399 protein-coding genes, 13 tRNA genes, 1 other RNA gene, 2 pseudogenes and 1 riboswitch (2 of these 416 only partly in view) are annotated in these 447852 nt (G+C 63.8%); of the genes and pseudogenes, 250 read left to right on the top strand and 165 right to left on the bottom strand.

What is annotated here, in order from left to right; translation table 11 throughout:
- The 7 genes from ccoN to ACSQ3Q_RS09015 all read left to right on the top strand — a co-directional run.
- Positions 1-233, top strand: partial view of a cytochrome-c oxidase, cbb3-type subunit I gene (gene ccoN, locus ACSQ3Q_RS08985; protein WP_436134049.1) — the final stretch only. Its footprint begins 1207 nt before the window's first position; 233 of the gene's 1440 nt are visible here — the last part of the coding sequence; its start codon lies beyond the left edge, outside the window; the stop codon is at positions 231-233.
- A 16-nt stretch (positions 234-249) separates the two neighbouring features.
- Complete coding sequence (ccoO, locus tag ACSQ3Q_RS08990) at positions 250-882, top strand: cytochrome-c oxidase, cbb3-type subunit II (protein ID WP_436134050.1); 633 nt, start codon at positions 250-252, stop codon at positions 880-882.
- 26 nt (positions 883-908) lie between these two features.
- The gene (locus tag ACSQ3Q_RS08995; protein WP_436134051.1) at positions 909-1046 is read left to right on the top strand and encodes a cbb3-type cytochrome oxidase subunit 3; all 138 of its coding nucleotides are present in this window, start codon (positions 909-911) and stop codon (positions 1044-1046) included.
- Between the two features lie 24 nt (positions 1047-1070).
- Positions 1071-1985: a cytochrome-c oxidase, cbb3-type subunit III gene (ccoP, locus tag ACSQ3Q_RS09000; RefSeq protein ID WP_436134052.1), complete on the top strand. Its 915-nt coding sequence runs from the start codon at positions 1071-1073 to the stop codon at positions 1983-1985.
- Positions 1986-2102: 117 nt separating this feature from the next.
- Complete coding sequence (gene ccoG / locus ACSQ3Q_RS09005) at positions 2103-3548, top strand: cytochrome c oxidase accessory protein CcoG (RefSeq protein ID WP_436134053.1); 1446 nt, start codon at positions 2103-2105, stop codon at positions 3546-3548.
- A 73-nt stretch (positions 3549-3621) separates the two neighbouring features.
- Positions 3622-3924, top strand: a complete 303-nt coding sequence (locus ACSQ3Q_RS09010; protein WP_436134054.1) for a FixH family protein — start codon at positions 3622-3624, stop codon at positions 3922-3924.
- Positions 3925-3998: 74 nt separating this feature from the next.
- Positions 3999-4289 (top strand): hypothetical protein, encoded by a 291-nt coding sequence (locus ACSQ3Q_RS09015; protein WP_436134055.1) that lies wholly within the window; start codon positions 3999-4001, stop codon positions 4287-4289.
- A gap of 21 nt (positions 4290-4310) precedes the next feature.
- Here the strand turns inward: ACSQ3Q_RS09015 and fnr are convergent, their stop codons facing one another.
- A complete protein-coding gene (gene fnr, locus ACSQ3Q_RS09020) occupies positions 4311-5033 on the bottom strand; it encodes a fumarate/nitrate reduction transcriptional regulator Fnr (RefSeq protein ID WP_436134056.1) in 723 nt (240 codons plus the stop codon).
- Positions 5034-5220: 187 nt separating this feature from the next.
- On the opposite strand from fnr, the gene hemN reads away from it, so the two are divergent.
- From hemN to ACSQ3Q_RS09040, 4 genes are all read left to right on the top strand, one after another.
- On the top strand, positions 5221-6603 hold the full coding sequence (hemN, locus tag ACSQ3Q_RS09025) for an oxygen-independent coproporphyrinogen III oxidase (RefSeq protein ID WP_436134057.1): 1383 nt from the start codon (positions 5221-5223) through the stop codon (positions 6601-6603).
- Positions 6604-6651: 48 nt separating this feature from the next.
- The gene (locus ACSQ3Q_RS09030) at positions 6652-7398 is read left to right on the top strand and encodes a sulfite exporter TauE/SafE family protein (protein WP_436134058.1); all 747 of its coding nucleotides are present in this window, start codon (positions 6652-6654) and stop codon (positions 7396-7398) included.
- A 172-nt stretch (positions 7399-7570) separates the two neighbouring features.
- A complete protein-coding gene (locus ACSQ3Q_RS09035) occupies positions 7571-8890 on the top strand; it encodes an HD-GYP domain-containing protein (protein WP_436134059.1) in 1320 nt (439 codons plus the stop codon).
- Entirely contained in the window at positions 8887-11331 is a 2445-nt protein-coding gene (locus tag ACSQ3Q_RS09040; protein WP_436134060.1) for an EAL domain-containing protein, read from the top strand. The genes ACSQ3Q_RS09035 and ACSQ3Q_RS09040 overlap by 4 nt, the downstream gene beginning before the upstream one ends.
- Positions 11332-11398: 67 nt before the next feature.
- Here ACSQ3Q_RS09040 and ACSQ3Q_RS09045 read toward each other — a convergent pair whose 3' ends face one another.
- The 3 genes from ACSQ3Q_RS09045 to ACSQ3Q_RS09055 all read right to left on the bottom strand — a co-directional run bounded on the left by ACSQ3Q_RS09045 (position 11399) and on the right by ACSQ3Q_RS09055 (position 13263).
- Positions 11399-12214, bottom strand: a complete 816-nt coding sequence (locus tag ACSQ3Q_RS09045; RefSeq protein WP_436136971.1) for a sulfite exporter TauE/SafE family protein — start codon at positions 12212-12214, stop codon at positions 11399-11401.
- A 450-nt stretch (positions 12215-12664) separates the two neighbouring features.
- Positions 12665-13033 carry a cell division protein ZapA gene (locus tag ACSQ3Q_RS09050; protein ID WP_436134061.1) on the bottom strand — a complete coding sequence of 123 codons (369 nt, stop codon included), beginning with the start codon at positions 13031-13033 and terminating at the stop codon, positions 12665-12667.
- Positions 13030-13263, bottom strand: a complete 234-nt coding sequence (locus tag ACSQ3Q_RS09055) for a DUF904 domain-containing protein (RefSeq protein WP_436134062.1) — start codon at positions 13261-13263, stop codon at positions 13030-13032. Before ACSQ3Q_RS09055 ends, ACSQ3Q_RS09050 begins: the two co-directional genes overlap by 4 nt.
- A 35-nt stretch (positions 13264-13298) precedes the next feature.
- Positions 13299-13538: riboswitch (cobalamin riboswitch) on the top strand.
- 91 nt (positions 13539-13629) lie between these two features.
- Here ACSQ3Q_RS09055 and ACSQ3Q_RS09060 point away from each other — a divergent pair.
- The 18 genes from ACSQ3Q_RS09060 to cobT all read left to right on the top strand — a co-directional run bounded on the left by ACSQ3Q_RS09060 (position 13630) and on the right by cobT (position 35906).
- A complete protein-coding gene (locus tag ACSQ3Q_RS09060; protein ID WP_436134063.1) occupies positions 13630-15516 on the top strand; it encodes a TonB-dependent receptor domain-containing protein in 1887 nt (628 codons plus the stop codon).
- Between the two features lie 142 nt (positions 15517-15658).
- Entirely contained in the window at positions 15659-17017 is a 1359-nt protein-coding gene (locus ACSQ3Q_RS09065; RefSeq protein WP_436134064.1) for a cobyrinate a,c-diamide synthase, read from the top strand.
- Entirely contained in the window at positions 17014-17607 is a 594-nt protein-coding gene (locus tag ACSQ3Q_RS09070; RefSeq protein WP_436134065.1) for a bifunctional adenosylcobinamide kinase/adenosylcobinamide-phosphate guanylyltransferase, read from the top strand. Before ACSQ3Q_RS09065 ends, ACSQ3Q_RS09070 begins: the two co-directional genes overlap by 4 nt.
- A gap of 4 nt (positions 17608-17611) precedes the next feature.
- The gene (locus ACSQ3Q_RS09075) at positions 17612-18514 is read left to right on the top strand and encodes an ABC transporter substrate-binding protein (protein WP_436134066.1); all 903 of its coding nucleotides are present in this window, start codon (positions 17612-17614) and stop codon (positions 18512-18514) included.
- Positions 18511-19545 (top strand): FecCD family ABC transporter permease, encoded by a 1035-nt coding sequence (locus ACSQ3Q_RS09080; RefSeq protein WP_436134067.1) that lies wholly within the window; start codon positions 18511-18513, stop codon positions 19543-19545. The genes ACSQ3Q_RS09075 and ACSQ3Q_RS09080 overlap by 4 nt, the downstream gene beginning before the upstream one ends.
- Positions 19542-20360, top strand: a complete 819-nt coding sequence (locus tag ACSQ3Q_RS09085) for an ABC transporter ATP-binding protein (protein ID WP_436134068.1) — start codon at positions 19542-19544, stop codon at positions 20358-20360. Before ACSQ3Q_RS09080 ends, ACSQ3Q_RS09085 begins: the two co-directional genes overlap by 4 nt.
- Entirely contained in the window at positions 20357-20824 is a 468-nt protein-coding gene (locus ACSQ3Q_RS09090) for a hypothetical protein (RefSeq protein ID WP_436134069.1), read from the top strand. Before ACSQ3Q_RS09085 ends, ACSQ3Q_RS09090 begins: the two co-directional genes overlap by 4 nt.
- A 130-nt stretch (positions 20825-20954) precedes the next feature.
- Positions 20955-21341 carry a DUF2149 domain-containing protein gene (locus tag ACSQ3Q_RS09095; RefSeq protein ID WP_436134070.1) on the top strand — a complete coding sequence of 129 codons (387 nt, stop codon included), beginning with the start codon at positions 20955-20957 and terminating at the stop codon, positions 21339-21341.
- Positions 21338-25561: a cobaltochelatase subunit CobN gene (gene cobN / locus ACSQ3Q_RS09100; protein WP_436134071.1), complete on the top strand. Its 4224-nt coding sequence runs from the start codon at positions 21338-21340 to the stop codon at positions 25559-25561. The genes ACSQ3Q_RS09095 and cobN overlap by 4 nt, the downstream gene beginning before the upstream one ends.
- A 28-nt stretch (positions 25562-25589) precedes the next feature.
- A complete protein-coding gene (gene cobO / locus ACSQ3Q_RS09105; RefSeq protein ID WP_057223360.1) occupies positions 25590-26159 on the top strand; it encodes a cob(I)yrinic acid a,c-diamide adenosyltransferase in 570 nt (189 codons plus the stop codon).
- A 68-nt stretch (positions 26160-26227) separates the two neighbouring features.
- Entirely contained in the window at positions 26228-28345 is a 2118-nt protein-coding gene (locus ACSQ3Q_RS09110; RefSeq protein WP_436134072.1) for a TonB-dependent receptor, read from the top strand.
- Between the two features lie 28 nt (positions 28346-28373).
- Positions 28374-29921 carry a PepSY domain-containing protein gene (locus ACSQ3Q_RS09115; protein ID WP_436134073.1) on the top strand — a complete coding sequence of 516 codons (1548 nt, stop codon included), beginning with the start codon at positions 28374-28376 and terminating at the stop codon, positions 29919-29921.
- Positions 29909-30904 (top strand): adenosylcobinamide-phosphate synthase CbiB, encoded by a 996-nt coding sequence (gene cbiB / locus ACSQ3Q_RS09120; protein WP_436134074.1) that lies wholly within the window; start codon positions 29909-29911, stop codon positions 30902-30904. The genes ACSQ3Q_RS09115 and cbiB overlap by 13 nt, the downstream gene beginning before the upstream one ends.
- 3 nt (positions 30905-30907) lie before the next feature.
- Positions 30908-31996 carry an aminotransferase class I/II-fold pyridoxal phosphate-dependent enzyme gene (locus ACSQ3Q_RS09125; protein ID WP_436134075.1) on the top strand — a complete coding sequence of 363 codons (1089 nt, stop codon included), beginning with the start codon at positions 30908-30910 and terminating at the stop codon, positions 31994-31996.
- 14 nt (positions 31997-32010) lie between these two features.
- A complete protein-coding gene (locus ACSQ3Q_RS09130; RefSeq protein WP_436134076.1) occupies positions 32011-32805 on the top strand; it encodes a HipA family kinase in 795 nt (264 codons plus the stop codon).
- Positions 32792-33184, top strand: coding sequence for a DUF3037 domain-containing protein (locus tag ACSQ3Q_RS09135; protein ID WP_436134077.1), 393 nt, complete (start codon positions 32792-32794; stop codon positions 33182-33184). Before ACSQ3Q_RS09130 ends, ACSQ3Q_RS09135 begins: the two co-directional genes overlap by 14 nt.
- A gap of 35 nt (positions 33185-33219) precedes the next feature.
- A complete protein-coding gene (locus ACSQ3Q_RS09140; protein ID WP_436136972.1) occupies positions 33220-34791 on the top strand; it encodes a cobyric acid synthase in 1572 nt (523 codons plus the stop codon).
- Between the two features lie 44 nt (positions 34792-34835).
- The gene (gene cobT / locus ACSQ3Q_RS09145) at positions 34836-35906 is read left to right on the top strand and encodes a nicotinate-nucleotide--dimethylbenzimidazole phosphoribosyltransferase (RefSeq protein ID WP_436134078.1); all 1071 of its coding nucleotides are present in this window, start codon (positions 34836-34838) and stop codon (positions 35904-35906) included.
- 25 nt (positions 35907-35931) lie between these two features.
- Here cobT and ACSQ3Q_RS09150 read toward each other — a convergent pair whose 3' ends face one another.
- On the bottom strand, positions 35932-36945 hold the full coding sequence (locus tag ACSQ3Q_RS09150; protein ID WP_436134079.1) for a GGDEF domain-containing protein: 1014 nt from the start codon (positions 36943-36945) through the stop codon (positions 35932-35934).
- 384 nt (positions 36946-37329) lie between these two features.
- Between ACSQ3Q_RS09150 and ACSQ3Q_RS09155 the strand changes: the two genes are divergently transcribed.
- From ACSQ3Q_RS09155 to ACSQ3Q_RS09180, 6 genes are all read left to right on the top strand, one after another.
- Complete coding sequence (locus ACSQ3Q_RS09155; RefSeq protein ID WP_436134080.1) at positions 37330-38439, top strand: ABC transporter ATP-binding protein; 1110 nt, start codon at positions 37330-37332, stop codon at positions 38437-38439.
- A gap of 78 nt (positions 38440-38517) precedes the next feature.
- Positions 38518-39810: an ABC transporter substrate-binding protein gene (locus ACSQ3Q_RS09160; protein ID WP_436134081.1), complete on the top strand. Its 1293-nt coding sequence runs from the start codon at positions 38518-38520 to the stop codon at positions 39808-39810.
- A 176-nt stretch (positions 39811-39986) separates the two neighbouring features.
- The gene (locus ACSQ3Q_RS09165) at positions 39987-40901 is read left to right on the top strand and encodes an ABC transporter permease (RefSeq protein ID WP_436134082.1); all 915 of its coding nucleotides are present in this window, start codon (positions 39987-39989) and stop codon (positions 40899-40901) included.
- Positions 40901-41794 (top strand): ABC transporter permease, encoded by an 894-nt coding sequence (locus ACSQ3Q_RS09170; RefSeq protein WP_436134083.1) that lies wholly within the window; start codon positions 40901-40903, stop codon positions 41792-41794. Before ACSQ3Q_RS09165 ends, ACSQ3Q_RS09170 begins: the two co-directional genes overlap by 1 nt.
- Positions 41795-41805: 11 nt before the next feature.
- Positions 41806-42579 (top strand): GntR family transcriptional regulator, encoded by a 774-nt coding sequence (locus tag ACSQ3Q_RS09175; protein ID WP_436134084.1) that lies wholly within the window; start codon positions 41806-41808, stop codon positions 42577-42579.
- A gap of 14 nt (positions 42580-42593) precedes the next feature.
- Positions 42594-43340 (top strand): aspartate/glutamate racemase family protein, encoded by a 747-nt coding sequence (locus ACSQ3Q_RS09180; RefSeq protein WP_436134085.1) that lies wholly within the window; start codon positions 42594-42596, stop codon positions 43338-43340.
- A 404-nt stretch (positions 43341-43744) separates the two neighbouring features.
- Here the strand turns inward: ACSQ3Q_RS09180 and nth are convergent, their stop codons facing one another.
- Both nth and ACSQ3Q_RS09190 read right to left on the bottom strand, forming a co-directional pair.
- The gene (gene nth, locus ACSQ3Q_RS09185; protein WP_436134086.1) at positions 43745-44383 is read right to left on the bottom strand and encodes an endonuclease III; all 639 of its coding nucleotides are present in this window, start codon (positions 44381-44383) and stop codon (positions 43745-43747) included.
- 96 nt (positions 44384-44479) lie between these two features.
- Positions 44480-44956: an AraC family transcriptional regulator gene (locus ACSQ3Q_RS09190; protein WP_436134087.1), complete on the bottom strand. Its 477-nt coding sequence runs from the start codon at positions 44954-44956 to the stop codon at positions 44480-44482.
- 122 nt (positions 44957-45078) lie between these two features.
- Here ACSQ3Q_RS09190 and ACSQ3Q_RS09195 point away from each other — a divergent pair, with 122 nt between their 5' ends.
- Both ACSQ3Q_RS09195 and ACSQ3Q_RS09200 read left to right on the top strand, forming a co-directional pair.
- On the top strand, positions 45079-46269 hold the full coding sequence (locus ACSQ3Q_RS09195; protein WP_436134088.1) for a PLP-dependent aminotransferase family protein: 1191 nt from the start codon (positions 45079-45081) through the stop codon (positions 46267-46269).
- A 5-nt stretch (positions 46270-46274) separates the two neighbouring features.
- Complete coding sequence (locus ACSQ3Q_RS09200) at positions 46275-46502, top strand: SlyX family protein (protein WP_436134089.1); 228 nt, start codon at positions 46275-46277, stop codon at positions 46500-46502.
- Positions 46503-46630: 128 nt separating this feature from the next.
- Here ACSQ3Q_RS09200 and ACSQ3Q_RS09205 read toward each other — a convergent pair whose 3' ends face one another.
- On the bottom strand, positions 46631-47278 hold the full coding sequence (locus ACSQ3Q_RS09205; RefSeq protein WP_436134090.1) for a TetR/AcrR family transcriptional regulator: 648 nt from the start codon (positions 47276-47278) through the stop codon (positions 46631-46633).
- Between the two features lie 105 nt (positions 47279-47383).
- On the opposite strand from ACSQ3Q_RS09205, the gene ACSQ3Q_RS09210 reads away from it, so the two are divergent.
- A complete protein-coding gene (locus ACSQ3Q_RS09210) occupies positions 47384-49471 on the top strand; it encodes an FAD-dependent oxidoreductase (RefSeq protein WP_436134091.1) in 2088 nt (695 codons plus the stop codon).
- Positions 49472-49555: 84 nt separating this feature from the next.
- Here ACSQ3Q_RS09210 and ACSQ3Q_RS09215 read toward each other — a convergent pair whose 3' ends face one another.
- From ACSQ3Q_RS09215 to pstS, 3 genes and pseudogenes are all read right to left on the bottom strand, one after another.
- Positions 49556-50308, bottom strand: coding sequence for a 3'-5' exonuclease (locus ACSQ3Q_RS09215; RefSeq protein ID WP_436134092.1), 753 nt, complete (start codon positions 50306-50308; stop codon positions 49556-49558).
- Positions 50309-50354: 46 nt separating this feature from the next.
- A pseudogene (locus tag ACSQ3Q_RS09220) lies at positions 50355-51953 on the bottom strand (CYTH and CHAD domain-containing protein).
- A gap of 136 nt (positions 51954-52089) precedes the next feature.
- Positions 52090-53157, bottom strand: a complete 1068-nt coding sequence (gene pstS, locus ACSQ3Q_RS09225) for a phosphate ABC transporter substrate-binding protein PstS (protein ID WP_436134093.1) — start codon at positions 53155-53157, stop codon at positions 52090-52092.
- Positions 53158-53441: 284 nt separating this feature from the next.
- Between pstS and ACSQ3Q_RS09230 the strand changes: the two genes are divergently transcribed.
- Both ACSQ3Q_RS09230 and ACSQ3Q_RS09235 read left to right on the top strand, forming a co-directional pair.
- Complete coding sequence (locus ACSQ3Q_RS09230; RefSeq protein WP_436134094.1) at positions 53442-55058, top strand: methyl-accepting chemotaxis protein; 1617 nt, start codon at positions 53442-53444, stop codon at positions 55056-55058.
- Positions 55059-55078: 20 nt separating this feature from the next.
- Positions 55079-55282, top strand: coding sequence for a hypothetical protein (locus tag ACSQ3Q_RS09235; RefSeq protein WP_436134095.1), 204 nt, complete (start codon positions 55079-55081; stop codon positions 55280-55282).
- A 116-nt stretch (positions 55283-55398) separates the two neighbouring features.
- On the opposite strand, the gene ACSQ3Q_RS09240 is transcribed toward ACSQ3Q_RS09235, so the two are convergent.
- Positions 55399-56676: a sensor domain-containing diguanylate cyclase gene (locus ACSQ3Q_RS09240; protein ID WP_436134096.1), complete on the bottom strand. Its 1278-nt coding sequence runs from the start codon at positions 56674-56676 to the stop codon at positions 55399-55401.
- A 92-nt stretch (positions 56677-56768) separates the two neighbouring features.
- On the opposite strand from ACSQ3Q_RS09240, the gene ACSQ3Q_RS09245 reads away from it, so the two are divergent.
- Positions 56769-57113: a DUF6172 family protein gene (locus ACSQ3Q_RS09245; protein ID WP_436134097.1), complete on the top strand. Its 345-nt coding sequence runs from the start codon at positions 56769-56771 to the stop codon at positions 57111-57113.
- Positions 57114-57151: 38 nt separating this feature from the next.
- Here the strand turns inward: ACSQ3Q_RS09245 and ACSQ3Q_RS09250 are convergent, their stop codons facing one another.
- On the bottom strand, positions 57152-58435 hold the full coding sequence (locus ACSQ3Q_RS09250; RefSeq protein ID WP_436134098.1) for a DEAD/DEAH box helicase: 1284 nt from the start codon (positions 58433-58435) through the stop codon (positions 57152-57154).
- Positions 58436-58684: 249 nt separating this feature from the next.
- Here ACSQ3Q_RS09250 and ACSQ3Q_RS09255 point away from each other — a divergent pair, with 249 nt between their 5' ends.
- The 4 genes from ACSQ3Q_RS09255 to ACSQ3Q_RS09270 all read left to right on the top strand — a co-directional run bounded on the left by ACSQ3Q_RS09255 (position 58685) and on the right by ACSQ3Q_RS09270 (position 59999).
- Positions 58685-59152, top strand: a complete 468-nt coding sequence (locus tag ACSQ3Q_RS09255; RefSeq protein ID WP_436134099.1) for a DUF2721 domain-containing protein — start codon at positions 58685-58687, stop codon at positions 59150-59152.
- Positions 59149-59511 carry a translation initiation factor Sui1 gene (locus ACSQ3Q_RS09260; protein ID WP_436134100.1) on the top strand — a complete coding sequence of 121 codons (363 nt, stop codon included), beginning with the start codon at positions 59149-59151 and terminating at the stop codon, positions 59509-59511. The genes ACSQ3Q_RS09255 and ACSQ3Q_RS09260 overlap by 4 nt, the downstream gene beginning before the upstream one ends.
- Positions 59511-59756, top strand: coding sequence for a DUF3820 family protein (locus tag ACSQ3Q_RS09265; RefSeq protein WP_436134101.1), 246 nt, complete (start codon positions 59511-59513; stop codon positions 59754-59756). Before ACSQ3Q_RS09260 ends, ACSQ3Q_RS09265 begins: the two co-directional genes overlap by 1 nt.
- Before the next feature lie 69 nt (positions 59757-59825).
- A complete protein-coding gene (locus ACSQ3Q_RS09270; RefSeq protein WP_436134102.1) occupies positions 59826-59999 on the top strand; it encodes a LiaI-LiaF-like domain-containing protein in 174 nt (57 codons plus the stop codon).
- A gap of 243 nt (positions 60000-60242) precedes the next feature.
- Here the strand turns inward: ACSQ3Q_RS09270 and ACSQ3Q_RS09275 are convergent, their stop codons facing one another.
- The 6 genes from ACSQ3Q_RS09275 to phnD all read right to left on the bottom strand — a co-directional run bounded on the left by ACSQ3Q_RS09275 (position 60243) and on the right by phnD (position 66655).
- Positions 60243-61271 (bottom strand): helix-turn-helix transcriptional regulator, encoded by a 1029-nt coding sequence (locus ACSQ3Q_RS09275; protein ID WP_436134103.1) that lies wholly within the window; start codon positions 61269-61271, stop codon positions 60243-60245.
- Between the two features lie 179 nt (positions 61272-61450).
- Positions 61451-63541 carry a molybdopterin cofactor-binding domain-containing protein gene (locus ACSQ3Q_RS09280; protein ID WP_436134104.1) on the bottom strand — a complete coding sequence of 697 codons (2091 nt, stop codon included), beginning with the start codon at positions 63539-63541 and terminating at the stop codon, positions 61451-61453.
- Entirely contained in the window at positions 63538-64002 is a 465-nt protein-coding gene (locus ACSQ3Q_RS09285; RefSeq protein WP_436134105.1) for a (2Fe-2S)-binding protein, read from the bottom strand. The genes ACSQ3Q_RS09280 and ACSQ3Q_RS09285 overlap by 4 nt, the downstream gene beginning before the upstream one ends.
- A 158-nt stretch (positions 64003-64160) precedes the next feature.
- Entirely contained in the window at positions 64161-64748 is a 588-nt protein-coding gene (locus ACSQ3Q_RS09290) for a redoxin domain-containing protein (protein ID WP_436134106.1), read from the bottom strand.
- 22 nt (positions 64749-64770) lie between these two features.
- Positions 64771-65484 carry a phosphoserine phosphatase SerB gene (gene serB / locus ACSQ3Q_RS09295; RefSeq protein WP_436134107.1) on the bottom strand — a complete coding sequence of 238 codons (714 nt, stop codon included), beginning with the start codon at positions 65482-65484 and terminating at the stop codon, positions 64771-64773.
- A gap of 127 nt (positions 65485-65611) precedes the next feature.
- Positions 65612-66655: a phosphate/phosphite/phosphonate ABC transporter substrate-binding protein gene (gene phnD, locus ACSQ3Q_RS09300; RefSeq protein ID WP_436134108.1), complete on the bottom strand. Its 1044-nt coding sequence runs from the start codon at positions 66653-66655 to the stop codon at positions 65612-65614.
- A gap of 1 nt (position 66656) precedes the next feature.
- On the opposite strand from phnD, the gene ACSQ3Q_RS09305 reads away from it, so the two are divergent.
- Positions 66657-66962, top strand: coding sequence for a hypothetical protein (locus ACSQ3Q_RS09305; protein ID WP_436134109.1), 306 nt, complete (start codon positions 66657-66659; stop codon positions 66960-66962).
- Positions 66963-67051: 89 nt separating this feature from the next.
- Here the strand turns inward: ACSQ3Q_RS09305 and ACSQ3Q_RS09310 are convergent, their stop codons facing one another.
- Positions 67052-67237 carry a hypothetical protein gene (locus tag ACSQ3Q_RS09310; protein ID WP_436134110.1) on the bottom strand — a complete coding sequence of 62 codons (186 nt, stop codon included), beginning with the start codon at positions 67235-67237 and terminating at the stop codon, positions 67052-67054.
- Between the two features lie 32 nt (positions 67238-67269).
- Between ACSQ3Q_RS09310 and ACSQ3Q_RS09315 the strand changes: the two genes are divergently transcribed.
- The gene (locus ACSQ3Q_RS09315) at positions 67270-68313 is read left to right on the top strand and encodes an ABC transporter substrate-binding protein (protein WP_436134111.1); all 1044 of its coding nucleotides are present in this window, start codon (positions 67270-67272) and stop codon (positions 68311-68313) included.
- Between the two features lie 159 nt (positions 68314-68472).
- The gene (locus ACSQ3Q_RS09320) at positions 68473-70041 is read left to right on the top strand and encodes a methyl-accepting chemotaxis protein (protein ID WP_436134112.1); all 1569 of its coding nucleotides are present in this window, start codon (positions 68473-68475) and stop codon (positions 70039-70041) included.
- Positions 70042-70110: 69 nt separating this feature from the next.
- On the opposite strand, the gene mfd is transcribed toward ACSQ3Q_RS09320, so the two are convergent.
- A complete protein-coding gene (mfd, locus tag ACSQ3Q_RS09325) occupies positions 70111-73584 on the bottom strand; it encodes a transcription-repair coupling factor (protein WP_436134113.1) in 3474 nt (1157 codons plus the stop codon).
- 179 nt (positions 73585-73763) lie between these two features.
- On the opposite strand from mfd, the gene ACSQ3Q_RS09330 reads away from it, so the two are divergent.
- A complete protein-coding gene (locus ACSQ3Q_RS09330; protein ID WP_436134114.1) occupies positions 73764-74672 on the top strand; it encodes an IspD/TarI family cytidylyltransferase in 909 nt (302 codons plus the stop codon).
- A 180-nt stretch (positions 74673-74852) separates the two neighbouring features.
- Positions 74853-75332, top strand: a complete 480-nt coding sequence (gene ispF, locus ACSQ3Q_RS09335) for a 2-C-methyl-D-erythritol 2,4-cyclodiphosphate synthase (protein ID WP_436134115.1) — start codon at positions 74853-74855, stop codon at positions 75330-75332.
- 63 nt (positions 75333-75395) lie between these two features.
- Here ispF and ACSQ3Q_RS09340 read toward each other — a convergent pair whose 3' ends face one another.
- On the bottom strand, positions 75396-76433 hold the full coding sequence (locus tag ACSQ3Q_RS09340; protein WP_436134116.1) for a LacI family DNA-binding transcriptional regulator: 1038 nt from the start codon (positions 76431-76433) through the stop codon (positions 75396-75398).
- 393 nt (positions 76434-76826) lie between these two features.
- On the opposite strand from ACSQ3Q_RS09340, the gene ACSQ3Q_RS09345 reads away from it, so the two are divergent.
- Both ACSQ3Q_RS09345 and gudD read left to right on the top strand, forming a co-directional pair.
- Positions 76827-77807, top strand: coding sequence for a Bug family tripartite tricarboxylate transporter substrate binding protein (locus ACSQ3Q_RS09345; RefSeq protein ID WP_436134117.1), 981 nt, complete (start codon positions 76827-76829; stop codon positions 77805-77807).
- A gap of 158 nt (positions 77808-77965) precedes the next feature.
- Complete coding sequence (gudD, locus tag ACSQ3Q_RS09350; protein ID WP_436134118.1) at positions 77966-79318, top strand: glucarate dehydratase; 1353 nt, start codon at positions 77966-77968, stop codon at positions 79316-79318.
- Positions 79319-79427: 109 nt separating this feature from the next.
- Here the strand turns inward: gudD and ACSQ3Q_RS09355 are convergent, their stop codons facing one another.
- Together ACSQ3Q_RS09355 and ompR are read right to left on the bottom strand one after the other, a co-directional pair.
- Entirely contained in the window at positions 79428-80966 is a 1539-nt protein-coding gene (locus ACSQ3Q_RS09355; RefSeq protein ID WP_436134119.1) for an ATP-binding protein, read from the bottom strand.
- A 14-nt stretch (positions 80967-80980) separates the two neighbouring features.
- Complete coding sequence (ompR, locus tag ACSQ3Q_RS09360; protein WP_436134120.1) at positions 80981-81712, bottom strand: osmolarity response regulator transcription factor OmpR; 732 nt, start codon at positions 81710-81712, stop codon at positions 80981-80983.
- Between the two features lie 216 nt (positions 81713-81928).
- On the opposite strand from ompR, the gene ACSQ3Q_RS09365 reads away from it, so the two are divergent.
- Positions 81929-82648 (top strand): SIMPL domain-containing protein, encoded by a 720-nt coding sequence (locus tag ACSQ3Q_RS09365; RefSeq protein WP_436134121.1) that lies wholly within the window; start codon positions 81929-81931, stop codon positions 82646-82648.
- A 285-nt stretch (positions 82649-82933) separates the two neighbouring features.
- On the opposite strand, the gene ACSQ3Q_RS09370 is transcribed toward ACSQ3Q_RS09365, so the two are convergent.
- Positions 82934-83716, bottom strand: a complete 783-nt coding sequence (locus tag ACSQ3Q_RS09370; RefSeq protein ID WP_436134122.1) for a 3-hydroxybutyrate dehydrogenase — start codon at positions 83714-83716, stop codon at positions 82934-82936.
- 228 nt (positions 83717-83944) lie between these two features.
- Here ACSQ3Q_RS09370 and ACSQ3Q_RS09375 point away from each other — a divergent pair, with 228 nt between their 5' ends.
- From ACSQ3Q_RS09375 to rimO, 6 genes are all read left to right on the top strand, one after another.
- A complete protein-coding gene (locus ACSQ3Q_RS09375) occupies positions 83945-84919 on the top strand; it encodes an alpha/beta fold hydrolase (RefSeq protein WP_436134123.1) in 975 nt (324 codons plus the stop codon).
- Positions 84916-87132 (top strand): RelA/SpoT family protein, encoded by a 2217-nt coding sequence (locus ACSQ3Q_RS09380; protein ID WP_436134124.1) that lies wholly within the window; start codon positions 84916-84918, stop codon positions 87130-87132. Before ACSQ3Q_RS09375 ends, ACSQ3Q_RS09380 begins: the two co-directional genes overlap by 4 nt.
- Positions 87133-87247: 115 nt before the next feature.
- Positions 87248-87324: transfer RNA gene (locus ACSQ3Q_RS09385), tRNA-Val, on the top strand.
- A 480-nt stretch (positions 87325-87804) separates the two neighbouring features.
- Positions 87805-87960: a hypothetical protein gene (locus ACSQ3Q_RS09390; RefSeq protein ID WP_436134125.1), complete on the top strand. Its 156-nt coding sequence runs from the start codon at positions 87805-87807 to the stop codon at positions 87958-87960.
- A gap of 552 nt (positions 87961-88512) precedes the next feature.
- Complete coding sequence (gene phaR, locus ACSQ3Q_RS09395; protein ID WP_436134126.1) at positions 88513-89046, top strand: polyhydroxyalkanoate synthesis repressor PhaR; 534 nt, start codon at positions 88513-88515, stop codon at positions 89044-89046.
- A gap of 105 nt (positions 89047-89151) precedes the next feature.
- On the top strand, positions 89152-90543 hold the full coding sequence (rimO, locus tag ACSQ3Q_RS09400) for a 30S ribosomal protein S12 methylthiotransferase RimO (protein WP_436134127.1): 1392 nt from the start codon (positions 89152-89154) through the stop codon (positions 90541-90543).
- 232 nt (positions 90544-90775) lie between these two features.
- On the opposite strand, the gene efp is transcribed toward rimO, so the two are convergent.
- The 3 genes from efp to ACSQ3Q_RS09415 form a co-directional block, all read right to left on the bottom strand.
- Positions 90776-91330 carry an elongation factor P gene (gene efp, locus ACSQ3Q_RS09405; protein ID WP_087746252.1) on the bottom strand — a complete coding sequence of 185 codons (555 nt, stop codon included), beginning with the start codon at positions 91328-91330 and terminating at the stop codon, positions 90776-90778.
- Between the two features lie 150 nt (positions 91331-91480).
- The gene (gene earP, locus ACSQ3Q_RS09410) at positions 91481-92662 is read right to left on the bottom strand and encodes an elongation factor P maturation arginine rhamnosyltransferase EarP (protein ID WP_436134128.1); all 1182 of its coding nucleotides are present in this window, start codon (positions 92660-92662) and stop codon (positions 91481-91483) included.
- A gap of 10 nt (positions 92663-92672) precedes the next feature.
- Positions 92673-93557: a LysR family transcriptional regulator gene (locus tag ACSQ3Q_RS09415; protein WP_436134129.1), complete on the bottom strand. Its 885-nt coding sequence runs from the start codon at positions 93555-93557 to the stop codon at positions 92673-92675.
- Between the two features lie 289 nt (positions 93558-93846).
- Between ACSQ3Q_RS09415 and ACSQ3Q_RS09420 the strand changes: the two genes are divergently transcribed.
- From ACSQ3Q_RS09420 to ACSQ3Q_RS09470, 11 genes are all read left to right on the top strand, one after another.
- Positions 93847-95076, top strand: coding sequence for a CaiB/BaiF CoA transferase family protein (locus ACSQ3Q_RS09420; RefSeq protein ID WP_436134130.1), 1230 nt, complete (start codon positions 93847-93849; stop codon positions 95074-95076).
- A 124-nt stretch (positions 95077-95200) separates the two neighbouring features.
- Positions 95201-96211, top strand: coding sequence for a hydroxymethylglutaryl-CoA lyase (locus ACSQ3Q_RS09425; protein ID WP_436134131.1), 1011 nt, complete (start codon positions 95201-95203; stop codon positions 96209-96211).
- A 53-nt stretch (positions 96212-96264) separates the two neighbouring features.
- The gene (locus ACSQ3Q_RS09430; RefSeq protein WP_436134132.1) at positions 96265-97266 is read left to right on the top strand and encodes a Bug family tripartite tricarboxylate transporter substrate binding protein; all 1002 of its coding nucleotides are present in this window, start codon (positions 96265-96267) and stop codon (positions 97264-97266) included.
- Between the two features lie 208 nt (positions 97267-97474).
- The gene (locus ACSQ3Q_RS09435; protein ID WP_436134133.1) at positions 97475-98476 is read left to right on the top strand and encodes a Bug family tripartite tricarboxylate transporter substrate binding protein; all 1002 of its coding nucleotides are present in this window, start codon (positions 97475-97477) and stop codon (positions 98474-98476) included.
- Positions 98477-98643: 167 nt separating this feature from the next.
- Positions 98644-100647, top strand: a complete 2004-nt coding sequence (gene uvrC, locus ACSQ3Q_RS09440; RefSeq protein WP_436134134.1) for an excinuclease ABC subunit UvrC — start codon at positions 98644-98646, stop codon at positions 100645-100647.
- A gap of 110 nt (positions 100648-100757) precedes the next feature.
- Positions 100758-101324, top strand: a complete 567-nt coding sequence (gene pgsA / locus ACSQ3Q_RS09445; protein ID WP_010460895.1) for a CDP-diacylglycerol--glycerol-3-phosphate 3-phosphatidyltransferase — start codon at positions 100758-100760, stop codon at positions 101322-101324.
- A gap of 460 nt (positions 101325-101784) precedes the next feature.
- Positions 101785-102057 (top strand): HU family DNA-binding protein, encoded by a 273-nt coding sequence (locus ACSQ3Q_RS09450; RefSeq protein WP_056164954.1) that lies wholly within the window; start codon positions 101785-101787, stop codon positions 102055-102057.
- Positions 102058-102073: 16 nt separating this feature from the next.
- Positions 102074-102149, top strand: a tRNA-Val gene (locus tag ACSQ3Q_RS09455).
- 59 nt (positions 102150-102208) lie between these two features.
- Positions 102209-104137: a SurA N-terminal domain-containing protein gene (locus ACSQ3Q_RS09460; protein WP_436134135.1), complete on the top strand. Its 1929-nt coding sequence runs from the start codon at positions 102209-102211 to the stop codon at positions 104135-104137.
- 48 nt (positions 104138-104185) lie between these two features.
- A tRNA-His gene (locus ACSQ3Q_RS09465) sits at positions 104186-104261 on the top strand.
- A gap of 180 nt (positions 104262-104441) precedes the next feature.
- Complete coding sequence (locus tag ACSQ3Q_RS09470) at positions 104442-104645, top strand: hypothetical protein (RefSeq protein ID WP_436134136.1); 204 nt, start codon at positions 104442-104444, stop codon at positions 104643-104645.
- Positions 104646-104781: 136 nt separating this feature from the next.
- Here the strand turns inward: ACSQ3Q_RS09470 and ACSQ3Q_RS09475 are convergent.
- A tRNA-Arg gene (locus ACSQ3Q_RS09475) sits at positions 104782-104858 on the bottom strand.
- 210 nt (positions 104859-105068) lie between these two features.
- Between ACSQ3Q_RS09475 and ACSQ3Q_RS09480 the strand changes: the two genes are divergently transcribed.
- Positions 105069-106817 (top strand): cation:proton antiporter, encoded by a 1749-nt coding sequence (locus ACSQ3Q_RS09480; protein ID WP_436134137.1) that lies wholly within the window; start codon positions 105069-105071, stop codon positions 106815-106817.
- 374 nt (positions 106818-107191) lie between these two features.
- Here ACSQ3Q_RS09480 and ACSQ3Q_RS09485 read toward each other — a convergent pair whose 3' ends face one another.
- The 4 genes from ACSQ3Q_RS09485 to ACSQ3Q_RS09500 form a co-directional block, all read right to left on the bottom strand.
- Positions 107192-109069 carry a M14 family zinc carboxypeptidase gene (locus tag ACSQ3Q_RS09485; RefSeq protein WP_436134138.1) on the bottom strand — a complete coding sequence of 626 codons (1878 nt, stop codon included), beginning with the start codon at positions 109067-109069 and terminating at the stop codon, positions 107192-107194.
- Between the two features lie 163 nt (positions 109070-109232).
- A complete protein-coding gene (locus ACSQ3Q_RS09490; RefSeq protein WP_436134139.1) occupies positions 109233-110342 on the bottom strand; it encodes an endonuclease/exonuclease/phosphatase family protein in 1110 nt (369 codons plus the stop codon).
- Between the two features lie 54 nt (positions 110343-110396).
- On the bottom strand, positions 110397-111011 hold the full coding sequence (locus ACSQ3Q_RS09495; protein ID WP_436134140.1) for a nucleoside-diphosphate sugar epimerase: 615 nt from the start codon (positions 111009-111011) through the stop codon (positions 110397-110399).
- Positions 111012-111018: 7 nt separating this feature from the next.
- Positions 111019-112857 (bottom strand): DEAD/DEAH box helicase, encoded by a 1839-nt coding sequence (locus ACSQ3Q_RS09500; protein WP_436134141.1) that lies wholly within the window; start codon positions 112855-112857, stop codon positions 111019-111021.
- Between the two features lie 243 nt (positions 112858-113100).
- On the opposite strand from ACSQ3Q_RS09500, the gene ettA reads away from it, so the two are divergent.
- Both ettA and ACSQ3Q_RS09510 read left to right on the top strand, forming a co-directional pair.
- Positions 113101-114762 (top strand): energy-dependent translational throttle protein EttA, encoded by a 1662-nt coding sequence (gene ettA / locus ACSQ3Q_RS09505; RefSeq protein WP_436134142.1) that lies wholly within the window; start codon positions 113101-113103, stop codon positions 114760-114762.
- Between the two features lie 88 nt (positions 114763-114850).
- Positions 114851-117310 (top strand): DUF1631 family protein, encoded by a 2460-nt coding sequence (locus ACSQ3Q_RS09510; RefSeq protein ID WP_436134143.1) that lies wholly within the window; start codon positions 114851-114853, stop codon positions 117308-117310.
- A gap of 128 nt (positions 117311-117438) precedes the next feature.
- Here the strand turns inward: ACSQ3Q_RS09510 and ACSQ3Q_RS09515 are convergent, their stop codons facing one another.
- Complete coding sequence (locus ACSQ3Q_RS09515) at positions 117439-118761, bottom strand: TAXI family TRAP transporter solute-binding subunit (protein ID WP_436134144.1); 1323 nt, start codon at positions 118759-118761, stop codon at positions 117439-117441.
- Between the two features lie 371 nt (positions 118762-119132).
- Here ACSQ3Q_RS09515 and ACSQ3Q_RS09520 point away from each other — a divergent pair, with 371 nt between their 5' ends.
- Positions 119133-119492, top strand: a complete 360-nt coding sequence (locus tag ACSQ3Q_RS09520; RefSeq protein WP_436134145.1) for a DUF1801 domain-containing protein — start codon at positions 119133-119135, stop codon at positions 119490-119492.
- Between the two features lie 72 nt (positions 119493-119564).
- On the opposite strand, the gene ACSQ3Q_RS09525 is transcribed toward ACSQ3Q_RS09520, so the two are convergent.
- From ACSQ3Q_RS09525 to ACSQ3Q_RS09545, 5 genes are all read right to left on the bottom strand, one after another.
- Complete coding sequence (locus tag ACSQ3Q_RS09525) at positions 119565-120575, bottom strand: P1 family peptidase (RefSeq protein WP_436134146.1); 1011 nt, start codon at positions 120573-120575, stop codon at positions 119565-119567.
- Between the two features lie 42 nt (positions 120576-120617).
- Positions 120618-121034 carry a copper-binding protein gene (locus tag ACSQ3Q_RS09530; protein ID WP_436134147.1) on the bottom strand — a complete coding sequence of 139 codons (417 nt, stop codon included), beginning with the start codon at positions 121032-121034 and terminating at the stop codon, positions 120618-120620.
- Positions 121031-121555: a DUF411 domain-containing protein gene (locus ACSQ3Q_RS09535; RefSeq protein ID WP_436134148.1), complete on the bottom strand. Its 525-nt coding sequence runs from the start codon at positions 121553-121555 to the stop codon at positions 121031-121033. Before ACSQ3Q_RS09535 ends, ACSQ3Q_RS09530 begins: the two co-directional genes overlap by 4 nt.
- 156 nt (positions 121556-121711) lie before the next feature.
- Positions 121712-122203 (bottom strand): cupredoxin domain-containing protein, encoded by a 492-nt coding sequence (locus ACSQ3Q_RS09540; protein WP_436134149.1) that lies wholly within the window; start codon positions 122201-122203, stop codon positions 121712-121714.
- 234 nt (positions 122204-122437) lie between these two features.
- The gene (locus ACSQ3Q_RS09545) at positions 122438-122935 is read right to left on the bottom strand and encodes a hypothetical protein (RefSeq protein ID WP_436134150.1); all 498 of its coding nucleotides are present in this window, start codon (positions 122933-122935) and stop codon (positions 122438-122440) included.
- A gap of 197 nt (positions 122936-123132) precedes the next feature.
- Here ACSQ3Q_RS09545 and ACSQ3Q_RS09550 point away from each other — a divergent pair, with 197 nt between their 5' ends.
- On the top strand, positions 123133-126681 hold the full coding sequence (locus ACSQ3Q_RS09550; RefSeq protein ID WP_436134151.1) for an EAL domain-containing protein: 3549 nt from the start codon (positions 123133-123135) through the stop codon (positions 126679-126681).
- A gap of 55 nt (positions 126682-126736) precedes the next feature.
- Here ACSQ3Q_RS09550 and ACSQ3Q_RS09555 read toward each other — a convergent pair whose 3' ends face one another.
- Positions 126737-127393 (bottom strand): YitT family protein, encoded by a 657-nt coding sequence (locus ACSQ3Q_RS09555; protein ID WP_436134152.1) that lies wholly within the window; start codon positions 127391-127393, stop codon positions 126737-126739.
- 311 nt (positions 127394-127704) lie between these two features.
- Between ACSQ3Q_RS09555 and ACSQ3Q_RS09560 the strand changes: the two genes are divergently transcribed.
- From ACSQ3Q_RS09560 to ACSQ3Q_RS09575, 4 genes are read left to right on the top strand one after another with little or no spacing between them, the layout of a single operon-like run.
- Positions 127705-128490, top strand: coding sequence for a DUF3348 family protein (locus tag ACSQ3Q_RS09560; protein WP_436134153.1), 786 nt, complete (start codon positions 127705-127707; stop codon positions 128488-128490).
- Positions 128491-128501: 11 nt separating this feature from the next.
- Positions 128502-130907 (top strand): DUF802 domain-containing protein, encoded by a 2406-nt coding sequence (locus ACSQ3Q_RS09565; protein ID WP_436134154.1) that lies wholly within the window; start codon positions 128502-128504, stop codon positions 130905-130907.
- 5 nt (positions 130908-130912) lie between these two features.
- Positions 130913-131575: an OmpA family protein gene (locus ACSQ3Q_RS09570; RefSeq protein ID WP_436134155.1), complete on the top strand. Its 663-nt coding sequence runs from the start codon at positions 130913-130915 to the stop codon at positions 131573-131575.
- Positions 131568-132161: a DUF2894 domain-containing protein gene (locus ACSQ3Q_RS09575; RefSeq protein WP_436134156.1), complete on the top strand. Its 594-nt coding sequence runs from the start codon at positions 131568-131570 to the stop codon at positions 132159-132161. The genes ACSQ3Q_RS09570 and ACSQ3Q_RS09575 overlap by 8 nt, the downstream gene beginning before the upstream one ends.
- 82 nt (positions 132162-132243) lie before the next feature.
- Here ACSQ3Q_RS09575 and ACSQ3Q_RS09580 read toward each other — a convergent pair whose 3' ends face one another.
- Positions 132244-132525, bottom strand: a complete 282-nt coding sequence (locus tag ACSQ3Q_RS09580; protein ID WP_436134157.1) for a hypothetical protein — start codon at positions 132523-132525, stop codon at positions 132244-132246.
- Between the two features lie 132 nt (positions 132526-132657).
- Between ACSQ3Q_RS09580 and ACSQ3Q_RS09585 the strand changes: the two genes are divergently transcribed.
- Positions 132658-133104: a response regulator gene (locus ACSQ3Q_RS09585; protein ID WP_436134158.1), complete on the top strand. Its 447-nt coding sequence runs from the start codon at positions 132658-132660 to the stop codon at positions 133102-133104.
- A gap of 36 nt (positions 133105-133140) precedes the next feature.
- Here the strand turns inward: ACSQ3Q_RS09585 and ACSQ3Q_RS09590 are convergent, their stop codons facing one another.
- On the bottom strand, positions 133141-134019 hold the full coding sequence (locus ACSQ3Q_RS09590; RefSeq protein WP_436134159.1) for a DUF3703 domain-containing protein: 879 nt from the start codon (positions 134017-134019) through the stop codon (positions 133141-133143).
- Between the two features lies 1 nt (position 134020).
- Positions 134021-134689 carry a cation transporter gene (locus ACSQ3Q_RS09595; RefSeq protein WP_436134160.1) on the bottom strand — a complete coding sequence of 223 codons (669 nt, stop codon included), beginning with the start codon at positions 134687-134689 and terminating at the stop codon, positions 134021-134023.
- 76 nt (positions 134690-134765) lie between these two features.
- Here ACSQ3Q_RS09595 and ACSQ3Q_RS09600 point away from each other — a divergent pair, with 76 nt between their 5' ends.
- The 4 genes from ACSQ3Q_RS09600 to ACSQ3Q_RS09615 all read left to right on the top strand — a co-directional run bounded on the left by ACSQ3Q_RS09600 (position 134766) and on the right by ACSQ3Q_RS09615 (position 138035).
- The gene (locus ACSQ3Q_RS09600; RefSeq protein WP_436134161.1) at positions 134766-135239 is read left to right on the top strand and encodes a Cd(II)/Pb(II)-responsive transcriptional regulator; all 474 of its coding nucleotides are present in this window, start codon (positions 134766-134768) and stop codon (positions 135237-135239) included.
- Positions 135240-135433: 194 nt separating this feature from the next.
- Positions 135434-136234 (top strand): MlaE family ABC transporter permease, encoded by an 801-nt coding sequence (locus ACSQ3Q_RS09605; protein WP_436134162.1) that lies wholly within the window; start codon positions 135434-135436, stop codon positions 136232-136234.
- 47 nt (positions 136235-136281) lie between these two features.
- Positions 136282-137322, top strand: coding sequence for an MlaD family protein (locus ACSQ3Q_RS09610; protein ID WP_436134163.1), 1041 nt, complete (start codon positions 136282-136284; stop codon positions 137320-137322).
- A 131-nt stretch (positions 137323-137453) separates the two neighbouring features.
- On the top strand, positions 137454-138035 hold the full coding sequence (locus tag ACSQ3Q_RS09615) for a hypothetical protein (protein WP_436134164.1): 582 nt from the start codon (positions 137454-137456) through the stop codon (positions 138033-138035).
- Positions 138036-138101: 66 nt separating this feature from the next.
- On the opposite strand, the gene ACSQ3Q_RS09620 is transcribed toward ACSQ3Q_RS09615, so the two are convergent.
- Together ACSQ3Q_RS09620 and ACSQ3Q_RS09625 are read right to left on the bottom strand one after the other, a co-directional pair.
- Positions 138102-138359, bottom strand: a complete 258-nt coding sequence (locus ACSQ3Q_RS09620) for a hypothetical protein (protein WP_436134165.1) — start codon at positions 138357-138359, stop codon at positions 138102-138104.
- Between the two features lie 274 nt (positions 138360-138633).
- Positions 138634-138816: a hypothetical protein gene (locus ACSQ3Q_RS09625; RefSeq protein ID WP_436134166.1), complete on the bottom strand. Its 183-nt coding sequence runs from the start codon at positions 138814-138816 to the stop codon at positions 138634-138636.
- 656 nt (positions 138817-139472) lie between these two features.
- On the opposite strand from ACSQ3Q_RS09625, the gene ACSQ3Q_RS09630 reads away from it, so the two are divergent.
- Positions 139473-139841, top strand: a complete 369-nt coding sequence (locus ACSQ3Q_RS09630; RefSeq protein WP_436134167.1) for a hypothetical protein — start codon at positions 139473-139475, stop codon at positions 139839-139841.
- A 549-nt stretch (positions 139842-140390) separates the two neighbouring features.
- Here ACSQ3Q_RS09630 and ACSQ3Q_RS09635 read toward each other — a convergent pair.
- The 3 genes from ACSQ3Q_RS09635 to ACSQ3Q_RS09645 form a co-directional block, all read right to left on the bottom strand.
- Positions 140391-140480: transfer RNA gene (locus ACSQ3Q_RS09635), tRNA-Ser, on the bottom strand.
- A gap of 81 nt (positions 140481-140561) precedes the next feature.
- Positions 140562-141488, bottom strand: coding sequence for an SPFH domain-containing protein (locus tag ACSQ3Q_RS09640; RefSeq protein ID WP_436134168.1), 927 nt, complete (start codon positions 141486-141488; stop codon positions 140562-140564).
- Between the two features lie 66 nt (positions 141489-141554).
- Positions 141555-141980, bottom strand: a complete 426-nt coding sequence (locus ACSQ3Q_RS09645) for an NfeD family protein (protein WP_436134169.1) — start codon at positions 141978-141980, stop codon at positions 141555-141557.
- A gap of 151 nt (positions 141981-142131) precedes the next feature.
- On the opposite strand from ACSQ3Q_RS09645, the gene ACSQ3Q_RS09650 reads away from it, so the two are divergent.
- The gene (locus tag ACSQ3Q_RS09650) at positions 142132-144510 is read left to right on the top strand and encodes an Orn/Lys/Arg decarboxylase N-terminal domain-containing protein (RefSeq protein ID WP_436134170.1); all 2379 of its coding nucleotides are present in this window, start codon (positions 142132-142134) and stop codon (positions 144508-144510) included.
- A gap of 361 nt (positions 144511-144871) precedes the next feature.
- Entirely contained in the window at positions 144872-145435 is a 564-nt protein-coding gene (locus ACSQ3Q_RS09655; RefSeq protein WP_436134171.1) for a fasciclin domain-containing protein, read from the top strand.
- Between the two features lie 117 nt (positions 145436-145552).
- Here ACSQ3Q_RS09655 and ACSQ3Q_RS09660 read toward each other — a convergent pair whose 3' ends face one another.
- The gene (locus ACSQ3Q_RS09660; RefSeq protein ID WP_436134172.1) at positions 145553-146401 is read right to left on the bottom strand and encodes a DNA ligase; all 849 of its coding nucleotides are present in this window, start codon (positions 146399-146401) and stop codon (positions 145553-145555) included.
- Positions 146402-146478: 77 nt separating this feature from the next.
- Positions 146479-147279, bottom strand: a complete 801-nt coding sequence (gene fabI, locus ACSQ3Q_RS09665; RefSeq protein WP_436134173.1) for an enoyl-ACP reductase FabI — start codon at positions 147277-147279, stop codon at positions 146479-146481.
- Positions 147280-147394: 115 nt separating this feature from the next.
- Here fabI and ACSQ3Q_RS09670 point away from each other — a divergent pair, with 115 nt between their 5' ends.
- The 4 genes from ACSQ3Q_RS09670 to ACSQ3Q_RS09685 all read left to right on the top strand — a co-directional run bounded on the left by ACSQ3Q_RS09670 (position 147395) and on the right by ACSQ3Q_RS09685 (position 153106).
- A complete protein-coding gene (locus tag ACSQ3Q_RS09670) occupies positions 147395-149197 on the top strand; it encodes an extracellular solute-binding protein (RefSeq protein ID WP_436134174.1) in 1803 nt (600 codons plus the stop codon).
- A 138-nt stretch (positions 149198-149335) separates the two neighbouring features.
- Positions 149336-150367: a microcin C ABC transporter permease YejB gene (locus ACSQ3Q_RS09675; RefSeq protein ID WP_436134175.1), complete on the top strand. Its 1032-nt coding sequence runs from the start codon at positions 149336-149338 to the stop codon at positions 150365-150367.
- A gap of 13 nt (positions 150368-150380) precedes the next feature.
- Entirely contained in the window at positions 150381-151433 is a 1053-nt protein-coding gene (locus tag ACSQ3Q_RS09680) for an ABC transporter permease (protein ID WP_436134176.1), read from the top strand.
- Complete coding sequence (locus tag ACSQ3Q_RS09685; RefSeq protein WP_436134177.1) at positions 151430-153106, top strand: ABC transporter ATP-binding protein; 1677 nt, start codon at positions 151430-151432, stop codon at positions 153104-153106. The genes ACSQ3Q_RS09680 and ACSQ3Q_RS09685 overlap by 4 nt, the downstream gene beginning before the upstream one ends.
- Before the next feature lie 191 nt (positions 153107-153297).
- Here ACSQ3Q_RS09685 and ACSQ3Q_RS09690 read toward each other — a convergent pair whose 3' ends face one another.
- The 3 genes from ACSQ3Q_RS09690 to ACSQ3Q_RS09700 all read right to left on the bottom strand — a co-directional run bounded on the left by ACSQ3Q_RS09690 (position 153298) and on the right by ACSQ3Q_RS09700 (position 157126).
- Positions 153298-153900 carry a lipocalin family protein gene (locus ACSQ3Q_RS09690; protein ID WP_436134178.1) on the bottom strand — a complete coding sequence of 201 codons (603 nt, stop codon included), beginning with the start codon at positions 153898-153900 and terminating at the stop codon, positions 153298-153300.
- Between the two features lie 651 nt (positions 153901-154551).
- The gene (locus ACSQ3Q_RS09695) at positions 154552-155568 is read right to left on the bottom strand and encodes a PhnD/SsuA/transferrin family substrate-binding protein (protein WP_436134179.1); all 1017 of its coding nucleotides are present in this window, start codon (positions 155566-155568) and stop codon (positions 154552-154554) included.
- Between the two features lie 664 nt (positions 155569-156232).
- Entirely contained in the window at positions 156233-157126 is an 894-nt protein-coding gene (locus ACSQ3Q_RS09700) for a LysR family transcriptional regulator (protein ID WP_436134180.1), read from the bottom strand.
- Between the two features lie 128 nt (positions 157127-157254).
- Here ACSQ3Q_RS09700 and ACSQ3Q_RS09705 point away from each other — a divergent pair, with 128 nt between their 5' ends.
- From ACSQ3Q_RS09705 to ACSQ3Q_RS09720, 4 genes are all read left to right on the top strand, one after another.
- Positions 157255-158625 carry an acyclic terpene utilization AtuA family protein gene (locus ACSQ3Q_RS09705; protein WP_436134181.1) on the top strand — a complete coding sequence of 457 codons (1371 nt, stop codon included), beginning with the start codon at positions 157255-157257 and terminating at the stop codon, positions 158623-158625.
- Between the two features lie 21 nt (positions 158626-158646).
- A complete protein-coding gene (locus ACSQ3Q_RS09710; RefSeq protein ID WP_436134182.1) occupies positions 158647-159045 on the top strand; it encodes an AtuA-related protein in 399 nt (132 codons plus the stop codon).
- Between the two features lie 65 nt (positions 159046-159110).
- The gene (locus ACSQ3Q_RS09715) at positions 159111-160106 is read left to right on the top strand and encodes a Bug family tripartite tricarboxylate transporter substrate binding protein (protein ID WP_436134183.1); all 996 of its coding nucleotides are present in this window, start codon (positions 159111-159113) and stop codon (positions 160104-160106) included.
- Positions 160107-160311: 205 nt separating this feature from the next.
- Positions 160312-162438 (top strand): alpha/beta hydrolase domain-containing protein, encoded by a 2127-nt coding sequence (locus ACSQ3Q_RS09720; RefSeq protein WP_436134184.1) that lies wholly within the window; start codon positions 160312-160314, stop codon positions 162436-162438.
- 191 nt (positions 162439-162629) lie between these two features.
- On the opposite strand, the gene ACSQ3Q_RS09725 is transcribed toward ACSQ3Q_RS09720, so the two are convergent.
- Complete coding sequence (locus ACSQ3Q_RS09725; RefSeq protein WP_436134185.1) at positions 162630-163523, bottom strand: LysR family transcriptional regulator; 894 nt, start codon at positions 163521-163523, stop codon at positions 162630-162632.
- Between the two features lie 116 nt (positions 163524-163639).
- On the opposite strand from ACSQ3Q_RS09725, the gene ACSQ3Q_RS09730 reads away from it, so the two are divergent.
- Genes ACSQ3Q_RS09730 through ACSQ3Q_RS09745 form a run of 4 tightly spaced genes read left to right on the top strand, consistent with a single transcriptional unit; the run spans position 163640 to position 165935 of the window.
- Positions 163640-164506, top strand: coding sequence for an MBL fold metallo-hydrolase (locus ACSQ3Q_RS09730; protein WP_436134186.1), 867 nt, complete (start codon positions 163640-163642; stop codon positions 164504-164506).
- Positions 164507-164562: 56 nt separating this feature from the next.
- Entirely contained in the window at positions 164563-165006 is a 444-nt protein-coding gene (locus ACSQ3Q_RS09735) for a nuclear transport factor 2 family protein (protein ID WP_436134187.1), read from the top strand.
- A gap of 14 nt (positions 165007-165020) precedes the next feature.
- The gene (locus tag ACSQ3Q_RS09740) at positions 165021-165290 is read left to right on the top strand and encodes a hypothetical protein (protein WP_436134188.1); all 270 of its coding nucleotides are present in this window, start codon (positions 165021-165023) and stop codon (positions 165288-165290) included.
- 3 nt (positions 165291-165293) lie between these two features.
- Positions 165294-165935: a DsbA family protein gene (locus ACSQ3Q_RS09745; protein WP_436134189.1), complete on the top strand. Its 642-nt coding sequence runs from the start codon at positions 165294-165296 to the stop codon at positions 165933-165935.
- Positions 165936-166053: 118 nt separating this feature from the next.
- Here the strand turns inward: ACSQ3Q_RS09745 and ACSQ3Q_RS09750 are convergent, their stop codons facing one another.
- Positions 166054-166920, bottom strand: a complete 867-nt coding sequence (locus ACSQ3Q_RS09750) for a LysR family transcriptional regulator (RefSeq protein ID WP_436134190.1) — start codon at positions 166918-166920, stop codon at positions 166054-166056.
- A gap of 118 nt (positions 166921-167038) precedes the next feature.
- On the opposite strand from ACSQ3Q_RS09750, the gene ACSQ3Q_RS09755 reads away from it, so the two are divergent.
- Entirely contained in the window at positions 167039-168010 is a 972-nt protein-coding gene (locus tag ACSQ3Q_RS09755) for a DMT family transporter (protein ID WP_436134191.1), read from the top strand.
- A 20-nt stretch (positions 168011-168030) separates the two neighbouring features.
- On the opposite strand, the gene ACSQ3Q_RS09760 is transcribed toward ACSQ3Q_RS09755, so the two are convergent.
- The 6 genes from ACSQ3Q_RS09760 to ACSQ3Q_RS09785 all read right to left on the bottom strand — a co-directional run bounded on the left by ACSQ3Q_RS09760 (position 168031) and on the right by ACSQ3Q_RS09785 (position 172986).
- Complete coding sequence (locus ACSQ3Q_RS09760; RefSeq protein WP_436134192.1) at positions 168031-168474, bottom strand: YybH family protein; 444 nt, start codon at positions 168472-168474, stop codon at positions 168031-168033.
- Between the two features lie 269 nt (positions 168475-168743).
- On the bottom strand, positions 168744-169295 hold the full coding sequence (locus tag ACSQ3Q_RS09765; RefSeq protein WP_436134193.1) for an AAA family ATPase: 552 nt from the start codon (positions 169293-169295) through the stop codon (positions 168744-168746).
- Positions 169296-169503: 208 nt separating this feature from the next.
- The gene (locus ACSQ3Q_RS09770; protein WP_436134194.1) at positions 169504-170490 is read right to left on the bottom strand and encodes an alpha/beta hydrolase family protein; all 987 of its coding nucleotides are present in this window, start codon (positions 170488-170490) and stop codon (positions 169504-169506) included.
- Complete coding sequence (locus ACSQ3Q_RS09775; RefSeq protein ID WP_436134195.1) at positions 170487-171362, bottom strand: AraC family transcriptional regulator; 876 nt, start codon at positions 171360-171362, stop codon at positions 170487-170489. The genes ACSQ3Q_RS09770 and ACSQ3Q_RS09775 overlap by 4 nt, the downstream gene beginning before the upstream one ends.
- 201 nt (positions 171363-171563) lie before the next feature.
- Positions 171564-172535 carry an NAD(P)/FAD-dependent oxidoreductase gene (locus ACSQ3Q_RS09780; protein ID WP_436134196.1) on the bottom strand — a complete coding sequence of 324 codons (972 nt, stop codon included), beginning with the start codon at positions 172533-172535 and terminating at the stop codon, positions 171564-171566.
- Positions 172522-172986 (bottom strand): Rrf2 family transcriptional regulator, encoded by a 465-nt coding sequence (locus ACSQ3Q_RS09785; protein WP_436134197.1) that lies wholly within the window; start codon positions 172984-172986, stop codon positions 172522-172524. The genes ACSQ3Q_RS09780 and ACSQ3Q_RS09785 overlap by 14 nt, the downstream gene beginning before the upstream one ends.
- 255 nt (positions 172987-173241) lie before the next feature.
- Between ACSQ3Q_RS09785 and ACSQ3Q_RS09790 the strand changes: the two genes are divergently transcribed.
- The gene (locus ACSQ3Q_RS09790; protein ID WP_436134198.1) at positions 173242-173958 is read left to right on the top strand and encodes a class I SAM-dependent methyltransferase; all 717 of its coding nucleotides are present in this window, start codon (positions 173242-173244) and stop codon (positions 173956-173958) included.
- Between the two features lie 113 nt (positions 173959-174071).
- Here ACSQ3Q_RS09790 and ACSQ3Q_RS09795 read toward each other — a convergent pair whose 3' ends face one another.
- Positions 174072-176663 carry an HD domain-containing protein gene (locus ACSQ3Q_RS09795; protein ID WP_436134199.1) on the bottom strand — a complete coding sequence of 864 codons (2592 nt, stop codon included), beginning with the start codon at positions 176661-176663 and terminating at the stop codon, positions 174072-174074.
- 211 nt (positions 176664-176874) lie between these two features.
- Here ACSQ3Q_RS09795 and ACSQ3Q_RS09800 point away from each other — a divergent pair, with 211 nt between their 5' ends.
- The 7 genes from ACSQ3Q_RS09800 (at position 176875) to ACSQ3Q_RS09830 (ending at position 185074) form a co-directional block, all read left to right on the top strand.
- Positions 176875-178152 carry an ROK family transcriptional regulator gene (locus ACSQ3Q_RS09800; RefSeq protein ID WP_436134200.1) on the top strand — a complete coding sequence of 426 codons (1278 nt, stop codon included), beginning with the start codon at positions 176875-176877 and terminating at the stop codon, positions 178150-178152.
- Positions 178149-179639, top strand: coding sequence for a sugar ABC transporter ATP-binding protein (locus tag ACSQ3Q_RS09805; protein ID WP_436134201.1), 1491 nt, complete (start codon positions 178149-178151; stop codon positions 179637-179639). The genes ACSQ3Q_RS09800 and ACSQ3Q_RS09805 overlap by 4 nt, the downstream gene beginning before the upstream one ends.
- Positions 179620-180675, top strand: coding sequence for an ABC transporter permease (locus ACSQ3Q_RS09810; RefSeq protein ID WP_436134202.1), 1056 nt, complete (start codon positions 179620-179622; stop codon positions 180673-180675). Before ACSQ3Q_RS09805 ends, ACSQ3Q_RS09810 begins: the two co-directional genes overlap by 20 nt.
- 129 nt (positions 180676-180804) lie before the next feature.
- Positions 180805-181788, top strand: coding sequence for a substrate-binding domain-containing protein (locus tag ACSQ3Q_RS09815; protein ID WP_436134203.1), 984 nt, complete (start codon positions 180805-180807; stop codon positions 181786-181788).
- 260 nt (positions 181789-182048) lie between these two features.
- Positions 182049-183062, top strand: a complete 1014-nt coding sequence (locus tag ACSQ3Q_RS09820) for a sugar phosphate isomerase/epimerase family protein (RefSeq protein ID WP_436134204.1) — start codon at positions 182049-182051, stop codon at positions 183060-183062.
- Positions 183063-183231: 169 nt separating this feature from the next.
- Positions 183232-184392: a Gfo/Idh/MocA family protein gene (locus ACSQ3Q_RS09825; RefSeq protein ID WP_436134205.1), complete on the top strand. Its 1161-nt coding sequence runs from the start codon at positions 183232-183234 to the stop codon at positions 184390-184392.
- A gap of 112 nt (positions 184393-184504) precedes the next feature.
- Positions 184505-185074 carry a sugar O-acetyltransferase gene (locus tag ACSQ3Q_RS09830; protein ID WP_436134206.1) on the top strand — a complete coding sequence of 190 codons (570 nt, stop codon included), beginning with the start codon at positions 184505-184507 and terminating at the stop codon, positions 185072-185074.
- A 218-nt stretch (positions 185075-185292) separates the two neighbouring features.
- On the opposite strand, the gene ACSQ3Q_RS09835 is transcribed toward ACSQ3Q_RS09830, so the two are convergent.
- Positions 185293-185646 (bottom strand): hypothetical protein, encoded by a 354-nt coding sequence (locus ACSQ3Q_RS09835; RefSeq protein ID WP_436134207.1) that lies wholly within the window; start codon positions 185644-185646, stop codon positions 185293-185295.
- 292 nt (positions 185647-185938) lie between these two features.
- The gene (locus tag ACSQ3Q_RS09840) at positions 185939-187390 is read right to left on the bottom strand and encodes a PLP-dependent aminotransferase family protein (protein ID WP_436134208.1); all 1452 of its coding nucleotides are present in this window, start codon (positions 187388-187390) and stop codon (positions 185939-185941) included.
- 206 nt (positions 187391-187596) lie between these two features.
- Between ACSQ3Q_RS09840 and ACSQ3Q_RS09845 the strand changes: the two genes are divergently transcribed.
- From ACSQ3Q_RS09845 to ACSQ3Q_RS09895, 11 genes are all read left to right on the top strand, one after another.
- Positions 187597-188490: a c-type cytochrome gene (locus ACSQ3Q_RS09845; RefSeq protein ID WP_436134209.1), complete on the top strand. Its 894-nt coding sequence runs from the start codon at positions 187597-187599 to the stop codon at positions 188488-188490.
- A gap of 14 nt (positions 188491-188504) precedes the next feature.
- Entirely contained in the window at positions 188505-189800 is a 1296-nt protein-coding gene (locus ACSQ3Q_RS09850) for a c-type cytochrome (protein WP_436134210.1), read from the top strand.
- A 58-nt stretch (positions 189801-189858) separates the two neighbouring features.
- Positions 189859-190287, top strand: a complete 429-nt coding sequence (locus ACSQ3Q_RS09855; protein ID WP_436134211.1) for a thioredoxin family protein — start codon at positions 189859-189861, stop codon at positions 190285-190287.
- 540 nt (positions 190288-190827) lie between these two features.
- Positions 190828-191433 (top strand): ribosome maturation factor RimP, encoded by a 606-nt coding sequence (gene rimP / locus ACSQ3Q_RS09860; RefSeq protein ID WP_436134212.1) that lies wholly within the window; start codon positions 190828-190830, stop codon positions 191431-191433.
- A gap of 62 nt (positions 191434-191495) precedes the next feature.
- Positions 191496-192983 carry a transcription termination factor NusA gene (gene nusA / locus ACSQ3Q_RS09865; protein WP_436134213.1) on the top strand — a complete coding sequence of 496 codons (1488 nt, stop codon included), beginning with the start codon at positions 191496-191498 and terminating at the stop codon, positions 192981-192983.
- Positions 192984-193007: 24 nt separating this feature from the next.
- A complete protein-coding gene (gene infB, locus ACSQ3Q_RS09870) occupies positions 193008-195872 on the top strand; it encodes a translation initiation factor IF-2 (RefSeq protein WP_436134214.1) in 2865 nt (954 codons plus the stop codon).
- A 26-nt stretch (positions 195873-195898) separates the two neighbouring features.
- Complete coding sequence (gene rbfA, locus ACSQ3Q_RS09875; RefSeq protein WP_056645684.1) at positions 195899-196270, top strand: 30S ribosome-binding factor RbfA; 372 nt, start codon at positions 195899-195901, stop codon at positions 196268-196270.
- 4 nt (positions 196271-196274) lie between these two features.
- On the top strand, positions 196275-197267 hold the full coding sequence (gene truB, locus ACSQ3Q_RS09880) for a tRNA pseudouridine(55) synthase TruB (RefSeq protein ID WP_436134215.1): 993 nt from the start codon (positions 196275-196277) through the stop codon (positions 197265-197267).
- On the top strand, positions 197264-199087 hold the full coding sequence (gene typA, locus ACSQ3Q_RS09885) for a translational GTPase TypA (protein WP_436134216.1): 1824 nt from the start codon (positions 197264-197266) through the stop codon (positions 199085-199087). The genes truB and typA overlap by 4 nt, the downstream gene beginning before the upstream one ends.
- A 116-nt stretch (positions 199088-199203) precedes the next feature.
- Positions 199204-200085: a DMT family transporter gene (locus ACSQ3Q_RS09890; protein ID WP_436134217.1), complete on the top strand. Its 882-nt coding sequence runs from the start codon at positions 199204-199206 to the stop codon at positions 200083-200085.
- Complete coding sequence (locus tag ACSQ3Q_RS09895; protein WP_436134218.1) at positions 200082-201176, top strand: enoyl-CoA hydratase/isomerase family protein; 1095 nt, start codon at positions 200082-200084, stop codon at positions 201174-201176. The genes ACSQ3Q_RS09890 and ACSQ3Q_RS09895 overlap by 4 nt, the downstream gene beginning before the upstream one ends.
- A 188-nt stretch (positions 201177-201364) precedes the next feature.
- On the opposite strand, the gene smpB is transcribed toward ACSQ3Q_RS09895, so the two are convergent.
- Positions 201365-201838, bottom strand: a complete 474-nt coding sequence (smpB, locus tag ACSQ3Q_RS09900) for an SsrA-binding protein SmpB (RefSeq protein ID WP_436134219.1) — start codon at positions 201836-201838, stop codon at positions 201365-201367.
- A gap of 367 nt (positions 201839-202205) precedes the next feature.
- Between smpB and ACSQ3Q_RS09905 the strand changes: the two genes are divergently transcribed.
- Positions 202206-202646, top strand: coding sequence for a type II toxin-antitoxin system RatA family toxin (locus tag ACSQ3Q_RS09905; protein ID WP_436134220.1), 441 nt, complete (start codon positions 202206-202208; stop codon positions 202644-202646).
- Positions 202639-203031, top strand: coding sequence for an RnfH family protein (locus ACSQ3Q_RS09910; RefSeq protein ID WP_436134221.1), 393 nt, complete (start codon positions 202639-202641; stop codon positions 203029-203031). The genes ACSQ3Q_RS09905 and ACSQ3Q_RS09910 overlap by 8 nt, the downstream gene beginning before the upstream one ends.
- A 50-nt stretch (positions 203032-203081) precedes the next feature.
- On the opposite strand, the gene ACSQ3Q_RS09915 is transcribed toward ACSQ3Q_RS09910, so the two are convergent.
- Entirely contained in the window at positions 203082-203618 is a 537-nt protein-coding gene (locus ACSQ3Q_RS09915; protein ID WP_436134222.1) for a DUF4124 domain-containing protein, read from the bottom strand.
- A gap of 188 nt (positions 203619-203806) precedes the next feature.
- Between ACSQ3Q_RS09915 and guaB the strand changes: the two genes are divergently transcribed.
- From guaB to ACSQ3Q_RS09945, 6 genes are all read left to right on the top strand, one after another.
- Complete coding sequence (guaB, locus tag ACSQ3Q_RS09920; protein WP_436134223.1) at positions 203807-205282, top strand: IMP dehydrogenase; 1476 nt, start codon at positions 203807-203809, stop codon at positions 205280-205282.
- Positions 205283-205392: 110 nt separating this feature from the next.
- A complete protein-coding gene (locus tag ACSQ3Q_RS09925; protein ID WP_436134224.1) occupies positions 205393-205662 on the top strand; it encodes a type II toxin-antitoxin system Phd/YefM family antitoxin in 270 nt (89 codons plus the stop codon).
- The gene (locus ACSQ3Q_RS09930) at positions 205659-206093 is read left to right on the top strand and encodes a type II toxin-antitoxin system VapC family toxin (protein WP_057268806.1); all 435 of its coding nucleotides are present in this window, start codon (positions 205659-205661) and stop codon (positions 206091-206093) included. The genes ACSQ3Q_RS09925 and ACSQ3Q_RS09930 overlap by 4 nt, the downstream gene beginning before the upstream one ends.
- 57 nt (positions 206094-206150) lie before the next feature.
- The gene (gene guaA, locus ACSQ3Q_RS09935) at positions 206151-207770 is read left to right on the top strand and encodes a glutamine-hydrolyzing GMP synthase (RefSeq protein WP_436134225.1); all 1620 of its coding nucleotides are present in this window, start codon (positions 206151-206153) and stop codon (positions 207768-207770) included.
- A gap of 111 nt (positions 207771-207881) precedes the next feature.
- On the top strand, positions 207882-208463 hold the full coding sequence (locus ACSQ3Q_RS09940) for a 2'-5' RNA ligase family protein (protein WP_436134226.1): 582 nt from the start codon (positions 207882-207884) through the stop codon (positions 208461-208463).
- A gap of 153 nt (positions 208464-208616) precedes the next feature.
- The gene (locus ACSQ3Q_RS09945) at positions 208617-209687 is read left to right on the top strand and encodes a DUF6352 family protein (RefSeq protein ID WP_436134227.1); all 1071 of its coding nucleotides are present in this window, start codon (positions 208617-208619) and stop codon (positions 209685-209687) included.
- A gap of 100 nt (positions 209688-209787) precedes the next feature.
- Here ACSQ3Q_RS09945 and putA read toward each other — a convergent pair whose 3' ends face one another.
- Positions 209788-213546 (bottom strand): trifunctional transcriptional regulator/proline dehydrogenase/L-glutamate gamma-semialdehyde dehydrogenase, encoded by a 3759-nt coding sequence (gene putA, locus ACSQ3Q_RS09950; RefSeq protein ID WP_436134228.1) that lies wholly within the window; start codon positions 213544-213546, stop codon positions 209788-209790.
- Positions 213547-213668: 122 nt separating this feature from the next.
- On the opposite strand from putA, the gene ACSQ3Q_RS09955 reads away from it, so the two are divergent.
- The 3 genes from ACSQ3Q_RS09955 (at position 213669) to rlmD (ending at position 216094) form a co-directional block, all read left to right on the top strand.
- Positions 213669-214142, top strand: coding sequence for an Lrp/AsnC ligand binding domain-containing protein (locus tag ACSQ3Q_RS09955; RefSeq protein ID WP_436134229.1), 474 nt, complete (start codon positions 213669-213671; stop codon positions 214140-214142).
- 128 nt (positions 214143-214270) lie between these two features.
- Positions 214271-214570 (top strand): hypothetical protein, encoded by a 300-nt coding sequence (locus ACSQ3Q_RS09960; protein WP_436134230.1) that lies wholly within the window; start codon positions 214271-214273, stop codon positions 214568-214570.
- A gap of 63 nt (positions 214571-214633) precedes the next feature.
- Positions 214634-216094 (top strand): 23S rRNA (uracil(1939)-C(5))-methyltransferase RlmD, encoded by a 1461-nt coding sequence (gene rlmD / locus ACSQ3Q_RS09965; RefSeq protein ID WP_436134231.1) that lies wholly within the window; start codon positions 214634-214636, stop codon positions 216092-216094.
- 149 nt (positions 216095-216243) lie between these two features.
- Here the strand turns inward: rlmD and ACSQ3Q_RS09970 are convergent, their stop codons facing one another.
- Together ACSQ3Q_RS09970 and ACSQ3Q_RS09975 are read right to left on the bottom strand one after the other, a co-directional pair.
- Positions 216244-216621: a hypothetical protein gene (locus ACSQ3Q_RS09970; RefSeq protein ID WP_436134232.1), complete on the bottom strand. Its 378-nt coding sequence runs from the start codon at positions 216619-216621 to the stop codon at positions 216244-216246.
- A 112-nt stretch (positions 216622-216733) separates the two neighbouring features.
- Positions 216734-217429: a Bax inhibitor-1/YccA family protein gene (locus tag ACSQ3Q_RS09975; protein ID WP_436134233.1), complete on the bottom strand. Its 696-nt coding sequence runs from the start codon at positions 217427-217429 to the stop codon at positions 216734-216736.
- 238 nt (positions 217430-217667) lie between these two features.
- On the opposite strand from ACSQ3Q_RS09975, the gene ACSQ3Q_RS09980 reads away from it, so the two are divergent.
- Entirely contained in the window at positions 217668-218075 is a 408-nt protein-coding gene (locus ACSQ3Q_RS09980) for a GlcG/HbpS family heme-binding protein (protein WP_436134234.1), read from the top strand.
- Positions 218076-218422: 347 nt separating this feature from the next.
- Here the strand turns inward: ACSQ3Q_RS09980 and hemP are convergent, their stop codons facing one another.
- The 9 genes from hemP to ACSQ3Q_RS10025 form a co-directional block, all read right to left on the bottom strand.
- The gene (gene hemP / locus ACSQ3Q_RS09985) at positions 218423-218644 is read right to left on the bottom strand and encodes a hemin uptake protein HemP (protein WP_436134235.1); all 222 of its coding nucleotides are present in this window, start codon (positions 218642-218644) and stop codon (positions 218423-218425) included.
- Between the two features lie 342 nt (positions 218645-218986).
- Positions 218987-219397, bottom strand: a complete 411-nt coding sequence (locus ACSQ3Q_RS09990; protein ID WP_436134236.1) for an ExbD/TolR family protein — start codon at positions 219395-219397, stop codon at positions 218987-218989.
- Between the two features lie 3 nt (positions 219398-219400).
- On the bottom strand, positions 219401-220120 hold the full coding sequence (locus ACSQ3Q_RS09995; RefSeq protein WP_436134237.1) for a MotA/TolQ/ExbB proton channel family protein: 720 nt from the start codon (positions 220118-220120) through the stop codon (positions 219401-219403).
- A gap of 58 nt (positions 220121-220178) precedes the next feature.
- Positions 220179-220865: an energy transducer TonB gene (locus tag ACSQ3Q_RS10000; protein WP_436134238.1), complete on the bottom strand. Its 687-nt coding sequence runs from the start codon at positions 220863-220865 to the stop codon at positions 220179-220181.
- A gap of 97 nt (positions 220866-220962) precedes the next feature.
- On the bottom strand, positions 220963-221235 hold the full coding sequence (locus ACSQ3Q_RS10005; protein ID WP_436134239.1) for a (2Fe-2S)-binding protein: 273 nt from the start codon (positions 221233-221235) through the stop codon (positions 220963-220965).
- 189 nt (positions 221236-221424) lie between these two features.
- Positions 221425-222579 carry an alpha-hydroxy acid oxidase gene (locus tag ACSQ3Q_RS10010; protein WP_436134240.1) on the bottom strand — a complete coding sequence of 385 codons (1155 nt, stop codon included), beginning with the start codon at positions 222577-222579 and terminating at the stop codon, positions 221425-221427.
- Positions 222576-223259: a Fe2+-dependent dioxygenase gene (locus ACSQ3Q_RS10015; RefSeq protein WP_436134241.1), complete on the bottom strand. Its 684-nt coding sequence runs from the start codon at positions 223257-223259 to the stop codon at positions 222576-222578. Before ACSQ3Q_RS10015 ends, ACSQ3Q_RS10010 begins: the two co-directional genes overlap by 4 nt.
- Before the next feature lie 195 nt (positions 223260-223454).
- Positions 223455-225629 carry a TonB-dependent receptor gene (locus tag ACSQ3Q_RS10020; RefSeq protein ID WP_436136973.1) on the bottom strand — a complete coding sequence of 725 codons (2175 nt, stop codon included), beginning with the start codon at positions 225627-225629 and terminating at the stop codon, positions 223455-223457.
- 352 nt (positions 225630-225981) lie between these two features.
- Positions 225982-226317 carry an SWIB/MDM2 domain-containing protein gene (locus ACSQ3Q_RS10025; RefSeq protein WP_436134242.1) on the bottom strand — a complete coding sequence of 112 codons (336 nt, stop codon included), beginning with the start codon at positions 226315-226317 and terminating at the stop codon, positions 225982-225984.
- Positions 226318-226671: 354 nt separating this feature from the next.
- On the opposite strand from ACSQ3Q_RS10025, the gene rraA reads away from it, so the two are divergent.
- Positions 226672-227190, top strand: a complete 519-nt coding sequence (gene rraA, locus ACSQ3Q_RS10030; RefSeq protein WP_436134243.1) for a ribonuclease E activity regulator RraA — start codon at positions 226672-226674, stop codon at positions 227188-227190.
- Positions 227191-227227: 37 nt separating this feature from the next.
- On the opposite strand, the gene ACSQ3Q_RS10035 is transcribed toward rraA, so the two are convergent.
- Complete coding sequence (locus tag ACSQ3Q_RS10035) at positions 227228-228187, bottom strand: DMT family transporter (RefSeq protein WP_436134244.1); 960 nt, start codon at positions 228185-228187, stop codon at positions 227228-227230.
- Positions 228188-228224: 37 nt separating this feature from the next.
- Here ACSQ3Q_RS10035 and ACSQ3Q_RS10040 point away from each other — a divergent pair, with 37 nt between their 5' ends.
- The 17 genes from ACSQ3Q_RS10040 to ACSQ3Q_RS10120 all read left to right on the top strand — a co-directional run bounded on the left by ACSQ3Q_RS10040 (position 228225) and on the right by ACSQ3Q_RS10120 (position 247295).
- On the top strand, positions 228225-228629 hold the full coding sequence (locus ACSQ3Q_RS10040) for a gamma-glutamylcyclotransferase family protein (protein WP_436134245.1): 405 nt from the start codon (positions 228225-228227) through the stop codon (positions 228627-228629).
- A gap of 291 nt (positions 228630-228920) precedes the next feature.
- The gene (aceA, locus tag ACSQ3Q_RS10045) at positions 228921-230252 is read left to right on the top strand and encodes an isocitrate lyase (RefSeq protein ID WP_436134246.1); all 1332 of its coding nucleotides are present in this window, start codon (positions 228921-228923) and stop codon (positions 230250-230252) included.
- A 351-nt stretch (positions 230253-230603) separates the two neighbouring features.
- Entirely contained in the window at positions 230604-232523 is a 1920-nt protein-coding gene (gene thrS / locus ACSQ3Q_RS10050) for a threonine--tRNA ligase (protein WP_436134247.1), read from the top strand.
- 80 nt (positions 232524-232603) lie between these two features.
- Positions 232604-233212: a translation initiation factor IF-3 gene (gene infC, locus ACSQ3Q_RS10055; RefSeq protein ID WP_436136974.1), complete on the top strand. Its 609-nt coding sequence runs from the start codon at positions 232604-232606 to the stop codon at positions 233210-233212.
- 170 nt (positions 233213-233382) lie between these two features.
- Positions 233383-233586, top strand: coding sequence for a 50S ribosomal protein L35 (gene rpmI / locus ACSQ3Q_RS10060; protein WP_409884250.1), 204 nt, complete (start codon positions 233383-233385; stop codon positions 233584-233586).
- Between the two features lie 24 nt (positions 233587-233610).
- Positions 233611-233970, top strand: a complete 360-nt coding sequence (rplT, locus tag ACSQ3Q_RS10065; RefSeq protein WP_187736815.1) for a 50S ribosomal protein L20 — start codon at positions 233611-233613, stop codon at positions 233968-233970.
- 101 nt (positions 233971-234071) lie between these two features.
- Positions 234072-235124 carry a phenylalanine--tRNA ligase subunit alpha gene (gene pheS / locus ACSQ3Q_RS10070; protein WP_436134248.1) on the top strand — a complete coding sequence of 351 codons (1053 nt, stop codon included), beginning with the start codon at positions 234072-234074 and terminating at the stop codon, positions 235122-235124.
- A gap of 70 nt (positions 235125-235194) precedes the next feature.
- The gene (pheT, locus tag ACSQ3Q_RS10075) at positions 235195-237642 is read left to right on the top strand and encodes a phenylalanine--tRNA ligase subunit beta (RefSeq protein ID WP_436134249.1); all 2448 of its coding nucleotides are present in this window, start codon (positions 235195-235197) and stop codon (positions 237640-237642) included.
- 34 nt (positions 237643-237676) lie between these two features.
- Positions 237677-238006: an integration host factor subunit alpha gene (locus ACSQ3Q_RS10080; protein ID WP_436134250.1), complete on the top strand. Its 330-nt coding sequence runs from the start codon at positions 237677-237679 to the stop codon at positions 238004-238006.
- Between the two features lie 103 nt (positions 238007-238109).
- Positions 238110-238544 carry a MerR family transcriptional regulator gene (locus ACSQ3Q_RS10085; protein ID WP_436134251.1) on the top strand — a complete coding sequence of 145 codons (435 nt, stop codon included), beginning with the start codon at positions 238110-238112 and terminating at the stop codon, positions 238542-238544.
- 29 nt (positions 238545-238573) lie between these two features.
- Positions 238574-238650: transfer RNA gene (locus ACSQ3Q_RS10090), tRNA-Pro, on the top strand.
- A gap of 138 nt (positions 238651-238788) precedes the next feature.
- Complete coding sequence (locus ACSQ3Q_RS10095) at positions 238789-239094, top strand: single-stranded DNA-binding protein (RefSeq protein ID WP_436134252.1); 306 nt, start codon at positions 238789-238791, stop codon at positions 239092-239094.
- Positions 239095-239938: 844 nt separating this feature from the next.
- Positions 239939-242482, top strand: coding sequence for a nitrite reductase large subunit NirB (gene nirB / locus ACSQ3Q_RS10100; RefSeq protein WP_436134253.1), 2544 nt, complete (start codon positions 239939-239941; stop codon positions 242480-242482).
- A gap of 116 nt (positions 242483-242598) precedes the next feature.
- Positions 242599-242955 (top strand): nitrite reductase small subunit NirD, encoded by a 357-nt coding sequence (gene nirD, locus ACSQ3Q_RS10105; protein ID WP_436134254.1) that lies wholly within the window; start codon positions 242599-242601, stop codon positions 242953-242955.
- A 51-nt stretch (positions 242956-243006) separates the two neighbouring features.
- Positions 243007-244323 (top strand): nitrate- and nitrite sensing domain-containing protein, encoded by a 1317-nt coding sequence (locus ACSQ3Q_RS10110; RefSeq protein WP_436134255.1) that lies wholly within the window; start codon positions 243007-243009, stop codon positions 244321-244323.
- A gap of 331 nt (positions 244324-244654) precedes the next feature.
- A complete protein-coding gene (locus ACSQ3Q_RS10115; protein WP_436134256.1) occupies positions 244655-245467 on the top strand; it encodes a formate/nitrite transporter family protein in 813 nt (270 codons plus the stop codon).
- An 88-nt stretch (positions 245468-245555) separates the two neighbouring features.
- A complete protein-coding gene (locus ACSQ3Q_RS10120; RefSeq protein WP_436134257.1) occupies positions 245556-247295 on the top strand; it encodes a protein kinase domain-containing protein in 1740 nt (579 codons plus the stop codon).
- A gap of 115 nt (positions 247296-247410) precedes the next feature.
- On the opposite strand, the gene ACSQ3Q_RS10125 is transcribed toward ACSQ3Q_RS10120, so the two are convergent.
- From ACSQ3Q_RS10125 to ACSQ3Q_RS10170, 10 genes are all read right to left on the bottom strand, one after another.
- Positions 247411-247486: transfer RNA gene (locus ACSQ3Q_RS10125), tRNA-Thr, on the bottom strand.
- 12 nt (positions 247487-247498) lie between these two features.
- Positions 247499-248506, bottom strand: a complete 1008-nt coding sequence (locus tag ACSQ3Q_RS10130; protein ID WP_436134258.1) for a class 1 fructose-bisphosphatase — start codon at positions 248504-248506, stop codon at positions 247499-247501.
- A 40-nt stretch (positions 248507-248546) separates the two neighbouring features.
- Positions 248547-249395 (bottom strand): tetratricopeptide repeat protein, encoded by an 849-nt coding sequence (locus ACSQ3Q_RS10135; RefSeq protein ID WP_436134259.1) that lies wholly within the window; start codon positions 249393-249395, stop codon positions 248547-248549.
- 15 nt (positions 249396-249410) lie between these two features.
- A complete protein-coding gene (pepN, locus tag ACSQ3Q_RS10140) occupies positions 249411-252182 on the bottom strand; it encodes an aminopeptidase N (protein ID WP_436134260.1) in 2772 nt (923 codons plus the stop codon).
- Positions 252166-252840 (bottom strand): HAD family hydrolase, encoded by a 675-nt coding sequence (locus tag ACSQ3Q_RS10145; RefSeq protein ID WP_436134261.1) that lies wholly within the window; start codon positions 252838-252840, stop codon positions 252166-252168. The genes pepN and ACSQ3Q_RS10145 overlap by 17 nt, the downstream gene beginning before the upstream one ends.
- Before the next feature lie 163 nt (positions 252841-253003).
- Complete coding sequence (locus ACSQ3Q_RS10150; RefSeq protein WP_436134262.1) at positions 253004-253417, bottom strand: WapI family immunity protein; 414 nt, start codon at positions 253415-253417, stop codon at positions 253004-253006.
- Between the two features lie 77 nt (positions 253418-253494).
- Positions 253495-254115: a hypothetical protein gene (locus ACSQ3Q_RS10155; protein WP_436134263.1), complete on the bottom strand. Its 621-nt coding sequence runs from the start codon at positions 254113-254115 to the stop codon at positions 253495-253497.
- A 24-nt stretch (positions 254116-254139) separates the two neighbouring features.
- Positions 254140-255244 (bottom strand): peptide chain release factor 2 gene (gene prfB / locus ACSQ3Q_RS10160; protein ID WP_436134264.1). Its coding sequence is split into 2 segments (ribosomal slippage): positions 254140-255162 and positions 255164-255244, totalling 1104 coding nucleotides; the frame shifts between segments, so codons are not numbered across the junction.
- Between the two features lie 202 nt (positions 255245-255446).
- Positions 255447-256355: an alpha/beta fold hydrolase gene (locus ACSQ3Q_RS10165; protein WP_436134265.1), complete on the bottom strand. Its 909-nt coding sequence runs from the start codon at positions 256353-256355 to the stop codon at positions 255447-255449.
- Positions 256356-256475: 120 nt separating this feature from the next.
- Complete coding sequence (locus ACSQ3Q_RS10170) at positions 256476-257378, bottom strand: DNA-formamidopyrimidine glycosylase family protein (protein ID WP_436134266.1); 903 nt, start codon at positions 257376-257378, stop codon at positions 256476-256478.
- Positions 257379-257454: 76 nt separating this feature from the next.
- Between ACSQ3Q_RS10170 and ACSQ3Q_RS10175 the strand changes: the two genes are divergently transcribed.
- Positions 257455-258516 carry an aldo/keto reductase gene (locus ACSQ3Q_RS10175; RefSeq protein WP_436134267.1) on the top strand — a complete coding sequence of 354 codons (1062 nt, stop codon included), beginning with the start codon at positions 257455-257457 and terminating at the stop codon, positions 258514-258516.
- 142 nt (positions 258517-258658) lie between these two features.
- Here the strand turns inward: ACSQ3Q_RS10175 and ACSQ3Q_RS10180 are convergent, their stop codons facing one another.
- Complete coding sequence (locus ACSQ3Q_RS10180) at positions 258659-260080, bottom strand: M20 family metallopeptidase (RefSeq protein ID WP_436134268.1); 1422 nt, start codon at positions 260078-260080, stop codon at positions 258659-258661.
- Between the two features lie 38 nt (positions 260081-260118).
- Positions 260119-261120: a Bug family tripartite tricarboxylate transporter substrate binding protein gene (locus ACSQ3Q_RS10185; protein ID WP_436134269.1), complete on the bottom strand. Its 1002-nt coding sequence runs from the start codon at positions 261118-261120 to the stop codon at positions 260119-260121.
- 177 nt (positions 261121-261297) lie between these two features.
- Here ACSQ3Q_RS10185 and ACSQ3Q_RS10190 point away from each other — a divergent pair, with 177 nt between their 5' ends.
- The 3 genes from ACSQ3Q_RS10190 (at position 261298) to plsY (ending at position 263677) form a co-directional block, all read left to right on the top strand.
- Complete coding sequence (locus ACSQ3Q_RS10190; protein ID WP_436134270.1) at positions 261298-262257, top strand: LysR family transcriptional regulator; 960 nt, start codon at positions 261298-261300, stop codon at positions 262255-262257.
- Between the two features lie 90 nt (positions 262258-262347).
- Entirely contained in the window at positions 262348-262839 is a 492-nt protein-coding gene (locus ACSQ3Q_RS10195) for an aminoacyl-tRNA deacylase (RefSeq protein ID WP_436134271.1), read from the top strand.
- A 172-nt stretch (positions 262840-263011) separates the two neighbouring features.
- Positions 263012-263677 carry a glycerol-3-phosphate 1-O-acyltransferase PlsY gene (gene plsY / locus ACSQ3Q_RS10200; protein ID WP_436134272.1) on the top strand — a complete coding sequence of 222 codons (666 nt, stop codon included), beginning with the start codon at positions 263012-263014 and terminating at the stop codon, positions 263675-263677.
- A 54-nt stretch (positions 263678-263731) separates the two neighbouring features.
- Here plsY and ACSQ3Q_RS10205 read toward each other — a convergent pair whose 3' ends face one another.
- The 3 genes from ACSQ3Q_RS10205 to ACSQ3Q_RS10215 all read right to left on the bottom strand — a co-directional run bounded on the left by ACSQ3Q_RS10205 (position 263732) and on the right by ACSQ3Q_RS10215 (position 266104).
- Positions 263732-264751, bottom strand: coding sequence for an HD-GYP domain-containing protein (locus ACSQ3Q_RS10205; protein ID WP_436134273.1), 1020 nt, complete (start codon positions 264749-264751; stop codon positions 263732-263734).
- Between the two features lie 41 nt (positions 264752-264792).
- A complete protein-coding gene (locus ACSQ3Q_RS10210) occupies positions 264793-265446 on the bottom strand; it encodes a retropepsin-like aspartic protease family protein (protein WP_436134274.1) in 654 nt (217 codons plus the stop codon).
- Between the two features lie 172 nt (positions 265447-265618).
- Positions 265619-266104, bottom strand: coding sequence for a YajQ family cyclic di-GMP-binding protein (locus tag ACSQ3Q_RS10215; RefSeq protein WP_348714683.1), 486 nt, complete (start codon positions 266102-266104; stop codon positions 265619-265621).
- A 74-nt stretch (positions 266105-266178) separates the two neighbouring features.
- Between ACSQ3Q_RS10215 and murB the strand changes: the two genes are divergently transcribed.
- Complete coding sequence (murB, locus tag ACSQ3Q_RS10220; protein WP_436134275.1) at positions 266179-267252, top strand: UDP-N-acetylmuramate dehydrogenase; 1074 nt, start codon at positions 266179-266181, stop codon at positions 267250-267252.
- Positions 267253-267444: 192 nt separating this feature from the next.
- On the opposite strand, the gene argG is transcribed toward murB, so the two are convergent.
- The 4 genes from argG to ACSQ3Q_RS10240 form a co-directional block, all read right to left on the bottom strand.
- Complete coding sequence (gene argG, locus ACSQ3Q_RS10225) at positions 267445-268782, bottom strand: argininosuccinate synthase (RefSeq protein WP_436134276.1); 1338 nt, start codon at positions 268780-268782, stop codon at positions 267445-267447.
- A 69-nt stretch (positions 268783-268851) separates the two neighbouring features.
- Positions 268852-269169, bottom strand: a complete 318-nt coding sequence (locus tag ACSQ3Q_RS10230; protein ID WP_436134277.1) for a pyrimidine/purine nucleoside phosphorylase — start codon at positions 269167-269169, stop codon at positions 268852-268854.
- A gap of 181 nt (positions 269170-269350) precedes the next feature.
- Entirely contained in the window at positions 269351-270010 is a 660-nt protein-coding gene (locus tag ACSQ3Q_RS10235) for a glycine zipper 2TM domain-containing protein (RefSeq protein ID WP_436134278.1), read from the bottom strand.
- Positions 270011-270155: 145 nt separating this feature from the next.
- Positions 270156-270530, bottom strand: a complete 375-nt coding sequence (locus tag ACSQ3Q_RS10240; RefSeq protein ID WP_436134279.1) for an arsenate reductase — start codon at positions 270528-270530, stop codon at positions 270156-270158.
- Between the two features lie 47 nt (positions 270531-270577).
- On the opposite strand from ACSQ3Q_RS10240, the gene folC reads away from it, so the two are divergent.
- The 11 genes from folC (at position 270578) to ACSQ3Q_RS10295 (ending at position 277155) form a co-directional block, all read left to right on the top strand.
- Positions 270578-271903, top strand: a complete 1326-nt coding sequence (folC, locus tag ACSQ3Q_RS10245) for a bifunctional tetrahydrofolate synthase/dihydrofolate synthase (RefSeq protein ID WP_436134280.1) — start codon at positions 270578-270580, stop codon at positions 271901-271903.
- A gap of 30 nt (positions 271904-271933) precedes the next feature.
- Positions 271934-272761: an SPOR domain-containing protein gene (locus tag ACSQ3Q_RS10250; protein ID WP_436134281.1), complete on the top strand. Its 828-nt coding sequence runs from the start codon at positions 271934-271936 to the stop codon at positions 272759-272761.
- Positions 272762-272789: 28 nt separating this feature from the next.
- On the top strand, positions 272790-273278 hold the full coding sequence (locus tag ACSQ3Q_RS10255; protein WP_436136975.1) for a CvpA family protein: 489 nt from the start codon (positions 272790-272792) through the stop codon (positions 273276-273278).
- Between the two features lie 85 nt (positions 273279-273363).
- Complete coding sequence (gene purF, locus ACSQ3Q_RS10260) at positions 273364-274869, top strand: amidophosphoribosyltransferase (RefSeq protein WP_436134282.1); 1506 nt, start codon at positions 273364-273366, stop codon at positions 274867-274869.
- A gap of 113 nt (positions 274870-274982) precedes the next feature.
- Positions 274983-276404 (top strand): glutamate--tRNA ligase, encoded by a 1422-nt coding sequence (gene gltX / locus ACSQ3Q_RS10265; RefSeq protein WP_436134283.1) that lies wholly within the window; start codon positions 274983-274985, stop codon positions 276402-276404.
- Positions 276405-276469: 65 nt separating this feature from the next.
- Positions 276470-276545: transfer RNA gene (locus ACSQ3Q_RS10270), tRNA-Ala, on the top strand.
- Positions 276546-276575: 30 nt separating this feature from the next.
- Positions 276576-276651: transfer RNA gene (locus tag ACSQ3Q_RS10275), tRNA-Glu, on the top strand.
- Between the two features lie 52 nt (positions 276652-276703).
- Positions 276704-276780: transfer RNA gene (locus ACSQ3Q_RS10280), tRNA-Asp, on the top strand.
- 64 nt (positions 276781-276844) lie between these two features.
- Positions 276845-276920, top strand: a tRNA-Ala gene (locus ACSQ3Q_RS10285).
- 30 nt (positions 276921-276950) lie between these two features.
- Positions 276951-277026 (top strand) — tRNA-Glu (locus ACSQ3Q_RS10290).
- A gap of 52 nt (positions 277027-277078) precedes the next feature.
- A tRNA-Asp gene (locus tag ACSQ3Q_RS10295) sits at positions 277079-277155 on the top strand.
- Between the two features lie 670 nt (positions 277156-277825).
- Here ACSQ3Q_RS10295 and ACSQ3Q_RS10300 read toward each other — a convergent pair.
- The 3 genes from ACSQ3Q_RS10300 to ACSQ3Q_RS10310 form a co-directional block, all read right to left on the bottom strand.
- Positions 277826-278584 carry a 3-hydroxyacyl-CoA dehydrogenase gene (locus ACSQ3Q_RS10300; protein ID WP_436134284.1) on the bottom strand — a complete coding sequence of 253 codons (759 nt, stop codon included), beginning with the start codon at positions 278582-278584 and terminating at the stop codon, positions 277826-277828.
- A gap of 135 nt (positions 278585-278719) precedes the next feature.
- Positions 278720-279772 (bottom strand): extracellular solute-binding protein, encoded by a 1053-nt coding sequence (locus ACSQ3Q_RS10305; protein ID WP_436134285.1) that lies wholly within the window; start codon positions 279770-279772, stop codon positions 278720-278722.
- A gap of 362 nt (positions 279773-280134) precedes the next feature.
- Positions 280135-280683: a phasin family protein gene (locus ACSQ3Q_RS10310; RefSeq protein WP_436134286.1), complete on the bottom strand. Its 549-nt coding sequence runs from the start codon at positions 280681-280683 to the stop codon at positions 280135-280137.
- A 203-nt stretch (positions 280684-280886) separates the two neighbouring features.
- On the opposite strand from ACSQ3Q_RS10310, the gene ACSQ3Q_RS10315 reads away from it, so the two are divergent.
- The 9 genes from ACSQ3Q_RS10315 (at position 280887) to ACSQ3Q_RS10355 (ending at position 291719) form a co-directional block, all read left to right on the top strand.
- A complete protein-coding gene (locus tag ACSQ3Q_RS10315; RefSeq protein WP_436134287.1) occupies positions 280887-281825 on the top strand; it encodes a histone deacetylase family protein in 939 nt (312 codons plus the stop codon).
- Positions 281822-282322 (top strand): acyl-CoA thioesterase, encoded by a 501-nt coding sequence (locus ACSQ3Q_RS10320; RefSeq protein WP_436134288.1) that lies wholly within the window; start codon positions 281822-281824, stop codon positions 282320-282322. The genes ACSQ3Q_RS10315 and ACSQ3Q_RS10320 overlap by 4 nt, the downstream gene beginning before the upstream one ends.
- Before the next feature lie 201 nt (positions 282323-282523).
- Positions 282524-283744, top strand: a complete 1221-nt coding sequence (pncB, locus tag ACSQ3Q_RS10325) for a nicotinate phosphoribosyltransferase (RefSeq protein WP_436134289.1) — start codon at positions 282524-282526, stop codon at positions 283742-283744.
- A gap of 94 nt (positions 283745-283838) precedes the next feature.
- On the top strand, positions 283839-285251 hold the full coding sequence (locus tag ACSQ3Q_RS10330; RefSeq protein ID WP_436134290.1) for a sodium:proton antiporter: 1413 nt from the start codon (positions 283839-283841) through the stop codon (positions 285249-285251).
- A gap of 17 nt (positions 285252-285268) precedes the next feature.
- On the top strand, positions 285269-286252 hold the full coding sequence (locus tag ACSQ3Q_RS10335) for a 2-hydroxyacid dehydrogenase (RefSeq protein WP_436134291.1): 984 nt from the start codon (positions 285269-285271) through the stop codon (positions 286250-286252).
- 100 nt (positions 286253-286352) lie between these two features.
- Complete coding sequence (gene rmuC, locus ACSQ3Q_RS10340; protein ID WP_436134292.1) at positions 286353-288074, top strand: DNA recombination protein RmuC; 1722 nt, start codon at positions 286353-286355, stop codon at positions 288072-288074.
- Positions 288071-289261 (top strand): MFS transporter, encoded by a 1191-nt coding sequence (locus tag ACSQ3Q_RS10345; RefSeq protein ID WP_436134293.1) that lies wholly within the window; start codon positions 288071-288073, stop codon positions 289259-289261. The genes rmuC and ACSQ3Q_RS10345 overlap by 4 nt, the downstream gene beginning before the upstream one ends.
- A 125-nt stretch (positions 289262-289386) precedes the next feature.
- Positions 289387-290724 (top strand): surface lipoprotein assembly modifier, encoded by a 1338-nt coding sequence (locus ACSQ3Q_RS10350; protein WP_436134294.1) that lies wholly within the window; start codon positions 289387-289389, stop codon positions 290722-290724.
- Positions 290725-290744: 20 nt separating this feature from the next.
- Positions 290745-291719, top strand: a complete 975-nt coding sequence (locus ACSQ3Q_RS10355) for a FecR family protein (RefSeq protein WP_436134295.1) — start codon at positions 290745-290747, stop codon at positions 291717-291719.
- Positions 291720-291791: 72 nt separating this feature from the next.
- On the opposite strand, the gene ACSQ3Q_RS10360 is transcribed toward ACSQ3Q_RS10355, so the two are convergent.
- The 5 genes from ACSQ3Q_RS10360 to ACSQ3Q_RS10380 form a co-directional block, all read right to left on the bottom strand.
- Positions 291792-292655 carry a TIGR00730 family Rossman fold protein gene (locus tag ACSQ3Q_RS10360; protein WP_436134296.1) on the bottom strand — a complete coding sequence of 288 codons (864 nt, stop codon included), beginning with the start codon at positions 292653-292655 and terminating at the stop codon, positions 291792-291794.
- 100 nt (positions 292656-292755) lie between these two features.
- A complete protein-coding gene (gene crcB, locus ACSQ3Q_RS10365; RefSeq protein WP_436134297.1) occupies positions 292756-293142 on the bottom strand; it encodes a fluoride efflux transporter CrcB in 387 nt (128 codons plus the stop codon).
- A 306-nt stretch (positions 293143-293448) separates the two neighbouring features.
- A complete protein-coding gene (locus ACSQ3Q_RS10370) occupies positions 293449-294759 on the bottom strand; it encodes a TRAP transporter large permease (RefSeq protein WP_436134298.1) in 1311 nt (436 codons plus the stop codon).
- Between the two features lie 306 nt (positions 294760-295065).
- Positions 295066-295602 carry a TRAP transporter small permease gene (locus tag ACSQ3Q_RS10375; RefSeq protein ID WP_436134299.1) on the bottom strand — a complete coding sequence of 179 codons (537 nt, stop codon included), beginning with the start codon at positions 295600-295602 and terminating at the stop codon, positions 295066-295068.
- A gap of 8 nt (positions 295603-295610) precedes the next feature.
- On the bottom strand, positions 295611-296627 hold the full coding sequence (locus ACSQ3Q_RS10380; RefSeq protein WP_436134300.1) for a TRAP transporter substrate-binding protein: 1017 nt from the start codon (positions 296625-296627) through the stop codon (positions 295611-295613).
- Between the two features lie 186 nt (positions 296628-296813).
- Between ACSQ3Q_RS10380 and ACSQ3Q_RS10385 the strand changes: the two genes are divergently transcribed.
- Both ACSQ3Q_RS10385 and ACSQ3Q_RS10390 read left to right on the top strand, forming a co-directional pair.
- The gene (locus tag ACSQ3Q_RS10385; RefSeq protein ID WP_056165302.1) at positions 296814-297344 is read left to right on the top strand and encodes a winged helix DNA-binding protein; all 531 of its coding nucleotides are present in this window, start codon (positions 296814-296816) and stop codon (positions 297342-297344) included.
- Between the two features lie 79 nt (positions 297345-297423).
- Positions 297424-301086 carry a hydantoinase B/oxoprolinase family protein gene (locus ACSQ3Q_RS10390; RefSeq protein WP_436134301.1) on the top strand — a complete coding sequence of 1221 codons (3663 nt, stop codon included), beginning with the start codon at positions 297424-297426 and terminating at the stop codon, positions 301084-301086.
- 58 nt (positions 301087-301144) lie between these two features.
- Here ACSQ3Q_RS10390 and ACSQ3Q_RS10395 read toward each other — a convergent pair whose 3' ends face one another.
- The 16 genes from ACSQ3Q_RS10395 to gyrA form a co-directional block, all read right to left on the bottom strand.
- On the bottom strand, positions 301145-301564 hold the full coding sequence (locus ACSQ3Q_RS10395; RefSeq protein ID WP_436134302.1) for a monovalent cation/H(+) antiporter subunit G: 420 nt from the start codon (positions 301562-301564) through the stop codon (positions 301145-301147).
- Entirely contained in the window at positions 301561-301839 is a 279-nt protein-coding gene (locus tag ACSQ3Q_RS10400; RefSeq protein WP_436134303.1) for a K+/H+ antiporter subunit F, read from the bottom strand. Before ACSQ3Q_RS10400 ends, ACSQ3Q_RS10395 begins: the two co-directional genes overlap by 4 nt.
- Complete coding sequence (locus ACSQ3Q_RS10405; protein ID WP_436134304.1) at positions 301836-302354, bottom strand: Na+/H+ antiporter subunit E; 519 nt, start codon at positions 302352-302354, stop codon at positions 301836-301838. Before ACSQ3Q_RS10405 ends, ACSQ3Q_RS10400 begins: the two co-directional genes overlap by 4 nt.
- Entirely contained in the window at positions 302351-304066 is a 1716-nt protein-coding gene (locus ACSQ3Q_RS10410) for a monovalent cation/H+ antiporter subunit D (RefSeq protein WP_436134305.1), read from the bottom strand. The genes ACSQ3Q_RS10405 and ACSQ3Q_RS10410 overlap by 4 nt, the downstream gene beginning before the upstream one ends.
- Before the next feature lie 163 nt (positions 304067-304229).
- Complete coding sequence (locus ACSQ3Q_RS10415) at positions 304230-304595, bottom strand: Na+/H+ antiporter subunit C (protein WP_436134306.1); 366 nt, start codon at positions 304593-304595, stop codon at positions 304230-304232.
- On the bottom strand, positions 304586-307546 hold the full coding sequence (locus ACSQ3Q_RS10420) for a monovalent cation/H+ antiporter subunit A (protein ID WP_436134307.1): 2961 nt from the start codon (positions 307544-307546) through the stop codon (positions 304586-304588). Before ACSQ3Q_RS10420 ends, ACSQ3Q_RS10415 begins: the two co-directional genes overlap by 10 nt.
- Before the next feature lie 115 nt (positions 307547-307661).
- On the bottom strand, positions 307662-308114 hold the full coding sequence (locus tag ACSQ3Q_RS10425; RefSeq protein WP_436134308.1) for a ComEA family DNA-binding protein: 453 nt from the start codon (positions 308112-308114) through the stop codon (positions 307662-307664).
- A gap of 79 nt (positions 308115-308193) precedes the next feature.
- Positions 308194-309351, bottom strand: coding sequence for a lipopolysaccharide assembly protein LapB (gene lapB / locus ACSQ3Q_RS10430; RefSeq protein ID WP_436134309.1), 1158 nt, complete (start codon positions 309349-309351; stop codon positions 308194-308196).
- Positions 309341-309679: a LapA family protein gene (locus tag ACSQ3Q_RS10435; RefSeq protein ID WP_436134310.1), complete on the bottom strand. Its 339-nt coding sequence runs from the start codon at positions 309677-309679 to the stop codon at positions 309341-309343. The genes lapB and ACSQ3Q_RS10435 overlap by 11 nt, the downstream gene beginning before the upstream one ends.
- A 235-nt stretch (positions 309680-309914) precedes the next feature.
- A complete protein-coding gene (locus ACSQ3Q_RS10440; RefSeq protein ID WP_436134311.1) occupies positions 309915-310259 on the bottom strand; it encodes an integration host factor subunit beta in 345 nt (114 codons plus the stop codon).
- 155 nt (positions 310260-310414) lie between these two features.
- A complete protein-coding gene (rpsA, locus tag ACSQ3Q_RS10445; RefSeq protein WP_436134312.1) occupies positions 310415-312115 on the bottom strand; it encodes a 30S ribosomal protein S1 in 1701 nt (566 codons plus the stop codon).
- Between the two features lie 179 nt (positions 312116-312294).
- Entirely contained in the window at positions 312295-314337 is a 2043-nt protein-coding gene (locus tag ACSQ3Q_RS10450) for a bifunctional 3-phosphoshikimate 1-carboxyvinyltransferase/cytidylate kinase (RefSeq protein WP_436134313.1), read from the bottom strand.
- 213 nt (positions 314338-314550) lie between these two features.
- A complete protein-coding gene (locus ACSQ3Q_RS10455; RefSeq protein ID WP_436134314.1) occupies positions 314551-315423 on the bottom strand; it encodes a prephenate dehydrogenase in 873 nt (290 codons plus the stop codon).
- Positions 315424-315522: 99 nt separating this feature from the next.
- Positions 315523-316620 (bottom strand): prephenate dehydratase, encoded by a 1098-nt coding sequence (gene pheA / locus ACSQ3Q_RS10460; protein WP_436134315.1) that lies wholly within the window; start codon positions 316618-316620, stop codon positions 315523-315525.
- Between the two features lie 49 nt (positions 316621-316669).
- The gene (gene serC, locus ACSQ3Q_RS10465) at positions 316670-317779 is read right to left on the bottom strand and encodes a 3-phosphoserine/phosphohydroxythreonine transaminase (protein ID WP_436134316.1); all 1110 of its coding nucleotides are present in this window, start codon (positions 317777-317779) and stop codon (positions 316670-316672) included.
- A gap of 127 nt (positions 317780-317906) precedes the next feature.
- Positions 317907-320588 (bottom strand): DNA gyrase subunit A, encoded by a 2682-nt coding sequence (gene gyrA, locus ACSQ3Q_RS10470; RefSeq protein WP_436134317.1) that lies wholly within the window; start codon positions 320586-320588, stop codon positions 317907-317909.
- A 224-nt stretch (positions 320589-320812) separates the two neighbouring features.
- On the opposite strand from gyrA, the gene ompA reads away from it, so the two are divergent.
- The 7 genes from ompA (at position 320813) to ACSQ3Q_RS10505 (ending at position 326606) form a co-directional block, all read left to right on the top strand.
- Positions 320813-321457: an outer membrane protein OmpA gene (ompA, locus tag ACSQ3Q_RS10475; protein ID WP_436134318.1), complete on the top strand. Its 645-nt coding sequence runs from the start codon at positions 320813-320815 to the stop codon at positions 321455-321457.
- A 98-nt stretch (positions 321458-321555) separates the two neighbouring features.
- Positions 321556-322266: a bifunctional 2-polyprenyl-6-hydroxyphenol methylase/3-demethylubiquinol 3-O-methyltransferase UbiG gene (gene ubiG, locus ACSQ3Q_RS10480; protein ID WP_436134319.1), complete on the top strand. Its 711-nt coding sequence runs from the start codon at positions 321556-321558 to the stop codon at positions 322264-322266.
- A gap of 12 nt (positions 322267-322278) precedes the next feature.
- On the top strand, positions 322279-322944 hold the full coding sequence (locus ACSQ3Q_RS10485; protein ID WP_436134320.1) for an HAD family hydrolase: 666 nt from the start codon (positions 322279-322281) through the stop codon (positions 322942-322944).
- 12 nt (positions 322945-322956) lie between these two features.
- Positions 322957-323343, top strand: a transfer-messenger RNA (tmRNA) gene (gene ssrA, locus ACSQ3Q_RS10490).
- Between the two features lie 218 nt (positions 323344-323561).
- Positions 323562-324791, top strand: coding sequence for a tyrosine-type recombinase/integrase (locus tag ACSQ3Q_RS10495; protein ID WP_436134321.1), 1230 nt, complete (start codon positions 323562-323564; stop codon positions 324789-324791).
- Positions 324792-325343: 552 nt separating this feature from the next.
- Positions 325344-325934 (top strand): hypothetical protein, encoded by a 591-nt coding sequence (locus ACSQ3Q_RS10500; RefSeq protein WP_436134322.1) that lies wholly within the window; start codon positions 325344-325346, stop codon positions 325932-325934.
- 309 nt (positions 325935-326243) lie between these two features.
- Positions 326244-326606, top strand: a complete 363-nt coding sequence (locus ACSQ3Q_RS10505; protein WP_436134323.1) for a hypothetical protein — start codon at positions 326244-326246, stop codon at positions 326604-326606.
- Between the two features lie 56 nt (positions 326607-326662).
- On the opposite strand, the gene ACSQ3Q_RS10510 is transcribed toward ACSQ3Q_RS10505, so the two are convergent.
- The 5 genes from ACSQ3Q_RS10510 to ACSQ3Q_RS10530 all read right to left on the bottom strand — a co-directional run bounded on the left by ACSQ3Q_RS10510 (position 326663) and on the right by ACSQ3Q_RS10530 (position 331664).
- Positions 326663-327985 (bottom strand): hypothetical protein, encoded by a 1323-nt coding sequence (locus tag ACSQ3Q_RS10510; RefSeq protein WP_436134324.1) that lies wholly within the window; start codon positions 327983-327985, stop codon positions 326663-326665.
- Between the two features lie 348 nt (positions 327986-328333).
- Positions 328334-328699 (bottom strand): hypothetical protein, encoded by a 366-nt coding sequence (locus ACSQ3Q_RS10515; RefSeq protein ID WP_436134325.1) that lies wholly within the window; start codon positions 328697-328699, stop codon positions 328334-328336.
- 357 nt (positions 328700-329056) lie between these two features.
- Positions 329057-329479: a hypothetical protein gene (locus ACSQ3Q_RS10520; RefSeq protein ID WP_436134326.1), complete on the bottom strand. Its 423-nt coding sequence runs from the start codon at positions 329477-329479 to the stop codon at positions 329057-329059.
- A 120-nt stretch (positions 329480-329599) separates the two neighbouring features.
- Positions 329600-330298 (bottom strand): hypothetical protein, encoded by a 699-nt coding sequence (locus tag ACSQ3Q_RS10525; protein WP_436134327.1) that lies wholly within the window; start codon positions 330296-330298, stop codon positions 329600-329602.
- Positions 330299-330899: 601 nt separating this feature from the next.
- Positions 330900-331664 (bottom strand): SDR family oxidoreductase, encoded by a 765-nt coding sequence (locus ACSQ3Q_RS10530; protein WP_436134328.1) that lies wholly within the window; start codon positions 331662-331664, stop codon positions 330900-330902.
- A gap of 1107 nt (positions 331665-332771) precedes the next feature.
- On the opposite strand from ACSQ3Q_RS10530, the gene fusA reads away from it, so the two are divergent.
- Complete coding sequence (gene fusA, locus ACSQ3Q_RS10535; protein ID WP_436134329.1) at positions 332772-334805, top strand: elongation factor G; 2034 nt, start codon at positions 332772-332774, stop codon at positions 334803-334805.
- Positions 334806-335006: 201 nt separating this feature from the next.
- On the top strand, positions 335007-335207 hold the full coding sequence (locus ACSQ3Q_RS10540; RefSeq protein WP_436134330.1) for a hypothetical protein: 201 nt from the start codon (positions 335007-335009) through the stop codon (positions 335205-335207).
- 290 nt (positions 335208-335497) lie between these two features.
- On the opposite strand, the gene ACSQ3Q_RS10545 is transcribed toward ACSQ3Q_RS10540, so the two are convergent.
- On the bottom strand, positions 335498-335698 hold the full coding sequence (locus tag ACSQ3Q_RS10545) for a hypothetical protein (RefSeq protein ID WP_436134331.1): 201 nt from the start codon (positions 335696-335698) through the stop codon (positions 335498-335500).
- Between the two features lie 103 nt (positions 335699-335801).
- On the opposite strand from ACSQ3Q_RS10545, the gene ACSQ3Q_RS10550 reads away from it, so the two are divergent.
- Positions 335802-336077, top strand: a complete 276-nt coding sequence (locus tag ACSQ3Q_RS10550) for a hypothetical protein (protein WP_436134332.1) — start codon at positions 335802-335804, stop codon at positions 336075-336077.
- Between the two features lie 1096 nt (positions 336078-337173).
- Here ACSQ3Q_RS10550 and ACSQ3Q_RS10555 read toward each other — a convergent pair.
- Positions 337174-339216: an ankyrin repeat domain-containing protein gene (locus tag ACSQ3Q_RS10555; RefSeq protein WP_436134333.1), complete on the bottom strand. Its 2043-nt coding sequence runs from the start codon at positions 339214-339216 to the stop codon at positions 337174-337176.
- A gap of 157 nt (positions 339217-339373) precedes the next feature.
- Between ACSQ3Q_RS10555 and ACSQ3Q_RS10560 the strand changes: the two genes are divergently transcribed.
- Positions 339374-340021 (top strand): SDR family NAD(P)-dependent oxidoreductase, encoded by a 648-nt coding sequence (locus ACSQ3Q_RS10560; RefSeq protein WP_436134334.1) that lies wholly within the window; start codon positions 339374-339376, stop codon positions 340019-340021.
- Entirely contained in the window at positions 339918-340637 is a 720-nt protein-coding gene (locus ACSQ3Q_RS10565) for a hypothetical protein (RefSeq protein ID WP_436134335.1), read from the top strand. The genes ACSQ3Q_RS10560 and ACSQ3Q_RS10565 overlap by 104 nt, the downstream gene beginning before the upstream one ends.
- Positions 340638-340731: 94 nt before the next feature.
- Here ACSQ3Q_RS10565 and ACSQ3Q_RS10570 read toward each other — a convergent pair whose 3' ends face one another.
- On the bottom strand, positions 340732-340983 hold the full coding sequence (locus ACSQ3Q_RS10570; protein WP_436134336.1) for a hypothetical protein: 252 nt from the start codon (positions 340981-340983) through the stop codon (positions 340732-340734).
- Between the two features lie 236 nt (positions 340984-341219).
- On the opposite strand from ACSQ3Q_RS10570, the gene ACSQ3Q_RS10575 reads away from it, so the two are divergent.
- On the top strand, positions 341220-341450 hold the full coding sequence (locus ACSQ3Q_RS10575; protein WP_436134337.1) for a hypothetical protein: 231 nt from the start codon (positions 341220-341222) through the stop codon (positions 341448-341450).
- Positions 341451-341759: 309 nt separating this feature from the next.
- Here the strand turns inward: ACSQ3Q_RS10575 and ACSQ3Q_RS10580 are convergent, their stop codons facing one another.
- Together ACSQ3Q_RS10580 and ACSQ3Q_RS10585 are read right to left on the bottom strand one after the other, a co-directional pair.
- Complete coding sequence (locus ACSQ3Q_RS10580; RefSeq protein WP_436134338.1) at positions 341760-342206, bottom strand: GNAT family N-acetyltransferase; 447 nt, start codon at positions 342204-342206, stop codon at positions 341760-341762.
- Positions 342207-342303: 97 nt separating this feature from the next.
- The gene (locus ACSQ3Q_RS10585) at positions 342304-342927 is read right to left on the bottom strand and encodes a LysE/ArgO family amino acid transporter (RefSeq protein WP_436134339.1); all 624 of its coding nucleotides are present in this window, start codon (positions 342925-342927) and stop codon (positions 342304-342306) included.
- A gap of 521 nt (positions 342928-343448) precedes the next feature.
- On the opposite strand from ACSQ3Q_RS10585, the gene ACSQ3Q_RS10590 reads away from it, so the two are divergent.
- Positions 343449-345845: a DNA polymerase II gene (locus ACSQ3Q_RS10590; protein ID WP_436134340.1), complete on the top strand. Its 2397-nt coding sequence runs from the start codon at positions 343449-343451 to the stop codon at positions 345843-345845.
- Positions 345846-346131: 286 nt separating this feature from the next.
- Here the strand turns inward: ACSQ3Q_RS10590 and ACSQ3Q_RS10595 are convergent, their stop codons facing one another.
- Positions 346132-346584 carry a helix-turn-helix domain-containing protein gene (locus tag ACSQ3Q_RS10595; RefSeq protein WP_436134341.1) on the bottom strand — a complete coding sequence of 151 codons (453 nt, stop codon included), beginning with the start codon at positions 346582-346584 and terminating at the stop codon, positions 346132-346134.
- Here ACSQ3Q_RS10595 and ACSQ3Q_RS10600 point away from each other — a divergent pair.
- Positions 346583-346831 (top strand): hypothetical protein, encoded by a 249-nt coding sequence (locus ACSQ3Q_RS10600; protein WP_436134342.1) that lies wholly within the window; start codon positions 346583-346585, stop codon positions 346829-346831. The two genes, ACSQ3Q_RS10595 and ACSQ3Q_RS10600, sit on opposite strands and share 2 nt — an antisense overlap.
- Before the next feature lie 219 nt (positions 346832-347050).
- Here the strand turns inward: ACSQ3Q_RS10600 and ACSQ3Q_RS10605 are convergent, their stop codons facing one another.
- On the bottom strand, positions 347051-347362 hold the full coding sequence (locus tag ACSQ3Q_RS10605; protein WP_436134343.1) for an HU family DNA-binding protein: 312 nt from the start codon (positions 347360-347362) through the stop codon (positions 347051-347053).
- 71 nt (positions 347363-347433) lie between these two features.
- Positions 347434-348237 carry a DNA/RNA non-specific endonuclease gene (locus ACSQ3Q_RS10610; protein WP_436134344.1) on the bottom strand — a complete coding sequence of 268 codons (804 nt, stop codon included), beginning with the start codon at positions 348235-348237 and terminating at the stop codon, positions 347434-347436.
- Positions 348238-348740: 503 nt separating this feature from the next.
- On the opposite strand from ACSQ3Q_RS10610, the gene ACSQ3Q_RS10615 reads away from it, so the two are divergent.
- The 3 genes from ACSQ3Q_RS10615 (at position 348741) to ACSQ3Q_RS10625 (ending at position 350709) form a co-directional block, all read left to right on the top strand.
- On the top strand, positions 348741-349544 hold the full coding sequence (locus ACSQ3Q_RS10615) for an SDR family NAD(P)-dependent oxidoreductase (protein WP_436134345.1): 804 nt from the start codon (positions 348741-348743) through the stop codon (positions 349542-349544).
- A gap of 141 nt (positions 349545-349685) precedes the next feature.
- On the top strand, positions 349686-350156 hold the full coding sequence (locus ACSQ3Q_RS10620) for a DUF2231 domain-containing protein (RefSeq protein ID WP_436134346.1): 471 nt from the start codon (positions 349686-349688) through the stop codon (positions 350154-350156).
- Positions 350157-350172: 16 nt separating this feature from the next.
- Complete coding sequence (locus ACSQ3Q_RS10625) at positions 350173-350709, top strand: diguanylate cyclase (protein ID WP_436134347.1); 537 nt, start codon at positions 350173-350175, stop codon at positions 350707-350709.
- A 77-nt stretch (positions 350710-350786) separates the two neighbouring features.
- Here the strand turns inward: ACSQ3Q_RS10625 and ACSQ3Q_RS10630 are convergent, their stop codons facing one another.
- Positions 350787-352022: an MFS transporter gene (locus ACSQ3Q_RS10630; protein ID WP_436134348.1), complete on the bottom strand. Its 1236-nt coding sequence runs from the start codon at positions 352020-352022 to the stop codon at positions 350787-350789.
- A 95-nt stretch (positions 352023-352117) separates the two neighbouring features.
- Here ACSQ3Q_RS10630 and ACSQ3Q_RS10635 point away from each other — a divergent pair, with 95 nt between their 5' ends.
- On the top strand, positions 352118-352561 hold the full coding sequence (locus tag ACSQ3Q_RS10635; protein ID WP_436134349.1) for a winged helix-turn-helix transcriptional regulator: 444 nt from the start codon (positions 352118-352120) through the stop codon (positions 352559-352561).
- 345 nt (positions 352562-352906) lie between these two features.
- Here the strand turns inward: ACSQ3Q_RS10635 and xseB are convergent, their stop codons facing one another.
- Positions 352907-353188 carry an exodeoxyribonuclease VII small subunit gene (gene xseB / locus ACSQ3Q_RS10640; RefSeq protein WP_436134350.1) on the bottom strand — a complete coding sequence of 94 codons (282 nt, stop codon included), beginning with the start codon at positions 353186-353188 and terminating at the stop codon, positions 352907-352909.
- A complete protein-coding gene (xseA, locus tag ACSQ3Q_RS10645) occupies positions 353185-354912 on the bottom strand; it encodes an exodeoxyribonuclease VII large subunit (RefSeq protein WP_436134351.1) in 1728 nt (575 codons plus the stop codon). Before xseA ends, xseB begins: the two co-directional genes overlap by 4 nt.
- A gap of 478 nt (positions 354913-355390) precedes the next feature.
- Here xseA and imuA point away from each other — a divergent pair, with 478 nt between their 5' ends.
- Genes imuA through ACSQ3Q_RS10660 form a run of 3 tightly spaced genes read left to right on the top strand, consistent with a single transcriptional unit; the run spans position 355391 to position 360576 of the window.
- Positions 355391-356185: a translesion DNA synthesis-associated protein ImuA gene (gene imuA, locus ACSQ3Q_RS10650; protein ID WP_436134352.1), complete on the top strand. Its 795-nt coding sequence runs from the start codon at positions 355391-355393 to the stop codon at positions 356183-356185.
- A complete protein-coding gene (locus tag ACSQ3Q_RS10655; RefSeq protein WP_436134353.1) occupies positions 356124-357443 on the top strand; it encodes a Y-family DNA polymerase in 1320 nt (439 codons plus the stop codon). Before imuA ends, ACSQ3Q_RS10655 begins: the two co-directional genes overlap by 62 nt.
- Before the next feature lie 7 nt (positions 357444-357450).
- Positions 357451-360576 (top strand): error-prone DNA polymerase, encoded by a 3126-nt coding sequence (locus ACSQ3Q_RS10660; protein WP_436134354.1) that lies wholly within the window; start codon positions 357451-357453, stop codon positions 360574-360576.
- A gap of 97 nt (positions 360577-360673) precedes the next feature.
- Here ACSQ3Q_RS10660 and ACSQ3Q_RS10665 read toward each other — a convergent pair whose 3' ends face one another.
- The 3 genes from ACSQ3Q_RS10665 to ACSQ3Q_RS10675 all read right to left on the bottom strand — a co-directional run bounded on the left by ACSQ3Q_RS10665 (position 360674) and on the right by ACSQ3Q_RS10675 (position 362620).
- Complete coding sequence (locus ACSQ3Q_RS10665) at positions 360674-361198, bottom strand: DUF1003 domain-containing protein (protein ID WP_436134355.1); 525 nt, start codon at positions 361196-361198, stop codon at positions 360674-360676.
- 145 nt (positions 361199-361343) lie between these two features.
- Entirely contained in the window at positions 361344-361538 is a 195-nt protein-coding gene (locus ACSQ3Q_RS10670) for a hypothetical protein (RefSeq protein WP_436134356.1), read from the bottom strand.
- A 527-nt stretch (positions 361539-362065) separates the two neighbouring features.
- Entirely contained in the window at positions 362066-362620 is a 555-nt protein-coding gene (locus ACSQ3Q_RS10675; RefSeq protein ID WP_436134357.1) for an ATP-dependent Clp protease proteolytic subunit, read from the bottom strand.
- Between the two features lie 233 nt (positions 362621-362853).
- On the opposite strand from ACSQ3Q_RS10675, the gene ACSQ3Q_RS10680 reads away from it, so the two are divergent.
- On the top strand, positions 362854-363390 hold the full coding sequence (locus ACSQ3Q_RS10680; protein ID WP_436134358.1) for a pyridoxamine 5'-phosphate oxidase family protein: 537 nt from the start codon (positions 362854-362856) through the stop codon (positions 363388-363390).
- Positions 363387-364280 carry a YihY/virulence factor BrkB family protein gene (locus tag ACSQ3Q_RS10685; protein WP_436134359.1) on the top strand — a complete coding sequence of 298 codons (894 nt, stop codon included), beginning with the start codon at positions 363387-363389 and terminating at the stop codon, positions 364278-364280. The genes ACSQ3Q_RS10680 and ACSQ3Q_RS10685 overlap by 4 nt, the downstream gene beginning before the upstream one ends.
- Here the strand turns inward: ACSQ3Q_RS10685 and ACSQ3Q_RS10690 are convergent.
- Together ACSQ3Q_RS10690 and ACSQ3Q_RS10695 are read right to left on the bottom strand one after the other, a co-directional pair.
- Complete coding sequence (locus ACSQ3Q_RS10690; RefSeq protein ID WP_436134360.1) at positions 364250-364495, bottom strand: hypothetical protein; 246 nt, start codon at positions 364493-364495, stop codon at positions 364250-364252. The two genes, ACSQ3Q_RS10685 and ACSQ3Q_RS10690, sit on opposite strands and share 31 nt — an antisense overlap.
- A 116-nt stretch (positions 364496-364611) precedes the next feature.
- Entirely contained in the window at positions 364612-364857 is a 246-nt protein-coding gene (locus ACSQ3Q_RS10695) for a hypothetical protein (RefSeq protein ID WP_436134361.1), read from the bottom strand.
- Between the two features lie 160 nt (positions 364858-365017).
- On the opposite strand from ACSQ3Q_RS10695, the gene ACSQ3Q_RS10700 reads away from it, so the two are divergent.
- The gene (locus ACSQ3Q_RS10700; RefSeq protein ID WP_436134362.1) at positions 365018-365497 is read left to right on the top strand and encodes a GAF domain-containing protein; all 480 of its coding nucleotides are present in this window, start codon (positions 365018-365020) and stop codon (positions 365495-365497) included.
- A 266-nt stretch (positions 365498-365763) separates the two neighbouring features.
- Here the strand turns inward: ACSQ3Q_RS10700 and ACSQ3Q_RS10705 are convergent, their stop codons facing one another.
- The 4 genes from ACSQ3Q_RS10705 to ACSQ3Q_RS10720 form a co-directional block, all read right to left on the bottom strand.
- On the bottom strand, positions 365764-367380 hold the full coding sequence (locus ACSQ3Q_RS10705; protein WP_436134363.1) for a methyl-accepting chemotaxis protein: 1617 nt from the start codon (positions 367378-367380) through the stop codon (positions 365764-365766).
- A 419-nt stretch (positions 367381-367799) separates the two neighbouring features.
- Positions 367800-368954 (bottom strand): ATP-binding protein, encoded by a 1155-nt coding sequence (locus ACSQ3Q_RS10710; protein WP_436134364.1) that lies wholly within the window; start codon positions 368952-368954, stop codon positions 367800-367802.
- Between the two features lie 550 nt (positions 368955-369504).
- Positions 369505-372132 carry a putative bifunctional diguanylate cyclase/phosphodiesterase gene (locus tag ACSQ3Q_RS10715; protein ID WP_436134365.1) on the bottom strand — a complete coding sequence of 876 codons (2628 nt, stop codon included), beginning with the start codon at positions 372130-372132 and terminating at the stop codon, positions 369505-369507.
- A complete protein-coding gene (locus ACSQ3Q_RS10720; RefSeq protein WP_436134366.1) occupies positions 372133-372603 on the bottom strand; it encodes a prepilin-type N-terminal cleavage/methylation domain-containing protein in 471 nt (156 codons plus the stop codon).
- Between the two features lie 440 nt (positions 372604-373043).
- Here ACSQ3Q_RS10720 and ACSQ3Q_RS10725 point away from each other — a divergent pair, with 440 nt between their 5' ends.
- Both ACSQ3Q_RS10725 and ACSQ3Q_RS10730 read left to right on the top strand, forming a co-directional pair.
- Positions 373044-376352 (top strand): kelch repeat-containing protein, encoded by a 3309-nt coding sequence (locus ACSQ3Q_RS10725; protein ID WP_436134367.1) that lies wholly within the window; start codon positions 373044-373046, stop codon positions 376350-376352.
- 1955 nt (positions 376353-378307) lie between these two features.
- Positions 378308-380122, top strand: coding sequence for a lipase family protein (locus ACSQ3Q_RS10730; protein ID WP_436134368.1), 1815 nt, complete (start codon positions 378308-378310; stop codon positions 380120-380122).
- Between the two features lie 418 nt (positions 380123-380540).
- Here ACSQ3Q_RS10730 and ACSQ3Q_RS10735 read toward each other — a convergent pair whose 3' ends face one another.
- Genes ACSQ3Q_RS10735 through ACSQ3Q_RS10750 form a run of 4 tightly spaced genes read right to left on the bottom strand, consistent with a single transcriptional unit; the run spans position 380541 to position 382425 of the window.
- Complete coding sequence (locus tag ACSQ3Q_RS10735; protein WP_436134369.1) at positions 380541-381182, bottom strand: DUF599 domain-containing protein; 642 nt, start codon at positions 381180-381182, stop codon at positions 380541-380543.
- Positions 381183-381197: 15 nt separating this feature from the next.
- Positions 381198-381644: a DUF6691 family protein gene (locus ACSQ3Q_RS10740; protein WP_436134370.1), complete on the bottom strand. Its 447-nt coding sequence runs from the start codon at positions 381642-381644 to the stop codon at positions 381198-381200.
- Positions 381645-381662: 18 nt separating this feature from the next.
- On the bottom strand, positions 381663-382094 hold the full coding sequence (locus ACSQ3Q_RS10745; RefSeq protein ID WP_436134371.1) for a YeeE/YedE family protein: 432 nt from the start codon (positions 382092-382094) through the stop codon (positions 381663-381665).
- The gene (locus ACSQ3Q_RS10750; RefSeq protein WP_436134372.1) at positions 382084-382425 is read right to left on the bottom strand and encodes an ArsR/SmtB family transcription factor; all 342 of its coding nucleotides are present in this window, start codon (positions 382423-382425) and stop codon (positions 382084-382086) included. Before ACSQ3Q_RS10750 ends, ACSQ3Q_RS10745 begins: the two co-directional genes overlap by 11 nt.
- 116 nt (positions 382426-382541) lie before the next feature.
- On the opposite strand from ACSQ3Q_RS10750, the gene ACSQ3Q_RS10755 reads away from it, so the two are divergent.
- Positions 382542-383420, top strand: a complete 879-nt coding sequence (locus ACSQ3Q_RS10755; RefSeq protein WP_436134373.1) for an MBL fold metallo-hydrolase — start codon at positions 382542-382544, stop codon at positions 383418-383420.
- Positions 383421-383474: 54 nt separating this feature from the next.
- Positions 383475-383840: a rhodanese-like domain-containing protein gene (locus tag ACSQ3Q_RS10760; RefSeq protein ID WP_436134374.1), complete on the top strand. Its 366-nt coding sequence runs from the start codon at positions 383475-383477 to the stop codon at positions 383838-383840.
- 119 nt (positions 383841-383959) lie between these two features.
- Here ACSQ3Q_RS10760 and ACSQ3Q_RS10765 read toward each other — a convergent pair whose 3' ends face one another.
- Positions 383960-384889: a class I SAM-dependent methyltransferase gene (locus tag ACSQ3Q_RS10765; RefSeq protein ID WP_436134375.1), complete on the bottom strand. Its 930-nt coding sequence runs from the start codon at positions 384887-384889 to the stop codon at positions 383960-383962.
- Between the two features lie 309 nt (positions 384890-385198).
- Here ACSQ3Q_RS10765 and ACSQ3Q_RS10770 point away from each other — a divergent pair, with 309 nt between their 5' ends.
- The 3 genes and pseudogenes from ACSQ3Q_RS10770 to ACSQ3Q_RS10780 all read left to right on the top strand — a co-directional run bounded on the left by ACSQ3Q_RS10770 (position 385199) and on the right by ACSQ3Q_RS10780 (position 388433).
- On the top strand, positions 385199-386140 hold the full coding sequence (locus ACSQ3Q_RS10770; protein ID WP_436134376.1) for a LysR family transcriptional regulator: 942 nt from the start codon (positions 385199-385201) through the stop codon (positions 386138-386140).
- Between the two features lie 183 nt (positions 386141-386323).
- Positions 386324-387217: pseudogene (locus tag ACSQ3Q_RS10775) on the top strand (NYN domain-containing protein).
- Positions 387195-388433, top strand: coding sequence for a hypothetical protein (locus ACSQ3Q_RS10780; protein WP_436134377.1), 1239 nt, complete (start codon positions 387195-387197; stop codon positions 388431-388433). Before ACSQ3Q_RS10775 ends, ACSQ3Q_RS10780 begins: the two are co-directional and overlap by 23 nt.
- A gap of 143 nt (positions 388434-388576) precedes the next feature.
- On the opposite strand, the gene ACSQ3Q_RS10785 is transcribed toward ACSQ3Q_RS10780, so the two are convergent.
- Positions 388577-389530: an MBOAT family O-acyltransferase gene (locus ACSQ3Q_RS10785; RefSeq protein WP_436134378.1), complete on the bottom strand. Its 954-nt coding sequence runs from the start codon at positions 389528-389530 to the stop codon at positions 388577-388579.
- An 805-nt stretch (positions 389531-390335) separates the two neighbouring features.
- Here ACSQ3Q_RS10785 and radC point away from each other — a divergent pair.
- The 3 genes from radC to ACSQ3Q_RS10800 all read left to right on the top strand — a co-directional run bounded on the left by radC (position 390336) and on the right by ACSQ3Q_RS10800 (position 392540).
- The gene (gene radC / locus ACSQ3Q_RS10790) at positions 390336-390845 is read left to right on the top strand and encodes a RadC family protein (RefSeq protein ID WP_436136976.1); all 510 of its coding nucleotides are present in this window, start codon (positions 390336-390338) and stop codon (positions 390843-390845) included.
- Between the two features lie 627 nt (positions 390846-391472).
- Positions 391473-391646 (top strand): hypothetical protein, encoded by a 174-nt coding sequence (locus ACSQ3Q_RS10795; protein WP_436136977.1) that lies wholly within the window; start codon positions 391473-391475, stop codon positions 391644-391646.
- Positions 391647-392234: 588 nt separating this feature from the next.
- The gene (locus tag ACSQ3Q_RS10800; RefSeq protein WP_436134379.1) at positions 392235-392540 is read left to right on the top strand and encodes a DUF736 domain-containing protein; all 306 of its coding nucleotides are present in this window, start codon (positions 392235-392237) and stop codon (positions 392538-392540) included.
- 51 nt (positions 392541-392591) lie between these two features.
- Here the strand turns inward: ACSQ3Q_RS10800 and ACSQ3Q_RS10805 are convergent, their stop codons facing one another.
- On the bottom strand, positions 392592-393260 hold the full coding sequence (locus ACSQ3Q_RS10805) for a DUF6988 family protein (protein WP_436134380.1): 669 nt from the start codon (positions 393258-393260) through the stop codon (positions 392592-392594).
- Positions 393261-393840: 580 nt separating this feature from the next.
- Between ACSQ3Q_RS10805 and ACSQ3Q_RS10810 the strand changes: the two genes are divergently transcribed.
- Positions 393841-394188 (top strand): DUF2958 domain-containing protein, encoded by a 348-nt coding sequence (locus tag ACSQ3Q_RS10810; protein ID WP_436134381.1) that lies wholly within the window; start codon positions 393841-393843, stop codon positions 394186-394188.
- A 45-nt stretch (positions 394189-394233) separates the two neighbouring features.
- On the opposite strand, the gene ACSQ3Q_RS10815 is transcribed toward ACSQ3Q_RS10810, so the two are convergent.
- Positions 394234-394524, bottom strand: coding sequence for a helix-turn-helix domain-containing protein (locus tag ACSQ3Q_RS10815; RefSeq protein WP_436134382.1), 291 nt, complete (start codon positions 394522-394524; stop codon positions 394234-394236).
- A gap of 152 nt (positions 394525-394676) precedes the next feature.
- On the opposite strand from ACSQ3Q_RS10815, the gene ACSQ3Q_RS10820 reads away from it, so the two are divergent.
- The 13 genes from ACSQ3Q_RS10820 to ACSQ3Q_RS10880 all read left to right on the top strand — a co-directional run bounded on the left by ACSQ3Q_RS10820 (position 394677) and on the right by ACSQ3Q_RS10880 (position 405236).
- Complete coding sequence (locus tag ACSQ3Q_RS10820; protein WP_436134383.1) at positions 394677-395018, top strand: DUF2958 domain-containing protein; 342 nt, start codon at positions 394677-394679, stop codon at positions 395016-395018.
- A 152-nt stretch (positions 395019-395170) separates the two neighbouring features.
- The gene (locus ACSQ3Q_RS10825; RefSeq protein ID WP_436136978.1) at positions 395171-395371 is read left to right on the top strand and encodes a transcriptional regulator domain-containing protein; all 201 of its coding nucleotides are present in this window, start codon (positions 395171-395173) and stop codon (positions 395369-395371) included.
- The gene (locus ACSQ3Q_RS10830) at positions 395352-395924 is read left to right on the top strand and encodes a DUF2285 domain-containing protein (protein ID WP_436134384.1); all 573 of its coding nucleotides are present in this window, start codon (positions 395352-395354) and stop codon (positions 395922-395924) included. Before ACSQ3Q_RS10825 ends, ACSQ3Q_RS10830 begins: the two co-directional genes overlap by 20 nt.
- A gap of 92 nt (positions 395925-396016) precedes the next feature.
- A complete protein-coding gene (locus ACSQ3Q_RS10835) occupies positions 396017-396319 on the top strand; it encodes a helix-turn-helix transcriptional regulator (protein ID WP_436134385.1) in 303 nt (100 codons plus the stop codon).
- A 26-nt stretch (positions 396320-396345) separates the two neighbouring features.
- On the top strand, positions 396346-397212 hold the full coding sequence (locus ACSQ3Q_RS10840; RefSeq protein WP_436134386.1) for a replication initiator protein A: 867 nt from the start codon (positions 396346-396348) through the stop codon (positions 397210-397212).
- Between the two features lie 159 nt (positions 397213-397371).
- A complete protein-coding gene (parA, locus tag ACSQ3Q_RS10845) occupies positions 397372-398133 on the top strand; it encodes a ParA family partition ATPase (RefSeq protein ID WP_436134387.1) in 762 nt (253 codons plus the stop codon).
- Entirely contained in the window at positions 398130-398393 is a 264-nt protein-coding gene (locus ACSQ3Q_RS10850; RefSeq protein WP_436134388.1) for a chromosome partitioning protein ParB, read from the top strand. Before parA ends, ACSQ3Q_RS10850 begins: the two co-directional genes overlap by 4 nt.
- A 53-nt stretch (positions 398394-398446) precedes the next feature.
- Complete coding sequence (locus tag ACSQ3Q_RS10855) at positions 398447-398920, top strand: DUF2840 domain-containing protein (protein ID WP_436136979.1); 474 nt, start codon at positions 398447-398449, stop codon at positions 398918-398920.
- On the top strand, positions 398917-399429 hold the full coding sequence (locus tag ACSQ3Q_RS10860) for a S26 family signal peptidase (protein WP_436134389.1): 513 nt from the start codon (positions 398917-398919) through the stop codon (positions 399427-399429). Before ACSQ3Q_RS10855 ends, ACSQ3Q_RS10860 begins: the two co-directional genes overlap by 4 nt.
- Before the next feature lie 450 nt (positions 399430-399879).
- A complete protein-coding gene (locus ACSQ3Q_RS10865; RefSeq protein ID WP_436134390.1) occupies positions 399880-401823 on the top strand; it encodes a DUF3363 domain-containing protein in 1944 nt (647 codons plus the stop codon).
- A gap of 193 nt (positions 401824-402016) precedes the next feature.
- On the top strand, positions 402017-403021 hold the full coding sequence (locus tag ACSQ3Q_RS10870) for a Bug family tripartite tricarboxylate transporter substrate binding protein (RefSeq protein WP_436134391.1): 1005 nt from the start codon (positions 402017-402019) through the stop codon (positions 403019-403021).
- Positions 403022-403029: 8 nt separating this feature from the next.
- Positions 403030-404505: an N-acyl-D-amino-acid deacylase family protein gene (locus ACSQ3Q_RS10875; RefSeq protein WP_436134392.1), complete on the top strand. Its 1476-nt coding sequence runs from the start codon at positions 403030-403032 to the stop codon at positions 404503-404505.
- Positions 404502-405236, top strand: a complete 735-nt coding sequence (locus ACSQ3Q_RS10880; RefSeq protein ID WP_436134393.1) for an aspartate/glutamate racemase family protein — start codon at positions 404502-404504, stop codon at positions 405234-405236. Before ACSQ3Q_RS10875 ends, ACSQ3Q_RS10880 begins: the two co-directional genes overlap by 4 nt.
- A gap of 453 nt (positions 405237-405689) precedes the next feature.
- On the opposite strand, the gene ACSQ3Q_RS10885 is transcribed toward ACSQ3Q_RS10880, so the two are convergent.
- A complete protein-coding gene (locus ACSQ3Q_RS10885) occupies positions 405690-406583 on the bottom strand; it encodes a LysR substrate-binding domain-containing protein (protein ID WP_436134394.1) in 894 nt (297 codons plus the stop codon).
- Between the two features lie 165 nt (positions 406584-406748).
- Positions 406749-407735, bottom strand: a complete 987-nt coding sequence (locus ACSQ3Q_RS10890; protein ID WP_436134395.1) for a Bug family tripartite tricarboxylate transporter substrate binding protein — start codon at positions 407733-407735, stop codon at positions 406749-406751.
- Positions 407736-408290: 555 nt separating this feature from the next.
- Between ACSQ3Q_RS10890 and ACSQ3Q_RS10895 the strand changes: the two genes are divergently transcribed.
- From ACSQ3Q_RS10895 to ACSQ3Q_RS10955, 13 genes are all read left to right on the top strand, one after another.
- Positions 408291-409178, top strand: a complete 888-nt coding sequence (locus tag ACSQ3Q_RS10895) for a LysR family transcriptional regulator (protein WP_436134396.1) — start codon at positions 408291-408293, stop codon at positions 409176-409178.
- A gap of 230 nt (positions 409179-409408) precedes the next feature.
- A complete protein-coding gene (locus ACSQ3Q_RS10900; protein ID WP_436134397.1) occupies positions 409409-411409 on the top strand; it encodes a conjugal transfer protein TraG in 2001 nt (666 codons plus the stop codon).
- Positions 411406-411915, top strand: coding sequence for a CopG family transcriptional regulator (locus tag ACSQ3Q_RS10905; RefSeq protein WP_436134398.1), 510 nt, complete (start codon positions 411406-411408; stop codon positions 411913-411915). Before ACSQ3Q_RS10900 ends, ACSQ3Q_RS10905 begins: the two co-directional genes overlap by 4 nt.
- A gap of 40 nt (positions 411916-411955) precedes the next feature.
- Positions 411956-412936 carry a P-type conjugative transfer ATPase TrbB gene (gene trbB / locus ACSQ3Q_RS10910; protein ID WP_436136980.1) on the top strand — a complete coding sequence of 327 codons (981 nt, stop codon included), beginning with the start codon at positions 411956-411958 and terminating at the stop codon, positions 412934-412936.
- The gene (locus ACSQ3Q_RS10915) at positions 412933-413265 is read left to right on the top strand and encodes a TrbC/VirB2 family protein (RefSeq protein WP_436134399.1); all 333 of its coding nucleotides are present in this window, start codon (positions 412933-412935) and stop codon (positions 413263-413265) included. Before trbB ends, ACSQ3Q_RS10915 begins: the two co-directional genes overlap by 4 nt.
- A 2-nt stretch (positions 413266-413267) precedes the next feature.
- A complete protein-coding gene (locus tag ACSQ3Q_RS10920) occupies positions 413268-413537 on the top strand; it encodes a VirB3 family type IV secretion system protein (RefSeq protein ID WP_436136981.1) in 270 nt (89 codons plus the stop codon).
- A gap of 10 nt (positions 413538-413547) precedes the next feature.
- The gene (trbE, locus tag ACSQ3Q_RS10925) at positions 413548-415980 is read left to right on the top strand and encodes a conjugal transfer protein TrbE (RefSeq protein ID WP_436134400.1); all 2433 of its coding nucleotides are present in this window, start codon (positions 413548-413550) and stop codon (positions 415978-415980) included.
- Between the two features lie 10 nt (positions 415981-415990).
- On the top strand, positions 415991-416722 hold the full coding sequence (gene trbJ / locus ACSQ3Q_RS10930) for a P-type conjugative transfer protein TrbJ (protein WP_436134401.1): 732 nt from the start codon (positions 415991-415993) through the stop codon (positions 416720-416722).
- 322 nt (positions 416723-417044) lie between these two features.
- Complete coding sequence (trbL, locus tag ACSQ3Q_RS10935; RefSeq protein WP_436134402.1) at positions 417045-418412, top strand: P-type conjugative transfer protein TrbL; 1368 nt, start codon at positions 417045-417047, stop codon at positions 418410-418412.
- 13 nt (positions 418413-418425) lie between these two features.
- Positions 418426-419133, top strand: a complete 708-nt coding sequence (gene trbF / locus ACSQ3Q_RS10940) for a conjugal transfer protein TrbF (RefSeq protein ID WP_436134403.1) — start codon at positions 418426-418428, stop codon at positions 419131-419133.
- The gene (gene trbG, locus ACSQ3Q_RS10945) at positions 419130-420164 is read left to right on the top strand and encodes a P-type conjugative transfer protein TrbG (RefSeq protein WP_436134404.1); all 1035 of its coding nucleotides are present in this window, start codon (positions 419130-419132) and stop codon (positions 420162-420164) included. Before trbF ends, trbG begins: the two co-directional genes overlap by 4 nt.
- Positions 420161-421414 (top strand): TrbI/VirB10 family protein, encoded by a 1254-nt coding sequence (locus ACSQ3Q_RS10950; protein ID WP_436134405.1) that lies wholly within the window; start codon positions 420161-420163, stop codon positions 421412-421414. The genes trbG and ACSQ3Q_RS10950 overlap by 4 nt, the downstream gene beginning before the upstream one ends.
- Complete coding sequence (locus tag ACSQ3Q_RS10955; protein ID WP_436134406.1) at positions 421411-421647, top strand: DUF2274 domain-containing protein; 237 nt, start codon at positions 421411-421413, stop codon at positions 421645-421647. Before ACSQ3Q_RS10950 ends, ACSQ3Q_RS10955 begins: the two co-directional genes overlap by 4 nt.
- Positions 421648-421936: 289 nt before the next feature.
- Here ACSQ3Q_RS10955 and ACSQ3Q_RS10960 read toward each other — a convergent pair whose 3' ends face one another.
- On the bottom strand, positions 421937-422836 hold the full coding sequence (locus tag ACSQ3Q_RS10960) for a LysR family transcriptional regulator (protein WP_436134407.1): 900 nt from the start codon (positions 422834-422836) through the stop codon (positions 421937-421939).
- A gap of 97 nt (positions 422837-422933) precedes the next feature.
- Between ACSQ3Q_RS10960 and ACSQ3Q_RS10965 the strand changes: the two genes are divergently transcribed.
- The 5 genes from ACSQ3Q_RS10965 to ACSQ3Q_RS10985 all read left to right on the top strand — a co-directional run bounded on the left by ACSQ3Q_RS10965 (position 422934) and on the right by ACSQ3Q_RS10985 (position 427575).
- Positions 422934-424190, top strand: a complete 1257-nt coding sequence (locus ACSQ3Q_RS10965; protein ID WP_436134408.1) for an alpha-hydroxy acid oxidase — start codon at positions 422934-422936, stop codon at positions 424188-424190.
- A gap of 16 nt (positions 424191-424206) precedes the next feature.
- Positions 424207-425175, top strand: a complete 969-nt coding sequence (locus ACSQ3Q_RS10970) for a tripartite tricarboxylate transporter substrate binding protein BugE (protein WP_436134409.1) — start codon at positions 424207-424209, stop codon at positions 425173-425175.
- Positions 425176-425214: 39 nt separating this feature from the next.
- On the top strand, positions 425215-425922 hold the full coding sequence (locus ACSQ3Q_RS10975; protein WP_436134410.1) for a hypothetical protein: 708 nt from the start codon (positions 425215-425217) through the stop codon (positions 425920-425922).
- Between the two features lie 192 nt (positions 425923-426114).
- Positions 426115-426492: a TipAS antibiotic-recognition domain-containing protein gene (locus tag ACSQ3Q_RS10980; protein WP_436134411.1), complete on the top strand. Its 378-nt coding sequence runs from the start codon at positions 426115-426117 to the stop codon at positions 426490-426492.
- A gap of 492 nt (positions 426493-426984) precedes the next feature.
- Positions 426985-427575 carry a DUF6622 family protein gene (locus ACSQ3Q_RS10985; RefSeq protein WP_436134412.1) on the top strand — a complete coding sequence of 197 codons (591 nt, stop codon included), beginning with the start codon at positions 426985-426987 and terminating at the stop codon, positions 427573-427575.
- Between the two features lie 498 nt (positions 427576-428073).
- On the opposite strand, the gene ACSQ3Q_RS10990 is transcribed toward ACSQ3Q_RS10985, so the two are convergent.
- The 3 genes from ACSQ3Q_RS10990 to ACSQ3Q_RS11000 all read right to left on the bottom strand — a co-directional run bounded on the left by ACSQ3Q_RS10990 (position 428074) and on the right by ACSQ3Q_RS11000 (position 430601).
- Positions 428074-428739, bottom strand: a complete 666-nt coding sequence (locus ACSQ3Q_RS10990) for a hypothetical protein (RefSeq protein WP_436134413.1) — start codon at positions 428737-428739, stop codon at positions 428074-428076.
- 262 nt (positions 428740-429001) lie between these two features.
- Positions 429002-430012, bottom strand: coding sequence for a nucleotidyl transferase AbiEii/AbiGii toxin family protein (locus tag ACSQ3Q_RS10995; protein ID WP_436134414.1), 1011 nt, complete (start codon positions 430010-430012; stop codon positions 429002-429004).
- Positions 430005-430601, bottom strand: a complete 597-nt coding sequence (locus tag ACSQ3Q_RS11000; RefSeq protein WP_436134415.1) for a DUF6088 family protein — start codon at positions 430599-430601, stop codon at positions 430005-430007. Before ACSQ3Q_RS11000 ends, ACSQ3Q_RS10995 begins: the two co-directional genes overlap by 8 nt.
- Positions 430602-431602: 1001 nt before the next feature.
- On the opposite strand from ACSQ3Q_RS11000, the gene avs3a reads away from it, so the two are divergent.
- The gene (gene avs3a, locus ACSQ3Q_RS11005; RefSeq protein WP_436134416.1) at positions 431603-437962 is read left to right on the top strand and encodes an AVAST type 3 anti-phage nuclease/ATPase Avs3a; all 6360 of its coding nucleotides are present in this window, start codon (positions 431603-431605) and stop codon (positions 437960-437962) included.
- A complete protein-coding gene (avs3b, locus tag ACSQ3Q_RS11010; protein WP_436134417.1) occupies positions 437928-438623 on the top strand; it encodes an AVAST type 3 anti-phage proein Avs3b in 696 nt (231 codons plus the stop codon). The genes avs3a and avs3b overlap by 35 nt, the downstream gene beginning before the upstream one ends.
- Before the next feature lie 166 nt (positions 438624-438789).
- Here the strand turns inward: avs3b and ACSQ3Q_RS11015 are convergent, their stop codons facing one another.
- Positions 438790-439782: a Bug family tripartite tricarboxylate transporter substrate binding protein gene (locus ACSQ3Q_RS11015; RefSeq protein WP_436134418.1), complete on the bottom strand. Its 993-nt coding sequence runs from the start codon at positions 439780-439782 to the stop codon at positions 438790-438792.
- A 92-nt stretch (positions 439783-439874) separates the two neighbouring features.
- Complete coding sequence (locus tag ACSQ3Q_RS11020; protein ID WP_436134419.1) at positions 439875-441158, bottom strand: hydroxymethylglutaryl-CoA reductase, degradative; 1284 nt, start codon at positions 441156-441158, stop codon at positions 439875-439877.
- Between the two features lie 125 nt (positions 441159-441283).
- On the opposite strand from ACSQ3Q_RS11020, the gene ACSQ3Q_RS11025 reads away from it, so the two are divergent.
- Positions 441284-442711 carry a PLP-dependent aminotransferase family protein gene (locus tag ACSQ3Q_RS11025; protein ID WP_436134420.1) on the top strand — a complete coding sequence of 476 codons (1428 nt, stop codon included), beginning with the start codon at positions 441284-441286 and terminating at the stop codon, positions 442709-442711.
- Between the two features lie 268 nt (positions 442712-442979).
- Complete coding sequence (locus tag ACSQ3Q_RS11030; protein ID WP_436134421.1) at positions 442980-443447, top strand: DUF3592 domain-containing protein; 468 nt, start codon at positions 442980-442982, stop codon at positions 443445-443447.
- Between the two features lie 408 nt (positions 443448-443855).
- On the opposite strand, the gene ACSQ3Q_RS11035 is transcribed toward ACSQ3Q_RS11030, so the two are convergent.
- Both ACSQ3Q_RS11035 and ACSQ3Q_RS11040 read right to left on the bottom strand, forming a co-directional pair.
- On the bottom strand, positions 443856-445022 hold the full coding sequence (locus ACSQ3Q_RS11035) for a tyrosine-type recombinase/integrase (protein ID WP_436134422.1): 1167 nt from the start codon (positions 445020-445022) through the stop codon (positions 443856-443858).
- 259 nt (positions 445023-445281) lie between these two features.
- A complete protein-coding gene (locus tag ACSQ3Q_RS11040; RefSeq protein ID WP_436134423.1) occupies positions 445282-445656 on the bottom strand; it encodes a PilZ domain-containing protein in 375 nt (124 codons plus the stop codon).
- 348 nt (positions 445657-446004) lie between these two features.
- Between ACSQ3Q_RS11040 and ACSQ3Q_RS11045 the strand changes: the two genes are divergently transcribed.
- From ACSQ3Q_RS11045 to ACSQ3Q_RS11055, 3 genes are all read left to right on the top strand, one after another.
- Complete coding sequence (locus ACSQ3Q_RS11045; protein ID WP_436134424.1) at positions 446005-446535, top strand: hypothetical protein; 531 nt, start codon at positions 446005-446007, stop codon at positions 446533-446535.
- Between the two features lie 171 nt (positions 446536-446706).
- Positions 446707-447489, top strand: coding sequence for a 2OG-Fe dioxygenase family protein (locus tag ACSQ3Q_RS11050; protein WP_436134425.1), 783 nt, complete (start codon positions 446707-446709; stop codon positions 447487-447489).
- Positions 447490-447625: 136 nt separating this feature from the next.
- Positions 447626-447852: the 5' portion of a universal stress protein gene (locus ACSQ3Q_RS11055; protein ID WP_436134426.1), read on the top strand. It continues 211 nt past the right edge of the window; 227 of the gene's 438 nt are visible here — the first part of the coding sequence; it begins with the start codon at positions 447626-447628; its stop codon lies off the right edge, out of view.

The raw sequence follows: 447852 nt of genomic DNA on the forward strand, positions 1-447852 counted from the left end.
TCGCCGGTGTGATGCAGGGCCTGATGTGGCGCGCCATCAACCCCGATGGCACGCTCACCTACACCTTTGTCGAGAGCGTGAAGGCGACCTATCCCTTCTACGTGGTCCGCGCCGCTGGGGGGCTGCTGTACCTGGCCGGCATGCTGATCATGGCCTGGAACGTGTGGGTCACCGCCATCTCGGGCCGCTCGGTCAAGGTCGCCATTCCGGCCGTGAACGTTGCCCACGCCTGAGCCGAAGGATTCCATCATGTCCAACAACAACACGCCTTCGTCCACTGGCTTCTCCCACGAGAAGATCGAGACCAACAACTTTTTGATGATCGTGCTGATCCTGCTGGTGATCGCCATTGGCGGCCTGGTGGAGATCGTGCCCTTGTTCTTTCAGAAGTCCACCACCGAGGCCGTCAAGGGTGTGGAGCCCTACACCGCCACGCAACTGGTCGGGCGCGACATCTACCTGCGGGAGGGTTGCTACAACTGCCACTCGCAGATGATCCGCCCGTTTCGCGCCGAGACGCTGCGCTACGGCCACTACTCGGTGGCAGGCGAGTTCGTGTACGACCACCCATTCCAGTGGGGCAGCAAGCGCACCGGCCCCGACCTGCACCGCGTGGGCGGCAAGTACAGCGACGAGTGGCACCGCATCCACCTGAACAACCCGCGCGACGTGGTGCCCGAGTCGAACATGCCTGCCTACCCCTGGCTTGAAAAGACCGTGGTCGAGCCGGCCAGCGTGGCGCCGCGCATGAAGGCCCTGCGCACGATGGGCGTGCCCTATACCGACGAGCAGATCCAGGCCGCGGCTGAAGAGGTCAAGGGAAAAACCGAGATGGACGCCCTGGTGGCCTATCTGCAGGTCATGGGCCGCGCGCTCAAGTAAGCAACACAAACCCGAGGAGATCCGCAATGGACATCACCACCATGCGCATCGTCGCCACGCTGGCCTCGATGGCCTGCTTCATCGGCATCTGGGTCTGGGCCTATCGCGGCCGCAACCAGGCCCGGTTTGAAGAGGCAGCGCAGCTGCCCTTTGAACAAGACTGACCTTCACCAGAACGAGAACACCCCATGAGCGACTTCACCAGCAATTTCTGGTCGGTCTTTGTGACCACGCTGACTTTGGTCGGCATCATCGCCTGCGGCATCTTGCTGTGGATGGCCGGCCGCAAGAAGGTGGCGGCCACCGCCGACAACACCACCGGCCACGTCTGGGACGAAGACCTGGTGGAGATGAACAACCCCCTCCCGCGCTGGTGGGTGTGGCTGTTTGTCATCACCATCGTGTTCGGCCTGGCGTACCTGGCAGCCTACCCGGGCCTGGGCAGCTTCAACGGCCAGCTGAACTGGACACAAAAGGGCGAGTACGAGGCCGAGATGGCCAAGGCCAAGGCTGAGCTGGAACCCCTGTACGCGCGTTTTGCCTCGATGAAGCCCGAGGACGTGGCCAAGGACCCGCAAGCGCAGGCCATCGGCGAGCGCCTGTTCATGAACAACTGCGCGCAGTGCCACGGCTCGGACGCGCGCGGCAGCAAGGGCTTTCCGAACCTTGCAGACGCCGACTGGCTGCACGGTGGTACGCCCGACAAGATCCGCGAAACCATCGAGAAGGGCCGCGTGGGCAACATGCCCCCCATGGCTGCAGCTGTGGGCACGCCGGATGATGTGCGCAATGTGTCGCACTACGTGCTGAGTCTGTCGGGCAGCCCGCACGACTCGCTGCGCGCTTCGCTGGGCAAGTCCAAGTTCGGCGCGTGTGCGGCCTGCCATGGTGTGGACGGCAAGGGCAACCAGGCGCTGGGCGCCCCCAATCTCACAGACGACATCTGGCTGCACGGCTGGGGCGAAGCGGCCATCGCCACCATGATCAACCAGGGCAAGGTCAACCAGATGCCGGCGCAGGCAGACAAGCTGACGGAAGCGCAGGTTGGTGTGCTGTCGGCCTACGTTTGGGGCCTGTCTGGCAAGCAGGTGGCTGCACGCTAGCGCAAGGACTGCGCTCTTTCGGACGGTGCGAAGGCCTGCCCCAAGAGCTCCGTCATCCGCTTCGTCTCCTGACTTCCCACCATCCCGCGTTTAGCAGCCTGTAGGCACAACAACACCATGACGTCCCCCAGCGAGTCCACTCGCAAGGTCATCCCCATCACAGCGGTGGCAGCCGACGTGTCTTCACAGGGCGAAATGGTGTCCCTGTACGAGGCGCAGAAGAAGATCTACCCGCGCTCGATCAGCGGCGTGTTTGCGCGCTGGCGCTGGGCCATGGTGTTTCTCACGCAACTCGTCTTTTATGGCTTGCCCTGGCTGCAATGGGGGCAGCGCCAGATGGTGCTCTTTGACCTGGGCGCGCGGCGCTTCTACATCTTTGGCCTGGTGCTGTACCCGCAGGACTTCATTTACCTCACGGGCCTGCTCATCATCTCGGCGCTGTCGCTCTTTTTGTTCACCGCGGTGGCGGGGCGGCTGTGGTGCGGTTTTGCATGCCCGCAGACGGTCTACACCGAAATGTTCATGTGGATCGAGCACAAGATCGAAGGCGACCGGAGTGCCCGCCTGCGGCTGGACCACGGTGGCTGGACCTTTGAAAAAGTACGCAAGAAGTTTTTCAAGCAGGTGGTGTGGATTGCGGTCGCGGTGTGGACCGGGTTCACCTTCGTGGGCTATTTCGTGCCCATCCGCGAGCTGGGCAGCGAGCTGCTGGCGTTGCAGAGCGGCTGGGCGCTCTTCTGGGTGTTGTTCTACGGGTTCGCCACCTATGGCAACGCCGGCTACATGCGCGAGCAGGTCTGCAAGTACATGTGTCCTTATGCGCGTTTTCAAAGCGCGATGTTCGACAAGGACACGCTGGTGGTGAGCTACGACGTGGCGCGCGGCGAGCCGCGGGGACCGCGCAGCAAAACAGTGGATCACAAGGCCAAGGGACTGGGCGACTGCATCGACTGCACCCTGTGTGTCCAGGTGTGCCCGGTAGGCATCGACATCCGCGAGGGGCTGCAGTACGAGTGCATTGGCTGCGGGTTGTGCGTGGACGCGTGCAACACCGTGATGGACAAGATGCATTACCCGCGGGGGCTCATCCGCTTCTCCACCCAGAACGGGGTAGAGAAGCGCTGGAGCCCTTCGCAGATGCTGAGACGCGTGCTGCGGCCGCGGGTGCTGATCTATGCGGCGGTGCTGGTCGCCCTGTGCGTTGCGATGCTGGCCAGCCTGGTCACGCGCACGCCACTAAAGGTGGATGTGGTGCGCGACCGTGCTGCGCTCTCGCGCATCGTGGCTGGCGGAAAGCTGGAGAACATCTACCGCCTGCAGATCATGAACGCCACCGAAGGGCCGCAGCGTTATCGCATCGCCGCGCGCGGGCTGCAGGGGATTGAGGTGGCTTCGGAAGCCGAGGTGGAGATCGGCGCCGCGGAGTCCCGTTGGGTGGCAGTGCGGCTGCAGATACCGTACGGCTCGGCCGCTTCGGGCTCGCATCCTGTGCAGTTTGACGTGCAGGCTGTGGGCGCGGCAGCCCAAGTCACGGAGAAGTCGGTTTTTCTGGTGCCGCGCTAGCGCGCACCGCAGGCGCACCCGGCTCAAGCATCACCTGGTGCCTACGAGTGAACAGATATTGAGGAGTGTTGATATGCCATCCAATCCCGCCATCGGGCCCGCAAGCGCCACAAGTCCTGCCACAGGTAGGGCTCCCGCCCCGTGGTGGAAGTTCGGCCATGTCTGGCTCGTCATTGCCGGCCCCGCCATCGTGATCGTCGCTGGCTTTGTAACGCTGTGGCTGGCCGTCTCCCGGCCGGACCCCGTGGTGGCCGAGGACTATTACCGCCAGGGCATCGAGATCAACAAGACGCTGGCCAACCCCGAAAAAAGCCTGGCACCAGCGATCAAGGGCCGCAACCATGCAGCCACCCCGGTGCAGGACCAGCCACGATAAAAACCGGTGGAGAGCAGGCTGAACGCTGGGTGCAGCCAGCTTGCTACACCGCCGATGACAAGGAGATAAGACCGATGTGGACGCAACGCTTGATGTGGATTGCCTGGCCCGCTTTTTTGACGGCGGGGGTCCTTGAGATGCTGGTGTTTGCCATGGTGGATCCGCAGGATCTGCACTGGTTTGGGCAACCACTGGCTTTGTCGCGGCAGGGTGTCTATACCCTGGCGTTTTTCGCTTTCTGGGCCATCACTATGGCTTCGAGCGCCCTCACCACGCTGCTGGCAATGTCACCGTTCGAGCTCAACCGCTGCCCGGTTTCGCCGGATGCGCGGCCGCAGGACTGCCGCAAGAATTCCTGCTCTTGAAGCCCTGGCCCGCAACGCTGCTCAGTGGCAGGCCGGCTGGCTGTTGACGATGCGCTTGAGTGCCTCGGTTTCCAGGATGCGCACATGGCGCTGCTTGACTTCTACGATGCCGTCTTCGGCAAACTTGGAAAACGCCCGGCTCACCGTTTCAAGCTTGAGGCCCAGGTAGCTGCCGATCTCTTCGCGTGTCATGCGCAGCACGAGCTCCGACTGGGAAAAACCGCGGGCGTGGAGGCGCTGCACCAGGTTCAACAGGAACGCTGCGAGGCGCTCCTCGGCCCGCATGCTGCCCAGCAGCAGCATCACGCCGTGCTCCCGCACGATCTCGCGGCTCATGATCTTGTGCACATGGTGCTGCAGGGCCGTGACCTCGCGCGACAGCTCTTCGATGCGGTCAAAGGGCATGACACAGACTTCAGCGTCTTCGAGTGCGATGGCATCGCAGGTGTGCACGTCATTCACGATGCCGTCAAGGCCGATGATCTCGCCGGCCATCTGAAAGCCGGTGACCTGGTCACGCCCGTCTTCGGTCGCCACGCTGGTCTTGAAAAAGCCGGTGCGGATAGCGTAGAGCGAGGTGAATGTCTCGCCACTGCGGAACAGCGTGCCGCCGCGTTTGACCTTGCGGCGCACGGCCACGATATCGTCGATGCGCTGAAGCTGGTCGTCGCTCAGCCCCACCGGCATGCACAGTTCTCGAAGGTTGCAATTGGAGCAGGCGACTTTGATGGTGAGGGGAGTCATGGGGCGTGAGCTGGTAGGTTTTCGAGCATTCGCGCCCGACAGTCGGAGCGAAAGGGCTCCGCATTGCGGAGTGGCGAATGATGTGAATCAAATTGTCGCCCTTCGGTCCGCGCCATCGCTTGATGTAGATCAAGGACGGTAGGGGTAGCCTACGGCACAGTGAGCATGCCCGCAAGGATATTCGCCCATGACCGCTGCTTCCCCTGAACTCCTGAGCCGTTTCGACGTGCCGGGGCCCCGTTACACCTCCTACCCGACAGCTGACCGATTCGTCGAGGCTTTTGGCGACGAGGACTATGCCCTCGCGCTGCAACACCGCCAGATGGGTTCTCCTGCCAAGGCGTTGCCGCTGTCGCTGTACGTCCATATCCCGTTTTGCGAGTCGCTGTGCTACTACTGCGCCTGCAACAAAATCATCACCAAACACCACGAGCGCGCAGAGGTCTATCTGCGCTACCTCCAGCGTGAGGTCGACCTGCACACCGCGCATTGCGGAAAGGGGCAGGTCGTCAGTCAGCTTCACCTTGGCGGGGGCACGCCCACCTTCCTGTCGGATGAGGGCCTGCGCGAGCTGATGGCCATGCTCAAGCGCAGTTTCACGCTCGCCCCGGGGGGCGAGTATTCCATCGAGGTGGACCCCCGCACCGTGGATGCCGATCGCCTGGCCGTACTGGCCGAGCTGGGCTTCAACCGCTTGAGTTTTGGTGTGCAGGACTTCGACCCGGAAGTGCAAAAGGCCGTGCACCGCGTCCAGCCCGCCGAGCAGGTGTTCGCGCTGGTGGCGTCTGCGCGCGCGCTCGGGTTTGAGTCGATCAATGTCGATCTCATCTATGGACTGCCGCGCCAGACCCCTGAGTCGTTCGACCGCACCTTGGCCCAGGTGACACAGTTACGGCCCGACCGCATTGCGCTGTATGCGTACGCCCATCTGCCCGAGAGATTCAAACCACAGCGCCGCATTGTCCCGGCCGAGCTGCCCACGGGCGCGGGCAAGGTGTCGATGCTGTCGCGCTCGCTGGAGGCCTTCATGGCAGCAGGCTATGTGTACGTGGGGATGGACCACTTTGCCTTGCCCGATGACGCGCTGGCGGTGGCCAAGCGCCAGGGCCGGCTGCACCGCAACTTTCAGGGCTACAGCACCCAGCCAGACTGCGACCTGATCGGCCTGGGGGTCTCCGCGATTGGAAGGGTAGGGGCCACGTACAGCCAGAACGCGAAGACACTGGATGAATACTATGACCTCCTGAATCAAGGGCGCCTGCCCGTGGTGCGGGGACTTGCGCTGACGCGCGACGACCTGGTGCGGCGCGCCGTCATCATGGCGCTGATGTGCCAGGGCGAGCTGATCTTCGAATCACTGGAACAAGCGTGGCTGATCGACTTCAAGCGCTATTTCGCAGCGGAAATCGAGCAACTGGCCGACTTGGCGGAGGAAGGTTTGGTAGAGATCCGCCCGGACGGCATCTCGGTCAGTGCCATGGGGTGGTTCTTTGTGCGCGGGATCGCCATGGTGTTTGATCGCTACCTGCAAGCCGATCGCAACCGCGCGCGGTTCTCCCGGATCATTTGACACGCTATTGGCGTTGTCCCCTGAGACCCGCGTAACGATCCGGATTCCATGCTGCTCGCTGTTGCTTCTACCGCATTGCTGATGGGACTCGCAGGAGGGGCCCACTGCCTCGTCATGTGCTCGGCGCCCTGCGGAGCATTGACTGGGCAGGGGGCCAAGCCTGCCAACGCTGACAGCAACAACGTAGCTGTTGAGTCCGGCATCCAGCCGGTGTCATGGAGACCCCGTGGGCGGGTTGTGCAGCGCACGGCCGCGTTGCACCTGGGGCGCCTGGCAGGTTATGCCACCGCGGGCGCCCTGGCCGCGCTGGCGATGGACAGCCTGGCATGGCTGACGCAGCAGACCCTGGCACTGCGCCCCGCGTGGACCCTGGCGCATGTCGCCGTGATGGCCTGGGGGCTGATGCTGCTGCTGCAGGCGCGCCAGCCACTGTGGGTCGAGCAGGCAGGGCGGGCGGTTTGGGGGCGGGCCAGGCCGTTGGTCCATGCGCCGGGCGGTGTGCTCCTGGCCGGCTTCTTATGGGCCCTGATGCCCTGCGGCCTGCTGTATTCGGCCCTGTTGGTGGCGGCGCTCAGTGGCGGGCCCGTGCAAGGGGCTTTGTCGATGGCGCTGTTCGGCCTTGGCACCAGCGTCTGGCTGGTTGCAGGGCCTTGGGCCTGGGGCACGATCCGGGCACAGCTGAACACGGTGCGCACCGATTGGGGCACCCGGATTGCCGGGGGATTGCTGTGTGCCGTCGCAGGCTGGGCATTGTGGATGGACCTCGTTTACAAGCCCTCGCTGTGGTGTCGATGACTACCTGAGGCCCTTGGTGCGGTTGTCCTCCGGGTTGAGGTCACCGCACGGGAGTAGCGTGGGTGCGGAATGGGCGAAGTGTTGCCGTGCCGCCGCGTTGCACGCGGCCCCTACCCCGGCGCGATCGGAAGGTCGATAATCTGTGTAACCATTGGTGGCATTCCAAGTCTCCATGTTTCACGCGACCAAAGTGAACTCCTCCATCCTCATCGACATCAGCCAACTGCGGGTCGGCATGTACATCCAGCTCGACGTGGGCTGGATGCACCATCCGTTTCCGGTCAGCAGTTTTCGCGTGGCGTCGGCGGAACAGATTGCTACGCTGCGCGAGCTCGGGTTGACCGAGGTGCGCTATGTTCCCAAAAAGAGTGATCCCGACCAGCGCGAGCTGGTCCCGGCCGCCTGGAGCGTGCCGGCCATGGATGCGCCCTCCGTGAGCGGATTGGAAGCAGCCACCAGTGCCGCGGGCGCCGACGCAGAGGCACAACGCCGGCGCGAGTTGCTGGAGGCGCAAAACCGGGCGCTGGCCCTGTGCGACCAGCGGTTTGGCGAGGCGACCCGGGCGTATCAGGCGCTTGAGCGTGTCGCCACCGAGCATCCCGACCAGGCCCGCGCCAAGGGCGACGCCCTGGTGTCCGGTTGCGTGGCCGAGTTTCTCGAAAACGGTGACTCGGTCATCCGTTTGCTGTCGGAAGGGGTGGGTGAGCGCAACGCTTTGCACCCCATCAACGTGATGGTGATTTCGCTGCTGCTGGGCCGCGCGCTGGGCGTGAAGGGTGCCGAGCTGCACGGTCTGGGCGTGGCAGCGCTCATTCATGACCTGGGCAAGCTCAAGCTCCCGCCCAATCTGCGGCAACCCACGCCCTCCATGATTCCGATCGAGCGCACGCGCTACGAAACCCACGTGGGCGAATCGGTGGCGTTTGCCATGCGCATGGGTTTGCCTGACGCAGTGATCACGGCCATTGCACGCCACCACGAGATGGTGGACGGCAGCGGCTTCCCGCTGCGCCTGTCGGGGCCAGACCTGGGCCGGTGTGGCCAGGTCTTGGCGCTGGTCAACCGCTATGACAGGATGTGCAACCCGGCCCAGGGCGTGGATGCGCTCACGCCGCACGAGGCACTGTCGGTGATCTTCGCCCAGCTCAAGGCGAAGTTTGATTCGGTGGTGCTGGGAGCCTTCATCCGCATGATGGGGGTGTATCCACCCGGATCGATCGTGCAGCTGGTCAACGACCGCTATGCCATCGTGGCCTCGGTCAATTCGTCCCGTCCGCTCCGGCCCAAGGTCATCGTGCACGACTCGCGCATCCCCAAGGAAGAAGCGCCGATCCTGGACCTGGAAACGGTGCCTGAACTGGGCATCCGCCGCAGCCTCAAGCCCGCGCAGCTGCCGCGCGATGCCTTGGATTACCTTTCGCCCCGTCAGCGAATCTGCTATTTCTTTGAACGAGCGGTCAGCGCAAGCCCTGCTGAAGAGGCCAGCGCGTGACCACTGCGCCATCCTACGGCTGGCTTGATGGGCTTCAGGAAGCCGTCTGGCTTGTCGATGAAGGCAGCCTGTTGATCCTGCACGCCAACGCGGTGGCAGAGCGGCTGACCGGATCTTCGGTACAGGCGATGGTCGGAGCCTCGGTGCTCAGCCTCGCCTGCACTCCGCAGGATCTTGCCTTCTGGGGCGAACCTGCGCTGGTGGTGGCAGGCGGTATTCACTCCCACACGTGTTTGTTGCGCGCGGACGGCGCCTTGGTCTCCGTGAACCGCCAGGTCACGCGCGTACCCTGGGGGGCTGAAGGCGCTACGGTATTCATGGTCACGATGCTGGACCACAGCGCCCAGGAGGCCACGGAGCGCGAGCTGGAAACGCTGCTGTCGGAGCTTCGCGCAACGCTGGATTCCGCGGCCGACGGCATGCTGGTGTGCGACCTGGATGGGCGGGTGCGGGCCTTCAACCAGCGCCTGGCGCAGTTGTGGAGCATTCCGCGCGAACTGCTGCTCGCGCGCGACGACGCCGCGGTGTACGCCCACATGGCCTCCCAAGCGCAGGATGGAGCCGCCTACACGAATCGCCTGGCCGCCATCGCCCGCGAGCCCATGCAGGAGAGCACGGACATCCTCGCGCTGCGCAACGCCACCGTGCTGGAGCTGCGCACCGTGCCGCAGTTCAGCCAGGGCCGACCGGTCGGCCGGGTGTATTCGTACCGCGACATCACCCGCCAGACCGAAATACAGGCCAGCTTGCGCCTGGCTGCGCGGGTGTTCGAGTCCAGCCTGGATGCGATCTTCATTGCCGACAGCCAGTACCGCATCCTGCGCATGAATCCGGGCTGCGAGCGGCTTGTGGGGCCGTCGGCCAAGACGTTCGAGGGCTGTGCCGCTGCGTCGCTGTTCGGCGGCGGGAGCGATGCTGCGTTCATGGAGCAGGTGTTGGAGGGCTGGGCGCGTGAAGGCTTCTGGGAGGGTGAGCTGTGGCTCCCGCGGGACAACGGCGCTTACTGCGCCGTGCAGCTTTCGTGGGTCGCGCTGCGGGACGACGAAGGCCGGCTGGTGCAAAGCATCGGCTTCATGCGCGACCTGACACTGCAGCACGCGGCGCAAAAGCGCATCGAAGAATTGGCCTACAGCGACGTGCTTACGGGCCTGCCCAATCGCCTGCTGCTGTCACAGCGCGTGGACACCGCCATCCAGGGCGCGCGGCAGAGCGACACGGGTTTTGCGATCCTGTTTCTTGACCTCGACCGCTTCAAGATCATCAACGACTCGCTGGGCCATCCGTTTGGTGACCGGGTTTTGCAACTCGTGGCCGAGCGGCTTCAGGCCTGCCTGCGCCAGACAGACATGCTGTGCCGCCTTGGGGGAGATGAGTTCGTCATCTACCTGCACGGCGGCGACGCCGTGGTGGCCGAGAGCGTGGCGCGCCGGATCCTGGACGACATGCTCAAGCCCTTCATGCTGGACGGCATGGGGTTCTCCATCCAGTGCAGCATCGGCATGGCGCTGTATCCGCAGGACGGCACCTCGCTCGACGAACTCATCAAGCAGGCGGATACCGCCATGTACCGCGTGAAGGAACGGGGGCGGGGCAGCTTCGGCTTTTACCAGCCGCAGATGAATGCCAACCTGCTTTCGCGCATGCAGATGGAGCACGCGATGCGCCAGGCCCTGGGCCTCTCGCGCATGGCGGTGCACTACCAGCCCCAGGTCAACATGGCCACGGGCCGCATCTCCGGGGCCGAAGCGCTGATCCGCTGGACTGACCCCGAGTTCGGTGCCGTGTCGCCTGCGCAGTTCATCCCCTTGGCCGAGGAGTCCGGGTACATCGTCACCCTGGGCGCCTGGGTCATGGAGCAGGCCGTGCGCGAAGCGGCGGTGTGGATGCACAGCGGCATGCCCATCATGATCTCGGTGAATGTCTCGGCGCTGGAGTTTCGCCAGCCCGATTTCGTGGACCGCATCACGCGCCTGCTGGCCGTGCACCAGCTGCCGCCGACGCTGCTCGAGCTGGAGCTGACTGAAACCATCCTGCTGCAGGACGCGCAGGAAATGGAGCAACGCCTGCGTGTGCTGGCGGGCCTGGGCATTGGCTTGGCCATCGATGATTTCGGGACGGGATATTCGAGCCTGGCCTACCTCAAGAAGCTGCCTATCCACAAGCTCAAGATCGACCAGTCTTTCGTGCGAGGCCTGCCCGACGACGATGGCGACCGGGCCATCGTGAGCGCCATCATCAGCATGGGCCGCGCCATGCACATCGAGGTGGTGGCCGAAGGGGTTGAGACCGAGACCCAGCAGGCCGTGCTGCTGCAGATGCAGTGCGACCACTACCAGGGGTTTCTGTGTGCCCCGGGGTTGCCCGCGCAGGAGTTTCGGGCCCTGCTGGGCAAGCCGCTGTCCGACAAGGCCCAGGGCAAGCGCAACGGGATTCAGATCTGAATTTGCTGGCGCGCGGCGCGAACTGCGAGCACGTTGAGCTACCCCCGCCGCAGACAGCTGTCACCCATTACGACGCTGCGATGCCCTTCCAGAGCATGTAGGCTGCCAGACCAAACAACAACGTGGCAAAGACGCGCTTGAGCTGTTTGACCGGCAGGCTGTGCGCGGCCTTGGCGCCCAGCGGCGCGGTCAGGACGCTGCAGGTCGCAATCACCGCCAGCGCAGGCAGCCAGATGTAGCCCAGCGATGCAGCTGGCAAGCCTGGAATGTTTTGTCCCCCAATGACGTATCCCACCACGTTGGCCAAGGCAATCGGAAAGCCCAGCGCTGCGCTGGTGGCCACCGCGTTGTGGATGGGCACGTTGCACCAGGTCATGAAAGGCACGCTCACAAAACCGCCCCCCGCACCCACCAGTCCCGACAGAAAACCGATCACGCCGCCGGCGGCCACCTGGCCTGCGCCGCCGGGCATCTGGCGTGTGGGCGCGGGTTTTTTGTCAAGAAACATCTGCGTGGCCGAGAAGCTCACGAACAGCGCGAAGAAGATGGCGAGGAAAGAGCCCTTGAGCAAGGAAAACACGCCCAGGCTGGCGATGAAACCACCCAGCACGATGCCGGGCGCCAGCCGTTTGACGATGTCCCAGCGCACGGCGCCGCGCTTGTGGTGCGCGCGCACGCTGGAGATCGAGGTGAACATGATGGTGGCCATCGACGTGGCGATGGCCATCTTGACCGCGAGGTCCGGTGCGACGTCGCGTGCGCCCATGATGTAGGTCAGAAACGGCACCAGCAGCATGCCGCCGCCAATGCCCAGAAGCCCCGCGAGAAAGCCGGTGGCCAGACCGAGGACACCAAGTTCAATGATCAGGAGAGGATCCAGCATGGCGACAAGTGGGGTGGTAGCAAAACCGGGGAACAACCTGCGCCCTGGTGGCTGCGCTACGGCGCCTTCAACGGCATCGTCGCGCAGCAGCAGGGGCATCCAGAAGAAGGTGTCTGCGAGTGCCACCGGACCCTCATCCTGAACCGGGGGTTCAGGTGGGCGAGGGCAGCCCAGCGTTGGGTTCATCTGACGCGAGATGATCACGCTCACCGGGCAATGTACCAAGCCCGAGCTCGTGGAGCATTGGTTCAAGGAAATATAAAGCCCGGCGGCATCGCAGACGCCTCGATTGTAGGCGCTGGCCACAAGCCGTGTTGAAGCGGGGGCATGTAAAGACCGTAAGGCAATGCGCGATGGTCGGCGGAGTGGCGCAGTCGTTGGATGCCGCGCAAATGGGTGGGTGACCCAGAGTGGGCCCGGACGTTGCGCCGAGGCCTGGGACCCGTGCGGTCAGAGCAACCGGCCGTCTTCGCCCAGCACATGGTCTAGGCGCTGGACCAGTCCCTGCAGGCGCTGGTTGTCGTCTTCAAAAAGCGGGGCAGAGGATGCGGGAGCCGCCGATGACGATGACGGCGTTGGGTCTGCCGCTGGGCGCGCCGCCGCTGCCAGGTCGGCCGCCTCGCGGTCTGCAATCTCAAACGCCAGGTTCAGCGCCGCCAATACGGCGATGCGTTCGCGGGCCCGCACCTTGCCCGCATCACGGATGCGCGTCATGGCCGTGTCCACCCGCTCCACGGCATCCAGCAAACGGCTCTCGTGGCCTTCGGGGCAGGTCAGCAGGTAGCTTTGCTGCAGGATCTGCACCTCGATTTGCTTCATTCGGATTCTTTCGTGGTGGGGGCTGCGGCGGCCGCCGCGGGGAGGCGCTCGAGCAGGGCGTCGACCCGGGACCGCGCCGCGCTCAGGCGCGACTTGAGCGAATCCCGCTCCTGCGTGAGGGCGGCCACCTGGTCGGCGAGCAAGGCGTTGGTGCGCTGCAATTCAGCGTGGCGCATGAGCAGGCGCTCAACACGCTCGGCGATCTGATCGGTGGTGGATGGTGTTGCCATACAGCCTCGCATTGTAGGGCGCGCGTTGTAAACGGTCGTAAAATCCGGCGGTTGGTGCTCGCGGTGTGGTTCACATGCCGCAGTTCAACGGGAAGCAGGGAGGTGACGTACTACCGGTACACACCCAGCCTGCGCTGCCCCCGCAACGGTCAGCGGACGAATCGACTCCGATTCCCTCTTCAAAACATGCCACTGGGTGCCTTGAACAAGCGCCTGGGAAGGCTTTGAAGGGCGTTCCGCCAGCCCGGATACCGGCCAACACGGTGGTTGCGCGCGTCCTTTTCTGATGAATGGGGCACGTGTGGCCGTATCACCCATTTGCTGGCGGGGAGGCCGGCTCGGGTTTGTTTGTTGACGATGATTCCCATGAAAATCCGTACCCTTCGTGCGCGCCCCACGGCGTCGCTGCGCGTGCCTGTTCAATTGGCCTTGCTGGCTGCGGCCGCCCTGCATGCCAGCGGCGCCCATGCCCAGGCGGCGCCTGAAGCTGGCGAGGCGCAGCTGCTGGCCCAGAACCTGCGCGCCCCGACGCTGTCCGAAACCGTGGTCGCTGCCACACGCACGCCGCAGCCCCTGGCCGACCTCGTGGCCGACATCTCCATCGTGGACCGCGAAACCATTGAAAACAGCGGCGCCACGGGCCTGGCCGACGTGCTTGCCCGTTTGCCGGGTGTGGAAATCTCGCGCAACGGCGGACCGGGCACCACCACCGGCGTCTTCCTGCGCGGCGCTGAATCGCGTTTCACCGCGGTGTACATCGACGGCGTGCGCATCGACTCGCAGTCCACCGGCGGCGCGCCGTGGGAGAGCATTCCGCTGGGCCTCATCGACCGCATCGAAGTGCTGCGTGGTCCGGCGGGCGCGGTGTACGGCTCCGACGCCCTCGGTGGCGTGGTGCAGATCTTTACCAAACGCGGCGAAAACGGTGTGGCGCCCTATGTGAGTGTGGGCGTGGGCAACCACCACACCACCAAGGCCGAGGCCGGCGTGAGCGGCGCGAGCGGCACCATCGACTACGCCCTGGGTTTTGCACGCGATGACAGCAAGGGCTTCAATGCCCGCACCGTGGCCACGCAAAACCCTGACCGCGACGGCTACCGCACCACATCGGGCCACGCCCGCGTGGGCCTGCAGGTCAACGCCGCGCACCGCCTGGAAGGCACGCTGATGGCCAACGACACCAACAGCGGTTACGACAGCGGCCTGGGCAAAAACGACCGCAATTTGCACACGATGCACGCGCTGGGCCTGAACTGGCTGGCGCAGTGGAGCACGGCTTATAAAACACGCCTGTCCATCACCGATTCGCGCGACCAGTATGAGACGCGTCCCTCGCCGTACCTGAGCGACACGCGCCTGCGCGGCTACCTCTTTCAAAACGAATGGCGCCTGGGCGCGCACCTGCTGACTGCAGCCCTCGAGCGCCGAGAGGACCGCCTAGAGAACGCGCCCATCGATGCCAAGCGTTCGCAGGATGGCCTGGCGCTGGGTTACGGCTACAACGCCGCTGGCCACACGGTGCAGGTCAACCTGCGCCACGATTCCGACAGCGAATTCGGCGGCAAGAGCACGGGCAGCGTGGCCTACGGCTACGCCATCACGCCACAGTGGCGCGCCACGGCATCGGTGGGCACGGCGTTTCGTGCCCCCACGCTGTACCAGCGCTTCAGCGAATACGGCGTGGCCACGCTGCGGCCTGAAAGCAGCCGCAACGTCGAGGCCGGGCTGCGTTATGCCCAAGGCAACAGCACGTTCTCGGCCACCGTGTTTCGCAACCGCGTGACCAATCTGATCTCGTTTTCCGGCCCCGGTACCTGCCCGTCGGACTTTGGCTGCTACGCCAACACCGCGCGCGCCGAATACAAGGGCGTGACCTTTGCGGGCACCTACCGGCTGGGCGATGTGCAGCTGCACGGCTCTGTCGACCTGCAACGCCCACGGGATCTGGATACCGGCAAACAGTTGGCCCGCCGCGCCAAGCAACACGCGACGCTGGGCGCCGACACGCGCCTGGCAGGTTGGACGCTGGGCGCCGAGATGCAGGCGTCGGGCCGACGCTTTGACACCGTGGCCAACACCAATGTGCTGGGCGGCTACACGCTGTTCAACCTGTACGCCAGCACCCGCATTGCGCGTGACACCACGCTGCTGGCGCGCATCGACAACCTGGCCGACAAGGACTACCAGCTGGCCCGCACCTACGCCACCGCAGGCCGTACGGTGTACGTCGGTGTGAAGTGGGCACCGCAGTGAAGCCCCCCCTGAGGCGCTGCGCGCCTTCCCCCCACGGGGAGACGCCACCCGTGGCCTGGCGGAGCCAGTTCCACGGTGGCACTGGCTTCGTGCGTGCCAGTTTCATAGGCATGCTGGGCATGTGTCCCGCAGGGTTGCTGAAATGACCATGTGCCCCGCGCTGCTGATTGCAGCCCCGGCTTCCGGGCAGGGCAAGACCACCGTCACCGCCGCCCTGGCGCGCCTGCATGCGCGCCAGGGGCGGCGGGTGCGGGTGTTCAAGTGCGGGCCGGATTTTCTGGACCCGCACTGGCACCAACTGGCCAGCGGGGCGCCGGTGCACCAGCTCGACCTGTGGATGAATGGCGAGGCGGACTGTGCGCAGCGCCTGCATGACGCGGCGCGCGAGTCGGACCTGGTCCTGGTCGAAGGGGTGATGGGGCTGTTTGACGGCACCCCCAGCGCGGCCGACTTGGCCCGGCACTTTGGTGTGCCCGTGCTGGCGGTGGTCGATGCCTCGGCCATGGCAGGCACGTTTGGCGCGCTGGCGTTTGGCCTGCGGCACTATCGCCCGGGCCTGCCCTGGGCCGGTGTGCTGGCCAACCGCGTGGGCAGTGGGCGCCATGCCGACATGCTGCAGGGGGGCTTGCACGACGCGGACGACTGGATGGGCGCGCTGATGCGGGTGCAGTCCGGCACCGCGCCCGCTGCGGGCAAGGCCGGTGCGGCGCTGCTGCCCGAGCGCCACCTGGGTCTGGTCGCGGCGCATGAGCTGCCCGACAGCCTAGAGCGGCTGGACGCCGCCGCCGATGCCCTGGCGGCCACGCCCCTGGGCCAGATGACGCTGGACGACCTGCAACGCTGGGCTGTGGACTTTCCGGCTCCCGCCGTGGCGACCGCCGTGCCGCCCCTGCTGGCGGGCCGCACGGTGGCCGTGGGGCGCGACGCCGCGTTCTGTTTCATCTACGCCGCCAATGTGCAATGCCTTGAACAGATGGGCGCGCGCGTGGTGTTCTTCTCGCCGCTGCACGATGCCGCGCTGCCCGACTGCGATGCCGTGTGGCTGCCCGGCGGCTACCCCGAGCTGCACACCGCGCAGATCGCAGCCAACACCGGCATGCAAGCCAGCCTGCGCGCCCATGGGGCCGCAGGCAAACCCCTGTGGGCCGAGTGCGGCGGCATGATGGCGCTGTTTGAATCCATCACGCTGGCCGACGGCAGTACGGCTCCGCTGTGGGGCCTGCTACCCGGCCGCGTGACCATGCAAAAACGCCTGGCTGCGCTCGGGCCGCAGCAACTGGCGGTGGGGGAGAACACCCTGCGCGGCCACACCTTCCATTACTCCACCAGCGACAGCAGCGCCCCCGTGGTGGCCCGCACGGCCCGCCCGAACGAGGCGGTTGCGCCGGATGCGGGCGAGGCGCTGTACCAGCAAGGCAGCCTCCACGCCAGCTATTTCCATGCGTGGTTCCCGTCCAGCCCCGAGGCGGTGGCGCGTCTGTTGGGAGGCGTCTCGGCATGACTCTCGCCCCGCACCCCATCATCACCGAGCTCATCCTCGGCGGACAGAAAAGCGGCAAGTCGCGCCGTGCCGAACTGCTGGCGCGCGACTGGCTGGCGCAATCCAGCGACCACCGCGCCGTGCTGATAGCCACGGGGCAAGCCTGGGATGACGAGATGCGCGAGCGCATCGCCCGCCACCAGCGTGACCGCGCTGAACGGGTGCCGGGTCTGCAGACGGTGGAAGAACCGCGTGACGTGGCCGCGGCCGTGGCGTTGCACAGTACACCGCAGACCCTGCTCGTGGTGGACTGCCTCACGCTGTGGCTCACCCACTGGACCATGCCCATGGGCGTGGAAACCATGAATTTTGAACAAAAACAGGCTCTAGCGCTTGATTGGCAAGCGCAAGCAGCTATGTTTTTGATAGCGGTTCGGAAAGCCCCCGGCCCCGTTGTTCTGGTGGGCAACGAAATTGGCCTGGGGGTCATCCCGATGGGGCGTGAGGTGCGCGCCTTTGTGGATGCGCTGGGCACGCTGAACCAGCAGGTGGCCCAGGTGTGCCCGCGCGTGACGCTGATGGCCGCCGGGCTGCCATTGACCTTGAAATGAAACTATGAAACCAACCCCCGTGCGCCGCATCCTGTGGGTCATCGCCATCCTGTTGCTGTTGGGCCTGCTCATGGCGGGCCTCGCGCGTGCGCAGCCGGTGCATATCAAGGACGACCGGGGCCGCGAGGTCTCGCTGCCCCGCCCGCCGCAGCGCATCGTGAGCCTGCTGCCCTCGTTGACCGAAAGCGTGTGCGAGCTGGAGCAATGCCACCGGCTGGTGGGGGTGGACCGCTATTCCAACTGGCCCGAGGCCGTGATCGGCAAACTGCCCAAGGTGGGTGGCGGGATCGACCCGAGCATCGAGGCCATCGTCGCGCTCAAGCCGGACCTTGTGCTCATGTCCGTCAGCTCGCGCGCCAGCGACCGGCTGGAGGCGCTGGGCCTCACCGTGGTGCAGCTCGAGCCCAAGACCCATGCCGATGTGCGCCGCGTGCTGGGCACCGTGAGCGACCTGCTGGGCGTGCCCCGCGCGCAAGGCTCTGACCGCCTCTGGCGCGTGATCGACGCGGGCGTGCTGGCGGCGGCACAGTCCCTGCCGCCCAAGGCCAAGAACGCGCGCGTGTACTTCGAGGTGAGCCGTGGGCCTTACGCGGCGGGCGAGGCGTCGTTCATCGGCGAATCGCTCACCCGGCTGGGCGTGCGCAACGTGGTGCCGGCGTCGCTGGGCCCGTTCCCGCGCCTGAACCCCGAGTTTGTGGTGCGCGCCAACCCCGACATCATCATGATCGGCAACCGCAGCATGCAGGCCATGGTGCCGTACCCCGGCTGGGCCAGCATGCGTGCCATTCGCGACAACCGGCTGTGCGTGTTCGGCCCCGGCGATTCCGACGTGGTGGTGCGCCCCGGGCCCCGCATGGCTGAAGCGGCGCGGATCATGGCGAAATGCCTGGTAGACAAGGCGCCATGATCCACAACGCCACGGATTTGCCTACCGGCTCCGCCAGCCGCCGCGCAGCCTGGTGCGCCGCGTGGCTGCTGCTCGCCAGCGCCGTGCTGGCCGTGTGTGGCGCCAGTGTGGGCAGCACGGGTTTTGACAGTGTGCTGCGCATGCACGGCGACCCGGTGGCCTGGCAGATCGTGTGGGACATCCGTTTGCCGCGCACGCTGGGTGCGTGGCTGGCGGGCGCGCTGCTGGGCCTGTCGGGCGCGGTGGCGCAGGGGCTGTTTCGCAACCCGCTGGCCGACCCGTACCTGCTGGGCAGCGCCTCGGGCGCAGCGTTGGGCGGGGCGGTGGCGATGGCGCTGTTTGGGGTGTCGCCGGTGGCGGCGCAGTGGCTGGCGCGCATTGGCATCACGGGCATGGCTTTCTTGGGCGCGGCGGGGGCGGTGGTGCTCACGCTGCTGTTGGCCAAAGGCGTGCAGCACACGCTGCGCCTGCTGCTGGCGGGCGTGATTGTGGGCGTGGTGCTGGGCGCGCTGCGCGACCTGGTGGAGCTGGCATCGCCCGACATCCTGCAGGCCATGCAGGCGTTCACGCTAGGCAGCACGGCCTTTGTGGGCTGGATGGCTTGTGTGCTCATGGCCGTGGCCTGGGGGCTGTGCTCGGTGGTCGCCTGGATGCTGGCACGCGCGCTGGACGGCCTCACGCTGGGCGAGGCCACGGCCGCCAGCCTGGGCCTGCCGCTCATGCCCATGCGCGTCGGTCTGGTGGCCGCCATGGCGCTGGCCACGGGCACGGCCGTGGCGCAAACGGGGCTCATCGCGTTTGTGGGGCTTGCCGCGCCGCACCTGGTGCGCTCCATCGTGCGCGTGACGCACGAGCGGCACATCGTGCTCGCAAGCCTGATGGGCGCGGTGCTGCTGCTGGCGGCCGACATCCTGGCGCGCTGGCTGCTGGCGCCGCAGGAGCTGCCCGTGGGCGTGCTCACGGCGGCGTTGGGCGGAACCTACCTGCTGTGGCTCATGCACCGGCGTACGTCGCAAGGTGGTGCGCTATGAATTCAGTAGCTATCAACGCTTGCCAGATAAGCGCCAGCATCGGAAATCACTTGATATTGCAGGGCATTGACCTGCAACTGCCCGCCGGGCGTTGGACCAGCATCGTCGGCCCCAACGGCGCGGGTAAGTCGACCTTGCTCAAGGTGTTGGCCGGCCTGCTGCCGCGCGCTGCGGTGCAGGGCGATGTGTTGCTGCTGGGCCGCCCGCTGGCGCAGATCCCGGCGCGCGAACGGGCCCGGCAACTCGCCTGGCTGGGCCAGAACGAAGGCTCGGCCGACGATCTCACAAGCTACGACGTGGCCATGCTGGGCCGCCTGCCGCACCAGGCCTGGCTGGCGCCGCCGGGCGCGGCCGACCACGCGGCGGTCGAGCAGGCGCTGCGCACCACGCAGGCCTGGGACTGGCGCCACCGCCCGCTGTCGCAGCTGTCGGGTGGCGAGCGCCAGCGCGTGCTGCTGGCCCGGGCCCTGGCCGTGCAGGCGCAGGTGCTGCTGATGGATGAACCCCTGGCCAACCTCGACCCGCCCCACCAGACCGACTGGCTGCACACCATGCGCGCGCTGGTGGACGCGGGCGGCACGGTGGTCAGCGTGCTGCACGAGGTGTCGCTGGCGCTGCAGGCCGACGACATGGTGGTGATGGCACAGGGCCGCGTGCTGCACCAGGGCGCTTGTGATGCGCCCGATACCCACGCCGCGCTGGAAAGCGTGTTTGACCACCGCATCCATGTGCGGCATCTGGACGGCATGTGGATGGCGCTGCCGTCGCTGCAACGCAAGAACAACAACCAAGGAATGAAGGAAGTGCAAACATGAGCATCGAATCGGGTTTTTCGCAGGTTGCGCAGTCGTTGCTGTGGCCGGTACTGGTGCTGGTGGGGCTGGCGTTTGTCTACGCGCTGTGGTCGGGCGGTGCCACGCTCATGGAGGCCTGGCAGCGCTGGCGCCAGCCGCAGTACCGCTCGCTGCGTGTGGCCCCTGGCTTGTCGATGGAAGAACTGGAGCTGCAACTGGTGCGCCAAGTGGAGCCCGTGCGCCTGCTCAGCCGCCTGTCGCCCATGCTGGGGCTGATCGCCACGATGATCCCCCTCGGTCCCGCGCTGCAAAGCGTGGCGGCGGGCAACGGCCAGCAGGCGCTGGCGGTGTTCAGCGGTGCCTTTGCCGGTGTGGTGCTGGCGCTGGCCGCCGCATCGGTGGGCCTGGTGGTGTACTCGGTGCGCCGCCGCTGGCTGCTGGCCGAGCTGCTGGTGGTGCGCAAGGAGCGTGGGGTGGCGCAATGAGCGCCGCGCCGGGCCGCCCCAAGCAAGCGGTACACCGCAGCGCGCAGCGCGGAGGTGTTTCATGTGCAGGCGCCGCGCCGGGCCGCCCCAAGCAAGCGGTACAACGCAGCGCGCAGCGCGGAGGTGTCTTATGAGCCTTCGCCACCTGAACGTGCTGGCCGAGGACGACGACGATCCGATGCTGTCGGCCGTGAACCTGGTGGACGTGTTCCTGGTGCTCGTGGTGGCGCTGCTCACGGCCGTGGCCGTGCAGACCCAGACCAGCGCCAACGAGAGCGTCACCATCATTCGCAACCCCGGCCAGCCCGACATGGAAGTGGTGGTGCGCGAGCAGGGCAAGGAAGTGCGCTTCAAAGGCGCTGGCAGCGCAGCGCAAGGGCAGGGCGTGCGTGCGGGCGTGGCCTACAAGCTCGAAGACGGCAACATCGTCTACATCCCTGAAACGGGCGCTGCTCCAGCTGGCGCTTCGGCCGGTGGCGCGGGTGGCGCAGCCACACCGGTACCTGCCAAGCCATGAAGGCGCTGATCCTGCGTGCGGCACTGTGGTGCCTGCTGCTGGCTGCGCCGCTGGTGCATGCCGTCCAGGCTGAGAAGACCCAGGCAGCGGGCGGCGCCGATAAAACAGCGCCCGTGCTGCTGTGGCTCACCTCCGATATCACCACGGCCACACGCACGGCCATGGTGCAGCGCCTGGCCATCGAGGCGGGCCTGGGCTTTGCGCACATCGACTATCCGCTCGCGGGGCCGGCGGTGCTCGATTCAGCACAGGCCCAGAAGCTGGAGCGCGCGCTGGCGGGCGCTGCGCTGGTGTGGGTGGATGCGCCGCATGCCAGCGTGGAGGCTCGCCTGCGCCGCATGGCCGGGCCGCAGCTCGATGCGCGTGCGGTGCGCACCCCCGGCCGCGTGGTCTGGGTGCCTGCGGGCTCCCCCGCCGCTGACCTGACCGCGCTCGATGCGCCCGCCCGCATGGTGGCCTACCTGCAGGCGGGTGGCCCGCGCAACCTGAAGAGCGCCATCGCCCTGGCGCGTGCCACCGTGGCGGGTGCTGCCATGCCCGCCTTGCCCGCGCCCGACATCCTGCCCACCCGGGGTATCTACCACCCCGACGCGCCCCGCCTGCTGCCCAACGCCGTGGCGCTGGAGGCATGGCGCCAGGGCCAGCCCGCGCTGCGGGGCCTGCCCGCAGTGGCCGTGCTGGTGCACCGCCACCATTTTGTCGATGGCAGCACCGAGTGGCTCGATGCCTGGCTGCGCACCTTCCGCCAGCAGGGCTTGTTCGCCTATGCGGCCTTTGGCCAGCAGGTCACAGCGCAGACCCTGTCCGAGGTGCTGGAGCTGCCCCCCGAAAGCGGCACCGGCCCGGGCCGCCTGCACGCCTCGGCCCTGGTGCTGCACCAGCTCGTGCCCCAGGCCGCCGCGCTGCAGCCGCTGCTGGCCCGCTGGGGCGTGCCCCTGCTGGGCACGCAGCCTTACCGTGCAGGCGATGCCGCCGCGTGGGAGGCCAGCGACACGGGCCTGTCGTTGTCCGATGTGCCGTTTTACCTGGCGCAGCCCGAGGCGGCGGGTGCCATCGATCCCATCCTGGTCGCCGCCCACGGAGCCGAAGGCCGCGACTTCCGCCTCATCGAACGCCAGGCCCAGGCCGTGGCCGCCAAGGCGCGGCGCCTGATTGCGCTGCAGACCAAACCGGCAGCAGACAAGCGCCTGGTGGCCATGGTCTACAACTACCCGCCGGGCGGCACCAACTTCGGCGCATCGTTCCTCAACGTGCCGCGCAGCCTGGAACAGGTCTCTGGCGGCCTGGCCCAAGCGGGCTACCGCACGCAGCAGGTGCCCGAGCAGGGCTGGATCGATGGGCTCAAACCGCTGCTGGCCGCCTACTACCCCGGCGCCGATGTGCGCGCGCTGCTGCAAAACGGCCAGGCCGCCGCGCTGCCGCTGGCGCGCTACGAGCAGCACCTGGCCACCTTGCCCAAGGCCGTGCGCGAGCGCATGAACGCGCACTGGGGCGCGCCCGAAAAGAGCCGCTACGTGGTCGAGTGGCAGGGCGAAAAAGTGTTCGCCATCCCGCGCCTGCAGGTGGGAAAGCTCTCCGTATTGCCCCAGCCCCCGCGCGAAGAAACGCTGCGCCTGGGCCAGAACCCGTTCATGCACAAGTCCAAGGCGCCGTTGTCGCACCACTACCTGGCCGTGTACCTGTGGGCGCAGTTGGAGGCCGACGCGCTCATCCACTTCGGCACCCACGGCACGCAGGAATGGGCGGGCGGCAAGGCGCGCGCGCTGGATGTGCACGACGACGCGCTGCTGCCGCTCGGTGATCTGCCCGTGGTCTATCCCTACATCGTGGACAACCTGGGCGAGGCCCTCACGGCCAAGCGCCGCGGCCGTGCCGTGCTGGTAAGCCACCGCACGCCCGTGTTCGCCCCGGCAGGCTTCGAGGCGCGCATGGCCCACATGCACGAGGTGATGCACGAATGGGAAACCGTGGACGAAGGCCCCACGCGCCGCGCGCTCGAAAAGCAGCTGGTGGCGCAGTTTGTGGAGCACCAGCTGCACCGCGACCTGGGCTGGAGCGCCGAGCGCATCGCGGCCGATTTCAGCGGCTTTCTTGAAATCCTGCACCCCTACCTGGACCAGCTCGCGCAAAGCTCGCAGCCCAAGGGCCTGGCCGTGTTCGGCCGCGTGCCCGCGCCCGAGCAGCGGCGCGAGACCATCCTGCAGGCGCTGCGCAAGCCGCTGATCGAGGCATTGGGTGAAGACATCGATGAAGCCTTCCTCATCAAACACGATGCGGTGCTGGCTGCACGCCCCGCGCGCTGGCTGGAAGTGGCGCTGACCGACGCGCAGGCTGCCAGCGTGTTGGACCTGCGCCCCGTGCTGCCAGCGCAGGCTGCAACGCCGGGCGCAGCGGGTGACTCCGACGTGGTGCGCGCCGAAGACCATGTGCCCAACCGCGCCGCGCGCAAACCCATCGACACGCCCGCGCTGCTGCAACTGGCCCAGCGCGCGCAGGAGCTGGAGCGCCTCTTGGCCACCGAAGGCGAAATGCCCGGCCTGCTTGCGGGGCTGGAGGGCCGGTTCCTCACTGCGGCGTATGGCGGCGACCCCATCCGCAACCCCGAGAGCCTGCCCACAGGCCGCAACCTCACGGGGCTGGACCCGAGCCGCCTGCCCACGCGCCAGGCCTATGCCGTGGCGCAGACGCTGTTCAACGACTGGTTCAAGGACTACCTGGCGCGCCATGGCGGCCAGGCGCCGCAGCGCATGGCGCTGTCGCTCTGGGCGGGCGAAACATTGCGCCACCAGGGCATCATGGAAGCGCAGGCGCTCGTGGCGCTGGGCATGCGCCCGGTGTGGGACGACTCGGGCCGCCCGGTGCGCGTGGAGACCATTGCCGCCGACGAACTCAAGCGCCCGCGCGTCGATGTGCTCATGAGCATCACCGGCTCGTACCGCGACCAGTTTCCTGCACTCATGGCGCTGCTCGACCGCGCGGTGGCCCAGGCCGCCACGGCCGAGCCCGGCAACGTGATTGCGCGCAACACCGAGCAGATCGGCCAGGACCTGCGCAAGCAAGGCGTGCCCCGCGCGCAGGCTGAGCAACTGGCGCGTGTGCGCTCGTTCGGCAATGCGGTGGGCGACTACGGCACCGGCCTGTCCGACGCGGTGCAAAGCGACGGGCTGCAAACCAACGATGCGCGCCTGGGCCAGATGTTTCTCGAGCGGATGAGCCAGCCCTATCTGGAGGGCGAACCGGTGACGGGGGTTGCGGGCGGCACGGCGGCGAAGGCGCTGGGCGCGCACCTGCGCCGCACCGACGCGGCCATCCTGTCGCGCAGCTCGAACCTGTACGCCATGGTCAGCTCGGACGACCCGTTCCAGTACCTGGGTGGCCTGTCGGCCGCAGCCCGTGTGGCCGGCCGGCCGCAGGGGCTGGAGCTGCATGTGGCCCAGCTGCAGGATGTGAGCGAGCCCACCACCGAAACCGCGCAGCGCGCCATTGCGCTGGAGATGCAGTCGCGCTACCTGCACCCGGGCTGGCTCAAGGCGCAGAAGGCCGAGGGCTATTCGGGCACGCTGCAGGTGCTCAAGGCCGTGCAGTTCGCCTGGGGCTGGCAGGCCGTGGCGCCCGACACGGTGCGCAGCGACCATTGGCAGAGCTTCTACGACGTGCTGGTGCGTGACAAGCACCAGCTGGGCTTGCCCGAGTGGCTCAAAGAGCATCCGCAGGCCTATGCCCAGTCGCTGGAGCGCCTGGTGCAGGCGCAGCGCCAGGGCTATTGGCAGGCCGATGCCGAGACGCAGAAACAGCTCGCGCAGATGTACCAGGAGCTCACGCGCGCCGCGCCGCTGGCGGCCGAGCTGCCCAGCGTGCGCCGCTGGGTGGAGCAGGCCGCGCAAGGCACCGCCCCTGCGCCGACCGGCATGGCCGTGGCCACGCCACAGTTGACAGCGGCCCCGGCGCCGCAGCCCGCACCGCCTGCTGCCGACCTGCCTGCACCGCCCCCCCAGGCCGAGGCACCGCCCGCCGCACCCACTGTGCCCGCCATGGGCGTGCTGCTGGAGCGCCAGCCCGAGCGCGAAGCCCCCGACACCGCCCAAGAGCCCAACCCCGTGGAGCGCATGGCCGGCATCGTGGCCCTGCTGGTGATGGCCCTGGTGGTGCTGGCGGGTGCTGCGTGGCAGGCGCGCCGTCCGTTCTCAATCTCCGCTGCGCCCGGCCTGGCCCGCGCTTGAATCGACCCTTCTTGAAAGCACCCACACCATGCAGATCGAAACCCCACCCACCGAGAAGCGCTACGAAAAGCCCGAGGGCGAGCGCCGCGGCATCGTCATCGTCAACACCGGCGACGGCAAGGGCAAGAGCACGGCGGCCTTTGGGCTGGCGCTGCGTGCGCATGGCCGGGGCAAGGCCGTCAAGATTTACCAGTTCATGAAGGTGCCCACCGCGCGTTTTGGCGAGCACCGCATGTTCGAGCAACTCGGCCTGCCCATCGAGGGCCTGGGCGATGGCTTCAGCTGGAAGAGCAAGGACCTGGAGCACTCGGCCCAGCTGGCGCGCGACGGCTGGGAGAAGGCGCGCGCCGCCATCCTGTCGGGCGAACATTTTCTGGTGGTGCTCGACGAGATCACCTATCCGCTGATCTACGGCTGGCTGCCGCTGGAGGGCGTGCTGCAGACGCTGCGCGACCGGCCCAAAGAAGTGCATGTGTGCCTCACCGGCCGCCGCTGCCCGCCAGAAATCATCGAGCTGGCCGACACGGTGACCGAGATGCAGATGGTCAAGCACGCGTTCAAGGCGGGCATTCCCGCGCAGCGCGGTATCGAGGACTGAGGTCCCCGCCACCCTCGGCAGCCCTGGTGGGCCGCCGTTTCGTTTTCGGTTTTTTGTTCGTCCTTTTCATGCGCAAACACCTCACCCCCCTGTCGCTGGCCGTGCTCGCCTGCACCACGCAGACCGCCATGGCCCAGGCCACCGCCGAGTTGCCGGCCGTCCAGGTCACGGACACGTTGTCCGCGCCCGGCAGCACGCTCTCGCTTGATGCGCCCAGCGCCACGGGCTCGCGCCTGGGCCTCACTGCGCGGGAGACACCGGCCAGCGTCAGCAGCCTGGGTGCGGGCGACATCGCAGAGCGCAGCCTGACCCGCGCGCAGGACGTGGCCGTGCGCATGCCTGGCGTCACCGAGGCGCCGGCCCCCGGCAACGGTGGCACCAGCCTGGTGGCACGCGGCTTTGCGGGCCACAACTCGGTGGCGCAGATGGTCGATGGCACGCGCCTCATCGTCGCTTCGGGCACCATCACCTACCCGTTCTCGACCTGGCCCATGGAGTCGGTCGAGGTGCTGCGCGGCCCGGCCTCGGTGCTCTATGGTGACGGCGCCATCGGCGCGGCCGTGAACTACGTGACCAAACGCCCGATCTTCGGTGCCCCGCAGCGCGAAGCGTTCTTGAGCGTGGGCTCCTTCGGCACGGTGCAGGGCGGCGTGGGCCTGCGCGGCCCCATCAATGACGTGCTGGCCTACTCGGTCTATCTCGATGCGGAAAAAAGCGACGGCTACCGCGCGCTGATGGACACGCAGCGCCACAACTACGCCCTGGCCCTGGCCGTGCGCGCCAGCCGCGACCTGAACATCACCCTGTCGCTCGACGGTGGCGTGAATGACGACGCGCGCTACTTCGGCACGCCGTTGCGCAATGGGGTGCTGGACGACCGCCTGCGCCGCACCAATTTCAACGTGGCCGACTCGGTGGTCAAGTACGACGATCGCATCCTGCGCGCCAAGGTCGACTGGCAGGCCGCCGCGGGCGTGCACCTGCGCAACGAGACCTACCACCTGACCACCGACCGCCACTGGCGCAACGCCGAAGCCTACAGCTTCAACGCCGCCGGCACGGCCGTGAACCGCAGCGACTACCTGGAGATCCTGCACGACCAGGAGCAGACTGGCAACCGCTTCGACGCCACGTTCGACGGCCACCTGGGTGGCATGAAGAACCGCTTCATCGTGGGCCTGGACTGGTACCGCACAGAGCTGGTGCACACCAACAACTCGCCCTATGGCGGCGCGAGCACGGTGGACCCGTTCAACTTCACGTCCGGGGGCTTTGTCAGCCCGGTGCCCACCATCCCCGGCCGGCGCTCCAAGCTGCAGGCCACGGCCCTGTTCGCGGAAAACGCCCTCGACCTCACGCCGGAGTGGAAGCTGGTGGCGGGCCTGCGCAGTGACCGCATGGAGCTGGACAACACCGACCTGCGCATCGGCGTGAACCTGGTCAAGAAGTATTCACCCGTCACAGGCCGCCTGGGCGCCGTGTGGTCGCCCAGCGATGCGCTGTCGCTCTATGGCCAGTTCGGCACTGGCACCGATCCGCTCAGCGGCGCACTGTCTCTGCCCGGCGGCGGCAACACCCTGGACTTGACCAAAGGCCGCCAGGTGGAAATCGGCGCCAAGGGTGCCATGCCGGCCGTGCGCGGCGAGTGGACGGTGGCGCTCTACCAGATCGAAAAGCGCAACCTGCTCTCGCGCGATGCCAGCAACCCCACCATCACGCAGCAGATCGGCCAGCAATCGTCTACCGGCATCGAGTTGGCCTTTGCGGCCGAGCCCGTGCGCGGCTGGACCATCGACGCCAACGTTGCCTTCCTGCGGGCGCGCTACGACGATTTCAAGGAACTGGTCTCGGGCAGCGTGGTCTCGCGCGACGGCAACACGCCCACGGGCGTGCCGCAGCGCGCGGCCAGTGTCTGGACGGCCTACCGTTTCCTGCCCCAATGGCAGGCTGGTTTTGGCGCGCGCTATGTGGATGAGCGCCAGGGCAACACCGCCAACACCGCTCAGCTGCCGTCGTATGTGGTGCTGGATGCTTCGCTGGCCTACGACTATTCGCGCAACCTCAAGCTCGGCCTGGCCGTGAAGAACCTGGCCGACCGGGACTACGCACTGGCCGGCACGGCCAACGCGCGCTGGCTGCTGGGCGCGCCGCGCACCGTGCAGCTGACCGCGCGCGCCACGTTCTGATCTTGGTGAATCGAGCGAGGAACGGCGCATGGTGAAGAAGCTCGTCATCTTTGTGCACAAGTGGCTGGGTGTTGTGCTGGCGCTGTTCTTCCTCATGTGGTTTGTGAGCGGGGTGGTGCTGTACTTCGTGCCGTTCCCCAGCCTGACGCAGGCCGAGCGGCTGGCGGCCTTGCCGCCGCTGCAGCTGCCTGCCGATTGCTGTCTGGCCGCGCCCGATGCCGCTCAGCGCGCGGGCTTGCGCCCGACTGGTGGCGGCGAGGCGCGGCTGGGCATGCTGGCCGATGCGCCTGTGTGGCGCATGCTGGCGGCGTCAGAGGCGGGCGCGGCCCCGCGCTGGCACACGGTGGATGCCCGCACCGGGGCCGTGGTGCCACCACTCAGCGATGCGCAGGCCGCCACCGTGGCCGAGGCCTTCAGCGGGCGCCGTGCCATGGGCTCCGAATGGGTGGAGCGGGATCAGTGGACGGTGCCCCAGGGCCTGGATGTGCACCGTCCCTTGGTCAAGGTGTTGCTCGACGGCGACGACGGGTTGGAGCTGTACGTGTCGCCCGGTGCCACTGAAGTGGTGCGCGACACGCGACGTGCCGAACGCTTCTGGAACTGGCTGGGCGCCGTGCCGCACTGGATCTACCCGACGGTGCTGCGGCAGTTCCCCAAGGCCTGGCACCACGTGGTGGTGTGGCTCTCGATCCCCGGTGTGCTGTTGGCCGCCACGGGCATTGCGCTGGGTATCTGGCAACTGTTCCTGAACCGGCGGCGCTGGATTCCCTATCAGAAGTTCTGGATGCGCTGGCACCACATCCTGGGCCTGGTGGCGGCGGTGTTCACGCTCACCTGGATGTTCTCGGGGCTGATGTCGATGAACCCCTTTGGCGTGTTCACCGGCCGCGCGGTCGACCCCCAGGCGCGCACGCAATGGGCGGGGGAAGCTCCGCGCATGGTGCGCGGCCCGGCTGAGGCCGTGGCGCTGGCGGCGGCCGATGGCATCGTGCCGCTGGAGGTGGACACCTTGCGCGTGGCCGGCCAGGCCTGGTACCGGGTGCGTGGGCAGGGGGAGGGCGTGGTGCAACGCTTGGTGCGTGCCGACGGACCTGAGGCCACCGTGGCGCAGGCCGTGCCCGATGCGAAGGTGCTGGCTGCGCTGCAGGGCCTGCGCCCGGGCGCGATGCCGCCGGCCATCGAACGGCTCACCCAGTACGACGGCCTGTACTATGCGCGCCACCATGACGCATCCACTTCCTTCCACCGGCCGCTGCCCGTCTGGCGCGCCCACTGGGCCGAGGACGAAGTGACGGTGTACGCCGACGCTGCTTCCGCCCGCATGGTGATGCGTGCCGACGCCACCACGCCCTGGCAGCGGCTGCTCTACAACGGACTGCACAGCCTGGACTTCGCGCCGCTGCTGGCCCGCCCGGCATTGCGTACCGCGCTGATCGTGGGACTCTCGCTGCTGGGGGTGGCGCTGTGCATTACTTCCTGTGTGGTGGCCTGGCGTGTGCTGGTGCTGCGTCGGCGGCGGGCTGCACGGTCGTCAACGGCCACCGTGCGGACGGCGGAGGGCGCATGGACAGCCTGAGGTCCGTGCTTCTCCCCGGCACAGGTGCGGCGCTGTTCCAGGTGCTCCTGTGGTGCCCGTTGCTGGCGCTGGCGGTGGACTGGTGGCTGGGCGAACCACCGGCAGCCTGGCACCCCGTGGTGTGGATGGGCAAGGCGCTGCAGTGGTGGGGCGACCGGCTGGCGCCCACGGCGCCTGTGGCCGAGGATTTCAAGACTTTTTGGCGCTCAGCGCTTGTCTGGTGTGCGCTTGCAGCTATTGTTTTGATAGTGGCGGGGGTTGCGCAGTACCTGGCGCTGACGCTCCACGCTTTTCTGGCAACAGCATTGCTGGCGCTGCTGCTCAAGCCCCTGTTGGCCTGGCGCATGCTGCGCGACGAGGTGCTGGCGGTGGAGGTGGCGCTGGGCCAATCGCTGGCCGAGGGGCGCAGCCGCTTGTCGCGCCTCGTCAGTCGCGATGTCAGCGCCCTGAGCGCGCAGGAAGTGCGCGAGTCCGCCATCGAATCGCTGGCCGAAAACCTCAACGATTCTGTGGTGGCGCCGCTCTTCTGGTTTGCGCTGCTGGGTTTGCCGGGCGCCGCGCTGTACCGCTTGGCCAACACGGCCGACGCCATGTGGGGCTACCCGGGCATGCGCGGTGGGCGCTACTGGCAGTGGGCTGGCAAGTGGGCGGCACGGGCGGACGATGTGCTGTCATGGGTGCCTGCCCGTATTACGGCGTTGCTGCTGGCCGCAGGCGCCCGGGGGCTGCCGCTGGCCACGTTGATGCGCCAGGCCGGCAAGACGCCATCACCCAACAGTGGCTGGCCGATGGCAGCCATGGCCCTGGCCTTGAACGTGCGCCTGGCCAAGCCGGGTGTGTATGCCCTGAACGCCGCGGCGCGATCACCCGGGCCGCTGGACACGCGCCGCGCCGCACGTTACTGCGACAACGTGGTGCTGATGCTGTTGCCGCTGGTGGCTGCGGTGCAGGGGCTGGTGCTGCTGGTTTGTAGGGGGGCATAGGGCATGACACCGGTGACCACCTCGACCGAACACTTGGGCCATCTGGCGCTGCCACCCCATGGCGGGCCCGACGCGTTGGGCGTGCCGTTGCATGATTTTTCGACCAACAGCAACGCCTGTGGCCCGTGTCCGGAGGCGCTGCACAGCGTGCAGGCGGCCGACGCTACGCGCTACCCCGACCCGGCCTACACCGCGCTGCGTGAAAGCCTGGGCGTGCTGCACGGTGTAGCGCCCGGCCGCATCGTGCTGGCGGCCAGCGCCAGCGAGTTCATCCACCGCGCCACCGCCTGGGCCGCCCGCCGCGGCGCCACCCGCGCCGTGGTGCCCGCACACAGCTATGGCGACTATCCCCAGGCGGCGCAGACCTGGGGGCTCGCCGTGCTGCGCGCGCTGCCCGGCGACGGGGAGCCGGCGCAGGCCGGCCTGCACTGGGCCTGCGAGCCATCCAGCCCGCTGGGCATTCAAGACCCGGCCTTGGACACATGGCGCGCCCGGGGCCTTGAGGCGGGTGACATGCAGGTGCTTGACTGCGCCTACGTGCCGCTGCGCCTGGACGGCGTGGCGACCGATGTCCCTGCGACAGCCTGGCAGCTGTGGACGCCCAACAAGGCACTGGGTCTGACCGGGGTGCGTGCGGCGTACGCCATCGCCCCGGCCCATGCCACCCCCGATGAGTTGCGTGCGCTGAATAGCCTCGCTCCGTCGTGGCCGGTGGGGGCGCATGGCGTGGCGCTGCTCGCGGCCTGGGCGCGGCCGTCGGTGCAGGCCTGGGTGCGGCACAGCCTGGCCACGCTGCGGGGCTGGAAGTCGTCGCAGCTGGCGCTGTGCCAATCGCTGGGCTGGACCCCCGTGCCTGGCAGTCTGGCCAACTACTTCGTGGCGCAAATGCCGGTGACGGAGGCGGCGCAGGGGAGACTCCTGCTGGGGGCCTTGCGCAGCCAGGGCATCAAGCTGCGGGACTGCGCATCGTTTGGCCTGCCGGGCCATGTGCGCCTGGGCGTCCTGGCGCCCCCATCCCAACTGGCACTGGCCCACGCGTGGGCGCAGGCGCGGTCTGCCGTGGCTACCATGCCGGATTCACCCAACCCCTGAAGAGAGCCGCTGCCGTGCGAACCATTACCGTCAACCGCTACGTCACGCCCTTGCGTGAAGGTGGCTCCATGCCCGCCATCGTCGAGGGCGATGACCTGGGCACCTACGTGCTCAAGTTCCGCGGGGCGGGGCAGGGCGTGCGGTCGCTCCTGGCCGAAATCATTGCTGGCGGTGTCGCCCGCGCCGTCGGGCTGCCCGTGCCAGAGATCGTGCTCGCAGAGCTCGATACGGCCCTGGCCCAGACCGAGCCCGACCCCGAAATTCAGGATCTGATCCGCGCCAGCGGCGGCCTCAACGTGGGCATGGACTACCTCTCGGGTTCGCTCAACTTCGACCCCGCGGTGGATGTGGTGTCGGACGATTTTGCGTCGCGCCTGGTGTGGTTCGACGCGCTGGTGGGCAATGTGGACCGCACGGCCCGCAACACCAACCTGCTGATGTGGCACCGCAAGCCCTGGCTCATCGACCACGGCGCCGCGCTCACCTTTCACCATGCGTGGAACGGCGCCGTGGCGGTGCCCGCCAAGCCCTTTGCGCCGATTGCCGACCATGTATTGCTGGGCCAAGCCACGGTGCTCTCGCAGGTGGACGCCGAGTTGGCCGCGCGCCTCACGCCCGAGGTCATCAGCGCCATCCTGGCCGACGTGCCTGATGAGTTTCTTGCCCTGGCAGCTGCCGACCACACCGAAGGCCCGCTTGCGCTGCCCGCAAGCCACCGCCAGGCCTACGTGGACTATTTCTGTGCGCGCCTGGCCGGTCGCGAAACCTGGGTGAATGCCGTGAAGGGAGCGATCGATGCACGCGGCTGAGGTGTATGACTACGCCATCGTGCGCGTGGTGCCGCGTGTGGAGCGCGAGGAGTTCATCAACGCGGGCGTGATCCTCTCGTGCCAGCGCAGCGGGTTTTTGCAGGCCACCATGGCGCTGGACGAGGCCCGGCTGCTGGCCATGGACCCGCAGGTGGACATCGACACCGTGCGCCGCCACCTGTCCGCCATCGTGGCCATCTGTGCGGGCGACGAGGGCTGCGGGCCGATTGCGCGCCTGCCGTACCGCCAACGCTTTCACTGGCTCACCGCCCGGCGCAGCGCCATCATCCAGACCTCGCCCGTGCACACCGGCCGCTGCACCGATGCGGCGGCGGCGCTTGAACACATCATGGACCGCATGGTCCGCCCGCTGCCTTGACTGACAACACTGCTTCCAAATTAGCCCGCTGCGTGATGGTGCTGGGCACCACCAGCGGCGCCGGCAAAAGTTGGCTGACCACCGCGCTGTGCCGCTGGTACAGCAACCAGGGCCTGAAGGTCGCGCCCTTCAAGGCGCAGAACATGAGCAACAACGCCCGGGTGGTGCCTGGCCCCGGCCAGGGTGCAGCAGCGGGTGCTTCAAGTGCCTGGGGCGAGATCGGCAGTGCGCAGTACTTCCAGGCACTGGCCGCACGCGCCACGCCCGAGGTGCGCATGAACCCGCTGCTGCTCAAGCCCGAGGCTGACACGCACAGCCAGGTGGTGCTGATGGGCCAGGTCAGCGCCGAGCTCACCGCGCTGCCCTGGCGCGGCCGCAGCGAGCGCGTGTGGCCGCAGATTGCTGCGGCACTGGATGCGCTGCGCGCCGAAAACGACGTGGTGGTGATCGAGGGCGCAGGCTCGCCGGCCGAGATCAACCTGCACGCGAGTGACATCGTGAACATGCGCGTGGCCCGCCACGCCGACGCCCGCTGCCTGCTGGTGACGGACATCGACCGCGGCGGCGCGTTTGCCCACCTGTACGGCACCTGGGCGCTGTTGCCCGAGGACGAGCGGGCGCTGATCCATGGCTTTGTGCTGAATAAGTTTCGAGGCGATGCGGCCCTGCTGGCCCCCGCGCCGCAGATGCTGCACGACCTGACCGGCGTGCCCACCGTGGCCACCATCCCCATGCAGTGGCGCCACGGCCTGCCCGAGGAAGACGGCGTGTTTGATATGACCCCCACGCTCGGCACTGACGTGTGCTCGCTGCCCCCCGAGGGGGCCCCCGCGGCTAGGGGCGGCCCGTCGCCGCTCGCTGCCCGCACGACCACGGCTGGCGCGGTGCACACCATGGTGGCCGTGATCGCCTACCCGCGCATCAGCAACCTGGACGAGTTCCAGCCGCTGAAGAACGTGCCGGGCGTGCGCCTGCTCTGGGCGCGCAGCCCGGCGGATCTGGCAGGCCTGGCGCACACCGATTGGGTGGTGCTGCCGGGTTCCAAGGCCACAGTGGCCGACCTGGCCTGGCTGCGCGCGCAGGGCCTTGACCGGGCGATTGCCGCCCACGCGGGGCAGGGCGGCGCGGTGCTGGGTGTCTGCGGCGGCCTGCAGATGTTGGGCGAAGCGCTGATAGACACCGCGGGTATTGATGGCAATGCGCCCGGCCTGGGCCTGCTGCCGCTGGTCACCACGTTTGAGCCCGCCAAGACCGTGCAGCGCACCACCGCGCGCTTCGGCACGTTGCAGGGCGCCTGGGCGCCGCTGTCGGGCGTCGAGGCCAGCGGCTACGAGATCCACCACGGCCAGACCGCGCAACACCCGGCGATGGCGGCCGGGGGCGATGTGGCGCGCGAAGTGCTGCCGGGCCTGGCCTGGCAGAACGGCGCGGGCAATGTGCTGGGCCTGTACCTTCATGGCCTGCTCGAAGACCCCGCCGCGCTGCAAGCCTTGTTCGGCCGCGAGGGCGCGGCGCCCGTGCCCACGCTCGACACGGTGATGGAGGGCCTGGCCCGCACGGTCGATGCCCATTTCGAGCCCGGCGTGTTGCGGGGGCTCATCGCCTAGTGCACCGGATCTCCTTTTTCTTATCTGATCGAATTTCGCAATCCATGACCACCCTGACCCCATTCATCGTCCCCGCTATCGCCGACATCACCGACGCCACGTTCACCGCGCGGCTGCAGCACATCCTCAACTTCAAGACCAAGCCGCTCGGCTCGCTCGGCCGGCTTGAATCGCTGGCGCTGCGCATCGGCCAGGTGCTGGGCAGCGAGTCGCCGCAGCTTGTGCAGCCGCAGATGCTGGTCTGTGCCGGCGACCATGGGCTGGCGGCACGCGGTGTGTCTGCCTTCTCCAGCGAAGTGACCTGGCAGATGGTCGAGAACTTTCTGGCCGGCGGCGCTGCAGTCAGCGTGCTGGCGCGCCAGCATGGCCTCGCCCTTACGGTGGTGGACTGCGGCGTGGCCAAGCCCATCGCGCCGCGTGCCACGGCCCCGGGCGCGCCCCAGTTGCTGCTTCGCAAGGTGGCACCCGGCACGGCCGACGCATCGGCAGGCCCTGCGATGACGGCCGCGCAATGTGGCGAGGCCCTCGGCAACGGCATGGAAGTGGTGCGTGGCCTGCCGGGCAATGTGCTGCTGCTGGGCGAGATGGGCATTGCCAACACTTCCGTCGCGTCGTTGTTGCTGGCGCGCCTGGCGGGCCTGCCCTTGGCCGAGGTGACGGGTGCGGGCACGGGCCTGGATGCTGCAGGGATCGAGCGCAAGCGGGCCGTGCTGCAGCAGGCGCTGGATGTGAATGCCGAAGCGACGGCGCCGCTGGATGCACTGGCCGCGCTGGGTGGCTACGAGGTGGCCACGCTGGTGGGCGCGGTCTTGCAGGCCGCGGCCGAGCGCCGGGTCATCGTGGTCGATGGTTTCATCACCAGCGCGGCGGTGCTGGTGGCCAGCCGCCTGCAGCCGCATGTGCTGCAGCGCTGCGTGTTTGCCCACCGCTCGGGCGAGCGTGGCCACAGCCTCATGCTGGCGCAGATGCAAGCAGAGCCCTTGCTGGACCTGGGCCTGCGTTTGGGCGAAGGCTCCGGCGCCGCGCTGGCCTGGCCGCTGCTGCAGTCCGCCTGTGCCGTGTTGGGTGAGATGGCCAGTTTCGAATCCGCGGGCGTCGCCACCCAGACCGCCTGACCGTGCCGGGTTCTGCTGCGCCGCGTCAGGCCACGCTGGTGCGGTTGCGCCCGTCGTGTTTGGCGCGGTACAGCGCCGCATCGGCGCGGGAGAGCATGGCGTCCAGCGTCTCGGCGGGGCCGCGCCAGCTGGTCATGCCGATGCTGACCTGGCAGTCCAGCGGGTGGCCGGTGGCCAAGGCTGCGTGGATGCGCTGGGCCACGTTGCTGGCAGCGTCCGCATCGGCACCGGGAAGCAGCACCACAAACTCTTCGCCACCGTAGCGGCCCAGGCGGTCGGCCCGGCGCAGCACCTGCCGCGTGCAGTCGGCAAAGTGGACCAGCACGGCATCCCCATGCTGGTGGCCATGCGTGTCGTTCACAGCTTTGAAGTTGTCCAGGTCCAGCATCATGATCGACGGGCCGTGGCCGTAGCGCTGGGCGCGCTCCAGCTCTTCGTCGCAGCGCTGCAGCAGCGCACGGCGGTTGAGCGTGTTGGTCAGCGAGTCGTGTGTGGCCAGGTGTTCCAGTTCGGTGCGCAGCCGGTCGGTGGCCATCAGCACCGCGCCGATGGACAGCATCAGCACCGTCAGCACATAGGCACCGATGTAGAAGGTCTGGAACATCGAGGGCTCCATCAGATTGTCCCCCGCGTGTCCGGTGGCGATCGAGACGAGGCGCATGGCCAGCACGCCCATGTGCAGCCCCAGCACCACTTCGACCAGGCGCACCGGAAAGGTCTGCTCGCCGTGGCGCAGCATGAAGCGCAACTGCACTGCGTACACCGCGCCCATCAATACCGAGAAGAAGCCCACACGCAGGGCGTAGTGGGGAATCCAGTAAGTGAGGACGATGAACACGAGCGTGCTGCCCGCCATGACCCAGCTCCACACGCGCCAAGTGCCGGGCGCTCCCATGAAACTGCGCGTGCCCATGTAGTAGGTCACGGTGCCCAGCACCAGGAGTTCGTTGGCCAGCACGAGGCTAAGCCAATCAGGGATGAAGCCGCGCGTGCCAAACAGCACGGTGGAGGCCAGCCAGAGCACCGGGCCAGCGCCCACGCACCCACGCCGCGGATCGACGGGGGGTAGTGGCGCCGCATGAACAGCAACACGATGGCCATGACGGCGGACATGAAGCCGGCCATGGCAATCATGGAGCGCGGGTCGAGGGTGGTCATCCGGCGTGCTGGCGTGTGGGGGTGGCCCGACCGTCCAAGTAAGTAAGAAATTGTTTCTGTCGCGATTCAGTATAGCCACCGGTGCCGGTTGGACCTAGGCCGCTATTACCGCAAACGTTTCGCACCACAAAAGCCCAGCCGCTCGAGCCAATGCCCCCCATTTCCTGAATCTGGTGCGCGCAGTGCCCGGGCTTGGTGCAATTTGTACGCAAAATATAGTGAAAATTGTGTACAAAACTGGCATGGGGTTTGCAAAGCCATCCCCATGCAAGACCACGCCCCTGCACCGGCGCCCGCCGCCATCGAAATCGTTGCGCTCACCAAACGCTATGCCCTGGGCAAGCCGGCGGTGGACGCCATCAACCTGCGCATCGTCAGCGGCAGCTACTGCTGCCTGCTGGGGCCTTCGGGCTGCGGCAAGAGCACCACGCTGCGCATGATCGCGGGCCACGAGTCGGTGACCAGCGGAGACATCCTGCTGGAAAACCGCAACATCACCGACCTGCCTGCGGCGGCGCGTGGCACGGCGATGATGTTCCAGAGTTTTGCGCTGTTCCCGCACCTGTCTGCGCTGGACAACGTGGCGTTCAGCCTGAAGATGAAGGGCGTGGCCAAGGCGGAGCGCCAGGTCAAGGCCCACGACCTGCTCGAACGCGTGGCCATGGGCCACCTGGCCGGGCGCAAGCCGGCAGAACTCTCGGGCGGGCAGCAGCAGCGCGTGGCATTGGCCCGCGCCCTGATCACGCAGCCACGCGTGCTGCTGCTCGATGAGCCGCTGTCGGCGCTCGACCCTTTCCTGCGCATCCAGATGCGCGCCGAGCTGCGCCGCTGGCAAAAAGAACTGGGCCTGACTTTTATCCACGTGACCCATTCGCAGGAAGAGGCCATGGCCCTGGCCGACACCATGGTGGTGATGAACCATGGCGTGATCGAGCAGGTGGGCTCGCCGCACGAGGTCTACAACCGCCCCGCCAGCGAATTCGTGGCGCGCTTCATGGGCGGCCACAACGTGATCGATGCAGAAGGCGGCAAGGTCGGCGTGCGCACCGACCACCTCCAGATCGCCCCCGCCAGCGCCGAGCTGCCCTGGGGCGCCCAGCGCATGCAGGCCGTGGTGACCGATGTGGAGTACCAGGGCACCTATGTGCTGCTGGGCCTGCAAAAGCAGGGCGTGGCCCTGTCGGCCAACGCCACGGCGGCGTATTCGGTGATGGTGTCCGAGGCCGCGTTTGCCGCGCAGCCCTACCAGGTCGGGCAGACGGTGCAACTGCACTGGACGCCCGAGCAGGCCCATCCGCTCATGCCTGCTGGGGCTGCCGCGCCCACGGCCCTGGGCGTGGCTTCCGGGCCGGTCCGGCAGGCTGTAGCCGCTTAGGCGGCCTGCCACCACGGCCGCATCTTTCTCACTTCTCGCTTTTTCACCCCGTCCCTTCCGCAACCAAGGAGTTTTCCCATGTCCGACTCTTCTCGCGCTGATTCCCCTGTCATCGTTTCCGACGCCACCGGAATGCAGCGCCGCTCGTTGCTCAAGGGCACGGCAGGCATCCTGGCCGCTGGCGTGTTTCCGGCCGTCCATTCGCAGGAAAAGATCGTGCTGCGCTACCTGGGCACGGCGGTAAACCAGGACAAGGCCATCGCCGAGAAGTTCAAGGCCGACACCGGCATCGAGATCCAGTACGTGGCCGTGACCACGGACGACGTGACCAAGCGCGCCGTGACCGCGCCGAACAGTTTCGATCTGATCGACACCGAGTACTTCTCGCTCAAAAAGATCGTGCCCACGGGCAACTTGAAGGGCATCGACACCAAGCGCATCAAGAACGCCGACAAGATCACCACGCTGTTCACCACCGGCCAGGTGGCCGGCAAGGCCGTGGGAGACCAGGGCACGGCGCCCAAGAAGGTGATCTACCTGGAAGGCGAAAAGTCCAAGAAATTTGCCACCGCGCCCACGCAGTTCATGTCGCTGATCCCCACGGTGTACAACGCCGACACGCTGGGCATCCGCCCCGATTTGATCAAGCGCCCCATCAGTTCCTGGGCCGAGCTGCTCAACCCCGAGTTCAAGGGCAAGACCGCGATCCTGAACATCCCGAGCATCGGCATCATGGACGCCGCCATGGTGGTCGAGGCCATGGGCATCTACAAGTACCCTGACAAGGGCAACATGACCAAGAAGGAAATTGATCTCACGATCAAGACCCTGATCGAGGCCAAGAAACAGGGCCAGTTCCGAGCGCTGTGGAAGGACTTCAACGAGTCGGTCAACCTGATGGCGTCGGGCGAAGTGGTGATCCAGTCGATGTGGAGCCCGGCCGTCACCGCCGTGCGTACCAAGGGGATTGCCTGCAACTTCCAGCCGCTCAAGGAAGGCTATCGCGCCTGGGCCGCCGGCTTCGGTCTGCCGGCCACGCTCTCGGGTCGCAAGCTCGATGGCGCGTACGAGTTCATCAACTGGTTCCTGGACGGCTGGGCCGGTGCCTACCTGAATCGCCAGGGCTACTACAGCGCCGTGCTGGAGACCGCCAAGTCCAAGATGGAAGCCTACGAGTGGGCCTACTGGATGGAAGGCAAGCCCGCCACGCAGGACATCAAGAGCCCCAATGGCGACGTGCTGGCCAAGTCTGGCGCGGTGCGCGACGGCGGCAGCTACGAAGCGCGCATGGGTGGGATTGCCTGCTGGAACGCGCTGATGGACGAGAACAACTACATGGTCCAGAAGTGGAATGAGTTCGTCGCGGCGTAGGGAGTGCACCCCCTGAGGCGCTGCGCGCCTTCACCCCTCTCTCGAACCGCTGGGCGGTTCGGGAGGGGGACGCTCCCAGCGCGGCGGGGCGGCCCTTGCGCGGGAGCACTGGTCTTCGGCAGCGCCAGTTTCGACGGCCGTTGCCCGATGCGATGGATATCTGATTTGAAAACACCATGAGCACCACCCACACTCCGACCTTGCCTGCAGCTGCCGTTCCCGGCCGCGGCATTGCCGCCTGGTGGCAGGCGGCGCCGTTCACGCTGGTGTTCGCGCTGTTCTTCCTGGTTCCACTGGCGCTGATCGTGATGGTCAGCTTCTGGGACTTCAACGAATACGAGTTGCTGCCGGGCTTCACGTTCAAGAACTACGTGTCGATCTTCGCGGGCTGTGGCGATGCGTCGGAGGGCTTGTGCGTCACGCTCAAGACGTATTACTCCACGCTCAAGTTCAGTTTTCTCGTGTGGCTGATCACGCTGGTGATCGGCTTCACCGTGGCCTACTTCCTGGCCTTCCACGTGCGCTCCTCGGGCATGCAGACGCTGCTGTTCGTGCTGTGCACCATTCCGTTCTGGACGTCGAACGTGATCCGCATGATCTCGTGGGTGCCGCTGCTGGGGCGCAACGGGCTGGTGAACCAGACCCTGGTGGGGGCTGGGCTGGTCGATCAGCCCATCGAATGGCTGCTGTTCTCGGACTTCTCGGTGGTGCTGGCCTTCGTCCACCTGTACACCATGTTCATGATCGTGCCCATCTTCAACAGCATGATGCGCATCGACCGCAGCCTCATCGAGGCCGCCAGCGACAGCGGGGCCAGCGGCTCGCAGACGCTGTGGAACGTGATCATCCCGCTGTCGCGCACCGGCATCATCATCGGCTCCATCTTCGTGATCACCATCGTCATGGGCGACTTCGTCACCATCGGCGTGATGGGCGGGCAGCAGATCGCCTCCATCGGCAAGATCATCCAGGTGCAAACGTCTTACCTGCAGTTTCCGCTGGCGGCCGCCAACGCGGTGATCCTGCTGGCGGTGGTGCTGATGATCATCTGGGGCCTCACGCGCCTTGTCGACATCCGAAAGGAGCTGTGATGACCACCCGCATCCGCGAATCCCGTCCCGCCAGCTTCTGGCTGCTGGCCATCGTGTTCAGCCTGTTCGTGCTGTTCATGTACGGGCCCATGTTCGTCATCTTCATCCTGAGCTTCCAGGGCCCCGAGGGTGGGCTCACCTTCCCGATGCGCGGCGTGTCGCTGCACTGGTTCTACAAGCTGGCCGAAGGCCTGGGCGTGGTGGACATCGGCGCGGCGCTGTGGCGCTCGCTGGGCCTGGGTGTGGCGGTGATGCTGTGCACGGTGGTGCTGTCGGTGCTGGCGGGCCTGGCCTTTCGCAAGCGGCTGGCGGGCGGCAATACGCTGTTCTTCATCGTCGTGGCCAGCCTGATCATGCCGTCGATCATCGTCTCGCTGGGCATCGGGCTGGAGTTCCGGCTCATCGACAACGGCATCAAGGCCGTGCTCGAATGGCTGGGCATGGAGAGCACGCTGGAGGGCTACGGCACGTCGCTCGGCCTGTTCACCTCGGCCCTGGGCGCGCACCTGACCTGGACGCTGCCCTTCGGCCTGCTCATCATGTTTGCGGTGTTCAACCGCTTCAATCCCGCCTACGAAGAGGCGGCGCGCGACCTGGGCGCGACACCGTGGCAGGGCTTTGCCCATGTCGTGCTGCCGTTGATCGCGCCCTCGGTCGTGGGCATCGGCATGTTCGGCTTCACCCTGAGCTGGGACGAGATCGCCCGCACCTCACAGGCCATCGGCGACGTGAACACGCTGCCGCTGGAGCTGCAGGGCCTGACCAGCACGGTGACCACGCCGTCCATCTACGCACTGGGCACGTTGACCACGGTGGTGTCGTTCGTGGTCATGGGCATCACGCTCGCGTTGGTGTGGGCTTTGGGCCGTGGGCGCAAAGGCCGTTCGGGTTAAAACCGCACGCTATGACCACTGCCAAGAAGCCCCGGCGCGCACCCGCTGCGGCCACTGAATCTGAGACACCCTTGCAGTCGCCTGCACCGGAAGCGCCCGGTCAGCTGAGCGACAACGAGATGTACGACCGCATGGTGTCGGCCATCCTCGACCACCGCCTGCCCCCCGGCACCAAGCTGGTGGAGGACAGGCTCGCGGCCGCGTTTGGCGTGTCGCGCACGCGCGTGCGGCCCGTGCTGGTGCGCCTGGCCAATGAGCAGGTGGTCACGCTCACGCCCAACCGCGGCGCATCGATTGCGCAGCCCACGCCGCAGGAAGCGCTGGAGGTGTTCGAGGCCCGGCGCCTGATCGAGCCGCGCCTGGTGGAACTGTTCATCGCCAACGCGACCGATGCCGACATTGCCGCGCTGCGTAGCTGCATTGACGAGGAAGAGTCCGCACGTGCCAGCGGGGACATGCGCCGTGCCATCCGCCTGTCGGGCGACTTCCACCTGCACATTGCGCAGGCCGCGGGGCACCAGACGCTGGGCCGCATTCTGCGTGAGCTGGTCTCGCGCACCTCGCTGATCCTCATGACCTACAGCCCGAGCCACGCGCGCGAGCGCGAAGAAGCCACGGCCTGCGGCTGCCGCGAGCATCGGGCGTTGATCGACGCGATTCGCCTGCGCGACGCACGCGAGGCGGCCCGCCTCATGCTGGCGCATCTGGCGCGCATCGAAACGCAGCTGGAGTTCACCCCCTCGGCCAGCGGGGTGCCCGACCTCGCTCAGCTGCTGGGCACCTGATACGGCACCTTGCGATGCGCCAGCTGCTTGTCATTAACCCCAATACGTCGGTCAGTGTCAGCGCGTTGCTGCAGCAGCACGTACAAGCCGCAGCAGGGTCGCACGTGGCAGTGCACACCACCACCGCCCGGTTTGGCGCGCCCTACATCGCCTGTGAAGCCAGCTACGCAGTGGCCGCGCACGCTGCGCTGGATGCGTGGGCCCACGCGTTGGCGCAACCCCACGCGCAGCCCGACGCGGTGCTGATCGGTTGTTTTGGGGACCCCGGCTTGATGGCGTTGCGCGAGAGCTGCCCGGTGCCTGTCACGGGTCTGGCGGAGGCGTCGTTCATCGAGGCCGCCCGCCACGGGCGCTTTGCCATCGTCACCGGTGGCGAGCGCTGGGGCCCCATGCTGCAGCGCCTGGCGCAGGCGCTGGGACATTCACACGGGCTTGCAGGTATCCACACCGTGGCGCCCACGGGGGCGCAACTGGCCGCAGACCCGGAAGCCGCCCGCGCTCTGTTGGCCCAGGCGTGCCGTGACGTGGTGCGGCAGATGGGCGTGCAAGCAGTCATCCTGGGCGGGGCCGGGCTGGCCGGCATGGCCGCTGCGGTGCAACCCCAGGTGCCGGTGCCGGTGATCGACAGTGTGGTGGCGGGCGCGAGCTGGGCGCTGCGTGCGCACCCGGTGCCACCGGAACGTAAGGCAGCTGGCTTTGATGTGGGGTGGGTGGGGGTGTCGGGGGAGATGGCGGCGCTTGGCCGCGTGTCAGTTTGTTGACGTCCGAAACACGTGGCGCTAGCGTCCCCCCATGGCTGCAGCGAAACGTTACGTGCTCCCCCTCGTCTCGACCGATGGTTCTTTGACTGCCCTGTTGCCTGGGGACTTCTTGGCCCAACTACAGCTTGGGGTCGGTGACACGCTGGTATCTGACCGAGCAGCCTGACGGAGGACTGCTTGTCAGTGCGCAGATGCCGGATCGGGAGGCGCAGTTGCGCGAGGCACGCGACATCCTGGACAAACGCCGCAACGTTTTGCGGCCCTTGGCCGATTGACCTCGGCGCCTGCAATCTGCGCGGGCATCGCATCCGGCAGGCGCGACCTACATTCGAATGAAATATGCTTCTGGCGCTTATCCATGAAGCGCTGGAAGCTATAAAAAATGTAGCAAAAATGTTGTTTGTTCAGGGCGCCAACGTCTTCGGCTCGTAGTCACAGTACCGCACCACCGCACACTCCCAGCACCGTGGCTTGCGCGCCTGGCACACATAGCGGCCGTGCAGGATGAGCCAGTGGTGTGAGTCCACGGCATATTCATCCGGCACACGTTTCATCAGCTGCAGCTCTACCGCCAGCGGGTTCTTGCCCGGGGCCAGGCCAGTGCGGTTACTCACGCGAAAGATGTGCGTGTCGACCGCCATGGTGGGCTGACCAAAGGCCACGTTAAGGACCACATTGGCCGTCTTGCGGCCCACACCGGGCAGGGCTTCCAGTGCCTCGCGGGTGCGCGGCACCACACTGCCGTGCTGCTCCACCAGGATCTGGCAGGTCTGCAACAGATGGCGGGCCTTGCTTTTGTACAGGCCGATGGTCTTGATGTAGCGCTCGAGCCCCTCAAGCCCCAGCTCAAGGATGGCCTGCGGCGTGCCCGCCACGGGAAAAAGCTTGCGCGTAGCCTTGTTCACGCCCACGTCGGTGGCCTGGGCCGACAGCAGCACGGCGGCCAGCAGCTCGAACGGCGTGGTGTATTCGAGCTCCGTGTTGGGCATGGGATTGGCCGTCTTGAGGGTGGCGAAGAAGGGCTCGATGTCGGACGTCTTCATGGGGCAGGAATGGGTCTTCTTTTTCTGACTATGCGCAGTAGTACAGCGCGAGTGTGGCGCTCGCGTGGGTTGGGGCCAGGGCCGACTGCGCGGGTCTTAGCGAGCGCGCTGCACCGCCAGACACAGCCAGCACGGGAACGCGCCGGTGAGCGGATTCACCGCAAAGTGCTCGTCGTACACCTCGATCGCAGGCCGCGCGGCCAATTCCCAACCCGCGGGCATCTGCCCCGGTGCGGTCATCCCGGCCCAGGCCGCGCCCATCTCGGGCCCGGTGCCTGTGAATTGCACGCAGGCATAGTCGCCGCCCGCAAAATCCTGCACCAGTGCTTCGGTGCCGGTGCGCAGGCCGACGCCGATCTGTACGCAGGCGTCGTAGCGGCATTGCTCGGGCGGCGTGCAGGCGGGGTTGTCGTGGCTGATGCCGTAGTACTTGGGGCGCGGCTCGCTCAGGCCGCGGGCACTGCACCACTGGCCAAAGCGTTCCCAGAGCTGCGTGAGGGCCGGGCCGTAAGGGCCGGTCTGGCGCATGTAGGCGAGGCGCATGGCGGGCAACTGGCGGATTTCTAGGGGCATGGTGATTTGCCTGAGAAGGATTGGGGGACGGTCGGGGCAGGGCTACGAGTCTAAGCCGCAGGAAACCTGCACGCCAATTAGCGACAATGCGAAATTCCTCGTCTGCCAACCACACCGCCGCCATGCAATTTGCCGACCGCCTGAACAACGTAGAAACATCCGCCATCCGTGAGCTTTTCAAGCTGCTGGGCAAGCCCGGCATCATCAGCTTTGCGGGCGGTTTTCCGGACAGCGCCATGTTCGACGTGGAAGGCATCCGTGCCGCCAGCAACGCAGCGCTGGATGAAGAGCCCGGCGGGGCGCTGCAATACGGTGCGACCGAGGGCTACAACCCGCTGCGTGAGCAACTGGCGGCCTTCATGGCCGGCAAGGGTGCGCAAGATGTGGCGGCCGACAACCTCATCGTGACCACAGGTAGCCAGCAGGCGCTGGACCTGCTGGGCAAAACGCTCATCAGCCCCGGTGACAAGGTCATCGTGGAAGGCCCGACCTTCCTGGCCACCATCCAGTGTTTTCGCCTCTATGGCGCCGAGCTGATCAGCGCGCCCATCGACGGCCACGGCGTGAAGACCGATGAGCTGGAAAAGTTGATCGCCGAGCACAAGCCGAAATTCGTCTACCTCATCCCCACCTTCGGCAACCCCAGCGGCGCCATGCTGAGTGCCGAGCGCCGCAAGGCCGTGCTGGAGATGGCCGTCAGGCACAACACCCTGATCGTCGAGGACGACCCCTACGGCGACCTGTACTTTGGCGATGCACCACCGCCCAGCTTGCTCAACCTGTCGGCCACCGTGCCGGGCAGCCGCGAGCTGCTGGTGCACTGCGGCAGTTTGAGCAAGGTGCTGTCGCCCGGCCTGCGCGTGGGCTGGATGATTGCCCCGGTCGAGCTGCTGGGCAAGGCCACCATGTGCAAGCAGTTCAGCGATGCGCACACCAGCACCTTTGCCCAGGCCACCGCCGCGCAGTACCTCAAGGCTGGCCGCATGCCGGCCACGCTGGCCCGTGTGCGCAAGGTGTACGGTGAACGCGCCCAGGCCATGGGCGACGCGCTGCGGAACGACCTGGGCAACGCGGTCGATTTTGTGCAGCCCCAGGGCGGCCTTTTTGTGTGGGCGCGCCTGACAGGCGCAGGCGGCAAGGTGGCCGACGGCAACGTGTTGGCCAAGCGCGCGATTGAAAAGGGTGTGGCCTTTGTGCCCGGCACGCCATTCTTTTGCGCCAACCCTGATCACGCCACCTTCCGCCTGTCGTTTGCCACGGCCGATGTCGAGAAGATCCGCGAAGGAGTGGCGCGGCTGGGCCAGGCGATTTGACAACGATGCCTGACGCCAACGACATCGCCAGCGTCCTGCAGCGCCTGGAAAGCCTGGAGATCAAGGCCAGCTTTACCGAGGACCTGCTGGACCAGCTCAACCTGACGATCTACCGCCAGCAGGAGCTGCTCGACCGGCTCACCCGCGAGGTGATCCAGCTGCGCCAGCAGGCGCCCGAAGGCGGATCCAACGGTCCGCGCGACCTGCGCGACGAGTTGCCGCCGCATTACTGAAAAAGAAAAACGACTGCCCAGATCCCCTTCGGTCCTTCACTACCGTTCGGGCTGAACTTGTCGAAGCCTTGCGCAGCGCTTCGACACGCTCAGCATGAACGGTTTTGTTTTTTGGAAGCCGACAGGCATCAAGCCCGCACGGCGCGCCACGCCGCCTCCGCGAGCTCTTCGCGGTAGGTGGTGGGCGAGGGCAGGCCGCCCTGGCCTGAACGGTCGGATAACCACGCCCGGCAATAGCTCTGCACCGGCCCCATCACCAGGGAAGGCATCAGCTCGCAAGGCAGGTCGCGCAGCGCGCCGGATTGGCGGTGGGGCTCGAACCACGCCACCAGTGCCTGGTTGCGGCGCCGCGCGGCCTCGGCGAGATCAGGCGTCCGCGGGCCGGCGGCCACGGCGCCGCGGGCCTGAAACAGAAATCGCGCCCGTTCGGGCTGCGCCACCACCCAGTCGAGGTACCCGGTGACCAGGGCGCGCACACCGGCTTCCACGTCGCGCGAGGCATCCAGTTGCGCCTGCACGCTGCGCGACTGGTCGTGAAAAATGTCAAAGAACAGCGCGGCCACGATGCCGTCGCGGTTGCCGAAGTGGTGATAAATGCTGCCCACGCTGGCCCCGCAGCGGGCGCGCACGCCGTCGATGGTGGCGGCGTCCACGCCGCCTTCGGCCGCGCAGGCGAGCGCGGCGTTCAGGATGTCCTGGCGGCGGTCCACGGCGTCCGCAGGCTGGGCAGGGGCCGTGCTGGTGTTGGGAGTCTTGGTGGAAGTGCGGCTTGCCATGGAGGTGCATTCTAGAATAAAGTTCTAGAAAATAGTTCTAGGACTCGTGTTCGCCATGGTCCTGGTTGCATATCCCATCTGCCGCGCCCCACGCGCCCACCCACCATGACACCCATCGCCAGCGAGCGGCCATCCGGCCACGCCTTGTACCCTCACCTGCTCGCGCCCCTGGACCTGGGTTTCACCACGATCAAGAACCGCGTGCTCATGGGCTCCATGCACACGGGCCTTGAAGACGGGCGCGACCTGTCGCGCATGGCGGCGTACTTCCGCGAGCGGGCGGAGGGCGATGTGGGGCTGATCGTGACGGGTGGCTTTGCGCCCAACATCGCAGGCTGGGCCAAGCCGTTTGCCGGCACGTTGTCGACCTCGGGCGCGGCCCGGCGCCACCAGGTGGTGACGCGCGCGGTGCACGAAGCCGGCGGCAAGATCGCGCTGCAGATCCTGCACACGGGCCGCTACGCCTACCACCCGCTGGCGGTGGCGCCCTCGCGGCTGCAGTCGCCCATCTCGCCGTTCACGCCGTTCGCGCTGTCGGCCCGCGGGGTAGAGCGCCAGATCCGCGCATTCGTCAACTGCGCCGTGAAGGCGCGCGAGGCCGGGTACGACGGCGTGGAGGTGATGGGCTCCGAGGGCTACTTCATCAACCAGTTCCTGTCGCAAACCACCAACCTGCGCCAGGACGCCTGGGGCGGCGACTACAGCCACCGCATGCGCCTGCCGGTGGAAATCCTGGCGCGCATGCGCGAGGCCGTCGGGCCGGACTTCATCATCATCTACCGCCTGTCGATGATCGACCTGGTGCCCGGCGGCAGCGCCTGGGACGAGATCGTGACCCTGGGCAAGGCCGTGGCCACGGGCGGCGCGAACATCGTCAACACCGGCATCGGCTGGCACGAGGCGCGGGTGCCGACGATTGCCACCAGCGTGCCGCGAGCAGCGTTTGCCTGGGTCACGCAGAAGATGAAGGCCGAGTTTGCGGCGGCGGGCATCGCCACGCCGCTGGTCACCTCCAACCGCATCAACACGCCCGAAGTGGCCGAGCAGGTGCTGGCCGATGGCTGCGCCGACATGGTGTCGATGGCGCGGCCGCTGCTGGCCGATGCCGACTTTGTGAAAAAGGCTGCACAGGGCCGGGCCGACCGCATCAACACCTGTATCGCCTGCAACCAGGCCTGCCTGGACCACGTGTTCCAAAACAAGACCAGCAGCTGCCTCGTCAACCCGCGCGCCTGCCACGAGACCGAGCTGGTCTACCGGCCCATCGCCACGCCCTCGGCGCGCAAACGCATTGCCGTGGTGGGCGCAGGGCCCGCCGGCCTGACCGCCGCCACGGTGGCGGCCGAGCGCGGGCACGAGGTGCATTTGTTCGACGCAGCACCGGTGATTGGCGGCCAGCTCAACATGGCCAAGGTGGTGCCGGGCAAAGAGGAGTTCCACGAAATGCTGCGTTATCTGACCACGCGGGTGGAAGACACGGCCGTGCTGCTGCATCTGAACCACGCGGTTGAGGCCGGCGACCTGGTGGGCTTTGACGAGGTGGTGGTCGCCACCGGCGTGTTGCCGCGCGACCCGCAGATCCCTGGGCAGGACCACCCCAAGGTGCTGAGCTACATCGACGTGCTCAAGCACGGCAAGCCCGTGGGCAAGCGCGTGGCCGTCATCGGCGCGGGGGGCATCGGTTTTGACGTGGCAGAGTTCCTGACGCACGGCGATCACCCATCGACCACGCTCGACTTGCCCGCCTGGCAGGCCGAATGGGGCATCACCGACCCGGCCGCGGCGCGTGGCGGTCTGGCGCCCAGCGGGCCGCGCACCACACCGCCCGCGCGGCAGGTGACGCTGCTGCAGCGCAAGAAGGGCAAGCTCGGCGGCGGCCTGGGCAAGACCACCGGCTGGATTCACCGCACCACGCTCAAGATGAAGCAGGTGGAGATGGTGGGCGGCGTGAACTACGAGCGCATCGCCGACGAAGGGCTGCTGGTCTCGTACGGCGAAAAGCGCGAAGACCCGACGTGGATCGCCTGCGACACCGTGGTGCTGTGCGCCGGGCAGGTGCCGCTGCGCGCGTTGGCCGACGAGCTCACGGCACTGGGCAAGAAGCCGCACCTGATCGGCGGCGCGCTGGAGGCGGGGGAGCTGGACGCCAAGCGCGCCATCGACCAGGCAGCGCGGCTGGCTGCGCGGCTGTAGGCAGCTGGCGAGCATGCCAGGGGCGAAAATATGAGCAAAAAATGCCACTAGCGCTTGATATATAAGCGCTAGTAGCTCACATTTTTATAGCGTTGCGCCGTTGGAGTGGTTCACACCGTTGTGGCTCTGCGCACTGCCCATGATGTGGCCCTGCGGCGCAGCGGGCGCCTGCAGTGCCTGGAACACCCGCAGCGCCGCCCAGGCATCGTTGGCGGCATAGAGCAACTGGGACTCGGTCAGGCGTTCGTTGGCCCAGTTGGATGTGGCGGCTTTTTTCGACTTGAGAAAGCGCCGGTGGAACAGCACCGCCACCGCCGCCTTCACGCCCATGTCCTTGCGGTAACCCTGCTGGCGGAACACGGTGTTGAGCTCCAGCACATCGGTGGGCACCACGCCGAGCTTGCTCTGAATGCGCTTGGTGTCGTCCCCCAGGCCGAAACCCGCCTTGACCACGCCGCGCAGGGCCAGCAGCTCGGCCGCGCGGGCGCGGCAGCCGGGGTCGTGCAGCTGAAAGACCCAGGCGCGGTCCAGCGTCGCGAGCTGCAGGATGTGCGGTCCCTCTGAGACCTCGTCGCGCACAAAGGTGGGTTTGGATTCGGTGTCAAAGCCCCAGGCAGCAGCGGCAGCAAGCGCATCGCATGCCTTGTCGGCCTGCGCGGGCGTGCTTACCAGCGTGATGCGGTCCAGACCCAGGCGCTCGAAGGGCTCCAGCAGAGCGATCTGCTCCTTGCCGGGAATCGCGTGGGGGGCCGGATGTCGACTGGGGTGGGTTGGGTGGTGCAGGGGGGAAGCGGGCCGGGGCGTTGCAGAGCGCGGGTGCTGGGGAGGTGCCGTCATGCAGGGCATTGTGCCGTGTGGCCGGCGGTGGGGCGCGGCGCGCCCCTCAATGCTTGCGCGCCTTGCGCCCCTCTGGGGCCCGGCGTCCCTTGCTGGCCTCACGCGGCTTGCGCAGGCGTGGCACTTCGCGAATCCGCGTCAGTGCCTTGCGGCAAGCTGCCGTGCTGCGGTCGCGCCGCGCGGCCAGCCAGCCCACGCCAAACCACGCACGCGGGTCTTTGCTGGCGATGTCCGCGTACAGCGCGCTGGCCACGCACTCGTCGTGCAGGCGGCCCAAGGCGTCGAGCGCGGGATGCAGGCTGTCCAGAAAGCCGTTCAGGTCGTCCCCATCCACCGCCGGCGCAAGAAACTCCGTCAGGTAACGCAGCCGCTTCAGGCGCTTGCGCAAACGGTGCTGCGCCTGCGCGTCCAGCTAGTCGATGCGGCGGCCGTCGGCCTGCACCTTGTTGCGCAGCGCCCGCAGCCGCTTTTGCAGGCGTGCGCGCGCTTCCTTGGGCGCGAGGGCGGCGGTGCTTTCATCCTGCGAGCCAGCCTCCGCCACGTCTGCCGTAAAACCCATGAGTTCGATCAAAGCCGATTGAAACGCCGGTATGCGCACGATCTCTGCGGCCGCGCTGCCAGGCGCGTCGGCAGTTGCTGGCAGCGGCGAAGCGGGAGCGCCGGCTTCGCGCAGCTCGGCATTCATCGCGCGCAGAACCTGCTCACGGTCGCGCAGGCCGCCCAGGCGCTGAAACACGTCCTGCAGCGCCGGCTCCCATGTGGGCGCAAAGCGGCCGGGTGCCAGCGCATGCAACTCGCGCAGGGCGGTGCGCAGGCGGCGCAAGCCGATGCGCAATTGGTGCACGTGTTCGGCCAGGTCCGTGCCCGTGTCAGCGTCTGCGCTCTCGACGATCTCGCTGGCGTTGGGAAGGATCTGGCCCAGGCAGTTGGCGACCACCGCGCGCTGCAGCGTGGGCCCGTGCAGAAACGGGGCGCTGTCGGCCCACTGCAGCGCCCGGGCTTTGGCGGCGGGGCGCGCCCATTGCGGGGCGAGAAGCCGCTCGCCCCGCTCGGCCTTGGACACGGTGCTCAGCACCAGGCCATGCTGGCGCGCCCAGCGCTCGGCCAGCAGCGCAAGGCGCGCCACAGAGCCGCTTTTGAGTTCGATTTCCAGTTCGCAGATGCGCGCTGATTTTTCTTGCGGCGTGCCGCGGTGGGCCACCACGCGGCCGGTGTCCAGCGCCAGCTCGGCCGAGCCGCCGCCCGCAAAAGTCACATCGCGCGTGTTGCGGTCCATTTCGGTTCCATAGGTCTCCGCCAGGGGGCCTGCGGCTGTGGCCAGGGCCCGCACCAGCAGTTCGCCCGCGAGGGAGCCTGCGTGCAGCTCTGGCAAAAGGGCTGGTGCGCCACCGGGTCCGGCCGCGCCGCGGGGCACGTTGTGTTCGTGCCGGTCCAGCGGCCCATCGCCCAGCGCCTTTACGGTCTGCACCCACTGGTCGCCCTCACGGCGCAACCGCAGCGCAATGCTGCGCGACGAAAGCGCTGCGTCGGGCGTGTCGTAGTAGCGCGCCTCCATGCGGATAGGGGTGTAGCGGCCCCGGCGCACGGCCGCAGTGACAGCGGCCAGGCGCCCGGCGGGGATGCAAAACTTGAATTCGATTTCCATGGTGTGTTTGATCTTGGCTGCGTGCTCACCATTATTGCTGGCGATTTGCCGATAGGGTCATTAATATATTGATGCCAAATGACGGGATATATCAAGGTGGGGGAATTCAGCAGCACCGGGCCGAGGAATTAATCCGCTATTTGGCCGCGCCATTTGCAGAAGAAATCAGACCCATGCCCAGCGGCATACCCGATTTGTCGCGCACCGAGGTAATCACCCGGAAAGCCGAAGCCTGCACCCGGTCGGGCAGGCGCACAAAATTGTTGTCCTGCACCAGCGTATCTCCATTGAGGTAGGCCCAAATGATGAACCGCAGCGCCTGCGTGGTCTGCTCTGTATCGGGCGCCACCTTGGGCAGCACCACGAAGGTGCCCATGGTGATCGGCCACGCGGCCTTGCCGGGCCGCTCCGTCAGGGTGGTGTGAAAGGTGCCGGCGCTGGCCCATTCGCTGTGGGCAAGCGCGGCACGGAATGCGTCGATAGACGGCTTCACAAAGGCGCCTTCGGCATTCTTGAGCTGCACGGCAGTCAGGGCGTATTCGCCCACGTAGCCAAAGTCGACATAACCGATGGCGCCGGGCGTGGCCTGCACGCCCTTGGCCATGCCTTCGCTGCCCTTGAAGGGCAGCACGCCTTCGGGCCACGCGATGGTGTTCTTGGCGCCGTACGTGGTTTTCCAACGTGGGCTCACCTTGCTCAGGTAGTCCGCAAAGTTGTAGGTGGTGCCCGAGCCATCTGAGCGCACTGCCACGCGAATCGGCAGGTCGGGCAGGTTGAGGTCAGGGTTCAGTGCAGTGATTTCGGGGGCATTCCACTGCCGGACCTCGCCCATGAAGATGCGGCTGAGCACATCACCCGTCAGGCGCAACTGCCCGCTTTTGACCTTAGGCAGATTCACCACCGGGCTGATTCCGGTGATCGCGACGGGCAGGGCAATCAAGCGGTGCTCGATGAGCTCCTTCTCGGGCGGGTACACGTCGGTGGCGCCAAACCCGACGGCCTGCTGCTGGATCTTCTTCATGCCTGCGCTGGAGCCAATGGGCTCATAGGCCACGGTCGTGCCCGTGGCTTGGCTGTAGGCCTTGGCCCAGCTGCGGTAGATGGGGGCCGCGGCGGATGAGCCAGCGCCCGTGACCGTCTGGGCGAAGGCCCACGGGGCGGGCAACGCCAGCCAAAGGAAAAGCGCGGTGTAGAGGATTTTCATTATGGAGGTGCGATATTGGATGGCAGATTAATGGGTTGCCATGAATTGCAGCGAATGCAGATTTTGGTCTCTTATTTGCAGGCATGACCGCGATTGGGAGGGCAGTAGCTTATCAAAACCCGCGCCGGAAATAATGGCCTCTTGTGGTTAAGCGCATTGATGTCGAGTCATGGTTTTGTCACTTGAAACAAATAGTATCTGCGATTTTCAGGGGCAATTGGTGCGGCGCACCAATCTGGCCGACGCTTCGACGACTGTTGACGAGAATCCACATGCTTCAAAGAATGAAAATCGGCACCCGGCTGGCCCTGGCCTTTGCGGTGTTGCTGCTGCTGATTTCCGCGCTCGCTGCAGGCGGCATCAGCGGTGCCAAGCGGCTGACCGAACGCAGCGCGGCGTTGTACGGCGACCGCACGGTGCCCATGGGCGTGCTGGCGGAGATCAGCCACCTCACACAAAGCAACAGGGTGCTGGTGATGGACATGCTGATGGACCCCGGCACCAGCAACCTGCAAGCCAGCCACGCCGCGCTGACCACCAACGTGGAGCGCATCCGCGGGCTGTGGAAGGGCTACACCGCCAAACCGCTCCCCGCAGAGGAAGGCGCCCTGGCCCGTGCGTTTGCCGACGCCAACGCTCAGTACCTCGACAAGGGCCTCATTCCGGCGGCCGCGGCGCTGGTGGGCGGCAAATACGACGATGGTTCAGAGCTGTACATCACCCAGATTCGTCCGCAAGCCGCCAAGGTGCAGGAGGCCGTGGAGCGGCTGGTGGCGCTGCAGATCCAGGTGGCGGCCGAAGAATTTGCCGCGGCGCGCCAGATGAGCGAGGCCATCCATGTGTGGATGCTGGCCGCCACCGCGCTGGCGCTGCTGGCGGGCGCGGCGATGGCGGTGGTGATCACGCGGTCGATTTCGGGCCCGCTGCGGCAGGCCGTGGCCCTGGCGCGCACCGTGGCGGGTGGCGACCTGAGCGCCCAGATCGAGGTGCGCGGCACCGACGAGACCGCCGAGCTGCTGGGAGCCCTGCGCGAGATGAACGGCCAGCTGGTGCGCGTGATCACCGAGGTGCGCGACAGCACCGAAACCGTGGCCCGCGATGCCGTGCAGATTGCGGGCGGCGCGCAGGACCTGGCGCGGCGCACCGAGGTGCAGGCCTCCAGCCTGCAGGAGACCGCGGCGTCAATGGAGCAGCTCACCGCCACGGTGCAGCACAACACCGACAACGCGGGCCGGGCCACGCGCCTGGCGCGCGAGGCGAGCAAGGTAGCCAACGAAGGTGGCAGCGTGATGCAGGACGTCATCGCCACGATGCAGGAGATCAACGTTCAGTCGCAAAAGATCACGGACATCATCAAGGTGATCGACGACATCGCCTTTCAGACCAATCTGCTGGCGCTGAACGCGGCGGTGGAAGCCGCCCGCGCGGGCGAGCAGGGGCGCGGCTTTGCGGTGGTGGCGGGCGAGGTGCGCGGGCTCTCGCAGCGCAGCAGCACGGCAGCGCGCGAGATCCGCGGTCTCATCACGGCCAGCGTGCGCGGCGTGGAACGCGGATCGGCCCTGGTGGGGCAGGCGGGCGAGCGCGTGGCCAACACGGTGCGGCATGTCGATCAGGTGGTGGAGCTGATCAGCGAGATCCAGGGCGCGGGACAGGAGCAGGCCCGGGGCATTGCACAGATCGGCGATGCCGTGCGCCAGCTGGATGTGGCCACGCAGCAGAACGCCGCGCTGGTGGACGACAGCTCGTCCGCATCTGCGGGCATGAAAACGCAGGCCCGGCGGCTGCTGGAGGTGATCCGCCAGTTCCGCCTGAGCCCGGATGGCGCGGCTGCCGGCGAGCAGCCCCTGCGGATTGCGCGGGCCGGTGCAACGCGGGCGCAATGGCCGGTGGCGCCGCGCTGACAGCTGAGACCACCGCCGCCATGACCCGGACGGACGTCCTCATCGCGATCGCCGAAATCGCCCACACCGGCGGCGCTGCCACGCCGGAAGACGCGATCGGGCAACTGGCGATGATCATCGACAGCCTGGAGCTGTCGCACGGCGGCACCGAGCAGGTGATGGAAATGCTGCTGCGCATCGGGGCCTGTGTGTGGAACTTGCAGCAGGAGCGCCTGCGGCTTTGAGCTGCCGGAGCGCACGCCGCGCTTTTACCGTGTAGCGGCTGGCAGAGGGCGCAGATGCAACTGGCGCGCCGGCTTGACGGGCTGGGGGCTACGGTGGGGTACGACTGCCCGGGTTGCTAGCGTGTCCCGGGCCCGGCCGCGCCCTCCTCGGACGAAGCAATCTGGTTGCGCCCGCGGTGCTTGGCCAGGTACAGCGCCTGGTCCGCGCGGTCCAGCGCGTCCCGCAGGCTGCGGTCCGTCTGGCGGAAGGCACCCACGCCCATGCTGGCCGTGATGCCGTACCGCTGGCCGGCATCGTCCACCAGTTCCAGAGCACGGAGGCTGTCCAGGATGCGCGTGGCCACTTCCAGGCCTTCGTCGATGGCGGTGAGCGGCAGCAGCACGCCAAATTCCTCCCCACCCAGGCGGCCCACCACATCGCTCGCGCGCAGCTCGCTTTTCACGACCTGGGCAAAGGCCACCAGGGCCCGGTCCCCTTCGAGGTGGCCGAAGCGGTCGTTGATCGATTTGAAGTGGTCCAGGTCCAGCATCAGCAGCGTGAGCGGCTCGCCGTTGTCCAGGGAGTGTGCGTACACCGATTCGGCGCAATCGAGGAAGGCTCGGCGGTTGGCCATGCCGGTGAGCATGTCGGTGGTGGCCAGGCGCTGCAGTTCGCGCTCCAGGTTCTTGCGCTGGGTGACGTCGCGGTAGATGCCCTCCACACCCGCAAAGTTGCCGGCATGGTCGTACAGCGCGTGGCTGCTGATGGAGATGTCGATCACCTGGCCGTCGCGCCGCACCATCTGGCCGGGGAAGTCCGAGACCTCGCCATGCGCGAGGATCGCGGCCTTGAACGCGTCGCGGTCGGAGCTGTGGGGGTAGTAGGACTCGGCGGTGCGGCCCTCGATTTCGTGGGGCTCGTAGCCCAGCACGCGCCGCACGCCCGGGCCCACGTGCTGCACCACGCCCTGCGCGTTGGTGCGGTAGTACACGTCCTGCATGTTCTCGAACAGGCGGCGAAATTTCTGTTCGCTCTCGCGCAGTTCGGCTTCGATTTCGCTCTGGTGCGTCATGTCCATGCCGCTCATCAGCACGGCCGGCGCGCCTTGCCAGTCAATGGCGACGCTGCTCACCAGCACCATGCGCAGCTGGCCCTGCTGCGTGCGCACGCGGAACTCTGCGGATTTGTTGGGCCGCCGGGCCTGCTCGGTCCCCGCCACCTGCTGCACCCGACGGTTCGAACGGCGCTGGTCCAGCGGATGCACAAAATCGGCGAGAACCAGCCCGATCAGCTCGTCGGGGCTGGTAAACCCGAGCAGCTGTGCCCCGGCGGCGTTGGCATGGCGAATGGCCCCGTCCTGGGTGATCAGGACCGCCGCTGGCAGCGCTTGCAGCAGATCGGTGTCGTGGGGCATGGGGGTGTTGCGTTCACCAGACGTAGCGCGCCATTGTGGCACCGGGGTTTGCGGCTGGGAATGGGTATCTGTCAGGGGCGCTACCATCGACCATGAGAAAAACTTTCCAACTCCACGCCGAAGGCAAGAACCCAGACCGCATTCTGGAGGCTGTCAAACACGAAATCCGCAAGTACATCAAGCGCGAACGCCGCCGCGATCTGCCCAAAGGTGCTGACTATTGGGACTTTGATTGCCGCTTTGGCCGCACCCAGGACGCTGCCGAGGTCGTGAACTTGGCAGCGCTGACCGAGCGCATCAACGAAGTGGCGGCGGAGGGCGGCCCGCAGTTCTATGTGGAAATCCTCGCCAAGCCCGGCTTGCGCCAGGCGCGGCCAGAAGGCGCGGCGCCTGAAGGCGAAGATGAGGACGCTTTGGGAGACGACGAGGAAGCCTGATGCCGTGCGCGCCTTTGCCGCTGAGCGGGCGCGCTCTCTTAGGTCTTGTCGGCGGGGCGCTCAGCTTCGCCTGCCGCCGCCGCAGCGGCTGCGCGCAGCTTGTCCTTCTTGCTGGGCCGTTTGCCCTTGATGCCGCCGGTGCCTGCCGGAGCCTGCACGTCGGGCGCCGCCACCGGGGCGGTTTCGGTGGGCTCAAAACCCGCAATGTGCTCGCGCGGCAGGCTCAGGTTCTGGCGCTTTTCGATCAATCTGAAATGTGCTTCGTCGTCTGCCGTGACAAAACTCACCGCGACGCCACTTTCTCCTGCCCGGCCCGTGCGGCCGATGCGGTGCACATAGTCTACGGCTGAGCGCGGCAGGTCGTAGTTGACCACCGCGGGCAGCTGCGCAATGTCGATGCCGCGCGCGGCCAGGTCGGTGGTCACCACCACCTGCCAGCGTTCGTCCTTGAACTCCTGCAGCACTTGCTTGCGGGCTCCCTGGCTGAGCCCGCCATGGAAGGGCGACGCAAAAACACCCGCCTTGTAGAGCTTTTCGGCCACATGTTCGGCCGCGTACTGCGTGGCCACAAACACCAGTACCCGCGACCAGGCGTGCTCCTTGACCAGATGGCGCAGCAGCTGCGTGCGGCGGACGGCATCCACCGCAATGGCACGCTGTTCAATGGCGGGCTCGTTGCCCGGTGTGTGGGGCACTTCCACGCGCACCGGTGCGTTCAGTAACCCGTCGGCCAGCGTCTGCACCGCGGCGGGGAAGGTGGCTGAGAAAAACAGGTTCTGCCGCTTGGGCGGGAGCAGGGCCAGCACGCGTGCCAGCTCCTCGGCAAAGCCCAGGTCCAGCAAGCGGTCGGCTTCATCGAGCACCAGGTGCGCCACGGCGGACAGGCGCAGTGCGTTGTGCTCCACCAGATCGAGCAGCCGCCCGGGCGTGGCGACCACGATGTCGGCACCGCCGCGCAGGCCCAGCATCTGCGGGTTGATCGACACACCCCCGAACACGATTGCCACCTTGACGGGCTGCTGCAGGTGCTGCGAAAGGCTGCGCAGCACTTCGCCCACCTGGGCCGCCAGCTCGCGCGTGGGGACCAGCACCAGCGCGCGCACACGGCGCGGGCCACTGGTCGCGCTCAGCTGCAGCTGCTGCAGCAAGGGCAGGGCAAAAGCGGCGGTTTTGCCCGATCCCGTCTGTGCAGCGCCCAGCAGGTCCGACCCCTGCAGGATGGCCGGGATGGCGCTGGCCTGGATGGGCGTGGGCGTGGCAAAGCCCGCTTTTTCTGCAGCGTGGACGAGGGCGGGAGACAGACCGAGGGAGGCAAAGGGCATGGGGGCGGCGCTGGAGCGGCGTGTAAAAAGAACGCACGACAGCGCGAACGGAAAGATGGGGGATTGTCGCCGCAGTGGCGGGCAGGCCCCTGCGCAGGCACAGCGGCGATGGGTGGCGGGCATATCGACTGGCATCGAACAGCCCCTGTGTGCAGGTTCGGGGGAGGGTCCAGTTGTTCTCGACCACTGCGCCGCCACCGATAATCAGGTCGCCGGCGGCTCGCCGGTGTCCCACTGTCCAAAGCACCCATGGCCCTGACCCTTGATTCTTCTGCCATCACCCACGGCATCCAGCTCGCCGTGGCCCCCGTGTTTTTGCTCACGGCCGTGTCCGGAATGATCGGCGCCGTGGCAGGCCGGCTGGCCCGCATCATCGACCGGGCCCGGGTGGTGGAAGACCGTGCCCGCGCCAATACCGAGCCGGAGTTTTTGGCCCGTGCCTACAACGAGCTGGCCGACCTGCGCTTGCGCGGGCGCCTGGCCAACGGTTGCATCGGCCTGCTTACGTTCTGCGCTTTCCTCATTGGCACCACCATCATCTTGTTGTTTCTGGGCGAGACGACCAACTTCCAGTCGAACCGTCTGGCGGTGGGCGGCTTCCTGGCGGGCGTGGCCTCGTTTCTGCTGGCCCTGGTGTGTTTTCTGACCGAAACCTTGCTGGCCACGCGCCTGCTGGACTTCCACATGCTGCAAAAAGAGGTGGAGCACAAACGATGAAGTCGTTCGCCGACCTGGGTGGGCTGGTCTATTCCACCGACGCGGGCCGCATGTGTCCCGGCTGCCGCCAGAGCGTGGCGCAGTGCACTTGCAAGCAGAACAAGCCGCTGCCCACCGGCGACGGCATCGTGCGGGTATCCCGCGAAACCAAGGGCCGCGGCGGCAAGGCCGTGACCTTGGTCAAGGGGGTGCTCGTGGATGACGCCGCGCTGGAGCAACTGGGCAAACAGCTCAAGGCCGCGTGCGGCAGCGGCGGCACCGTGAAGGACAGTGTGATCGAAGTGCAGGGTGACCATGTGGAGCGCGTGATGGCCGCGCTGCAAAAGCTCGGCCACAAGGTCAAGCGCGCGGGCGGTTGATGACGCCGGCCCTTGACCCCGACAAGCTGCAGAAGCTGGTCACCCTGCAGATGCCCTACGGTAAGCACAAGGGCACGCTGCTGGTCGACCTGCCGGGCAATTACCTGAACTGGTTTGCGCGCGAGGGATTCCCCAAGGGAGAGCTGGGACAGCTGCTGGCGCTGATGCACGAGATCGACCACAACGGCCTGTCCGACTTGCTGGTACCGCTCAGGGCGGGTGGTGCGGGGCGGCCGCAGCGGTAGGGGCGCGGCACCTGGCGCCGCCATAATCGCGCTCAACCAATCACCAACAACAACTCCGAGGGAATGCACATGAAGGGCAATGTCGCTGCGATCGTTCTGGTCGTGCTGGGTGTATTTTTTCTGCTGACCAATCTGGGTTTGATCAGCATCAGCCTGCGTGAACTGCTGCGGGTGTGGTGGCCCGTGGCGCTGATCGCCGTGGGCGTGGCGCTGTTCTTCACGCCCGGCTCCAAGGGCAAGTAACGGTCCCCTGGCTCGGGCCCTGCTGACCGGCGCTGACGAGGCGGGCGGTTGCAACGGGGGCCGGCTAAGTTGGTGGCGCCGCAAGAGCCGGTGGTGGGGCATCGCACCCGTGGTGGCGCATCTCCATGCAGCGCCGCTAGGCCGAAGTACCGACCCGTCAGGCCCCAGGCACCGAGCGCGCCAATTTTGAAGTAAAAAACGGCCCTAGCGCTTATTCGGTAAGCAGTTATAGCTATCAATAATTTAGCTATCCGCGGGGGCGTTGGCAGTGTGAAACGCTTGGCGGTAGCGCGCAGGGGTCATCCCCACATGGCGCGCAAACTCCCGTGTGAAGTGGGGCTGGTCCGCAAAGCCACAGGCGAATCCGATCTCTGCCAGTCCATGCCCTTCGCGCAGCAACCATTGCGCGGCCGCGCGGGCGCGGGCTTCGGTCACGATGCTTCGGCAGCTCAAACCGCTTTCTGACAACGCCCGTTGCAGGCTGCGACGGGCCAGGCCCGCGTGGTGCGCCAGGTCATCCACCGTGTGAGGGGCTGCGGGGTCTCTCAGCACCTGCCGGGCGAGTTGGTGCGCGAGGGCCGGCCAGGGCAAGGCACTGCACAGGTCGGTGGCAGGAGGCAGTTGCGGGGTGGCGCCTGGCGTGGCAGGCGCACGCCCGTCAGTGGTCGGTTGCCAATGCACCACCCACCTGCCTGCGTCACCGCGGGCCAGCAGTTGTGCGAGCGATGAATCCAGCCCGACGTTCAACTCCGCACTGCCAGCAACACCCCCCGGCGATTGCTTGCTGGACGGGTCCTCCAGCTCCACGCGCAGTTCACGTGTCCCCAGCGACTTGCCAGCACCCAGCAGCACGCCCAGCACCGCCAGGCTTTCTGTCGGCTGCGGCGCGTGCGTTACGCCTGGGCGTGCGTGGTGGTGCAACCCCATGCTTTGCGGTCCGCGCGACACCACGCTGACCTGGTGGCGCGAGTGGACGTAGCGCTCGAGCCGCTGCCAGCGGGCGAGCAGCTCCGGCATGTCCGCGGCGCCAATCAGCGCGCGGTGAACCGGGTCGCCCTGCAGCAGATCTACCCGCTGCGCCAGGCGCAGCAAAGTGCCCGGTCCACCTTGCTGCAAGATGGCTTGCACTACCGCGCGCTTGTAGGCCAGCGGCACGTGGCTGCCCTGCAGGTCGCTGCGCAAGCCTGGCGGCAGGGGCGGCGGCACCAGGCCGTGGACCTGCATCGCGCGCACCAGCAGGCGGACCATGGCGGCGCTGGCAAAGTCATGCATGGTCGGATTGTGCCGCGCGGCCTGGTGTCATGGTTCGCTGATGCTGTGTGGGGCCTGCGCCTCGGCGCTGCGAACAGGGGGCAACCTGCGGGAGGGCACGGCCACGGCTGCGGGTTGCACAGCGCGCTGAAAGCAAGTCACTCCGCTCCTCGGCATCCACTGATCTCCGGGTCAGAACGCTAGCGCGCCATCGCCTGCAGCACATCTGCTGGGCGCACGGGCAGTCGGGCAAAGCGCATGCCGGTTGCATCGCGCAGTGCATTGGCGATGGCGCCAGCACCGGCAACCATGGCGGTTTCCCCGGCGCCGGTCGGCGGCTCCTCGCTGTCCACGAGGTGCACGTGCAGCGGCGGCACGTCGCCCATGCGCGGCAGCGGGTAGTCGGCAAAGGTGGCCGCTGCGACGCCCGAGCGTGCTACGGGCAACTCTTCCAGCAGCACCATGCCCAGGCACCAGACGAGGTTGCCTTCGATTTGCGCACGCACGCCGTCGGGTTGCAGCACCAGGCCGCAGTCGTGGGTACACCACACGGCCGTCACGCGCACCTGGCCGGTGGCGCGGTGCACCTCCACATCGGCCACCGCAGCGGCGTAGCTCACGCCTTTGTAAATGCCGCCCGCGATGCCGCGTCCGCGTAACGTGCTGCCATCGCTGCGCGGGCGTTCATGCCAGTGCGATTGGCGGGCAACGTGTACCAGGACGCCGGCCAGCCGCGGGTCCGTGGTGTGGCGCAGGCGCCATGCCAGCGGCTCGGCCTGCGTCAAGCGGGCGCACTCATCCATCGCGCTTTCCACCGCCAGGGTGTTGGGGCCCGCGCCCAGCCCCCGCCACGGGCCCGTGTGCACTGGCAGCCGGGCGGCGGTGAACTCGATGCGCTGGTGGGGCACGTGGTAGGGCAGCTGCGCGCCACGCGCCACCCCGCTGTCGCCCGCCAAGTCGGCCAGGTTCTGCATCCACACCGGCATGGCGGCGGGGGTGAAGAGAATGTGGCTGCTGGCAAACGCATGCCACCAATGGGTGAGGCTCCCGGCATGCACACGGGCGCGAATGCGGTGGCTCGACGGCGGGCGTTGAAAGCCCTGCGCAAACTCTTGCGCGCGGCTCCACTGCACCTTGACCGGGGCGCCCGCCGCCTGGGCGAGCACGGCGGCTTCGAGCTCCACCGTGCACAACGTGCGCCCGCCAAAGCCACCGCCCACACGGCACGACTGCACGGTGATGCGCGCGGCAGCCAGGCCCAGCTGCCGCGCGAGCACGTCGCGGACGTAAAACATGTCTTGCGTCCCGGCCCATACGTGCAGTGCAGACCCATCGCTGGCCTTCGCCGGCCAATGCGCGGTGGCGGAGCGCGGCTCAATGGGAGCGTGCGCGGCCAGGGGGATGTCCATGCGCAGATCCAGCGTCCAGGTCGTGTCGTCCGGCACGGCGTCCTTGCGCACGGTGTGCTGCAGGCTGCCGCGGCGCAGGTGCCGGTCGATGTCGATGCGCTCGCCGATGGCGCTCCCCTCGAACGAGCCGTCCACTTGCCAGTTCACGGCGAGTGCAGCCTCAATGCGATCGAGCGCGGCTGGCGTGCGTGCCACGATGCCCAGCCCCAGGCTGTTCATCTGCTGAAACCGCAGGCTTTGCAGCACCAGCACGCAGGCGGGGTCTGCACGTGCTGCGGCCTCGTCAAAAGCGCGCGGGCGCGAGGGCAGCTCGGCCGACACCGGGGCGCGCAGCACGCGCCCGTACAGCAGGCCCGGCAGGCGCGTGTCCCCGGCAAAAAGAGGCTGGCCGGTAACGAGGGCATGCAACTGGCCCGGTGCCCCCGGCGGCTGTGCGCTGGCGCGCGGACGCAGGCTGCGCAGCGCGCTGGCTGGGATGTTCCGCGCGGTGAGCGTGCCCTGGGTGGGGCCCTGTGCAAGCGCTTCGCGCAGCGTGGCGCAGGCGCGCGCCAGCGGCAGCGCAAAGTTCTGCACGCTGGCGCTGCCCACTGTGGCGCGCACCCGGGCGACGTCGGTCGTGGCGGGCCGCAGCAGGTGCACTTGCGCCGGTTCCACGCCCAGTTCTTCGGCGGCCAGGCCCTGCAGGGCGGCGCTGATCTGCTGACCCATTTCCGTGCTGGGCAGCCGCAGGGTGTAGTGGCCGCCTTCATGCCGGATCCAACCCATCGCATCGTCGGCCGTGGAGGCCGGTCGCTTGGGAATCACCGGCACGAGCGAGCAGCCCGCCAGCGTGACCGTGAGCGCACCGGCGCTGGCGGTGGCAAGAAACTGGCGGCGCTTCATGCCGCGTTGCCCTGCGCGGCCTGGTGGATCGCCGCCCGCACCCGGTGTTGCGTACCGCAGCGGCACAGGTGGGCCGACATGGTGGCGTCAATCTGCGCATCGCTGGGGCGGGGCGTGGCGCGCAACAGGGCCACGGCACCCATGATCTGGCCGCTCTGGCAGTAGCCGCACTGGGGCACGCGCAGGTCCAGCCAGGCCTGCTGAACCGGGTGCAACGTGCCGTCACGCTCAGCCAGCCCTTCGATGGTGGTGATGGCGCGCCCTTGCAGCGCGCGTGCTGTGTGCAGGCAGGCGCGCTGCGCCACCCCGTCAATGAGCACGGTACAAGCACCGCATTGGCCCACGCCGCAGCCAAAGCGGGTGCCGACCAGCCCCAGCGGCTCGCGCAGCAGCCAGAGCAGGGGTTCGTCCTCCCAGCCGGGTGGCACAGGCTGGTGTTGTTGGTTCAGGGTGATGTGCATGCGGGCCTCCGGTGGTGGTACGCAGGCCAGTGTGCAAAGGCGGCGGCGGCAGGTCTTGAAGATCTGCGCCAACGGCTTCAGGGCGGCAAATGGGTTTTCAAACCCAAAATATGAGTAAAAAGTGCCTCCAGCGCTTATCCATAAAGCGCTGATAGCTATTATTTTAGGAGCATCATATTCCACTGCGGCACGGTTTCCGCCCACCACAGACGCAGCCGCATGGCCCATTGCGGCGTGTAGCCCGAGGTGGCAAACCGCACCTGGCCGCCGGCGTCGATGACCACCAGCGCGGGCACGGAGCGTACGCCCCAGCTGCGCGAGAGCGTGCCCTGCGGGTCCACAGCCGTTGGCCACGCCATGCCGCGCTGGCGTTGCACCTGCGCGACCCGCTCCGCGTTGCCCGATTGCATCGCCACGCCCAGCAGGGGCCAGTCGGTTGACAGGCTGGCAATGCTGGGCTCTTCCAGCTTGCATACCGCGCACCATTCGGCCCAGAAATGCACGGCCACCGCCCGGCCGGGGTGCTGCGCGCGCCATTGCGCCAGGGTGGTGTCTGATGCAAAGCCGATGGTGGGGGTGGCGGCCATCACCAACGGCGCATCGGGCGCAGGGCCTGCTGGCAGGTCGCGCGTGCGCCAGGTGTCCACCGCCACGACGGCGAGCCACGCGAGTGCCAGCGTGGCAAGGTGCTGCTTCCAGTCCCTGCACAGGGACAACCACGTACGCTGGATGCGGTCGTGGAACATCAATGGTCCGCAGCCTTGTCGGTCAGCGCAGCACTTCGAGCAACCGGTCAAGCCCACCCTGGTTGATAGCCACCTTGGCCTGCGCACGCACGGCGGGCTTGGCGTGGTAGGCCACCGACAGGCCGGCCACGCCCATCATGGGCAGGTCGTTGGCGCCGTCGCCCACGGCAATCGCCTGCATCGGCGAGATGCCCATGAGCGAAGCGACTTCCAGCAGGGTGCGGCGCTTTTCGGCACCGTCGCAGATATCGCCCCAGGCCTGGTCGACCATGCGGCCGGTGAGCAGGCCGCCCTCAATCTCCAGCATGTTGGAGCGGGCGAAGTCGATACCGAGGCCCGCCTTCACGCGGTCGGCAAAGAAGGTGAAGCCGCCAGACACCAGCAGCGTGGTCAGGCCCGCGGCCTTGGCGGCGGTGATCAGCTCCTGGGCGCCGGGGTTGAAGCGCAGGCGCTCGGTGAACACCTGTTCCATGTGCGCCACGGTCACGCCCTTGAGCAAGGCCACGCGCTGGCGCAGGCTTTCCTTGTAATCGGTGATCACGCCTTGCATCGCCGCTTCGGTAATTGCGGCGACCTCGGCTTTGCGGCCGGCCGCGTCGGCGATCTCGTCCACGCATTCGATGTTGATAAGGGTCGAGTCCATGTCGAACGCGATGAGCTTGTAGCTCGACAAGGACAGCGGAGGCACGATGTCCTGGACCACGAGGCCCGGGGCGAATTCGGTTGCTTGGTTCATGGCGGAGACGGGATTTGTTGTGCAGGCGAAACCCGCAATGGTATCGCCGGCGCCCCACAGGCCGATGCGTGCCTCAAGCCCCCGAACCGCAACGGGAGCGCCAGCGCCGGGCCCTGGCTACCCCGGGCTACTGCACGCTGGGCGGCAGTTTCAGCCGCAGTTCAAGGCGGGACGCGCGTTCGCTGATCGCCTGGATGCGCTGTGCCCTGTCGGCGTCGGGGAGGTCCTTGTGGTTGTTCACCTGTTGCCACGCCGCGAACATCTCAATATCACCTGCCGTAATGAGCTGGGAGTTTCGTGATTTTCGAAACGCAGAGAGATTATTAACCTTCTTCAGTATGTCCTTGTCTGTCGCGCTGCTCTTGCCAAACGACAAGATAACCTGCTGGATCCGCCGGCGCAAATCGACTGGCAAGGAAGTGGACCACACCAGCGGCGATTGGGGCAGCATGGGAGACGACCACAAGACGTGAAGCTGGTCGGCCAGTTTGGGATTTTTTGCACGGAACATGGCCAGCTCCTCGTCATTGGCCGTGGCGAGGTCCACTTTTCTCTCGGCGGCCATGGTGAGGTTGCTGATATGGCTGCCATGCATTACCTTGGCATATAACGCCGCAGGTTCGTTAATCCCTCGCTTGACGAAGGCGTAATACCGCGGAACCAGATGGCCAGAAAAGCTTTTGGTTTCTCCGTCGGCAAACACAAGGCCCTTGCCGGGCCGTTGGGCATCGGCCAGGGTTTTCAGCCCGCTGTCCCTGTGGGTCACGATGATCGAGTGGTAGCCGGTGCTCCCGGCCTCTGTCACCATCTGCGCGAAGACCTCGCCCGCCCCCCGTTCCACCACCGCCAGGGCCGCCGAGTTGCCGGCCCATGCGAGGTCGATCTCCCCGCGGGCAAACGCGCCTGCCAGCGCGGAGGGGTCGGGCGACTCCCAGGCCTTCAAGGTGATGGCGTGCCCTGCCTCCTGAGCGACGCGCTGGACAAACGACGTCCAGGCCGCCATCGCCGCCTCAGCTCCTCGGGGTGTAATCACCGCGAAAACCAGAGGTGATTTGCGTGCGTCTCCGCCTGGAGCTGGGGTGAACGCAAACACGGGCCCGAGGGGCTGGACCATAAACAGCCCGCTGGATACCAGCCATTGCCTGCGCCGGAGGTACACACGATTTTTCATGATGATTGAGGTTCTCTGGAATATTGAAATTCAAGGCAGTATGAATGGCGGGGTTGGTCGATTCGAGGGTGAATGTGAATGTGCTGCGTGTGAAGGGAATGTAGTTGTTTTGGATTGGGCATGGCAAATCCGTGCTTACCCTAGCGAAATTGATTCCTTTCAAGTTGCTTTCATATTGCTTTCAGTAATGATGGGTATAAATACCCGATGGGGTTTGATTGATAAGGAGAAATTGCCAACCTTTCGATTACCTGTCACTGCGCCGTGGTGTAAATCCGGTGGATGGCGAATAGTGGGCAGCCCATGATCGGGTCCATGAACTTGCGCCAGATCAGACCCGGATGGAATCGTTGGAGCGCTGACGACGCTTTGGCGGTTGCGCACCCCGCCCCTGGGTCAGCCGCCGGTGCAGCCAGCGCCGTCGCCACCCGGGGCCAGGGCCCGTGACGGCAGCTTGATGACCTCAGGGCAGCGTGGAGCGGCCTGTGGATTCCGCAAAACCCTGCGCTTCCAGCTGTCCGACTTGCTCTCCATGTCGTCCCTTCGTTGCGCGGCCGCAAAGGCCGTGCGGGACGACTGCATTTGTCTATTTCCGTTCCTTCAAGGAGACCCGCATGCAAACCATCCGATACCCCCTCGCCACCATGGCGCTGGCTGCCTTGGCCACTCTGGCTTGCAATGCGCAGGCGCAGGCGCAGGGCAGCGGTCAGCTCAACGCTGTCTGCTCCGTCCAGGACGCCTGGTGCTCGATGATTGCCTCGACCTTCATGCGCTCGTCGGGCATCAAGGTCAACATGGTCAAGCGCGGCTCGGGCGAGGCGCTGGCCCAGTTGATTGCCGAGCGCAGCAACCCCAAGACCGATGTGTGGTTTGGCGGCACGGGCGATCCGCACATGCAGGCCGCGGAGCTGGATCTGACGCAGGAGTACCAGTCACCCAGCTTGCCCCAGCTGCATGGCTGGGCGCAGGACCAGGCACGGCAGTCGTCGTATCGCACGGTGGGCGTCTACTCAGGCCCGCTGGGGTTCGGCTTCAACACTGAATTGCTGGCCAAGAAGAAACAAGCGGCTCCCATGTGCTGGAAGGATCTGCTCAATCCGACTTTCAAGGGCGAACTGCAGATGGCCAACCCGGCAAGCTCCGGGACGGCCTACACGATGATCGCCACGCTGGTGCAGCTGATGGGCGAGGACAAGGCGTTCGAGTACCTGGGGGCGGTGCACAAGAACGTGAGCCAGTACACCCGCTCGGGCACCGGCCCCATCAAGGCGGTGGCGCGTGGCGAGGCCCTGGTGTCTGTCAGCTTTGTGCACGACGCCCCGGGGGAGCAGATGCAAGGGTTTCCCATCGGGACCAGCGCCCCGTGCGAGGGAACGGGCGCCGAGATAGGGTCCATGTCCATCGTCAAAGGGGCACGCAATCTGGAGAGTGCCAAGAAGTTCTACGAGTGGGCCCTGACCCCCGCCGCCCAGCAATTGGGTGTGGCGGTCAAGCAGTTCCAGTTGCCTTCCAACAAGGCCACTCCGCTGGACAGCAACATTCCCGATTTCAAGAAGATCAAGTTCATCAAATACGACTATGCCAAGTACGGCAAGACGTCGGAGCGCAAACGCCTGATCGAGCGTTGGGAGCGCGATGTGAATTCGCTGCCGCGGTGATTCCCCGCGCCTTGGAAGGGCGGGGCGGTTCGCCGCTGATGAATTGAGGACGCGAGGGGGCATGCGCACCCCAAGACTCGATTCGAACCACCGCCGCAGGCCCCCCATCGCACCCCGAGCGTTTTAGTTTCTGCAGCCGCGTCAGGCCAAAGGAAAAGCATGCCCTCCATTCGCTCTGTATCGATCCGCGCCCGCATGAACGCGGCCATGGCACTGTCGGCCACCACGGTGGTGTTGCTGGGGGCGGGCGGATTCTTTGCGCTCCAGAGGGCGCAGGCTGAGTTCGTCGCGTTCTCCCAGCAACACCTGCCACTGGTCGTCGGGGCGAGCAAGGCCCGGGATGCGCTGGCGCAGCTGGCACGATTTGATGACACCGATGTCGTCATCAACTACTCCATGCCGGGCGACGCGCAGCGCATTGCCGAGCAGTGGAAAGTGCTGCTGCAGCGAGCGACAGAGTCTCTGAGCGCCATGGACACTGCGACGGCCGACCCGAGCCATGCCACCGCCGTCCGCGAGGCCCTCGAGAAACTGCGGGCGTACCAGGGCAAAGTGGCACCCGTGCTGCAGACCACGGTGGACGGCAAGCTGCAGTCGGTAGCGCAGGGCACGCGGGCCCTGTCGGGCACCAAACAACTGGTGGTGGATGCGGAGTCCGGGCTGTCGGCGCTGGTTGTGCGGCTGGACCAGGCTACGGAGGCGATGGGGGCGCACATCGTCGCGCGCAACGAAGCCAGCAGCGTGGTCCTGGCCGCTGCCGTCCCCCTCGCGCTGCTGGTGCTGCTGCCGCTAATGGGGGTGACGATGCGCTCGTTCCTGCAGCCGCTGGTGCGCGCGCGCAGCGCGGCGGCGCTCATTGCGGGCGGGGACCTTTCCGGTCACATCGATGACGACGGGCGCGACGAGATGGGGGATCTCATGCGCTCGCTGCGCGACATGCAGGACAGCCTGCGAGGTCTGGTGGGAGATATCCATGCCGCTGCCGGTTTTGTCACCTCGGCTTCGGGTGAAATGGCGGCGGCCAATCAGGACCTGTCGGCCCGTACTGAGCAAACCGCTGGCGACCTGGAAACCGCGTCCAGCGGCCTGGCACAACTGAGCACGGGGCTGGCCACCAGCGCGAGCGCGGCGCGTGAGGCGGGCCGGCTCGCCGTCGATGCGGTCGATGCCACCCGGCGCGGCGATGAAGCAATGAATGCCTTCGCGCTCACGATGCGCGGTATTGAGGACTCGTCCGCCCGCATCCAGGACATCGTGGAGGTGGTCGATGGCATCGCGCGGCGCACCCACATCCTTGCGCTCAACGCCAGTGTCGAGGCCGCGCGGGTGGGCGTGCACGGCCGTGGCTTTGCCGTGGTGGCTCACGAAGTGCGCATGCTGGCCCTGCAGGTGACAGAAGCTGCGCGCGAGATCAAGGCGCTCATCGAGCAGTCCCGCGCGCATGTGGCGCAGGGTGGGGCGCGTGTTCAGGAGGCCGGCGTCACGATGGGCCGCGTCACAGCGTCCACGCAGGCGGTGTCGAAGGTGGTGCAGGACATTGCAGCCTCTGTGTCCGAACAGAGCCAGGAAATGCAGCGCGTGAACCACGCCGTGGTCCAACTCGACCGCTCCGCGCAGCAGAACAGCGCATTGGTGGAGCAATCGGCCGCATCCGCCGAAGGCCTGCGCGACCAGGCTTTGCGCCTCGCGACGTTGGTAGGCCGTTTCAAAGTGGGCGTGGCAGTTTGACTGCGCGCTAAGCAACCCGGCCCGCCAAGAAAGGTCCGGCCTTCGCTGGGCCGTCTTCGCTATTCAGTTTCAGGCCGAGGCGGCCTGGGCCAGCGGCTGTCCCAGGCTGCGCAGGATGTCGCGCACCATCTGCGCACGGTCTTTGGGGTCCTTCAGTTCGCGTTCGATGCGCAGCTTCTCGTTGCCCGCCAGCTTGATGTGCTTGTTCTTCTGGATCAGCTCGATGATGCGCATCGGGTCGATCGGCGGCTGGGGTTTGAAGGTGATGTGGATCACGCCGGGGGCGGCATCGACCTTCACCACGCCGTAGGGCTGGCTCAGCACGCGCAGGCGGTGCACGTCGATGAGCGTTTGCGCCTGCGGCGGCAGCTTGCCGAAGCGGTCCACGATCTCTTCGAGCAGGCCGTCGATCTGGTCGGGCGTCTTGGCCGTGGCCAGCTTCTTGTAGAACGACAGGCGCAGGTGCACATCGCCACAGTAGTCGTCGGGCAGCAGGGCAGGGGCGTGCAGGTTGATGTCGGTGGTCACGCTCAGCGGGCTCAGCAAATCCGGCTCCTTGCCGGCCTTGAGCGCCTTGACGGCCTCGTTGAGCATCTCGTTGTACAGCTGAAAGCCCACCTCCAGCATGTTGCCGCTCTGGTTCTCGCCCAGCACTTCGCCCGCGCCGCGGATCTCCAGGTCGTGCATGGCCAGGTAAAAGCCGCTGCCCAACTCTTCCATCTGCTGGATGGCGTCCAGGCGCTGGGCGGCGTTCTTGGTCAGGCCCTCGGTGTCGGGCACCATGAGGTAGGCATACGCCTGGTGGTGGCTGCGGCCCACGCGGCCGCGCAGCTGGTGCAGCTGCGCCAGGCCGAACTTGTCGGCACGGCTCATGATGATGGTGTTGGCCGTGGGCACGTCGATGCCGGTCTCGATGATGGTCGAGCACAGCAGGATGTTGTAGCGCTGGGCCACGAAGTCGCGCATCACGCGCTCCAGTTCGCGCTCAGGCATCTGGCCGTGGGCCACGGCGATGCGGGCCTCGGGCAGGATTTCTTCGAGCTTCTGGCGGCGGTTCTCAATCGTCTCCACCTCGTTGTGCAGAAAGTAGACCTGCCCGCCGCGTTTGAGTTCGCGCAGCACCGCCTCGCGGATCACGCCCGTGCCCTCGTTGCGCACAAAGGTCTTGATCGCCAGGCGCCGCTGTGGCGCGGTGGCGATGACCGACAGGTCGCGCAGCCCTTCGAGCGCCATGCCCAGCGTGCGCGGAATGGGCGTGGCCGTGAGGGTGAGTACGTCCACCTCGGCCCGCAGGGCCTTCATCTGCTCCTTGTGGCGCACGCCGAAGCGGTGCTCCTCGTCGATGATGAGCAGGCCCAGGTTGTGGAACTTGGTGGATTCGCTGAGCAGCTTGTGCGTGCCGACCACGATGTCCACGGTGCCGTCGCCAATGCCCTTGATGGCGGCGGTGATCTCCTTGCCCGAGCGAAAGCGTGAAACCTCGGCCACCTTCACGGGCCACTTGCTGAAGCGGTCCTGAAGCGTTTGATAGTGCTGTTCGGCGAGCAGCGTGGTGGGCGCGAGGAAAGCCACCTGCTTGCCGCCCGTGACGGCCACGAAAGCCGCGCGCAGGGCCACCTCGGTCTTGCCAAAGCCCACGTCGCCGCAGACCAGGCGGTCCATGGGGCGGGGGCTGATCATGTCCTGGATCACCGCGTGGATGGCGGCGTTCTGGTCGGCCGTCTCCTCGAAGCCGAAGTCGTTGGCAAAGGTCTCGTAGTCCTGCGGGCTGTAGCGGAAGGCATGGCCCTCGCGCGCGGCGCGGCGCGCGTAGATGTTGAGCAGCTCTGCCGCGCTGTCGCGCACCTGCTCGGCGGCCTTGCGCTTGGCCTTTTCCCACTGGCCGCTGCCCAGCTTGTGCAGCGGCGCCTCGTCCGCGCTCACGCCGGTGTAGCGGCTGATCAGCTGCAGCTGGCTCACGGGCACGTAGAGCACGGCCTTGTCGGCGTATTCCAGATGCAGAAACTCCTGCATGGCGGGCGTGCCGTCGGGATTCTTGTTGCCCACGTCCATGTTGACCAGGCCGCGGTAGCGGCCGATGCCGTGCGCGCTGTGCACCACGGGGTCGCCCACGTTGAGCTCGGCCAGGTCCTTGATCAGCGCCTCGACGTCGCTCACCTGCTCCTGCTTCTTGCGCCGGCGCGTGGTGGGGCCGGCAGCAAACAGCTCGGTCTCGGTCACGAAGTCGATGCCGTCCTCGATCCAGCTGAAGCCCACGGTGAGGCCGGCGGTGGCGATGCCCACCTTTTCGTCAGCCGTGCCCTGGAACTCGGCCAGCGAGTCGAAGGCCGGCGGGTTCACCCCGCTGGCGCGCAGAAAGTCGAGCAGGCTCTCGCGCCGGCCAGCGCTTTCAGCCAGCAGCAGCACCCGGTGCTGCGTATTGCGGATGTGGGCGTGCAGTCGGGACAGCGGGTCTTCGGCCCCACGCACCACCGAAAGGTCACCCAGCTTCTGAAAGTTCGGGTTGTCGGCGATGTCTTCCACGCCGGGGCGGATGGACAGCTGGGCGTGGTGGTTGGCGCGGGTGTAGAACTGGTCAATGGACAGGAACAGCGACTCTGGAGGCAACACGGGGCGTTCCGGGTCGCCTTGCACCAATCGAAAGCGGTCTTTTGTGTCCTTCCAGAAATGCTGGAAGGCGGGTTCCAGGTCGCCATGCAACACCACGGTGGCCCCGGCACCCAGGTAGTCGAATACGGTGGCCGTGTCGTCGAAGAACAGTGGAAGGTAGTACTCGATGCCGGCCGTGGCCACGCCGGAGCCCATGTCCTTGTAGATCCGGCTCTTGGTGGGGTCGCCTTCCAGCATCTCACGCCAGCGGCTCCTGAACTTGGCGCGTGCGTCGTCGTCCATGGGGAACTCGCGGCCGGGCAGCAGACGCACCTCGGGCACGGGGTACAGGCTGCGCTGGCTGTCGGGATCGAACGTGCGGATGCTGTCGATCTCATCATCGAACAGGTCCACGCGGAAGGGCACCAGCGAGCCCATGGGGAACAGGTCGATCAGCCCGCCGCGCACGGCGTATTCGCCGGGGCTCACCACCTGGGATACATGGCTGTAGCCCGCCAGCGTGAGCTGGGCCTTGAACTTGGTCTCGTCGAGCTTTTGCTTGACCTGGAAGTGGAAGGTATAGCCCGCGAGGAAAGACGGCGGGGCCAGCCGGTACAGCGCGGTGGTGGCGGGCACCAGGACCACGTCCGCTTCGCCCTGGCTGATGCGCCACAAAGTGGCCAGCCGTTCGCTGATCAGGTCCTGGTGCGGCGAGAAGGTGTCGTAGGGCAGCGTCTCCCAATCCGGGAACAGGGCGCAGCGGAGCGTGGGCGCGAAAAACGCCATCTCTTCGATGAGCCGCTGTGCATCGGTAGCGTCTGCTGTGACGATGGCGGTGGTGCGGCCTGCGGCTTTGTCGCGCTCGCCCAGGCGGGCCAGCAGCAGCGAATCGGCGCTGCCCACGGGGCGGGGCAGGGTGAAGCGTTTTCCGGGGGAGAGTTTGGGCAGTTCCATGCGGACGGTGTGGGTCGTCTGGGCCCGCCACATCCCCGGGGCGCGGCGCGCGCGGGTCGGATGGGGGGCAACACAACATTTTAGTGACCCATCGAGAAGTGTTTTGCGGGCGGCCTTTGGCGCAGGCGGCTCCGGGCAACAGGTAGGGCAAAAGCCCGCCCTCCTAAAATGCGCAGTTCATGACCATCGACCCTCTCCTGCAAGCTTCGCTGGCTGCGCCCTATGCTTCCGCATCCATGCCAGGTCGGTTTTGGGCGTTGTTGCCCTGTGCGGGCGTGGGCTCGCGCGCAGTGCCGGTACCTGCTGTAGCGCCAGCGGGTTCCACGCTCTCGGCTTTTGGTGCGCTGGCGGGCACTGCAGGTGACACGGCAACACCGCCGCCGTTGCCCAAGCAGTACCACCCTGTAGCCGGCCACCCCATGGTCATGCACACGCTGGCGGCGTTTGCTGGTGTAGTGCGGCTCGCCGGCACACTCGTGGCGGTGGCGCCGGGCGACCGGTTTCTGGATGCCCACGCCCATCCGTCGTTTTTTTTGGTCGAGTGTGGCGGGCCCACCCGTGCTGCCACGGTGCAAGGCGGCCTGAACGCACTGCAACAGCGTGGCGCGCAGATCGACGATTGGGTGCTGGTGCACGATGCCGCGCGTTGCCTGGTCACGACCGAGCAGATCGACCTGCTGATCGACGTGTGCGCGCAAGATTCTGTGGGTGGCCTGTTGGCCCACCAACTGGCGGACACGCTCAAGACTTCGACCGACGGGCCGGGCGGGGTGCGTGTCTCTTCCACAGTGGACCGCAGCAACAAGTGGCTGGCGCAAACGCCCCAGATGTTCCGCCTCGGCCCCTTGCAGGACGCTTTGGCCAAAGTGGGCACCAACGTGACCGATGAGGCCAGCGCCATGGAAGCGATGGGCCTGCACCCGCGCCTGGTGCCGGGAGGCGCGCAGAATTTTAAGGTGACCTACCCCGATGACTTTGCGCTGGCCGAGGCGGTGCTGGCACAGCGCGGCCACGGCACCACGCTTGCGCGCTTCGGCGGCGACCGCGGGCAAGGTGCGACGGAGACGGGGCGCAAAACTATCTTTTGAAGGTAGAAGCGCTCGTGCGTGCGTTCGCTCGTACGGTCCGCGGATCAACGAACAGGAGTGGCCCACAAAACTCAGCGCAGCGGTTCTGGCTAGGCGCTTCGCCGCAGACAGTACGCCAGTACGGCAAGGCGAAGCAACGACGCCAGAAGAGTTTTGTGAGCCGCTCAAAAAAGGGCAAATATGAATTTCAGGATTGGTGAGGGGTGGGATGTGCACGCACTGGTGCCGGGCCGCGCATTGGTGATTGGCGGCGTGACCATTCCGCACACCATGGGTCTGCTGGGCCATTCGGATGCCGATGTGCTGCTGCACGCGATCACCGACGCCATTCTGGGCGCGGCGGGCCTGGGCGACATCGGCACGCATTTTCCGGACACCGACGCGCAGTTCCGCGGGGCGGACTCCGCGGTGCTGCTGGCGGAGGCCGCCCGCCGCGTGCGCGCAGCGGGCTACACCATCGGCAATGTGGACAGCACCGTGGTAGCCCAGGCACCGCGCCTGGCTGCGCACATTCCCGGCATGCGCGAATGCATCGCCCAGGCGCTGGAGATAGAGCCTGGCCAGGTCAACGTCAAGGCAAAGACCGCAGAGCGGCTGGGTCCCGTCGGGCAGGGGTTGGCGATGGAAGCGCGGGCGGCTGCGCTGATCTACAAGGCCTGAATCATCAACCGCAAATCGACGAGCTGTCGCGCGACGTAGCAGCGGCTCGGTAGAAGCGCTGCATCAAGCGCTTTCGCGTTCGATGATCGAAAAGCCGATGTCCACCACGGGCTCCTCCACCGCCTTGCCCTCCGCCCGGTCGGCGATCAGTTGGGCTGCGGTCTGGCCCATGCGCGTACCGTCGATGCGCACGGTGGACAGGCTGGGGCTCACGGTCTGCGCGAAGTCGATGTCACCAAAACCCACCACGGCCAGTTGACCAGGCACATCAATGCCGCGCACGCGCGCCTCGGTGAGCACGCCCAGCGCCAGCATGTCGGAGCTGCAGAACACGGCGTCGATATCCGGCGCATCGGCCAGCAGCGCAGCCAAGCCCTCGCGGCCATCGGCGTGGGTGGTGGGCGACTTGCCCAGCCGGACCGCGGGCTTGTGCAGGCCCAGGCGCACGGCGGCTGCTTCGAAACCCCGCGCGCGGCGCGCGGCACGCTCGTCGCCGCCGCTGAGCAGCGCAAGACGCCGTCGGCCCTTGGCAAAGAGGTGCTCGCACACGCCCGCACCCAGTTCTTCATGCCGCAGGCCGACCAGCATGTCGATGGGTGTATCGGTGAAGTCCCACGTTTCCACCACCGGAATGCCCGATGCCATCAGCATGCGGCGCCCCTCGGGCGAATGCATGATGCCTGTGACCACAATGCCGTCGGGCCGCCGGCCCACGATGGCGCGCAAAAGCTCGTCCTCGCGCGAGTGGGCGTAACCCACTTGGCCCAGCATTACCTGAAATCCGCGCAGTTCCAGCGCATCGGTCAGCGCCTGCACCATCTCGCCGAACAAGGGTCCTGTCAGGGTCGGCACCAGCGCCGTGACTACGTGGCTGCGCGCCGAGCGCAGTCCGCCCGCGATGAGGTTGGGCACATAGCCCATGCTGGAGACCGCCTCCTGGACGCGCACCCGCGTGCGTTCCGACACTTGGTGCGGCGTGTTGATGGCGCGCGAGACCGTGATCATCGATACCCCGGCACGTTCGGCCACCTGACGCAAGGTGACTGCAGGGCGGTCGCGCAATGCAAGCGGTGCGCGGGGCGAAGGCGGAGCGGGTTGCATGAGCGAAGTCTATAAGACCGCAGCGAACGCTCAGGACACGCGCGCTAACGTTGCTCTACGCGTGCGCATCGTGAAGGCCGCCGGAGGCAGGGCGGAGCAATTGCCTTAAGGGCCTCTGAGAGCGGGCTCGACCGTAGCTAGAGCGAGCGCTGATCCTCTGCATATACAAGCCACCCGAGGGTGAACGTGAGGTGGAAAGGAAATATGCAAAAAACCAAGGGTTTGCCCTATGTTGTACGACAATGTTAACGTTAACATTGTCCCTCGACCCAGCTTACCGATTAAGAAGCTAGGCCCACGCGACCCGCGCCGCACGCATCCAACTGCCCGACGCACGACGTGACGGATGCCTGCAAAGAGCTTCGAGACCATCCACCTTTGGAGACACCCACCATGTTCATCAAGAAGAAACTGTTGCTCATCGCCAGCGCCTGCACGCTGGCTTTTGGCTCGTCCGCTCAAACCGCCCCCGCCGCGTGGCCCGAAAAGCCCGTGACCATCGTGGTGCCGTTCCCGGCCGGCGGCTCTACCGACATGGTGGCCCGGGCCATGGCCCTGCACATGGGCGAGAAGCTGGGGCAGAGCTTCGTGGTGGATAACCGCCCCGGTGCCACGGGCACGCTGGGTGCCGGTGCGGTCAAGCGCGCCGCGCCCGACGGCTACACGCTGCTGGTGTCCTCGCTCGGTGCCTTCGTCGTGGCGCCGCACCTGCTCAAGAGCGTGCCGTATGACGCGCTCAAGGATTTCGACTACATCACCGTTCCCGTTCAAGCACCCAACGTGCTGGTAGCCGCGCCCAACCAGAAGGCGCGTACCGTGAACGAAGTGATCGCGCAGCTCAAGGCCAATTCTGGCAAGGTGAGCTTCGCCAGTTCGGGCAACGGCTCGTCGGACCACCTCTCGGCCGAAGTCTTTTGGCAGCAGAGCGGCACCGAGGGCCTGCACATCCCCTACAAAGGCGGCGCGCCGGCCATCAACGACCTGCTGGGCGGGCAGGTGGAGTTCTCGTTCCAGAACGTGAATTCCGTGCTCGCGCACATCCGCGCTGGCAAACTGCATGCCATCGCCGTTACGGGCGACAAGCGCAGCCCCGTCCTGCCCGACGTGCCCACCCTGGCCGAGGCCGGCGTGGCCGGTGCCGAGGTGTACTCGTGGCAGGGTATGGCCGCGCCCAAGGGCTTGCCCGCCGCCGTGAAGAAGAAGCTCTCGGATGCCGCCATCGCCGCCATGAACGACCCGGCCGTGAAGAAGCGCATGCTCGACCAAGGTCTGGAGATCGTGGCCAGCACGCCCGAGGCCTTCACCGCCTACCAGGCACGTGAATTTGCGCGCTGGAAGACGGTCATCGAAACCCGCAAGATCACTGCCGATTGAGAGCGACTCAAAAACCTCTTCTGGCCTTGTTGCTACGTCTTGTCGTGCTACTCGCACTGCCTGCGACGTAGCGCCTAGCCAGAACCGCTTCGCTGAGGTTTGTGAGCCGCTTTGAGACAAAAGACCGGGGCGCGCGCGCCTCCATATTCCAGACCACCATGACCACATCTTCCATCCCTTCTGCCACCAGCACCCCCGTTGTCACCGAGCTGCGCGTGGTTCCCGTCGCGGGCCACGACAGCATGCTCATGAACCTGAGCGGCGCGCACGGCCCCTTCTTCACGCGCAACCTGATCATCCTGCGCGACAGTGCGGGCAACACCGGGGTGGGCGAGGTACCTGGCGGCGAGAAGATCCGCCAGACCATCGAGGACGCACGGCCGCTGATCGTGGGCCGGCCTATCGGCCACCACAACGCCGTGCTCAACGCCATGCGCGCCCAGTTCGCCGACCGCGATGCGGGCGGGCGCGGCCTGCAGACCTTCGACCTGCGCATCACCATCCATGCCGTGACGGCGGTGGAGTCGGCCTTCCTCGATCTGTTGGGCCAGCACTTGAACGTGCCCGTGGCCGCGCTGCTGGGCGACGGCGTGCAGCGCGATGCGGTGCAGATGCTGGGCTACCTGTTCTACGTGGGTGACCGCGCAAAGACCGACCTGGCCTACCGCACCGAGCCCGGTGCCGACAACGACTGGTTCCGCCTGCGCAACGAGAAGGCCATGTCGGCGGACGGTATCGTGCGCCTGGCCGAGGCCGCGTACGAGCGCTACGGCTTTGCCGACTTCAAGCTCAAGGGCGGCGTGCTGCGCGGCGAGGAAGAGGTCGAAGCCATCCGCGCGCTGCACGAGCGCTTCCCGGAGGCGCGCGTGACGCTGGACCCCAACGGCGGCTGGTTGCTGAAAGACGCCATCCGCATCACGCGCGACCTGCACGGCGTGATGGCCTATGCCGAAGACCCCTGCGGCGCCGAAGGCGTGTTCTCGGGCCGCGAGGTGATGGCCGAGTTCCGCCGCGCCACGGGCCTGCCTACCGCCACCAACATGGTGGCCACCGACTGGCGCGAAATGGCCCACAGCCTGGCCCTGCAGTCGGTGGACATTCCGCTGGCCGACCCGCACTTCTGGACCATGGCGGGGTCGGTGCGCGTGGCGCAGATGTGCCAGGCCTTCGGCCTGACCTGGGGCTCGCATTCGAACAACCACTTCGACGTCTCGCTGGCCATGTTCACCCATGTGGGCGCCGCCGCGCCGGGGCGCGTGACCGCCATCGACACACACTGGATCTGGCAGGACGGTGAGCGCCTGACGAAGGAGCCGTTCCAGATCAAGAACGGCTTTATCGAACTGCCCAAGAAGCCTGGCCTAGGCGTGGGGCTGGACATGGACGAGGTCGAGCGTGCCCACCGCCTGTACCTGGAGCACGGCCTGGGCGCGCGCGACGATGCCATTGCGATGCAGTACCTGATCCCGGGCTGGAAGTTCAACAACAAGTCGCCTTGCATGGTGCGCTGAGCGTGGGTGGCCGTGTGCCACCACGCGGCGGTCGCCCCACTGCTGCCAATATCGCGCACAGCAAAAAGCCCCGAACTTCGGGGCTTTTTGTTTTTTGGGGAGAGCCGGATCAGGCGGTTCGGTCCTCGGCGCGGCGCCGGGGCAACTGGCGCTTGACGGACGGGCGCTGCAAGCGCTGCTTGGGGTCCGCCCCTTCGGGTAAGCCCGTGGCCCGCTGCAACTGCAGGTGCGCCACCAAGCCACCGGTGCTGGAGTTGGCCAGCGCAAAGATGCCGCCCATGCGCTGCACAGTCTTGTCGACGATGGACAAACCAAGGCCTGCGCCTGCAGCGGCCGTGCGCGCCGAATCACCACGGAAAAATGGCTTGGTCAGGTTGGACAGCTGTTCGGGGGGCACTCCTGCGCCATGGTCGCGCAGCTTGACGAGGACCCAATTCTCGCGGCCCTTGGCAGCAATGTCGACATTGGTGATGCCCGTGTCCTCCGCCTTGCCGTAGCGCCGCGCGTTTTCCAACAGGTTGCTGATCACACGCGCCAGTTCCACCTCGTCGGCCAGCACGTTAAGCTCTTCAGGCACCGACATCGTGATCTGCAGTTCGCGGTGGTCTTGCACTGCATACACACACGAAGACACCACCGCATGCAGGTTGACCGGCGTGAGCGTGACGTGGTCAGGCCGCGCGTAGTCCAGGAATTTGTCGATGGTGGCATCGAGCTGCACGATGTCAGCCACCATGTGCTCGCGCGCAACCTCGTCGGTCACGCTCATTTCGGTTTCAAGCCGCAGGCGAGCCAAAGGCGTGCGCAGGTCGTGCGAGATGCCGGCCAGCATCACGGCGCGGTCCTGCTCCAGCTTGGCCAGCTTTTGTGCCATGCGGTTAAAGCCGATGTTGACCTCGCGGATTTCGCTGGTCACCACCTCTTCATCCAGATGGCTGGCGGCGAAGTCGCCGTCCTTCACCCGGTTGGCTGCGTACGACAGCTGCTTGAGCGGCCGGTTGATCAGCCGCGCGATGGCCGCAGCGCCCGCCAGCGACAAAGCACCTGCCGTGATCAGCCAAATCAACCAGGTGCGGCCCCCGGCCGGGCTGAACCGTGACCGGTCCATCAGCAGCCAGTTGGGGTCGCCGTTGATGTTGAAGCCGACCCAGATGCCGGTCTCGCCGTTCACGCTCTGGGCGACGATGGTGTCGGGCCCCAGGCGTTGCGTGAGTTCGTCTGTGAGTCGGTTGCCCAGGGCCGTGCCTTCCAGCAGCTCAAACTTGTCGCGCGGTTCGCGCGGCAGGATGCGCACACCTTCCTGGTCGGCCATGGTCTTGATGAGCGAGACCCGAGCGATGGCATCCGAGTGCACCAGTGCCGCGCGGCTCAGGTTCACCAATGACGCGATCTGCTGCGCGGTTTGCAATGTGCGGGGCTCGAACTCCAGCGCACGCAAGGTCTGCAACCACGCAAGGATGCTGCCTACCAGCAGCAAAGCCAGCAGGAAAAAGGTGCGCCAAAAGAGATTGAGCCCCACCCGCGCCCGCTGCTCACGGGCCTGCCTCAATGATTCAAGCGGGGCAGGGCTGGTGGCGTCGGGCGATGGGGCTACGGACGACCCAAACGATGATGATTTCGACTTCGAATTGCCGTCAGAACTGCGCATACAAAGGGAAAGGGTCAGCTCGTGCCATCCGGCACGAACACGTAGCCGACGCCCCACACCGTCTGGATGTAGCGAGGCGCTGCCGCATCCACTTCCACCAGCTTGCGCAGGCGCGAGACCTGCACGTCCAGGCTGCGGTCAAACGGCTCGAACTCGCGGCCACGGGCCAAGAGGGCCAGCTTTTCACGCGACAGCGGCTGGCGCGGGTGGCGCACCAGCGCCTTGAGCATGGCGAATTCGCCAGTGGTCAGCGGCAGTTCTTCGCCATTACGCTGCAGTGCGCGCGTGCCCAGGTCGAACGTGAAGGGGCCGAAATTGACGACCTCGTTGTCGCCGGAGGGCGCGCCGGGCGCTTCTTGCGCGGGGCGGCGGCGCAGCACGGCGTGGATGCGGGCCAGGAGTTCGCGCGGGTTGAAAGGTTTGCCCAAGTAGTCGTCGGCGCCGACCTCCAGGCCCACGATGCGGTCCACGTCCTCGCCCTTGGCGGTGAGCATGATGATGGGGGTGCGGTCGTTGGCTGCCCGCAGGCGGCGGCAGATCGAGAGTCCGTCTTCGCCCGGCATCATCAAGTCGAGCACGATGATGTCGACCGTCTCGCGCAGCAGCAGGCGGTTGAGCGCCTTGCCGTCTTCAGCGACCATGACTTCAAAGCCTTCTTGGGTGAGATAACGGCGCAACAAGTCTCGGATGCGGGCGTCGTCGTCCACTACGAGAACTTTGTCGGTGCGATTGGTTGTTGTGGCCATGTAGATCCCAAGTCCAATTTGTAACAGAGCCGATTCTGACCAGTTGAAACGCCGAAGTTCGGTTTTTGGGGGGTGGTCTGACCAACTGTTACAAGTTTTGCCCAGCTTCGCATGGCGGGATGCGGCGCTTTATTCACGGTGCATTGCTGTGCGGTTATGGTGGTGCTCGCCCGGCCCGGACGGCGGCAGGGCGCTGATTCAAAGGACCTTGATACCATGAAAATTACTACAAAAATGATAGCTGCAAGCGCTTTAATAGCTTGCGCTGGCGGCGTTTTTGCGCAAAACAGCGCGCCCACGACCGAGCCGCGCAATGTGGTCCAGCTGTCGGCGACGGGCACGGTCGAGGTGCAGCAGGATTTGCTGGTCCTGAGCCTCGCCACCAGCAAGGAAGCGGCAGATGCCGCGACCGTTCAGACGCAGCTCAAGCAGGCGCTTGACGCAGCCCTGGCGGAGGCCAAGCGCAATGCCCAACCGGGCCAGCTCGATGTGCGCACTGGGCCCTTCGGCCTGTACCCGCGTTATGGCAAGGACGGCAAGATAAACGGTTGGCAGGGCCGGGCCGAGCTGGTGCTGGAAGGGCGCGACTTTGCGCGCATAACCACCACGGCGGGCAAGATCCAGTCGATGGCCATCAGCCAGGTGGCTTTCGGTTTGTCGCGTGAGGCGCGTGCCAAGGTGGAGGGCGAGGCCCAGACCCAGGCCATCGAGCAGTTCAAAGCACGCGCCGCCGACTTGGCCAAGGGGTTTGGCTTCAGCAACTACGCCCTGCGCGAGGTCGCCGTCAACAGCAATGAATCCATGCCCGGCCCGCGGCCCCGCATGATGGAGATGAAGTCATCAGCGACGCTGATGGGAGCCGATTCGTCCGTGCCCGTCGAAGCCGGCAAGGCGCAGGTCATCGTGAACGTGTCCGGGTCGGTGCAGATGCGCTGAGGCAATGGAGCGGCGCGGCGATAGCGGTGGGGCTTGGCACGCCCTGCGGCGCGCGATGAACAGCAAATTCTTGCCAAAATATGCCGCTAGCGCTTGATTTATAAGCATAGTTTGCTATATAAAACATAGCAAATAGCCTGCCGTCGCTCTACGGAAGAACTTGAAGCGCTCCTGAAACCGGGATGGCAGCGGGGCGCCGCCGCGCCCCCCGATCGTGCAGCGGAGGGCCGAAGTTGCAGCGTGGCGTTTGCCTTTGCTGCCGCCCCAGCCTTGCGCGGTTTTCCCTTACTGCGCGGCCCAGCCGCCGTCCATGTTCCAGGCCACGCCGCGCACATTGTTGGCTGCCGGGGAGCAGAAAAACACCGCCAGTTCGCCCAGCTCTTCGGGCGTGGTGAACTGCATGGACGGTTCCTTTTCACCTAGCAGCAGTTTCTTGGCGTCTTCGTTCGACAGGCCGTGTTCCGCCGCCTTGGCGTCCACCTGTTTTTGCACCAGGGGCGTCAGCACCCAGCCCGGGCAGATCGCGTTGCAGGTCACACCGGTCGTGGCGTTTTCCAGTGCGGTGACCTTGGTCAGGCCCACGATCCCGTGTTTGGCAGCCACGTAGGCGGCCTTCTGCGCCGAGCCGACCAGGCCGTGCACCGACGCCACATTGATGATGCGGCCCCAGTTGGCACTCTTCATGGCCGGCAGTGCCAGGCGTGAGGTGTGAAAGGCGCTGGTGAGGTTGATGGCAATCACCGAGTCCCAGCGCTCCACGGGGAAGTCCTCAACATTGGCGACGTGCTGGATGCCGGCGTTGTTCACGAGGATGTCCACGCGCCCGAACTGCGCAGCGCTGTACTTCATCATGTCTTCGATGTCGGCGGCGCGGCCCATGTCTGCGCCGTGGTAGGCCACCTGCGCGCCCGCGGCCTCGCCCACTGCCAACACCTCGGCGCGGGGGCCTTCCACATCGCCAAAGCCGTTGAGCACGACGTTGGCGCCTTGCCGGGCCAGGGCTTTCGCGATTCCAAGGCCGATGCCGCTGGTGGAGCCGGTGACGAGGGCAGTTTTGCCTTTCAGCATGTGAGTCTCTCCGAATGAATTACGATGAACGCGAGGGAAGGCCGGCACGGATTGCGTGGCAACGGGCCACTGCAGACCAGGATGAATGCAAGGCACAAATCGCAGTGCGGCCGTGGCTGCCACCGGGATTTGCGGCACCGCGGACACCCGAGCTGCGGATGGGCGCAGTGCAGCGATGTGTGCCGACCCTTCCGGCATTATCAAGCGCTGCTCCCGGATTTCTGCCCCATGATTGAACCTACGCTGAACTACGTACTGTGCCCTGGCCCTGCGGCCCCTGACGGGGTGTCCCCTGGCAACGCTGCTGCGGCCCCCGCGGCCTCAGCCTCGCACCATCGCATGGCGTACTGGGAGTGGAATGCCACGGGCAACCCGGCGCACCCGCATGTGGTGGTCTGCGTGCACGGACTCTCGCGCCAGGGGCGCGACTTCGATAGCCTGGCCCGGGCGCTCAGCCTGCACGCGCGGGTCATCTGCCCCGACGTGGTGGGCCGGGGCCAGAGCGACTGGCTGGCCGAGCCCATGGGCTATCAGATTCCGCAGTACGCGGCCGACATGCTGGCACTGCTCGCCCAAGTCCATCAGCACAGCCCCATCACCACGCTGGACTGGGTGGGAACCAGCATGGGGGGGTTGATCGGCATGGCCGTGACGGGGCAACCCGGGCTGCCGCTGCCCGTGCCGGTGCGCAGGCTGGTGCTCAATGATGTCGGCCCTGTCCTCCAGTGGGAGGCGCTCCAGCGCATTGGGCTGTACCTGGGCCAGCTGGCCCGTTTTGAATCGCTGCAGCAGGCAGCCGATGCCATGTGGGCCATCTCCACGAGTTTTGGTCCGCACACGCCCGCGCAGTGGCTGGACTTGTCGCGGCACATGGTGCGCGCGCTGCCCGAAGGCGGCGTCACGTTGCACTACGACCCCGCCATCGCAAAGCCCTTCAAGGCCCTGACCCAGGAGTCCGCAGCCGCGGGCGAGGCCGCGCTGTGGCAGCTGTATGACCACATCCGTGCTGCCACGCTGCTGCTGCGCGGTGCGCAGTCGGACTTGCTCTCGCAAGCCACGGCGCAGGCCATGGCGCAGCGTGGGCCCCGTGCGCGGGTGGTGGAGTTTGAAGGCGTAGGGCACGCGCCCACGCTGGTGGCGCCCGACCAAGTGGCCGCCGTCCAGGATTTCCTTCTGGCCGCAGAAGGTGACCGGGCCGGATGAAAACCAATCTTTCCGCTCTGGTGCCTGTGTCCCCGCAGGCCGACGTTGTCCCGCAGCTCATCGCCGCCACTGCGCACACGCTGCCCGAGCAGGTGAATGCACTCGCGCGTGCGCGAGCCTTTGCCGAGCCGCTGATGGCCGGCGAAACCCTGGACTCTGGTGAAAACACCCTGGCGCACGCCGATGCCGTGGCCGCCATCCTCAAAGGCATTGGCGGCTCGGAGGCGATGCAGGCCGCCAGCTACCTGGTGCATGCCTGTATCCACCTCAACAAGCCCGAGGAGGTCATTGCCAAGGCCTTCGGCGAGAACTTTGCAGCGCTGGCGGTGGAGACCACCAAGCTCATGCGCGTGCAGCAGCAGGCGCGATCTGCGCAGCAGCTGGACGACCCAGCGATGCAGACCGAGAACGTGCGCAAGATGCTGCTGGCGTTCTCGCGCGACCTGCGTGTGGTGATGCTGCGCCTGGCCTCGCGCCTGCAGACATTGCGCTTTCATGCTGCCGCCAAACGGCCTGTGCCCCCCAGCCTCGCGCGCGAGTCCCTGCAGGTGTTTGCGCCCCTGGCCAACCGCCTGGGCATCTGGCAGGTGAAGTGGGAGCTGGAGGACCTGTCGTTTCGCTTCCTTGAGCCCGACACGTACAAAGAGGTCGCACGCCTGCTCGACGAAAAGCGCGGCGAGCGCGAGGTGTACATGGCGCAGTTGCGCGCCCGCCTTGAGTCGGACTTGCGCGCGCGCAGCATCAGCGCGAGCGTGCAAGGACGGCCCAAGCACATCTACAGCATTGTCAAGAAAATGCGCGGCAAGTCGCTCAACTTCGACCAGGTGTTCGACATCCGCGCCCTTCGCGTGGTGGTGCCCACGGTAAAGGACTGCTACGCCGCCTTGAGCTGGGTGCACGAGCAGTTCAAGCCCATCGTGGAAGAGTTTGACGACTACATCGCCAAGCCCAAACCCAACGGCTACCAGTCGCTGCACACCATCGTGCGCGATGACCATGGCAAACCCATCGAGATCCAGATTCGCACCCAAGCCATGCACGACCATGCCGAACACGGTGTGGCGGCGCACTGGGCTTACAAAGAGGCCGGCAGCAAAGGCTACGCGGGGGTGTCCGCGTCGGGCGAGTACGACGCCAAGATCGCGGTGCTGCGCCAATTGCTGGCATGGGAGCGCGACCTCTCAGGCGCTGTGCCCAACCGTGGGCTTTTCGAGGACCGCATTTATGTGCTGACGCCCGATGCCGCCGTGGTAGAGCTGCCCCAGGGTGCCACGCCAGTCGACTTTGCTTACGCAGTGCATACCAGCGTCGGGCACCGCTGCCGCGGCGCCCGGGTAGATGGCGCGATGGTGCAGCTCAACACCCCGCTGCAAAACGGGCAGACGGTAGAGATATCCACTGTCAAGGAAGGCCGGCCTTCCCGCGACTGGCTCAACACCGAGCTGGGCTACCTCACCAGCAACCGCGCCAAGGCCAAGGTGCGCGCGTGGTTCAACGCCCAAGCCACACACGAAACCGTGGCCCGCGGTCGCGAATCGGTAGAAAAGCTGCTCCAGCGCGAGGGCAAGACTGCCATGAAGCTCGACGACCTAGCGGTGCAGTTGGGGTTCAAGTCCGCAGATGCGTTGTTCGAGGTGGTCGGCAAGGATGAGTTTTCGCTGCGCAACATCGAAACGGTGCTGCGCCCGCCCGAGCCTGTGCTGCAGCCTGACGACTACCTGCTGCTCAAGAAGTCGCGCACGAACGAGTCGGCGCCAAAGGGCGGGGTGCTGGTTGTGGGCATCGACTCATTGATGACCCAACTGGCCAAGTGCTGCAAGCCTGCGCCGCCAGACGCGATCCGCGGCTTTGTCACCCGCGGGAAGGGGGTGAGCGTGCACCGCGCCGACTGCAGCAATTTCCGCGAGATGGAGGCGCGCAGCACCGAGCGGGTGATTGAGGTGGAGTGGGGCACCACCTCCAAGTCGGCCGCAGTCGGAGCCGTATACCCAGTTGACGTGGCAGTAGAGGCTGCTGACCGCCAAGGACTGCTGCGCGACATCTCGGAAGTTTTTGCCCGGGAAAAGACCAACGTGATCGGTGTGCAGACCCAGTCTGTGAAGGGCACGGCGTGGATGACGTTCACCGTCGAGGTGGCAGATTCAGGACGGTTGACCAAGGTGTTGGGCATCGTGGCCGGCGTGCCTGGGGTGCGCTCTGCGCGTCGGCGATGAGTGACTTGTGGGCGCCGATCAACATGCCGGCTTTGCACGCTCGCGTTGCGTATCGCGTTGGGGTTTTGGTCAGGGGCACGGTTTTTATGGCTATAATCGTGAGCTGTACAACGACAGGCGCGTAGCTCAGCTGGTTAGAGCACCACCTTGACATGGTGGGGGTCGTTGGTTCGAGTCCAATCGCGCCTACCAATTTCTCTCCTCTCAGGTCAACCAGCCTCAGAATCTTGCGAGAGTTTGCGGAAACAAACCACCGGCTTAGCGCCGGTTTTTGTTTTTCTGGGTTGGCTTTTCTGTGGGGCCCCATGCTCCTGCCTTCGACGCTCTTCCCCTCTGTTTGAGTCAACCTGCGGGTCCCGGGGTAGCGTCAACAAAACATCCAAAAAAGGGCCCGCTCGAGGCGGGCCCAAAGACGCTTCATCTACCGGTGCCTGATCACCGGCAATTTCATGGTGTGCCCGATACAACGCGCCATCTGTAGGACCGAAGCCGCATTGCCTATCAGCCGGCCTGCGAGAGGGGAATTCGATCCTTGGACGGCTGGGCGTTGCACTAGTCCGGCTTCCGTTAGTAGCAGCGACGAGGCCCAGAGTTAACAGATTGGTGTTTGTCTTACACGTCGGCACCGGCGGCTACTCTACCTTCGTGGCTTCAGCGAGAAGGTGAACCACCATGAATACTTCAGTCAATTCCCCAGGCGCCCACCGTGGCGGTTATGGCAGCACGGATCCAGAACTCGGTATGTACGACATCCGGATTTTCTGGCTTGCCGCAGTGGCCGCTACGGTCGCTGTGCTTGCAGTCGCTTACTTCAAGATGGGGTACTGAAAGCCCAGTGCCCAGGCTTCCGTCCAGGCGGGTGCCTGACTAGATTAGAAATGCGGAGGCGGATCCTGCACGGGCGGTGACCCTGGCTGAGCAGGCGGATCCACTTGTGGGGGCTCCGGGATCCAGGAAGGCGGGCTATCTACGGGCGGAAAAGGCGGTACTGGCGACGGTGCGGGAGCGGGGGTGTTGAGCATTGTTCGGTCTCCTTCGGTGGGGTTGTTTCACTTGCTCGAAGATATCGTTGCGATCACCAGTTGTGTGCCAGCCAACTTCCCGTGTGTGCTTCTCCCCAGGGGCACGTCGATCCACGAAGAGATCAATCTGTAGTACTTTCCGCGGGCCCGCAGCTTGCTGCTCTCTTGGCCTCATCAGCGGACTCTGCCTATCCGCGCATCATCGCAGCCGCTCGATAGTGGCAGCTGTCACTCCTGAAGGCTCGCCGGCAGGCGACACGGCCTTGGAGATCAGGGTATTCCTTTGCAGATGCCACCGCGGTCTCTCCCTAGAATGTGTTGCACTGCAATACATGGGGTTTCGACCCGAGGAGCCGTTGTGTCCGAACCGAAAAGTGCCGCGCCCAAGCCGGCCCAGCGAGTGATCAAGAAGTACCCCAACCGCCGTCTGTACGACACGGACACCTCGACCTACATCACCCTTGCCGAAGTGCGCCAGCTGGTCATGGACCGCCAGCAAGTGGTGGTGCGCGACGCCAAAACGGGCGACGACCTCACGCGCAGCATCCTGCTGCAGATCATCCTTGAAGAGGAGGCTGGCGGCGCGCCCATGTTCACCGAGGCGGTGCTGGCCAACATCATTCGTTTCTACGGCCATGCGATGCAGGGCTTCATGGGTGCGTACCTTGAGAAGAACGTGCAGGCTTTCACTGACGTTCAGGCCAAGCTGGCCGAGCAGTCGCAAAGCGTGACGCCTGAGATGTGGGCGCAATTCATGAGCCTGCAGTCGCCCATGGTCAAAGGGATGATGGGCAGTTATGTGGAGCAGTCGCAGTCAATGCTCACGCAGATGCAGGAGCAGATGCAAAAACAGACAGAGCAGATGCTCGGCGCATTCGGCCTCAAGCGCTGATCTGTACCCCTCGAGTAGGTCTGTCCAGGGCCGTGGCAGCGCCGCCAAATGGCCCTTTGAGCCGAACAATGTCCGGTTCACAGCCGGACCTGGGACAATACGGGGATGAGCGAAGCCCTGTCCCCCACAAAAACACCCAAAGTCGGGTTCGTCAGCCTTGGATGCCCCAAGGCACTGACGGACTCCGAACTCATCCTCACGCAACTGAGCGCTGAAGGCTATGAGACTTCCAAGACCTTCCACGGTGCGGATCTCGTCATTGTCAATACCTGCGGCTTTATCGACGACGCCGTCAAGGAGAGCCTGGACACTATTGGCGAAGCCCTGGCCGAAAACGGCAAGGTAATCGTTACCGGCTGCCTGGGCGCCCGCGCCGGGGCTGACGGCGGCAACATGGTGCGGCAGATGCACCCCAGCGTGCTGGCCGTGACCGGCCCGCATGCCACGCAGGAGGTGATGGATGCCGTGCATCTGAACCTGCCCAAGCCGCACGACCCCTTCATCGACCTGGTGCCCGGAAGCTTCGGCATTGCCGGCATCAAGCTCACGCCAAAGCACTACGCCTATCTCAAGATCAGCGAGGGCTGCAATCACCGCTGCACCTTCTGCATCATCCCTTCGATGCGCGGCGACCTGGTCTCCCGCCCAGTGGGCGATGTGCTCAGCGAAGCCAAGGCCCTGTTTGAAGGCGGCGTGAAAGAGCTGCTGGTGATCAGCCAGGACACCTCGGCCTATGGCGTGGATGTGAAGTACCGCACGGGCTTCTGGGACGGCAAGCCCGTCAAGACGCGCATGCTGGAGCTGGTGCAGACGCTGGGCGAGATCGCCCAACCTTACGGCGCCTGGGTCCGCCTGCACTATGTGTATCCATACCCGAGCGTGGATGAGATCGTTCCGCTCATGGCCACCGGTCAGGTGCTGCCGTACCTGGACGTGCCGCTGCAGCACAGCCACCCGGATGTCTTGAAGCGCATGAAGCGCCCGGCCAGCGGCGAGCGCAACCTGGAGCGCATCCAGCGCTGGCGCGAGGTGTGCCCCGAGCTGGTGATCCGTAGCACGTTCATTGCGGGCTTCCCCGGCGAGACCGAAGAAGAGTTCCAACACCTGCTCGACTTCGTGCGCGAAGCGCAGATCGACCGCGCAGGCTGCTTTGCCTACAGCGACGTGAACGGCGCCGCCGCCAACGAGCTGCCCGGCATGCTGCCGATGGAAGTGCGCGAAGAGCGCCGCGCCCGCTTCATGGCGGTGGCCGAAGAAGTGTCGATTGCCAAGCTGCAGCGCCGCGTAGGTGCGACCATGCAGGTGCTGGTGGACCACGCCCCCGCGCTGGGCAAGAAGGGCGGCCGGGGCCGCAGCTATGCCGATGCGCCCGAGATCGACGGCGTGGTGCATCTGCTGCCGCCCGAGAAGATCAGCAAGCAGCTCAAGGTCGGCGAGTTCACCCGTGCGCGCATCGTCGGCACGCAGGGGCATGACCTGGTGGCCGTCCCGGTTTGACGACTGGCGGCTGGCTGATGGGGCTGGCGGCTCGGTGATGCTGGTGGTACTGGCGGCGCCTGCAGCATGGCCTGTTTGCTATTATTACGATAGCTGCCTGCGCTTATCAGGCAGGCGGTAGCGGCTCAAAAGACCCAAAACAAAAGGCTTCCGGAGGGAAGCCTTTTGTTTTGCCGGCACATCGGCCGGGCTCGGAGCCAGAAGCCGGCGCCGGCCAGCCTCTCTCTTCGCCTTACACGCGCTTGCGGTATTCGCCAGTGCGGGTGTCGATTTCGATCTTGTCGCCTTGGCTAACGAACAGCGGCACGGGTACTTCAAAGCCGGTAGCGATCTTGGCGGGCTTGAGCACCTTGCCGGATGTGTCGCCCTTGACGGCAGGTTCCGTCCAGGTGATTTCGCGCTCGACGCTGGTGGGCAGTTCGACCGAGATGGCCTTGCCGTCATAGAACACCACTTCAACCGTCATGCCGTCTTCCAGGTAGTTCAGTGCGTCGCCCATGTTTTCGGCTTCGACTTCGTACTGGTTGAACTCGGTGTCCATGCAGACGTACATCGGATCGGCGAAGTAGGAGTAGGTGCACTCCTTCTTGTCCAGGATCACGTTGTCGATCTTGTCGTCGGCCTTGAACACGTTTTCGGTACCGAAGTTGCCGATCAGGCTCTTTAGCTTCATGCGCACGGTGGCTGCACCGCGGCCACCGCGGGCGTATTCGGTCTTCAGGACAACCATGGGGTCCTTGCCGTGCATGATCACGTTGCCGGCGCGGATTTCTTGAGCGATTTTCATAGCGAGTTGCTTGGGTTGGGGCCGCTCAACGCGCGGGCCGGTGGCTTTCTGGAGACAGAAGGCGCGCCGTGCCAATGCATGTTCCGCGGCGGGAATGCGCAAGCGCTGTGCACCGATGTGCCGCACCTGTTTTGCGCAAAGCCTTGGATTTTACCGTTTTTCGGCGACAAAGCCCAAAAGTTGCGCGACGAGGGGGTCCTGCATCAGCAGCCGGGCGCGGGCGGCCTGTATGCAGGCAGTCCATTGAGCGAGCGTCGCAGCGTCGGGCATGGCCAGCGGCGTGTCGTCGATGGCGTTCCACGCCGCGTGAAAGGCCCGCAGCGACGCCGGTGCCTGCAGCCAATCGAGAAACGCCCGCAGCTTGTCGTGGTGGGCGTTGTCGTCCTGGGGGTAGATGTGCCAGACCAGCGCCTGCCCGGCCCACAGTGCGCGCACCAGCGAGTCCTCGCCGCGCATCAGGTTCAGGTCACAGGCCCAGAGCATGGCGTCGAAGGCGGTTTGTGGGCGGGCGGGGAGGTATGAAATTGATAGCTGCTCGCGCTTGTTAGACAAGCGCTGGGGGCCATTTTGATCCTCGATGTCTGCCAGGGCTGCCTGCACGGCTGCCGCAGGGCGGCCCGGGGCTACCAGCAACTGCACGGGATGGGTCTGGCTTTGCCGCAGCAGCTGCCGCAGCATTTTGGGCAGGGCCGGGGGCTCGTAACAGAACAGCGAGATCCAGCTGGCGGCGTCCACCGCGTCTGCAGAGGCAAGCCCTGGGGCGGCTGCATGCGCCGCCCGCCAGGCGCTGCGGTCGAACGCATCGCGCCGGGCCATCAGGTCGTCTTCGCGCAGCAGGCCGCCCGTGGCAGGCGTGAAGCCGGGGTAGAAGAACCAGCGGGTCCACCCTGCCGCAGGGCCTGACATGATCAGCGACGGCAGGCGGTGGTTGCGCTCCACATAGCCTTCCGCAGACAGGTACTCAAGGTTGATCCACACAGGTTTTTGGCCGCTACCGCTTGCTGAGAGCGCGCTGTAAGCTATGAATTCAGGAGCAATTTCGCACCCGAAGGCCTCCACCATCACATCCGGCGCACGCTCGGCTGCTGCAGGGGGGACGGCATGCCAGTCGCGCACCTCCACGCCGGGGCAGCCGCCAGGCGCCATCCATGCCAAGGCCGACGCATCGTCCACCCACAGGCGCACCTGCTGGCCGCGGGCTGCCAGTTGCGTTGCCAGCCGCCAGCACACGCCGATGTCGCCGAAGTTGTCGATGACGCGGCAAAACACGTCCCACTGCAGGGCGGGCAGGGCGCGTTCGGCAGGCAAGGTGGGGGGTCGGGATGAGGTCATCGGTGTCGCCTCATCCCGAGCGCAGGTGGTCCACCAGCAGCCGTGCCACGCTGGAGAGCGATTCTTCCGACCGCACGCACAGCACCAGCTGGCGGCGCGCCCAGGGCTCGTCCAGCGTCACGACGCGGATCGGCTGCGTGCCCTTGTACAGCGCAGCACTGCCACGCGGCATCACCCCCACGCCCAGGCCGGCGGCCACCATCAGGCAAAGCGCGTCGTAGCTGGTGACCTGCATGCGCAGTCGCAGCGGCAGCCCGGCCTCGGACGCGGCCCGGGTCAACTGGTTGTTGATGGCGCTGCCGGGGTGCGCGCCGACAAAGTCGTAGGGAAGGGCATCGGCCAGGCGGGCGGACTTGCGGCGGGCCAGCGCGTGGCCGGTGGGCACCACCAACACCAGCTCGTCCTTGCGGTAGGGCAACTGCACCACCCGGTCGCCGTACTGGCCCTGGTTGAGGATGCCCACGTCCGCCGCGTTCTCGGCCACCGACTGGGCTATTGACGTGCTGATCTGCTCCTGCAGCCGCACGTCCACCTGCGGGTGCAGCGCCATGAAGCTCTGCAACTGTGCGGGCAAGAACTGCGTGATGGCCGAGATGTTGGCTACCACGCGCACATGGCCGCGCACGCCGGCGCCGTACTCGCGCATCTGGCTGGCAATGCTATCCAGGTCGTTGAGCACGCCGCGCGCCAGGTTCAGCAGCGCGTAGGCGGCTGCGGTGGGCTCGGTGCCCTTGTTGCTGCGGGTGAACAGCTCCACACCCAGCGTGCCCTCCAGGTCGGCCAGGCGCCGGCTCACGGCCGATGCGGCCAGATGTTCACGCGCGGCAGCGGCGGCGATGGTGCTTTCTTCCATCACGGCAACGAAGAGGCGCAGGGAAACGGGGTCGAGCTTCATGGCGGGGCGGGTGGGCGGGGGTGTCGATGGTAACGCTGGTGCCGTGCCACCATGCCGGTTTGCGATGGCAGCTTCGTGCATCAGCGTTTTGCAGACGCGCAGGCTGTGCGCATCATTCGCGCCAACGTACAAAGAGCCACGCCCGGCGCTGCCCCATGCACCCCCGTTCGGGCTGAGCTTGTCGAAGCCGTGCTCTGCGCCGCGCTTTGACAAGTTCAGCGTCAACGGTTTGGTTTTTTTGGGGGGCGTGGCGTGTCGCGCACCCACCTTTGAGGAGACACCTATTTCCATGGATTCACTGCCTACTTCCTCGGCCCTGCACGGCGTGCGCGTGATCGAAATGGGCCAGCTGATCGCCGGCCCGTTCTGCGGCAAGACGCTGGGCGAGTTCGGTGCCGAGATCATCAAGATCGAAGCCCCCGCCGACCCCGAGCGGCCCGACGTGCCGGGCGGCGACCCGCTGCGCAACTGGCGCCTGATCAAAGAGGGCACATCGGTGTGGTGGCAGGTGCAGTCGCGCAACAAGCGCTCGGTGGCGCTGGACCTGCGCCAGGCCGAGGGCCAGGATATCGCCCGCCGCCTGATCGCCGAAGCCGACGTGCTGATCGAGAACTTTCGCCCCGGCACGCTGGAGGGCTGGGGCATGTCGCCGGATGAACTGCACGCGCTCAACCCGGGCCTCGTGATCCTGCGCATCTCGGGCTACGGCCAGACTGGGCCTTATCGCGACCTGCCAGGTTTTGGCGTGATTGGCGAGGCCATGGGCGGCCTGCGCCACCTGACGGCCGAACCGGGCCGCGTGCCGGTGCGCGTGGGCGTGTCCATCGGCGACACGCTGGCCGCGCTGCACGGCGCCATCGGCGTGCTCATGGCGCTGTACCACCGCAAGGTCAACGGCGGCCAGGGCCAGGTGATCGACGTGGCGCTGCACGAGGCCGTCTTCAACGTGATGGAAAGCCTGATCCCCGAGTACAGCGCGTTCGGCGCGGTGCGCGAGGCCGCGGGCAGCGCACTGCCCGGCATCGCGCCCAGCAACGCCTACCCCTGCACCGACGGCTGGGTGCTGGTGGCCGGCAATGGCGACAGCATCTTCAAGCGGCTGATGGCCGCCATCGGCCGGCAGGATCTGGCCGACGCGCCCGACCTGGGCAGCAACGCCGGCCGCGTGGCCCGCGTGGCAGAGATCGATGCCGCCATCGGTGCCTGGACCGCCGCGCACTCGGTGCAGCAAGTCATGGAGACGCTGGGCGCCGCCCGCGTGCCCGCTGGCAAGGTCTACACCGCCAAGGACATTGCCGAAGACCCGCACTACCAGGCCCGCGACATGCTGTTGCAGCAGCCCACGCGCGACGGCTACAGCGTGCAGGTGCCGGGCATCGTGCCCAAGCTGTCGGGCACGCCGGGCAGCATCCGCAGCAGCGCGCCGCACCTGGGCGACGACACCGATGCGGTGCTGGCCGAGGCGGGTTTGACGGCAGAGCAAATCGCGCTGCTGCGCAGCAAGGGGGTGATCCAATGAATCTGATCGTAAAAACCGCTTTTTCACGAGGCGATTTCCCCAACCCAGTTCGCCTTGAGCCTGTCGAAAGGCTTTGTCACGCACCGGCCGTGGCTTCGACAGGCTCAGCCCGAACGGTGGTGGTATGAGCGTCGGTTTCGAACCACTCCAACGTCCCGTCTGGCAAGGCCATGGCCGCCGCATCCACATGCAGGAGGTCGGCACGCGCGATGGCCTGCAGATGGAGCAGGCCTTCGTGCCCGCCGACGACAAGATCGCGCTCGTCAACGCGTTGTCGGCCACGGGTTTGGCCAAGATAGAGGTCACCTCTTTCACCTCGCCCACCGCCATCCCCGCGCTGCGCGATGCCGAGATCGTGATGCGCGAGATCGACCGGCGCCCGGGCGTGGTCTACACCGCGCTGGTGCCCAACCTGCGCGGGGCCGAGCGCGCCATCGAGGCGCGCACGGACGAGCTGAACCTCGTGATGTCCGTGAGCGCCACGCACAACATCGCCAACCTGCGAATGACGCAAGAACAATCGTTTGCCGCGCTGGCCCAGGTCGTGGCCGTGGCCCAGGCCGCGGGCGTGGCGGTCAATGTGTCGCTGTCGTGTGTATTCGGTTGCCCCATGGAGGGCGACGTACCCGAGGCCGCGGTGCTCGGCTGGGTGCAGCGCTTTGTGGACCTGGGCGTGGGCGGCATCACGCTGTGCGACACCACGGGCATGGCCTTTCCCACCCAGGTGGCGCAGGTCACGGCGGCGGCGCGCGCGCGCTGGCCGGGTGTGGACTTTACGCTGCACTTTCACAACACGCGGGGCATGGGGCTGGCCAATGTGCTGGCCGCCATCGATGCGGGCGCGGACCGGTTCGACGCATCGCTGGGCGGCCTGGGTGGCTGCCCGTATGCGCCGGGCGCGAGCGGCAACGTGTGCAGCGAAGAGATCGTGCATGCGCTGGGCCTCATGGGCTACGACACCGGGGTAGACCTGCCCGCATTGGTGGCCGCCGCAGAACGCCTGCCAAGCTTGATCGGGCACGACATTCCCAGCCAGATCGTCAAGGCCGGCCCCCGGCTGCATCTGCACCCGGTGCCGGCTGACTTCGAGGCGATCCGCGACCGCGCGCTGCAGCGGGAGCGTGGCGGAGCGTGACCTGATTTGATCTGACCACGGCAAAGACCACCACACAACGACAGGAGACAACTATGCCCCAGACCACCACCTTCCACCGCCGACACGCCGCCCTGCTGCTGGGCGCGCTCGTGGGCGCCATGGCGTGCGGCGCGCCGCTCGGCGCGCACGCACAAGACAAGTTCCCATCCAAACCCATCACGCTGATCGTGCCCCAGGCTGCCGGCGGCGCCAACGACGCCATCGCCCGCGTGCTGGCCCAGCGGCTGTCCGAGCAGATGGGCCAGAGCGTGGTGGTGGACAACCGCCCCGGCGCGGGCGGCACGCTGGCCACTGCGGGCCTGGCACGCGCCAAGCACGACGGCTACATCCTGCTGGTCACGGCCGACAGCGCCCACGTGATCGGCCCGGCGCTGTACAAGAACGCGGGGTTCGACGCGGTCAAGGACTTCGAGCCCGTGGCGCCCATTGCCACGGCGGGCTATGTGCTGGTGGCACACCCGTCGTTCCCCGCCAAGAATGTGGCCGAGCTGATCGCGCTGGCCAAGGCCAGCCCCGGCAAGTACTCGATCGCGTCGGCAGGCAACGGCACGCTGAACCACCTGATCGGCGAGATGCTGCAAAAGGCGGCGGACATTCAGCTGCAGCACATCCCTTACAAGGGCTCGGCCGCGGCCGCGACCGATGTGGTGGGCGGCCAGGTGCCGCTGTCGGTGCAAAGCCTGCCGTCGGCCATTGCGTTCATCAAGGCCGGCAAGCTCAAGGTGCTGGGCGTGGTCAATGAAAAGCGCGTGGCGGCCTTGCCCGACGCGCCCACCATCGGCGAGACCCTGAAGGGCTTCGGCCAGGCGCCGTGGTACGCAATGTTTGCCCCGGCGGGCACGCCCGCGCCCGTGGTGGCGCAGCTGCAGGCCGAAGTGGCCAAGGCGCTGGACCACAAGGACGTGGTCGACAAGCTCGCTGCCGTGGGCTGCGAGCCCTTCAAGGGCACGCCGGCACAGCTCGGCACGCTGGTGCGCGACGACCTGGTCCGCTGGCAGCGCGTGGTGAAGGAGACCGGCGCCACGGTCGATTGAAACGCCGACCGCCGGCCGGCACGCGCGCATGTTTCGTCGGCATCTTTGAACTTGAACCCACCGTTCGGGTTGAGCTTGCCGAAGCCCTGCGCGGCGCTTTGACCATCTCAGCGTGAACGGTTCAAGTGGATGGGCGCCGACTTGATAGTGGGCCCCTCGTCAGCGACACCATTTTTTGACAGTCACAACAACGGAGACAAAAACCTTCATGACTACCTTTTCTCGCAGGCCTTTCACGGCACTGACCGTCCTGGGCGCCACCACCCTGGCCATCTTGACGCTCGGTGCGTCTTCTTCTGCCTGGGCCCAGGGGGCCTACCCCAGCAAGCCTGTGACCATGGTCGTGCCCACGGCAGCAGGCGGCACCACCGACCTGTCAGCCCGCATGCTCGCCCAGGCGCTCACGCCGGTGCTGGGGCAGTCCGTGGTGGTGGACAACAAGGGCGGCGGCAACGGCAGCATCGCAGCTGCCGCCGTCAAGCGCGCGGAGGCCGACGGCTACACGCTGCTGATGCAGTATTCGGGCTACCACGTCATCTCGCCCCACCTGACGAAGCAAAAGCAGTGGGAGCAGGGCGACTTTCAGCCGGTGGCCAATGTGATCTCGGCCCCGCAGATCATCGTGGTGCGCAACGACTTGCCGGTGAAGACGCTGGCCGAACTGGTGGTTTATGCCAAGGCCAACCCGGGCAAGCTCAATTACGCGTCGTCGGGCAATGGCTCGCTGCAGCACGTGACCGGTGCCATGCTGGAGCAGCAGGGCGGCATCAAGATGGTCCACGTGCCCTACAAGGGCACCGGCCCCGCGCTGCAGGACCTGCTGGGCGGCCAGGTGGACCTGACCTTTGGCACCGCGCCGCCGTTCATGCCCCACATCGCCGGCGGCAAGCTGCGCGTGCTGGCCGTCACCGGCAAGGAGCGCCTGCCCAGCCTGCCCGATGTGCCCACCACCGCCGAAGCGGGCTACCCGAAGGTGGACGCCACCTCGTGGTTTGCGGTGTTCGTGCCCGCTGCCGTGCCCAAGCCCGTGGTGGACAAGCTCACGGCGGACATCCGCACCGTGGTGCAAAGCGCGGCGTTCAAGCAAAAGGCACAGGACCAGGGCGCCACGGCCGACTACCAGAGCCCGCAGCAACTGGGCGACAAGGTGAAGGCCGACCTGGCGGGCTGGGCCAGCGTGGTCAAGACGTCGAAGATCGAGGCTGAGTAATTTGAATGGAAATATGGCCCTAGCGCTTTATTTATAAGCGTTAATAGCTATTTAATTGATAGCAATCGGTTGCGTGGTGTGAGCAAGGCCTGGCACGGTGGAGCGCCTGCGCCATGCCTCCACACCCGCAAGCAGGTGGCCGCCCCGGAGCCGCCACAATACGGCCCATGTCTGATGTGCATTCCGAAGAACTGTTGGCGCAGGTGGCTGCGCTGCCGGCACTGCCCGGTGTTTATCGCTATTTCGACGCTCAGGGCGCGCTGCTGTACGTAGGCAAGGCGCGGCACCTCAAGCGCCGCGTTTCGAGCTACTTCACCAAGAACCATGGCGGCACGCGCATCGGCCACATGGTCAGCAAGATCACGCGCATGGAGACCACCGTGGTGCGCTCTGAGGCCGAGGCGCTGCTGCTGGAAAACAACCTCATCAAGACGCTGAACCCCAAGTTCAACATCCTGTTCCGGGACGACAAGAGTTATCCCTACCTCAAGATTACCGGCGTGCCCGGCGGGGCTGCACGCGGCGAGGCGCCGGGGCAGGTTTTTCCGCGCATGGCGTACTACCGCGGCTCGGTCGACAAAAAGCACCGCTACTTCGGGCCGTACCCCAGCGCCTGGGCAGTGAAGGAAACCATCCAGCTGCTACAGAAAGTCTTCAGGCTGCGCACCTGCGAGGACACGGTATTTGCCAACCGCACACGGCCGTGCCTGCTGTACCAGATCAAGCGCTGCACGGGGCCCTGCGTCGACCTGGTCTCGCCCGAGGCCTATGCCTCGGATGTGCAGCACGCCGAAGCCCTGCTGCGCGGCGATACCAAGGAGGTGCTGCAGGCCATGGAGACGCGGATGATGGCGCACTCCGAAAAACTTGAGTTTGAGCAGGCTGCCGATGTGCGCAACCAGATCCAGGCGCTGTCGCGCGTGCTGCACCAGCAGTCCATCGAGATCGCGGACGACAAGGACGTCGACATCCTCGCGGTGCGTGTGCAGGGGGGCCGCGCCTGCGTGAACCTGGCCATGGTGCGCGGCGGCCGCCACCTGGGCGACCGGCCGTATTTTCCGGTGCATGTCGAAGATGCGGCAGCCGTGTTCGAAGAGGAGGGCGAAGGTGCCGAGGAAGTGGCCGCACCCGCGCGGCCGGTGGAGGTCCTGGTGCTGGAAGCCTTCATTGCCCAGCACTACATCGGCGTGCCGGTGCCACCGGTGCTGGTGACCAGCGAAGCGGTGGACAAAGCGCTGCTGGGGGCGTTGACCGAGCAGTCGGGCCTGCGCGTGACGGCGGTGCATCAGCCGCGGGAGCAGCGCCGCGCCTGGCTGGACATGGCCCAAAAAAACGCCAGCCTGCAGCTGGCCCGGCTGCTGGCAGAAGAAGGTTCGCAGCAGGCCCGCACGCGTGCGCTGGCCGAGGCGCTGGACTTGGCACCCGAGGACCTTGAGCAGCTCACCATCGAGTGTTTCGACATCTCGCACACGGCGGGCGAATCCACGCAGGCGTCGTGTGTGGTGTTCCACCACCACAAGATGCAGAGCAGCGAATACCGCCGCTACAAGATCGAAGGCATCACGGGCGGCGACGACTACGCGGCCATGCGCCAGGTGCTCACGCGCCGCTACAGCAAGGTGGTGGAGGCAGCGCGCGAGGCCGGTGGCATCGACTTTGCCGCCGCCCCGCCGCCGGACACCGAAGCCTCCGCCGGGGCCGTCAAGCCCAAGGGGGTGGCGCGCCTGCCCGACCTGGTGCTGATCGACGGTGGCAAGGGGCAGGTGGGGGTGGCGCGTGAGGTATTCACGGCACTCGGGCTAGACCTCACCCGCATCGTGGGCGTCGAAAAAGGCGAGGGACGCAAGGTGGGGCTCGAAGAACTGGTGTTTGCCGACGGGCGCGAGAAGGTGTACCTCGGCAAGGACTCTGCAGCCCTGATGCTGGTCGCGCAGATTCGCGATGAAGCCCATCGCTTTGCGATCACCGGCATGCGGGCTGCGCGGGCGAAGGTCCGCATCGGTGGGGGACAGCTGGAGGAAATCCCGGGCGTGGGCCCCAAGAAGCGCGCGCGGTTGCTGCAGCGCTTTGGCGGGGTGCGCGGCGTGGCGTCCGCCAGCGTGGAAGACCTGACGACGGTGGAGGGCATTTCACGCGAGCTCGCGGAGGAGATCTACCGTGCGTTGCGCTGAGGCGGTGGTTGCGCACGGGATTTTCCAGGGCAAGGCCGCATGCCCATGTTGGGGAGCGTTCGTGCCACAGACCGGCAGCCAGTGCGCCGCGGCGTGACACAATCGCCGCCATGTTCTGGACTATCCCCACACTGATGACTTGGACGCGCATCGTCGCGATACCTTTGATCGTGGGGGTGTTCTACGCGCCGCTGGACCCGGCGACCCGCAACCTCATCGCTACGGTGATGTTCGTGGTGTTCGCGGCTACCGACTGGCTCGATGGCTACCTGGCCCGCAAGCTCAACCAGACGTCGTCCTTTGGCGCGTTTCTCGATCCTGTGGCGGACAAGTTCCTTGTATGCGCCTCGCTGCTGGTGCTGGTGCACTTGCAGCGCGCCGATGTGTTCGTGGCGTTGATCATCATCGGGCGCGAGATCGCTATCTCGGCCCTGCGCGAGTGGATGGCGCAGATCGGTGCGAGCAAGAGCGTCGCCGTGCACATGATCGGCAAGGTCAAGACCACGGTGCAGATGGTGGCGATCCCCTTCCTGCTGTACGACGCCCGCTTGTTCGGCGTGATCGACACGGGCGTGTGGGGGACCTGGCTGATCTGGGCCTCGGCGGTGCTGACCGTGTGGTCGATGGTGTACTACCTGCAAAAGGCCTTGCCTGAAATCCGCGCGCGGGTGAAGTAGAGCGATGTGGGGTGCCTTGGTCGCTGGCGCTGGCAGGCCGTGCGCTCGCTGCTATGCATCCGCTAGCGCTGGGCTTTTAGATATCTGTTGTAAGCACTTTATATAGCGCGCCAGCCCTGGCCGGGCACGGGCTGCTGGAACGCCAACTGCCTCGCGTGCCTTGTCAGAACTGGGGTGTCAATACGGAATCCTGCCCATACGGTGCGTATGAGACAAAAACGCTCTGCAAGCCCTGTCGCGCCGTGAAATACGACTAGAATTCGGTGCAACGCTGCTGCAAAACAGCGTGTTGTATTGACACCCGGAAACTCGATGGCTTTAATCTGATGCAGCAGCCACTGCTGTGTATGCCAGTCATTCCCCCGTCTATTTTGTTGCCAGCCTCCGGCTGTGCTTTATGACGTGTGAAGACCAGATATCCACGAGACATTCCATCAACGCTTTTCCCGAGAGGCTTCTTGTGAACAAAACCGAATTGATCGAGCACATCGCTACCAACGCCGACATCTCCAAGGCCGCTGCTGCGCGTGCCCTGGAATCCACGATCGAGGCTGTCAAGAAGACTCTGAAGAAGGGCGGCACCGTGTCGCTCGTTGGTTTTGGTACCTTTGCCGTCGGCAAGCGCGCAGCCCGCACGGGCCGCAATCCCCGTACCGGCGATACGATTAAAATCAAAGCTGCTAAAGTTCCGAAGTTCCGTCCAGGCAAGGCATTGAAAGATGCTTTGAACTGAGACTCAGTTTTAGGCGGGGTCCTTAGCTCAGTTGGTAGAGCGGCTCCTTTACACGGAGTAGGTCGGCGGTTCGAGACCGTCAGGACCCACCACCACCGAACAAAGGCGAACGCAAGTTCGCCTTTTGTTTTTGTCTTCTGAAAGATCGACCATGTTTGAATCCATCCGCAAGCACTCCAAGATCGTGATGATCTTATTGTTCTTGCTGATCATTCCATCGTTTGTGCTGGTGGGCATCGACAGCAACTACTTCTCCGAGAAGAGTCCTGTGGTCGCCCGTGTCGACGGTCACAAGATCAATCAGACGGACTGGGACAATGCGCATCGCACAGAGACTGACCGCATCCGCGCGCAGTCTCCCTCGGTCGATCCCAAGCTTCTCGACTCGCCACAGGCCCGCTACGCCACGCTGGAACGGTTGGTGCGTGACCGCGTTCTGGCCGCCGCGGCCAAAGACATGCACTTGGTAACCAGCGACGCCCGGCTGGCCCGCAGTCTTCAAGAGATTCCAGCAATTGCAGGGCTCAAGCGCGCTGATGGCACCTTGGACGCCGAGGCATACCGCGCTCTCGTGGGGACCCAGGGCCTCACGCCCGAAGGTTTCGAAGCCAACGTGCGCCGCGACCTTTCGGTGAGCCAGGTGCTTGGCGGCGTGATGGGTTCGGTGTTTGGGACGGGCGCACAGGTCAAGCTTGCGCTGGATCCGCTCTACGAGCAGCGTGAAATTCAGGTGGTTCGTTTCAAGTCCACCGACTACGCGGCTAAGGTGACACCGACTGACGCGGACCTGGAGACTTACTACAAGGCCCATCCTGCGCAGTTTCAGCAACGTGAGCAGGCAACGGTGGAGTATGTGGTGCTGGACCTCGCCAGCGTGCGCGCAGGCGTTACGCTCAACGAAGACGACGTGCGTACCTACTACAAGGAAAACCTTGCCCGCATGGCCGACAAGGAAGAGCGCCGCGCCAGCCACATTCTGATCAACGCCCCCAAGGATGCGTCTTCGGCCGACCGCGAGAAGGCCAAGGCCCGCGCGACCGAATTCCTGGCCCAAGTGCGCAAGGCGCCCGCAACGTTTGCGGACGTGGCCAAGAAGAACTCCGACGACAAGGGCTCGGGAGCAGCCGGCGGCGACCTCAATTTCTTCGCACGGGGCGCAATGGTCAAGCCGTTTGAAGAGGCTGCTTTTGCGCTTAAGAAGGGCGAAATCAGCGATGTGGTGGAAAGCGACTTCGGGTATCACATCATCCAGCTGACCGACATCAAGACGCCACGCCAACCTTCGTTTGAAGAACTGCGCCCCAAGATGGAGGCCGAGCTCAAGCAGCAGCAGGCACAGCGCAAGTTTGCAGAGGTGGCCGAGACGTTCACCAACAGCGTCTACGAACAGGCCGACAGCCTCAAGCCCGTGGCCGAAAAGCTCAAGCTCAAGGTGCAAACTGCGTCGGGTATCACCCGCGCTCCAGTGCCCGGCGCGCCCGGCCCGCTGGGCAATGCCAAGTTCCTGGAAGCGCTGTTCTCGTCAGACTCGCTGCAGAACAAGCGCAACACCGAAGCCGTGGAAGTGGGCCCAAGCCAGATGGCGGCCGGCCGTGTGGTGGAGTACACCCCCGCAAAAACCTTGCCGCTGGAAGAAGTGCGCGCCCGCGTGCGCGAGCTTTACCTCGCTCAAAAAACGTCGGAGCTTGCCCGCAAAGAGGGCGAGGCCAAGCTGGCCGCGTGGAAGGCTGCTCCAGCCAGCGCAACCGGCCTGGGCGCTGCTGTCCAGGTCTCGCGCGAACAGACGCAGAACCTGCCGCGTGGCCTGATTGATGCCGCGCTGTATGCGCCGACGGACGCCTTGCCGGCCTGGACCGGCACCGATCTCGGCGCCGAAGGTTACGCAGTGGTCAAGGTCAACCGTGTGGTCCCGCGCCAAGCCCCCGATGCGCAGCGCGCGCAGCAAGAGCGCCAGCAGTATATGCAGTGGTGGGCTTCCGCAGAAGGCCAGGCCTACTACGAAACGCTCAAGAAGCGCTTCAAGGCCGAGATCAAGGCGCCCCGCCCATCATCCACTCCGCAGGTTGCTACAGAAAATTGAACTCAGTGGGCTCGGTATGAAAATATCGAGCTATAATGCAAAGCTACGGTGGCTGTAGCTCAGTTGGTAGAGTCCAGGATTGTGATTCCTGTTGTCGTGGGTTCGAGCCCCATCAGCCACCCCAAGATTAAAAGCGCTGCAACATCTGTTGCAGCGCTTTTTTGTTTTGGGGGTGCGAACGCGGGCAGTCCTGTGCGCACAGCGTATAGCCCTTAGCCCTGTCGTGAGCAGGCCGTCTGAACCTTGTGGCGCGGCAACATGGCATACGGCGCATACTGTGCCATCAACCCTGATGGAGCTTTTAATGAGTCTTGTGATCCGCGATGCGTCGCCCAGTGAAAAACGCGGCAACGCCATGTCGGCAGCCCTTGCGAAGGAGCAACTGCAGTACGCGGTCGACATCGTGCGGGAAGTGGTTCCACAAAGCGCTGGAGACGCGGCCTTGATCGGTGCCGTACTACAGGCCATTGCCATCAACTACGGAGCAGTGCCGCAACCCAACCGGTGAGACTCGCTGGGTTGGTCTCTGGCAGCGCGCGAGATTGAGTGGAGCAAGGCGCTGAGCGCTACAGTCGCCGCTCTTAGTCGCCTCAGGAGATACAAAGCAGCTTCGCGAGCGGGCGAATGTCTTTGGAATTGGGACTTGGCCTGCCCGGAGGGACTCGAACCCCCGACCTATAGCTTAGAAGGCTATTGCTCTATCCAGTTGAGCTACGGGCAGATGGGCTTTCGGCGAGAGAGGCCTACTTGCTGTTGGAGAGCGTATGGGGCGCTCTGCGACTGCGCGATTGCGCAGCCCCGAATGATAACCCGGCGCTGACGCGGGGCGTGGCGATATCCAGTCCAAGCGGCACGGCCGCATCGGGCGCGCGGCCGATGCGGTTATAACGAGGGCATCCCCTGGGCCTGCTGCCCAGCTCAACACGACCCCATGACCCACAGCCTCACGCTCATCCACACGATTGCCGCTGCGCTCGGGCTGGCACTCGCGTTGGGCTTCGTGGCAACGCGGCTTCGGCTGCCTGCGCTGGTCGGCTACCTGCTCGCAGGCGTGGTGATCGGGCCTTTCACGCCCGGGTTTGTGGCGGACGGTGCTATGGCCAGCCAGCTCGCAGAAATCGGCGTGATGCTGCTGATGTTTGGCGTGGGTCTGCATTTCTCGTTTGGCGATCTGCTGGCGGTGCGCAAGATTGCCGTGCCTGGCGCAGTCGTGCAAATGATCGTAGCCACAGCGATGGGCATGGGGCTGGCGACCTGGTGGGGTTGGAGCCTCGGCGGCGCGCTGGTTTTTGGTCTGGCGTTGTCGGTCGCCAGCACCGTGGTGCTGCTGCGGGCTCTGGAAACGCTCGGCATCCTCGACAGCCACACCGGTCGCATTGCGGTGGGCTGGCTGGTGGTGGAAGACCTGGCGATGGTGCTGGTGCTGGTGTTGTTGCCACCATTGGCCGGTTGGCTTGGCGGGGAAGGCGGCTCGGCGGGAGCTGGCGGTGTCGATGGCTTGGCACTGTGGCAGACCTTGGGCTGGACGCTGCTGCAGGTGGGAGGCTTCGTTGTGCTGATGCTGGTCGTTGGCCGCCGGCTGTTTCCCTGGGTGCTGTGGCAGGTGGCGCGCACGGGCTCGCGGGAGTTGTTCACGCTGTGCGTCGTGGCGGCGGCTGTGGGGATTGCGTTTGGGTCCGCTGCGCTTTTTGGCGTCTCGTTTGCGCTGGGTGCGTTCTTTGCGGGCATGGTGATGCGGGAGTCGGAGTTCAGCCACCGCGCCGCGCAGGAGTCTTTGCCGCTGCGCGATGCGTTTGCGGTGCTGTTTTTTGTGTCGGTCGGCATGCTGTTCAACCCCGCCGTGTTGTGGGATCGGCCCGTGCAGGTGCTGGCGGTGGTGGCCATCATCATGCTGGGCAAGACGCTGGCTGCGGCGGCGCTGGTGCTGGCGTTTCGCTACCCACTCAACACCGCGCTGACTGTGTCGGCCAGCCTGGCGCAGATCGGCGAGTTCTCCTTCATCCTCGTGGCCCTTGGCTCGTCACTCGGCCTGCTGCCACCGGAGGGCGCAAGCCTGGTGCTGGCGGGCGCGCTGATATCCATGGCGCTCAACCCAATGCTGTTTCACGCGATTGCGCCGCTGCAAACCTGGTTGCGCGCCCGGTCCGAAATCGCGCGGCGGCTGGAGCAACGGGATGACCCGCTGGCGGAGCTTCCCATGACCACGGACGGGCGCTACCTTGCAAGGCAGGTGGTGCTGGTGGGGTACGGGCGGGTCGGGCGGCGGGTGGCCAATGCGCTGGCGGCCAACGACATCCCCTTTGTGGTCGCAGAGCAAAACCGCGAGCTGGTGGAGTCATTGCGGCAGGCCGGCGTTGCTGCGGTGTTTGGTGATGCGGTGGACCCGGCGGTGCTGATCCAGGCCCACATCGCGCGCGCTGCGATGCTGGTCATTGCGACGCCTGACACCTTGAACGTGCGCCAGATCATCCAGACGGCGCTCACGTTGAACCCCCAGATCGAAACCGTGGTCCGCAGCGCAAGCGGGGACGAGGCCCGGCGCATTGCACAGGAGTGCGGCAGCGCCGTGTTCGTTGCCGATGAGGCGCTCGCCCAGTCCATGGCGCGCCACGTGCTGGAGCGCACTGAGGCGCGGCTTGCGCAACACACCGGCCCGGCGTCTTTGCACGGGCGGGTATGAGGCACGGGCATGGATTTTTGAGGCTTTTTTGGCTTCTAGCGCTTGTTTTATAAGCGTTTATAGCTATCAATTTTATAGCAAATAGTTCAAACGCTTCCGCACTTCATCAAAGAGTGTGCAGGGCTTGCGCGCCGACTCGCGCGCTGTCATTCGTTTGGATGGGCAGCATCCTTCCACTGTTCGCCGGTCCCAGGGGGGCGCAGTCCTGGGCCCGATGCAGGCCGTGCCGCGGGCGGCCACTTCGCCAAAGCATTGTGTCAGCGCTCTAGCATGCGGAGGCCTTGCAGCTGAATCTTGCAAGCCTCATGCGGGTGGGCTCCAGGAGCGGCGTGCCGTGAAGGCGATCAAGCAGGCCCCCAAACCGTCGCACAACCTCAATCAGTTTCTTCAAATACCAGCGCTGGCGGCGCCATGACGCGTGCGGTGTTCCCAAGCGCGTCGATCACATGGTTGGCGAAAAAGCTGTTTTGCGTGTCGGGCTCCAGCGCTGCCACGGCCAGGTTGGCCCGGGGCTGGTTCAGCGGTACGTAGAAGCTGCCAGCGGGCACATCGATAGCGCTGCGCATCGGCGCCACCTGCACGCGCACGATGCCCGTGCCACCCGCAATGGTGCCAATCACGTCCTGCCGGTCGCCCGATTCCCGAGAGGTTTCGCGGTAAACGTCGGCCAGGGCAGAGCCCGGCTCGGCCACACGCATCACCTGAATACCCAGAAGTTTCAAGCGCTCCACAGCGGCGGTCGACTTGGCCGACAGCCAATAGCCGCAAGGCCGTGCGCGGGTCTTGGTGGGGCGCAAAGTCAGCGATGAATTCCATTCGACCTTGATCTGGCGGTCGGCTCCGGTCTCGGGGTCGAGGAAGTCCAGGTCGCGCTGGGTGGGCGTGGCGGCTGCTTCGATCACCACTTGGTCGCGGCAGGCCTGGGCGCTGATGTCGCGCACCACAAAAGAGCGCACCTGCTCCAGGTTGCCGGCGCGCTCTGCGGTGCTGCGCAGGGCGCTGGTGATGGCGGTGATCTGCGAATGCACGCGCCGCTGGATGTGCATGCGCCCGATGCCTACGCCGCGTGTTTCGATCAACAGGCTCACGGTGTTCTTGAGGCCGTTCACATTGCGGCCCGTGTCCGGCTGTGTGCCGCCCATCGAGATGCGTTTGTCGTCGGGGTTGTTGGAGGTGGTGTAGTACCAGTCGCTGGTCAGTCCTTGCGCCTTGAGGGCGGCCACCATGGGCTGGTGGTACCACTCCTGCGAAGCCTTGGTAAGAAACTCCGGGTAGTTGGCGGTGGTGGCGTACTGCAGCAGCGCGTCGTAGCGCTGCACCGCATTGAATTTCTGCAGATAGCGGCCCGCCACCGTGTATTCATGCGCGTCCACCACGAGGATGGGGCGGTAGTCGTTGACGACCTTCGCCAGCGCACGTGCTTCTGGTGTGTTGAGCAGCAGATGGTCGCGGTTCATGTCCACGCCATTGGCCGTCACGCGTGTGCCAGCGGCGGCACCGTCGGGGTTGGCCCGCGGGACAATCACCACGTTGATGCGGTCCAGCAGTGGCTCGAGCAGGCCTTGTGTCAGCTCGCGGCTGATGACCAGCAAGGCTTCGCTGCCCGCGGGCTCGTCGCCGTGCTGCTGGCCGATCAGGACAACAGTGGGGCGGCCGCTGTTGTCCAGTTGGGCGGGCTCGGTGCCTGCAGCGCGCGTGGCAAGCAGTCCCAGGATGGGCTCACCCCGTTGCGACATGCCCAGGTTGAGCAGCTTGGTGCGGGTGGGCCCACGCGGTGCTGGGTCTGCCAGCGAGTGCATCCACTGGCTCAGCTCGGCATTGGTGGTGAAGGCCCGGCGCTCTGCGTTGAGCCCTGGGGTGCCGTAGGCCACGGCAGGGTCCGGGAACCGGGCTGCCACGGCGGCACTGTAGGGCGGTGCCATCGGGCCTTCGTTTTGCACCACGAGCGGTGCCGACGGCGGCAGCGGGCTGGTGATCACGCCCTGGCGGGGAGGCTGCGATACCTGCGGCCCCTGACCCAACGGTGTCGGCACCACAGTGCCTTGCTGTGCACGGGGGGGCAGCGGTGCGGGCGCGTTGGGGCGCGCCGTCGGGTTGGAGGGCCATGGTGGCAGCGGGGTGCTTGAGCAGGCCGCCAGCAACACGGCGGCCAGCAAGGCGGAAACCTTCCATGGCATTTGCGGCAACGGCGGGGAAAGCGGAGAAGGCTCCGAGTCGCGCGGGGCGCGGCGGAAAAAGGAGTGCATGGTCATGGTGGTTCTGCCAGTGGGGCCGCCGCGCGGCTTTGTTACGGCGATGTTACCTGCGCACTCCTGCCCTACCGTGTCAGCGTACATCCCGTTGCAAAGGCCCTGTTGACACGCGCAATCACTCAAAAAATCACCGTACGGGCAGCGGCGCGCCAGCAATCCTGCGTTAACGACGCTGCGGCATTTCCCCGAGAGGTGCAGCGGGGAGTGTGGAAGCAGGGAAGGTGGGGGATGCCGTTGGTGCAGGTGGAGAGTCTGTATGCATCTTCACCCGCAGCAGCGCCCGGACAAACCCGTGGTCCGAGCGCGATCGGTCGCGGCCTTCGTGCAGATGGTCGTTGAAGTAGTCGACTCTGCGCACATCCCCAATGCTGTTGCGGCCGTTGTGCAAGAACTCTTCGGAAACCAGGATCTGGTCCAGCACGCTGGGAGAACCCTGGTGGATATGAGAGTACGCGACGTCCTTCTTGAGCGCTGCATCGCCCTGCAGCTCATATGCATTGAACAGCGCCACATCGCGCGCGCTGCGGTCGTAGGCAATCTCATTGGTGGCGCAGATGAGTTGCGTGGTCACGCTGTCCGGCGTGTCGTTGAAATCGCCCAGCACCACCAACGGCACGCTGGTACGGTGCAGCAGGTCGATCACCAGGCAGCGCAGGGCCATGGCTTCAGCGCCGCGCATCATGAGCGAGCGCAGCGACGCAAGTGCCATTACCTTGGGGTCGTCCCGATCCTCCAGCGCGCCGCCCTGTGCATCTTGCAAAAACTTCGGCCGCTTGGACTTGAGGTGCGCGGTCAGCACGTTGACTACCTGCCCGTGTTTCATGTGCAGCGTAGCGACCAACGGCGGGCGTTCGAACCGCGTGTGCCCGCCCAGGCCCGGGACTTCGACCTGAAATCCGGGTGGAAACTCTGCGAACGATTGCAGGGCATCGACCTTCAGCCGCGTGGCGATCCCTACGCGCGGCGTGCCCTGGGCACCCGCGTGCGCCGCATTGTTTTCAGCGCCGGGCACTGAGACGAAGTCGTAGCGCAACCCGCTGCGGCCCAGGGCACCCTTGAAGGCGGCGTCGTCCCACACTTCCTGCACTGCCAGCACATCGGCATTGAGCATGCGAAAACGATCACCCAGCCAGTTGAGCTTGCGGTCGAATTCGGCCTCGGTATACGTGTCCTGGTTGGCATAGAACATGCGCCCCGGGTTGGCCAAATTCAGCACGTTGCAGGTGGCCACCATCAGCGTGGCCAGGGGAATGGGAGTTTCGTTGGGGCGCATGAGGGGGCGGTGTTGAGATCATGGACCGCACACCCGGCCGCCGGGAAGCCCGGCTCAACCTGCAGGTTGCAGCGCGTGGCCAGACAGTACGTGCAGTCCAGCCGGACGCGACTGTACGGCATGCACCAGTGCCCGCGCCACGTCTACGCCCGGGCGGGCGCGGTAGTCAGCCGGGATCACGGGGTTGAACCAGCGGAAGAGCTTGATCGAGACGGTCTCTGCACGGCGTGGTGCCTGGTGCAGAGCCTGGCGTTCGCCCATGAGAAGCGAAGGGCGCGCAATGACCAATGTCTCAAAGCCCAGCGCTTGCAGATCGCGCTCGACTTCGCCTTTGACACGGTTGTAGAGGATCGGTGAGTGCGCGTTGGCGCCCATGGCGGTCACCACGCCGCAGCGTGTTGCGCCCGCGGCCCGCGCCGCATGCGCTGTGGCCAGCACGGCGTCGTAGTCCACAGCGCGAAAGGCACGCTGGCTGCCTGCAGCGGCCATCGTCGTGCCCAGGGTGATGTAGACATCATTCACAGCGGCCAAGCCACTGGGTAAAAGCGGCTGCGCAGTGAAGTCCACCGCGTGCAGGTGCAGCCGTGGGGCGCTCAGCGCGGGTGCGCGCCGGCCGCGGGCGTGCAGCACATGCACCGCAGCGGGTGCCATGGCTGCGTCGCCGACCAAGGATTGCTCAGCGGTTAAAAGAGCCGCGAGGACCGCCTGGCCCACGAGGCCCGTTGCCCCGGCCACCAGAACCACCCGTACCTCCGCCATAGCCGCCACCTCCACTGTTGCCGCCGTTGCCACCACGATAGCCGCCGCCACCGCGGCGACCGCCGCCCATGCTGTCTACGCTCGTGCGCATCGGATCAGGCTGGCCGCCTGCAGCGCCGCCGGCGTGGCCGGAACTGCGGTGGCCTGGATTGGCGTGTCCCATGTGCGTGCCCAGGTGGGCATTGGCGCGGGGAGGTTGGGAGTCGTCGTAGCGGTTGCCGCCACCGCCGCCTTCGTAGCCGCCACCACCGCCGCCGCCGCCGGAGCGACCGCGTGCAGGTGCCTGGCCGCCGGCGCGTGCGCCGCCGCCGCCCTGGCCACCACCGCCGGCACGGCCGCCACGCGGGCCATTGCCGCCACCACCACCCGCTGCTGCGCCACCGCCAGCGCGGCCGCCACGGCCACCACCATTGCCGCCACCGGCAGGGCGGGGGCCGCGTTCGCCACCACCGCCGCCAGCGCCTTGGCCAGCCTTGTTGGTGCGGATGCGGTCCATCATTTCGCTGCGGGCTGCCTTGGCTGCGGCCTGCATCACGTCACGGCTCGGGGGCTTGCCTGCGCCGCCCCAGATGGTCTGGCGGCCCATGGCAATGGGCTCGGCTTTCTCGCCGGCGTCGGGGCCGAAGCCCTCGATGATCTGAACAGGAATCTGCTGCTTGGTGAAGCGCTCGATGTCCATCATGAAACCTTCTTCGTCCATGCAGACCAGGCTCACGGCTTCGCCACTGTTGCCAGCGCGGCCGGTGCGGCCGATGCGGTGGACGTAGTCTTCCGAAACGTTCGGGATTTCATAGTTCACGACGTGCGGCAGCTCGTCGATGTCGATGCCGCGGGCCGCGATGTCGGTGGCTACCAGGGCGCGGATGTCACCGCTCTTGAAGCCTGCCAGGGCCTGCGTGCGGGCGCTCTGGCTCTTGTTGCCGTGCAGGGCCATGGCGTTCACGCCGTTCTTGGTCAGGAACTCGGCCACATTGTTGGCGCCGAACTTGGTGCGGGTGAACACCAGCACCTGGCTCCAGTTGTGCTGCTGGATGATGTGCAGCAGCACTTGCTTTTTCTTGCCGCGGCCCACGGGGTGGATCACCTGGGTGATGCGCTGCACCGTGGTGTTGCTGGGCGTGACCTGGATGCTCTGGGGGTTCTTGAGCAGGGTGTTGGCCAGGTCGCGGATTTCGTCGCTGAAGGTGGCCGAGAACAGCAGGCTCTGCTTTTCGCGGGGCACCAGGGCCAGCACCTTCTTCACGTCGTGGATGAAGCCCATGTCCAGCATGCGGTCGGCTTCGTCGAGCACGAGCACCTGCACGGTCGACAGGTCCAGGAAGCCCTGTTGCTGCAGATCGAGCAAGCGGCCGGGAGTGGCCACCAGGATGTCGACGCCGCGCTTGATGCGGTCGATCTGCGGGTTCATGCCCACGCCGCCGAAGACGACGGTAGAGTTGATGTCGAGGTATTTGCCGTATTCGCGCACGGACTCTTCCACCTGGGCGGCGAGCTCGCGGGTGGGCGTCAGCACCAGGGCACGGATGCCCTTTCCGCCGAACTTGTTCTTGGGCGCAGCGCTTTGCGAAAGGCGGTGCAGCAGGGGCAGGGTGAACGCGGCGGTCTTGCCGGTGCCAGTCTGCGCGCCGGCCAGCAGGTCGTGGCCTGCAAGAACGGCGGGGATGGCCTGGGCCTGAATGGGCGTGGGGGTTTCGTAGCCCGTTTCGTGCACGGCCTTCAGGATGGCAGGAGCCAGGTTCAGTTCGTCAAATGTCATGTCGTTGAATGCGCCCATCCGGGGCGCTGGGTATCGGCCTGTCGTACAACCGGGGGGTTGCCGAGCCAGTCTCAAGCCGACGAGGTTCAAGGGTGGGAGCCTGGAAGCTGATGCTTCCTTCGTCCCCAGCAGTGTGCTGATGTGGCAGGCAACTGGAGCCCGCTACGGTGGGTATTGTCGCATGGCCCGATAATCTCGGTTTGCACGCAGAATTTCTGCTCACTTTTGCAGGTTTGACACTCAATGGCCCAATACGTTTTTTCCATGAATCGCGTCGGCAAGATCGTGCCCCCTAAGCGGCAGATTTTGAAAGACATCTCCCTGAGCTTCTTCCCGGGTGCCAAGATTGGCGTGTTGGGGACCAACGGTTCGGGCAAGTCCACCCTCCTGAAGATCATGGCCGGCCTCGACAAGGAAATCGAAGGCGAAGCCATCCCCATGGCCGGCCTAAATATCGGCTACCTCCCCCAGGAACCCCAGCTCGACCCCACGCAAACCGTGCGGGAGAGTGTGGAAGCGGGCATGGGCAAGCTATTTGCCGCCAAGGCTCGCCTGGAAGAGGTCTACACCGCCTACGGCGCCGAAGACGCCGACTTTGACGCGCTGGCCGCCGAACAGGCCGAGCTGGAAGCCATCATTGCCACCGCCGGTACCGACTCGGAACACCAGCTTGAAATTGCCGCCGACGCACTGCGCCTGCCCCCGTGGGACGCCAACATCGGCGTGCTCTCGGGCGGTGAAAAGCGCCGCGTGGCCCTGTGCCGACTGCTGCTGTCCAAGCCCGACATGCTGCTGCTCGACGAGCCAACCAACCACTTGGATGCCGAATCGGTGGACTGGCTGGAGCAGTTCCTGCAGCGCTACTCGGGCACCGTGGTGGCCATCACCCACGATCGCTACTTCCTGGACAACGCCGCCGAGTGGATTCTGGAGCTGGATCGTGGCTCCGGCATCCCGTACAAGGGCAACTACTCCGACTGGCTGACCCAAAAGGGTGCCCGTCTGGAAGCTGAACAAAAGGGTGAAGAAGCCCGCGCCAAGGCGCTGAAGAAGGAACTGGAATGGTCGCGCCAGAACCCCAAGGCTCGCCAAGCCAAGAGCAAGGCCCGCCTGGCCCGGTTTGAAGAACTGAGCGACTTCGAATACCAAAAGCGCAACGAAACCAACGAAATCTTCATCCCTGTGGCGGACCGTCTGGGCAGCCAGGTGATCGAGTTCAAGGGCGTGACCAAATCGTTTGGCGACCGGGTGCTGATCGACAACCTCAGCTTCAACATTCCCGCGGGCGCCATCGTCGGCATCATCGGCCCCAACGGCGCGGGCAAGTCCACGCTGTTCAAGCTGATCGCTGGCAAGGAAAAGCCGGATTCGGGCGAGGTCGTCATTGGCTCCACCGTCAAGATGGCGTTTGTCGACCAGCACCGTGACGACCTGGCCAACGACAAGACGGTGTGGGAAGACGTGTCCGGCGGACTGGACATCCTCAACGTCGGCAAGTTCCAGATGGCCAGCCGCGCCTACTGCGGGCGGTTCAACTTCAATGGCGGTGACCAGCAAAAGAAGGTGGGCATGCTCTCCGGCGGCGAACGCGGGCGCCTGCATCTGGCCAAGACCCTGATCGCGGGCGGAAATGTGCTCATGCTCGATGAGCCCTCCAATGACTTGGACGTCGAAACTTTGCGTGCCCTGGAAGACGCGCTGCTGGAGTTTGCCGGGACGATGTTGGTAATCAGCCACGATCGCTGGTTTCTCGACCGTATCGCCACGCACATCCTCGCAGCCGAAGGCGACAGCCAATGGACCTTCTTTGACGGCAATTACCAAGAGTACGAAGCGGACAAGAAGAAGCGGCTGGGTGAAGAGGGTGCCAAACCCAAGCGCATGCGCTACAAAGCTCTGAAATAAGCCGTCCGTAGGTGGTTTGAAGGCCTGAATTAACGCCTCAGGTCAAGTACGATTGCATCTGGAAACCTCTCGTCCGCCCCTCCCCACCATGACCCAGCCTGCTTCTCCGTCGAGAACTGTTTTCCGTGCCTGCGTTGTCAACGCCGTGCGCGGGGGCGAGGCGTTGATGCAGCAGTTGATCAAGGTCACCCAGGGGGCATTAACGGGGGAGGAAACGGCTGTTCGTAATATTCAGCAGCGCAATCTGGTCAGTGACAGCCTGCGCTTGCTGAACCAGCACGAGGCCGCGATGGTCAAGGGCTACCCGATGGCCCTCCTGGAAATCTTTGCCGAAGGCCCGTCCATCGGCAAGGGCCGCAGTTCCGCTGAAGATACCGGGATGGACTTCGGCGAGCTCTCGCTCATGGATGAGAACGAGATGCAGGCCCAGGTGGAGCTGTCCAAGGCCCAGCAGTCTGCGCTGCACGCCACGGACGCGGTGCTGGCAGAACTCAATACGCTGGTGAGCTCCGCACAAGGCCTGCGCAGCGTCCAGCCCGAACGCAACCCCCTGCGTCCTGAAAGCTACATCCGCGCCCTTCAGCAGGTGGTGGGTGACACAGGCGTTTCTGCCGAAGTCCGCCAGCTTTGGATGCAGCACATGCGCGACCTGCTGGGCAAGCTCCTGGTGGACGAATACAAAAAAACCGCTGCCAGCCTGCGCGAACACGGGGTGCAACCCGTGGGTTACGCCGTGCTGGGGACCCCTTCCGGCAATTCAGGCCGGGGCGGTGGGTACGGAGCCGGCAGCGCGAACACCGGTATGGGCACGGGTTACGGCGGCGGGTATTCCGGTTACGGCAACTCCATGGCAACGCCCGTGGGGGACTACGGCAACACGGGCTATGGCCGGGGCAACGGCCCCTCGACCGGGTGGAGCGGCGACTCCATGCAATCGCAGATGGGGCCTGGGGCAGCGGCTGAAGAGGCGCTGCTGACGGTGGGCATCCTGCGCCAGATGTTGGCGGGCGGGGACCCGTTTGACCCTCGGGCCTATGGGGCCATGCCTTCGCAGCCGGTCGCACTGCAGCCTGTCTGGGTGGCTCCGGCCGGTGTGGGCGTGCCCGTGCAGGCGGTGGCGCACGGTGGCTATATGCCTGCCGGGGCCGCAGCCGAGGCGATTGAAGACATGGCTCAGCTCGAGCGCCTGGTGGGGCGGCTTGCTGGCGGCAGTCAGTCAGCCTCGCTGCCTGCGCCTTTGTCGGGCTGGCGTGGGCCGGGTGTCGCGCCGGTGGTATATGCGGCCATGCCGATGGAGGCCGCCACGCAGTCGCCGGCCGTGGCCATCGAGGTGGTCAGCCGCATGATGGAGAACATTTCGCAGGACACCCGCCTGCTGCGGCCGGTACAGCAGGCCGTGAAGAGCCTGGAGCCAGCGCTCAAGCAACTGGTGCAGCACGACGGGCGGTTCTTTACCGACGGGTCTCACCCTGCGCGCCGCCTGCTCGACGAGCTCACGCAGCGCAGCCTGGCCTTCACGGCAGAGTCGACGCCAGGCTTCAGCCGCTTCATGCGCCTGCTGCAGGGCGCGGTCGACCATCTGACCGCCAACGAAATCAAAGACGCCGGACCGTTCGACACGGTGCTCAAGGCGCTGCATTCCGCATGGGATGCGCAGGAGCAGAAGATCAGGGCCCATCAGGAGGCCCAGCAAAAAGCCCTGCTGCACGCCGAGCAGCGCGAAATGCTGGCTGAGAAGATCGCGGCCGATATCCGCAAGTTGCCCGATCTGGAGAATGTGCCGGCTGACGTGCTCGACTTCGCCGCGGGCCCCTGGGCCGACGTGATCGCGCTGGCGCAGGTGCTCAAGGCGGAGGACAACACCGACGAAGACCCGGGCGGCTACTTAGCGCTGGTGCCCGTGCTGCTCTGGAGTTCCCAGCCCGACCTCACGCGCAAAGAGCCCGACCGCCTGAACGAGGCGATTCCCAGCCTGCTGGCCAAGCTGCGCAAGGGGCTCAAGACCATCAACCATCCGGCGGTGCAGACCAGTGCGTTTTTGCAGCGGCTGGTGGGCTTGCACCAATCGGCCTTTGAAAAGCCCGCACCGGCCCCTGTGGCGCCGGCTCCCGAACCTGAAGCCGTGCAGGAGCCCTCAGCCGAAGCACAACCGTCTGCCTTGCAAGCCGCTGAGGCGCCCTCCGCCGCCAATGCGGCGGAAGACAGCGCTCAAGCACCGGTGGAGGCCGCTCCTGACCCGTATGCCGATTTTGTGATCGGCGCCTGGGTTGAGCTCATCACCAACGGGCGTTTGGTGCGTACCCAGCTCACCTGGGCCAGCCCGCACGGCACGTTGTTCCTGTTCACCGCCCCCGACGCAAGCACCCAGTCCATGACACGGCGCATGCGTGACAAGCTGGCTGCCGAGGGTTCGCTCCGCGTGGTACCCAGCGAGCCGACCACCGCACGGGCGCTGGACGCCGTGGCTGCCGGGTCGCCCCGCAAATCCGCTGGCGGCCCGCCCTCAGGGTCTGGATCGAGCTCCCGGTCGTCTACTAAGACACGCTGAATCCGCTGCTGGGCTGTCGCCGGCTGCATTCAGCGCGCTTCCTGGCCCAGCCTGTCCGGGTTCCTGAGTAAGGGCATCACCGTGCGGCGATACCCCCATGCCCTACCCGCTCCTCGCCGAGACTCACCTCAAGCCCGCAGCAGCTTCTTGCGCACCAGGTGAATATGGTTGCGCAGCGCGTACAGCTCGTCCGCATACGACAGTGGCACGCTCACCTTTTCAGCCTGCGCTTCGAGCGCGTTCAGGGCCTTGAGCAACTCGGCCGAATCTGCCTTGCCCGCCTCCATGTCGTTCTCGATCTCGCGCAGGCGGCCGTACCAGCGAAACACGCGCGAGCGCACCCTGAACTGGTACAGCGGCGGCACGATGCGCGACAGCGGCAGCATGATGGCCAGCAAAATGCCCAGCACCAGCCACATGCGCTCAATCAGGTTTGCCATCCAGAAGGGCAGGTAGCGCTGCAGCACCGGCACCGGCTCGTTCATCGCCCGGTCGCCTTCCTTGGCAATCGGCAGTTCGCTGTTGCGGGAGTTTGGAAACTCCCGCGCTCGGTTGAACCAGCCCGAACCGCCGTGCAGCTTCTGCGCGTTTTGCGCAAACAGTGTGAGCAGCGCCGGGTGCGTCGCGTCGCGCGCCAGCAGTGAGGTGGTGGATGCCACCAGCCGCACGTCCCGTGCCGGCACGTTCGACGCCAAGTCCACCACCCCGCGCGGCAGCGTGACCGGTGTCAAAAACGGAAAGCGCCGTGCATAAGCCTCGTGCTGGGCAAAGTCGAGCAACTGCACGCCCGGCGTTTGCAGCAGCATCTGCACCATCAGCGATTCAGGAGCCGATGCGAACACCAGCGCATCAAGCTTGCCTGCCAGAAACGCCACAGTCGCTGGCGTCTGCTCCAGCCGCGACATCTGCACGGAAGCGGGCTCCACCTTGTTGGCCTCCAGCAGCCGCTCCATCAGCTTGGGCACGCCACTCCCGTCCGAGCCTACGTTCACGCGCCAGCCGCGCAGCTGGCGCAGGCTGTCGAGCTTGGGCGTTTTGTAGGCTCGCTCGGCAGAGTCGGCCCTGTAGAACAACCATACAGGCTCGACAAACAGGCTGCCCAGCGAGACAAGGGCATCTGCATCCTCGGGCTGCAAGTCGGCGGTGCCGCCTTGCACAAACGCGACGTCGGCCTTACCTTGGCGCAGCAATTGCAGGTTGTGCGAAGACCCATCGCTGGGCAGCAGCACCACCTCGATGCCGTCGACCGCCAGGGCTTTCTGGTAGCGCTTGCCGAACTCTTCGTACGCACTTTGAGCGGGGCCCGTGGCCAGGGTCACGGTCTTGGGTGGATTCGGGTTGAGCCACCAGTACGCCAGCATCAGCAGTCCGACCGCCAGAAACGCCAAGGGGCCGGCTGACACGATCAGGTCGCGCAGCGAAAGCAGGGTGTTGCGGAAAGCCTGGGACATGAATGGATCGTGAAGGGATATTTGCGAGGCGCAAAGTGCGCGCGGGTCAGCGCGGCCGCGGTCGGGAAGGTGTTGGGGCACGGCTGCTGGGGTGACACCAGCGACCAGGCTGCAGATTATCAATGCACGCGATCCACGGCCACGACCAAACCAGCCTCCTGAGGGCCGAAGCTCTTGTAGCTCGGGGCTGCGCGCGCGCCCGGCCGGCCGGCATGACCTGGCACGGGCCGTGGCAAACTGCTCCGCGGCGGGCCGCCCTTGGTGTCACTAACGTGGCCCGCCGTCATGCCAGATCGCCGATTCTTGTCAGTCACGGGATCAGCAGCCCAACCCTCGTGCCCAGCAACCGACCTTCCGGGAAGCCCAAACCCATGTCCGATGCCCGCGTCAAAAAACTCCTCGAAGACCTCCGCGCCCTGGATGCCAGCCGCTACGCGCTGGTGCTTGCCGTACGTGACAAGGTTCTGGGGCTCGACCCCTCGGTGACCGAAGAAGTGAAGTACGGCGGGCTGCTGTTCTCCGCAAACAAGGCTTTCTGCGGTGTTTTTGCCTACACCAAGCATGTGTCGCTTGAGTTTGGCGACGGGGCTGCGCTGCCCGACCCGCACGGCGTGCTGGAGGGCGACGGCAAGCTGCGGCGGCACATCAAACTGGTTGCGTTGGAAGACCTCCAAACCCGGCACGTGCCTGACTATCTGAAGCTGGCCTACCAACACGCCACCAGGGCTTGAACGAAGGGGTCGGGCGGAGCAGAGCCTTCGGCCAGTCAGCAGTTCAGTGCGCGTGCCGCACCGCGAGGCCGGTCAGCGCACAAGCAAGTCGCCAGCACAAGGCAAGTACAGACCCTCGGCCGTCGTGATCGACCGCGCAGCGCGCGCGGCACGTGCTGTGGCGATGGCAGTGGCCTCTGCGGCCATGGTGGCCAGGACCATCATGCCCAGGCTCTTGCCGGCGCGGCCGGTGCCCAGGCTGAAGAGCGTATCCCCGTCCGACATCGTGTGCACGGGGTTGATGCTGCGCGCCAGGCCATCGTGGGCAGAGACTGCCAGCCGGTGGGCCTGCACCTTGGTGATAACCGCGTCGGTCGCGACCACGCCGATGGTGGTGTTGGTGCCCGCGAGCAGCGGCTGGGGCGGATCCCCGCGCAGCAGGGCGCGCCGGGTGTCGCGCAGCGCGAGGCCGTCATCGGTGCGGGCGCCGGCGATCGCCTGGGTCGTGTTCGGGTCGATCACGTCGCCCAGTGCGTTGCAGGCGATCAAGGCGCCGACGGTCACACCGTCGACCGTGACGGAAGCGGTACCGATCCCGCCCTTCATCGCGCGCTGGATGCCAAAGATTTTGCCCAGCGCTGCGCCAGTGCCGGCGCCCACATTGCCTTCGGCCGGGTCGGCAGTGGTGGCCGCATCACACGCCGCATAGCCGGCGGCGGCGTCAGGGCGGATGCGCATGTCGCCCACCAGCAGGTCAAACAGCACGGCCGCGGGCACGATGGGCAGGCGGCCCACCGCCACGTCGAATCCGATGCCGCGTTCCTCAAGCCAGCGCACAGCGCCGGTGGCCGCATCCAGCCCCCAAGCGCTGCCGCCGGCCAACACGATGGCGTGCACCTTGTCCACCAGGTTGGAGGGGTGCAGCAGATCGGTCTCGCGCGTGCCGGGCGCGGCGCCGCGCACATCCACGCCGGCCACGGCGCCGTCGCGCGTCATGATGACGGTGCAGCCGGTGGGGCGGCGGGTCTCGGTGAAATGGCCGACTTCAATGCCGGCTACGCGGGTAATGCTGCCGGGGTCGCCGGCGAGGTGGGGGGCGCTCATGGCTGCTGATTATGGGTGTGGCCAATGGCGCGGTCTGTCGCGTCAGGGCGCCTTCTCGATGTGCGTCACGCGGTACCCGCCCTCGACCTGCTCGGCGCGAAACCGCACCTTGTCACCGGCCTTCAGCCCCCGGGCCGAGTTTGCGGCTGGCCAGCTGAAGACCATGGTCATGGGCGGCATGTTCAGGTTCTTGAGCTCGCCATGCCGCAGCGTCACCTGGAGCGCCTGGGCGTCCAGGCGCACGATCTCGCCTTCGCTGAACTCCACCGCAGCGGCGGCTGGAGGCGCGCCGTCGTTGGGCACGGCGGCCTGTACCGCGACCGGCGCTGCTGGGCCTCCGTGGTCCTCCCCGTGGTCATGGTCATCCCCCGCGAAAGCATTGGCTGCGCTGAGAAAGGCCGCGGCAACCCAGGCGGTGCGCAAGCCGGGGGCGATGCGGCCCGGGTGGCGGGCCCTCATGCCGGTGCTTTCGGGTGGCCTGGATAGTTCTTGAAAACACGGGTGCTGCCGTCGCGCGCCACCAGGAGCACGGCGTAAGCATCCTTGCGGCCGCCGTAGGCGGGGCCGTCCATGCCGGGTGAGCCGATGGGCATGCCGGGCACGGCCAGGCCCAGGGCATCAGGTTTTTGCAGCAGCAGGGCGCGCACATCGCTGGCGGGCACATGGCCCTCGATCAGGTAGCCGCCGACCAGCGCGGTGTGGCACGAGCCCAGTTTTTTCGGCAGGCCCAGGCGGGCACGCACCGCGTTGTTGCCGCTTTCGTGCACTTTCACCTGAAAGCCATTGGCCTGCAGGTGATCCACCCAGTCTTTGCAACAGCCGCAGTCCGGGTCTTTCCAGACTTCAACGGCCATTGGGGCCGCCGCTTTCGCTGCGGTGGGGACTGTACTGGCGGTCAGCAGCGCCATGGCGGTAGCCATCCAGGCGCGGCGGGTGGTGTGTGGGGTCACGGATGGGTGCGTCATAGGAATGCCTTTCATTTCAATCTCAGTTGTCTGGTCTTGTTCAGCCCGACCCAGCCCAGCCTCTGCGCTGGCTGGCTGGCGCGCGCCAGCGAGCTGGTGAGGGCCAGTTCGCCGCGCAGGGTGCTCCCGTTTGCAACGAGCGGGAAGGGCGCTAAGCAATTGAGCAGCGCTTTATTTCGGCACGACGGTAATGGTGCCGGTCATGCCCGCCTGATAGTGGCCGGCGATCAGGCAGGCAAAGTCAAAGGTGCCGGGGCGGTTGAAGTTCCACACGATGTCGCCGTGCTGGCCGGGCTTGACGTGTGCCATGGAGGGCTCGTCGTGCTCCATGCCCGGGTGCTTCGCCATCATCTCAGCGTGCCGGTCCAACTCGGCTTTGGTGCCGAGCACGATCTCGTGCAGCACCTTGCCTTTGTTCTCCGCGCGCAGCCGAACCGTTTCGCCCTGGCGCACCTCGATATGGCGGGGGGTGAAGCGCATGTCGTCCGTCATGCGCAGCGTGATGGTGCGGCGCGCGGCCGCGGGGTCGCCCGCGATGCCCCAGGCCTTTTGCGCCTTGGCGGCAGTGGCTCGCGCAGGCGCGTGGGCGGTGTTTTCGTGGCCAAAAGAGGCTCCAGCGCTTATCCATAAAGCGCTTATAGCTATCAATTTAATAGTATTCATAAAAAATATATGTGTTTTGCGATGTGGGAGGGGTCTGCAATGCCGGGTCTGCCAAAAGCCGCGCGTGCCGGCGGTTCTTCTTCAGGGCCCGCTATCGGCGCTGACAAGCAGCGGGTGAGCGGGCAGCGGGGCGTACCAGGCATTCCCCGGCGGCGAATGACACAGCAGTGCGCTGTGCCCGGCGAGGCGATTTCAGCGGCTTCGGGTTGGCAGACGCACTTTGGGCGTCAGAGGTCAGCCGATGGGTGGTTTGATGGCCAGTGCTGCGGATGCACTGTGGAACGCCGCTGAAGCCGTGGGCAGGGCGCCGCCCAGGGCGCGGTGGGCGGGCGTGGTTGCAATCAACGCTTCCAGCATGGCTGCATGGCAGATGTTACAAGCCGAACACGCAGTGGCATGGTGGTCGTCCCCGGCGCACCCCGCAAGGTCGCCATCGCCGATGGACGTCACGGCGATTTCCGCCGCTACCGCGTGCGAGGAAGGGTCGGGGGCCGCATCTGCGGCGGGGATGCCGTGTGGGACTTTGCCGCCGGCCCACGAATGCGCGGTGTGGTGTCCTGCATCGGCCCGGACCTCCGCCGGCCCGGCTCCGTGGCCGGCATGGCTTTGTACCGCCAAGGACGGAGCGACACCCGGGTGCAGCGGCGCCAGCACACCAGCGGCCATGGCCGTGCCGGTGAGGCCCCGGAGGACCAGCACCACCATCAGCACAAGGTAGAAGCCGCGACGCATCGGGGAATGATACCGACGGGGCCCTCATGGTTCCTGGACACCTTTTCTAGGCGTGCGGACCCGCCGTACGGGTTTTCCGCCATCCGGGATTAAAAAGGCATGGTTTTTCGCATCTCCGGCGTACGATGTAACGATACGTTGCGTGCCGCGCTGCAAAAGTGCGGGCTGGCAGCGACGCTGCAAGATGAAAGGACGGTATGCCCTCATGGCTTGAGCGCACGTGGAGTACGTTGTCTGCGCGGATCCGCTGGCTGGTGCTGGTGGCCACGCTGCCTGCCGTTCTGCTGGCGGTCTACCAGGCGCGCGCGCAGCGCATGGATGCCATCGCCGCCGCCGAAAACCAGGCTCAGCACACCTTGCGTGCCGTGGCAGCCAGCCAGCAGCGTCTGATCCAAAACACCCGGGAGTTTTTGCTCAAGCTGGCCACCATGCCCCAGGTGCACCGGCCGGCAGACCCGCAGTGCGGGGCTTATCTGGCCGAGGTGCTGTCGCTCAATGCGAGCTACGTCAACATCGGCGTGCCGCAGGCCAACGGAGACCTGCTGTGCAACGCGCGGCCACTCAAGGCCCCGGTCAACGTATCCAACCGCCCGTATTTCCAGAACGCGATCAACCAGCGCGAGTTTTCGGTCGGGGCGTTTCAGATCGACCGCGCGGCGCAGGTCGCCAGCGTGAACTTTGCGGTGCCGGTGGTGCCGCCCGACAGCCAGCAGGCGGTGGGCGCCGCGGTGGCGGTGGTGTCGCTGGAGTGGTGGAGCCGGCGCCTGGCCGACCTGAGCTTGCCACCAGGCGCCGTGGCGCGCGTGACGGACGCCGACGGGCGCGTGGTGGCCCGCTTTCCACCCGAGGCCACCGAGCTTGGGACGCAGCTGGCTGACGCCGACTTCAGCGCCGCGCTGGAGCGCTCGGGGCAGGGTGCGCTTCAGCGCAGCACCGCCGCTGGATCGCACCAGTTGATGGTGTTCCAGCCCCTGATCGAAGCGGGTGGAAAGGCCGTCGCCACCATGAGCCTCACGGTGCCGCTGGACCAGCTGTATGCCGCTGCCAACCGCACCATGTGGGCCGAGGTCGCGGTGTTGCTGGCGGGCCTGGCGCTGTCGTTTTTGCTGGCGCACGAGGGCGTGCGGCGGGGCGTGGCAAAACCGCTGCAGCGCTTGCTGAAAGCCACCGACGACCTCGCGCGGGGCCGCTATGCACCCGAGGCCCCTACCACGGGCCTCGCAGAGCTCACCGAGCTGGGCCAGCGGTTTGACCGCATGGCGCTGACCCGGCAGAACGCCGAAGCGCAGTTGCGCGAAAGTGAAGAGAACCTGTCGATCACGCTGCACTCCATCGGCGACGGCGTGGTGGCCACCGATGCAACAGGGCGCGTCACGCGCATGAATGCGGTGGCAGAGCGACTGACAGGCTGGCCCCTGCCCGAAGCGCTGGGCAAAGAACTCACGGAGGTTTTCCGCATCGTCAACGCCACCACCCGGGAGCCGGTGGTGGACCCGGTGCAGATGGTGGTGACCAAGGGCGAAGTGGTAGGACTGAGCAACCACACCACGCTGCTGGCCCGGGGCGGCGCCGAGTACCAGATCGCGGACAGCGCCGCGCCCATTCGCAATGCGCAGGGCGATATCGTGGGCGTGGTGCTGGTGTTCAGCGATGTGTCGGAGTCTTACCAGGTGCGCAAGCAGCTGGAGTACAACGAAGCGCGTTTTCGTACGCTGACCGGGCTTTCGTCCGACTGGTACTGGGAACAGGACGCGCAGTTCCGCCTGGTCCACGTGGACGGACGGGCCAGCGAACGCCTGATACAAGAAGCTGCCGCGCACATCGGTAAGACGCGGTGGGAGTTGCCCGGCCCGGGGACAACCCCCGCGCGGTGGAAGGCCCACCGGGATGCGCTGGAGCGCCACGAGGAGTTCCGCGATTTCGAGTTCCAGCGCAATGACCTGTCAGGCCGGCCCCGCTGGGTGTCGATCAGCGGCACCCCCATCTTTGACGACGACGGCACGTTTCGCGGCTACCGCGGGGTGGGCAAGGACATCACCGCGCGCAAGCGCGACGAGAACGAACTGCGCATCGCGGCGATTGCGTTTGAATCGCAAGAGGGCATGGTCGTCACGGACCGCGACACCGTGATCCTGCGCGCCAACCGGGCCTTCAGCAAGATCACCGGGTATGGCACCGACGAGGTGGTGGGCAAGCGCGCCAGTCTCTTGTCTTCGGGGCACCACGACAAAGCGTTTTTTGATGCCGTATGGGCCAGCCTTGCAAACACGGGGGAGTGGAAGGGAGAGATTTGGAACCGCTGCGCCAGCGGCGAGGTGAACCTGCATTTCGTCGGCATCACGGCCGTGACCGACGGCAGCGGCGAGGTCACGCACTATGTTGGCACGCTGAGCGACATCACCCAGCGCGCGCAGGCCGCGCGCGAGATCGAGCACCTGGCCTTCTACGACCCGCTGACCCATCTACCCAACCGCCGCCTGGTGCTGGACCGGCTGCAGCAGGCCTTCGCGACCAGCGCGCGCTCGGGCCTGCACGGCGCGTTGCTGTGCCTGGACCTCGACCACTTCAAAACACTCAATGACACGCTGGGCCACGACATGGGCGATGTGCTGCTGCAGCAGGTGGGGCAGCGCCTGGTGGACTGTGTGCGGGAGGGCGACACGGTCGCCCGGCTGGGTGGCGACGAGTTTCTGGTGCTGCTCGAAGACCTGGCCGCGCTGCCGACCGAAGCGGCCGAGCAGGCGCAGGACGTGTCCGAAAAAATCCTCGCGGCACTCAATCAGCCGTACCAGCTCGCATCCCACCACGTGCACAGCACCACCAGCGTGGGCGCCGTGCTGTTCAATGCTCAGAGCCAGACGGTGGAGGACCTTGTCAAACATGCGGACCTGGCCATGTACGCGGCAAAGACTGCAGGGCGCAACGCGATCCGCTTCTTCGATCCGATGATGCAGGCCGCCGTGACGGCCCGCGCCGCGCTGGAGAACGATCTGCGCACAGCGCTGGCGGCGGGGCAGTTCTTGTTGCACTATCAGGTGCAGGTGGCATGCGGCGCACGCACCGTGGGCGCAGAAGCCCTGATACGTTGGGCGCATCCCGTGCGTGGCATGGTCGCGCCGTCCGATTTCATACCGCTGGCCGAGGAAACCGGCCTCATCCTGCCGATCGGCCTGTGGGTGCTGCAGACCGCCTGCGCGCAGTTGCGCCAGTGGGCGGACCACCCGGCCACCGAGCCCCTGGAACTGTCGGTCAACGTGAGTGCGCGCCAGTTCCGGCAGCCCGACTTCATGGAGCAGATCCGCACGGTGCTGTTGCACACGGGCGCGCGGCCCGAACGCCTCAAGCTGGAGCTGACCGAAAGCCTGGCGCTCGACAACGTAGACGACACGATTGCCAAGATGAACGCGCTGCGCGCGCTGGGCCTGGGCTTTTCACTGGATGACTTTGGCACCGGGCAGTCGTCGCTGTCCTACCTCACGCGCCTGCCGCTCGACCAGCTCAAGATCGACCAGAGCTTTGTGCGCAATATCGGCATTCAGCACACGGATGCACTCATCGTGCAGACCATCATCGGCATGGCGCAGAGCCTGGGCATCGACGTGATCGCCGAGGGCGTGGAGACAGAGCAGCAGCGCGCTTTTCTGGAAAAACATGGCTGCAGCCTGTGGCAGGGCTATCTGTTCAGCCGGCCCGTGCCCATCGATGAGCTGGAGCGATTTTTGCGGGCACGCGCACCGCAGGCATAGCGTCTATGCGGCCCGCACGCACCGGGTTGCCCATTGCGAGCGCCGCGCGCGCTATTCAGGTGGCCATGTAGCGGCCGGGCCGGTGGTTGACCGCCAGCACCATGTTGAGCGCCACGGCGCCCGCCACCGACAAGGCCACGCGCAGGGGCTCGACCGTCCACAGGGCCAGCAGCAGGATGCAGCAGTCCACCGCCATCTGCACCTTGCCCGCCCGCCAGCCGTAGCGGTCTTGCAAATACAGCGCAGCAATGCCTACCCCGCCCAGGCTGCAGCGGTGCCTGAACAGCACCAGAAAGCCAGTGCCGGTGATCAACCCGCCCGCAATGGCGGCGTACAGCGGCTGCAGCTGCGCGAATTGCAACAACTGGGACTGCAGTTCGGTGAGCAGCGACAGCAGCAGCACCGCGATGAACGTCTTCACCGTGAATGCACGCCCCAGCTTGCGCAAGGCCAGCCAATAAAACGGCAGGTTAAGCACAAAGAAAATCTTGCCAAAGCCGATGCCGGTGGCGTAGTGCAGCAAGAACGCCAGTCCGGCGGTGCCGCCCGTCAGAAGCCCGGCGCTGGTGAAAAATGCCACACCCACCGAAATGAGCAGCACGCCGGTAAAGACTGCCATCGCATCTTCCGCCAGCGAGTGCGGTACCGCCGTGGGGGCTGTGGCGGTCGCCAATTCATGCGGTTTAGAGGGGGTGGCGAGAGAACGCTGCATAGTGCGCGGCAGGTTAGCCGTAGGACGTGAAACGGGACGGATTGGACCACGCAAGCGCCATGCCGGATTTGTGGCGCATCAAAACGAACGCTTGCACCCTATGGCCTCTCGCGCCGCTGCATGGCCCCTAAATCCTGGGCCACCCCTGGGGCCACAACCCGCGCCATGAAGATGTAACACCTGCAACCCTGCAGCCTCCTGGCCGAAGCGCTGCCTGTTCCTGCGAAAATACGCGGTTTTGCCCACGGGGGACCCGTTCCCTGTTGCCCCGTCCCGCGGAGGGGGCAAGCGCAGTGATTGGTTTTCCAGGGATGTATCCGCACCACCGACTCAACAACTCAGGCCTCGTTGTACTGCTCCAGCAATGGACGCAGGCCGGCTTGGGTGCGGGTGCAGCGGGGCGCAGCGATGTGGCGGAGCAATTGGCGCCGTGGCTGAGCACGGTCGACGCGGTCACGCTGAGCCGGTCGCTGCACGCCATCGAGTCGTTTCCGGACGACCTGGTGCAAGGGGTGGAAGCGTCGCAGGAACTGGACTTGCATGCGCTGGAAGAATCATTTTTGCGTGGCAAGGCAGAGCTGACGGCAGCGATATCGGCCAAGCCCGTGCCCGCCAAACCCGCACGCGAGCGGGCCGACAACACGCGCGCAGATGCGCCCGATCCCGCTGCCGAAGCCGAGTTCGGGTTTCACGCGCCGCGCTATCTCAGCCTGCAAAAACAAATGGATACCAAGTTGCTGGCGCTGCGTGCCCAGATACGGCATGGGGTGTCGCAGGGCTCCCGCGCGTTGCGGCAGCTGGCCGCGCTGGACTCCGTCCTGGAGCAGTTGATTTCGGTCCGGGAGCAGCGCCTTTGGGCGTCCTTGCCGGCCCACCTCGACCGGCGCATGGCCCAGTTGCGCCGTGACCACCAGCTTCGGATTGAATCTTTGGGGCTCGACGATGAGCCCCACCGCTGGCGGCAGCCCGGTGGCTGGCTTCACGCCTTCGAGCGGGATCTGCAGGCGCTGCTGCTGGCCGAGATGCACGTGCGTCTGCAACCGATCATGGGCTTGCTGGAAGCAGCCCGCAACGAGAACATGGAACGACAGGAATGAACAAGAGTGTGATGACCGCCGTATTCGCCCTGGGCCTTGCGGCCGTGGGTTGGGTGGGTTGGGGATTTGTCGGGACCAGTCCTCTGGCGCTGGTGTTGACGCTGCTGATCGGTGCGGTGTATGTGCTGGGCGCCCTGGAGCTGATGCAGTTTCGCAGGGCCACCACTTCGCTGGCGTCTGCGCTGGGCGATGCGCAGCAGCCGCCATCCGAGCTCGGCCCCTGGCTCGAGCGCCTGCACCCGTCGCTGCGCCACCCCGTGCGCCAACGCATCGAGGGCGAGCGCATGGCCTTGCCGGGCCCGACCCTTGCGCCCTATCTGGTGGGTTTGCTGGTCATGTTGGGGATGCTGGGCACCTTCCTCGGGATGGTGATGACGTTCAAGGGCGCGGTGTTTGCGCTGGAAACGTCCTCGAACCTGGAGGCTATCCGTACGGCGCTGGCAGAGCCCATCAAGGGACTTGGCTTGTCGTTCGGCACTTCGGTGGCGGGCGTTGCTGCGTCGGCCATGTTGGGCCTTTTGTCCGCGATGACCCGACGGGAGCGCCTGGCCACTGTACGGCTGCTGGACGTGCGTATCCCGACGGTATTTCGGCCTTTTTCCGCTAGCCATCGCCGCGACGAAACCTTTCAGGCACTCCAGGCGCAAGCGCACGCGCTGCCCCTGATTGCCGAGCGCCTGCAAGGCCTGGTGGAGGGGCTCGAACGCCGCCACGGTGAACTGGCCGAACAGTTGTTGGGGCAGCAGAAGAATTTCCATAGTGAAGCATCGTCGGCGTACACCCAGCTGGCTGGTGCTGTCGGGTCTTCCCTGCAGGACAGTTTGGGAGCCAGCGCACGTGTAGCTGGCGAAACGCTGCGGCCCGTGGTGGAGCAGGCCATGGCCGAGCTTGCGCAGGAGTCGCAGCGCGCTCACCAGCGGCTCACCGAGGCCACGGCTGCGCAGATGCAGGCGCTGGCAGGGCAGTGGGAGGGCACGGCGCGCCGGGTCTCCGAGACCTGGACATCGGCCTTGGAAAACCAGGCCCATGCGCAAGGCCGCTTGGTGGCCGATCTGGACGGCGCGCTGAAGTCCGTCACCCAGGTGTTCGAGCAGCGCTCCGGCGCGCTGCACTCGGCCTTGCACGACACGGTGGTGCAGTCGCACGCGGCACAAAAGGCGGCCGACGAGGAGCGCCTGGCCGGCTGGCGTGCGTCGATGGAAGACATGGCCCAGATTCTGGCGGCGCGGTGGGAAGATGCGGGCGCCAAAACCGCCCAGCAACACCACGAAGTGTGCCGCGTGCTCGAAGGGACCACCGCACGCCTGGACACGGCGCTGGACGCGGCAGCGCAGGCGCTGGAGCGACGTTCTAGCGCCATGCTGGCGTCGCTGCAGGACACGGTCGCGCAGTCTCATGCAGCCCAGATAGCAGCCGACCAGACGCGCTTGGCTGGATGGCACGAATCCATGGCGGGCGTCGCCGCATCGCTGACTGTCGAATGGAAGCATGTGAGTTCCGAGACACTGGAGCGGCAGCAGGGCGTGTGCGAGTCGCTGGAGACTGCGATCATAGGACTGACCGGCCGCTTGAGCGAACAGGTGGCGCATACCCTAGAGGGCACGGCGCGGTGGATGGACCAGTCGGATGCGCTGATGCGTACCCGCACCGAGGCCGAAACCCGCTGGCTGCAGGCGCAAGGCGAACGCATGGATACCCTGGCCGGCGTCTGGCGCACCGAACTGGTTGCCCTACGGGACGCCGAGGCCGAGCGCGGCCGTGCGGCGGTGGACCGCCTGGAGACGCTGCAAGCCGCAGTGGCGCAGCACCTGGCCACGTTGGGCTCTGCACTCGAAGCGCCGCTCACGCGCCTTTTGCAGACCGCGTCGGATGTGCCGCAAGCGGCCGCCGAAGTCATTGCACAGTTGCGCAAGGAAATGACGCAGTTGAGCGAACGCGACAACGTCGCCCTGGCCGAGCGCACGGCCATGATGGAGCAGCTGGGCACCTTGCTGCAGTCTGTCAACGAGGCGGCGGTCCAGCAGCGCGGCGCCGTCGAATCGTTGGTGGGCACCGCGGCGTCGGTCCTGGAGCAGGCGGCTGACAAATTTGCAGAGGCGCTGCAAACCCAGGCCGGCAAGGCCAACGAGGTGGCCACGCACGTCGCCGCCAGCGCGGTGGAGCTGTCGAGCCTGGGCGAGGCTTTCAGCCACGGCGTGGGTTTGTTCACTGCGAGCAACGAGAAGCTGATGGGCAGCCTGCAGCGCATCGAGGGCGCGATTGGCCAGTCCTTGAGCCGCAGCGACGAGCAGCTGGCGTATTACGTGGCGCAAGCGCGTGAAGTGATCGACCTGAGCATCGCGTCGCAACAGGGCATCGTGGAAGACCTGCGCCGTCTTAACGTGAAGGCCACAGCCGCCCAAGAGGTGACCGGGTGATGGGCATGGACGACGCCGTCGACCACACCATGGACGAGGCGGGCGAGCAGACGGCGCCTGTGTGGGCTGTGTTTGGTGATCTCATGGCGGGTTTGCTGGGCGCGTTTGTTCTCGTTCTGGTGGGCGTGCTGGTGGTGCAGGTCGATCTGGTCGCCAGCCTTCAACAAGAGGTGCAAAAGCGCCAGCAAGAGGAACAGCGCCGCATGGCGCTGGAAAAAGCGTTGGCGATCCCGCTGGCCAGCGGCCGCGTGACGGTGAACGATGGCCGCATCGGCATCAGCGGCAGCGTATTGTTTGCGGCCGGCTCTGACGAATTGCGGCCAGAGGGCCGGCAACTGTTGAGGAGCCTAGTGCAGCCGCTGCAGGTGTACCTGCGCGAGCGCGACGAGATGTTGATGGTCAGCGGTTTTACGGATAACACGACGCTGCTGCGTGGCAACCACCAGCGTTTTGCCGACAACCTGGAACTGTCCGCGCAGCGGGCATTGACTGTTGCTCGCGCTCTTATTGAAGAAGGCATGCCGTCGTCGCAAGTGTTTGCCGCGGCCTTTGGCGCGGAGCAGCCAGTGGCGTCGAACGCCGACGAAAAAGGCCGCGCGCAAAACCGCCGTGTGGAGATGGCGCCAGTGCCAAAGGCGTCCAGCACCAAGGCCGTCCCGCATGGGTGAGCCCACGCTCGCATCGCTGCGCGCCGAAGGGGCGGACCGCCACGACCCTGTGCGCTACCGCTATCTTGAGGTACTGGCCGCACGTCTGCCAGATCAGCCTGCGGCCGTGCAGCAGGTGCTGGCGCAGCGGCTGCAGCAGGCGGTCACGGCCTATGCAGAACGTGCCCGCGCGGTGGGCGGGGCCGGAACTGGCGGGGTCGGTGTGAAGGGTCCGTCGCCCCTGGCCGAACTCAACCGTGAGCTCGACGCCCGCGCCCAAGCCGATGCGGATCAGGTGCGCATGGAAGGCGGCGCCAGCGCGTCGGCCATGAAGAGCGTGCGTGAGTTCAGCGAGGTGTGGGCACGCATTTCTGCAGAGCAGCAGGTAGTGAAGGCGCTGGACCGCGGGCCGGAAAACGCGGGGCCACTCAACCCGCACAAGCTGATGCTGCGTTCGATCAGCCTGATGCGGGACGTGTCGCCGGACTACCTGCGGCGCTTTTTGTCTGCGATGGACTCGCTGCTGTGGCTGGAGCAGGCGAACGCGCGCCCCAAAAACCTGGGCATCCCGCCCAAAGCAGCACGGGCTGGCCGCGCGAAAACCTGAAGATTGACGGGGCTGACATCCTGCGCTATCACGGGGGCACAGGGTTGGGGGCTGATCCTGTCAGCCCCCGGGTGGGCAAGGCCTACTTACTGCTTTCCTGGTCAGCAATGTGGCGCTGCAGCCGTTCGTTGGACTGATTGAGCGCCTCGGCGGTTTCGCTCAGTTGCTGCTCCAGCTGGTCCGTGCGTTCCACGGCCGCTTGCAGGTCGGCCTTCAGGGCGCTGGTCGGGATCTGGGTGGCAAGCACCGCATGAACCACATCCAGTTCGTTGGCCGCTGCGCGGATTTGTTCGGCCGATTCCTGGTTGTCACTCAGGATCTGCGCCATTTCGGCGTCCTGGGTCTTGTCGGTTGCGCTAGGCATAAGTCAATCTCGCTGTGTATGAAGAATCGGCTTCTTCCATGGGGGACGCGGCGCAATCGCCTACAGGCCGGGAGAGCGGGGGAGGTGACATTGTAGGCAGCATCACTACAAACAGAAAACACAGGTCGTCCGATGCCACTCAATACCATCCTTGTCGAAGACAGCAAAACCATCCAGGAAACCTTGGTCCCCGCATTGGAGGAACTGGCGGACGCGCGTGTCGTCGCCATTGCTGCGACGGCGAGTGGCGCTACGCAGGCCCTAGCGCAATGGCGCGAGGACTGGCAGCTGATGATCGTGGACCTTTTCCTTAAGGAAGGGTCGGGTATCGAAGTGTTGCAAGCTCTGCAGCGCAGCGGCCGATCACGGGCCACGCATGGAGCGAACGACGAAGCGTCGGAGCAGCATGTGTACGTGCTGTCCAACTACGCCACAGCCGACATGCGCCGCCGCTGCAAAGAGCTGGGCGCCGACGAGGTGTTCGACAAGTCCACTGAACTCGACGCATTTTTTGAGTGCTGCAGCAGTTTGCCGCGCCGGGTCGGTGCCGCAGGCGCCGGCGCCTCTATGTCCCGTTAATCCAGCGCCAGCCCGGGTTGCGGGTTTGGGGTCGTATCACCCGGCTTTGGCTTTTTCGAATGCCTGGTCGATTAGCGCCGTGATTTCAGCGGTCGGCACCATGGGTTGAAATGCACTGACGTGCGCACGCCCGGTGTTGCCCTTAGGCAGCCGGGCCAAGAGATGGCCTAGCGGCACCAGGGCGAGCCTACCCAACTGACCCGCCACCTCGCGCCAATCACGCACCTGGTGCGCATAGCCCAGCATCGCCCAGTGCGAGCGCCAGTGCAGCCGCGCAGAGGTCTGGCCCAGCACGTGCGCCGCCTCCAGCCAATGCCAGCGCTCTGCGTGCGTGGCTTGCGGCTGTTGCGCAAAGCCGCGCAGCAGGTGCTCGAAAGCGCGGCTCTGGTGGAGCGGGGAGGGCGTATTCATAGCCCCTACTGCTTGACGCGGTGGGTCCCGCTCCATCCCATACCCTTCCACCAGGGCTCGCCAACGGCGCTGTCGGTGCCGATAAAACACCTGCGCAAATGCCGCGCTCAGCGGCGTCATCAGCCACGGCAGGTGGCGCGCCACCACTTCGATGTCGTCGGTGTACAGGGTCCGGCCACCGGGCAGCGGATGCAGCGTGATGCGGTGGTCCCACACGCGCATGAGTGTGCCTTCCCCGTTGTCGCGCAGCGTGGGCCAGGCGCCCTTGTGCAGTGCAGGCTCGATGGAAATCCGCACCGTCTGCGGCCCCATGGGCAGCACGCCCAGCAGCCGCATGTGCAGCGAGAGTTCGCCCGGGGACCAAGTGGTGGGCCAGGGTGCGCCGTTTGCAGGCTTGAAGTGCATCAGGGGCGCCGTGATGTGGCGGAAGACGGCGGTGCTTTGCAGTTGGGTGGCGACCCACTCGGGTGGCGCGGCCAGTGGCGTGGAAAGGCGCACGCGCATGTCAGTGGCCCTCCCCGGCGGGGCTCGCAGTGCTGGCCAGCTCCTGGCGCGCTTGGCGGATCACGCTCCAGCCGCCGGTGATGGCAAGCCCGGCCATGGCAGCAGCCACGGCCAGGTCGGGCCAGACGGTGCCAGTACCAAACACGCCCAGCGCCGCGATCATGACGGCGACGTTGCCCAGCGCGTCATTGCGGGTGCACAGCCACACGCCGCGCATGTTGGCGTCGCCCTCGCGGTAGGCGTAGAGCAGCGCAGCCACGCCCAGGTTGGCGATCAGTGCCAGCACGCCTACCGTGCCCATGGTCAGGGGCTCGGGCGGGACGCCCTGCCACGCGCCCCAGGCCACACGGGCTACCACCAGCCCGCCAAAGGCGAGCATGCTGACCCCCTTGACCAGAGCCGCCCGGGCACGCCACGCCAAAGCCATGGCCAGCACCCACAGCGAGAGCGCGTAGTTGGCCGCATCTCCCAGGAAGTCGATGGCGTCCGCCAGCAGGGACGCCGACCCGGACTGGACCCCTGCGCCGATTTCGACCAGGAACATCGCGGCGTTGACGAGGACCGCGACCCAGAGGATGCGTCGGTAGCGCGGGTCGGCGCTGGCGGCGGCGGCGCCGTGGTCGTGGTCGTGACCGTTGTGGGGGTTGTGGTGTTGGCAGTTGGCAGACATGGCGTGTGTCCTTTCTAAAGCGTTTCGGGGAGCAATGGCATGATTGGAAACCTTAAAGTCACTTGAGAGTCAAGCCATGGCACCGACCCTTGCGCAATCTCCTCAATACCGTATCGGCGAGGTGGCCCGCCAGTCAGGTGTGTCCGCCGCCAACATTCGCTACTACGAGAAAGAGGGCTTGCTGGTGGCCGGCGCCCGAGAGGACAACAGCTACCGCGTCTACAACGGCGACGACGTGCACCGCCTGCGATTCATCCGCCTGTGCCGGGCCATGGATATGTCGCTGGATGAGGTCCGCACCTTGCTCGCCCTGGATTGGAGCCGCAAGGCCGATTGCGAAGCTGCGCGCGACACGCTCGACGACCATCTGCAGCATGTGCGCAGCCGCCTCGCCGAGCTGCAGGCGCTGGAAGCCGACCTGCAGGCGCTGCGCAGCCGGTGTGACGGCTCCCAAGCGCACTGCCACATCATCGAAGCGCTGCACGAAAGGGCAGACGCCCAGCCTGTTGCCGCGAGCACCACCACCGGCGTGGGCAAGCGGCATGTGTAGCGCCGACGGCCACTGGCATTCAGCGCATCTGCCGGCGCGAGGGTGTGAGCAGCTGTTTTCTGCTCCAGAGAGGGTTGCTCCTGTATTGATAGCTAATAGTGCTTATAGAACAAGCGCTAGGGGCCAAAAAGTATCAAAAACCCACCCTTCGTGCCGGGCCCGGCTGCTCAGAGGTGCGCCGCTATGATCCCGCCATGATCGCGCGCTTACCTGGTCTGTCCCTGCCTGAACGTGTGTGGAACACCGCGCAGCGCTGGGCGGTGGCCTGGTGGCGCATCCTTTATCTCGGGGCGGTCGTGCTGGTGCTTGTGCTGTCGCCGTCCAGCTATGGCAGGGGCACGCGCCGCGCGCTGGCGCGCCACCTTTACCTCGACACGGCGCCGGTGCTGCTGGGCTTTACCGTGCTGGCCGCGCTCATCAGCCTGGTGTTGACCCGCATCGTGGTCGTCACCGCGCTGAGCTACGGGCTGTCGCGCTACGCGCTTGAGATGGTGATCCGCGTGCTGGTGTTGGAGCTGATTCCGCTCACGGCGGCGCTGTTTGTGGCCATGCGCTGCACCATCCCCAACGGTACGCAGATCAGCCGCCTCCAGCAAACCGGGCGCTTCGCTGCGCTGCGTGAGCAGGGCTCCGACCCGGTGCGCATTGAGCTGCTGCCACGCGTGATTGCAGGCGTTTTTGCCTGCATCACGCTCGCCGCACTCAGCTGCGTGGTGGCGCTGGTGCTGGCCTACCTGGGCGTGTATGGGTTCAACCTGGCGGGGCTGCAGAGCTACACGCGCATGTTTGGCCAGGTCTTCAGCCCCAGCGTGACGATGGTGTTTGCGCTCAAGACGGTTTTCTTTGCGCTGGCTGTGGCGCTCATCCCCATGGCGGCGGGCCTGTATGACACGGGCGAACGTACCCAGCCCGACTCCGAATTGGGCGGCCTGGCGCGCATGTTCGCCGTACTGCTCTTGATCGAGGTGGCCTCGCTCATGGGCAACTACTACTGACCCGCCTGCGCCGCAACCTGCAAAATCCGCGTGACCCCAACCCGGCCATGAACGAAACACCCCACCGAACCATTCCCCCCGGCACGCCACCGCCAGCGGCAGCGCCTGCCTTGGCGCCTGACGTGCCTCACGCCGAGACGCTGCGCCCTGTGGCCCACCTGGAGATCAAGGCCGCAGCGTTGCTGCTCTTTACGCTGGCGCTCATCGTGGGCTCTGGCCTATACCTGCTCTACGCACGGGGCGTGTTCGAACCCACCCAAACCCTGGTGCTGACCGCCGACGATTCCGAAGGCGTAGTGGTCGGCATGGACATGACGTTCTCAGGTTTTCCCATCGGCCGGGTGCGCCGTATCGAACTGGCCAACGAGGGCAACGCGCGCATCATCGTCGACGTGCCGCGCAAAGATGCCCATTGGCTGCGGCAGTCCAGCGTGTTCACGCTGGTGCGCGGCATCGTCGGCGGCACCAACATCCGCGCCTACACCGGCATGCTGGGCGATGAGCCGCTGCTCGACGGTGCCGTGCGACCGGTGTTGCGGGGCGACGCCACTGCCGAGATCCCGCAACTCATGGCGTCGGCGCGCGAGCTGCTCACCAATCTGAATGCGCTCACCGCGCAGGACGCAGCCCTTGGCGGCACCCTTGCCCAGGTCCGGACGCTCACGGAGCGGCTGAACGGCCCCGGCGGCATGCTGGGCGTGCTGATGGGTAACGAAGCCGATGCCAAGAAAATTGTGGCCACACTGGAGCGCACCAATGCCTTGCTAGCACGGCTGGATGGCATGGCGGCGCGGGCTGACCGCCAGGTGTTTGGCGCCGAGGGCAGCAAAGACGCCCTGGTACCCGAAGTGCGCGCCGCCGTGGGCCAACTCAACAGCTTGCTGGCAGACACGCGCACCAGCCTGAAGAAGGTGGACGCGGTGCTGGTGGAAGCCCAGGCCATCGGTGCCAACGCCCGCGAAGCCACAACCGACCTGGGCGCGCTGCGGGCTGAGGTCGAAAGCAATCTGCGCAAGGTCGAAAGCCTGGTCAACGAGATCAACCGCAAATGGCCGTTTGCGCGGGACACGGAGCTCAAGCTGCCATGACGCCTGCTGCATCGACAACGCCACCCTATAGACCTTCCGGATCCCGCCTGAGCGCCGCGACGGTCGCCGTTGCTGCTGCCGCGGCGCTTCTTGTGGCCTGTTCCAGCAAGCCGCCGGTGCCCGATTGGCAAATGAATGCCCACGCGTCAACCCAGAAGGCGATGGAGGCCTACCTTGCAGGGAACACACGGGTCGAAAAGCTGGAGTGGGACCGTGCGCGCGCTGAAGTGGCGCGCACCGGTCGCCCGGACCTGTTGGCGCGGTTGGAGCTGATGCGCTGCGCAGCGCAGGTGGCCAGCCTGGTGCAAGGCCCGTGCGAGCGCTTCGAGGCGCTGCGCGGCGATGCCGCCGAGCCGGAGCGCGCGTATGCGGATTACTTGGCAGGGCGGGTACAACCCCAACAGGTGCCGCTGCTGCCGGAGGCGCAGCGCAAAGTCGCTTTGTCAGGGGGTGACGGGTCTGCGCTCGCCGCTATTGAAGACCCGCTGTCTCGCTTGGTGGCAGCAGGAGTTCTGTTCCAGACGGGGCGGGCCCAGCCAACTGTGATCAGCCAAGCCACCGACACCGCATCCGCCCAGGGCTGGCGCAGGCCATTGCTGGCTTGGCTTGTTCTGCAGGTGGAGCGTGCGGAGGCTGCAGGTGATCAGGAGGCAGCGGCCGGGCTGCGCCGGCGCATCAGCATCGTGGAGCAGGGTGGCGCTGCGGTGCGTTGAACGAGCTGGGGGCTTCCCACGGTGGACCGAAAAATACCTTGGCTAGCTAAAGCGCCATCACGCAAATCACTGCAGACGCGCTTGCAATTGCGTTTCGATGTGGTCTCGCTCTGACGCGAATTGCTGGGCACTGATCTCGTTGGCTTCGTACTTGCGCGCAGTGGACAGCAGCAGAACCGTGTTCTCAAGCCGTGTGTCTTGCTGCAACGAGGGGGGCATGGCCGTAAGGCGGTCAAAGCTCAGGCGATACAGCTCACTCCAGCTTAACGTACCCGCCTGGGCTTGGGCTCGCGCATTGTCGTGCCAGCGGGTGAACTCGTCCAAGGTGGTGTCGCGGGGGCTGCTACAGCCCGCAAGTGCGGTTGCGAGCGCCAATCCAGCCCAATGCCGCGAGCTGAATCGCGAGAAAAACTCGGCTGCAGAGATTCGAAAACGAGGGGTCACGATCGTCCTCCATTCTTCAATGCCACCAGACATCCCGGTGCGCCGCGTCAAATGGTACTCCGATGCTATCGTTTTTACCAGCCAGCCCCTTTACTGGGCAAAAAGTCACTAACACTGCGCCTCGAAGTGCAGCCCGTCTCAGTGCTCCGCCCGATTACTCAAAGAAGCTCGCCGGCAAAATTTGATCCAGCCCATTGGGCAGCATCGACATTGAATCCACTGATTGCACCGTGACGTCCGGCATCAGCAGCGACACCGCAGCAAGTACCGCCAGCACGACCGTGCCGGCAAACGCAAAAACTGCACGGGCTCCGGGTGTCATAGGGTGGCGTTTCATGGTGGATCCTTTGTCAAAAAAGGGTAGGGGTCCCAATGACCTCCTAAAGCCAACCTCAATGGCTAGCTGATGGGAGTGATTTCAGCAAACAGCCAAGGAGGCGTCTGTAAGACAAGATCGATACCAATAGCCGGGCAGGCCTTGTTTCCTTTGGTTGCAGTTGCACGGGGTTGCCTTGAACTTGCGTCGCAATGCTGCTTGACGAGAGCAGTTGCCAGACTGAGATGATGGCTTTGGTCGCATGCGGCATCTATTGATACGAGGCGCGCGATTTTCGACCGGTGTTTATAAGGCGAACCTTTGCGTTAATAGCAAATGCAACGCTCGCTCACTTGGACTCGGTTGTGTCGTGCATTGCAGGGGGTTGGCGTTTAGCCGGCGCTACAGTTATTCGTGAGGCCCACCGCATTTATCCCGTCTGCTATGGCAACACAAGCGCGATTGCGCGGCAATATTTAATACCTTGGCAATACTCAGTTACCCACAGCGCTGAATGGTGCTTTTGGCAAATTCCGTCCGACTTCCGAGTAGGAGGTTGGCTGACATCGCGCGGAATCAGCGAGGGCTTCAATGGAGTTGAAAGTGGGCATGAACAAATATTGGGTTGCCACTTTTTCCTCTCAAAGGAGCCGTTAACTCAGCGAAGCGAGGTCCATATGCAACAGGATATTTTGAATCAGATCCATGTTCTCGAGTCCATTGCGGGGGAGGAGGACCCCGGTGCGTCGCTGGACACCATGAAGGCCGCAATGCAAAAGCGGGCCGCGCGATTGCTCGACCCTGGCGACAGTGCGCGCATCCATTTCAGCTGCAGTGATGGAAAAGAAAATATCGCCGTGGACGTCATCTGGCCTCGACGCTATTCAAAAGACGTTGCCCAACTCTTAGGAATGGTCATGGCGAATCATGGCGCTATTGCGGACAAAGCATGGTCGCTTTTCGATGCGACGGGAAACAGTTCACTCGAATTGGAAGTCGACGAGGGAGAGGACGGGGTTTTCTATATCAGCAGTAAAGACTGTTGAGTGGGATTGGCGGGGCTTGCCAACTGACGCCAATCTACTGCGTGATATCCATATTCCCTGCCGCGAATGGAGTTCGATTTGATAAGTCCGCAGTTGCAAGATGGGAGATTTGCAGGGGGCACAGTCGCCTTCGACCAGAAGAGCGAGAGATTTCCACCCCGTTATAAACCCGCTCCATCGTTGCTCGGGGCGCTCTTGCCAGTGAAATCAATGGCCCTGACTCGCATGGGGCGGTCTTAAGCTTGCGTGGATATGTCCGCGAACAGCCGCGCGCAATTACTGTGCTAGCTAATGCCACGCGGCATCTACCCGCAACACATGGTCTGAAAGCCGCCGTTCAATCTGTGGACAACAGGTTGAAGTAGCTGCCGTCGTGTGGTGCAGGAACAACCTGCCTGGTCGAGAGTTGAGAGGCATTGAGGGTCTCAACGCTAAGACCAGCCCGTCGTGCAGCGTATCAACCCCAGCCACACCACGCACCCCATGCAACGGGCGAAACCCAAACAAAAACAAAAAAGCGCCTTGAGAGGCGCTTGTTTGTTGACTGACTGGCGGAGAGGGCGGGATTCGAACCCGCGGTGGGGATTAGCCCACACACGCTTTCCAGGCGTGCGACTTAAACCGCTCATCCACCTCTCCGAAGCCCTCGATTATAGCCACACGAAATGGAGCGTTTGAGCCCGCGGCACCTCCGCGCCGAAAAAAGCGCGTGCTGAAGACTCAAACCGCCTTCTGCGAGGCCTGCACCATCTTCATCGCCGAGCCGATCAGCGCGGATACTTCGGTCATGTTGCTGGGCACGATCAGAGTTGTCGTGGCGTCCGCAGCGACCTGGCTGTAAGCCTCCACGGCCTTCTCTGCCACCTTGAGCTGCACGGCCTGTTCGCCGCCGGGCTGGCGGATGGCGGCCGCCACACGCTCGATGGCCTGGGCGTTGGCTTCTGCCACTGCCTTGATGGACTCCGCTTCGCCCTGGGCCTTGTTGATGACAGCCTGCTTTTCACCCTCAGACCGGGCAATGAAAGCCTCGCGTTCGCCGGTGGCGATATTGATCTGCTCCTGACGGCGGCCTTCGGAAGCGGCGATCAGCGCGCGCTTTTCGCGCTCGGCGGTGATCTGGGCCTGCATTGCGTGGAGGATTTCCTTGGGCGGTGTCAGGTCCTTGATCTCGTACCGCAGCACCTTCACGCCCCAGTTCAAGGCGGCTTCATCAATGGCCTGCACGATCTGTGCGTTGATGATGTCGCGTTCCTCAAAGGTCTTGTCCAGTTCGAGCTTGCCGATGACGGAGCGCAGCGACGTCTGCGCCAGTTGCGTCACCGCCATGATGTAGTTGCTTGAGCCGTAGCTCGCGCGCATCGGGTCGGTCACCTGGAAGTACAGGATGCCATCCACCTGCAGCTGTGTGTTGTCACGCGTAATGCAGACCTGGCTGGGCACATCAAGCGGAATTTCCTTCAGGCTGTGTTTGTAGGCCACCTTGTCGACAAACGGGATCAGGAAGTTCAGGCCTGGCGTGAGGGTGCCAGCGTATTTGCCTAAGCGTTCTTTGACCCAGGCGTTTTGCTGGGGGACCACCTTCACAGAGCGGATCACGAAGATCACGAAGATGACAAAAAGAACGGCCGCAATAGCGGTTTTTTCCATGGGAGACCTCTTTTTCTAAAGTTGCGTGACTGAAACAGCGATGACGCAGCGCGCTGCCTGAGATTCTTACAGCGGGTCAACCAGAAGACGGTTGCCCACCAGTTCTGCGACGCGGTGCATACCCGTGGATGGGGTGATGCCCGGGCGGTGAACGGCCGTCCAGGTTGCGCCGCGGTATCTCACGAGGGTGGTGCCATCCGCGTTCCAGGCATCGACCATCAGCGTTTCGCCCACGTCCAGGTTCACATTACGGTCGGCACGGGCCGAAGGGTCGCCAGGACGCTTGCGCTTGGCGTACTGCCACGCCACAACAGCTCCCCCGCCAATGACGGCAGCGGCCACGATTTGCAGCGGCAGGCTCAGGCCCAGGTGGGCGGCAATGGCCGCCGCGCTCAGACCAATCGCCAGCATCAGCAGGTAAAAGGTGCCGGTCAGCAACTCTGCAATGACCACTGCCCCCGCTGCCAGCCACCAGATGGTGGATTCCTCCATAGCGAACCTCCTCGTTGTTGTGGTTGTCTTTGTTGCACCACATTCTGGGTCAAAAGGGTTGCCGTTCAAAGGCGCGTCAACGTTATTCCTTACACTTCGCGCCTATTTCGTTTTTTGGACCGGGCAGGGCACGGTTGCACGGAGGCTGCGCATGAAGTTTCGCTTTCCCATCATCATCATCGATGAGGACTATCGTTCCGAGAACACCTCGGGCCTCGGCATCCGCGCGCTCGCGCAGGCCATCGAATCCGAAGGCTTCGAGGTGGTCGGCGTCACGAGCTACGGCGACCTGTCGCAGTTTGCGCAGCAGCAAAGCCGGGCCAGTGCGTTCATCCTGTCCATTGACGACGAAGAATTCTCCGAAGGCGAAGGTCTCGATCCCATCGTTCTGAGCCTGCGCAATTTCATCGGCGAGGTGCGTCGCAAGAACACTGAAGTGCCGATCTATGTGCACGGCGAGACCAAGACCAGCCGCCACCTGCCCAACGACATCCTGCGTGAGCTGCACGGCTTCATCCACATGTTCGAGGACACCCCCGAATTCGTGGCGCGCCACATCATCCGCGAGGCGAAGAGTTACCTGGAGGGCGTGCAGCCGCCGTTCTTCAAGGCGCTGCTCGATTACGCCGAAGACGGCTCGTACAGCTGGCACTGCCCCGGCCACTCCGGCGGTGTCGCCTTCCTGAAGAGCCCCGTAGGCCAGATGTACCACCAGTTCTACGGTGAGAACATGCTGCGCGCGGACGTGTGCAACGCAGTCGAAGAACTGGGCCAGCTGCTGGACCACAACGGCGCCATCGGCGAGAGCGAGCGCAATGCCGCGCGCATCTTCAATGCCGACCATTGCTTCTTCGTGACCAATGGCACCAGCACATCCAACAAGATGGTGTGGCACCACACGGTGGCCCCGGGCGACGTGGTGGTAGTGGACCGCAACTGCCACAAGTCCATCCTGCACAGCATCATCATGACCGGGGCCATCCCCGTGTTCATGAAGCCCACGCGCAACCACTTCGGCATCATCGGCCCCATCCCGCAAAGCGAGTTCGAACCAGCAGCCATCCAGGCCAAGATCAAGGCCAACCCGCTGCTCAAGGGCGTGGACCCAAAGAAGGTCAAGCCGCGCGTGCTCACGCTCACGCAATCGACCTACGACGGCGTGCTCTACAACACCGAGACCATCAAGGGCATGCTCGACGGCTACGTGGAGAACCTGCACTTCGACGAGGCTTGGTTGCCGCACGCGGCCTTCCATCCGTTCTACGGCACGTACCACGCCATGGGCAAGAAGCGCACGCGCCCCAAGCATTCGGTGACGTACGCAACACAGTCCATCCACAAGCTGCTGGCCGGTATCAGCCAGGCCAGCCACGTGCTGGTACAGGACTCGCAGACCACCAAGCTCGATCGCCACCTCTTCAATGAGGCCTACCTGATGCACACCAGCACCAGCCCGCAGTACAGCATCATCGCCAGCTGCGATGTGGCTGCGGCCATGATGGAGCCGCCCGGCGGCACTGCGCTGGTGGAGGAGAGCATTCTGGAAGCGCTCGATTTCCGCCGCGCCATGCGCCAGATCGAAAACGACTTCGGCAAGAACGACTGGTGGTTCAAGGTCTGGGGCCCCGACAAGCTCGTGGATGAAGGCATGGGCCGTGCGGAAGACTGGATCATCCGCAGCGACAGCAAGAGCAAGAAGGCCGGCAGCAAGTGGCATGGCTTTGGCCAACTGGCCGACGGCTTCAACATGCTGGACCCGATCAAGTCCACCATCGTCACGCCGGGCCTGAACCTGGACGGTAAGTTCGACAAGACCGGCATCCCCGCGTCCATCGTTACCAAGTACCTGGCCGAGCACGGCGTGGTGGTGGAGAAGACGGGCCTGTACAGCTTCTTCGTGATGTTCACCATCGGCATCACCAAGGGCCGCTGGAACACGCTGCTGACTGCGCTGCAGCAGTTCAAGGACGACTACGAGAAGAACCAGCCCATGTGGCGCATCCTTCCGGAGTTCTGCCAGCAGCACAAACGCTACGAGCGCATGGGCCTCAAAGACCTGTGCCAGCACGTGCACGAGATGTACGCCAAGTACGACATCGCGCGCCTCACCACCGAGATGTACCTGTCGGACCTGACACCCGCCATGAAGCCCTCGGATGCGTACGCGCACATCGCACACCGCAAGACCGACCGCGTGGAGATCGACCACCTGGAAGGCCGCATCACGGTGGGACTGGTCACGCCGTACCCGCCGGGCATTCCGCTGCTGATTCCGGGTGAAGTCTTCAACAAGAAGATCGTGGACTACCTCAAGTTCGCGCGCGAATTTGCCAAGCTGTGCCCCGGCTTCGAGACCGACATCCACGGCCTGGTGGAAGTGGAAGACGAGAACGGCCAGGTGCGGTACTACGCCGACTGCGTGGCCGAGGAGGAAAAAGCCAAGCCTGCCAAGAAGAACCCGAAGCCGCTGACGACGGAGAAAAACTTGGTGCAAGTGGGATCGGACGGGCCCTTCGGCCGCACCCTTTAGCTACCAACGGAAGGGCCCGGCAAAGCGCGGGCCTTAGAGCCTGTTCAAAGCCTTTGCGGGGCAACCCGAAGGGCATGGCAGCCAACGGCCACGCTCGTTGTTGCCCACCTGGCCCAGGCCACCAGCATGGGCTGCGGTGGGCGCCTAGACCGTGACCGTTGGCTGTCATGCGGACCCCATGAAAAGGCTTTGAACAGGCTCTTACAGATCGATCGCCCCTTGCCAGCGCTGTGGGGCGATTTTTTTGGTCATTTTTTCTGCTGTTGAATCCGATGCCTGCAGGGCGCCGTATTGATTGACAGCCGCGTGGCATTTCTCATGCGGTCAAAGACAGTCCATCAATCGACTTCAGGAGATTTTCATGACCATCCGTTTCAATGCCCGCCTCGCATCCATCGGCATCGCTGCAGCCCTGGCTGCCGCAGCCATCCCCTCCCTGGCTGCCGATGTGATGGTGGGCGGCGCCCCCATGCTCGCCAGCAAGGACATCATCGACAACGCCGTGAACTCCAAGGACCACACCACGCTGGTTGCGGCCGTCAAGGCTGCCGGGCTGGTGGAAACGCTCAAGGGTCCTGGCCCGTTCACCGTGTTCGCACCCACCAACGCCGCGTTTGCTGCGCTGCCTGCAGGCACGGTGGACACCCTGCTGAAGCCGGAGAACAAGCCTACCCTGACCAAGGTTCTGACCTACCACGTAGTGGCAGGCAAGTACGACGCTGCGGCGTTGTCCAAATTGATTGCCGACGGCAAGGGCATGGCCAGCCTCAAGACCGTGGCCGGCGGCACACTCACCGCGAAGGCCAGCGGCAAAGCGGTCATGGTGACCGATGAAAAGGGCGCCACTGCCAATGTGACCATCGCCGACGTGTACCAGTCCAACGGCGTGATCCACGTGGTGGACAAGGTTCTGTTGCCTAACTGACTCCATCTTTGATCTCATCGCTCGTTGCAACAGAGAAGTGCAGGCGGGCGGTGAGGCAAGGATGCCGCGTGGTGCCGCAATGTACGGCGCGGATCCGTGGAATCAGGGAACGCGCGATCAGCGACTGGCTGGCATGTCCTCACGCACGCGCACAAAACTCGCAAACCGCGGCAGCCCACCGTCGTGGGTGCCGCGAAACCGGTAAGTCACCCAGCTGCCCACAGCCGGCGGGTCAGCCCGCTGCGCATCGCTGAACCCCGCCCCTAGCTTGAAGCGCTGGCCCGTCCGCATCTCGACGAGCAGCGCACCCATGCGGCCCGCGTGCCGCCCTTTGCCGGGCAGGTGTGCCACTACGCGGGCCTCAGTGTCCTCGTGCGTTTTGACCTTGATGAGATCGTCGCTGCGGCCGCCCTGGTAGAGCGACGCGCCCCGGTGAAGCATCAGACCTTCGCCCCCGGCCCGCACCGTGCGCTGCAGCACTGCCTGCAGCGCAGCGTCCGACGCCACGCGCTTCTGCGGCACCGCCTGCACCCACGGCTGACCGATGGTTGCGACCAGTGCGTTCAGCGCGGGGATGCGCTCATCAAAGCGGCCGCCGTGCCGCGGAAGATCGAACACCATGAACTGGATTTGGCGCCATGCGGCGTCGTCAGCATGCTGCTGCCGGGTGGTGGACTGTGCATGGCCAAAGCGGCCGCGCCCGGCCCAGAGTTCACCGTCCATGGCGGTGTCGGGCCAGCCGGCGGTGAACCACGCGGGCGCCGCCACTGTCTCGCCGCCGCGCGTGCGCAACGTGCGGCCATCCCAGTAGCCGCGCACTCCATCGTACTTTTCACTGACCCAGTAGTCCGCCAGCGGCAGGCCGGGGCGGTACACATTGGCCAGGAGCAGGGCTGGGGGATCGGCAGCGAGCGCTGGCAGGGCGCTCGCCCCCGCCAGCCACGCCAAGCAGTGTCTTCGCAGCAAGATGCTATTAAATGTGTAGCTAACAACGCTTATGTATCAAGCGCTGGACCCATTTTGACGCAAATTTCGGTCCAGATTCAGACCTGGTCTGCGCTCAGCCCGGCCGTTTGGCTGAAGCCGCCATCGACGTAGGTGATCTCTGCGGTCATGCCCGAAGCCAGGTCGGACAGCAGGAACGCCGCCACGTTGCCCACATCCTCAATCGTCACATTGCGGCGCAGGGGCGAGGCATCCGCCACGCGGCTGAGCAGCTTGCCGAAGTCCTTGATACCGCTGGCAGCCAGCGTCTTGATGGGGCCGGCGCTGATGCCGTTGGCGCGGATGGCGCGGCCGTCTTCAGTGCGGCCCACAGCTTCGGCCAGGTAGCGTACGGAGGCCTCTAGAGAGGCCTTGGCCAGGCCCATGGTGTTGTAGTTGGGGATGGTGCGCAGCGCGCCCAGGTACGACAGCGTGAGCAGCGACGACTTGTCGTTCAGGTAGGGCAGGGCCGCCTTGGCCATGGCCGGGAAGCTGTACGCACTGATGTCGTGCGCAATGCGGAAACCTTCGCGCGACAGGCCTTCGAGGAAGTTGCCGGCAATCGCCTCGCGGGGTGCAAAGCCGATGCTGTGCACAAAACCGTCGAACTTCGCCCAGGTTTGCGAGAGGTCCGCAAACATGCGCTCGATCTGCTCGTCGCTGCCCACGTCGCAATCAAAGATCAACTTGGAATCGAACTCGGCAGCAAAGTCGGTGATGCGGTCCTTGAAGCGGTCACCCACGTAGCTGAAGGCCAGCTCGGCGCCCTGTGCGTGGCAGGCCTTGGCGATACCGTAAGCGATGGAGCGGTTGGACAGCACGCCCGTGATGAGCAGCTTTTTGCCGGTCAAAAAACCCATTGTTGTTCTCCTTGTGGAATGCGAGTGATTGGCTCTGGCCGCGGCTGCCAGGGGGCTTTCGGGAAATCTCCCGGGCCTGTTCTGCAGCGCTGCCGACGTAGTGCAGAATTGTCGCATGCGGTTTTGGATGACTTGTCTCTTGACGATGTGTGCGGCTCCGGCCTGGGCGGCCCACGGCTATGCGCTGTGGGACGATCTCAAATACCCGGCCGGGTTTTCGCACTTCGACTATGTGAACCCCGATGCGCCCAAGGGCGGTGAGCTGCGCATGGTGAGCAACCTGCGCTACTCCACCTTCGACAAGTACAACCCGTTCACCATGAAGGGCTCGGTGCCCGCGTACCTGAGCGAGTTGCTGTTCGAGACGCTGCTTACCGGCTCCATGGACGAGACCGCCTCCGCCTACGGCCTGCTGGCCGAAGATGTGCAGGTGGCCGAAGACCGCCTGAGCGCCACCTTCCGCCTGCGCGCCGAAGCCCGCTTTCACAACGGCGATGTGGTGGAAGCCGCGGATGTAAAACACAGCTACGAAACGCTGATTGGCCCCCACGCGTCACCGAGCTACGCCACGCTGCTGCAAGAGGTTGCGGGCGCCGACGTGCTCGACAAACGCACGGTGCGGTTTCGCTTCAAGCAGCCCAACCGCGAGCTGCCGCTGACCGTGGGCAGCCTCCCCGTCTTCAGCCGGGCCTGGGGCCGGGGCCCCGACGGCAAGGCCAAGCGCTTTGACGAGATCGTGACCGACATCCCCATCGGCAGCGGCCCGTACCGCATTGGCGATGTGAAGTTTGGGCGCGACATCACCTACGAGCGCGATCCGAAGTACTGGGGTGGCCACCTCAACGTGAACCGGGGTGCGTACAACTTCGATCGCATCACCGTCAAGATCTACAAGGACGGCACCGCGCGGCTGGAGGCCCTGAAGGCCGGTGAATTCGACTTCATGACCATCTACTCGGCGGGCGACTGGGCGCGCCGCATCGACGGCAAGCTCTTCAAGCAAGGCGTGCTGGTCAAGAAGGACATGAAGCACAGCCTGCCTGCGGGCTTTCAAAGTTACGTGATGAACACCCGCCGGCCTTTGCTGCAGGACGTGCGCGTGCGGGAAGCCCTGGGCCTGGCCATCGACTACGAATGGATGAACCGGCAGATGTTCTACGGCGGCTATCCACGCGTGAAGGACCTGTTTGGCAATACCGCCTGCGAAGCCAAAGGCACGCCGGGCCCGGAGGAGATGGCCCTGCTGGAGCCCTGGCGCGGCAAGGTGCCCGACAGCGTGTTCGGCCCCATGTACACCCCGCCGGTCACCGAGGGCGAAGGCCATTCGCTGCGCGAGAACCTGCGCCGTGCACGCCAGTTGCTGGCCGATGCAGGCTGGACCTACCGCGACGGTGCGCTGCGCAATGCGCAGGGCCAGGCGATGGAAATCGAGTTTCTGGACAGCAAGGAAGGCGGCGCCCGCACGGTGACGCCCTGGATCCGGAACCTGGAGAAGCTCGGCATCACACTGCGGTTCACAGCCGTGGACTTTGCCCTGTATTTGCAGCGCCTGGACAAGTTCGACTTCGACATGATCAGCCTGGCCTACCCGGGCACCTACAACCCCGGCCAGTCGATGAAGGAACTGTTCGGCAGCCAGGGCGTCAAGGTCGAGGGCTCCAGCAACCACGCCGGGGTCAACAGCCCCGCTGTGGACGCGCTGGTGACCAAGCTCACCCGCGCCAACAGCCAGGCCGAAATGCTGCCCGCCTGCCGTGCGCTGGACCGCGTCATCATGCACAGCCACTACCTCATTCCGCAATGGACTCTGGGCTCGCACCGCGTGGTCTACAACCAGCAACGCCTGGCCTACAAGGAGCCGATGCCCCCTTACGCCAAGGCCGAGGAATGGCTGATGTTCTCGTGGTGGAAAAAATGAAAACGCAGCGCCCCGAGCGGCTGCGCCGCTTTCACCCTTTCACGCAGCGTGGCTCGGTGGCTCTTGCGCGGCACCCTGCGGCTGTCGGCCGCGCCGCTCTGACGCGTTAGGGCTGCGCACGGCACCATGGATCATTAAATGCTTGCCTACATCGCCAAACGCCTGCTGTTGATGCTGCCCACCTTGCTGGGTGTGCTGCTCCTCACCTTTGCCGTGATCCAGTTCGTGCCGGGCGGCCCGGTCGAGCAGTACCTAGCCGAGGCGCGTACCGCCGCCGGCAAGGGCGGGGTGGAGACCGGGGGAATGGGCTACCGCGGCGACCAAGGCGTGGACCCGAAACGGCTTGCGCAGATCAAGGCGCTGTATGGCTTTGACAAGCCGGCGCACGAACGCTTCTTTCAGATGCTGGGCCAGTTTGCACGGTTCGATCTGGGCACCAGCTTTTTTCAGAACAAGGACGTCTGGAGCCTGGTGAAGGAGAAGCTCCCGGTCTCCATCAGCCTGGGCTTGTGGACCTTCTTCATCAGCTACCTGGTGGCTGTGCCGCTGGGTGTGGCCAAGGCCGTGCGGGCCGGGTCCCGGTTTGATCTGGTAACGACCCTTCTCATCCTGGTGGGCTACGCCATCCCGGGTTTTGTGCTGGGCGTCGCGCTGCTCGTGATCTTCGGCGGGCAGCTGCAGTGGTTCCCGCTGCGCGGGCTCACATCGTCGAACTGGGATGAACTGTCCTGGGGCGCTCGCATCGTGGACTACCTCTGGCACATCACCCTGCCTGTCACGGCCATGGTGCTGGGCAGCTTTGCGGTGACGGCCATGCTGACCAAGAACGCTTTTCTGGAAGAGATCCGCAAGCAGTACGTGCTCACAGCGCGGGCCAAGGGCCTGTCCGAGCGGCAGGTGCTGTGGAAGCACGTGTTCCGCAATGCGCTCATTCCCATCGTCACCGGGTTTCCCGCTGCGTTCGTGGGTGCCTTCTTCACAGGCTCGCTGCTGATCGAGACACTTTTCTCGCTCGACGGCCTGGGCTTGCTGAGCTATGAAAGCGTGATCCGCCGCGACTACCCGGTCGTGCTGGGCACGCTCTATCTGTTCACGCTGATTGGGCTCGTGACCAAGCTCGTCAGTGACCTGTGCTACGTGTGGGTGGACCCACGCGTGAAGTTTGATTGACCCCCCGTACGGCATGAGCACTGCTTCTACCTCGCCATCGCCTTCCCTGTCCCCGTCCCGCCGCGCCTGGCTGCGCTTCAAGCGCAACCGGCTGGGGTACTGGAGCCTGCTGATCTTCAGCGCGCTGGTGCTCATCAGCCTGGGGGCAGAGCTGGTCAGCAACGACAAGCCCATCATCGTGCGTTACGAGGGGCAGACATACTTCCCCATGCTCAAGAATTACCCCGAGACAACGTTCGGCGGGGAGTTCGAGACACCTACCGACTATCTCGATCCGTTCATCAAGGAGCGGCTTAGCCAGGGCAGCAACTGGGCGCTCTACACCCTCAACACCTACGGGCCCAACACCCTCAACTACTTCGCCAAATCGCCCAACCCGTCGGCGCCCACCACCGACAACTGGCTGGGCACGGACGACCGGGGCCGCGACCTGCTGGCGCAACTGCTCTACGGCTTTCGGGTCAGCGTGCTGTTTGGCCTGGCGCTCACCGTGACGGGCGTAGTGCTGGGGGTGGTCACCGGCGCCATCCAGGGTTTTTTTGGCGGCAAGGTCGACCTGGCGTTCCAGCGCTTCATCGAAATCTGGGGCTCGATGCCCGAGCTGTACCTGCTCATCATCTTCAGCGCCGTGTTTGCGCCCAGCGTGTCGCTGCTGCTCATCCTGCTGTCGCTGTTTGGCTGGATGGGCCTGTCGGACTACGTGCGTGCCGAGTTCCTGCGCAACCGCCAGCTCGACTACGTGAAGGCCGCACGCGCTCTGGGCGTAGGCAACGGTCAGATCATCTGGCGCCACATCCTGCCCAATAGCCTGACGCCGGTGGTGACCTTTCTGCCGTTTCGCATGAGTGCAGCCATCCTGGCGCTCACGTCGCTGGACTTTCTGGGCCTGGGCGTGCCGCCGGGTACGCCGTCGCTGGGCGAGTTGCTGAGCCAGGGCAAAAACAGCATCGATGCCTGGTGGATATCCCTTTCCACGTTTGCGGTGCTGGTCATCACCCTGCTGCTGCTGACCTTCATGGGCGACGCGCTGCGCGATGCGCTGGATCCTCGAAAGGCCGACCAATGAATGCCTTCACGCCGCCTGCGGGTGTGTCCGCGTCGTCCCATGGCTCGGTTGCTTCCGGGCCGTTGCTGGATGTGCGCGATCTTCATGTGCGTTTCGGTGCCAAGGAAGTCGTGCGCGGCGTCAGCTTCTCCATCGCGCCCGGCGAAAAACTGGCGCTGGTGGGCGAGTCAGGTTCGGGCAAGACCATCACCGCGCTGAGCCTGCTGCGCCTGGCGGGCAATGCCGCCATCACCGGCCAGGCCGTGCTGCGCGGGCAGCGCGACCTGCTGGCGTTGACCGAGCGCGAAATGCGCGGCGTGCGCGGCGGCGAGATCGCCATGGTGTTCCAGGAGCCCATGACCGCGCTCAATCCGTTGATGACCATCGGCACGCAGATTGCCGAGATCCTGCAGCTCAAAAAGGGCCTCACGGGCGCGCAGTGTGCCCAGGCCGCCATTGAGCTGCTGGCCAAGACCGGCATCCCCGAGCCCGCACGGCGCGCCAACAGCTTTCCGCACCAGCTCTCGGGCGGACAGCGCCAGCGCGCGATGATCGCCATGGCCCTGGCCAGCGAGCCCCAACTCCTGCTGGCCGATGAGCCCACCACCGCGCTCGACGTGACCCTGCGCGGCCAGATCCTGGACTTGCTGTCCGACCTGCAGCGCGCCAACGGCATGGCCGTGCTGCTCATCACGCACGATTTGAACCTGGTGCGCCGCTTCGCCGACCGGGTGGCCGTGATGGAGCAGGGCGTGCTCGTGGAGCAGGGGCCCGTGGCCGAGGTGTTCGGCGCGCCCCAGCACGCCTACACCCGCCGCCTGATCGCCAGCCAACCGCGGCGCGACGTGGCGCCCGCTGATTCGCCGCCCGGCACGCCGCCTGTGGTTCACGCGCAGGAGTTGCGCGTGGTCTACCCCACGCCCCTGCCCGGCATCCGTGGCTGGTTCAAAAAGGGTGAGTTTGTGGCCGTGCAGGGCGCCACGCTGTCGCTGCTGCCGGGTGAAACGCTGGGCGTGGTAGGCGAGTCCGGCTCGGGCAAGTCCACGTTGGCCCAAGCCATCCTGGGCCTGTTGCCGTATGGGGGGCAACTGCAGGTGGGCGGGCAGGCGTGGCAGCAACCGGCCATGCGCAACAGTCCGGCCAACCAGCAACTGCGCCGCCGTGTGCAGGTGGTGTTCCAGGATCCGTTTTCCTCGCTCTCACCGCGCCTCACGGTGGAAGAAATCGTGGGCGAGGGCCTCAAGGTGCACGAGCCCACCCTGGGCCCGGCCGAGCGGCGCGCGCGGGTCGAAGCCGTGTTGTCAGAGGTGGGCCTGGCCGAGGCGCAGTACCCGCGCCTGCTGGATCGCTACCCGCACGAATTTTCTGGCGGCCAACGCCAGCGTCTTGCGATTGCGCGTGCGCTCATCGTGCAGCCACAGGTGCTGGTGCTTGATGAGCCCACCAGCGCGCTCGATGTCACCATCCAGCAGCAGGTTCTGGGGCTGTTGCAGCGTCTGCAAAAGGAAAAAGGCTTGAGCTATCTGCTCATCACCCACGACGTTGATGTGATCCGCGCGATGGCGCACAACGTGCTGGTGATGAAGGACGGCGCGGTGCTGGAGCACGGCAGCGTGGACCAGGTGATGGAAGCGCCCCAGCACCCGTACACCCAGCGCCTGGTGGCGGCCGCTACGGTGCCTGATGATGTGTGATTTGGAGTAAAAATGGCCGCTAGCGCATAATAATCAAGCGTTTGTAGCTATAAAAAATATAGCGTCTTCTGCTTTGGCCGTTGTTGACCACGTGTTTTCGCCGTGGTCGCCACAGGCCGTTTTTTGCTGATGCGCACGTGCGCGCAACATTGGTGCAAGTGGCGAACTCAGGGGCGCGATGCCGCCCCGTATTAAGTCATCGCAGCCCGCTTGGTCTGCTGCGCTGACGCTGAAACGGGGGCCGCCCACAAGATGCGTTTGGGATCGATGCCCATGGCCTGGGCCCGCTCCAGCAAATGTTCTCGCACATCTGCGGGCAGGGTGGACGTGCGCGACAGGATCCAGAGGTAGTCGGTGCTGGAACCCACCACCATCGCCCACTGGTAGTTCTCATCCAGCGCCACCACGTTGTAGCCGCCATAAAACGGCCCGAAGAACGACACCTTCAACGCGGCACGTGTCGGGTCGTCCACAAAACTCGCCGTGCCCTCGGCCTCTTTCCACTGCTTGCGCACCGGGTCATAGCCGCGGTTGACGACCTTCATGGTGTCATCTGCATTGCGGCTGTAGGTTGCGCTGGTCTGTGTAAGCCCGCGCTCAGACGAATGGTCGATGCGGCCCACCTCATGCCAATGGCCGGTGTAGCGGTCGACGTCAAACCCGCTCACTGCCTGGATGCCGTCGGGCGTACGCGGTGTGGTGCAGGCCGATAGCGTCAGTAAGGCTATCAGTGCTGTAGCTCCCACGATGAGGGGCCAGACAAAACTGCGGCGGGGGGCGGTATTGAGGCGCATCGGGCTTCTCCTGCGGATTTTTGGGTGATAGCGCCAATGCGTGGGGGCACGTGCCGGCTCTCTGGGGCTGACTGTAGGTAGTGCATTGCGTCTGGCTTGTAGGTTCACGCTGGCAGGCTGTGTCAGCTGCGCAGGAATGCCGAAGCAGGTGGTGGCGATGCCAATGGGCTTGACAAGTGGTGCGCCCGTTGCTGCTTGCGGTCTGGAAGAGGAGTGGGCCGCGCCCCGGGTTGGAACGCTTCCACTTGCTTCTACTCGCTTCTGCTTATGAAGAGAGACAGTTGCGCCAGAGCCGTTAAAGGCGCAACGAAGTTTCAGGTTCGCGGTGCGCTGTTCGTTGTGCGTCGCCGTAGCTCTGTCTGTCGCGTCGTGCCGCGCCTGCAGGTCCCCCGTGGATCAACGTGAATGGGGGCGTAGGCCAGATGCTCAAAGGAGGGCCCATGCGCTTGGATGGGACGGCCTTCACCGATCGGGAAAACATCGCTACCAAGTGCTCCTTTTTGTCGGGCCGGGCCCTTGCTTGCCCGTGCCCAAAGCCGCGCTGTCGATGCCAGCGCCAGAGTTCATCCTCCAGCGCATCCCTTGAGAGGCTGAGGTCGCGCAGCAACGACAGCCGGGTGGTACAGCGCAGCGAATGCGCTGTGGTACGCGTCAGGGTTTGGCTGCGGGGGCCGCTGTCGGCTTGCCGGCCTGCGCCTTCGCGGTCTTGTTGTAGACCTCCATCACGGTAGCAAAGTCACGTTCGAAGTTGATGGGGAGGAACGTGTCATTGCCCGGCAGCAACTGGCGCAGCTTAGGCGAGAAGCTGTAGCTGTACGAGCACTTCTTCACACGCGCCTGCAGCTCAGGCGATACGTCCTTGCCCATCGTCCAGGTCTCGGTCATGAACGGAGGGCTTTCCCACAGCGTGCGGATGCTCGAGCCCTTCACATCACCCTTGACCACCATGCGCTGGTACAGATCGCTGGCCACCGCAGCGGCGGGGTAGAAGCCGTGCATCACGCCGGTCACCGAACGCTCATGGCCGTTGGAGAACACCACCTCATAGTTCTGGTCCGGCACCAGACCAAGCGCCGGGAAGAGCGCGCGCGGCGCCAGGTTGCCCGAGTTGGAGGTGGGCGTGGTGTGCGCGATCTTCTTGCCCACCAGGTCTTGCGGCTTGGTGAAGGGGCTGTCCACGCGCGAGATGAGGATGAGCTTGTACGAGTTGCGCTGTCCACTGGCCTTATTGCCTGGCACCCCAAACGGTGCCGGCTGGCCTGCGGCCACCAGCTGCGGCACCAGGCCTGGGTTGACCTGGGCCAGTTGGGCCTTGCCGGTGATCAGGTTGTCGATGAGATCCTTCTCGGCCAGCACGTCGATGTTGGTGCTGCGCTCCAGCGACTCGCCTTGCAGGTTCTGCAGATCAATGTTGCCGCAGCGCGCCAGGTGGTTGAAGTAGTCGCCCCACAGCAGCATCGTTTCGCTCTTGGCATAGGTCTTGGGCATGGCCACCACCAGCTTTTCGCGCGGACCGCTGAAGGCAGGGGCCGGGGCCGCTGCGGCGCGGGCGGCGGCGGCACGCGCCTGGGGCGAGGCGCTGGCGTCCGTCGGAGTTTGTGCGGCCACCGGGCCGAGCGTAAGCGTGGTGCAGAGCAAAAGTGCGCCAGAGCGGGCGTGACAACGCATGGTGGAAATCCCTCAGTGTTTTGTGATGGTGTTGGCCCGGTGCTTGGATGGCCTGGGCCAGCCCGAGGCCGGCATGTGCTTGCGGCGGTGCGCGCGCTGGCTGGGCCGTGGTGGGCTGTGATCGAGTATGCATGAAGCCTGGGGTTGCCCAGGCAGTCGGCTGGCGGCCCGGGTAACACGCGGGACTCGCGGGATCTGTCCGGCGTAGTGGACTCAAGGGTGGGGCGGTTGACACGGCGTCAAGTGCATCGCGCCCCGAACTGCTCGGCGTGCCCTGGTCCGAAACCGGCGTGGGGCCGTTTGCGCCCGTGTTCGTGAACGATGGCTTCACCATCGACTTCGACGAATGGCCCGAGCCCATTCCGCGCATCCACTACTGATTGCGTGAGCGATGCGGAGTTCAGCGCCATCCTCGCGCGCATCCAGGCTGGGGGCATCCCGTAACGCAGCGCCGTGCACGGCCCCGTGGACAGCTAGGTGGATACGGCCCACGGTGGCCGCATCTACTGGAACCAGTCCGATGGGCACCAGTGAGAGATGCTGACCGTGAGTTATGCGCGCGCAGCCGTCACCTAGGCGGCTGAATTTCAAGCTAAATTGGCCCCTAGCGCTTGATGGATAAGCGCTGATAGCTATCAAATTTATAGTAATTGCTTCTTGGGTTTCAAGGCCGCTGCGCCATTACCAGCGCATACAGCGCCTGCGCCGCCACCGACAGGCTCTCGTCGCGCCGCCGCACCAGGTAGATCTGCCGCGTGAGCCCGGGCAGCGACAGCGGCCGCGTGACCAGACCCGGCTGCTCGAAGTGGAACAGCGTGAGCGCCGGCACCACGCTGATGCCCAGGCCCGCGCGCACCATGCCCATCACGGTGGCCAGCTGCTCCACCTCCATCAGCGTGTGCATGGCCTGCGGGTGCAGGGCGGCCTCCAGGTACTGGCGCACGCTGCTGGTGCGCGCCAGGTGGATGAACGGCCAGGCGGCCAGGTCCTGAGCGGTGATGGCCTTGCGGCGGCGTGCCAGCGGGTGGTCTGCGGGGCACACCAGGTAGAAGTTATCGCTGCAAAAAGGCTCGGCCTGCAAAGCAGGGGTGTCGGCGCGGATGGCGGCCAGCGCAAAGTCGGCATGGCCGCTGGCCACGCGGTCGATACACGGCTCGGACAGCACGTCGGCAATGTCGATCTCGATGCCGGGGTGTGCCGCGCGGTACTGCGCCAGCACGGCGGGCAGCCAGCCCGCAGCCAGCGATGGCAGCAGCGCCACGGCCACCCGCCCGCGCTGCAGGGTGGCGGCATCGCGCAGAGCCCCGAGCGCATTGGTGATCTCGCTGCGGATGCGGCGGGCTGATTCCAAAAAGTTCTGCCCCTCGGGCGTCAGGTCCACATGCCGCGTGCTGCGGTCGAAAAGGCGCAGGCCCAGGTCGTCCTCCAGTGCGCGGATCAGTGCGCTGAACGCGGGCTGCGACAAATGGCACAGCGCTGCAGCGCGCGTGAAGCTTTGCTGCTCAGCCAGCGCAATAAAGGCATCGAGCTGGCGGCTGGAGAGGTGGGCAGTGCTCATGGGGGAGGGCGGCGGCTGGTAAACCGGCTGCTGATTGAGTTATCTGAAATTCAGATGGATTAATTGGAACAATCGATTTCACAGAATACCGCAGTCTCTCTAAAGTGCCCCCAGGAGACAACAAACCCATGGCGAACAACACCCCTCTGCGCATCGGCTGCGCAGCCGGCTTTTCGGGCGACCGCACCGACGCGGCCCTGCCCGTGGTGCAGGCGCTGATCGCCAGCGGCCAGCCGTCCGTGCTCATCTTCGAGACCCTGGCCGAGCGCACGCTGGCCCTGGCGCAACTGGCCCGCCGCACCGACCCCGATGCCGGCTACGAGCCGCTGCTGGCCGACCTGCTGCGCCCCGTACTCGGGCTGTGCCTGGCGCACGGCGTGCGCATCGTCAGCAACTTCGGCGCGGCCAACCCGCACGGCGCCGCACGCCGCATCCACGCGCTGGCGGCCGAGCTGGGCCTGGCCCGCCCGCGCATCGCCGTGCTGCAGGGCGACGACCTGAGCGGCCCCGCCCACCGCGCGCTGCTGCAGGACGCCCTGGGCAATGCCATGCCCACCGAGCCCATCGTGAGCGCCAATGCCTACATCGGTGCACAGGCCATTGCCGATGCCCTGCGCGCCGGGGCCGACATCGTGGTCTGCGGCCGCGTGGCAGACCCATCCCTCGTGCTGGGCCCGGCGCTTGCGCACTACGGCTGGGCCACTGACGACTGGGACCGCCTGGCCCGCGCCACCATGGCCGGGCACCTGCTCGAATGCGGCGCGCAGGTCACGGGCGGCTACTTTGCCGACCCCGGCTACAAGGACGTGCCGGGCCTGGCGCAACTGGGCTACCCCATCGCCGAGATCGACGCCGACGGCCACTGCACCATCACCAAGCCGCCCGGCACGGGCGGGCGCATCGACGAGCGCACCGTCAAGGAGCAACTGCTGTACGAGCTGCACGACCCTGCGGCGTACCTCACGCCCGACGTGGTGGCCGACATCACCCAGACCAAGGTGCAGACCGTGGGCACCGACGCCGTGCGCCTGACCGGCGTGCGGGGCCACGCGCAGCCCGCCACGCTCAAGGTCAACGTGTGCTTTGAATCCGGCTGGTTCGCCGAGGGCGAAATCTCCTACGCCGGCCCGCGTGCCGAAGCCCGCGCGCGCCTGGCGGGCGAGGTGCTGCGCGAGCGGCTGGCCGGCCTGGGCCCGCTGCGCATCGACCTGATCGGCGTGACCAGCATCTTCGGCGACGACACCAGCCGGTGGCTGGATGCGCCCGCAAGCGGCAGCCGCGACGCCCACAACGACGTGCGTGATGTGCGCCTGCGCGTGGCCCTGCAGCACCGCGACCACGCCAGCGCCCAGCGCCTGGTGCGCGAGGTGACCGCGCTCTACACCTGCGGGCCCGCGGGCGGCGGCGGGGTGCGCACCGCCATGCGGCCCCGCCTGGGCACGGTGTCGTGCCTGGTGCCGCGCGATGCGGTGGCCGTGCGTTTTGAGATGGTCGATTGATCGATGAAGGACCCACGCACCATGACTTTCGCCACCGCTTCAACGATCACCGTGCCTTTGTACCGCCTGGCCCACAGCCGCACGGGCGACAAGGGCAACCGGTCCAACATCAGCGTCATCGCCTGGCACCCCGCGCTGTGGGATGTGCTGGTCGATCAGGTCACCGAAGCCGCTGTGGCGCGCCAGTTCGCGCTGCGCCAGCCGCGCCAGGTCACGCGCTACCTGCTGCCCCAGCTGCAGGCCATGAACATCGTGCTGGACGATGTGCTGGACGGCGGCGTGAACGATTCGCTCAACCTCGACAGCCACGGCAAGGCGCTGAGCTACATGCTGCTGGACTTGCCCGTCACCGTGCCCGCCGCGCTGGCACCGCACCTGGGCGGGCCGCCACCGCCGCAACCGCCGCTGTCCTGCCGGTGACCGATTCCCTTTTGCTTTCGTTTTCCGCTTTCCGCTTTTCCATACCTATACACAAGGAGACAAACATGAACCCATCCACTTCGCCGTTGAACCTGGGCCGACGCCACGCGATGGCCGCCGCCGTGCTGGCGCTTGGCGCGCTGCAGGGCGGGGCTGCCCATGCGCAGGCTTACCCGGCCAAGGCCATCACCTTCGTCGTGCCCTTTGCAGCCGGCAGTGCCACCGACCAGCTGGCGCGCGCGCTGGGCCAGTCCATCACCACGGACACCAAGCAGGCGGTGGTCATCGACAACAAGGCCGGTGCCAGCGGCATGATCGCGGCGGCTGCCGTGGCCAAGGCGGCGGCCGACGGGTACAGCGTGCTCATCACCACCAACACCACACACGCGGCCAACGAGCATTTGTACAAGAAGCTCTCGTACGACCCGGTCAAGGACTTTGCGCCGGTGACGGGCCTGGGCAAGGGCGGGCAGGTGCTGGTGGTCAATGCCAGCGCGCCGTACAAGAACGTGGGCGAGCTGCTGGCCTTTGCCAAGAAGAACCCCGGCAAGCTCAGCTTCGGCAGCGGCAGCTCGTCGAGCCGCATGGCCGGCGAAATGCTCAAGCAACTGGCCAGCGTGGACATCCTGCACGTGCCCTACAAGAGCAACCCGCTGGCCATCACCGACCTGCTTGGCGGGCAGATCGACCTGATGATCACCGACACCTCCACCGGCGTGCCCCAGGTCAAGGCGGGCAAGCTGCGGGCCCTGGGTTACTCCACCCAAAAGCGCAGCGCGCAACTGCCCGATGTGCCCACGCTGGACGAAGCCGGCGTGAAGGGCTACGACATGGGCTACTGGTTTGCGGCCTATGTGCCCGCCGGCACGCCCGCACCGGTGGTGGCGCGCCTGAACGAACTGCTGACCGCCGCCACCAAGAGCGCGGCGGCCAAGAGCTTCTACGACAACGCGGGCTCCGAGGCATGGACGACCACGCCCGATGAACTCGCCAAGTTCCAGGCCGCCGAAACCCAGAAGTGGGGCAAGGTGATCAAGGCCGCCGGGATCGAGGCCGAGTAAGCCAGTAGGCCAGCCAAGCCAGCCCACAAGCCGCAGCCCCCGCGCCGGGCCGCGGCTTTTTCCACCCCGTTTTCCGTTCTGCCAGTCCCTGCCTTCACCGGCAGGCGCGGGCGGAGCCTTGCCGCGCGCCGCGCACCAGACGCTGCCGTTTTCCTTCCAGAGCCGCTAGAGCGGCCACCACCCACCATCCATCCCAGGAGACAACATGCAACCCCTTCACGCATTCGGAAAACTCGCCCTCACGGCCGCCGCCGCAGCAGCCCTGGCCGCTTGTGGCGGCAGCAGCAATAGCGACGACGCCCCCAAAGGCCCGGCCCTCAAGCTGCAGATCACCGCCACCGAGGCCTTCCCCGGCAGCTACGGCGACGTGGGCGAGTACGAGCGCATCACCGGCACCATCAGTGGCGAGGTCGACCCCAAGGACCCCAAGAACGCCACCATCCAGGACCTGGCGTTCGCGCCCACCAATGCCAACGGCATGGTCGAGTACCAGGCCGACTTCGTCATGCTCAAGCCCAAGAACATGGCGAAGGCGAGCGGCGTGCTGCGCTACGACGCGCCCAATCGCGGCAACATCCTCACCATGCTCAACCCCACGGCCACGCCCAGCGATGCGGTGTACCTGGAGCGCGGCTACGTGATGCTGTATTCGGCCTGGCAGGGCGACGTGCCCAAGAGCACGCCGGCGCGCCTGACGGTGACGGTGCCCGTTGCCAAGAACAAGGACGGCAGCAGCATCACTGGCCCCTACCGTGCCGAGCTCGTGCCCACCGTGGCCAGCCCGTCGATGACACTGCCCGGCGGCGTGTTCAATGGCTCCATGATTCCTTACGAGCCCGCCAGCCTGGACAACACCCAGCCCGGCTATTCGCTCACTCGCCGCGCCAACGAAACGGATGCACGCACGCCGGTGCCGGCCAGCGACTGGAAGTTCGCCAGCTGTGACGCGGGCGCCAACGCCTTCCCCGGCACCGCCAGCCCCACCAGCGTGTGCCTCAAAGGCGGGTTCGACCCGGCCTACCTGTACGAGCTGGTCTACGTGGCCAAGGACCCCAAGGTCATGGGCGTGGGCCTGGCCGCGCTGCGCGACACGGTGAGCTTCTTTCGCGGCAAGTCGGCCGACTCGTCGGGCACGCCCAACCCGCTGGCGGGCCGCATCCAGTACACGCTGGGGCAGGGCACCTCGCAGTCGGGCAACGCGATGAAAACGTTCTTGCACCTGGGCTTCAACCAGGCGCTCGACGGTGGCAAGGTCTTCGACGGCATCTTCGCCCACGTGGCCGCGCGCCAGACCCACATCAACACCCGCTTTGCGGTGCCCGGCGGCGGCGGGGGCCTGCGCACCGACCACACGGCCTTCGGCCAGACGGCGCCGCGCGGGCTGGACAAGGACTACCAGGACGACATCAGCGGCCGCCAGGGCGGGGTGATGAAGCGCTGCGCCGCCACCACCACCTGCCCCAAGTTCTTTTTGGGCCTGTCGGGCACCGAGTTCTGGCAGCTGCAGGGCTCACCCGTGCTGACCGATGCCCGCGGCACCAAGGACCTGGCCCAGCCCGAGAACGCGCGCATCTACTACTACGCCAGCACCCAGCACGGCGGCGCAGGGGGCACGGCCAGCATCGCGTACGCGCCCACGCGGGCCACCTACCCCACGGGCACGGTGGTGCACTTCAACGACACCTTCCGCGCGCTGTTCCTGAACCTGGAAGACTGGGTGGTGCGCGGCACGCTGCCGCCCGCCAGCCAGGTGCCACGCATCGACAACGGCACGCTGGTGCGGCCCGAGGCGCTGGCCTTTCCGGTCATGAAGGGGCTGACCTGGGCGGTGGGCGGCGTGCAGACGGCCATCCCTGAGTTCAGCTACCGGGGCCTGTACAACAACTTCCCCCTGTTCGACTTTGGCCCGCAGTACATCCCGCAGGACGAATCGGGCGTCGCCACCATCCTGCCCCCGCGCAACCTGGGCCGCGACTACGCGATCATGGTGCCGCAGGTCGATGCGTCCACCGGCCTGACCCGCGCCGGCATCCGCAGCGTGGAAGCGCGCGCACCCTTGGGCACCAGCATCGAGTTCAACTACGTCGCCACGCCCGGCATCACCGACCTGGCCAACCTCACCGGCAGCTTCATCCCCTTCCACAAGACGCGCGCCGCGCGGCTGGCGGCGGGCGATGCGCGCACGTCGCTGGAAGAGTTGTATGGGACGCAAGAAGGCTATGTGGCGGCCGTGACCGAAGCGGCCAACACGCTGGTGGCGCAGCGCCTGCTGCTGCAGCGCGACGCAGATGTGCAGATTGCGCGGGCCAAGGCAGCTGCGGTGCTGCCCTGAGGCGGAGGCGGGAAGGTGGTGTGCGGCGGAGCCTGCGTTGGGCTGCCGGCCACGCGCCAGCGCGGCACCCAGTTTTCACTCCCTCTTGCCTCATGGAAGAGGGAGTTTTAGATCAAAATGGCCGCTAGCGCTTGATCGATAAGCGCTTCCAGCTATCAAAATGATAGTTTTCTAGTGACGAGGAAGGCCACTCACCATGGCACCCCCGCAAACCGCAGTACCAAAAAATCCAGCAGCGCCCGCACCGCCGGCGACAGGTGCCTGCGCGAGGTGTACAGCGCGTGGATGGTCATCACCGGCAGGCTCCACGCGGGCAGCACGGCCTGCAGTTCGCCGCTGTGCAGATAGGGGTTGACCAGGTAGGTGGGCTGCAGTGCGATGCCGCCACCAGCCAGCGCCGCGCGCATCAGCGTGGTGGCCTCGTTGGCGCTGAAGGGGCTGGTCACGCCCACGCGGGCGATCTCGTCACCGCGGGTGAGCTGCCACACGCTTTTGCCAAAGTTGGCGTAGCTCAGACAGCGGTGGCGGGTCAGGTCGGCGGGCTCCTGGGGCGTGCCGTGTGCGGCCAGGTAGGCGGGCGATGCGACCAGCGCCGAATCGCAGCGCGCCAGCGGCCGGCCAATGAGCAGCGGGTCGGGCTCGGCACTGATGCGGATCGCCAGGTCGATGCGGCGCTCCACCAGGTTCAGCGAGCCCTCGCTGGCGTCCAGATCGATCTTGAGCTGCGGGTGTTGTGCCAAGAAGTCGGCAATCGCCGCGCCCATCTGCGCATACGCAAACGACACGCTGCAGGTGATGCGCAGTTGCCCGCGCAGCTCGCCCTCGGTGGTGGTGGCGGTTTCTTCTTCCAGGTCTTGCGTCAGTGCCAGCATCTGCTGGCAGCGGCGCAGCGCCAGCTCGCCTGCATCGGTCAGCGTCACGCTGCGGGTGGTGCGCTGCAGCAGCCGCGCCTGCAGCCACTGCTCCATCTCGCCCACGTAGCGCGTGACCATGGCGCGCGACATCTCCAGCCGGTCGGCCGTGGCACTGAAGCTGCCGCTGGTGGCCACTTCCACGTACACGCGCATGGCGGTCAGGCGGTCCATATTTGCTCTATTGGTGCAACAAATATGCGCATTTTATGGGGTTTATTGGATCGATTGGCGCAAATAGACTGCGTCCTGTTATTCATCCCACCCCTCAGAAATCCGGAGAAACCGCCATGTTCCGCACCACCCTCATCGCTGCCACCCTGTCTGTTGCTTTCACGGGCGCCCAAGCGGCACAGCCCCTGGAGATCAAGGTCTACAACGCCAGTGGCAGCAGCTTCAACGTGAACTCCACCCTGGTCTACGGCGAGAAGGAAGCCATGGTCATCGACGGCGGCTTCACCCGTGCCGACGCACTGCGCATTGCCGCCAACGTGCTCGATTCCGGCAAAGAGCTCAAGACCATCTACGTGAGCCAGGCCGACCCGGACTACTACTTCGGCGTCGAAACCCTCAAGGAGATCTTCCCCAAGGCCGACGTGGTGACCACGCCCGCCGTGCTGGAAAAAATCAACGCCAAGCTGGCCACCAAGCTCTCGTTCTGGGGCCCCAAGATGGGTGCCAACGCCCCGCGCACGCCCGTGCTGCCCAAGGCCCTCAGCGGCAACACGCTCACGGTAGACGGCCAGGCGGTCGAGATCCGCGGCACCACCGGCCTGCTGGCGCACCGCCCGTATGCGTACATCCCATCGATCAAGGCTGTCGTCGGCAACATCGGCGTGTTCGGCAACATGCACGTGTGGACGGCCGACACGCAATCCGCCGCTGAACGTGCGGCCTGGGTTGCGCAGCTTGACGAAATCGCCGCCCTGCAGCCCACGCTGGTGGTGCCAGGCCACATGCAAGCCGGCACCAAGATCGACGCGAGCACGCTGACCTTCACCAAGGCCTATCTGCAAACGTTCGAGAAGAACCTGGCCGCAACCAAGAACAGTGCAGAGCTGATCCAGGCCATGAAGCAGTCGTACCCGCAGTTGACCGAAGGCGCGATGTCGCTGGACATCGGTGCCAAGGTGAACAAAGGCGAAATGAAGTGGTAAGCAGCTTGGCCGTAACGACCCCAAGCCACAGCACACCAACCTCCATGGAATCCGCCATGAAAACTTTCAAGACCGTTCTCATCGCCGCATCGCTGCTTGCCGCCTTTTCGACCAGCGCCTTTGCGCAGACCACCAACAAAGACATCGTCGTGGCCGGCATGAAAGGCCTGTTCATCACGCGCGATGCTTCGGTCATCGACAAGTACTGGTCACCCAGCTACATCCAGCACAACCCCGCCGTGCCCAACGGGTCCGAAGTGCTGAAGGGGTGGGTCGGCAGCCTGCCGCCCGACTTCAAGTACGAACCCGGCATGGTGGTGGCCGAAGGCGACTACGTCGTGGTGCACGGCCGCTATTCGGGCATGGGCCCCAAGGTCATGGTCGGCGTGGACATCTTCCGCCTGACCGGCGGAAAAATCGTGGAGCACTGGGACGTCTTGCAAGAAGAGACCACCAAGACCGCCAGCGGCAACCCCATGTTCACCAACCCGCAAAAGTGATCGGACACCAGACCGTGCCAACTCCACCGCTCCATCAAGTCCTGCAGCACCTGCACGCCGGGCGCTGGACCGCCGCGCACGATCTGGTGCAACACGACGGCTCGATGCTGGGCGCCTGGCTGCACGGCATCCTGCACCTGCAAGAGGGTGACCTCGAAGATGCCGAGAACTGGTACGACCGCGCAGGCCGCCACTTCCGCAGCCGGGGCACCCTGGCCGAAGAGCTGGCGCTTTTTGAGGCCGCGCTGGCCGTATCCCTATCCCCTGATTCTGAAAGATCCTGACCCATGCCCACCACGGTGACCTATCTGTTCGACCCCCTGTGCGGCTGGTGCTACGCCGCCGCGCCGGCGCTGCAATACCTGCGAGGCGTGGACGGCGTGCACGTCTCGCTGGCGCCCACGGGCCTGTTTGCGGGTGCTGGGGCGCGGCCCATGGATGCGCAGTTCGCTGCGTACGCGTGGTCCAACGACCAACGCATTCAGCAGCTCACCGGCCAGCCCTTCACGCAGGCCTACCGCGACCAAATTCTGGGTGCTGCGTCCGGCCGTTTTGATTCAGGCCCTGCCACCCTCGCGCTGACCGCCGTGGCGCAGACTGCGCCTGAAAGTGAACTGGACGCCTTGCACGCACTGCAGCGCGCACGTTATGTGGACGGCCGGGACACCGCGGAGCCCGAGGTGCTGGCCGATGTGCTGCGCGCCCTGGGCCTGGCCGATGCTGCGGCGTTGACGCTGGCACCCACAGCCGCACTGCAAAGCCAGGTCGCCGAGCGCGTCGCCAGCGCCCAGGCCACGCTGCGCGCCGTGGGCGCGCGGGGCGTGCCGCAGTTGGTGGTCACGGGGCAGGGCGGTGCGCTGCGGCTGATTGGCGGCGATGCGCTGCTGGGGCCGCGCGCGGGCCTGCTCGCGCAGGTGCTGGCGGGCTAAGGAGTCTTCCCCAAAAAACGTTCGGGCCGAGCCTGTCGAAGCCTGGGCACGTCCGTGGCGAGCTTTCGACGGGCTCAGGGAAAACGTAATCAAGGCACCCCACCCGCCGCCTCCGCCTTCACTGGCCCAGCGTGCGCACGATCTGTTCGTACATCGCATCCACCGCCGGTGAGCGCAGCGACACCTTGCTGCGCAGCACCGCCACGTTCATCGAAGCCAGCGGCGGCAGGTCAAACTCCGCGGGCAGGTTCTGCAAGATTTGCAGATGGGCTGGTGCGCTGCACCGCGTGAGCACCGCCACCGCCAGGCCGCTTTCCACTGCGGCCAGCTGCCCCGCCAGGCTGGAGCTGTGGTACACGATGCGGTAGGCGCGGCGGCGCGTGCCCAGCGCCGCCAAGGTGGCCTGCCGGGCCATGCTGGCCGATTCGTACACCGCAATCGGCAGCGGGTCACGCCGCCACGCTTCGAACTGTGGCGCACCCACCCACACCAGCGGCTCTTCGAACAAAAAATGCCCGCGCTGCGGCTTGTCGCGCGAGACCAGGGCCAGGTCCAGCTCGCCGCGCACCACGCGTGGGATGAGCGAGGTCGATTGCTCGCAGGTCAGCTCAATCTCCACGCCCTGGTACCGGTGCGAAAAACTGCGCAGCACCGGCGTGAGGTAGGTCGATGCGTAGTCGTCCGGCACCCCCAACCGCACCCGGCCTGCCAGCTGCGGGCCGAACAGCGCCGCATGCGCCTCGGCCTGCAGGTCGAGCACGCGGCGTGCGTACGACAGCAGTTCGGCCCCTGCGGGTGTCACCTCCAGATGGCGCGGCCCGCGCAGCAGCACCGGGCGGCCCAGCGCGGCCTCCAGCTTCTTGATCTGCATGCTGACGGCCGACTGCGAGCGGTGCACCAGCGGCGCCGCGCCGGATAGCGAGCCCGCATCCACCACGGCCACAAAGGCACGCAGCCAATCGATCTGGAAATCGGGGTAGTTCATGGCGCGGGTCTCGGTTTGCGTGCCGGCAAGCAGGCGGCGCGATGGTTTCGTTTTTCGAATGGTAGCTGCGCAAACTATGCGCTTTACTCCGAGGCGTCAATCTTCGAGCATCGGCGGCATGAACCACAAAGCCAGTGCCGCCACGCCTTCATCGCTTGCCGCGCAGATCACGTCCACAGGGCCTGCCGGCACCCGCGATCGGGACGGCCAGTGGCTGCTCATCGCCGGTGGTGTGCTGCTGGGAACCATCGGTGTTTTTGTGGAAGAGGCGGCCCAGCACCCGCTGGTCACCGTGTGGTTCCGCTGCGCATTCGGCGCCCTGGCCTTGCTGGCCTGGTGCCTGGCCACAGGCCGGGGCAGAGAACTTTTGCTGAACGGCCGCGCCCGATGGGTGGCCTGTGCCACGGGCGTGCTCATGGTGATGAACTGGGCGCTGTTCTTCGCCGCCATCCCGCGCACGTCCATCGCCGTGGCCACGGTGATCTTCCACATCCAGCCCATCTGGGTCATCGTGTTTGGCGCACTGTTTTTGCGCGAGGCCGTCTCGCCCGCGCAGTGGCTGGCTACCCTGGCCGCGCTGGGTGGCCTGGTGCTGACCACCGGCCTGCTCGACGGCACTGCAGCGGCAGCCGCAGCTAGCAGCAGCGGCGGCTACATGGCCGGCGTGCTGATGTGCCTGGGCGGCTCGCTCTGCTACGCGGGTGTCACGCTGCTCGCCAACACACAGAAAGCCATCAGCCCCTTTGCGATGGCGTTTTGGCAGTGCCTGGTGGGCGCGGTGTCGCTGGTGTGGGCCCCCTTTGTGCTGGGCTGGCCCCAGCAGGGCGCTGCGTGGGCCTGGCTGCTGGGCCTGGGCGTGCTGCACACGGGGCTGGCGTACGTAGTGCTGTTTGCCGGCATGGCGCGCCTGGGGCTGGGGCGCATTGCGGTACTGCAGTTCGTGTACCCGCTCACGGCGGTGCTGGTCGATTGGTGCGTGTATGGCCGCACGCTGAGCGCCGTGCAACTGGGAGGGGTGGCGCTGATGGCCGCGGCGCTGTGGACCATCCGGCGGCCGGGGCCGGTGCCGGTGGTGGCCCGGTCTGGCTGATGTTCTGCGCGGTCGGCGGCTCAGCCTTTTGCTTCGTCCGTCTTGCGCATGTCGGCGTGGCGATGGATCAGCTTCCATTCGCCCCCTTCAAGGCGGAAGACCTCTGTCGTGCGCAACTGCATCGGCACGCGCTCTTCCTGGCCCTCCATCCGCACGTCGGCGTGCTGCACCCCGGTCCAGAACGCCAGGGTGCCGCTGCTGGCGCTTTGCATGACTTCGAACTGCCCCGTGCTTCCCTTGCGAAAGCGCAGCGCGCCCTGGTGCTGAGCAGCAGACACCTCACCCGCGCCTTGCACGGTGGCGCCATTGGGCGGGAAGAACGTGGCGGGGTCGTGTTGCGTGGCGATGCCGTCGAGCGGCTCGGGGTTGCCATTGATGTAGTCGTTGGAGATCCGCTCGCGCGTGCGCAGGAATTCTTGAAACGAGGCGGTGGGCTGAACGGGCAGATCATTGCGTGCATTCATAGGTGGTGCTCCTTATGTCAGACCGGCGCCGGAACAGCGTTGAGCGTGGTCCCGGCGGGTGTGTACCCTAGCTTACGCCAGCCTAGTGCGCGTGCCGCCGCGGGGTGTAGGAGGTGCGGCTTGCGGGGCGTCGGAAGGGGGCGGCGTTCTGCCATGCAGTAGACCGCGCGAGGCCCCGCTGTCACAGACCGCAGGGAGTTCTGCAGGCCATCCCTAGGAGTGGATCGATGACGTCGGGTCAGCACCGTCGCCCCACCTCGGCCCCTGTGCTACGGCACAAACACCACCGACCGCTCGGCGCACTCCGCCTCCCCGGGCGGCTGCCACAGGTCGCTGGCCAGCTCAAAGATGTGCGGGGGCACCACCATCGAGAACGTCTCTCCCTGCTCGGCATTGCGCCGCAACACGCGTTCGCGGCGTACGTCGCGCGGTGCGTCCAGCACATATACCGTCATGGCGTCGGCCCACGGCCCCATGCGCGCATAAAAGGCGTCGCGCTGGTGCTGCTGGATCAGGCCCACCTCCAGCACCACATCGCCGCCGGCGGCCAGCACGGCCTCGGCGGTTTTCCAGATCTGCTCCAGGCAGCGCAGGGTGCGGGGGATGTACCAGGCCATCACGTCCCCGGTATCGGGCCGGTCGGGCGAAAACAGCGTGGCCATCCAGTCGTCCAGATTGAGCGGCACGGCGCGGTGTTGCTGCTGCACCAGCTGGCGGACGAAGGTGGACTTGCCTGCGCCCACCGGGCCGATGACCAGGTGAATGCGAGGGGCGGTGCCGGCCATGGTGGCAGGGGCGGCGTGGGTTGAAGCGGTGTGCATGAGAAAAGGCTCCAGAAATGCAAAAAGCCCTCTCTGCAAGCAGGGAGAGCTTTCCATAGGGCGGACGAAAAAAAGCCCTCAACGATGGTGGAGGGCTTTGCGGTTCGCTCCAACCCCAAAGGTCAGATGCGAGGTTGGCAGTGTAGGTGGCCGGCGCTGGCTGCGTCAACCCACGGGCCGCGTCGGCGCGACGAACGCCAAACTGCCCTCAGGGCGCTTTGGCTGCCGCGATGTGCCGCTGAAAGAACGCCAGCACCTGCGCGTTGAAAACCTGGTGAAAAGCCACCCGGTCAAACCCCGAAGCATCGCGGCAGATGCCGGGCACTGCCTCGGCCAGCGCTGGCGAGCAGGGCGCCAGAAAGGCGAAGTGCCCCGCGTTGGCGGCCAGATGCCAGTCGGGCGCGCTGGGCAGGCCCTGGCGCACGGTCTCCACGCTGTGCAGCGTGACGCCATCGCCACCCAGCGCCGAGGCCCACAGTTGGACGGGGGTTTTGACCTGCCCCAGGCCCTTGGCATCGAACACGCTCAAGGGGTCGACGATGACTGCCGCCCGAATGCGCGGGTCCGGCGCGGGCGTGGCGGGTATTTCTTTGCGCCGAATCTCGCCACACAAGGGGCGGGTGGATAGCGGCGAGCACAGGTCTTGCCGTGACGTCCAGTCCGGCACGGCGCCGATGGCCACCAGGCCCGTGTAGCCGCCGCGTGAAAAGCCGAAGAAGCCGACCTTGCCCGCGTCCAGCTGCGCGCGCTGGGGCCACGCGTCCAGCATGTAGTCCGTCAGCCGCTTCATGTCCACGGGCCGCGTGGCAAAGGCCGACAGGTGGCCCTGGCGGCTCAGGTCCTGAAAGTTGTCGCCCGGGTGGCTGATGGCGGCCACCACATAGCCTGCATCGGCCAGCGTGGCTGCCGTGTCGTGGTGCCCCAGGGCCGAGCCGCCCGCGCCGTGCGACACCACGACAAGCGGCAGGCTTTGGCCGGCAATGGGGCAGTCGCGTGTGCCTTGCAGCACCGCCGGGGCCAGGTCGATGCGGCCCGGCGGCGCGCTGCAGGGCGACCACACAGCGCCGCGCAGCGCGGGCCCGTCCTTGTCTGCAGGCACCTCGATAAAGGCAAAGCCCGCAGCGTGGGCCAGGGTGGTGGCGCCGCAGAGCGCTGCGGGCAAAAGGGAACGAAAGAGCCAGCGAAAACGGGTCATAGGGAGGTGGTGGGTCGGATGGGAATCAGCAGGTCGGTGCGCAGGTCGGCCTGCGCGGCGTTGCGGGGGGAGTTGAGGTAGTGCTCCAGCGTGGGGCGGTCGTCTGGCTCATAGCCGCTGGCCGGGAGCCAGCGTGTGTGGATGGCCGCCAGTGCCGCGTTGATGCGCGTGTAGGGGCCGGTGAGCGCGTGGCGTGCGTACAGGCCTGCCGGGATGTCCAGCAGCTCCAGCCCGCCATCTGCCGCCAGGATCGGCTCTGGCAGCACCACCGCCGCGTAGTAGCGAAAGCCGCCGCCCACGTCCTGCGGGTCTCCGCAAGACGCGCCCAGCCGGTGGGCTGCGCGCTGGCCGCACTGCAGGTACAGCCGCCGCTGCGTGTGGGGGATGGTGGATGGCGGCCCCTGGTGGCGCAGGGCATGCAGGCGCTGCGCCGGGCGCTCAACGATCTGCACGGCCAGTGTGTGCTCGGCCTTTGTATGCGCGTTTGCGTGCGCGTTCGCGGCGCCTGGATCAAGGATGAGGCGGTGCATGTCCCGCTGGAACGCCCGTGGCGATTGCCCGGCGAACTGGCTGAATGCGCGGGTGAAGGCCTGCGGGCTGTCGTAGCCCACCTCCATCGCCACCTGGGTGATGCTCTGCCCGCCTTGCTCCAGCAGCCGCGTGGCCAACGCCAGGCGCACGCGGCGCACCGTGGCGGCCACGGTTTCGCCCGCAATGCTGCTGTAGACGCGGTGAAAGTGGAAAGGGGAAAAGTGGGCAATGGCGGCCAGGTCCTCCAGCCGATGCGCTGCCAGCGGGTGCGCCACGATGTGGGCGATCACGCGGGCCACGCGGTCGCGGTAGTGCTGATCGGCGCTCTGGTCCAGGCTCATGGCCGCAGAGTGTGCCGCAGCTTGCGCGCCAGTACTTAGCCGATCTTGCTACTTTGTGGCCTGGTGCCGCAGCAGCGCTGCGCTACTTAGAGCGGCTAACAAAAATCAGCGAAGCGGTTCGGGCTAGGCGCTGCGTCGCAGGCAGTACGAGCAGTACGACAAGACGCGGCAACAACGCCAGAAGAGTTTTGTTAGCTGCTCTTATTGCCCAAACACCAGCGCCTGGTGCGCCCCCACACCCGCCAGCACCCCTTCTGCAGACGCCAGCGTGGCGTTGTGCCGCATCAGCGTGGCGTCGCCTGCGGCATACACGCCCGGCACCGTGGTCATCTTGTTGGCATCGGTGCGAATGCACGGGCCCATGGGGCCCTCGTCCAGCGCACAGCCCAGTTGTTCTGCCAGCGGGCTGGCGGGGCTTGTGGTCGCGGCCACATACAAAGCGTCAATCGGCACCAGGCGGCCATCGGCGCCGTCATTCGCAACCAGGCGCACACCGCTCAACGCCCGATCAGGCCCCTCCAGCGCGGCGATGCGCGCAGGCTCCACGGCAATGCCCAGCGCCAACAGCCGCGTGCGCTCGCTGTCCTCCAGCGTGGCTTCACCATTCAGGAAGAGGGTGGTCGGGCCCCAGTCCGCAATCAGCTGCGCGTGCATGCCCGACTGCGGCGAGTGGTACAGCACGCCCAGCCGCTGGCCCGCAAACTCATAGCCGTGGCAATACGGACAGTGCAAAACGGACGCACCCCAGCGCTCGCGCAGGCCTGCAATGTCGGGCAGACCATCCTTCACGCCAAAGGCCAGCACCAGCTTGCGGGTGGTCAATGGGGTCAGTGCACCGGCGCCATCGTCCAGCACCACGTCAAAACCGCTGGGCGATGCAGACGATGCAGGCGATGGTTCGACGCTGTGCTGCGCCGTGGCCGACACCACCGTGCCCTGGCGCAGCGTGACCGTGGGGTAGGCCAGCAGCTTGCGGCGCGCTTGTTCGATCATCGCCAGCGGTGGCTCGCCGTCCTGCCCAAAAAAGCCGTGCGACGCGGCGGCAAACCGGTTGCGCGGTTTGCCTGCGTCCACCACGCACACGCGCCGCCGCGCCCGCGCCAGTTGCATCGCGGCCGACAGGCCTGCAAAGCTGCCGCCAATCACGATGGCGTCGTGGTCATAAGTGTTCATGTGAAAAGTCCTTGTGCGCGTGGCCCCTGCCCACCATGCGTTCATGAAACTGGGCAGACAACTGCGCCAGCGTGACCTCGCCCAGCCGCGTGAGCAGCACCTGCTCCGCCGCCTCAAAAGCATCTGAGAGGGCGTCGTTCACCGCCTGCTCGACCGCGCAGCCAGGGCTCTCCACCCTGTTGCCCACCGCCAGCAACGTGGGCGCGCCCAGTGCTTCATGAATGTCGCGCAGCGTGATGTCCGCAAGCGGGCACGACAGCACCCACCCACCGCCATGCCCCTTGGCGGATGAGACAAAACCCGCATACCGCAGCCCCGCCATCAGGCGGCGGACCACGACCGGGTTGGTCTGCATGGCCTGCGCCAGCGACTCGGACGTGGCGGGACCATCCATCTCTGCCATGTGCAGCAGTGCGTGGAGGACGTTAGAAAGGCGGCTATCTCGTTTCATGCAACATTCAAAGTTGCGTGATGTTAGCATGCAGCCGCAAACCGTGCTGGAGCACGAACGTATCACTACTGAATTGATAGCTGCTAGCGCTTGATGGATAAGCGCTAGAGGCCAATTTGGCTTGATTTCTGTCAGGCGTTGCCCACCCCCAACCGTTCGGGTTGAGCCTGTCGAAACCCTGCGCTGCGCTGGCAACCCCGTTGGACAAGCTCAACGCAAAAGCGCCGTATCCACCACACGCATACGCCAAACACCATGACCCATTCCACCGTCTCCCCCTCCACCGACCCCGCCGCCGTCGCCCGCTACGCCGAAGGCCCCCGCCGCAACGTGCCCGGCTACGACAGCCTACTGCCCATGGTCCGCATCCTGCTGGCCGAGCGCGTGCCCGTCGACGGCCGTGTGCTGGTGGTGGGCGCAGGCGGTGGGCTGGAGCTGGAGGACATGGCGCGGGCGCACCCCGGCTGGCGCTTCGACGGCGTGGACCCGAGCCAGCCCATGCTGGACCTAGCGGCGCAGCGGCTGCAGAGCGCGGGTGTGTCAGGCGACCGCGTGGCGCTGCACCACGGTTATGTGCAGAGCGCGCCGGCCGGGCCGTTCGATGGCGCGACGTGTTTGCTGACTTTTCACTTTGTGCCGCGCGAGGAGCGTGCGGCCATGGTGGCCGAGATCCGGCGGCGGTTGAAGCCCGGCGCGCCGTTCGTCGCGGTGCATCTGAGCGTGGCTGATGGGGGCGCTGGCGGCGAAGGCGGGGCAGGGGAGCGCGACCTTTGGTTGTCGCGCTATTCGGCATTTCAGGTGGCGTCCGGCATGGCGCCGGAGACGGCAGACCGGGGGCGGGCCAAGGTGGCGGCGGAGCTGGCTGTGCTGACGCCGGAAGAGGATGAGGCGATTCTGCGGGAGGCTGGGTTTAGCGATGTGCGGCTGTTTTACATGGGATTTGCTTTTCGTGGTTGGGTAGTTTGTGTATGAAATATATAGCTGTTACACAAGCTGAAGACCTCTTGGCCACAAGTCATCAATTTTCATTGGCGCTTCTAATTATATTAGATGTCATCAACAATAGTAAGCGCTGCAAATTTTTCTTATTCTTCTTTAATGGAAATCATAAATGCTTTTGCCCTGCCTATCTGGCTGTCGAAGGTTATGTCGGAGGGGACTTGAACTATTTTGGTTCCCATTTTTTCTGTCTCGTAATAGAGGCATCCCAGCAGACTATTTTTATCCTCTGGAATTCCATCTTTAAATTTTAGATTTGCAAATTTTCCATGACTTAGCGACTGTACGACAATCGCTCCAGGTATCATATTGGGAATGGCGTATGCATCTATTGTTTCGCTGTAGTGAGCTTGTGGAAATATAATAGGTGTTGTTCTGATTTCTGCTGCCAAATCGCTAATTGAGAAAAATCTACGACCTGTCTGTGTTATGGTGAGAATTCTTACTACCCTTGACGGGTTAACATCGAATTCGCACAAAGAACCTCCAAAAATGGCTCTTTGTAATTCATTCGGATTTTTTTCTTCAAAGATTGCTAATTGCTCAGTGGCCCAGTCTTTAATGGTTTGCGGTGGTGCTAGAAATTTTTCGGCATTTCTTCGGGCGGAATCTGGTTCGCATTCCATGTATCCGATGAAGTGTTGATCACCTGTTGAGCTAAAGGGGCCAAATCCCCCGACCGTGCGAATTCCCCCCGCACTGGCTGCATTTCCGTGGTCCATTTGAATAGCCGCAATTCCATAAGCTGGCGTGCCAATTGGTCTTAGTCTGCTTGCGTGAATATCGATGTTTGCAAGGAACTGCTTTCCAATTTCACCTCTGTATTCTGGGAAATATATGGATTTCAGCAGTTCGGAATTATTTTGTTTGTTTTTTGGATCCCAGTGGTGAATAAGAGATGGCTCGCTGGGATCGTTTATGAAGTAAACTGGGACATCGAGCCCCGGGATCCAGGATGCGATTAGCCGCTCTAGAGGTACGCTATAGTCACCAATTCCGCTGTAGCCACTCGAGATTTTGATTGTAGAAGAATCTGCAATTTTTTGGTCTTCTAATATTTTTATTTTTACTACGGTGGAATAATGTCTGAGGTGATGCGGAGGAGGTGAGCTTTTTACGATGGGCCTCAGTGAAAGTCCTTCCGAAAAGGAAAGCTCCACAGTATCAGTGTGACCATTGTTCCATCGTCTGCTGGAGATGGACGCGCTCGCCGCGATCATGAAAATTGAGTAGAAGCCAATACCGAATTTTCCAACTGATTTGTATCCGCCCGCCCGCAACCCTGGCAACTCTGTTTTCACCAAGTCTGACGCCCAGAAGCTATTCCCAAAATCAAGTAGTGCGCCGGTCAAAACTCGTCGAGACATGCCAACACCATCATCTTCAATTTGAAGATATTGATCGTTTCCGTCATTTATAAGTCGAACATTTATCTTTCCTATGAAATCTGGTTCGATGCTTCGGAGTGCCACGATTGAATCACGAGCGTTTTGAATTAGCTCGCGCAGAACTACGTGCAACTTGTGTGTGGGTGAACTCGCACCATAAAGTTTTTCACCGCCCAAATTGCGTACAAGGGATTCGATGTCTCCAATATGGATGCTGGCATTGCATGGTTCCCAGCCAGACGCTTTTATATACTGAGAAAAATTGGAGATCGACTCTTGTCCTGCTACATTTTTTATTTTTAGTGGCGGTGCGTTGGTATGATTCAACTCCATAAGGAGCTTGTTTGCGCTGGAAATCTCCTTCTGAACTATACCAAGTGCTTCATATGCTATCCACCAAGCCCGGGATTCAATTTCGGAAAAATCTTGAGTAGAAGTGTATGCAATAGTTTCTTTGTGAGGATCGGCGGGAGAGAGAGCTGGTCCAGTAATTTTATTTTGGGCTTCCCAATGATTGCCGGAAACTCCAATTCTTCGCTTCAATGCGTGTAGAAAATCTGGGGCTCTGTCTTGACAAAAGTGTGCTGCGTCAGCAGTCCTTAGTAAACAGGCGATTTTTATTCCATCAATGCTCCATTGAGGTGGGTAGCCTGAAGGAGGGTTTAGCGGCGTGCTGAGCTGATCTTTAACTTGCTCAATGCTCCAGTGATGGCTGGTAGCTATTTTTCCAATCAGTCGCCCCACGTGATTCCGGAGTGTTGGGTCTGAGATAAGATAAAAAGAGCTGCCATCTTTGTGATTCTTAAAGGCATATCGCGCCAATTCTCCGGCGCGCTCCGCATGAAGAGCTCTCATTGCAGAAAAGTCACAGTCAATTTTTATTGCTTCGATATTTCTACCAGGTGTGCGTTCTGTCTCGAGTGCAAAGGTATCTTTCCATACTTTTTCTGATCTTAAGCCTTCAACTCCTCCTTCATATGCTTCTACGCAAAGTGCGGCATCGTGAAGTAAAATTGAACCACCCAGTACGAATGCTTCCATCGGATTAATTGGATAATCTTCTCCCGCTAGAAGACTCCCTACTCGCCACAGGGCATCAAGGTGACTAACATCATGTAAGGTTAAGTCGGGTAGAGAGGTTCTTACATGACTTACCAGAAAATTGGCATTTGAGCGAAAATTGGAAAATTCACCTTTAAGGCGGTCGATGGATTCTTGTTCCAGCGGCGTCGATGCACAGTTGAATGCTGTGCACCATAACGAAGTCGTGTGAATTTCTTCAGAATACATGCTGCTCTTTCTGTGAATAAATTGTTGAGAATTATATTAATTTGATTTCAGTGCGAAATTTATGCAGTAGGGTATCAGAGCTGAAAGTTCGAATAGTTTGATTTAATTTAGGTCAAAGTTAAGTCTTGCCCGGCCAAAGTAGACCGCATAGCATCCCAGTCAAGCACCCACCCCATGAGGTGCTGTTAACGAAAACGACAGGAGACAAGCCTTGCCATCCACCCGCTGGAGTCACTGCGGCGCCGAAGACCTGGACGTCTTGCAGACCATCTTCTGGTCTGCCGGCGCGTCGCGCAATGCCCTCGCGCAGCGCCTGGCCTATTCCAAGAGCAAGGCCAACGCCATGGTCGCGGCGCTGCTGGACGAGGGCCTGCTTGACGAGGTGGGCCTGCAGGAATCCTCTGGCGGCCGGCGTGCCGAAACCCTCCGACTGAGCGAAACCCTGGGCGTGGTGATTGGCGCCGACCTGGGCGCGACGAGCATGCAGGTCGCCATCATGCGGCCCGACATGACGGTGCTGGCGCGGCACCGCGAGCCCATCGATGTGCGCCAGGGGCCGGGCGTGATCCTGGCGCGGCTGCGCGGGCTGATGCGGGAGCTAATGGCGCGCTGCGGGCTGGCGGCGTCACAGGTGATTGCCATTGGCATGGGCCTGCCGGGGCCGGTGGATTTTGAAAGCGGGCAACTCGTCAACCCGCCGCTGATGCCCGACTGGGACGGCTTTTCCATCCGCGACTACCTGCGCGAGGCGTTTGCCGCGCCGGTGTTTGTGGACAACGACGTGAACCTGATGGCGCTGGGCGAGCTGTGGCGGCTGCAGCGCAACCTGCCCAACTTTTTGGTCATCAAGGTGGGCACGGGCATTGGCTGCGGCATCGTGTGCCACGGGCAGGTGTACCGGGGCGCCAATGGGTCGGCCGGCGACGTGGGCCATATCTGCGTGGACCAGAGCGGGCCGCGCTGCCACTGCGGCAACCAGGGCTGTGTGGAGGCGATGGCCGCAGCACCCGCCATGGCGCGCATGGCGATGGAGGCCGTGGAGCGCGGCGAGAGCGCCATGCTGGCCGAGCGCTTGCAGGCCACCGGCACGCTGACCACCGAGGACGTGGCCCAGGCCAGCCGGGCGGGCGATGTGGCGGCCAACGCGATCATTCAGCGCGCGGGCAGCCTGGTGGGGCAGATGCTGGCGTCCATCGTGAATTTCTTCAACCCGTCGCATGTGTTCATTGCGGGGCGGGTGACGGACATGGGGCCGCTGTTCCTCGCGTCGGTGCGGCAGAGCGTGTACCACCGGTCGCTGGCGCTGTCCACGCGGCACCTGGAGATTCAATACGCGCCGCTGGCCGACGATGCGGGCGTGGTGGGCGCGGGCGTGCTGGCCATGCAGCAAAGCCTGGCGATGTCGTCGCGGTCTCCGTCCCCATCGTCTGCTTCTGTGTCTGCTTATTCACAGTCCGCCACAGCGGGTTCGGTAGGGGTCACACGATGAGCGTCGCCGTCGAGTTTCGCAATGTGACCAAGGAGTTCGGCCCCGTGCGCGTGCTGCACGGCGTGGGCTTTGCTCTGCAGCCAGGGCGGGTGGTTGGCCTGCTGGGCGAAAACGGCGCGGGCAAGTCCACGCTGATGAAGATTCTGGCGGGGTACGAGAGCCCGACCACCGGCGAGGTGGTGGTGGACGGTGCGGTGCGCGCCCCGGGCGGCGGCTCGCGCGCGGCCGAGGCGCAGGGCATTGTGCTGATCCACCAGGAGTTCAACCTGGCGGACGACCTGACGATTGCGCAGAACATCTTTCTGGGGCACGAGATCAAGAAGGGCCCCTTCCTCGATGACAAGGCGATGCGCGAGAAGACGCGCGCTGCCCTGGCACAGGTGGGTTTGCCGCTGGACCCCGACACGCGGGTGCGCAAGCTCATCGTGGCCGAAAAGCAGCTGGTGGAGATTGCCCGCGCGCTGGCCCGCAATGCGCGCCTGCTCATCATGGACGAGCCCACCGCCACGCTGACCCCCGGCGAGACGGAGCGGCTGTTTGCGCTGATGGCCGGGCTCAAGGCCGCGGGCGTGACCATCATCTACATATCGCACAAGCTCGACGAGGTGGAGCGCACCACCGACGAGGTGGTGGTCATGCGCGACGGCCTGCTGGTGGCGCGCGAGGCCACGGCCAGCGTGACGCGCCGGCAGATGGCCAACCTGATGGTGGGCCGCGAGCTGGCCGATTTGTTCCCGCCCAAGCTGCCCGCGCCTGCGGGTGGAGAGCCGGCCATCAAGGTGCGGGGCCTCTCGGTGCCGGGCTGGGCCGAGGACGTGAGCTTTGACGTGCGGCGCGGCGAGATTCTGGGCTTTGCCGGGCTGGTGGGCGCGGGCCGCACCGAGCTGTTCGAGGGCCTGCTGGGACTGCGCCCGCGCTCGGCCGGCACGGTGGAGCTGGCGGGCAAGCCGGTGAATCTGAAAAGCCCGCGCGATGCGGCGCGCCACGGCCTGACCTACCTGAGCGAAGACCGCAAGGGCAAGGGCCTGCACGTGCACTTCAGCCTGCGGCCCAACCTGACGCTGATGGCGCTGGAGCGCTACGCCAAGCCCTGGCTCGACCCGGCGGCCGAGCAGGCTGCGCTGCGCGATGCGGTGCAGGAGTTCGGCATCCGCACCGGGTCGCTGGAGGTGCGCGCGTCGTCGCTGTCGGGCGGTAACCAGCAAAAGCTGGCGCTGGCCAAGGTGCTGCACCCCGGCCCCAGCGTGGTGGTGCTGGACGAGCCCACGCGCGGCGTGGACGTGGGCGCCAAGCGCGAGATTTATCACCTGGTGCAGCGCCTGGCAGAGCAGGGGCTGGCGGTGGTGGTGATTTCTTCCGAACTGATGGAGCTGATCGGCCTGTGCCACCGCGTGGCGGTGATGCGCGCCGGGCGGCTGCAGACCACGCTCCAAGAACCTAATTTGACCGAAGAGGAGTTGATCGCACATGCCACAGGTACCCGCTGAAAACGCCACCACCGCAGCGGCTGCCGCAGCACCCGTACCACCCGTGGTACCCGGTGCAGGCCGCCACGGCGGCGCCACGGCCTGGTGGGGCAAGCTGCACGGGCTGGGCCCGGTCATCGGGCTGGTGCTGCTGTGCATTGCCGGCACGCTGCTCAACAGCAACTTCGCCACTTACGACAACGTGATGAACGTGCTCACGCGCACGGCCTTCATAGGCATCATCGCGGTGGGCATGTGCTTTGTGATCATCTCGGGCGGCATCGACCTGTCGGTGGGGTCGATGGCGGCGCTGATCGCAGGCTCGGTCATTTTGTTCATGAACGCAATGGCCCCCGTGCTGGGCTCGCCCATGGCGGCCGTGGTGGTTGGCATGCTGCTGGCGGTGGTGCTGGGCGCGGTGTTCGGGCTGGTGCATGGTTTGCTCATCACCAAGGGGCGCATCGAACCCTTCATCGTGACGCTGGGCACGCTGGGCATCTTCCGCGCGTACCTCACGTATTTCTCGAACGGCGGGGCCATCACGCTGGAGAACGATCTGTCGGACATCTACAGCCCCGTGTATTACGCCAACCTGCTGGGCGTGCCGATCCCTGTGTGGATCTTCCTGCTGGTGGCTGTCATCGGCGGCGTGATTCTGAATCGCACTGCCTATGGCCGCTACGTGCAGGTCATCGGCTCCAACGAGCAGGTGGCGCAGTACGCCGCGGTGGATGTGCACAAGATCAAGATCCTGACGTACATGCTGCTCGGGGTGTGCGTGGGCATTGCCACGCTGCTGTACGTGCCGCGGCTCGGTTCTGCATCGCCCACCACGGGCCTGCTGTGGGAGCTGGAAGCGATCGCTGCGGTGATCGTGGGCGGCACGGTTTTGAAGGGCGGGGCGGGAACCATCACCGGCACGGTGGTGGGGGCCATCCTGCTGTCGGTCATCAGCAATATCTTGAACCTCACCAGCATCATCAGCGTGTACCTGAACGCGGCGGTGCAGGGCTTCGTGATTATTGCCGTGGCCTTTATGCAGCGCGGCAAGCGGTGACGCAGGGGTCGGAACAACTTCGAGTTTTTCACCCACTCATGCGCGTATTTATTTTTCGAGGTGTTCCCCAGTCGGCCAGGCTTTCATGGCCATTTTCAGCAAAGCAATAGCAACAGGAGACAACGCATCATGAATAGCAAGACATCTACTTTCACCCGCCGCCTGGCCCTCTCGGCCGTGGGTGCCGCTGCCGCACTGGCGCTGGCGGGCCCGGCGATGGCCCAGGCCAACAAGACGGTGGTGGGCGTGGCCATTCCGTCGGCCACGCACGGCTTCACCGGTGGCATCGTGTACTGGGCCAACCAGGCGAAGAAAGATCTGGAGAAGGCCCACCCCGGCCTGCAGGTCATCGTGAAGACGGCAGGCGGCGCGCCCGAGCAGGCCAACCAGCTGCAGGATCTGGTCACGGTGAACAAGATCAACGCTCTGGTGATCTTCCCGTTCGAATCGGCCGCGCTGACCAAGCCCGTGGCCCAGGTCAAGGCCAAGGGTGTGTACGTGACGGTGGTGGACCGCGGCCTGACCGACACCAGCGCGCAGGACGCGTATGTGGCCGGTGACAACACGGCGTTCGGCAAGATCCCGGCCGAGTACATCGCCAAGGCGCTGGGCGGCAAGGGCAACGTGGTGGCCATGCGCGGTATTGCGACCACGCTGGACAACGAGCGCATGGACGCGTTCAACGCGGTACTGAAGAATCACCCCGACATCAAGCTGCTGGACGCCAAGTACGCCAACTGGAACCGCGACGACGCCTTCAAGGTGATGCAGGATTACCTGACGCGCTTCCCGCAGATCGACGCCGTGTGGGCGGCCGACGACGACATGGCCGTGGGCGTGCTCAAGGCGATCGAGCAGGCCAAGCGCAAGGACATCAAGCTGGTGTTCGGCGGCGCGGGTGCCAAGGGCATGATCAAGACGCTGGCCGACGGCAGCAATCCGCTGATCCAGGCCAATGTGTCGTACAGCCCCAAGTTCATTTACGACTCCATCAAGCTGACGGCCGAGGCGCGCATCAAGGGCGAGAAGCTGCCTGCGACAACGATCATTCCTTCGGTGCTGATCACGAAGGAAAACGCGAAGAGCTTTTACTTCCCTGACTCGCCGTTCTGATCGAAATTTGAGACAAATAGGCCCCTAGCGCTTGTCCAATAAGCGCTAACAGCTATTGAATACATAGCAGTAGCTGAATGCGGATAAGTGCGGGGCCTTACCTCTCAACCACTCTGAACCACCCCCGCCCGTTCGGGCTGAGCCTGTCGAAGCCGACTCCCGCTGTGCCCGGCCTTCGACAAGCTCAGGCTGAACGGTTTTGGGGGATTTGACGATTGCCAAAGAGCCCTGGCAGTCATTTGAAAAGACCTGGACGCACCATGCCAAGACCCGTCACCCTTTTCACCGGCCAGTGGGCCGACCTGCCGCTGGCAGAACTTGCGCCGCTGGCGAAAAGCATGGGCTACGACGGCCTGGAGCTGGCCTGCTGGGGCGACCATTTCAACGTGCAGGAGGCGCTTTCGTCGCCCCAGTACGTCAAAGACAAACACGCACTGCTGGCCCAGCACGGCCTGCAATGCTTTGCCATCGGCAACCACCTGGTGGGCCAGGCCGTGTGCGACCTGATCGACGAGCGCCACCAGTCCATCCTGCCGCCCCATGTGTGGGGCAATGGCGAGCCTGAAGGCGTGCGCCAGCGCGCTGCCTCCGAGCTGGCCGACACGGCGCGCGCCGCAGCCAAGTTTGGCGTGAAGACGGTCACGGGCTTCACGGGCTCGTCGGTGTGGCATTCGATCTATGCGTTTCCGCCCACCACGCAGGCGTATTGGGACAAGGGCTTTGCTGATTTCGCCAAGCGCTTCAGCCCCATCCTCGATGTGTTCGAGGAGCACGACATCAACTTCGCGCTGGAGGTGCACCCCACCGAGATCGCGTTCGACATCGCATCGGCCGAGCGCGCGATTGCTGCGGTCAACGGCAACAAGCGCTTTGGCTTTAACTACGACCCCAGCCATCTGGCCTACCAGGGCGTGGACTACGTGAAGTTCATCCGCCAGTTTGCCGACCGCATCTACAACGCCCACATGAAGGACGTGTGGTGGGGCAAGGGCGATGGCACGGTGGGCACGTTTGGCGGGCACACCAGCTTTGGCGATGCGCGTCGTAATTGGGACTTTCGCAGCGTGGGGCGCGGAATGATCGATTTCGAATCCATCATCGTTGCGCTCAACGACATCGGCTACCAGGGCCCGCTGTCTGTGGAGTGGGAGGACAGCCGCATGGACCGCGTGCACGGCGCGACGGAGAGTGCAGCGTTCTGCAAACGGCTCGACTTCAAGCCGGCGGCGGGTGCGTTCGACGCCGTGTTTGCGCGAGACAAGCAGAACGTGTGAGTGCTCTCCAGCCATTGCCACCATTCAACCGCCGTCCACTCCCTCACCGTTCGGGCTGAGCCTGTCGAAGCCAGGGCATGGTGCTTGACAGCCCTTCGACAAACTCAGGGCGAACGGCCGGGTGGTGACGGCAACAGCAAACCAAGAACAACAAACAAAGGCCTTCCGTATGTCCAGTGAAAGAAAGCTCCGCTATGCCATGGTGGGCGGCGGCCACGGCGCCTTCATCGGCGCGGTGCACCGCAAGGCCATGGCGCTCGACGGCCAGTTCGAGCTGGTGGCTGGCGCGCTCTCGTCATCGCCTGAGCGGGCCCGCGCATCCGGCGCCGAGCTGGGCCTGGCGGACGACCGCAGCCACGGCAGCTGGCAGGACCTGCTCGCCGAGGAACTGCGCCGCCCTGTGCATGAGCGCATCGACCTGGTGAGCATCGTCACCCCCAACCACGTGCACCACCCGGTGGCCCTGGCCTTTGTGCAGGCAGGCTTCAACGTGGTGTGCGACAAGCCGCTGGTGCACACCAGCGCGCAGGCCGACGAGCTGGTGGCCGCAGTGAAGAAGGCTGGCACCGTGTTCGGCGTGACGTACAACTACACCGGCTACCCGATGGTGCGCGAGGCCCGCCACCTGGTGCAGAGCGGCGCCCTGGGCACGCTGCGCAAGGTCACCGTGGAATACAACCAGGGCTGGCTGGCCACGGCGGTGGAGCAGGGCGGCGGCAACAAGCAGGCCGACTGGCGGCTTGACCCGGCGCGCAGCGGCGCCGTGGGCACCATGGGCGACATCGGATCGCACGCCGAGAACCTAGCCGCCACCGTCACCGGACTGCGGCCCGAAGCGCTGTGCGCTGACCTCACCACCTTTGGCGCCGGCCGCCAGTTGGACGACGACGCGCAGCTGCTGCTGCGTTATGCGGGCGGCGCACGCGGCGTGATCGTCGCGTCGCAGGTGGCGGCGGGGCTGGAGAACGATGTGCGGCTGCAAATCTCTGGCACGCTGGGCACGATCACCTGGCGGCAGGAAGACCCCAATCACCTGGTGCATTCGCCGGTAGACGGACCGCGCCGCATCCTGACGCGTGGGTCGCCATGGCTCAGCGAATCGGCCCTGCGCGCGGGGCGCATTCCGGCAGGACACCCGGAGGCCTTTATCGAAGCCTTTGCCAACGTCTACCTGGGCGTGGCGGCGGACATCCGGGCGCGCGCAGCGGGCAAAACAGCCAGCGCGCTGGAGGCCGATTACCCACGCGTGGAAGATGGTGCCGAGGGCGTGCGCTTTATCGAAAAGGTGGTGGAGTCCGCCGGCAGCGAACGCAAGTGGACCCTGCTGTAGAGCCGCCGCAAATCCGGATGAAGAGGTTGCGTGCCGGGCGAGCCCTGCGGTGGAGTCCTACGGCTCAGGTGCAGCGGCTGGTGGATCCTTCACCTCACACTGAAAGGCACCTGTGACCTCTGAAAAATCCAAGATGATCGCTGGCGAGCTCTACAACGCCAACGACCCCGAACTCACCGCCGACCGCATGCGCGCCCGCGCGCTATGCCACGGCATCAATCACACCCCCTCGGACGCCGCCGACGAGATCGCAGCGCTGATCGCGCAGCTGGTGCCAGCCGCACCGGCCAACGTGCAGATCACGCCGCCGTTCTATTGCGACTACGGCTACAACATCACGCTGGGCGAGGGCGCGTATTTCAACTTCAACTGCGTGGTGCTGGACGTGGCGCCCGTGCGCATCGGCGCCCGCACCCTCATGGGGCCGGGCGTGCAGATCTACACCGCGTCACACCCCATGTCGCCCGAGGAACGCGCCAAGGGGCTGGAGCTGGGGGTGCCGATCACCATTGGTGACGACGTGTGGATTGGCGGCGGCGCCATCATTTGCCCCGGCGTGACGATTGGCGATGGCGCGGTGATCGGCGCGGGCAGCGTGGTGACGCGCGATGTGCCGGCGCGGGTGTTTGCGGCGGGCAATCCGTGCCGGGTGGTGAAGCCGTTGGATCCGTTGGTGGTGTGAATGCGGTGGGAGGGGTTGAGGCCGCGGTGCCCCCAACCCCATGACGGTGATGGTCGGCGCGTTGCGCTTGCCTAACCCCGTTCGCCCTGAGCCTGTCGAAGGGCTGCCAATTGGGGGCGCGTGTGCCCTGGCTTCGACAAGCTCAGCCCGAACGGTTGGGGGTTGAGAGATGGGGTGTGCAGGCGTTTGAGCGCTGCCCAGGTGTCACCGACGCGAACTCACGCATTCGCCAACTGAAACCGCTGATCGAAATTCATCTTGCCAAGCACCCGCAGCGCTGCCGCACGCGTGGCGCTGTCCACCTTGCTGATGTCCAGGCTGTAGCGCTTGGCGGTGGACACCACGTCCACGCACTTGTGCCCCCACTGCACGGCCACGAGCAGGGTGGGGCGCTGGCCTGCCTCCACGCCACCCACCGACACGCCCCGTTGCTCGGGCCGCAGCATGAATTCAAGGTGCGGCGTGCGCGTGAGCGTGAGGCGGCTGGCGCCCATCGGACCCAGCGCGAACGAGACGACCCAGTCGTCTTCATCTTCCACGGTCAGAAACGGGACATGCTGGGGTGCTGCCATGGTGGGGCGTTGGTGGGTCTTTAAATGCTGGCGGGTTGCCAGGCTGGTAGCGCTGCCCGGGTTGCGGGCGGCAGCCAGTATGCCGTTGCAAGAGCTGTGCCGAGGGCGGGAGAACCCGAGGTTGGGCCTTTCCAACGGCGGCGGCGTGCGTGTCAGGCGGCTGCAAGCCAGGGCGTGTTTTGGCCGCGGGTGGCTTTCCGACGCCGGTGTACCGGCGATTTTTGAGTCAAATTGGCCGCCAGCGCTTGTTCTATAAGCGCTAGGCGCTATGTTTTGTATAGCAGACGGATTTTTAGCCCCCAGGTGGCGCTGCGGCCAGCGCCGTCGCCAGCTCGCCCACCGTTTGCAGCGCGGCTTCGAAGCGGCTCTGCGCCGGGTGCCCGTAGTTGATGCGCACGCAGTGGGCAAAGCGCCGGTCTGCCGAGAAGATCTGCCCAGGCGCCAGGCTGATGCCTTGCTGCAGTGCCTGGCGGTGCATTTGCAGGGCGTCGATCTGCGGCGGCAGCTCTACCCACAAAAAGTACCCGCCCTCGGGCTGCGAGACACGCGTGCCGGGCGGGAAGTGCCGGGCCACCGCCGCCAGCGCGATCGCCTGCTGCTGCGCCAGGCTGCGGCGCAATTGGCGCAGGTGCCGGTCGTAACCGCCCTGGGCCAGGTATTCGGACAGCGCCTGCTGCGACGGCGTGGCGGCCGAGAGCGTGGTCATGAGCTTGAGGCGCTGCACCGCCGTGGCAAACCGGCCCGCCGCCACCCAGCCCACGCGGTAGCCGGGCGCCAGGCTTTTGCTGAACGAGCTGCAGTGCATCACCAGGCCTTCGGTATCAAACGCCTTGGCCGGGGGCGGGCGGTGCGGGGCGAAGTGCAGCTCGCCGTACACGTCGTCTTCGATCAGCGGCACCTGGTGGCGGGCCAGCAGGGCGACCAGCTCGCGCTTTTTGGCTTCAGGCATCAGGCTACCCAAGGGGTTTTGAAAGCTGGGCATGAGCCAGCAGGCCTTGACCCGCTGGTGCGCTGGCTGGCGCTCCAGCGCCTCGGCCAGGGCGGCCAGGTCGATGCCGTCGCGCGGGTGGGTGGCAATTTCCAGCGCCTGCAGATTCAGCCGCTCCAGCGCCTGCAGCGCGGCGTAGAAGGTGGGGGATTCGACCACCACGATGTCGCCCGGCTGGGTGACGGCCTCCAGGCACAGGTTCAGGGCTTCCATCGCGCCGTTGGTGATGACGATCTGCTCCACGTCCACCGCGCTGCCGTGCAGGCCGTAGCGCAGCGCGATCTGCTGGCGCAGGCGTTCGTCGCCGGGCGGCAGGCTCTGCACGATGTTCCAGGGGTCGAGCTTGCGCATGCCGCTGGCCAGGCAGCGCGCCAGCCTATCCAACGGAAACAGCTCCAGCCCCGGGAAGGCCGAGCCCAGCGGCACCAGGTCGCGGTCGCGGGCCAGGCCCAGCACTTCGAACACCAGGTCGCTGATGGCCACGTCGGTGGAGGTGCGCGCGGGCTGCGAGGGCAGGGGCTCGGCGGGGCGCTGGCCTGCGGGGGGCAGCCGGTTGCTGACGTAGTAGCCCGAACGGGGCCGGGCGTGGATGAGGCCCTGCGCCTCCAGCAGGTAGTACGCCTCGAACACGGTGGACGGGCTGATGCCGCGTGTGCGGCTGGCCTCGCGCACGGACGGCACGCGGTCGCCCGGGCGCAGGGCGCCGCTGTGGATGAGCTGGGCGATGGCGTCGGCGTGGCGTTCGTAGCGTTTCATGCTGGAGGGGCTGGCGGTGCGAACCTGGGGGCGCGGGTTGCGGCGTTGATGCCGCGCAAACTGATCTGTATTTTTAACTGGAAACTGAATCTGTACTGTTTTGAAGCGCGGGCGTAGAGTTCTTTGTGTGGTGGTGTGCCGGTGCGCTGACAGACAGGCGCCCGCCGGCCGCCGACCCTTGACGACCCACCTAGAAGAAAAATCCCATGATTGACCGCCTGCGCCGCCTGCTGCGCCCTGTTTTTTGCCTGCCTGCCGGGGTGGCCTTTACCGCTGCCGGCGCTGTGGCTGCCATGGCTGCCATGGCTGTCAGCGTCGGCGCACTGGCGGCCCCGCCCGCAGCCATGGCGCCCACGGCGGCGTCAGCTGCAAGCCCTGGGGCTGCTGGTGCTGCGGCCCCTAGTTCCATGCCGGCCACCACCTCCGCCGCGTCCATGGCCTCGCGCGTGCTGGCCTGCACCGCCTGCCACGGCAAGGAAGGGCGGGCCACGCAGGAGGGCTACTTCCCGCGCATCGCCGGCAAGCCGGCGGGCTACCTGGCCAACCAGTTGCTCAACTTTCGCGACGGGCGGCGCAGCTACCCGCAGATGACCTACCTCATCGAGCACCTGACGGACGACTACCTCCGTGAAATGGCCGAGCACTTTGCCGCGCAAGATGTGCCGTACCCGCCGCCGCCCGCACCCCAGGCACCGGCCGCCGCACTGGAGCAGGGGCGCCGGCTGGTGCAGCAGGGCGACGCCGCGCGCCGCATCCCCGCCTGCGTGTCGTGCCACGGCAGCGCCATGACGGGCGTGGCGCCGTCCATCCCGGGCCTGCTGGGCCTGCCGCGTGACTATCTCAACAGCCAGCTGGGCGCCTGGAAGACTGGCCAGCGCCGCGCCCATGCGCCCGACTGCATGGCCGACATCGCCCGCCAGCTCACGCCCGACGATGTGAGCGCCGTGTCGGCCTGGCTGGCCGCCCAGCCGGTGGCCGGGGGCGGCAAGCCCGCGCGCACCCTGCCGGCCGCCATGCCCGCCCGCTGCGGCGGCGTGGCCGAGGTGCCCGTGGCTGCAGCGGCTGCAGCCACTGCAGCTCCTGCTGCTTCTTCACGTTGAGAAAGGATGCACCCATGAAACGCATCCTCTGGACCCTGTCTTCCACCCTGGCAGCTTTGGGTATCGTGGCCGCGGCGCTGGTCACCCTGAACCTGCGCGGCGAAGAGCCGCTGCCCGCTGGCGAGACGCTGCAGAGCACGCCCGCGCTGGTGGCGCGCGGCGAGTACCTGGCGCGCGTCGGCAACTGCATGGCCTGCCACACCACGCAGGGCGGGGCGCCGTTTGCGGGCGGGCGCGGCATCGAGACGCCCTTTGGCGTGGTGCACACCTCCAACATCACGCCCGACCCGGCGCAGGGCATCGGCAGCTGGACGTCGGGCGAGTTCTGGCGCGCCATGCACCATGGCCGCAGCAAGGACGGGCGGCTGCTCTACCCGGCGTTCCCGTACCCCAACTACACCCAGGTGGCGCGCGCGGATTCGGACGCCATCTTTGCGTACCTGCAGAGCGTGCCCCCCGCCAGCGAGCCGAACCGCGCACACGCGCTGCGATTTCCGTACAGCACGCAGGCGGCGCTGGGTGTGTGGCGTGCGCTGTTCTTTGCGCCGGGCGATGCCAGCACCGCTGCCGACGCCGCGCCCACAAAGACGGCGGAATACGACCGCGGCGCCTACCTGGTCAACGGCCTGGGCCATTGCACGGCCTGCCACACGCCGCGCAATGCGCTGGGCGCCACGGCCGACGCCAAGGCCTTCAACGGCGGGCTGATCCCGGTGCAGAACTGGTATGCCCCCGCGCTCAACGCGGCGGCCGAGGCGGGCGTGAAGGAATGGGCCACCGACGACGTGGTGGCCTTGCTGAAAACCGGCGTGGCCCCGCACGGGTCGGCGCTGGGCCCCATGGCCGAGGTGGTGTTCCGCAGCACGCAGTACCTGACCGATGCCGACGCGCGCGCCATGGCCGTGTACCTGCAGGCGCTGCCGCAGCAGGCCGCCCGCGCCACCCCGGCGCCCTACACAGCGCCACCCGCCGCCGCCATGGCACGGGGCGGCAAGGTGTACGAGCAGCAGTGCGCGCAATGCCACGGCGATGCAGGGCAGGGCCAGGCGGGCGCCTTCCCGGCGCTGGCGGGCAACCGCGCCGTGCTGCTGGCCGACCCGACCAACGTGGTGCGGGTGGTGCTGCAGGGCGGCTACCTGCCCGCCACGGCCGGCAATCCGCGCCCGCACGGCATGCCGCCGTTTCAGCAAACGCTGGGCGACGAGGACGTGGCGGCGGTGACCACCTTTGTGCGCAACAGCTGGGGCAACCGGGCGCCCGGTGTGGGTACCATCGAGGTTTATCGCGCCCGCGAGCGGCGCGGTTTGTAGCCCCCGCCGTTTGCCGCCCTGGCAACCGGCCCGGGCGGACGACCCAGGAGTTGCATTGATGGAAAGCCCGGCTGTGCTGCCCGACCCCGCCTCTGGGGCACCTGCACTGAACAACACTGCTGCCACGGCGTCAGCCCCATCCACAGCCCGCTGGTGGGCGGTGTGCCTGTGCGCCGGGTGGTGTGGCACCTGCCGGGACTACCGGCCTCTGTTCGACGAGCTTGCCCGGGCGCATCCTGAAGTGCGTTTTGAGTGGGTGGACATCGAGGACGAATCCGAGATCGCAGGTGATCTGGATGTGGAAACTTTCCCCACTTTGCTGATTGGTCGCGACCGCACCGCGCTCTTTTTAGGGCCGCTGCTGCCGCAGGCGCCAGTGCTGGGGCGGCTGCTGACCAGCCTGCAGGCGGGCGCGCAGGGCGGCGCGGGCACGGGTGGCGAAGCGCAGGATGTGTTTGAGCGGGTGCTGGAAGCGCGGGGTGGCTGATGTTCTGGGGGCGTTTGCCGGCCCACGGATGCCCGGCGGCTGCTCGCCCCGCGGTAGCGCGAGTCCAAGGCTGTCGGCCCATAGTGACTGCGGCCGCGATCAACAATCAGTGCCTGGCCCCAATCGCTATCACTGTTGTAGCTGGTTGCGCTGATCGGCCGTGCGCCAGAGGCCTTTTTGGGCCCTGGATCTGCGGTTGCGGCCGGCCGGCGCGAGGCCGGGGCCCGCATGGCCGCTGGGTTTGCGCGTTTCGGCGCGTAGAGGCAACAGTGACGCCACGGTTTGCCTTGGCAAATCAAGGCTTTGCAGGCTACAATACGAGTCTCACGACCAAACGGGCGGGTACCAACCGCCCGTTTTTTTTGGTCGAACGCTTTTGGAGCTCGAAGCTGTCGGAGAAGAGTCTCCGGGGGTTATCGGGTTTTTTGTTTTGGACTTGCGCAAACAGGGGTGCACCGAAGTGCCTTCACGGGATGGGCGGCTCGCCCGGTCTTGAATTGCGCAAGTTGTGTGGTGTTTTACCGGGATTGAACTGAACACGTGGCATTGCAGCAAGTCGTTGAACAAATAGTGACGGGCCTGGGATATGACCTGGTGGAGATCGAGCGCTCCGCCGGGGGGCTGCTGCGTGTCACCATCGACTTGCCCTGGGTGCAGCCGGCCGCCGATGCGCCCGCGCCCCTGGTGGAGCAGTATGTCACCGTCGAGGATTGCGAGAAGGTCACGCGCCAGCTGCAGTTTGCGCTGGAAGTCGATGGCGTCGAGTACAAGCGCCTTGAAGTGTCCTCGCCCGGCATCGACCGTCCCCTGCGCCACGACCAGGACTTCGTGCGTTTCGAAGGCTCGGTCATCGACATCACATTGAGGGCGCCGATCGGCGCAGCAGGCGGCGGGCAAGTCAACGCCACCCGCAAAAAATTTCGCGGCACGCTCGAGCGGGCCGACAACGGCGGATGGCAGATCGTCTGGAGCGAAGAGCCCCCCGTGAAACCAGGTCAAAAAGTCAGCAAGAAACGCGTGCCTGCTCCGTTGCAGGCCATGGGCTTCACCCTGGATGAAATCCGGGACGCCCGTCTGGCCCCCATTGTGGATTTCAAGGGGCGCGCGGGCAAGGCTGGGTCAGCACCTGCCCCTGCTGCTGAATAAATGGGGCAGGGCTGCACTGCGCAGCCACCGCCCTCAGGTGATTGAAATAGGAGAGTCGTCGCATGAATCGCGAATTGTTGATGTTGGTTGAGGCCATTTCACGCGAGAAGAACGTGGAGCGTGATGTGGTCTTGGGCGCCGTAGAGTCGGCCCTGGCCCAGGCTACCAAGAAGCTGTACCAGGGCGAGGTGGACATTCGCGTGTCCGTGGATCGCGACAGCGGCAACTATGAGACTTTCCGCCGCTGGCTCGTTGTGCCCGACGATGCCGGTCTGCAGAACCCTGAAGCCGAAGAACTGCTCATGGATGCGAAGGATCGCATCGCCGACATCGAAGTCGGTGAGTACATCGAAGAAGGCGTCGAGTCCGTCCCGATCGGCCGCATTGGCGCCATGGCGGCCAAGCAGGTCATCCTGCAGAAGATCCGCGACGCCGAGCGCGAAATGCTGCTCAACGACTTCATGTCGCGCGGCGAACGCATCTTTACCGGCACCGTCAAGCGCATGGACAAGGGCGACATCATTGTCGAGTCCGGCCGTGTCGAAGGCCGCCTGCGCCGTGGCGAGATGATTCCCAAGGAAAACCTGCGCAGCGGCGACCGCGTGCGGGCCATGATCATGGAAGTGGATTTGACGCTGCGGGGTGCGCCCATCATCCTGTCGCGCTCGGCGCCTGAGTTCATGATCGAGCTCTTCCGCCACGAAGTGCCTGAGATCGAACAAGGCCTCCTGGAGATCAAGAGCTGCGCCCGCGACCCCGGTTCGCGCGCCAAGATTGCGGTGCTGTCGCACGACAAGCGCGTGGACCCCATCGGTACCTGCGTCGGCGTGCGCGGCACCCGTGTGAACGCCGTGACCAACGAACTCGCTGGCGAACGCGTAGACATCGTGCTGTGGTCCGAAGACCCGGCCCAGTTCGTGATCGGTGCGCTGGCTCCTGCCAACGTCTCGTCCATCGTGGTGGATGAAGAAAAGCACGCCATGGATGTGGTGGTGGACGAGGAAAACCTCGCCATCGCCATCGGCCGCGGTGGCCAGAACGTGCGCCTCGCGTCCGATCTGACCGGCTGGAAGATCAACATCATGGACGCCGCCGAAAGCGCGCAAAAGCTGGCCAGCGAAACCGACACGGCCCGCAAGCTGTTCATGGAAAAGCTGGATGTGGACGAGGAAATCGCCGACATCCTGATCTCCGAAGGCTTCAATAGCCTGGAAGAAGTGGCCTATGTGCCGCTCCAGGAAATGCTGGAGATCGAGTCTTTCGACGAAGACACCGTCAACGAGCTGCGTGCCCGCGCCAAGGATGCGCTGCTCACGATGGAAATCGCCCGTGAAGAGAGCGTGGAAGAGGTCTCGCAAGACCTGCGCGATCTTGAAGGCCTCACGCCGGAGCTGATTTCCAAGTTGGCTGAAGGCGGTGTGCACACACGTGACGACCTGGCCGATCTGGCCATTGATGAACTGACCGACCTGACCGGACAGTCTGAAGAAGATGCCAAAGCCTTGATCATGAAGGCGCGCGAACACTGGTTCGCGGGGCAGCAAGAGTAAGGGTCAGGGAGGCACGAACCATATATGTCCAGTAATACTGTCGCCGAGTTCGCAACCGAACTCAAGAAATCGCCTGAAACCCTGCTCGACCAGCTCAAGGCTGCCGGCGTGGGCAAGGGTGCACCGTCTGACGCATTGACCGAGTCGGACAAGCAAAAGCTGCTTGCCTACCTGCAGGCCAGCCACGGCACGGCTTCGGCCGATCGCAAGAAGATCACACTGGTGAAGAAGTCCACCAGCGAGATCAAGCAAGCCGATGCCAGCGGCAAGGCCCGCACGATCCAGGTGGAAGTGCGCAAGAAGCGCACCTTCATTCAGCGCGACGAAGGTGCCGAGGCAACTGCCGAGTCGGCAGCTTCCGCGGTCGAAGAGTCCGCTGTGTCGAGCGAAGATCTTGACCTGGCGCGCCGTGAGGAAGAAGCCCGCCGCCAGGCCGAGCTGATCCGCCGCCAGGAGACCGAGCTGGCGGAGAAACGCGCCGAACGCGAAGCCCGCGAGCAGCGCGAGCGCGAAGCCGAAGAACGCGCCAACGCCTACGCCGCCCAGGAAGCCGACAAAAAGGCCCAGGCGTCTGCCGTCAAGCAGGAAGCCACCCGCGAACAAGCTGCCGAGACCGCCGCGCGCAATGCTGCGCAGGTTGAAGCACGCGAGAAGGCCGCTGCAGAATCGAAGGCACGCGCCGACGAAGAAACTGCCCGCGCCACCGATCTCGATGCCCGCCGCCGCAAGGCCGAGGCCGAAGCTGCTGCAATCCGCTCGATGATGGCCACGCCCAAGAAGGCGGTCATGGTCGCGAAGAAGCCCGAAGAACCCAAGCCAGCCGTCAAGCCGGCTGCCGTGGGCGACGCCAAGAAGGGCACGCTGCACAAGCCGGCCGTGGGTACGGGTGTGGCGCGCGCAGGTGCCGCTACAACCACCGGTGCCGGTGCGCCGGGCGCAGGCAAGGAAGTGAAGTCGGCCAAGCTGTCCTCCAGCTGGGCCAACGACACCGCCAAGAAGAAAGAAATCAAGACCCGCGGCGACAGCAGCGGGGGTGTGGGCCGCAACAACTGGCGCGGGGGCCCGCGTGGCCGCCGCGGCGACAACCGCGATCACCGTGACGACCACCAGCAGGTGGCGCCGGTCGAAGCCCGCATCATCGAAGTGCACGTGCCAGAGACCATCACGGTGGCCGAGCTCGCGCACAAGATGTCGATCAAGGCCAATGAAGTCATCAAGGCCTTGATGAAGATGGGCCAGATGGTCACCATCAACCAGCCGCTGGACCAGGACACCGCCATGATCATGGTGGAAGAAATGGGCCACAAGGCAGTGGTGGCGGCGCTGGACGATCCAGAAGCCTTCACCGACGACGATTCGGCGCAACAAGACGTCGAACTGCTGCCGCGGGCTCCAGTCGTGACCGTGATGGGCCACGTCGACCACGGCAAGACCTCGCTGCTGGATTACATCCGCCGTGCCAAGGTGGCCGCGGGCGAAGCCGGCGGTATCACGCAGCACATTGGTGCCTACCACGTGGAAACACCACGCGGCATGGTGTCGTTCCTCGATACCCCCGGTCACGAGGCCTTCACGGCCATGCGTGCCCGTGGTGCCCAGGCCACCGACATCGTGATTCTGGTCGTGGCTGCCGATGACGGCGTCATGCCCCAGACCAAGGAAGCCATCAAGCACGCCAAGGCGGCAGGTGTTCCTATCGTGGTGGCCATCACCAAGGCCGACAAGCCTGACGCCAATTTCGAACGCGTCAAGCAGGAGCTGGTGGTGGAGCAGGTGGTGCCTGAAGAATACGGTGGTGAGTCGCCCTTCGTGCCGGTGTCTTCCAAGACCGGCATGGGCATCGACACGCTGCTCGAGCAGGTGCTGCTCCAGGCTGAAATTCTGGAACTGAAGGCGCCTGTCGCATCGCTGGCCAAGGGCCTCGTGATCGAAGCCCAGCTCGACAAGGGCCGCGGCCCGGTTGCCACGGTGCTGGTGCAGTCCGGCACGCTCAAGGTCGGCGACATCGTGCTGGCTGGCCAGACCTATGGCCGCGTGCGTGCCATGCTGGACGAAAACGGCAAGGTCGCCAAGACGGCAGGCCCGTCGATCCCGGTCGAAATCCAGGGTCTGACGGAAGTGCCTCAGGCAGGCGACGAATTCATGGTGCTCACGGACGAACGCCGTGCCCGTGAAATCGCGACCTACCGTGCGGGCAAGTTCCGCAACACCAAGCTGGCGAAGCAACAAGCCGCCAAGCTCGAGAACATGTTTGCCGATATGACGGCGGGCGAAGTGAAGATGCTGCCCATCATCGTCAAGGCCGACGTGCAGGGTTCGCAGGAAGCGCTCGCCCAGTCGCTGCTCAAGCTCTCGACCGAAGAGGTCAAGGTCCAGCTGGTGTACGCCGCAGTGGGCGCCATCAGCGAGTCCGACATCAACCTGGCGATTGCCTCCAAGGCCATTGTGATCGGCTTCAACGTGCGGGCTGATGCCGGTGCGCGCAAGCTGGCCGAGAACAATGGCGTGGATCTGCACTACTACAGCATCATTTACGACGCTGTGGACGAGCTGCGTGTGGCGATGTCCGGCATGCTGGCACCAGAGCAACGCGAAGAGATCATCGGTACGGCCGAAATCCGTACGGTGTTCGTGGCGACCAAGATCGGCACGATTGCCGGTTCGTACATCACCTCGGGCATGGTCCATCGCAACGCACGCTTCCGCCTGCTGCGCGAAAACGTGGTGGTCTACACGGGCGAAGTCGATTCGATCAAGCGCCTCAAGGACGATGTCCGGGATGTCAAGGAAGGCTTTGAGTGCGGTATCAAGCTCAAGAACTACAGCGACATCAAGGAAGGCGATCAACTCGAGTTCTTTGACATCAAGGAAATCGCACGGACGCTGTAAGGCGACCGCTACGACGACAGAGCGACATGGCTGCAAAGAAGTCCGCTACCCCCAACCGCGCCTTCAAGGTCGCCGATCAGATCCAGCGCGATCTGACGGAGCTGATCGCGCGCGAGTTGAAAGACCCGCGCGTGGGCATGGTGACGCTGCAGGGCGTGGAGGTGACTCCGGACTACGCCCATGCCAAGGTGTTCTTCAGCCTGCTGACGGGCGACCCGGTGGAAACACAGGCCGCACTGAACCAGGCTGCGGGCTTCCTGCGCAATGGCTTGTTCAAGCGCTTGCACATCCACACCGTGCCTACGCTGCACTTCGTGTTTGACCGCACCTCCGAGCGTGCGGCCGACATGAACGCCTTGATTGCCAAGGCCGTTTCTTCGCGCGCCAAAGAGGACTAGCACCATGAACGCGCCACGCACCAGGGTGCAGCGGCGCCCTGTGCATGGGGTGTTGCTGCTCGACAAGCCACTGGGTCTTTCCAGCAACGATGCGTTGCAGAAGGCCAAGTGGTTGCTGCGCGCCGAAAAAGCGGGCCACACTGGCACGCTGGATCCGCTGGCGACGGGCGTCTTGCCGCTGTGCTTTGGTGCGGCGACAAAATTCAGCCAGTTGCAGCTCGACGCCGCCAAGACCTACGAGGCCGTGGCCTTGCTCGGCACCACCACCACGACGGGCGATGCCGAAGGCGATGTGCTGGAGCGCCGAGAGGTCGACCCAACACAGCTCACGCCCGAGCGGCTGGCCGCCGTGCAGCAGCAGTTCACCGGCCCGATCCGCCAGGTGCCTCCCATGCACAGTGCGCTCAAGAAGGACGGCAAGGCGCTGTACGAGTACGCGCGTGCAGGCGTGACGGTGGAGCGCGAAGCGCGCGACGTCATCATTCATGCATTAAAAGTGACCCTGGCGCAAGCTGAGCAAGGGTTGGTAGCTATTAAATTGGTAGTGACCTGCAGCAAGGGCACGTACATCCGCACCCTGGGCGAGGACATCGGTGCCGCGTTGGGCTGCGGGGCGCACCTCACGTTTTTGCGCCGCATCGACACCGGTGGCATTGGCATAGAGCGCTGCGTCACGCTGGCTGAACTGGAAGCCATGCCCGAGGAAGACCGCCTTGCGAGCCTGGAGGCGCCGGAATCCCTGCTGGCGCAACATGTGCGTGTCACGCTGGACAGCGAGAATGCCGCTCGTTTCCTGTCGGGCGTGCGCCGCCGCGGGGCCTGGCCAGACGCCAGCGCCGTGGCGGTTTTCGGAGAGCATCCCCCGGCGCTGCTGGGTGTGGGCCACATCGTTGGCGGGGAGCTGGTGCCCGACAGGCTCCTGAGTCCGCTGGAAATTCAACAAATTTTGGAAGGCACGCCGCTCCTAGAAGCCAGCGGCACATTGGAAAAACTATGACTAAACAAATCCGCAACATCGCGATCATTGCCCACGTTGACCATGGCAAAACCACCATGGTCGACCAGCTGCTGCGCCAGTCCGGCACCTTCGCCGACCACGAAAAAGTCGTCGACACCGTGATGGACAACAACGCGATTGAAAAAGAGCGTGGCATCACCATCCTGGCCAAGAACTGCGCCGTGAGCTGGAAGGATACGCACATCAACATCGTGGACACCCCCGGTCACGCGGACTTCGGCGGTGAAGTGGAGCGTGCGCTGTCCATGGTCGACAGCGTGGTGCTGCTGATCGACGCGCAAGAGGGCCCCATGCCCCAGACGCGTTTCGTGACCAAGAAGGCCCTGGCCCTGGGCCTGCGCCCCATCCTGGTCGTGAACAAGGTGGACAAGCCTGGTGCCAACCCCGACAAGGTCGTGAACGCCGCGTTCGATCTGTTCGACAAGCTCGGTGCCACCGACGAACAACTCGACTTCCCCGTGGTGTACGCCTCGGGCATCAACGGCTGGTCGTCGCTCGAAGAAGGCGCGCCTGGCGAGCAGTGGGGCCCCGACATGTCGGCCCTGTTCGACACCATCCTGAGCCACGTTCCGCCGAACACGGGTGACCCAGCCGCTCCGCTGCAACTGCAGATCTCGGCGCTGGACTTCTCCACCTTCGTCGGCCGCATTGGTGTGGGCCGCATCAGCCAAGGCACCGTCAAGCCCGGTCAGGACGTGCTGGTGATGGAAGGCCCCGAGGGCAAGAGCATCAAGGGCCGCGTGAACCAGGTACTGACCTTCCAAGGTCTGGACCGCATGCAGACTCCCCTGGCCGGCCCTGGCGACATCGTGCTGATCAACGGCATCGAAGGTATCGGTATCGGCGTGACCGTGACCGACCCCGCCAACCCCGCGCCGCTGCCCATGCTGAAGGTGGACGAGCCCACGCTGACCATGAACTTCTGCGTGAACACCTCGCCACTGGCAGGCCGTGAAGGCAAGTTCGTGACCAGCCGCCAGATCTGGGACCGCCTGCAAAAGGAACTGCAGCACAACGTGGCACTGCGTGTGTCCGAGACCGACGAAGAAGGCATCTTCGAAGTCATGGGTCGCGGTGAACTGCACTTGACCATCCTGTTGGAAAACATGCGCCGTGAAGGCTACGAGCTGGCTGTGTCCAAGCCCCGCGTGGTGTTCAAAATGGTCAACGGCGAGAAGCACGAGCCTATCGAACTGGTGACCGTCGACATCGAAGAAGGCCACCAGGGTGGTGTGATGCAAGCCCTGGGCGAGCGCAAGGGCGAGCTGGTGAACATGGAGCCGGACGGCCGTGGCCGCGTGCGCCTGGAGTACCGCATTCCTGCGCGGGGCCTGATCGGCTTCACGAATGAATTTCTGAACCTGACCCGCGGTTCGGGCTTGATCGCCAACATTTTCGACTGCTACGAGGCGCATAAGGGCGACATCGGCGGCCGCAAGAATGGTGTGCTGATCTCCATGGACGACGGTGAAATCTTCACCTACGCCCTGGGCAAGCTCGACGACCGCGGCCGCATGTTCGTGAAGGCGAACGACCCCGTGTACGAAGGCATGATTGTGGGTATCCACAGCCGTGACAACGACCTGATCGTGAACGCGACGCGCACCAAGCAGCTGACCAACTTCCGCGTGTCCGGCAAGGAAGACGCGATCAAGATCACGCCGCCTATCGACGCCACGCTGGAATACGCGGTGGAATTTATCGAGGACGACGAGCTGGTCGAAATCACGCCCAAGTCGATCCGCATCCGCAAGCGGTTCCTGACTGAAAACGAGCGCAAGCGCGCAGGCCGTTCTTGAGCTGCCTGAGTCGCTGACTCGCCAAGGCAGGGGAACCCGGTTCCCGTCTGCCGCCTGAAGGGCCACTGTTGCTACGCTGTGGCCCTTTTTGCCATTTCGCTGCGCCTCAATCCACGATGCCTTTGCTGAAACTCACCCATTCCCGCGCTGTCGTGTTGATGGTGGCAGTCACCCTGATGTGGTCAATTGCCGGCGTGGTCACGCGCCACCTGGAGCACGCGCGCAGCTTCGAGGTGACGTTCTGGCGCAGTTTTTTCACGCTGGTGGCGCTGCTTTTCATCCTGCCGCTGATGCAGGGGCGGGCGGTGTTTGCATCGATGCGCAAAAGCGGCCGCGCGCTGTGGATTTCGGGGGTGTGCTGGAGTGTGATGTTCACCGCCTTCATGGTGGCGCTGGTGCTGATGCCCGTGGCCAATGTGCTGGTCACGATGGCGGTGGGGCCGCTGCTGACGGCGCTGTTTGCACGCATCTTCATCGGCCACCACATCGCGCCGCGCACCTGGGGCGCCATCGCCGTGGCGGGTATCGGCATCGGCTGGATGTACGGGTCACAAATGGCAGGCCTGCCGCTGGCCGGGACTCTGGTGGCCTTGTGCGTGCCGATTGCAGCGGCCATCAACTGGACGGTGGTGCAGCATTCGCAGCGCCACGGCCACTCGGTGGACCTGGTGCCTGCCGTGCTGGTGGGGGCGGTGATCTCGGTGGTGGCCACGCTGCCGCTGGCCTTGCCGCTGCAGGCGTCTCGGCACGACCTGGTGTTGCTGGCCGTGTTGGGCGTGGTGCAACTGGCCGTGCCCTGTGTGCTGGCCGTGCGCTGCGGCCGCGTGCTCAAAGCGCCCGAGATGGCGCTGCTGGGCCTGCTGGAGGTGGTTTTTGGGATCTTGCTGGCATGGCTGGGCGCGGGCGAAGAGCCCAGTGCAGCGGTGCTGACCGGCGGCGTGCTGGTGATCGGTGCGCTGGTGTTTAACGAAGTACTCGGCTTTAAGGAACAAAAATGACGGAGACCGTGGTGGCAGAGGTTCTGAACGAAGTGCGCGGCCAGGTGGGGTTCATTACCCTGAACCGCCCGCGCGCCCTCAACGCGTTGTCGCTGGGCATGGTGCGCGATTTGATGCGCATCCTGCTCGAGTGGCAAAACGACGCGGGTGTGGTGGCGGTGGCCATCCGTGGCAGCAACAAGGAAGGGCCGTTTGGCGCTTTTTGCGCAGGCGGCGACATCCGCTTTTTGCACCAGGCCGGCAGCCAGGGCAACCCGCAGCTCGAAGATTTCTTCACCGAGGAATACGCCCTTAACCACCTGATTCACAACTACGCAAAGCCCTATATCGCGTTCATGGATGGCATCGTGATGGGTGGCGGAATGGGCATCAGCCAGGGCGCTGCACTGCGGGTGGTGACCGAGCGCACCAAGATGGCCATGCCCGAGACGGCGATCGGTTTGTTTCCGGATGTGGGGGGCGGCTATTTCCTAAGCCGTTGCCCAGGCCGTGTGGGCGAGTGGCTGGCGCTGACTGGCGACACGATCGGCGCTGGCGACGCCATCGAGTGCAGCTTGGCGGACGGGTTTCTTTCTTCAGACCAGCTGGCGGCCGTGTGGGATGCACTGGCCACCCAGAGTTTTGCAGACGGCGCGGCCGTCAAAAACTATGTTGATTCAAAATTGATAGCTAAAAATTCAGACCTATCAAACGCTAGAGACCAAATAGACCACTATTTTGCGCTGCCGAGCGTGGCGGAGATCGTCGCGGCACTCGAAGCCGCCGACAGTGACTGGGCGCGCAGTGCGGCCGCCACGCTGCGCAAGCGCTCGCCCCTGATGCTGCATGTGGTGCTGGAGCAGGTCCGCCGCGCGCGCGACATGGGCTTGGCAGAAGACTTGCGCATGGAGCGCGACATGGTGCGCCACTGCTTTTATTTGCGCCCTGGTCAGAGCGAAACGGTAGAGGGCATCCGGGCGCTGGCGGTGGACAAGGACCACGCGCCGAAATGGAACCCTGCGCGCATCGAAGAGGTGACACCGCTGATGGTGGCGCCGTTCTTCGTGAGCCCCTGGCCAGCGCATTCGCATCCGTTGGCGGCGTTGGCCTGAGGTCGTGCCGTCCAGGCTGATCAGCTTGGGCTGTGTAGAAGCTCGGCGATGGGTAAAGGTCCGCTTGCGTGCATCGGCTGCCGCTGCCCACCGCGAGGCGGTAGCCGCGGGCGGCCAGCAAGCCGGCTGCGGCGAGCCTCTGAGGGGCCCCCCCGCCGCCGTGAACTCGCCCACGGGCCTGAGCACACTCAACGGCTTCTGCTTTTCATCGCGCGTTCCACTTCGCGCTTGCCTTCGCGGTCCTTGATGGTGTCGCGCTTGTCGTGCTCGGCCTTGCCCTTGGCCAGGGCGATCTCGCACTTCACATAGCCGTTTTTCCAATGCAGGTTCAGCGGCACCAGCGTGTAGCCCTTTTGCTCAACCTTGACGATCAGGTGCTTGATGTCGTCCTTCTTGAGCAGCAGCTTCTTGGTGCGGATGGCATCGGGGTTTACGTGGGTCGAAGCGGTCTTGAGCGGGTTGATCTGGCAACCCAGCAAGAACAGCTCGCCATCGCGAATGAGCACGTAGCCATCGGTCAGCTGCACCTTGCCTTCGCGCAGCGCCTTTACTTCCCAGCCGTACAGGACCATGCCTGCTTCGTGGCGTTCTTCAAAGAAATAGTTGTAGGCCGCTTTCTTGTTGTCGGCAATGCGGGACGTAGGATCGGGTTTCTTGGCCATGGGGTTAAAGCTTTGATATGTTTTGCGTGCCCGCTAAAGCTGGCGAAAAGCCTCGCATCCAGCCGCTGGATGCGGTGCAGTATGAATGCTGCGAGCAGACTGTCGTAACGTCGCGGGTCTTTGCTCCGCTTTCCTCATGGATCGGCCTTGCCGGTGCGTGACCGCATACAACGTCCAATGGATGGATTTGTCGGCACGCTGTGGGTTGGTCGGTCACCGGTTTTGGTCCACAACGTGGGCGTCGGTGCAGGCAAGCTCTAGATGCGGCGCAAACGGGGAGATAAAAGGCCTCCCTACAATGTTGTCGTCTCGCCCTCGCGATTCTAATTTCTCCGGCTTGACCGATCAGCCCCCAAGCCCCGCCTGCATGAAAACCGTCAACAAGTCCGTCCTTATTTGGTACAGCCCCGAAGAAATGTTTGCCCTCGTTACCGCGGTGGAACAGTACCCCCAGTTTTTACCCTGGTGCGACCACGCCGCAGTGTTGGAGAGCACCACTGAGGGAATGACTGCCGAGGTGGGCATTTCGTTCAGCGGCCTTCGCCAGACTTTTGTGACCCGGAACACGCACGAAGCGAGCAGGCGAGTGCAGATGCATCTGGTCAAAGGGCCCTTTTCGCGGCTCGATGGCGACTGGCACTTCCACCCGGTGGGCGATGGAAGCCAGCGCGCCTGCAAGGTGGAGCTGCTGCTGCACTACGGCTTTGACAGCGCAGCCCTGGCCGCGTTGGTCGGCCCGGTGTTTGACCGCATCGCCGGCAGCATGGTCGATGCGTTTGTGAAGCGCGCCGAACAGGTGTATGGCTGAGGCAGATTCGTCTTCCCCCGCGCCGCCATCGGCACCGGCACCGGCGCACACCACGCTGCAAGTCACCGTGGTGGTTTGTGTCGCTCCGCGGGAGCTGCGCGAACAGGTGATCGATCTGCCGGTGGGTGCTACCGTGCAAGACGCGTTGAAGGCTGCGGGCGCCGATGCGTCCATGGTCCAAAGCGGTAGCCAATCGCCCGAAGTGGGCATCTGGGGGCGGCGTGTGGAGCTTGGCGCAGCCCTTAGGCACCAGGACCGGGTAGAGGTCTACAGGCCCTTGAAGGTCGACCCCAAGGTGGCCCGGCGTGAGCGTTTTGCGCGACAGGGCGCACGCTCGACCGGCCTGTTTGCCCGGCAGCGCCCGGGCGGCAAGTCTGGTTATTGATAGCGTCAGCACCGGCGCCGGTGTGGGCGCTGCGTTGCTGTACTACACCATCAGCGCGCGCAGTCTGCCGCGATGATGCCGTCCAGGCGCTTGGTTTCAGCCGTGCGGCCTGTATCGTCCAGGAAGATGCGCTCACCCTGTGCATTGGTCTGAGTGATGGGCCGGCCGGAGTCAAATGCGCTGCGGGCCTGGCGGGCGCGGGTGCAGTTATCAGCCTTGGCCTTGGCCAGCTTTTGCTCCTCCGCCTTTTTCTTCGCAGCCTCGGCTGCTTCGGCCTGGGCTTTTTTCTCCTCCAGGGCCTTGTCTTTGCCCGCACCCGGAGCGCTGGCTCCAGGCCTGGGCGCGGAAGCTGCCGGTGCCGAAGCTGGTGCCGTGGCTTGAGCACCGTCTACTGGTGTGGGCGCCGAAGTGACGCGGGGGGCTGAGCCGCCCGGCTGTTTGAGGATGTTCTTTTCGGAGATTTCCTGTGGAGGCGGCCGATCGCTGAAGACCTTGCGGCCATCCTTGTCGATCCACTGCCATTGCGCTGTGGCGCCCATGGCCCAGGTGCAGGCCACGGCCAGCAGGAGAAGCTTGTGCATTTTCATGCAAACAAGTTTAGCCGCCCGGCTTGCCCGCGACCAGTGCTTCGGATGGGTGGACCCTTTCACGCGACGAATGACGCGGCCGCCAAGCGGGTGACGGGTGACTGGCGTCTTTCCACAACCCACGCTCTGATCGCGTAGTCAATCTGCCACACGCTGCGCGGGTACAATCCGTCTTTTGGAGCTTTCTCATGCGCCTTCTTGGAAAAGCGCTCACCTTCGACGATGTGTTGCTGGTGCCAGCGTACTCCCAGGTCCTGCCCAAGGACACGTCCCTCGCGACGAAACTCTCCCGTAACATCCAGCTGAACCTGCCTCTCGTGTCCGCCGCCATGGACACCGTGACCGAGGCGCGTCTGGCCATTGCCATTGCCCAGGAGGGCGGCATCGGCATCGTGCACAAGAACCTTACGGCGCAGGAGCAGGCCGCCCAGGTGGCCAAGGTCAAGCGCTACGAATCCGGCGTGCTGCGCGACCCCGTGGTCATCACCCCCGAGCACACCGTGCTGCAGGTGCTGCAGCTGTCCGAGCAACTGGGCATCTCGGGCTTCCCGGTGTGCGACGGCGGCAAGGTGGTGGGTATCGTCACCGGCCGCGACCTGCGCTTCGAGACGCGCTACGACGTCAAGGTCCACCAGATCATGACTCCGCGCGAAAAGCTGGTCACCGTCAATGAGAAGGAGGGCACCTCGCCCGCCCAGGCCAAGGCGCTGCTCAACAAGCACAAGCTCGAGCGCATCCTGGTTGTCAACGACGACTTCGAGCTCAAGGGCGTGATCACCGTCAAGGACATCACCAAGCAGACCAGCTTCCCCAACGCCGCACGAGACAGCGCCGGCCGACTGCGCGTAGGCGCGGCAGTGGGCGTGGGCGAAGGCACCGAAGAGCGCGTCGAAGCCCTGGTCAAGGCCGGTGTGGACGCCATCGTGGTCGACACCGCCCACGGCCACAGCAAGGGCGTGATCGAGCGCGTGCGCTGGGTCAAGCAGAACTACCCGCAGGTAGACGTCATCGGCGGCAACATCGCCACCGGCGCGGCTGCGCTGGCCCTGGTCGAGGCGGGTGCCGACGCCGTCAAGGTCGGTATCGGCCCGGGCTCCATCTGCACCACGCGCATCGTGGCCGGTGTGGGCGTGCCCCAGATCATGGCCATCGACAACGTCGCCACCGCCCTCCGTGGCACCGGCGTGCCGCTGATCGCGGACGGCGGCGTGCGCTACAGCGGCGACATCGCCAAGGCCCTCGCCGCAGGCGCGAGCACCATCATGATGGGCGGCATGTTCGCAGGCACCGAAGAAGCCCCTGGCGAAGTCATCCTGTACCAAGGCCGCAGCTACAAGAGCTACCGTGGCATGGGCAGCATTGGCGCCATGCAGCAAGGCAGCGCCGACCGCTACTTCCAGGAGTCGACCACCGGCAATCCTAATGCCGACAAGCTCGTACCCGAGGGCATCGAAGGCCGCGTGCCCTACAAGGGCTCCATGGTCTCCATCGTGTTCCAGATGGCGGGTGGCGTGCGCGCCGCCATGGGCTACTGCGGTTGCGCCACCATCGACGACATGAACAACAAGGCCGAGTTTGTCGAGATCACCACCGCCGGCATCCGCGAAAGCCACGTGCACGACGTGCAGATCACCAAGGAAGCGCCCAACTACCGCGCTGACTGAAGGTGAGTCACCTAATCTGGCCTGATTGAAAATATCTGGTCAGAATGATATAGTCTGGTCTGAATTCACCATTCAGGCCAGACTTTTTCTTTTTGGGGGTCCGCGCATCCATGCAGTCCGTCGGCATCTACGAAGCCAAGAGCAGGTTCTCTGCCCTGATCGAGCTGGTCGAGCAGGGCGAGGAAGTGCGCGTCACCCGCCACGGCAAAGAGGTGGTGCGCCTGCTGCCCGTGCGCCGCCGCCCTGTCATCACCGACGAGCAGATCGCCCGCGAGCTGGGCCAGATCGACGCGCTGCACGCCAGCATCCGCCCCGCAGCCGAGGTTGCCGCCGCAGCCCCCGACACGTTGCGCCGCAAGGGCAGGGCCGCAGCAACATGACCGCCTTCGTCCTTGACGCCTCCGTCACTGCCGCCTGGCTGCTGCCCGACGCCGCCAGCGAGCACACGCGCCGCCTGTACACCCTGATCCGCCGCGACGAGGTCGAGCCCCAGGCTCCCAACCTGTGGCAGTGGGAGTGCAGCAACCTCATCAGCAGCGGCGTGCACAGCGGCCGCATCCCGCCCGCATCGGTTGAAGGCCTGTGGGGCGTGCTCGAAGCCATCCGCCACCGTGTCGAACTGCACGAGCTGGCCCCTGCCCAGCACAAGGCGGTGCTCGACGTGGCGCTCGACACCGGCCTGCCCACCTTCGACGCCGCCTACCTGTGGCTGGCCCGCTCGCTGCGCCTGCCCCTGGCCACGTTCGACGCTGCGCAGGCCGCCGCCGCAAAGCGCAGCGGCGTGCAGCTGCTGGACCTGTCCACCCTCTGACGGCCCCCCTCGGTCAGATCCGTGTTCTTTTTCATTCCCTCGACGCCACCCACCGCCATGCAACACCAGAAAATCCTCATCCTCGATTTCGGCTCGCAAGTCACTCAGCTCATCGCCCGCCGCGTGCGCGAAGCCAACGTGTACTGCGAAGTGCACCCCTGCGACGTGACGGACGAGTGGGTGCGCGACTACGCCAAGGACGGCTCGCTCAAGGGCATCATCCTGTCCGGCAGCCACGCCAGCGTGTACGAAGACACGACAGACAAGGCGCCCGAGGCCGTGTTTACGCTCGGCCTGCCCGTGCTCGGCATCTGCTACGGCATGCAGACCATGGCGCACCAGTTGGGCGGCAAGGTCGAGGGCGGTCACAAGCGCGAGTTCGGCTTTGCCGCGGTGCGTGCCCGTGGCCACACCGCACTGCTCAAGGACATTGCCGACTTCACCACGCCCGAAGGCCACGGCATGCTCAACGTGTGGATGAGCCACGGCGACAAGGTCACCGAGCTGCCCCCGGGCTTCAAGCTCATGGCCAGCACCGACAGCTGCCCCATCGCCGGCATGGCCGACGAAGAGCGCCGCTTCTACGCCCTGCAGTTCCACCCCGAAGTCACCCACACCGTACAGGGCAGGGCGCTGCTCGACCGCTTCGTGCTCGGCATCTGCGGCACCAGCCCCGACTGGGTCATGCGCGACCACATCGCCGAAGCCGTGGAACAGATCCGCCAGCAGGTGGGCAATGAAGAAGTGATCTTGGGCCTCTCCGGCGGCGTCGACTCCTCCGTGGCCGCAGCGCTGATCCACCGCGCCATCGGCGACCAGCTCACCTGCGTCTTCGTCGACCACGGCCTGCTGCGCCTGAATGAAGGCGACATGGTCATGGACATGTTCGTCGGCAAGCTACACGCCAAGGTCATCCGCGTCGATGCCAGCGACATGTTCCTTGGCAAGCTGGCGGGCGTGAGCGAGCCCGAAGCCAAGCGCAAGATCATCGGCGGCCTGTTCGTCGACGTGTTCAGGGCCGAGGCCGCCAAACTGAAAGCCGGCGACGGCGGCCACAAGGGCGCCACCTTCCTGGCTCAGGGCACCATCTACCCCGACGTCATCGAATCCGGCGGCGCCAAGAGCAAGAAGGCTGTCACCATCAAGAGCCATCACAACGTGGGCGGCCTGCCAGAACAGCTGGGCCTCAAGCTGTTGGAGCCCCTGCGCGACCTGTTCAAGGACGAAGTGCGCGAACTCGGCGTGGCCCTGGGCCTGCCGCCCGAAATGGTCTACCGCCACCCCTTCCCCGGCCCCGGCCTGGGCGTGCGCATTTTGGGCGAGGTGAAGAAGGAATACGCCGACCTGCTGCGCCGCGCCGACGCGATCTTCATCGAAGAGCTGCGCAACCATGTCGATGAAGCCACCGGCAAGACCTGGTACGACCTCACCAGCCAGGCCTTCACCGTCTTCCTGCCGGTCAAGAGCGTGGGCGTGATGGGCGATGGCCGCACCTACGATTACGTGGTCGCCCTGCGCGCCGTGCAGACCAGCGACTTCATGACCGCCGACTGGGCCGAGCTGCCTTACGCCCTGCTCAAGAAGGTGTCAGGCCGGATCATCAACGAGGTGCGCGGCATCAACCGCGTGACGTACGACGTGAGCAGCAAGCCGCCAGCGACGATCGAATGGGAGTGAGCGAAGTCGACGGGGCAGACCGCTGGGCTGATTGCAGGGCTGGTGGTGGGACTGTATTTTTATACAGCTTCATGCAAAATATCAGGCCGAACATGCCGATGTCTGCCTGCTATGTCACAACCCCACGATCTGTACTTTTTCGTCCGCCTTCCACCCCAGGCCGCAGACCGCGCGTTTGGGCTCCTTCGCAGCCTCGGCTTGCCACCATGCCCCAAGCGTGGCGCGCAAATGCGCAAGGACGGCCTGCACATCACGGTGGAGAAGCTGGGGCGGTTTCTGGATGGAGTTCCAGGGCGCCAGATTGAACTTGCCATGGCCGCAGCCTGCACCCTGGCCGCAGAGCCTTTCGATATCGAGTTGGATGTCGTGCAGTCCACCACCGGCCCCAGCGGCCAAAGCATGGCGCATTTGACAGGACGAAAGGCAGGCCTACGCGGAATTCGCGGTTTTGAACGCGACCTGGCGCTGGCGATGAGGCGCGTGGGCTTTGATGAGCGCCAAATTCGCCGCAGCTTCAGCCCCCATGTGACGCTGGACTATCGACACGAGCCTTTTGATCCGCGCGACATCGAGCCGCTCGCCTGGCGGGTGTCTGAATTCATGTTGGTGGACAGTCTGTATGGGCTCTCCCAGCACGATGTGCTGGCGCGATGGCCCCTGGTGGCGCGCCAGCAGTCCTTCAGCGATTGGTGAGATCCAGGCGCCGATAAGATCGGGCACTCCCACAATCCGGTTGGTTGTCGCCTGTGTCAGCCAAGCCTCCACCCCGTCCTCCATGGTCCTATCCTTGATGCCCCCCGCCGGCCCCGCCCCGACGCTCGTCCCCCCGCGGCGGAGGGCATTGCCATGACGTCGGCCGCTGATTTCTGGCCCGGATGCGGCTTTCAGATGCTTGCCCGGGACACGCGCGGCTGGCTGGTACCCACCGAGGGGTACCTGCAGCGGCTGCTGACTCGGCCCGAGTTGGCCCTGGTGCCGGAGTCTTGCCCGGCGGAGGTGGCTTTGCACGAATCTTTGGCCATGTCGCCAGCACGCAGCGTCGCCCCTCAGGAGTTGGCGGCTGTGCAAGACGACGATGCACGCGAAAACTACACCGTGTTCATGCGCTTTCGCGATGGCTTGCTGGCCGCGGGCACGCTGGAGGCGTACTACCTGCAACTCATGCGCAGTGGGGCGGTCAACGTGCCAGCCGTGTTCATTGACGCCGTGGTTCAGGCCCTGCTGCGCAACCTGCTCGATGACTGCAATGACGCCTTTGAAGCCCGTGCGGCCGAGATGCTGTTCCGCCCCCAGCGCATCACCCTGCAAGATGGGCAGATGTTGGCGGGCGACCGTGCAACGCTGGACATGTTGAATGAAACAGCGGGCTTGGGGGAGGTGGGGCGCCTTCTGTTGCAAAGCGGCGCATTGCAGCCCACGGCGCAGGTCCAGGTATTGGCCGCCGACAACGCCGGTCAGTACTGGCAGGCGAGCGATCGCCACCACTTTTTACTCGACCTGACCCACGAGCTGACGCAGGACCTGAGCCATGGCCTGACCTTCAAAATGACGCGCGCGCGCTCGGGCCTCAAGGCGCTGGCGCGGGTGCTGGAGCGGTGGGTTGCCCACCTGCTGGGTGTTCAGGTGTTGATCGAACCCGTGCACCAGGTCACCGACAGCGCGTGGCGTTGGCACGTGGGGTTGGACGTGGAATCCACGGCCCTCCTCAATGACCTGTACCAGGACCACCCTGTGGATGCAGATCGGATGGCGCGCCTGGTGAGCCTGTTCACGCTGACCTTTGCCAACCCGGCCGAGATGCGCGCCGATGTGGCGGGCAAGCCGGTGTACCTGGGGCTCGCGACCAACGCCGAGGGCGTGGTGCGCATCAAGCCGCAGAACCTTCCGCTCAATCTACCGCTGGCATCCGCGTCTTAATTTGCTATTGAATCAATAGCTAATAGCGCTTGATTAGAAAGCGCTGGCGGCCAATTTGGTTCAAGTTTTTCCCGCCGGATGGCACGCCGGTGCCGGGCGATCATCCAATGGTCATCAAGCTCGCATTTCCGCCCGCAGCCGCCGTGTTCACACTCAGCGCGCGTTCGATGATCAGGCGCTCCAGCGGGATATCCACCGCGCCGATTGGCAGCGCTGTTACGCCGACGATCGGCCCGTGGCGTCGGGCCAGGGCGGTACACACCGTGTGCAGAGAGGTCGCGTCGCCGTGGTGCAGCACGGCGTCCAGCCCCACCGCGCTGTTCATCAGCGCGTTGTCCTGCAACGCGATCTGGGCCTGTACCAGCGTGGGCAGTTGTGCGCGCAGGCCAGCTTGGTCGGTCGGCCAGAGCGCTGTGCCGCCCGTGGCGAGCAGGGCAGCGGTTTGTGTCAGCAAGTCGTCGGTGCCGTGCGCCAAACACAGCACGCGGCTGCGCGGGGCCAGGGTGTAGACATTGCGTTCGCCCGTGGGGCCGCGCAGGGTGCGGGCAGTGCCGCTTTGGGTTTCTGCGGCAAACCGCACGCAGGTGCGGGCCAGGGCGGGATGGCCTTGTGCCGTAGCCCAGTGCTGCAGCGTATGGAGCGAGGCCAGCAGCCGTTCCCGCTGCGTTTCCTCAGGTGGCGCGATGCGGTCCGCGTCGGCAAAGGTGCGGGCCAGCGCATCGGCTGGCCGCTGGGAAAGCAGCCGCAGCAGATACAGCGGCCCGCCTGCTTTGGGGCCGGTGCCCGACAGACCTTCGCCGCCAAACGGCTGCACGCCCACCACGGCACCGACCATGTTGCGGTTCACGTAGACGTTGCCCGCGTGGGCGCGGTTGACCACGCGGGCAATGGTTTCATCGATGCGGGTGTGCACGCCCTGCGTCAGGCCGTAGCCGGTGGCGTTGATCTGGTCGAGCAACTGGTCCAGGTCGTTGCGGGCGTAGCGCACCAGGTGCAGTACCGGGCCGAAGACTTCGCGTTGCAGTTCGCCGATGTGGTTCAGCTCGATCAGCGTGGGGGGCACAAAGGTGCCCTGTGTGCTGACTGCAGAAACGTGACTCGGGTGCTGGAAAACGGGATGGCCTTGGGCCTTGAATTTCTCGATGTGCTGGGTGATGCCTGCTTGCGCTTCGGCGTCGATCACCGGTCCCACGTCCACACGCAGCGCGCCGGGGTTGCCCACACGGAGCTCGCCCATGGCGCCTTGCAGCATCTCGACCACGCGGTCGGCAGCGTCGTCCTGCACACACAACACACGCAGGGCCGAGCAGCGCTGGCCTGCGCTGTCAAAGGCGGACGACACGGCGTCGCCCACCACCTGTTCGACCAGGGCGGACGAGTCCACGATCATCGCGTTCTGCCCGCCGGTTTCTGCAATCAGCGGGATGGGGCGGCCTGCGGCATCCAGCCGCCCGGCCACGGTGCGCTGCAGGATGCGCGCGACCTCGGTGGAGCCCGTGAACATCACGCCCATCACGCGGGCGTCGCCAATCAGGCGCGCGCCCACGGTTTCGCCCTGGCCCGGCAGCAGCTGCACTGCGGCGCGGGGCACACCGGCCTGCCACAGCAGGCGCACTGCCTCGGCGGCGATCAGCGGGGTTTGTTCGGCGGGCTTGGCCAGCACGGGGTTGCCCGCAGCCAGCGCGGCCGCGACCTGGCCCATGAAGATAGCGAGTGGAAAGTTCCAGGGGCTGATGCAGGCCACAGGGCCCAGCGGGATGTGGGTGGTGTTGTCGAAGGTGCTTTGCACGTGGGCCGCGTAGTAACGGAGGAAGTCCACGGCCTCGCGCACTTCGGCCACGGCGTTGCTGGCGCTCTTGCCGGCTTCGCGCATCAGCAGGCCCAGCAGGGGCAACATGCGCTCTTCCAGCAGGTCGGCCGCGCGCAGCAGGGCGGCGGCACGCTCGGCGGGCGGTGTGGCAGCCCAGGGTGCTGCGGCGGCCTGGGCGTGGGCCAGCGCCTGGTCCACGTCGTCGGCGGTGGCCTCTTGCACCGGGCCCACGATGTCGCTGTGGTCGGCGGGGTTGCGCACGGGCTGGGCAGGGCCTGCAGGGGCATCGGTGCCCAGCAAGGGGCCGGCGTTCCAGGCATGGGTGGCAGTGGCCTGCAGGGCGGTAGCCAGTTCGGTCAGCGTGTTCTCGTTCGACAGGTCCAGCCCGCGCGAGTTGGTGCGGTGCGCGCCATACAGGCCCTGCGGCGTGGCAATGCGGGGATGGGGCAGGCCCGCAGTGCCTTCCACTGCGGCTTGCTGGTCTACGACCTGCACGGGGCTGCGTACCAACTCATCCAGTGCAATCGCTTCGTCGGCAATGCGGTTCACGAACGAGGTGTTGGCACCGTTTTCCAGCAAGCGGCGCACCAGATAAGCCAGCAGCGTCTCGTGCGTGCCCACGGGGGCGTAGATGCGGCACGGGCGGCCGAGCTTGCCGGCAGCGATGGCACCGACCACCTGCTCATAGAGCGGCTCGCCCATGCCGTGCAGGCACTGGAATTCGTATTGCCCGGCGTAATAGTTGCTGCCCGCCAGCTGGTAGATGGTGGCCACCGTTTCGGCGTTGTGTGTGGCGAACTGGGGGTACACGGCCTCGGGCGCAGCCAGCAGCTTCTTGGCGCAGGCAATGTACGAAATGTCGGTGTGCACCTTGCGGGTGTAGACGGGGTAATCCTCCAGGCCATCGACCTGGGCGCGCTTGATTTCGCTGTCCCAATACGCGCCTTTGACCAAACGCACCATCAGGCGGCGCTGGGTGCGGCGGGCCAGGTCCACCACGTAGTCGATGACAAACGGGCAGCGCTTTTGGTAAGCCTGGATCACAAAGCCAATGCCGTTCCAGCCGGCCAGGGTGGGCTCGTGGCACAGGCGCTCCAGCAGGTCCAGCGACAGTTCCAGCCGGTCGGCTTCTTCGGCGTCAATGTTCAGGCCGATGTCGTACTGCTTGGCCAAGGCGGTCAGGCGCAACACTAGCGGGTACAGCTCGTCCATTACGCGGCCAAACTGTGCACGGCTGTAGCGTGGATGCAAGGCCGACAGCTTGATGGAAATGCCCGGCCCTTCATAGATGCCGCGCCCGGCAGACGCTTTGCCAATCGCGTGGATAGCCTGTTCGTAGGACTGGTAGTAGCGCTGCGCGTCTGCGCTGGTCAGCGCGGCCTCGCCCAGCATGTCGTACGAATAGCGAAAGCCCTCGGCCTCCATCGTGCGGGCGTTGCGCAGGGCTTCGTCAATGGTCTCGCCGGTCACAAACTGCTCGCCCATCATGCGCATGGCCATGTCCACGCCTTTGCGGATCAGAGGCTCGCCCCCCTTGCCGATCAGGCGGCCCAGCGAGATGCCCAGGCTGCTTTCGCTGTGTGTGGCTACCAGCTTGCCGGTGATGAGCAGGCCCCAGGTGGCGGCGTTGACGAAAAGGGACGGGCTCTTGCCCAGGTGGCCATCCCACTGGCCGTGGCTGATTTTGTCGCGGATCAGCGCGTCGCGCGTAGCCTTGTCCGGGATGCGCAGCAGGGCCTCGGCCAGGCACATCAGCGCCACGCCTTCTTGGGACGACAGTGAAAACTCTTGCAGCAGCCCCTGCACGATGCCCGCGCGCCCCGCGCTGGCTTTGCGTTCGCGCAGCGCTTTGGCAATGCGCAGTGCCAGCTGCTGGGACGCTGCAGCCTGTTCTTGGGGTAGGCGGGCCTGGGCCAGCAGCGGGGCCAGGGCTTCCGGCTCGGGGCGGCGATAGGCGGCAGTGATGGCCGCGCGCAGCGGGTTGCTCAACAGGGTGCGGGGAGCAAAGTCTGCAAACGGCGCGGAGGGCTGGGCGTTGGGCTGCGTCATGGCGGTGTCTTTCGGTGATGTGTGGGCCAATCTGCGTTTGGCGTTATGGGCGATGATCCTTGGACTGGCGATGAATAAATGGTCGAAAATTGCCATGTCTACCGAATAAATCGCTAACCAACATGCAAGCAGAAACCGATATGGACCGTATCGACCGCAAGATTTTGTCAATCCTGCAGGAAGACGGCCGCATTGCCAACCTCAAGCTGGCCGAGGCCGTGGCCCTGTCGCCCACAGCAGTGCTGGCGCGTGTGCAGCGCCTCACGCGCGATGGTTTCATCCTGGGCTACGAGGCCCGCCTGAACCCCCTCAAGCTGGGCGCGGGCATGTTGGTGTTCGTCGAAGTGCTGCTCGACCGCACCACGCCCAACGTGTTCGACCAGTTCAAGGCGGCAGTGCAGGTGCATCCTGAGATCATGGAATGCCACATGGTGGCCGGCGGCTTCGACTACCTGCTCAAGACCCGTTCGGCCGACATGAATGCCTACCGCGTGTTTGCCGGCGCGGTCCTCTGGCAGCTGCCCGGCGTGCGGGAGACGCGCACTTATGCGGTGATGGAAGAGGTCAAGCACACCAACCATCTGCACTTGAGGTAGCGCGGGCCTCGTGCCCAGTACTATTGGTCGCCTGCGCCAGAGCGGTTTTCAGGCCACAGCTGCATTGGCCGGGCAGGCCAAAGCCCGCATAATGCCCGGCAGAACCGTCAGTTTCAGGAGAAGCAACCATGAAGGCCCTTCCATACGCTGCCGCAGCCCTGGTGGCTGCACTTTTCAGCCAGTCCGCGGCGGCCTCGTGCTACCTGGTCTATGGCCCCGACAAGGACCTCGTCTACCGCGCCCCCGAGCCGCCGATCGACATGTCCCGCCAGATCCACGAAACCCTTCCGCTCGTCGCGCCGAACTCGACGCTGGTTTTCACGCCCGACAACCACAACTGCGACCTCACCATCAACAAGCTGCCTCTGGCCTCGGTCTCGATGCGCGGTGGTGCCGGCCGGCGTGCCGCACGCGCCGACCGCAGCTGATCTCAGGTGAAGCGCCGCCTCAGGTCGGGCAGGGCGCCCGCCCGGGCCTGAGACAATCGGGGGATGAGCGAACCGAAAGAACTATCCCCCTCGTTTGAACCCTGCGCGCAAAGCGCGACCGACCTGCCCGAGGGCTGGCTGCAGGTGCAGTCCATGGACCTTGACGCGCAGGGCGTGGCCCGGCGGCCTGATGGCAAGGTCGTCTTTATCGATGGTGCCCTGCCGTTTGAGCTGGTCACCGCCAACACCCACCGCAAGAAGAACAACTGGGAGCAGGCCAGCCTCACGGCGATCCACCGCGAATCGTCGCAGCGCGTGCGCCCAGGCTGCCCGCATTTTGGGCTACACGCGGGTGCCTGCGGTGGCTGCAAGATGCAGCACTTGCACGTGGGCGCGCAAGTGGCCGTCAAGCAGCGGGTGCTGGAAGACAACCTCTGGCACCTGGGCAAGGTCAAGGCTGAAACCGTGATGCGGCCCATCGAAGGCCCGGCCTGGGGCTACCGGTACCGGGCGCGGCTGTCGGTTCGCCACGTGATCAAGAAGGGCCAGGTGCTGATCGGCTTTCATGAGCGCAAGAGTCGGTATGTGGCCGACATGCAGACGTGCAAGGTCTTGCCGCCCCATGTGGACGCGATGCTGATGCCGCTGCGTGCGCTGATTGCCGGCATGGACGCCCGCGATACCTGCCCACAGATCGAACTGGCTTGTGGCGATAGCGTCACGGCGATGGTGTTGCGGCACCTGGAGCCGCTGAGCGCTGATGACGTCGCCCGGCTGCGCGCTTTTGCCGCCGAGCACGGCGTGCAGTGGTGGCTGCAGCCCAAGGGGCCAGACACCGTAAAGCTGCTGGACGAAGGCGGTGAAGAGCTCTCGTATGCGCTGCCGGACTTCGGCATCACCATGCCGTTCAAGCCCACCGACTTCACACAGGTGAACCCGCACATCAATCGCGTGCTGGTGAGCCGGGCGCTGCGCCTGCTGGACGTCAAGCCGCACGAGCGCGTGATCGACTGGTTCTGCGGCCTGGGCAACTTCACGCTGCCGCTGGCCACGCAGGCCCGCGAGGTGCTGGGCATTGAAGGCAGCGAGGCCCTGGTCGCCCGCTCGCGCGAAAACTACGCATTGAATCAGGCTCTAGCGCTTAATGGTAAAGCGCTTTCAGCTACTGATTTTGTAGCGCGCAACCTGTTTGAGATGACGCCCGAGATGCTGGTGGCCGACGGCTCGGCTGAAAAATGGCTGGTGGATCCACCACGCGAAGGTGCATTTGCGCTTGCCACCGCGCTGGCGGACCTTGAGCAGGCCCGCCTCGGTGCCGAGGGGGCTGGTCCGCTGCCGGCCGGTGCCGAGAACTGGACTCCGCCCCAACGCATCGTCTACGTGAGCTGCAACCCCGCCACGCTGGCCCGTGACGCGGGCCTGCTGGTGCACAAGGGCGGCTATAAGTGCACGGCAGCGGGCATGGTCAACATGTTCCCGCACACCGCGCACGTGGAAAGCATGGCGGTGTTCGAACGGGTCTGAGGGGCTTGCTCGCCCCTTGGCCGGGTTCAGGCAGGGGGCAGAGCCATCTCGCGGGATGATTTGCGGTAGCGGTAGGGCGGGATCAGGTCAGCGGTGACGGCCCCGGCGGCGCTCTGCACAGTAAGCAGTGCGTGCGAACCCCGCAGGGATCAGCTTCGGCTGCGGCTTGCCGCGGGGTCGCGGGTTTCTGTTTCGATCTCCGCGCCGCTGCCCTTGCGTTCGGGCTTCTCCGCGTTGCCGAGTACGGAGGGGGCGCCTTCGATCTTGTTCTCGCGCATGTAGGCGTCCATGTCCTTCCACCCGGCAAACACCGAGGCCTTGGCCGCCTTGGGGTTCAGCATGTAGCAGTCTTCCAGCCCCCGCAGGGCGTGGCGGCAGGCGCCGCCAATGGCCTTGGCTTCTTCCTCGCGCTGCGCGACGCGGGGATCGGGGCCCAGGCCGGGAATCTTGTCGCAGCCCGCCAGCAGCACCACAAGGGCAGTCACGGCCAGCAGACGCAGCGGGGGGGAAGCAGGGAGGCGATACATGTACTTGCATTATCGGCAGCTCAGCCTGGCTATTGAGGCTTGATACATCCGGCCGCCCAAGAAAAAGGCTCCCCGCAGGGAGCCTTTTGTTCTGGCCGATGGCCCGGGCGCGTTATTCGCGTTCGCCGCCCATGATGCCCAGCAGGGCGAGCAGGCTCTGGAACACGTTGAAGACGTCCAGGTACAGGGCCAGCGTGGCACTGATGTAATTGGTTTCGCCACCGTCCAGGATCTGCTTGATGTCGTACAGCATGTAGGCGCTGAAGATGCCGATGGCCGCCATCGAGATCGCCATCATGCCCACGCTGGAGCCGACGAACACGTTGATGATGCCGCCGACCATGAGCACCAGCGCGCCCACCATCAGCCACTTGCCCATGCCCGACAGGTCACGCTTGATCACGCTGGCCAGGGTGGCCATCACGAAGAACACGCCTGCGGTGCCGGCGAAGGCCGTCATGATGAGGTCGGTGCCGTTCTTGAAGCCCAGCACCATGCCGATCAGGCGCGAGAGCATCAGCCCCATGAAGAACGTGAAGGCCAGCAGCACCGGCACGCCGGCCGCAGAGCGCTTGGTCTTTTCAATCGCGAACATGAAGGCGAACGCGCCGCCCAGGAACACGATCAGGCCCACGCCGCCGCGCAGCGACTGGGTGATGCCGGTGGCCACGCCGATCCAGGCGCCGAGCACCGTAGGAATCATGCTGAGGGCCAGCAGCCAGTAGGTGTTGCGAAGAACCCGGTGGCGGTCTTCCTGCGAGATGCCATAGCCCGCAGAGTGGCCCAGGGTGGTGACTTGGTCATTCATCTTGTGTCTCTCCTTGTTGGCCTGCACAGCGCAGACACTGCAAATTCTAGGTGGTGGCGGTTTTTTGACTTGCAATGACCGCGTCGGCTTACCTACTTTTGGTAAGGGTACTTTCAACCTGCATGAGGGTGAGGGGCCCGGGCGATGCCGCTATGCTCACGGGCGCTGCCCTCCGGCCGGCCTGTAGGCCTGGCCGGGCACCGATCCTTCTTTCCTTCTCTTTCCCCCGGACGCATTCATGAAAACCAAGCACGAACTCGAACTGGCCGACGTCAAAGCCATTGCCGCCGCAGCCGAAGCCGAAGCCCTGAAGAACCACTGGGCCGTGACCATCGCCATCGTGGACGACGGCGGCCACCTGCTGTGGCTGCAGCGCCTGGACGGCGCCGCGGCGGTGTCGTCGCACATCGCGCCCTCCAAGGCCCGCACGGCCGCCGTGGGGCGCCGCGAGAGCAAGGTGTATGAGGACGTGATCAACGGCGGCCGGACTTCGTTCCTGAGCGCGCCAGGCATCGACGGCCTGCTCGAAGGCGGCGTGCCAATCCTCAAGGATGGGCAGTGCCTGGGCGCCGTGGGCGTGAGCGGTGTGAAGTCCACCGAGGATGCACAGGTTGCGCGGGCAGGCATTGCGGCAATTGGTTTGTGAGTTTGATATATTTTTGATAGCTATTGGCGCTTGTATATCAAGCGCCAGGGCCCAAAAAGGCTCAAAAATCACGCCTTGGAATCCCTGGGCACAAAAAAACCGGCCTCAGGCCGGTTTTTGTTTTTCTGACGATCGCGGGGCTGGAAAAAAAGCCTGGCTACGCGGGCGGACCCGTTGGCTGGCAAAAACGACCCTTGCGAGCTTGTTACAAGCCCGGGAGTCGCCCCACGATGAAACTAGGTGGTGGCGTGCACCATGCGGTGCGTTCGGAGCAGGATCCTCAGCATGGACCCCGAACGCGGGAAATGCATCACTGGCAGTGATCGCGTCGTTCGGATGCTCGTCACTTATTTGGTCAGGATCAGCTTGCCCAGCTTGGTGGCCTGCAGGCGGTACACCGAGCCGTTGTGGCTGATGGCGACCGTTTTTTGCCCCTGGAGCAGGGCACTGCTGTCCACCGCGGCCGCCGCGCCTTCGGTGCGTTGGCTGGCTGGGCCCTGGGCCTGCGCTGCGGCCTTGCTGGACGAAGCGGGGCGCAGGATGGATGCGGCGGTCAGTGTGGCTTGCATTGGGTGTTTCCTGGTGCGTTGCAGTGCGATTTGTTAATGATAGTGATTCGCAATTACAAGTCAAGCCATTGGAGTGTTTCTTTTTGTTCTGGTGCTGGACTGTTCGACGGTTTGTGGGGCCCAGCGAGCGCCGAGTGATGATCCGCAGGAAAACTACAGGTCGCGTTGGGGCCGCTCCGGAATGCGACCTCCGGCCCCAGGGCCAGTCGCGGTGACCATCTATGGGGTCCGCCGCGCAAAAAATGGCATCGGCGCTCGTCAAAAAAAGAAACCCGGCAGGCCCGCCGCAGGCAGTGCGTGCGGAGGCGTGCCGGGTGGCGAGCGGAAACAGTCCAGCCTAGGCTAGGGCGCTGGGTCCGTCACAAAACCAATCTTGCGCACGCCTGCCCGCTGGGCCGCCGCCATGGCCTGGGCTACGCGTTCGTAGCGCACTTCCTTGTCGCCGCGGATGTGCAGATCTGGCTGGGGCTGCTTGGCGGCCTCGGCCTGCAGGCGGGGGAAGAGTTCCTCTTCCGTGACCTGCGACTCGTTCCAGAAGTACTTGCCGTCGGCCGACACCGACAGGCGCACGGTCTCGGGCTTGACGTCCTCGGGCTGGTTGGTGGCACGAGGCAGGTCTACGTTGACCGAGTGCTTCATCACCGGCACGGTGATGATGAAGATGATGAGCAGCACCAGCATGACGTCCACCAGGGGCGTCATGTTGATCTCGTTCATCACGTCATCGGCATCGTCTTGGGTTCCGAAGGCCATGGCTTACGCGCCTTTCTTGAGGGGCAGGACCTTGGCCTGTTCGCCGCCGGCGTTGACGCGGGCACCGGTCACGAAATAGGCGTGCAGGTCGTGGGCAAAGCTGTTGAGGCCGCCCAGGATGGACTTGTTGCCGCGCACCAGGGCGTTGTAGCCGAGGACGGCGGGGATGGCCACGGCCAGGCCCAGGGCCGTCATGATCAGCGCCTCGCCGATGGGGCCGGCGACCTTGTCGATGGTGGACTGGCCCGACGTGCCGATGGCGAGCAGCGCGTGGTAGATGCCCCAGACGGTGCCGAACAGGCCGATGAAGGGAGCGGTGGAGCCGACCGAGGCCAGGATGGCCAGGCCCGACTGCAGGCGGGCGGTGAATTCGTCGATGCAGTTGCGCAGGCAGCGCGTGACCCAGTCGCTCACGTCCAGGCTGTCATGCAGGTGGGCCTTGGTGTTGCGGTGGTGGGCGGTGGCTTCGCGGCCTTCCAGGGCCAGGTGGCGGAAGGGGTTGGTGTTGTCGCTGCCCAGCTTGGTCAGGCCGGCGGCGAAGTCTTCGCTGTGCCAGAAGTCCTGCGCGGCGCGGGTGTGCTTCTTGAACTTGATGATGTCCAGCGCCTTGATGAAGATGACGATCCACGAGGCCAGCGACATGGCCAGCAGGATGATGGCGACCGCGCGGGTGACGAAGTCACCCTGGATCCATACGTTGGCGATGCCGAATTGCGATTCCATGAAAAAACTCCCTGAAGCTGATCTAAAGCGTTGATTGACCGATTGACCGATTGACTGATTATTCGAGCACGAAGTTGACAGGGACCAGGTTCCACATGGTCGCCGGCACGCCGTCGCGTTTGCCGGGCACGAAGCGCCAGCGCATGACGGCCTCCTGGGCCTGTTTGTCCAGCCGGTCGAAACCGCTGGACTTGTTGATTTCCACCTGCTGCGGCGTACCGTCAATGCCGATCAGCACGCGCAGCACCACCTTGCCCTGCTCGCCCATGCGTTTGCTGATGGCGGGGTAGCTGGGCTTTGGGTTGTTCAGGTAGGCCGCGTCGCTCGATGGCAACTCGATCTTGGGCGGGGCAGGCGGTGCCGGCGGAGCGGGTGGCGCCGGGGGCGCGACCGGAGCCTCGATGGGCGGCGCAGGCGGCTGCGGCGTGGTCACGCCGGTGGGGGCGTTGGGCGCAGGTGTGGGGTCTGCAATGGCCACGGGCATAGGGGCCGGGCGCTGCGCCACCTTGGGCGCGGGCCGTGGGGGCGGTGGCGGGGCAGGGGGCGGCGGGGTGATCTTGGGCGGGGCAGGCGGCGCGATAAATTCGCTCAGGAGCTCTGCCGGGACGATGACTTCGGCCGCGCGGCGCAGCAAGCCCGATTGCAGGGCCCAGATGCCCGCAATGTGCAGTGCAATGACGGAGCCCACGATCACGGTATTGCGGCTGACACCCCCAGGGGTGGCAAAACGATCAGGGTGAGACATAAAAATGATAGCAGCCAGCGCTTACGTATCAAGCGCTAGAGGCCAAAAAGACCTAGTTATTTGCGAAAGATCCACCAGGCCGAGCCTGCGACGAGGATCAGGCTGCCAGCGAGCGTTGAGAGGAGTTCCATGACTTGCTTTCCAGGATGGAGTTGGCAAGCTGGATCGTTTGTGGCGCCGATTCGTTGTGCAGGGCGGCCACTGGATTCGATGCACTGCATTGCGCCACCACGTCGCGGGCGCAGCTTTCGCAGCAACCGCATTGGGTGGCGACACCCAGCTCGAACTGGATCTCGTCAAAGCTCATTCCAGCGCGTGCGTGGCGAGCGATCTCACGGTCAGAAACCCGGCGGCAAACACAGACGATCATGGCGGCAGGCAGTGTGGCTGGCTGTTGATGGTGTCGCCATTATAAATAAGAATCTGTCGCATTTGCAATAAACCATTCCTGCCGTGAGGGGCAAGGGCACTTTTTAGGCCAGTTTTTGCGCCGGTTTGCGCGGTCTATTTGCGCGCCATTTGCCTGCCCGGCGTGCCAGCCCCACAGGCGGGTCTCTGATCAGCGACTTGGCTGCAGCAGCAAGGCCGGCGTCGCGTCTGCCAGGGTGGCGCAGCCGGTCAGCGCCATGGCGATCTCCAGCTCATCGCGCAGCAGCCGCAACACGTGGGCCACGCCCGCGGCGCCTGCATTGGCCAGGCCGTAGACGGCGGGGCGGCCGATCAGGACCGCGCTGGCTCCGAGCGCCAGGGCCTTGAGCACATCGGTGCCGCGGCGGATGCCGCCATCCACCAGCACTGGCAGGGTGCTGTCGACCGCGCGGACGGCGTCGACCACGCGCGGCAGCATGGTGGCGGTGGCGGGCGTGGTGTCAAGCGTGCGGCCGCCATGGTTCGACACGATGATGCCGGCCACCCCCAGTTCAGCGGCTTGGCGCGCGTCGTCCGGGTGCAGCACGCCCTTGAGCAGCACCGGAAGCCGCGTGATGGATTGCAGCCACTGCACATCGGCCCAGGTCGGCGCGTGGTGCAGTAGTTCGTCAAACAGGGCGCTCTGGCCGGGCGCAAGCGGCACCTGCGGCGGGGGCAACATGCCCAGCAGGTTGGCTGCAGTGATGCCCGGCGGCAGGCGAAACCCGGCGCGCCGCTCGCGGTCGCGTGCGCCGTGGCAGGGCGCGTCTACGGTCAGTACCAGCGCTTCGTATCCCGCGCGTTCGGCGCGCTCCACCAGTTCGCGCGTGAAATCGCGGTCGTGCTGCAGATACAGCTGAAACCACAACGGTCCCCGGCCCGCATCGTCGCGAACGGCATGGGCCACGGCCTCGAGCCGCGTGCTGGCCTGCGTGCTCAGCACCAAGCCCGCACCCAGCGCCGCTGCAGCGTGGGCTGCGCCCATCTCGCCATCGGCATGGGCCATGCGCTGGTAGGCCACGGGCGCAAGCAGGATGGGGCAGGCCAGCGTGCGGCCCAGCAGCTGCACACGGGTGTGGCCGCCGGCCAGCGGCCGCAGCACGCGGGGCAGCAGCGTGATGGCGTCCCAGGCACTGCGGTTGGCGGCGAGCGTGATCTCATCGGCCGCGCCGCCGCTGAAGTACGCCCAGGCGCCGGGATCGAGGTGGGTGCTGGCGTGGGCTTCGTGGTCCGCCAGCGTCACCACGCCGGGGGGAAGGGCAGTGCGCGGGCCGGTGGGCGTTGCGGGTGCGGGGGGCAGGCTCATGTGTCCGCCCACATGCGCAGCAGGTTGTGGTACGTGCCGGTCAGGGCCACGGTTTCGGGCGATTCGCCGTGCTCCTGGCGCAGGCGCAACAGGGCCATGTCCATGTTGTAGAGAAGGCGCCGTTGCTCGTCGCTGCGCACCATGCTTTCCACCCAAAAAAAACAGGCCATGCGGTGCCCGCGGGTCACCGGCAGTACCTGGTGCACGCTGGTGCCGGGGTAGATCACGGCATGGCCGGCGGGCAGCTTGATGTGCTGCTCGCCAAAGGTGTCGTCGATGCAGAGCTCGCCGCCGTCGTATTCATCGGGCTCGGACAGGAACACGGTGCAAGAGATGTCGGTGCGCAGGCGTTCACGCCGGTCTGCCATCTGGCGCACGGCGCTGTCGACGTGGTGGCCGTAGTGGTTGGCGCCGTCGCCATAGCGGTTGATGCGCGGCGGGAAAACGCGTTTGGGCAGCGTGGCGGTCAAAAAAAGCGCACTGCGGTCCAGCGACGCCATCACCAGGGCTGCGATGTGCTGGGCGGCTTCGCTGTCGCGCGGCAACTGCTCATTGTTCTTGGCCTGCGCCGCTTGCGACCCTGCGCTGTCGCGCCCGTCTGCCCAGGGGGCTTTGCGCAGCAGCTGGCGCGCGGTCTGCAGGTCTTTTGGGGAGAGCAGGTCTGGAAGTGTGAGCAGCATGGGGGGTGAGTGTCGGTCAAAACAGGGGGCGCGGAGCAGGCAGCATCGGCTCAGGACCTTGTGGCTTGAACCTGTTGTGGGCCGCGCTGCAGCGTGCGGTCCGCCGGTGGCGTGCGCAAAGATACCAAGGCTTCCATAAAAAAAGCCGCCCCGGTAAGGGGGCGGCAAAAACCTTGGAGAGTTGTCTGACGCAGGTCAGAACTTCATGCTGGCCGTGACCTGGAAGATCCGGCCGGCGCCTGGCACGTAGTGGCCGCTGTAGATCGAGTCGGCGTAGAGCTTGTTCGTCACATTGCTCAGGTTGGCCTTGATCGTGTAGCGCTCGTTGATGGTGTATTCGGCCATCAGGTCGGCGGTCACGTAGCCGGGCACATCCCAGCCAGGGTTGCGGATAGGCGTCTGCGAGCTGCGGAAGTTCAGGCCGCCACCGATGCGCAGTTCAGGCGTGATCTGGTAGGTGGTCCACACCGTGCCGCTGTGGCGGGGCGTGAGCGATGGGCGGCTGCCCTGGCCTTCAGCACCTTCGGCGCCGATGTCGATCTTGGCGCTGGGCATCCACATGTACGAGCCGTAGATTTCCCACTGGGGTGTCAGGCGGCCGGTGATGTCGATCTCGGCACCCGCAGCGTGGCGCTTGCCGGACAGCACTGCAATGTTCAGCAGCGGGTCCACATTGCGCTCGTGGTACTTGGTCGAATGGAACAAGGCCAGGCGGGTGGTGAAGCGCTTGTCTGCGGAATCCAGCTTGGCGCCGAACTCGATGTTGCGGCTCGACTCTGGTGGCGTGTTGACCGTCTGGGCGCTGTACGAATACGTGTCGCCCGAGGTGTTGAACGATGTGCCGTACGAGAAGTGGTACGACTGCAGATCGTTGGGCTGGTACAGCACGCCCGCACGCTTGCTCCACTCGGAAATCTTCTGGCGGTAGCTAACGGTGGTGACGGGGCCTGGGGCCGCAGCAGGAATGCCAAACGTGCTGTAGCTGCCGTCCATGTTGTCATAGCGCAGGCCGGCCAGGAGCTTCCAGTGCGGCGCGATCTGGATCAGATCCTGTGCGTAGACCCCGTAGCCCTTGGACGTGAAGTCGCTGGAGGTGCGCAGCACGCGGCGGGTTTCGTCGATGCCCACACCGTCGTTGGGCGTGCCCACGGTGGTCGGCGGCTTGGCCAGGTCCACACCGCCTTGTGCGGCGCTGCGGGCGGCGTACACGGTCTTTTCTTCGCGGGCAAAGTCAAAGCCGGTCAGCAGTTCGTGCTTGTAGCCCAGCGCTTCAAATTTCTTGCTGAAGTCGCTTTGCAGGTGGACGGTGTCCATGTCCTGGATCTTGAGCTGCGTGCCGCGCGTCAGGCGCGTGGCGGGGCCGAAATTTGCCAGCGTGGCGGCCACGCCACCGGGTTGCTGCGCTGCGGCTGCCAGGCGGACGGTGCCCGCACGCTGGTCGCGTTCGAAGCGGCCAAAACGCAGCTGGGTCTTGAGTTCCGAGTCGGCGCCAAAGCGGTGGATATGGCCCAGCGAGGCAAACGTGGCACTGCCGGCGTTGTAGTCGCTGGCGGCGCCGTAGTAGTTGCGGGGGTCCAGCGGCAGCAGCGTGGTGTCGCTGGCAGGCGAGTTCGCGTTGCGGCGGATCCAGGGCATGCCGTAGTTCATGCCGTTCTTGTTGTCCAGGTGGTACAGGCTCACCGAGAACTCGTTGCGGGTGCCGATGCCAAACGCATACGTGCCGGCAATGCCCTTTTTCTCAAGGCTGCTGCCAGCGCCGTTGTTGTCCGCCGTCGTGCTCATGGCATTCAGGCGCAGGGCGGCGTTTTCACCCGTGAGGATGTTGAAGTCGCCCGTGATGCGGCGGTATTGGTGGCTGCCCAGCGTCAGGTCGACCTGGTGCGAATCGATGAGGCGGGGTGTCTTGCTGACCTGGTTGACCGCACCGCCGGTAGAGCCACGGCCGAACAGCATCGACGCGGAGCCGCGCAGCAGTTCGACGCGGTCCAGGTTGAAGGTGTCGCGGTCGTAGAAGGCGGGGTCGCGAATGCCGTCGATGAACATGTCGCCAGTGCTTTGCAGCGCAAAGCCGCGCAGGCGGATGTCTTCTTCGCCGCCTTCGGCCGCGAGGAAAGTGATGCCGGCGGTGTTCTTCAGGGCTTCCTTGACGGTGTCGAGGTTGCGGTCGTCGATGAGGCGCTCGGTGACCACGGTGACCGACTGGGGAATGTCACGCAACTGCTGCTTGCCCTTGCCGATGGTCGTTTCAGTGGCACGCACGCTGTCCTTGCCTTCGGGGGCTTCGGCGCGCTCTTTCACCACCACGGGTGCCAGCGTCTTTTCAGGCGTGGTCGCCGTCTGCGCCATGGCGCCTACAGAGGCCGCCAGCATCAGCGCGCCCAGGGGCAGAAGGGCCTTGTCAGACGCTGTGCTGCCCTTGCGAACCGGTTGGCTGGAGAGAAGAGAGGGTTGTGAACGCAGCACTGTGCTGCGGCGCTGAGCGCGTGATTTTGCCAAGATGGCCTCCGTCAATGGGGGATGTGCAGACGGCGCTGTTGCGCCTGGGAGCGAGCCAGAGGCGGTGGACCGTGAACAAGGTCACCTAATCCCGCCTCTTTTGCGTCTTTATGTTACATCGAATGCGGGTCATTCTCATTTGCATTGATGTATAGGCGCCACACATTCCCTCGGTACAGACGAAAAAAAGCCGGCTGAGCCGGCTTTTTCTAAAGGCGCAAGGCGCTTACTTGACGTGCTTGCCGATCAGGCCAGCCAGTTCGAACATCGACACTTGGGGCTTGCCAAACAGTGGCTTGAGCTTGGCGTCGGCGTTGATGTTGCGCTTGTTCTTGGCGTCCTGCAGGTTGTTGGCCTTGATGTAGACCCACAGCTTGCTGATGATCTCCGTGCGCGGCAGCGGCGCAGCGCCCACCACGGCAGCCAGCTCGGCGCTGGGCGTGAGTGCCTTCATGAAGGCGGCGTTGGGGGTGCGCTTCTTGGCGGGGGCGGCAGCCTTGGTGGCGGGTGCCTTCTTGGCCGCGGGGGCTGTTTTTGCCGGAGCTTTCTTTGCAGTTGCCATGTTGGGTTGTCCTTGTTGGAAGTAAATTTTCACCAGCGAAAACGACGCTTTCCCACTGGCAGGCAGATGCTACTGGGAAAAAAACGGCTTTCCAAGGGAGAAACCGCTTTTTTTGCCTCGATTTGTAGTTGTGGCGCCCCCTGCAGGCCCATAGAGACGTTGCGAGGCGCCCAGGGCTTGAAGCGCAAGGGTAAAACCCCGTGTTTTCCCTATGCTTGCGGGGAGGCATGGGTTTTTGAAAGGCGGCACGACAATGCGCACTTTGGCGATGCCAGCCGCTTCCAACGGGCGCGTACAACCCGCGTCCTTTTTGAGTCGATCCGTTTTTTGAACCTGTCGAAAGGCCCTTGAGAAATGTCCGCAACTTCCTTCGCCCCCGCCGCATTCAGCACTTGCGATTTTTGTGACGTGCACAAGGCTGACACGAGCGGCGCGTTTCGCGTGCTGCCGCCCGTCTTCCAGAGCTTCGGCGGCGTTGTGGCCTTTGCGGGGCCGGTCAGCACGGTCAAGTGCCACGAGGACAACACGCAGGTGAAGGCCGCTGTCGAATCGCCCGGAGAGGGCCGTGTTCTGGTGGTGGATGGGGGCGCTTCGCTGCGCCGTGCGCTGGTGGGCGGCAACCTGGCGGCGGCCGCTGCGCGCAACGGCTGGGCCGGCGTGGTGGTAGACGGCTGCGTGCGCGACGTGGCCGAGCTGAACGCAGCCGCGGTGGGCATCCGCGCGCTGGCGTTGATGCCGCTGCCGACCGAGCGGCGCGGCGAGGGCCAGCGCGACGTGGCGGTGCAGATCCAGGGTGTGTGGGTGCGGCCGGGCGACTGGCTGTACGCCGATGCCGATGGCATGGTGGTCAGCGCGCAGCCTTTGTCGACGTAGCAACGCGTAGGCGAACCACGCGGGGGCGGCAGATCGATCAATCAGCGTGTGGAGTGCGCCGGCCTACCCGCAGCGCGGCGCGCGAGGGCAGGGTGGCCAGCAGTACGCTGGCCAAGGCAATCGCAAAAGCCGCCCACTGCACGCCGGTCAGGGATTCGCCGAGCAATGCGACGCCCACCAGCGCTGCGCTCACGGGCAGCATGACGGAGAACACGCCGCCTTGCGCTGCGGGAACGGCCTTGAGTCCGGTCATCCAGAGCCACACCGTCCACACGCATGCGGCCAGCGCGTAGAACACCAGCAAAGCCCAGGTGCCCCAGCCCACGGACGCGAAGTCAAAACGCCATGCCGCATACAGGCCGAATGGCGTCGACAGCGCAAAGCCCCACAGGTTGATGAGCGAGGTGATGCGCTTGGGGCCCAGGCTCCCGGTGAGCTTCTTGCCGATGACGGTATAGGCCGCCTCGCACACCACAGCCCCCACGAGCAGCAATGGCCCCAACCATGCCAAACTTTGAGTGTTTTTGGCGCCCAGCGCTTGTCCTATATGCGCTGAATGCTCTTGTTTTGATAGCGAAAACAAGGCGATCCCCGCCACCGCACAGCCCACGGCCGCCCAGGTGCGGGGCGCGACACGCTCCCGCAGGAACCCCCACCCCATCACGGCCACCGCCGCCGGGATGGCCGCCAGCGTCACGCCCGCGGTGACGGCATTGGTCAAGCTCACGCCGTAGAGCATGCACACGGTGAAGAGAAAGTTGCCCAGGAACGACTGCAAAAACAGCAGCCACCGGGCCTGGGGAGTGAGTGGTGGCTCGTGCTCGGGCTTCTTGAGCCAATGCAGCATCGCAATGCCGCCGATCCCGAACCGCATCCACGCCAGCAAAAAAACCGGAAGCACAGCGACCAGGGGTTTGGACAGTGCCACATAGCTGCCCACCAGTGCCATGCTGAGGCCCAAACACAGGTAGGCGAAAGGACGGCTGGGCGTGGTCACTAAACTGCAGGTGGTTCAACAAAAATGAGTGCGCATCATGCCCGACGAATCCACCTCCGAGCGGCCACCCCGGTGGGTCTTTGTGTACGGCACCCTGCGCAAGGGGTGCAGCAACGACATCACGCGGCTGCAGCCGCCCCCGCAGTTTGTGGGGCAGTCACGGGTGGCAGGTGTCCTCTATCACCTGGGCAACTATCCCGGCGTGACGTTGGGCGGGCCTGAATGGGTCGAGGGCGAGGTGTATGCGATAGAGCCAGCGCTCGAAGCGGTGCTTGACGACATCGAGGACCTGGGGACGAATCCCACGGATGAGTACATCAAGCGTGAGATCGTGGTCGAGGTTCAGGGCCAGGCGTTGCCCTGTCTGGTGTATGAAATCAATTCCCAGTACGTGCTGTCGGCCCCGCGCATCCACCATGGGGACTGGATCAAATTCCTGTAAAGCGCCCAAGCCTGTTGAGCGCTTTGAGCGCTGCACATGCATTCCGCAATACAAAAATTGCTTTCCATATTGCGGAACGTGATAGATGTTGCATTGCCGCAATTTTTCTCGATATGAGAAATCAATTTCTGTATTGAGAAATGGCGTGGTTAAGTTGTTGTTTTGAAAAGAGAAAATTTATCTCTTGTATAAGACATAAGAGCTTGCTCAAGTCTTATAGAAGACTTAAAGTTGTCTCCAAGGGCAGCGCAAGCAGCCCGGCGTTTTCAACCAACCTCCTGGAGTGATCTCATGCCCCAATCCTTGAACGAACAACTGAGCCGCGAACAGCAAATTGCCGCCCTGGAAAAAGACTGGGCCCAGAACCCCCGCTGGAAGGGCGTGAAGCGCGGTTACTCCGCCGCCGACGTGGTGCGCCTGCGCGGCTCGCTGCCCATCGAGCACACGCTGGCCAAGCGCGGCGCTGAAAAGCTGTGGGAAAAGATCAACGGTGGCGCCAAGAAGGGCTACGTGAACGCGTTCGGCGCCATCTCCGCCGGCCAGGCCATGCAGCAAGCCAAGGCAGGCCTCGAAGCCGTGTACCTGTCGGGCTGGCAAGTGGCCGCCGACGGCAACACGTCCGAGACCATGTACCCCGACCAGTCGCTGTATGCGTATGACTCGGTGCCCACCATGGTTCGCCGCATCAACAACACCTTCAAGCGCGCTGACGAAATCCAGTGGGGCCGCGGCATCAACCCCGGCGACAAGGAATTCATCGACTACTTCCTGCCCATCGTGGCCGACGCGGAAGCCGGTTTCGGCGGCGTGCTGAACGCCTTCGAACTCATGAAGAACATGATCCAGTCGGGCGCTGCCGGCGTTCACTTTGAAGACCAATTGGCTGCCGTGAAGAAGTGCGGCCACATGGGTGGCAAGGTGCTGGTGCCCACGCAGGAAGCCTGCGAAAAGCTGATCTCCGCCCGATTTGCCGCTGACGTGATGGGCGTGTCCACCATCGTGCTGGCCCGCACCGACGCAGAAGCCGCCAACCTGATCACGTCCGACCACGACGCCAACGACAAGCCCTTCCTGACCGGCGAGCGCACGCAAGAAGGTTTCTACCGCGTCAAGAACGGCCTGGAGCAAGCCATCAGCCGCGGCGTGGCCTACGCCCCCTACGCCGACCTGGTGTGGTGCGAAACCGGCGTGCCAGACATCGGCTTCGCCCGTGAATTCGCCCAGGCCGTGCACGCCGCCTGCCCTGGCAAGCTGCTGTCGTACAACTGCTCGCCATCGTTCAACTGGAAGAAGAACCTCAACGACACGCAGATCGCGTCGTTCCAGGAAGATCTGTCGGCTCTGGGCTACAAGTACCAGTTCATCACGCTGGCCGGTATCCACATCAACTGGTTCAACACCTTCCAGTTCGCCCATGCATACGCTAACGGCGAAGGCATGAAGCACTACGTGAACATGGTGCAAGAGCCTGAATTCGCTGCACGCGACAAGGGCTACACCTTCGTGTCGCACCAGCAGGAAGTGGGCGCAGGCTACTTCGACGACGTGACCACGGTGATCCAGGGCGGTTCGTCCAGCGTGAAGGCCCTGACGGGTTCGACCGAAGAAGAGCAGTTCCACTGATCTGCGGCGTGGATGGAGGTTTTGCGCGGCCGCGGTGTGGCGCAAAACCCATCAAATCCAACCGGTCTGTGAAGCCCGAAGCACCCGCTTCGGGCTTTTTGCTTTGCGCAGGGTTAAAATGGCGGCAAATTCAATGCACAAGAGCGAGAAAGGCAATCTGGTTATGACACCGCGAACTACATCGGAGATGTCGACCGGCCGTTAAGGCTGGCTGTTCGCGCCTGCACGAGATTGCACACCCCTCCAAAAGCGCGGACCTGTTCCGCGCTTTTTTGTTTTTGGGCCTGGCGCGTGCCCCACACCCCTTACTCCACATCCTTTCGTCCTGATTGAAAAGAAAGAGCAGTCGCCATGATTCACATCACGCTTCCCGATGGTTCGCAGCGCGAGTTTCCCGGCCCGGTCACGGTCGCTGAAGTGGCGGCATCGATCGGCACCGGCCTGGCCAAGGCCGCCCTGGCCGGCAAGATCGGCGACAAGGTCGTGGACACCAGCTACCAGATCACGGCCGACAGCCCGCTGTCCATCGTGACCGCCAAGGATGCCGATGGCCTGGACGTGATCCGCCACTCCACCGCCCACTTGCTGGCCTACGCCGTCAAGGACCTGTTCCCTGAAGCCCAGGTGACCATCGGCCCGGTGATCGAGAACGGCTTCTTCTACGACTTTGCTTACAAGCGCCCCTTCACGCCGGAAGACCTGGTCGCCATCGAAAAGCGCATGACCGAGCTGGCTGCCAAGGACGAGCCCGTGTCGCGCCGCGTGCTGCCGCGCGACGAGGCGGTGGCGTACTTCAAGGGTCTGGGCGAGAACTACAAGGCTGAGATCATCGCCAGCATCCCGAGCAACGAGGATGTCAGCTTGTACCGCGAAGGCGCTTTCGAAGACCTGTGCCGCGGCCCCCACGTGCCCAGCACTGGCAAGCTCAAGTTCTTCAAGCTGATGAAGGTGGCCGGCGCTTACTGGCGCGGCGACCACCGCAACGAGATGCTGCAGCGCATCTACGGCACTGCCTGGGCGACGAAGGACGAACTGCAGCAGTACCTCACCATGCTTGAAGAGGCCGAGAAGCGCGACCACCGCAAGCTCGGCCGTGAACTCGATCTGTTTCACATGGACGAGCATTCGCCCGGCACCGTGTTCTGGCACCCCAAGGGCTGGGCCCTGTGGCAAGAGGTGGAGCAGTACATGCGCCGCGTGTACCGCAACAACGGCTACCAGGAGGTCAAGGGCCCGCAGATCCTGGACAAGCAGCTGTGGGAGAAGACCGGCCACTGGGACAAGTACCACGAGAACATGTTCACGACCGAGTCGGAAAAGCGCGAGTACGCGCTCAAGCCGATGAACTGCCCCGGTCACATCCTGATCTACAAGCAAGGCATCAAGAGCTATCGCGACCTGCCGCTGCGGTACGGTGAGTTCGGTGCTTGCCATCGCAACGAGCCCACGGGTGGCCTGCACGGCATCATGCGCGTGCGCGGTTTCACGCAGGACGACGGGCATATCTTCTGTACCGAAGAGCAGGTGCTGGAAGAGTGCGCCAACTACACTGCGCTGGTGCAGAAGGTCTACAAGGACTTCGGCTTCACCAACATCATCTACAAGGTGGCCACGCGGCCGGCCGCACGCATCGGCACCGATGAGTCGTGGGACCGCGCCGAGAAGGCGCTGATGGACGGCCTGCGCCATTCGGGCTGCGAGTTCGAGATCGCCGAAGGCGAGGGCGCCTTCTACGGCCCCAAGATCGAGTACACCTTGAAGGACGCGCTGGGCCGCCAGTGGCAATGCGGCACGATGCAGATCGACCCCAATTTGCCGGAGCGCCTGGACGCCGAGTACGTGGCCGAGGACGGCACCCGCAAGCGCCCCTTGATGCTGCACCGCGCCACTGTGGGCAGCATGGAGCGCTTCATCGGCATGCTGATCGAACACTACGCGGGCGCTTTTCCCCTGTGGCTGGCTCCGGTGCAAGTGGCGGTGCTCAATATCACCGATGCGCAGGCTGATTACTGTCGCGAAATTGCCGAAAAACTGCAAAAAGCGCTGCCGAATCAAGACCTTAGGGTAACGGTCGATCTGCGTAACGAGAAGATTACGTATAAAATACGGGAGCATTCGTTGCAAAAGCTGCCATACATCCTCGTCGCGGGCGACAAGGAAAAGGCCGCAGGAGCCGTCGCAGTGCGCGCCCGGGGTAATCGTGACCTCGGAGTGATGTCCATTGAAGCGTTCGCTGAGTTGATCGCCCAAGACATCGCCACCAAAGCCTGAGTTTGATTCAAAACGTGCTTGGTCGCTTGCCAGTCGTGCGGTTGTAGCTACATTTTTTGTAGTATTTTGATTGAAGGAAGATAGCCATCGCTACTGAATTTCGTGATCGTCGCCACCGTGAAGAGCGCAAGCACCGCCTGAACCGTGAAATCATGGCCCCGGAAGTTCGCCTTTCGGGACCAGAAAACGAGCCTTTGGGCGTCGTCAGCCTCATGGAAGCCCTGCGCATGGCAGGTGAGCTGGATGTGGATCTGGTGGAAATCGCTGCCACGGCTAATCCGCCGGTGTGCCGCCTGATGGACTACGGCAAGTTCAAGTACCAGGAGCAAAAGCGCGCTGCCGAGGCGAAGGCCAAGCAGACGGTCATCGAGATCAAGGAAGTCAAATTCCGTCCCGGTACGGACGATGGCGACTACAACATCAAGATGCGCAACATCCGCCGCTTTTTGGCAGAGGGTGACAAGTGCAAGATCACGCTGCGTTTTCGCGGCCGTGAAATCACGCACCAGGAGCTGGGGCTGGCACTGCTCAACCGCATTCGCGATGAGCTCGCCGATTCCATCATCATCGAGCAGTTTCCCAAGCTGGAAGGTCGCCAGATGATCATGATGATCGCACCGGGCAAGAAGAAGCCCGCAGCAGCCAAGCCGGCAGCGGCCGAGGCCACGCCCTCGGGCAGTGCGGCCTAAGCGAGACAGAATTTCCCGGGCTCGTTCCGTAAGGAGCAAACCCGGTGATAGGCAGCGTTCACACGCTGCCGACAGCAGGTGAAAGCCTGCTGAAAAAGTGGCTCGGGGCCAACAAGTTTGCAGATCGGTTTGCAAACGCCTCACGAGCACAATGAAAAAGGAGCATTCATATGCCCAAAATGAAGACCAAGAGCAGCGCGAAAAAACGTTTCCGCGTTCGTCCCGGTGGCACCGTCAAGCGCGGTCAAGCCTTCAAGCGTCACATCTTGACCAAGAAGACCACCAAGAATAAGCGCCATTTGCGTGGTGCAGTTGCTGTGCATGAGACCAATATGGGCTCGGTTGCACAAATGCTGCCCGGCATGGGCATTTAATAACGACGAACAAGGAGTACATACATGCCTCGCGTCAAACGTGGTGTAACGGCCCGTGCCCGTCACAAGAAAGTTCTCGCCCTCGCTAAGGGCTTCCGTGGTCGCCGCGGTAACGTTTTCCGTATCGCCAAACAGGCGGTAATGAAGGCTGGGCAATATGCCTACCGTGACCGCCGCAACAAGAAGCGCGTGTTCCGCCAACTGTGGATTGCCCGTATCAACGCCGCTGCCCGTGAACTTGGCCTGACCTACAGCCAGTTCGCCAACGGCCTGAAGAAGGCTTCCATCGAGATCGACCGCAAGATGCTGGCCGACCTCGCGGTGCACGACAAGGCTGCCTTTGGCAGCATCGTGGAGCAAGTCAAGGCCAAGCTGGCTGCTTGAATTCACGATGGGCGGCTATCTTTTGGATAGCTGCCTGCGCAATAACAGCAAGGGCTAGGGCTTGAAAAAGCGCTAGCCCTTGTTCATTTTCAAGAGTCGATATGAACGAGTTGGATTCCCTGGTCGAAAGCGCGACGCAACTGTTTGCCCAAAGCGCCACCCCTGCTGATCTGGAAAACGCCAAGGCGCAGTTTCTGGGCAAGTCGGGTCGCGTGACCGAGCTCATGAAGGGCATGGCGCAGCTGTCTGTCGAGGAAAAGAAATCCCGCGGTGCCACCATCAACGTTGCCAAGCAGGCCATCGAAGCCGCTCTCACGGCGCGGCGCCAGGCGTTGGCCGATGCCGAGCTGCAGGTGCAGCTAAAAGCCGAGGCGCTGGACGTGAGCCTGCCGGGCCGCCAGCGCGGGCAGGGCGGCTTGCACCCGGTGTCGCTCACGCTCGAGCGCATCGAGGGCATCTTTGGCTCCATGGGGTTCGACGTGGCCCAGGGCCCCGAGATCGAGACCGACTGGTTCAACTTCACCGCACTGAACACGCCGGAAGACCATCCCGCGCGGTCGATGCACGATACCTTTTATGTGGAGGGAGGCACTGACACCGCCCCCAACCTGCTGCGCACCCACACCAGCCCCATGCAGATCCGCCACGCGGTCCAGCACGTGAAGAAGCATCGCGCGCTGCTCGACGCCGGCCAGCCGATGCCCGAGATCCGCGTGATTGCCCCGGGCCGCACCTACCGGGTGGACAGCGACGCCACCCACTCGCCCATGTTCCATCAGTGCGAAGGCCTGTGGATCGGCGAGAACGTGAGCTTCAAGGATCTGAAGGTCATCTTCACGGCGTTTTGCCGCACCTTCTTTGGAAGCGATGACTTGGTGCTGCGCTTTCGCCCGAGCTTCTTCCCGTTTACGGAACCGAGTGCCGAGATCGACATCCAGTTCCAGACCGGCCCGCTGGCCGGTCGCTGGCTGGAAGTGGCCGGATCCGGCCAGGTGCACCCCAACGTGGTTCGCAACATGGGCCTGGACCCAGAGAAGTACATCGGCTTCGCCTTCGGAATGGGTCCTGACCGCCTGACCATGCTGCGCTACGGCGTGAACGACCTGCGCTTGTTCTTTGACGGCGACATCCGCTTTTTGTCGCAGTTCCAGTAAAGCCTGCCGATTTAGCGACGCGCGCACGCCCGGCGGCAGCGCGCCGATCCTTTAGAACAAGAGTCCGACTATGCAATTTCCTGAATCCTGGTTGCGCGAGTTCTGCAACCCACCCCTTACGACCGCTGAGCTGGCCGAGACGTTGACCATGGCCGGCCTTGAGGTGGAAGAGCTGCGCCCCGTGGCGCCGCCCTTCACCAAGATCGTGGTGGGCGAGATCAAAGAAGCCGTGCAGCACCCCGATGCTGACCGCCTGCGCGTGTGCCAGGTGGACGTGGGGCAGGGCGCCCTGCTCAACATCGTGTGTGGCGCACCCAACGCCCGCGTGGGCATCAAGGTGCCCTGCGCGCTGGTGGGCGCCGAACTGCCCCCAGGCGACGACGGCAAGCCGTTCCTCATCAAGGTCGGCAAGCTGCGCGGTGTGGAGAGCCAGGGCATGCTGTGCTCCGCCCGCGAGCTCAAGCTGTCTGAGGACCACGGTGGGCTGCTGGAACTCGATGCCGCTGCACCCGTGGGCCAGGACATCCGGACCCACCTGAATCTGGACGACACGCTGTTCACGCTCAAGCTCACGCCCAATCTGGCGCACTGCCTCAGCGTGTACGGCATTGCGCGCGAAGTGTCGGCCCTCACCGGCGCGCCGCTGCAGCAGCCCACATTCCCCGCCGTGAGTCCAAAGCTGTCCGACAAGCTGGCGGTCAAGGTGAGCGCGCCCGACCTGTGCGGCCGCTTCTCCGGCCGCATCGTGCGCAACGTGAATACGCGCGCCGCCACGCCCCAGTGGATGTTGGACCGCCTGGCGCGCTGCGGCCAGCGCGGCGTGTCGCCGCTGGTAGACATCTCCAATTACGTGATGTTCGAGCTGGGTCGGCCCTCGCACATTTTTGATCTGGACAAGATCCACGGCGGCCTGGACGTGCGCTGGGGCAAGCCGGGCGAGCAGCTCAAGCTGCTCAACGGCAACACCATCACGGTGGACGACAAGGTCGGCGTGATCGCTGACGAGCAGCAGGTCGAGTCGCTCGCCGGCATCATGGGCGGCGACGCCACCGCCGTATCTGACGATACGAAGCACATCTACATCGAGGCGGCCTTCTGGTGGCCCAAGGCCGTGGCGGGGCGCTCGCGCCGCTTCAACTTCTCTACCGACGCGGGCCACCGCTTCGAACGCGGCGTCGACCCTAGTCTGACCGTGGAGCACATTGAGCGCATCACCCAATTGGTCGTCGACATTTGCGGTACCCCGGACACGGCTTGCGGCCCCATGGACGACCAGTCCGTCAACCTGCCGGCGCCTCAGCCGGTCTCGCTGCGCGTAGCGCGAGCATCCAAAGTTATCGGCATGCCGCTGACCCAGACCCAATGCGCCGATGTTCTCGGACGGCTGGGCCTGCCCGTGGTGCAGGGTGACGGCACGCTCACCGTCACGCCCCCTGCGTACCGCTTCGACATCACCATCGAAGAAGACCTGATCGAAGAAGTGGCGCGCATGGTGGGTTACAACAACCTGCCCACCACGCCACCTCTGGCGCCCATTACGCCCAAGCTTCCGCTGGAGGCGACGCGCAGCCCATTCGCAGTGCGCCGCTCGTTGGCAGGTTTGGGCTACCAAGAAACCATCAACTTCAGTTTTGTGGAAGAGCGCTGGGAGCACGAGCTGGCAGCCAACGCCCAGCCCATCAAGCTGCTCAACCCCATTGCAAGCCAAATGAGCGTCATGCGCTCTACCTTGCTCGGTTCTTTGCTACAAGTTTTGAAGTTCAATCTGGACCGCAAGGCCCAGCGCGTGCGTGTGTTCGAGTTGGGTCGTGTGTTCCTGCGCGACGGCAGTGTGCACAACACGGATACCACGGTCGAAGGCTTCAACCAACCCATGCGCGTGTCTGGTTTGGCATATGGCCCGAACGATGCGCTGCAGTGGGGGCGTAAGGAGCAGCCGATTGACTTTTTCGATGTGAAGGGCGATGTGGAGGCCTTGCTGGCTCCGCTGCAGGCCAGCTTCGAGCCCGCCACGCACCCGGCTATGCACCCTGGCCGTTGTGCACGTGTGCTGGTGGGTGGCCGTGCCGTCGGCTTTGTGGGTGAACTGCATCCCCAGTGGCGACAGTCCTGGGACCTGCCATTGGCCCCCGTAATGTTCGAACTGGAACTCGACGCTGTTCTGGCGCGTGTGGTCCCCCAATTCAAGGCGGTGGCCAAGCACCAGGCCGTCGAGCGTGACCTGGCTGTGGTGGTGGCCGAGCGCGTGACGCATGCTGACGTCATCGCGGCCGTGCAGCAGGCCGTGCCGGGGGGAATGTTGCGTTCCGCGGTGCTCTTCGATGTGTATCGGCCGAAGCTGTTGCGTGCAGGCGAAGAAGCGCCGGTGGGTGGTCTTGCCCAGGGGGAGAAAAGCCTTGCCGTGCGCCTCACGCTGGCGCGCGACGAGGCGACGCTGACCGAGGCCGAGATTGAGGCGGCCGTGCAAGCGGTGGTAGCTCAGTTGACGCAGCGCACTGGTGCGCGGCTGCGTATCTGATGAGAACGATATTGCCCAACAGGGGAGTGATGCCATGATCGAATTCGCTGTCGAAAGCCTTGAAACACCGGCGTTGACCAAGGCGCAACTGGCCGACCTTTTGTTCGACCAGATCGGCCTGAACAAGCGCGAATCCAAGGACATGATTGACGCGTTCTTTGATCTGATCTCGCAGAGCCTGGTAGAGGGTAAGGATGTCAAGCTCTCGGGCTTTGGCAACTTCCAGATCCGCACGAAGGCGCCGCGCCCTGGACGCAATCCACGCACGGGGGAAGCCATCCCCATCAAGGCTCGGCGGGTGGTGACGTTTCATGCCAGCAGCAAACTCAAAGAGCAGATTCAAACGGCGGTGGTGACTGCCTGAGTGCGTTTGTGCCGTTTTTGTGACCGAAGTGTTTCGGGTCTCTGGCGGTCTTTGCGTCTCTGCAGTACGCTACTCGGCTCTCCGGTCTGAATCGACTCCCTCCATGGCCACCATCCTCCCTTCCATTCCAGCCAAGCGGTACTTCACCATCGGTGAGGTTGCGGAGCTGTGCGGTGTAAAGCCCCACGTGCTGCGTTACTGGGAGCAGGAGTTCACCCAATTGCGGCCTATGAAGCGCCGTGGGAACCGGCGCTACTACCAGCACCACGAGGTGCTGATGATTCGCCGGATCCGGGATCTCTTGTACGACCAGGGTTTCACGATCAGCGGCGCCCGTAATCGTCTGCAGGAGTTGGCTCATCCGGCGCGCGATAGCACTGGCAATGACGATGCCGGCGACGCCATGGATTCAGAGCTGCCGAGCATGCTGCTCGATAGCGCACGTGACCTGTCCATCGGCGGGGTAGGGTTCTCTTTCGACTCGAACGCAGTGCGCCAGGAATTATTTGAGATTCGTGCGCTGCTTTCTCCGAACTAGTATTTTTCTGCATATAATCTAAGTCTTGTCGGCGTGTAGCGCAGCCTGGTAGCGCACTTGCATGGGGTGCAAGGGGTCGCGAGTTCGAATCCCGCCACGCCGACCATTGATTGCAAAGGCCCAGAATCGAAAGGTTCTGGGCCTTTTTGCTTGTGTCTGTGAATGACTAAGGTACAGCGCATTGTTTGCTGTCAGCCATAACCGCCATGCGCCACCTCATCAACGCGCCAGGCCGAGGACTCACATGATCGATGGATTAGTCGCGGGACGCCTGTACGGAGACGCCGAACAGCGCACTGACAAAGCCGGGAAGCTCTTCAGTGTCGCCAAGGTGCGTGCGAATACTGCGGAGGGTGAAACCCTGTTCGTGAACGTGATTGCGTTTGATACGGACGTGCGTTCAGCCCTTCACCATCTGCGCGACGGTGACTCAGTCGCTATTGCGGGCAGCTTGGTGCCAAAAGTCTGGACTGACAAGCAGGGCAACACCCGGCCCGCGCTGGACATGGTGGCGCACCGGGTTGTGATGGCGCGCGAGCCAGAACACTGAGCGTCTGCCTGAACGCGGGCGCATGGGCGTTGGCTGCTGCGCTGTGGTGTTCCTCAACCGGGCGCCTTCGGCGCAGGCTGTTCTTGGGTGAACCCCAATTCTTTAAGTTCTTCTTCGCTCAAATGCAGCTCGGTGAGCTCTGGCTGCCTAGCTTCCACCGTGCGCCTCCGCTCGTAGTTGGTGGGTGGGCCCTGTTCTTCCTGCCTGCGATCGTTGCCGCTGCGTCTGTCCGTGGTGGCTCTGCGTTCCGTCATGCTGATGGTCTCGCTTATTAACGTGGTTGCGCACAGGCTACCGGTTCTTTCTGAGGATGTGGGTCATATAGCTGTGGAGAAACGAAAAATTGCACCGGTAACGCGGTAGGGCGTGTGCGGAGCAGCATATCGGGGCCAAAGAAATGCAGCCGCGAGAGGGTTTCTCGCGCCGCCTTTACTGCAACCAGCTGCAGGTAGATCGAGCTATGGAATCGCGGGTGGACCACTCGCCCTAACTTGGTGATGCCCTGCACCGCATTGATGCGATTCCGCAGCCGCGAGGCGTACAACTGTGCAGGCTTAGTGGCGGAGACCTTTTGAGAGCGTTCTACAGCACCGTATCGGCTCGGCATGGATATTGCGATAACACCTGCAGCTCCGCCGGTAAAGCTGCCTGTGGACCGAAAACATCCCTCCGCTAATGATGGCGGAACCCGGGCGAACCACGGCATCGGTGCCGCACGCCTGGCTGTTCCAACCACACCCGTGTTCCGCGGAGGGTGAAGTGCAGTGCCGGCCTCTCAGGTCCGCAATGCACATCATCCTGCTTCGAGCCCTCCAGGCACTCGGGTCATTGCAGGACCACGATCATGAAAATTGTTCTCATCGGCCACGGAATGGTCGGCCACAAGTTCCTCGAAAGCCTGGCCGAGACCGGCATCACCGGTGCCGAAGTCACCGTGTTGTGCGAAGAGCCACGCGCCGCCTACGACCGGGTGCACCTGTCCGCCTTCTTCAGCGGCACTTCGGCCGACGAACTCTCCCTGGTCGAGCCCGGCTTCTTCGATCGCACCGGCTTCACGCTGCGCCTTGCTTCTCGCGCGGCATCGGTGGACCGCCGCATCCGCACCGTGACCACGGCCGATGGCGAGGTGCTGCCCTACGACAAGCTGGTGCTGGCTACCGGCTCCAACCCCTTTGTGCCCCAGGTGCCCGGGCGCGACCGCGACCACTGCTTCGTCTACCGGACCATCGAAGACCTGGAGGCCATGCAGGCCTCGGGCGCCAAGTCGAAGACCGGCGTGGTCGTGGGCGGCGGCCTGCTGGGCCTGGAGTGCGCCAAGGCGCTGCGCGACATGGGCCTCGAAACCCATGTGGTCGAGTTCGCCCCGCGGCTCATGGCCGTGCAGGTAGACGAAGGCGGCGGCCGCGTGCTGCGTGCCAAGATCGAGGAACTGGGCGTGCAGGTGCACACTGGCCGCAACACGCAGGAGATCACCGATGGCGCCCGCGCGCGCCACCGCATGGTCTTTGCCGACGGCACCTGGCTGGAGACCGACATGATCGTGTTCTCCGCCGGCATCCGCCCCCGCGATGACCTGGCCCGCCAGTCCCTGCTGGCCGTGGGCCCGCGCGGTGGCGTGGCCATCGACAGTGCTTGCCGCACAAGCGACCACGACGTGTATGCCATCGGCGAATGCGCGTCGTGGAACGAGCAGACCTTCGGCCTGGTGGCGCCCGGCTACGACATGGCCCGTGTAGCCGCCCGCCACATCGCAGGCGACGCCGACGCCGCCTTTGTCGGCGCGGACATGAGCACCAAGCTCAAGCTCATGGGCGTGGATGTAGCCAGCATCGGCGATGCGCATGCGAAAACGCCGCACAGCCGCACCTGCCAGTACGTGGATGAGCGCCGCCAGATCTACAAGAAGATCGTGATCAGTGAGGACGGCAAACAGCTGCTGGGTGCCGTGCTGATCGGCGATGCCACCGAATACGGCACGCTGTTGCAAATGGCCCTGAACGGCATCGCGCTGCCTGAAGACCCCGAGTTCCTGATCTTCCCGTCCAGCGACGGCAAGGCCAAACCCGGCCTGGGCGTGGAAGCGTTGCCCGATGCAGCGCAGATCTGCTCGTGCAACAACGTCACCAAGGGCGCCATCTGCGCCGCGGTGGGCGAGGGCGCCTGCACCATTGCAGAGATGAAGGCCTGCACCAAGGCGGGTGCCACCTGCGGCGGCTGCGTCCCCCTGGTCACGCAGGTCATGAAGATGGAAATGTCGCGCCGCGGCATGGCCGTGAACAACCACATCTGCGAGCACTTCGCGTATTCGCGCCAGGAGATCTACCACCTGGTGCGGGTGGGCGAGATCAAGAGCTTCGACGACCTGCTGGCCATGCACGGCAAGGGCCTGGGCTGCGACATCTGCAAGCCCGTGGCGGCCAGCGTGTTCGCTTCGTGCTGGAACGAGTTCGTGCTCAAGAAGGAGCTGGCGGGCCTGCAAGACAGCAACGATTACTACCTGGGCAACATCCAGAAAGACGGCACCTATTCGGTGGTGCCGCGCATGCCCGGTGGTGAGGTCACGCCCGACGGGCTTATCGCCGTGGGCCAGGTGGCCAAGAAGTACGGCCTGTACACCAAGGTCACGGGCGGCCAGCGGGTGGACCTGTTCGGTGCGCGCGTCGAGCAACTGCCCACCATCTGGGAGGAGCTGATCGCCGCCGGCTTCGAGTCGGGCCATGCGTATGGCAAGTCGCTGCGCACGGTCAAGAGCTGCGTGGGCTCGACCTGGTGCCGCTACGGTGTGGGCGACAGCGTGGGCCTGGCGGTAGAGCTGGAGCACCGCTACAAGGGCCTGCGCTCGCCGCACAAGATCAAGTTCGGCGTGTCCGGCTGCACACGTGAATGCGCCGAAGCGCAGGGCAAGGACATCGGCATCATCGCCACCGAAAAGGGCTGGAACCTCTACATCTGCGGCAACGGCGGCATGAAGCCGCGCCACGCCGAGCTGTTCGCGTCCGACCTCACCAAGGAAGACCTGGTGCGCATGATCGACCGGGTGCTGATGTTCTACGTGCGCACGGCCGACCGGCTGCAGCGCACCAGCACTTGGCGCGAGAACCTCGAAGGCGGCCTCGGCTACCTCACGGACGTGCTGATCAAGGACAGCCTGGGCCTGTGCGCCGAGCTTGAAGCCCAGATGCAGCATGTGGCGGACACCTACCAGTGCGAATGGAAGACCGCAGTGACCGACCCCGAAACGCGCAAGCGCTTCCGCTCGTTCGTGAACAGCGACAAGGCCGATGAAAACGTGCTGTTCGTGGAGGAGCGCGGCCAGATTCGGCCGGCGACTGCGAACGAACGCTCGCAGGTGACGGCCAAGGTCATTCCCATTGCCCAGGTGGCGTGAGATGCAGCCCTGCGACGCTTTGCCGGCTCGCCAGCGTGAGGAAGACCCTGCGCGGCGGTTCGGACTCGACAGCGGCTGTCGCGCAGCGCAAATCCATAACTGAAAGTAGAACTCTCATGAGCGCACTTCCCATAAGCACTGAAGAAAACCTTGTCTGGACCGACATCTGCGCGGTCGAGGACATCCTGCCCAGCACTGGCGTGTGCGCCTTGGTGGCGAACCGGCATGTGGCAGTTTTCCGTGTCGGAGTGGACCGTTTTTTTGCTATCGATAATGTGGACCCCAAATCGGGCGCCAGCGTTCTCTCGCGGGGGCTGGTGGGTAACATAGGCGATCGTGTCGTTGTCGCCTCACCGCTGTACAAGAACCATTTCGACCTGCGCACCGGCGAGTGCCTGGAAATGCCCGAGCAGTCGGTGCAGGCGCACGGCGTGCGCGTCGACGGAGGCCGTATCAGCGTGGCCGTGGCCTGAACGCTCCACCATGGTGGCGTCCTCCTGTGCGCCATAACCCAGGAACCTTGCATGCTTGACCCGGTTGCGCCACTGTCGGTTTCGAACCTTGTCCTCCGCTCCAAGCAGCTGGAGATCGATGCTGTTCGACATTTGGCCAGCCGCGCGGAGTTGGTGGATGTGGTCGGGCAGCTGATCCAGGGTCTGCAGCGAGAGCGCGGGGCCTCAGGTGTTTACCTGGCGTCCAAGGGGCAGCGCTTTGCAGATGTGCGCCGCAAGATGGTGGATGAGGTGGTGTTGCTGGAATCGCGACTGCGCGCGGTGTTCGCCGAGCATGTTGAACCTGCGCAGGGCGCTACGGCCAAGGCACTGTCGCTGATGGCCTGGGCCCTGCTGGGCATGGAATCCCTCCCGGCGTTGCGTAGCCAGGTAGAGCAACAGGCGATGGTGGCCCACGATTCGGTGGCCGCTTACAGCCACTTGATTGCCGGCTTGATCGAGCTGGTGTTCCATGTGGCAGACGCCGCAGGGCTGCCAAGCGTGTCGCGCTTGTTGGTGGGGTTGCTCCACCTTGTGCAAGCCCAGGAAGAAGCGGGGCAGGAGCGCGCGTTGGGTGCCCTGCTGTTTGCCTCTGGCATCACCAGTGACGCACACCAACAGCGCGTGCTGCACCTGATCGACGCGCAGGAACGCAGCCTGAGGGTATTTGCCGAATTTGCCGATCCTGCCTTGCGTAACCGCTGGGAGCAACAGCAGGTTGCGCCCGGTATTGCCCAACTCGAGCGTCTGCGCCGCACGCTGTGTGTTGCCCGGCCAGGTGCCGTGCTCGACAGCGACCTGAGCGATGTCTGGTTCGATGTGTGCTCTGAGCGCATCGATGCGCTGTGGCATCTGCAGGTCGATTTGGTGAAGCGCCTGCGCGACGACTGCCAGGCGCGCATTGGGGAGGCGCAGCAGGACCTGCAGGATTCCAAGGGTCTTTTGCGAGGTCTGCGCGACAACCCTCCGCAGCGCACCCATGCGGTGGACCGTTTTTTTGATATGGCGCTGGCACCCACGGCCGTGCCCGAGCAGCCTGGCAGCGCCTATGCCGGCGAGGCGGCGTCGCTGCTGGATCTGCTGCAGACCCAGTCGGCTCGCATGGCCAGCATGGAGGCCGAGCTTGATGCGGCCCGCCGCACCCTCAACGAACGCAAGGTCATCGAACGCGCCAAGGGGGTGTTGATGGCACGTCTTGGCATGAACGAAGAAGTGGCCTTCCGCGTGCTGCAAAAGACCTCCATGGACCAGAACCGCCGTTTGCTGGACGTGGCAGAGGCAACGCTGTCTCTGCCCGACCTTGCGGTGGCTCTGCAACAGGGTTTGCGGGTCCCCAAGCCCGGGGAGTGAACCAACTTGGTGCCTCGCTGCACAAGCGCGATGCGCCTGGGCGATGCAGGCACCGAAGCGTGCTCAAAAACGGGCGTGACGTCGCCTACGGCTTCTTTACACCACGGTACAAAACTTGCTCACCCCAGCGGAGTGCCGGGCTAACGGTGGCCTGTTACTTCACCCCTGCAAACTGTGGTTTGCAGGGCCGTGGAAATCGCGCATCCAAGGATAACGGCGTCCCTGTGTCACCCCTCAGACGGGCAATACGCTGGACGCCGTTTTCCTATTTGCGCCCCCTCGCGTCGAGGGCTTGAGGGGGCTGTACTGACCGTCTCCCCAAGGAAATCCCATGGCCTATCTCGCCCCTTCCGAATTCGTGACCAAGATGGTCGATTCCGGCGAATCCAAGCTGCTCATGTCCACCCGGGACACGCTGATCCGCTCCTTCATGGCCGGTGCCATGCTGGCACTCGGTGCCGCCTTCGCTGTCTCCGTTACGGTCAACACCGGCAACGCGTTGCTGGGTGCGATGCTGTTTCCGGGTTGCTTCATCCTGCTCTACCTGCTGGGTTATGACCTGCTGACAGGGGTGTTTACCTTGGCCCCGCTGGCTGTGCTTGACAAGCGCCCCGGCGCCACCTGGGCTGGCGTTTTTCGCAACTGGACCCTGGTGTTCTGCGGCAACTTCGCGGGTGCTTTCATGGTGGCGGTGTTCATGGCCATCATCTTCACCTTCGGATTCAGCGAGGCACCTAACGCAGTCGGCGTGAAAATCGGTCATATCGGCGAGGGCCGCACGGTGGGTTACTCCGCGCACGGTGCCTCCGGGATGCTGACGCTGTTTGTCCGTGGCGTGATGTGCAACTGGATGGTGTCCACCGGCGTGGTGGCAGCCATGATGTCCACCTCGGTGTCAGGCAAGGCCATTGGCATGTGGATCCCCATCGCCCTGTTCTTTTACATGGGCTTCGAGCACAGCATCGTCAACATGTTCCTGTTCCCCTCGGGCCTGCTGCTGGGCGGCAGCTTCACGATCATGGACTACCTGGTCTGGAATGAAATCCCCACGGTGATTGGCAACCTCGTCGGTGGCCTGACTTTTGTGGGTGCCATGCTGTACTCCACCCACTACAAGACCGCGCCCAAGCGCAAGGTGGCCTGAACGCCATGCGCTGCTGGACCGTGCGGTCGGCTGCACCGGCCGGGATAGCGACGGCGCGCAGCCCCCTGCCTGCGTGCACGCCTGCGCTATGAGTTCAAAGACCCTGGGCGTCACGCTCGGCCAGTACTCGCGGGCTGGGCACAAGGGCATCAACCAGGACTTCCACGGTGCCGTGCTGCCGACAGAGCCCCTGCGCAGCACCAAAGGCATTGCCCTGGCGCTCGCAGATGGTATTGGCTCCAGTTCCGTCAGCCAGGAGGCCAGTGCCGCTGCGGTGCGCAGTTTTCTGGACGACTACTACGCCACGTCCGACGCCTGGTCGGTGCGTCGATCGGCACAGCGTGTGCTGGGCGCTACCAACGCCTGGCTGCATGCGCAGACAATGCGCAGTCACGCTCGTTTCGACAAGGACCGTGGCTACGTGTGCACCTTCAGCGCACTGATTCTGAAGGGCCGTGAGGTCCACCTCTTTCATGTGGGCGACGCGCGCATCTACCGGCTGCACCCGCAGTCGCTGGAGCCACTGACCCTGGATCACCGGGTGCACCTGTCCTCCATGGAGTCCTTTCTAGGGCGTGCATTGGGGACCGGCCCCAACGTAGAGATCGACTACAGCAGCCTGCCCGCCGACGCTGGCGCAATCTACGTGCTGGCCACCGACGGTGCGTACCTGCATTTCGACGCGGCCGCCGTGCACGACGCGCTCAACCGGTATCCCACCGACTGGGACGCGGCCGCCCGTGCGCTGGTAGACGGCGCTCAGGCACGCGGGGCGGACGACGACATGACCGTGCAACTGCTGCGGATCGATACCTTGCCTGAAATGCCGCTGCGTAATCTGCAGGCATTGCGTGGGGATCTGGGGATCGCGCCGCTGCTCGCACCACGCGCCCAGTTCGAGGGCTTTCGCATCGTGCGCGAACTGCACGCCAGCGCCCGCAGCCATGTGTACCTTGCCGTGGATGAAGAGACGGAGCAGCAGGTGGTGCTTAAGACGCCATCGACCGAGATGGCCAGCGATGCGCTGCACCTCGACCGTTTTCTGCTCGAAGAGTGGGTGGCCCGGCGCATCCAAAGCCCGCACGTGTTGCGCCCGCATGTGCACGAGCGGCCGCGGCGGCACGTGTACGTCGCCATGGAATTCGTGGAGGGGCAAACACTGGCGCAGTGGATGATCGACCACCCCCGCCCGGACCTCGACACGGTGCGCGGCATCGTTGCGCAGGTGGGCAAGGGGCTGCAGGCGTTTCACGGCAAAGAGATGCTGCACCAGGACTTGCGGCCAGAGAACGTGATGATCGACCGTCAGGGCACGATCCGGATCATCGACTTTGGCTCCACGCGCGTTGCCGGCCTGGAAGAAAACATGCAAGAGGAGCGCGCCGACTTCATTGCCGGAACCTTGCAGTACACGGCCCCCGAGTACTTCGTGGGACAACAGGGCAGTGCGCAGTCCGACCTGTTCTCGCTAGCGGTGTTGGGCTACCAGATGCTGACCGCTCAGCTTCCCTATGGATTGCAGGTTGCGCGCATCCGCTCGGCGCGCGATCTCAAGGCATTGCGATATGTGCCCGTGCGGCATCTGCGGCCTGACATGCCCGAGTGGCTTGATAGCGTGCTCCAGAAAGCGCTGAACCCCGACCCTGCAAGACGGCAGGAGGCGGTGTCAGAGTTTCTGTACGACCTGCATTCGCCCGGGCAGCAGTTTCACCACCGGCGGGCGGTGCCCCTCGTGCAGCGCAATCCGGTGGTCTTTTGGCAGGTGCTGGCTCTGGGCTTGGGCCTGGCGGTGGTGTTGCTACTCAGTGCCCGCGTTTTTGGGGTTTGAGGAGCGCCGACCAAGCGGATTGCCGAAAACGAGGCTTGTTGCGAACGCACACTGGCATTCCAGCGAAGGCCACAAACAAAAAAGCCCTGACTCTTGCGAATCAGGGCTTTCTATCTGGTGCCGGAGAGATGAATCGAACACCCGACCTTCTCATTACGAATGAGCTGCTCTACCGACTGAGCTACACCGGCGTAAGCCTCAAATTATAGCGTGGAATGGTAGCTTGTCACTCGCTCCACCTCATTCTTTGAGCCCAGGATCACGCTCACGCGCTCGTGCAGCTGGGTGGGCTGGATCTCCAGGATGCGCTGCTTGCCGTTGGTGGCGGCGCCGCCGGCCTGCTCCACCAGCCAGCCCATGGGGTTGGCTTCGTACATCAGGCGCAACTTTCCGGGCTTGTTCGGCTCGCGCTTGTCCCAGGGGTACATGAAGATGCCGCCACGGGTCAGGATGCGGTGCACGTCGGCCACCATGGACGCGATCCAGCGCATGTTGAAGTCCTTGCCGCGGGGGCCGTCCTTGCCCTGCAGGCATTCGTCGATGTAGCGCTTCACGGGTTCGTCCCAGTGGCGCATGTTGCTCATGTTGATGGCGAATTCCTTGGTGTCATCGGGAATGCGCACGTTCTCTTCGGTCAGCACGAAGGAGCCTTGCTCGCGGTCGAGCGTGAACATGGCCACGCCGTCGCCCACGGTCAGCACCAGGGTGGTCTGCGGGCCGTAGATGCAGTAGCCGGCGGCCACCTGCGCGGTGCCGGGCTGCAGAAAGTCGCCAGCCTCCACGCCGCGGTCGTCGTCGGGCTTCTTGAGCACGCTGAAAATGGTGCCGATGCTGACGTTCACGTCGATGTTGGAAGAGCCGTCGAGCGGGTCAAACAGCAGCAGGTATTCGCCCTGCGGGTAGCGGTTGGGCACCAGGTAGATGCCGTCCATTTCTTCGGATGCCATGGCCGCCAGGTGGCCGCCCCATTCGTTGGCTTCGATCAGCACTTCGTTAGCGATGATGTCCAGCTTCTTCTGGATTTCGCCCTGCACGTTCTCGCTGGAGGCCGTGCCCAGCACGCCGCCGAGCGCGCCCTTGTTGACGGCCTGGCTGATGCTCTTGCACGAGCGGGCCACCACTTCGAGCAGCAGGCGCAGCTGCGAGGGGATGAGCCCGTCGATGCGTTGCTGCTCGACCAGGTAGCGGGTGAGGGAGATGCGTGAGCTCATCGGTGGGTCGTCCTTGGGGCTTGGGGTTGTATAGAAGGGTTTATTGCGACTGCTCGCGCTCGGTCAGTTCTGCCAGGGTGGCCTCAGTGTCGGCCATCAGGTCTTCATCGCCGCTGGCGTGGGCGATGGCCACGCGTTGCTCGAACAGGCTGCGCGCCAGTGCGCCGTCGCCCGCTTCATGGGCGAGCACGCCCAGCTGGAAAAGCGTGTCCAGCACGATACCGTCGTCATTCAGCGCCTGGCCAAGTGCAAGGCGCTGCGCGAGGTAGCGCTGCGCCTCGGCGTGGTCGCCCATTTCGTAGGCGTTCTGCGCCAGGTTGTTGATGAGGCCCGACAGGCGCACATCGGTGTCGGAGCCAAAACCGTTTTGTGCGTCGGCCAGCAGTTGCCGGTTGTGCGCCAGCGCCTCGCCATAGCGGCCGGCTTCGTGCAGCGCGTAGCCGATCTCCTCGCGGATACCCAGCTTTTGTTCGTGGCTCAGCACGGCGCTTTCGTGGTCGGCCCACTGCGCCGACTGGCGCAGGTGCTCGATGGCGGTGTCGTATTCCTCGGACTGCAGGGCCGATTCGCCAAGGGCGTAGTGCTGCTGATAGCGATCTGTGGGCGTGAGGTCGTCTAACGCTGTGCGGATCGCCAACGCGCGCAAGCCCAGCGGCAGGCCCTCGTCGTCCATCTGGCGCTTGGAGAAAACGACGAACTGCAGCCACAGCAGCTGCGCCAGTTCCGGGGATTCAGCACCCAGGCTTTCGGCCAGTGGCCGCAGCGCAGCCAGGTCAGCGGACATGGCCGAGCCACTGAACATGGCGCCGTCGTCATACACGGTGTCGCGCAGCGAGGCAAATCGCTGCGCAAACCGTTGCGCGGGGCTCAAGGGTGGGGCGGATGCCATGGGGCCCGTGCCCACTCAGTCGGCCAGTGCGCGGGTCACCACCTCGCGCACGTCGTTGGACAAGTCGGGCTTGGCGGCCACGCGCGCGATGGCCTCACGCGCTGCCGTGCGCCAGGGCTCAGCCAGCTTCTTCCAGCGGTCCAGGGCGCGTGCCAGGCGCGCGGCCACCTGCGGGTTGATGGCGTCCAGCTCGATCACCCGGTCGCCCCAGAACACGTAGCCTGCGGCATCCGCGCGGTGGAAGGCGCCCGGGTTGGCGCTGCAGTAACTGAAAATCACGCTGCGCGCGCGGTTGGGGTTCTTCAGGCTGAAGTCCGGGTGCTGCATGAGCTGGCGCACGGCAGGCAACACGTTGCCACCGCGGTCGGGCGCGCCGGCCTGCAGCGCGAACCACTTGTCGATGACGAGTGGCTCATCCTTGAACATGGCATGAAAGCGGGCCAACGCAGGCGCGGCGAGTTCGCTGCCGCTAGCGACCAGGGCGTTCAGCGCGTTGAAGCGGTCCGTCATGTTGCCAGCCACCTTGAAGCGCTGGAACGCCTTACCGGGCCACACCGCATCGCCGTTGCGCTGGGCTGCAATGCACAGCATGTGCAACGCCAGGCCGCTGAGCGCGCGGCGGCCGGCAGAGACCGGGTCGGGGCTGTAGCCGCCGGTGTCCTGGGTCTGCTCCCACACGGTTTCCCAATCGGCTTGCAGCGACACGGCCAGTTGCTCGCGCATGGCTTCGCGCACCGCGTGGATGCGCTGCGGGTCGACCACGGCCAGTTGCTCGGCGATGTAGGTCTCGGACGGCAGGGTGAGCACCAGCTCCTTGAACGCAGCATCGAGCAGCGGGTTGCGCAGCACGGCGAGCATGGCGTCGACAAACTCTGCGGGCAAGATTTTGTGGTCAAAATGGCCGCCAGCGCTTGTCTCTTGGGTACTTTCAGCTATTGAATTAATAGCATTGCAGGCAAATCGCAGCGCGAGGCGCTGGCCAGCTTCCCAGCGGTTGAAGGCGTCGGTGTCGTTGGCCAGCAGGGCCAGCAGCTGCGCGTCGGTGTATTCGATGTCCAGCACCACGGGGGCGCTGAATCCGCGCAGCACGGATGGCACGGGCTCGGCGTCCACGTTGGTGAAGGTGAGCGTCTGCGATGCCTCGGTGAGCACCACCACGCGCGATGTCGGCGCGGTGGCATCGGCAGCGTCCGCAGTGCCTTCGCCTGCCAGGTGCAGGGGCAGGGCGGCGCCGGTAGTGGCGTCGATGAGGCCCAGCTCGACCGGGATCACGAAGGGCAGTTTCTCGCTCTGGCCCGGCGTGGGTCCGCAGCTTTGCGCCAGGGTGAGCGCGTAGCAGCGCGTGGCTGCGTCGTAGCGGCCCGTGGCGCGCACACGCGGCGTGCCGGCCTGGCTGTACCAGCGCTTGAACTGGGGCAGGTGCTGCGCCAGCGGGCTGTTCGGGTTGGCATCGGCAATAGCCTGCACAAAATCGTCGCAGGTCACGGCGTGACCGTCGTGGCGCTCGAAGTACAGCTTCATGCCCTTGGTGAAGCCTTCGCGGCCCACCAGGTTGTGCTGCATGCGCACGACTTCCGCACCCTTTTCGTAGATGGTGACGGTGTAGAAGTTGTTGATCTCGACGTAGCTGTCGGGCCGCACCGGGTGGGCCATGGGGCCCGCGTCTTCGGGGAACTGGGCGGTGCGCAGCACGCGCACGTCTTCGATGCGCTTGACGGCGCGGGCCGACGGGCTGCCCGCCAGGTCCATGCTGAATTCCTGGTCGCGGAAGACGGTGAGGCCTTCTTTCAGCGACAGCTGGAACCAGTCGCGGCAGGTCACGCGGTTGCCCGTCCAGTTGTGGAAGTACTCGTGGCCGACCACGCTTTCGATGTTGGCGAAGTCGGTGTCGGTGGCGGTGGACTCGCTGGCCAGAACGTACTTCGTGTTGAAGATGTTCAGGCCCTTGTTCTCCATGGCGCCCATGTTGAAGTCGCTGGTGGCGACGATCATGAAGCGCTCCAGGTCCAGCGGCAGGCCGAAGCGGGCTTCGTCCCAGGCCACGCTGTACATCAGCGAGTTCATGGCGTGTTCGGTCTTGCCCAGGTCGCCGGGGCGCACGTACACCTGCAGCAAATGGTTGGTGCCCGATCGGCTCTTGATGCGCTGCTCGCGCGCCACCAGCTTGCCCGCCACCAGGGCGAACAGGTAGCAGGGCTTCTTGTGGGGATCAACCCATTTGGCAAAGTGGCGGCCGTCGTCCAGGTCGCCGCTGTCCACCAGGTTGCCGTTGCTGAGCAGCACGGGGTATAGGGCCTTGTCAGCGCGCAGCGTCACGGTGTAGCTGGCCATTACGTCCGGGCGGTCCAGGAAGTAGGTGATGCGCCGGAAGCCCTCGGCCTCGCACTGCGTAAAGAACGTGCCCTGGCTCACATACAGGCCCATGAGCTGCGTGTTCTTGGCAGGGCAGCAAGTGGTGAAGATCTCGAGGGCGAAGGGCTCGTTGCCCTCGGGCAGGTTCTCCAGCACCAGGCGGGAGCCTTCCATCTTGAACGACGTGCCCTGGCCGTTGACCAGCACACGTGCCAGGTTCAAGTCGTCGCCATCCAGCTTGAGCGGCTGTGCGGCCACATCGGGGTTGCGGCGCAGCGTCATGCGGTTGAGCACGCGGGTCTTGCTTGCGTCCAGGTCGAAGGTCAGCTCGACGCTTTCGATCCAGTAGGCGGGGGCGGTGTAGTCCTCGCGGCGGATGGCGGCCGGGTGGGCCGCTGCGTCTCCGCTTCCGTCTGCTTTATGCAGTTGCAACATGGATGCTCTCCAGAAAGTCGGTGTTCATGAGTTCGGTGTAGTCGCGCACGGCAGCCACCACATGGGGCCCCGCCAGTTCGTCTGCACCGTGGGTGCTGCAAATCGCTACGGCACGCATGCCCGCGCGGCGTGCGGCCTCGATGCCAAAAGGGGCGTCTTCAAAAACGATGCAGTGTGCGGGCGCCACGCCAATACGGCGCGCAGCCTCCAGAAAAATCGCAGGCTGGGGCTTGCCAGGCAGGCCCTCGTCGCCGCGCACGATGGCCAGCGGCGCCGGTTGCAGGCCGAGGTGGCCCAGCGCGAACTCCACGTTGCCAATGTCGCCCGCCGTGCCCACCGCCACCTTGAGCCCACGCTCATGCACTTGCGCAGCAAACCGGCGAAAGCCGGCCACTTCGGCAAAACGCGGCGCAAACAGCTCACGGTAGATGGTTTCCTTCTCGTGCGTCAGCGCATCGGCTTCATCTTGCGACACCGCGCGGCCCAGCAGTTCCTCGATGCACTCGGTGCCATTGCGGCCCGTGGTGCGGGCCATGAGGTCGGGCACGTCGATGTGCATGCCGCGGCGGCGGGTGAACTCGACCCAGGCTTGTGCGTGCCAGGGCATGGAGTCGATCATGGTGCCGTCCATGTCGAAGATGATGGCCTCAACGTGCATCACAAACTTTGCTGGATAGAAGACTCAACGATCGCACCCAACGCTTGCTGAGTGGCCAATTCTGAAGCTCCCGCGCCGTATTCCCAACTACGTGCTGCCTATCGTCTGTCTTCATAACGGTGTGATGTTCCAAAAAAATTCAACCTGAGTTCGAAAGCTCAGCCTAGTGAAAACAAATTAATTGATCGATGCCTGCAATCATGCTTGGTAGATATGACTGATCTGCTCCGGTGACACCTGTTAATTTCGGTCCATCCGATGGGTCTGGTTGCAAGGAGTAAATAATAATAAGACTCCCATTCGCTTTGCTCTGAACTGTGAGTTGAACGCCGGGTTCTACACTTGTTAATGTCGCGATGCCTTTTGAAGAGGGCTGTATGTCAAGCGCTTTAAGTTGCTCCGCAAAATACTGGAGTTCGCTCGGCATAACATTCCAACGAAATTTGACAAAAATCCCCGGTGTCTCTAAACAGACACTCACGTGAAGCCAGTCGAAATATGGCCCTCCTGCGCCTTCGATCTCCCTTTCCAGCGGGGAGATTAAAAGATCAAAATTGGATAATGAAAGCTCCAGCATGATCAGTAATACATGAAGTGCAGGATGGTCCAGTCAGATTCGCGCACCACTACTTCAAGTGTTTTCGCTTCCCGCTGCTAGGTGGTGCCGCGCTTCACAAAACGGAACATAGGGATTTCATATCTGAAAGCTCCAGCTACGGCTTGCGGATCGGGGAGCCTCTTTCCGAATTTGATTGCGAGATGAAGAATATGCACAGGCACAAACCGACCAGGGTTTGCCATGTGCATGGCGGTTTTTTCAGTGAATTTAAGTTGCTTTGCACCCGGGCTCAAAATCCGTGAGCGCAGTGTCGCTACGATGCTCTTGGTGGTTAGTGCACCTATTCGTAGCACCTCAGGAGATTTCTTTGCCAGACTTGCAGCGGCAGTCCACCCACTCCGAAGAATTTTGAAGCCGAGTACACCAATAAGGATGAAATCCTCCGGCCCAAATGTGGAGCGTTCGAGTGGAGATTCTTCTATTCCGACTCGCTGTCCTTCCGCATCATAGATGTGCCAGACGCCCTTCGAACCTTCCCAAGAGTAGCCAATACAAGCCCCAATGGTTTCGTCGAAGATTGGTTGCGCATCAGCAGGAAGCCCGGGCGGCCTAACTCCAAAAAAACTATTGAGCAGGGGAAGGCTCGACACTTCGATATCTACAGGCCGCTCCAATCCGTCGTAGTTTTTGGGGGTAGGCTGAACAATGGTTTCCATAAGAAAATCCCTATTCTGAAACCGTTAAACGCCCTGCTTGAGCGAGGCTTCGATGAACGCGTCCAGGTCGCCGTCCAGCACCTTCTGCGTGGCCGAGATTTCGACGTTGGTGCGCAGGTCCTTGATGCGGCTGTTGTCCAGCACGTACGAGCGGATCTGGTGGCCCCAGCCCACGTCGGTCTTGGTGTCTTCCAGCTTCTGGGCTTCTTCCTGGCGCTTGCGCATCTCAAAGTCATACAGCTTGGAGCGCAGGCGCTGCCACGCGATGTCGCGGTTGCCGTGCTGGCTGCGGCCGTCCTGGCACTGCACCACGATGCCGGTGGGCATGTGGGTCAGGCGCACGGCCGAGTCGGTCTTGTTGATGTGCTGCCCGCCCGCGCCGGATGCGCGGTAGGTGTCGGTGCGCACGTCGGCCGGGTTGATGTTGATCTCGATGGAGTCGTCGATCTCAGGGTAGACGAAGAGCGACGCAAACGAGGTATGGCGGCCACCCGAGCTGTCGAACGGGCTTTTGCGCACCAAGCGGTGCACTCCGGTTTCGGTGCGCAGCAAGCCGTAGGCGTACTCGCCCTCGACCTTGATCGTGGCGCTTTTGAGGCCCGCCACGTCGCCCGGGGTTTCTTCTTCGACCGTGGTCTTGAAGCCCTTGCGTTCGGCGTACTTGAGGTACTGGCGCAGCAGCATGCTGGCCCAGTCGCAGGCTTCGGTGCCACCGGCGCCAGCCTGAATGTCGATAAAGCAGTTCAGCGGATCGGCCTCCATGCGGAACATGCGGCGGAACTCCAGCTGTTCGATCTCTGGCTTGAGCTTGGCGGTTTCGGCTTCGATGGTCTGCAGACCGGCTTCGTCGCCTTCTTCCTTGCTCATGTCATAGAGCTCGGTGTTGTCGGCCAATTCGCGCGTCAGCTTGTCCAGCGTGAGCACCACGCCATCCAGCGACTTCTTTTCTTTGCCCAGCTCCTGGGCCTTCTTCGGATCGTTCCAGACCGAAGGGTCTTCCAGCGACGCGTTTACCGTGCGCAGGCGTTCAAATTTGGCATCGAAGTCAAAGATACCTCCGTAACTCTTGCGTTCGCACGGTCAGGTCGGAAAGGGTGTTGCCAATGAGGTTGATACGTTCTGCGTCCATGATTCTTGTCCTGGGTGTTCTGTGGAATAACCCGCGATTTTCTCATGGGACGGTGCATCCACCCCGCAAAGCCCTTGCCGGGGCTATCTGCCGTTGCGGCGGCGGCCGGCGCGGCGGTCGCCCTTCGTTGCAATAATCAAAAATGATAGCTGCTAACGCTTATGGAATAAGCGCTGGCGGCCATTTTGGTATCAAATCCGGTTCAGGGCGCCGCCAGAAACTGCTCGATGAGCGTCGCCACCTGCTCGGGCTGGTCGTGGTGCAGCATGTGTCCGGCGTCCTGCACAACGGCGGTGCGCACGTCGCGCACGTGGGTCAGACGCTGGTGGTAGTCGGCCAGGCTGTACTTGCCTTTCCACCACTGGCCCAGGCTGTCGTCGCTCGCTTCCACCGCCAGCACGGGCGCTGTGATGTGCGCATACAGAGCCAGCGCCTCGTCCAGCCGGTAGAGCTGCGCGCTCGTGATCTTGTGGGCCGGGTCGCCCAGGATCTCCCACTGGCCCTGCGCATTGGGCCGCGCCCAGTGGCCGGCCAGCCACTGCGCCTTGTGCTCGCCCAGGCGAGGGTTGGTCTTCATCAGGCGGCGGGCCACGCCGTCCTGGCTGTCATAGCTCTTGAGGGACAACTCACCGGTGTGCAGTTGCTTGAGCTCGTCGATCCACTGCGCGTAGCGCTTGGGCGCCTGTTCGGGCCGCGATGCGGGCATGCCAAAGCCCTCGAGATTGACGAGGCGGCGGATGCGCCCCGGCCGCACGCCGGCGTACATCATGGCAATGTTGCCGCCCATGCTGTGGCCCACGAGGTCGACCGCTTCGCCGGGCGCGTAGTGGTCGAGCAGCAGGTCCAGGTCGGCCAGGTAATCCGCAAAGAAATAGTGGTCGGCCTGCGCGGTGGACGTCAGCCCAAAGCCGCGCCAGTCGGGCGCGATGATGCGGCGCTCTTGCTGAAGTGCATCCACGGTGAACTGGTACGACGCGCCCACGTCCATCCAGCCGTGCAGCAGCACCAGCGTGGGCAACCCGCTTTGCTCCGGGCCCCAATGGCGGACGTGGTAGTTCAGGTGGCGCAGGGGCAGCGTGCTGCTGCGGGAGGGCTTGAGTGGGGTGTACATGGCGGCAGCGCAAAGGTCAGACGGGGAAATCCGGCGGAGCTCGGGGCCCCAGTGTCCGTCGATGGTAATTCGGCCGATGCGGAGCGGCGGCTTGTGCTTGTCGCCGAGGTGGCTGTCCGATCAGCCGCTGGCTGCGGGCGTCCTGCGGGTCGCTTTGGCCGCTTTGGCCGCTTTGGTCACTTTGGGCGCTACGGGTGCAGCGACCACTTCGGAAGTTTTGGCCGCGTTCCTTGCTGTGGCCGCCTTGGCCGTTCTGCGCTTTGCCGGAGCGGCCGGCACGTGTTCGGCATGGCCATACAGCGCCTGGCAGTTGCCGCAAAAGTAGCTCTTGCGCTGAGTCTTCCCCAGCGTGGCTTTTGTCAGCGGCAGGTCGCAGCGCAGGCACTCCGACTTCCGGTGCGCCAGCCAGTGCTGCTTGAGTACGAACGCCTTTTTCCATTCCAAGAAATCAAAGCTGTACTGCCGGGCCTGGCCCACCAACTCGCGCAGCTTGGCCGCGGGCAGCCCGCCTACGGTGGACAGCGGATGCACGTGGATGCGGTACAGCACTTCGTTCTTGATGATGTTGCCCACACCGGCAAAAACGTCCTGGTCCAGCAACGCGTCGCACGCCAGGGTCTCGGGCGCGGCGCGCAGGCGCTTCAGCGCGAGTGCCGGCTTCCAGGCATCTGACATCACATCGGCGTGCCAGTCATAGACTTCGTCGAGCGACTCTTCGATGTACTTCACCGAGCAGGTGTAGAAGTTGAGCTCATCGCCGCCCTCGAACTGCAGGCTCAGGCGCGGCGGGCCTTCCTTGCGCTCGTTGATGCGGTAACTGCCAAAGAGCAGAAAGTGCACCCTGAGCGAGAACTCCGGCATCTCGACAAGGAAGTGTTTCCCCCAGGTGCGCAGCGCCACGATGCGCTGGCCCACCAGCCGGTCCTTGTCGATGGAGGTGTTGCCCTCGACCCGCGCGATGGTCTTGCCGGCAAAGCCCGCCGCTTGCTCACGCAGGATGAAAAGTGAAGGGCCTTCGGGCATGGTGGACGGGCGCAGCAGAGTGAATCGAAATCCATTATTCTGCGCAGTCCTTCCTCTGCTTGTAATCCTTTTTCCCATGCAAAAAATCCAACTCGGCGCCAGCGATCTGCAGGTCACCCCCATCTGCCTGGGCACCATGACTTTTGGCGAGCAGGTGGCAGAGGCCGACTCGCATGCCATCCTGTCGCGCTCTCTCGACCGGGGCATCAACTTCATCGACACGGCCGAGATGTACTCGGTGCCCGCCAAGGCCGAGACCTTTGGCGCTACTGAAACCATCATCGGCAACTGGTTTGCCAAAAACCCCGGCGCGCGCCAGAAGCTGGTGGTGGCCACCAAGGTCGCAGGCCCCTCGCGCGGCATGCCCTGGGTGCGCGAGAGCAAGGGCATGACGGCGGCTGACATCGTGGCCTCGTGCGAAGGCAGCTTGCGCCGCCTGCAGACCGACGTGATCGACCTCTACCAGATCCACTGGCCCGAGCGCCACGTGCCTGCCTTCGGCAACCTGTACTACGACCCCACCAAGGAAACGTCGCAGACCTCCATCCATGAACAGCTCCAAGCGCTGGCCGGCCTGGTCAAGGCCGGCAAGGTGCGCCACATCGGCCTGTCCAACGAGAGCCCTTACGGCGTGCACGAATTCGTGCGCCTGGCCGAGCAACACGGCCTGCCGCGTGTGGCCACGGTGCAGAACCCGTACTGCCTGATCAACCGCACCTGGGAAAACGGCCTGGACGAAACCTGCCACCGCCTGAACGTGTCGCTGCTGGCGTATTCGCCCCTGGGCTTTGGCCTGCTGACCGGCAAGTACGACGACAGCGGCCTGACCGGCCCGGGCGCGCCCCAGGGTGCGCGCATCGCCACGTACGAGTCGGTGCGCAAGCAGCGCTGGGGCCGTCCCGAGGCACTGACCGCATCGCGCCGCTACAACCAGCTGGCCCGTGACAACGGCCTCACGCCCACGCAACTGGCCCTCGCTTTCTGCTACACCAAGTGGCAAGTCGCCAGCACCATCATCGGCGTGACGTCGGTGGCGCAGCTGGACGAAGACCTGAACGCCTGGGACACGAAGCTCTCGCCCGAAGTGCTGCAGGCGATCGATGCGATCCGCTGGGAAATACGCGACCCTGCACTTTGACGCTCCCCCCTGAGTCGCCTGCGGCGCCTTCCCCCTGAGGGGGACGCCGCCAGCGCGGCGGGGCGGCCCTTGCGCGGCGGCCCTCGCTGAGGGCCGCGCCAGTTTTCCAGGCCGCGCGCATCAAGTCGCGGTCTGTAAGCCGTCAAAGAGGCTCTTCTGCCGCCAGCGCGCCTTCCTTCCACGGCACGCCGTGGGCCTCGCCCAAATCCCAGAACAAGCCGGCCATCACCGCCAGCCCTTCACGCGCCACCGAGGCCAGCAAATGCTCGTTCGGCGCGTGCTGGGCGCATGCCGGGTACGAATGCGGCACCCACAGCGTGGGCAGGCCCAGCTGGTCCGCAAAGATGTCGTTGGGCAGCGAGCCCGCCAGGTTGGGCAGCAGCGTGGCAGCCTGGCCGGCGCTGGCCTCCAGCGAGGCCAGGGTCCAGTCCACCCAGGGGTTGTGCAGGTCCAGTCGCGTGGCGCCGCACACCATGCCCATGGTGATCTCCACGTCAGCAAAGCCATGGGCGTCCAGGTGCTCGCGCAGCGTGGTTTCCACATTCTTCCAATCGGTGCCCACCACAAAGCGCAACTGGCAGTGCGCCACCGCTTGGGAGGGAATGGCGTTGATCGGACGTTGCGCGTTGCCCGAGCCCAGCGCCAGCACCTCCAGCGTGTTCCAGCCCACCAGCTGCTCGGCGGGCGTAAGGCCCGGCTCGCCCCATCCGGGCGTGAGCGCGGGGTCGTCCGCACCGGCGCCGATCACCACGTCCTTGAGCGCGGCGCGCAGCTTGTCGGGCACCGAGGGCGGCAGCAGGCCTTTGACGAGGATGCGGCCCGTGGCATCCACCAGCGTGGCCAGCGCGTGCGTGACCACCGTGGCCGGGTTGGCCAGCACGCCGCCCCAGTTGCCCGAGTGGTAGGCCTTGTCGCGGCTGCGCACGGCGAGCGAGAAGTTGATGGCGCCGCGCGACCCTAGAAAGAGGGTGGGGTGGCCCGCATTCACGCGGGGGCCGTCGCTGGCGAAGAAGAGGTCGGCCTTCAGCGCGTCGCTGTGCTGTTCGCAGAACGCGGCCAGGCCCGGTGAGCCGGCTTCTTCGCCCATCTCCATGATCAGGGTCACGTTGTAGCCCAGGCGGCCACCGCGCGCTTCAATGGCGTGGGCCAGGGCGGCGAGGCTCACGGTGTGCTGGCCCTTGTTGTCCGCCGTGCCGCGGCCGTACCAGCGGTTGCCTTCGATGGTCATCTCCCAGGGCGAGAGGCCTTCGCGCCAGTTGCTGTCCTGCCCGTTGACCACGTCGCCGTGGCCGTAGGTGAGTACGGTGGGCAGGGCCGGGTCTTCCACGCGCCGCGCGACGAGGAAGGGGCCGCCCTGGGGCGACGGGTTGTCCAGCACCTGGCAGTCGAAGCCCAGGGGCGCCAGCCACGGCACCATTTCATCGGTGAGGTACAGGCGCAGTTCGGGCGGCACTTTGCCGGTATCGCTCTCGGTGCGCCAGGCCACGCGGCGGCGCAGGTCGCCCTCGAAACGGCCGTCGTCGAAGTAGCGCTGGACGCTGTCTATCAGTTGTTCGCGGGTCATCGTGCGGTTCCTTCCGGATGTTGTCGTCTCTGCGTTCATCAATCCACCACGATCTTGGCGCGGTGGGCCAGCGCGCGGTAGCGGCCGATCTCGTTGTCCATGGCGGCGTGCATGGCTTTGGGGCCGATGAACACGGGCTCCATGCCCTGGGCGCGGATCTGCTCTTGCAACTGCGGGTCGCGCAGGGCGGCTTCCACTTCCTTGAGCAGCTTGTCCACGATGGGCGCCGGCGTGCGCGCGGGCGCTGCCACGGCGTACCAGCCGTCAAAGGCAGCGTCGGGCAGCTTGAGCTCTTGCACGGTGGGCACCGTGGGGAGGGCGCGGGCGCGTTCGTTGCCCGCAATGGCCAGGGCGCGCAGCTTGCCAGACCGCACGTGCGGCGCGGCACTGGCCACGGTGTCGATGGCCATCTGGATTTCGCCGCCGATGAGGCCCATCATGGCCTGGGCGCTGCCGCGGTAGGGCACGTCCTGCAGGCGCACGTCGGCCGCCTGCTCGATCAGCGCGCCCACCAGGTGTGGTGCAGAGCCCGAGCCGAAGGTGGCGTAGTTGATGGTCTTGGGGGCGGCCTTGGCCGCAGCCAGCAGGCCCGCCAGGTCTTTGTACGGCGAGGTGGCACTGACCACCACCACCAGCGGTGCGCGCGCAATGATGGCCACGGGGGCCAGGTCCTTGATCGGGTCGTAGGGCAGCTTGGGGCGCAGCGCGGCGTTGACGGTGTAGCTGGTGGAGCCCGACACCAGCAGGGTGTAGCCGTCGGGCTCGGCCTTCACCACGCTGTCGGTGCCGATGATGGTGGACGCGCCGGGCTTGTTGTCGACGACGACCGGCTGGCCCAGGCGGGTGGCCAGCTTCTGGCCCAGCGCGCGGGCTACGGCGTCGGTGCCGCCGCCGGGCGGGAAGGGCACTACCAGGCGCACGGACCGCTGGGGCCAGGTATCCGGCTGCGCAGCCGTTTGGGCAAAGGAGGGGCTGCCGACACCGGCAAGGGCTGCTAGGGCAACGGACAACAGCGAGGTTCGAACAAGGCGTTTTTTCATGCGGACTCCGGTGGTGAGGCCTGGGCGCAGCACGCAGCCGCAACGGGGCGGCGTGGCGTGTGCACACGGGCATGGATGAATTGGAGCCCTAAGCCATGCAAGATGGAAGCCGGTTTACCATTGCTTTGAATAGAGATTTGGCAACTGACCATTGCCTTTTTGTGACTGGATGCCGCCATGCCGATTTCATTGCTCAGCCTGCCCGTGCGCTACTTTCTGGAGGTGGCGCGCACCGGCTCCGTCAATCAGGCGGCGCAGCGCTTGCACGTGGCGGCCTCGGCCGTGAGCCGCCAGCTGGGCAAGCTGGAAGACAGCCTGGGCGTGGTGCTGTTCGAACGCCAGGCACGCGGCATGGCACTGACCGAGGCAGGCACCCACCTGCTGGCCCATGCCAATGCGCACGACGCGCAGGCGACCGAGCTGGTGGATCAGCTGCAGGGCTTGTCGGCCCAGGGCGCGGTGCGCGTGCGCGTGGCCTGTACCGAGGGTTTTGCGGCCACCTTCATGCCGCTGGTGATGTCCAGCTTTCGGCAGGCCCACCCGCAGGTGCAGCTGCAACTGCAGGTGGCCGTGCCGCAGGAGGTGTCGGCCCTGATGCTGCGCGGGGAGGTCGACCTGGCCCTCAAATACAGCGTGGCGCCCGAGAAGGGGCTGCAGGTGCTGCACTCGGCCATCGCACCCATCTACGCCATCATGCCGGCGCAGCACCCGCTGGCGCGCCAGCGCAGCGTGTCGGTGGCCGATGTCGTGCGCTACCCGCTGCTGATGGGCGCCAGCAGCACCACCGGGCGGCAGTTGTTCGACCTGAGCTGTGCGGTGCAGGGGCTGCGCTATGTGCCGGCGGTGGAGAGCAACTTCTCGTCGGCGCTGCTGCCGCTGCTCAGCGGCCAGGATGTGGCTTTGGCCAGCTATCTGACGGCGGCGCGCTGGGTGGAGGCGTGCCTGCTGGCGGCCCGGCCTTTCGACGAGGCGCAGCTGCAGCAGCGGCGCCTGCAGGTGCTGGCGGGCGAGGGCCGGGTGCCGTCGGTGCTGGTGCAGCAGTTCACCGACGCGCTGGTGGCGGCTATCGAGCAGTACGGCAAACGCAAGGTCGGGCGGCGCAAGGCACGGGACGCCGCGCAGGCCGCGTGGCCTTGACGGAACTTGCAGCACTGGCGTGCGCAGCCGTCGCACGGCAGCGGGAGCGTCTGCAAATGGCTACCATTCGCTTCCTACCCAGACCGCACCATGGCCAAGAAAGAACACGTCTCCGAGACCCAAGCCACCCAGCTGCTCAAGGCCCACAAGGTGGCTTTCACCGAGCACCCCTATGAGTACCTGGAGCATGGCGGTGCCATGCACAGCGCCGAGGTGCTGGGGCTCGATCCGTTCACCGTGGTCAAGACGCTGGTAATGCAGGACCAGGACGCCAAGCCGCTGCTGGTGCTGATGCATGGCAATCGCAAGGTGTCTACCAAAAACCTGGCGCGCCAGATCGGCGCCAAGTCGGTGGAGCCCTGCACGCCTGAGGTCGCCAATCGGCACAGCGGCTACCTGGTCGGCGGCACCTCGCCCTTCGGCACGCGGCGCACCATGCCGGTGTACATCGAGGAGACCATCCTCGCGCTGCCCCGCATCGCCATCAACGGCGGGCGCCGGGGCTTTTTGGTGCAACTGGACCCGCAGATGTGCGTGCAGTTGTTGGGTGCCAAGTCGGTGCATTGCGCACTGGCAGAATAAGGCGGCGCGGAAAGAGGCGTTGCGCCCATCGCTCTCTGGCTAATGCGGGCTGCTGTGGTGACTGCCCCCCACGGAGGGCGGGGGCATTGCGGGACTTGATCGCCACTGCCCCCCGTCCAACCAACACACAGCCCCTCAGAGGGCTGCTTTATCTGATTACTGAGGAGTTGCCTTGACCGCCGTCTATCCCGTTCTCGCCGCTGTGGCCGCCTACCTGCTGGGCTCGCTGTCGTTCGCTGTCATCGTGACGCGTGTGATGGGGCTGAGCGACCCCCGCACCTATGGCAGCAAGAACCCGGGTGCCACCAATGTGCTGCGCTCGGGCTCCAAGGCAGCGGCCATCGTCACGCTGCTGCTCGATGCGATGAAAGGCTGGTTGCCGGTGGCGCTGGTGATGTGGTTTGGCAAACCGTACGGCCTGGAGGACGGCACGGTTGCCATGGTGGGCCTGGCCGCATTCCTCGGCCACCTGTGGCCCGTGTTCTTTCGATTCGAAGGGGGCAAGGGCGTCGCGACGGCGCTGGGCGTGTTGCTGGGCATCAGCGTCTGGCTGGGGCTGGCCACGGCGCTGACCTGGGTCATCATCGCGTTTTTCTTTCGGTATTCATCGCTGGCATCGTTGGCGGCCGCTGCGTTTGCACCGGTGTATTACCTGCTGGTGGATGGCGTGGTCTGGTATGCCGAGGGCACCATCGCTGCGTCTATCGTGGTCATGGCCTTGCTGCTGGCCTGGCGCCACAAGGAAAACATCCAGCGGCTGATCCAGGGCAAGGAGTCGCGCCTGGGCAGCAAGAAGGCCAAGCCTGGGGCGCAGGGCGCAGGCAACGCGGGTCAATAGCCGCGGCGCGCTGCACTCCACAACCGCACGTCTGGCTTGGAGTGGCTGCAGCTTCTAGAGGGAACCCGGGGCGGTGATCAGCCCCCGGAGCCCCGCGCTGTGCTGCGCGGCATACAGGCCCAGCCGCACCATCGTGCGGTGGTTGAGCTGCAAGCTCACCGCAGAGCGGGCCAGCGCAGACTGGATGCGGGGCTTACCGCTGGCCGTCTGGTAGAGGCTCGGCTGGCTATGGTGTTGGCCGCCGCGGTCCAGCAGGCTGGCCACGAGCGGGTGGTTGGCCTTTTCACTGCGGCGCAGCACGATTGCGGTCTCGCCGTTGTCCAGCTTCACGAAAGTGCCCGGCGGGCACAGGCCGATAGAGCGCACCAGGGTGTAGCTCACTTCATCGCGCTGATCGATCTCTTGGCCGACGATGGCGCGCACCGAATCGGTGGCGCTGCGGCCCGCCCGCGACTTGCGCGGGCTGATCATGGCGGCATAGCGGTCGATGGTGCCCAGGATGCGGGTGAGGCGGTCTTCGGGCGCCTGGCCGGCCAGTGGCTCGCGCTCGGCAATGCTGGCGTGGTGCTGGCCCACCACGTCCAGCCACAGCGCATCGTTGATAAAGAGCCGCTCCAGCAGCATCATGCTTTCTTCGGGGTGGCCTTTGATCGATTCTTGCTGGGTGGGCGTGGGCCGCTCGCGCTGCTCGGCCAGTTCATCCTGCAAGGATGTCATGCCAATGTTCATGGTCAGCGCCGCGCGCACTAGGCTGTCGCGCTCACGTTGGGGCAGCTGCAACTCGTGCGCCATGATGTGGCACAGCGTGCCGCACACCAGCGCATGCGAGGCGCTGTAACCCACGGTGGACGTAGAGGCCAGCTGGAACATCAGGTACAGCGCGGCATCGATATCGTGCGCCACCAGGTCTTGCAGCCAGCCGTCGAACTGCCGCACCTTGGCCGGAAAATCCTGCACCTGCAATGGCCGCGACAGCAGCACCGACAGCGCAGCCTCCAGGTCTGACCACAGGCTCAGCAGGTCTTCGTATTCGCCTTCCGCGTGGTGGGTACCGTGGGGGTGATGGGCAGACATGGCCGGGTATTGGAACGAGGACCTTGGTGCTGGCTGCGCGGTCAGTTGCGCTTTTCCAGCACCATCTGGTCGTTGATGCGGGTCATCTGGAATTCGTTCAGGAAGCTGTTGCCCAAAAGCACATAGGGCATGGCCTGCGGGGTGATGACGGCTTCGACGCCAAACACCTCCACGTCGCCGATACGTACCGAGTCGAGCTTCATGCGCCAGCCCTGGGCCACGCCATTGGCCGTGCTCATGCGCACAGGCTGTCCGCTCTGGTATTTGAGACCCATGCTGTCCGCTTGCGCTCGGCCGATGGCGACCGAGGTGGCGCCTGTGTCCACCATGTACTGCATGACCCGGCCGTTGATCGTGCCGCTGTTCACAAAATGGCCGCGGCTGTCGGCCGTGAGCACAACCCGCTTGCCGCTGCCGCTTCGGTTGCCGACGCTCACTGGCGCCTCGCCCAGGCGCAGAACGCGCCGCGCGCCCTTGATCTCGACCGTGGCATCTTCCTTGCCGACGGAAAGAACCTTCACCCCCTGGAATTCATCGCCTGCGCCCAAAGCCCGGGGTGGGTGTGCGTCCACCACCAGCAGGGCCTTGCTGCCCAACATGCCGGCAATGCCCACCGACTGGGCGTGCACCCAGGCGGGTGCCAGGCAGAGGGCGGCGATGGCCGGAGCGAGGGACAGGAGGGGTCGAATATTCATGGATGCACCACTGCGCGTTGTATGACGCGATCCCGTTGATACTGGCGCTGCCAAAGCCAGCAGACGCCGCGCAAGGGCCGCCCCGCCGCACTGGCGTCGTCCCCCTTCCCGCGCGAAGCGCGACAGAGACGGGGGAAGGCGCGAAGCGCCTCAGGGGGTTGCCACCTCATCTTCAGTCGCGGAAATTGTCGAACGACAGCGGCACGTCCGCCACATCCTTGCGGATCAGGGCCATGGCGGCCTGCAGGTCGTCGCGCTTGGCACCGGTGATGCGCACCTTGTCCTCCTGAATCGCGGCCTGCACCTTGAGCTTGCTCTCCTTCATCAGCTTCTGGATCTTCTTGGCGAGTTCGCTCTCGATGCCGTTCCTCACCTTGATGACCTGCTTGACCTTGTCGCCGCCCATTTTCTGGACGTCGCCCAGGTCCAGAAAGCGCACATCCACATTGCGCTTGGTGAGCTTGTTGCGCAGCACGTCTTCAATCTGTGTGAGCTGAAAGTCGGCGTCGCCGATCAGGGTGATGTCCTTGTCCTTGATCTCGATGCTGGCCGACGTGCCCTTGAAATCGAAGCGTGTGCCGATTTCCTTGGCGGTGTTCTCAACCGCGTTTTTCACTTCAACCAGATTGGCTTCGCAGACGGTGTCAAAAGATGGCATTGTGGCTCTCTATCTCAGGGGAAACGGGGGTGCGTGGCAGTGGGCACTAGTGGCCCGATGCGACAATCGGACCAATGGTAGTCGAGAAAAACGCCCCTTTGCAGCCCTGGAACACCTTTGGCATTGCCGCCCGCGCCCAAACGCTGGTGCGCGTGCATTCCGCAGCCGATGTCTCGGCATTGCTGGCCGATCCGGTGCTGGCGTCCGCGCCGAAGTTTGTGCTGGGCGGCGGCAGCAACATCATCCTGACCGGCGACGTGAAGCCTGTGGTGCTCAAGGTCGAGATCAAGGGCCTGCGGCTGGTCGAGGAAACCGCCAAGGCCTGGATCGTGGAAGCCGGCGCTGGTGAGGTCTGGCACGACTGCGTAGCTTGGACGCTGGCTAACGGCTTTCCGGGCCTTGAAAACCTGGCGCTGATCCCGGGGACCGTGGGCGCCTCGCCCGTGCAGAACATCGGCGCCTATGGGGTGGAGTTGCAGGACCGTTTTGAGTCCCTCGACGCCATCGACCTGGCCACGGGCCGCGCGTTCGCGCTGGACGCCGCACAGTGTGGTTTTGGCTACCGCGATTCGGTGTTCAAGCACGCACCGTCTGACGCCCAGGGTGCTGACGGCCTGCCGCGGGGCATGGGCCTTGCGGGGCGTGCGGTGATCACGCATGTGCGATTTCGCCTGCCCAAGCCCTGGAATCCGGTGCTGGGCTATCTCGACTTGGAGCGCCGCCGGGTGGAGGAGGGGGTTGAGAGCCCCACTGCACTGCAAATCTTCAATTGGGTCTGCGAGATCCGCCGCGCCAAGCTGCCCGACCCTGCCGTGGTGGGCAACGCGGGCAGTTTCTTCAAGAACCCCACCGTCTCGCCCGACCAGTGCGCCGACATCATCGCGCGCGAGCCCAAGATCGTGCATTACCCCATGCCCGATGGCAGCATCAAGCTGGCGGCGGGCTGGCTGATCGATGCCTGCGGCTGGAAGGGCAAGTCCATCGGCAAGGCGGGTGTGTACGAAAAACAGGCGCTGGTGCTGGTCAACCGCGGCCGAGGGGCCGACAGCGTGACGGGTGGCGAAGTCATGACATTGGCCAAGGCGATCCAGACCAGTGTGTACGAGCGGTTTGGCATCCGGCTGGAGCCTGAGCCCGTAGTGGTGTAGCACCTCCACCTCCGGCCGCGCGGGGAGTCGCCCGTCCAATCCTATAAAAAAAGCCACCGAATCGGTGGCTTTGCTATTTATCTCATAGCTGCTGGCGCTTATAGATAAAGCGCTAGGCCATGTTTTGATACAAAATTTTCGAAGTGGCGGCTGGCAAGGGGCGTTCCCCAGCCCTCCGCCTCCTCGAGGGCATCACTTGCGGTCGTTTTCCAGCTGAGCCAGGGCTGCGTTGCCGCCCAATGACAGCAGGCCCGACTGGGCATACACGCCCAGCTTGTGGCGCGTGTCCGAGATATCCAGGTTGCGCATGGTCAGCTGGCCGATGCGGTCCAGCGGCGAGAACGGCGCGTCTTCCACCTTTTCCATCGACAGGCGCTCGGGTGCGTAGGTCAGGTTGGGCGACTCGGTGTTGAGCAGCGAGTAGTCGTTGCCGCGGCGCAGCTCCAGCGTCACGGTACCGGTCACGGCGCGCGCCACCCAACGCTGGGCGGTTTCGCGCAGCATGATGGCTTGCGGGTCGAACCAGCGGCCCTGGTACAGCAGGCGGCCCAGCTTCAGGCCATTCATGCGGTATTGCTCGATGGTGTCTTCGTTGTGGATGCCGGTCACCAGGCGCTCATAGGCAATGTGCAGCAGCGCCAAGCCAGGGGCTTCGTAGATGCCACGGCTCTTGGCCTCGATGATGCGGTTCTCGATCTGGTCGCTCATGCCCAGGCCATGACGGCCGCCGATGCGGTTGGCTTCGAGGATCAGCTCCACAGGGTCGTTGAACTCCACCCCGTTCAGTGCCACGGGCTGGCCTTCTTCAAAGCGCACCGAGACTTCCTCGGCCTTGACGGCGACTTCGTCCTTCCAGAACGCGACGCCCATGATGGGGTTCACGATGCGGATGCCGCTGGACAGGAACTCCAGGTCCTTGGCTTCGTGCGTGGCGCCCAGCATGTTGCTGTCAGTGCTGTAGGCCTTCTCGGCGCTCATCTTGTAGCCAAAGCCGGCCTGGGTCATGAACGCCGACATTTCGGCGCGACCGCCCAGCTCGTCGATGAACAGCTGGTCCAGCCACGGCTTGTAGATCTTGAGCGATGGGTTGGTCAGCAGGCCGTAGCGGTAAAAACGCTCGATGTCGTTGCCCTTGAAGGTCGAGCCGTCGCCCCAGATGTTGACGTCGTCTTCCTTCATCGCCGCCACGAGCATGGTGCCGGTCACGGCACGGCCCAGGGGCGTGGTGTTGAAGTACGTGAGGCCACCGGTGGAGATGTGGAAGGCACCGGCTTGCAGGGCCGCGATGCCTTCGTGGGCCAATTGCGTGCGGCAGTCGACCAGACGAGCCTTCTCGGCGCCGTACTCCATCGCTTTGCGAGGAATGGCGTCGTAGTCGGGCTCGTCGGGCTGGCCGAGGTTGGCGGTGTACGCGTAGGGCACAGCGCCCTTGAGCTTCATCCAGTGCAGGGCTGCGCTGGTATCGAGGCCGCCCGAGAAGGCAATGCCGACCTTTTGGCCGAGGGGGAGGTTCTGGAGGATGGTTGCCATGGAATGCTTCTAAAAAGATAGCTGCTTGCGCTTTCTGGACAAGCGCTAGAGGCCAAAAACAATCAAATTTCAGCCGAAATGGCAGATGTAGTGGTAGGCCTCGATCACGCGGATGTCGAACTTGGAGTTGCCCGGCACGTTGAATTTGTCCCCAGCCGAAGACTTCACCCAGGCATCAGTGCCGTCCAGCTTGTATTCGCACGAGCCCGCCACGCATTCCATGATCTCGGGTGCGCCGGTGTTGAAGGTGAGCGTTGCGGGCAGCACCACGCCCACCGACTTCTTCGTGCCATCCGCAAAGGTGATGCCATGGCTCACGCACTTGCCGTCAAAGTACACATTGGCCTGGGTGGTGACGGACACGCCGTCGATTTTTTCGGTGGTCATGGATGCGCTGCTTCGGGTTGGAGGAAACCAGCGATTTTAGGACAGGGCGCGCCGACTCTCGGGCGGCATGTTGCCGCGCGGGCGCAATGTTGCGGAGCAAGGCGGCGCGTGGGCAAAAAAAAGAGCCCCGAAGGGCTCCTTTTGCACTGGTGACCAATATATCGCGTCGGCCAACACCGGCTTAACGCCAGTACGGATTGCGAGGGTGGTGATACGGCCGGTCGTAGCCGTATTCGATCACCGTGACCGGAGGGCTCACGTACGTAGGCTGTTGGTACACCGGCTGCTGGTATGCAGGTTGCACAGGGTAGGTCGACGTGACCACGCCGGGCTGGCTGTAAACCCCTTGAGACGCGTACGGGTCGGGTTGGTTGGAATAGGTCTGGCCGGGCTGCACGCTCACCGGGATCCAACGGCCAGGGTCGTTCTGGGTGCGGGTGGTGTACTGGCGGCCTGCGTATTCATAAACCACGTCGTAGCCGACGGTGCGGTTTTGGTAATACGTCTCGGTCGTGCAGCGCTGCACGTTTTGGTAGTGCGGCTGGCCACCTTCGATCTGGTTGCCGATCACCGCGCCGCCGATGAGACCGATGGCCGTGGCGGCGGCCCTGCCGCTGCCCTTGCCGATGGCGTTGCCGGCTGCTCCGCCGGCAATCGCGCCCACGACGGCGCCTGCGCCGGTGGTGCGGTTGCCGTTGTAGACGGTTTCATTGCCGCACACCTGCTGGGGCGTGGCGATTTGCTGCACGACGGGTGTGGCCGACAGCACACGGCCTTGTTCTTGGGCGCTTGCCACCGTGGCAACGGCTGCGAGAGCGGAAAAGAGGACGATTTTTTTCATGGAGAAACTCCTTTGGATCGGTGCATAACGCACCAGAGTGTGAAAAAGTTTAGGCCCGTAAGGTCAATACAGGGCGCGACCGCCGTAAATCTGCGTAAAGATTTGTGCAATATCTCCGCTCCTGGCCCTTTCTTCGTCTCAAGATTCAGGCTCCGCGCCAAGCCAACCACTGGTCAGGTACAAAACCCACCGATACGTGGGTCTCGCCCCCGTGCTGCCATTCCACCACTGGCCGCTTGATCACACTGGGTTGCGCCTCCATGAGTGCGCTGGCGCTGGCCTCGTCTTGCACCCCCGTCTGGACATTGGGTTCGAGCTTGCGCCAAGTGGTTCCCTGTCGGTTGATGAGCTTGTCGTACCCCACCGCGGCCATCCAGTGGGGGACCCGGTCAGCGGGTACGCCCTGTTTCTTGAAGTCGTGAAAAACCACGTCCAACCCGTTGTCCGTAAACCAGGTCCGGGCTTTTTTGACGGTGTCGCAGTTGGGGATTCCGTAGAGCGTGATGTGTGAGGTTGTCATGCCGCAATCATCCGCCAGTTACCGCCTGGGCGACAATCCCCGGCTGTATGCACACCACCCACCACACCCTGGAAGACTGGCTGCGCCATTGCGAGCAGCTGCACCCCCGCAACATCGACATGGGCCTGGACCGCGTCCGCGAAGTCGCGCAACGCATGGCGCTGCGTTTTGAATGCCCCGTGATCACCGTGGCAGGCACCAACGGCAAGGGCTCTACCTGCGCAATGCTGGAGGCCGTGGCGCTGCAGGCGGGCTACCGCACGGGCGTTTACACCTCGCCTCATCTCGTGCATTTTGAGGAGCGCTGCCGGGTCCATGGCGAGATCGTGGGCGCTTCTGATTTGATAGCGCACTTCGAAGCTGTAGAAAGCGCCAGGGTCCAAAATGGTTCCGAAATATCGCTCACGTACTTCGAATTCACCACGCTGGCGATCCTGCGGCTCATGAGCCAGTCGCGGCTTGACCTGGCGATTCTCGAAGTCGGACTGGGCGGGCGGCTGGATGCCACCAACGTGATCGATGCCGACTGCGCCATCGTCACCAGCATCGACATCGACCACACCGAATATCTGGGGCCCGACCGCGAGAGCATTGGCCGCGAGAAGGCCGGCATCATGCGCACCGGCCGCCCCGCCATCGTCAGCGACCCAGTGGCTCCGCAGAGCGTGGTGGACCACGCCATGGAAATCGGCGCGGATCTCTGGCGCTTCGGCAAGGACTTCAATTTTTCGGGCGACAAGCAGCAGTGGGGCTGGGCGGGGCGTGGCCGCCGCTATGCGGGGTTGGCGTATCCGTCGCTTCGGGGGGCCAATCAGTTGATCAACGCCTCCGGTGTGCTCGCCGCTTTCGAGGCCCTGCGCGACCGGCTTCCTGTCACCGCGCAGGCGGTGCGCAACGGTCTGGGCATGGTGGAGCTGCCAGGGCGTTTCCAGATCGTGCCGGGGCAGCCCACCCTCGTGCTTGACGTGGCGCACAACCCGCATTCTGTGGCGGCGCTCACCGCCAATCTGGACGCGATGGGCTTCTTTCCGACGACCCACGCGGTCTTCGGCGCCATGGCCGACAAGGACCTCGGCCCCATGTTGGCCAAGGTCGGGCCACTGGTGGACCGGTGGTACTTTACGAACCTGCCCACACCACGCGCCGAGACCGCAGCCGCTTTGCAACAGAAATGGAATGCCGTGCAGATGGTGGCCGGCGGGCGCCGCGATGTGACGTCGACATTGCACCCAGACCCCCAGGCAGCGCTGGACGCGGCGGTCGCGGCGGCAGACCCCGCTGATAGAATCGTGGTCTTTGGCTCGTTTTATACGGTGGGTGGTGTGTTGATCAACGGAACGCCCCGCCTGCACGCCAAACATCTGGGCCAATAGGGCGCATTCGAGGTCCGAACGAGTTACTTCATGGCATTTTTCAAGTTTCGCTGGCCCGGTCAAACTGAACAGGCGCCGGCTGAAAAGCCCAACAGGCGTTCGCGTACCCCGCAGGCCGAAAGCATCGAAGTGATGCGGCGGCGCGCCCGCCACCGGCTGATTGGCGCGGCGGTTCTGGTGCTGGTCGGTGTCATTGGCTTTCCCATGCTGTTTGACACGCAGCCTCGGCCGATCCCGGTCGACATTCCCATCGAAATCCCTGACCGCAACAAAGTGGCGCCCCTCGTTGTGCCTGGCCCCGTGGCCGAAGCTCCGGTTGCCAGGGCTCCCACCGTGCCCGACGCTCCGGCGGCAGCTCAGCGCCCAGCGCCAGCGCGCAGCAATGTGGCTGGCAACAACGGCCTGACCGAAGGCGAAGAACTGGTACAGGGATCGCGCCCCGCGGCACCGAAGCCGTCGGCGCCCCCCGCCGCAGCGCCCAAGCCAGAAGTCAAGCCTGAGCCCAAACCCGTGCCAGCGCCTGAACATAAACCGACGCCGAAACCCGACGATGCCGCCCGAGCCCGCGCATTGCTGGAAGGCCGTACGACCGCCGACGCTGGTGCTGCAGCCGCTGCCAAGGCCGAGGACGGCCGATTCATCGTCCAGGTCGGCGCTTTTGCAGATGCAGACAAGGCCCGGGAAGCACGTACCAAGGTGGAACGCGCAGGCATGAAGACCTATACCCAGGTGGTGGACACCAAGGACGGCAAGCGCACGCGGGTTCGCGTGGGTCCGTACTCTGACCGTGGCGAGGCAGACAAGGCAGCGGCGCGCATCCGGGCGCTGGACCTGTCGGCCTCGGTGCTCACGCTCTGAGTACAAGCCGCAAAGGTTACGCGTGTCCGTGGCGGCCCTGGACTGGATTTTTGTGGCGGTGCTGCTGGCGTCGATGTTGATTGGTGCCTGGCGGGGACTGGTGTTCGAGGTGCTGTCGCTGCTGGGCTGGGTGGTGTCATTTTTTGTGGCGCAGTGGTTTGCCGACGATATGGCCGCTCTGTTGCCCATGGGCGAGTCGGCCGGGTCTTTGCGTTATGCCGCCGGCTTTGCAGTGGTTTTTGTAGGCTCGGTTTTCGTGTGCGGATTTCTCACGTGGCTCGCCAAGAAGCTCATCGAAGCCATTGGCCTGCGCCCGGCAGATCGCACGCTGGGTGCGGTGTTTGGGGTGTTGCGGGGCCTGGTGCTGTTGTTGGCGGTTGCCGTGGTGGCGGGCCTCACTCCGCTGCATGAGGCACCCTGGTGGCAAGAATCGTGGGCTGCTCCGGTGCTGGCCGATGTGCTCAAGGGCTTGAAACCGGCGTTACCGGAAGAATTTGGTAAGCATCTGCCTTCTTGATTTTTGATATCGATGTGGCGGCGGCCAGAAGCTGCCGTTGCGTGGTTGCCGCGGGGCTGTTCCCGCAAATGGATGGAAAACAACTATGTGTGGAATCGTCGGCGTCGTCAGTCCAACGCCCGTCAATCAGCTGATCTATGACGCCTTGCTGCTGTTGCAGCACCGCGGCCAGGACGCAGCGGGCATCGTGACCCAGCAGGGCCGCAAATTCTTCATGCACAAGGCCAAGGGCATGGTGCGTGACGTGTTCCGCACACGCAACATGCGCGGTCTGCCTGGCAATGCGGGGCTGGGGCAGGTGCGCTACCCCACGGCCGGCAATGCCTACAGCGAGGAAGAGGCGCAGCCCTTCTACGTCAATGCGCCCTTCGGCATCGTGCTGGTGCACAACGGCAACCTGACCAACGCCCGCGAGCTGCGCACCGAACTGTTCCAGACGGACCACCGCCATACCAATACCGAAAGCGACTCCGAAGTCCTTCTGAACGTGTTCGCCCACGAGCTTGAGCGCTCGACGCATGGCGTACCGCTGCAGGTCGACGATGTTTTTGCGGCAGTGCGCGCAGTGCACAAGCGCGTCAAGGGTTCCTACGCCGTGATCGCTGTGATTGCCGGCCACGGCCTGCTGGCGTTTCGCGATCCGCACGGCATCCGTCCGCTGGCCATGGGGCGCAGCCAGGATGGCACGGTCATGGTCGGTAGCGAGTCGGTGGCCCTGGAGGGCACCTCCCACGTGTTCGAGCGCAATGTCGAGCCCGGAGAGGCTATTTTCATCACGCTCGACGGCAAGGTTCACGCGAGCCAATGCGCCGAGAATCCGCAGCTCAATCCCTGCATCTTCGAATTCGTCTACCTGGCGCGTCCTGATTCGGTGCTGGACGGCATCTCGGTGTATCAGGCGCGGCTGAATCTGGGGGAGGCGTTGGCCAAACGTGTGGTCTCCACCGTTCCGCCCAACGAAATCGACGTGATCATTCCGATCCCCGAGTCGAGCCGGCCGAGTGCCACGCAACTGGCGCATCTGCTGGGCATTCCGTACCGCGAAGGCTTTGTGAAGAACCGCTACGTGGGCCGCACCTTCATCATGCCGGGGCAGGGCGTGCGCAAGAAGTCCGTGCGCCAGAAGCTCAACGTGATCGGCAGCGAGTTCAAGGGCCGCAACGTGCTGCTGGTGGACGACTCCATCGTGCGCGGCACCACCAGCCGCGAGATCGTGCAGATGGCGCGCGATGCTGGCGCCCGCAAGGTGTACCTGGCCAGCGCTGCGCCCCCGGTGCGCTACCCCAATGTATACGGCATCGACATGCCAACCAGCAGCGAGCTGGTGGCGCACGGACGCACTGTGGAAGAGATTCGCCAGGCCATCGGTTGTGACGCCCTCATTTACCAAGATGTGGACGGCATGAAGAAGGCGATCGGCGCGCTCAACAGCGCCATCGTTGGGTTTGATGCATCTTGCTTTGACGGTGTCTACGTCACGGGCGATATCACTGCCGAGGGCATCGCCAGCCTGAACGAAGGACGCGTGGGGGTGGAAGAGGGCGAGGACGACACGTCGCGCCTGGCGCTGCCCAACCCGCAAGAGGCGTAAGGCTGCTGCCCTCACTTGTTGTTTTGCTTGCGGGCGGTGGCGCAATGCATTGTTGCGCTGACTGCACTGACTGATTTTTGAAGCTGGCCCCGTGAGGGCCAGAACTTATTGATATGACTGAAACCACTGATTCCAGCGTGGGCCGCGTGCGCACCCGCTTCGCACCGTCGCCCACCGGCTTCATCCACCTGGGCAATATCCGCTCGGCCCTGTACCCCTGGGCCTTTGCGCGCGCAACCGGTGGGGATTTCATTCTGCGCATCGAAGACACCGACCTCGAGCGCTCCAGCCAGGCTGCCGTGGATGTGATCATTGAAGGCATGAAGTGGCTGGGCCTGGACCACGATGAAGGCCCGTTCTACCAAATGCAGCGCATGGAGCGCTACAAGGCAGTTCTCGCTGACCTGCAGGCCGCCGGCCATGTGTATCCCTGCTATGTGAGCGTGGCCGAGCTTGATGCTCTGCGTGAAAAGCAGATGGCCGCCAAAGAGAAGCCCCGCTATGACGGAACGTGGCGCCCTGAGCCCGGCAAGACCCTGCCGGCTGTTCCCGAGGGTGTGCAGCCCGTGCTGCGCTTCAAGAATCCGCAGGGCGGCGTGGTGGCCTGGGACGACAAGGTCAAGGGACGCATCGAGATCAGCAATGACGAACTCGACGACCTGGTGATCGCGCGCCCGGACGGTACACCCACCTACAACTTCTGCGTGGTGGTCGACGATATCGACATGGACATCACCCACGTAATCCGTGGCGACGACCATGTGAACAACACGCCGCGCCAGATCAATATCTTCCGCGCGCTGGGCAAGGAACCGCCGGTATATGCCCACCTGCCGACTGTGCTCAATGAGCAGGGCGAAAAGATGAGCAAGCGCAACGGTGCCAAACCCGTGACGCAGTACCGTGAGGAAGGCTACTTGCCCGACGCCATGGTGAACTACCTGGCCCGCCTGGGTTGGAGCCATGGCGATGACGAGATCTTCAGCCGTGAACAATTCCTGGCCTGGTTCAATCTGGACCACCTTGGCCGCAGTGCTGCGCAGTTCGACGAGGCGAAGCTGCGCTGGGTGAACGCCCAGCACTTGAAAGCCACGGCAGACGACATACTGGCTGCCCTGGTGGCGCCGCAGCTGGAGCAGCGCGGCGTTGCAGCCACTGCGCTGGCGGATGGCCGGCTTGCGCGGATCTGCGCCCTGTTCAAAGACCGGTGCGACACCACAGTCGCGCTGGCCAACTGGGCACACGTGTTCTACGGCGATGTGACCCCGGTCGATGCGGAGCGCGCGCAGCATGTCACCGAAGCCATTGCGCCCGCGTTGGACGCGCTGGCCGACGCACTTTCTGCCTGCGAATGGGACAAAGCCTCCATCAGCGCCGCGTTCAAACAGGTGCTTGTAAGCCAGGGTCTGAAGATGCCCCAGCTCGCCATGCCTGCGCGGGTGCTGACCGTAGGCACAGCCCATACGCCTTCGGTCGATGCGGTGCTGGAGCTGGTAGGCCGCGAAAAAGTTGTAGCACGTTTGCGAAACCGCTGAAAATCTGTCTATAATTCAAGGCTCAGATGATGACAACAAGCACAGTGTGTTTCGAGTCATTCAGTGGGGGTATAGCTCAGCTGGGAGAGCGCTTGCATGGCATGCAAGAGGTCATCGGTTCGATCCCGTTTACCTCCACCAAAGTTTGATGTTGGATAGTTCCAAGGTTTTGACCCTATCGTCTAGAGGCCTAGGACATCACCCTTTCACGGTGAGTACCGGGGTTCGAATCCCCGTAGGGTCGCCAAGTTGTAGCGCTTGGCTTGTGTTGAGAAATGCAAGCGAAAAGCTGCCTGCCAGGAGTGGTAGTTCAGTTGGTTAGAATACCGGCCTGTCACGCCGGGGGTCGCGGGTTCGAGTCCCGTTCACTCCGCCAGTCAAAAACCCTTGCAGGTCTTTGATATGCAAGGGTTTTTCTTTGGTCTCGACCAAAGGATCGTGGGGGTATAGCTCAGCTGGGAGAGCGCTTGCATGGCATGCAAGAGGTCATCGGTTCGATCCCGTTTACCTCCACCAAAGTTTGATATTGGATAGTTCCAAGGTTTTGACCCTATCGTCTAGAGGCCTAGGACATCACCCTTTCACGGTGAGTACCGGGGTTCGAATCCCCGTAGGGTCGCCAAGTTGTAGCGCTTGGCTTGTGTTGAGAAATGCAAGCGAAAAGCTGCCTGCCAGGAGTGGTAGTTCAGTTGGTTAGAATACCGGCCTGTCACGCCGGGGGTCGCGGGTTCGAGTCCCGTCCACTCCGCCAGATTTTCATGACGCGGCAATTTGTTTGCCGTGGTGTGGCGAGGAATTAAACGGACTGCAGTAGTTAATACTGCGGTCCGTTTTTCTTTGTGCGCGGCGTTTGCGAATAGGGCAGTGAATCCGAGATCGCGTACTCACGGATTTCCAACTGGGCATGTCGGCGTCTTCTGGAAATTAAGGATTCATTGTTTGCCACCGCTGCCCAAGGCCACCGGAAATTTCACCGGCCGAGCCTGCCAGTGCGGTCCGTGGCAGCCAGGATGCAGTGGAAGCGGCAGCGCCAGAGTAGTAGCAGGTCGGAAGTCCGTCAGGACACTTTGATCCGCCACCGCGTTGTCGTCTCTGCGAGCGTGCCTAGCGCCTCAAATATCCATATAAGTCGTCGCGCCAGGTCCCACCAGTGGCTTTGCGATCCGTTTCCGTTTAGCGGCATCGCACCAGCGCCATTCAGTTCGAAAGCGTGGTGCGAGCCTTGGCTGGCGCGAGGGCAGAACGGGTTCCCTTGGTCGTGCAGCAACCGCGCAGGGCATGGCCCAGGTGCCCGCCTGTGCGGGTCTGGAGTGTCAATGCTGAGTAGTGCCGCAGGGCGTCAGTCCAGCAGGGACAATTCAGGCAAAAATTGGCCCCACCGCTTGCGGAATAAGCGCTTTTAGCTATTAAATATATAGCAATCAGCGAGGCGCCAGTCGAATGGCGCCGTCCAGGCGGATCACCTCGCCGTTGAGCATGTCGTTTTCAAAGATGTGCTGCACGAGCTTGGCGTAGTCCTGCGGCGTGCCCAGGCGGCTTGGAAAAGGCACGCCTGCGGCCAGTGCGTCTTGCACTTCCTGGGGCATGCCAAACAACATGGGCGTGCCAAAGATGCCGGGGGCGATGGTCATATTGCGGATGCCGTTGCGGGCCAGGTCGCGGGCGATCGGTAAGGTCATGCCCACCACGCCGCCCTTGGACGCGGAATACGCTGCCTGGCCGATCTGGCCGTCGTAGGCGGCCACGCTGGCGGTGGAGATCAGCGCGCCGCGCTCGCCGGTCGACTCGGGTTCGTTCTTGCTCATGGCTTCGGCGGCCAGGCGGATCATGTTGAAGCTGCCGATCAGGTTGACCGTGACGGTCTTGCTGAACACGGCCAGGGCGTGCGCACCGTTCTTGCCCACGGTCTTCTCGGCGGGGGCTATGCCGGCGCAGTTGACCAGGCCCATCAGCTTGCCCAGCGAGACCGCTTTAGCCACCACGGCCTGGCCGTCCGCCTCATTGCTCACGTCGCACTTCACAAACGCGCCGCCGATCTCGCGGGCTACGGCTTCGCCTTTGTCTGCCTGCATGTCGGCGATCACGACGGTGCCGCCCTGCGCAGCCAGCATGCGCGCCGTGCCTTCACCCAGTCCTGATGCGCCGCCAGTGACGATGAACACCTTGCCTTTGATTTCCATGAGATATCTCCTGTAAGTGACGTTAACGTAAACGTCAATTATGGCCGACACCGCATTGTTGGGTGAAATGAAAACAGCCCGGCGGGGCCGGGCTGTTGGGGGGGCACGTCCGCCGACAGCGCGGCGACAAGCTGCTTACTGGAAGCCGACGCGGTCCAGCATCTGCTGCACCTTGGTCGTATTGGCGCCGACGGCGCTGATGGGAATGGTCTCGCTCTTGAAGGGTTGGCCGTTGGTCATGGCCTTGAGCGCAGGGTTGTCCAGGGCGACGCCCTTGGCAGCAGGCCATTCGTTGTTGCCATTGGCAAAGTAGTTCTGGGCTTCAGGACTGGCCAGGTATTCCAGGAACTTGACCGCGTTGGCCTGGTTCTTGGAGTTCTTGGCCACGGCGCCGCCAGCAATGTTCAGGTGCGTGCCCCACGATTCCTGATTGGGAAACACCACGCCCACCTTGTTGACCACGGCCACGTCTTCGGGTTTGTTGGAGCGCATCATGCGGGCCAAGTAATAGCTGTTGGTGACGGCGATATCGCACTCGCCCGCGGCAACGGCCTTGATCTGGTCGGTGTCGCCGCCCTTGGGTGGCCGGGCCAAGTTGGCCACCATGCCCTTGAGCCAGGCTTCGGCCTTTTGCTCGCCCAGGTGCTCCGTCACGGCGCCAAACAGGCTCAGGTTGTACGGATGCGAGCCCGAGCGGATGCACAGCTTGCCCTTGTTCTTGGGGTCGCCCAATTCCTCGTAGGTGTCCACGTCCGACTTCTGCATCTTGATCTTGTTGTAGACGATGACGCGCGCTCGGGTGGACAGGCCGTACCAGGCGATGCCACCATCGGCCGCGGGTACAGCGCGCAGGTTGGCAGGAATGGCGTCGTTCAGCACCTGGGACTTGATGGGCTGGAACAGGCCGTCGATCTCGCCCTTGTACAGGCGGGCAGCATCCACGAGCAGGATGACGTCCGCCGGGGAGGCCGTGCCTTCGGCCTTGAGGCGCGCCAGGATGCCAGCGTCGTCTGCGTCCACGCGGTTGATCTTGATGCCCGTGGCCTTGGTGAAACCGGTGTACAGCGCCTCGTCAGTGGAGTAGTGGCGGGCCGAGTAGAGGTTCACGACCTGCTCCTGGGCAGATACAGTGCCCGCGGCGGTGGCCAGTACGCAGGCGCTCAACAAGGCTTTCACAGTCTTCGACATGGATGCGTCTTTCGGTGGGTTGTAACCCTCCGATGATAAAACGAAACGCGAATTGTTCTTAATAAACGCCGAGGCCGCGGACGGGCTTTTAGCGCGTTGTCTGAGACAGCGCAAGCTTGGCACGCTCGGCGAAGCGGGCCCGAAGCGCCCAGTTCAACCCCAGATCTCGGGGCGCTAACCTTCAGACAAAAAAAAGCCCGGTCGCAAAACCGGGCTTCAAAAGGATCCCAGAAACGGGGGTTTCGAGAGGATCCAAGGAGACAACTGGCCGGCTGCAACGTTGTGTTACAGCCATGGGCCGATTATCAGGGTTTTCCTGCAGGATGGTCTAGAGGGAGCCCTCCAGACCACACCTGTGAAGCTCAGCGCTTGCGGGGAGCTACGGTCTTGGCGGCGTTGGCAGCGGTGCTGGCAACGGCGTTGAAGTTGGCTTCAGCCACATCCGACGCTTGCTTGACGGCCTTTTGAACCGATTCAAAAGCGTTGTTGGCAGCAGAGACGGCGCTCTTCATCACAGCCACGGCGGTTTCGGAACCCGCAGGTGCATTCTTGGCAGCGCTGTCGACCAGGCCGGTGAAGGCGCGTTGTGCGTCAGCGGTCTGGCTTTCGAAAGCCTTGCCAAATTCGGCGCCGGTGCCCGAAGCGATGTCATACAGGTGGCGGCTGTAAGCAGCGGTCTTTTCAGCCAGGGGCTGGAACAGGCCGGCTTGCAGGGCCAGCAGCTCTTGTGCGTCCTTCACACCCAGCACAGCTTGGCTGTGGTTGGCAACTTCCGACAGAGCGGCGCGCGAGGCGGTCACGTTCAGTTCAACCAGCTTTTCCACGCCTTCGAAGGCCTTGGTGGTCAGACCAAACAGGGTTTCCAGGTTGGCTTTGTGGGATGCCAGAATTTGTTCAGCGGTCAGCGTCATGTCATATCTCCTAAAAATTGAGGCCGTGTAGGCCGTAGTGCTTCACAGACATCTGCGCTGGCCCTGACTCATCGAGTAGTCATGTTGCAGTGCAGCATGGATCGAATTTTAGGGACTTGCCGCGGGTTTGCAAGAGGTTTTTGCTGCGATGCAGCAAATTAGGGACGCGCCTCCAGGAATCTGCGCCTTGCCACAATCGCGTCATGCACGCCTATTACGCCGACCAGTTTGTGCTGCCATTGCCCGATGGCCACCGGTTTCCCATGGCCAAGTACCGCCTGCTGCGCGACCGCATTGCGCAGCACCTGCCCGGCATCTCGCTGCAGGTGGCTACTCCGGCCGCCGACAGCGAGCTGGCCCTCGCACACGCCAGCAGCTATATCGATGCGATTGCGGATGGCACGCTGCCAGCCCCCGCCCAGCGCGAAATCGGCTTCCCCTGGAGCCCCGCCATGGCCGAGCGCGCCCGGCGTTCGGTGGGCGCCACGGTGGCCGCCAGCCGCGTGGCTCTGCAAGAAGGCATTGCCGGCAATCTCGCCGGGGGCACACACCATTCCTACGCCGACAAGGGCAGCGGCTTTTGTGTGTTCAACGATGTGGCGGTGGCTGCGCGGCTCATGCAATTGGAGTGGGCGAGGGCGCGGGGCCGCCACACCAGCCCGCTCAAGGTCGCGGTGATCGACCTCGATGTGCACCAGGGCAATGGCACCGCCCACATCTTTCGCGAAGACCACAGCGTGTTCACGCTGTCCCTGCACGGCGCGCGCAACTTTCCGTTTCGCAAGGAGGCGAGCGACCTCGACATCGAGCTGCCCGACGGCTGCACCGACGACGCATACCTGGAGGCGCTGGCGCACGCGCTGGACGCCTTGGAACAGCGCTTCACGCCGCAGATGGTGTTCTATCTGGCCGGCGCCGACCCCCACGAGGGCGACCGCCTGGGCCGGTTGGCCGTCACGCACGACGGCCTGGAGGCGCGTGACCGGCGCGTTTTCGACTGGGCTTGGCAACGGCGCATCCCACTTGTTTTTGCGATGGCGGGCGGCTATGGACGGGACCTGGAAGACACCCTGACCGCGCAGCTCAACACCTGGCGCGTAGCCTGGGAATACCACCAGCGCTGGCAGAATGTGCGCCCATGACGTCCGCCCCCAGCACCCCCACCGCCAACCCTTCCAACGCCGCTCAGTCACCCACACCTTCACGCCCTGCGCCGCAGCCCCGCAGCGCCTACCGGGTGTTTCGCCCCATCACGACGCGATGGGCCGACAACGATGTGTACGGCCATGTGAACAACGTCGTGTACTACAGCTGGTTCGACACGGCCGTGAACGCGCACCTCATTCACCGGGGCGTGCTCGACATCCACGCGGGTGGCACCATCGGCCTCGTGATCGAGACCCAGTGCAACTACTTCGCACCGCTGGCTTTTCCACAGACCGTCGAGGCAGGTATTCGTGTGGCAAAGCTGGGCAGCTCCAGCGTGCGCTACGAAGTGGGCCTGTTCGCCCAGGGCGAGCCCCTCACGGCCGCCGCCGGGCACTTCATCCACGTCTATGTCGACCGCGAGACCCGCCGGCCCGTGCCGGTGCCCGATGCCTTGCGCAAAGTGCTGCAGGAGTTGTTGGTCGCTGGTTGACGCCGGTGGATGTCAGTAACGCGTTTGCTATTTATTTGATAGCTATCAGCGCTTATAAAGCAAGCGCTAGAGGCTATTTCGGCTTGAAACAACAGCCCGGCAGGGCGGGCGCGGAGCCCTCAGCAGCCCCTGGCGGCATGGCCTACACTTTGCGGCTTTGCTGCTCGGCCCCCAGCACCCCCTCTCGCGCCCGCACCGTCCATGATCATCACCAGCCTGCTCGATACCGACCTGTACAAGTTCACCATGATGCAGGTGGTGCTGCACCAGTTTCCGGGCGCGCAGGTCGAATACCGCTTCAAGTGCCGCAACCCCGGCGTGCAGCTGGCGCCGTATGCCGATGAGATCCGCGATGAGATCCGTTCTCTGTGCAGCCTTCAGTTTCAGGAGTCCGAGCTGGCCTACCTGCGGTCCATGCGCTTCATCAAGAGCGACTTCGTGGATTTTCTCGGGCTGTTCCAGCTCAACGAGAAGTACATCACCGTCACCCCCTCGCACAACGGCGAGATCGAGATCTCCATCCGCGGGCCCTGGCTGCACACCATCCTGTTCGAGATCCCGGTGCTGGCCATCATCAACGAGGTCTACTTCCGCAACACGCAGAAAGTGCCCGACTTCCCCGAAGGCCGCAAACGCCTGGATGCCAAGATCGCGCTGCTGCAGGGCGAAGGCCTGGCAGACCTCAAGATCGCCGACTACGGCACGCGCCGCCGTTTCAGCCGCGCCTGGCACGAAGAAGTGCTGCGCGTGCTGGTGGCCCGGCTGGGCACCGGCGACCGCCGCCCCGGCGCACCGGCAGGCCCGGGCCAGTTTGCCGGCACCAGCAATGTGCTGTACGCGATGAAGCTGGGCGTGACGCCGCTGGGCACCATGGCGCACGAATACCTGCAGGCCTGCCAGGCCCTCGGCCCGCGCCTGCGCGACAGCCAGGTCTTCGGCTTTGAGATGTGGGCCAAGGAATACCGAGGCGACCTGGGGATCGCCCTGTCCGATGTGTACGGCATGAGCGCCTTTTTGCGCGACTTCGACCTGTACTTCTGCAAGCTGTTCGACGGCGCGCGCCACGACAGCGGCGATCCGTTTGCGTGGGGCGAGCGCCTGCTGGAACACTACCGCAAGAACCGCGTCGACCCGCTGACCAAGACCCTCATCTTCAGCGATGCGCTGACCGTGCCGCGCACCATCGAGCTGTACCAGCAGTTTCGCGGGCGCTGCCAGCTGGCATTCGGCATCGGCACCAACCTGACCAACGACCTGGGCAGCCCGCCCGCACACGAGCCGCTGCAGGTGGTGATCAAGATGACGCAGTGCAACGGCCAGCCCGTGGCCAAGCTCTCGGACACGCCGGGCAAGGGCATGTGCGACGACGAGAAGTACCTGGCCTATCTGCGCCAGGTGTTCGATATTCCCCAGTCCGCCTGACCACAGGCCCCGGCCCACGGCGACCTTGCTGGCAGGCCGCAGCGGCCGCGATTTTTGGAGTGAGATGGAGACAACAGACACCAAAAAATTGGGGATGCGCGCGCTGCTCGCCGCCGTGCTGCTGGCCGCGTTGCCCGGCGCGGCCATGGCTGCCGATGTGGACGGGCGCAGCCTGTCGGTCCTGTGGGGCGTGCCGTTCGCGGGCATCTTGCTGTCCATCGCACTCGTGCCGCTGTTTGCGCCGGTGTTCTGGCACCACCACTTCGGCAAGATCGCAGCCGCCTGGGGCTTGGCTTTTCTGCTGCCCTTCGCGGCGGTGTTCGGGCCCGCGGTGGCGGGGGCGAACCTGGTGCACGCGCTGCTGGCCGAATACATCCCGTTTGTGGTCCTGCTGACGGCGCTCTACACCGTCTCCGGGGGCATCTATATCCGCGGCAATCTGCATGGCAGCCCGGCGCTCAACACGGGGTTGCTGGCGCTGGGCGCGGTGCTGGCCAGCGTCATGGGCACCACCGGCGCGTCGATGCTGCTCATCCGCCCGTTGATCCGCGCCAACGACAACCGCCGGCACACGGTGCACGTGGTGGTGTTTTTCATCTTCATCGTCTCCAACGCCGGGGGCTCGCTCACCCCGTTGGGCGATCCACCGCTGTTCCTGGGCTTCCTTAAGGGCGTGGACTTTTTCTGGACTGTCGCTCACATCCTGCCCGAGACGCTGTTCCTCATCGGCACGCTGCTGGTGCTGTTTTTTGCGCTCGACACCTGGCTGTACCGCCACCGCGAGGAACTGCTGCCAAGCGACCCCACGCCCGACAGCCGCGATGTCCGCGCCTTCGGCTTTGACGGCAAGCGCAACTTCGCGCTGCTCGGGGCGGTTGTGGCGCTGGTGCTGCTCAGCGGGTTCTGGAAATCACCCATCGCCTTCGACATCCTGGGCACCGCCGTGGGCCTGCCCGGCATCGTGCGCGACGTGGGGCTGGTGGTGGTCACGCTGGCATCGCTCCGGCTCACGCCTCACAAGGTGCACCAGGACAACCAGTTCGGCTGGGGCCCCATGCAGGAAGTTGCCAAGCTTTTTGCCGGCATCTTTCTCACCATCATCCCGGTCATCGCGATGCTGAAGGCGGGCGTCGACGGGCCCTTTGGCGCGGTGGTGCGCGCCGTCACCCGGCCCGATGGGTCGCCCGACCCGGCGATGTACTTCTGGGCCACCGGCGCGCTCAGCTCCTTCCTCGACAACGCGCCGACCTACCTCGTGTTCTTCAATACCGCCGGTGGCGACCCTGCCGTGCTGATGACCACGCTCGCCCCCACGCTGGCAGCCATCTCGGCCGGTGCGGTGTTCATGGGTGCCAACACCTACATCGGCAACGCCCCCAACATGATGGTCAAAGCCATCGCCGAAGACCGTGGCGTGAAGATGCCCAGCTTCTTTGGCTACATGCTGTGGTCCTGCGGCATCCTCGTGCCATTGTTCGTGGTGATGACCTTTATCTGGTTCCGTTGATCTGGAGACTGACATAGATGAGCAAACCCCGCATCCTGGTCGCGCGTGCGATTTTTCCCGACATCGTGGACCGCCTGCGCCAGCACTTCGACGTGCAAGACAACCCCGATGACACCATCTGGTCCCCCGACGAATTGGCCGAGCGCCTGGCTGACAAGGATGGCGCCTTCACCACCGGCAGCCAGCGCATCGACGCGCCGCTGCTGGCCGCCGCCCCGCGCCTGAAGATCGTGGCCAATATGGCGGTGGGCTACAACAACTTCGACGTGGACGCCATGACGGCCGCGGGTGTGCAGGGCACCAACACGCCCGACGTGCTGACCGAGACTACCGCGGACTTCGGCTTTGCGCTGCTGATGGCCACGGCGCGGCGCGTGACGGAATCCGAACATTACCTGCGCGCCGGCCAATGGACCAAATGGAGCTACGACATGTTTGCCGGAAGCGACATCCACGGCAGCACGCTGGGCATCATCGGCATGGGGCGCATCGGGCAGGGCATCGCCCGGCGCGGAGCGCACGGTTTTGGCATGAAGGTGATCTATCACAACCGCTCGCGCCTGTTGCCCGCGCTGGAGGCCGAATGCAAGGCCACCTACGTCGGCAAGGACGAACTGCTTGCCACCGCCGACCACGTGGTGCTGGTCGTGCCGTACACCGCCGAGTCGCACCACACCATCGGCGCGGCCGAGCTGGCGCTGATGAAGCCTACCGCCACGCTGGTCAACATTGCACGCGGCGGCATCGTGGACGATGCGGCACTGGCCGTGGCGCTGCGCGAAGGCCGCATCGCGGCGGCGGGACTCGACGTGTTCGAGGGCGAGCCGCGCGTACACCCCGACCTGCTCACCGTGCCCAACGTGGTGCTCACGCCCCACATCGCCAGTGCCACCGTGCCCACGCGCCGGGCCATGGCCAACCTGGCGGCCGACAACCTGATCGCGTTCTTCGACGGGCGCGGCCCGCTCACGCCGGTGAACTCGCCTGTGGCGGGCCGGTGAACCCGTCCGTTGTGGCAATCAGGCAAAAATTCAAGCCAAATTGGCCTCTAGCGCTTGATCAATAAGCGCTTGTCGCTATAAAAATAATAGTAACTACATTTTGACTACCGATACGCTTGTCTTGCTGGCCGCACTGGCCGTGGTGGTGCTGCTCCTGCTGGTGTTGGTGTTGCGCCGCCCGCGTGTGGACCTGCCCGCCGAATGGCTTACCCGGCTGCAGGCGCTGGAGAACACGGCGCACGCCACACAACTTGCCGTGGCGCGCAACGATGGCGCGATGGAGGCGCTGGCCAAACAACTCTCTGGCTTTACGCACGCCACCCAGCACCACCTCGAAACCTTGCGCGGCGCCGTGGACGAGCGGCTGGCCCAGGCCGTGGGCGAATCGCGCACGGGCCGCGCCGAGCTGTTGGCGGCCTTTGGCGGCTTTGAGGCCAAGCTGGAGCAGCGCCTAGCTCAGGGCCAGGCCGAGGCCGCGCTGGCGCGCAAGGAGCTGTCCGATGCCCTCGCAGCCTTCCGCGCCGAGCTCACGCAGACCGCGCAGTCCCTCGCCTCCGACAGCCTGCGCTCGCGCGAGGCGCTGGCCGAGAGCACGCAGCTTTTCGAGCAGCGCATCCAGGAGCGGTTCGAGGCCCTGGGCAATGCCACGCGCGGCACGCTCGACTCGCTCAAGAGCGACATCCAGACGCAGATGGGTGCGGTGTCGACAGCGCTCAAGGACCAGCTGGAAGCCAACGGCTTTCAGATCCGCAGCCAGTTCTCGGTGCTGCAAGACGCGGTATCGCAGCAACTGGCCGGCCTGGTGCAGGGCAGCCAGCAAAATGCCGAGCAGCTGCGCACGGCGCTCAACGAACGTTTGGCAGCTATCCAGACCGACAACTCGGCCAAGCTCGAAGAGATGCGCCGCACGGTCGACGAAAAGCTGCACGCCACGCTGGAGCAGCGCCTGGGCGAATCCTTCAAGCTGGTGAGCGACCGCCTGGAGCAGGTGCACAAGGGCCTGGGCGAGATGCAGACCTTGGCCGCCAGCGTGGGCGATTTGAAGCGCGTGATGACCAACGTGAAGACGCGCGGCACCTGGGGCGAAATGCAGCTCGGGGCCATCATCGAGAACGTGCTCACGCCCGATCAGTTCGCACGCAACGTCAAGGCCGTGCCCGGCAGCGACGAGCTGGTGGAGTTCGCCATCCGCCTGCCGGGGCGCGGCGACGAGCAGCCGGTGTGGCTGCCCATCGATTCCAAGTACCCGGTGGAGCAGTACCAGCGTTTGCTGGACGCGCAGGATGCGGCCGACAAGCCCGCCATCCTGTCGGCCGGCAACGCGTTCGAGACTTCGATCAAGCTGGAGGCCAGGAAGATCTTCAGCAAGTACGTCTCGCCACCGCACACTACCGACTTTGCGGTGCTGTACCTGCCCACCGAAGGCCTGTTTGCCGAGGTCATCCGCCGCCCCGGCCTGGTCGAGGCGGTGCAAAACGACTGCCGCGTGATGATCACCGGCCCCGCCAACCTGGCGGCCATGCTCAGCAGCCTGCAGATGGGCTTCAAGACGCTGGCCATCGAGAAGCGTTCGTCCGAGGTGTGGGGCGTGCTCGGGTCGGTGAAGACCGAGTTTTCCAAGTTCGGCGAGATCGTCGAGTCGGCCCGCAAATCCATCGACGCGGCAGCCAAGAAGTTTGACGACGTGGGCGTGCGCACGCGCGCCATTCAGCGCAAGCTGCGCGATGTGCAGGTGCTGCCCGCGCCCGATGCCGCGGCGCCGCTGGCCGCCAGCCAAGCCGCAGCCCTGCCGGGGCTGGACCTTGAGGACGACCTGCCATGAACCGGGCCCTCGCTCGGTTGATCGCAGGGCAGGTCTGCGTGCACGGCAGCATGGCCGGCATGCGCCTGGCGGCGCCGTTGCTGGCGCTGCGCGAGGGCTACAGCGCCGCGGCGGTGGGCCTGCTGGTGGCGCTGTTTGCGCTCACGCAGGTCTTTCTGGCGCTGCCGGCCGGCCGCTATGCAGACCGCCATGGCCTGAAACGGCCCGTGGCGTTTTCCGTCGCCGTGGCGTTTGTCGGCGCGGGGCTGGCCGCGGTGTTCCCGACCTTCCCGGTGTTGTGCGTGGCGGCATTGATGACCGGCGGTGCGGCGGGTGCCGCCACCATTGCCGTGCAGCGGCACGCCGGTCGCGCGGTCCATGACGCCACCGAGCTCAAACAGGTGTTCAGCTGGCTGTCCATCGGCCCGGCGGTTTCCAACTTCATCGGCCCCTTCTGCGCGGGGCTCGCCATCGACCACGCTGGTGGCATGCCCGGCAGCCTGGAGGGCTATCGCGCCGCCTTTGTGCTGCTGGCCGTGCTGCCGCTGCTCGGCTGGTTCTGTGTGCGCGACGCGGTGGAGTTGCCGGCCCTTGTCGCCGCCGAGGGCGCCGCGCCCCAGCGGGCGTGGGACCTGCTCAACGACGCGCCGTTTCGGCGTTTGCTGATCGTCAACTGGATGATTTCGTCGTGCTGGGATGTGCACGCGTTTGCGGTGCCGTTGCTGGGGCACGAACGCGGACTGTCGGCCGCAGTCATCGGCACCATCTTCGGCGCGTTCGCCATCGCAGCCACCGTCATCCGCGTGCTGATGCCCTTCGTGGCCGAACGCTTGCGCGAGCGCGGCGTGATGGCCGGCGCCATGCTGGTGACCGCCGTGCTGTTTGCGGTGTATCCGCTGCTCACCAGCGCCCTCACCATGGGCCTGTGCTCCGTGCTCCTGGGCTTGGCGCTCGGCACCGGCCAGCCCATGGTGATGAGCCTGCTGCACCAGATCACACCATCGCACCGCCAGGGCGAGGCCCTGGGCCTGCGCCTCATGGCGATCAATGCATCCAGCGTGCTGATGCCCCTCCTGTTCGGCTCCGCAGGCGCCGTGATCGGCGTGAGCGGCCTCTTCTGGGCCGTGGGCGCAATGGGGCTAGGGGGCGCACGGCTGGCGTGGCGCATTGGCGGGGAGCCCGAGGTGGTAGAAGCTGCGCAACGTTGAGCCGACCGGCGGCAGCGAGGAAAAGCGCAGTAGGTCAAGTGCTTGGGTGCCCACCCTAGGGCAAACGGGGCTGAGCAAACCGGGCAAAAAGGAGTAGATTTCCTGCCAACGAAGAGGGGGCTGACATGAGCGTTCCAACCTGGTCCCGGCGTGCGCGCTGCCTGGCCGTGGTGCCATTCCTGGTGGCAGCCCCCGGGTCTTTTCTCCATGCCGACGAGGTGCTGAACAAAGCACAGGCGCTGATGCACCAAGGGGACGCGCAGCGCGCCTTCGAATTGCTGGATACCGAAGAGGCCAGCCGTGCCGGCGACCCGGCATTCGACGCCGCAATGGGCCGCGCCGCCCATGCTGCGGGCCAATACAGCCGGGCCGTTCTGGCCTGGGACCGCGTAGTGATCGCACAGCCAGCCAATGCCGAGGCGGCTTGGGAGCTGGGTCGCGCACTGCATGCCGTGGGCGACAAAAAGGGTGCCAACGCCGTGTCGGAGCGCGTGCGAGCCGGGGGCATCCCGGTAGACGCGGCGCTCAGCATCGATCAGTTTCTGGTGTCGTACGACCGCATGGGACACGAAGGGCGCTCCACCTGGAAGGGCCACCTCGAACTCACGGTGGGCCGCGATTCCAACGTCAACGCCGGTCCGGACCTGAATGCACCTGCGCTGTCCCCGCCCGGCACACCTGCCTGGGCCCTGGCGCCGGGGGCCAACGCGCAGCGTGCGTCGTTTGCTGCCGTGCAAGGCAACCTCCGCGGGCGCCAGGTGCTGGACGCCCGCTGGTCCCTGATCGGTGCGACCACCGCGGAGATGCGCGGATATTCGGACGCCGGCAAGCCGTACGACAGCACCCAGCTGGATGCCAGCGCCGGCGTGGCCTACCGCATCGAACGCCACGAATGGATGCTGAGCGCGCAAGGTGGCACGTACCGGCTGGACGGCGACACGCTGCGCAATATCGGCGGCGCTTTGGGCGAGTGGATTTACCGCATTGACGGGTTTCGCCAGTGGGACACCTTCCTGCAGGTGCAGGAACTGCGCTATCCAACCCAGTCCCTGCGCGACTCCCGCCGTACCGTGGGCGGCACGTCGTATGTGCACGTGCTGCGCAACGGCAGCCTGTATTACGCCGGCCTGTACGCGGGACAGGACGAACCCAGGGCCGCGGATGTTGACCAGCTCGGGCACCGCTTGGCGGGTGTGCGTGCTGGGCTGCAGTGGGCTGTCAGTGCCGACTGGGCGGCGTTTACCCACCTGCACCACGAGCGCCGCCGTTATGGCGCCACGGACCCATTCTTCGGCGTCACGCGGCGTGACCGCCAGACGCACTGGGTGGTCGGGCTGTCGTGGCTGCCCACACCGGGCTGGCGCATCACGCCACAGTGGGCCATCACACGCAACACCTCCACGCTGCCCATCACGGACTACGACCGCCGGGTGTTTTCGGTCACCGTGCGGCGCGAGTTTTGATCAGGTTCTGGGAGTCCGTGATGCAGTCCAAATTTCCTTCATCCCGACTGGCGCTGTGGATGGCCGCGGCCGCCGCGTGGCCATTGCAGGGCCTCGCTGCCGCAGGCCTGGTTCAGTTTGCGACGGGCGAGGTGCAGCTGCGCCGAGGCGCTACCGAATCGGCAGCAGTAAAAGGCGTCGAAATAGAGAGCGGTGACGTCATCGTGACCGGTGCATCCGGCCGGGCGCAGATCCGCTTTTCAGACGGCGGTCTGGTGGCGCTGTACCCCGACTCACAGTTCACGGTGACACGGTATGCGGACGCTGGCAGCGCAACACAAGACCATTTCGCGGTGAACCTGCTGCGTGGGGGCATGCGCGCCATCACAGGCTTGATTGGCAAGCGCGACGCAAGCAACTACAAGGTCACGACGCCCACCGCGGTGGTCGGCATCCGCGGCTCGGCGTTTTTGATCGGGTTCAACGCAGAGGGGGAGTTGGTGGTCTCCGGCGAACAGGATGAAATCGAGGTGTGCACCGAGGCGGGGTGTGTGGGCGTGAAGGCCGGCGAGTCAGTGCGTGTGGTTTCTAGCAGCCAGCTGCCGCTGTACACGCACACCCGCGCGGTGCTGCCGATGCCGCCGCCGCCCGTGCCGTTTATGGTGGGTGAGCAGATCGATGGCCGCGCTCAATTGGTGACGGCTCCGCCTACACCGACTCCGCCGCCAGTTACCGGGGTCCCTCCGGTGCCTACGGTCCCCCCACCACCGCCGCCACCTGCGACCACGGTCCCCGTGCCGCCCCCGGACCCCGGCAACCCGCCATCGGTGCCGCCGCCACCCGTCACTGGGACGCCGACGCAGCCCCCCACAACTAGGCCTCCGCCACCTGCCACCACCACGCCGACCCCACCACCGACGACGCGGCCGCCGATATTCACGCTGCCACCCATCGTGCGCCCGATCCTCGTGTTGCCGCCGATTGCAGTGCCGCCTCCACCGCCGGTGATCCGGTAAGGCTGACCATCGACGGCCTCTAAAAAGCCGTCAATTCGCGGCCCTGGTCGACACCCCGACCAGGGCCGCAGATCACAACTGATAGAACGACTTGATCAAATCCCAGGCTTCCTGTGGATCGTCGGTGTAGTGGAAAAGACCGAGGTCCTGTGCCGAGATCGTGCCTTCTTCGACCAGCACCTCAAAGTTGACAAGCCGCTTCCAGTAGTCGGTGCCGAACAGCACGATAGGGACGGGCTTGGCCTTTTTGGTCTGCACCAGCGTGAGCACCTCGAACAGCTCGTCGAGCGTGCCGAAGCCGCCGGGGAAGGCGACCAGGGCCTTTGCGCGCATCATGAAATGCATCTTGCGCAGCGCGAAGTAGTGGAACTTGAAGCTCAGCGTGGGCGAGATGAAGCGGTTGCCGCTTTGCTCGTGGGGCAGGGCGATGTTCAGGCCCACGTTGAGCGCGCCTACATCGTGGGCGCCGCGGTTGGCGGCTTCCATGATGCCGGGGCCGCCGCCGGTGCAGATGTAGATGCGGTCCGCGGGCTGCTGGCGTTCGCTGTGCTCGGCCACCACGCGCGCGAACTGGCGGGCCAGGTCGTAGTACTTGGCGTTGCGCACGGCCAGGCGCGCGCGTTGCAGGCGCACCTCGTCGCCGCTGGCTTCGGCTTCGAGCAACTGCGCATCGGCCTCGTCGGGTGCAATGAAGCGGGCGCTGCCATACACCACGATGGTGTTCTCGATGCCTTGCTCCATCTGGCCCAGATCGGGCTTGAGCATCTCGAGCTGAAAGCGGATGCCGCGTGTTTCGCGGCGGAACAAAAATTCGGGGTCGGCGAACGCGAGGCGGTAGGCATCGGCGTGCAGCGGATTGCCGTTGGCGGCGTGGCTTTGCAGCTCGGCCCAGGCATCGGCCAGGCGGCGTTCATTGAGTTGGGTGTTGGCGTCCATGGCAGAGCAGGAAAACGCGGTCGGCTAGTCGCAAGGGACCAAGTCGGCCGTAAGGTTGAACGGGTGAATGGCTGGCTTTGCGCTTGATTATCGCGCAGGATCAAGCGCGTGCTGCTAGCAAAAGTGTAGCGGTGTGCATGCCCAGCACGGTGAGTGCGAGCGACCCGAGCAAGTGCACTGCCGTGGTGCCGAGCGCGAGCAGGTAGCGCTGCTGTTGCAGCATGCCGACCACTTCGGCCGAGAAGCTGGAGAACGTGGTGAGGCCGCCCAGAAAACCGGTGACCAGTGCCAGGCGCCACACAGGGTCGAGCTGGGGCAGGGCCTGGAACACGGCCACGCACACTCCTACCAAATAACCACCGATGAGGTTCGCGGCCAGGGTGCCCCAGGGCATCAGCGCGCCCGCTGTGCTCAGCCACACACCCAGCCGCCAACGCGCCAGGGCGCCAAGGCTGGCACCGAGGCAGATTCCTACGACTGCGAGCATGGGTGGCCACTCCAGAAAAACGATGGGCAGTATTGTGGCCGATGAGATCGCGCGGATTGCTGCACGCTATGGGGCCCACTCATTGAGGCCAGCCGGTCCCATGTTCCGTGTTCATTCTTGCGGGCCACTCTGCAGCGCTGGGGCGCTGGTGGAACACCAGGGCTGGTAATCCCATCAACGCTCATTCAAAAGCAAACAGCCGATCACGCTGAGCTCGTCGAAGCGCCGCGCGAGGCTTCGACAGGCTCAGCCTGAACGGTCCTGGAGGTGGCGCTGACGATGTGAAAGCGAGCCCCCGTGAGGCGACTACTTCTCTTTACCCATCACCAGGTCCGGCAGGATGGTCACGACCTGCGGAAACACGGTGATGATCGCGATGCACACCACCAGGCACAGGAAGAACGGAATCGCGGCGCGCGCAATGGTGTTGCTGTCCTTGCCCGTCATGTTCTGCAACACGAAGAGGTTGAAGCCCACCGGTGGCGTGACTTCGGCAATTTCAACGAGCAGCACGATGAAGATGCCGAACCAGATCAGGTCAAACCCGGCCTGCTGGATCATGGGCAGCACCACGGCGCTGGTCAGCACGATCATGCTGATGCCGTCGAGCGCAGTGCCCAACACCAGGTACACCACCACCAGCACACTGATCAGCGCAAACGGCGACAGCTGCATCGCGTTGACCCACTCGGCCAGCTCGCGCGGGATGCCCGTGAAGGCCATGGTCTTGGTCAGAAACGCCGCGCCCGCCAGGATGAACATGATCATGCAGCTGGTGCGCGTGGTGCCCATCAGCCCGTCCTTGAAGTTCTGCCAGGTGAGCGACCGGCTCCACAGTGCCAGGCCCAGCGATCCCACCACGCCGTAGGCCGCGCATTCGGTGGCGGTGGCGTAGCCGGTGATAAGCACGGTGACGATGAAGACGATGAGCACGCCCACGGGGATCAGGTTGCCGGACTTGCGGATCTTCTCGCGCAGTGTGGAGGGCGGATCGGCCGCGGGCACCTTGTCGGGGTTGCGCAGGCTCCACCAGCCGATGTAGCCCGAGAACAGCAGCATCAGCAAAATGCCCGGCAGGAAGCCTGCCAGAAAGATGCGGATGATCGAAGCATCGGCCGCTACCGCATACACCACCATGGTGATCGACGGCGGGATCAAAATGCCCAGTGTGCCGGCCGTGGCCAGCGAACCGAGCGCCAGTTTCTCGTCGTAGCCGCGCTTCATCAGCTCGGGCAGGGCCACCTTGCTGATGGTGGCGCACGTTGCGGCCGACGAGCCCGACACCGACCCGAAGATGCCGCAGCCCAGAATGGTGGTGTGCATGAGCCGCCCCGGCACGCGGTTGAGCCAGGGGCGCAGGCCTTCGAACATCTCTTCGCTGAGCTTGGTGCGAAACAGGATTTCGCCCATCCAGATGAACAGCGGCAGCGCGGCCAGCTCCCAGCTCGCATTGCTCTCCCAGAACGCCGAGAACAAATTCTTGGCTGGCTGCGTGGACGTGAAGAACGCCTGCCCTACCCACCCGCAGATCGCCAGCGTCATCGCAATCCACACGCCGCCGGACAGCAGCACCAGCATGAGCAGCAGCAACACGCCACCCACCATCAAGATATCCATATCGAACTTTCTGGGCCATGGGCGTAACACCCGTGCAGCCTGTTGTTATCCGCAAATGTTGATTCGGCATCCATCCACTGGAACCGTTCACGCTGGGCTTGTCGAAGCGCTACGCAAGGCTTCGACACGCTCAGCCCGAACGGTTTGGCTCCAGTTCAAGGATGCCGACGCAATAACTCCGCGCCACGTCCCCACAATCCGCAAAAACTGGCGCGCCCCAAATGCCAGCGCCACCGTGGAACCGGCTCCGCCGGGCCACCGGAGGCGTCCCCCTCAGGGGGAAGGCGCGTAGCGCCTCAGGGGGAGTCAAATGTCAGATGAGAAGTCGCCCTTGGCATGGCGTTCCTCGACCGCCCGCACGAAGGTCGGCACCCCACCGCGCAGCACGATGATGAATTCATCCACCACCGCCACCCACAGCAGCACCGAGCCGATCGCAAAGCTCAGCTGCGGAATCCACAGCGGCATGGGCAGCAGGCCCTGGGCGATGTCGTTGAACTCCCAGCTCTCATACGTGTAGCTGCAGGCCGCCCACATGAGGTAGCCCACGGCCACCGAGGCGATGGCGAGCGACACCACCTCTAGCTGGCGGCAGCGGCGCGGTGGCAGCTTTTCGAGCAGCAGCGTCACGCGCACAAAGTCGCCATGCTTGAACGCGTGTGCCATCGCAAAGAAGGCGGCCGCCGCGCAGAACCAGGCCACGATGTCGTTGATGGCGCCGGTGCGCAGGCCGAGCTCGCGCATGATGCTCTGCGCGATCATGAGGATGCAGATGAGCGCAATGAATGCGGCGCCCAGGGCGCCTGCGGCGAGGTAGATGCGGTCGAGCCAGCGGCGCAGCATTGCTGGCTTTACTTCTTGGCCGGGGCGGTTGCGGCCGGCGCGCCCTTGCGGTAGGCGGCGATGATGGCTTCGCCGTCCGGACCAGCCTTCTTGAGCCAGTCGGCCAGCATGATTTCGCCCACCTGGCGCATGTCGGCCATGAGCTTGGGCGCGGGCGTGACGATCTTCATGCCCTTTTCGACCAGCGCCTTCTTGTACCACTCGGTCTTTTCTTCGCTGAGCTTCCAGCCACGCGATTCGGCCTCGGCCGAGGCCTTGAGCAAGGCGTCCTGGCTGGGCTTGTCCAGCGCGTCAAACGCCTTCTTGTTCACGATGACCGCGTTCTTGGGCAGCCAGGCCTGCGTGTCGTGAAAGAGCTTGATGCTTTCGTAGATCTTGCTGTCGTAGCCAGTGGAGCCAGACGTCATGGTCGCCTCGACCACACCCGTGGCCAGCGCCTGCGACAGCTCTGCGGCCTGGATGGTCACCGGCTGCGCACCGATGAGCTCGGCGATCTTGGCGGTGGCGGGGCTGTACGCGCGCCACTTGATGCCACGCAGGTCGGCCACGGACGCCAGTTCTTTCTTCGAATAAATGCCCTGCGGCGGCCATGCCACGGCGTACAGCAGCTTCATGCCTTGCGTGCCCAGCAGTTTGTCCAGCGATGCCTTCTGCGCTTCGTACAGACGCCGGGAGTCGGCATACGACGTGGCCAGGAAGGGGATGCCGTCCACGCCGTACAGCGGGTTCTCGTTCTCGAAGTTGCCCAGCAGCACTTCGCCGGCCGGGGCTTGCCCGCCCTGAACGGCGCGCTTGATTTCGTTGGCCTTGAACAGCGATGCGTTGGCGTGCACCGTGATCTTGAGCTTGCCGGCCGAGGCTGCATCCACATCCTTGGCGAACTGCATGAGGTTCTCGGTGTGGAAGTTGCTCACGGGATAGGCGGCGGCCAAATCCCATTTGGTCTGCGCCATGACCGACGTGGCGGTGAAACCGAAGGCCAGGGCCAGGCCGAGTGCAGTGGCAGTGAGGATTCGACGCTTCATGGGGTGCTCCGCAAAGGGGGACGTGGGGGTGAGGGACTGTCGGCGACTGTAACGAAAACCATCCGTGGCGACATAGGTGTTTTGCCTAAACGCTGACAAATTGCCAACAAATCATTGTCATGCTGCCTACAATGGCTTGCATATCCCGTGCCAGTTTTTCCTCCTCATCAAGGTGCGCTGTCCATCATGAAATCTGGGTCCAAGGCCAAGGGCGATTCCGGCCCCATCGTGTCGTCTGCGCACCTCGTGTCGGCGCAAAGTGCGGAGCTGAGCGAGTTCGAGTTCGGGCTCATCGTCGCGGGCAACGCCTTTCACCGCTGGGTGGCGCACTGCATGTCGGCCGCGGGCCTCAAGGACCTCACGCCGCTGGACGTGCTGGTGCTGCACCACGTCACGCACCGTGCCCGCGACAAACGCCTGGCCGACATCTGCTTCATCATGAATGTGGAAGACACCCACCTAGTGAACTACGCGCTCAAGAAACTGCAGAACCTGGGCGTGGTGGCGTCGCAGAAAAACGGCAAGGAAGTGACCTATGCCGCCACCGACGTGGGCCGCGCGTACGTGCAGCGCTACCGCGAGATCCGCGAGAGCTGCCTCATCGATGCGCTGCACGCCGACGACTCGCTGAACCGCGACATCGGTGAGCTGGCCCGGTTGCTGCGTGTGCTCTCAGGCATGTACGACCAAGCGGCGCGCTCGGCCGCTTCGCTGTGATGGCGAAGCGTTTTCTTGATTAAAAATGTGCTCCAGCGCTTGATTAGCAAGCATTTATAGCTATAAAAAACGTAGCAATATGTCCTACCAACCATCCCCCATGTCCCGCTGGCAGTTCTGGATCGACCGCGGGGGCACGTTCACCGATGTGGTGGGCCGGCGGCCCGAGGCGGACGGCAAGTTCACGCTGGTCACGCACAAGCTGCTGTCCGAAAACCCCGAGCAGTACAAGGACGCGGCGGTGGCCGGCATACGGCACCTGCTGGGGCTGAAGCCCGGCGAACCCGTGACGCCTGCCCAGGTCGAGTGCGTGAAGATGGGCACCACCGTGGCCACCAACGCGTTGCTGGAGCGCAAGGGCGAGCCCACGCTGCTCATCACCACGCGGGGCTTCAAGGACGCGCTGCGCATTGCCTACCAAAACCGCCCGCGCCTGTTCGACCGCCACATCGTGCTGCCCGAGCTGCTCTACAGCCGCGTGATCGAGGCGCAGGAGCGCGTGGGCGCGCAGGGCGAGGTGATCGAGCCGCTGGACGAGGCGCACCTCAAGGAGCGCCTGTGGGCCGCCTACGACGCAGGCCTGCGCAGCGTGGCCATCGTGTTCATGCACGGCTACCGCTACACGGCGCACGAACAGGCCGCAGCCCGCCTCGCGCGCGAGGCGGGCTTCACGCAGGTGAGCAGCTCGCACGAGACCAGCCCGATGATGAAGTTCGTGAGCCGCGGCGACACCACGGTGGTGGATGCGTACCTCTCGCCCATCCTGCGCCGCTATGTGGACCAGGTGGCCAGCGAGATGCCGGGGGTCAAGCTGTTCTTCATGCAGTCGTCGGGTGGCCTCACGGATGCGGGCACCTTCCAGGGCAAGGACGCCATCCTGTCCGGCCCGGCGGGTGGCATCGTGGGCATGGCGCGCACTGCCGAGCTGGCGGGCCACGAGAAGGTCATCGGGTTCGACATGGGCGGCACGTCCACCGATGTGAGCCACTACGCGGGGTCTTTCGAGCGCGAGTTCGAGACCCAGGTGGCCGGCGTGCGCATGCGCGCGCCCATGATGAGCATCCACACCGTGGCCGCAGGCGGCGGCTCTATCCTGGGCTTTGACGGTGCGCGCTTTCGCGTGGGGCCCGAGAGCGCGGGCGCCAACCCCGGCCCGGCCAGCTACCGCCGCGGCGGCCCGCTGGCCGTGACGGACGCGAACGTGATGGTCGGCAAGATCCAGCCTGCGCACTTCCCGCACGTGTTCGGCCATGCGGCCAATGAGGCGCTCGACGGCGACGTGGTGGCGCAGAAGTTCGCGCAGCTGGCGGTGCAGAGCGGCCGCTCGCAAGAGGACGTGGCCCACGGTTTCATCCAGATCGCCGTGCAGCAGATGGCCAACGCCATCAAGAAGATCAGCGTGGCGCGCGGCTACGACGTCACGCGCTACACGCTGCAGTGCTTTGGCGGCGCGGGCGGCCAGCACGCGTGTCTGGTGGCCGACGCCTTGGGCATGACGCGGGTGTTCGTGCACCCGCTGGCCGGTGTGCTCAGTGCCTATGGCATGGGCCTGGCGGACCAGAATGTGATCCGCGAACAGGCGGTCGAAATCAAGCTGGCGCCCGATGCGCTGCCGGGCATCGAAGCCACGCTCGACGCACTGACCGCCACCGCGCGCACCGAACTGGAGCGCCAGCAGGCCGGCAGCAGCACGGCCGTGGTGCACCGGCGCGTGCATGTGCGCTACGAAGGCAGCGACTCGGCGCTCATCGTCCCCTTCGGTTCGCAGGCCGAGATCACCGCGGCGTTTGAAAGCGCTTACCGCCAGCGCTTCGCGTTCCTCATGCAGGGCAAGGGCTTGGTCGTGGAGGCCGTGTCGGTCGAGGCCGTGGTGCCCGGCGATGCGCCCGTGGAGCCGCGCCACCCGCTGCAGCCAGCGCGGGAGACACCGCACCGCGGCATGGTGCGCATGTACACCGGCGGTGTCGATGGCGTGCCCGCGTGGCACAGCGCCCGGCTGGTGGTGCGCGAGGACCAACGCCCTGGCGACGTGATCCCCGGCCCGGCCATCATTGCCGAGAAGAACGCTACCACCATCGTCGAGCCCGGCTGGCAGGCGCAGCTGACCGACCTGGACCATCTGCTGCTCGACCGCACCGTGGCGCGCGCCGTGCAGCACGCTGTGGGCACCACGGTGGACCCGGTGCTGCTCGAAGTGTTCAACAACTTGTTCATGAACATCGCCGAGCAGATGGGCCTGCAGCTGCAGAACACGGCGTACTCGGTGAACATCAAGGAGCGCCTGGACTTCAGCTGCGCGCTGTTCGACACGGCCGGCAACCTGATCGCCAATGCGCCGCACATGCCGGTGCACCTGGGGTCCATGGGCGAGAGCATCAAGACGGTCATCCGTGACAACGCGGGCCGCATGCAGCCGGGCGACGTGTTCGTGCTCAACGACCCGTACCACGGTGGCACGCACCTGCCCGACATCACGGTGATCACGCCGGTCTATCTGCAGGACAACGCCGAGCCCACCTTCTACGTGGGCAGCCGCGGCCACCACGCGGATGTGGGCGGCATCACGCCCGGCTCCATGCCGCCGTTCTCGACGCGCATCGAGGAAGAGGGCGTGCAGATCAACAACGTGAAGCTGGTCGAGCGCGGTGTGCTGCGCGAGGCGGAGATGATCGCGTTGCTGGAAAGCGGGGAATATCCGTCACGCAACCCGCAGCAGAACATGGCCGACCTGCGCGCGCAGATCGCCGCGAATGAAAAGGGCCAGCAGGAGCTGCGCCGCATGGTGGGCGAGTTCGGCCTTGATGTCGTGCTGGCGTACATGAACCACGTGCAGGACAACGCCGAGGAGTCCGTGCGCCGCGTGATCACACGCTTGAAGGACGGGCAGTTCACGCTGCCGCTGGACAACGGCGCTCAGATCAGCGTGGCGGTGCGTGTGGATGCGGCCAGCCGCAGCGCCGAGATCGACTTCACCGGCACCAGCCCGCAGCAGACGCACAACTTCAACGCGCCCACGGCGGTGTGCATGGCCGCGGTGCTGTACGTGTTCCGCACGCTGGTGCAGGACGACATTCCGCTCAACGCGGGGTGTTTGAAGCCGCTCAAGGTCATCATCCCGCCGGGCAGCATGCTCAACCCCAACCCGCCGGCGTCGGTGGTGGCGGGCAATGTGGAGACCTCCACCTGCATCACCAACGCGCTGTACGGTGCGCTGGGGCTGATGGCAGCGGGGCAGTGCACCATGAACAACTTCACCTTCGGCAGTGCCAAGTACCAGTACTACGAGACCATCTCGGGCGGCAGCGGTGCGGGTGGCGTGTGGGATGCGGCAGGCCAGCTGACAGGCGGCTTTGCCGGCACGAGCGTGGTGCAGTGCCACATGACCAACTCGCGGCTCACGGACCCGGAGATCCTGGAGTTCCGTTTTCCGGTGCGGCTGGAAGGCTACGAGATCCGCAAGGGTTCGGGCGGCAGCGGGCAGTGGAAGGGCGGCGACGGCGGCGTGCGCCGCGTGCGTTTCCTGGAGCCGATGACGGCCAGCATTTTGTCGAACGGCCGCCACCATGGCGCGTTCGGCATGGCGGGCGGCGGTGCGGGTGCGGTGGGCATCAACAAGGTGGTGCGCAGCAATGGGCAGACCGAGCTGTTGGACCACATCGGCCAGGCCGAGATGTTGCCCGGCGATGTGTTCGAGATCCACACGCCCGGGGGCGGTGGCTTTGGCACTGTGGGCCAAAAGTAAGAGCCGAAATGGCCTCTAGCGCTTGATATACAAGCGCTAGAAGCTATCAAATTAGGAGCTAAAGGTCGCGCGGGGCGGCTGGCACACCGGCATCAGCTTGTGCCGCGGGCTCTGCGTCTAACCTCGCCTGGCTCAGCGCGGGCGGCACCGGCGGGTGGCCCATTTGCCGTGCGCGGAACAGTGCGGCGCGCATCAAGAAGATCGACATGATGGGCACCGAGATCGCCACGAACACGGCGATCAACAGCGCGTGCAGCGCCAGGCTGCGGTCGGCCACCGAAAAGTACAGCACCGTGCCATGCATGATCAGCCAGCAGCCCAGCGTGGCGATGATGGACGGCGCGTGCACGCGCTCAAAAAACGTGGGCAGGCGCAGCAGGCCCGACGAGCCGAGCAACGCTAGGCCCGCGCCCGACAGCACCAGCACGGCCACGATGATCTCGAGCCACAAGGGCAGGGTGGTGGCGGCGTCCGTCATTCGATCACCTCGCCGCGCAGCAGAAATTTGGCCATGGCCATGGAGCCCACAAAGCTGAACAGCGCCAGCAGCAGCGCGGCCTCGAAGTAGTTCTTGCTGCCGTACAGCAGGCCCAGCACCAGCATCACCAGCATGCCGCTCAGGTACATGCAGTCGAGCGCCAGCACGCGGTCCTGGGCCGAGGGGCCTTTGAGCAAACGGATTAGCGCGCAGCCCATGGCAAGCGCGAGCATGAACAGGGCCAAAGGCAAGGCCCAGCTGAGCACTGGAGTCATTCAAAAATCTCCATCAAAGGGGCTTCGTAGCGCTGCTTCACATCCGCGATGACAGCCGCCGGGTCGTCCAGCTCCAGCACGTGCAGCATGAGCATGCTGCGGTCGAGAGACAGCTCGGCCCATGCCGTGCCCGGTGTGATGCAGACAATCATCGCCAGCACGGCGAGCGCATTGGGGTCGCGCACATCCAGCGGAATGTGCACAAAGCCCGAGGGGTGCCGCCGCCGGCCCGGGGCCAACAGCAATCGCGCCACGGACAGGTTGGACTTTGTGGTGTCGGCCATCACCGTCAGTGCCAGTCGCAGCACCGCGCCGGGCTTGCGAATGCGCACCGGCAAAGGGCGCAGGCCGGCAGTGAGCAACGGAATGGCCAGCGCCAGCACAGTACCCAGCACGAAGTGCCCCGCGCTCAGGCTGCGGTTGAGCAGCAGCCACAGGCCCAGCAGCGCGAGGGACAGCAGCGGCGCGGGTACCAAGCGTTTGAGCGGCCGTGGGGCCATTCGCGACGGCTTCATGGCGTGCTGCCTCCCGGTGTTGCAGCAGGCTTGGGCGGATTGGGTATCGGCTGCGCCGTCATCACGCCCCGCACATAGCCTGCCGGCGCATGCAGGGCATCGGCAGTGGCCTGCGTGTAGCGCATCACGGCGCCTGCCTGCCACACCAGCACGCCGCAGGCGGCAAGCAGCAGGGCAATGGGCAGGCCCTCAAGCACCAGCAACTTGGGCGCACTGCGGTCGTGCGCCGCCCAAAAATGGCGGATGCCGGCGCGGGTCAGGGCCAGCAGCGCGAGCAGCCCGGAGCCGATGAGCAGCGCCACCAGGCCCCAGCCCGCGACGCCTGGCTGAAGGCCCTGCGAGGAGCCCAGGCCCAGCGGGTTGAGCAGGGCATGGACCATGGCGAACTTGCCGACAAAACCGGGCAGAGGCGGCAAGCCTGCAATGACCAGTGTGCAGGCCATGAAAGCGAGGCCCAGAAAAGCCACGGCGGCCGGAATCACCTGACCGATGAGCGCCTCCTCGCGGTCGTCGAGGTTGATGCCTTCAGTGGGCACCAAGTCTGCCGAGAGAAACGGTGCGTCGTCCGTCTGTTCGTAGCCGGCAAGGTTGGAGCCATCGTTGCGCCAACGGTCGATCAAATCGGTGAGCAAAAACAGCGCGCTGACTGCCAGCGTAGAACTGAGCAGGTAGTACAGCAGCCCCGCCGTCAGCAGGTTCTGCCCAAAGCCCATGGCTGCGAGCAGGGAACCCGAAGAGACGATGGCGGCAAAACCCGCCAGATGCCCCAGCCGCTGCGAGCCCAGCATGCCAATAGCACCGAACGCCATGGTGAGCATGCCGCCACCAATTAGCCACTGGCTGCCAAACTGGGCCGACTCGCCGGCCTCGGCACCGAAGAGCAGGGTCCACAGCCGCAGCACGCTGTACACGCCCACCTTGGTCATCAGTGCAAACAATGCGCCCACCGGCGCAGTGGCCGCGCTGTAGGCGGGCACCAGCCAGAAGTTGAGCGGCCACACGGCGGCCTTGATGAGAAAGGCCACGGCCAGAACGGCCGCTGCCGCATGCAACAGGCCGCGGTCAGACGCAGCCACACCCTGAATGCTCTGTGCAAGATCGGCCATGTTGAGCGTGCCGGTGATGCCATACAGCATGGACACGCCGATGAGAAACAACGACGAGGCCGCAAGGTTGATTGCGATGTAGTGCAGCCCCGCCGACACGCGCGGACGGCCCGAGCCGTGCAGCAGCAGCCCGTACGAGGCCGCCAGCATGATCTCGAAGAACACGAATAAGTTAAACAAATCGGCCGTGAGGAACGCACCCGCCAGCCCCATGAGCTGGAATTGGAACAGCGGGTGGAAATGCACCCCCGCCCGGTGCCAGCGCGCCGCCGAAAAGAGCACGGTGGCCAGTGCCACGGTGCTGGCGAGCACCAGCATCATGGCCGACAGCCGGTCGACAGCGAGCACGATGCCAAAGGGCGCAGGCCAGTTGCCGGGCAGGTATACGCCCAGGCTGTTGTCCATGCCAGGGGCCTTGGCCTGCACCAGCAGCAGCACAGCGACCACCAGGCCGAGGAACGTCGACACAATATTGAGCGTGACCTTGGTGCGCTGCCGCTCCTCGCGCAGCAGCAGCATGAGCCCCGCCGTGAGCAGGGGCAGCGCAATAGGCGCGAGGATCAGGTGCGGCATGAGCCGCTCCAGCAGCATTTGGATGGATGTCATGTGGGTCGTCCAACGCGCTGCGCACAAAACTGGCGCGCCCCAGGCGAGGGCAGCCAAGCAAGGGCCGCCCCGCAGCGAGGGTTGCGTCCCCCTGCCCGCAGCGCGCAGCGCTGCGAGAGCGGGGGGAAGCGGCGAAGCCGCTCAGGGGGGTGTCCGAAATACATCAAGGCATCTCCTGCGCATCCTTGGCCCTGGCACCATCCACATGGTCGGTGCCGGCCATGCCGCGCGATGCCAGGAGCACCACCAGGAACAGCGCCGTCATCGCAAAGCCGATCACGATGGCGGTAAGCGTGAGCGCCTGGGGCATGGGGTCGGCGTAGTGCGCCAGGTCCTTGGGCAGGCCAGCCTGCAGCACAGGCTCCTTGTCGATCGCCAGGCCCAGGCGGCCCATGCTGAAGATGAAGAGGTTGACCGCGTACGACAGCAGCGACAGCCCCATGATGATCTGGAAGGTGCGGGGCCGCAGCAGCAGCCACACGCCCGAACCGGTGAGCACGCCGATGGCCAGGGCCAGTATCAGTTCCATGGGCCTTCTCCTTGCGTTGCGACGGCCGGCGCTTCAGCGGCCAGGTCTTCATCTGCCGAGCGCGCATTGTTGTAGCGGTGGCTGCGCACCGACTGGTGGGCGATGCCGGTGAGGATGAGCATGGTCGAGCCCACCACCAGGGTGAACACGCCGATGTCGAAGAACAATGCGCTGGCCACGTGCACTTCGCCCACGAAGGGCAGGTGCAGGTGGGCCGTGTGGCTGGTCAGGAACGGATAGCCCCACAGCCAGGCGCCCAGGCCGGTGGCCAGCGCGACCAGCAAGCCGACGCCGATCCATCGGCGTGGGTACAGGGGCAAGTGCGCCTCGACCCACGATGTGCCCGAGACGATGTACTGCAGCAGCAGCGCGACCGAGAACACCAGCCCCGCCACAAAGCCGCCACCGGGCTCGTTGTGCCCGCGCATGAAGAGGTACATCGACACCAGCGTGGCGAACGGCAGCATCAACCGCACCAGCACGGCGGGCACCATGAGGTAGCCCACGGCGGTGTCGGCGGTCTGGCGCGGGTTGGACAGGTCGGTGTCCACATCTGCGGGCAGCGCGCGTTGTTGGGGCGGCAGGTCCATCACCTCACGCGCCGGGCGGAAGCGCCGCAGCAGCGCATACACCGTCAGTGCCACGATGCCCAGCACTACGATCTCGCCAAAGGTGTCGAAGCCGCGAAAGTCCACCAGCATCACGTTGACCACGTTGGTGCCGCCGCCTTGGCTCAATGCGTTTTCCAGGAAAAAGGTCGAGGTGCTGTCCGGGAAGGGCCGGCTCATCATGGCAAAAGACAGCAGGGCCATGCCAGCACCCGCCGCCAATGCGAGCGCCATGTCACGGTAGCGGCGCAACTGGGTGCGGCGCTCTTCGGCCAGCGTGGGCTTGCGCAGCGCCTCGTCGCGCCGTGGTAGCCAGCGCAGGCCCAGCAGGATGAGGATGGTGGTCACGATCTCCACCACGATCTGCGTGAGCGCAAGGTCTGGGGCCGAGAACCACAGGAAGGTCAGGCACACGCACAGACCCGAGCCCCCCAGCAAAGTCAGCGCCGCAAGCCGGTGGTACTTGGCCTGCCAGGCGGCCCCCATGGCGCACAGCGCGCCCAGCAGCCACAGCAGCGCAAAGGCGGGCGACAGCGGCAAGAGCGCGCGCTCGCCAATCGGCAAGCCGCGCGACCACAGCGGCACGATGCAGGCCAGCAACGCCGCACTCACCAGCCAGAGCATCTGCCACTGCAACCGGTCCGTGCCCAGCATTCGGCGGCCGTGGCGGCCGGCCTGGGTGAGGGTGGTCAGTGTGACTTCGAACACGCGCTGCCCGCTAATGCGGTGCATGAGCGGTGGTGCGTCCACAGCGCCCTTCTGGCGCTGCCTGCGCAGCAAGGCGTACAGCGCTATGCCGCCGCCCAGCGCGATGAGGCTCATCACGAAGGGTGTGTTGAAACCGTGCCAGACCGCCAGGCTGTAAGTGGGCAAGTCGCCACCCACCACCGGTTGCGCCGCGGCAGCCAGGTACGCGCCCACGGACCACCCGGGCAGCACGCCCACTACCAGGCAGGCCAGTACGAGGAGCTCGACCGGCACGCGCATCCAGTGCGGGGGCTCGTGAGGGTCGCGGGGCAGGTCGGTTGCAGACGGGCCCCAGAACACGTCGACCGTGAAGCGCAGTGAATACGCGACGCTGAACACGCCGGCCACCGTGGCCGCCACTGGCAGCAGCCATTCAAGCCACGGCGTGGTGTTGACGTACACGGTCTCGGCAAAAAACATTTCTTTGGACAGGAAACCGTTGAGCAGCGGCACGCCGGCCATGGCGGCGCTGGCCACCATCGCCAGCGTGGCGGTGATGGGCATGGTGCGCCGCAGGCCCGAAAGCCGACGAATGTCGCGCGTGCCGCTTTCATGGTCGACGATGCCCACCGCCATGAAGAGCGACGCCTTGAAGGTCGCGTGGTTCATGATGTGGAACACCGCCGCGACAGCAGCCAGCGGGCTGTTCAGGCCCAGCAGCAGCGTGATGAGCCCCAGGTGCGAAATGGTGGAGTAGGCGAGCAACCCTTTGAGGTCGTTCTGGAACATGGCCGCGTAGCCGCCCACCAGCAGCGTGCACAGGCCCGCACCGCCCACCAGCCAGAACCATTGCTCGGTGCCTGCCAGCGCAGGCCACAGGCGCGCCAGCAAGAACACGCCCGCCTTGACCATGGTGGCCGAGTGCAAATAGGCCGACACCGGCGTGGGCGCGGCCATGGCGTGTGGCAGCCAGAAGTGGAAGGGGAACTGCGCGCTTTTGGTGAGCGCCCCGAGCAGCACCAGCACCAGCGCGGTGGTGTACAGCGAGTGGCTCTGGATGAGTTGGCCAGCGGCCAGCACGTGGTCAAGGTCGTAGCTGCCCACGATGTGGCCCAGCACCAGCATGCCGGCCAGCATGGCCAGGCCACCTGTGCCCGTGACGGTGAGCGCCATGCGCGCCCCGCGCCGTGCGTCCTTGCGGTGGTGCCAGTAGCCGATCAGCAAAAATGAGAACAGGCTGGTCAGCTCCCAGAAGAACGCCAGCTGAATGATGTTGCCCGACAGCACCACGCCCACCATCGCACCCATGAAGGCCAGGAAGAACGCGAAGAAACGTGGCACCGGGTCGGCGGCCGACATGTAGTAGCGCGCGTACAGCACCACCAGGCTGCCCACGCCCAGCACCAACATGCAGAACATCCACGCAAAGCCGTCCATGCGGATGACGAGGTTCAGGCCCAGTGCGGGCAGCCACGCGATGTCTTGCCGCAGCACACCGCCGTCTGCGATCTGGGGGAAACACAGCGCCACCTGCACGGTGCAGACCACGGCAATAAGCCCTGCCAGCGTCGACTCGGTATTGCGCGCGTTGGCCGGCAGCAAGGCGGCCAACAGGCTGCCGATGAAGGGAAGAAGGATGAGCGTGATCAGGGGCATGCGCGAACAATTTTAGGGCGCAGCCCGAAAGACCCTGCCGGGCCCTTGCTGTCGGGCCGGACGCGGCGCAAAACAACCAGCCCGCTGGGGCCGGCTTGCAGCTTGCGAGGCTTGCTTAGTTTTTGGTAGCGCTGGCGGCGGCAGGCGCGGATGGGGCGGGCACCGCGGGTGCCGTCGGGGTTGCGGCTGGCGCTGCCGCATCGTTGCCTGTCGTGGCGACCGGGGTCTTGCGGTCGGTAGCCGGGGTGCTGCGGGCGTGTTTCTTGGCGCTCTTCGCTTCGGCCTTCGCAGCCGCCGCTGCGCTGAACTTCTTGCCGTTGACGGTCAGACCTTCTTGGGAGAAACCCACCGCGCTCTTGTGCCCCACGCCGCCCACGCGGCCGACGAAGTCGCTCCAGTCTTGGAACGGGGCGGTCTTGCGCTCTTCAAGGATCCGGCTCGAAAGCCCTGGGCCGATGCCCTTGATCCCATCAAGTTCGGCCTCGGTCGCGGTGTTCACATCCACAGCAGCCAACGCAACCGCGGCCCACAGGAGGGTGGTGAAGAGGGCGAGCAGTTTCTTCAGCATGGTGGATTCCTTGAGCGGTGGGGAGGCGGCGACCAGAGGGAAACGAGGGCGCTCACGGCGGCGCAGGCACGGCGGTGGTTCAGAGTTCCTCGACCCGGCGCGCGGGGTAGCTGTCCCAGGTCTGGCAGCCGGGGCACTGCCAGAAGTGCTGGCGCGCCTCGAAGCCGCACGCAGCGCAGCGGTAGCGGGTCAGGGGCTTGACTGCATGCTCCAGTGCACGCTGCACCTGGGGGTGGAATTCTTCGTGCTCCAGCTTCTCGCCGGCCAGCCATTTGGCGGCAGCGACCAGCGAGCGCTCTTTGTCCAGGTGCTGCACGTAGCGCTGGCGTGCAGTGTCCCGCGTGGCCTCGTCGGCGGTTTCCATGGCGACGATGGCTTCCAGCACATCCAGCGATGGCGCCTGCGCATAGTGGGCCTGCAGCAGCGCCTTCACTTCGGGCACACGCTGGGTGGCGTTGGCGGCCTCGACCAACATGGGGGCTGCCAGCGGCAGTGCCGCGGGGTTGCGCTCGCCCAGGGTGCGCAGCGTGGTGAGCACCTCCGCGGGCCGGCCCATCATGCGCTGCAGCCGGGCCAGCTCGATGCGCGCACGGGCGGCCTCGGGCGCGGCAGAAACTGCCTGCTCCAGCAGCGCCTGCGCGCCCGTCAAATCGCCCTGGCTGCTGAGGGCCAAGGCCTGCTCGCAAAGGTAGTGCGCCTGGCGCGTGCTGAAGTCGCCCTGGTCGGCGTCGTGCATCTTGCGGGCAATGGTGGCGGCGTGGGGCCAGTCGCGCGAGCGTTCGTAGATGGCCAGCAGCGCCATGCGGGCCTGGGCTTCGAAGGGCGTGCCTTCCAGCCGGTGCAGAGCGTCTTCCGCGCGGTCGAGCAGGCCAGCCTTGAGGAAGTCCAGGGCCAGGGCATGCTGGGCGCGCTCGCGGTCGGTGCGGGAGAGGTCGCCGCGCGAGAGCAGGTGCTCGTGCACGCGCACCGCGCGGTCGTACTCGCCGCGGCGGCGAAACAGGTTGCCCAAAGCGAAGTGCAGCTCCGAAGTGTCGGGGTCGTTCTGCACAGCCTCGATGAAAGCATCAATGGCCTGGTCCTGCTGCTCGTTGAGCAGGAAGTTCAGGCCCTTGAAATACGCCTTGGGCGCGCGGCGGTTTTCGGCGCGCAACTGGCGCAGGTCAAAGCGCGATGCCAGCCAGCCCAGCACAAACGCAACGGGCAGGCCCAGCAGGATCCAGGTCAGGTCAAATTCCATGGACGGAAGGCAGGTCGGGCGGTGGAGGAGGGGCGGGCGGTGTGCTGTGGGCGGCCGGCGTGGCAGCGGCCAGGGGCGCAGTACTGCTGCTCGCTGTGGTTGCCTGTGCACGCCGCGCGGCTGCGCGGTGGCGCCACCAGCGCGGCACCATGCCCAGCACACCCACCGCCAGTCCGGCTGAAAAGGCGGTCAGCACCACCAGCACCAGGGGCGCGCGCCATTGGGTGCCAAAGAAAAAATGCACGGTCGCGTCCTGCTGGTTGTTCAGCGCGAAAGCGAAGAGGGTAAAAAAAATGGCTGCCTTGAGCAGCCACAGGAGATATTTCATCGGTGTCCCCAGTGGTGGGGCGATTCTAAGAGCCTGCTCGGGGACTTTTGGGGCATGGCCTTGGTGGGCGGTGTCACTCGATGTCGGCGGAGGTGCACGGGCCTTGTCGGGCCGTGTCAGGGGCGCTTGAACGAGCTTGAAAGGAGCTTGAGAGGGCGCCACGAAGCGCTCCAAAAAGCTTTGAGGGGATCAAACTTGAATCAAAAAGGCTGCCAGCGCTTGTTGTATAAGCGCTTTATGCTATCAATTTTGACTGTTCTTCGACCTTGGCCGGGCTGGCACGTTCTTCCATCTCCGCAGTGCGCTTGTCGACGGCTTCGCGCAGCGCCTTGCCGGGTTTGAAATGCGGCACACGCTTTTCCGGGATGGCCACGGCTTCGCCACTGCGGGGGTTGCGGCCCATGCGGGGAGGGCGGTGGTTGACGGAGAAGCTGCCAAATCCCCGGATCTCGATGCGGTGCCCGCGCACCAGCGCCTCGCCCACGGCGTCCAGAATGGTCTTGACGGCGTATTCGGCATCGCGGTGGGTGAGCTGGCCAAAGCGGGCGGCCAGTTCTTCAACCAGGTCTGAGCGGGTCATGGAGTCTTGGGACATAGGCAGGCTGCCCGGGGGCAAGTGGTTGTCTCGTCTTCTTCAAAAAAAGAGCGGGCGCCGAGGCGCCCGCTGTCTGACCGTTAGACGAAGCCGCTGCACGAATGAATCATCGCGCAGAGGCTCGTTGACGGGTCAGCGCTTTACTTTTCCGAGTTGTCCAGCTTGGCACGCAGCAGGGCGCCCAGGCTGGTCGTGCCGGCGCTTTCGCGGCTCGATTGCTGGCTCAGGTTGGCCATGGCGCCTTGTTCGTCAGCCATGTCCTTTTGCTTGATCGACAGCTGGATGTTGCGGGTCTTGCGATCCACATTGACCACCACAGCAGTGACTTCGTCGCCTTCCTTGAGCACGTTGCGGGCATCTTCCACGCGATCGCGGGAGATTTCCGAAGCGCGCAGGTAGCCCACGATGTCTTCGCCGAGGTCGATTTCAGCGCCACGGGCGTCCACGGTCTTGACCTTGCCGGTCACCGTCTGGCCCTTGTCGTTCACGGTCACGAACGTGGTGAATGGGTCGCCGTCGAGCTGCTTGATACCCAGCGAGATGCGTTCACGGTCCACGTCCACGGCCAGCACGATGGCTTCCACTTCCTGGCCCTTCTTGTAGTTACGAACCGCGGCTTCGCCGGCTTCGTTCCACGAGAGGTCGGACAGGTGAACCAGGCCGTCAATGCCGGCAGCCAGGCCCACGAACACGCCGAAGTCGGTGATCGACTTGATAGGACCCTTGACGCGGTCGCCGCGCTTCGTGTCCTGGGCGAATTCTTGCCATGGGTTGGCCTTGCACTGCTTCATGCCCAGGCTGATGCGGCGCTTGTCTTCGTCGATTTCCAGAACCATGACTTCGACTTCGTCGCCCAGCGAAACCAGCTTGGCGGGAGCGATGTTCTTGTTGGTCCAGTCCATTTCAGACACGTGCACCAGGCCTTCGATGCCGGGTTCGAGTTCCACAAATGCGCCGTAGTCGGCGATGTTCGTGATCTTGCCGAACAGGCGCGTGCTCTGGGGGTAGCGGCGGTTCACGCCCATCCATGGGTCGTCGCCCATTTGCTTCAGACCCAGCGAGACACGGTTCTTTTCGGTGTCGAACTTCAGGATCTTGGCCGTGATTTCCTGGCCAGCCGTCACCACTTCGGAAGGGTGACGCACACGGCGCCATGCCATGTCGGTGATGTGCAGCAGGCCGTCGATGCCGCCCAGGTCCACGAACGCACCGTATTCGGTGATGTTCTTGACCACGCCTTGAACGATGGAGCCTTCCTTGAGGGTTTCCATCAGCTTGGCGCGCTCTTCGCCCATGGAGGCTTCCACCACAGCGCGGCGGCTCAGCACCACGTTGTTGCGCTTGCGGTCCAGCTTGATGACCTTGAATTCCATGGTCTTGTTTTCGTACGGCGTCAGATCCTTGATCGGACGCGTATCGATCAGCGAACCGGGCAGGAATGCGCGGATGCCGTTGACCAGAACGGTCAGGCCGCCCTTGACCTTGCCGCTGGTCGTGCCAGTGACGAATTCGCCGGATTCGAGGGCCTTTTCCAGGCTCATCCACGAAGCCAGACGCTTGGCCGTGTCGCGCGACAGGATGGTGTCGCCGTAGCCGTTTTCGATGGAGCCAATGGCCACCGACACGAAGTCACCCACTTGGACTTCGACTTCGCCCTTGTCGTTCTTGAACTCTTCCAGCGGCACGTAGGCTTCGGACTTGAGGCCAGCGTTCACGACCACGAAGTTGTGCTCAACGCGCACGACTTCAGCGGTGATGACTTCACCTGGGCGCATTTCCGTGCGCGTCAAAGATTCTTCAAAAAGGGCGGCAAAAGATTCGGACATGTGTTTCCTTGCCACAAACAGGATTCCACTAGCACTATTGCTACTGTTTTTATAGCTGCTTGCGGTGGTTTTTTGCGGTAAAACCGCGGGTTAGGTTATCGATCCACACAACCTGTGCGCTGGCGCGCGAGAGCAGCTGTGTGGGCCTGTGGCAAGGCCTTTCGGCTTGCCTGGAGCCCGAAGGCCCCACGTGGTCAGCTCTGCGCAGAGGCTGCGAAGGGCTGGCGCTCTTGCCACCAGGCCAACACCTGATCGACGGCTTCATCAATCGTCAAGGTGGAGTTGTCCAGGACCAGAGCGTCCTGCGCAGGCTTGAGAGGTGCGACGCTGCGGGAACTGTCCCGGGCGTCGCGTGCTTCCAGATCCGCGCGAAGGTCTTCGATATTAGCCGAAAAACCCTTTGAAATCAACTGTTTATAGCGCCGTTCAGCGCGGCAAGCGGCGCTGGCCGTCAAATAGACCTTCAAAGGGGCTTCGGGGAAGATCACCGTGCCCATGTCTCGGCCGTCGGCCACCAGCCCCGGCAGGCGCCGAAAGCTGTGCTGCAGGTCGACCAGCGCCTCGCGCACGGCGGGCAGGGCGGACACGCGTGACGCGTTCATGCCGGCTTCTTCGGTGCGGATGGCTTCGGTGACATCGTCGCTGCCAAGCCACACCCGGCCGCTTTCAAAGCGCACCGGCAACGTCTGAGCCATGGCGGCAATGCGCGGCTCGTGCGCAGCATCGATGGCCAGGCCTGCGCGCAGGGCGGCCAGTGCGGTGATGCGGTACATCGCGCCCGAGTCCAGAAACCGGTAGCCCAGGCGCTGTGCAACCGCCGCCGCCACCGTGCCTTTGCCGGAAGCGGTGGGGCCATCGATGCAAATCACGGGGACGTGATCGGTCGCAGTGGCTGCGACCGAGAACAGCGCCTCAAAGTATTCCGGGAAGGTCTTGGCCACGCATTTCGGGTCCTCGATGCGGACCGGAACGCCTGCCGGGTTGAAGGCGGCGAGCGAGAAACACATGGCCACGCGGTGGTCGTCGTAGGTGTGGATGCTGGCGGCTTTCCAGTCCTGCACCTGGGCAGGTGGTGTCACGCGGATGAAATCCGCCCCTTCTTCCACGGTGGCGCCCAGCTTGCGCAGTTCGTTGGCCATGGCGGCGATGCGGTCGGTTTCTTTCACGCGCCAGCTGGCGATGTTGGTCAGCGTGGTGGTGCCTTCAGCGTACAGCGCCATCACGGCCAGCGTCATGGCGGCGTCGGGGATGTGGTTGCAGTCGAGCTCGATGGCCTTGAGCGGCCAGCCCTGGCCCGGCTCGCCGCGCTGGATGTGCAGCCAGTTGGGGCCACCCGTGACCACGGCACCCATGGCGCGGGCGGCTTCGACGAACCGGATGTCGCCTTGGATCGAATCCAGCCCGACACCTTGAATTTTGATGCCTTTTTGGCCGTCAGTGCTGGATGTTATTGCACCTAGTGCTATGAAATAGCTAGCAGAAGAGGCGTCGGCCTCGACATGGATGCTGCCGGGCGACTGGTACCGGCTGCCCGCCGCGATGGTGAACCGTTGCCAGTTCTCATGCTTTACCTCGATGCCAAAACGCGCGAGCAGCTCCAGCGTGATGGCAATGTACGGTTTGGATATCAACTCGCCGACCACGTCGATCACAACGGGTTGCGTGCCCGCCGCCAGCGGCAGTGCCATGAGGAGCGAGGTGAGGAATTGGCTCGACACGTCGCCGCGCACACGGATGGGCGCTGCCACGGCCAGCGGGGGCACGCCACTGGCGTGTGCGATGCGCAGCGGCGGGTAGCCGTCGTTGCCCAGGTAATCAATCGCGCAGCCCAGTTGGCGCAGGGCATCCACCAGGTCGCCGATGGGGCGCTCGTGCATGCGGGGAACGCCCGACAGTTCGAACTCCCCGCCCAGCAGCGCGAGTGCCGCCGTGAGCGGCCGCATGGCCGTGCCGGCATTGCCCAGGAAAAGCTTGGCCGGCGAGTGGGGTGCGCGCCCCCCCAGGCCGGTGATGTGGACCGTGGTGCCGGCTTCCTCGACCGTGCAGCCAATCTCGCGCAGCGCGTCCAGCATCACGCGTGTGTCATCCGACGCGAGAAGGTCGTGAACAGCGGTGGTGCCGTGGCTCAGAGCTGCCAGTAACAGCACGCGGTTGGAGATGCTTTTGGAGCCCGGCAGATGCACTTCGCCGGCAGCGGCTTGCAACGGAGGCAGGTCTAGGAATGCGGTGCTGTACATCAGTGTGGTTCGTCCATTGCGCTCAAAGAGCAATTAAGCGGCCTAGGGCCAGAGACCCAAGTCAGCCGGCAGCATTCAGCAGCCAAAGTGCCCACGCGCCTTTCACGCCCTCAGCAACTGGCGCGCCCTAGACCAGTGCACCCGTGGAACTGGCTTTGCCAGGCCACCGGGTACGTCCCCTTTGGGGGAAGGCGCCGCAGGCAACTCAGGGGGCTACTTGCGTTTTGCTCCCATGCGCCAGTGCGCGCGGGTTTCGCTGGCCAGCGTGAGCATGTCTTCCAGCGACTGGGAATCGCCTTTTTCCATAGCCTGCTCCAGGGTCTGCAGCGCCTGCCTGAACAGCTTGGACTGGGCCAGCAGCTCCTCGCGGTTGGACAGCAGGATGTCGCGCCAGACCTTGGGGTCGCTGGCCGCAATGCGGGTGAAGTCGCGAAACCCCGGGCCTGCCAGCGACAGGAAATCGTCACCGCTCGACTGGCCTGTGATGCTGTTCATCATCGCAAACGCCAGCACGTGGGGCAGGTGGCTGACGGCCGCGAAGGCGGCGTCGTGCGACTCTGGCGACATGCTGGAGACGCGGCTTCCGAGCGCGGTCCAGATGTCGTGGGCTTTTTGCAATTGCGCGGTGAACGTGCGCTCGGTCGGCGTCAGGATGACCTGGCGCCCGCTGTACAGGTCGGCTTCGGCGTGTTCCACGCCCGACACCTCGCGCCCGGTGATCGGGTGCGCGGGCACAAACGAGCCCACCTGGTCGCGCAACGCACGGCGCGCGGCCTGCACCACATCGGCCTTGGTCGAGCCCACGTCCATGATCAGCATCTGCGGCGTGACCAGGTGCTTGATGGCCTTGAGCGTGGCCTCGGTGGCGGCCACTGGCACGGCCAGCAGCACGATGTCGGCGCCGGCAACGGCCAGCAAGGCAGACGGTGCCTCGACATCGATCACGCCCAGCTGGCGGGCGCGGTCGGTGGTGGAAGGCGATTTGCTGTACCCGACAACACGTTTGACCAGGCCGGCCTTCTTCATCGCCAGCGCAAACGAGCCGCCCATGAGCCCGCAACCGATGAGTCCCAATTGTTCAAACATGGTGCGATTCCGGCAGGTGGCGGTGCGGGGCCTCTCCCCGAGAGAGCGCGGCCATCCCCGTGGAGGTGACGGCTGGGCGTTGGGCGATGTGCACGGGCGTCATGGCGCGACCGGGTAGGTGCCCAGCACCTTGTAGAAGGCGCACAGGCTGCGCAATTCTTCGAGTGCACGCGCCACATGCGGTTGGGCGGGGTGGCCGTCGAGGTCGATGTAGAAGTAGTACTCCCACTGGCCCGTGCGTGCGGGGCGCGATTCAAACCGCGTCATGGACACGCCGTGTGTCTTGAGCGGCACCAGCAGGTCGTGCACTGCGCCCGGCTGGTTGGGCACCGATACGACGAGGCTGGTGCAGTCCTTGCCCGACGGCGGCGGCGTTTGCAGCGTGTGCGGCAGGCAGATGATGGCAAAACGCGTGCGGTTGTAAGCGTCGTCCTGGATCGCGTGCGAGACGATGTGCAGGCCAAACTGGGTGGCGGCGCGTTCGCTCGACAGTGCAGCCCAGCCGGGGTTGGTGGTGGCCAGGCGCGCGCCTTCGGCGTTGCTCGACACCGGGCGGCGCTCGGCGTGGGGCAGGTGTTTGGACAGCCAGGCCTGGCACTGGGCCAGCGCTTGCGGGTGGGCCAGCACCGCTTCAATACCTTCCAGCGAATTGCTGGTGCGCAGCAGGTTGTGGCGCACCAGCAGGCTGACTTCGCCCACCACATGCGTGGGGGTGTGCAGGAACAGATCGAGCGAGCGCGTGACCACGCCTTCGGTGGAGTTTTCAACGCCCACCACGCCGTATTGCGCGCTGCCCGCGGCCGTGGCGTGGAACACCTCGTCAAAGTTGGCGCAATACATGAGGTCGGCGGCGCCGCCAAAGAATTCAATCGCAGCTTGTTCGCAAAAGGTGCCTTCAGGCCCAAGCACTGCCACGCGCTGCGGCGATTCGAGCGCCAGGCAGGCCGACATGATTTCGCGCCAGATGGCGGCCACATGCGGGCTCTTGAGCGGGCCAGGATTGGCCGTCTGGATCTTCTCGATGACTTGCGCCACGCGGTCGGGCCGGAAGAAAGGGGTGCCTTCGCGCTTCTTGACCTCGCCGACCTGCTCAGCGACCAGAGCCCGCTGGTTCAGCAGCGTCAGCAATTGCTGGTCGATGGAGTCGATCTGCACGCGCAGGCTGGCGAGGTCGGGTGAGGCTTGCGGAGTGTTCATGAAGAAAAAAGGTGGGTGCGCTGCGCGTGAACGAATGTTTTATGTGTGTTCAGGCGTGTTTTTGCTCAAATTCTCGCATGTAGCCGACCAAAGCCTGCACACCTGCCAGCGGCATGGCGTTGTAGACGCTGGCACGCATGCCACCTACCGACTTGTGGCCCTTGAGTTGCAGCAGGCCGCGCTCCTTGGCGCCGGCCAGAAACGCATCGTTGCGGCTTTCGTCGCGCAGGAAGAACGGAATGTTCATGCGCGAGCGGCAGTTGGCGGCCACCTTGTTCACGTACAGCTGTGAGTTGTCGATGGCGTTGTACAGGAGCTCCGCCTTGGCGATGTTGCGCTGCTCCATCGCAGCCACGCCAGTCAGGCTGCCTTCGGTCTGGCGCTTGAGCCACTGGAATGTCAGTCCGGCGATATAGATGCCCCAGGTCGGCGGCGTGTTGTACATCGACTGGTTGTCGGCCACCGTCTTGTAGTCAAACGCGCTGGGGCAGGCGGGCAAGGCGTGGCCGAGCAGGTCTTCACGCACCACCACCAGCGTGAGGCCGGCGGGGCCCAGGTTCTTTTGCGCACCGCCAAAGGCCAGGCCCACCCGGGACCAGTCCACCGGCCGCGACGCCACGTGCGACGAGAAATCGATGACCAGCGGCGCATCGCTGCCCAGCGCCTTCAGGTCGGGCAACTGGTGAAACTCGATGCCGTTGATGGTTTCGTTGCTGCAGATGTGCAGGTAGCTCGCGCCGCGGCTGAGCGTCCACGAGGCTGCGTCAGGCAGAGTGGTGAAACCCGTATCCTCGGCCGAGGCCACGATGTTCACTTCAGCGGCATACCGGCGCGCTTCTTTCTGCGACTTCTGGCTCCAGCTGCCCGTCACCACAAAATCAACCGCGCCAGCGCGCGAGAGGTTCAGCGGCACGATGGCGTTCTCGGCCAGCCCACCGCCCTGCATGAACAGGATCTTGAAGTTCGCGGGCACGGCCAACAGCGCACGCAGGTCGGCCTCTGCCTGTTCGTAGATGGACAGGAACTCCTTGCCGCGGTGGCTCATTTCCATCACGCCCATGCCGCTGCCGTGCCAGTCGAGCATCTCCGACGCAGCCTGCTCCAGCACTTCGGTGGGGATGGCGGCCGGTCCGGCCGAGAAGTTGTAGGGGCGGGTCATGATATATTGGTCAAAACTGCTGCTAGCGCTTATCCCATAAGCGTTTGTAGCTATAAATTTAATAGCAATTGGGCGCGATGCCTGGCATAGCGCCGCTGGGGCGGTCGGGGCAGGGCAGTGCCAAGCTTCAGGCTTCGGCTTCAGGCGTGTCTGGGGCTGCGGAACCGTTGCCGTCAGCGTTTTCGTCCACACTACCTTCACCTTCCGCCTCGGCGTCCACCACGTTTGCATCGTTTTCCACAATGCGCTGCAGGCCGCTGAGCTTGGAGCCTTCATCGAGGGCAATCAAGGTCACACCTTGGGTGGCACGCCCGAGTTCGCGGATCTCCGACACCCGGGTGCGCACCAGCACGCCCTTGTCGGTGATCAGCATGATCTCGTCGTCGGCATGCACCAGCGTGGCGGCCACGACCTTGCCGTTGCGCTCGCTTTGCTGGATCGCAATCATCCCCTTGGTGCCACGGCCGTGGCGCGTGTATTCGACGATGCTCGTGCGCTTGCCGTAGCCGTTTTCGGTGGCGGTGAGTACGCTTTGTGTCTCGTCTTCGGCGACCAGCATGGCGATCACGCTCTGGCCTTCTTCCAGCGTCATGCCGCGCACGCCGCGGGCCTGGCGGCCCAGAGGGCGCACGTCGTTCTCGTCGAAGCGCACAGCCTTGCCGCCATCGCTGAACAGCATCACGTCGTGCTTGCCGTCGGTCAGCGCCGCGCCGATCAGGTAGTCGCCATCGTCCAGGTTCACGGCGATGATGCCGCCCTTGCGCGGGTTGCTGAATTCATCCAGCGCTGTCTTCTTCACGGTGCCCATGCTCGTGCCCATGAACACGTAGCGGTCGGCCGGGAACGTGCGCATGTCGCCGGTCAGCGGCAGCACCACGTTGATCTTCTCGCCGTCCTGCAGCGGGAACATGTTGACGATGGGGCGGCCGCGCGAGCCGCGCGAGCCGGCAGGCACTTCCCAGACCTTGAGCCAGTACAGGCGGCCGCGGTTGGAGAAGCACAGGATGTAGTCGTGCGTGTTGGCGATGAAGAGCTGGTCGATCCAGTCGTCTTCCTTGGTCGCCGTGGCCTGCTTGCCGCGCCCGCCGCGCTTTTGCGCGCGGTATTCGGACAAGGGCTGGCTCTTGATGTAGCCGGTGTGGGACAGGGTCACCACCATGTCGGTGGGGGTGATCAGGTCTTCGGTGGAGAGGTCTTGCGCGCTGTACTCGACGATGCTGCGGCGGGCGCCCAGCTTGTGCTGGCCGAACTCCGTCTTGATGGACGTGAGCTCGTCGCCAATGATGGTGGAGACGCGTTCGGGCTTGGCCAGGATGTCCAGCAGGTCTTCGATGACCGCCATGACTTCCTTGTACTCGGCCACGATCTTGTCTTGCTCGAGTCCGGTCAGGCGCTGCAGGCGCATCTGCAGGATTTCCTGGGCCTGCGTCTCCGACAGGCGGTACAGGCCGTCCTGCCCCATGCCCAATTCCTTTTCCAAGCCGTCGGGACGGTAATCGTCGGCATTGACCACACCACCGTCGGCGCGGGTCCGGGTGAGCATCTCGCGCACCAGCTTGCTGTCCCACGAGCGGGCCATCAGTTCGGACTTGGCCACCGGCGGGGTGGGTGCGTTGCGGATGATGGCAATGAAGTCGTCGATGTTGGCCAGAGCCACGGCCAGGCCTTCGAGCACGTGTCCACGGTCGCGCGCCTTGCGCAGCTCGAACACCGTGCGGCGCGTCACCACTTCGCGGCGATGCTGCAGGAAGACGACGATGAGGTCCTTGAGGTTGCACAGGCGGGGCTGGCCGTCGATCAGCGCCACCATGTTCATGCCGAAGGTGTCCTGCAGCTGTGTCTGCTTGTACAGGTTGTTGAGCACCACTTCAGGCACTTCGCCGCGCTTGAGCTCGATCACCAGGCGCATGCCCGACTTGTCGGACTCGTCCTGGATGTGGCTGATGCCGTCGATCTTCTTCTCGTGCACCAGCTCGGCCATGCGCTCCTGCAGCGTCTTCTTGTTGACCTGATAGGGCAGCTCGTCGACGATGATCGCCTGGCGCTGGCCGCGGTCGATATCCTCGAAATGGCACTTGGCACGCATGATCACGCGGCCACGGCCCGTGCGGTAGCCGTCCTTCACGCCGTTGATGCCGTAGATGATGCCGGCCGTGGGGAAGTCGGGCGCCGGAATGATCTCCATCAGGTCGTCGATGGTGGCCTCGGGGTGGCGCAGCATGTGCAGGCAGGCGTCCACAACCTCATTCAGGTTGTGGGGCGGAATATTGGTGGCCATGCCCACCGCAATGCCCGATGAGCCATTGACCAGCAGGTTGGGAAGCTTGCTGGGCAATACCAGTGGCTCTTTTTCGCTGCCGTCGTAATTAGGACCGAAGTCGACAGTTTCCTTGTCGATGTCTCCCAGCATCTCGTGCGCAATCTTTGCCAGGCGGATTTCGGTGTATCGCATCGCGGCTGCGTTGTCACCGTCCACCGACCCGAAATTGCCCTGACCGTCCACCAGCATGTGGCGCAGCGAAAAGTCCTGCGCCATCCGCACGATGGTGTCGTACACCGCGGAATCTCCGTGCGGGTGGTACTTACCGATCACATCGCCCACGATACGCGCCGACTTCTTGTAAGGACGGTTCCAATCGTTGTTGAGCTCGTGCATCGCGAAAAGTACGCGCCGGTGCACGGGCTTCAAGCCATCGCGCGCGTCGGGCAGGGCCCGACCCACAATCACGCTCATTGCGTAGTCGAGATAACTGCGCCGCATCTCCTCTTCAAGGCTGATGGGCAGGGTTTCTTTGGCAAACTGGGTCATTGGGGGCGGCGGTGACGGCGAAGGAGATTCATTTTAGAGGTAAGACCGTGTAGCGCCTCAGCAACATATCCGGGGAATTCCGGTTTTGTCCTACGGGGCCTGGATAGGTGCCCCCGCTTTTGCCCTGTTACGTATGGCACAATCGTTTGAACGCTTTGGGTGATGGTCACTCCAAGCGTCCTGATTCGCAGCGCGGCTGCGGCTTTTTCCCCAAGAGGAGAACCATGAAGAAACTGAACAAAGTGGCGATGTTGTTTGCCTCTGCAGCGCTCGCAACCGCCGCTGGCGCACAAACCGTTGATAACTGGCGTGATGCTTCTGGCCAACTGGTCTGGAAGAACGGCACCAACGAATACTGCTGGCGCAATGCTAACTGGACGCCAGCCACGGCTGCTCCAGGCTGCGACGGCGCTATCGTTGCTCCCGCTCCAGCTGCCGCTGCTGCTCCTGGCGCTGCCCCAGCTCCAGCTGCCGCTCCTGCACCCGCACCAGCCCCAGCACCCGCCGTCGCTACCAAGGTGACCTATGCTGCCGATGCATTCTTCGACTTCGATAAGTCGGTGCTGAAGGCAGAAGGCAAGGCCAAGTTGGACGATCTGGTCTCCAAGGTCAAGGGCATCAACCTGGAAGTGATCATTGCCGTGGGTCATACCGACTCCGTGGGCTCTGATGCTTACAACCAGAAGCTGTCTGTGCGTCGTTCGGAAGCCGTGAAGGCTTATCTGGTGTCCAAGGGCATCGAAAAGAACCGCGTCTACACTGAAGGCAAGGGCGAAAAGCAACCTGTTGCTGACAACAAGACCGCCGAAGGCCGTGCGAAGAACCGTCGCGTGGAAATCGAAGTGGTTGGCACGCGCGCCGCTCAGTAATCTTCGGATTGCTGCTACGCACAAAAAAGCCCCGGCAACGGGGCTTTTTTGCGTCTGGGGTTTCGCGCGCCCCACACTCCTTCGAGGAAAATGACAGCATGAGCGACACCATCAACGCAGACCCGGCCGAACTGGCCAAGTTTTCAGCCCTGGCGCACCGCTGGTGGGACCCCGAGAGCGAGTTCCGCCCATTGCACCAGATCAACCCGTTGCGGCTCGAATGGATCAACGGGTTGTCCCCACTGTCTGGCAAGCGTATTTTGGACGTGGGCTGCGGCGGTGGCATCCTGGCAGATTCCATGGCTCGTAAGGGAGCTCAGGTAACCGGAATTGACCTCGCGACCAAAGCCCTTCGGGTGGCGCAGCTTCATGCGCTCGAAGCGCAAACCGGCAATATCGAGTACCGCGAAATCAGCGTGGAAAAACTGGCCGAGCAGCAACCCGGGAGTTTCGACACCGTTACCTGCATGGAAATGCTGGAGCACGTGCCTGACCCCGCTTCAGTGGTCCATGCTTGCTCTCAACTCGTCAAGCCCGGCGGCTGGGTGTTCTTTTCCACCATCAATCGCAATGCAAAGGCCTTCATGCTGGCCATCGTGGGTGCGGAATACCTGCTGAACATGCTGCCCCGCGGGACACATGAATACGCCAAGATGATCAAGCCCAGCGAGTTGGCGTCCAGTTGCCGCAGTGCGAACCTCAACATCCAGGCCACAAGGGGCCTGGAGTACAACCCGGTCACCAAACGCTACTGGTTGAGCGCGGATACCAGCGTCAATTATCTTGTTGCGACACAGCGTATTGCCTAAGGCCACTCCACCATGTTTCAACACATTCGCGCGGTTCTGTTCGATCTGGATGGCACCTTGATCGACAGCGCCCCCGACCTGGGGGCTGCGGCAGACAAAATGCGCACTGACCGCGGATTGCCCTCGCTGCCGCTGGAGCGCTACCGCCCCATGGCAGGTGCAGGAGCTCGGGGCATGCTCGGGGAGGCTTTTGGGATGTCGCCTGAACACCCTGAGTTTCTGGTGATGCGCGAGGAGTTCTTCGTCAACTACGAATCCCGGATGACGGAACTCACCACTATTTTCGACGGCGTGCCCGAGATGGTGGGCCGGATACTCGGACGGGAGCTTGCGTGGGGGGTGGTCACCAACAAATCAGCCAGGTTTACCGAACCGTTGACCCGCGCCATCCCGTTGTTCCAGACAGCCGGCGCGGTGGTCAGTGGCGACACTACACCGCATGCCAAACCCCATCCCGCGCCCCTGCTGGAAGCGGCAGCGCGCCTGAAGTTATCGCCCGAGCAGTGCATCTATGTGGGCGATGACGAACGGGACATCGTGGCAGGGTTGGCTGCGGGCATGGGGACAGTGGCGGCCACGTACGGATATCTCGGGATAAAAAGCGACCCGTCAGAGTGGGGTGCGCATGCCACAATTAAATCTCCGCTCGAGCTCTTGCAATTGCTCGCCAGCACCTAAAATAGAGGCTCTGGGGCTGTCCTGGTTTCGACGTGGGTTCGGAATCGGTGTGGTGCATGTCGAGCTTGATTCACGCTCGTAAATCTCGATTTAACAAACTAACTGCAAACGACGAACGTTTCGCACTCGCTGCTTAATTGCCAGTGAGCCTTGCAACAGTTGGCCGATGGGCTGGGCAAGGGGGTTCTGAGCAATCAGTGCCTCCCGGCTGCAAGGATAATTACATGGGCTGGCTTTGATCCGGGTACCTTGGGTTGAAGCGAGAAAATAGGGTGCTGGCAACCGTTATAGCGTGCGACTGCGCGATATCGGTGGCGAGATTTAAATCAGACCGCTAAACATGTAGATCTGCCCGATGAAGGCTTACGGACGCGGGTTCAATTCCCGCCAGCTCCACCATACACCCGTCCAAGGGCGTTCACCAATATCCGGTGAACGCCCTTTTTCTTTGTTAAATCAACAACTTAGGATGCGAAGAGGTCCGGGGCGATCTCCGGGCAGCCGGAGCGAGGAGGGGGAACAGTCGGGGGAACAAAATCCGAAATCGGTAGACTCAGGGCATCTGTTCCCCCGTTTCGGAGGGAAATTCCTTGTGAAACCGCTGGAGGTGTTCCCCCATGTTGACCGATGCACAGTGTCGCAACGCCACCTGTTCCCCCGAGTCCAAACGGGAACGTTTGGCCGACTCGGGCGGTTTGTATTTGGAGGTCGCACCAGGCGGGTCGAGGCGCTGGTTCTGGAAGTATCGGCATGAGGGCAAGGAAGGGCGGATGGCTCTGGGAAGCTATCCCTCGGTCAGCCTGACTGCGGCTCGCAAGGCTCGCGATACCGCGAGGCTGCAAAAATCGACAGGAGTTAATCCTGTACACGCCAGAAAGGTAGAGAGACTGAAAGCCTCCGCCAGTGCCGGGGATACTTTCAAAGCTGTCGCTCTGGAGTGGTATGAAAAGCAGAAAACCATGTGGAGCGAGTCGCATGCCGAGCGCTCGCTGCGCCAGTTCGAGCGTGACCTTTTTCCGTGGCTAGGAATGCGTCGACTAGCTGACATTGAACCGGTGGAGTTGTTGGCAACCCTGCGGAAGATCGAAGAGCGCGGCGCCGTCGAGACGGCGGATCGTGGGTTGATGCTAGCTCGCCAGGTATGGCGTTATGGGGTCGCGACGGGTAGGGTAGGGCGGGACATCACCGGGGACCTCAAGGGCGCGCTGTCTCCGTATCGTGGTAAGCACCTTGCCGCCATTACGGAGCCGGTCAAACTCGCTGAGCTGTTGCGGGCCATCCAAGCCTACAAGGGAGGCCCTATTGTGCGGACAGCATTGCAACTGGCGCCCATGCTCTTTCAACGCCCCGGCGAATTGCGTGGTGCAGCTTGGACCGAAGTGGACTTGGATGCTGCCCTCTGGACGATTCCGGCTGCCCGAATGAAGCGGGGCAAAGAGGGTAAGGAGAATGGAGCCCCCCATCTCGTGCCTCTTCCCAGCCAGGCCGTAAACCTGTTGCGTGAACTGCACCCGTTGACTGGCCACGGCACACTGGTGTTTCCTGGGGAACGAAATCACAGCAGGCCTATTTCTGAGAATTCGGTTCGTACCGCCCTTATTACTATGGGCTATAAATCGGAGATTCAAACATGGCATGGATTTCGAGCCACGGCGAGGACAATGCTCGCGGAGCGATTGGATGTCGACCCACTGGTCATCGAGGCACAACTGGCTCACGCGGTGAGGGATGCTAATGGCCGTGCTTACAACAGGACCCAGTATTTAGCCCATCGAACTCGGATGATGCAGCAATGGGCGGACTATCTGGAAGGGTTGAAGGTAGGCCGCGACCCCAGCCCGCGGTGAACTAGGGCAGGAGCGCTCGACTAAAATACATACCATGTGGGCGAACATTCTGGGCCTGGCGATGTTGGACCGTTTGGCAGCGATTGCTGTCCTCCAGACCGTGCCATCTAAGGCGCACTATCGGGCAAGAGCTACCGCTGGCAGTGTGAGAAAGCACCCGCTGAAGTGTGCATTCACGGGCAGCAGCAGGCCCTGAGTTCGCATGATGATTCAAGCGCCTCAGGCATCGCTCCATTTGCCATCCGGCTTACAGCGTCGGTATCGCGTTTGGGCGACAGCGCGGCTCCTCTATTCGCGAGCTTCAGGGGACCTGGTCACAACGATGCAGCGCACTCTGCGATTAGTCCTCTGAACCAAAGCCGGGCGGGATGCGAGTCACTGCGTCGATGCCGAATCAGGTCGAGTACGCTTTCAGGCAATGCGATTGGAGGCTGAAAAAAACGCCAACTGACGATCAGCGGCGCCGGGATGCTCGTCCGCCCCGGTCAGGCTAGCCGCCTTGCGGCCACCGCTTCAGGACGAGCGCGTCTTGCCGATAACCAGAAGGTTATTATGAAAAGCCTCCTCGCTCTGCTGCTGGCCAGCGCCTGCTTCCAGGCGCAGTCCGCCAACCTGTCTCCCTGCGACAAGGCGGTGCGTTTCGCTGCGGCTTGGTTCGCTGACCCGGAAGTGGACAACGCCAAATCGGCCGCCGAACTGACGAAGATCGGCGCGGGCGCCGGCCGCAGCGGTACGCAACTCGGCCACGTCGTTGTCGAGACCAAGCTGGCGGTGATGCCGCAGACCAGTTGCCAGGGCGTCGTCGTGCGGCTGGATTACATCAAACCGGTGCTGCGCGTGGCCAGCGAGATCCCGCCGGGCAGCTGTGCCTATGCGCACGTGATGAAACACGAGCAGACGCATGTGCGCATTCACCGCGACATCGCGCGCCAGTTTCGCGAGCTGGACTATCCCTGGGCCTCGGGGGTCAGCAGCGCGGGCATCCTGCTCTACGCAAAACAGGAACTCGACCGCCTGATGCAGGCCCAGGTGCTGTTCGACAACCCCGAGGAGTACGCCAGCAACTTCAGCGCGTGCGGTGGTGAGATCGCGCGGCTGGTGAAGCCTGCGGCGTCTACCAAGTCGGGGCAGACATCGGATTGAGGCAACCGCCTCCCGTGGGGCGCTGGATTCATCCGACGCTCTGCACAGGATCCTTTGACGTATTCGTATGCTATTTGCGGCGACACCCTTTGTACAACGCCAGGAGCGGATCCATGGCGGGCTCCGGTTTTGGCTTCAGGTGCGCACGCTGTCCTTGAGCGGCTGTCAGGGCAATTCAGTAGGCATGCGTCCGACAGGCGTCCATGACGCCCGGGCTTTGAGGGGCGGGAAGCACCGCTTGGACACCTTCTACACGTCCGGAATAGACAGCTAGTATCTATCCGGACTATCTCAGCCCAGACACCCGCCTTGAACAACCACCCATCTTCACAACGCCCATCGGCCCCAGGACTGGCCCTTGCGGTTGCATTGATCCTGTACTGCGCTGCTGCGTGGTTGTCCGCTGACCTTGCCATCGCTGTGCACAAGCCCTGTGCCTCCGACTTCGAAGGTGGTTGCGGGCATGGCAAGGTGTGGGCAGGGGCGCTCTCTTGGCTTGCAGCCTGTGCGGCCGTCGCCATGGCGGGTGGCATCGCAGTGTTCTCGTCAGCGGTGCCCCGATTCAAACCCGCGCTGACGTTGACCGCAGTCGTTTTTGCCTGTCCGTTCATCGCGTACGTGCTCTACGGGCTGTGCCAAGTGGCTCCTGTCGTTATGGAGCTGCTTCAGTAGGCAGGGGATATGTGAGCGGGCAGGCAAAGCGCCCATCCCGTTCAAGGCCTGCGCCCCTACAGCTGCGGAAAATTCCACGTCGCCATGTGCCGCAGCTCCTTGGCGCCGCCGTGGGTTATGCGGTCGGGCATGCCCTGGGCATGGGGGCGCGGGGCGACGCCCTGAGCGATGCGTTTGACGCCGCTGGTCTTGTCCAGGCTGGCGCACCACATCTGCCAACGACTGCCGTCCATGCGGTCGCGAAAGCCCCGCTCGGCCAAGTCGGCCGGTGTGGGGGGTGTGGGCGACAGGATGTCCAGGTATTCCATGCGGCCGCGCACAACGCCGGTGGGCTCGTCAGTGCGCATTTCGTGGCAGTAGGCAGCGCCCCAGAGGTCTTCCCGAAAGCGCACCGCATACACGTCGCCCGCGGCCAGCGGGCCGGGCACTGCACGCGGGGCTTTGGGTACCCCGGCGGGGCGGGCTGCGGACTTTGCACGAGGTACTGGATGCCGTGGTGGCGCGGCTGGCTCTGCGGTGGGGCGCTGTAGGTGGCCGAACAGGCTTTGCAGCAGGGCATCGTTGGTGCCGTGCGCCGCCGTCCACCAGGCCAGCGGGCCGGGGACTTCGACACGCACGCTGGGCCGCTGGTCGCGCTCGCGCGCGGAGGTGAAGCGGGTCCGCAGGCCGGGCCGATCCGGGGCCTGTAGCACGCCTACAAACGCCAAAGCCTCGAGCAACAGCCCCGCACGCCAGGGCTTGGCAGGCTGCAGCCACTTCGCGGCCTGGATGGCGGTGCGCGCCTGGCTGTAGCGGGCGGTGCCGGGCAGCCTGCGCAGCAAGTCCAGCAGCTGGTGCAGCACCCAGATGTCGCGTGGCGCGGGCTGGGGCCAGCTGTCGGGCGAGCACTGGAGCGCATCTTCCAGGGTCAACACTGCGGCCAGCGGGCCGTCCTCGTCGCTCCAACCGGACCCTTGCAGTGCGCGGTGGTAAGCCAGCTGGGTACGATCTTTGGCCGTCGCGGTGTGAAAGCAGATGGCGCAGCGGTCTGACCCTGGGCCCATGGGCTGGTGCGCATGTTCTGGCATGGCCAAGCCCAGCGCCACGGCGGGCAGCACGGCTTGCCACTGCAGGCCTGCCGAGCCCAGCGATGCCACGAACGCGTCGGCAGCGCGAGGCAGGTCCACCTGGGCTGCCAGGCTGCGCAGCCGCTGAATTGTTTCGTCATGCGGCCACTGCACGGGTGTGTTGGGCGTCCAGCCGGCATCGGCCAGTTGCTGGCGCTCCTGCGCGGTCACCGTATCGGGGATGCGAAAGAAAGACTGGCGGTGGCTGTCGATACCGTGATTGGCAACGTCGTAGATGCGATGCAGCAGCGGTGCGACCAAGTCGAAGTTCATGGGTGGAAGTGGGTAGACGGGTAGGCGGTCGGGGGGGGGGCAACACAGATGGCTCGGGTCAGCGAGGCCTACAAAGCAACGCATGCCGACACATCCACGGTCAGGCTGGCTCCCACCACCGTACCAGTATCCCAGTGGCCAAAGCAACGGGCAAAGGCAGGGTCAGCGCTGCGCTAGCGGACTTGCGTGGCATGCCCGTCGCCATTGCACTACGTGTCATTGACGGACCCATGATCCACTGGAGCCGCCTCATGCACGATTATGAACAATTCACGGATGTCTCTAGGCCCTGATCCATACCGCCATGTCTGATCTCCTAAGGCCTTTCAATGTCTTTCCAAGCAGGCGCTAAGAGATATATGAGGCAAGGCGAACAACCAGCGGGAACCCTGCATAGAGCAAAAGGGTTATTGTCGGAATCACGGCAGCCCATTGCTCTATAGGTAGCAGAGAAAACGTGTGATATCCCCAGTGGACTGTTTTTTCCCTGCCAAATCGAAAAATCTTCCGCTCGATTTTTCTACGATTCAATAAGGTGCCAAGTATGAAAACTAACGGTGCTGAAATGATGGCCGCCAATGCGAACATGCCACCTGCCCTAGACATTTTCATACCATGCCAAGCAATTGATTCAGCAATCAAATGACTAGATGCGAACAGGGCTGCAAACCAAATTGCGGGTACTAGCCACCCCATACCTGAATAAATAAACATGCTTCCAATTGCCTTAAACTAAGCTTTAAATTTATATAACGCCATTTGTAGTGAATAGATTGGAGAATAATCTTGAGTAATTATCGTTTTCGATCTGTTCGGTCTTCGCCTCTGTCGAAGTCATGGTTGCGGGCTGCCGAGCGCGGGACGCTTATTTGACAGATGGGGTAGCGCCACCATTAGGGCCCGGCAAACGGCCAACGGAATCGTACGAGCGAGCCCACGAGGTCTGCTACTGCTCTCCAGCGGCACGTTTCGGGCTGCGATCAAGGCAGATTTTGAATTGATAACCGCATTGAGAAATGGGGTCCAGCGTTGGCTCAGGGACCACAGCGGAAATCAAGTCGCTCCAGTCAGTCACTGCAAAGGGGGCAAATTCGGATACGGGTTGTCATTGGAAGAATGGTGCCACAGCGCCCGCGTCGCTCGTTGAAGCTCGGCTGCATAAATTTTCTGCAGCGCCATACGTTCGGTGTCATCAAGCGCACCCTTTGGGGCAAATATCGCGGATCCGCTGCACAAGAACAGGTAAAGCGCAGCAAGTTCCTCTAGTCGGCTCGACACCGACTCCACCTCAAAGAGGCTAGACTCGTTTTCGCTTGCCTCAATCGTCACCGGTGGCTCTTTTCTCGTTCGGTCTGCGATATAGAGCGAAGTCCAAGTACGGCTGTTGACTGGATGCGAATTTCCATCTGTATCAACGTTCCATCCAGGGCCGAACAGCAAATCAATAAAGACCCGGAAGTCCGGGCGCTCTCGGTCGATTCTTACAAGGTGCATTCGGTGACTATTTCAAAAGTACGCGGTGAAGTTTCTCGGAGCGGAACTTGATGGACGACCCGTCCTTACCGAACTCTGCCCACAGCGAAGGACGCTACTGTGCCATGTACGGACTTTGCATTAGGGACGCCAGACCTGGATGCCTCCGTCTGGTCCCGCTCCAGTTAGGAGCATTTGCCCGCGCCAATCGACGAGCATGACCTTGTATTTCTCGTTTATACGAGTGAAAGCTGAGGTTAGCGCGAGGTCGTCGCCACCACGCTCAACCATGGCAGCTAGCGAAGTCACGCTCGAGGCGTTGGCGATGCCGTAAAGGAACACCGACTCTGCTACACGAATGGTGAAACCATCCTTGACTTGCCCTATCGGTGCCGACGATGTGGTGAGGATTGGCGCAGGCTTAATGGGACGTTGCATAAGCCCCGACAGCTCAGTGCTGCCGGCCGTTCCAAGAACCGGTGCGCTGGCGATTTTTCTAGCGTAGATGTTCTTCCATCCATACTGAATTCGATTGTCTTTCTCAAAGGCTTTGAATTCCTTCAAACGCTTTTGAATCTCAGCGAGGCGAGCTACCGGGTAAAACTCAACTTGGCGCCATTCGTCTTCGTGGAACTGTGGCGCCCCCTCAAATGTTTTACCCGTCGGGATCTCAAACTGGAGCTCGTCTGCCGCGACAGTTGGCAATGTGAAGTTAATCGCCTTGGAACTCATCGTACTGACAGGGGACGCCGCTGTAGCAGCGGTCCCGATGCCCAGCACCGACATACTGGCAAGGAAGAACTTTTTCAGTGTCATGGTTTTGATGGAGCTGATGTTCAACAAGCGGCTTGAAGTGCCGCAATATAGGGCCGCACGCTTGGATGCTGCTGGACCCATTGATTGCCTGGGTATGAGGATACGGAGCCTGAGCCTACGATGGTCGCGAGCGACCCGGACTTGCTGGCCTGCAGATGTTCGTGGGCCGCACGCATGATTGCCTCGCTCGCGGCCGATTCCGGCTCGCCAACTTCGGAATGCCACTGCTTTTGGATCGCACTAATGAGTTTGCCCGCCGCGGCCTCGAGGGCGGTTCGTGAATTCGTCATAGGGCGAAGGTCTGCTTTTGGCCAAGTTCTGCCCCACAGCGAGAGACGCTACCGGGCCAATTGCGGCCACTCGCCCTGGCGGTAATAGCGACAGTTGTGCGAAGGCCGCTGACAATTGCATTCGACTGGCAATTTCCACTTGATGGTATAGAGCGTACGCTGAGGATGAGGCCCCCGGTAAGTAAAGAGCGGCTCACCCTCAGTCCCCGGCTCACATTTCTGTGTCGCCGCAAACTTCTCGCCATGACACCGCAATACCGCCTTCGGTTGGAGCGCTACAACCAGCCCCTCCAGTCCCGTCACCATGGTTGCTATGCGCTCCGCTACAACTGCAGCTACGAGCGATTAATTGAAACCCCGCCATCTACCAACAAGGCCGAGCCGGTAGTGAATGAAGAAGCGTCTGATGCGAGGTATAGGGCAGACTTCGCCATCTCCTCCGGCGTGGCCAAACGCTTCATTGCATACAGACTTTCGATGAAAGCTTTAGCCTCGGGCGTGCTGGCAAACTCTTTACCCATGGGCGTATCCGTGCCACCCGGCAGCAGGGCATTGACACGAACCCCCTGCGGGCCAAACTCCACTGCGAGTGCCTGCGTCAAGCCAATCACTCCAGCCTTGCTCGCGGCGTAGGCGGCTACCCCCGGGAAGCCAACTGTGTAGCCCACAAATGAGGACGTAAAAATCAGCGAACCGCCCCCGCGGGCCAACATGGCGGGTAGCTGGTGCTTGGCACCGAGGAATGCACTCGTCAAGTTAGTGCTAACGGTCTTCTCCCATCCCTCCAGCGTCACCTGGGGCGTGGGACCCATAACGCCGAGAGTACCGGCGTTGTTGACCGCCACGTCCAGTCCACCAAAACGCGTCACAGCGGCGTTGACGAGAGCGCTCGCGAAGCGCTCTTCGCAGATATCGCCGTCCATCGCTATCGCCTCACCACCGGAGGCATGGATTTCAGCGACCAAGGCGTCCAGTTCAGCGCGGCGCCTAGCACCAACGACCAGCCGTGCCCCCTCACGTGCGAACAATTTGGCGGTTGCATGCCCAATGCCCGAGCTAGCTCCGGTGATGATCGCAGTCTTGCCTCTCAACGCTCCCATACGAGATCTCCTATGTAGTAGAGGACGGAGTGTTCTTTAGCCCGCGCTGACCGTCTGGCCGAATTCGGACATCGAATTCCCGCGTTCTGCAGCAATGAAAACGATGTTTTGCTGGGCGCTATGGGGATACTTGTACATCTCGCGCCGGAAAACAGCTTATTGCACCTTGTTCCTGGCGCATGCTTGAGGGCGGCGTGGTCGTACTAGTGTTTGCTCTTGCGGCTCACATCGCGATCGGTATCTGAACGGCCAGGCGCTCCTGAAATCTTCGACGGTGTCGCTTTAGGTTCCTATTCGTGCGGCAGGTTTGAGATGACTTCTCCGGACGCTTAGCTGAACGAGGCTTTTAACCGACGATCTAGCCTCGGTTCCGGTGTTCTCGGCGTACAGCCAGTACCGGTCTGCATGTTGGTCTGCCACTGGGTGTGGGACCTAAAGAAGATGTGCGCTTCGATGGAAGTTGTCCGTGGTGCCGCACGCCAAAGGTATTGGATCTGTATCGGGGGAAGCGGTGCGAGAGCTTGATCGTCTATGGCAGCTTGTTTGAGGCGGACAAGCGCGCACGGTTTAGGGAGCGGCCGCATTCAGTCTGTATCGGTCGTCGATAGTCACTCCAAGAACGGCCGCTTCTGGCGACTGATTCAACCGGTCGATGCAACACTTTTGCGAAAGTGAGGCGTACGTCCAAAACCAGCCTGCAGGCGGGCAGCCACAACGCGGTCGTTTGCAAGCTTTTTGCGCGAGGAGGATAATTCGCTCTTATGAAAATTCTCACCAACGTGATCAAGGCATCGTTCGCCACCTAGTTGCGCCCCTCGATCGCGTGTCGGAGGGCTTTGCGCCTTCCGGTCCATAAAACCCCGGCAGGCTCCTCCTCCGGGGTTTTTTGTTTTCCGACTTCTCATCACCAACCTATGCGTACCTACGACAAGTTGATTGCCACGATTCCCGACCGCCGGAGCTTGAGTTCCGTGCGCCCGGGCTCCGGCGACAGCACCACTTCCCATCGACGCTAGCCATCAGGCGAATCCCATCGCCTGGGCCGGCGCAAGCCAACCAGGCGGCAGTTGCTCGCAGAGCCGAGTGCAGCCGCAAGAAAGATTCGCCATGAGAAATTCACGCAATACCAGCAACGCCCATCTGCGCAACCTCGGTGTCATAGCCCATGTCGACGCGGGTAAGACCACAACCACCGAACGCATCCTGTTCTATACGGGCGAAAGCCACCGCATCGGCGAAGTGCACGACGGCACAGCCCATATGGACTTCGACCCGCAAGAGCAAAAGCGCGGTATCACCATCAACAGCGCGGCCGTCACCGTGCACTGGAAGGGCACGCAGCTCAACCTGATCGACACGCCTGGTCATATCGACTTCAATATCGAAGTGAACCGCTCGCTGCGCGTGCTCGACGGCGCAGTCGTCGTGTTCGACGGCGTGGCCGGCGTGGAGCCGCAGACCGAAACCAACTGGCGCTTGGCGGACAAGTACCGCGTGCCGCGCATCTCTTTCATCAACAAGCTCGACCGCGTGGGTGCCGACTTCCACCGCGTCGTGGCCATGATGGAAGACCGCCTGGGCGTGCGCGTTGTGCCCCTGCAGATCCCCATCGGAGTGGAAGGCGACTTCCGCGGCGTGGTGGACCTCCTGAGCCTGCGCGCCCGTATCTGGGACAAGGACGACGCGAGTGCGCCCTACCGCGAAGCCGACGTACCCGCCGACCTGCTTGAGCAGGCCGTGCGCGCCCGCGCACGCCTGGTCGAAGCCGCCGTGGAGCAGGACGAAGCCGCCCTGCAGGCCTACGTGAACGGCGAAGAGATCGCCGTGGACGTGCTGCGCGCCGCCATCCGCAAGGGTGCGCTGGCAGGCGCCTTCGTGCCCGCGCTGGCCGGCTCGGCCTTCAAGAACCGGGGTGTGGAGCCTTTGCTCGACGCCGTGGTGGACTACCTGCCCTCGCCGGACGACATCGTGCGCGAAGGCAGCGAGACCGCTGCGGACCCGTTCAAGGCCCTGGCGTTCAAGTTCGTCACCGACGACCACGGCGCCAAGGTGTTCGTGCGCGTCTACAGCGGCCGTCTGGGCCGGGGCGACGTGGTGCTCAACACCAGCACGGGCAAGACCGAGCGCGTGTCGCGCCTGTACGAAGTGCATGCCGACAAGCACATTGAGCGCGACGAGCTGGTGGCGGGTGACATCGCCGCTGTTGTTGGCCTCAAGGAAACGCTGACGGGGCATACGCTGAGCGACCCGGCCCATCCCGTGGTGCTGGAGCAGATCAGCGTGCCCGAGCCGGTGATCCACGTGGCCATCGAGCCCAAAGCGAGCGCGGATCAGCAAGGCCTGTCCAAGGCCCTGCAGTCCCTGCTGCGTGAGGACCCGAGCCTCAGGCTGCAGCACGACGCCGAATCCGGCCAGACCATTCTGTCCGGCATGGGCGAGCTGCAGCTTGAAGTCTCGATCGAGAAGCTGCGCGCACGCCACGGCGTCAACGTGTCGGTGGGCCGCCCCCAGGTGGCCTATCGAGAAACCATCTCAAGGAATGTGGAGGTGAGTCATGTGCATAAGAAGCAATCGGGCGGCCCCGGCCAGTTCGCCGAGGTGAAGTTGCAACTTGAACCCCTCCCGAGGGGCGAAGGCATCCGCTTTGAAAGCCGCATCGTCGGCGGCGCCGTGCCGCGCGAGTTCATCCCCGCGGTGGAGGCCGGGATTCGCCGCGCCGCGCTCACGGGCGTGGTGGCGGGCTTCCCTGCCGTGGACTTCGTGGCCACGCTGGTGGATGGCAGCTTCCACGAGCGCGACTCGTCCACGCTGGCCTTCGAGCTGGCGGCCATGGCCGCCTTCCGCGAAGCCTTTGCCAAGGCCGGGCCTCAGGTGCTCGAACCCGTGATGGCTGTCGAGGTCATCACCCCGGCTGAGTACCTGGGCGACAGCATCGGCGATTTGAACCGTCGCCGTGGCGTGGTGCGCGGCCAAGGTCAACGCGGCAACGCCGCCACGGTCGAGGCCGAGGTACCGCTGAAAGAGATGTTCGGCTACATCGGCAGCTTGCGCGCCTTGTCTTCGGGGCGTGCGCAGTACTCGATGCAGCTGGACCACTATGGGGTGGTGCCTGCGGCCCAGGCTGCAGAGCTGGTGGGCTGAGCTGAGCGCCCCGGGCCGGGGTGCCGGGTACAGCCCGAGAGAGGGGTGTGGGCGGGAGTCTGCACCCCAGCTTTTCCGCTAAAGATCAGTGGCGGGGATCGCGGTGGTCATCTAGAAGCAGATTGGGTCAACATCCGCATTAAGTTAGTCGAACCTGGCTACGGTCCCGGCACCCGCTTTGCGGAAAACGGAGGGGAGCGCATGCAGGTGCAGGGCCTGATCCCGGACACCTACAAGCCGTTCGCTGAACCCATCTTTGCGGCATTTGCCAACCCCGGGCCGGTGACCTACGAGACCGACGTTGCCGAAGTCGTGTGGCGAGCCGCCAACGACACGACGGACCGCCTGCATTTCGCCGCTGGTGCTGATGCGGTGGCGCTTGCAAACGCAAAGCTGCATTGACCCGCGAGTCCTTCGCCACTTGCATGCCCTGGCCGGCCCAGCGCCGGTACGGGCCGCTTCGCCTAGCGTCGAGTCCCAGTCAGGACACCGAATCGTGACTTGGCTTGCCGGACTCCCCATGCATCAGAATTGCCAGGTGTTTGGCAAGCATCCATTTCGCTGATGAGTGATCCGTTGGCCGAAGTCGTGAAAGTGGGGACATGCGTTCACTGGGTGGGGCATTCCTGTTCGACGCTGCTGACCCCAAACCGCGGGTGCCGTAATCGGCAGGAAGGCCAGGCGGCCTTTCTTCACCGTGGCCAAGGCCTCGCCATCTCGCTGTCTGTGTCGTCAAGCTCGATGTTGAGCTGGTCGGCCCTATCACCGCGGGATTCGGTGAGGGTCAGCGACATCAGGCGCGCCCAAATGTTGGCGGTGATGTTCCGTCCGAGCACCGTCAGCACGTAGGCCGGGGCGTCGTACAGCTGCGCCGTGGCGAGGTGGTCTCTCATAACCACCACTCCTAGTAGTCATCAATAGGGCGGTTAGTCGCGGACTTATTGGTTCCGCCGAGAAGGTGGCAGCGGACCACAGACAGGGCGCTTAATATCGACTTTGAGCTTCGAGAACATCAAAGTCACTATGAAAATCCATATAGCAGTGGCAGAGACCGTGCCAGACGACGCTTTCGCGCGAATTGAGAGATTGGCCAACGGACTGCCTTCGGCGGATTCCAGTTTCCGGGACGCAGAAATTATCGTCAGGCGCACGCCGATGGATACCGTTCTGACCATGGTGACGGACGACGACTACTCTCGGCAGAAGCTTGTGGAAATCCTCGTCGAGCAGGCGCTACGGGGAGGGCATGACTCCTTGTTCGGCACACTATAGAAACTGCTGGCTTTGACCGTACGGCCCAGGCGACTGCTTGCGCAAGGAATAGACACAAAGACTTCATGTTCTTCATTCGGCACATCATCAAGAGCCAATCAGAAGACTATCGCGGCCATATCGGTGGACAGGGGCACGGGCCAAGGCGGACGGCACGGCGGGTAAATTTCTGACGTCCTGACGATTACTGCAAAGCGCAAAGTTGGCCCATATTCAGGAGACCTCCCATGCGCATTGCCACCAACACGCTGCTTGTTACGGCCGTAATGGCTGCCTCATCCGTAGCCGCACAGACGACCGCCCCGACGCAGGTTGTTCCAGGCGTCCCCGCGCCTACAACCTCGTTTCCGGAACCGTCCACCTCCCCATCGCAGACGCCGTCCGTGCCGTCTTCACAGACGCCAGCTGAAACACACGCAGCGCCACCGGCCGCGCCACCAACTGCAACGCAAAAGCCTACAGAGGTCGGTGCACCCAGGACCACGCCTACAGCCGCCGGCACATCCTCCGGAGTAAGTGCCGGGCAGCGCGTGGGGGCTCCTCAGCAACCCCCGACCCCGCAACAACAGTCGATCACTGCTCCACCAAGCCCTATCCCATCGCAGCTCGGTACGACGCCCAGCACGCCCAGCACGCCCGGTGCACAAGGCACGAGCGGAACGACGGGCACAACCACCGTACCCAATGCGCCAACGGTACAGAGTTCTCCAAGTGCCCCTGGCGGCACGGGCGGGATGGCGGCGCCACTCAAGCGGTAGCGTTCAGGCTGCCATAGTGAGCCTAAGGACGGAAAACCCATCACCTAGTCACAACGACGAGACGGCAGAGGCTGCATCCAGCCGCGTCTTCAGCGCTTGCGCGCAAAAAGGTAGGTTCACTCCCATAGGAGACAAACCCGTCGTGGAACTGCCAAGCGCGCACCGTCTGCTTAAGCTGAACTTCGGCGAGCCGCGTAAGCCCAGGCTCTAGCTGAGCAGCTCCGACGGCCTCCATAGCCTGCATCGACGGGTCAAACTGTCGGAGTGCTAAGTGATCTCCAGCCTGCGATGCCACACGTCTGGCTGCCGCTGGTTCGGCCGTCGAGTCCTGTTCGCCGTCAGCGCTTTTGGCACAGCGCCTCTCCCTGGCTCACCGCACCTTCTCGCGCAAGCCACGCCGCTGCCGCCTTGGCCCCCAGGCAGTTCGCCCAGGCCAGCATAGAGATATTTTTCTTATCCATGCGGTTCACATCCAGCTTCCTCTTCGCGTTCATCATCTCCAGCATCTCGACGTTATTCGACACCAGGGCGCGAATGAACGCAGGCCTGCCGTCTTGGTTCGGATCGTTCGGGTCGGCGCCGAAATCGAGAAGCACCTTCACTACATCGGCGTGGCCGGCCTGAACGGCCATTTCCAGCGGGCTCAACAGATTGCAGCCTTCGCAAGCGGGGCGCGCGTTGGCGTTGTTGTGCTGCGTGAGCATGGCCTTTAGCGTGCTGGGCTGCGGCGGGTAGTCTTCCAGCAGCACGGTCAGGTACATGAGCAGCGGCGTGTCCTGCCGTTTGCCCGCGTAGTCGGGGTAGGGGTAGTTGGCGTCCAGCGGCAAGCCCCGCTGCAGGAGCGCCTGAAAGCCATCGGGGCAGCGCAGGGCATACACGGCGAGGTTGGTTTCGGAAAACGCCTGGTTGTCGAACACGCCCCGCACCCTGGCGCCTTGCTCCACCAGCCGGTCTATCTCTTTCCAGTCCGCAAGGTCTGTGGGGCAGCGGTTTAACAGCTTGCCGAGCACCATGGTGATCTGGTCGCTAAACCGGCCGGCCTGCTCCGGGCTTGATCGGGCGTTGGCCGCTGCGGCATTCAAGAGCAAGGGGTAGACGGTGGACGCGGCAGCGGGATTGAGGCGGGCTCTCGCCAGCCAGCCTTGTTGGGCCGGCTGCGCGCCGGCGTTCAGCATTAGGCGGATGTGTTCGGCGCTGGGGTTGTCGATCAGCGAGGTCATCACCGCCGAATGGTTGGCGGCCCCGGGCCCACCCTCGGCCAGCAAGAATGCAAAGGTCTCTGGCGGAATGGTCGGGGTACTGTGCTGCAGGAGCTGGATCGCAATGCTTTCGCCGGAGGTGCCTACGGTGCGGCGCAGCAGGCCTTTCTGGCCCAGTGCTTTCAGCGCCGGGGTGCCCAGTTCCGGCGGCAGCAGGATCATTTCCTTGAGCAGGTAGACCATCGGGTACAGGTTGACGGTACTTTCCGCTGCACTGCTCAGCTGCGGCGCAATGTCACGGATGAAGAGCGCGTAGTACTCGTTCTGAAATGGTATGGCCTCCTTGCCGGTGGCCCGGTTGTGGGCCAGCAGGCCCTGCGAGGCGGTGACCCATGATGCCTCTCCGGCCGCATTGCGGGGGATTTGCCCGGAGCGCAGCAAGGTGGAGATTCTCGCGAGCGTGTCTCCTCGCGATGCGCCCAGTGCAGGGCTCAGGAACGTGGCCTGGCTCATCAAGTCGTTCAGATGCTGCCCGCACACGAACCGCGTTTGCGCTTGGGCCTCCATCCGATGAAACCTTTGTTTCTCGAAGGAGGGTAGGGCGTCGAACGCGGCCTGGTTTATGTCGGGCAAGCGCTGGCCTGCACACACGGGAAAAGCTGGCACCTCCTGGCCTACAGCCGCTCTGGAAGGGGGCTGCGGTGGCAAGGGCGATGCGCCTTGCCGGGTCACGGGAAACAGTTCGATCGCCGATACTGCAAATCCGCTGGCTTGGTAGTACAGGTAGCCGCTCACGGCCTTTCGGGACACGGTGGATTTCTCGGTCGCGCTACTGACGGCATATTCGTGCCCGACCGGGAGCTTGAGCAACACGCCGCCTTGCATCCCCAGCCCGCACACCCGCACTGAACGGTCTACCGGGCCGATGAGCTTGCGCACCTCACGCGGCTGCACCAAGGGACTGTCGAACACCGCCGTGCTCCATTGGCCGTCGGCATCTTTCTGCCGCGTCTGGAGACGTCCGTTGGCGCTTTCCACGCGAATGACTGCAGGGCCGCCGGCTTTGTCCGAGTAGTCACCCAGCAAAATCTCGGGGCAGTCCGCGGCTCTCGCGGTCGAGGTGAACAGCACGGACAGCAAGAAGGCTAGGGCGGGAAGGATGCGGAGCAAGGGACGGGTCAATTTGGGGGCCTTGGAAGTCTTGGTGGCAGGTATGCCGGTGCTCAGCGGTGGGTGCGCTGGCGGCGCCGACGTTAACAGGCCGGAGTCCGCCGGAAGGCTTTCACGCTCGGATCCACTGCATAGCATTTGAGGCAATACCGTAAGCACGCACCTGCTGATGAACACGAGACTCGCTTCGAAGGTCGCGCTCGTCACAAGCGCAACACAAGGGATCGGGGCAGCGATTGCTCGATCGTTGATCCAGGCTGGCTGCTTCGTTTATGTCACCGACATCAACGATGAACTTGGTGCCAGTTTTGCGAACTCTCTCGGTAGTGCGGCGCTCTTTGGTTCACCTCCTACGCCCACAGTTCTGTTGAGACAGCCCAATGGCGTTTTGCTAAAGGAGCGCACATGGCCGCCGACCCCAACCAACACCCCGCCCATCAAGTCCCAGAGGAATTCCCTCTCCCGCCAGGCGATCTGCCGCCCAGCACCGAGCAGCCGACCCTGCCATCGCAGCCACAGCTCCCGCAATCTGGTCCAGACTACGCTGGCGAAGTCGAGGATGAAGATGCAGACCCCGTGGGTCAATCGCCTCGGATGTGAACACACTGGCACTCTCCGAAGCCCGCCCCTAGCGGGCTTTTTTGCGTGCGTGCGTTCAACTCGCCAAGCGGGGAGTGGCCTGATAAAGTGCCGCGCGGGAGAAAAAGCCACTTATGAAAACCACTCTGCGTCACTGCTTGCAACTTTGCGTCTTGAGCCTGCTCATGCTGGTATCGACCACCTCCTTCGCCCAATGCTTGAACAGCGGCCCCAATGAGGTCACCTGTAGTGGCAACAGCAATGGGACCACGGTAGTCGGAGCGGTAGCAGATGACACCTTCATCTTCGCTGCAGGCGTTATCGGCGATATCACCGTTATTTCCGGAGGCGGTAACGACAGCATCGACTTGTCTGCCTTGGGTGCTGGGGTCACCTTGGATTTGTCCAATGGTGCGGGCTATCAAACAGTTGCGCCAGGCCTGCGGCTATGGGTGCAGGGCTTTGACACTCCTGGGGCCAACTACAGGGTTCTAGGTTCAATCGCCGGAGGCAATACGCTGACTGGCGCCGCCGGAAACGACACCCTGGTTGGCGGGGCTGGAATCGACGCTCTAACCGGCGGCGCAGGCGACGACATCCTGGACGGCGCTGGCGGTGCTGACACACTGGACGGAGGGTTGGGCACCGACACTCGCGTCAACGCGGGCGCGGGCTGTACGGGCGATGTCTTGGTGAGCATCGAAACCGACCTTTGCCCAGTTGCGCCTGTAGCGCCTGCCTCCATCCCAACCTTGTCCGAATGGACCCTCTACGGGACCTCGATCGCGCTGGCCCTGGTCAGCTGGCCAAGGTTGCGGGGGCGCATCCATGGCAAGCGGATCTCGCCAAAATGAACGCACACCACTGATCACCGCAAATCAGACGCCGTGCAACAGTGGGCGGTCTCCCAGCTACGGCCCATGTGGCAATCGCGCGTGTGAGTCAACTTCAAAGCGGCCCAAACATCGACTCTGCTTGACCTCGTAGTGCTTCCTCCACCAGCAACTGCAGCAGGTTCTGCCGCATCGGGTCGTCCGAGTCGCGGACACATGCAGGCACCGTGTCAAAGCGGGCTCGCTTCACGTCGATAGTCGTGCCTTGGAAGGTTACATCGTTAACAACGACCCGCCGGGCCAGCGCTTGGACACGTCCGAAGGCGTCTTCCGGCACCGTCTCGGATACCTCAATGGTGATGTTCATAAGTTACCTCTCAAGCCGCCTGCCAGGCGCTCAGAACGCCCGCGGGGATCGACTGCTTGGACGTTGCTCTTCGAGGAGTGACCAATGGCGAACTGAACTCTAACTCTTCAAAGCCGCCTTGCCCAGGGTAGGCGTAGTCCTACAAATTCCGTCGTCAGCTACCGACCGCATACTGCTTGGGCCCGCCATGAAATTGCTTCGCAGGCAATGTCGCCTGAACTTTTCTGGAGATAGTCATGACGACCAATCAACAGCGAAATCAAGGTCAGAGCAATCAATCGCAGCAAGACCAGCAGAACCAGCAAAACCGCCAGCAGGATCAAAGCAATCCTCAGAATCAGCGAAACCAGCAAGGCCAGCAACAGCAAGGCAGTGACCAAGGCCGGCAGCAAGGTTCCGACTACGGCCAGAAGTCGAATCAAGGCAGCCGGGGGACTGATCAGAGCCAGCCTGATGACAAAGTGTGATGGCGCATAGGCGTGTTGCTTCACGCCCGCTGCGGCAAGCCAGGCGCAGCAACCGCCTAGGTCTTCCGACTTTATGAGCCCGCCACGCGCGGGCTTTTTAATGACTGCGCCTTTGCATCTGGCCAAGCTGCCACGGTACGCCGCTAGGATGGAGTCCATTCAAAAATGGGAGAGAGAGCCTGTGGGTAAATGCCTTCAGATGGCTGGTCATTGCGTCGTTTGCCATCCCCATCCTCAAGCCGCCAAGACGGCAATGCCACGATGGGCCCAGGAAGCCCAGACAGCGGAGTCAACCCCGCGCTGATCCCGTCACGAATGCCCAGTTTCGGTTGCGACGGCGCCGGATGCGAGCAAGAAGTAATCTTGATCCTTTGCTCGGCCTCTACCAATTTGAACGAAGCTGTTCGCCCTGTAGAAGGCGAGCGCATTGGTGTTTTCGGCGACACATTTGAGCTGGTAAGGGGTTGTCGACCAGCCCGGTAGCGCGTGCAATAGGGCTCGCCCAACACCTCGATTTACAGCATCGGGATGAACGTGTAGGTGGTGGACAAAGTTGTTCGGCTCCCAAATCGAAATGAAGCCTAGAAGGCGATCCCCATCAAAGGCGAGGAGTTGCATTTCGCCCATCGTCTGGAGATCGAAATCTTCTAACGCGAACTCAGATGATTCTTCCCAGAAAAACGCGGTCCGACGCGAGTGAAAGAACAGAGCGCGAAGTGATGTTAGGTTTTCGGGCAGAGCGGAACGAATGAACAAGCCCGTCTCCAAAAGAATGTTGCGATCACAAAAATCGTTCACCAACGAACACGCACTATCGGCCAAAAAGCGGATCCATAGCGCATCGGGAGGATCGTCAGAGCCGAGCAACAAGGTCCGTGATCAACCAGAGCGCCATGCCAAGCATCGCTATCGCCGTCACCGCGTCCACCATGCGCCAGCTCTTTGACGGGATCAGCCAATGGCTGGCACCTCTTGCCAGTGTCACCCACGCAGTGAACCACACGATGGACGCGAGAAAGGCACCGACGGAGAAGGTCACACCGGCCTTAGTGGGCAGCGCTGCTCCCACCGACCCAAGAATGACCACGGTGTCAAGCCATGAGGCAGGATTTCCAAGAGACATTACCAAGAGGCGGCGAACCCAGCTTGCTTTGCCGACTTTTGTCGCAGACGCAACCGAAGCGCCAGACCCTCGGGCGGCAGCGCGCGCCGCTTGGACGGCGTGACCGATAAGCAACGCAACTCCAGCGAATTGCAAAGTCACTTGGAAAGCAGGGAAGGTTTCAAGCGCTGCTGAGACACCCAGAACGCCTCCAGCAATCAGAACGAGATCGCTGCCGCTACTGATGGCGACGAGCATCACCCGAGAACGTCCTAGAAGAGCTTCGCGGAAAACGAGAACGTCTTTGGGGCCAGGACAAATGAAAAGGCCCAAGGCAAGCACAAAGCCTTGCATGGCAGCGGAGAGGTCGAGCATGTCGGAATAGCCGACAACCTCTCAAGCTGAACCGGTGGTTAATGGATGTGAGATTTTATCTGCGGCGCCGCTGATGCGGTAGGACCTGCTGCCCTTGCCCCGATCCAGCTCAAAAGTGTGCGGCAGCTTTTAGCCGGTAGTACTCATTCGTTTGCGGTCGCCCTATGACTGCAATCAGCCTCAACCTTTTGGCACAGACAGTTTGCACTCTTGACTTCCTGCAGACTACGCTCGGCCGGGCAGCGCAACATTTCAGGGTGTAGCGTTGCACCGCATGAGGAAGGAGAAGGACGGGGGCCCTGTTGCGCCGGCTCACAGCCATGCCCAAATGCGGCGTAGTAATGCGGGAGCGGGTCGGGCAGGACGGAATACGTAACGGCAAGGTTTATACATAGACTTCTCGGTGTTCTGCGATACTGTACAAATATACAGTATTCTAGGCAAGAGCTCTGAGGTACTTCTTAACCCCCCCGGAAAAGGCGTCAGAATTGGCCCGCACGCAAGCGTCCGCCGATTACCTAATGTCTTCAGCCCGCGCACCCACCGAACTCCGGGGCTTCATCCTCACACGCCACTGGCGTGATCTCCCAGACGGCACCGAGATCGAGTACTGGCTGGCTACGGAAGAGGGGCCGAAGAAGGTGCTGCTGACCCAGCAGACCTCGGTTGCCTTCCTGCCGGCCTGCCACCGGGCTGCGGCGCAGGCCCAGCTGGCGAAGCTGCAGGGCCTGGAGATAAAGGAGCTCGGTCTGAAGACGTTCCACCAGGAGCCCGTCCTCGGTGTCTATGCCCGCAGGTTCCGCGATATCGGCAAGCTGGCGCGCGCACTCCAGCCTTTGGGAATACCGCTGTACGAGGCGGATGTCCGCCCGCACGACCGCTACCTGATGGAGCGGTTCATCACGGCCAGTGTCCTGGTAGAGGGAGGCCTACGCCAAGGCTCGACCATCCTCGACGGCAGGTTGAAGCCCGCGTCCGGTTGGCGCCCTGTATTGAAGGTGGTGTCATTGGACATCGAGACGAGTGCTACGGAAGAGCTGTACTCGATCGCATTGGATGGAGCGACCGACCGGGTGGTCTTCATGCTGGGTGAGGCGCCAGCGTCAGTGTCTGCGCCTGCTGTGCCACCGATGGACTTCAGGCTTGTCTACTGCTCGACTCGCCGCGAGCTGATCGAGCAACTCAATGCCTGGTTTGAGGCCCATGATCCGGACGTCATCATCGGTTGGAGCGTGATCCAGTTTGATCTGCGGGTGCTGCAGAAGGCGGCCGATGCGAACTCCGTGCAGTTGCTGCTCGGACGCGAACGCCGTTCGATCGCGTGGCGTACGCACCCAGGCCGACAGGGCTACCTGTTCGCGCCAGTGCCCGGACGCGTGGTTGTCGATGGCATCGAAGCGCTGAGGGCGGGCATGTGGAGCTTCCCGTCTTTCAGCCTCGAAGCGGTCTCACAGGCACTGCTCGGCGAGGGCAAGGAGATCGGCGATGCCTACGACAAGATGGCCGAGATCGAGCGGCGCTACCAGGAAGACAAGCCCGCCCTGGCCAGTTACAACATCCGCGACTGCGCGCTCGTCCTGCGCATCTTCGACAAACTGGAGCTCCTGCCGTTCGTGCTCGAGCGAGCGCAGACGACGGGCCTGCAGGTGGATCACTTTGGCGGTTCCATCGCTGCGTTCAGCCACCATTACCTGCCGCGCATGCACCGCCTAGGATATGTGGCACCTAACGTCGGCGACATAGCGGCCAAGGCCTTTCCAGGCGGCTATGTGATGGACTCCACGCCGGGCTTCTACGACTCCGTCGTCGTCCTGGACTACAAGAGCCTGTACCCTTCCATCATCCGGACCTTCCTGGTGGACCCCGTGGGCCTGGCCGAGGGAACGAACGGCAACGCCCAGACCGGGTTGGTGCAGGGACCACAAGGCACGTTGTTCTCGCGTGAGAAACACTGCCTGCCGGACATCGTGACCACACTATCGATTGCCCGGGACGAGGCCAAGCGGGCGCGGAACCAGCCACTGTCGCAGGCCCTCAAGCTGCTCATGAACTCCTTTGCCGGCGTGCTGGGCGCGACCGAGTGCCGCTTCTTCGATCCGGAGCTGGTCTCTGCCGTGACCCTGCGCGGCCACGAGGTGATGAAGCTCACCCGGGCGTTCGTGGAGCAGCGCGGCTACCAGGTCATCTACGGAGACACCGACTCCATCTTCATCTGGCTCAAACGCCCCCATACCAACGCGGAGGCGCATGCCGTTGCGGCCAGCCTGGTGCAGGAGATCAACGCCTGGTGGACCCGCAGGCTGCGCGAGGAACAGCAGCTGGAGAACTTCCTCGAAATCGAGTTCGACACCCACTATGCCAAGTTCTTTATGCCCACCATCAGAGGTTCAGAGGTCGGCAGCAAGAAGCGCTACGCTGGCCTGAGCGTCAATGCGCAGGGCGAGGAAGAGATGATCTATCGCGGCCTGGAGATGGCCCGCAGCGACTGGACCCCAATGGCACGTCAGTTCCAGGAGGGCTTGCTGACGCGCATTTTCCACGGAGAGCCCCATCGAGCGTTCGTGACCGACTATGCGCGGTCGATGTTGGATGGCCAGATGGATGCGCTGCTCGTCTACCGCAAACGCCTGCGCCACCGGCTCGATGCCTACGAGGTCAACGTGCCGCCACAGGTGCGCGCAGCGCGCATCGCTGATGCGCACAACGCGAAGTTGAACCGTCCTCAGCAGCACCAGCGTGGCGGCTGGATCCAATACGTGATGACGCAGAGCGGTCCCGAGCCCCTGGAGGCCCGGCATTCCCGCATTGACTACGAACACTATCTCACCAAGCAACTCCAACCCATCGCAGATGCGATTCTGCAGCCGTTGGGCGACAGCTTTGTGGCATTGACTAGTGCGCAGAAGGTGCTTTTCTAGGAGGTGCCGGGGGAGCGACCTAGTCGATACCCAGCGCAGTGACCGGTTGACAATATCCCTGGCGGCAGCCGCAATCTCCGCCGAGGCATTCTCGACATTTTTACCTCACACGGCCATCCAATTTTTACCTTGCACGCGCTGTGCGGTCTTCTTGAGCGGACGTCAGCTTGCGCGGAGTTTCTATGCAGCGCCTGTTTGGATTGGAGGACGAGCGCAATGACTCACACCTCGAGAAACTTGCCGCCGCCGCCGCAGACAGCAGGATCGAAAACCCGACTCCACTGATTTACTGCGGACTAAGCAATGCCAGCGCCTTGCGCTTTCCCAGTTTGAGGACTTCAGCGATGCGTTCCAACTGTGCCACCCGTGGGTGCATTTGGCCCGTCTCCCATTTGTAGATAGACGCGGAGGAAGCACCCAACAGCTGGGCCATCTCCTTCCGAGTGATGCCCAGGGCTGCGCGTTTTTCTGCGAGTGCCTGTGCGTTGAACCGGATCTGCCGTGATTTCTGGGGAGGCGCGCTCTCTGTCACGGCGTTGGCTCTGGCTGTATCCGTCACTTTGACCTGCCGCTGAGTAGACTTGAGCTGAGAAGTAAGTGCCTTAACCTCTCGCTTTAATGCTGCGATCTCCGAGCGATGGCTAGTGATCGCCTTGCGCAGGCCCTGCAACTCAGGCTTGAGTTCCTTGCGCGCCATGCGGACCACTTCAGCGCGAAAGGCATTGGAAAATGTATTCATGATCTCAATGGTACGAGATGCCACCGCCAGCCGCTCAGGACATCAGAACGACATCTCCACCTTGTACGATCCGAGCACCATGACCGCCAAAGCCATCTGGACACAGGAAACCCTCGAACAAACGCTCTGGGCTCAGGAGTTCAAGAAGGAAGCGCCTGTCAGCTATTCCACAGCCATCCGCTATGCCTTGGAGGACAGGCTGGAAGTGTTCATCGACCAGACCACCGAATCTGGTGAGCCGCAGTAGGTCATCCGCGTGATGGACGATCCGTCCTTCTGGATGGACGCTGTGCCCACCGAGACTGCGGCAATCCAGCTCAGCCGAGCGATGGGTTGGAAGATCGTCCGGTAGCGGGGTGATCGCTTTGAGAGCGTTCAACGGCAGGCACCGGCCAACGTGTTGAAAACAAACCGCCACGGGTTTAGTTCGCGGCGGTTTGGCTCGTTGTGCCCAAGAACGCTGTAGTTACTTTCCAGCCTTCTCCGCCTTGCGCTTGGCAGCCTTAGGGTCGACCACCGCCTTGAACTTGGTGCCGGCCACAAACTTTGGCACCGTGCTCGCTGGGATCTTCAGCGCTGCGCCGGTCGATGGGTTCTTGCCTGTGCGTGCGGCACGCTTAGCGGACTTGAAGGTACCAAAACCCACCAGTTGAACGGCATCGCCTTTTTTCACGGCGGTCTGGATGGTGTCAATCAGGGTATCAAGAACCGCATTGGCTGCGGTCTTCGACAGATCATTTTTGGAAGCCAGGATTTCAACGAGTTCTGCGCGATTCATGAATACTCACTATTTAGAGGTTGGAAAGGCACGATTTATACCGCCGCCGCTGACACGGCCCTTGCTGCGACTCAATGCAGCAGTGCATTTTTTGGCAAAAAATCGACACCCGTTCTCTTCACTAGTTCCAGATAGCTGATCGGCCGGCTCACCGTTTCCCCCTCCCGGTTCTCCTGCCAGTGTGCCCAAGCCCGCTTGTCCGTGGCGTCGTAGACAAGCTTGTACAGATAGGTAGGCACCTTAACGCCATTGGCGCCGATCCGCGACCCGGCATCCGTGAACACCGGCCCGGTGATGACAAAAACATCTCCCTTGGCTCGGCGAGCGTAGCGCCGCGTGTCCTGCTCAATCTTGTTCCAGGCGCCCCCATTGTGCTGGGCATTCTGGGGAACCATGTTGGCCAGACTGAAGCTTTGGGCCATGGCCGTTGGAGTGGGCATGTCGCCCGCAGGAGCCATATGGCCTCGGCTGAACCCAGACCCCTTGTAATCCTCCAGCTCCGCTCTTTCCCCACTTGGCAGGCGTGCATCGGCAAAGAATCGCTTGGCCCGCCGCTCGTCAGCATCTTCGATACCTTGGCGGTTTAGCCTCTGTGCCACAAACACAGGCGTCTTGGTCGCTCCGCTGTGCAGCACGGCGAACGCCTCGTAGCACAGCTCCCGAAACTGGGGGCGCGGGGCGATCGCGGGAGGCTGCCCGTTGGCGAAGAAATGTGGACACTTCGCAAAGCTGGTGGGCTCGGGTGTGAGCAGCGCAGTACTGTCGAACTGAAGGAAGCGTGCCCAGGATGGATCGGGCAGGGCGGCACTTGAAAGCGATAAGGCCAGCACAGCGGCTAAGCGCCCACGGCCTGGCCAAGAGGACAAACTATTCACGGATCTGGTAGGGTAAAAACGGAGCCCGATTGGATCATCCTTCACGCACACCAATGAGGCAAAGTGCATAGAACGACCAGGGTTTTACTGCCGCTTTGCAGCCGAGCTTGCCCCGACATCGATTCAGAGTCACAGATCTCCAGCTACGTCGTTTGGGGCGCGACGCGTTTCAGCAGAGTTTCGCGGCAGGAAACCTCGACCGGCGTTCTGGGTGCGCACAACTGCCAAATGCATGGCCTTTACCAGGCCCTCGTCCTGTAGATGTCATTGGGCAGAGCATCGCGCCGTACAGGCGAACGCCGCGAAGGCGGTTTGCACTTCTCAGCCACCGTGGGCCTCACGCCCCAAACCGACAGCCCTGTCGGCGCAGGCTGCGCGTGGACTGGAAGGGCTTTCTCACTTCAGTGGGCGTGTCTCACAGGAGTTTGTCCGACATCTCTGAAAATTTATTGATGAGAAATTAGCTTGCGTGGGGCGGTGCCCCCATCCATTTCGGAGAAGCCATGAATACAGCAGCCCGCCCCCTCGCCATCGTCACTGGTGCGTCATCCGGCATCGGATTTAACCTCGCCCGCATTGCTGCAGAGAAGGGCTACGACCTGATCGTCGCTGCAGATCAGCCACTCGATGAGGCAGTTTTGGACTTTCAATCTCTGGGGGCGACAGTCAGATTCGTTCAAGTAGAGCTGGCGACCAAGGAAGGCGTCGATACGGTTCTCGACCTCGTGGAGGGGTGCATCGTCGATGTCTTGATAGCCAATGCCGGTCACGGGCTAGGAGGCGCATTTCTTGACCAGGATTTTGTCGACGTGCAACACGTTATCAACACGAACATTACCGGCACGATTTACCTGCTTCGGGAAGTTGGGCACATGATGCGGCTGCAGGGGAGGGGGCGCATCCTGGTGACCGGCTCTGTCGCGGGGTTTCAGCCAGGAGCGTTTCAGGCGGTCTACAACGGAACCAAGGCGTTTATCGACTCCTTCGTTGCAGCTTTGCGCAACGAGCTGAAGGATGAGCAAGGCATCTCCATCACCTGCCTGATGCCTGGTGCGACCGACACTGAGTTTTTTGCACGCGCCGACATGCTGGATACCAAGGTCGGGAGTGACAAGAGCGCTCAGATGGATCCAGCAGAGGTCGCCAAAATCGGCTTCCAGGCGATGCTTGATGGGGAGGCGGATGTGATCGCCGGCTGGAAGAACAAGGCGATGGTTGCGCTCGCCAAAGTGTTGCCCTCGCAAGTTGTCGCTGAACAGCATCGAAAGCTGGCGGAACCGGGCAGCGCAAAGAAGCAGTCAGCTTGAGATTGGCACTTCGCAGATCCCTAGCCCATACCGATCAGGCCGCACTTGGCACTAGGAACGATGGACTTGGATTCGCCAATTGCCTACACACGGCACGAATAGGGCTGGAGAAACTCGGCTTTCGAGCTGTGAGGAGACTTCATGAAAAGCCGCGCCAGATTCCTAGGCCATCCGGTCCATCAGATGCTGATCGTTTTTCCGCTTGGCCTGCTTGCAACAGCAGTCGTGTTTGATGTGGTGGGCCTCTTGTCAGATGGAGCTGCTTGGCCTTTAGTCGCCTACTGGACTATGGCCGCAGGCATATTGGGCGCTCTAGTCGCGGCGCCATTCGGATTGGTGGATTGGCTTGCTGTGCCGCAGGGTACGCGCGCTCGGCGCATCGGCGCGATCCATGGCCTGGGCAATGCGGCCGTGACGATCTTGTTTGTTGCCAGTTGGGTGCTACGTAGTGAGGGTAGTAGCCCCGATACTTTTGCCCTGGTACTCTCGTTTGCAGGCGCCGCAATTTCGCTGGTAACTGCATGGCTGGGTGGCGAACTTGTGTCCCGGCTGGGCGTTGGAGTGCATGAAGACGCGGGCGTCAACGCTACCAGCTCCCTCAACCTTAAATAGACGCCTCGGCTCCCGCATGCGCGACCTCGTGCGTTGCCTGCTGATGTATGGGGTGCTACCTCTTTGGATACTGGCAGGACTTGTCGACTGGTGGTGCCACAGGCGCACGGGTATCGAAGCGACCAGTGGCGGCCGTGAATCGGCCTTCCACTTGGTAATGTTCGCGCAGACCGGGCTCGGAGGCATAGCTGCGATGTTGCTGGAGGTCAATCTCGGGCTGCTGGCGCTACTGGTGTTTCTGTTCTTGTTGCATGAGTTCACTACTTGGCTTGAACTACGGTTTGTCATCGAGCGTCGGAAAATCAGCCCCGTTGAGCAGATGGTTCACAGCTTCATGGAGCTGCTGCCGCTAGCCGCGGTCTTGCTTCTTGCTTGTCTGTACGACGGGTCCGGGGAATGGTCACTGCGTCTGAAGGACAAGCCTCTTTCGGGGATTTACTTGGCAGTTTCATTTGTGGCCATCACGCTGTTCAACGTGATTCCGCTCGTCGAAGAGGCGTGGCGCTGCGGTCGCGCCCGGCGTGATGATGCACAAAATCGAGGAGGCAGCTGAGAGGGGATGGGCAAAGGCCAGCGATTGCTGCCAAGGGGGCTGGTAGTTCGAGGTAGCGGGATAACGGGAAGCCAGGGCTACCTACCGATCGGCGATTCAGGATCCAAACATTCCGAGCGAGCACGAGAGGACACCCGGGATGAACTCCAGACACCGAGCGCAAGCACACTTAAAGAGATGCCCAGAAGGCACACACCAGCCCATCCAGAGTGTGCGAACACGGCGGTGGAGGCAATCGCCCCGCCTCCACTTCCTAAAGCATAGAACAGCATGTAGCACCCGATGAGGCGGGCATGTGATTCCGACGGGCCTCGCAGGATCAGCGCCTGGTTGGTGACATGCAGTGCTTGGCAGCCCACATCAAGCATCAGGATTCCAGCGACGAGCCACCACAGTGACCGCTCCATAAGGCTGAGCGGTATCCATGCCAGGAGCAGCAGAAGTAAGGCGGCGGCGCTGGTGTGCTGGCTCCTGCCCTGGTCAGCCCAACGTCCTGCCCGGCCTGCGATCAGCGCTCCCAATGCGCCAAGCAAACCGAACGCCCCGATAGCTGAATGGGAGAGTGAATGCGGTGGCGCAGAGAGCGGCAAAGCGAGCGCACTCCAGAAAATGCTAAAGACGGCGAACATGAGCAGCGCCAAAATTCCACGGCCTCGTAGCACCCTGTCTGTGAACAGAAGCCCCAATGTTGATCGGACGAGCACGGCATATGGGAGACGTGCGGCAGTCGTGGGCTGGGCGGGTAGCCCGCGCCAAACGAGCATTCCAAGCGCAGCCATGAGTGCTGCTGAGCCAAGGTATACGCCGCGCCAGCCCACCAGATCTGCAAGGACGCCCGACCAAACCCTTGCTAGCAAGAGACCCACGACCACTCCGGCCTGGGCCGCGCCGACCACGCGACCACGTTCATGAGAGGCCGCCGCGCTCGCTGCGTACGCGATCATCCCCTGGGTCATGGCAGTGCCAAAAAGGCCGACGGCCAGCATTCCCGTCATGAGGGCGAGAGCGCTGTGAGCAATTGCTACGCCGCCCAGGGCGACGATAAGGGCCAGCAGCTGAATCCGCGCGAGCCATCGGCGGTCGTACTGGTCGCCCAATGGGACGAGAAGCAGCAAGGCCAGCAAGGACCCTACCTGGGTGGCTGTCACAACACCGCCGATGGCCGCAGGTGTAACCCCGAAATCCGTCGCGAGACTGTCGAGCAAGGGCTGTGCGAGGTACACGTTCGCAACGCTGACGCCGCTCGTGATGGCGAAGAGGGCAACAAGCCTGGGCGGCATGGCAGCTGGGCCGCCTGGGGGATGTGAAGACATGGGAAACTAGTTTCAGGTTAAAACTGGAATGATCATATCTATCTAGTTTTAAAATGCAACTCAAGGGGCGGCATTGCTGCCGCACGGAGGTATCGATGGCTGAACGAAAACGGATGAATACAGCGAGCTGTCCTGTGGCACGGGCGCTTGACGCCATCGGCGACCGATGGTCGCTGTTGATAGTGCGGGACGCATTCGATGGGGTGAGCCGGTTCGGTGACTTTCAGGCGAGTCTGGGGGTGGCTCGCAATATCCTTGCGAGCAGGCTCAAGGCGCTCGTGGAGGAGGGCGTACTCGAGGTCCAGCCGGCCTCGGACGGCAGTGCGTATCAGCAGTACGTGCTGACGCCGAAGGGGCAAGCGATTTTTCCCGTCGTGGTGGCGTTGAGGCAATGGGGTGAAAACAACCTCTTCCGCCGCGGTGACCGCCATTCCCGCCTTGTTGAAAAAGGGACAGGCAAGCCGGTCGCGAGCCTGAACCTCTCAAGTGCAGATGGGCGCCCCCTCACGTTCCACGATGTCGAGGTTATCGGGAAGTAGACGCGCAAAGGCAACCTGACCAGCCAAGCTGTCAGCCACGACATGGTCTCTCGCTACGGCATGCGGACTTCCTTAGGGTGTGCATTGGCTCGCCGCCGTTAGGCTGTTGCCACACTGGATGCTTGGCATTGGCCGCGGCGAAGCCAACACCAGCCCGTCCTGGCCAGGGGGCCGCTCCGGGAAGCTTGAATCCACACAGCAATCGAAAGCACCGTTGGCTACGACGCGCCGTGTGCTAGCTGCAATCGCTAGTGCGGGTTTTTGAAGATAAAGGCATCAGCTCCACGGCTCAGAAGACCGTTTACGCCCACCGGCGCATCCGGGGGCAAACGGACCGCGGTCACCTTAAAACGGAATGTCATCCTCGGAACCTGCGGCGGTGGTTGTGGCTGGGGCGTTACCCGGCGGCTTCGACGCCGTGGATTCGTCCTTCGCCTGCTGCGCATTGCTCAGTGCCTTCTCCAGGGCAGCTTCCACCGCATCAATGCGCGCCTGGCACACCTTGTACGCCGCTACCGACTCTTCCACGATGCTCAGCAGATCGTCGATGTTTGGTTCGGTTTGCTTCCGCAGTGTCTGGGCGTGTTTCTGCAGCACACCGTAGGAGGCCTTGAAAGTGTCAGTCATGGTTGTTTGTCTTTCTGGAGTCGAGCTGTCCGGGTCCCGTCTCTGAATTGAATGGTGATCTGCTCGCCGGTGTGGCACGCGCTGGTCACCGGATGGTCCGCGTGGTCACGGATAAGGGTGAAGCCGCGACTGAGCGTCTTTTCAGGGCCTTGCCCTGCGACCTCGCGCATGAGGGCCTGGGCCTCCGTGCGGGCCAACGTGAGAACTTGGCGCGACTTCAACGTGACTTCATCGAAGGACTGATTCACCGCCTGTTTGACGTAGCGCAGATCGGCTGCAGCGCGGTCAATAACCAGGGCCTTATTCGCGTCAGCTGTGGCTCTCGCTGTCTGCAACGTTTGCCTTGCATCGGCTCGAATCTCTGATAGCAGGGCAGGGACCTCAATGCGGGCCTTACTGACCTGTTGGGCCGCAAAACGGCGCACGTCACTCATTTGACTTTGAGCCTGCTCTGCAGCGTTGCGCACCGTTTTGGCTGCATCCAGTTGCAGACCGGACAACAGCTCAGTGGCCTGTTGGCGGCTGCGTGCGATTTCCTGCCGGGCGCCTGCTTCAATGGCTGTGAAATGCTCGACGGTAGACCGCCTCGTGTTGCCCATGGCTCGCGAAGTAAGCCGGGTGATGTCAGCGAACCACGCCTTGGCTTCCTGAGCGCGTTGCAATATCAAGCGTTCAATACCTGCGATCACCTTGGAGGGGGTGTCGTATCGGATGTTGGCGACCTCATCGAGAACGGTGTTGTCACGCTCGTGCCCTATGCCGGTGAGGACGGGTACTTCGAGTTCGCACACCGCCCGGACTAGGGCGTAATCGTTGAGCCATGCCATGTCATTGATAGCGCCGCCGCCTCGGATGATGGCCACGGCGTCAGGCAGTGCCTCGTCGCGTGCCATGCGCTCCAGCGCCGCGAGCAGTGCCGTGCGGATCTCTGCCGAAGCTCCGTCGCCTTGGAAGCGGCTGTGCACGTAGACAAAGCGGCAGACGCCAAACGCCTCCAGCCGTCTGGCCTCGGCCTGAAAGTCGCCCAGGCCCGCAGCGCCCTCGGGGGCAATGACAAGCACCAAGTTGTAGTCCCAAGGACTGGGCAACTGGCGATTGAGCTCAAACAGGCCCTCGCGCTGCAGGCGCTCTCGAATCTCGCGCTTGCGGGCCTCGAGGTCCCCGAGCGTGTAGTCGGGATCGATCGCGTCGAGTTCGAGGCTGAAGCCATATTGCGCCTTGAACACCGGGCGTGCGCGGACTAGCAGTTTAATGCCGGGTCCGACCTGGGCGCCCGTGGCCGCCTCAAAATGCGGAAGAATCTGGCTGGCCGTGCTCGCCCATACCACGGCAGTGGCTTTCGCGGTGATGACGCCGGAAGCGTCGCGTTCCGAGACCTCCAGGTACACATGCCCGTTGCGCACCCGGGTGTCCACCACCTCAATCATGGTCCAAACGCCCGCCTTGAATGCTTGGGATACCGCTGCAGACACACCCTGGAGCAGCTGCGACAGCGGCATCCCTCGCTGCCTAGTGACGGACCGATCAGCCAACGTGGTGACGGCCGCCAATGCCGAGGATGGCGGCTCTACCGGCACGGACCCTTCGGGCAGCCACTGAGCAAATGGGGTCAGCTCACGTCCATCGGGCACGTACCACTGTCGCCGCGCCGGGTCCCAGCGGGCGCCCAAGGACTTGACCCGGTCCTTGTCAGCGAAGGTGGAAGCGAGGTAGGTGCCGCTCATCGCGCCTCAAGTTGTAGCAGCTCCAGCCGCTATGCCGCGCCGCCAAGCAGTAATGTCTGCGAACTCACCTTGGCATCCCGAGCAGAGAAGTCGATCGGTGTATTGCATCACGCCCGCAGGGTCGCGAGCGAGGACACGCCGATACTGGTGGCCCCGCAATAACCGCAGCGGTTGGGAGGAGCGGAATCATGATTTTTCATTGTGATTGCTTATACAGAGTTTTGTCCGCGAGTGATCGGTGCGCCGGGCCGCTGGGAGGCTCGACGGCTTCAGCGGTCGGTGCAAAGTCTGAGCAGGTTGTAGGTCTATTTGCGCGCGGAACTGGCATAGGACCGCGCCCTACGGGTCGACAGTGCTACCAATTCCGAGAAACGGTTTCTCGTCACGAGCATCGGAGAACCGGAATCCATCGCGCAGCCATATACTGTTAATTTATACAGTATTTTCGCACGACGATGCCTCTGCAGGTTTTGCATCTATGTCAGTCTCTCTCCACCAAGCCTCTGGCACCTTCGATCCTGGCGTTCTTCCGCGCCACCTGGCCGAAGCCGTCTGGCGTGGGTCGGACCTGGGCGGATCGACGCGTCGCACGGTGGCATCGGGTTTCGCAGAACTGGACGCACAGTTGCCCGGCGGAGGATGGCCCACCCATGCGCTAACTGAGATGCTCACGCCTCAGGCGGCACTGTGCGAATGGCGCCTGCTCGGGCCGGCCATCGGGATGCTGCTGGAAGACGGCGGACGCATCTACCTTATTGCTCCCCCCAAGCAGCCCCATGCGGCAGGGTTGGTGCAGCTGGGCGTGGCGCCGGACCAAGTCGTCTGGATTGAAGCGGCAACCCCGGTGGACCGTCTCTGGGTGACTGAGCAGATCGTGAAGTCCGATCCTGCGGGGGCCGTGCTGTCCTGGCTGCCGCAGGCGCGGCCTGAGCAGATCCGGCGGCTGCAGGTCCATGCGCTCGCCTGTGACGCGCCGGTGTTCCTCTTCCGGCCCGTGACGACGCTGCGAGACTCGTCGCCAGCGCCGTTGCGTATCTCGGCCGCGCCCGCCGCGGGCTGGGACCTGGAGGTGCAGATTCCCAAGCGTAAGGGCTCGTCGTTTGACGGTTCGCTCTACCTCTCGGCCATGCCGGGCAATCTGGGCAAAGTGATGCCGCCTCGGCTGAAGTCGCTACCGGCGGCCAATGCGTTTTCTCGTCAGGAGGCCGCCGATGCTCGGGCATTGGGCCGCATTCCAACCCGTACCGCTGCCAGCGTGCCCTTGTCCCATTGACGCGCCATCGCTTGGAGTCTGGGCATTGCAGTTCACCCCCAGGGTGGCGCTGCTCCAGGGTTCGGTGGTTGCGGAGATGGGGGGGAGTGCGCGGCTATTTGGAGGGCTGGACGAGTTGCAAGGCTTGGTCGAGGCGGGCGCCGCAGACCTAGGGGCATGCGTAGCCTGGGCACCCACCGGAAGTGCTGCCTTGGCTCTGGCGCGCCATGCTGCAGATGCACCAGGGCGGGATGGGTTTCGGCGACCGTTGGCGCAGTTGCTGGATCCGCTGCCGCTGGAAGCGATTGCTGCGGTGAGTACGCATGAGGCCACGCTCGCACGCGTCGGCTGTCGCACGCTGGGGGATGTGCGCAAGCTGCCCCGTGGTGGGCTCAGCCGGCGTTTCGACAAGACGCTGCTGGCAGCCCTGGACCAAGCCTACGGTCTGCGCCCCGAGGTGTACGAGTGGCTCACGCTGCCCGAGACCTTCTCTGCGCGGCTGGAGCTGATGTCGCGCGTCGAGACTGCACCAGCATTGCTGTTCGGCGCTCGCCGTTTGCTGGTGCAGATGGCTGGATGGCTGTCGGCCCGGCGCCTGGGCGCTACTGCTTTCACCCTTCGCTGGTGCCACGACGTGATGCGCGCCAAGGATGCGGGCACGGGCGGCGAGATGACCGTGCGCACCGCTCAACCGACACAGAACGTGGAGCACTTTGCGCGGCTCTTGGCGGAGCACCTGGCCAAGGTGAAGCTGGCAGCGCCGGCGGGTGACCTCGAGCTGATGGCCACCGAGGTGATGCCCATCATCGAAGAGAGCCGCTCCCTGATTCCGGAGACGCTGCGCAAGGGCGGTACGACCGACTTGGCACTGGAGCGCATCCAGGCGCGCCTGGGCAACGAGTGTGTGCGCCGGCCGGCCCTGTCGCCGGACCACCGGCTGGAGTGGATGCAGTGCTGGGCCCACGAGCCGCTCAAGCGCAAGACCGTGGAGTCCCCTTATGAGCTGCCGCTCCCCACCTGGGTACTGGATGAGCCGCTGCTTCTCATTGAGCGCGACAACCGTCCGTACTACCAGGGGCCATTGCAGTTGCTGCTCGGCCCCGACCGGGTCGAGGGTGGCTGGTGGCATCGCAGCAGCGAGGAAGCCGATGCGCGCCCACTGAACGTGCAGCGCGATTACTGGCTTGCTCTGAGCCAGCACGCGGGCGTGCTCTGGGTGTTCCAGCAGCGCTTGGCGCGGGACCAGACCGCCTGGTTCCTGCACGGGCACTTTGCGTGAGCCCGGCATGCTGAACCGCCCGTCCCGATCGCTGCCGGACTATGTGGAGCTGCGCTGCGTCTCGAATTTCACCTTCCTTCGGGGGGCGAGCATGCCGGACGAGCTGGTGGGGCGGGCCCAGGAGCTTGGCTATAAGGCGCTGGCGATCACGGACGAATGCTCAATGGCTGGGGTGGTGCGGGCCCATGTGGCCGCCAAGGCTGTAGGCCTGCCGCTGCTGCTGGGCTCGCAGTTCTGCGTTCAGCCGCGGGACGATGCTGAGGCAGCCTTCACGCTGGTGGTGCTCGCCCAGAACCTCAACGGCTACGGCAATCTGTGTGCGTTCATCACCAAGCTGCGGCGCTCCTCCGAGAAGGGGACCTATCACCTGACGCTCGACCACATCAGCGGCACCGAGCTGGAGGACTGTGTGGTCCTGCTGTGCGCAGACCGCAAGGCCACGGATGCGCAGCTGGAAGCGGCTGCACTCTGGACGCTGAACCATTTCACAGGCAGATGCTGGATAGGTGTGGACCAGGTACGGCGCCTGGATGACGAGCTGTGGCTGCACCGCATGCGCCAACTGTCTGAGCTGACCGCGTTGCCGCTGGTGGCTGTAGGCGATGTCCACATGCATGTGCGCTCGCGCAAGCCTTTGCAGGATGTGCTTACTGCGACGCGCCTGGGCAAGCCGCTGACCGAATGTGGCCATGCGCTGCAGCGCAGTGCGGAGCGGCATCTGCGCACCCGGCTGCGGCTCGCGCAGACGTTTCCGGCAGAGTTGATGGCCGAGACGCTGCAGGTGGCGGCGCGGTGTTCCTTCAGCCTCGATGAGCTCAAGTACCAGTACCCGGACGAGGTGGTGCCCTCCGGGCACACGGCGGCCAGCTATCTGCGGCAAGTGACCTACGAAGGCGCAGGACGCCGCTGGCCCTCGGGCATTCCGCACAAGGTCCAGGCGCAGATCGAGTACGAGCTGTCGCTGATCTGCGAGCTGCGCTACGAACAGTATTTCTTGACGGTGTACGACATCGTGGCCTTTGCGCGCTCCCGCCACATCCTCTGCCAGGGACGCGGCTCAGCCGCCAACAGCGTGGTCTGCTATTGCCTGGGAGTGACCGAGGTGGACCCTGCGCGCATGTCGGTGCTGTTCGAGCGCTTCATCAGCAAGGAGCGCAACGAGCCACCAGACATCGACATCGACTTCGAGCACCAGCGGCGCGAGGAGGTGATTCAGTACCTGTACGAGAAGTACGGGCGAGACCGGGCGGCGCTCACGGCCACGGTCATCAGCTACCGGCCGAAGTCGGCGATCCGGGATGTGGGCAAGGCGCTGGGGTTTGACCTGGAGACCGTAGACGCGATTGCCAAGGGGCAACAGTGGTTTGATGGCGGTGACGTGCGGCTGGAGCGGTTTGATGAGTTGGGGATGTCCGTCGAGGACCTGGCGGTGCGCCAGCTCATTGTGCTGACTACCCAGCTGATCGGGTTTCCGCGGCACCTGTCGCAGCACACGGGTGGCTTTGTGCTCACCAAGGACTTGCTGTGCCGCATGGTGCCGGTGGAGAACGCCTCCATGCCGGACCGCACGGTGATCGAGTGGGACAAGGATGACCTGGATGCTGCGGGCCTGTTGAAGGTGGACGTGCTGGCGTTGGGCATGTTGTCGGCGATCCGCCGGGCACTGGACATGATCGGCCACCGGCGAGGCTACGAGTTCGGCATGCAGGACATCCCGGCGGAAGACAGCGCCACCTACGACATGGTCTGCAAGGCCGACACCATCGGGGTGTTCCAGATCGAGAGTCGGGCGCAGATGAGCATGCTGCCGCGGCTGCGTCCACGGTGTTTCTACGACCTGGTGATCGAGGTAGCCATCGTGCGCCCCGGGCCCATCCAGGGCGGCATGGTGCATCCGTACCTCAACCGCCGGCAGGGCAAGGAGCCAGTCACGTATCCGAGCGAAGCGCTCAAGACCGCGCTGGGGCGAACTCTGGGTGTACCGGTGTTCCAAGAGCAGGTGATGCAGATCTCGATCCTGGCAGCAGGGTTCACCCCAGGGGAAGCCGATGGTCTACGCCGCGCCATGGCTGCGTGGAAGCGCAAAGGCGGCCTGGGCAAGTACTACAACAAGATCGTGGACGGCATGACCTCGCGCGGGTACGAGCGGGCGTTTGCGGAACAGATCTTCGAGCAGATCAAGGGGTTCTCGGAATACGGGTTTCCGGAGAGCCATGCGGCCAGCTTTGCGCTGCTGGTCTATGCCTCGTGCTGGATCAAGTGCCATGAGCCGGCAGCGTTTTTGGCGGCACTCTTGAACAGCCAGCCCATGGGCTTTTACAGCCCGAGCCAGCTAGTGCAGGATGCCAAGCGGCATGGCGTCGAGGTGCGGCCGGTGGACGTGATGTTCAGCGATGTGGAGAGCTCGCTGGAAGACCTGCCTGACACCCCGGCGGTGCGGCTGGGGCTGCACCTGATTCATGGGCTGCGCGGCACCAGTGCCCAGCGGATCATGGACGCACGGCGCAAGGCACCGTTCGACAACGCCGAAGAGCTGGCAAGAAGGGCCAGGCTGGAGCAGCATGAGATGAAGCTCCTGGCTGCTGCAGGGGCGCTGGCCACACTGTCGGGGCATCGGAGGCAGCAGGTCTGGGATGCTGCCGCACTGCATTCACCGCCAGCACTGCTGGAAGACGCCCCGGTGGACGAAGACTTCCTGGAGCTCCAGGCTGCGCCCGAGGGCGAGGACGTGCTTTGGGACTATGCCTCGCTGGGCCTGACGCTACGCAGCCATCCGATGGCGCTGCTGCGCAAGAAGCTGGACAAGTACAAGCTCAAGACCTCTGAGGAACTGCGCCACATTCCTGATGGCCGCACGGTGCGCACCGCCGGCATCGTGACACTGAGACAGCAGCCAGACACCGCCAAGGGCACGATCTTTGTGTCGCTGGAAGACGAGCATGGAGCGACGCAGGTGATCTGCTGGCGGGGCATCAAGGAGAAGCAGCGCGAGGTGTTGCTGGGGTCCAAGCTGCTGGCGGTCAAGGGGCGCTGGCAGAAGGAGGGGGAGGTGTGCAATCTGATTGCGGATCGGCTGGCGGATCTGACGCCGATGCTGGGGAGGCTGGCGACGGCGAGTCGGGATTTCAGGTAAGCCACTACGCCATCAACAGTCTCTGTGTGATCGCTGCAGAATACTCAGGCGACACCCGTGATCGCGCTGAATCCTTCAGTTCACCGGGGTTGCTTCATCAAGACCCCAAATGTCTATGGCGGCGTTCGGCTTTCACGATTTGCGAGAGTACAGCGGCGGGATCGGTTTCGTGAGCAAAGGATCGTGCTTCCTTGGTGAGCTCCGCATCGAGACCTGAGCGCTCCGCCATGTTCACCACCAGTCGCATCAAAGCTGTGATTTCACGCTCAGTCAGCAAATTCATTTGCAAATCCAGATGATGGCGCCGCTCACTTTCTTCCGCATCAAGGTTCTGACTGATGAGGATCAGAATAGATAGAAAGATTGCCTCCAACGAGACTCCTAACAGGAGGAGGGTGTAGGGAAACGGGTCGAACTCCGTGATCAGCTCGTTGACTGCAATCCAGGCCGCAAAGAACATGGCATTTCCAACCAGAAATCCCACAGTGCCGCAGTTTCGCGTGATCGCGGAAACCATGCGATAGATACGCGGGGTCTTGCGCCTGCGATCCTCCTCAGTGCAGAGAAGGTTCTCAATGTTCTGCTCGGTAACCTGAGCGATATGGTCGTTGACGTTACTCATTCCTGATTTCCGTGGGTGTGAGGCGGAGAGCACAAATTTGTGTCCTACAGATCCCCTTACGCCCCAGTGCCGGGTGAGCCGTACGGATAATCTGGTTGTTGTTCAGTCTCAGGCAATCGAAACCTTGTCTGGCGTCATCGGCGTACTACGAATTCGTTTTCGGGGCGTGATAGATGGCGTCACATCCTTTTTCTACGCCAGTGAGACCAAGCTTTTCGTGCAGAAGGTCAAGCAGCGTTACCGATGCTTTAACGTCGAGTTTGCGCTTTCGATTGCGGACTGTCAGGGAAACTGACTGCGTCTCATCGAAAGACAATTCTTGCTTGATGTGAATTTCCATTTCTGTCGGACAAGAGGCACATTGGCTAGTTCGTTTTCATATTTCGCTTCAATTCAGAGTCGGCGCCTGCTACGTCGGGTGGCGCCAATTGGGGCGGGTGGCTGTTGCCAGGCCCTGAAGTGAGATGTGAGGAGCTAATTGGTGGATCAACCCCTGACGCAGACCTCGCCGCAATATTCGACGCTGCGTTTGAGTTTGTGACTAGAACCTCTGACCTGCCTGTTGCTCACTCAGATGGCGGCGGCCAATTGCGGGGCTCAATCGCCACAACTCGGTCTTTTTGCCTTAACCAATCCTCGAACGTTCATCACCGCAAGGCACACTTGCAACGCGATCACAGCGTTCGCTCCTGCCGGTATGCCCCAGCACACCCACAGGACGTTGCTTAACAGAAAGACCCAGAAGCCCACCTTTCTGCGACCTTCACTGGTCGAGCCCACTAGCCAAGCCGCAATGACGGAGGCCGCAAAGGCAGGCCACTGCATGAGGTCGATCCAGTTACTCATGTTATTTACAGCCGGCGAAGTTCAAATCACGGCCTCGACCAGGCCATGGTCTACCGCTTGCTGTGCGGTGAGGTACCAGTCCTTGTCCAGTACGCGGGTTTCGATCTCCCCGGCGGTGAGCGACGTGCCCTCAGCCAGCTTCGCAAAGCCTTCGCTCTGCAGGCGCTGACCGGATTCGATTTCCGCCAGCACGTCATTGACCTTGGCTCTGCAGCTGCGCAGTGCCCCGTCCAGATTGATCGTGGCGGTCATCTTGCGTTCATGGATAAGGAGCTCGCAATCCCGGGTGAGAAAGCGTCGGGACTTGGGGATTGCGGACATGATCGTGATGCCAGCCGAGAAAACATAGGTCTTGCCAAAGAAGTAGATCTCGGTGTCTTTCAGCTGCCAAAGGCGCAGCTCTTCTGCGATGCGACGACCCACTTCAGCATCGCCGCCATTGGTGCTCAGTTCGAAGACGATCGGGCCGCTGGTCTTTGCTTCTGCCTGCTGGCGAAAGAATTCAGAAAGCATGGCTTCGTTGACGTTTCCAAAAAGGCGTATGTCAGAGGCGAGTGAAGGAAGGGTACTTGTCATTGCAAATTACGTGAGGTTGACTGGGTTGCCACACGCTGGCAGGTGCTGCCGAGGGCGCGTTGATCCAGAGGCGAGACGGCGCATGACCGGACGATGGCATTGCGCTCCGGCCAGTGCGCTTCGAGCAGTTAGTAAAGTTACGCGGGAGTGCAAAGTCAATGGCTTGGCTCCTACATTGCTTGCCAGACGAAGCATGCTCAATCGGGTCTTCCAATTCACTAGCGGAGATTGCAATGGACTCGATTAACCGGAACCAGCCCGAGGACACGCACAAACACTTGCGCGGAACTGAAGCCACGGAGCGCATCCGGGAAATGGCCGAGGACGCCAAGTCGTGCTTCTTTTGCACTAATGCGCCCCTGAGCGAAACCCGCGGAACCCGGCCGATGGGCGTGGAGAAGGTGGACGAGGCAGGTCACCTGTGGTTCTTGAGTGCATCCGATAGCCATAAAAACCGCGAAATCGAAGCCGATTCCCAGGTGCGAATATTCATGCAGGGCTCCAAGCATTCGGGTTTTCTGGTATTGGACGGCACGGCAACGATTCACCGCGACCGGGCTCTGATCGACGAGCTCTGGGACCCGATCATGAAAACCTGGTTCACCGACGGGAAGGATGATCCGCGCATCACGGTGATTGAAGTCGCGCCAGTGTCGGGCTACTACTGGGACACCAAACATGGCAGCCTGGTAGCCGCAACAAAAATGGTGATCGGCGCTGCCATTGGCAAGACCCTGGACGACTCGGTGGAAGGGCAGCTGCGTCCATGATCCACCGGCTGCGCCGTTTGGGGCGCGCCATTGCGGACCTCCCGGTCGTAGGGGTGTTGGCATTGGCAGTACACAACTACATCCTTCACCAAAGTGCCAACCAGGCGGGCAGCCTGGCGTTCTCCGCCGTGCTGGCGATGTTCCCCCTGCTGCTGCTTTTATCGGCTGCGGCGGGCTTCGTAGGCCAACCCGGCGACGCGGCGGCACTGGCCGAGCGGGTGCTGGGCTACGCGCCGCAGCTTGTTCGGGAGGTGATGCAGCCCGTAGTGCAGCAGGTGCTCGCTCAGCGCAATGAAGCACTTCTCACGGTGGGGCTGGCCATCACGCTGTGGACCAGTTCCTCTGGCATGCAGGCGGTACGTTCAGCGCTGAATCGCTCCTACGGCATCGATAGAGGTCTGCCATTTTGGAAAGCACGTATCAAGTCCATGTTGTTCACGGTGGTGGTGGGCTCAGGCCTGCTGCTTGTCTTCAGCTCCGTAATCGTCATGCCGCGCATTTGGCAGTTCGTGGTCACCAATGTGGCTGCCGACGGGGAAGAGGTGATCTGGCTTTACGACGGTGTGCGGTACGGAGCAGCCTACCTCACGCTGGTGGTGTTGTATGCGTTGCTCTATGGCTGGTTGCCCGATATTTCACAGCGCGTCAGCACAGTATTACCCGGAGCTCTGGTCGGCGCAGGTCTGTGGGTGGCGGCTGCAGCGGCGCTGTCATACACGCTGCGCACAGCAGGAAAGCTGGCCCTGATTTATGGGAGCTTTGCCGGGGTGGTTGGCACACTCGTGTTTCTCTACGTGAGCGCCACTACGCTGATCTATGGGGCGGAGATCAATGCCGTGCTGCGGGAAAAGAAATCCCGTCAGACATCTGAGGCGACCCTGGTTCGCTGATCGGAGTGACTTAACAGGCTGTCTACCATCAGTTTCAACAATGCACCTCTCAGGGCATCATCGGTATCCACCACGGAAGTGATAAACCCTCGCTGAATCCGAATGGCGCGACCCTTGAAGTTCAAATCAAAATCTTGAAGGTGGCGGACCAGCAATTGGATCTGATCGATATCTCGGTCCGACGCCGTTTTCGATATGGTGACGGTGATGCTCATGGAGAAACTATTTAACTGCACGCATGTTCAGGCTGTACCAGCGCATAGCGAAACAGCGTCAGTGTTTTCCTACAGGCGTCGACTGCAATAAGTACGAGAGCAGGTGCGGAGAAATTTCAAAGGGCACCCATGACCGAGTCTGGACCGCCCTCCAGCGCCTGGGTAACCAGCATCCGGAGCAATTCCTCCTGCATCTTGTCCTCGGAGCCCTCAATCACGACGACGTCTCCGCGTCCCAGGACGGTCTCCATCTGATTTGCAGCGAAGTTGGCATCCGTGTCGCGCAAAAGACGGGCAAGCGAGACGACACGCGCCATAGCGTCGCTGGGCGTCGCGTGCGGAACGATGATGCGGATAGGCATGGATCGGAGGCTTTGCGGATGTTCGCCGCTGCTTGATCAGCACCCACCTGAAACCGCTGCTCGCGTATCGGTAGTGGACTCGATCACGTATGCAAGTTTGGCGACTGTCACAAGGGAGCATCGATTGTAGACTGGGGGTTGTTCGTCCTAGGTTGCCTTCATGAGTGCCTTCAACTCCGTTTCAGATGTCATCCAGAAGTACCTTGCAGTTTTGGAGGCCGAGGGTCCAGCAGGCCTTCAATTCTTGAATGAGCGTGTGCCACACAGGTACTCAGCGGTCTATCGACTGGAAGGTGGCACGCTCCACAACGAGTTTGTGTTTGACAAGCTCGGGGAGCTGACTCCGGAATTCCTACAGGTCGTGCCTCTCCAGGACAGTTTCTGCCAATTCGTGTTGCGAGAAGGCGTGTTTCAAACCACCGACACGTCGATCGACGATCGACTCTTCGGCCACAAGTACCAGGGGGTCGTCGGCTCCTACCATGGCCTTCCACTGGTGGACAATTTCGGCGAGCTGTACGGCACCATCTGTCATTTTGACGTTCAAGCGCACGATCTGAGCGACCATGAGTTCGCAGTACTTAAGCAAGCGGCAAAGATGCTTCCGCGGTTTCTCGGGCGCGTTCGAAAAGCGAGCTAGCTGCGGCTCTGAACGCCGATGGCGGTTCAACGACGGCTTCAGGCTGTTTGCGGACGTACGCCCCACTTTTGCGAGTGCATACTATCGGCCGCTAGCGGACATCTCGACACGTGCTAGCTATACAGCAAAGTTATTTGAAACTGTGGCCTAGAAAGTAGCTGAGTAAACAAAGCCTGTAGGAATTTTCATACCTCCGTCCAGTCGCCGACTCGATTTGCTGGCCTCGTAAGCAACGTTGAATATATATCGCTAGCAGCCCCTGCACATCAAGCGATGCGTAGCCTACTTCCGATTTGCGGCTGAGGGCGCCATCCTATTGAGTTGCTGCCACCCAGGGCACCCAGCTGAAACACCGCCACGGTGTCCACCAGGTCGCGGGCCTGCATATCCAGACTGCCAGCAGCTGCGGCCATCTCTTCCACAAGCGCTGCGTTCTGCTGCGTGGCTTGGTCCATTTGCAAAACCGCCTCATTGACTTGCTGGACGCCTTGGCTTTGCTCGCTGCCGGCAGCGCTTATCTCAGCCACGATATCCGTCACTTTCTGGATCGAGCTAACCACGTCCACCATGGTCTGACCGGCGCGATCTACTAGTGCGGTTCCTGTTCCAACCCGTTCAACGCTGGTGGCAATGAGCGCTTTGATCTCGCGCGCAGCAGTGGCGGAGCGCCCCGCGAGGCTTCGCACCTCGCTAGCCACCACCGCAAACCCGCGCCCCTGCTCGCCTGCACGAGCGGCTTCCACAGCAGCATTCAAGGCCAGTATGTTGGTCTGAAAGGCGATGCTGTCGATCACGCCAATGATGTCAGCGATTTTGTTGCTGCTGTCGTTGATGTCTTTCATGGTGCGCACTACGTCTGCAACTACTGCACCACCCTGCGAGGCGACCGAGGAGGCGCTTTGCGCAAGTTTGTTGGCCAGCCGCGCGTTTTCGGCATTGAGCCGAACCGTGGAGTTCAGCTCTTCCATGGACGCTGCAGTTTCCTGCAAAGCACCCGCCTGAGACTCTGTGCGGTTGGACAGATCGTTGTTGCCAGCGGAAATCTGCGTGCTGGCGCTGGCGACGCTTTCGGAGCCCATGCGCACTTTTGCTACCACCGTGGACAGGGAGTCCTGCATGACCGCCAGCGAAGCCAGCAGCGGCGAAAACTCGTCGCGGCCGGAGTCCGTGACAGGAACGGTCAGGTTTCCGTCGCGCACTCGGTTGGCTACCGCCTGCGACTCAATCACGCGACGCTTCAACGTAGCAGCGATGTGCCAGGAAAACACTAGCAGGCCCACTGCAATAGTCATCACCGCAGCCAGCAGGACGCGCAGCGATCTCTGAGCATCAAGCTCAATGGTGTCCAGAGTGAGATCCAGGCGTTTCTCCTGAGCTATGTTTTGCTTGGCAAGCACGGCGAGCACAACGTTTCGAGCTGGAATGGTCTTCTCGACCAGGAAGTCAAATCCTGCTTCCTTATTGCCTTGCTCAATAAGCTGCAGGTTCCCCGTCGCCAGCTGCCAGAAAGAGCCGAACGCGGCCGAGAGCTCGTCGTAGATGGCCCGCTCTTCAGGAGCAACAGCTGCACTTGCAAAAGCCGCCAGATCGGCTTCAATGATCTTGCGCTTTTCGCCAATGTCCGCAACCGTGCTGGCCAAGTCGGCAGGGGTGCGCACCAGCAGGGCGTGCCGGATCTGCAATGAAGAGCGTGTGACGTTCAGCTCCATGCGAGCAACGCGCAGTTGTTGCGGCACGTCGGCCTTGGCTACCACATTGGTAAGCCGAGCGACCTCGTTGAGATTGAACCAAGCGTACCCCGCGGTGAATAGCAAGCCGAGGATCAACAAGCAGGAGATGGCATAGAGCCGCGTGGCGATGCCCAAACGAGAAAGGGAAAACATGGAAAAACCTAGTGCGTGCCGCATCAATGGCGCGGCGGTGATTGCGCTCGCAGGGCGGGCACAGGGAGCACACGCCATCGTGTGCAAAGTGGGCAATGGAGCCCTAAGACACGTCAACCTGCGGTGGCCGATAAACGCCCGTCGCGACTGGCTGGTCACATCTAATACCCTTCATTCTAAGGTGTGACCTAGTGTAACCACCAATGCTTTTTTTGACTGACTCATCTAGCGAGTGACTTTTGATGCGCTGCACCAACAGTTACTCGCCGAGGGCACTCCAGTGTTGATGAGCAACAGCGTTGGGGGATAGCCTCGTTGAACGTCGTTTCTCGCTGACTTGCACTTCCGCTTTGGGCCAGTAGCGGCCCTCCACAAATTTCCCGAAGCGGTCGTTCCGACACGCGCTCAGCGTCCCGCAATCATCCGCAATTAATGGCTGGCTTCGGCTCAAACATAGGAATAGGCAGACTGACGCTAAACGCGGTGCCCTCCTCAGCCGACGAGGTGACAACGATGATTCCTCCATGACCAGCGACGATTTCTCGGGCGATGTAGAGACCTAGGCCCAGGCTGCTGGCCGGACGCTCATGCGGCTCTGACTGTTGTGCTGCCACTTGAACCAGCGGGTTGAAGATGACCTGCAGTGCATCCGGCGGTATCGGTTTGCCTTGATTGATTACGACTGTCGTCACATGCTCCGTGTTGCTGGTGACGGTGAGGAGCACAGGGAAAGCAGCGTCTCCGTGATTCACCGCGTTACTCAACAGGTTGGTAAGGACTTGCCGCATTCTTGGCGCATCGAAGGTGTGGAGGAGCTTTCCAGGGATCTCCGCTCTCATTGAGCGTTCGGGGTAGGCGGTGCAGACCTCATCAAACGCCTCGCGACATAGGGCGGCAAAGTCTCCTGGCTTCGGCTGCACGTCAATCCCACGGCCCAGCCTCGTACGGGTGTACTCCAGGAGAGAGGTGACCATCTCGTTGATGGAACCGATGCTTCGTTTGGCCACGCTCAGCGCCCGTTCTTTTGCGCCCGTTTCGCTCTTCAACTCCAACATCCGTAGACACGCACTGAGCGCGCCTAAGGGATTGCGCAGGTCGTGTCCCAGAACCGCCAAAAACGTGTCCCGGGAGTGCGCTACGTTTTGGGAGTAGGTGGCCGTGGCCTCGGCAAGGCCTTGGTCGATGCTCTCGTTGAACCGGGTGGCTTCTTCGAGAACTGACATATCGACGACCTGGAGGTGTCGCATCCATTGGCGCAGCACGGTCGCGCGTAAGGCCCGGTACTCTGCGCCCAACTGTGTGAGGTCGAAACCGACACGCTGACGCAACCAGCCATGCTCGGCAGCGAAGCTGCCGGATTTGAAAGGAGACAACCCCTTCGACTTTGCCTCGCGCTGGTCCTCGGTCTGCGCTGTCTCCATGTCATGCGCGATAGCCAACAGGATTTCGTGTGCGTGGTCCCTGAGTTCAACCACCGACATGGTGTCGCCGGCAGGAATCAGCGTTCTTGCAAACGCCTCCCATTCCACAAGGATGGGTTCGATATTCCTTTTGATGAACTGACTAAGGCGCATGCCCGAGTATGCGCTTGTAGGACTAGTCTGGCACAGTCGGCAACCGCAAGGGCCGCTTTTGGCCGTGACCAGTCCTTCAAAGCGTCTATCTCGAACTGCAGCTATCGCTGCGAAGCGGCCGCCGCTAGGTGCCCCGTTGAGGGATCGTTAGCTCGATACCCAACAGTAAGACAGAGACTTCGAACGCATTGCGAGCACCACCGGCGTCCCTATTCTTGGGCTCTGCCCGTCAAAGCAAGGCTCGAGCATCATTTCAGCCAAACGCTATTGGTCCAGCGTATCACTCGCGTAAGGGTGAGTGCGAAATGACGAGCGTCTCTGGAAGCCAGAGTGGAGATGGCCTTTCTGCATACGCAAGGGTCTACTTTGCTGGCGCGTTCGTTCCGGTTGCACTGTCCTTTCCCTTCGACGGCGTCCAAGATTGAGTCCCTCGCAAAGTTGACACGCCCAGCGTTCAGTGCGGAATGGATGTCACAGCGAGTTGAGCGAGCACTTCGTTAGAAAGAGCAGTGGACCATCGCATCCTAGCTGTACTGTTACCGCGCAAACGTTAACGCGCGTCAGTTCCCTCCTCGTTCGCCCACAGCCTAGCCAATTCCGCAGCCGTCTGAGGCTTGCCATACAGATAGCCTTGCAGTTCGTGGACCTCAAGGCCCTGCAGCGTGTCTGCCTGCGCAGAAGTCTCCACACCCTCTGCCACCACGCGTTTGTCCAGTGCCTTGGCAAGGGCAACAATTGCAGTCGCAATGGCCAGAGCGGGACGCTCCACACCAAAAGCAAGGACGAAGCTTTTGTCGATCTTGAGCGTATCGAACGGAAGGCGGCTCAAGTACCGCATGGCCGAGTAGCCGACTCCGAAGTCATCCAGTGCAACCGCGACACCTCTCGCGCGCAGTGCAGTCAGGCGTGTTACGGCTGCGTCAATGTCCTGAATGAGGGATCCCTCGGTGACTTCAAGTTCAAGTTCTCCGGGCCTGATACCGAACTCCTGCAGTAGTGATTGCAGGGACGCAGGAAAGGTGGGGTCGGCCAGCTGCACCGGTGAGAGATTCACTGACAGATGCCTTATCGGCACAAGTGGATCTAACCGCCATATCGCAAATTGCTGCAAGGCTTCGTGAAGAACACAAAGGCCGAGCTCGATGATGAAGCCTGACTCCTCCGCTAGAGCAATGAAAATATCTGGCGGTATCAACCCTCGGTCGGGATGGCGCCACCGAAGAAGCGCCTCGACGGAGACGATCTGTCGGTTTTGCGCTCCCACTCGCGGCTGGAAAACTACAAACATCTGGTCCGTTTTCAGTGCCTGATGGAGGTCAAGCCGCAGCGCGAGCCGATCGGCCAACTCGGCCGAAAGGGCAGGGTCAAATTCCTTGAGCTCGTTGCGACCAGCGCCCTTTGCGGCATACATCGCCAGATCAGCATGCCTGAGGAGCTCATCGTGTGAGGTGCCATGGTCTGGAAACAGAGCGATCCCGATACTGGCGGCCACCGGCAGAAGCCGCGGCGGCACGTTACACGGTTGACGAACGGACTCAATCGCGAATTCAATGTCCGCACGAAAAGCGCCCCCCGTGTCCGCAGGCACTACAAAGACGAACTCGTCGCCACCGACGCGCGCCAAAGCTGAGGCTTGGTGCCCGATGGAGTTGCGTAGGCGAACAGCCACTTCCCGAAGCACACTGTCGCCCACGCTGTGGCCATAGGCGTCGTTAATCTCTTTGAACCCGTCGAGGTCCATATAGACAACAGCGAAACGTGAACTCGGATGGCGTGCACCTTCATCGCTATTGGCGTCGTGCGTCAGATGTCCAATTGCTTCTGTGAGCCCGAATCGGTTTAGGAGGCCGGTGAGGCTGTCATGGGTCGCTCGCTCAAGCATCTGTTGCTCATGCAGCTCGGCGTGCAGCGCCACGGCCAAGCGCTGCCGAAATGCGGTTAACTCACGATGCGCTCGCCCGTTTGGCTCGGGCAGCTGCTCCAGGCGAATCCAAGCGCGCTGCCGAGCAGTCTGCTCGATCAGCAGGTACTGCCACGGCTCGGATCCGGAAGCAGAATGGTTGCCCTCGAAGTCAATGCGGGTCTCGTGCTGGTGCAGGGATCCATCCAGCTCGTATGACAGTAGCGAAGGGTAAGGGGCATCAGACGACCATTGCACCACCCCTACCGTCCCGTAACCAAGCTGTAGGTTCATATGCCCCAGCATCAGCTTCGATATCTCGACGAAGGGCCGCTGGTCGATGATGGCTTTGTCCATCTCCGCCAACACGCGGAATAACCGGAGGTCACGTCCCACCTCTTCGGTCATGGCGTTGAACGACTCAGCTAAGTCTGTAAATTCGTTATGGCGGCCTGTGACCTGCACACGACGCGTGAAATCGCCTGCTAGTACGGCCTTGGTACCGGAGGTCAGCGCGTCTAATGGTTGGGTGAGTCGGCGCAAAAGAACTGAGCTGCTCGCCAGCGCCAGCAAAAAGACGATCCCAGCGACGTTGGCAACGAGCGCGGCAAGTCCAATGGGCAGATAGCGACGCACATCTTCTTGCCCGGTGATCGTTATCGTCCAAGTGGGCGCGTCAAAATATGGCCGAAAGAATATTTCGCGTTGCGATTGGACCGAATAGTGAGCTGTGTGCTCTACGCCTTGGCAAAAGGACGCCGAAAGTTGCGGTCCCGCAAAACAAATCCTATGGGTCCCCGACTGTGCGTTGTCCCATAAGTAGTCAGCGCTTAAGCGGCCACGGACAGAGGCGCCTTGGATATGCGCGAGTAACTCCACTGAGGGCGCTCCCCCGGATTGCACGGCATCGGTGACAAGCAGGACCGTTGCTTCACTTGACTTCGGGCCAGCTTCAGTTTGAGCGAGCCTTTCCACACTGACGAACATGGCCTGAAGTGCGGGATCCAGTACTACTGACCCAGGCTCATGCAAAGCAGAAAGATCGTAGACCTGCAGCAGCCTTTCAGCTGCGCGCAGACGGTCAATCAGACTGATGCTCAACGCCTTAGCCAACTCACTGCTTAACTGCGCCGCTGAATGCCGCACCACATATTCAGTGAGGTGGTAAGCCAGAAACGACATTGCTCCAACTGGCACAGCCACGAGCACGAAAAACGTGCCCAATAACTGACGTCCAACGCGGCTGTAGAGGATTGCTTGTGCCGCACTCAGGCGCATTCAGTAGTCCTCGGCAACGCCGACGAAGCCGCCGTTATTAGCGCGAATAATGTCATCACGACTTGCTTTGGCTGTCAGCGGAGTCTGGCTCTGGCCATCGGGACCCATGCTGTACAAGTCGTAGTCGCTGTTAAGAGGATGCAGGGATTTATCTTTACGTTTCGCACCTACAGTAGCCCCATCCATCGACAAATATCGGTACGGAGAACCCCACGGGTCTAACCGGTTATCAGGAAGTTCGGCCAAGCTTGTGGGATATGCGCCCCTGAACGTCACATACCTTTCTAGGCTTAGACTGATCTCGAGTATGTCTTTTTTGGCAACTGCGATCTTGCCGCGAGTTATATACAACTGGTAGCTAGGCATCGCCACTGCTGAGAGCAACCCGATAAGCGCAACTGTGATCAACAGCTCGAGGAGCGTCACGCCAATGGCACGCCATATTCTATTTTTGGGCTTGCAAAACGTCATGAAATAGAACCTTTGCAAGACTCAGAGAAATCCAAGATCTGATGAAGCCCCTGGCATGTTCCCGGCAAGGCATATTTTCGGTATTTCGTTGAAACTAGCTAGTGCGGATTTTCGCACGCCTGGCGCAGCTACCTGCGGGGCGAGCATTTGAGCAACCGCCCGCTGACCCACTCTTGTGGATCTGAGCTATCCAAAGCAAGCCCACCGTGGCTTGGGACCTTCACCGAACAGTCGCGCAAGAGCTTGCCGTTTCAGAATGGTTGGTCGCGAGGCCATGAAGGACGCCTTCTTTCAGTTACACACTTCCTTCGATGTGCCACGGGCCCGGGTCGCTTCCGCTGATTTCCCCAACCTGCGCACTTCGGGCTTGTCGGCATGCGGCCTTCTTGGCCATACTGCGCGCTTTGTTTTTTCTGGCCCTCATCTGCAGGTGGGATCGTATGCAGCTCGCAATCGCGCCTTGGCGCTTTTTCTCCGTGTTTTTGTACGCGTTGACCAGCCCGCGCGGGCTGGTCACGTTGCTGGCCGGCTGTCTGTGCTGGTGCGCGGCCGCAGGCGGTGCCTGGGCGCAGACAGGCACGTGGCGCAATGCAGCCAACCCCGGTTTTGCGCGCTTTGAGCACGTCACCACGCTGCTGGACTCGGGCCATGTGCTGCTCACAGGTGGCTCAAGCGGCACTGGAATGCAAGCCAGCGTGGCGCGCTACAACCCCGCCTCCAACAGTTGGGCATCGCTGGGGGGCCTGCTTGCGGCCCGTGGCCTGCACACTGCCACGCCACTAGCGGGCGGTCAGGTGCTGGTGGTGGGTGGATACGACGGTATGCCGCTGTCTTCCGTCGAGCTGTATGACCCGGTGGCTGGCACGAGCGCGGCGGCCCCTGCGCTGAGCGTGGAGCGTTTTCGGCACACGGCGACGCGCTTGATGTCCGGGCGGGTGCTGGTGACAGGGGGCAATCTCACCCAAGGGGCGGGAGAAGTGTTCGTCCCTGGCAGCCCCGGCGCATGGGCGCCCACGGGCGCGGTGCAGGTGCGCCGGCAAGAGCACACGGCCGTCCTGTTGCCCTCGGGCAAGGTGCTGGTGGCCGGCGGCTTCGCCAACGCGGGTGTACAGGCCACGGCGGAGGTGTATGACCCCGCCACCAACACCTGGTCGCCTGCTGCACCGATGTCAGTTGCACGCCGGCTCCACACGGCAACGCTGCTGCCATCGGGCCGCGTGCTGGTCACGGGCGGTTTGGGCAGCTCTGCTGGGGCCTTGAACTCTGCCGAAGTCTATGACCCGGTCGCCAACGCCTGGAGCACCGTCGCCCCGCTAGGGCAGGCGCGCGCCCAGCACACGGCCACGCTGCTGCCCACGGGCGAGGTGCTGGTGGTGGGGGGAGACCCTGACGAGAACAGCGCCGAACGCTACAACCCCGTGACCCAGACATGGCAGGCCGACGCGCCCCCGGTGCCGGGCCGTGGCATCCACACCGCCACGGCGCTGGCGTCGGGCGATGTGCTGGTGGTGGGTGGGGTGGGCGGCGGCGGGGTGGTCTCGGGCGCCTTGCTGTATCGGTATCCCCAGGGGTTGTGGGCAGACGCTCAGGACCTGCCATCCACCCGCGGGTACCATGCGGCCGTGCTGCTGCCTACGGGCAAGGTGATGGCCGTAGGCGGCATTGGCAGCTCCGGTCGCCTGGCCACTGCCGAGATCTACGACCCTGCGCTGGATGCCTGGTCTGCGGCGGCCTCCATGGCGGCGTCGCGCTACGGGCACTCCGCCACCGTGCTGGCTTCGGGCCGAGTGCTGGTGACTGGCGGGTCCTCATCTCCTCCCGAGTTGTACGACGCTGGCGCCGACACCTGGTCGGTGGCGCCCAACATGTCGATGGCACGCGAGTGGCACACGGCCACGCGCCTGGCGGACGGGCGGGTGCTGGTAGTTGGCGGGGTGGGTGCCGCCAGCAACTCTGCGGAGATTTATGACCCTGCGGCAAACACCTGGCTGGCCGCTGCGGCACCGCTGATGAACCGGGCCAGGCACAGCGCGGTGTTGCTGGCCTCCGGCAAAGTGCTGGTGGTGGGCAGCGACAGCGGCAACGCACGGCTGAATACCGAGATCTACGACCCAGCCACCGACAGCTGGAGCGGCGCGGGGAGCCTGGGCCAATTCATCGGCCAGCCCACGCTCACGCTGCTGCCCTCCGGTAAGGTGCTGGCGGTGGGCGGGTACCTCAATAGCGGTGCAGTGCGCTGGGTATTTGTATACGACCCAGCGACCGGATGGAGCCGTGTGGCAGACCTGCCAGAGCCCCGGGCCAAGCACGCTGCCCAGCTGCTGGGCGATGGGCGGGTGCTGGTTACTGGAGGCGATGACAGTGGGGCGGGCGCCGCGGCGTCCAATCCCTACGACAGCACGCTTTTGTACGACGAAGCCAGCGACACCTGGAGCGAGGTCGCCCGGCTGCGAACCGCCCGTGCGGACTTGACCGTTACGCTCCTGCCGTCCGGCCGGGTGCTGGCGGTGGGTGGCACGCGCGCCTTCAATGAATACGTCGCTGTCGAGCAGTACGTCCCCGAATACACCGTCACTCCCGCGCCCAGCACCGCCGGCTATTTCACCCCGGTGTCGCCCGTGCTGGTGCCTCTGGGCGCCACAACCAGCTTCGAGCTGCAGGGCAACCCCGGCTTTGCGGTGGCCGGCGCCAGCGGGTGTGGCGGCACGCTCGTCGGCACGGTGTACACGACCGGCCCGGTGACGGCCCACTGCACCGTGACGGCGGCATTTGCCCCCGCGCGCACTGTCACTGCGGTGGCGGGGGCGGGCGGCAGCATCAGCCCGGCCGGCGCGCAGACACTCACCGACGGGGCAGTGGCCGCGTTCACTGTCACTCCCCAGGCCGGCTACCAGGTGCTGTCTGTGTCCGGCTGCGGCGGCTCGCTGGCGCAGTCCACATTCACCACAGCGCCCATCACCCAAAACTGCACGGTGTCCGCCTCGTTCACGCCCATCCTGCACGCGGTAACGGCCACAGCCGGCGCGGGGGGCAGCATCAACCCGGCGGGTACCGTGAACGTGGCACAGGGCCAGGCAGGCAGCTTTACCGTCACTCCTGCTGCGGGCTACCGCATTGCCGCCGTCACGGGATGCGGCGGCACGCTAGTGGGGTCTGTCTACACCACGGCTGCGGTCACGGCGGCGTGCACTGTGCAGGCGCGTTTCGAAACTCTGCCCATCCCCACAAGCACAGGCTCCGGCCCGGTGCAGGTAGGCGTGGTGTCGGCCAGCGCGGGTTGCCAGCTGGACTTGGCTGGCACCGGCCCTATCGCTGCACCCGCCCCGTACCCCGGCGCGGCGGCCATGCCGCACGGGGCATTCCGCCTGCGGCTCGTCGGCTGCCAGCCGGGCGAGACGGCGCGTGTTGCGGTCACCTTTCCCGACTTGACCGGGTTGACGGTCAAGAAGTACGGCCCTACGCCGGGCAGCCCGTTAACCAGCCGCTATTACGACCCGGTGAATCTGCAGATCAACGGTAACACCGTGTCCTATGACGTGACGGACGGTGGCTGGGGCGACGACAGCTTTGGCGTGCTGGACGGCAGCATCAACGACCCCGTCGTGCCCGTGCTGCTCGCTGCGGCCCCCGCTTCCATCCCTGTGTTGTCTGGCTGGAGCCTGGGCGTGCTGGCCGTGCTGCTAGGGCTGCTGGCATTTGGCGTCGGCCGGCGCACGAGTCTGCATGGCTGTAGCTGGCAAAGGAGGTAGGCGTCACCCTGGCGGTGGTGAGCCAGTACACGCGAAAGTTTCGTGCTCAACGGCGGGATTTCTGCGCCAAGTCGAAAAAGCGCTAGGGCTGGAGCAAGGGGGAATGGAGCATGAAACATGCAGTTTCCACTCCAGTCCCCGATTCATTGAGCAGTCCGCGCAGCTAAGCCACTTTGGATGATCGTAAGTCCCCGGTCTAGGCCATCGCTAGGTAGTGCGAAGGTCCCGTAAGAATAACTTTGGGCACGTATACGAACGCATGGCAAAAGAAGGGATTGAGAGACGCCTGTTAAACCTTATACGAATGGCGAAGCCGACATCGCGCTCTTCACAAAGTACATTTTCTACGTCAGCCATGGTGACGGCGCTCTGTCCCTTGCCGATGGCCCAGCTAACGCGAGCGGCGGCAGCGGCGGCAAAGCGGTCGCCTCAGCATTTGCCGCAGCTGAAAATAGTATCGCGAGAGTGGGGCACTCGCCACTATGCGCGCATGCGTTCGTCTGGCTCAGGAGCGCCCCCGCAGGCACCGCGCCGCCAGCCAGCAGTATTACCACGAACAGCCGATCTTTCATTGGCTGCCAGCAGAGATAGCGCCAGAGCAGCGACGCCCAGAGGCCAGCCACGCCTGTGCCAGCCCTTCGCGACATAGCTAGGTGCTAGCTATCAGTCGCAGCAGCCCAGCATTTCGAGGCAGCACTCACCCCGAGAGGCCTTCAGGCAATGCCATTGTCCGAGGTGAATCCGAACCACCGGGCAGCGCGGGTGGCATCAAGTGCAAGCCGCATGGCTGGCAGCCCGGAGCGGCACATCCATCCATGCCGCCGCACTCAGTGATACAGAAAAGCTCGTAGGAAGAGATGCTCGCCGATACTGTCTGGGTCAGGAAAGCACTACCCAGCAGCCACAGGCAAATGACGAGGATTCTTCGCACAGCGTCACTCTACCGCATTAGCATCCCGTCGGTGGGACGACACCCTCCGAACACTAAATCAACGCCCCCTCTAACGCAACGCGCTTGAACGGCGCTCGGCCCTATCCCAACGCATTAAAAAGGGTAGTCGGCGCAATCACGTGCGTCATATTGCACGAGGTCAACCAGGGGGCCCTGTATGAGGCGAAGTGGGGGAGTGCCGCGGACGCGAGATGCCCCGCAGTAAACAAGATAAAACTCACTGAAAAACGGCGGGGAACGTGCAGTACCCAAGAATTAACATATGCAAAGGTACGGATCCTTCGTCGCTATAAGCCATCGTTTTCTCTAGCCCGGCTCTACAACAATCAGTGTCCACCGACCCCCCATAGCTTCACCCCCCGGGGTCCCACCCAGTTTGCTCGAGAGCCAGACCGAGGTGCTGAGCCGCCTGCCACTGCGGCAAACAAGTCCTACTAACCTGCGTCGCTCTGAAATGCAATACACCAGCTCAGCCGAAAGCTTCGGCAGTGCCGAAAGCTTGCGCCTTAGCGGCTAAAGCCCGATGCTACTCGCCACCCCGCCGCTTTAGGGTGGTTATTAGAGACACGACAGGTGGTGACAGGTTAGCCTCATCACTTAGCTACGAATTTTTGGAAACCCCCGCTAAGGTCCGCTTGCCGCGTATTTTTGGGCCCTGCCTGCATAACGCATGCTTCGACTTGTACCGCATACCTGAGTCTAAAGGCGTGTTGAGCCGCGGACATCGAATGGCGGAGTTGTATAGCGGCGAAAGTCGAGCTTCGGGGTAACTGTTTGGCCTCCGCAGTTGACACACCTAGGTTAGATGCCAGGGCCCGCTGGGACAGAGTGTCGACCACGCTCCTCACGCCCATTCATTAGGCTGGAATGGGCTTCGACCTCGGCGAGAAGCTAGATGAGCATATCCGCTTTACGGCTACGCCGCAGTCAGCTAGATTCCTGGTGCCAGCCCGCGGAATAGATTTGAATTCCGCATAGTCGCCGTGTTCACCTGGGGGAGTTAATGTCTGAAACTAGCCAATCTGTCGATCTTGCAAAGGGATTAGTGGCTGCAGAGGAAATTGAGCGCGCCTACATTCTTACTTTTCCTGACTCGAAGTTTAGGGAAGGATTTCACTATCGAGATCAGTTCATTCAGGACAATGCCGGGCGTGAGGGATGGGCAGCCAAGCTGAATCTTAAGATAATTGGGGGCACAAGCGGCACCCCATGGGGTTTCGTCAAGACTGAACAGCGACTTGACAAACTGAGCCTCAAAATCGTCTTCCGCGGTACAGTAGAAATGTCTGACTGGCTGCGTTTCAACGTCACAGTCGCTGATTTTGCAAACAACTTTGTCCAAGCATTGCTAAAGGAGGAAACTGTAAAAATAAACTCTGGGCTAAGATCGGTCACGTATGCAAATCAAACCTTTCAATGTCATGCGGGATTCGCGTATGCGTATCAGGCAGTTTCAACCGAAATAAAGCAGATTCTCGGATCAATCGCCCCACTGTCGGAAGTGGAGAATATCGAGATTTTTGGGCACAGCCTTGGCGGGGCGATGGCACAGCTTTGCTACTGCGACTTGAAGGCTACCGCGCTGGAGGCTAGTCACGGTCACAAAACGCCGCCTCCCCCGATTCTCTTGGTCACACTAGCTGCACCACGTGTATTTGCAGTGGATGCGGTGCCGAAAGAGTTCGTTGGTGCAGACGAACTCCTGAGCTTCGAGGTCGACGGGGATATTGTGCCGAAAATCCCGCACACGGGAACGCGCGTGGAATGGATGGAATGGTTTGTGGAGGGGAGATCCTCACCTGCACCCGAAAAATATGTTTCGCTGATGCCTTTGGGCCGGCGAATTGCACTTTGGAGCGGAGCGCTCCAACCGTTCGTTTCACGCATCTTCCGGTGGCTATTGTCGCCGCTGCGCAAGGCAGATCTGATCCGCGTTGCCCTAAGTCGATATCCACTTCACTTACTCGACTTTTACAAAGCAGCTCTGGCTCGAGGCTTCGCACCTGCGACAGGTCCTTTGACCGCAAGTTCAGAAGTTAAGGGGGTGAATGTCCGCCTTCTGCGCGCCGGTGCGCAAGTGGTGACCCGAAAGGTTCGCATTTCAGCTGTCGGCAGTAGCAAGGAAGTTGATTGGCCAATAACGTTGCCTGCTTTAGATGTTGCGATGATTCCAACATCCGGGGCGCTAACCGCTCAGGAGCTAAGAGATCAGAATGTCACCGTCTGGATGGACCAGCCTGGGGGTGTTGCGTCAATCGAGTCAATGATTGTAGGAAATGGCGGAATACTATATTCGGCCCGTGCTGAAATCCCGGAGGCTATAATATTGCGCGGTCCGGAAGTTGTGATTTCAACCTGGCCGCTAGATTGGCAACAGCCGCTCATTTACACCGGCGTTGAAATGGTTTTGTTCAATAGGTTTAATGAGTCTAGGCTGTACATGCGTGCCTCAGGCAAGGAAATTATCGCAAGCAGCCGAAGAGCGGGCGACACTTACACTTCTGATATTAAATTCTACGCCCAGTACGATATGAATCGCGGAGCCTTTCGATTTGTTAACGTCGGGACGGGGCTAGTACTGGCAATTGTCGACCCAAAGTACGGCCAAGCAATTTTGGAGCGCGAAGACAATCTAAAACATAATCAATACTGGAGGCTAAGGCCAACCGGCTTGTCCACCTTCCAAATCGTTCCTTTCGCAAACCCGCAAGCGGCGCTGGCAGCGCTTTCCCAGGACCGAGGGCAGGGCGGGGAGGTCAAACTTTATTCGACCCCAGGGTCTGTACTGCAATTGTGGGAGCTTGAGTTCCTCTTTTGAAGCAGGCGGTTCTCCAGCAACCGTCGACGTGTGTCAAGCGCTGCGCGCACGACGGTCAAAGTGACTGATGAGAGCGCGCACTTCCTGCCGGTGTTCCTCACTATGGCCGTCAATGCTCTGACCGTCACTTGGCTCCCTGCGGAAGCTGCTCCGTTACTCTCCTGGGGACTTTTGCCGCGCTATGCCCTGGCGTTCTCGCTGAACTTCGCTGTCCTGGGAGTTTGTAACTCAGTGGTCGCGCAGGACGCTTGATTGCACGAGCGCTAGCTTCCAGCTTGCAGTCGATTCGGACGTGGCGCGGCTTTGGCGCGAGGTTTCCATCGGTCCATCAGCGTGCTAAAGCTTTATCGGTTGGATATTCCGGTGCGCACGACTGTAAGGCCGCCGCAGCGTCTGAAGCAGCCAACGCCGGATTCACCTACTCGTTTTCAATTCTGTACCGATCGAACTGGATTAACGCTATCACCAGCAAGGACGCCGCCGCCACGCCCGCCAAAGGGTAGAGCAAATAGGCCACAACCGGCACCACCAGCAGAAGTTGCCGCAGGCCCCAGCTGTAAAGCACGCCTGCCTTGCGAACATAAGCAGTGCCAGCGGCTGCCCAGCGCTGGCGCTGGGGTGCGCCCACGGGCATGCCGCCAATGAAACCAGCATGGTTGTAGTAGCGCACAGCCATTACCGAGGCAACGAGCGATGCGAACAGCAGACACAACAGTACCAGCTCCATCGCCAGCCGGGGCGTGACATGCGGCCAGGCGGCCGTGACTGTGGAGGCCTGGCCTAGCGTGGGAGCGGTGAGCGATAGCGCGCCCATAAGGCCCAGCACCGCAGTGGACGCAGTCATGGTGGCAGACATCAGCGAGTTGCGCAGAGTTTGCACGGCCAGAATCTCGGAGCTCGGCTGCGCTGAGATGGCGGCAAACCAGTCTTCCCGCAGCGAGGCGTGCGCTGTGCGCGCCAGCCGCGCGGGTGCAAGCCTCTGCGCCACGGCCAGCCAGCCCTCGTACGCGGCGATGATGCCGAGGGTAGCGATGGCGGCAAGCCAAGTGCTGCTGATCATGACGTTCACACCCGCTCAAGCCAAGTGGGGTGCGGTGTGGGGACGCTTACGCATCTCCACCCATTCATAAGCTCCCATGCCCGCAAGCATGGCCAGCATGAATACCAGCGCCTTGGGCTCGCCTGTGCCCAGTGACACGATGGCCGGGCCGGGGCAAAAGCCTGCAATCCCCCAGCCCACGCCGAAGGTCAGGCTACCCAGCACCAGGCGCCGGTCGATCTTGCGCGAATTGGGCAGTTGCATAGGGCCGCCCAGCACGCTGGTGGTGCGCTTGCGGGCCAGTGCAAAAGCGAACACTCCAACCAGGATGGCGCCGCCCATCACGAAGGCGAGCGAGGGGTCCCACAGGCCGGCCAGATCGAGAAAGCCAAGCACCTTGCCGGGGTCGGTCATGCCCGAGATGATGAGGCCGAGGCCAAAGACCAGACCGATGCCGAATTCAGAAATGCGTCGGAGTTTCATGGGTCAGCTCTCTTGAGATCAGGCCAGCAGATGGCGAATGGCATATACCGTGACAAAGCCTGCGCCCATGAAGGCCAGCGTGGCCACCAGCGAGCGCGGCGACAGGCGCGAGAGCCCGCACACCCCGTGGCCGCTGGTGCAGCCTGAGCCATAGCGCGTGCCCAAGCCCACCAGCAGCCCGGATAGCACCAGCATGCCCCAGCTAGCGTCGATGCGCACCTCGCTCGCGCCAACTGCAAAGCGGTAGATCAGGGGCGCGGCCAGCATGCCCAGCACGAAGGCCACCCGCCAAGCCATGTCCTTGCGACGCGGGCGGAGCAATCCGCCGACGATGCCGCTTATACCCAGGATGCGGCCGTGCAGCAGCACGAAGGCGGCAGCCGCCAGGCCAAGGACCAAGCCGCCCGCCAGGGCCCCCCAGGGGGTGAAATGGTTCCAGTCAATCTGCATGGGCGGCCTCCTTGGGTGCACAGAATTGTTCAAACAGGGTCTGCATGACGGCCAGTGCCTGGGTGCTGGCGATTCGGTAGTAGATGTGCTTGCCATCGCGGCGGGTGGTGACCAGCCCTTCGTCACGTAGCACACCCAGTTGCTGTGACAACGTGGGCTGGGCGATGCCTACCAACGCCTCCAACTCGCCCACGCGCTTTTCTCCCTCGGTGAGTTGGCACAGCAGCAGCAGCCGGTCAGGGTTGGACAGCGCCTTCATCAGTCGGCAAGCGCTGTCGGCCGAGTGGCGCAGGCTTTCCAGATCCATGGGGGTAGTGGCTTCGGCCTGCATAGGGGCTCCATTGTTGGGGTTAGGTTGAGCAGCGTCTCACTCTATAGTTTATTGACAAACAAACTATTTGTCAATAATATATAGATATCGTAATTGATAACACGAGGACAAATCCCATGCATCCGCAAGACCAGCCGCAACCCCTGGTTCAAGCCTTCTTCGATTCCGCCACCTGGACGGTGACCTATTTGGTCTTCGACCACCCGGGCGGCCATTGCGCCATCGTCGACCCAGTGCTCGACTACGACCCCAAGGCCGGCCGCACCCGCACCGCATCGGCCGGCAAGGTGGTTGACTTTGTGCGCGCGCAGCAGCTCAGCGTGCAGTGGATTCTGGAAACCCATGCCCATGCCGACCACCTCACAGCGGCGCACCACCTGCGCGAAGTGCTAGGCGGGCAGATTGCCATTGGCGCGGCCATCACCCAGGTGCAGCAGGTGTTCAAGGGCATCTTCCACTTGGAGCCGGGCTTTCAAGCCGACGGTGCGCAGTTCGATCACCTTTTCGCCGATGGCGAGGGGTTTCGCATTGGCAGCCTGCAGGCTCAGGCCTTGGCGGTTCCGGGCCATACCCCGGCCTGCATGGCCTATCAGGTGGGCAATGCCGTGTTCGTGGGCGACACCCTGTTCATGCCCGATGTGGGCACGGCGCGCTGCGATTTCCCGGGTGGCAATGCGCACACGCTGTACAAGTCCATCCGACGGCTGCTAGCCCTGCCGCCAGAGATGCGTCTGTTCATGTGCCACGACTACCCGCCCGTCGGCCGCGAGCCCGCCTGGCAGACCACAGTGGCTGCGCAGCGAGCGCACAACATCCACGTGCACGACGGCGTGGACGAGGAAGAGTTCGTCGCCATGCGCACCCGCCGCGACGCCACGTTGGAGATGCCGGTGCTGATCCTGCCTTCGGTGCAGGTCAACATCCGCGCGGGCGAAATGCCGCCCAAGGACGACAACGGCGTGGCCTATTTGCGCATACCTCTCAATGTGCTCTGACGGCCACGGCGCCGCCGCCCTGCGTACCGCACCCAGACAAGGAGAGTTATCACCATGAAAACCGCACACGAGCTCGTGGCCGAGGCCAAGATCCATGTCACCGAAGTGCCAATCGACCAAGCCCTAGACGCAATCCGCGCCGCCGACCTGCTGATTGATGTGCGCGAGGCCGACGAGTTTGCCGCCGGCCACTTGCAGGGCGCCTTGAGCATGCCGCGAGGCGTGCTGGAGTTCCGGATCGCCGGCAACCCGGCTTTCGAGCGGCGCGACCTGCGTGTGGTGCTGTACTGCAAGACCAGCGGCCGCGCTGCCCTGGCTGCGCGCTCGCTCCAGTCCATGGGCTACCTTGACGTGCAATCTATCGCCGGGGGGATTGAGGCCTGGACGCAGGCGTGCCTGCCCATCGTCTTGCCCAAGTAGCTCTCCTCCAATGTGAGGTGCATGCGCGTCTGAGCGTCGAACGTTGTGATTAAGGATCAATGCCCCCATCCAGTCGGCCGCTCCAACTGTGCGCCTGATCGCGAGCCCAGTCATTCGGTTTATCCTGCCGAGCGAGCGCTCATCCCGCGTACATGGACGATGTGTGCTGCCGCAGCTGTTCGGAAGGCGTTCTCGCCCGCAGGGTCGTAGCGAGATGCGGCCTGATTCCCGTCCAGATCTTCCAGTAGAAGTAGCCCTGTCTCAAGCAGCAGTTCGCTCATTGTTCGGGCGTCAAACCCGGATAGGAACGCCTCTCCCGCAGCTGAGACATTAGTCATGAGTCTGCGAAACGATTCGTCGATCACTTGGTTAGGGCCAAGAATAGCCTCGTCGACGTAGGTGAAGACCAGTTCGCTTCCCGCAGGCGCGCATGTCGCGATTGACCGGAGGGCTTTAAGATTCGCCTCCCGGGTCAGGTACATCGTGACCCCTAACCAAGAGAAGAAGGTGAGGCGATCCGACTGAAACGAAGAGCGCGCGAGAACTGATTCCAGCGACTCCATCGATAAGTCGGCTTCGACGAACTCCACGGATCTGGGGACGGCAACGCCGCAGGCAGCCAGGCGTTCGCGCTTCAACCGCTGCGTTGAAGGATGATCCACCTCTATGATCGTCACGTCCTCTGCCCACGCAGGGCGTCGGCAGATGAAGCTGTCGAACCCCGCGCCCACGATCACGTACTGACTGATACCCCGCACTACGGCTTCCTTGAGCGCGTCTTCCGTGTATCGGGACCGAAGGATCACGTCCGCATAAGCGGCATTGGATCGAAGACCGAACTCAAGCCCTTGAATGCCATCTGGTGTCAAACCGGGCTTGGCCCCGTCTAGACGCTCCATTGCTCGCTGACGCAAGGCGGTTTGCGCCGATTCCGGAACAAGACGATCCCCCCACGTGTCGGACAGAAGGGGCGCAGGGTCGCTGCGCGAGTGAACTGCACGCATGAGCGAGGTGGCGAGTGCGGTGCGGCTGGCTGTTGATGGGTTCAAGCAGGTTCTCCAAAGTTGTGGACGCAATCAGGGGAAGCAGGCCGGGCCTGCACGTAAAGAAACAGGTGTCTGCGAAAAAGATCGAACCGCTATCCTGAACCGGGGTTCAGGTGGGCAAGGTCAGCCGCACATCGGGATCGTCTGGCAAGAGACGTCACGCCGGAACGGCATTGTTCCAATCCCGGGCTTTTTAGCGTTGGTCAAGGAATATTGCGGTCCAACCTCGATCGCAGACAGCGCGAGTTTCCACGCGCCCCATTAATCTGTACAGTGCATTCATTGAAGCTGATATCTGCAGGAAATGAATGCATGGACTTGAATCTTCTTGCTGCCTTGGATGCCTTGCTTAGCGCGGGGAGCGTCAACGGTGCGGCCGAGCGGATGCACTTGAGCGCGCCCGCAATGAGCCATACGTTGGCAAGAATTCGTGTTGCTCTTGACGATCCAATCCTCGTTCGCGCAGGCCGCAAACTGGTTCCAACTCCGCGTGCGAACGCGATGCGTGAATCTGTACGACGGATCGTGACCGAAGCCAAGGAGTTGATGCAGCCCGGCAGCGGTGTGCCTTTGGGCCAGATCGACCGAGAATTCACGGTGCGAGCCCCGGAAGGCATGGGGATCGTCTATGGCACGGCCTTGCTCGAAGCGATGCGCGAAGGTATGCCGCTCATACGGCTGCGTTTCGTCCCCGAGAGTGAGAGCGATGCCTCTGCTCTGCGCGATGGGCGCATTGATCTGGACGTAGGCGTTCTCGCTGATCGTGGGCCTGAGATTCAGACGTCCTTGCTCTACGAACAGCACATCGTTGGAGCCGTTAAAGCTGGCCACCCATTGCTTGGATCGCGTGTGACAACAAAGCGTTTCGCATCACAGTTGCATGTTGCCATCACACAGCGCGGACGGGTACGAGAATCGATCGACGTCCTGCTTGAAGACGTCGGGGCCGCCCGTCGTCCCGTTTTGACGGTGCCGAGTGCCTATGGCGCCCTGCTGGCGGCTGCGCAATCGACACTGGTCGCGTGCGTGCCAGAGCCTCTGGCGCGTACCGTGATGCAGACACTCGAGCTTGAGATTTTCAAGCTGCCCGTCGCCGTGCCATCAGAAAAGGTCGTGCAGGCGTGGCATCCGAGGGACGAGGTAGACCCCGCCCATCAACGCTTGCGAGAATGTGTTGCTTCCGTATCCAAACAGGTAGGGTTTGGACCCCTTAGTCGTCGCGCGCCGTCCTCGCACCGCGCGCTGATTACTTGACAAGTGACCGTTGGCTTACGAGCGAGCCGGAAATCCGCAAAGGGCCCGAGAAACGGCCGGGATCAACGGCCGCCGCAATACAGACCCGATTCCCAACTTGGGATCAGACGTACACGTTGTTCGTAGTACAGCATTCGAAATCAGCTACCGTGTGGGGTCAAACAATCCTGCATAGCAATCTGGATGAGCAACAGCGCCACCACAGAGACCAGCGTTGCCGTGTTGGTCGACTGCGACAACGTCCCGCCTGAAATCCTTGAACACGCGCTGCGCATGGTGGCCCAGTTTGGCCGCGTTGTGCTGCGTCGCGGCTATGGCAACCAGGCCACACTGGCGAACAAATGGCAGGACGCCCTTGTGCGCCAGGCATTCACTCCGTGCCTGCAATACCAGTACGCGGCCGGCAAGAACAACGCTGACATCGCCCTGGCGCTGGACGCGCTGGAAGCGCTTTTCGATGAAAGGGCGGACACTTTTTGCCTAGTCACCAGCGATTCCGATTTTGCCTACCTGTGCCGCAAGCTGCGCTAGCGCGGTGCCACGGTGTGCAGCGTCGGCGAGTCCAAGACGCCCGATGCGCTGCGCAATGCCAGCGATCAGTTCATCGAATGGATACGTCCCGCGCTGCCGGCCGAGCACGTCTTGGACACTGCTCAAAAGCCCGCGGAAAAACCGCAGGCTCATCTCCACGCCGATCAAGCAAGGCAGGATTCGGCCAAGCCTGCGGTCAAGCGAAGGCCTCGCTTCCTTGTGCAAGCCGTGGCACTTCTTGCCAGTGACACGTCGGAAGGCAAGGTGGGCCTTGGCGCCCTCGGTCCATACCTCAAGCGCACCGATCCTGCCTTCTCTCCGCAGACCAACGGGCTCTTAGGTTTGCTGAACATCGTTAAGACATACGACCTGCTGGCGCCTCAGCAGGAGCAGGGAGGAGATTGGTCAGTGAGCCTTCTGCGTAAGGTCGAGATCGCCCCGGAGACCGAAGCATCGCTCGCGTCGGGCTCTGGCCTGGGTCAGCACAAGTGTGTTCGTTCCTGTTGTATCCGAGGAGTTTTGATTGAAGCGTTCAGAACTGTATGAGCTGGTCTGGAAAACGCCACTCCGGCATCTTGGACCCCAACTGGGCATGTCGGATGTCGGCCTGTCCAAACTCTGTCGCAGGTACGACATTCCTGTTCCACCTGTCGGCTTCTGGACCCGCCTTGCTGCTGGAAAGCCCTGTCTTCCAACGCCGTTGCCGCCAACTGATGTGGACGCGGTGCTTCGTTTGCCTGAGAAGGGCAAGACGGCGGAACAGTCGGTGGATGCGACGCGACTCCAGCAGGTCCGGCAAACGTTCTCACGCGCGAAAAACGGCATTGCCGTGCCGCCCATCGAAATACCGCCTTCACTCGACAATTGCCATCCGCTGGTGGCTAGGACGACCCGATTCTTCCAGTCCATTGAGCGCGAGGAACAGAAGCGGGCGAGGGACAGGGAACGTGCTGCGGGTCAGGGGCGGCCTTACTTCGGCGGCATCACGGGGCGCCACATGTCGATGGGCAGATACATCACCGGCGAAGGCTGCCTGCGCATCACTGCCACGACGGCCAACATTGACTGGATTCTCCGTTTCCACGAGGCGTTGCTTCGCGGACTCGTTGCGGGAGGCTGCCACATTGTTGCCAGCGGCAAGGACTCCCGAAACACGGTCGAGATCCGCAGGGCGGGAGGCTCGATCTGCCTGAACTTCGCTGAGCAGGCTGAAAAAATCGTCAAGCCCCGGAGCAAGGGAGTCTTCTATGACCCTACGGAGTACAGGGCTCGCGATGTCTACAAGTTGAAGCTAGAGAGAGGCTGGAGCGCTATTGCCCGCCAGTGGACGGGGACCCGGCAGCAGATGGAGAAACGCCTCCCCGAGATAACGCAGGCCCTGATCGCATTTCCTGAGGCTGAAGCGCTTCGCTCGAAGCTGGTGGCCGAGGAAGCCGCCATGCGGGCGAAGGCGCAGCAGGAAGCCGATCTCGCACGCCGTATCGCGGCCGCCGCCGAAGAGGCCCGCGCCAAGCGCCGGGAAGCCCGCACATCCCAGCTACCGCGCGCCCTTGCCGTTGGGGAGGCGCTTGGAGACTATCACCGTGTCCTGGACATGCTGTCCCGCCTGGAGGTGATCGCAGGTGACAAGTCAGAGGAAGAGGCCCTGCATACATGGATCGCTCTGGTGCGAGACAGTCTCAAGGATCCCGTGCATGGGCTTGCCGACGCGTTGCGGGCCGAAGGCGCGGCGCTGGATCGGCCGCTTTGGTGGCCTGGATGAGGCGATGGTTCGCGGAGCGTACCTAGCGCGGTTCTGAGCTTGGTATTGCTGAATCGCTCGGGTGAGAGGGTAGTGCGCGCGGTGGTGACGCATTTGGCCGCGTGAACACACCCGATGCGGATGCGGCCACTGAGGGATAGGCGCTACCAGCCTTGCAGCCAGTCTGGTAGCCGGCGTGAATAGAAAGGAGTCACTTCGTTAATGCTCGCGAAGAAGAATACGGACGATGCGAGGTTGAAGGCAAGGGTGCTGACGATCCACGGGATGGCTGCCCAGCCTTTTTTTGCTCTTACGCGCAAAGTCATTGCTGCGGCGATGCCGTGCAAGGCGAAGAAGACCAACTGATAGCCTTGCATGCGCCCAATCGCTGCGTAGAAGAGTAATTCGTGGATCAGTGCCGACAAACCAAATATCAGCAGCGTGGTTCGAATGGGCGTGCGATGCCCACCGAGGGGTTTGAAGATGTCCTCCCAGAAGAACTGCTGCATGTTGCGGTTGTACCGCCGCCAGAAGTCCGCAGGCGTGCGTGCCGCAAAAGGACTGTGCATGTACTCGCGCCCTGTTCCACCAGACAATCTCCACAGGGCGATAGAGGCAGAGAGCGCGAAGATGATAGTCATCATCAGGGCGGTCACTTTGCTTGCGTGTTCCAGAAGAAATGGCAGGTCTTGCCAATCCACACTGAACAGCCGGGTCAGGATCGTGACGCCGATGGCGCAGCCCACCGATCCCAGCACCAGACGCAAGAGGTTTTCGTGCCCTGGCACCTGGCGCTCAAGCGGAAGGCACCGTCGAACCAACACAAAGGGATTTACCAGAAAGGCCACGAATTGTTTCCATGTCGGCGGGGACATTCGCCGCTGGTCCAACCAGGCATCCAACACCTTGATCGCCGTGAGGGTTGCAGACATAGCGGCGAGAAAGCGGGGGAGGGGCTGTTCAACTGGGATCAGCAAAGGCGAGAGGACTATCAGCAGACAACCACCTAGCAGCACGCCTACCTTCGCGAAGGTCGCCGCCCGTCGGTGTGAGATCAGCGCGAAGCAAGCTGTCGCCAGGACATAGGGGGCTAGAAATCCAGCGAGCAGATGCTGCATTCTGTGTTGGTGCGCTCCCAACTGGCGGGCGCCGCGAGTTGACTGACAACGTCTTCAAGATGTTAGGAAGACACCATAGGCGCCTCGGACTATGTGCGCGCCGCGCCATTGTAGATGGCGTCCTCGTGCAGATTCGGCCTATCGAAACACGGTGTTGCTAGTTCGAGAGCGACGAGCTCGATGGCTTTCGAAGACGCTATATTGAAAACGCATTTCGGATGCACGCAGTTGCGGGTCTCAGATCGCTACGTCCAGAGGCATCTAGACAAATTGCTCCACTACTTGCCATGCGGCATCGGCTGGATTTTCCAAATGGTGCATGACGATGGACCGAGCGCATGCCTGAAGGGGAGCCATCGCTGCCAAGTGGCGATCGTGGAGCTTCAAACCTGTAGCGCCTAGGATCGTGGACCGCGTGACGAGCAATACAGCCCTGATTCGGACCCGGGCGAGCTTATGCGGTCAGAAAAGTTTTAGCATGTGTGCGTCCCCCGGTAGTGCCGGGTCGCGCTGTCGTGCTGCGCATCGAGCCACCGATGGTGTCTCGCCCCTGCGGCATCCATCGCTGACGCCTTCGCGCGTGTCCGCGCTGCGCGCTCCGCTTGCGAATCCGGCAGCGGGGTGGCTGGCGTGGGCTGGCTTGCTGTTCCCTTCAACGTATCACGCCGTTCTCGTGGTCAAGGTCTGCGCGCTCGCCCTGCGGTTGTGCGCTTGCGCCCTGACGGCCGTCTTCGAACCCTGACCACTGCGCTGCGCCGTGCTGGCGCCGGTCTCGGGCAATCCCGCCCGATTCATGGAGCCGACGATGGCGCACGATCTTTTCTCCTTCGATACTTCCGTTCTTCTGGTTCGCGATGGCGCGGGCGACTACCGTCCGGCCGAGGCCGGCGAGGTGCTGCAGGCCGCGCAGCAATTCCTGGGGCGGCAGCTGCCAGCTTGCGAGATCCTGTCGTCGCCGCAAGTAGTGCGCGACTTCCTTCGGGTCAAGCTCGGGGCGCTGGAGCATGAGGTATTCGCTGTCCTGATGCTCGATGCGCAGAACCGGCTGATCGAATACGTCGAACTGTTCCGCGGCACCGTGAGCCAGACGTCGGTCTATCCGCGGGAGGTGGTCAAGGAATCGCTGGCGCGCAATGCGGCGGCGCTGATCCTGGTGCACAACCATCCATCGGGTGTCGCTGAGCCCTCGCGGGCAGATGAGCACGTGACGCAGACGCTGAAATCGGCGCTTGCGCTGGTGGACGTGCGGGTGCTGGATCACCTGGTTGTTGCAGGCAGCGAGGTGCTGAGCTTTGCGGAGCGTGGGCTGCTGTGAATCAAAGGGCCTTCGGCCCTTTGAACCCTTGTTTGTCCTGCGCGCTTCGCTGTTGGGCGCGGGGACCAGGGGACTGGCTGAAGGCTAATTCCCGCCGCGCAGGCTTGGCGCCCCTCAATACCGGTGACCAGGCAACGCCTGATTACCGCGCTGGTAGTGATGCGCGCGGCGCGCGGAAGGTCAGCCGCTGCCTTGAGCTGCCTATCACCCAGTCTGATCCATGAGGATGGCTCTCTACGCCAGTATTCGCTGGGGTGGGTTGGGAATGCCTGCCGGACACGGGAGCATCGAACAACGCCGGTCGTCCGCATTCAGCGCGTCGATCAAGCATCCCCAACCCACCCTGATACCAATGAACCACCAAGGCGTGAGCGAGATCTTCTTCGAAGAGTCATACACCGTATCGGCAAACCAGACGGCAAAGTCGCCTTTCGCGCTGCTTCCGCATGGAAACGGGTATGCGGAGCGGCTGATCGAATGTCTTATCACGGGGTGCCTGGTGGCAGTAGTCGAATCCATTTGCATTCGTGAAATGCAGCAGCACGTCGATGCGGCCGCGGAGGAGGTGGTCGGCAGTTCGATCCGTATGCCCATCGAAGGCCAATCCCGCCAAGCTCGCCGCTGCGGCTGCGCGGATGGCTCGAACGCCTGGGAGAGCGGAGCGCGACGTTTCGCGTTCAAGCCCACGATGCGCACGAGGTCGTCTGCGAGGCCACGGTCACGTTGGTGGCTGTCCAGCGGGCACAGATGGAGTCTCGCATCGCCACAAAGGTTTTGGGACTCCAAAGCCCTGGACCCTAGACATGCACGCCCCGCCAGTGGTGGAGCGCGGACACGACGCAACTTGCGGTGCTCGGATGCCGTGCGAGCCGCTATGAATGAAGCGGGCGAACAGTCCGCCAGACGACTACGGTTCACAAATAGCGTTCCAATTCGCAGCTTCTTCCACGCCACAAATGCCCATGCGTTGGCAGCGCCGATGCGGAGGGACGTTCCAAGCTTTTCGTTGCGCGGCCGACATGGCTGGGATTGCTTCGGAGGCCGTGCCGGAAACGCTGTTGCTGCGCAGTTGGGCTAGGCCATGCGTCCTTTCGCGACTGGATCACACCCACAACGGCCTTGTATTTGTCGTGAATCCTGGCGAGGGCACGGCGGCGCTGCACTTCGTTTCGCCTCGCCTCGGGGCTTCTTCTCCTCAACCGTTCAGCCCGACAAATTTCCCCGACCTGCGGTCTTCCTCGCGAGGCAAATTTCTCGGGCCTCCCGGTCCTTCACTGCGTTGCGGCCCCTTCGCTTCGCTGTGGGATGCGGCGCGCCCGGACCCTCGCCCATCGGATCACGCCAAGGCCGCGATGGGCGCGACCTGGTCAACTTCTAAAGGACTTCATCATGGCCAACATCGGCACCTTCTCCGCACAGAACGACAGCTACACCGGCACGGTCCGCACCCTGACGCTCAACGTCAAGGGCAAGATCGTGCCCAACGACAAGGAGAGCGAGAACGCTCCCGACTACCGGATCGTCGCCGGCAACTTCGAGATCGGCGCGGCGTGGAAGAAGCTCAGCCGGGCCGAACGCCCCTACCTGTCGGTGACCTTGGATGATCCGTCGTTCCCGGCGACCATCTATGCCCGCCTGGTCGAAGGCGAGGACGGCGTGCACAACCTGATCTGGTCGCGCAGCAAGGGCGACTGAGCGTCGTCCTCGGCGCCCCGCCAGCCGCGGGGCGCTGTTCCCCTTCTGTAACTAACTCACCAGCTCGGGCAGGCAGTCGGCGAACGCAGGCTGGATCTTGCTCATGGGCTTGGCGACGGCTTCATCCCATGTCAGGACCGCCAGCGTCATGGCGGTCATCGTGAGCAACCCATTGGAATTGCACAGGATCTGCAGGGCCAGGTGGAGCGGAAAGCCCTCGGATTGGCGGCGCAGCGGGTGGATGCCGCCATGCACGAACGAGTTTAGGGAATGCCAGGACACCTCTTTGAAATGCGCCAGCATCTGATGCGCGGCCGCGGGCACGTTCGGTCCGACACGTTTGCCGATTTGCTCAATCATCTCGCTCGCCGAGGGGAGGTTCTTGGCGGCCTGCTCGCTCTGCAGGGTCAGCGGTGCGCTGAGCTTCTCGATGGCAAGATCGCTGGCGGCATACTGCAGCCACATGGCACGGGTCAAGGCTTCGAACTGGAGCCGCATCATGCCGACCGCCGATGTGGCCAGCCCCATTGCCATCAAGGCGCGCAGGCTGAGAGCGTGCTCGAGCGCGATGGAGCACATGCCGAAGGCAGCTTCACCCCGAGGCGAGGGATCGAAATCGGCGCCGTCGAGCAGTCGCAGCTGGGCTTCGTGCAGCTCGTCGGAACGACGGAGCATCACTTCCAGGGCATCGCCGGAGGTTTCTTGTTGAGCAGCGTCCATACCGGCATCGTATTCGCTCGGTGTTGCTTCAGCGCGTCCTCACATCTGCACTGGCTGCCACCAGCGAATCTGCTTTGCGGATGTTCGCAAATGAGTAGACCCGTATCTGCGTCTGCTCGCCAAGCCGCTTTTACGGCTTTGTGGCTCTACGGTTCAACGGCGATTCGTGAAGGCGGCTCTGCGCTTTGAAGGATTTGCTGAAGGTGGATCACCGGCTCTACGTCTCTCTGCAGATTCGTCATTCAGCCAAACCGTTTTGTGCGTCTCCGGCGATGCCGACCGCGCCGTCGTGCTGCGCATCGAGCCGCCGATGGCGTCTCGCCCCTTCGGGCTTACATCGCTGACGCATTCGCGCCTGTGGGTGCTGCGCGCTGCGCTTGCGAAGCCAAGTGGGGAGCGGGGTTGGGGGGCCGGCTTTCTGTTCCCTTCACCGTATCACGCCGTTCTCGCCGTCAAGGTCTGCGCGTGCTGTGCACGCTTGCGGCCGGGGCGGCCGTCTGTCGAACCCTGACGGCTGCGCTGCGCCGTGCTGCTTCCGGTCCCGGGCAATCTCGCCCTGATTCCTTTCGAGGAGAAGGCCATGACGAAACTCATCACGGACGAACAACGCGCACAGCTGCTGGCCAACGGGCGGCAGTCCTTCGAACAAGAAAACTTCGATCCCTTCCCAGTGGTAAAGCTCTTCACCCCCGACGCGGGTGCGACTTGGCTGCTGACCGAGATCGACCCTGAGGACCACGACCATGCGTTTGGGCTGTGCGACCTGGGCTTGGGCTACCCTGAGCTGGGGTGGGTCAGCCTGGCAGAGATCGTGAATTTGCGCGGGCGACTGGGACTTCCAGTGGAGAGGGACCTGCAGTTCACACCCCGGAAGCGGCTGAGTATCTACGCATACGAGGCGCGGCTTGTAGGACGCATTGCGATCTAGCCGGAGTGCATCGGCCGTTTGCGTACGCAGATAGTCGGTATCGCTTTACCCCTCGCTGTTTGGTAGCCGGGCCTCGGTTTCCAGCATCAGTTCGCTGGCGCTGCGGCCCAGTGCCCGTGCGATCTTCAGGATCAAAGCAAGCGTCGGCATGTGCTCCCCGCGTTCGATTTTGCCCATATGGGAGCGCTCGACGCCGGCTGTGTGCGCCAGCGTCTCTTGTGCGATGCCGTCCAGTGTGCGCAGGTGGCGCACGGCGTCGCCGAAGGCCCGTGCGGGACCTGCGTCAAACGTCGTAGCGCCGGCAGGGCGCCCGCGCTGTGCTCCTGGCTTTTGCATGCCCGGGAGCGTTGCTTTTCACCCCAATTAAAACCACGTTATCTTTAACTCATAAAATTCGCGCTGTGTGAATGGCCAACGCCTGCAGTCATGGAGGCTCTTCAACCTTCCTATGAATGTCGAAGTACCATTCGGTCTTACGGATACCTTCGATGACATTTCTTACCAATGAGCAGCAAGTCCAGATGCTGGCCAACGGGGCCGCGCGTGCGCGTGGAGACGCTTCGGATCCTCTGCCGGTGGTCAAGCTGTACACGCTGGATGCTGGCGCCGTATGGTTGCTGACCGAGCTCGATGCAGATGAGGACCGGGCATTTGGCTTGTGCGACGCAGGGACGGGTAGTCCGGAGTTGGGACACGTCAGCCTTTCCGCCCTGCAGGTTGTTCGGGGGCCGCGTGGCATGCGGGTCGTGGCAGATCTGCATTTCAGGCCCCGCCAGACGCTCTCGGGCTATCTCGCGGACGCACAGCGCGATGGCTCGATCAACGACTGACAGACACAATAGTTTCAGCATCGCTCGGCACGCGAGGTGACCTCGCGTTAATAGCGACCTTGTGTCTCTTCTCGTGTGGCAGGTTCCCCCTTTTGCAGGAGGATTCCGTGACCAAGCCCAACCCTGAAGATCGTCCCCACGCGCCTTGGGGCGTGTCTGCCGCCTATCTATACGTGCTCGACCTTGACCATGCGGCGCTTGCCTGGGAATACTTGCGTCGCAATCCGGGCTACTGCTCCGATTGGGCGCGTCGAAAGTCGGGGGTGTGTTTTGCCCGCTGGGGGTTGCGATGTCGCCGAAGATCCCGAGTTGGACGGACGGATTGCGCACCCGGTGTGGCTTTCTTCCTCTGACGAGCTGCTGCATGTGCGTGCCGTGCATGCGCACGGCGCTGCGACCCGCCAGTTCGATCTGTGGCGCATACCCGGCCGCAAGCGACTGATGATGGACGGCCACAACCTGGCCCTCACCGCAGATATCAGCGCGCTTCGCATGCGCGTGTCACTCTCAGGCACTCTGGAAGATGGCGGCTCCTATGTGGGCGCCGTGCCGCTGACTCCAGGGCTTCGCAGTCAGCTCGACGAGTACCGAGAGCAGGCACAGGCCCTGGAAGGCCGTGTGCCTCAGTTCTCGCCTGTTCGGGCGGCCACTCGTGCCGCTTTGCTGCACTTGCGCGCCCTGCAGGCGCTCGATGCTTCCCAGGCGGGCGCGTCCCATCGCGACGTTGCGCAGGCACTGTTCGGCCTTGAAGCCGTCGTTCTGCGCTGGCACGAGGATGGCGAACTGCGCGCGCAGGTGCGTCATCTGCTGCGGCGGGCTGAGGCGTTCATGCATGGCGGGTACTTCTCCCTGGCGGGTGTGCTGAGTCCTGCTGCAAAGCCTCCCGGAGACGAACCGGTGCGCTGAATCTTTCCCTGCTCGGATCAGGGCGGATTCCCGAGACTGCCTCCATCGGGCTGCGAATGGTTTGCGGCCCATCGACAGTGATGGAGTTCGTCATGGCCATTGGCAGTTCTTTCTCGTCCCGCGCAGCCACAGCGGCTGCGCAGCAGTCCTCTGCGGCTACTGTCGCCGCAGCTTCTGCAAATCCTGAGTTCCTGACCACTGAAGAAGCGGGCGCATTTCTGCGGCTCTCACCGCGCACTTTGGAGAAGCAGCGCGTTCTCGGTGGCGGCCCGCGCTTCCGCAAGTTCGGCGCCCGGGTGGTCTATGCGGCCACTGACCTGCGTGCTTGGGCCGACGGTCGCGCCTACGGCATGACCTCGGACCCCGGTTACGTGCAGCGCGACTCTGTGCGCTGACCGGTTCGGACGAGGGAGCACCACCGATGTCGAAGCGCCCGAACGAACGCGAGCAGCTATCTTTGTTCCGTGCGTTGCCGGCGGGCGATATGGCGCTGCGCGACGCGCAGGACCTGATGGCCTATCCATTCTTCTCGCTCGCCAAGTCGCCGCGCATTGTGCCGATCCGATTTGAAGCAGGTGGCATCTCTCTCACGGTTGAGGGGGTTCCTGAGCATGGCATTGCCACCATCTGGGACGCGGACGTGCTGATCTGGGCTGCGAGCCAGATCATTCAGGCCAAGAAAGAAGGCATTGCGCCTTCGCGCCTGATGGTAGCCACTCCCTACGAGATCCTGCGCTTTGCGCAGAGGGGTACGGGTCGCAGCGACTACCTCGCGCTGCGTGCGGCACTCGACCGGTTGCAGTCCACCACCGTTGCCACGACGCTGCGCCAGCGGGCGCGTCCAAACGGCAGCAAGCGGATACACCGCTTTTCCTGGATCAACGAGTGGAAAGAGTACGTCCAGCCTGGGGGCCGCTCCGACGGCATCGAACTCATCCTGGCCGACTGGTTTTTCACGGGCGTGATGGAGGAGGGGCTCGTGCTCACGCTTGATCCCACGTATTTCGGTCTTTCCGGGGGGATCGAGCGCTGGCTGTACAGGCTCGTGCGCAAGCACGGGGGGCGTCAGCAGGCGGGCTGGCGGTTTGACATGCGCCACCTTCACCTCAAGTCCGGGAGCCTGCAGCGTCCCTCGGACTTTGCAATCCAGGTGCGCCAGCTTGCACGGCGCCAGGCGCTGCCGGGCTATTGGCTGTCCATTGAGCGCCGTGGCGGGATCGAGTGGCTGGCCTTCCTGCCCGACCCGGACAACAGACCCTCGGAGCGACTTGTCCACAGGTTCTGTTGAAGAACCTGTGGATCGCCTGGGGGCGGACTCGGTGGATCGCCCGCACGACCCTCGGGGGATCAGCCGCAGAAGTATCGGTGGATCGCCCGCACCGATTGACCGGAAAGCCGCGTCCAGCAACGGTCTCGGCACTCCCTAAACATCTAAAGGGAAACATAAATGGAAGTCACGCGCGCGCGAGCAGACGCTGCTCAAATATTGGGCAGCGGTACTGCGATCGCAACTCAAGCAGATCCAGAACTCCCAAATCCTTCAACAGAAAAGCAAGGCAAGCGCCCCGGGAACGTGATCGCTCTGCTCAACCAGAAGGGCGGGGCAGGGAAGACCACGCTTGCTACGCACCTGGCGGGCCAACTCGCCTTGGAAGGCAGCCGCGTCACGCTGCTCGATGCCGACCCCCAAGGTTCAGCCCTCGACTGGGCACAGCGTAGGCTCCAGGGCGGGGAGGACAGGCTCTACGGCGTTTTTGGACTGGCCAGGGATTCATTGCACCAGGAGGCGCCACAGATTGCCCTGCAGGCTGATTTTGTGGTCATTGACGGACCACCAAGGGTCGCGTCGCTTGCGCGTTCCGCACTGCTGGCCGCCGACCTGGTGCTGATCCCGGTGCAGCCGAGCGCCTACGACGTGTGGGCCAGCCATGAGATGGTGCAGCTCATCACAGAAGCCCGGGTGTTCCGGCCGCAGTTGCGCGCAGCCTTCGTGATCAACCGCCGTGTGGTTGGCACGGTGATCGGGCGCGAAGCGCGTGCAGCACTCGCGGACCAGCCGTTTGCCGCGCTGGAGACCGAGATCTCCCAGCGCATTGTGTTCGCCGACAGCGTGGCCGCAGGGCGGCTGGCGTGTGAAGTGGCGCCGCAGTGTGCTGCTGCACGCGAGATTGCGGCGCTCGCGCAGGCCGTGCAGGAGATCCTGCGATGACTTCTCCCCTGTCAGCGGTGAAGCCGCGCCGAGCGCCAATCGGACGCAGGCCCGGAGCAGACCCAGCAACAACCTGGGTGCGGCAGGGGGAAGCGCCCGACGCCTCCGCCAAGGCCTCCATATACACCGCGCGGCTCACCATCGATGTGACTCCGACGCTGCGTGGGCGAATCAAGGTTGTAGCGTTCCGGCGCGGCATCACAGCGGCGGACATGCTGCGCGAGCTGCTGGAGCGCGAGTATCCAGAGGACATGGCGTGACGGCCCCGGAATCTCATTCGTCGGCAGCCATTCGGCCGAATCCGCTGCAGGCGATGGCGTCGCAAAGGTCCACCCGAATGCGCGTTTCTCTTGCTTTCGTCAAGGACCGGGTGAATGTCTGGCTGCGGTTTGGCCAGCCGACGGCGGAGATCGTGTTGGACCGCTGGCGGCGCGTGGCCATGTTCACGCCGGGTACTGTCTGCTGTAGGGTGAAGTGGATCGGCAACGACTATGGCACGGCGCTCTGGCAGCTCCTCGTGATGCAGGCGCCGACACCTTTCGAGGATGCACAGCGCGTGGCGGGTGTGCTGCCGGGTGCCCGTATATTGTTGCGTGCCGATGGCGAGACGCAGGTGAAGGCGGTGCTCGCGGTGATCGATGCAGTCGAGGCGCTGGGCATCAATCCGTGCACGGTGGCCGACACCTACTGGCGCACGGTAGGCAATCGATTGAGTGCGCACCAACCGTTGCCGGTCTACACCGTCGAACGGCATGCGGCGCACCTTGCGCGAGAGGCGCTGCGATGAACCGCCGGCTGGTCCTGGCCTGCATGGGCATCGGCGTTGCCACGCTTTATATGCCCACGATAGTGCAGTCTCCGACGCGCTTGGTCTACAACCCGAGTGACAGCGTGTCCCGGGGTTGGTACCTCATCAGTTCGCCCGGAGCGCTGCACGTCGGCAGCATCGTGCTAGTCCGGCTTCCGGTCCGCGTGGCCGGTCTGGCTGCACAGCGCGGATACCTGCCTGCGGGCATTCCTTTGCTCAAGCGCATCGGCGCAATGGCGCCCCAGCTGGTTTGCGTGGGGGAGGGGGCTGTGCGTGTTGATGGCACCGTCGTCGCGGCGGTGCTGGAGAAGGATGAAGCGAGCCGAGAACTGCAGTCCTGGCCGCACTGCAGAGCACTTGTCGATGGTGAGGTGTTCCTGCTCAGCAGCGCCCACCCTGGTTCTTACGACAGCCGCTACTTCGGTCCTGTCGACGCGTCCGCCGTGATCGGCAAGGCACGTCCGATGTGGGTCTGGAGCATGCGATGAGCGTGACTACGTCAGTCCTCCTTGGAGGACACGCGGCGCGCCCATACAAGCGGCAGCGTTGCGTCTTGTATGCGCGACCGAAGTGTCCCGCAGCAGGTCGTCGGTGCTGTGGAAATGATTTCCCTCAAGCGCGCGACATGCGTTCCGTCGTGCAGGGATATTGCCACCGGCGTGCAGCACCCGCTGCAGTTTCGCTGTCGTTCGGACAGCGTGGCGCCGGCAATGTGCGGCTGGCGGGAGGTCAGAGCCGGGAGCGCATGCGGAGGGCGAACACGGAGGGCCAGATAAAAGGGGTGGCACGCCGTGCGCTCCCAAACCAGTCTGCACGTGGGTTTGTGCCGGCACCGCCAAGTGCCTTGCGCGTGCCGCGCAGAGCCAGCGGTCCGCGTCCCAGCGGCGTCTGCCGCGTGCCGCTTGAGACGCGCTGCGACGGCGTGCGCTGGGGTCTTCATGGGTCGCGGTAACGAGGATTACTTTCGGGTCAAGCCTGCGGCGCCGAAGTCGCGCGGTGATGCGCGATCACAGCGCTTCGTTTCGCAGGTGCTCCAGAAGGTATCGAAGACGGGTGCGAAGCCTTCCGGAAAAAGCATCGGTAGGCCCGTCAATAGCTTTGGGCGCGGTCGCGTCGCAGCAGCGATGGCCGGGCACCGGTTGGGGCCGAATGCGCGACGTGTAGTGATCAAGTCCCGCTACGTGGTGCTCAAGCGCGCCAGCCCGAATTCTGCGGCGCTGCACTTGCGCTACATAGAGCGCGACGGCGTCACACCGGATGGCCAGAAAGGGCGGGCCTATGGTGCTGAGACTGACAAGTCGGACCTTCAGGCGTTCCAAGAGCGTGGTCAGGGTAGTCGGCATGAGTTCCGCTTCATCGTCTCGGCCGAGGATGCGATGGAATTGGAAGACCTGAAAGGCTTCACCCGCCAACTCATGCGCCGCGTGGAGATCGACCTGGAGACCCGATTGGACTGGGTAGCCGTGGACCATTGGGACACAGACAATCCGCACACCCATATCGTGCTGAATGGGCTTACCAGCAGCAAGGAGGATCTCCTGATCTCTCCGGACTACATGGCCCACGGAATGCGCATGCGAGCCTGCGAAATCGTGACCGAAATGCTCGGTCCGCGCACGGAAGCGGAGATCCGGCAGAGCTTGCTGCGTGAGGTGGACCAGCAGCGGATGACGAGCCTGGACAGGTCTCTCATCCGGCAAGTCGATCGCGGCGAAATCAACCTGAGCGGCCATGCGTCGGACCGACAGAGGCAGAACATTCTGCGGGCAAGGTTGCAACGGCTTGAGGCCATGGGGCTGGCCTTGAGGGTAGATGCGAAGCGGTGGAAGCTCGAGCCCAGCATGGCGGAGGCTCTCAGCGCTATGGGGGAGCGGGAGGACGCGCTGGAGCTCATTCGCAGAGCCATGAAAGGGCTGCCGAGGGAGTGTGTCATCGACCACTCGCCTACCGCGCCTGTGATTGGCCGCATTGCGGGGAAGGGACTGGCCGACGAATTGCGAGACCGGGGCTTTTTGGTGGTCGATGGCATTGACGGTAGGGCGCATTATTTGAAGCTACCGGCGGGTGTTGACCTAACGACTTTGCCCATCAACGGAATCGTGGAGGTCCAGCCACCAGGACGGGAGAAAGCGGTGGACAAGCGCATTGCCGCAGTAGCGAGACAGGGCGTCTACCAGACGGAGGACCACTCGGCGCGCCTCAACGCGATGAACCACTTCGACCCTCAGACCACCATCGAAGTTCACGTCCGCCGCCTTGAGGCGTTGCGCCGCGTTGGTATCGTCGAGCGCGTTGCAGATGGCGTCTGGAAGATTCCGCCGGATCTGAACCAGAGAGCACAGCAATACGATGCGCAGAAGTCGCTCGGTCCGGTCATCGAACTGCGGTCGCACCTTCCCATCGAGCAGCAGGTGCGTGCCATAGGCGCGACCTGGCTCGACAGGCAATTGGTGAGTGAAAGCAGGAGCGCGGTGGCGCAGGGTTTCGGTGCTGAATTGCGCTCCGCCGTGCAGGGCCGCGTGGATTTTCTTAGCGAACTAGGCTTGGCCGAGAGAAGGGGGCCGCGTGTAGTCCTTGCCCGGAACCTACTCTCAACCCTGCGCGATCGCGAGTTGGCGGCGGTGGGCGAACGCTTGCAGGATCAGACTGGCCGACCCTACCGGGTGCTGACCGACGGTGGGCGTTTTACGGGTGTGTACCGCCACACCATTCAAATCGCGAGTGGGCGCTTTGCAATGCTCGACGATGGCCATAGTTTCAGTCTTGTGCCCTGGAAACCGGTGATCGAGCGTCGCATTGGCGAAACGTTGAGTGCGACCGTGCGAGGAGGATCGGTGAGTTGGGTCGTCGGCCGGCATCGTGGGCTGGGCATTGGTGGCTAACGTTTTCCCTGCTGCGTCTCCTTCAGGAACATTGCTTGCCCAGGCGCTTCATTTCGGGGGTAGACATCCAGTGCGATTCGTTCGTCTCCAGCATGAGAAAAACGCATGCTGGGCCGATTTTTAATGGTTTGTAACGAAAGTGCAGCTTACCTAGCATCCCTTCACATTCCCTGATCAACGAAAGGATGCACCGATGAATGCCTCGCTCCGCCCTGTCAGCCTGTCGCGCCGCCGCTGGATGGAATCTGTTTCTTATACCGCGGCCGCAGTGCTAGCCCCTTCCTGGGCGCATGCCGCAGCGGCATACCCTGAAAAACCGATTCGGCTGGTGGTGCCATCGGCTGCCGGTGGTTCACCCGACGCTGTTTGTCGCATCCTGACAAACGAACTCCCAAAATCTCTGGGGCAACCCTTCGTCGTTGACAACAAACCTGGGGCCAGCGGAAACATCGGTATGCAGGATGTGTTTCGAGCAGCGGCCGATGGCTATACGCTCGGCTACGCAAATGTCGATACCCTGTCGATCAACAAGGCGCTGTACTCCAAGTTGCCGTACGACCCTGAGGCACTCGTGCCCATTGGCTTGATTGGCTTCGTGCAAAACGCGCTGGTTGTGCGAGCGGATCTCCCGGCTCAGAACGTGAAGGAACTCATTGCACTCGCGCGTTCAAAGCCGGGAGAGCTAAAGGTCGCGTCCGGAGGGAGCGGAACGACGGGTCATTTGAGCGGCGAGCTGTTCAAAACGCTGACGAACACGTCGATGCTACACATCCCGTACCGCGGCAGCCCTCAGGGCATCACCGACCTGCTTGGAGGCGTCGTCGATCTCATGTTCGACAACTTGAGCTCAATCCTCCCGCACATTCGCTCTGGGCGTGTGCGAGTGCTTGCCGTAACAGGCGCCGCGCGCAGTCCGCAGTTTCCGCAGATCCCTACGGTGGCGGAGATGGGGGTTAGTGGCTACGAAACTGTCGGCTGGGGCGGTATCGTTGCGCCCCCCGGGACACCCAAGGCCATCGCGACTTTGCTCAACAAGTCGATGAACGAAGCGTTGTCACAACCCGCTGTCATAGAAAAGTACGCCGCGCTTGGCTTCGAACTCACCCCTGGCCCTGCAGAACGCCTGACCGAGCGGGCAAGAAAAGAGTCACCCATGTGGGCGGATGTCGTTAAGCGCTCTGGCGCTCAGGTGGGCTAGGCAGACCCATGCTGGATCTCATCATTTCTGGCGGCACTGTAGTGGACGGCAGCGGCGCAATTCGGGTGCAGGCTGATGTCGGAATCGTGGATGGTCGGGTCGCTTCGATTGGTGATCTCGCTGCTCACGAATCGCTTGGACGTTACGACGCGTCGGGACGCATCGTCAGCCCTGGCTTTATCGATGTGCACACGCACGACGACCGTTTGCTGCTGAAGACACCAGTTGGGCCGCACCCCAAGCTCAGTCAGGGTGTTACGACCGTGGTAACGGGAAACTGCGGCATTAGCCTTGCGCCACTACCAAGCATTGAGACACCTCCAGCGCCTTTGAGTCTGCTCGGGGCGGAGGATTGGAATTACAGCAGCTTTGCGATGTACCTGGATGCGCTTGAGGCGGCCCGGCCGGCATTGAATGCTGTGTGTCTTGTTGGGCACTCCACTTTGCGAGTCCGTCATGTGGCGCACCTTCAAAGAGCCGCGACCCCGTTGGAAGTCGAACGGATGGCGCAGGACTTGGCAGACGCCCTCGACGCGGGCGCTTTCGGACTGTCGACAGGGCTCTACTACCCCCCGGCACGCGCCGCAACGGCCGAGGAAGTGATCGCAGTGGGGGCACCGCTTCGCGCAGCCCACGCACTCATCACCATGCACCTCCGCGATGAGGGCGACGCCATTGACGAGGCGTTGCGAGAGGCGCTTTTCATCGGAGCCTCACTGGATATCAATACCGTACTGTCGCACCACAAGCTCATAGGTCAGCGCAATCATGGACGTTCTGTTCAGACCCTTGCCGCAGTTGAGGCCGCTTCAATGCAGCAAGGCGTGTGCATGGACTGTTACCCGTATAGCGCGTCATCGACGATGCTGTTGGCCAGTCGCGTTGGCGAGTCGCGAGAGGTATTGGTCACTTGGTCCATCGGCGATCCTTCAGCCGCTGGTCGTTCGCTGTTTGAGCTTGCGCGAGAGCGTGGATGCACACCCGTCTCATTGGTGGAGCAACTCTCTCCGGCAGGCGCGGTGTACTTCGCTATGCATGAGGACGATGTCCAGCGGATCCTGGCGCATCCTCTCACCATGATTGGCTCCGACGGCTTGGCGCATGACGTGGTACCCCATCCGCGTCTATGGGGCACATTTCCGCGGGTGCTTGGCCACTATGCACGCGACCAGCGCCTGTTCTCATTGGAAACGGCGGTGCACAAGATGACGGGACTGAGCGCACGACGCTTTGGATTGCTTAATCGAGGTCTGCTCGCACCGGGTTACGCCGCCGACATCGTGGTGTTCGATGAGGGCAGCGTCGGAGACCGCGCCACCTTCGCGAAGCCGACCGAGCCTAGCGTCGGTATCGAGGCAGTCTTCGTTAATGGCGAGCTGGCTTGTCGAGACGGACAGACGGTGAACGCGCATGCGGGGCAGGTATTGCGTCGCCAACGGCAGGACAAGCGCCGTGACGAGGATGCAAAGGTTGCCTACGCATGAACGCTGAACACACGCGCAAGGTAGGAATTCTGGGTGGCATGGGGCCAGCAGCCGGGGCTGACTTTTTGCAGCTGTTTGTCTCAGCTTGTGAAATGCACATGCGCAGCATGGGTAGACGTGTACATGATCAGGCATTCCCGGAACATTGGCTTGTTCAGATCCCCGCACCCGACCGCACGGACGCACTTTTGCGTGGTGGCACTTCGCCTTTGCCTACGATGTTGGAGGCGCTGGATGGCATGGCAAGGCAGGGGGTGGCGTGCGTGGCGATTGCCTGCAACACTGCTCATGCATGGCATGCTGAGCTCCGCCGGCATGCGCCACAGATCGAGTTGCTGCACATCGTGCAAGAGACAGTTCATCAGCTTTTGAGAGACGGCTTTCGGTCGGTAGGTCTCCTCGCCACGCTGGGGACCTATCAGCTCGGGCTTTACACGTCAGCACTCAATGCCGCTGGCATCCAATGCCACTTGCCTGCGCCTGACGAGCAAGCGGAAGTAATGCGCGGAATCGTGGAAGGCGTCAAGGCCGGACAGATGTCCTTTGCTCGTGAGTGCTTTGATACGGTCGGACAACGCATGGTCGAGCGCCACGCATGTCAGGCATTGGTTCTGGCATGCACGGAAATTCCGTTGGCCTTGACGTCAATGCCTCAGCGCCCCGAGGTAGAGCTGGTAAATCCGGCCGCAATCCTCTCGAGCGCTCTTGATCGGCGTGCCTACTCAATCTGAGGCTGAATGTGGGGACAGAGCGCCTCGCGATACTGCGGCGATAACGTGGCGGGAGACGGTACGCAGAGTGTTCGGTGTGCCGAACCGCGCGCACTATCGCTCTGGCCCTTGCGGCAGCCATTGGCTGCTGCCCGTGGGCTATCGGGGCGTTTGTGTGCACGACCATGTCAACCTCGACAGCTGCGTTCTTCGGCAGCTGATACAGGCCTAAAGAGTTTTGGAATGGCGGCCAGCGTCGCTAAGACTCTCAGGTGGTGGGATCGATGCGGTGTCGGAAACCCGAGTGAAGTCTGGTGCGCATTGGTTGAAGACATTGACGCGCAGCACTTGCGCCTCGCTGTCGACGCGTACGGCACTAGCCGACGTCCCCGTTCGACGAACGCGTACGTGTCGGGGCGCCACTACGTTTGAAGCCCGCGGGCAGCGGCGGCAACTATGCATGAAGATGTGGCGTTAACTGCCCTGCTGTTGACGCAACCATTGCCGGAAAACCTGCAGTGATTGCATCTGTGCCGTCTCTTCCGGGCACACCAGATAGTAGCCTTTCGGGTACTGCATCTTTCTGCGCGAAAGGCGTTTGAGCCGGCCTGAGGTGATGGCATCGTCCACCATGTATGGAGGCAGCAGAGCTATCCCCATCCCTGCGATGCAGGCGTTGAGGGCCATCGACATGATTTCGAAGCGCGGGCCTTCGCGCCCAGCTGCGCCGTCGATGTTGTCGAATCTGTACCAGCTGTCCCAAGCGTCTGGCATCGTTGTGTGTTGGATCAGTGATGGTCTTGAGGTGTGCATAGTCACCGTCTCGCCATTCGCAGCAATCCACGACGGAGCCGCGTACGGTGTCAACATAAGCGGGAGTACAAATTCACTGTGTAGTCCCGGGCGTTTTCCGTCACCGAACTCGAGCGACGCGTCAACGGAGGCGGCGTGGAAGTCCGCCGGGCCCACGCGGGTTACTAAGTTCAGTGTGATTTCACCGTGATCGCGCGTGAAGGCCGGAAGGCGGGGAATCAGCCAGTAAGTCCCCACTGATGCGCCAACTGACAAGGAAAGATTGCCGCCTCGGCCTTTGAACGCCATCACGGTCGACGTCGCACGATCCAGGCGTTGCAGTAGCGGTTCAACTTCTGCGAGGTAATACCGGCCCGCGTCGGTTAGCGCCAACGCGTTTCGCCGACGGATGAAAAGCGCGACGCCGAGGCGCTCCTCCAGAGTTTGAACCTGGCGACTCACAGCCCCCTGAGTCAGGTGAAGCTCTAGTGCAGCGGCGGTGAACGAACCTAGGCGAGCGCTCGACTCAAGGCACAGCAGTGACATTGTTGAGGGAGCGCGGGTGTACAGGGTCATGATGCGATAGACACTGGATGATTCTGCGATAGCGTGCAGATAGATAGCGCTGGTGTCGACACACGTGTTCGCAATCACCTCAAGGCTTCGTCTTCGTACTGCCCATGGAGCATCTTGAGGTCTCGAGCAGATAGGCGCCCACTTCTCCTACTTCTGCCGAACTGATCAGTCCAGTTTAGTGCCTGACTTTGCGATAACGCGTTCCCATTTTTTGCTCTCGATCATTGCCATGGTCATGATGAGGTTTGGGACTGACGCCATGCTTTCAAATGAGATTTCTTTGTATCTCTCCCTCACTGCGGGCATCGTTAGGATTCTATTGATCTCACTATTCAATCGGGTTACTACTTCGCCAGGTACCCCGGGCGGACCCACAACCCCGCCCCATGAGGTCGTTTCGAAACCCTTCACACCGCTCTCCTGAATGGTCGGGATTTGTGGAAAGGTAGGGGCGCGCTTGGCGCCGCTCACACCGAGGGCACGTACCCGTTGCGCTTTGATGTGGGAGCCACAAGAGGAAAGGTTGTCGAACATCAAGTCGATTTTTCCGCTCAGCAAGTCGTTGAACGCGGCTGAACTTCCCCGGTAGGGGATGTGCGTGATGTTGGTGTCAGTCAGAATTTTGAAGAGTTCGCCCCCGAGGTGGCCGGTAGTGCCGTTTCCCGCGGAGCCCATTGTCAATTGGCCAGGCTTGGACCGGGCGAAGGTCACCAGTTCCTGAACGGTTTTGATAGATATCGAATCGCGCACTATCAATGCGTTCTGCACCGTACCTAGTAAGGCGATGCCTGTGAATTTGTCAGGGTCGTACGCAAGTCTGCGATATATGTGACGATTGATCGCCAATGTCACGACGTTGCCATACCCGACCGTGTATCCATCTGGTGCGGCGTGGAACACTTGCAGCATTCCCGCGCTTCCCCCGTCACCCGGCTGGTTGGCAACCTCCACCGGCTGATTCAGCGAAGCGGATAGTTCGGTAGCCAACACCCGGCAGATTGCGTCAGGCGATCCTCCTGCTGCGGAAGGCACGACAAAGCGAATCGGCCGGTCCGGCCAACCTGATGCACTGGACTGCAAAGATATCGCTGGCAAGGCAAGCGCAGAAACGGTCTGCAAGAGTTCACGGCGCGTAAGAAATCCTTTGGTCATCATCCCCCCCTTATTTAATCGGCCTCAGTCATGCACGATCTTGGCCGGGGCATAAGAGTGAGACAAACCAAAATATTCCTCGACAGCATGCAAATTTATCGTGCCGGGTGACCGATTCAGCAGGGTCGCCGCGCGCAATTTGGCTTCGCGCGTGGTGGCAGGATGCCGATGCGGCGCTAGGACAGTCGTAAGTTAGCGGTGATCTGCGAGCGCGATAGCTCGGCGGCGACTACTGCCAACTGCTCTCTGGCCGAAGGTCGGCACTTGGAGGTGCGTGTAGCACCAAGCCCCAAAGATCTGATCGCAGTTCGGTTGCGCCGCATGAGGAACTTGCATGCGCAGCTCAGCAATTGTGGGTTGCGCGTTCTTCCTCGTACGGCAAACATAGTGGCCCCCAATTGACTGACGTCTAAGTCACAGAGGCGCCACGCGAACACACCTTTTCGAGTTGTATTCGGCGCAATACTTAACAACTCAAATGAAAATTCCCTTCTGCAACTACAGGACAACTGTCAAACGGAGGCAACCTCGACAGCCCAGCGACGAAGGAGCCCAATGATCCAGCTGCGTCATCTACGCTACTTCATCGTGGTCGCTGAGGAATTGAGCTTTCGTCGTGCCTCTGAACGCCTTCATGTGGACCAGACTCCCTTGTCCCGAGCCATGCGCGATCTTGAGGATCGGCTGGGTGTAGAGGTGCTAATACGAACTCCCCGGAGGCTTCAATTGACTCCCGCTGGGGATCGTCTGTTTGGTGAGGCGCGTGAGCTGCTGATGCAGGTAGAGCGCTCGATACGAGTGGTGCGCGAGACTGATGCACGAGTTCGTGCTCCGCTACGCATTGGGATCTCCGACGACTTGTCGCAGCCAAGACTTGCGCGATGCCTAAGTAGCTGGCGCAATGCGGTGCCAGAAGTTCCGTTGGAGGTCACAGAGCTAAGGGCTTCCGAGTTCGCACGCGCCTTGCGAAACGAGGAGGTGGATGCTGGCTTCTCATTCGGGCTTCCGGAAGACACATCCATAACGCAAGACATCGCATGGAAGTACTCCGCCGTCGCCGTTCTTCCGATCGGGCACGAGCTTGCGGGTCAGCCAGCCTTGTCCATTTCAGAACTCTTCACCTTCCCATTCTTGGCATACCGAACTGATCGGCAACCGGGTCTTGCGCATCAATTGCAGGCTCTTGTAAGACCGGATGTAGAGATGCCCTCGCTGAAGGGACATGCATGTACGTTTGCAGGCTACCTTACCCGAGTGGCGGCAGGATTCGGCGTTGGAATCGCGGACGTTGGACACGCGGCGATGCTTAGTCGCGCTGACGTAGTTGTCCTTCCCCTACGCGAGCCCATGCATATCTCCACTTTCGTCGCCCACAAGAGCACGCGAATAGGCTCATCAGTCGCGTTGCGACGCTTCATTGCCCACGCAAGAACCCAAGAGTGAAAGCATTCCCGGTGTACGCGAGATTGGTAGGGCCACCGCGAGACCATGAGTAGCTCCTTCGACGATGCCATCTGCACCGGCCCGAGGACTTGCAGGTCTTCGGCACGAGCGTTCAACAGCTTATGCCCCAGCCCTCTGCATTACGCCGCAACGGGTGCGCGATGCATTAATCAGATTCCAAACTCGGAGCAGCAGTGTCTTGAAGGCATTGCGCGAAGAAGGAGGAGCTCATGCCGAGTGTGGATTCAAACGGGATCTTGTTTGGGAGTGTCACCGTCGTTCTTGCCGTTTGCGTGGCTGGCGTATGGACGGGCACGCAATGGACGGCGCACGCGTTGGACTACCAACCAGGTCTTGGGCCGAGTTGGATCGATGTTCTTGGCTTACCGATCTACCAGCCCTGGAAAATATTTGAGTGGTGGTACTTCTACGATGCTTATGCACCTGAGGTGTTCGGGCGTGGGGGGCTCATCGCCGCATCGAGCGGACTACTCGCCACAGGAGCGGCCATCGCGATGGCGGTGTGGCGCGCGCGAGTAAGCAAGCACGTTACGACCTATGGTTCGGCACGATGGGCAGGTACTGAGGAAATTGCCGACGTCGGTCTAACACGGCCCGACGGAGTCTTTCTGGGGCGGACCGCCTGCAAAGGCGGTGAATATCTGCGTCATGAGGGGCCAGAGCACGTAATGGCCTTCGCACCCACGCGGTCGGGCAAAGGCGTTGGCCTGGTGGTACCCACTCTGCTGAGCTGGGCCGGCTCCGCAGTAATCCACGACATCAAGGGCGAAAACTGGTCGCTTACCGCAGGCTGGCGCGCTCGGTTCTCGCACTGTCTGCTGTTCAATCCTACCGACGCCAGGTCGGCTGCCTACAACCCACTGCTTGAAGTTCGGCGTGGAATGCACGAAGTCCGCGACGTCCAGAACATTGCCGACATCCTGGTGGATCCCGAGGGCGCACTGGAGCGTCGCAACCACTGGGAGAAGACCAGCCACGCATTGCTGGTCGGCGCCATCCTCCATGTGCTCTACGCGGGCGAAGACAAGACCCTGCGCGGTGTCGCCAATTTCCTATCGGACCCTGCCTCTCCTTTCGAGCTGACCTTGCACCGCATGATGACCACTGACCATGTGGGCGAAGGCCCCCATCCGGTGGTTGCCTCTGCCGCGCGCGAAGTCCTCAACAAGAGCGAGAACGAGCGTTCAGGCGTGTTGTCCACAGCCATGAGTTTCCTGGGCCTGTACCGCGACCCTACGGTGGCCGCAGTCACCTCGCGCTGCGACTGGCGCATTGCCGACCTGATCTCCGCCAAGCATCCAGTGTCGCTCTATCTGGTCGTACCACCTTCGGACATCAGTCGCACCAAACCGCTGATCCGCCTGATCCTCAACCAGATTGGTAGGCGTCTGACGGAATCGCTTGATGGATCGGACGGCATTGAGCGTCGCCACAAGGTGCTCTTGATGCTCGATGAGTTTCCGGCCCTGGGCCGCTTGGACTTCTTTGAATCGGCGCTGGCATTCATGGCAGGCTACGGCCTGCGCGCCTTCCTGATCGCGCAGTCGCTCAACCAGATCGACAAGGCCTATGGGCCCAACCATTCGATCCTCGACAACTGCCACGTCCGCATCGCCTTCGCGACCAACGACGAGCGCACGGCCAAGCGGATATCCGAAGCACTGGGCACCGCGACCGAGTTGCGCGCTCAGCGTAACTACGCTGGCCATCGGCTGGCGCCCTGGCTGGGCCATCTGATGGTTTCGCGCCAGGAGACAGCGCGGCCGTTGCTCACACCCGGGGAAGTGATGCAGCTGCCGCCCGACGATGCGGTGGTAATGGTCTCGGGGCATCCACCAATCCGTGCCAAAAAGCTGCGCTACTACCTGGACCGCAACTTCACGCACCGCGTTTGCAAAGCACCGGTCCTGTCTGCGGGGGCGTACGCAGATCGCCCTGCAGTCCGATCTGACGACTGGAGCGGGCTTGGACCGCTGTTGCCACCAGCCACTCCGGTTGGCGATGCCGGAGGTTTCGCGGACGACGGTGGGCACCAGCTCAATCCCGAACTCGGCCTGGCGTCTGCCGAAGCTCCCGACACGGAAACCAGTGACCTAATGGTGCTCGACGACGAGGATGATGCGCCGCTGCGGCCGCAGGACGTGGATCGTCAGTTGACGCGCATAGCACGCTTGGCGGCGCTGGACCCGGAAGATGGAATCGCGCTATGAGCCGGACCCGCCTCAACATCTTCATTGAGCCAGAGCATGCCAAGCGTCTGGACCGACTTGCCGTGCACAAAGGCGTATCGAAGTCGGCGATCATCGCCGCGGCGTTGGCGTCTTTCCTCTCTCCGGATGGCAGTGACCAACGCGAAGCGGCAACTGCCAAGCGTCTGGACAGGTTGTCGCGCCAGTTCGACCGGCTGGAGCGTGACCAGAACGTCTTGATCGAGACGATGGCGGTCTATGTCCGCTACTTTCTGACGGTTTCTATCCCGGTGCCAGAGGGGCACCAGGACGCAGCCCGCGCGCAGGGCAGGGCTCGCTACGCCCAATTCATTGAGCAACTCGCCCGGCATCTGCAGCGCGGACGCAGCCTGGTGCGGGAAGTGCATGAGGATCTGGGTGCGGCAGACCCTGCGGAGACTTCTGCGTCTGCTGAGGTCGCGCCGTTTGCACCCCCGACGGCTCCAACTGCCGAATCCGAGGAGGCCGACCTTGCATCCGGCGCCTGAATCCTCCTCTTCCGACGCTTCGCTCGCCCGGCGTATCCGCATGCTGCGCACGGCCATGGGGCCGGAGATCGCTGCCGCACTCGAAGACCCCGAAGTGGTCGAAGTCCTGCTGAACCCGGACGGCTCGCTGTGGGTGGACCGGCTCGGCACGGGGCGAGAGCCGACCGGCGCCGCGCTGCCACCTGTGATCGCCGAGCGGATCATCCGGCTCGTAGCCGCACACGTCCGCGCCGAGGTGCATGCGGGTCTACCTATCCTCTCGGCCGAGCTGCCGGAGACGGGCGAACGTTTCCTGGGCGTGCTGCCACCGGTTGTGCGCGCACCCTCGTTCGCGATTCGCAAGCGGGCGCTGCGCATCATGTCCCTTGCCCAATATGTGAGCGATGGCATCCTCACCGAGGACCAGGCGGCCTTCCTTCGCTGCGCCGTGCGGGAGCGCCTGAACATCGTCGTGGCGGGCGGTACCAGCACCGGCAAGACCACGCTGGCCAACGCGCTGCTCGACGAGATTGCCGACACAAGCGACCGCGTGCTCATCCTGGAGGACACGGTCGAGCTGCAATGTCGCAGCGATGACCATGTGTGCATGCGAAGCGAACCCGGTGTGAGCACGATGGCCGATCTGGTGCGCGCCACGCTGCGGCTGCGGCCCGACCGCATCGTCGTTGGCGAGGTGCGCGGCTCCGAAGCATTGGACCTGCTCAAGGCCTGGGGTACCGGACATCCCGGAGGCATCGCCACCGTGCATGCCGGTTCGGCGCGCGGCTCCCTCACGCGCCTGGAACAACTGGTGCAGGAGGTTTCTGTGACCGTCCCGCGCGCCCTGATCGCCGAAGCGGTCAACGTCATTGTCTTCATCGCTGGTAGGGGGCGGGCACGCCGTGTGCGCGAGATCGCGCGCGTCATCGGGTGCGATCAGCACGGCTACCAGCTCGACACCACGCTCGGGGCGCTGCCCTGGACCGCTCCTGCGGCTTCCACTTCGCCTCCATCTTCATCCACTTCAGGAGTACCGTCATGACGTATCCACCGCTTTCCGTAAAACCCATATTGCGCGGCGCAGTCGCCGCAGCACTGCTGCTGGCCGTTGCATTGCCCGCGCAGGCCGCAGGCTCCAACATGCCGTGGGAGGCGCCGCTGCAGTCCATCCTGGAGTCGATCCAGGGGCCGGTGGCGCGCATCGTCGCGGTGATCATCATCATTGCCACAGGTCTTACGCTGGCGTTTGGCGATACCGCGGGCGGGTTCCGCAAGCTGGTGCAGATCGTCTTCGGGCTGTCGATTGCGTTCGCCGCGTCCAGCTTCTTCCTGTCGTTTTTCTCGTTCTCGGGCGGGGCGGTGTTGGCATGACCATGACCGATCCATCCGTGTCCAGCGGATTCGAGGTGCCGCTGCACCGCTCCCTGACGGAGCCAATCCTGCTTGGCGGGGCGCCGCGCACGGTCGCGATCACCAACGGCACTCTGTCCGCTGCGGTCGGGCTCGGCCTGCAGCTCTGGATTCCCGGGGTGCTGCTGTGGATCGTCGGGCACTCGCTCGCGGTCTGGGGCGCCCGCATGGACCCGCAGTTCATGCAAGTGTTCGCGCGCCACATCAAGCAGCGGCAGCTGCTGGACGTCTGAGGGCCGCACCATGATCTCCCTCTTGGAATACCGGCGACGGCCCTCCCTTCTGGCAGACTGGCTGCCCTGGGCCGGGCTGGTCGCACCCGGCGTGGCGCTGAACAAGGACGGATCCTTTCAGCGGACGGCGCGATTTCGGGGGCCAGACCTGGACAGTGCCACGCGGGGCGAGCTGGTCGCTACGTCGGCGCGACTCAACAATGCGCTGCGGCGCCTGGGTTCGGGTTGGGCACTGTTCGTGGAGGCCGAGCGGCGCGAGGCTGCGGACTACCCGGCGTCTGTGTTTCCTGAACCACTGTCCTGGCTGGTCGATGAGGAGCGCCGCGCAGCGTTCGAGGAAGATGCCAGCCATTTCGAGAGCAGCTTCCACCTGACGCTGCTGTACCTCCCACCCGAAGAGACCCGGGCCAAGGCCTCTCATCTTCTGTACGAGAACCGGGACACCGAAGGAGTGGACTGGCGGCAGCGGTTGGACGCCTTCGTGACCGAGTCCGAGCGATTTCTGGGGCTGCTGGACGGGGTGATGCCAGAAGTTGGTTGGCTGGATGATGGACAGACGCTAACGTATCTGCGTGCCTGTGTATCCACACGCAGGCATGCGGTGGCGGTGCCCGAGGTACCGATGCACCTGGATGCGCTGCTGGCCGACGAGTCGCTGACGGGTGGCTTGGCGCCCATGCTTGGGACGCAGCATCTGCGCGTGCTCACGGTGCGAGGGTTCCCGACCTCGACCTGGCCAGGGATTCTGGACGACCTTAACCGCCTGGGCTTTGCCTACCGTTGGTGCAACCGCTTTCTGTGTTTGGACAAGGCTGAGGCGGTGAAGGAACTGATCCGGCTGCGGCGCCAGTGGTTCGCCAAGCGTAAGAACATTGTGGCCTTGCTGCGCGAGACCATCTTCCAGCAGGAGACGCTGCTGGTGGACTCGGACGCATCGAACAAGGCGGCCGATGCGGATGCGGCCTTGCAGGAACTGGGCAGCGACCAGGTGGCCTTTGGCTACGTGACTGCCACTGTGACGGTGCTTGATGCCGACGCGACCGCCGCCGACGAAAAGCTGCGCGCGGTGGAGCGAACCATCCAGGGACGGGGCTTTGTGACCATCCCCGAGACCTTGAATGCAGTTGAGGCATGGCTATCTTCGATTCCCGGTCATGCCTACGCCAACGTGCGCCAGCCCATCGTCTCAACGCTGAATCTTGCGCACATGATGCCTTTGTCGGCCGTCTGGGCAGGGCAGGAGCGCAATGCGCACCTGAACGGACCTCCCTTGATCGTGACGCGCACCGATGGCGCCACGCCGTTCCGGCTGGTCACGCACATCGGCGACGTGGGTCACACCCTGGTCGTCGGTCCCACAGGCATGGGAAAGTCGGTGCTGCTGGCGACCCTGGCGCTGCAATTTCGGCGCTACCCAGGCTCGCGCATTCTGGCCTTCGACATGGGTCGCTCGATTCGGGCCACCATCCTCGGACTGGGCGGTGAGCACTACGACCTGGGCAAGGGTGCGGAGGAGGGCGGAGAGATCGCCTTTCAGCCGCTGGCCCGGATCGACCGGGAGGGCTACCGCGGCTGGGCGTCCGAGTGGATCGAGGGCAGGCTCCGGCACGAGGGCGTCGCCGTCGGCCCACCGGAGAAGGACGCGGTGTGGTCTGCACTCAACAGTCTGGCCAGCGCGCCGGTGGAGCAGCGCACGATGACCGGCTTGTCGGTGCTGCTGCAGAGCAATGCGCTGCGTCAGGCCTTGCAGCCCTATGTGCTGGGTGGCGCGCACGGCCGACTGCTCGATGCCGACCACGACCGGATGGGCTCGGCTGACGTGCAGGGGTTCGAGATGGAAGAGCTGATGCACAGCAAGGCCGCCACGCAGGCCGTGCTGTCTTACCTGTTCGCGCGCTTCGACGAGCGCTTCGATGGAGCACCGACCCTGCTGATCCTCGACGAGGCCTGGCTGTTCCTCGACGACGCGTTGTTCGCAGCGCGCATTCGCCAGTGGCTGAAGACCCTGCGCAAGAAAAACGTCTCGGTGATCTTTGCAACGCAGTCGCTCGCGGACATCAAGGGCTCGACCATCGCTCCCGCCGTCGTGGAGAGCTGCGCGAGCCGCATTTTTTTGCCGAACCCGCAGGCCACCGAGCCGCAGATCCGCGTGATCTACGAGAGCTTCGGTCTCAACAGCCGGCAGATCGAAATCGTCGCTACCGCGCAGCCCAAGCGCGACTACTACTACCAGTCCCGACTCGGCAACCGGGTCTTTGACCTGGGGCTTGGACCTGTGGCGCTGGCGTTTGCGGCAGCTTCATCGCCCGAGGACCAGCGCGCCATGGATGCGCTGGTCTCCACCTCTGGATCTTCTGGTTTCGCGTCCGCCTGGCTGCGTCACCGTGGCGTGGATTGGGCAGCCGATCTCATCCCTTCATTTCTATCGATTTCTTCCACCTGAGGACTTAGCCATGAAACCTACTGCTGCGTTCAAACCTCGGATCGCGACCCTCGCTGCCGTTGTCGCGCTGACCATGGGGACAGCCGCTCCGGCGCACGCTCAGAAGATCGTCTTCGATCCCTCGAACTTCTCGCAGAACATCCTGACGGCCGCGCGCACGCTCGAGCAGATCAACAACCAGATCAGACAGCTGCAGAACGATGCCCGCAACTTGGCGAGGTTGGATTTCAGTGCGCTCGCTGAGCTGCGTGCTTCACTGGCTGCGACCAATCAGCTGATCCGTCAGGCGCAGGGTCTGGCCTTCGACGTGACGCGCATGGAATCCGAGTTCAAGCGGCTCTACCCGCAGGGCTACACGGCATCGATCTCGGGCAACCAGATGGCGCTGGATGCGCGGCAACGCTGGCAGAACTCGCTCGAAGCGCTGCGCACTGCCACCCAGGTGCAGTCCCAGGCAGTGCAGAACTTTGCTTCGGACGAACGTGCCCTGAACGATCTTGTGAACCGAAGCCAGTCGGCTGTGGGTGCCCTGCAGGCGATGCAGGCCACGAACCAGCTGATGGCCCTGCAGTCGCGCCAGGCCATGCAGGCGCAGCAACTGCAAATCACCCACGACCGGGCCACGGCGCTGGAGCAGGCGCGGCAGGTGGCGGTGCAGGAGCGGTCGCGGGAAGTGCGTCGGCGTTTCCAGGGTACTGGGACACCGTATTCGGCGGCGGCCGTGAGTTTCTACAGCCACTGATAGGGGGACGCGGGATGTTGAAGTTGTTGTGGATGGGCGCGGCTGGGTTGGCACTGGTGGCCTGCGATGAGGCGCCATCGATTGCGTCGGTGGAGTCGTTGGTGGCGAATCCTGAGAGACACAGGGAGCTGCGCCTACTTTGCAAAGCCGACCACGCGAAGGTGGGCGATGCCCAATGCAATGCAGTGGCCGAGGCGACGCGGCGGCGTTTCATGGGCGAAGGGACGCCGCACACGCCGTCCGCCCCGCCGCCAGTCACATCGGCTGCATCGCCGGCATCCGAGGGCGCTCCTTTCCTCGCCAAGGATGGGGCGTCGGCGCCATGAACGATGTTGCGGTCATTGACCGCTTTCTGGATGTGTTCTCGCGCTATATCGATTCGGGCTTTGGCCTGCTGGGTGGCGAGGTGCGTTTTCTCACGGCCACGCTCGTGGTGATTGACGTGACTTTGGCGGGGCTGTTTTGGGCCATGAGCCATGCGAGCGGCAATGGCGACGACGTGATCGCGCGGCTGATCAAGAAGGTGCTGTACGTGGGTGCGTTTGCCTTCATCCTCGGCAACTTCAACCAGTTGGCCGGCATCCTGTTTCGGTCATTTGCAGGGCTGGGACTGACGGCATCGGGTTCGGGTATGACCCAGGCGCAGCTGCTGCAACCGGGCAGGTTGGCCAAGGTGGGTATTGACGCAGGGCGACCCATCATGGCGCAGATCAGCGAACTGGTGGGGTTTCCCGACGTCTTCGCAAACCTCGACACCGTCGTCGTGTTGTTCCTAGCTTGGCTGGTGCTGATCGTGGCGTTCTTTGTGCTTGCGGTGCAGCTTTTTGTGACGCTGCTGGAGTTCAAGCTGACCACGCTTGCAGGTTTCGTACTGGTGCCGTTTGCTCTGTGGAACAAGACGAGCTTCCTGGCGGAGAAGGTGCTGGGCAATGTGGTGTACTCGGGCATCAAGGTGTTGGTGCTCGCCGTGATCGTTGGGATCGGCTCAGGGTTGTTCTCTGAATTCACGGTGGCGCCGGGCGCGGAGCCTTCCATAGACCATGCGCTGACCATCATGCTGGCGGCGCTCGCGATGCTGGGGTTAGGAGTCTTTGGACCAGGGATCGCGACCGGGCTGGTGTCTGGGGCGCCTCAATTGGGAGCGGGGGCTGCTGCCGGCACGGCGCTGGGTGCTGCTGGTCTGGCTACGGCGGGAGGTGCGGTCGCTGTGGGGGCCGGGTCGGCGGTGGCCGCGGGTGCACGCATGGCGCCCAGTGCGGCGCGAGCTGCCGTCGGCGCTGGCTCTGGCGCTGCCCGTTCGGCCAATTCCGTGGCCGCGGGCGCGAAGGCGGCCTACCAGGCCGGCGCGGCTGCATCAGGATCGAGCGGCGTCCGCGCTGCCGGAGCGGGCGTGGCCAATGTTGCGAAGACGGGCGCTAGTGCCGTGGGGCAGCAGGTTGCGTCGGGCACCAAGGCCGTAAAAGAGCGTATGGCGGGCTTTGTGTCCGAAGCGGCCGCGCCTGCAAACGCGCCGTCCCCTGCGGATGCGGATGAGGCTGGTCCTCCGCCTGCAGAGCCTGCATGGGCCCGGCGCATGCGCCGCAGGCAACAGGCCAGCCGTGCGGCCACCACGGCGATCCATACCTTGCGCTCGGGCGACCACGGCGGCAGCGGGTCGGGCCCCAGCCTGCGTGACAGCTCGAATTCCTGAAGGAGAGGTTTCTATGCGATTCAAACGACCCTTGGTGCGGTATTCGGACACGCCGGAGCCTGCTACACCCTACCAGGCTGCCGCGCAGGTCTGGGACGAGCGCATTGGCTCAGCCCGCGTGCAGGCGAAGAACTGGCGGCTGATGGCATTTGGCTGCCTGAGCCTGGCCTTGCTCATGGCAGGCGGTCTGGTCTGGCGCTCGGCGCAGTCCATCGTGACTCCCTATGTCATCGAGGTAGACCAAGCCGGACAAGTGCGCGCGGTGGGGGAGGCTGCCACGCCTTACCAGCCCAGCGATGCGCAGATTGCGTTTCATCTGGCGCGCTTTGTGACCGACGTGCGCTCGCTATCGATCGATCCGATTGTCGTGCGGCAGAACTGGCTTGAGGCCTATGACTACACCACAGACAAGGGTGCTGCGACCTTGAATGACTACGCGCGCGTGGCCGACCCGTTCTCGCGCATCGGGCAGCAGTCCGTTGCCGTGCAGGTCCACAGCGTGGTGCGGGCCAGCGATGCCTCGTTCCAGGTGCGCTGGACGGAGAGGCGCTATGTAAACGGCGAGGCTGCCGGCCTGGAGCGCTGGACCGCCGTGCTGTCCATCGTGCTGCAGGCGCCGCGCAGCGAGGAGCGCCTCCGGAAGAACCCATTGGGCATCTACGTCAACGGCCTGTCGTGGAGCCGAGAACTCGATTCCAGCGAAGGAGTGAAGAAGCCATGAATACGAATGTACGGAAAGTCGCTTTGGCGGCGATGGGGGTGGTGATCCTGGCCGGCTGTGCCTCGCGTGGCAAGCCGCCGCCGGTGATCGCTCTGGACGAGCCTGCGGGTGTGCAAGCGACGCTTGCAGCTGCCGATCCGCCTGCGCCGGTGGAGGTGGTGGCGATACCGCAGCCCTTGGCGTTGCCCGGGCAGTTGAAGGCCTTGCCAAGCGCCAAGGAGCTCAAGGCAGCGCCGGAGTCCTCAGATGAGGCGCAGCGTGTGTCGCGGGCGAACGAGGAGGCACGGGTTGCGCCCACGCGCGAAGGCTACGTCAACGCGATCCAGGTCTGGCCCTATTCCGATGGGGCGCTGTACCAGGTGTACACCAGCCCGGGCCGCGTGACGGCGATCGGGCTGCAGCCTGGCGAGGAGCTGGTGACAGTATCGGCCGGCGACACGGTGCGCTGGATCGTAGGGGACACGACAAGCGGCTCTGGTGGCACCTTGCGCGTGAACGTTCTCATCAAGCCAACTCGGGTGGGGTTGAAGACGAACCTGGTCATCACCACCAATCGCAGGACGTACCTGGTGGAGCTGTCCTCGACGCCACAGGCTTGGATGGCTTCGGTTTCCTGGGACTATCCAAAAGACCGGATGTTGGCGCTGCAGAAGCAGGGGAGGGAGGCCCAGGTGGCAGCTCCGGTGGAGTCTGGGCTTGCGCTGGAGCAGATCCGATTCAGCTATGCGGTCTCAGGCGACAGCCCGCCCTGGAAGCCGCTGCGGGCGTTTGACGACGGGCAGCGGGTCTACATCCAGTTTCCGGCGGGCATTGCCCAGGGGGAGCTGCCACCGCTTTTCGTGATCGGAGCGAAGGGGGATGCCCAGTTGGTGAACTATCGCTTCCGGTCGCCGTACTACGTCGTGGACCGGCTGTTTGGGGCGGCGGAGTTGCGGCTGGGTGCATCCGGCAAATCCAAGGGCGAGGTGGTGCGCATCGAGCGCACGGATCGCGCGGGCAGCGTTGGCGCACCCACGGGAGGCGGCTCGTGAACGCGGCGGCATCGGCAGCACCCGCCAAAGTGGACCCGGAGAGCCTGGCGCTGCGTGCGCAGCCGCGCCCTGTGGTTCGGCTTAATCGTCGCATGCTGGTGCTCGGGGCGGGAACACTGGCTGCGGCGGTGCTGGGCGGCACGGTGTGGTCGCTGCAGGTGCAGCACCGTTCGCGCAACCCAGCGACGGAGTTATTCAACGTGGAACGCGTGTCACGCGCTGAGGACCTTGAACGGTTGCCCAGGGACTACGCCGATCTGCCCAAGGCGCCGCCGGTGCTGGGCGAGCCGCTGCCGGGCGGCCTGGGGCCGGCCATCGTGAAGGCGCAGCAACCGGTGGGCTCGGTTATCGATCCGGAGCAGGCGGAACGGCTGGCGGCGGAGGAAGCGGCAAGGTCTTCGGTATTCTTCCGCAGCAGCGGCAACGCCGGTGGTGGGAGGCCGGGAGCTTCGGAGGCTGCCGGCGCGGTCGAACCCGCTGCGCAGACCTCTGGGAATCAACCGTTCAATCCGATGAGCGCGATGGAGAGCTCAGCCGCTGCGCCAACGGATCCTACGGCGGTCCAGAACCGGCAGGGACAGAAGGAGGCGTTCCTTTCCAATGCCGGTGATACGGGAACACGCAATCCGGGCAGGCTCCAGCTGCCCGCCTCTCCGTACCAGGTGATGGCGGGCACGGTCATCCCGGCGGCGCTGGTCACCGGCATCAACTCCGACCTGCCAGGGCAGGTGATAGCCAATGTGACGGAGGCGGTCTACGACACGGCAACGGGGCAACACCTCCTGATTCCGCAGGGCTCGCGGCTGATCGGGCGTTACGACAGCCAGGTGGCCTTCGGGCAACGGCGCGTGCTGCTGGTCTGGACCCGGCTGGTGCTGCCAGATACGTCGTCGGTGGCGCTGGACAAACTGCCTGGGATTGACCCGGCGGGCTATGCCGGGCTGGAGGATGGTGTGGATTGGCATTGGGACCGTATCCTTGCAGGGGCGTCGTTGTCGACGCTGCTGGGAGTGGGGGCGGAGCTTGCGGCGCCCGACAGGAGGGCGGATGGCAGCCGCCTGGTGATGGCGACCCGGGAGGGCCTGCAGGATTCGGTGAACCAGGTGGGGCAGGAGATCACGAACCGCAATCTGAGTGTGCAGCCGACGCTGACGGTCCGGCCGGGGTTTGTGATGCGGGTGATGGTAAGCAAGGACTTGGTGTTGCGGCCGTACCAGCCGCTTTTCTTCAAACGGGGAGTACCGCGATGACCAAACGTGCTAGCCGATTGAGTCTGGGGGCGCTGCCGCGGTCTGATGCGGTAAAGCTCACTGTCTCGTTGCCTGCGGACCTGAAAGCGCAACTGGATGACTATGCCGCGATGCATGGCCGCGTGTACCAGCTGCCAGTGGATGCAGCTTCTCTGGTTCCCCACATGCTGGCGGCTTTTATTGCTCGGGATCGTGGATTCAAATCATTAATGCGCAAGGAGAAGCTGGGATAGCGAAGCGCGACCGTGCCGCATACGTCAGCGGCAATCCTGGCGAGTAGAACAAGCCAAGCGAAGGTTTGAGACTTCATGCGGTGGCCTTTTGCTTAGCCCTGCGCTGTATGGCCTGAGAGGCGCTAAGAAGCGGTATCCGACACCCTCATCTACGCCGTCATCAGTGGCCACGGCCACGCTGACTGCATCGCTACCTGGCACAGCCCCCGAGGGCATCTACTGTCTAGACCTCAGGACGGCGCCCCGTAAGTGCCCGGTTCCTTCCGCACCGGTGAATCCACTTGGGCGATCAAAAGAATGGTCCTTCGGCATCAAAATCGGCGGTGGTGACGCAGGCGCGTTGGAGCTCCTGCACCAACGGCCTGGGGTCGTCGTTCCGAAAATGAAAACTGTAGTCCAGCTTGCGCAGCTTGTGCCGACTTGACAGTACCGCAAGCCGCCCCCGCTGCTCCAGGCCGCGCGCCAGCCCCGTTGGCAAGATGCCGACGCCTTGTCCCGCAACGATCAGACCAGCGACCGCTCCCCACTGGTTGCAGGACACCGTCTGTGCCGGCTGTGCTTTTGCGCGGGCCATCCAGTCATCGAGAACGTAGGTGATCCCTGAGCCACGAGGCAACGTGATCAGGGTGTGCTCTTCCCAGGTCGCAGCGTTCAGTGAGCGCAGGCCACGCGCCAACTGAGGTTGAGCGCACCAGACAAACGAGGCGCTGGCCAAAGGGGTGCACCGCAATGAGGGCCGTGCTGTGCGCCCGGCAATCACCGCGGCGTCGAGGTCTCCACGCTCCAGTCGCTGCGCCAGGGCCTCTCCTATATCCACCGTGATTGAGATGCTCAACTGAGGATGCGCTTCGCGCAAGGCTGCAGCCCAGCGGGGCAGCCAAGTGATCGAGGCAAGTTCGCCCGAGCCAATGCGGCAACTTCCTTGCAGCCCATCGGCCACGCCCGCGGCCGCGCGAAACTGCTCGGCACGGCGAAGCAATTCGACGGCCTGCGGCAGAAGGCGCTCGCCCGCCGCGGTCAGTGTCGCTCTGTGGCCGCTTCGATCGAAGAGCGGCTGCCCCAAAGACATTTCCAGTTCCACCAGCCGCTTCGACAGCGACGACACCGTGAGGTGCACGCGCTCGGCGGCCGTAGCAAAGCTGGCGCAGGTGGCCGCCCAGTAAAAGGCCTCGAGTTGCTTGAGGGTCATAGCCTATTGTCGCAAAGGCGAACGTCCGGTTATCAAATTAATCGCTTTTCTGCTAAGCGGGTCTTCAATAGATTTGAGGGAACGGAGCTTTATCGCCATGTCCACCCCCAGTTCTTCACTACCTACCGCTGCAGCCCTCCCGTCAGACTCCTGGAAGGCGTTCAATGGCCCGCGGTTGCGGGGACCGCTGTCAAAACTGCTGTGCTTGGATGACTTCCAGCAGCTGGCTCGCAAGCGACTGCCACGTTCCATCTACGGCTACGTCGCAGGTGCCGCTGAGACGAACGCGAGCTTGCGGGACAACCTCAATGCCTTTGAAGAGTGGGGCTTCGTGCCCCGCGTGCTGTGCAAGGTCGCGCGCCGAACCCAACATGTCTCGTTGTTCGGGCGCGAATACGCCTCGCCGTTCGGCATCGCTCCAATGGGTCTGATGGCTCTATCTGCCTTTCAAGGAGACTTGGTGCTGGCACGCGCTGCAAGCCGGGCCGGCATTCCCTTTGTGCTGAGCGGCACCTCGCTCATCCCGATGGAGCAGGTGATGCGCGCAGCGCCGGGCAGCTGGTTTCAAGCCTATCTGCCGGGTGATGAAAGCCGGATCGATGCCTTGCTGGAACGCGTGCAGCGCACCGGGTGCGACACACTGGTCGTGACGGTGGACCTTCCGGTCGCAGGCAATCGCGAGAACAACATCCGAGCCGGTTTCTCAACGCCTCTGCGCCCCGGCTTGCGATTGGCTTGGGACGGGCTTACGCATCCTCGTTGGGTCCTGGGTACGCTGGCCCGGACGCTCTGGCAAGGAATGCCTCATTTCGAAAACTCGTTTGCCGAGCGTGGGGCGCCCGTCATCTCACGCAATGTTGACCGCGATTTCTCCCAACGTGACCACTTCGACTGGAGCCACATTGCTCGCATCCGTCAACGCTGGGCGGGCAACCTGGTGGTGAAAGGAATCCTCGGCGATCGAGATGCCACTCTGGCCCGCGAACACCATGTGGACGGAATCATTGTCTCCAATCACGGCGGCCGGCAATTGGACGGGGCCGTATCCGCACTGCGCATGCTGCCAGAGATCGTGACCGCCGCCCGAGGGATGCCTGTGATGCTGGACGGCGGAGTGCGCCGAGGAAGCGACGTGCTCAAAGCACTAGCGCTAGGCGCGCGAATGGTGTTCGTGGGCCGCCCGTTCAACTTTGCGGCGGCAGTTGCAGGCGAGCCGGGCGTTGCGCATGCCATTGACCTGCTGCGCGCCGAGGTGGATCGCAACCTTGCAATGCTGGGCGTCACCAAGCCAGGGGCATTGGGCCCCGAACACCTGATGAACCTGAAAGGCTTGGCATTTCGCTCGGCCACCTGAGAAAAGGAGACTCTCGATGAAACTGCATCAACACTTTGTGCTCGCCGCAATCATTGCCCTGGCCGGCGGTCACGCTGCCGCTCAGTCCTACCCGTCCAAACCCATCAAGCTTCAAGTCCCGTTCGCGCCCGGTGGAACAACTGACATCATCGCGCGCGTGATCGCCGATCCGCTGGGCCGCGCGCTGGGGCAAAGCGTTGTTGTGGAAAACAAGTCTGGCGCAGGGGGCATGCTGGGCGCTGCCGAGACGGCGCGCTCGCTGCCGGACGGTTATTCCCTGGGCATCGCGACCGTGTCCACCACGGCGGCGGCGCCAGCCATCAATCCCAAGAGCCCGTACAACCCAGTGACGGACTTCACACCCATCATCAACATTGCAGCTACGCCCAATGTGATCGCTGTGCATCCAAGTTTCCCGGCCAAGGACTACGCGGGCTTTGTGGATGCGCTGAAAAAGAGTCCTGGCAAATATTCGTATGCGACGGCTGGCACTGGCAGTATTTGTCACCTGCAGATGGAGCTGTACAAGAGCAGCGCAAAAGTCTCTGTTGTCCACATTCCGTACCGCGGCTCTGGCCCGGCGCTGAACGACGCAGTGGCGGGCCAGGTCAACATGGTGTTCGACAATCTTCCCTCCGCGCTGCCTTTCATCAAGGACGGGCGCCTCGTCGCAATTGCTGTCGCCGCGCCCCAGCGGCTCAAAGAGCTCCCAAACGTGCCTACGTTCAAGGAAATTGGCTTGGAGCCGGTCAATCGAACCGCGTACTACGGCATATATGGGCCTCGTGATCTTCCGAAGGAGGTCGTCAGCAAAGTGCACGCCGGCGTCATCAAGGCGCTTGCCGACCCGGCCGTGCGCAAGCGCATCGAGGGCACCGGCTCGAACGTTGTCGCAAACTCCCCGGAGCAATTTGCCCAGCAGATTCAGGCGGAGTACGAGGTCTATAAGGCGGTGGTTCAATCCGCCGGCCTGACATTGGAGTAGGCGCCGCGGCTAGCCGGTGCGAGCGAACTCCTTGCGCGGATGGCCATCTGGTTGATACCAAGAAGCGAAAGTGACACTGTGATTAGAAAACATCGGGTTCTGTTGGCGGGGATTGCAATATCCGTGGGCTGCATCGCTCAGTACGCCTACGCCAACCCAGGAGTTGCAGCCTGTGCGCTGTCCGACATTGATCTCGCCGATCACACTCTGACTGAGCATGAGCGCCTGCGAGTAGAAGGTGGACTGCGTATCTCGCGTTTTTATGGCACTCCGCAAGCGACGCCGATTGTTGTCTTCTGGGACCGGTCGACGTGGCTTGGAAAGTTGAATCTCAATGAGTATGCGAGTACCCACATGTTGGGCACGCGGGTCTGCGTTTTTGTAGGGCCGAAGGGGAGATCCGTGGATGTGGTTGCCCACGAGCTCGTACACGCCGAAGTCTTCGAGCGCGTAGGGCCTTGGGCACGGGCAACGCAGCTACCTGTTTGGTTTGATGAAGGTCTGGCGATGCAGGTGGACTACCGCGACGCCTATGACCTGCCCGAGAACTTCGACACCAGCTACGTGCGGACGTTGGCCAGTCCAGCGGCCTTCTACACCGCAGCCGAGGGTGCACTGACGACGAATTACGGTTCTGCAAAGGTTGAAGTCGCTCGCTGGGTCGCTGGCGTAGGAGCCAAGTCGGTTTTTGCGCAGTTGGCCCGGTTGCGTAATGGCGAACCGTTCGCCAGTATCGACACGCCATAATAATGTCGCGTCAAAACAGGCCAGCCTGGGCATTTTCACGCTTGCTCAGTTCGTTGGCGATGTTAAAGTTTTTTTTCACTCTAAACGAGGGTAGGTTATGTCTGTTCTAGAAAACGCTAAAAAAAAGTCGAAATTTTATATCCCGGTTTATTTGCATTAGTTTTTAATCAAGCCGGGTTTCAAGGAAAACAATTGAAGACCCTTACCGAAGACTATTTGAGCGATTGCAGGGCGAGTCTCCACCAGGAGCAAAAATTGTCCATGGCTATTACCAATGGGTGGAGTCATGTGGACAAGGCCAAAGTTCACGCGGATTGGGATTCGCTGTACAGGCAATTGGCACCCTTAGTAGGGACTTGTGCGCCTGGAAGTGACGAAGTTAAGCGTTTGATAGCCCAGCACTACGACATAGCGTCTCGATTCTATGTACCCAGCCGAGAGGCGTACATCGGACTCGGAATGTTCTATAGAGAAAATCCGGCGATGCGTCAGTTCCACAACAGCTACCATCCTCTAATGGCTGAATTTCTGGAGATGGCGTTGAGAGAGTACGCGCTGAATAATCTCTAATGTAAGTTGGAGCGTTTGTTAAACCCCTGCAGCTAGTCTGCAGGGGTTTTTTTGTTCTAACCTTGAAAATCCCCCGTGATGTCGCTTTTGTGCTTGGCCCATAGTAGGAGCGACGGTCGGCTCTTGCTTGAAGGAGGCTTGGCATGGGCAGCGCAACACCTGTCTCGGGGCTGCCCCGATCAGACGCGTAAGTGCTCTGGCTGTGGACTCGATGCTCAGTTGTGACAAAAGCCCGACGGGAGGTGATGGTTCGTGGGTGGGTTTGTCAGTAATGCTCGCATCTCAATGGGATGTCTCGGTTCGAGCGGCTCACGCTTCCCAATTGCACTTCACGGTGAACTTTCCCCATTTCGTCGCAACGTTGTGGAGTTAATACCAGGGGTCCGGCACATTCGCCTCGCTGCTTGGTTGGGTGACGCTGGGTGAACGCCCTTTGCGCACCGCTGATCAGGAGCGGGCATCTACATCTTCCAAACTCTGCGAGCGAATTCCATGTTACTTACCCTCTTAGTACAGCAACCTGAAATGATCTGGGTAGTCGTCCATCGGACACCGTACTGGGTTTGGGGCGTGCTGCTTGCGCTTTGGGCGTATGGGGTCGGCCAGTTGCGACCGAGCAAACGACCAGTCAACCGCGCGATTGCAGTGCCATTGGTTTTCAAAGTGCTATCGGTTCTTGGCGTGCTTTCTGCATTCAGGGCCTCAGAAGCACTTCCGTTGGCACTGGTCGTCTGGCTTGTAGTGGCTGTTTCTACTGCCGCGGCGCTGACTGTGCTGCTACCAGGCGTGCCACGCGGCACGCGGTATCTGAGAGCTGAACGAAGATTCGAGATGCCTGGCAGCGTATTGCCGCTCCTTCTGGTTACTAGCATCTTTCTAACCAAGTACTACGTAAACGTCGAGGTTGCGATGAATCCCGCAATGGTGAGCGATTCAATCTTTGTAATGGCAGTGGCTGGCGCCTACGGCCTGTTATCCGGGGTGTTTTCGGCCAGTTCGGTCCGCCTTTGGCGTCTCGCTCGAGCAAGCTCGCTGGTGGACGCCGATAAGGCAAGGGTCGACGCAGGATTGGCGCAAAGTTAACTATTGCGTATTCCAGTGACGGGTGACCGGCGGGCCCAGGTGCTCGAGCGTCCTGCTGCATGAGCTCCGGGCCTCGCCGGACCCATAAGCAGCCCCACATCGTGTATAGCTGGGGCCTATGCCCCTGAAGCGGTTGAGGACGAGAAGGACTCGTATGCGGCGTCTGCGAATCCTGGGCTGGCGAGCTTGTGTTGCACGTCGTGCGGAGATTGGAAGGTCGACTTGGTATGTGAACGACTTCAGTGGCTGCGTAGCGCTGATCGCTTCAGGCCTGTTCGAGGTCACCCACCGTGCACACGTCGGAGCAAGTGCTTAACTTGCGTTCATCCAGCCAGGGCCAGCGGGCCGATTTGCGCTGCATTAGGGTTCCAGGTTCCCCTAGGTCGAGCGACGAATCTCAGCATTAGAAGCTGATGCTTACAAGGCTCGGCAGCAAACAGCCCGTCCTTGATGCCGCACGAGAGCGATTGGGCCGTCAGAGACAGACGTTTGGGACACTCAGGTTTCTTGTACGCCGATGCCCTTATCGCGCAAGAAAGCGATGCTCCTCGAAAGCTGTGATTTCACATCACCCGGCGCAGCCCTAAGCCTCAAGGTCGCCATCCCAGACCGTTTGACGAGCTCATCGCATCGCACCGCATAGTTTGACCAGAACGAATGCATGCCCGACTCTCCCTTCCAGTTTCGAGCCGTGGAGTATGGTGTTCCCTGCAGATAGGTCGATACCTTGCCGGACCAGATTGCGCCACGATGGGAAGCAACGTTGCACGAATGCTCCCGTGCGTTGTCTGGACTTAGATATATGAGCGCCGGGGAGAGCGGGTTGACGATTTCGATGAACCGTTGGAAATACTCGTCCGTACAGGCGTTCTCCTGCTCCATCATGAATCGAACAGTCGACTGAAACGCGCTGCCTTCCAGAAGATGGAGGCCGCCTTTAGTTTCGACGTGCTTGACGAAGTGTTGCCAATTTTCAAGACAACGTTCAGTGAAGCCCGGTTCCTTCTGTGTCCTTTTGAAGGTGGCGGGGTGTACCGGGTGATCGGCTGCCTCTTCAAGGTACCACGCTGCTTCGAGGCCATGCTCACGTAGGACCTCGCACAAACCCCGTGCGAGTGTGCTTTTGCCAGTGCCAGGAAGTCCTTCGATAAAAACAATTCTCACGATGTCAACTTGGCGTTTTGTGTGTGCTGACTTTCCGTTCGGGAGTCGCGTCTCAAACAGCTCCTCATGACCGGCTGGTGAGGTCCAGCTTCTGTCCCAGGCAGCTGGCGTTCGGTCAATATGGGACGCCCAGTCCTATTTCGAAGCAAGCAATTGCTGTCGCCCGACGTAGCAGTCGCTCCAACTCGTTCGAGGGGCGCGAGGGCTGCCCCCTTGTTTCATAGCAGGCCGATGCCATCAATGGGACCTCCGCGTTAGGGCCTCATGATGCATTCGCCTTTTCTTGGATGGACTGGCAGCGGCGGAGGAGGGCGTCGAAGGGGTCTACGTCGTTGAGGAACAGGCCATCGTCAATCATGTGCTGGTAATCGGCAGCCAACTTGTCCAGGGCGCCGTCCTCGGGAACAAGGCGAAGCCCGCCCGCGACTGCCGCGTGGTAGTCGATCGACTCACCGTCCAGGTCCTTCTCCGCGAAGAAAATGCGTTTGTGATCGGCCACCGTCTTCGCCAGCGCCGCGTCCGCAATCGCCGAATCAGCGAAGCCGGCGGCATCCAGCCGGGTCACGTCGTGCCAATGTCGGGCGAACCTATCCCCGCCTCGAAACGCGCCTTGTGCGCAGAAGACATGGATAGCCGTAGCTTTTTCCCAGAAGGTCCTCTCGGCTCGCATCACCTGTGGCGCCGCTTCGGGAAACTCGACGCCCTGCAGGTGCGCGGCTGCATCGCAGTGAACGGAGCGCAGTTCGCTAGGCTCGCCAGTAGATCGCGCGCCAAATTCGAGCATGACTGCCGCCGGGACATAGCCCGTTCCCGAGGCCAACGGCGCGTAGTCGATGAACACTTTGTCCCCTTCGGCGCGGACCGTGGCTGGCAGGCCTTGCTTCCCGAGGTCTTCCTGGAGTCCTGGAAGGACATCGGTTGCCACCCAATCAACCAAGCGGGCGCGGATCTCCTTGCTCCATTTCTTTTCCTGGCTTTTGCTGGCAGGCAGCGGCGCGCCCGCCTTGCCGATCAGATCGCCAGCGATGGCGCGGATGTCGTAGGTGAGGTCCACGTCCTCCGAGAAGCGCTGAATGACGCCATAGGCCTTCGAGAGGGATGTGCCGCCCTTAAAGACGAGATGCGGCGCATAGGAGGCGGCGAACAGGTGCCGCAGGGACCAGACCACCCAAACATCTTTTTCCAGCAGGTGAGGAGGGCGCCCAGACGCGTCCGCGGCCTGGACAAGGGCCTCCAGTCGCTCGTCCGTGGAGAGCTCGAAAAACTCAGCCATGCGGTACCAGCGCGCTCACCTCCTGCGCCATCCACGTCGGCAGGCGCGCCCTTGCCGACGCGACTTCTTTCATCTCGGTCGGTGGCAGTTTCGCGCGCAGCGCTCGCAGCGCGGCGCCGGCCTTTTCCGGCCCCAACCATGCCAGCGCTCGCACCACATCGCCGGCAGCGCGACCGGGAAAGATCAGCTGCCACACCGGAGCATGCCGCAACTCCACGGTCTGGGCACCCAGCTTCAAACGGCGGCTGGGGCCGGACGTCAGATAGACGGAGCGCATCGGCACCTGGGTCGTGAGCCCGAGCGCGTTGGCGGCGGACGCGCCATGCGACACGATGGTTTCCCCGCGTTGATTGGCGAGCCCCTCGACCATCTTGGCAGTCGAGGGCGCGCGGGAACCGAAGCGGCTCTCGACCGGCAAGACATAGATGCCACGGCCCGCGCGCAGCAGGGTGCCCCGCTGCACAAGCCGGGACAGAACTTGGTCCACGGCGGCCCGGTTCCCCAGATGCAGCAGCTCCTTTGCGACCAGGGGTGTGCCTTCGGGCAACCCGGCGGCGTGCTCTAGGACTTGTTTGGCGAGGGTTTGCATGGCGTTAACTGGTGAGGTGTCAGGAGTATGGTGTATTTTCTGACAGTTTTCAAGCCTGCTGATGTAGCGATGTCAGTTACTTGAGTGGTTAAAGGACTTGAAAACACAACCAGGGACTTCCACGGCTTCCCCGCTGGGCGTACTTCGCGCGCGATGGTCTAACGATTACAGAGCGTGAGCCGCCTATAAGTCAGCCGGGGTTTCCTATGGATAGCGGCGAGATTGCGAATTGAGACCTCGCAAACTGGTGTGGCGTTCGACTGTTTTGGTCGGGGAGCATTCTCGCCACGGCACCCCTGGCGCGCCGGACGCGCAAGTGCCCCTTGAACTCACTTTTAAGTGCAGGCCGCATAGGAATGCAGGGCGGATTGTTGGGACTGCTCCAGGCTGTTTGCGGCCAGTCGTAAACAACGGGTCTACTTCCGCAAGTGACCCCATAGCGGAACTTGATAGTTTCAGTTCCATTCGCACATAGCAAACCGCTCAATACTCCCCCTCCATACCTGTTTGTAGGCTCAACAATGAATTGCGCTCTTGTCGAATCGGCGAACAGCCAGCCGTTCGGACACAAACTGAATTGCAAGTGCAGATCGCTGTGACCGCATTGCCCAACTGCGTCTATCGTCTTATGGTCGCTTCCTCCCCTGGCGGAAGCGCCAACCTTGCCTCGGTAGTGGGTGACTACAGGACTAAATAGTTAGGACTGACGGAGGCAGATGGCCAGCTTGGGGGCATGCGCAATGACTGCCTGCATGGCTTGTAGCGTAAAAAAATGAGTCATGGAAATGCAGCACTTTCAGACCATCTCAATGTCGACATCGAAGCGTGTGCTTAGTCGGATTTGGCGAAAGCCATACAAGGGGACAGCTGCTAAGTCGAGTTGCCTTATTTGGTTAGCCTCGGTTTAGCAAGACTCGCAGACGCATATGTAGTCGCTCGATCGAAAACGAGAAACCGCAGAAGCCACATCGCGACATTTCGAAGGCAATATCTCCGTCCTTATGAACTCAAAAAAGACCACTGCCAGCACCACGACCACAGATTCCGACTTGGTGCGAGCGAGCAGAGACGGAGACCAGTTCCATTACCACTGGGCCGCACGCCACTGCCTCTCGCTCTTGCCTGGTGTGAGCGACTTGGTCGCCATCTCCATTGAAGGCGCATCGGCTGCCGAAGGCCCTGGTTCAGCCAACGAAGGCGACGAACTCATCGACGTGGGGTTCTACTTTGGCAGCGAGTCACTCAAGGACGCCCGCCGCGTTCGCTATGTGCAACTGAAGCATTCCACGAAACGTCTGCAGGAGCCCTGGACAGCCAGCGGCCTGAAAAACACGCTTGAGGGCTTCTCCGAGCGGTTTGCAAAACTGCGTAAGAAGTTCACCTGGGAGGAGCTTAAGGACAAATTGCACTTCACCTTCACGACCAACCGTCCCATCGACGAAAAAGTGACTGAGTCGCTGAAGGACCTCGCAGAGGGGAATACAGCGAGGCATTCGTCAGTCGCGAAGACGCTACTTGGTTATGTGAAGGGGCTCGACAGCGAGACTGCAAACTTCTTCATGCTCTTCTCGGTTGAAGCAGGCGAGCCCGACCTGTGGAATCAACGCAATCTATTGTTCAAGGACGTTAGAAACTACTTGACCGAGGCTGACTCGGACGCACCACTTCAGCTCAAAGAACTGGTTACGAAGAAGGCCACCTCTGAGCACGCTTCAAATCCGTCCATTCGTCGCCTTGATGTTCTGCGTGCGCTTGGGGCTGACGAGGCGGACCTATGGCCTGCAAAGTGCCTGATTGCTGAGCCTACCGACGGTGCACTTCCGCGCGAGCAGGAACGAGAGATTCGCACGATTCTGGAGTCCGCGATTCACCCCGTCGTCCTTCATGCAGAAGGAGGTGTTGGAAAGTCCATCCTCGCATGGCAACTTTCCAGGTCTTTGCCCGAAGGTTCCGTGGCGGTGCTATATGACTGCTTTGGTAACGGGCTGTATAGAAGCTCCCAACACTTCCGGCATCGACAAGAGGACGCGCTCCCGCAGATAGCAAACGAGCTCGCTGCTCAGGGGCTGTGTCATCCTTTGATCCCAATCCGCGGAACGGACAGCAAACAGTACATGCGTGCGTTTGTGGCAAGACTGACTCAGGCGGTCGGTTTGCTCCGGGCCAAAACGCCCGTTGCCAATCTCTATTTGATAGTCGACGCGGCGGACAACGCCGTTATGGCAGCCACTGAGTTCAATGATGTGGCCTTCGTGCCCGACCTCATTCGCACGGCGATGCCAGGCGGCGTCAAGCTTGTCTTTACTTGTCGAACCCATCGACGAGACCATCTGCGAGCTCCGCCCGACGCTACGCATGTTGAACTGCGCCCGTTTAGCCATTTGGAAACAGCAAAGCACCTCAAAAAGTACTGTCCAAATGCGACTGACACCGATGTCGCCGATTTCGACTTCTTGAGCAGCTCCAACCCACGAGTTCAGGCGCTGGCACTAAGCCGCAAACTGTCGATAGAGGACATGTTGAGGGCGCTCGGGCCCTCACCCTCCACAGTTGAGCGGGCAATAGCCGAACTGCTGGCAGGCGCAGTCGAAAAGCTCAGGTTTCGAGAAGGCCATGTCGAAGCAGAACAGATTGACCAAATCTGTCAGGGCTTGGCCGTGCTTCGACCGCTCGTTCCAATCGCGGTACTGGCTGAGATTTCGGGAACTACGGAAAGTGCGGTACGAAGTTTCGCCTATGACTTAGGGCGACCACTACTGGTCAAAGGTGGCAGTCTTCACTTCCTGGATGAGCCTTCCGAGACCTGGTTCCGCGAATGTTTTTGGCCAGACACGGCAAAGCTGGCGACGTTTCTGGACCGATTGAAGCCCCTTGCCGCCAACAGCTCCTATGTCGCATCAACGATTCCTCAACTGCTTCTTGCAGCGGGGCGAATGGACGAGTTGGTTGACCTGGCCCTTTCTGCTGATGGCCTGCCTACGTCGAACCCGCTCGAGCGCCGTGATGTGGAGGTCCAGCGCCTGACCTTTGCGCTAAAGGCCTGCCTGCAAGAGAAACGCTACGCTCCGGCGGCGAAGCTCGCACTTAAGGTGGCCGGCGAACTCGCTGGTGTCGAGCGCCAGAATGACCTGATACAGGGGAACACGGACATCGCCTCTGCACTTCTTTCTCCAGACCGCATCGACGAACTGGTGTCTCGACGCACATTCGGAGGAAACTGGACAGGCGCGCATCACGCTTATGAAGCTGGCCTGCTGGCGGGCCGTCCTGAATTCCTTGCTGAAGCGCGAAGTCGCCTGAGAATGGCGACAGATTGGCTACATTCCTGGGCGGGGATGTCTCATGAAGAGCGCGAGGAAAAAAACGAGCGCGTCGAAAGTAGCGATATGGCCGAACTGGCAATGGCCATATTGCTTGCGGAAGGGCCGAAGGAAGCAGTCAGATTTCTCAGAGGGTGGACACCTAGGTCTCTCTCTATGGCCGCAGGTGGCATCTTGGCGCATCGACTTGTGGACCTTGGTCGATATGACCTTCTTGACCAACTGGCGGAACACGGTGCGCGAGATGTTTGGCTGATGCTCAGCCTCGCAGCCGAAGCGTGCGACGGTGGACACTCTCTGCCAGCAAAGTCGGTAGAGAGGCTCATGCGTGCATTGGGTTCCCGTCGCATTCAACTGCAAGAACCAGGTGGGCATAGCGATAAATGGAGCGTGCTAAATGGTGTCACGTCCGCTGTTCTACAAGCGCTACGAGTGCTTCCACGTGACGACATAGCATGGGCAGGCGTCATACGCCGCTACCTGCCAGAGCACCCACCCCGAGAACTGGCGGAGTGGTACGCCGCCGATAGGTCTACGCCACTGAGGGCGTACTCGCTTGAGGCTGCCTTGCTTGGCAAGCAACTCACGCTCATCGACTTGGCTCCAAAGGGGATCCGAGAAGAGCTGGAGAAGAAGAGTCACTACAGCGGGAGTTCCGAAGCCGAAGCATTTAACAGGGGCACGGGCGGTGTCTTGACTTGGTTCCGTCTGAGTGCGGAGATTGCCTGTGGCAGGACTCCGGCAGAATTCGGCGAAGCTGCCCAGGATGCGCTGAAGGCAACGAATGCTGCTAGGTCCAAAGACTACAACAACGTCTTCAATCTAAACCAGGTCGCTGCACTGGAATGGATACGGACGATGCGCGACGCGTCGATTTCAGACGTCACATCACTGGCTGCATATCGGGCCTGGTTTGAAGATAAGGCGAAGGGTTTATGGCCCACTACCATGGCGAATGTCTGTCGCGTGGCCGCCCGCACAGAGGCCCTCAAGAACTTTGCGCTGGAAGTTTCCGTCAGGGCCTACGAAACGATAGAACAAAATCGAGAGCACGCTGAGTCCAGAGTCGAGTCCTACCAAATTCTGGCGCGGTCCATTTTTCCTGCCAGCATAGCGGAGGCCCGCACCTATTTTGAGCGGGCAGTGGAGATGTCGAACCGCATTGGGCAGGAAAACTTGGCTAGGTGGAGCGCGCTCATTTGCCTGGCCGAAGCAAGCGGAAAGGACAGTCCACCCCGGTCCGAGTCTGCCTATCGCTTGGCACGATGCACGGAGCTGGCGTACGAATATGTGGAAAGAGACAAGCACTTCGACTGGGGATGCACAATCGATGGGTTGTTGAGCTTGTGCCCGGCCTCGACAATCGCCGCGCTCAGTCGCTGGAGAGACCGCAAGTTCGGCTACGCGGACAGACTTCTAACAATTGCAACCGACCGCCTTGTAAAGCGCGGCTTGTTTCCGCCCATCGCGCCAATTGCGCTTTGCCCGATTGGCGAGGAATGGGCGCGCGCCGAAGACCTGGTGAAAGCGGTCGACCACGAATCGAATAAGGAAGCACAGCGAAAAACGCTCAACGTTGGCTACCGCTTCCTCAGAGTCAGTTCGCCGTCGCTGGAGGAACTTGAGCGGGTTTCGGAACTGGCACGCACTTGCGACTTTGTAGCTCCAGACATCGGCAGGCTGCTCGCCCAAGCGAGGGAGCCCAAGCGTGAAGATAGGAATTCCGCTCGGCAATACGTGCCGGAAACGCGGGAGAAACGAAGCGACCCGGATTGGGATGTCCTATTCAAGGGAGTCGACCTCACAAATTCCGCGGAACTACGTGCGGCCTATCTGCGCCTTAGGACGTGCGACCCGCCCTATAAGATTGATGAGTTCCACCAGGAAGCACTGCACCGATGCGGTTTGGGCCGAGCGGCCGAGTTCTGTCTAGCGATTGCGCAGTGGCCAGACTTTGGGACCTATGAGCTCAGGCAACTTTTCGGCGTGCTCGGAAAACAAAGTACCAAGCCGGTTGCTCTGCGCAAGGCGATGGCAGAAGTGGTGCTATCCGTATGCCGAGCAAATCCTGAATCTGCTAGGCGAAAAGGATGGTGGAGCTCGTTTCCGTACAGGGAGATTGTTGACGAGGGCATTGTTAGCGACAGCGAGATTGTGGACGCGGTGCTTGAAGGGTTTCTTGCCAAGGTCACAGTGCTAACAGCCAGCGAGCTCTTTCAGATGTTGGAGCCGTTGGCCTCTCGTTTGGCAAACGATGAGGCGGACGACGCACTGCACTTTGGGCTATCTCTCCTCGAAAGTGACCTTCATCCTGACGATGGCGATGGACCCTGGAACGAGGGCATGAAGCCGCTCGACAGCTGCGAGGCAGCACTGGCTGGTTACCTCTGGGCGACGTTAGGTTCACCAACGACTTCTGTACGTTGGGAGGCTGCACACGCTGTTCGAGCGACTATCGAGCTTGGCTGGACTCCGGTTGTGAATGCGCTCGCGAAATTCGCAGTCGTCGGTTCACCCGGAGCGTTCGTCGACAAACGGCTTGTCTTCTACGAATGGCATTCCCGACTGTGGCTCACCTTAGCGCTAGCTCGGTGTGCGGCCGAGCACCGAAACATGGTGAGCATGTTTGGTGAATTCCTTTTGATGTCCGCCAAGGAGGAGCACGTACTGTTGCGCCATTTCGCAGCCTGCGCCTTGCACGAACTACCTGAAATCCTAGGTGAGATGACCGCACTGGGCGCCCCGGAGAAAATCAACGCAAGTGAGCTTCCACTCGTTGAGCATGACGCCTACAGGAGGCCCGAAGTAGAGACTCAGCCATCCAATGACTCATCGGACGATAAGGCAGATAAATACTACTTTGGCATCGACATTGGCCCATATTGGCTTGAACCTCTTGGTCGAGTCTTCGGCATCTCGTCGAGTGGCATTACTCGACTCGCCGTCGAGGCCATCAGCGAACGTATCGGGGCTCTCACCTCCAAGCATGCCGACGACATTCGTTACAAAAGGGGCGTATTTCAACACGAGCAAACCAGCCACTCGCACGGAACCATGCCGAAGGTGGAAGACCTAAACGTTTACGGCGCGTATCACGCAATGATGATAGTGGCAGCTAGGCTTCTGAAGACCCACCCAGTCGGTAAGGCGAGCTACAGCTTAGAGGATGAGTTTAGCGAGTGGCATGAACGTCATCTTTTGACGTGCAAGGACGGCAAGTGGGCTGCCGATAGGCGTGACCCTCAACTCACCAAATCTCCACCGGAGTCCGAGAAGTATGGCGACAAGGAGTGGCGCTGGCAGGTAACTGCTGAGCACCTTGATAGTCTCCTGGAGACTGACGAAGGGCTTCTGGTAGTAGCAGGGGACTGGACAAGTGGTCCGCAGCAGTCCCAAGAGGCCATTTCTGTGACCAGTGCCCTGGTGCCGAGGGCGACCGCGACAGCGTTTCTCGCTGCGGCGCAAACTTGCTCGAACCCTAACGACTACTTCTTCCGGTTCGACGAAGAACAAGAGACAGCCGACGAAGACGAGGACATGGCATCCAACGGAGGCGCCCCTGAGCCCACATCGAAGGTGCGCTTTCATGGTCAATTCAAGCCTCGTCGTTGGATATCTGACCAAGGAGAATCCTACGGAATTGACGAATACGACCCATGGGGTGAACGTGTGCGTGTTCCGGGCGATGAGCCGAACGATGCAACCATCTCGGCGATGGGCCTGACCTCGGTGGACGATGCGCGAAGATGGGTGACCAAGAGCGGTGCGCAAGTGCGTAGTGAGACATGGACCCATTCGAACGGGTATGGCCGTGAGAAGGAAACGATTCCCGGTACCCGCTTGAGTGCTGACAGAGCATTTCTTACAGAGCTCCTCGCTGCCAATCCAGAGCACTGGCTTGTTGTCCGTCTCAGTCTGCATCGACGGGGTTCGCGATACAGCTCAGATGACGAAGAGTTGAGCTCGTACCCACCACCATATGTTCGCTACTACCTGATTGAAGAAGATGGAATCGCTAGAACGCTCAAACGCAGTTATTGACCTCGGCAAGCGGCTTATCTCGCAGTTGAAGCTTGGAGATGATGAAACTGCTCAGTGGATGGCGCACGCCCTCGCTGAGCGCATCAAAGATGCAGAAAATGCCCCTCCTGAGGCTAGAGTCGCGGCGCAAAGCTCCTGTGCGGAACTGGTTTTTCAGCTGTGGGAGCGAAGATATAGCCTTCCAACTCAACTTCGCCCCTTGAAGAGTCTGGAGCCGCTTCTACGGACGCTCAATTCACTTGATACGACAAGCGGTCCGCGATTTCGCTTCATGCAGGAGCGGCCTGCTGACATGAAAGTCGATAAGACTGTCGAAAAGATGCTCGACTTGGCGGTGAAGCTCGACGACGCAGCGCGGATTTTGGTGCACTACTTCCTAGCTGCAGCGGCTGAGGAAGCCGCAGAAGAGGCTAAGCCTTGGATTCAAAGCGCAGCCGATGCGGGAGCGGATGTGACGCTCGAAGTCCGAGTTGTTAGCTTCGCGGATGATGGCCTCGCCCGTTCCTCTGACGAAGCGAAAATTGCCCGTGAAACCTTGAGGAGCAAGATACGGAAGCTGGAAATTTTTGCGGATCTGGCGGCATCACATGCTGCGGACCTGAGAGCAAAGAACGACCTGCTAACCGATGAAGCGGACGTCGCCGAGCCAGATGAGGAATGATGCGCCCCGCTGGGAATGGGGTGGCTGAACTGAAGTAGACAGCTTTGTGAGGATTGCAGTCGTAGTTGTCTGTGTTGCGGATGACAGCAAACGCTGCAGAGCGGTCATCTGCATGCTGGGGGCTCTTGCAGGTGCCTACCTGTGCTGTCAAGCGACGCGGATGCGATCACTCAATCGCTACCTTGGCAGTCTTGACGTACTCTCCCCAGCGATCAATCTCGCTGAAATAGAAGTTCTGGTACGCGCGCTGATCCATGTGCTCGACGACGAAGAACATCTTCTTGGTTTGCTCAACGATGGCAGGCTCCTTCAGCGTTGCGTCCACCGCCTCATGTACGCGCGAAATGACATCTGCAGGCATTCCAGCTGGGCCGAAAATTCCTACCCATGGTCCTCTTTCGACATTGAGACCGATCTCTTTGAGGGTAGGGACATCCGGAAACTCCGGCAGGCGCTGGGGCATTGAGACCGCCAACAAGCGCAGCGTGCCGCTGCGGATATGCGGTTCGACGGTCGACAAGACGTTGATGGAACAGTCGACCTGCTGAGACAGTTGGGCATTGAGCAGGGGGGCTGTGCCGTTGTAGGGCACATGCAGGAGATCAACGTTCTTCGCTACCTTGAGCGCCTCCATCATGAGGTGTCCGGAAGTGGCAGTGCTCCATGATCCGAAGCTCATTGGGGTCTTGGCGTCCTTGGCCATCTGCAGGAACTGACTCAAGTTCTTGGCAGGATGTGAAGCGTTCACCACCAGGGCCGCAGGAAAAAATCCCAGCGGTGCAATGGCGACGAATTCCTTCTTGGGGTCGTAAGGTGTCTTCTTCATCGCATGGGGCGCGATGGTCTGAGATTCCATGCCGCCGTAGACGAGCGTGTAGCCGTCGGCCGGGCTCCGCGCTGCAGCGACGCTGCCGATGGTGCCGACAGCGCCTGGTCGGTTGTCAACCACAATGGACTGACCTAGCCGCTTCTGAAGACTCGTTCCCATGAGACGCACGATCACGTCACCGCCGCCCCCGGCTGCCCACGGGACGATGATCTTGATGGGACGGTTAGGGAACGCAGCGCCCTGGGCGAGCGAAGGGAATGCCACCGTTGACAACATCGTGGAGCCGAGGGAGCCGAGCACGGTGCGGCGCTTAAGTTGAGGTTGTGTCATTTTGATTGTCTCCAGGTTATTAAATGAGGGAGCGGGTCTGACTGGCTTTGAGGTCGGCGGAATCAGCCAACTTGTCGGCAACGGTGGCGGTCTTACTTACGGCGCAGCTCTTCAAGCAAGGCGAGCGCTCGATCGGTGCGCACGTCGTGCTCGGCAGCCATCCGTTTGGCGATGGCATCAACCTCGTCGCCCGTGGCTCCGGCGACCACGGCAATATTGCGGGCGTGCAATGCCATGTGGCCGCGCTGGATGCCTTCTGTGGCCAGGGCACGTAGCGCCCCGAGGTTTTGGGCAAGGCCTACGGCGACGGCCACCTCACCCAGCTCCTGCGCCGACTTGACGCCCATGATCTTGAGCGACAGCTGGGCCAAAGGGTGTGTCTTGGTCGCGCCCCCCACCAGGCCCACTGGCATGGGCATTTCGATGGTGCCGACCAGCGCGCCTTGGGTGTCTTTTTCCCAGGTGGTGAGTGAGGTGTAGCGGCCGCTTCGGCAGGCGTAGGCATGGGCACCTGCCTCGACCGCACGCCAGTCATTACCGGTGGCCACGATGACGGGGTCAATGCCGTTCATGATGCCCTTGTTGTGCGTGGCGGCGCGGTACGGATCGATGGCAGCGAGTGTGTAGGCATCAAGCACGCCTTCGATGATCTCTTCGCCGGTACGCTCCTTGGTTGTGAGCGATTCGGGCGTGAGCCGCACGCGGGCGCGTGACAGGCGCAGGTCGGCCAGGTTGGACAGAATTCGCAGCCGCACAGTGCCGCCGGTGAGCTTCTCGACCAGAGAAGAAACCGACTCGGCCATGGTGTTGACGGTGTTGGCTCCCATCGCGTCGCGCACATCGACGATCAGGTGCATGACGATCATCGGGCCGCGGGCCGTGTCAGGAAACGCGTGAATCTCGATATCGCGGCAGCCGCCGCCCAGGCCAATGAGCACCTTGTCGCGACTGTTAGCGACCTCCAGGATTTCATCGCGATGCTTCAGGAGCGCAAGACGGGCGCCGTAGGGGTCGGTGACGCCGATGACCTGCACCTGGGCGCGCATCAGCGGCCCCGTGCTGGAGGTTTCGAAGCCGCCGCAGTCGCGAGCCAGTTTTGCCATGAACGAAGCTGCTGCGACGACTGAAGGCTCTTCGACCACCATGGGCACGAGGACATCACGACCGTTGATCTGAAAGTTCCCGCCAATGCCGAATGGGATTTCGAACGTTCCGAGGACGTTCTCCACCATGCCGTTGGCACGCTCTACGCTGAGCGCGCCCGGCTGACTGATCAGGGCGATGTCTGCCTCGGACAAGTTGGCAATGCGTGCGACATGCTCCAAGCGCTGCGCAGGGGTGAGAGAACGAAAATTTGGAAGTCGTGAATCGACCATTGAGTGTCTGCTAAGTAGTGGATACGGTATGGGTAAACTTTAAGACCACCGTACCAAACAAGAAAGGTACAGTTTGGGCAAACAGTTCTGTTCTGGAGAAGGCGAGTGATACGCCAAAGGTTTAAATGACAGTTGAAGAAAGCTCCCAGACACGTCGCTCCAGACCGGCCACATTGCCGGCCTCAGTGGCAGACGACATCGAACGGCAGATACGCAACGGGGCCTACAAAGTCGGCGACAAATTGCCTTCGCTGCGCGAGATGGCCGAACTCCACAAATACGCCAAGAACACAGTGGTCACGGCTTTTGAACTGCTGGTTTCGCGCGGGCTGATTGAGCCTCGTCGAGGTTCCGGGTACTTCGTGGTGGACAAGCCTGCATCGAAGGCGGCAGACGACGAGGCGGGAAGCTTGGGGCGAGCAAGAGACATCGTTTGGCTGATGCGGGAGCAACTCAAAACCGAGTCTGGCGCTTTGGCAATAGCGGATGGCTTCCCGCCAGTCGAATGGCTTTCTGACGTGAGGCTGGACAAGTACCACCAGAAGGTCGTGCGCACTGGACTGGGTACCTTGTTCCGCTACGGCAGCCGCTTCGGATATGCCCCACTGCGAGAGCATTTGGTGCGCAAGCTCGCGGACTTTGGGATCGGTGCCGAGCCCCGACAGATCGTTTTGACGCATGGGGCCAACGAGGCGATGGACATCGTCATTCGCTATTTCGTGCCACCTGGAGGCAAGGTTCTGGTGGACGATCCTGGCTACTACCCCTTGTTCGGCAAGTTGAAGATGGCAAGCGCGGAGGTGCTGGGCGTACCGCGCCAACATGATGGGCCGGACCTGGAAGCCCTGGAGCAGTTGTTGATCACCCAGCGGCCCAGGCTCTTCTTTACACAGTCGCTTGCACACAACCCGACAGGTTCGGACCTGTCCGCTGCAAAGGCTTTTCGTGTGCTGCAGCTGGCACAGAAATACGATCTACTGATCGTTGAGAATGATCCGCTTGCGGACTTCAAACCCACATCGTCGCCACGGTTGGCTTCTCTGGATCAACTTGAGCGCACGATCTACATCGGCAGCTTCTCCAAGTCGTTCTCGGCCGCGCTGCGTGTGGGATTTATCGCTTGTGGTGCAGATCTGGCCAGTGACCTTGCCGACCTGAAAGCACTGATCCACGTAAGTAGTTCTGAGTATTGCGAACGGACTGTCGATGTCATGTTGAGCGAAGGCCACTATCAACGACATCTGACCCGCCTGCGTAGTCGGCTGGGCGAGGCAACGGATGGTGCGCGAGCGCTTTTCGAGTCTATGGGAGCGAACATCTTCGCGAAGAACGCCCAGTCTCTCTACCTGTGGGCGTCCATGCCCGGGGTAGATGATTCAATGGCCCTTGCAGATGCGTTGCTGCCACATAACGTCCGACTGGCACCGGGCAGGATTTTCAGCGTCGACGCCACAGCGACTTCGCCATGGTCACGCTACAACGTGGGGGCTATGTTGGACCCGAGATTCAGAAACGCTCTCCAAAGCGTGTTGATGCAGTTGGGCTCGACCTAGCTCACGGAATACCGACAAGCGTTACTGCAGCCTCTCAGGGTTGTGAACACAGCGAGATGTCTCTCCCGGGTGCTGGGTGACGGCTGCCGCGGTTTGTCGAGCGTCTCCACAGAGCCTCAGTCAAAAGTGGACGGCTAGCCTTCCATCGGTAGGCGTCTATTGATTGAACCAACTGGTTCGCGCCCCGAAGCGTACAGACGCTGGTCACATCGTGCTCACGAACATCAGTAGATGCGAGGACCACGGGAGTCCGTAATGAGTGGCTACGATGGCGGCTTTTTTCAGTGGGGATGCAATGGAAGGTTTCTTCGCCTTGTTGGGCATTGCGTTGGGGATATGCCTGATCTGCTTTTTTTGCAAGCCGTTTGGGAGGAGCCTATCGTCCAGAAATTGGGAGCGTGTGGAGGGTAGGGTTACCGGCGTCACCATGCGAAGTTCCAGAAACATGCAGCAATCAACACGCTGGACAGTTTCTGTCGAATATCGTTATGTGTACGCTGGTGCTAGCCTGAACGGCTCCGCGTCGGTTGGCTACAGTGGCATGGGGCGCGGCGATGCACTGGAAGTGCGAAAAAATTATCCGGCTGGGCAATTGTTGGATGTCTTTGTCTATAGGAAAGATCCCCGCGAATCGACTTTGAACGAAGGCGTGAACTACGTCGCTGGTGCCGCAGTGGTGTTCGGCATCACGCTGGTAGTGTTTTTTGCCGCGCGACTGCTGCCTGGAGGGGGGTAGCCCGGTTGCCACGGTGCTAGGAGCTACCGCACCAAAATTGACGCTGTACCCTGTACTGGGCCTGCCGCCGTACGTAATAAGGTAGGGCCATGCAACTGCTGCTGCCTGACGATTCGCACCCTCAATTCAGATCGATGCGACAGCTGGCTATAACCGCAGCAGGGCGGTCACTGGCCGAGCAAGGTCGGCTTCTGGCCGATAGCACGCGTTCGAAGACTGAGTGCGGGTCTGCAACCGCGGCAGAGCGGGCGGCTAAGTCACTGCGGCAGCTGAAGACGGGGACAGAGAAGTAGTGCGTTAACCACATCGCTGGCAGGTCTCGCCGGAGATCGGAATTTGGACACGAGCCCGTGCGCTCACTGCCGCAAAATAGTCTGTCTTTAATGACCTGCGGAGCGCACGTATTGGTTAGAGCGCCAGTGCTGCGAGTGCACTACGGGCATGGTTACGCGTCAGGTGCCCATAGTGCTTTTCAATCATGGCCACGCTAGTGCCCGCAAGCTGCGCCACGGTAAGGCTGTCCACCCCAGCATGTATCAGATCCGTTATGACGGAGTGCCTGACACTATAGGTCGTTGATTTCTCGGGCATGCCGGCGCGTTGCGCCGCCTGCCGAAACTGGTACCCCCAAGTGTCGCGTCCCCAGGGCCTCCCGGCCGAATTGGTAAAGATGTAGGCGTCAGGTAGCTTGTCCTTGCAGTGAGCTGCAAATAACTTTGCTGTGATGTCGGGAAGGTGTAGTTTCCGGTCGCTTCCCGCCTTGTCTTTGCCTACTGTGAGCACGCCCAAGCGCTTGTCGAAGTTACCGGTCGTGAGTGCTGCCATTGCACCAGGTCGAAGTGGAACCAGGGCCAGACAGCGCAGGAAAGCTGCTAAGGCGGGCGTCGCGGCCTCGATAAGCTTGCGCCGCTGACGTAGGTCCAGGTACACATCGCGACGTTTATCCGCATTCTTGGCAGGTGCTAGCTTTGCGCGCCATGCGAAGTTGGACGTTACAACACCGTCCTTGAATGCCAGATTCAGCGCGGCACGGAATGCGTTAAGGTCGCGGTTCATAGCGCTGTCCGAGCGCTGGCAGCCCTTGTTTGGGCCCGTGGGCGTGGGCTTGGCGCGCAGCGCTCCGCGCCAAGTCTCAACATGGACGGGCGTCAGCTTAGTAAGTTCAATCGCAGCGAACTTCACATCGTTCAGGACGTGGCGTCGAAACCGCGCCTGCGCATCGTCCGATGCCTTTATTCCCCTTGTGTCCCGCAGGTGCTGCACGTACTTTTTGCACGTTTCAGCCACAGTCATGGTCTTAACGCTGCCCCCTTTTCCCAGGTGCTCGAACCACTCCCTGGCGGCCCTGGATGCAGCGTCAAAGCGCTGATGGTCTGGCAGAGTGGAAAGGTCGCCAAGGGCTTTGTAAACCTGTTTGCGCGTACCTTCATCGAGGCTGCGAGCCATCCAGGTGTACCCGTCCGAAGTCATCTTACGGACTCCTAGATAGTTGCCCTTGCTGATGCGGTGCCAATAGGGTTCGCGACGAAGTTTAAGGCGCTCACGAGAGCTCACGGTGTCGATCTTTGAGGTCATCAAAAGTACGAAAAAAATACGAAAAACTGTTCCGTACTTTACCGAACATCGGTGGCAACTCAAATCCTTCTATAGAGGGAAAATGCGTCCGGAGCTGTCCATGGAAGTATGGAAAATCTGCCCAAAAGCGGCAGCGGCAAGGTGATGTGGCGCGCGCTGCAGGAGCAGGAAGCGGCGCAACAGCCGGCTGGTACCGCGCCCAAGTAGCCAGGGCGATGACCGCGGCGTAGGGGTATCACCCCCCCGCAGCGGCGCCTGCTCAGTGCGACGGCGCCGCCATCGTCAGCTCGCCCAGGTCCCGCTCCAGCAGCGCGGGGTCGCCCAGTTGCAGTTCGATGAGCCGGCGCAGGTGCGTGACGCTATCGAGGTCAATGCCGCGGCACAGCAGCCCGGCGTGCAGGCCCTCGAGGTGCGCGACCTCGGTGGACATGGCGATGTGGTTGCCGGTTTCCGCCAGGGGAATGGTGAGCTGGCAGATCATCCCGGATTCAAGGCTGGCCTGGGCCGGCGCCAGCAGCAGCGCGCCTTTGAGCGAGAGATCCAGCACATGCACGCTGAACGCATCCGTGGAGGTGGTCAGCAGGGCCGGTGCGTCAAATCCGACGCGGACGAAGTGGCGGCGTTCGTGGGGCATCGCGGTCTCCTGGGCGAAGCGGGGGTGGGCACATGCTACTCCAAGGGTGCTGCCGCGAGGGTGGGGTTTTTGCGCGGTGGCGGCGGGCTTGTTTTGCTGCGAGCATGTGCCCACGGTAGGCAGTGGCGCGCACGTACCAAGCCCTGGGCAAACTGATCTGGCCGCAAGTGAGCGGCCTATACTGGATCGACAAGCTGTGCAGCCGCAGCGTGTGTCAGTCCGTCGAGGCGCCTAATGCCCATTGCGTTCTGCCGCAGACGGATGACTTGATGCGCGACGGATGTTGTGCGGCCCTGCCAACACCCGTGCTTTCTGCGCACCGCCGTACAGCACGTTCCAGGAGATCCCATGACCCACACCACGACCCCCACCACCACGATGTCCACACTTCGACTGCTTTTATCCGGCGCAGCCGCAGCGCTCTTGCTGGCCGCTGCAGGCGGCGCCCAGGCGCAGACCTACATCAATGCCACCGTGGGGGGCGAGCTGGCACCCGGCGTGTATGGCCGCATCAACATCGGCAACGCGCCGCCGCCCCCGGTGCTTTACGCCGAGCCCGTGATCATTCACCGACCAGCGGTGGTGGTGCCGCGCTCGCCGATTTACCTGTACGTGCCCCCCGGCCACGCCAAGAACTGGGGCAAACACTGCGCGCGCTACAGCGCCTGCAACCAGCCGGTGTACTTTGTGCAGGAGCCACCACCGCGCCGTGGACCACCGCACCATCGCGGCTCGCAAGTGCGCGACGAGCGCCGCTGGGACGATGACCATCGCCATGGAGGCAAACACGACAAGCACGAGAAGCGCGACAAGCATGACAAACACGAAAAGCACGGTAAGCAGGACAAGCACGGCAAGGGCCACGGGCACCGCGACTGAGGCCGCCAACTGACGCCAGCCGGCGCGGGTGATGCAGAGCGCTGCGATGCGCTCCGCGGTGGCACAGGCCGCGTCGGCTTCCCTCCAACGCCGGCTCCACGCGCCCACGCCTGGGTCTCTTGGTGTCGGCGTGCCTTTTGATGCCATTGCAGCGGTTAAGCTCGCGCGTCTATGGCCCAAGTCACCTTTTCTCCCCCATTCACCCCGCCCACAGACGTCGCCAGCCACTTGCGCGAGGCCGGTTACGCGGTGCTGTCGCCGCCTGATGTGGCGCGCTGGATCGGTTGCGATCTGGCGGCGCTGATGGCGCTCAATGGCGACTGGGCGGGCCTGCCGCCCGATGAGTTTCTCAAGGACGGCGGGCGCTACCGGCGCCGGCGCCATGCGTGTTTTGTGGTGCAGAGCGGGCAGGTGCAGCAGGCATCCCACCGCGCGCACTGGCAACCGGTGGAATACAACGCCCTGCACGGCGGCATGGAGCGCTGGTTTGCGCCCATGGAGCCGTCCACAGTGGCCCAGCCCGCATGGCAGCGGTTGCTGGCGGCGCTGGCCAACGTGTCGGATGCCGTCTTTGCCAATCCTGCCGCCCCCGCGCCGTGGTTTGTGGAGGCGCACCAGTTCCGCATCGACACCACCGACGGCATCGGCCGGCCCACGCCGGAGGGTGCGCACCGCGATGGTGTGGACCTGGTGGCCGTCTTTTTGGTGGGGCGCGAAGGCATTAAAGGCGGCGAGACGCGCGTGTTCGAGGCCGCGGGCCCGAGCGGCCTGCGCTTCACGCTGACCGAGCCCTGGTCGTTGCTTCTGCTGGACGACGCGCGCATGATCCATGAGTCCACACCCATCCAGCCGGTGGCGGCCGGTGGATACCGCGACACGCTGGTGGTGACTTGCCGGCGCGGCAATTTCCAGGGTGCCGATGTTGTGGGTGTTGCGCCGGCAGGCGGCGGCTGAACGAAGACGCAGAGCCCGTGTGGTTGACTGCCCTGGATTTGATGCGAATCAAGATGCGGCGTATGGTGGACGTTCACACTGGCGTTCAAGGCCGCGCCACCCGCGCTGCCCATCCATCCACTCAAGGAGAAGCACCATGTTCAAACACATTCTGGTTCCAGTCGACGGCTCCGACACCTCGATGCAGGCCGTGTCCAAGGCGGCTGCGCTGGCCAAGACCTTTGGCAGCACCGTGACCGCGGTGTATGTGGTCGACCCGTATCCCTTTACCGGTGTAGGCGCTGATTTTGCGTACGGACAGGCGCAGTACATCAACGCGGCCACCGCCGAGGCCAACAGCGCCCTGGAGGTCACCAGAAAAGC

The organism is Acidovorax sp. LjRoot129 (genome assembly GCF_964253765.1).
GTDB lineage: Bacteria > Pseudomonadota > Gammaproteobacteria > Burkholderiales > Burkholderiaceae_C > Acidovorax.

Excerpts from the sequence above, each read along its gene's own strand:
- ccoO (WP_436134050.1), top strand. The coding sequence starts at position 250 with ATGTCCAACAACAACACGCCTTCGTCCACTGGCTTCTCCCACGAGAAG.
- ACSQ3Q_RS08995 (WP_436134051.1), top strand. The coding sequence starts at position 909 with ATGGACATCACCACCATGCGCATCGTCGCCACGCTGGCCTCGATGGCC.
- ccoP (WP_436134052.1), top strand. The coding sequence starts at position 1,071 with ATGAGCGACTTCACCAGCAATTTCTGGTCGGTCTTTGTGACCACGCTG.
- ccoG (WP_436134053.1), top strand. The coding sequence starts at position 2,103 with ATGACGTCCCCCAGCGAGTCCACTCGCAAGGTCATCCCCATCACAGCG.
- ACSQ3Q_RS09010 (WP_436134054.1), top strand. The coding sequence starts at position 3,622 with ATGCCATCCAATCCCGCCATCGGGCCCGCAAGCGCCACAAGTCCTGCC.
- ACSQ3Q_RS09015 (WP_436134055.1), top strand. The coding sequence starts at position 3,999 with ATGTGGACGCAACGCTTGATGTGGATTGCCTGGCCCGCTTTTTTGACG.
- fnr (WP_436134056.1), bottom strand. The coding sequence starts at position 5,033 with ATGACTCCCCTCACCATCAAAGTCGCCTGCTCCAATTGCAACCTTCGA.
- hemN (WP_436134057.1), top strand. The coding sequence starts at position 5,221 with ATGACCGCTGCTTCCCCTGAACTCCTGAGCCGTTTCGACGTGCCGGGG.
- ACSQ3Q_RS09030 (WP_436134058.1), top strand. The coding sequence starts at position 6,652 with ATGCTGCTCGCTGTTGCTTCTACCGCATTGCTGATGGGACTCGCAGGA.
- ACSQ3Q_RS09035 (WP_436134059.1), top strand. The coding sequence starts at position 7,571 with ATGTTTCACGCGACCAAAGTGAACTCCTCCATCCTCATCGACATCAGC.
- ACSQ3Q_RS09045 (WP_436136971.1), bottom strand. The coding sequence starts at position 12,214 with ATGCTGGATCCTCTCCTGATCATTGAACTTGGTGTCCTCGGTCTGGCC.
- ACSQ3Q_RS09050 (WP_436134061.1), bottom strand. The coding sequence starts at position 13,033 with ATGAAGCAAATCGAGGTGCAGATCCTGCAGCAAAGCTACCTGCTGACC.
- ACSQ3Q_RS09055 (WP_436134062.1), bottom strand. The coding sequence starts at position 13,263 with ATGGCAACACCATCCACCACCGATCAGATCGCCGAGCGTGTTGAGCGC.
- ACSQ3Q_RS09060 (WP_436134063.1), top strand. The coding sequence starts at position 13,630 with ATGAAAATCCGTACCCTTCGTGCGCGCCCCACGGCGTCGCTGCGCGTG.
- ACSQ3Q_RS09065 (WP_436134064.1), top strand. The coding sequence starts at position 15,659 with ATGACCATGTGCCCCGCGCTGCTGATTGCAGCCCCGGCTTCCGGGCAG.
- ACSQ3Q_RS09070 (WP_436134065.1), top strand. The coding sequence starts at position 17,014 with ATGACTCTCGCCCCGCACCCCATCATCACCGAGCTCATCCTCGGCGGA.
- ACSQ3Q_RS09075 (WP_436134066.1), top strand. The coding sequence starts at position 17,612 with ATGAAACCAACCCCCGTGCGCCGCATCCTGTGGGTCATCGCCATCCTG.
- ACSQ3Q_RS09080 (WP_436134067.1), top strand. The coding sequence starts at position 18,511 with ATGATCCACAACGCCACGGATTTGCCTACCGGCTCCGCCAGCCGCCGC.
- ACSQ3Q_RS09085 (WP_436134068.1), top strand. The coding sequence starts at position 19,542 with ATGAATTCAGTAGCTATCAACGCTTGCCAGATAAGCGCCAGCATCGGA.
- ACSQ3Q_RS09090 (WP_436134069.1), top strand. The coding sequence starts at position 20,357 with ATGAGCATCGAATCGGGTTTTTCGCAGGTTGCGCAGTCGTTGCTGTGG.
- ACSQ3Q_RS09095 (WP_436134070.1), top strand. The coding sequence starts at position 20,955 with ATGAGCCTTCGCCACCTGAACGTGCTGGCCGAGGACGACGACGATCCG.
- cobN (WP_436134071.1), top strand. The coding sequence starts at position 21,338 with ATGAAGGCGCTGATCCTGCGTGCGGCACTGTGGTGCCTGCTGCTGGCT.
- cobO (WP_057223360.1), top strand. The coding sequence starts at position 25,590 with ATGCAGATCGAAACCCCACCCACCGAGAAGCGCTACGAAAAGCCCGAG.
- ACSQ3Q_RS09110 (WP_436134072.1), top strand. The coding sequence starts at position 26,228 with ATGCGCAAACACCTCACCCCCCTGTCGCTGGCCGTGCTCGCCTGCACC.
- ACSQ3Q_RS09115 (WP_436134073.1), top strand. The coding sequence starts at position 28,374 with ATGGTGAAGAAGCTCGTCATCTTTGTGCACAAGTGGCTGGGTGTTGTG.
- cbiB (WP_436134074.1), top strand. The coding sequence starts at position 29,909 with ATGGACAGCCTGAGGTCCGTGCTTCTCCCCGGCACAGGTGCGGCGCTG.
- ACSQ3Q_RS09125 (WP_436134075.1), top strand. The coding sequence starts at position 30,908 with ATGACACCGGTGACCACCTCGACCGAACACTTGGGCCATCTGGCGCTG.
- ACSQ3Q_RS09135 (WP_436134077.1), top strand. The coding sequence starts at position 32,792 with ATGCACGCGGCTGAGGTGTATGACTACGCCATCGTGCGCGTGGTGCCG.
- ACSQ3Q_RS09140 (WP_436136972.1), top strand. The coding sequence starts at position 33,220 with ATGGTGCTGGGCACCACCAGCGGCGCCGGCAAAAGTTGGCTGACCACC.
- cobT (WP_436134078.1), top strand. The coding sequence starts at position 34,836 with ATGACCACCCTGACCCCATTCATCGTCCCCGCTATCGCCGACATCACC.
- ACSQ3Q_RS09155 (WP_436134080.1), top strand. The coding sequence starts at position 37,330 with ATGCAAGACCACGCCCCTGCACCGGCGCCCGCCGCCATCGAAATCGTT.
- ACSQ3Q_RS09160 (WP_436134081.1), top strand. The coding sequence starts at position 38,518 with ATGTCCGACTCTTCTCGCGCTGATTCCCCTGTCATCGTTTCCGACGCC.
- ACSQ3Q_RS09165 (WP_436134082.1), top strand. The coding sequence starts at position 39,987 with ATGAGCACCACCCACACTCCGACCTTGCCTGCAGCTGCCGTTCCCGGC.
- ACSQ3Q_RS09170 (WP_436134083.1), top strand. The coding sequence starts at position 40,901 with ATGACCACCCGCATCCGCGAATCCCGTCCCGCCAGCTTCTGGCTGCTG.
- ACSQ3Q_RS09175 (WP_436134084.1), top strand. The coding sequence starts at position 41,806 with ATGACCACTGCCAAGAAGCCCCGGCGCGCACCCGCTGCGGCCACTGAA.
- ACSQ3Q_RS09180 (WP_436134085.1), top strand. The coding sequence starts at position 42,594 with ATGCGCCAGCTGCTTGTCATTAACCCCAATACGTCGGTCAGTGTCAGC.
- nth (WP_436134086.1), bottom strand. The coding sequence starts at position 44,383 with ATGAAGACGTCCGACATCGAGCCCTTCTTCGCCACCCTCAAGACGGCC.
- ACSQ3Q_RS09190 (WP_436134087.1), bottom strand. The coding sequence starts at position 44,956 with ATGCCCCTAGAAATCCGCCAGTTGCCCGCCATGCGCCTCGCCTACATG.
- ACSQ3Q_RS09195 (WP_436134088.1), top strand. The coding sequence starts at position 45,079 with ATGCAATTTGCCGACCGCCTGAACAACGTAGAAACATCCGCCATCCGT.
- ACSQ3Q_RS09200 (WP_436134089.1), top strand. The coding sequence starts at position 46,275 with ATGCCTGACGCCAACGACATCGCCAGCGTCCTGCAGCGCCTGGAAAGC.
- ACSQ3Q_RS09205 (WP_436134090.1), bottom strand. The coding sequence starts at position 47,278 with ATGGCAAGCCGCACTTCCACCAAGACTCCCAACACCAGCACGGCCCCT.
- ACSQ3Q_RS09210 (WP_436134091.1), top strand. The coding sequence starts at position 47,384 with ATGACACCCATCGCCAGCGAGCGGCCATCCGGCCACGCCTTGTACCCT.
- ACSQ3Q_RS09215 (WP_436134092.1), bottom strand. The coding sequence starts at position 50,308 with ATGACGGCACCTCCCCAGCACCCGCGCTCTGCAACGCCCCGGCCCGCT.
- pstS (WP_436134093.1), bottom strand. The coding sequence starts at position 53,157 with ATGAAAATCCTCTACACCGCGCTTTTCCTTTGGCTGGCGTTGCCCGCC.
- ACSQ3Q_RS09230 (WP_436134094.1), top strand. The coding sequence starts at position 53,442 with ATGAAAATCGGCACCCGGCTGGCCCTGGCCTTTGCGGTGTTGCTGCTG.
- ACSQ3Q_RS09235 (WP_436134095.1), top strand. The coding sequence starts at position 55,079 with ATGACCCGGACGGACGTCCTCATCGCGATCGCCGAAATCGCCCACACC.
- ACSQ3Q_RS09240 (WP_436134096.1), bottom strand. The coding sequence starts at position 56,676 with ATGCCCCACGACACCGATCTGCTGCAAGCGCTGCCAGCGGCGGTCCTG.
- ACSQ3Q_RS09245 (WP_436134097.1), top strand. The coding sequence starts at position 56,769 with ATGAGAAAAACTTTCCAACTCCACGCCGAAGGCAAGAACCCAGACCGC.
- ACSQ3Q_RS09250 (WP_436134098.1), bottom strand. The coding sequence starts at position 58,435 with ATGCCCTTTGCCTCCCTCGGTCTGTCTCCCGCCCTCGTCCACGCTGCA.
- ACSQ3Q_RS09255 (WP_436134099.1), top strand. The coding sequence starts at position 58,685 with ATGGCCCTGACCCTTGATTCTTCTGCCATCACCCACGGCATCCAGCTC.
- ACSQ3Q_RS09260 (WP_436134100.1), top strand. The coding sequence starts at position 59,149 with ATGAAGTCGTTCGCCGACCTGGGTGGGCTGGTCTATTCCACCGACGCG.
- ACSQ3Q_RS09265 (WP_436134101.1), top strand. The coding sequence starts at position 59,511 with ATGACGCCGGCCCTTGACCCCGACAAGCTGCAGAAGCTGGTCACCCTG.
- ACSQ3Q_RS09270 (WP_436134102.1), top strand. The coding sequence starts at position 59,826 with ATGAAGGGCAATGTCGCTGCGATCGTTCTGGTCGTGCTGGGTGTATTT.
- ACSQ3Q_RS09275 (WP_436134103.1), bottom strand. The coding sequence starts at position 61,271 with ATGCATGACTTTGCCAGCGCCGCCATGGTCCGCCTGCTGGTGCGCGCG.
- ACSQ3Q_RS09280 (WP_436134104.1), bottom strand. The coding sequence starts at position 63,541 with ATGAAGCGCCGCCAGTTTCTTGCCACCGCCAGCGCCGGTGCGCTCACG.
- ACSQ3Q_RS09285 (WP_436134105.1), bottom strand. The coding sequence starts at position 64,002 with ATGCACATCACCCTGAACCAACAACACCAGCCTGTGCCACCCGGCTGG.
- ACSQ3Q_RS09290 (WP_436134106.1), bottom strand. The coding sequence starts at position 64,748 with ATGTTCCACGACCGCATCCAGCGTACGTGGTTGTCCCTGTGCAGGGAC.
- serB (WP_436134107.1), bottom strand. The coding sequence starts at position 65,484 with ATGAACCAAGCAACCGAATTCGCCCCGGGCCTCGTGGTCCAGGACATC.
- phnD (WP_436134108.1), bottom strand. The coding sequence starts at position 66,655 with ATGAAAAATCGTGTGTACCTCCGGCGCAGGCAATGGCTGGTATCCAGC.
- ACSQ3Q_RS09305 (WP_436134109.1), top strand. The coding sequence starts at position 66,657 with ATGATTGAGGTTCTCTGGAATATTGAAATTCAAGGCAGTATGAATGGC.
- ACSQ3Q_RS09310 (WP_436134110.1), bottom strand. The coding sequence starts at position 67,237 with ATGCAGTCGTCCCGCACGGCCTTTGCGGCCGCGCAACGAAGGGACGAC.
- ACSQ3Q_RS09315 (WP_436134111.1), top strand. The coding sequence starts at position 67,270 with ATGCAAACCATCCGATACCCCCTCGCCACCATGGCGCTGGCTGCCTTG.
- ACSQ3Q_RS09320 (WP_436134112.1), top strand. The coding sequence starts at position 68,473 with ATGCCCTCCATTCGCTCTGTATCGATCCGCGCCCGCATGAACGCGGCC.
- mfd (WP_436134113.1), bottom strand. The coding sequence starts at position 73,584 with ATGGAACTGCCCAAACTCTCCCCCGGAAAACGCTTCACCCTGCCCCGC.
- ACSQ3Q_RS09330 (WP_436134114.1), top strand. The coding sequence starts at position 73,764 with ATGACCATCGACCCTCTCCTGCAAGCTTCGCTGGCTGCGCCCTATGCT.
- ispF (WP_436134115.1), top strand. The coding sequence starts at position 74,853 with ATGAATTTCAGGATTGGTGAGGGGTGGGATGTGCACGCACTGGTGCCG.
- ACSQ3Q_RS09340 (WP_436134116.1), bottom strand. The coding sequence starts at position 76,433 with ATGCAACCCGCTCCGCCTTCGCCCCGCGCACCGCTTGCATTGCGCGAC.
- ACSQ3Q_RS09345 (WP_436134117.1), top strand. The coding sequence starts at position 76,827 with ATGTTCATCAAGAAGAAACTGTTGCTCATCGCCAGCGCCTGCACGCTG.
- gudD (WP_436134118.1), top strand. The coding sequence starts at position 77,966 with ATGACCACATCTTCCATCCCTTCTGCCACCAGCACCCCCGTTGTCACC.
- ACSQ3Q_RS09355 (WP_436134119.1), bottom strand. The coding sequence starts at position 80,966 with ATGCGCAGTTCTGACGGCAATTCGAAGTCGAAATCATCATCGTTTGGG.
- ompR (WP_436134120.1), bottom strand. The coding sequence starts at position 81,712 with ATGGCCACAACAACCAATCGCACCGACAAAGTTCTCGTAGTGGACGAC.
- ACSQ3Q_RS09365 (WP_436134121.1), top strand. The coding sequence starts at position 81,929 with ATGAAAATTACTACAAAAATGATAGCTGCAAGCGCTTTAATAGCTTGC.
- ACSQ3Q_RS09370 (WP_436134122.1), bottom strand. The coding sequence starts at position 83,716 with ATGCTGAAAGGCAAAACTGCCCTCGTCACCGGCTCCACCAGCGGCATC.
- ACSQ3Q_RS09375 (WP_436134123.1), top strand. The coding sequence starts at position 83,945 with ATGATTGAACCTACGCTGAACTACGTACTGTGCCCTGGCCCTGCGGCC.
- ACSQ3Q_RS09380 (WP_436134124.1), top strand. The coding sequence starts at position 84,916 with ATGAAAACCAATCTTTCCGCTCTGGTGCCTGTGTCCCCGCAGGCCGAC.
- ACSQ3Q_RS09390 (WP_436134125.1), top strand. The coding sequence starts at position 87,805 with ATGAATACTTCAGTCAATTCCCCAGGCGCCCACCGTGGCGGTTATGGC.
- rimO (WP_436134127.1), top strand. The coding sequence starts at position 89,152 with ATGAGCGAAGCCCTGTCCCCCACAAAAACACCCAAAGTCGGGTTCGTC.
- efp (WP_087746252.1), bottom strand. The coding sequence starts at position 91,330 with ATGAAAATCGCTCAAGAAATCCGCGCCGGCAACGTGATCATGCACGGC.
- earP (WP_436134128.1), bottom strand. The coding sequence starts at position 92,662 with ATGACCTCATCCCGACCCCCCACCTTGCCTGCCGAACGCGCCCTGCCC.
- ACSQ3Q_RS09415 (WP_436134129.1), bottom strand. The coding sequence starts at position 93,557 with ATGAAGCTCGACCCCGTTTCCCTGCGCCTCTTCGTTGCCGTGATGGAA.
- ACSQ3Q_RS09420 (WP_436134130.1), top strand. The coding sequence starts at position 93,847 with ATGGATTCACTGCCTACTTCCTCGGCCCTGCACGGCGTGCGCGTGATC.
- ACSQ3Q_RS09425 (WP_436134131.1), top strand. The coding sequence starts at position 95,201 with ATGAGCGTCGGTTTCGAACCACTCCAACGTCCCGTCTGGCAAGGCCAT.
- ACSQ3Q_RS09430 (WP_436134132.1), top strand. The coding sequence starts at position 96,265 with ATGCCCCAGACCACCACCTTCCACCGCCGACACGCCGCCCTGCTGCTG.
- ACSQ3Q_RS09435 (WP_436134133.1), top strand. The coding sequence starts at position 97,475 with ATGACTACCTTTTCTCGCAGGCCTTTCACGGCACTGACCGTCCTGGGC.
- uvrC (WP_436134134.1), top strand. The coding sequence starts at position 98,644 with ATGTCTGATGTGCATTCCGAAGAACTGTTGGCGCAGGTGGCTGCGCTG.
- pgsA (WP_010460895.1), top strand. The coding sequence starts at position 100,758 with ATGTTCTGGACTATCCCCACACTGATGACTTGGACGCGCATCGTCGCG.
- ACSQ3Q_RS09460 (WP_436134135.1), top strand. The coding sequence starts at position 102,209 with ATGTTTGAATCCATCCGCAAGCACTCCAAGATCGTGATGATCTTATTG.
- ACSQ3Q_RS09470 (WP_436134136.1), top strand. The coding sequence starts at position 104,442 with ATGAGTCTTGTGATCCGCGATGCGTCGCCCAGTGAAAAACGCGGCAAC.
- ACSQ3Q_RS09480 (WP_436134137.1), top strand. The coding sequence starts at position 105,069 with ATGACCCACAGCCTCACGCTCATCCACACGATTGCCGCTGCGCTCGGG.
- ACSQ3Q_RS09485 (WP_436134138.1), bottom strand. The coding sequence starts at position 109,069 with ATGACCATGCACTCCTTTTTCCGCCGCGCCCCGCGCGACTCGGAGCCT.
- ACSQ3Q_RS09490 (WP_436134139.1), bottom strand. The coding sequence starts at position 110,342 with ATGCGCCCCAACGAAACTCCCATTCCCCTGGCCACGCTGATGGTGGCC.
- ACSQ3Q_RS09500 (WP_436134141.1), bottom strand. The coding sequence starts at position 112,857 with ATGACATTTGACGAACTGAACCTGGCTCCTGCCATCCTGAAGGCCGTG.
- ettA (WP_436134142.1), top strand. The coding sequence starts at position 113,101 with ATGGCCCAATACGTTTTTTCCATGAATCGCGTCGGCAAGATCGTGCCC.
- ACSQ3Q_RS09510 (WP_436134143.1), top strand. The coding sequence starts at position 114,851 with ATGACCCAGCCTGCTTCTCCGTCGAGAACTGTTTTCCGTGCCTGCGTT.
- ACSQ3Q_RS09515 (WP_436134144.1), bottom strand. The coding sequence starts at position 118,761 with ATGTCCCAGGCTTTCCGCAACACCCTGCTTTCGCTGCGCGACCTGATC.
- ACSQ3Q_RS09520 (WP_436134145.1), top strand. The coding sequence starts at position 119,133 with ATGTCCGATGCCCGCGTCAAAAAACTCCTCGAAGACCTCCGCGCCCTG.
- ACSQ3Q_RS09525 (WP_436134146.1), bottom strand. The coding sequence starts at position 120,575 with ATGAGCGCCCCCCACCTCGCCGGCGACCCCGGCAGCATTACCCGCGTA.
- ACSQ3Q_RS09530 (WP_436134147.1), bottom strand. The coding sequence starts at position 121,034 with ATGAGGGCCCGCCACCCGGGCCGCATCGCCCCCGGCTTGCGCACCGCC.
- ACSQ3Q_RS09535 (WP_436134148.1), bottom strand. The coding sequence starts at position 121,555 with ATGAAAGGCATTCCTATGACGCACCCATCCGTGACCCCACACACCACC.
- ACSQ3Q_RS09540 (WP_436134149.1), bottom strand. The coding sequence starts at position 122,203 with ATGAATACTATTAAATTGATAGCTATAAGCGCTTTATGGATAAGCGCT.
- ACSQ3Q_RS09545 (WP_436134150.1), bottom strand. The coding sequence starts at position 122,935 with ATGCGTCGCGGCTTCTACCTTGTGCTGATGGTGGTGCTGGTCCTCCGG.
- ACSQ3Q_RS09550 (WP_436134151.1), top strand. The coding sequence starts at position 123,133 with ATGCCCTCATGGCTTGAGCGCACGTGGAGTACGTTGTCTGCGCGGATC.
- ACSQ3Q_RS09555 (WP_436134152.1), bottom strand. The coding sequence starts at position 127,393 with ATGCAGCGTTCTCTCGCCACCCCCTCTAAACCGCATGAATTGGCGACC.
- ACSQ3Q_RS09560 (WP_436134153.1), top strand. The coding sequence starts at position 127,705 with ATGTATCCGCACCACCGACTCAACAACTCAGGCCTCGTTGTACTGCTC.
- ACSQ3Q_RS09565 (WP_436134154.1), top strand. The coding sequence starts at position 128,502 with ATGACCGCCGTATTCGCCCTGGGCCTTGCGGCCGTGGGTTGGGTGGGT.
- ACSQ3Q_RS09570 (WP_436134155.1), top strand. The coding sequence starts at position 130,913 with ATGGACGACGCCGTCGACCACACCATGGACGAGGCGGGCGAGCAGACG.
- ACSQ3Q_RS09575 (WP_436134156.1), top strand. The coding sequence starts at position 131,568 with ATGGGTGAGCCCACGCTCGCATCGCTGCGCGCCGAAGGGGCGGACCGC.
- ACSQ3Q_RS09580 (WP_436134157.1), bottom strand. The coding sequence starts at position 132,525 with ATGCCTAGCGCAACCGACAAGACCCAGGACGCCGAAATGGCGCAGATC.
- ACSQ3Q_RS09585 (WP_436134158.1), top strand. The coding sequence starts at position 132,658 with ATGCCACTCAATACCATCCTTGTCGAAGACAGCAAAACCATCCAGGAA.
- ACSQ3Q_RS09590 (WP_436134159.1), bottom strand. The coding sequence starts at position 134,019 with ATGCGCGTGCGCCTTTCCACGCCACTGGCCGCGCCACCCGAGTGGGTC.
- ACSQ3Q_RS09595 (WP_436134160.1), bottom strand. The coding sequence starts at position 134,689 with ATGTCTGCCAACTGCCAACACCACAACCCCCACAACGGTCACGACCAC.
- ACSQ3Q_RS09600 (WP_436134161.1), top strand. The coding sequence starts at position 134,766 with ATGGCACCGACCCTTGCGCAATCTCCTCAATACCGTATCGGCGAGGTG.
- ACSQ3Q_RS09605 (WP_436134162.1), top strand. The coding sequence starts at position 135,434 with ATGATCGCGCGCTTACCTGGTCTGTCCCTGCCTGAACGTGTGTGGAAC.
- ACSQ3Q_RS09610 (WP_436134163.1), top strand. The coding sequence starts at position 136,282 with ATGAACGAAACACCCCACCGAACCATTCCCCCCGGCACGCCACCGCCA.
- ACSQ3Q_RS09615 (WP_436134164.1), top strand. The coding sequence starts at position 137,454 with ATGAATGCCCACGCGTCAACCCAGAAGGCGATGGAGGCCTACCTTGCA.
- ACSQ3Q_RS09625 (WP_436134166.1), bottom strand. The coding sequence starts at position 138,816 with ATGAAACGCCACCCTATGACACCCGGAGCCCGTGCAGTTTTTGCGTTT.
- ACSQ3Q_RS09630 (WP_436134167.1), top strand. The coding sequence starts at position 139,473 with ATGCAACAGGATATTTTGAATCAGATCCATGTTCTCGAGTCCATTGCG.
- ACSQ3Q_RS09640 (WP_436134168.1), bottom strand. The coding sequence starts at position 141,488 with ATGGAAAAAACCGCTATTGCGGCCGTTCTTTTTGTCATCTTCGTGATC.
- ACSQ3Q_RS09645 (WP_436134169.1), bottom strand. The coding sequence starts at position 141,980 with ATGGAGGAATCCACCATCTGGTGGCTGGCAGCGGGGGCAGTGGTCATT.
- ACSQ3Q_RS09650 (WP_436134170.1), top strand. The coding sequence starts at position 142,132 with ATGAAGTTTCGCTTTCCCATCATCATCATCGATGAGGACTATCGTTCC.
- ACSQ3Q_RS09655 (WP_436134171.1), top strand. The coding sequence starts at position 144,872 with ATGACCATCCGTTTCAATGCCCGCCTCGCATCCATCGGCATCGCTGCA.
- fabI (WP_436134173.1), bottom strand. The coding sequence starts at position 147,279 with ATGGGTTTTTTGACCGGCAAAAAGCTGCTCATCACGGGCGTGCTGTCC.
- ACSQ3Q_RS09670 (WP_436134174.1), top strand. The coding sequence starts at position 147,395 with ATGCGGTTTTGGATGACTTGTCTCTTGACGATGTGTGCGGCTCCGGCC.
- ACSQ3Q_RS09675 (WP_436134175.1), top strand. The coding sequence starts at position 149,336 with ATGCTTGCCTACATCGCCAAACGCCTGCTGTTGATGCTGCCCACCTTG.
- ACSQ3Q_RS09680 (WP_436134176.1), top strand. The coding sequence starts at position 150,381 with ATGAGCACTGCTTCTACCTCGCCATCGCCTTCCCTGTCCCCGTCCCGC.
- ACSQ3Q_RS09685 (WP_436134177.1), top strand. The coding sequence starts at position 151,430 with ATGAATGCCTTCACGCCGCCTGCGGGTGTGTCCGCGTCGTCCCATGGC.
- ACSQ3Q_RS09690 (WP_436134178.1), bottom strand. The coding sequence starts at position 153,900 with ATGCGCCTCAATACCGCCCCCCGCCGCAGTTTTGTCTGGCCCCTCATC.
- ACSQ3Q_RS09695 (WP_436134179.1), bottom strand. The coding sequence starts at position 155,568 with ATGCGTTGTCACGCCCGCTCTGGCGCACTTTTGCTCTGCACCACGCTT.
- ACSQ3Q_RS09700 (WP_436134180.1), bottom strand. The coding sequence starts at position 157,126 with ATGAGCACTGCCCACCTCTCCAGCCGCCAGCTCGATGCCTTTATTGCG.
- ACSQ3Q_RS09705 (WP_436134181.1), top strand. The coding sequence starts at position 157,255 with ATGGCGAACAACACCCCTCTGCGCATCGGCTGCGCAGCCGGCTTTTCG.
- ACSQ3Q_RS09710 (WP_436134182.1), top strand. The coding sequence starts at position 158,647 with ATGACTTTCGCCACCGCTTCAACGATCACCGTGCCTTTGTACCGCCTG.
- ACSQ3Q_RS09715 (WP_436134183.1), top strand. The coding sequence starts at position 159,111 with ATGAACCCATCCACTTCGCCGTTGAACCTGGGCCGACGCCACGCGATG.
- ACSQ3Q_RS09720 (WP_436134184.1), top strand. The coding sequence starts at position 160,312 with ATGCAACCCCTTCACGCATTCGGAAAACTCGCCCTCACGGCCGCCGCC.
- ACSQ3Q_RS09725 (WP_436134185.1), bottom strand. The coding sequence starts at position 163,523 with ATGGACCGCCTGACCGCCATGCGCGTGTACGTGGAAGTGGCCACCAGC.
- ACSQ3Q_RS09730 (WP_436134186.1), top strand. The coding sequence starts at position 163,640 with ATGTTCCGCACCACCCTCATCGCTGCCACCCTGTCTGTTGCTTTCACG.
- ACSQ3Q_RS09735 (WP_436134187.1), top strand. The coding sequence starts at position 164,563 with ATGAAAACTTTCAAGACCGTTCTCATCGCCGCATCGCTGCTTGCCGCC.
- ACSQ3Q_RS09745 (WP_436134189.1), top strand. The coding sequence starts at position 165,294 with ATGCCCACCACGGTGACCTATCTGTTCGACCCCCTGTGCGGCTGGTGC.
- ACSQ3Q_RS09750 (WP_436134190.1), bottom strand. The coding sequence starts at position 166,920 with ATGAACTACCCCGATTTCCAGATCGATTGGCTGCGTGCCTTTGTGGCC.
- ACSQ3Q_RS09755 (WP_436134191.1), top strand. The coding sequence starts at position 167,039 with ATGAACCACAAAGCCAGTGCCGCCACGCCTTCATCGCTTGCCGCGCAG.
- ACSQ3Q_RS09760 (WP_436134192.1), bottom strand. The coding sequence starts at position 168,474 with ATGAATGCACGCAATGATCTGCCCGTTCAGCCCACCGCCTCGTTTCAA.
- ACSQ3Q_RS09765 (WP_436134193.1), bottom strand. The coding sequence starts at position 169,295 with ATGCACACCGCTTCAACCCACGCCGCCCCTGCCACCATGGCCGGCACC.
- ACSQ3Q_RS09770 (WP_436134194.1), bottom strand. The coding sequence starts at position 170,490 with ATGACCCGTTTTCGCTGGCTCTTTCGTTCCCTTTTGCCCGCAGCGCTC.
- ACSQ3Q_RS09775 (WP_436134195.1), bottom strand. The coding sequence starts at position 171,362 with ATGAGCCTGGACCAGAGCGCCGATCAGCACTACCGCGACCGCGTGGCC.
- ACSQ3Q_RS09780 (WP_436134196.1), bottom strand. The coding sequence starts at position 172,535 with ATGAACACTTATGACCACGACGCCATCGTGATTGGCGGCAGCTTTGCA.
- ACSQ3Q_RS09785 (WP_436134197.1), bottom strand. The coding sequence starts at position 172,986 with ATGAAACGAGATAGCCGCCTTTCTAACGTCCTCCACGCACTGCTGCAC.
- ACSQ3Q_RS09790 (WP_436134198.1), top strand. The coding sequence starts at position 173,242 with ATGACCCATTCCACCGTCTCCCCCTCCACCGACCCCGCCGCCGTCGCC.
- ACSQ3Q_RS09795 (WP_436134199.1), bottom strand. The coding sequence starts at position 176,663 with ATGTATTCTGAAGAAATTCACACGACTTCGTTATGGTGCACAGCATTC.
- ACSQ3Q_RS09805 (WP_436134201.1), top strand. The coding sequence starts at position 178,149 with ATGAGCGTCGCCGTCGAGTTTCGCAATGTGACCAAGGAGTTCGGCCCC.
- ACSQ3Q_RS09810 (WP_436134202.1), top strand. The coding sequence starts at position 179,620 with ATGCCACAGGTACCCGCTGAAAACGCCACCACCGCAGCGGCTGCCGCA.
- ACSQ3Q_RS09815 (WP_436134203.1), top strand. The coding sequence starts at position 180,805 with ATGAATAGCAAGACATCTACTTTCACCCGCCGCCTGGCCCTCTCGGCC.
- ACSQ3Q_RS09820 (WP_436134204.1), top strand. The coding sequence starts at position 182,049 with ATGCCAAGACCCGTCACCCTTTTCACCGGCCAGTGGGCCGACCTGCCG.
- ACSQ3Q_RS09825 (WP_436134205.1), top strand. The coding sequence starts at position 183,232 with ATGTCCAGTGAAAGAAAGCTCCGCTATGCCATGGTGGGCGGCGGCCAC.
- ACSQ3Q_RS09835 (WP_436134207.1), bottom strand. The coding sequence starts at position 185,646 with ATGGCAGCACCCCAGCATGTCCCGTTTCTGACCGTGGAAGATGAAGAC.
- ACSQ3Q_RS09840 (WP_436134208.1), bottom strand. The coding sequence starts at position 187,390 with ATGAAACGCTACGAACGCCACGCCGACGCCATCGCCCAGCTCATCCAC.
- ACSQ3Q_RS09845 (WP_436134209.1), top strand. The coding sequence starts at position 187,597 with ATGATTGACCGCCTGCGCCGCCTGCTGCGCCCTGTTTTTTGCCTGCCT.
- ACSQ3Q_RS09850 (WP_436134210.1), top strand. The coding sequence starts at position 188,505 with ATGAAACGCATCCTCTGGACCCTGTCTTCCACCCTGGCAGCTTTGGGT.
- ACSQ3Q_RS09855 (WP_436134211.1), top strand. The coding sequence starts at position 189,859 with ATGGAAAGCCCGGCTGTGCTGCCCGACCCCGCCTCTGGGGCACCTGCA.
- nusA (WP_436134213.1), top strand. The coding sequence starts at position 191,496 with ATGAATCGCGAATTGTTGATGTTGGTTGAGGCCATTTCACGCGAGAAG.
- infB (WP_436134214.1), top strand. The coding sequence starts at position 193,008 with ATGTCCAGTAATACTGTCGCCGAGTTCGCAACCGAACTCAAGAAATCG.
- rbfA (WP_056645684.1), top strand. The coding sequence starts at position 195,899 with ATGGCTGCAAAGAAGTCCGCTACCCCCAACCGCGCCTTCAAGGTCGCC.
- truB (WP_436134215.1), top strand. The coding sequence starts at position 196,275 with ATGAACGCGCCACGCACCAGGGTGCAGCGGCGCCCTGTGCATGGGGTG.
- typA (WP_436134216.1), top strand. The coding sequence starts at position 197,264 with ATGACTAAACAAATCCGCAACATCGCGATCATTGCCCACGTTGACCAT.
- ACSQ3Q_RS09890 (WP_436134217.1), top strand. The coding sequence starts at position 199,204 with ATGCCTTTGCTGAAACTCACCCATTCCCGCGCTGTCGTGTTGATGGTG.
- ACSQ3Q_RS09895 (WP_436134218.1), top strand. The coding sequence starts at position 200,082 with ATGACGGAGACCGTGGTGGCAGAGGTTCTGAACGAAGTGCGCGGCCAG.
- smpB (WP_436134219.1), bottom strand. The coding sequence starts at position 201,838 with ATGGCCAAGAAACCCGATCCTACGTCCCGCATTGCCGACAACAAGAAA.
- ACSQ3Q_RS09905 (WP_436134220.1), top strand. The coding sequence starts at position 202,206 with ATGAAAACCGTCAACAAGTCCGTCCTTATTTGGTACAGCCCCGAAGAA.
- ACSQ3Q_RS09910 (WP_436134221.1), top strand. The coding sequence starts at position 202,639 with ATGGCTGAGGCAGATTCGTCTTCCCCCGCGCCGCCATCGGCACCGGCA.
- ACSQ3Q_RS09915 (WP_436134222.1), bottom strand. The coding sequence starts at position 203,618 with ATGAAAATGCACAAGCTTCTCCTGCTGGCCGTGGCCTGCACCTGGGCC.
- guaB (WP_436134223.1), top strand. The coding sequence starts at position 203,807 with ATGCGCCTTCTTGGAAAAGCGCTCACCTTCGACGATGTGTTGCTGGTG.
- ACSQ3Q_RS09925 (WP_436134224.1), top strand. The coding sequence starts at position 205,393 with ATGCAGTCCGTCGGCATCTACGAAGCCAAGAGCAGGTTCTCTGCCCTG.
- ACSQ3Q_RS09930 (WP_057268806.1), top strand. The coding sequence starts at position 205,659 with ATGACCGCCTTCGTCCTTGACGCCTCCGTCACTGCCGCCTGGCTGCTG.
- guaA (WP_436134225.1), top strand. The coding sequence starts at position 206,151 with ATGCAACACCAGAAAATCCTCATCCTCGATTTCGGCTCGCAAGTCACT.
- ACSQ3Q_RS09940 (WP_436134226.1), top strand. The coding sequence starts at position 207,882 with ATGTCACAACCCCACGATCTGTACTTTTTCGTCCGCCTTCCACCCCAG.
- ACSQ3Q_RS09945 (WP_436134227.1), top strand. The coding sequence starts at position 208,617 with ATGACGTCGGCCGCTGATTTCTGGCCCGGATGCGGCTTTCAGATGCTT.
- putA (WP_436134228.1), bottom strand. The coding sequence starts at position 213,546 with ATGACGCAGCCCAACGCCCAGCCCTCCGCGCCGTTTGCAGACTTTGCT.
- ACSQ3Q_RS09955 (WP_436134229.1), top strand. The coding sequence starts at position 213,669 with ATGCAAGCAGAAACCGATATGGACCGTATCGACCGCAAGATTTTGTCA.
- ACSQ3Q_RS09960 (WP_436134230.1), top strand. The coding sequence starts at position 214,271 with ATGAAGGCCCTTCCATACGCTGCCGCAGCCCTGGTGGCTGCACTTTTC.
- rlmD (WP_436134231.1), top strand. The coding sequence starts at position 214,634 with ATGAGCGAACCGAAAGAACTATCCCCCTCGTTTGAACCCTGCGCGCAA.
- ACSQ3Q_RS09970 (WP_436134232.1), bottom strand. The coding sequence starts at position 216,621 with ATGTATCGCCTCCCTGCTTCCCCCCCGCTGCGTCTGCTGGCCGTGACT.
- ACSQ3Q_RS09975 (WP_436134233.1), bottom strand. The coding sequence starts at position 217,429 with ATGAATGACCAAGTCACCACCCTGGGCCACTCTGCGGGCTATGGCATC.
- ACSQ3Q_RS09980 (WP_436134234.1), top strand. The coding sequence starts at position 217,668 with ATGAAAACCAAGCACGAACTCGAACTGGCCGACGTCAAAGCCATTGCC.
- hemP (WP_436134235.1), bottom strand. The coding sequence starts at position 218,644 with ATGCAAGCCACACTGACCGCCGCATCCATCCTGCGCCCCGCTTCGTCC.
- ACSQ3Q_RS09990 (WP_436134236.1), bottom strand. The coding sequence starts at position 219,397 with ATGGCCTTCGGAACCCAAGACGATGCCGATGACGTGATGAACGAGATC.
- ACSQ3Q_RS09995 (WP_436134237.1), bottom strand. The coding sequence starts at position 220,120 with ATGGAATCGCAATTCGGCATCGCCAACGTATGGATCCAGGGTGACTTC.
- ACSQ3Q_RS10000 (WP_436134238.1), bottom strand. The coding sequence starts at position 220,865 with ATGTCTCACCCTGATCGTTTTGCCACCCCTGGGGGTGTCAGCCGCAAT.
- ACSQ3Q_RS10005 (WP_436134239.1), bottom strand. The coding sequence starts at position 221,235 with ATGATCGTCTGTGTTTGCCGCCGGGTTTCTGACCGTGAGATCGCTCGC.
- ACSQ3Q_RS10010 (WP_436134240.1), bottom strand. The coding sequence starts at position 222,579 with ATGAGCCTGCCCCCCGCACCCGCAACGCCCACCGGCCCGCGCACTGCC.
- ACSQ3Q_RS10015 (WP_436134241.1), bottom strand. The coding sequence starts at position 223,259 with ATGCTGCTCACACTTCCAGACCTGCTCTCCCCAAAAGACCTGCAGACC.
- ACSQ3Q_RS10020 (WP_436136973.1), bottom strand. The coding sequence starts at position 225,629 with ATGCTGGCGGCCTCTGTAGGCGCCATGGCGCAGACGGCGACCACGCCT.
- ACSQ3Q_RS10025 (WP_436134242.1), bottom strand. The coding sequence starts at position 226,317 with ATGGCAACTGCAAAGAAAGCTCCGGCAAAAACAGCCCCCGCGGCCAAG.
- rraA (WP_436134243.1), top strand. The coding sequence starts at position 226,672 with ATGTCCGCAACTTCCTTCGCCCCCGCCGCATTCAGCACTTGCGATTTT.
- ACSQ3Q_RS10040 (WP_436134245.1), top strand. The coding sequence starts at position 228,225 with ATGCCCGACGAATCCACCTCCGAGCGGCCACCCCGGTGGGTCTTTGTG.
- aceA (WP_436134246.1), top strand. The coding sequence starts at position 228,921 with ATGCCCCAATCCTTGAACGAACAACTGAGCCGCGAACAGCAAATTGCC.
- thrS (WP_436134247.1), top strand. The coding sequence starts at position 230,604 with ATGATTCACATCACGCTTCCCGATGGTTCGCAGCGCGAGTTTCCCGGC.
- rpmI (WP_409884250.1), top strand. The coding sequence starts at position 233,383 with ATGCCCAAAATGAAGACCAAGAGCAGCGCGAAAAAACGTTTCCGCGTT.
- rplT (WP_187736815.1), top strand. The coding sequence starts at position 233,611 with ATGCCTCGCGTCAAACGTGGTGTAACGGCCCGTGCCCGTCACAAGAAA.
- pheS (WP_436134248.1), top strand. The coding sequence starts at position 234,072 with ATGAACGAGTTGGATTCCCTGGTCGAAAGCGCGACGCAACTGTTTGCC.
- pheT (WP_436134249.1), top strand. The coding sequence starts at position 235,195 with ATGCAATTTCCTGAATCCTGGTTGCGCGAGTTCTGCAACCCACCCCTT.
- ACSQ3Q_RS10080 (WP_436134250.1), top strand. The coding sequence starts at position 237,677 with ATGATCGAATTCGCTGTCGAAAGCCTTGAAACACCGGCGTTGACCAAG.
- ACSQ3Q_RS10085 (WP_436134251.1), top strand. The coding sequence starts at position 238,110 with ATGGCCACCATCCTCCCTTCCATTCCAGCCAAGCGGTACTTCACCATC.
- ACSQ3Q_RS10095 (WP_436134252.1), top strand. The coding sequence starts at position 238,789 with ATGATCGATGGATTAGTCGCGGGACGCCTGTACGGAGACGCCGAACAG.
- nirB (WP_436134253.1), top strand. The coding sequence starts at position 239,939 with ATGAAAATTGTTCTCATCGGCCACGGAATGGTCGGCCACAAGTTCCTC.
- nirD (WP_436134254.1), top strand. The coding sequence starts at position 242,599 with ATGAGCGCACTTCCCATAAGCACTGAAGAAAACCTTGTCTGGACCGAC.
- ACSQ3Q_RS10110 (WP_436134255.1), top strand. The coding sequence starts at position 243,007 with ATGCTTGACCCGGTTGCGCCACTGTCGGTTTCGAACCTTGTCCTCCGC.
- ACSQ3Q_RS10115 (WP_436134256.1), top strand. The coding sequence starts at position 244,655 with ATGGCCTATCTCGCCCCTTCCGAATTCGTGACCAAGATGGTCGATTCC.
- ACSQ3Q_RS10120 (WP_436134257.1), top strand. The coding sequence starts at position 245,556 with ATGAGTTCAAAGACCCTGGGCGTCACGCTCGGCCAGTACTCGCGGGCT.
- ACSQ3Q_RS10130 (WP_436134258.1), bottom strand. The coding sequence starts at position 248,506 with ATGAGCTCACGCATCTCCCTCACCCGCTACCTGGTCGAGCAGCAACGC.
- ACSQ3Q_RS10135 (WP_436134259.1), bottom strand. The coding sequence starts at position 249,395 with ATGGCATCCGCCCCACCCTTGAGCCCCGCGCAACGGTTTGCGCAGCGA.
- pepN (WP_436134260.1), bottom strand. The coding sequence starts at position 252,182 with ATGTTGCAACTGCATAAAGCAGACGGAAGCGGAGACGCAGCGGCCCAC.
- ACSQ3Q_RS10145 (WP_436134261.1), bottom strand. The coding sequence starts at position 252,840 with ATGCACGTTGAGGCCATCATCTTCGACATGGACGGCACCATGATCGAC.
- ACSQ3Q_RS10150 (WP_436134262.1), bottom strand. The coding sequence starts at position 253,417 with ATGCTGGAGCTTTCATTATCCAATTTTGATCTTTTAATCTCCCCGCTG.
- ACSQ3Q_RS10155 (WP_436134263.1), bottom strand. The coding sequence starts at position 254,115 with ATGGAAACCATTGTTCAGCCTACCCCCAAAAACTACGACGGATTGGAG.
- ACSQ3Q_RS10165 (WP_436134265.1), bottom strand. The coding sequence starts at position 256,355 with ATGTACACCCCACTCAAGCCCTCCCGCAGCAGCACGCTGCCCCTGCGC.
- ACSQ3Q_RS10170 (WP_436134266.1), bottom strand. The coding sequence starts at position 257,378 with ATGCCCGAAGGCCCTTCACTTTTCATCCTGCGTGAGCAAGCGGCGGGC.
- ACSQ3Q_RS10175 (WP_436134267.1), top strand. The coding sequence starts at position 257,455 with ATGCAAAAAATCCAACTCGGCGCCAGCGATCTGCAGGTCACCCCCATC.
- ACSQ3Q_RS10180 (WP_436134268.1), bottom strand. The coding sequence starts at position 260,080 with ATGACCCGCGAACAACTGATAGACAGCGTCCAGCGCTACTTCGACGAC.
- ACSQ3Q_RS10185 (WP_436134269.1), bottom strand. The coding sequence starts at position 261,120 with ATGAAAAAACGCCTTGTTCGAACCTCGCTGTTGTCCGTTGCCCTAGCA.
- ACSQ3Q_RS10190 (WP_436134270.1), top strand. The coding sequence starts at position 261,298 with ATGCCGATTTCATTGCTCAGCCTGCCCGTGCGCTACTTTCTGGAGGTG.
- ACSQ3Q_RS10195 (WP_436134271.1), top strand. The coding sequence starts at position 262,348 with ATGGCCAAGAAAGAACACGTCTCCGAGACCCAAGCCACCCAGCTGCTC.
- ACSQ3Q_RS10205 (WP_436134273.1), bottom strand. The coding sequence starts at position 264,751 with ATGTCTGCCCATCACCCCCACGGTACCCACCACGCGGAAGGCGAATAC.
- ACSQ3Q_RS10210 (WP_436134274.1), bottom strand. The coding sequence starts at position 265,446 with ATGAATATTCGACCCCTCCTGTCCCTCGCTCCGGCCATCGCCGCCCTC.
- ACSQ3Q_RS10215 (WP_348714683.1), bottom strand. The coding sequence starts at position 266,104 with ATGCCATCTTTTGACACCGTCTGCGAAGCCAATCTGGTTGAAGTGAAA.
- murB (WP_436134275.1), top strand. The coding sequence starts at position 266,179 with ATGGTAGTCGAGAAAAACGCCCCTTTGCAGCCCTGGAACACCTTTGGC.
- argG (WP_436134276.1), bottom strand. The coding sequence starts at position 268,782 with ATGGCAACCATCCTCCAGAACCTCCCCCTCGGCCAAAAGGTCGGCATT.
- ACSQ3Q_RS10230 (WP_436134277.1), bottom strand. The coding sequence starts at position 269,169 with ATGACCACCGAAAAAATCGACGGCGTGTCCGTCACCACCCAGGCCAAT.
- ACSQ3Q_RS10235 (WP_436134278.1), bottom strand. The coding sequence starts at position 270,010 with ATGAAAAAAATCGTCCTCTTTTCCGCTCTCGCAGCCGTTGCCACGGTG.
- ACSQ3Q_RS10240 (WP_436134279.1), bottom strand. The coding sequence starts at position 270,530 with ATGACAACCTCACACATCACGCTCTACGGAATCCCCAACTGCGACACC.
- folC (WP_436134280.1), top strand. The coding sequence starts at position 270,578 with ATGCACACCACCCACCACACCCTGGAAGACTGGCTGCGCCATTGCGAG.
- ACSQ3Q_RS10250 (WP_436134281.1), top strand. The coding sequence starts at position 271,934 with ATGGCATTTTTCAAGTTTCGCTGGCCCGGTCAAACTGAACAGGCGCCG.
- purF (WP_436134282.1), top strand. The coding sequence starts at position 273,364 with ATGTGTGGAATCGTCGGCGTCGTCAGTCCAACGCCCGTCAATCAGCTG.
- gltX (WP_436134283.1), top strand. The coding sequence starts at position 274,983 with ATGACTGAAACCACTGATTCCAGCGTGGGCCGCGTGCGCACCCGCTTC.
- ACSQ3Q_RS10300 (WP_436134284.1), bottom strand. The coding sequence starts at position 278,584 with ATGGAAATCAAAGGCAAGGTGTTCATCGTCACTGGCGGCGCATCAGGA.
- ACSQ3Q_RS10305 (WP_436134285.1), bottom strand. The coding sequence starts at position 279,772 with ATGTCGAAGACTGTGAAAGCCTTGTTGAGCGCCTGCGTACTGGCCACC.
- ACSQ3Q_RS10310 (WP_436134286.1), bottom strand. The coding sequence starts at position 280,683 with ATGACGCTGACCGCTGAACAAATTCTGGCATCCCACAAAGCCAACCTG.
- ACSQ3Q_RS10315 (WP_436134287.1), top strand. The coding sequence starts at position 280,887 with ATGCACGCCTATTACGCCGACCAGTTTGTGCTGCCATTGCCCGATGGC.
- ACSQ3Q_RS10320 (WP_436134288.1), top strand. The coding sequence starts at position 281,822 with ATGACGTCCGCCCCCAGCACCCCCACCGCCAACCCTTCCAACGCCGCT.
- pncB (WP_436134289.1), top strand. The coding sequence starts at position 282,524 with ATGATCATCACCAGCCTGCTCGATACCGACCTGTACAAGTTCACCATG.
- ACSQ3Q_RS10330 (WP_436134290.1), top strand. The coding sequence starts at position 283,839 with ATGCGCGCGCTGCTCGCCGCCGTGCTGCTGGCCGCGTTGCCCGGCGCG.
- ACSQ3Q_RS10335 (WP_436134291.1), top strand. The coding sequence starts at position 285,269 with ATGAGCAAACCCCGCATCCTGGTCGCGCGTGCGATTTTTCCCGACATC.
- ACSQ3Q_RS10345 (WP_436134293.1), top strand. The coding sequence starts at position 288,071 with ATGAACCGGGCCCTCGCTCGGTTGATCGCAGGGCAGGTCTGCGTGCAC.
- ACSQ3Q_RS10350 (WP_436134294.1), top strand. The coding sequence starts at position 289,387 with ATGAGCGTTCCAACCTGGTCCCGGCGTGCGCGCTGCCTGGCCGTGGTG.
- ACSQ3Q_RS10355 (WP_436134295.1), top strand. The coding sequence starts at position 290,745 with ATGCAGTCCAAATTTCCTTCATCCCGACTGGCGCTGTGGATGGCCGCG.
- ACSQ3Q_RS10360 (WP_436134296.1), bottom strand. The coding sequence starts at position 292,655 with ATGGACGCCAACACCCAACTCAATGAACGCCGCCTGGCCGATGCCTGG.
- crcB (WP_436134297.1), bottom strand. The coding sequence starts at position 293,142 with ATGCTCGCAGTCGTAGGAATCTGCCTCGGTGCCAGCCTTGGCGCCCTG.
- ACSQ3Q_RS10370 (WP_436134298.1), bottom strand. The coding sequence starts at position 294,759 with ATGGATATCTTGATGGTGGGTGGCGTGTTGCTGCTGCTCATGCTGGTG.
- ACSQ3Q_RS10375 (WP_436134299.1), bottom strand. The coding sequence starts at position 295,602 with ATGCTGCGCCGCTGGCTCGACCGCATCTACCTCGCCGCAGGCGCCCTG.
- ACSQ3Q_RS10380 (WP_436134300.1), bottom strand. The coding sequence starts at position 296,627 with ATGAAGCGTCGAATCCTCACTGCCACTGCACTCGGCCTGGCCCTGGCC.
- ACSQ3Q_RS10385 (WP_056165302.1), top strand. The coding sequence starts at position 296,814 with ATGAAATCTGGGTCCAAGGCCAAGGGCGATTCCGGCCCCATCGTGTCG.
- ACSQ3Q_RS10390 (WP_436134301.1), top strand. The coding sequence starts at position 297,424 with ATGTCCTACCAACCATCCCCCATGTCCCGCTGGCAGTTCTGGATCGAC.
- ACSQ3Q_RS10395 (WP_436134302.1), bottom strand. The coding sequence starts at position 301,564 with ATGACGGACGCCGCCACCACCCTGCCCTTGTGGCTCGAGATCATCGTG.
- ACSQ3Q_RS10400 (WP_436134303.1), bottom strand. The coding sequence starts at position 301,839 with ATGACTCCAGTGCTCAGCTGGGCCTTGCCTTTGGCCCTGTTCATGCTC.
- ACSQ3Q_RS10405 (WP_436134304.1), bottom strand. The coding sequence starts at position 302,354 with ATGAAGCCGTCGCGAATGGCCCCACGGCCGCTCAAACGCTTGGTACCC.
- ACSQ3Q_RS10410 (WP_436134305.1), bottom strand. The coding sequence starts at position 304,066 with ATGACATCCATCCAAATGCTGCTGGAGCGGCTCATGCCGCACCTGATC.
- ACSQ3Q_RS10415 (WP_436134306.1), bottom strand. The coding sequence starts at position 304,595 with ATGGAACTGATACTGGCCCTGGCCATCGGCGTGCTCACCGGTTCGGGC.
- ACSQ3Q_RS10420 (WP_436134307.1), bottom strand. The coding sequence starts at position 307,546 with ATGCCCCTGATCACGCTCATCCTTCTTCCCTTCATCGGCAGCCTGTTG.
- ACSQ3Q_RS10425 (WP_436134308.1), bottom strand. The coding sequence starts at position 308,114 with ATGCTGAAGAAACTGCTCGCCCTCTTCACCACCCTCCTGTGGGCCGCG.
- lapB (WP_436134309.1), bottom strand. The coding sequence starts at position 309,351 with ATGGAATTTGACCTGACCTGGATCCTGCTGGGCCTGCCCGTTGCGTTT.
- ACSQ3Q_RS10435 (WP_436134310.1), bottom strand. The coding sequence starts at position 309,679 with ATGAAATATCTCCTGTGGCTGCTCAAGGCAGCCATTTTTTTTACCCTC.
- ACSQ3Q_RS10440 (WP_436134311.1), bottom strand. The coding sequence starts at position 310,259 with ATGACCCGCTCAGACCTGGTTGAAGAACTGGCCGCCCGCTTTGGCCAG.
- ACSQ3Q_RS10450 (WP_436134313.1), bottom strand. The coding sequence starts at position 314,337 with ATGTACAGCACCGCATTCCTAGACCTGCCTCCGTTGCAAGCCGCTGCC.
- ACSQ3Q_RS10455 (WP_436134314.1), bottom strand. The coding sequence starts at position 315,423 with ATGTTTGAACAATTGGGACTCATCGGTTGCGGGCTCATGGGCGGCTCG.
- pheA (WP_436134315.1), bottom strand. The coding sequence starts at position 316,620 with ATGAACACTCCGCAAGCCTCACCCGACCTCGCCAGCCTGCGCGTGCAG.
- serC (WP_436134316.1), bottom strand. The coding sequence starts at position 317,779 with ATGACCCGCCCCTACAACTTCTCGGCCGGACCGGCCGCCATCCCCACC.
- gyrA (WP_436134317.1), bottom strand. The coding sequence starts at position 320,588 with ATGACCCAGTTTGCCAAAGAAACCCTGCCCATCAGCCTTGAAGAGGAG.
- ompA (WP_436134318.1), top strand. The coding sequence starts at position 320,813 with ATGAAGAAACTGAACAAAGTGGCGATGTTGTTTGCCTCTGCAGCGCTC.
- ubiG (WP_436134319.1), top strand. The coding sequence starts at position 321,556 with ATGAGCGACACCATCAACGCAGACCCGGCCGAACTGGCCAAGTTTTCA.
- ACSQ3Q_RS10485 (WP_436134320.1), top strand. The coding sequence starts at position 322,279 with ATGTTTCAACACATTCGCGCGGTTCTGTTCGATCTGGATGGCACCTTG.
- ACSQ3Q_RS10495 (WP_436134321.1), top strand. The coding sequence starts at position 323,562 with ATGTTGACCGATGCACAGTGTCGCAACGCCACCTGTTCCCCCGAGTCC.
- ACSQ3Q_RS10500 (WP_436134322.1), top strand. The coding sequence starts at position 325,344 with ATGAAAAGCCTCCTCGCTCTGCTGCTGGCCAGCGCCTGCTTCCAGGCG.
- ACSQ3Q_RS10510 (WP_436134324.1), bottom strand. The coding sequence starts at position 327,985 with ATGAACTTCGACTTGGTCGCACCGCTGCTGCATCGCATCTACGACGTT.
- ACSQ3Q_RS10515 (WP_436134325.1), bottom strand. The coding sequence starts at position 328,699 with ATGTTTATTTATTCAGGTATGGGGTGGCTAGTACCCGCAATTTGGTTT.
- ACSQ3Q_RS10520 (WP_436134326.1), bottom strand. The coding sequence starts at position 329,479 with ATGCACCTTGTAAGAATCGACCGAGAGCGCCCGGACTTCCGGGTCTTT.
- ACSQ3Q_RS10530 (WP_436134328.1), bottom strand. The coding sequence starts at position 331,664 with ATGGGAGCGTTGAGAGGCAAGACTGCGATCATCACCGGAGCTAGCTCG.
- fusA (WP_436134329.1), top strand. The coding sequence starts at position 332,772 with ATGAGAAATTCACGCAATACCAGCAACGCCCATCTGCGCAACCTCGGT.
- ACSQ3Q_RS10540 (WP_436134330.1), top strand. The coding sequence starts at position 335,007 with ATGCAGGTGCAGGGCCTGATCCCGGACACCTACAAGCCGTTCGCTGAA.
- ACSQ3Q_RS10545 (WP_436134331.1), bottom strand. The coding sequence starts at position 335,698 with ATGAGAGACCACCTCGCCACGGCGCAGCTGTACGACGCCCCGGCCTAC.
- ACSQ3Q_RS10560 (WP_436134334.1), top strand. The coding sequence starts at position 339,374 with ATGAACACGAGACTCGCTTCGAAGGTCGCGCTCGTCACAAGCGCAACA.
- ACSQ3Q_RS10565 (WP_436134335.1), top strand. The coding sequence starts at position 339,918 with ATGAAAACCACTCTGCGTCACTGCTTGCAACTTTGCGTCTTGAGCCTG.
- ACSQ3Q_RS10570 (WP_436134336.1), bottom strand. The coding sequence starts at position 340,983 with ATGAACATCACCATTGAGGTATCCGAGACGGTGCCGGAAGACGCCTTC.
- ACSQ3Q_RS10575 (WP_436134337.1), top strand. The coding sequence starts at position 341,220 with ATGACGACCAATCAACAGCGAAATCAAGGTCAGAGCAATCAATCGCAG.
- ACSQ3Q_RS10585 (WP_436134339.1), bottom strand. The coding sequence starts at position 342,927 with ATGCTCGACCTCTCCGCTGCCATGCAAGGCTTTGTGCTTGCCTTGGGC.
- ACSQ3Q_RS10590 (WP_436134340.1), top strand. The coding sequence starts at position 343,449 with ATGTCTTCAGCCCGCGCACCCACCGAACTCCGGGGCTTCATCCTCACA.
- ACSQ3Q_RS10600 (WP_436134342.1), top strand. The coding sequence starts at position 346,583 with ATGATCTCAATGGTACGAGATGCCACCGCCAGCCGCTCAGGACATCAG.
- ACSQ3Q_RS10595 (WP_436134341.1), bottom strand. The coding sequence starts at position 346,584 with ATGAATACATTTTCCAATGCCTTTCGCGCTGAAGTGGTCCGCATGGCG.
- ACSQ3Q_RS10605 (WP_436134343.1), bottom strand. The coding sequence starts at position 347,362 with ATGAATCGCGCAGAACTCGTTGAAATCCTGGCTTCCAAAAATGATCTG.
- ACSQ3Q_RS10615 (WP_436134345.1), top strand. The coding sequence starts at position 348,741 with ATGAATACAGCAGCCCGCCCCCTCGCCATCGTCACTGGTGCGTCATCC.
- ACSQ3Q_RS10620 (WP_436134346.1), top strand. The coding sequence starts at position 349,686 with ATGAAAAGCCGCGCCAGATTCCTAGGCCATCCGGTCCATCAGATGCTG.
- ACSQ3Q_RS10625 (WP_436134347.1), top strand. The coding sequence starts at position 350,173 with ATGCGCGACCTCGTGCGTTGCCTGCTGATGTATGGGGTGCTACCTCTT.
- ACSQ3Q_RS10630 (WP_436134348.1), bottom strand. The coding sequence starts at position 352,022 with ATGTCTTCACATCCCCCAGGCGGCCCAGCTGCCATGCCGCCCAGGCTT.
- ACSQ3Q_RS10635 (WP_436134349.1), top strand. The coding sequence starts at position 352,118 with ATGGCTGAACGAAAACGGATGAATACAGCGAGCTGTCCTGTGGCACGG.
- xseB (WP_436134350.1), bottom strand. The coding sequence starts at position 353,188 with ATGACTGACACTTTCAAGGCCTCCTACGGTGTGCTGCAGAAACACGCC.
- xseA (WP_436134351.1), bottom strand. The coding sequence starts at position 354,912 with ATGAGCGGCACCTACCTCGCTTCCACCTTCGCTGACAAGGACCGGGTC.
- imuA (WP_436134352.1), top strand. The coding sequence starts at position 355,391 with ATGTCAGTCTCTCTCCACCAAGCCTCTGGCACCTTCGATCCTGGCGTT.
- ACSQ3Q_RS10655 (WP_436134353.1), top strand. The coding sequence starts at position 356,124 with ATGCTCGGGCATTGGGCCGCATTCCAACCCGTACCGCTGCCAGCGTGC.
- ACSQ3Q_RS10660 (WP_436134354.1), top strand. The coding sequence starts at position 357,451 with ATGCTGAACCGCCCGTCCCGATCGCTGCCGGACTATGTGGAGCTGCGC.
- ACSQ3Q_RS10665 (WP_436134355.1), bottom strand. The coding sequence starts at position 361,198 with ATGAGTAACGTCAACGACCATATCGCTCAGGTTACCGAGCAGAACATT.
- ACSQ3Q_RS10670 (WP_436134356.1), bottom strand. The coding sequence starts at position 361,538 with ATGGAAATTCACATCAAGCAAGAATTGTCTTTCGATGAGACGCAGTCA.
- ACSQ3Q_RS10675 (WP_436134357.1), bottom strand. The coding sequence starts at position 362,620 with ATGACAAGTACCCTTCCTTCACTCGCCTCTGACATACGCCTTTTTGGA.
- ACSQ3Q_RS10680 (WP_436134358.1), top strand. The coding sequence starts at position 362,854 with ATGGACTCGATTAACCGGAACCAGCCCGAGGACACGCACAAACACTTG.
- ACSQ3Q_RS10685 (WP_436134359.1), top strand. The coding sequence starts at position 363,387 with ATGATCCACCGGCTGCGCCGTTTGGGGCGCGCCATTGCGGACCTCCCG.
- ACSQ3Q_RS10690 (WP_436134360.1), bottom strand. The coding sequence starts at position 364,495 with ATGAGCATCACCGTCACCATATCGAAAACGGCGTCGGACCGAGATATC.
- ACSQ3Q_RS10695 (WP_436134361.1), bottom strand. The coding sequence starts at position 364,857 with ATGCCTATCCGCATCATCGTTCCGCACGCGACGCCCAGCGACGCTATG.
- ACSQ3Q_RS10700 (WP_436134362.1), top strand. The coding sequence starts at position 365,018 with ATGAGTGCCTTCAACTCCGTTTCAGATGTCATCCAGAAGTACCTTGCA.
- ACSQ3Q_RS10705 (WP_436134363.1), bottom strand. The coding sequence starts at position 367,380 with ATGTTTTCCCTTTCTCGTTTGGGCATCGCCACGCGGCTCTATGCCATC.
- ACSQ3Q_RS10710 (WP_436134364.1), bottom strand. The coding sequence starts at position 368,954 with ATGCGCCTTAGTCAGTTCATCAAAAGGAATATCGAACCCATCCTTGTG.
- ACSQ3Q_RS10715 (WP_436134365.1), bottom strand. The coding sequence starts at position 372,132 with ATGCGCCTGAGTGCGGCACAAGCAATCCTCTACAGCCGCGTTGGACGT.
- ACSQ3Q_RS10720 (WP_436134366.1), bottom strand. The coding sequence starts at position 372,603 with ATGACGTTTTGCAAGCCCAAAAATAGAATATGGCGTGCCATTGGCGTG.
- ACSQ3Q_RS10725 (WP_436134367.1), top strand. The coding sequence starts at position 373,044 with ATGCAGCTCGCAATCGCGCCTTGGCGCTTTTTCTCCGTGTTTTTGTAC.
- ACSQ3Q_RS10730 (WP_436134368.1), top strand. The coding sequence starts at position 378,308 with ATGTCTGAAACTAGCCAATCTGTCGATCTTGCAAAGGGATTAGTGGCT.
- ACSQ3Q_RS10735 (WP_436134369.1), bottom strand. The coding sequence starts at position 381,182 with ATGATCAGCAGCACTTGGCTTGCCGCCATCGCTACCCTCGGCATCATC.
- ACSQ3Q_RS10740 (WP_436134370.1), bottom strand. The coding sequence starts at position 381,644 with ATGAAACTCCGACGCATTTCTGAATTCGGCATCGGTCTGGTCTTTGGC.
- ACSQ3Q_RS10745 (WP_436134371.1), bottom strand. The coding sequence starts at position 382,094 with ATGCAGATTGACTGGAACCATTTCACCCCCTGGGGGGCCCTGGCGGGC.
- ACSQ3Q_RS10750 (WP_436134372.1), bottom strand. The coding sequence starts at position 382,425 with ATGCAGGCCGAAGCCACTACCCCCATGGATCTGGAAAGCCTGCGCCAC.
- ACSQ3Q_RS10755 (WP_436134373.1), top strand. The coding sequence starts at position 382,542 with ATGCATCCGCAAGACCAGCCGCAACCCCTGGTTCAAGCCTTCTTCGAT.
- ACSQ3Q_RS10760 (WP_436134374.1), top strand. The coding sequence starts at position 383,475 with ATGAAAACCGCACACGAGCTCGTGGCCGAGGCCAAGATCCATGTCACC.
- ACSQ3Q_RS10770 (WP_436134376.1), top strand. The coding sequence starts at position 385,199 with ATGGACTTGAATCTTCTTGCTGCCTTGGATGCCTTGCTTAGCGCGGGG.
- ACSQ3Q_RS10785 (WP_436134378.1), bottom strand. The coding sequence starts at position 389,530 with ATGCAGCATCTGCTCGCTGGATTTCTAGCCCCCTATGTCCTGGCGACA.
- radC (WP_436136976.1), top strand. The coding sequence starts at position 390,336 with ATGGCGCACGATCTTTTCTCCTTCGATACTTCCGTTCTTCTGGTTCGC.
- ACSQ3Q_RS10800 (WP_436134379.1), top strand. The coding sequence starts at position 392,235 with ATGGCCAACATCGGCACCTTCTCCGCACAGAACGACAGCTACACCGGC.
- ACSQ3Q_RS10805 (WP_436134380.1), bottom strand. The coding sequence starts at position 393,260 with ATGGACGCTGCTCAACAAGAAACCTCCGGCGATGCCCTGGAAGTGATG.
- ACSQ3Q_RS10810 (WP_436134381.1), top strand. The coding sequence starts at position 393,841 with ATGACGAAACTCATCACGGACGAACAACGCGCACAGCTGCTGGCCAAC.
- ACSQ3Q_RS10815 (WP_436134382.1), bottom strand. The coding sequence starts at position 394,524 with ATGCAAAAGCCAGGAGCACAGCGCGGGCGCCCTGCCGGCGCTACGACG.
- ACSQ3Q_RS10820 (WP_436134383.1), top strand. The coding sequence starts at position 394,677 with ATGACATTTCTTACCAATGAGCAGCAAGTCCAGATGCTGGCCAACGGG.
- ACSQ3Q_RS10835 (WP_436134385.1), top strand. The coding sequence starts at position 396,017 with ATGGCCATTGGCAGTTCTTTCTCGTCCCGCGCAGCCACAGCGGCTGCG.
- ACSQ3Q_RS10840 (WP_436134386.1), top strand. The coding sequence starts at position 396,346 with ATGTCGAAGCGCCCGAACGAACGCGAGCAGCTATCTTTGTTCCGTGCG.
- parA (WP_436134387.1), top strand. The coding sequence starts at position 397,372 with ATGGAAGTCACGCGCGCGCGAGCAGACGCTGCTCAAATATTGGGCAGC.
- ACSQ3Q_RS10850 (WP_436134388.1), top strand. The coding sequence starts at position 398,130 with ATGACTTCTCCCCTGTCAGCGGTGAAGCCGCGCCGAGCGCCAATCGGA.
- ACSQ3Q_RS10855 (WP_436136979.1), top strand. The coding sequence starts at position 398,447 with ATGGCGTCGCAAAGGTCCACCCGAATGCGCGTTTCTCTTGCTTTCGTC.
- ACSQ3Q_RS10860 (WP_436134389.1), top strand. The coding sequence starts at position 398,917 with ATGAACCGCCGGCTGGTCCTGGCCTGCATGGGCATCGGCGTTGCCACG.
- ACSQ3Q_RS10865 (WP_436134390.1), top strand. The coding sequence starts at position 399,880 with ATGGGTCGCGGTAACGAGGATTACTTTCGGGTCAAGCCTGCGGCGCCG.
- ACSQ3Q_RS10870 (WP_436134391.1), top strand. The coding sequence starts at position 402,017 with ATGAATGCCTCGCTCCGCCCTGTCAGCCTGTCGCGCCGCCGCTGGATG.
- ACSQ3Q_RS10875 (WP_436134392.1), top strand. The coding sequence starts at position 403,030 with ATGCTGGATCTCATCATTTCTGGCGGCACTGTAGTGGACGGCAGCGGC.
- ACSQ3Q_RS10880 (WP_436134393.1), top strand. The coding sequence starts at position 404,502 with ATGAACGCTGAACACACGCGCAAGGTAGGAATTCTGGGTGGCATGGGG.
- ACSQ3Q_RS10885 (WP_436134394.1), bottom strand. The coding sequence starts at position 406,583 with ATGACCCTGTACACCCGCGCTCCCTCAACAATGTCACTGCTGTGCCTT.
- ACSQ3Q_RS10890 (WP_436134395.1), bottom strand. The coding sequence starts at position 407,735 with ATGACCAAAGGATTTCTTACGCGCCGTGAACTCTTGCAGACCGTTTCT.
- ACSQ3Q_RS10895 (WP_436134396.1), top strand. The coding sequence starts at position 408,291 with ATGATCCAGCTGCGTCATCTACGCTACTTCATCGTGGTCGCTGAGGAA.
- ACSQ3Q_RS10900 (WP_436134397.1), top strand. The coding sequence starts at position 409,409 with ATGCCGAGTGTGGATTCAAACGGGATCTTGTTTGGGAGTGTCACCGTC.
- ACSQ3Q_RS10905 (WP_436134398.1), top strand. The coding sequence starts at position 411,406 with ATGAGCCGGACCCGCCTCAACATCTTCATTGAGCCAGAGCATGCCAAG.
- trbB (WP_436136980.1), top strand. The coding sequence starts at position 411,956 with ATGCTGCGCACGGCCATGGGGCCGGAGATCGCTGCCGCACTCGAAGAC.
- ACSQ3Q_RS10915 (WP_436134399.1), top strand. The coding sequence starts at position 412,933 with ATGACGTATCCACCGCTTTCCGTAAAACCCATATTGCGCGGCGCAGTC.
- ACSQ3Q_RS10920 (WP_436136981.1), top strand. The coding sequence starts at position 413,268 with ATGACCGATCCATCCGTGTCCAGCGGATTCGAGGTGCCGCTGCACCGC.
- trbE (WP_436134400.1), top strand. The coding sequence starts at position 413,548 with ATGATCTCCCTCTTGGAATACCGGCGACGGCCCTCCCTTCTGGCAGAC.
- trbJ (WP_436134401.1), top strand. The coding sequence starts at position 415,991 with ATGAAACCTACTGCTGCGTTCAAACCTCGGATCGCGACCCTCGCTGCC.
- trbL (WP_436134402.1), top strand. The coding sequence starts at position 417,045 with ATGAACGATGTTGCGGTCATTGACCGCTTTCTGGATGTGTTCTCGCGC.
- trbF (WP_436134403.1), top strand. The coding sequence starts at position 418,426 with ATGCGATTCAAACGACCCTTGGTGCGGTATTCGGACACGCCGGAGCCT.
- trbG (WP_436134404.1), top strand. The coding sequence starts at position 419,130 with ATGAATACGAATGTACGGAAAGTCGCTTTGGCGGCGATGGGGGTGGTG.
- ACSQ3Q_RS10955 (WP_436134406.1), top strand. The coding sequence starts at position 421,411 with ATGACCAAACGTGCTAGCCGATTGAGTCTGGGGGCGCTGCCGCGGTCT.
- ACSQ3Q_RS10960 (WP_436134407.1), bottom strand. The coding sequence starts at position 422,836 with ATGACCCTCAAGCAACTCGAGGCCTTTTACTGGGCGGCCACCTGCGCC.
- ACSQ3Q_RS10965 (WP_436134408.1), top strand. The coding sequence starts at position 422,934 with ATGTCCACCCCCAGTTCTTCACTACCTACCGCTGCAGCCCTCCCGTCA.
- ACSQ3Q_RS10970 (WP_436134409.1), top strand. The coding sequence starts at position 424,207 with ATGAAACTGCATCAACACTTTGTGCTCGCCGCAATCATTGCCCTGGCC.
- ACSQ3Q_RS10975 (WP_436134410.1), top strand. The coding sequence starts at position 425,215 with ATGGCCATCTGGTTGATACCAAGAAGCGAAAGTGACACTGTGATTAGA.
- ACSQ3Q_RS10985 (WP_436134412.1), top strand. The coding sequence starts at position 426,985 with ATGTTACTTACCCTCTTAGTACAGCAACCTGAAATGATCTGGGTAGTC.
- ACSQ3Q_RS10995 (WP_436134414.1), bottom strand. The coding sequence starts at position 430,012 with ATGGCTGAGTTTTTCGAGCTCTCCACGGACGAGCGACTGGAGGCCCTT.
- ACSQ3Q_RS11000 (WP_436134415.1), bottom strand. The coding sequence starts at position 430,601 with ATGCAAACCCTCGCCAAACAAGTCCTAGAGCACGCCGCCGGGTTGCCC.
- avs3a (WP_436134416.1), top strand. The coding sequence starts at position 431,603 with ATGAACTCAAAAAAGACCACTGCCAGCACCACGACCACAGATTCCGAC.
- avs3b (WP_436134417.1), top strand. The coding sequence starts at position 437,928 with ATGGAATCGCTAGAACGCTCAAACGCAGTTATTGACCTCGGCAAGCGG.
- ACSQ3Q_RS11015 (WP_436134418.1), bottom strand. The coding sequence starts at position 439,782 with ATGACACAACCTCAACTTAAGCGCCGCACCGTGCTCGGCTCCCTCGGC.
- ACSQ3Q_RS11020 (WP_436134419.1), bottom strand. The coding sequence starts at position 441,158 with ATGGTCGATTCACGACTTCCAAATTTTCGTTCTCTCACCCCTGCGCAG.
- ACSQ3Q_RS11025 (WP_436134420.1), top strand. The coding sequence starts at position 441,284 with ATGACAGTTGAAGAAAGCTCCCAGACACGTCGCTCCAGACCGGCCACA.
- ACSQ3Q_RS11030 (WP_436134421.1), top strand. The coding sequence starts at position 442,980 with ATGGCGGCTTTTTTCAGTGGGGATGCAATGGAAGGTTTCTTCGCCTTG.
- ACSQ3Q_RS11035 (WP_436134422.1), bottom strand. The coding sequence starts at position 445,022 with ATGACCTCAAAGATCGACACCGTGAGCTCTCGTGAGCGCCTTAAACTT.
- ACSQ3Q_RS11040 (WP_436134423.1), bottom strand. The coding sequence starts at position 445,656 with ATGCCCCACGAACGCCGCCACTTCGTCCGCGTCGGATTTGACGCACCG.
- ACSQ3Q_RS11045 (WP_436134424.1), top strand. The coding sequence starts at position 446,005 with ATGACCCACACCACGACCCCCACCACCACGATGTCCACACTTCGACTG.
- ACSQ3Q_RS11050 (WP_436134425.1), top strand. The coding sequence starts at position 446,707 with ATGGCCCAAGTCACCTTTTCTCCCCCATTCACCCCGCCCACAGACGTC.